The organism is Kribbella sp. NPDC004875 (assembly GCF_042873375.1).
Classification (GTDB): domain Bacteria; phylum Actinomycetota; class Actinomycetes; order Propionibacteriales; family Kribbellaceae; genus Kribbella.
Window position 1 is genome coordinate 1,893,078 of record NZ_JBIALI010000001.1, and the last position, 404,722, is coordinate 2,297,799.

395 protein-coding genes, 4 tRNA genes and 2 pseudogenes (1 of these 401 running past the window's edge) are annotated in these 404,722 nt (G+C 68.9%); 285 read left to right on the plus strand and 116 right to left on the minus strand.

The window, feature by feature from the left end; all coding sequences use genetic code 11:
* From ACFYRH_RS09200 to ACFYRH_RS09240, 9 genes are all read left to right on the plus strand, one after another.
* Positions 1 to 860, plus strand: partial view of a class I adenylate-forming enzyme family protein gene (locus ACFYRH_RS09200; RefSeq protein WP_387770565.1) — the 3' portion only. Its footprint begins 589 nt before the window's first position; only the last 860 of its 1,449 coding nucleotides appear in the window; its start codon lies beyond the left edge, outside the window; its stop codon occupies positions 858 to 860.
* A 29-nt stretch (positions 861 to 889) separates the two neighbouring features.
* On the plus strand, positions 890 to 1,111 hold the full coding sequence (locus ACFYRH_RS09205; RefSeq protein ID WP_387771759.1) for a glutaredoxin family protein: 222 nt from the start codon (positions 890 to 892) through the stop codon (positions 1,109 to 1,111).
* Positions 1,112 to 1,234: 123 nt separating this feature from the next.
* Positions 1,235 to 1,990: a redox-sensing transcriptional repressor Rex gene (locus ACFYRH_RS09210; RefSeq protein WP_387770568.1), complete on the plus strand. Its 756-nt coding sequence runs from the start codon at positions 1,235 to 1,237 to the stop codon at positions 1,988 to 1,990.
* Positions 1,987 to 3,264 (plus strand): glutamyl-tRNA reductase, encoded by a 1,278-nt coding sequence (locus ACFYRH_RS09215; RefSeq protein ID WP_387770571.1) that lies wholly within the window; start codon positions 1,987 to 1,989, stop codon positions 3,262 to 3,264. Before ACFYRH_RS09210 ends, ACFYRH_RS09215 begins: the two co-directional genes overlap by 4 nt.
* Positions 3,261 to 4,145: a hydroxymethylbilane synthase gene (gene hemC / locus ACFYRH_RS09220; RefSeq protein WP_387770574.1), complete on the plus strand. Its 885-nt coding sequence runs from the start codon at positions 3,261 to 3,263 to the stop codon at positions 4,143 to 4,145. Before ACFYRH_RS09215 ends, hemC begins: the two co-directional genes overlap by 4 nt.
* On the plus strand, positions 4,142 to 5,866 hold the full coding sequence (locus tag ACFYRH_RS09225) for a uroporphyrinogen-III synthase (protein ID WP_387770577.1): 1,725 nt from the start codon (positions 4,142 to 4,144) through the stop codon (positions 5,864 to 5,866). Before hemC ends, ACFYRH_RS09225 begins: the two co-directional genes overlap by 4 nt.
* 5 nt (positions 5,867 to 5,871) lie before the next feature.
* Complete coding sequence (gene hemB, locus ACFYRH_RS09230; protein ID WP_387770580.1) at positions 5,872 to 6,855, plus strand: porphobilinogen synthase; 984 nt, start codon at positions 5,872 to 5,874, stop codon at positions 6,853 to 6,855.
* A 79-nt stretch (positions 6,856 to 6,934) separates the two neighbouring features.
* Positions 6,935 to 7,099, plus strand: coding sequence for a hypothetical protein (locus ACFYRH_RS09235; protein WP_387770583.1), 165 nt, complete (start codon positions 6,935 to 6,937; stop codon positions 7,097 to 7,099).
* Entirely contained in the window at positions 7,096 to 7,932 is an 837-nt protein-coding gene (locus ACFYRH_RS09240; protein ID WP_387770586.1) for a hypothetical protein, read from the plus strand. The genes ACFYRH_RS09235 and ACFYRH_RS09240 overlap by 4 nt, the downstream gene beginning before the upstream one ends.
* 29 nt (positions 7,933 to 7,961) lie before the next feature.
* Here the strand turns inward: ACFYRH_RS09240 and ACFYRH_RS09245 are convergent, their stop codons facing one another.
* Entirely contained in the window at positions 7,962 to 8,486 is a 525-nt protein-coding gene (locus ACFYRH_RS09245) for a dihydrofolate reductase family protein (RefSeq protein WP_387770588.1), read from the minus strand.
* 101 nt (positions 8,487 to 8,587) lie between these two features.
* Here ACFYRH_RS09245 and ACFYRH_RS09250 point away from each other — a divergent pair, with 101 nt between their 5' ends.
* Complete coding sequence (locus ACFYRH_RS09250) at positions 8,588 to 9,121, plus strand: SUKH-4 family immunity protein (protein ID WP_387770591.1); 534 nt, start codon at positions 8,588 to 8,590, stop codon at positions 9,119 to 9,121.
* Here ACFYRH_RS09250 and ACFYRH_RS09255 read toward each other — a convergent pair.
* From ACFYRH_RS09255 to ACFYRH_RS09275, 5 genes are read right to left on the minus strand one after another with little or no spacing between them, the layout of a single operon-like run.
* Complete coding sequence (locus ACFYRH_RS09255; protein WP_387770594.1) at positions 9,111 to 9,935, minus strand: carbohydrate ABC transporter permease; 825 nt, start codon at positions 9,933 to 9,935, stop codon at positions 9,111 to 9,113. The genes ACFYRH_RS09250 and ACFYRH_RS09255 overlap by 11 nt on opposite strands.
* Positions 9,925 to 10,872 carry a carbohydrate ABC transporter permease gene (locus ACFYRH_RS09260; RefSeq protein ID WP_387770597.1) on the minus strand — a complete coding sequence of 316 codons (948 nt, stop codon included), beginning with the start codon at positions 10,870 to 10,872 and terminating at the stop codon, positions 9,925 to 9,927. The genes ACFYRH_RS09255 and ACFYRH_RS09260 overlap by 11 nt, the downstream gene beginning before the upstream one ends.
* On the minus strand, positions 10,869 to 12,119 hold the full coding sequence (locus ACFYRH_RS09265) for an ABC transporter substrate-binding protein (RefSeq protein WP_387770600.1): 1,251 nt from the start codon (positions 12,117 to 12,119) through the stop codon (positions 10,869 to 10,871). The genes ACFYRH_RS09260 and ACFYRH_RS09265 overlap by 4 nt, the downstream gene beginning before the upstream one ends.
* Positions 12,120 to 12,147: 28 nt before the next feature.
* Entirely contained in the window at positions 12,148 to 13,743 is a 1,596-nt protein-coding gene (locus ACFYRH_RS09270; RefSeq protein WP_387770603.1) for an FAD-dependent oxidoreductase, read from the minus strand.
* Positions 13,744 to 14,772, minus strand: coding sequence for a LacI family DNA-binding transcriptional regulator (locus ACFYRH_RS09275; protein ID WP_387770606.1), 1,029 nt, complete (start codon positions 14,770 to 14,772; stop codon positions 13,744 to 13,746). It abuts the gene before it with no gap.
* Between the two features lie 171 nt (positions 14,773 to 14,943).
* Here ACFYRH_RS09275 and ACFYRH_RS09280 point away from each other — a divergent pair, with 171 nt between their 5' ends.
* Positions 14,944 to 16,800, plus strand: a complete 1,857-nt coding sequence (locus ACFYRH_RS09280; protein WP_387770609.1) for a hypothetical protein — start codon at positions 14,944 to 14,946, stop codon at positions 16,798 to 16,800.
* 40 nt (positions 16,801 to 16,840) lie between these two features.
* Here ACFYRH_RS09280 and ACFYRH_RS09285 read toward each other — a convergent pair whose 3' ends face one another.
* Positions 16,841 to 18,589, minus strand: coding sequence for a hypothetical protein (locus ACFYRH_RS09285; RefSeq protein WP_387770612.1), 1,749 nt, complete (start codon positions 18,587 to 18,589; stop codon positions 16,841 to 16,843).
* A 203-nt stretch (positions 18,590 to 18,792) separates the two neighbouring features.
* On the opposite strand from ACFYRH_RS09285, the gene ACFYRH_RS09290 reads away from it, so the two are divergent.
* From ACFYRH_RS09290 to ACFYRH_RS09315, 6 genes are all read left to right on the plus strand, one after another.
* On the plus strand, positions 18,793 to 19,716 hold the full coding sequence (locus ACFYRH_RS09290; RefSeq protein WP_387770615.1) for a carbohydrate ABC transporter permease: 924 nt from the start codon (positions 18,793 to 18,795) through the stop codon (positions 19,714 to 19,716).
* Positions 19,706 to 20,590, plus strand: a complete 885-nt coding sequence (locus ACFYRH_RS09295; protein ID WP_387770618.1) for a carbohydrate ABC transporter permease — start codon at positions 19,706 to 19,708, stop codon at positions 20,588 to 20,590. Before ACFYRH_RS09290 ends, ACFYRH_RS09295 begins: the two co-directional genes overlap by 11 nt.
* Before the next feature lie 21 nt (positions 20,591 to 20,611).
* Positions 20,612 to 21,934 (plus strand): ABC transporter substrate-binding protein, encoded by a 1,323-nt coding sequence (locus ACFYRH_RS09300; RefSeq protein WP_387770621.1) that lies wholly within the window; start codon positions 20,612 to 20,614, stop codon positions 21,932 to 21,934.
* 25 nt (positions 21,935 to 21,959) lie between these two features.
* The gene (locus ACFYRH_RS09305; protein WP_387770624.1) at positions 21,960 to 23,069 is read left to right on the plus strand and encodes a Gfo/Idh/MocA family protein; all 1,110 of its coding nucleotides are present in this window, start codon (positions 21,960 to 21,962) and stop codon (positions 23,067 to 23,069) included.
* Positions 23,069 to 23,980, plus strand: coding sequence for a PmoA family protein (locus ACFYRH_RS09310; protein ID WP_387770627.1), 912 nt, complete (start codon positions 23,069 to 23,071; stop codon positions 23,978 to 23,980). Before ACFYRH_RS09305 ends, ACFYRH_RS09310 begins: the two co-directional genes overlap by 1 nt.
* Before the next feature lie 146 nt (positions 23,981 to 24,126).
* Positions 24,127 to 25,329, plus strand: a complete 1,203-nt coding sequence (locus ACFYRH_RS09315; protein ID WP_387770630.1) for a cytochrome P450 — start codon at positions 24,127 to 24,129, stop codon at positions 25,327 to 25,329.
* Positions 25,330 to 25,359: 30 nt separating this feature from the next.
* On the opposite strand, the gene ACFYRH_RS09320 is transcribed toward ACFYRH_RS09315, so the two are convergent.
* Positions 25,360 to 26,739, minus strand: coding sequence for a hypothetical protein (locus ACFYRH_RS09320; RefSeq protein WP_387770633.1), 1,380 nt, complete (start codon positions 26,737 to 26,739; stop codon positions 25,360 to 25,362).
* Between the two features lie 337 nt (positions 26,740 to 27,076).
* On the opposite strand from ACFYRH_RS09320, the gene ACFYRH_RS09325 reads away from it, so the two are divergent.
* Positions 27,077 to 28,483 (plus strand): sensor histidine kinase, encoded by a 1,407-nt coding sequence (locus ACFYRH_RS09325; protein WP_387770636.1) that lies wholly within the window; start codon positions 27,077 to 27,079, stop codon positions 28,481 to 28,483.
* Positions 28,480 to 29,322, plus strand: a complete 843-nt coding sequence (locus ACFYRH_RS09330) for an alpha/beta fold hydrolase (RefSeq protein WP_387770639.1) — start codon at positions 28,480 to 28,482, stop codon at positions 29,320 to 29,322. The genes ACFYRH_RS09325 and ACFYRH_RS09330 overlap by 4 nt, the downstream gene beginning before the upstream one ends.
* Before the next feature lie 27 nt (positions 29,323 to 29,349).
* Here the strand turns inward: ACFYRH_RS09330 and ACFYRH_RS09335 are convergent, their stop codons facing one another.
* Positions 29,350 to 30,582 (minus strand): aldose epimerase family protein, encoded by a 1,233-nt coding sequence (locus tag ACFYRH_RS09335; RefSeq protein WP_387770642.1) that lies wholly within the window; start codon positions 30,580 to 30,582, stop codon positions 29,350 to 29,352.
* Between the two features lie 201 nt (positions 30,583 to 30,783).
* Between ACFYRH_RS09335 and ACFYRH_RS09340 the strand changes: the two genes are divergently transcribed.
* The 3 genes from ACFYRH_RS09340 to ACFYRH_RS09350 all read left to right on the plus strand — a co-directional run bounded on the left by ACFYRH_RS09340 (position 30,784) and on the right by ACFYRH_RS09350 (position 33,041).
* Positions 30,784 to 31,383: an isochorismatase family protein gene (locus ACFYRH_RS09340; RefSeq protein WP_387770645.1), complete on the plus strand. Its 600-nt coding sequence runs from the start codon at positions 30,784 to 30,786 to the stop codon at positions 31,381 to 31,383.
* A 4-nt stretch (positions 31,384 to 31,387) separates the two neighbouring features.
* Positions 31,388 to 32,305, plus strand: coding sequence for a GlxA family transcriptional regulator (locus tag ACFYRH_RS09345; RefSeq protein WP_387770648.1), 918 nt, complete (start codon positions 31,388 to 31,390; stop codon positions 32,303 to 32,305).
* Positions 32,306 to 32,372: 67 nt separating this feature from the next.
* Positions 32,373 to 33,041, plus strand: coding sequence for a hypothetical protein (locus ACFYRH_RS09350; RefSeq protein WP_387770651.1), 669 nt, complete (start codon positions 32,373 to 32,375; stop codon positions 33,039 to 33,041).
* On the opposite strand, the gene ACFYRH_RS09355 is transcribed toward ACFYRH_RS09350, so the two are convergent.
* Entirely contained in the window at positions 33,031 to 33,705 is a 675-nt protein-coding gene (locus ACFYRH_RS09355) for a hypothetical protein (RefSeq protein WP_387770654.1), read from the minus strand. The genes ACFYRH_RS09350 and ACFYRH_RS09355 overlap by 11 nt on opposite strands.
* Positions 33,706 to 33,814: 109 nt before the next feature.
* Between ACFYRH_RS09355 and ACFYRH_RS09360 the strand changes: the two genes are divergently transcribed.
* Together ACFYRH_RS09360 and ACFYRH_RS09365 are read left to right on the plus strand one after the other, a co-directional pair.
* Entirely contained in the window at positions 33,815 to 34,777 is a 963-nt protein-coding gene (locus ACFYRH_RS09360; RefSeq protein ID WP_387770657.1) for an LLM class F420-dependent oxidoreductase, read from the plus strand.
* A 233-nt stretch (positions 34,778 to 35,010) separates the two neighbouring features.
* On the plus strand, positions 35,011 to 38,676 hold the full coding sequence (locus ACFYRH_RS09365) for a S8 family serine peptidase (RefSeq protein WP_387770660.1): 3,666 nt from the start codon (positions 35,011 to 35,013) through the stop codon (positions 38,674 to 38,676).
* Positions 38,677 to 38,784: 108 nt separating this feature from the next.
* Here the strand turns inward: ACFYRH_RS09365 and ACFYRH_RS09370 are convergent, their stop codons facing one another.
* Positions 38,785 to 40,149 carry a lytic murein transglycosylase gene (locus tag ACFYRH_RS09370; protein WP_387770662.1) on the minus strand — a complete coding sequence of 455 codons (1,365 nt, stop codon included), beginning with the start codon at positions 40,147 to 40,149 and terminating at the stop codon, positions 38,785 to 38,787.
* A 273-nt stretch (positions 40,150 to 40,422) separates the two neighbouring features.
* Between ACFYRH_RS09370 and hemL the strand changes: the two genes are divergently transcribed.
* The 7 genes from hemL (at position 40,423) to ACFYRH_RS09405 (ending at position 46,672) form a co-directional block, all read left to right on the plus strand.
* Complete coding sequence (gene hemL, locus ACFYRH_RS09375) at positions 40,423 to 41,748, plus strand: glutamate-1-semialdehyde 2,1-aminomutase (RefSeq protein ID WP_387770667.1); 1,326 nt, start codon at positions 40,423 to 40,425, stop codon at positions 41,746 to 41,748.
* Positions 41,749 to 41,785: 37 nt separating this feature from the next.
* Positions 41,786 to 42,409, plus strand: a complete 624-nt coding sequence (locus tag ACFYRH_RS09380; protein ID WP_387771762.1) for a histidine phosphatase family protein — start codon at positions 41,786 to 41,788, stop codon at positions 42,407 to 42,409.
* Positions 42,409 to 42,972: a TlpA family protein disulfide reductase gene (locus ACFYRH_RS09385; protein ID WP_387770670.1), complete on the plus strand. Its 564-nt coding sequence runs from the start codon at positions 42,409 to 42,411 to the stop codon at positions 42,970 to 42,972. The genes ACFYRH_RS09380 and ACFYRH_RS09385 overlap by 1 nt, the downstream gene beginning before the upstream one ends.
* Before the next feature lie 16 nt (positions 42,973 to 42,988).
* Positions 42,989 to 43,732 carry a cytochrome c biogenesis CcdA family protein gene (locus ACFYRH_RS09390; RefSeq protein ID WP_387770673.1) on the plus strand — a complete coding sequence of 248 codons (744 nt, stop codon included), beginning with the start codon at positions 42,989 to 42,991 and terminating at the stop codon, positions 43,730 to 43,732.
* A 1-nt stretch (position 43,733) separates the two neighbouring features.
* A complete protein-coding gene (locus ACFYRH_RS09395) occupies positions 43,734 to 45,341 on the plus strand; it encodes a cytochrome c biogenesis protein ResB (RefSeq protein WP_387770676.1) in 1,608 nt (535 codons plus the stop codon).
* 76 nt (positions 45,342 to 45,417) lie between these two features.
* Complete coding sequence (gene ccsB / locus ACFYRH_RS09400) at positions 45,418 to 46,419, plus strand: c-type cytochrome biogenesis protein CcsB (RefSeq protein WP_387770679.1); 1,002 nt, start codon at positions 45,418 to 45,420, stop codon at positions 46,417 to 46,419.
* Position 46,420: 1 nt separating this feature from the next.
* Positions 46,421 to 46,672 carry a DUF4229 domain-containing protein gene (locus ACFYRH_RS09405; RefSeq protein WP_387770682.1) on the plus strand — a complete coding sequence of 84 codons (252 nt, stop codon included), beginning with the start codon at positions 46,421 to 46,423 and terminating at the stop codon, positions 46,670 to 46,672.
* A gap of 116 nt (positions 46,673 to 46,788) precedes the next feature.
* Here the strand turns inward: ACFYRH_RS09405 and ACFYRH_RS09410 are convergent, their stop codons facing one another.
* Positions 46,789 to 47,214, minus strand: a complete 426-nt coding sequence (locus tag ACFYRH_RS09410; RefSeq protein ID WP_387770685.1) for a hypothetical protein — start codon at positions 47,212 to 47,214, stop codon at positions 46,789 to 46,791.
* A 214-nt stretch (positions 47,215 to 47,428) separates the two neighbouring features.
* On the opposite strand from ACFYRH_RS09410, the gene ACFYRH_RS09415 reads away from it, so the two are divergent.
* The 3 genes from ACFYRH_RS09415 to ACFYRH_RS09425 all read left to right on the plus strand — a co-directional run bounded on the left by ACFYRH_RS09415 (position 47,429) and on the right by ACFYRH_RS09425 (position 52,137).
* Positions 47,429 to 48,037: a TetR-like C-terminal domain-containing protein gene (locus ACFYRH_RS09415; RefSeq protein WP_387770688.1), complete on the plus strand. Its 609-nt coding sequence runs from the start codon at positions 47,429 to 47,431 to the stop codon at positions 48,035 to 48,037.
* Positions 48,038 to 48,096: 59 nt separating this feature from the next.
* Positions 48,097 to 49,665 (plus strand): MFS transporter, encoded by a 1,569-nt coding sequence (locus tag ACFYRH_RS09420; RefSeq protein WP_387770690.1) that lies wholly within the window; start codon positions 48,097 to 48,099, stop codon positions 49,663 to 49,665.
* A gap of 87 nt (positions 49,666 to 49,752) precedes the next feature.
* Positions 49,753 to 52,137 carry a hypothetical protein gene (locus tag ACFYRH_RS09425; protein ID WP_387770693.1) on the plus strand — a complete coding sequence of 795 codons (2,385 nt, stop codon included), beginning with the start codon at positions 49,753 to 49,755 and terminating at the stop codon, positions 52,135 to 52,137.
* A gap of 4 nt (positions 52,138 to 52,141) precedes the next feature.
* Here ACFYRH_RS09425 and ACFYRH_RS09430 read toward each other — a convergent pair whose 3' ends face one another.
* Genes ACFYRH_RS09430 through ACFYRH_RS09440 form a run of 3 tightly spaced genes read right to left on the minus strand, consistent with a single transcriptional unit; the run spans position 52,142 to position 54,039 of the window.
* Positions 52,142 to 52,624, minus strand: coding sequence for a GNAT family N-acetyltransferase (locus ACFYRH_RS09430; RefSeq protein ID WP_387770696.1), 483 nt, complete (start codon positions 52,622 to 52,624; stop codon positions 52,142 to 52,144).
* Positions 52,625 to 52,670: 46 nt separating this feature from the next.
* Entirely contained in the window at positions 52,671 to 53,690 is a 1,020-nt protein-coding gene (locus ACFYRH_RS09435) for a M48 family metallopeptidase (RefSeq protein ID WP_387770699.1), read from the minus strand.
* 37 nt (positions 53,691 to 53,727) lie between these two features.
* Positions 53,728 to 54,039, minus strand: coding sequence for a hypothetical protein (locus ACFYRH_RS09440; protein ID WP_387770702.1), 312 nt, complete (start codon positions 54,037 to 54,039; stop codon positions 53,728 to 53,730).
* Positions 54,040 to 54,120: 81 nt separating this feature from the next.
* Here ACFYRH_RS09440 and ACFYRH_RS09445 point away from each other — a divergent pair, with 81 nt between their 5' ends.
* On the plus strand, positions 54,121 to 55,239 hold the full coding sequence (locus tag ACFYRH_RS09445; protein WP_387770705.1) for a PLP-dependent cysteine synthase family protein: 1,119 nt from the start codon (positions 54,121 to 54,123) through the stop codon (positions 55,237 to 55,239).
* A 103-nt stretch (positions 55,240 to 55,342) separates the two neighbouring features.
* Here the strand turns inward: ACFYRH_RS09445 and ACFYRH_RS09450 are convergent, their stop codons facing one another.
* On the minus strand, positions 55,343 to 56,215 hold the full coding sequence (locus ACFYRH_RS09450) for a 1,4-dihydroxy-2-naphthoate polyprenyltransferase (RefSeq protein ID WP_387770708.1): 873 nt from the start codon (positions 56,213 to 56,215) through the stop codon (positions 55,343 to 55,345).
* 133 nt (positions 56,216 to 56,348) lie between these two features.
* Here ACFYRH_RS09450 and ACFYRH_RS09455 point away from each other — a divergent pair, with 133 nt between their 5' ends.
* The 3 genes from ACFYRH_RS09455 to menD are packed head-to-tail and all read left to right on the plus strand — an operon-like array spanning position 56,349 to position 60,000.
* Positions 56,349 to 57,440, plus strand: coding sequence for an AMP-binding protein (locus tag ACFYRH_RS09455; protein ID WP_387770711.1), 1,092 nt, complete (start codon positions 56,349 to 56,351; stop codon positions 57,438 to 57,440).
* The gene (locus ACFYRH_RS09460; RefSeq protein WP_387770714.1) at positions 57,437 to 58,363 is read left to right on the plus strand and encodes an o-succinylbenzoate synthase; all 927 of its coding nucleotides are present in this window, start codon (positions 57,437 to 57,439) and stop codon (positions 58,361 to 58,363) included. The genes ACFYRH_RS09455 and ACFYRH_RS09460 overlap by 4 nt, the downstream gene beginning before the upstream one ends.
* A complete protein-coding gene (gene menD, locus ACFYRH_RS09465; RefSeq protein ID WP_387770717.1) occupies positions 58,360 to 60,000 on the plus strand; it encodes a 2-succinyl-5-enolpyruvyl-6-hydroxy-3-cyclohexene-1-carboxylic-acid synthase in 1,641 nt (546 codons plus the stop codon). Before ACFYRH_RS09460 ends, menD begins: the two co-directional genes overlap by 4 nt.
* Here menD and mptB read toward each other — a convergent pair.
* Complete coding sequence (gene mptB / locus ACFYRH_RS09470) at positions 59,987 to 61,420, minus strand: polyprenol phosphomannose-dependent alpha 1,6 mannosyltransferase MptB (protein ID WP_387770720.1); 1,434 nt, start codon at positions 61,418 to 61,420, stop codon at positions 59,987 to 59,989. The genes menD and mptB overlap by 14 nt on opposite strands.
* Positions 61,421 to 61,614: 194 nt before the next feature.
* Between mptB and ACFYRH_RS09475 the strand changes: the two genes are divergently transcribed.
* From ACFYRH_RS09475 to ACFYRH_RS09490, 4 genes are read left to right on the plus strand one after another with little or no spacing between them, the layout of a single operon-like run.
* Complete coding sequence (locus ACFYRH_RS09475) at positions 61,615 to 62,451, plus strand: GNAT family N-acetyltransferase (RefSeq protein ID WP_387770723.1); 837 nt, start codon at positions 61,615 to 61,617, stop codon at positions 62,449 to 62,451.
* 34 nt (positions 62,452 to 62,485) lie between these two features.
* Positions 62,486 to 63,253, plus strand: a complete 768-nt coding sequence (locus ACFYRH_RS09480) for an ABC transporter ATP-binding protein (RefSeq protein WP_387770726.1) — start codon at positions 62,486 to 62,488, stop codon at positions 63,251 to 63,253.
* Positions 63,250 to 64,011 (plus strand): ABC transporter permease, encoded by a 762-nt coding sequence (locus tag ACFYRH_RS09485; protein ID WP_387770729.1) that lies wholly within the window; start codon positions 63,250 to 63,252, stop codon positions 64,009 to 64,011. The genes ACFYRH_RS09480 and ACFYRH_RS09485 overlap by 4 nt, the downstream gene beginning before the upstream one ends.
* Before the next feature lie 15 nt (positions 64,012 to 64,026).
* Complete coding sequence (locus tag ACFYRH_RS09490) at positions 64,027 to 64,791, plus strand: MerR family transcriptional regulator (RefSeq protein WP_387770732.1); 765 nt, start codon at positions 64,027 to 64,029, stop codon at positions 64,789 to 64,791.
* Between the two features lie 15 nt (positions 64,792 to 64,806).
* Here ACFYRH_RS09490 and ACFYRH_RS09495 read toward each other — a convergent pair whose 3' ends face one another.
* On the minus strand, positions 64,807 to 65,424 hold the full coding sequence (locus ACFYRH_RS09495; protein ID WP_387770735.1) for an MBL fold metallo-hydrolase: 618 nt from the start codon (positions 65,422 to 65,424) through the stop codon (positions 64,807 to 64,809).
* Positions 65,425 to 65,426: 2 nt separating this feature from the next.
* Positions 65,427 to 66,689, minus strand: coding sequence for an isochorismate synthase MenF (locus ACFYRH_RS09500; RefSeq protein ID WP_387770738.1), 1,263 nt, complete (start codon positions 66,687 to 66,689; stop codon positions 65,427 to 65,429).
* A 142-nt stretch (positions 66,690 to 66,831) separates the two neighbouring features.
* Here ACFYRH_RS09500 and ACFYRH_RS09505 point away from each other — a divergent pair, with 142 nt between their 5' ends.
* The 17 genes from ACFYRH_RS09505 to ACFYRH_RS09585 all read left to right on the plus strand — a co-directional run bounded on the left by ACFYRH_RS09505 (position 66,832) and on the right by ACFYRH_RS09585 (position 85,654).
* Positions 66,832 to 67,530 (plus strand): demethylmenaquinone methyltransferase, encoded by a 699-nt coding sequence (locus tag ACFYRH_RS09505; RefSeq protein ID WP_387770741.1) that lies wholly within the window; start codon positions 66,832 to 66,834, stop codon positions 67,528 to 67,530.
* Positions 67,531 to 67,700: 170 nt separating this feature from the next.
* Positions 67,701 to 69,014 carry a geranylgeranyl reductase family protein gene (locus ACFYRH_RS09510; RefSeq protein WP_387770744.1) on the plus strand — a complete coding sequence of 438 codons (1,314 nt, stop codon included), beginning with the start codon at positions 67,701 to 67,703 and terminating at the stop codon, positions 69,012 to 69,014.
* 116 nt (positions 69,015 to 69,130) lie between these two features.
* On the plus strand, positions 69,131 to 69,490 hold the full coding sequence (locus tag ACFYRH_RS09515) for an NADH-quinone oxidoreductase subunit A (protein ID WP_387770747.1): 360 nt from the start codon (positions 69,131 to 69,133) through the stop codon (positions 69,488 to 69,490).
* 1 nt (position 69,491) lies between these two features.
* On the plus strand, positions 69,492 to 70,046 hold the full coding sequence (locus ACFYRH_RS09520; protein ID WP_131286677.1) for an NADH-quinone oxidoreductase subunit B family protein: 555 nt from the start codon (positions 69,492 to 69,494) through the stop codon (positions 70,044 to 70,046).
* Complete coding sequence (locus ACFYRH_RS09525; RefSeq protein WP_387770750.1) at positions 70,043 to 70,750, plus strand: NADH-quinone oxidoreductase subunit C; 708 nt, start codon at positions 70,043 to 70,045, stop codon at positions 70,748 to 70,750. The genes ACFYRH_RS09520 and ACFYRH_RS09525 overlap by 4 nt, the downstream gene beginning before the upstream one ends.
* Positions 70,750 to 72,087: an NADH-quinone oxidoreductase subunit D gene (locus ACFYRH_RS09530; protein ID WP_387770752.1), complete on the plus strand. Its 1,338-nt coding sequence runs from the start codon at positions 70,750 to 70,752 to the stop codon at positions 72,085 to 72,087. The genes ACFYRH_RS09525 and ACFYRH_RS09530 overlap by 1 nt, the downstream gene beginning before the upstream one ends.
* The gene (gene nuoE / locus ACFYRH_RS09535) at positions 72,088 to 72,915 is read left to right on the plus strand and encodes an NADH-quinone oxidoreductase subunit NuoE (protein ID WP_387770755.1); all 828 of its coding nucleotides are present in this window, start codon (positions 72,088 to 72,090) and stop codon (positions 72,913 to 72,915) included.
* A gap of 2 nt (positions 72,916 to 72,917) precedes the next feature.
* Positions 72,918 to 74,228 carry an NADH-quinone oxidoreductase subunit NuoF gene (nuoF, locus tag ACFYRH_RS09540; RefSeq protein WP_387770758.1) on the plus strand — a complete coding sequence of 437 codons (1,311 nt, stop codon included), beginning with the start codon at positions 72,918 to 72,920 and terminating at the stop codon, positions 74,226 to 74,228.
* Positions 74,225 to 76,663 (plus strand): NADH-quinone oxidoreductase subunit G, encoded by a 2,439-nt coding sequence (locus ACFYRH_RS09545; RefSeq protein WP_387770761.1) that lies wholly within the window; start codon positions 74,225 to 74,227, stop codon positions 76,661 to 76,663. The genes nuoF and ACFYRH_RS09545 overlap by 4 nt, the downstream gene beginning before the upstream one ends.
* A complete protein-coding gene (nuoH, locus tag ACFYRH_RS09550) occupies positions 76,660 to 77,979 on the plus strand; it encodes an NADH-quinone oxidoreductase subunit NuoH (RefSeq protein WP_387770763.1) in 1,320 nt (439 codons plus the stop codon). The genes ACFYRH_RS09545 and nuoH overlap by 4 nt, the downstream gene beginning before the upstream one ends.
* A complete protein-coding gene (nuoI, locus tag ACFYRH_RS09555; RefSeq protein WP_387770766.1) occupies positions 77,972 to 78,520 on the plus strand; it encodes an NADH-quinone oxidoreductase subunit NuoI in 549 nt (182 codons plus the stop codon). Before nuoH ends, nuoI begins: the two co-directional genes overlap by 8 nt.
* Positions 78,517 to 79,353, plus strand: coding sequence for an NADH-quinone oxidoreductase subunit J (locus ACFYRH_RS09560; protein ID WP_387770769.1), 837 nt, complete (start codon positions 78,517 to 78,519; stop codon positions 79,351 to 79,353). The genes nuoI and ACFYRH_RS09560 overlap by 4 nt, the downstream gene beginning before the upstream one ends.
* Positions 79,350 to 79,649, plus strand: a complete 300-nt coding sequence (nuoK, locus tag ACFYRH_RS09565; RefSeq protein ID WP_130384807.1) for an NADH-quinone oxidoreductase subunit NuoK — start codon at positions 79,350 to 79,352, stop codon at positions 79,647 to 79,649. The genes ACFYRH_RS09560 and nuoK (ACFYRH_RS09565) overlap by 4 nt, the downstream gene beginning before the upstream one ends.
* An 11-nt stretch (positions 79,650 to 79,660) precedes the next feature.
* Positions 79,661 to 81,529, plus strand: coding sequence for an NADH-quinone oxidoreductase subunit L (nuoL, locus tag ACFYRH_RS09570; RefSeq protein ID WP_387770772.1), 1,869 nt, complete (start codon positions 79,661 to 79,663; stop codon positions 81,527 to 81,529).
* Positions 81,526 to 83,049: an NADH-quinone oxidoreductase subunit M gene (locus tag ACFYRH_RS09575; protein WP_387770775.1), complete on the plus strand. Its 1,524-nt coding sequence runs from the start codon at positions 81,526 to 81,528 to the stop codon at positions 83,047 to 83,049. Before nuoL ends, ACFYRH_RS09575 begins: the two co-directional genes overlap by 4 nt.
* Positions 83,046 to 84,635, plus strand: a complete 1,590-nt coding sequence (gene nuoN, locus ACFYRH_RS09580; protein WP_387770778.1) for an NADH-quinone oxidoreductase subunit NuoN — start codon at positions 83,046 to 83,048, stop codon at positions 84,633 to 84,635. Before ACFYRH_RS09575 ends, nuoN begins: the two co-directional genes overlap by 4 nt.
* Complete coding sequence (locus ACFYRH_RS09585) at positions 84,632 to 85,654, plus strand: polyprenyl synthetase family protein (protein WP_387770781.1); 1,023 nt, start codon at positions 84,632 to 84,634, stop codon at positions 85,652 to 85,654. Before nuoN ends, ACFYRH_RS09585 begins: the two co-directional genes overlap by 4 nt.
* A 10-nt stretch (positions 85,655 to 85,664) precedes the next feature.
* On the opposite strand, the gene ACFYRH_RS09590 is transcribed toward ACFYRH_RS09585, so the two are convergent.
* Positions 85,665 to 87,212, minus strand: a complete 1,548-nt coding sequence (locus ACFYRH_RS09590; RefSeq protein WP_387770784.1) for a phosphatidylserine/phosphatidylglycerophosphate/cardiolipin synthase family protein — start codon at positions 87,210 to 87,212, stop codon at positions 85,665 to 85,667.
* Between the two features lie 80 nt (positions 87,213 to 87,292).
* Between ACFYRH_RS09590 and ACFYRH_RS09595 the strand changes: the two genes are divergently transcribed.
* The 6 genes from ACFYRH_RS09595 to ACFYRH_RS09620 all read left to right on the plus strand — a co-directional run bounded on the left by ACFYRH_RS09595 (position 87,293) and on the right by ACFYRH_RS09620 (position 95,363).
* Entirely contained in the window at positions 87,293 to 88,477 is a 1,185-nt protein-coding gene (locus ACFYRH_RS09595) for a PucR family transcriptional regulator (RefSeq protein WP_387770787.1), read from the plus strand.
* 147 nt (positions 88,478 to 88,624) lie between these two features.
* The gene (locus ACFYRH_RS09600) at positions 88,625 to 90,949 is read left to right on the plus strand and encodes a molybdopterin cofactor-binding domain-containing protein (RefSeq protein ID WP_387770790.1); all 2,325 of its coding nucleotides are present in this window, start codon (positions 88,625 to 88,627) and stop codon (positions 90,947 to 90,949) included.
* 7 nt (positions 90,950 to 90,956) lie between these two features.
* Entirely contained in the window at positions 90,957 to 91,439 is a 483-nt protein-coding gene (locus ACFYRH_RS09605) for a (2Fe-2S)-binding protein (protein WP_387770793.1), read from the plus strand.
* Entirely contained in the window at positions 91,432 to 92,547 is a 1,116-nt protein-coding gene (locus ACFYRH_RS09610) for an XdhC family protein (RefSeq protein ID WP_387770796.1), read from the plus strand. Before ACFYRH_RS09605 ends, ACFYRH_RS09610 begins: the two co-directional genes overlap by 8 nt.
* 36 nt (positions 92,548 to 92,583) lie before the next feature.
* Positions 92,584 to 93,144 carry a hypothetical protein gene (locus ACFYRH_RS09615; RefSeq protein WP_387770799.1) on the plus strand — a complete coding sequence of 187 codons (561 nt, stop codon included), beginning with the start codon at positions 92,584 to 92,586 and terminating at the stop codon, positions 93,142 to 93,144.
* 47 nt (positions 93,145 to 93,191) lie between these two features.
* Positions 93,192 to 95,363: a bifunctional serine/threonine protein kinase/MFS transporter gene (locus tag ACFYRH_RS09620; protein ID WP_387770802.1), complete on the plus strand. Its 2,172-nt coding sequence runs from the start codon at positions 93,192 to 93,194 to the stop codon at positions 95,361 to 95,363.
* A 13-nt stretch (positions 95,364 to 95,376) separates the two neighbouring features.
* Here ACFYRH_RS09620 and ACFYRH_RS09625 read toward each other — a convergent pair whose 3' ends face one another.
* The 3 genes from ACFYRH_RS09625 to rarD all read right to left on the minus strand — a co-directional run bounded on the left by ACFYRH_RS09625 (position 95,377) and on the right by rarD (position 97,402).
* Positions 95,377 to 95,832, minus strand: coding sequence for a cupin domain-containing protein (locus tag ACFYRH_RS09625; RefSeq protein ID WP_387770805.1), 456 nt, complete (start codon positions 95,830 to 95,832; stop codon positions 95,377 to 95,379).
* Between the two features lie 120 nt (positions 95,833 to 95,952).
* Positions 95,953 to 96,429 (minus strand): RrF2 family transcriptional regulator, encoded by a 477-nt coding sequence (locus ACFYRH_RS09630; RefSeq protein ID WP_387770808.1) that lies wholly within the window; start codon positions 96,427 to 96,429, stop codon positions 95,953 to 95,955.
* 55 nt (positions 96,430 to 96,484) lie between these two features.
* Positions 96,485 to 97,402: an EamA family transporter RarD gene (gene rarD, locus ACFYRH_RS09635; protein ID WP_387770811.1), complete on the minus strand. Its 918-nt coding sequence runs from the start codon at positions 97,400 to 97,402 to the stop codon at positions 96,485 to 96,487.
* A 115-nt stretch (positions 97,403 to 97,517) separates the two neighbouring features.
* Between rarD and ACFYRH_RS09640 the strand changes: the two genes are divergently transcribed.
* Together ACFYRH_RS09640 and ACFYRH_RS09645 are read left to right on the plus strand one after the other, a co-directional pair.
* On the plus strand, positions 97,518 to 98,075 hold the full coding sequence (locus ACFYRH_RS09640; RefSeq protein ID WP_387770813.1) for a hypothetical protein: 558 nt from the start codon (positions 97,518 to 97,520) through the stop codon (positions 98,073 to 98,075).
* Positions 98,076 to 98,154: 79 nt separating this feature from the next.
* The gene (locus tag ACFYRH_RS09645; RefSeq protein ID WP_387770816.1) at positions 98,155 to 98,907 is read left to right on the plus strand and encodes a sugar phosphate isomerase/epimerase family protein; all 753 of its coding nucleotides are present in this window, start codon (positions 98,155 to 98,157) and stop codon (positions 98,905 to 98,907) included.
* Positions 98,908 to 98,909: 2 nt separating this feature from the next.
* On the opposite strand, the gene ACFYRH_RS09650 is transcribed toward ACFYRH_RS09645, so the two are convergent.
* Positions 98,910 to 100,322 (minus strand): hypothetical protein, encoded by a 1,413-nt coding sequence (locus ACFYRH_RS09650; protein WP_387770819.1) that lies wholly within the window; start codon positions 100,320 to 100,322, stop codon positions 98,910 to 98,912.
* Positions 100,319 to 100,870 (minus strand): SigE family RNA polymerase sigma factor, encoded by a 552-nt coding sequence (locus tag ACFYRH_RS09655; RefSeq protein WP_387770822.1) that lies wholly within the window; start codon positions 100,868 to 100,870, stop codon positions 100,319 to 100,321. Before ACFYRH_RS09655 ends, ACFYRH_RS09650 begins: the two co-directional genes overlap by 4 nt.
* 196 nt (positions 100,871 to 101,066) lie before the next feature.
* Between ACFYRH_RS09655 and ACFYRH_RS09660 the strand changes: the two genes are divergently transcribed.
* Positions 101,067 to 101,840, plus strand: a complete 774-nt coding sequence (locus ACFYRH_RS09660; protein WP_387770825.1) for a D-Ala-D-Ala carboxypeptidase family metallohydrolase — start codon at positions 101,067 to 101,069, stop codon at positions 101,838 to 101,840.
* Here ACFYRH_RS09660 and ACFYRH_RS09665 read toward each other — a convergent pair.
* The 4 genes from ACFYRH_RS09665 to ACFYRH_RS09680 are packed head-to-tail and all read right to left on the minus strand — an operon-like array spanning position 101,837 to position 105,689.
* Positions 101,837 to 102,163: a hypothetical protein gene (locus ACFYRH_RS09665; protein ID WP_387770828.1), complete on the minus strand. Its 327-nt coding sequence runs from the start codon at positions 102,161 to 102,163 to the stop codon at positions 101,837 to 101,839. The two genes, ACFYRH_RS09660 and ACFYRH_RS09665, sit on opposite strands and share 4 nt — an antisense overlap.
* A 46-nt stretch (positions 102,164 to 102,209) precedes the next feature.
* Entirely contained in the window at positions 102,210 to 103,457 is a 1,248-nt protein-coding gene (locus tag ACFYRH_RS09670) for a DUF445 domain-containing protein (protein ID WP_387770831.1), read from the minus strand.
* 35 nt (positions 103,458 to 103,492) lie between these two features.
* Positions 103,493 to 104,689: an MFS transporter gene (locus ACFYRH_RS09675; RefSeq protein ID WP_387770834.1), complete on the minus strand. Its 1,197-nt coding sequence runs from the start codon at positions 104,687 to 104,689 to the stop codon at positions 103,493 to 103,495.
* A complete protein-coding gene (locus tag ACFYRH_RS09680) occupies positions 104,679 to 105,689 on the minus strand; it encodes a hypothetical protein (protein WP_387770837.1) in 1,011 nt (336 codons plus the stop codon). The genes ACFYRH_RS09675 and ACFYRH_RS09680 overlap by 11 nt, the downstream gene beginning before the upstream one ends.
* A 137-nt stretch (positions 105,690 to 105,826) precedes the next feature.
* Between ACFYRH_RS09680 and ACFYRH_RS09685 the strand changes: the two genes are divergently transcribed.
* Together ACFYRH_RS09685 and ACFYRH_RS09690 are read left to right on the plus strand one after the other, a co-directional pair.
* Positions 105,827 to 106,978, plus strand: coding sequence for a lactate 2-monooxygenase (locus tag ACFYRH_RS09685; RefSeq protein WP_387770840.1), 1,152 nt, complete (start codon positions 105,827 to 105,829; stop codon positions 106,976 to 106,978).
* The gene (locus ACFYRH_RS09690; RefSeq protein ID WP_387770843.1) at positions 106,975 to 107,619 is read left to right on the plus strand and encodes an HAD family hydrolase; all 645 of its coding nucleotides are present in this window, start codon (positions 106,975 to 106,977) and stop codon (positions 107,617 to 107,619) included. Before ACFYRH_RS09685 ends, ACFYRH_RS09690 begins: the two co-directional genes overlap by 4 nt.
* On the opposite strand, the gene ACFYRH_RS09695 is transcribed toward ACFYRH_RS09690, so the two are convergent.
* A complete protein-coding gene (locus ACFYRH_RS09695) occupies positions 107,616 to 108,707 on the minus strand; it encodes a 2-oxoacid:ferredoxin oxidoreductase subunit beta (protein ID WP_387770846.1) in 1,092 nt (363 codons plus the stop codon). The two genes, ACFYRH_RS09690 and ACFYRH_RS09695, sit on opposite strands and share 4 nt — an antisense overlap.
* On the minus strand, positions 108,704 to 110,683 hold the full coding sequence (locus tag ACFYRH_RS09700; RefSeq protein WP_387770849.1) for a 2-oxoacid:acceptor oxidoreductase subunit alpha: 1,980 nt from the start codon (positions 110,681 to 110,683) through the stop codon (positions 108,704 to 108,706). Before ACFYRH_RS09700 ends, ACFYRH_RS09695 begins: the two co-directional genes overlap by 4 nt.
* 278 nt (positions 110,684 to 110,961) lie before the next feature.
* Here ACFYRH_RS09700 and ACFYRH_RS09705 point away from each other — a divergent pair, with 278 nt between their 5' ends.
* Complete coding sequence (locus ACFYRH_RS09705) at positions 110,962 to 111,771, plus strand: hypothetical protein (RefSeq protein WP_387770852.1); 810 nt, start codon at positions 110,962 to 110,964, stop codon at positions 111,769 to 111,771.
* Positions 111,772 to 111,781: 10 nt separating this feature from the next.
* Positions 111,782 to 112,138 (plus strand): NADH-quinone oxidoreductase subunit A, encoded by a 357-nt coding sequence (locus ACFYRH_RS09710; protein WP_387770854.1) that lies wholly within the window; start codon positions 111,782 to 111,784, stop codon positions 112,136 to 112,138.
* Between the two features lie 116 nt (positions 112,139 to 112,254).
* On the opposite strand, the gene ACFYRH_RS09715 is transcribed toward ACFYRH_RS09710, so the two are convergent.
* The gene (locus tag ACFYRH_RS09715; RefSeq protein ID WP_387770857.1) at positions 112,255 to 113,154 is read right to left on the minus strand and encodes an ornithine cyclodeaminase family protein; all 900 of its coding nucleotides are present in this window, start codon (positions 113,152 to 113,154) and stop codon (positions 112,255 to 112,257) included.
* A gap of 45 nt (positions 113,155 to 113,199) precedes the next feature.
* Here ACFYRH_RS09715 and ACFYRH_RS09720 point away from each other — a divergent pair, with 45 nt between their 5' ends.
* From ACFYRH_RS09720 to ACFYRH_RS09730, 3 genes are all read left to right on the plus strand, one after another.
* Positions 113,200 to 114,216 (plus strand): dipeptidase, encoded by a 1,017-nt coding sequence (locus ACFYRH_RS09720; protein ID WP_387770860.1) that lies wholly within the window; start codon positions 113,200 to 113,202, stop codon positions 114,214 to 114,216.
* On the plus strand, positions 114,213 to 115,571 hold the full coding sequence (locus ACFYRH_RS09725; RefSeq protein ID WP_387770863.1) for a serine hydrolase domain-containing protein: 1,359 nt from the start codon (positions 114,213 to 114,215) through the stop codon (positions 115,569 to 115,571). The genes ACFYRH_RS09720 and ACFYRH_RS09725 overlap by 4 nt, the downstream gene beginning before the upstream one ends.
* A 192-nt stretch (positions 115,572 to 115,763) precedes the next feature.
* Positions 115,764 to 115,988 carry a hypothetical protein gene (locus ACFYRH_RS09730; protein WP_387770866.1) on the plus strand — a complete coding sequence of 75 codons (225 nt, stop codon included), beginning with the start codon at positions 115,764 to 115,766 and terminating at the stop codon, positions 115,986 to 115,988.
* A gap of 615 nt (positions 115,989 to 116,603) precedes the next feature.
* Here the strand turns inward: ACFYRH_RS09730 and ACFYRH_RS09735 are convergent.
* From ACFYRH_RS09735 to ACFYRH_RS09765, 7 genes are all read right to left on the minus strand, one after another.
* Positions 116,604 to 119,516 (minus strand): AAA family ATPase, encoded by a 2,913-nt coding sequence (locus ACFYRH_RS09735; protein ID WP_387770869.1) that lies wholly within the window; start codon positions 119,514 to 119,516, stop codon positions 116,604 to 116,606.
* 149 nt (positions 119,517 to 119,665) lie between these two features.
* The gene (locus ACFYRH_RS09740) at positions 119,666 to 119,833 is read right to left on the minus strand and encodes a hypothetical protein (protein ID WP_387770872.1); all 168 of its coding nucleotides are present in this window, start codon (positions 119,831 to 119,833) and stop codon (positions 119,666 to 119,668) included.
* 13 nt (positions 119,834 to 119,846) lie between these two features.
* The gene (locus tag ACFYRH_RS09745) at positions 119,847 to 119,975 is read right to left on the minus strand and encodes a hypothetical protein (protein ID WP_387770875.1); all 129 of its coding nucleotides are present in this window, start codon (positions 119,973 to 119,975) and stop codon (positions 119,847 to 119,849) included.
* A 283-nt stretch (positions 119,976 to 120,258) separates the two neighbouring features.
* Positions 120,259 to 120,417 carry a hypothetical protein gene (locus ACFYRH_RS09750; RefSeq protein ID WP_387770878.1) on the minus strand — a complete coding sequence of 53 codons (159 nt, stop codon included), beginning with the start codon at positions 120,415 to 120,417 and terminating at the stop codon, positions 120,259 to 120,261.
* Between the two features lie 115 nt (positions 120,418 to 120,532).
* Positions 120,533 to 121,234, minus strand: a complete 702-nt coding sequence (locus ACFYRH_RS09755; protein ID WP_387770881.1) for a GntR family transcriptional regulator — start codon at positions 121,232 to 121,234, stop codon at positions 120,533 to 120,535.
* Complete coding sequence (locus ACFYRH_RS09760) at positions 121,231 to 121,749, minus strand: cysteine hydrolase family protein (RefSeq protein WP_387770884.1); 519 nt, start codon at positions 121,747 to 121,749, stop codon at positions 121,231 to 121,233. The genes ACFYRH_RS09755 and ACFYRH_RS09760 overlap by 4 nt, the downstream gene beginning before the upstream one ends.
* 2 nt (positions 121,750 to 121,751) lie before the next feature.
* Positions 121,752 to 123,203, minus strand: a complete 1,452-nt coding sequence (locus ACFYRH_RS09765; RefSeq protein WP_387770887.1) for a purine-cytosine permease family protein — start codon at positions 123,201 to 123,203, stop codon at positions 121,752 to 121,754.
* A gap of 85 nt (positions 123,204 to 123,288) precedes the next feature.
* Between ACFYRH_RS09765 and ACFYRH_RS09770 the strand changes: the two genes are divergently transcribed.
* From ACFYRH_RS09770 to ACFYRH_RS09785, 4 genes are read left to right on the plus strand one after another with little or no spacing between them, the layout of a single operon-like run.
* On the plus strand, positions 123,289 to 124,146 hold the full coding sequence (locus ACFYRH_RS09770; RefSeq protein WP_387770890.1) for an alpha/beta fold hydrolase: 858 nt from the start codon (positions 123,289 to 123,291) through the stop codon (positions 124,144 to 124,146).
* Positions 124,147 to 124,151: 5 nt separating this feature from the next.
* Complete coding sequence (locus ACFYRH_RS09775; protein ID WP_387770893.1) at positions 124,152 to 124,709, plus strand: NADH-quinone oxidoreductase subunit B; 558 nt, start codon at positions 124,152 to 124,154, stop codon at positions 124,707 to 124,709.
* The gene (locus ACFYRH_RS09780; RefSeq protein ID WP_387770896.1) at positions 124,706 to 125,566 is read left to right on the plus strand and encodes an NADH-quinone oxidoreductase subunit C; all 861 of its coding nucleotides are present in this window, start codon (positions 124,706 to 124,708) and stop codon (positions 125,564 to 125,566) included. Before ACFYRH_RS09775 ends, ACFYRH_RS09780 begins: the two co-directional genes overlap by 4 nt.
* The gene (locus ACFYRH_RS09785; RefSeq protein ID WP_387770899.1) at positions 125,563 to 126,495 is read left to right on the plus strand and encodes a GNAT family N-acetyltransferase; all 933 of its coding nucleotides are present in this window, start codon (positions 125,563 to 125,565) and stop codon (positions 126,493 to 126,495) included. The genes ACFYRH_RS09780 and ACFYRH_RS09785 overlap by 4 nt, the downstream gene beginning before the upstream one ends.
* Here ACFYRH_RS09785 and ACFYRH_RS09790 read toward each other — a convergent pair.
* From ACFYRH_RS09790 to ACFYRH_RS09800, 3 genes are read right to left on the minus strand one after another with little or no spacing between them, the layout of a single operon-like run.
* Entirely contained in the window at positions 126,486 to 126,911 is a 426-nt protein-coding gene (locus tag ACFYRH_RS09790) for a PIN domain nuclease (RefSeq protein ID WP_387770902.1), read from the minus strand. The two genes, ACFYRH_RS09785 and ACFYRH_RS09790, sit on opposite strands and share 10 nt — an antisense overlap.
* Positions 126,908 to 127,129, minus strand: coding sequence for an antitoxin (locus ACFYRH_RS09795; RefSeq protein WP_387770905.1), 222 nt, complete (start codon positions 127,127 to 127,129; stop codon positions 126,908 to 126,910). Before ACFYRH_RS09795 ends, ACFYRH_RS09790 begins: the two co-directional genes overlap by 4 nt.
* A 31-nt stretch (positions 127,130 to 127,160) precedes the next feature.
* Complete coding sequence (locus ACFYRH_RS09800; RefSeq protein WP_387770908.1) at positions 127,161 to 128,351, minus strand: NAD(P)H-binding protein; 1,191 nt, start codon at positions 128,349 to 128,351, stop codon at positions 127,161 to 127,163.
* Between the two features lie 62 nt (positions 128,352 to 128,413).
* Here ACFYRH_RS09800 and ACFYRH_RS09805 point away from each other — a divergent pair, with 62 nt between their 5' ends.
* Positions 128,414 to 129,361, plus strand: a complete 948-nt coding sequence (locus ACFYRH_RS09805) for an NADH-quinone oxidoreductase subunit H (RefSeq protein WP_387770911.1) — start codon at positions 128,414 to 128,416, stop codon at positions 129,359 to 129,361.
* On the opposite strand, the gene ACFYRH_RS09810 is transcribed toward ACFYRH_RS09805, so the two are convergent.
* The 4 genes from ACFYRH_RS09810 to ACFYRH_RS09825 all read right to left on the minus strand — a co-directional run bounded on the left by ACFYRH_RS09810 (position 129,348) and on the right by ACFYRH_RS09825 (position 132,869).
* Positions 129,348 to 130,514 carry an ABC transporter permease gene (locus tag ACFYRH_RS09810; RefSeq protein WP_387770914.1) on the minus strand — a complete coding sequence of 389 codons (1,167 nt, stop codon included), beginning with the start codon at positions 130,512 to 130,514 and terminating at the stop codon, positions 129,348 to 129,350. The genes ACFYRH_RS09805 and ACFYRH_RS09810 overlap by 14 nt on opposite strands.
* Before the next feature lie 95 nt (positions 130,515 to 130,609).
* The gene (locus ACFYRH_RS09815) at positions 130,610 to 131,275 is read right to left on the minus strand and encodes an ABC transporter ATP-binding protein (RefSeq protein ID WP_387770917.1); all 666 of its coding nucleotides are present in this window, start codon (positions 131,273 to 131,275) and stop codon (positions 130,610 to 130,612) included.
* The gene (locus tag ACFYRH_RS09820; protein ID WP_387771765.1) at positions 131,272 to 132,324 is read right to left on the minus strand and encodes a peptidoglycan-binding protein; all 1,053 of its coding nucleotides are present in this window, start codon (positions 132,322 to 132,324) and stop codon (positions 131,272 to 131,274) included. Before ACFYRH_RS09820 ends, ACFYRH_RS09815 begins: the two co-directional genes overlap by 4 nt.
* A complete protein-coding gene (locus ACFYRH_RS09825; RefSeq protein WP_387770920.1) occupies positions 132,324 to 132,869 on the minus strand; it encodes a hypothetical protein in 546 nt (181 codons plus the stop codon). Before ACFYRH_RS09825 ends, ACFYRH_RS09820 begins: the two co-directional genes overlap by 1 nt.
* A gap of 105 nt (positions 132,870 to 132,974) precedes the next feature.
* On the opposite strand from ACFYRH_RS09825, the gene ACFYRH_RS09830 reads away from it, so the two are divergent.
* The 11 genes and pseudogenes from ACFYRH_RS09830 to ACFYRH_RS09880 all read left to right on the plus strand — a co-directional run bounded on the left by ACFYRH_RS09830 (position 132,975) and on the right by ACFYRH_RS09880 (position 143,302).
* Positions 132,975 to 133,631: a response regulator transcription factor gene (locus ACFYRH_RS09830; protein WP_387770923.1), complete on the plus strand. Its 657-nt coding sequence runs from the start codon at positions 132,975 to 132,977 to the stop codon at positions 133,629 to 133,631.
* On the plus strand, positions 133,628 to 134,860 hold the full coding sequence (locus tag ACFYRH_RS09835) for a sensor histidine kinase (protein ID WP_387770926.1): 1,233 nt from the start codon (positions 133,628 to 133,630) through the stop codon (positions 134,858 to 134,860). Before ACFYRH_RS09830 ends, ACFYRH_RS09835 begins: the two co-directional genes overlap by 4 nt.
* A gap of 10 nt (positions 134,861 to 134,870) precedes the next feature.
* Positions 134,871 to 135,239 carry a YciI family protein gene (locus ACFYRH_RS09840; RefSeq protein ID WP_387770929.1) on the plus strand — a complete coding sequence of 123 codons (369 nt, stop codon included), beginning with the start codon at positions 134,871 to 134,873 and terminating at the stop codon, positions 135,237 to 135,239.
* Positions 135,236 to 136,429 (plus strand): RNA polymerase sigma factor, encoded by a 1,194-nt coding sequence (locus ACFYRH_RS09845; RefSeq protein WP_387770932.1) that lies wholly within the window; start codon positions 135,236 to 135,238, stop codon positions 136,427 to 136,429. The genes ACFYRH_RS09840 and ACFYRH_RS09845 overlap by 4 nt, the downstream gene beginning before the upstream one ends.
* A gap of 29 nt (positions 136,430 to 136,458) precedes the next feature.
* Entirely contained in the window at positions 136,459 to 137,217 is a 759-nt protein-coding gene (locus ACFYRH_RS09850; protein ID WP_387770935.1) for a methylenetetrahydrofolate reductase, read from the plus strand.
* Positions 137,218 to 137,410: 193 nt separating this feature from the next.
* A pseudogene (locus ACFYRH_RS09855) lies at positions 137,411 to 137,626 on the plus strand (4Fe-4S binding protein); the annotation flags it as partial.
* A gap of 161 nt (positions 137,627 to 137,787) precedes the next feature.
* A complete protein-coding gene (locus ACFYRH_RS09860) occupies positions 137,788 to 138,282 on the plus strand; it encodes an NADH-quinone oxidoreductase subunit J (protein WP_387770938.1) in 495 nt (164 codons plus the stop codon).
* A gap of 1 nt (position 138,283) precedes the next feature.
* Positions 138,284 to 138,592 (plus strand): NADH-quinone oxidoreductase subunit NuoK, encoded by a 309-nt coding sequence (nuoK, locus tag ACFYRH_RS09865; RefSeq protein WP_387770941.1) that lies wholly within the window; start codon positions 138,284 to 138,286, stop codon positions 138,590 to 138,592.
* Positions 138,589 to 140,352, plus strand: a complete 1,764-nt coding sequence (locus ACFYRH_RS09870) for an NADH-quinone oxidoreductase subunit L (protein WP_387770944.1) — start codon at positions 138,589 to 138,591, stop codon at positions 140,350 to 140,352. Before nuoK (ACFYRH_RS09865) ends, ACFYRH_RS09870 begins: the two co-directional genes overlap by 4 nt.
* Positions 140,349 to 141,854, plus strand: coding sequence for a NuoM family protein (locus ACFYRH_RS09875; protein WP_387770947.1), 1,506 nt, complete (start codon positions 140,349 to 140,351; stop codon positions 141,852 to 141,854). Before ACFYRH_RS09870 ends, ACFYRH_RS09875 begins: the two co-directional genes overlap by 4 nt.
* Positions 141,839 to 143,302, plus strand: coding sequence for an NADH-quinone oxidoreductase subunit N (locus ACFYRH_RS09880; RefSeq protein ID WP_387770950.1), 1,464 nt, complete (start codon positions 141,839 to 141,841; stop codon positions 143,300 to 143,302). The genes ACFYRH_RS09875 and ACFYRH_RS09880 overlap by 16 nt, the downstream gene beginning before the upstream one ends.
* Here the strand turns inward: ACFYRH_RS09880 and ACFYRH_RS09885 are convergent.
* Positions 143,286 to 144,134 (minus strand): arylamine N-acetyltransferase, encoded by an 849-nt coding sequence (locus tag ACFYRH_RS09885; RefSeq protein ID WP_387770953.1) that lies wholly within the window; start codon positions 144,132 to 144,134, stop codon positions 143,286 to 143,288. The two genes, ACFYRH_RS09880 and ACFYRH_RS09885, sit on opposite strands and share 17 nt — an antisense overlap.
* Before the next feature lie 19 nt (positions 144,135 to 144,153).
* Between ACFYRH_RS09885 and ACFYRH_RS09890 the strand changes: the two genes are divergently transcribed.
* On the plus strand, positions 144,154 to 144,690 hold the full coding sequence (locus tag ACFYRH_RS09890; RefSeq protein ID WP_387770955.1) for a GNAT family N-acetyltransferase: 537 nt from the start codon (positions 144,154 to 144,156) through the stop codon (positions 144,688 to 144,690).
* A 17-nt stretch (positions 144,691 to 144,707) separates the two neighbouring features.
* Positions 144,708 to 145,721 carry a lactonase family protein gene (locus tag ACFYRH_RS09895; RefSeq protein WP_387770958.1) on the plus strand — a complete coding sequence of 338 codons (1,014 nt, stop codon included), beginning with the start codon at positions 144,708 to 144,710 and terminating at the stop codon, positions 145,719 to 145,721.
* A 114-nt stretch (positions 145,722 to 145,835) separates the two neighbouring features.
* Here ACFYRH_RS09895 and ACFYRH_RS09900 read toward each other — a convergent pair whose 3' ends face one another.
* Both ACFYRH_RS09900 and ACFYRH_RS09905 read right to left on the minus strand, forming a co-directional pair.
* Positions 145,836 to 146,132 (minus strand): hypothetical protein, encoded by a 297-nt coding sequence (locus tag ACFYRH_RS09900; RefSeq protein WP_387770961.1) that lies wholly within the window; start codon positions 146,130 to 146,132, stop codon positions 145,836 to 145,838.
* Positions 146,129 to 146,995 (minus strand): phytanoyl-CoA dioxygenase family protein, encoded by an 867-nt coding sequence (locus ACFYRH_RS09905; RefSeq protein ID WP_387770964.1) that lies wholly within the window; start codon positions 146,993 to 146,995, stop codon positions 146,129 to 146,131. Before ACFYRH_RS09905 ends, ACFYRH_RS09900 begins: the two co-directional genes overlap by 4 nt.
* 102 nt (positions 146,996 to 147,097) lie before the next feature.
* On the opposite strand from ACFYRH_RS09905, the gene ACFYRH_RS09910 reads away from it, so the two are divergent.
* Together ACFYRH_RS09910 and ACFYRH_RS09915 are read left to right on the plus strand one after the other, a co-directional pair.
* Complete coding sequence (locus tag ACFYRH_RS09910) at positions 147,098 to 147,877, plus strand: helix-turn-helix domain-containing protein (protein WP_387770967.1); 780 nt, start codon at positions 147,098 to 147,100, stop codon at positions 147,875 to 147,877.
* 10 nt (positions 147,878 to 147,887) lie between these two features.
* Positions 147,888 to 148,622: a hypothetical protein gene (locus ACFYRH_RS09915; protein ID WP_387770970.1), complete on the plus strand. Its 735-nt coding sequence runs from the start codon at positions 147,888 to 147,890 to the stop codon at positions 148,620 to 148,622.
* A gap of 4 nt (positions 148,623 to 148,626) precedes the next feature.
* On the opposite strand, the gene ACFYRH_RS09920 is transcribed toward ACFYRH_RS09915, so the two are convergent.
* Entirely contained in the window at positions 148,627 to 149,559 is a 933-nt protein-coding gene (locus ACFYRH_RS09920) for a phosphotransferase enzyme family protein (protein ID WP_387770973.1), read from the minus strand.
* Between the two features lie 78 nt (positions 149,560 to 149,637).
* A complete protein-coding gene (locus tag ACFYRH_RS09925) occupies positions 149,638 to 150,129 on the minus strand; it encodes a YajQ family cyclic di-GMP-binding protein (RefSeq protein ID WP_387770976.1) in 492 nt (163 codons plus the stop codon).
* A gap of 83 nt (positions 150,130 to 150,212) precedes the next feature.
* On the opposite strand from ACFYRH_RS09925, the gene ACFYRH_RS09930 reads away from it, so the two are divergent.
* Positions 150,213 to 150,295: transfer RNA gene (locus tag ACFYRH_RS09930), tRNA-Tyr, on the plus strand.
* Positions 150,296 to 150,372: 77 nt separating this feature from the next.
* Here the strand turns inward: ACFYRH_RS09930 and ACFYRH_RS09935 are convergent.
* Positions 150,373 to 150,912 carry a GNAT family N-acetyltransferase gene (locus tag ACFYRH_RS09935; protein ID WP_387770979.1) on the minus strand — a complete coding sequence of 180 codons (540 nt, stop codon included), beginning with the start codon at positions 150,910 to 150,912 and terminating at the stop codon, positions 150,373 to 150,375.
* 92 nt (positions 150,913 to 151,004) lie between these two features.
* A complete protein-coding gene (locus ACFYRH_RS09940) occupies positions 151,005 to 151,985 on the minus strand; it encodes a VOC family protein (protein ID WP_387770982.1) in 981 nt (326 codons plus the stop codon).
* 190 nt (positions 151,986 to 152,175) lie between these two features.
* On the opposite strand from ACFYRH_RS09940, the gene ACFYRH_RS09945 reads away from it, so the two are divergent.
* Both ACFYRH_RS09945 and ACFYRH_RS09950 read left to right on the plus strand, forming a co-directional pair.
* Positions 152,176 to 153,267: a hypothetical protein gene (locus tag ACFYRH_RS09945; RefSeq protein WP_387770985.1), complete on the plus strand. Its 1,092-nt coding sequence runs from the start codon at positions 152,176 to 152,178 to the stop codon at positions 153,265 to 153,267.
* Positions 153,264 to 153,782, plus strand: coding sequence for a YciI family protein (locus ACFYRH_RS09950; RefSeq protein ID WP_387770988.1), 519 nt, complete (start codon positions 153,264 to 153,266; stop codon positions 153,780 to 153,782). The genes ACFYRH_RS09945 and ACFYRH_RS09950 overlap by 4 nt, the downstream gene beginning before the upstream one ends.
* Positions 153,783 to 153,915: 133 nt before the next feature.
* On the opposite strand, the gene ACFYRH_RS09955 is transcribed toward ACFYRH_RS09950, so the two are convergent.
* Positions 153,916 to 154,341 carry a MarR family winged helix-turn-helix transcriptional regulator gene (locus ACFYRH_RS09955; RefSeq protein ID WP_387770991.1) on the minus strand — a complete coding sequence of 142 codons (426 nt, stop codon included), beginning with the start codon at positions 154,339 to 154,341 and terminating at the stop codon, positions 153,916 to 153,918.
* Positions 154,342 to 154,434: 93 nt separating this feature from the next.
* On the opposite strand from ACFYRH_RS09955, the gene ACFYRH_RS09960 reads away from it, so the two are divergent.
* Positions 154,435 to 155,319, plus strand: coding sequence for an LLM class flavin-dependent oxidoreductase (locus ACFYRH_RS09960; RefSeq protein ID WP_387770994.1), 885 nt, complete (start codon positions 154,435 to 154,437; stop codon positions 155,317 to 155,319).
* Between the two features lie 16 nt (positions 155,320 to 155,335).
* On the opposite strand, the gene ACFYRH_RS09965 is transcribed toward ACFYRH_RS09960, so the two are convergent.
* From ACFYRH_RS09965 to ACFYRH_RS09975, 3 genes are all read right to left on the minus strand, one after another.
* Positions 155,336 to 156,214, minus strand: a complete 879-nt coding sequence (locus ACFYRH_RS09965) for an aldo/keto reductase (protein ID WP_387770997.1) — start codon at positions 156,212 to 156,214, stop codon at positions 155,336 to 155,338.
* On the minus strand, positions 156,211 to 156,894 hold the full coding sequence (locus ACFYRH_RS09970) for an RraA family protein (protein ID WP_387771000.1): 684 nt from the start codon (positions 156,892 to 156,894) through the stop codon (positions 156,211 to 156,213). Before ACFYRH_RS09970 ends, ACFYRH_RS09965 begins: the two co-directional genes overlap by 4 nt.
* Before the next feature lie 103 nt (positions 156,895 to 156,997).
* A complete protein-coding gene (locus tag ACFYRH_RS09975) occupies positions 156,998 to 157,537 on the minus strand; it encodes an AAA family ATPase (protein WP_387771003.1) in 540 nt (179 codons plus the stop codon).
* 103 nt (positions 157,538 to 157,640) lie between these two features.
* Between ACFYRH_RS09975 and ACFYRH_RS09980 the strand changes: the two genes are divergently transcribed.
* A complete protein-coding gene (locus ACFYRH_RS09980; protein WP_387771006.1) occupies positions 157,641 to 158,915 on the plus strand; it encodes an AlkA N-terminal domain-containing protein in 1,275 nt (424 codons plus the stop codon).
* Positions 158,916 to 158,926: 11 nt separating this feature from the next.
* Here ACFYRH_RS09980 and ACFYRH_RS09985 read toward each other — a convergent pair whose 3' ends face one another.
* Positions 158,927 to 159,676, minus strand: a complete 750-nt coding sequence (locus ACFYRH_RS09985) for an isocitrate lyase/phosphoenolpyruvate mutase family protein (RefSeq protein ID WP_387771008.1) — start codon at positions 159,674 to 159,676, stop codon at positions 158,927 to 158,929.
* Positions 159,673 to 159,969, minus strand: coding sequence for a putative quinol monooxygenase (locus ACFYRH_RS09990; RefSeq protein WP_387771011.1), 297 nt, complete (start codon positions 159,967 to 159,969; stop codon positions 159,673 to 159,675). Before ACFYRH_RS09990 ends, ACFYRH_RS09985 begins: the two co-directional genes overlap by 4 nt.
* A 172-nt stretch (positions 159,970 to 160,141) precedes the next feature.
* Between ACFYRH_RS09990 and ACFYRH_RS09995 the strand changes: the two genes are divergently transcribed.
* On the plus strand, positions 160,142 to 160,936 hold the full coding sequence (locus ACFYRH_RS09995) for a class I SAM-dependent methyltransferase (protein ID WP_387771014.1): 795 nt from the start codon (positions 160,142 to 160,144) through the stop codon (positions 160,934 to 160,936).
* Here the strand turns inward: ACFYRH_RS09995 and ACFYRH_RS10000 are convergent.
* Both ACFYRH_RS10000 and ACFYRH_RS10005 read right to left on the minus strand, forming a co-directional pair.
* On the minus strand, positions 160,919 to 161,725 hold the full coding sequence (locus ACFYRH_RS10000) for a TrmH family RNA methyltransferase (protein WP_387771017.1): 807 nt from the start codon (positions 161,723 to 161,725) through the stop codon (positions 160,919 to 160,921). The genes ACFYRH_RS09995 and ACFYRH_RS10000 overlap by 18 nt on opposite strands.
* Before the next feature lie 24 nt (positions 161,726 to 161,749).
* On the minus strand, positions 161,750 to 162,820 hold the full coding sequence (locus tag ACFYRH_RS10005; protein WP_387771020.1) for a LacI family DNA-binding transcriptional regulator: 1,071 nt from the start codon (positions 162,818 to 162,820) through the stop codon (positions 161,750 to 161,752).
* Between the two features lie 234 nt (positions 162,821 to 163,054).
* Between ACFYRH_RS10005 and ACFYRH_RS10010 the strand changes: the two genes are divergently transcribed.
* The 11 genes from ACFYRH_RS10010 to ACFYRH_RS10060 all read left to right on the plus strand — a co-directional run bounded on the left by ACFYRH_RS10010 (position 163,055) and on the right by ACFYRH_RS10060 (position 176,938).
* Positions 163,055 to 164,341, plus strand: coding sequence for an extracellular solute-binding protein (locus ACFYRH_RS10010; RefSeq protein WP_387771023.1), 1,287 nt, complete (start codon positions 163,055 to 163,057; stop codon positions 164,339 to 164,341).
* Positions 164,338 to 165,282: a carbohydrate ABC transporter permease gene (locus tag ACFYRH_RS10015; protein WP_387771026.1), complete on the plus strand. Its 945-nt coding sequence runs from the start codon at positions 164,338 to 164,340 to the stop codon at positions 165,280 to 165,282. Before ACFYRH_RS10010 ends, ACFYRH_RS10015 begins: the two co-directional genes overlap by 4 nt.
* Positions 165,269 to 166,210, plus strand: a complete 942-nt coding sequence (locus ACFYRH_RS10020) for a carbohydrate ABC transporter permease (protein WP_387771029.1) — start codon at positions 165,269 to 165,271, stop codon at positions 166,208 to 166,210. The genes ACFYRH_RS10015 and ACFYRH_RS10020 overlap by 14 nt, the downstream gene beginning before the upstream one ends.
* 23 nt (positions 166,211 to 166,233) lie before the next feature.
* Positions 166,234 to 166,998 (plus strand): SDR family NAD(P)-dependent oxidoreductase, encoded by a 765-nt coding sequence (locus ACFYRH_RS10025; protein WP_387771032.1) that lies wholly within the window; start codon positions 166,234 to 166,236, stop codon positions 166,996 to 166,998.
* Complete coding sequence (locus tag ACFYRH_RS10030; protein WP_387771035.1) at positions 166,986 to 168,674, plus strand: heparinase II/III family protein; 1,689 nt, start codon at positions 166,986 to 166,988, stop codon at positions 168,672 to 168,674. The genes ACFYRH_RS10025 and ACFYRH_RS10030 overlap by 13 nt, the downstream gene beginning before the upstream one ends.
* A complete protein-coding gene (locus tag ACFYRH_RS10035; protein ID WP_387771038.1) occupies positions 168,667 to 170,574 on the plus strand; it encodes a hypothetical protein in 1,908 nt (635 codons plus the stop codon). The genes ACFYRH_RS10030 and ACFYRH_RS10035 overlap by 8 nt, the downstream gene beginning before the upstream one ends.
* A complete protein-coding gene (locus tag ACFYRH_RS10040; protein WP_387771041.1) occupies positions 170,571 to 171,140 on the plus strand; it encodes a hypothetical protein in 570 nt (189 codons plus the stop codon). The genes ACFYRH_RS10035 and ACFYRH_RS10040 overlap by 4 nt, the downstream gene beginning before the upstream one ends.
* 127 nt (positions 171,141 to 171,267) lie before the next feature.
* Positions 171,268 to 172,320, plus strand: coding sequence for a DUF1565 domain-containing protein (locus tag ACFYRH_RS10045; RefSeq protein ID WP_387771044.1), 1,053 nt, complete (start codon positions 171,268 to 171,270; stop codon positions 172,318 to 172,320).
* Positions 172,320 to 173,510, plus strand: coding sequence for a GDSL-type esterase/lipase family protein (locus tag ACFYRH_RS10050; protein ID WP_387771047.1), 1,191 nt, complete (start codon positions 172,320 to 172,322; stop codon positions 173,508 to 173,510). The genes ACFYRH_RS10045 and ACFYRH_RS10050 overlap by 1 nt, the downstream gene beginning before the upstream one ends.
* Before the next feature lie 10 nt (positions 173,511 to 173,520).
* Positions 173,521 to 175,872, plus strand: coding sequence for a polysaccharide lyase 8 family protein (locus ACFYRH_RS10055; RefSeq protein WP_387771050.1), 2,352 nt, complete (start codon positions 173,521 to 173,523; stop codon positions 175,870 to 175,872).
* A gap of 85 nt (positions 175,873 to 175,957) precedes the next feature.
* Positions 175,958 to 176,938: an acetylxylan esterase gene (locus ACFYRH_RS10060; protein WP_387771053.1), complete on the plus strand. Its 981-nt coding sequence runs from the start codon at positions 175,958 to 175,960 to the stop codon at positions 176,936 to 176,938.
* Here the strand turns inward: ACFYRH_RS10060 and ACFYRH_RS10065 are convergent.
* Together ACFYRH_RS10065 and ACFYRH_RS10070 are read right to left on the minus strand one after the other, a co-directional pair.
* On the minus strand, positions 176,901 to 178,085 hold the full coding sequence (locus tag ACFYRH_RS10065; protein WP_387771056.1) for a hypothetical protein: 1,185 nt from the start codon (positions 178,083 to 178,085) through the stop codon (positions 176,901 to 176,903). The genes ACFYRH_RS10060 and ACFYRH_RS10065 overlap by 38 nt on opposite strands.
* An 85-nt stretch (positions 178,086 to 178,170) precedes the next feature.
* Positions 178,171 to 179,169 carry a LacI family DNA-binding transcriptional regulator gene (locus ACFYRH_RS10070; protein WP_387771059.1) on the minus strand — a complete coding sequence of 333 codons (999 nt, stop codon included), beginning with the start codon at positions 179,167 to 179,169 and terminating at the stop codon, positions 178,171 to 178,173.
* 165 nt (positions 179,170 to 179,334) lie between these two features.
* Here ACFYRH_RS10070 and ACFYRH_RS10075 point away from each other — a divergent pair, with 165 nt between their 5' ends.
* Genes ACFYRH_RS10075 through ACFYRH_RS10090 form a run of 4 tightly spaced genes read left to right on the plus strand, consistent with a single transcriptional unit; the run spans position 179,335 to position 184,275 of the window.
* On the plus strand, positions 179,335 to 181,182 hold the full coding sequence (locus tag ACFYRH_RS10075) for a glycoside hydrolase family 127 protein (RefSeq protein WP_387771062.1): 1,848 nt from the start codon (positions 179,335 to 179,337) through the stop codon (positions 181,180 to 181,182).
* Between the two features lie 2 nt (positions 181,183 to 181,184).
* Positions 181,185 to 182,495: an extracellular solute-binding protein gene (locus tag ACFYRH_RS10080; RefSeq protein ID WP_387771065.1), complete on the plus strand. Its 1,311-nt coding sequence runs from the start codon at positions 181,185 to 181,187 to the stop codon at positions 182,493 to 182,495.
* Positions 182,492 to 183,442 (plus strand): carbohydrate ABC transporter permease, encoded by a 951-nt coding sequence (locus ACFYRH_RS10085; protein WP_387771068.1) that lies wholly within the window; start codon positions 182,492 to 182,494, stop codon positions 183,440 to 183,442. The genes ACFYRH_RS10080 and ACFYRH_RS10085 overlap by 4 nt, the downstream gene beginning before the upstream one ends.
* 2 nt (positions 183,443 to 183,444) lie before the next feature.
* Positions 183,445 to 184,275: a carbohydrate ABC transporter permease gene (locus ACFYRH_RS10090; RefSeq protein ID WP_387771071.1), complete on the plus strand. Its 831-nt coding sequence runs from the start codon at positions 183,445 to 183,447 to the stop codon at positions 184,273 to 184,275.
* 42 nt (positions 184,276 to 184,317) lie between these two features.
* Here the strand turns inward: ACFYRH_RS10090 and ACFYRH_RS10095 are convergent, their stop codons facing one another.
* Positions 184,318 to 185,526 carry a TerC family protein gene (locus ACFYRH_RS10095; RefSeq protein ID WP_387771074.1) on the minus strand — a complete coding sequence of 403 codons (1,209 nt, stop codon included), beginning with the start codon at positions 185,524 to 185,526 and terminating at the stop codon, positions 184,318 to 184,320.
* 101 nt (positions 185,527 to 185,627) lie between these two features.
* Between ACFYRH_RS10095 and ACFYRH_RS10100 the strand changes: the two genes are divergently transcribed.
* On the plus strand, positions 185,628 to 186,236 hold the full coding sequence (locus ACFYRH_RS10100; protein ID WP_387771077.1) for a TetR/AcrR family transcriptional regulator: 609 nt from the start codon (positions 185,628 to 185,630) through the stop codon (positions 186,234 to 186,236).
* A 73-nt stretch (positions 186,237 to 186,309) separates the two neighbouring features.
* The gene (locus tag ACFYRH_RS10105) at positions 186,310 to 187,920 is read left to right on the plus strand and encodes an FAD-dependent monooxygenase (RefSeq protein ID WP_387771080.1); all 1,611 of its coding nucleotides are present in this window, start codon (positions 186,310 to 186,312) and stop codon (positions 187,918 to 187,920) included.
* Here ACFYRH_RS10105 and ACFYRH_RS10110 read toward each other — a convergent pair.
* Positions 187,887 to 188,450 carry a helix-turn-helix domain-containing protein gene (locus ACFYRH_RS10110; RefSeq protein ID WP_387771083.1) on the minus strand — a complete coding sequence of 188 codons (564 nt, stop codon included), beginning with the start codon at positions 188,448 to 188,450 and terminating at the stop codon, positions 187,887 to 187,889. The genes ACFYRH_RS10105 and ACFYRH_RS10110 overlap by 34 nt on opposite strands.
* A gap of 39 nt (positions 188,451 to 188,489) precedes the next feature.
* Between ACFYRH_RS10110 and ACFYRH_RS10115 the strand changes: the two genes are divergently transcribed.
* Positions 188,490 to 189,011 (plus strand): GNAT family N-acetyltransferase, encoded by a 522-nt coding sequence (locus ACFYRH_RS10115; protein WP_387771086.1) that lies wholly within the window; start codon positions 188,490 to 188,492, stop codon positions 189,009 to 189,011.
* A 23-nt stretch (positions 189,012 to 189,034) separates the two neighbouring features.
* Here the strand turns inward: ACFYRH_RS10115 and ACFYRH_RS10120 are convergent, their stop codons facing one another.
* A complete protein-coding gene (locus ACFYRH_RS10120) occupies positions 189,035 to 189,658 on the minus strand; it encodes a M15 family metallopeptidase (protein WP_387771089.1) in 624 nt (207 codons plus the stop codon).
* Between the two features lie 87 nt (positions 189,659 to 189,745).
* Between ACFYRH_RS10120 and ACFYRH_RS10125 the strand changes: the two genes are divergently transcribed.
* The 3 genes from ACFYRH_RS10125 to ACFYRH_RS10135 are packed head-to-tail and all read left to right on the plus strand — an operon-like array spanning position 189,746 to position 192,095.
* Complete coding sequence (locus ACFYRH_RS10125; RefSeq protein WP_387771092.1) at positions 189,746 to 190,408, plus strand: response regulator transcription factor; 663 nt, start codon at positions 189,746 to 189,748, stop codon at positions 190,406 to 190,408.
* Complete coding sequence (locus ACFYRH_RS10130) at positions 190,401 to 191,528, plus strand: sensor histidine kinase (RefSeq protein ID WP_387771095.1); 1,128 nt, start codon at positions 190,401 to 190,403, stop codon at positions 191,526 to 191,528. The genes ACFYRH_RS10125 and ACFYRH_RS10130 overlap by 8 nt, the downstream gene beginning before the upstream one ends.
* A 42-nt stretch (positions 191,529 to 191,570) precedes the next feature.
* Complete coding sequence (locus ACFYRH_RS10135) at positions 191,571 to 192,095, plus strand: GNAT family N-acetyltransferase (RefSeq protein WP_387771098.1); 525 nt, start codon at positions 191,571 to 191,573, stop codon at positions 192,093 to 192,095.
* Here ACFYRH_RS10135 and ACFYRH_RS10140 read toward each other — a convergent pair.
* Together ACFYRH_RS10140 and ACFYRH_RS10145 are read right to left on the minus strand one after the other, a co-directional pair.
* Complete coding sequence (locus ACFYRH_RS10140) at positions 192,092 to 192,667, minus strand: hypothetical protein (RefSeq protein WP_387771101.1); 576 nt, start codon at positions 192,665 to 192,667, stop codon at positions 192,092 to 192,094. The genes ACFYRH_RS10135 and ACFYRH_RS10140 overlap by 4 nt on opposite strands.
* Before the next feature lie 207 nt (positions 192,668 to 192,874).
* Positions 192,875 to 193,825, minus strand: a complete 951-nt coding sequence (locus ACFYRH_RS10145; RefSeq protein WP_387771104.1) for a M23 family metallopeptidase — start codon at positions 193,823 to 193,825, stop codon at positions 192,875 to 192,877.
* 340 nt (positions 193,826 to 194,165) lie between these two features.
* Here ACFYRH_RS10145 and ACFYRH_RS10150 point away from each other — a divergent pair, with 340 nt between their 5' ends.
* The 12 genes from ACFYRH_RS10150 (at position 194,166) to ACFYRH_RS10205 (ending at position 206,550) form a co-directional block, all read left to right on the plus strand.
* Entirely contained in the window at positions 194,166 to 194,240 is a 75-nt protein-coding gene (locus tag ACFYRH_RS10150; RefSeq protein WP_387771768.1) for a putative leader peptide, read from the plus strand.
* A gap of 144 nt (positions 194,241 to 194,384) precedes the next feature.
* On the plus strand, positions 194,385 to 195,278 hold the full coding sequence (locus ACFYRH_RS10155; protein WP_387771107.1) for an amino acid ABC transporter permease: 894 nt from the start codon (positions 194,385 to 194,387) through the stop codon (positions 195,276 to 195,278).
* On the plus strand, positions 195,275 to 196,027 hold the full coding sequence (locus ACFYRH_RS10160) for an amino acid ABC transporter ATP-binding protein (RefSeq protein ID WP_387771110.1): 753 nt from the start codon (positions 195,275 to 195,277) through the stop codon (positions 196,025 to 196,027). The genes ACFYRH_RS10155 and ACFYRH_RS10160 overlap by 4 nt, the downstream gene beginning before the upstream one ends.
* Before the next feature lie 3 nt (positions 196,028 to 196,030).
* Complete coding sequence (locus ACFYRH_RS10165) at positions 196,031 to 196,978, plus strand: ABC transporter substrate-binding protein (protein ID WP_387771113.1); 948 nt, start codon at positions 196,031 to 196,033, stop codon at positions 196,976 to 196,978.
* A 9-nt stretch (positions 196,979 to 196,987) separates the two neighbouring features.
* On the plus strand, positions 196,988 to 197,944 hold the full coding sequence (locus tag ACFYRH_RS10170; RefSeq protein ID WP_387771116.1) for an ABC transporter substrate-binding protein: 957 nt from the start codon (positions 196,988 to 196,990) through the stop codon (positions 197,942 to 197,944).
* 9 nt (positions 197,945 to 197,953) lie between these two features.
* The gene (gene ssuE / locus ACFYRH_RS10175) at positions 197,954 to 199,009 is read left to right on the plus strand and encodes an NADPH-dependent FMN reductase (protein ID WP_387771119.1); all 1,056 of its coding nucleotides are present in this window, start codon (positions 197,954 to 197,956) and stop codon (positions 199,007 to 199,009) included.
* Positions 199,006 to 200,376 (plus strand): LLM class flavin-dependent oxidoreductase, encoded by a 1,371-nt coding sequence (locus ACFYRH_RS10180; protein WP_387771122.1) that lies wholly within the window; start codon positions 199,006 to 199,008, stop codon positions 200,374 to 200,376. The genes ssuE and ACFYRH_RS10180 overlap by 4 nt, the downstream gene beginning before the upstream one ends.
* On the plus strand, positions 200,373 to 201,689 hold the full coding sequence (locus tag ACFYRH_RS10185; RefSeq protein ID WP_387771125.1) for an NtaA/DmoA family FMN-dependent monooxygenase: 1,317 nt from the start codon (positions 200,373 to 200,375) through the stop codon (positions 201,687 to 201,689). The genes ACFYRH_RS10180 and ACFYRH_RS10185 overlap by 4 nt, the downstream gene beginning before the upstream one ends.
* 74 nt (positions 201,690 to 201,763) lie before the next feature.
* Positions 201,764 to 203,647 (plus strand): FAD/NAD(P)-binding protein, encoded by a 1,884-nt coding sequence (locus ACFYRH_RS10190; protein ID WP_387771128.1) that lies wholly within the window; start codon positions 201,764 to 201,766, stop codon positions 203,645 to 203,647.
* A complete protein-coding gene (locus ACFYRH_RS10195; RefSeq protein ID WP_387771131.1) occupies positions 203,637 to 204,737 on the plus strand; it encodes an LLM class flavin-dependent oxidoreductase in 1,101 nt (366 codons plus the stop codon). The genes ACFYRH_RS10190 and ACFYRH_RS10195 overlap by 11 nt, the downstream gene beginning before the upstream one ends.
* On the plus strand, positions 204,734 to 205,510 hold the full coding sequence (locus ACFYRH_RS10200) for a DUF1684 domain-containing protein (protein ID WP_387771134.1): 777 nt from the start codon (positions 204,734 to 204,736) through the stop codon (positions 205,508 to 205,510). Before ACFYRH_RS10195 ends, ACFYRH_RS10200 begins: the two co-directional genes overlap by 4 nt.
* Positions 205,507 to 206,550 (plus strand): LLM class flavin-dependent oxidoreductase, encoded by a 1,044-nt coding sequence (locus tag ACFYRH_RS10205; protein ID WP_387771137.1) that lies wholly within the window; start codon positions 205,507 to 205,509, stop codon positions 206,548 to 206,550. The genes ACFYRH_RS10200 and ACFYRH_RS10205 overlap by 4 nt, the downstream gene beginning before the upstream one ends.
* Here ACFYRH_RS10205 and ACFYRH_RS10210 read toward each other — a convergent pair.
* Complete coding sequence (locus ACFYRH_RS10210; RefSeq protein WP_387771140.1) at positions 206,547 to 207,179, minus strand: DUF899 family protein; 633 nt, start codon at positions 207,177 to 207,179, stop codon at positions 206,547 to 206,549. The genes ACFYRH_RS10205 and ACFYRH_RS10210 overlap by 4 nt on opposite strands.
* Before the next feature lie 190 nt (positions 207,180 to 207,369).
* Between ACFYRH_RS10210 and ACFYRH_RS10215 the strand changes: the two genes are divergently transcribed.
* The 3 genes from ACFYRH_RS10215 to rpmG all read left to right on the plus strand — a co-directional run bounded on the left by ACFYRH_RS10215 (position 207,370) and on the right by rpmG (position 207,792).
* A tRNA-Thr gene (locus ACFYRH_RS10215) sits at positions 207,370 to 207,442 on the plus strand.
* Between the two features lie 44 nt (positions 207,443 to 207,486).
* Positions 207,487 to 207,560: transfer RNA gene (locus tag ACFYRH_RS10220), tRNA-Met, on the plus strand.
* Positions 207,561 to 207,624: 64 nt separating this feature from the next.
* Entirely contained in the window at positions 207,625 to 207,792 is a 168-nt protein-coding gene (gene rpmG, locus ACFYRH_RS10225; protein WP_130384703.1) for a 50S ribosomal protein L33, read from the plus strand.
* Positions 207,793 to 207,885: 93 nt separating this feature from the next.
* Here rpmG and ACFYRH_RS10230 read toward each other — a convergent pair whose 3' ends face one another.
* On the minus strand, positions 207,886 to 208,632 hold the full coding sequence (locus ACFYRH_RS10230; protein ID WP_387771143.1) for a hypothetical protein: 747 nt from the start codon (positions 208,630 to 208,632) through the stop codon (positions 207,886 to 207,888).
* Between the two features lie 69 nt (positions 208,633 to 208,701).
* Between ACFYRH_RS10230 and ACFYRH_RS10235 the strand changes: the two genes are divergently transcribed.
* The 9 genes from ACFYRH_RS10235 to ACFYRH_RS10275 all read left to right on the plus strand — a co-directional run bounded on the left by ACFYRH_RS10235 (position 208,702) and on the right by ACFYRH_RS10275 (position 218,233).
* A complete protein-coding gene (locus tag ACFYRH_RS10235) occupies positions 208,702 to 209,124 on the plus strand; it encodes a MaoC family dehydratase N-terminal domain-containing protein (RefSeq protein WP_387771146.1) in 423 nt (140 codons plus the stop codon).
* A complete protein-coding gene (locus ACFYRH_RS10240; RefSeq protein WP_387771149.1) occupies positions 209,121 to 209,543 on the plus strand; it encodes a MaoC/PaaZ C-terminal domain-containing protein in 423 nt (140 codons plus the stop codon). The genes ACFYRH_RS10235 and ACFYRH_RS10240 overlap by 4 nt, the downstream gene beginning before the upstream one ends.
* The gene (locus tag ACFYRH_RS10245; RefSeq protein WP_387771152.1) at positions 209,540 to 210,565 is read left to right on the plus strand and encodes a UDP-N-acetylmuramate dehydrogenase; all 1,026 of its coding nucleotides are present in this window, start codon (positions 209,540 to 209,542) and stop codon (positions 210,563 to 210,565) included. The genes ACFYRH_RS10240 and ACFYRH_RS10245 overlap by 4 nt, the downstream gene beginning before the upstream one ends.
* A 120-nt stretch (positions 210,566 to 210,685) precedes the next feature.
* Positions 210,686 to 211,987: an ABC transporter substrate-binding protein gene (locus tag ACFYRH_RS10250; protein ID WP_387771155.1), complete on the plus strand. Its 1,302-nt coding sequence runs from the start codon at positions 210,686 to 210,688 to the stop codon at positions 211,985 to 211,987.
* Positions 211,987 to 212,922, plus strand: coding sequence for a carbohydrate ABC transporter permease (locus ACFYRH_RS10255; RefSeq protein ID WP_387771158.1), 936 nt, complete (start codon positions 211,987 to 211,989; stop codon positions 212,920 to 212,922). Before ACFYRH_RS10250 ends, ACFYRH_RS10255 begins: the two co-directional genes overlap by 1 nt.
* Complete coding sequence (locus tag ACFYRH_RS10260; RefSeq protein WP_387771161.1) at positions 212,912 to 213,736, plus strand: carbohydrate ABC transporter permease; 825 nt, start codon at positions 212,912 to 212,914, stop codon at positions 213,734 to 213,736. Before ACFYRH_RS10255 ends, ACFYRH_RS10260 begins: the two co-directional genes overlap by 11 nt.
* The gene (locus ACFYRH_RS10265) at positions 213,733 to 215,112 is read left to right on the plus strand and encodes a hypothetical protein (protein ID WP_387771164.1); all 1,380 of its coding nucleotides are present in this window, start codon (positions 213,733 to 213,735) and stop codon (positions 215,110 to 215,112) included. The genes ACFYRH_RS10260 and ACFYRH_RS10265 overlap by 4 nt, the downstream gene beginning before the upstream one ends.
* Before the next feature lie 22 nt (positions 215,113 to 215,134).
* Entirely contained in the window at positions 215,135 to 216,010 is an 876-nt protein-coding gene (locus ACFYRH_RS10270; protein WP_387771167.1) for a MurR/RpiR family transcriptional regulator, read from the plus strand.
* Between the two features lie 12 nt (positions 216,011 to 216,022).
* Positions 216,023 to 218,233: an FAD-dependent oxidoreductase gene (locus ACFYRH_RS10275; RefSeq protein WP_387771169.1), complete on the plus strand. Its 2,211-nt coding sequence runs from the start codon at positions 216,023 to 216,025 to the stop codon at positions 218,231 to 218,233.
* 11 nt (positions 218,234 to 218,244) lie between these two features.
* Here ACFYRH_RS10275 and ACFYRH_RS10280 read toward each other — a convergent pair whose 3' ends face one another.
* From ACFYRH_RS10280 to ACFYRH_RS10290, 3 genes are read right to left on the minus strand one after another with little or no spacing between them, the layout of a single operon-like run.
* Positions 218,245 to 218,895, minus strand: a complete 651-nt coding sequence (locus ACFYRH_RS10280; protein ID WP_387771171.1) for a hypothetical protein — start codon at positions 218,893 to 218,895, stop codon at positions 218,245 to 218,247.
* Complete coding sequence (locus tag ACFYRH_RS10285) at positions 218,895 to 219,542, minus strand: 2'-5' RNA ligase family protein (protein ID WP_387771174.1); 648 nt, start codon at positions 219,540 to 219,542, stop codon at positions 218,895 to 218,897. The genes ACFYRH_RS10280 and ACFYRH_RS10285 overlap by 1 nt, the downstream gene beginning before the upstream one ends.
* Entirely contained in the window at positions 219,539 to 220,927 is a 1,389-nt protein-coding gene (locus ACFYRH_RS10290; RefSeq protein WP_387771176.1) for a hypothetical protein, read from the minus strand. The genes ACFYRH_RS10285 and ACFYRH_RS10290 overlap by 4 nt, the downstream gene beginning before the upstream one ends.
* Before the next feature lie 280 nt (positions 220,928 to 221,207).
* Here ACFYRH_RS10290 and ACFYRH_RS10295 point away from each other — a divergent pair, with 280 nt between their 5' ends.
* Positions 221,208 to 221,711: a hypothetical protein gene (locus ACFYRH_RS10295; protein ID WP_387771179.1), complete on the plus strand. Its 504-nt coding sequence runs from the start codon at positions 221,208 to 221,210 to the stop codon at positions 221,709 to 221,711.
* Between the two features lie 11 nt (positions 221,712 to 221,722).
* On the opposite strand, the gene ACFYRH_RS10300 is transcribed toward ACFYRH_RS10295, so the two are convergent.
* From ACFYRH_RS10300 to ACFYRH_RS10315, 4 genes are all read right to left on the minus strand, one after another.
* On the minus strand, positions 221,723 to 223,093 hold the full coding sequence (locus tag ACFYRH_RS10300; protein ID WP_387771182.1) for a TrpB-like pyridoxal phosphate-dependent enzyme: 1,371 nt from the start codon (positions 223,091 to 223,093) through the stop codon (positions 221,723 to 221,725).
* A 62-nt stretch (positions 223,094 to 223,155) separates the two neighbouring features.
* Positions 223,156 to 223,755: a histidine phosphatase family protein gene (locus ACFYRH_RS10305; RefSeq protein WP_387771185.1), complete on the minus strand. Its 600-nt coding sequence runs from the start codon at positions 223,753 to 223,755 to the stop codon at positions 223,156 to 223,158.
* Positions 223,722 to 224,756, minus strand: a complete 1,035-nt coding sequence (locus ACFYRH_RS10310; RefSeq protein ID WP_387771188.1) for an adenosine deaminase — start codon at positions 224,754 to 224,756, stop codon at positions 223,722 to 223,724. Before ACFYRH_RS10310 ends, ACFYRH_RS10305 begins: the two co-directional genes overlap by 34 nt.
* 44 nt (positions 224,757 to 224,800) lie before the next feature.
* On the minus strand, positions 224,801 to 225,994 hold the full coding sequence (locus ACFYRH_RS10315) for a pyridoxal phosphate-dependent aminotransferase (protein WP_387771191.1): 1,194 nt from the start codon (positions 225,992 to 225,994) through the stop codon (positions 224,801 to 224,803).
* 288 nt (positions 225,995 to 226,282) lie between these two features.
* Here ACFYRH_RS10315 and ACFYRH_RS10320 point away from each other — a divergent pair.
* From ACFYRH_RS10320 to rplA, 5 genes are all read left to right on the plus strand, one after another.
* Positions 226,283 to 226,355 (plus strand) — tRNA-Trp (locus ACFYRH_RS10320).
* A gap of 55 nt (positions 226,356 to 226,410) precedes the next feature.
* On the plus strand, positions 226,411 to 226,653 hold the full coding sequence (gene secE / locus ACFYRH_RS10325) for a preprotein translocase subunit SecE (RefSeq protein WP_387771194.1): 243 nt from the start codon (positions 226,411 to 226,413) through the stop codon (positions 226,651 to 226,653).
* Positions 226,654 to 226,730: 77 nt separating this feature from the next.
* The gene (gene nusG, locus ACFYRH_RS10330) at positions 226,731 to 227,909 is read left to right on the plus strand and encodes a transcription termination/antitermination protein NusG (RefSeq protein WP_387771197.1); all 1,179 of its coding nucleotides are present in this window, start codon (positions 226,731 to 226,733) and stop codon (positions 227,907 to 227,909) included.
* Between the two features lie 12 nt (positions 227,910 to 227,921).
* Positions 227,922 to 228,353, plus strand: coding sequence for a 50S ribosomal protein L11 (gene rplK / locus ACFYRH_RS10335; protein ID WP_387771200.1), 432 nt, complete (start codon positions 227,922 to 227,924; stop codon positions 228,351 to 228,353).
* A gap of 82 nt (positions 228,354 to 228,435) precedes the next feature.
* A complete protein-coding gene (gene rplA / locus ACFYRH_RS10340) occupies positions 228,436 to 229,158 on the plus strand; it encodes a 50S ribosomal protein L1 (RefSeq protein ID WP_387771203.1) in 723 nt (240 codons plus the stop codon).
* Positions 229,159 to 229,319: 161 nt separating this feature from the next.
* On the opposite strand, the gene ACFYRH_RS10345 is transcribed toward rplA, so the two are convergent.
* Positions 229,320 to 230,360 (minus strand): alpha-hydroxy acid oxidase, encoded by a 1,041-nt coding sequence (locus ACFYRH_RS10345; protein ID WP_387771206.1) that lies wholly within the window; start codon positions 230,358 to 230,360, stop codon positions 229,320 to 229,322.
* A 162-nt stretch (positions 230,361 to 230,522) separates the two neighbouring features.
* On the opposite strand from ACFYRH_RS10345, the gene ACFYRH_RS10350 reads away from it, so the two are divergent.
* Positions 230,523 to 232,013 (plus strand): DHA2 family efflux MFS transporter permease subunit, encoded by a 1,491-nt coding sequence (locus tag ACFYRH_RS10350; protein ID WP_387771209.1) that lies wholly within the window; start codon positions 230,523 to 230,525, stop codon positions 232,011 to 232,013.
* A gap of 188 nt (positions 232,014 to 232,201) precedes the next feature.
* Positions 232,202 to 233,320: a hypothetical protein gene (locus ACFYRH_RS10355; protein WP_387771211.1), complete on the plus strand. Its 1,119-nt coding sequence runs from the start codon at positions 232,202 to 232,204 to the stop codon at positions 233,318 to 233,320.
* Here ACFYRH_RS10355 and ACFYRH_RS10360 read toward each other — a convergent pair.
* Entirely contained in the window at positions 233,317 to 233,865 is a 549-nt protein-coding gene (locus ACFYRH_RS10360) for a hypothetical protein (protein WP_387771214.1), read from the minus strand. The two genes, ACFYRH_RS10355 and ACFYRH_RS10360, sit on opposite strands and share 4 nt — an antisense overlap.
* Positions 233,866 to 234,034: 169 nt before the next feature.
* Here ACFYRH_RS10360 and ACFYRH_RS10365 point away from each other — a divergent pair, with 169 nt between their 5' ends.
* The 3 genes from ACFYRH_RS10365 to ACFYRH_RS10375 are packed head-to-tail and all read left to right on the plus strand — an operon-like array spanning position 234,035 to position 236,656.
* Positions 234,035 to 235,312, plus strand: a complete 1,278-nt coding sequence (locus ACFYRH_RS10365; protein ID WP_387771217.1) for a sensor histidine kinase — start codon at positions 234,035 to 234,037, stop codon at positions 235,310 to 235,312.
* 1 nt (position 235,313) lies between these two features.
* Positions 235,314 to 235,958 (plus strand): response regulator, encoded by a 645-nt coding sequence (locus tag ACFYRH_RS10370; RefSeq protein WP_387771771.1) that lies wholly within the window; start codon positions 235,314 to 235,316, stop codon positions 235,956 to 235,958.
* Positions 235,959 to 235,978: 20 nt separating this feature from the next.
* Positions 235,979 to 236,656 (plus strand): hypothetical protein, encoded by a 678-nt coding sequence (locus tag ACFYRH_RS10375; RefSeq protein WP_387771220.1) that lies wholly within the window; start codon positions 235,979 to 235,981, stop codon positions 236,654 to 236,656.
* Here the strand turns inward: ACFYRH_RS10375 and ACFYRH_RS10380 are convergent.
* From ACFYRH_RS10380 to ACFYRH_RS10390, 3 genes are read right to left on the minus strand one after another with little or no spacing between them, the layout of a single operon-like run.
* The gene (locus tag ACFYRH_RS10380; protein WP_387771223.1) at positions 236,651 to 237,283 is read right to left on the minus strand and encodes a bifunctional 4-hydroxy-2-oxoglutarate aldolase/2-dehydro-3-deoxy-phosphogluconate aldolase; all 633 of its coding nucleotides are present in this window, start codon (positions 237,281 to 237,283) and stop codon (positions 236,651 to 236,653) included. The two genes, ACFYRH_RS10375 and ACFYRH_RS10380, sit on opposite strands and share 6 nt — an antisense overlap.
* Positions 237,284 to 237,312: 29 nt before the next feature.
* Positions 237,313 to 238,899, minus strand: a complete 1,587-nt coding sequence (locus tag ACFYRH_RS10385; RefSeq protein ID WP_387771226.1) for an amidohydrolase family protein — start codon at positions 238,897 to 238,899, stop codon at positions 237,313 to 237,315.
* A 1-nt stretch (position 238,900) separates the two neighbouring features.
* A complete protein-coding gene (locus ACFYRH_RS10390; protein ID WP_387771229.1) occupies positions 238,901 to 240,205 on the minus strand; it encodes an amino acid deaminase in 1,305 nt (434 codons plus the stop codon).
* A gap of 152 nt (positions 240,206 to 240,357) precedes the next feature.
* Here ACFYRH_RS10390 and ACFYRH_RS10395 point away from each other — a divergent pair, with 152 nt between their 5' ends.
* The 3 genes from ACFYRH_RS10395 to ACFYRH_RS10405 are packed head-to-tail and all read left to right on the plus strand — an operon-like array spanning position 240,358 to position 242,476.
* Positions 240,358 to 241,332, plus strand: a complete 975-nt coding sequence (locus ACFYRH_RS10395) for a sugar kinase (RefSeq protein ID WP_387771232.1) — start codon at positions 240,358 to 240,360, stop codon at positions 241,330 to 241,332.
* Positions 241,329 to 242,063: an IclR family transcriptional regulator gene (locus ACFYRH_RS10400; RefSeq protein ID WP_387771234.1), complete on the plus strand. Its 735-nt coding sequence runs from the start codon at positions 241,329 to 241,331 to the stop codon at positions 242,061 to 242,063. The genes ACFYRH_RS10395 and ACFYRH_RS10400 overlap by 4 nt, the downstream gene beginning before the upstream one ends.
* Before the next feature lie 8 nt (positions 242,064 to 242,071).
* Positions 242,072 to 242,476 carry a RidA family protein gene (locus ACFYRH_RS10405; protein ID WP_350280905.1) on the plus strand — a complete coding sequence of 135 codons (405 nt, stop codon included), beginning with the start codon at positions 242,072 to 242,074 and terminating at the stop codon, positions 242,474 to 242,476.
* Here the strand turns inward: ACFYRH_RS10405 and ACFYRH_RS10410 are convergent.
* The gene (locus tag ACFYRH_RS10410) at positions 242,469 to 243,059 is read right to left on the minus strand and encodes an SMI1/KNR4 family protein (RefSeq protein ID WP_387771238.1); all 591 of its coding nucleotides are present in this window, start codon (positions 243,057 to 243,059) and stop codon (positions 242,469 to 242,471) included. The two genes, ACFYRH_RS10405 and ACFYRH_RS10410, sit on opposite strands and share 8 nt — an antisense overlap.
* Before the next feature lie 52 nt (positions 243,060 to 243,111).
* On the opposite strand from ACFYRH_RS10410, the gene ACFYRH_RS10415 reads away from it, so the two are divergent.
* The 55 genes and pseudogenes from ACFYRH_RS10415 (at position 243,112) to rplQ (ending at position 290,367) form a co-directional block, all read left to right on the plus strand.
* The gene (locus ACFYRH_RS10415; protein ID WP_387771241.1) at positions 243,112 to 243,921 is read left to right on the plus strand and encodes an IclR family transcriptional regulator; all 810 of its coding nucleotides are present in this window, start codon (positions 243,112 to 243,114) and stop codon (positions 243,919 to 243,921) included.
* A complete protein-coding gene (locus ACFYRH_RS10420; protein WP_387771244.1) occupies positions 243,921 to 245,105 on the plus strand; it encodes an MFS transporter in 1,185 nt (394 codons plus the stop codon). Before ACFYRH_RS10415 ends, ACFYRH_RS10420 begins: the two co-directional genes overlap by 1 nt.
* Before the next feature lie 219 nt (positions 245,106 to 245,324).
* Positions 245,325 to 245,945, plus strand: a complete 621-nt coding sequence (gene rplJ, locus ACFYRH_RS10425; protein ID WP_387771247.1) for a 50S ribosomal protein L10 — start codon at positions 245,325 to 245,327, stop codon at positions 245,943 to 245,945.
* A gap of 63 nt (positions 245,946 to 246,008) precedes the next feature.
* Positions 246,009 to 246,401, plus strand: coding sequence for a 50S ribosomal protein L7/L12 (gene rplL / locus ACFYRH_RS10430; RefSeq protein ID WP_344191612.1), 393 nt, complete (start codon positions 246,009 to 246,011; stop codon positions 246,399 to 246,401).
* 200 nt (positions 246,402 to 246,601) lie between these two features.
* Positions 246,602 to 247,549, plus strand: a complete 948-nt coding sequence (locus ACFYRH_RS10435; RefSeq protein ID WP_387771250.1) for an ABC transporter ATP-binding protein — start codon at positions 246,602 to 246,604, stop codon at positions 247,547 to 247,549.
* A 115-nt stretch (positions 247,550 to 247,664) separates the two neighbouring features.
* Positions 247,665 to 248,438, plus strand: coding sequence for an MlaE family ABC transporter permease (locus ACFYRH_RS10440; protein ID WP_387771253.1), 774 nt, complete (start codon positions 247,665 to 247,667; stop codon positions 248,436 to 248,438).
* A gap of 13 nt (positions 248,439 to 248,451) precedes the next feature.
* Positions 248,452 to 249,270, plus strand: a complete 819-nt coding sequence (locus ACFYRH_RS10445; RefSeq protein WP_387771774.1) for an MlaE family ABC transporter permease — start codon at positions 248,452 to 248,454, stop codon at positions 249,268 to 249,270.
* Positions 249,267 to 250,604 carry an MCE family protein gene (locus ACFYRH_RS10450; RefSeq protein ID WP_387771255.1) on the plus strand — a complete coding sequence of 446 codons (1,338 nt, stop codon included), beginning with the start codon at positions 249,267 to 249,269 and terminating at the stop codon, positions 250,602 to 250,604. The genes ACFYRH_RS10445 and ACFYRH_RS10450 overlap by 4 nt, the downstream gene beginning before the upstream one ends.
* The gene (locus ACFYRH_RS10455; protein WP_387771258.1) at positions 250,601 to 251,632 is read left to right on the plus strand and encodes an MCE family protein; all 1,032 of its coding nucleotides are present in this window, start codon (positions 250,601 to 250,603) and stop codon (positions 251,630 to 251,632) included. Before ACFYRH_RS10450 ends, ACFYRH_RS10455 begins: the two co-directional genes overlap by 4 nt.
* A complete protein-coding gene (locus tag ACFYRH_RS10460) occupies positions 251,629 to 252,642 on the plus strand; it encodes an MCE family protein (protein ID WP_387771260.1) in 1,014 nt (337 codons plus the stop codon). Before ACFYRH_RS10455 ends, ACFYRH_RS10460 begins: the two co-directional genes overlap by 4 nt.
* On the plus strand, positions 252,642 to 253,829 hold the full coding sequence (locus ACFYRH_RS10465; protein ID WP_387771263.1) for an MCE family protein: 1,188 nt from the start codon (positions 252,642 to 252,644) through the stop codon (positions 253,827 to 253,829). The genes ACFYRH_RS10460 and ACFYRH_RS10465 overlap by 1 nt, the downstream gene beginning before the upstream one ends.
* Positions 253,826 to 255,058 carry an MCE family protein gene (locus tag ACFYRH_RS10470; protein ID WP_387771266.1) on the plus strand — a complete coding sequence of 411 codons (1,233 nt, stop codon included), beginning with the start codon at positions 253,826 to 253,828 and terminating at the stop codon, positions 255,056 to 255,058. Before ACFYRH_RS10465 ends, ACFYRH_RS10470 begins: the two co-directional genes overlap by 4 nt.
* Positions 255,055 to 256,344: an MCE family protein gene (locus tag ACFYRH_RS10475; RefSeq protein ID WP_387771269.1), complete on the plus strand. Its 1,290-nt coding sequence runs from the start codon at positions 255,055 to 255,057 to the stop codon at positions 256,342 to 256,344. Before ACFYRH_RS10470 ends, ACFYRH_RS10475 begins: the two co-directional genes overlap by 4 nt.
* Entirely contained in the window at positions 256,341 to 256,832 is a 492-nt protein-coding gene (locus ACFYRH_RS10480) for a hypothetical protein (RefSeq protein ID WP_387771272.1), read from the plus strand. Before ACFYRH_RS10475 ends, ACFYRH_RS10480 begins: the two co-directional genes overlap by 4 nt.
* Complete coding sequence (locus ACFYRH_RS10485; protein ID WP_387771275.1) at positions 256,832 to 257,599, plus strand: hypothetical protein; 768 nt, start codon at positions 256,832 to 256,834, stop codon at positions 257,597 to 257,599. The genes ACFYRH_RS10480 and ACFYRH_RS10485 overlap by 1 nt, the downstream gene beginning before the upstream one ends.
* A 265-nt stretch (positions 257,600 to 257,864) precedes the next feature.
* Positions 257,865 to 261,347: a DNA-directed RNA polymerase subunit beta gene (gene rpoB, locus ACFYRH_RS10490; RefSeq protein ID WP_387771278.1), complete on the plus strand. Its 3,483-nt coding sequence runs from the start codon at positions 257,865 to 257,867 to the stop codon at positions 261,345 to 261,347.
* Between the two features lie 68 nt (positions 261,348 to 261,415).
* Positions 261,416 to 265,276: a DNA-directed RNA polymerase subunit beta' gene (locus ACFYRH_RS10495; RefSeq protein WP_387771281.1), complete on the plus strand. Its 3,861-nt coding sequence runs from the start codon at positions 261,416 to 261,418 to the stop codon at positions 265,274 to 265,276.
* Positions 265,277 to 265,490: 214 nt separating this feature from the next.
* Entirely contained in the window at positions 265,491 to 266,765 is a 1,275-nt protein-coding gene (locus tag ACFYRH_RS10500) for a nuclear transport factor 2 family protein (RefSeq protein ID WP_387771284.1), read from the plus strand.
* Positions 266,766 to 267,471: 706 nt separating this feature from the next.
* Entirely contained in the window at positions 267,472 to 267,846 is a 375-nt protein-coding gene (gene rpsL / locus ACFYRH_RS10505) for a 30S ribosomal protein S12 (protein ID WP_141854829.1), read from the plus strand.
* Positions 267,846 to 268,316 (plus strand): 30S ribosomal protein S7, encoded by a 471-nt coding sequence (gene rpsG / locus ACFYRH_RS10510; protein WP_131286359.1) that lies wholly within the window; start codon positions 267,846 to 267,848, stop codon positions 268,314 to 268,316. The genes rpsL and rpsG overlap by 1 nt, the downstream gene beginning before the upstream one ends.
* A 122-nt stretch (positions 268,317 to 268,438) precedes the next feature.
* Complete coding sequence (gene fusA, locus ACFYRH_RS10515) at positions 268,439 to 270,499, plus strand: elongation factor G (RefSeq protein WP_387771777.1); 2,061 nt, start codon at positions 268,439 to 268,441, stop codon at positions 270,497 to 270,499.
* A 74-nt stretch (positions 270,500 to 270,573) separates the two neighbouring features.
* Complete coding sequence (gene tuf / locus ACFYRH_RS10520; RefSeq protein WP_387771288.1) at positions 270,574 to 271,767, plus strand: elongation factor Tu; 1,194 nt, start codon at positions 270,574 to 270,576, stop codon at positions 271,765 to 271,767.
* 360 nt (positions 271,768 to 272,127) lie between these two features.
* Entirely contained in the window at positions 272,128 to 272,436 is a 309-nt protein-coding gene (rpsJ, locus tag ACFYRH_RS10525; RefSeq protein WP_012923688.1) for a 30S ribosomal protein S10, read from the plus strand.
* Between the two features lie 16 nt (positions 272,437 to 272,452).
* The gene (gene rplC / locus ACFYRH_RS10530) at positions 272,453 to 273,112 is read left to right on the plus strand and encodes a 50S ribosomal protein L3 (protein ID WP_387771291.1); all 660 of its coding nucleotides are present in this window, start codon (positions 272,453 to 272,455) and stop codon (positions 273,110 to 273,112) included.
* On the plus strand, positions 273,109 to 273,801 hold the full coding sequence (gene rplD, locus ACFYRH_RS10535) for a 50S ribosomal protein L4 (RefSeq protein ID WP_387771294.1): 693 nt from the start codon (positions 273,109 to 273,111) through the stop codon (positions 273,799 to 273,801). Before rplC ends, rplD begins: the two co-directional genes overlap by 4 nt.
* The gene (gene rplW, locus ACFYRH_RS10540) at positions 273,798 to 274,103 is read left to right on the plus strand and encodes a 50S ribosomal protein L23 (RefSeq protein ID WP_387771297.1); all 306 of its coding nucleotides are present in this window, start codon (positions 273,798 to 273,800) and stop codon (positions 274,101 to 274,103) included. Before rplD ends, rplW begins: the two co-directional genes overlap by 4 nt.
* Entirely contained in the window at positions 274,103 to 274,936 is an 834-nt protein-coding gene (gene rplB / locus ACFYRH_RS10545) for a 50S ribosomal protein L2 (protein ID WP_355482555.1), read from the plus strand. Before rplW ends, rplB begins: the two co-directional genes overlap by 1 nt.
* Positions 274,937 to 274,951: 15 nt before the next feature.
* Entirely contained in the window at positions 274,952 to 275,233 is a 282-nt protein-coding gene (gene rpsS / locus ACFYRH_RS10550; RefSeq protein ID WP_130441496.1) for a 30S ribosomal protein S19, read from the plus strand.
* A gap of 52 nt (positions 275,234 to 275,285) precedes the next feature.
* Positions 275,286 to 275,747, plus strand: a pseudogene (gene rplV, locus ACFYRH_RS10555) (50S ribosomal protein L22); the annotation flags it as partial.
* A gap of 136 nt (positions 275,748 to 275,883) precedes the next feature.
* Positions 275,884 to 276,744, plus strand: coding sequence for a 30S ribosomal protein S3 (rpsC, locus tag ACFYRH_RS10560; RefSeq protein WP_387771301.1), 861 nt, complete (start codon positions 275,884 to 275,886; stop codon positions 276,742 to 276,744).
* A 3-nt stretch (positions 276,745 to 276,747) separates the two neighbouring features.
* Entirely contained in the window at positions 276,748 to 277,167 is a 420-nt protein-coding gene (gene rplP / locus ACFYRH_RS10565) for a 50S ribosomal protein L16 (RefSeq protein WP_387771304.1), read from the plus strand.
* Positions 277,167 to 277,445: a 50S ribosomal protein L29 gene (gene rpmC / locus ACFYRH_RS10570; protein WP_387771307.1), complete on the plus strand. Its 279-nt coding sequence runs from the start codon at positions 277,167 to 277,169 to the stop codon at positions 277,443 to 277,445. The genes rplP and rpmC overlap by 1 nt, the downstream gene beginning before the upstream one ends.
* A complete protein-coding gene (rpsQ, locus tag ACFYRH_RS10575) occupies positions 277,442 to 277,738 on the plus strand; it encodes a 30S ribosomal protein S17 (RefSeq protein WP_141854802.1) in 297 nt (98 codons plus the stop codon). Before rpmC ends, rpsQ begins: the two co-directional genes overlap by 4 nt.
* Positions 277,739 to 277,835: 97 nt before the next feature.
* Complete coding sequence (rplN, locus tag ACFYRH_RS10580; protein WP_012923677.1) at positions 277,836 to 278,204, plus strand: 50S ribosomal protein L14; 369 nt, start codon at positions 277,836 to 277,838, stop codon at positions 278,202 to 278,204.
* A gap of 1 nt (position 278,205) precedes the next feature.
* A complete protein-coding gene (gene rplX / locus ACFYRH_RS10585; protein WP_387771311.1) occupies positions 278,206 to 278,595 on the plus strand; it encodes a 50S ribosomal protein L24 in 390 nt (129 codons plus the stop codon).
* The gene (rplE, locus tag ACFYRH_RS10590; protein WP_387771314.1) at positions 278,595 to 279,167 is read left to right on the plus strand and encodes a 50S ribosomal protein L5; all 573 of its coding nucleotides are present in this window, start codon (positions 278,595 to 278,597) and stop codon (positions 279,165 to 279,167) included. The genes rplX and rplE overlap by 1 nt, the downstream gene beginning before the upstream one ends.
* A gap of 1 nt (position 279,168) precedes the next feature.
* Positions 279,169 to 279,354 (plus strand): type Z 30S ribosomal protein S14, encoded by a 186-nt coding sequence (locus ACFYRH_RS10595; RefSeq protein ID WP_012923674.1) that lies wholly within the window; start codon positions 279,169 to 279,171, stop codon positions 279,352 to 279,354.
* 94 nt (positions 279,355 to 279,448) lie between these two features.
* Positions 279,449 to 279,856, plus strand: a complete 408-nt coding sequence (gene rpsH / locus ACFYRH_RS10600) for a 30S ribosomal protein S8 (protein WP_167205885.1) — start codon at positions 279,449 to 279,451, stop codon at positions 279,854 to 279,856.
* Between the two features lie 27 nt (positions 279,857 to 279,883).
* Complete coding sequence (gene rplF / locus ACFYRH_RS10605; RefSeq protein ID WP_387771318.1) at positions 279,884 to 280,426, plus strand: 50S ribosomal protein L6; 543 nt, start codon at positions 279,884 to 279,886, stop codon at positions 280,424 to 280,426.
* A gap of 2 nt (positions 280,427 to 280,428) precedes the next feature.
* Positions 280,429 to 280,812, plus strand: a complete 384-nt coding sequence (rplR, locus tag ACFYRH_RS10610) for a 50S ribosomal protein L18 (protein WP_387771321.1) — start codon at positions 280,429 to 280,431, stop codon at positions 280,810 to 280,812.
* A 28-nt stretch (positions 280,813 to 280,840) separates the two neighbouring features.
* Complete coding sequence (gene rpsE, locus ACFYRH_RS10615; protein ID WP_141854793.1) at positions 280,841 to 281,440, plus strand: 30S ribosomal protein S5; 600 nt, start codon at positions 280,841 to 280,843, stop codon at positions 281,438 to 281,440.
* Positions 281,440 to 281,622, plus strand: a complete 183-nt coding sequence (gene rpmD / locus ACFYRH_RS10620) for a 50S ribosomal protein L30 (protein ID WP_387771324.1) — start codon at positions 281,440 to 281,442, stop codon at positions 281,620 to 281,622. Before rpsE ends, rpmD begins: the two co-directional genes overlap by 1 nt.
* Before the next feature lies 1 nt (position 281,623).
* The gene (rplO, locus tag ACFYRH_RS10625; protein WP_344191671.1) at positions 281,624 to 282,064 is read left to right on the plus strand and encodes a 50S ribosomal protein L15; all 441 of its coding nucleotides are present in this window, start codon (positions 281,624 to 281,626) and stop codon (positions 282,062 to 282,064) included.
* A gap of 135 nt (positions 282,065 to 282,199) precedes the next feature.
* Positions 282,200 to 283,501: a preprotein translocase subunit SecY gene (gene secY / locus ACFYRH_RS10630; RefSeq protein WP_387771327.1), complete on the plus strand. Its 1,302-nt coding sequence runs from the start codon at positions 282,200 to 282,202 to the stop codon at positions 283,499 to 283,501.
* The gene (locus ACFYRH_RS10635; protein WP_387771330.1) at positions 283,501 to 284,073 is read left to right on the plus strand and encodes an adenylate kinase; all 573 of its coding nucleotides are present in this window, start codon (positions 283,501 to 283,503) and stop codon (positions 284,071 to 284,073) included. The genes secY and ACFYRH_RS10635 overlap by 1 nt, the downstream gene beginning before the upstream one ends.
* 22 nt (positions 284,074 to 284,095) lie before the next feature.
* Positions 284,096 to 284,917: a type I methionyl aminopeptidase gene (map, locus tag ACFYRH_RS10640; RefSeq protein ID WP_387771333.1), complete on the plus strand. Its 822-nt coding sequence runs from the start codon at positions 284,096 to 284,098 to the stop codon at positions 284,915 to 284,917.
* A gap of 78 nt (positions 284,918 to 284,995) precedes the next feature.
* Positions 284,996 to 285,442: a DUF1707 domain-containing protein gene (locus ACFYRH_RS10645; protein WP_387771336.1), complete on the plus strand. Its 447-nt coding sequence runs from the start codon at positions 284,996 to 284,998 to the stop codon at positions 285,440 to 285,442.
* Complete coding sequence (locus ACFYRH_RS10650; protein ID WP_387771339.1) at positions 285,439 to 286,254, plus strand: hypothetical protein; 816 nt, start codon at positions 285,439 to 285,441, stop codon at positions 286,252 to 286,254. The genes ACFYRH_RS10645 and ACFYRH_RS10650 overlap by 4 nt, the downstream gene beginning before the upstream one ends.
* Positions 286,255 to 286,472: 218 nt before the next feature.
* Positions 286,473 to 286,694 carry a translation initiation factor IF-1 gene (gene infA / locus ACFYRH_RS10655; protein ID WP_012923661.1) on the plus strand — a complete coding sequence of 74 codons (222 nt, stop codon included), beginning with the start codon at positions 286,473 to 286,475 and terminating at the stop codon, positions 286,692 to 286,694.
* A 32-nt stretch (positions 286,695 to 286,726) separates the two neighbouring features.
* Entirely contained in the window at positions 286,727 to 286,840 is a 114-nt protein-coding gene (gene rpmJ / locus ACFYRH_RS10660) for a 50S ribosomal protein L36 (RefSeq protein ID WP_008361054.1), read from the plus strand.
* A gap of 183 nt (positions 286,841 to 287,023) precedes the next feature.
* A complete protein-coding gene (gene rpsM / locus ACFYRH_RS10665) occupies positions 287,024 to 287,395 on the plus strand; it encodes a 30S ribosomal protein S13 (protein ID WP_387771342.1) in 372 nt (123 codons plus the stop codon).
* A gap of 35 nt (positions 287,396 to 287,430) precedes the next feature.
* Complete coding sequence (rpsK, locus tag ACFYRH_RS10670) at positions 287,431 to 287,838, plus strand: 30S ribosomal protein S11 (protein WP_130384622.1); 408 nt, start codon at positions 287,431 to 287,433, stop codon at positions 287,836 to 287,838.
* 26 nt (positions 287,839 to 287,864) lie between these two features.
* Positions 287,865 to 288,473 carry a 30S ribosomal protein S4 gene (rpsD, locus tag ACFYRH_RS10675; protein WP_387771346.1) on the plus strand — a complete coding sequence of 203 codons (609 nt, stop codon included), beginning with the start codon at positions 287,865 to 287,867 and terminating at the stop codon, positions 288,471 to 288,473.
* A gap of 102 nt (positions 288,474 to 288,575) precedes the next feature.
* Positions 288,576 to 289,601 carry a DNA-directed RNA polymerase subunit alpha gene (locus ACFYRH_RS10680; protein WP_184840622.1) on the plus strand — a complete coding sequence of 342 codons (1,026 nt, stop codon included), beginning with the start codon at positions 288,576 to 288,578 and terminating at the stop codon, positions 289,599 to 289,601.
* Positions 289,602 to 289,680: 79 nt separating this feature from the next.
* Positions 289,681 to 290,367: a 50S ribosomal protein L17 gene (gene rplQ, locus ACFYRH_RS10685; RefSeq protein ID WP_387771350.1), complete on the plus strand. Its 687-nt coding sequence runs from the start codon at positions 289,681 to 289,683 to the stop codon at positions 290,365 to 290,367.
* Between the two features lie 56 nt (positions 290,368 to 290,423).
* On the opposite strand, the gene ACFYRH_RS10690 is transcribed toward rplQ, so the two are convergent.
* On the minus strand, positions 290,424 to 291,158 hold the full coding sequence (locus ACFYRH_RS10690; protein ID WP_387771353.1) for a hypothetical protein: 735 nt from the start codon (positions 291,156 to 291,158) through the stop codon (positions 290,424 to 290,426).
* A 93-nt stretch (positions 291,159 to 291,251) separates the two neighbouring features.
* On the opposite strand from ACFYRH_RS10690, the gene truA reads away from it, so the two are divergent.
* The 6 genes from truA to ACFYRH_RS10720 all read left to right on the plus strand — a co-directional run bounded on the left by truA (position 291,252) and on the right by ACFYRH_RS10720 (position 295,944).
* Positions 291,252 to 292,064, plus strand: a complete 813-nt coding sequence (gene truA, locus ACFYRH_RS10695) for a tRNA pseudouridine(38-40) synthase TruA (protein ID WP_387771356.1) — start codon at positions 291,252 to 291,254, stop codon at positions 292,062 to 292,064.
* Positions 292,057 to 292,656, plus strand: a complete 600-nt coding sequence (locus ACFYRH_RS10700; RefSeq protein WP_387771359.1) for a class I SAM-dependent methyltransferase — start codon at positions 292,057 to 292,059, stop codon at positions 292,654 to 292,656. Before truA ends, ACFYRH_RS10700 begins: the two co-directional genes overlap by 8 nt.
* Positions 292,657 to 292,695: 39 nt before the next feature.
* Entirely contained in the window at positions 292,696 to 292,983 is a 288-nt protein-coding gene (locus tag ACFYRH_RS10705) for a hypothetical protein (RefSeq protein ID WP_387771362.1), read from the plus strand.
* Entirely contained in the window at positions 292,980 to 294,458 is a 1,479-nt protein-coding gene (locus ACFYRH_RS10710) for a zeta toxin family protein (RefSeq protein WP_387771365.1), read from the plus strand. The genes ACFYRH_RS10705 and ACFYRH_RS10710 overlap by 4 nt, the downstream gene beginning before the upstream one ends.
* A 198-nt stretch (positions 294,459 to 294,656) precedes the next feature.
* Positions 294,657 to 295,178 (plus strand): RNA polymerase sigma factor, encoded by a 522-nt coding sequence (locus ACFYRH_RS10715; protein ID WP_387771368.1) that lies wholly within the window; start codon positions 294,657 to 294,659, stop codon positions 295,176 to 295,178.
* Positions 295,171 to 295,944, plus strand: a complete 774-nt coding sequence (locus ACFYRH_RS10720; protein ID WP_387771371.1) for a hypothetical protein — start codon at positions 295,171 to 295,173, stop codon at positions 295,942 to 295,944. Before ACFYRH_RS10715 ends, ACFYRH_RS10720 begins: the two co-directional genes overlap by 8 nt.
* 1 nt (position 295,945) lies before the next feature.
* Here the strand turns inward: ACFYRH_RS10720 and ACFYRH_RS10725 are convergent, their stop codons facing one another.
* Both ACFYRH_RS10725 and ACFYRH_RS10730 read right to left on the minus strand, forming a co-directional pair.
* The gene (locus ACFYRH_RS10725) at positions 295,946 to 296,992 is read right to left on the minus strand and encodes a hypothetical protein (protein WP_387771374.1); all 1,047 of its coding nucleotides are present in this window, start codon (positions 296,990 to 296,992) and stop codon (positions 295,946 to 295,948) included.
* The gene (locus ACFYRH_RS10730; protein ID WP_387771377.1) at positions 296,989 to 297,225 is read right to left on the minus strand and encodes a hypothetical protein; all 237 of its coding nucleotides are present in this window, start codon (positions 297,223 to 297,225) and stop codon (positions 296,989 to 296,991) included. The genes ACFYRH_RS10725 and ACFYRH_RS10730 overlap by 4 nt, the downstream gene beginning before the upstream one ends.
* Before the next feature lie 52 nt (positions 297,226 to 297,277).
* On the opposite strand from ACFYRH_RS10730, the gene ACFYRH_RS10735 reads away from it, so the two are divergent.
* A complete protein-coding gene (locus ACFYRH_RS10735; protein WP_387771380.1) occupies positions 297,278 to 298,960 on the plus strand; it encodes an ABC-F family ATP-binding cassette domain-containing protein in 1,683 nt (560 codons plus the stop codon).
* Between the two features lie 124 nt (positions 298,961 to 299,084).
* Here ACFYRH_RS10735 and ACFYRH_RS10740 read toward each other — a convergent pair whose 3' ends face one another.
* Together ACFYRH_RS10740 and ACFYRH_RS10745 are read right to left on the minus strand one after the other, a co-directional pair.
* Positions 299,085 to 300,062, minus strand: coding sequence for a hypothetical protein (locus tag ACFYRH_RS10740; protein WP_387771383.1), 978 nt, complete (start codon positions 300,060 to 300,062; stop codon positions 299,085 to 299,087).
* Entirely contained in the window at positions 300,059 to 300,607 is a 549-nt protein-coding gene (locus tag ACFYRH_RS10745) for a TetR/AcrR family transcriptional regulator (RefSeq protein ID WP_387771386.1), read from the minus strand. The genes ACFYRH_RS10740 and ACFYRH_RS10745 overlap by 4 nt, the downstream gene beginning before the upstream one ends.
* Positions 300,608 to 300,731: 124 nt before the next feature.
* On the opposite strand from ACFYRH_RS10745, the gene ACFYRH_RS10750 reads away from it, so the two are divergent.
* Positions 300,732 to 301,187 (plus strand): nuclear transport factor 2 family protein, encoded by a 456-nt coding sequence (locus tag ACFYRH_RS10750; protein WP_387771389.1) that lies wholly within the window; start codon positions 300,732 to 300,734, stop codon positions 301,185 to 301,187.
* Positions 301,188 to 301,253: 66 nt separating this feature from the next.
* Here the strand turns inward: ACFYRH_RS10750 and ACFYRH_RS10755 are convergent, their stop codons facing one another.
* The 7 genes from ACFYRH_RS10755 to ACFYRH_RS10785 form a co-directional block, all read right to left on the minus strand.
* Positions 301,254 to 302,594 carry a sulfatase-like hydrolase/transferase gene (locus tag ACFYRH_RS10755; protein ID WP_387771392.1) on the minus strand — a complete coding sequence of 447 codons (1,341 nt, stop codon included), beginning with the start codon at positions 302,592 to 302,594 and terminating at the stop codon, positions 301,254 to 301,256.
* Between the two features lie 9 nt (positions 302,595 to 302,603).
* A complete protein-coding gene (locus ACFYRH_RS10760; RefSeq protein WP_387771395.1) occupies positions 302,604 to 303,431 on the minus strand; it encodes a carbohydrate ABC transporter permease in 828 nt (275 codons plus the stop codon).
* Positions 303,424 to 304,275: a carbohydrate ABC transporter permease gene (locus ACFYRH_RS10765; RefSeq protein WP_387771398.1), complete on the minus strand. Its 852-nt coding sequence runs from the start codon at positions 304,273 to 304,275 to the stop codon at positions 303,424 to 303,426. The genes ACFYRH_RS10760 and ACFYRH_RS10765 overlap by 8 nt, the downstream gene beginning before the upstream one ends.
* Positions 304,272 to 305,531 carry an extracellular solute-binding protein gene (locus ACFYRH_RS10770; RefSeq protein ID WP_387771401.1) on the minus strand — a complete coding sequence of 420 codons (1,260 nt, stop codon included), beginning with the start codon at positions 305,529 to 305,531 and terminating at the stop codon, positions 304,272 to 304,274. The genes ACFYRH_RS10765 and ACFYRH_RS10770 overlap by 4 nt, the downstream gene beginning before the upstream one ends.
* Positions 305,532 to 305,583: 52 nt before the next feature.
* Positions 305,584 to 306,585 (minus strand): LacI family DNA-binding transcriptional regulator, encoded by a 1,002-nt coding sequence (locus tag ACFYRH_RS10775; RefSeq protein ID WP_387771404.1) that lies wholly within the window; start codon positions 306,583 to 306,585, stop codon positions 305,584 to 305,586.
* Between the two features lie 93 nt (positions 306,586 to 306,678).
* The gene (locus tag ACFYRH_RS10780) at positions 306,679 to 307,950 is read right to left on the minus strand and encodes a phosphatidylserine/phosphatidylglycerophosphate/cardiolipin synthase family protein (RefSeq protein ID WP_387771407.1); all 1,272 of its coding nucleotides are present in this window, start codon (positions 307,948 to 307,950) and stop codon (positions 306,679 to 306,681) included.
* A gap of 121 nt (positions 307,951 to 308,071) precedes the next feature.
* Positions 308,072 to 309,358: a citrate synthase gene (locus tag ACFYRH_RS10785; RefSeq protein ID WP_387771410.1), complete on the minus strand. Its 1,287-nt coding sequence runs from the start codon at positions 309,356 to 309,358 to the stop codon at positions 308,072 to 308,074.
* Between the two features lie 285 nt (positions 309,359 to 309,643).
* Here ACFYRH_RS10785 and rplM point away from each other — a divergent pair, with 285 nt between their 5' ends.
* From rplM to ilvY, 4 genes are all read left to right on the plus strand, one after another.
* A complete protein-coding gene (gene rplM, locus ACFYRH_RS10790) occupies positions 309,644 to 310,087 on the plus strand; it encodes a 50S ribosomal protein L13 (RefSeq protein WP_131286311.1) in 444 nt (147 codons plus the stop codon).
* Between the two features lie 35 nt (positions 310,088 to 310,122).
* Positions 310,123 to 310,644, plus strand: coding sequence for a 30S ribosomal protein S9 (gene rpsI / locus ACFYRH_RS10795; protein WP_387771413.1), 522 nt, complete (start codon positions 310,123 to 310,125; stop codon positions 310,642 to 310,644).
* Positions 310,645 to 310,651: 7 nt separating this feature from the next.
* Positions 310,652 to 311,998, plus strand: a complete 1,347-nt coding sequence (glmM, locus tag ACFYRH_RS10800) for a phosphoglucosamine mutase (protein WP_387771416.1) — start codon at positions 310,652 to 310,654, stop codon at positions 311,996 to 311,998.
* A gap of 88 nt (positions 311,999 to 312,086) precedes the next feature.
* Complete coding sequence (gene ilvY, locus ACFYRH_RS10805; protein ID WP_387771419.1) at positions 312,087 to 312,935, plus strand: HTH-type transcriptional activator IlvY; 849 nt, start codon at positions 312,087 to 312,089, stop codon at positions 312,933 to 312,935.
* Here ilvY and ACFYRH_RS10810 read toward each other — a convergent pair.
* A complete protein-coding gene (locus ACFYRH_RS10810) occupies positions 312,847 to 313,923 on the minus strand; it encodes a LacI family DNA-binding transcriptional regulator (RefSeq protein WP_387771422.1) in 1,077 nt (358 codons plus the stop codon). The genes ilvY and ACFYRH_RS10810 overlap by 89 nt on opposite strands.
* Positions 313,924 to 314,083: 160 nt before the next feature.
* On the opposite strand from ACFYRH_RS10810, the gene ACFYRH_RS10815 reads away from it, so the two are divergent.
* Both ACFYRH_RS10815 and ACFYRH_RS10820 read left to right on the plus strand, forming a co-directional pair.
* On the plus strand, positions 314,084 to 315,316 hold the full coding sequence (locus ACFYRH_RS10815) for an extracellular solute-binding protein (RefSeq protein WP_387771425.1): 1,233 nt from the start codon (positions 314,084 to 314,086) through the stop codon (positions 315,314 to 315,316).
* A 5-nt stretch (positions 315,317 to 315,321) separates the two neighbouring features.
* Positions 315,322 to 316,260, plus strand: coding sequence for a carbohydrate ABC transporter permease (locus tag ACFYRH_RS10820; protein ID WP_387771428.1), 939 nt, complete (start codon positions 315,322 to 315,324; stop codon positions 316,258 to 316,260).
* 46 nt (positions 316,261 to 316,306) lie between these two features.
* On the opposite strand, the gene ACFYRH_RS10825 is transcribed toward ACFYRH_RS10820, so the two are convergent.
* Complete coding sequence (locus ACFYRH_RS10825) at positions 316,307 to 316,564, minus strand: hypothetical protein (protein WP_387771431.1); 258 nt, start codon at positions 316,562 to 316,564, stop codon at positions 316,307 to 316,309.
* Positions 316,565 to 316,674: 110 nt separating this feature from the next.
* Between ACFYRH_RS10825 and ACFYRH_RS10830 the strand changes: the two genes are divergently transcribed.
* The 5 genes from ACFYRH_RS10830 (at position 316,675) to ACFYRH_RS10850 (ending at position 322,192) form a co-directional block, all read left to right on the plus strand.
* On the plus strand, positions 316,675 to 317,475 hold the full coding sequence (locus ACFYRH_RS10830; protein ID WP_387771434.1) for a carbohydrate ABC transporter permease: 801 nt from the start codon (positions 316,675 to 316,677) through the stop codon (positions 317,473 to 317,475).
* 18 nt (positions 317,476 to 317,493) lie between these two features.
* Positions 317,494 to 318,267, plus strand: coding sequence for a ThuA domain-containing protein (locus ACFYRH_RS10835; RefSeq protein WP_387771437.1), 774 nt, complete (start codon positions 317,494 to 317,496; stop codon positions 318,265 to 318,267).
* Positions 318,260 to 319,351, plus strand: a complete 1,092-nt coding sequence (locus tag ACFYRH_RS10840) for a Gfo/Idh/MocA family protein (protein WP_387771440.1) — start codon at positions 318,260 to 318,262, stop codon at positions 319,349 to 319,351. Before ACFYRH_RS10835 ends, ACFYRH_RS10840 begins: the two co-directional genes overlap by 8 nt.
* A gap of 86 nt (positions 319,352 to 319,437) precedes the next feature.
* A complete protein-coding gene (locus ACFYRH_RS10845; protein WP_387771443.1) occupies positions 319,438 to 320,889 on the plus strand; it encodes a ketol-acid reductoisomerase in 1,452 nt (483 codons plus the stop codon).
* A 139-nt stretch (positions 320,890 to 321,028) separates the two neighbouring features.
* Positions 321,029 to 322,192: a low temperature requirement protein A gene (locus tag ACFYRH_RS10850; protein WP_387771446.1), complete on the plus strand. Its 1,164-nt coding sequence runs from the start codon at positions 321,029 to 321,031 to the stop codon at positions 322,190 to 322,192.
* Here ACFYRH_RS10850 and murQ read toward each other — a convergent pair.
* The 6 genes from murQ to ACFYRH_RS10880 form a co-directional block, all read right to left on the minus strand.
* The gene (gene murQ, locus ACFYRH_RS10855) at positions 322,189 to 323,079 is read right to left on the minus strand and encodes an N-acetylmuramic acid 6-phosphate etherase (RefSeq protein ID WP_387771449.1); all 891 of its coding nucleotides are present in this window, start codon (positions 323,077 to 323,079) and stop codon (positions 322,189 to 322,191) included. The genes ACFYRH_RS10850 and murQ overlap by 4 nt on opposite strands.
* Positions 323,080 to 323,146: 67 nt before the next feature.
* On the minus strand, positions 323,147 to 324,034 hold the full coding sequence (locus ACFYRH_RS10860) for a MurR/RpiR family transcriptional regulator (RefSeq protein WP_387771452.1): 888 nt from the start codon (positions 324,032 to 324,034) through the stop codon (positions 323,147 to 323,149).
* Positions 324,035 to 324,070: 36 nt separating this feature from the next.
* Positions 324,071 to 325,795, minus strand: a complete 1,725-nt coding sequence (locus tag ACFYRH_RS10865; RefSeq protein ID WP_387771455.1) for a serine hydrolase — start codon at positions 325,793 to 325,795, stop codon at positions 324,071 to 324,073.
* Positions 325,792 to 327,066: an exo-beta-N-acetylmuramidase NamZ domain-containing protein gene (locus tag ACFYRH_RS10870; RefSeq protein ID WP_387771458.1), complete on the minus strand. Its 1,275-nt coding sequence runs from the start codon at positions 327,064 to 327,066 to the stop codon at positions 325,792 to 325,794. The genes ACFYRH_RS10865 and ACFYRH_RS10870 overlap by 4 nt, the downstream gene beginning before the upstream one ends.
* Before the next feature lie 42 nt (positions 327,067 to 327,108).
* The gene (locus tag ACFYRH_RS10875) at positions 327,109 to 329,706 is read right to left on the minus strand and encodes a glycoside hydrolase family 3 N-terminal domain-containing protein (protein WP_387771461.1); all 2,598 of its coding nucleotides are present in this window, start codon (positions 329,704 to 329,706) and stop codon (positions 327,109 to 327,111) included.
* Positions 329,707 to 329,809: 103 nt separating this feature from the next.
* Positions 329,810 to 330,337 (minus strand): 4'-phosphopantetheinyl transferase family protein, encoded by a 528-nt coding sequence (locus tag ACFYRH_RS10880; RefSeq protein ID WP_387771464.1) that lies wholly within the window; start codon positions 330,335 to 330,337, stop codon positions 329,810 to 329,812.
* Between the two features lie 216 nt (positions 330,338 to 330,553).
* On the opposite strand from ACFYRH_RS10880, the gene ACFYRH_RS10885 reads away from it, so the two are divergent.
* Positions 330,554 to 331,639: an MFS transporter gene (locus ACFYRH_RS10885; RefSeq protein ID WP_387771467.1), complete on the plus strand. Its 1,086-nt coding sequence runs from the start codon at positions 330,554 to 330,556 to the stop codon at positions 331,637 to 331,639.
* 9 nt (positions 331,640 to 331,648) lie between these two features.
* Here ACFYRH_RS10885 and coaA read toward each other — a convergent pair whose 3' ends face one another.
* Positions 331,649 to 332,611, minus strand: coding sequence for a type I pantothenate kinase (gene coaA, locus ACFYRH_RS10890; RefSeq protein ID WP_387771470.1), 963 nt, complete (start codon positions 332,609 to 332,611; stop codon positions 331,649 to 331,651).
* Positions 332,612 to 332,735: 124 nt separating this feature from the next.
* Here coaA and ACFYRH_RS10895 point away from each other — a divergent pair, with 124 nt between their 5' ends.
* Together ACFYRH_RS10895 and ACFYRH_RS10900 are read left to right on the plus strand one after the other, a co-directional pair.
* Positions 332,736 to 334,580, plus strand: coding sequence for an alpha-glucuronidase (locus tag ACFYRH_RS10895; protein WP_387771473.1), 1,845 nt, complete (start codon positions 332,736 to 332,738; stop codon positions 334,578 to 334,580).
* Positions 334,581 to 334,612: 32 nt separating this feature from the next.
* A complete protein-coding gene (locus ACFYRH_RS10900) occupies positions 334,613 to 335,620 on the plus strand; it encodes a LacI family DNA-binding transcriptional regulator (RefSeq protein ID WP_387771476.1) in 1,008 nt (335 codons plus the stop codon).
* Here the strand turns inward: ACFYRH_RS10900 and ACFYRH_RS10905 are convergent.
* Entirely contained in the window at positions 335,609 to 336,397 is a 789-nt protein-coding gene (locus ACFYRH_RS10905; protein ID WP_387771479.1) for a hypothetical protein, read from the minus strand. The genes ACFYRH_RS10900 and ACFYRH_RS10905 overlap by 12 nt on opposite strands.
* A 79-nt stretch (positions 336,398 to 336,476) precedes the next feature.
* Here ACFYRH_RS10905 and ACFYRH_RS10910 point away from each other — a divergent pair, with 79 nt between their 5' ends.
* The 3 genes from ACFYRH_RS10910 (at position 336,477) to ACFYRH_RS10920 (ending at position 341,507) form a co-directional block, all read left to right on the plus strand.
* Entirely contained in the window at positions 336,477 to 336,827 is a 351-nt protein-coding gene (locus tag ACFYRH_RS10910) for a holo-ACP synthase (protein ID WP_387771482.1), read from the plus strand.
* 39 nt (positions 336,828 to 336,866) lie between these two features.
* Entirely contained in the window at positions 336,867 to 338,258 is a 1,392-nt protein-coding gene (locus ACFYRH_RS10915; RefSeq protein ID WP_387771485.1) for an NAD(P)H-hydrate dehydratase, read from the plus strand.
* A 330-nt stretch (positions 338,259 to 338,588) separates the two neighbouring features.
* A complete protein-coding gene (locus ACFYRH_RS10920) occupies positions 338,589 to 341,507 on the plus strand; it encodes a PIG-L family deacetylase (RefSeq protein WP_387771488.1) in 2,919 nt (972 codons plus the stop codon).
* Between the two features lie 5 nt (positions 341,508 to 341,512).
* Here ACFYRH_RS10920 and ACFYRH_RS10925 read toward each other — a convergent pair whose 3' ends face one another.
* Positions 341,513 to 342,310 (minus strand): META domain-containing protein, encoded by a 798-nt coding sequence (locus ACFYRH_RS10925; RefSeq protein WP_387771491.1) that lies wholly within the window; start codon positions 342,308 to 342,310, stop codon positions 341,513 to 341,515.
* A 264-nt stretch (positions 342,311 to 342,574) separates the two neighbouring features.
* On the opposite strand from ACFYRH_RS10925, the gene ACFYRH_RS10930 reads away from it, so the two are divergent.
* From ACFYRH_RS10930 to ACFYRH_RS10990, 13 genes are all read left to right on the plus strand, one after another.
* Positions 342,575 to 343,786: a hypothetical protein gene (locus ACFYRH_RS10930; RefSeq protein ID WP_387771494.1), complete on the plus strand. Its 1,212-nt coding sequence runs from the start codon at positions 342,575 to 342,577 to the stop codon at positions 343,784 to 343,786.
* 89 nt (positions 343,787 to 343,875) lie between these two features.
* On the plus strand, positions 343,876 to 344,517 hold the full coding sequence (locus tag ACFYRH_RS10935) for an HAD family hydrolase (RefSeq protein ID WP_387771497.1): 642 nt from the start codon (positions 343,876 to 343,878) through the stop codon (positions 344,515 to 344,517).
* A 15-nt stretch (positions 344,518 to 344,532) separates the two neighbouring features.
* Positions 344,533 to 345,702, plus strand: coding sequence for an alanine racemase (gene alr, locus ACFYRH_RS10940; protein ID WP_387771500.1), 1,170 nt, complete (start codon positions 344,533 to 344,535; stop codon positions 345,700 to 345,702).
* A gap of 6 nt (positions 345,703 to 345,708) precedes the next feature.
* The gene (locus tag ACFYRH_RS10945) at positions 345,709 to 346,854 is read left to right on the plus strand and encodes an alpha/beta fold hydrolase (RefSeq protein WP_387771503.1); all 1,146 of its coding nucleotides are present in this window, start codon (positions 345,709 to 345,711) and stop codon (positions 346,852 to 346,854) included.
* A 235-nt stretch (positions 346,855 to 347,089) separates the two neighbouring features.
* Positions 347,090 to 348,016, plus strand: a complete 927-nt coding sequence (tsaE, locus tag ACFYRH_RS10950; protein ID WP_387771506.1) for a tRNA (adenosine(37)-N6)-threonylcarbamoyltransferase complex ATPase subunit type 1 TsaE — start codon at positions 347,090 to 347,092, stop codon at positions 348,014 to 348,016.
* A 1-nt stretch (position 348,017) separates the two neighbouring features.
* On the plus strand, positions 348,018 to 348,677 hold the full coding sequence (tsaB, locus tag ACFYRH_RS10955; protein WP_387771508.1) for a tRNA (adenosine(37)-N6)-threonylcarbamoyltransferase complex dimerization subunit type 1 TsaB: 660 nt from the start codon (positions 348,018 to 348,020) through the stop codon (positions 348,675 to 348,677).
* Positions 348,674 to 349,123 (plus strand): GNAT family N-acetyltransferase, encoded by a 450-nt coding sequence (locus tag ACFYRH_RS10960; RefSeq protein ID WP_387771510.1) that lies wholly within the window; start codon positions 348,674 to 348,676, stop codon positions 349,121 to 349,123. Before tsaB ends, ACFYRH_RS10960 begins: the two co-directional genes overlap by 4 nt.
* 14 nt (positions 349,124 to 349,137) lie before the next feature.
* Positions 349,138 to 350,202 carry a tRNA (adenosine(37)-N6)-threonylcarbamoyltransferase complex transferase subunit TsaD gene (gene tsaD / locus ACFYRH_RS10965; RefSeq protein ID WP_387771513.1) on the plus strand — a complete coding sequence of 355 codons (1,065 nt, stop codon included), beginning with the start codon at positions 349,138 to 349,140 and terminating at the stop codon, positions 350,200 to 350,202.
* The gene (locus tag ACFYRH_RS10970) at positions 350,199 to 350,645 is read left to right on the plus strand and encodes a GNAT family N-acetyltransferase (RefSeq protein WP_387771516.1); all 447 of its coding nucleotides are present in this window, start codon (positions 350,199 to 350,201) and stop codon (positions 350,643 to 350,645) included. The genes tsaD and ACFYRH_RS10970 overlap by 4 nt, the downstream gene beginning before the upstream one ends.
* The gene (locus ACFYRH_RS10975; RefSeq protein WP_387771519.1) at positions 350,642 to 351,358 is read left to right on the plus strand and encodes a dienelactone hydrolase family protein; all 717 of its coding nucleotides are present in this window, start codon (positions 350,642 to 350,644) and stop codon (positions 351,356 to 351,358) included. Before ACFYRH_RS10970 ends, ACFYRH_RS10975 begins: the two co-directional genes overlap by 4 nt.
* Positions 351,359 to 351,432: 74 nt before the next feature.
* Positions 351,433 to 354,276: an ATP-binding protein gene (locus ACFYRH_RS10980; RefSeq protein ID WP_387771522.1), complete on the plus strand. Its 2,844-nt coding sequence runs from the start codon at positions 351,433 to 351,435 to the stop codon at positions 354,274 to 354,276.
* 131 nt (positions 354,277 to 354,407) lie between these two features.
* Positions 354,408 to 354,533, plus strand: a complete 126-nt coding sequence (locus ACFYRH_RS10985; protein WP_387771525.1) for a hypothetical protein — start codon at positions 354,408 to 354,410, stop codon at positions 354,531 to 354,533.
* Positions 354,534 to 354,563: 30 nt separating this feature from the next.
* A complete protein-coding gene (locus tag ACFYRH_RS10990; RefSeq protein ID WP_387771528.1) occupies positions 354,564 to 358,481 on the plus strand; it encodes a S8 family serine peptidase in 3,918 nt (1,305 codons plus the stop codon).
* Between the two features lie 598 nt (positions 358,482 to 359,079).
* Here the strand turns inward: ACFYRH_RS10990 and ACFYRH_RS10995 are convergent.
* A complete protein-coding gene (locus ACFYRH_RS10995) occupies positions 359,080 to 359,868 on the minus strand; it encodes a helix-turn-helix domain-containing protein (RefSeq protein WP_387771531.1) in 789 nt (262 codons plus the stop codon).
* Positions 359,869 to 359,922: 54 nt separating this feature from the next.
* Here ACFYRH_RS10995 and ACFYRH_RS11000 point away from each other — a divergent pair, with 54 nt between their 5' ends.
* Positions 359,923 to 360,879, plus strand: a complete 957-nt coding sequence (locus ACFYRH_RS11000; protein WP_387771534.1) for a zinc-binding dehydrogenase — start codon at positions 359,923 to 359,925, stop codon at positions 360,877 to 360,879.
* On the opposite strand, the gene ACFYRH_RS11005 is transcribed toward ACFYRH_RS11000, so the two are convergent.
* Positions 360,869 to 362,023: a methyltransferase domain-containing protein gene (locus tag ACFYRH_RS11005; protein WP_387771536.1), complete on the minus strand. Its 1,155-nt coding sequence runs from the start codon at positions 362,021 to 362,023 to the stop codon at positions 360,869 to 360,871. The two genes, ACFYRH_RS11000 and ACFYRH_RS11005, sit on opposite strands and share 11 nt — an antisense overlap.
* Positions 362,024 to 362,032: 9 nt before the next feature.
* Positions 362,033 to 362,644, minus strand: a complete 612-nt coding sequence (locus tag ACFYRH_RS11010; RefSeq protein ID WP_387771539.1) for a peptidoglycan-binding protein — start codon at positions 362,642 to 362,644, stop codon at positions 362,033 to 362,035.
* Between the two features lie 269 nt (positions 362,645 to 362,913).
* Here ACFYRH_RS11010 and groES point away from each other — a divergent pair, with 269 nt between their 5' ends.
* The 9 genes from groES to ACFYRH_RS11055 all read left to right on the plus strand — a co-directional run bounded on the left by groES (position 362,914) and on the right by ACFYRH_RS11055 (position 371,918).
* Entirely contained in the window at positions 362,914 to 363,210 is a 297-nt protein-coding gene (gene groES / locus ACFYRH_RS11015) for a co-chaperone GroES (RefSeq protein WP_130384566.1), read from the plus strand.
* Positions 363,211 to 363,350: 140 nt separating this feature from the next.
* Positions 363,351 to 364,970: a chaperonin GroEL gene (groL, locus tag ACFYRH_RS11020; protein WP_387771542.1), complete on the plus strand. Its 1,620-nt coding sequence runs from the start codon at positions 363,351 to 363,353 to the stop codon at positions 364,968 to 364,970.
* Between the two features lie 303 nt (positions 364,971 to 365,273).
* Positions 365,274 to 365,738 carry a GNAT family N-acetyltransferase gene (locus ACFYRH_RS11025; RefSeq protein ID WP_387771545.1) on the plus strand — a complete coding sequence of 155 codons (465 nt, stop codon included), beginning with the start codon at positions 365,274 to 365,276 and terminating at the stop codon, positions 365,736 to 365,738.
* A gap of 143 nt (positions 365,739 to 365,881) precedes the next feature.
* A complete protein-coding gene (gene shbA / locus ACFYRH_RS11030; RefSeq protein WP_387771548.1) occupies positions 365,882 to 366,505 on the plus strand; it encodes an RNA polymerase sigma factor ShbA in 624 nt (207 codons plus the stop codon).
* Complete coding sequence (locus tag ACFYRH_RS11035) at positions 366,498 to 367,970, plus strand: hypothetical protein (RefSeq protein WP_387771551.1); 1,473 nt, start codon at positions 366,498 to 366,500, stop codon at positions 367,968 to 367,970. Before shbA ends, ACFYRH_RS11035 begins: the two co-directional genes overlap by 8 nt.
* 129 nt (positions 367,971 to 368,099) lie before the next feature.
* On the plus strand, positions 368,100 to 369,611 hold the full coding sequence (gene guaB, locus ACFYRH_RS11040) for an IMP dehydrogenase (protein ID WP_387771554.1): 1,512 nt from the start codon (positions 368,100 to 368,102) through the stop codon (positions 369,609 to 369,611).
* 30 nt (positions 369,612 to 369,641) lie between these two features.
* Positions 369,642 to 370,748: a GuaB3 family IMP dehydrogenase-related protein gene (locus ACFYRH_RS11045; RefSeq protein ID WP_387771557.1), complete on the plus strand. Its 1,107-nt coding sequence runs from the start codon at positions 369,642 to 369,644 to the stop codon at positions 370,746 to 370,748.
* Complete coding sequence (locus tag ACFYRH_RS11050) at positions 370,745 to 371,467, plus strand: alpha/beta fold hydrolase (RefSeq protein WP_387771560.1); 723 nt, start codon at positions 370,745 to 370,747, stop codon at positions 371,465 to 371,467. Before ACFYRH_RS11045 ends, ACFYRH_RS11050 begins: the two co-directional genes overlap by 4 nt.
* A gap of 52 nt (positions 371,468 to 371,519) precedes the next feature.
* Positions 371,520 to 371,918 carry a hypothetical protein gene (locus ACFYRH_RS11055; protein WP_387771563.1) on the plus strand — a complete coding sequence of 133 codons (399 nt, stop codon included), beginning with the start codon at positions 371,520 to 371,522 and terminating at the stop codon, positions 371,916 to 371,918.
* Between the two features lie 13 nt (positions 371,919 to 371,931).
* Here the strand turns inward: ACFYRH_RS11055 and ACFYRH_RS11060 are convergent, their stop codons facing one another.
* Both ACFYRH_RS11060 and ACFYRH_RS11065 read right to left on the minus strand, forming a co-directional pair.
* Positions 371,932 to 372,837 carry a TIGR03086 family metal-binding protein gene (locus ACFYRH_RS11060; protein WP_387771565.1) on the minus strand — a complete coding sequence of 302 codons (906 nt, stop codon included), beginning with the start codon at positions 372,835 to 372,837 and terminating at the stop codon, positions 371,932 to 371,934.
* Between the two features lie 47 nt (positions 372,838 to 372,884).
* The gene (locus ACFYRH_RS11065; protein WP_387771568.1) at positions 372,885 to 374,333 is read right to left on the minus strand and encodes a hypothetical protein; all 1,449 of its coding nucleotides are present in this window, start codon (positions 374,331 to 374,333) and stop codon (positions 372,885 to 372,887) included.
* A gap of 92 nt (positions 374,334 to 374,425) precedes the next feature.
* On the opposite strand from ACFYRH_RS11065, the gene ACFYRH_RS11070 reads away from it, so the two are divergent.
* The 11 genes from ACFYRH_RS11070 (at position 374,426) to guaA (ending at position 385,940) form a co-directional block, all read left to right on the plus strand.
* Positions 374,426 to 376,018 carry a succinic semialdehyde dehydrogenase gene (locus ACFYRH_RS11070; protein ID WP_387771571.1) on the plus strand — a complete coding sequence of 531 codons (1,593 nt, stop codon included), beginning with the start codon at positions 374,426 to 374,428 and terminating at the stop codon, positions 376,016 to 376,018.
* Between the two features lie 232 nt (positions 376,019 to 376,250).
* Positions 376,251 to 377,960, plus strand: coding sequence for a GMC oxidoreductase (locus ACFYRH_RS11075; protein WP_387771574.1), 1,710 nt, complete (start codon positions 376,251 to 376,253; stop codon positions 377,958 to 377,960).
* 626 nt (positions 377,961 to 378,586) lie between these two features.
* Entirely contained in the window at positions 378,587 to 379,582 is a 996-nt protein-coding gene (gene bioB / locus ACFYRH_RS11080) for a biotin synthase BioB (RefSeq protein ID WP_387771577.1), read from the plus strand.
* Positions 379,582 to 379,779 (plus strand): hypothetical protein, encoded by a 198-nt coding sequence (locus ACFYRH_RS11085; protein WP_387771580.1) that lies wholly within the window; start codon positions 379,582 to 379,584, stop codon positions 379,777 to 379,779. The genes bioB and ACFYRH_RS11085 overlap by 1 nt, the downstream gene beginning before the upstream one ends.
* 111 nt (positions 379,780 to 379,890) lie before the next feature.
* Complete coding sequence (locus tag ACFYRH_RS11090) at positions 379,891 to 381,204, plus strand: adenosylmethionine--8-amino-7-oxononanoate transaminase (protein WP_387771583.1); 1,314 nt, start codon at positions 379,891 to 379,893, stop codon at positions 381,202 to 381,204.
* Positions 381,204 to 381,329 carry a hypothetical protein gene (locus ACFYRH_RS11095; protein ID WP_387771586.1) on the plus strand — a complete coding sequence of 42 codons (126 nt, stop codon included), beginning with the start codon at positions 381,204 to 381,206 and terminating at the stop codon, positions 381,327 to 381,329. The genes ACFYRH_RS11090 and ACFYRH_RS11095 overlap by 1 nt, the downstream gene beginning before the upstream one ends.
* Positions 381,322 to 382,443, plus strand: a complete 1,122-nt coding sequence (locus ACFYRH_RS11100) for an 8-amino-7-oxononanoate synthase (protein ID WP_387771588.1) — start codon at positions 381,322 to 381,324, stop codon at positions 382,441 to 382,443. The genes ACFYRH_RS11095 and ACFYRH_RS11100 overlap by 8 nt, the downstream gene beginning before the upstream one ends.
* Positions 382,440 to 383,096: a dethiobiotin synthase gene (gene bioD, locus ACFYRH_RS11105; protein WP_387771591.1), complete on the plus strand. Its 657-nt coding sequence runs from the start codon at positions 382,440 to 382,442 to the stop codon at positions 383,094 to 383,096. The genes ACFYRH_RS11100 and bioD overlap by 4 nt, the downstream gene beginning before the upstream one ends.
* On the plus strand, positions 383,093 to 384,172 hold the full coding sequence (locus ACFYRH_RS11110; protein WP_387771594.1) for a hypothetical protein: 1,080 nt from the start codon (positions 383,093 to 383,095) through the stop codon (positions 384,170 to 384,172). Before bioD ends, ACFYRH_RS11110 begins: the two co-directional genes overlap by 4 nt.
* 9 nt (positions 384,173 to 384,181) lie before the next feature.
* Positions 384,182 to 384,379, plus strand: coding sequence for a hypothetical protein (locus tag ACFYRH_RS11115; protein ID WP_387771597.1), 198 nt, complete (start codon positions 384,182 to 384,184; stop codon positions 384,377 to 384,379).
* A gap of 10 nt (positions 384,380 to 384,389) precedes the next feature.
* A complete protein-coding gene (guaA, locus tag ACFYRH_RS11120) occupies positions 384,390 to 385,940 on the plus strand; it encodes a glutamine-hydrolyzing GMP synthase (protein WP_387771600.1) in 1,551 nt (516 codons plus the stop codon).
* Between the two features lie 24 nt (positions 385,941 to 385,964).
* On the opposite strand, the gene ACFYRH_RS11125 is transcribed toward guaA, so the two are convergent.
* Positions 385,965 to 386,762: a TetR/AcrR family transcriptional regulator gene (locus ACFYRH_RS11125; protein WP_387771603.1), complete on the minus strand. Its 798-nt coding sequence runs from the start codon at positions 386,760 to 386,762 to the stop codon at positions 385,965 to 385,967.
* Between the two features lie 70 nt (positions 386,763 to 386,832).
* On the opposite strand from ACFYRH_RS11125, the gene ACFYRH_RS11130 reads away from it, so the two are divergent.
* From ACFYRH_RS11130 to ACFYRH_RS11140, 3 genes are read left to right on the plus strand one after another with little or no spacing between them, the layout of a single operon-like run.
* Complete coding sequence (locus ACFYRH_RS11130) at positions 386,833 to 387,666, plus strand: NAD(P)H-binding protein (RefSeq protein WP_387771606.1); 834 nt, start codon at positions 386,833 to 386,835, stop codon at positions 387,664 to 387,666.
* Positions 387,667 to 387,683: 17 nt separating this feature from the next.
* Complete coding sequence (locus tag ACFYRH_RS11135) at positions 387,684 to 388,247, plus strand: DinB family protein (protein WP_387771609.1); 564 nt, start codon at positions 387,684 to 387,686, stop codon at positions 388,245 to 388,247.
* A 25-nt stretch (positions 388,248 to 388,272) separates the two neighbouring features.
* Positions 388,273 to 389,406, plus strand: a complete 1,134-nt coding sequence (locus ACFYRH_RS11140; protein WP_387771611.1) for an Rv2578c family radical SAM protein — start codon at positions 388,273 to 388,275, stop codon at positions 389,404 to 389,406.
* Between the two features lie 55 nt (positions 389,407 to 389,461).
* On the opposite strand, the gene map (ACFYRH_RS11145) is transcribed toward ACFYRH_RS11140, so the two are convergent.
* Positions 389,462 to 390,229 (minus strand): type I methionyl aminopeptidase, encoded by a 768-nt coding sequence (gene map / locus ACFYRH_RS11145; protein WP_387771613.1) that lies wholly within the window; start codon positions 390,227 to 390,229, stop codon positions 389,462 to 389,464.
* A gap of 112 nt (positions 390,230 to 390,341) precedes the next feature.
* On the opposite strand from map (ACFYRH_RS11145), the gene ACFYRH_RS11150 reads away from it, so the two are divergent.
* Both ACFYRH_RS11150 and ACFYRH_RS11155 read left to right on the plus strand, forming a co-directional pair.
* Positions 390,342 to 391,481, plus strand: coding sequence for a CapA family protein (locus ACFYRH_RS11150; protein WP_387771615.1), 1,140 nt, complete (start codon positions 390,342 to 390,344; stop codon positions 391,479 to 391,481).
* Between the two features lie 61 nt (positions 391,482 to 391,542).
* The gene (locus ACFYRH_RS11155; RefSeq protein ID WP_387771617.1) at positions 391,543 to 392,085 is read left to right on the plus strand and encodes an rRNA adenine N(6)-methyltransferase family protein; all 543 of its coding nucleotides are present in this window, start codon (positions 391,543 to 391,545) and stop codon (positions 392,083 to 392,085) included.
* 55 nt (positions 392,086 to 392,140) lie between these two features.
* On the opposite strand, the gene ACFYRH_RS11160 is transcribed toward ACFYRH_RS11155, so the two are convergent.
* The gene (locus ACFYRH_RS11160; protein WP_387771619.1) at positions 392,141 to 393,877 is read right to left on the minus strand and encodes an ABC transporter ATP-binding protein; all 1,737 of its coding nucleotides are present in this window, start codon (positions 393,875 to 393,877) and stop codon (positions 392,141 to 392,143) included.
* Positions 393,874 to 395,607, minus strand: a complete 1,734-nt coding sequence (locus ACFYRH_RS11165) for an ABC transporter ATP-binding protein (protein ID WP_387771621.1) — start codon at positions 395,605 to 395,607, stop codon at positions 393,874 to 393,876. The genes ACFYRH_RS11160 and ACFYRH_RS11165 overlap by 4 nt, the downstream gene beginning before the upstream one ends.
* Before the next feature lie 86 nt (positions 395,608 to 395,693).
* On the opposite strand from ACFYRH_RS11165, the gene ACFYRH_RS11170 reads away from it, so the two are divergent.
* Together ACFYRH_RS11170 and ACFYRH_RS11175 are read left to right on the plus strand one after the other, a co-directional pair.
* A complete protein-coding gene (locus ACFYRH_RS11170) occupies positions 395,694 to 396,296 on the plus strand; it encodes a lysoplasmalogenase (protein WP_387771623.1) in 603 nt (200 codons plus the stop codon).
* 63 nt (positions 396,297 to 396,359) lie between these two features.
* Positions 396,360 to 397,325 (plus strand): glycerophosphodiester phosphodiesterase, encoded by a 966-nt coding sequence (locus tag ACFYRH_RS11175; RefSeq protein ID WP_387771626.1) that lies wholly within the window; start codon positions 396,360 to 396,362, stop codon positions 397,323 to 397,325.
* 82 nt (positions 397,326 to 397,407) lie between these two features.
* Here the strand turns inward: ACFYRH_RS11175 and ACFYRH_RS11180 are convergent, their stop codons facing one another.
* Positions 397,408 to 397,761: a PspC domain-containing protein gene (locus ACFYRH_RS11180; protein WP_387771629.1), complete on the minus strand. Its 354-nt coding sequence runs from the start codon at positions 397,759 to 397,761 to the stop codon at positions 397,408 to 397,410.
* Positions 397,762 to 397,934: 173 nt separating this feature from the next.
* Between ACFYRH_RS11180 and ACFYRH_RS11185 the strand changes: the two genes are divergently transcribed.
* The 4 genes from ACFYRH_RS11185 to groL (ACFYRH_RS11200) all read left to right on the plus strand — a co-directional run bounded on the left by ACFYRH_RS11185 (position 397,935) and on the right by groL (ACFYRH_RS11200) (position 402,108).
* Positions 397,935 to 398,732: a PASTA domain-containing protein gene (locus ACFYRH_RS11185; RefSeq protein ID WP_387771632.1), complete on the plus strand. Its 798-nt coding sequence runs from the start codon at positions 397,935 to 397,937 to the stop codon at positions 398,730 to 398,732.
* A gap of 31 nt (positions 398,733 to 398,763) precedes the next feature.
* The gene (locus ACFYRH_RS11190; protein WP_387771635.1) at positions 398,764 to 399,099 is read left to right on the plus strand and encodes an MmcQ/YjbR family DNA-binding protein; all 336 of its coding nucleotides are present in this window, start codon (positions 398,764 to 398,766) and stop codon (positions 399,097 to 399,099) included.
* Between the two features lie 20 nt (positions 399,100 to 399,119).
* On the plus strand, positions 399,120 to 400,268 hold the full coding sequence (locus ACFYRH_RS11195) for a zeta toxin family protein (protein WP_387771638.1): 1,149 nt from the start codon (positions 399,120 to 399,122) through the stop codon (positions 400,266 to 400,268).
* A gap of 214 nt (positions 400,269 to 400,482) precedes the next feature.
* Complete coding sequence (gene groL / locus ACFYRH_RS11200) at positions 400,483 to 402,108, plus strand: chaperonin GroEL (protein WP_387771641.1); 1,626 nt, start codon at positions 400,483 to 400,485, stop codon at positions 402,106 to 402,108.
* Positions 402,109 to 404,722 lie beyond the last annotated feature (2,614 nt).

Here is a 404,722-nt window from a genome sequence, read left to right on the forward strand (position 1 = left end):
ACGCGGTCCTCGGCTGGGCTGTCGCGACCGGCGCGGCCCTGATCGTCGAGCAGCGCTTCGACCCCGAGCAGACCCTCGGTCTGATCGGCAGGTACGGCGTGACGCGGCTCCCGCTCGCTCCGCCGGCACTGCACGCGTTGCTCACCCGCCCGGACCTGCGGGCCGCCCTGAAGACGGTGAAGGTGGTCCTGACCGGCGCGTCCACGCTGGATCGCGCGCTCGCGGACCGCTTCGAGCGGGCGACCGGACTGCATGTTCACCAGGGTTACGGCCTGACCGAGGCGTCCCCGGGGGTCACCACCACCCTCGGCGAGGCCGAGCCGAAGCCCGGCTCGGTCGGCCGCCCGTTGCCGAACGTCGAGATCCGGATCGCCGACGAGCAGGGTGAGGACGTCGAGGGCGACGACCCCGGCGAGATCCTGATCCGCGGCGGCAACCTGTTCTCCGGCTACTGGCCGGACGGTGTGGACGGCCCCGACGCCGAGGGCTGGTACCGGACCGGCGACGTCGGGTTCCTGGACGCGGACGGCGACCTGTTCCTGGTCGACCGGTTGCGGGAGCTGATCATCGTGTCCGGGTTCAACGTGTTCCCCAGTGAGGTCGAAGACGTGCTGGTCGGAGCTCCCGGCGTACGGGAGGCGGCCGTGATCGGCGTACCGTCCGAGGAGACCGGCGAGGCGGTCAAGGCGTTCGTCGTACCGTTGCCGGACGCATCGGTCGACGTCGCAACGGTCCAGGAGTACGCCGCGACCCGCCTGGCGCGGTTCAAGTGTCCGGTGGAGATCGACGTGGTGGAGTACCTGCCGCACTCGGTGACCGGGAAGGTCGCGAAGGGGCGGCTGCGGGAGGGGGACCGGTGAGCCCGGTGAGCCCGGTGAGCAGAGTCACGATGTACGGCAAGCCGGGGTGTCATCTGTGCGACGACGCCCGCGCGGTGATCGAGGCGGTCTGCGCCGAGGTGGGGGCGGATTGGACCGAGGTCGACATCACGCAGGACGACCGGTTGTTCACGCAGTACGGCGAGCAGATCCCGGTCACGTTCGTGGACGGGAAGCAGCACGACTTCTGGCGAGTGGACCCCGCCCGCCTCCGAAAAGCACTGATGAGGTAGTGGGTGAGGGAGGCCTGTCTCCTAGGTCACTCCCGCCGATTTTGTTCTCACGTTCACAAGCTCCTAGAGTAAGAGAGCCGCCGGCCGTCAGACCGCGGTGAACCAACCGCTCCCAGGAGAATTGTGACGCGTGCCAGCAGCCGTCGCCCCGGCCCGCCGACGAGAACCGAACGCGGCATCCCCGAGGCGACTGTCGCGCGCTTGCCGGTCTATCTGCGGGCCCTGACCGCGCTGTCGGACAGCGGCATCGCGACCGCGTCGAGCGAGGACCTGGCGACCGCGGCCGGCGTGAACTCCGCCAAGCTCCGCAAGGACCTGTCCTACCTGGGGTCGTACGGCACCCGCGGCGTCGGGTACGACGTCGAGTACCTGCGCTACCAGATCGCGCGTGAGATCGGCGTCACCCAGGACTGGGCCGTGGTCATCGTCGGGATCGGAAACCTGGGTCACGCGCTGGCGAACTACTCCGGGTTCGGCACCCGCGGCTTCCGGATCGTCGCCCTGCTGGACGCCGACCCGAACCTGATCGGCGAGCGGATCGGCGACATGGAGGTCCGGGACTTCGCCGAGCTCGAGGACATCGTCGAGGCCGACCGGGTCTCGATCGGCGTGATCACCACCCCGGCCGGGCCGGCGCAGCAGGTCTGCGACCGGCTGGTCGCGGCCGGCGTGACCAGCATCCTGAACTTCGCGCCCGTCGTGCTGTCCGTGCCCGACGGCGTGGACATCCGCAAGGTGGACCTCTCGATCGAGTTGCAGATCCTGGCGTACCACGAACAACGAAAGTCCGGAGAGGCGGCGCTCCCCCAGGTGCCCGAGCTACCAGCGATGAACGGTCTGACGGATCTCCCGAGTGTCGGGGGAGGTGTCGGGCTGTGAGCTACCTGGTCGTCGGCATCAGTCATCGTTCGGCTGCCATCGACGTGCTCGAGCGGGTCGCGCTCGACGCGGACGCGGCGACCAAGCTGGCCCTGGCCGTGCGGAACTCGGCGGCCGTCGCGGAGTCCGCAGTACTGGCCACCTGCAACCGGACCGAGGTGTACGCGACCGTCGACCGGTTCCACGCGGGTATGGACGAGGTCACCGCGATCCTGTCCGACGTCACCGGCGTACCGCTGCTGGACCTGGCCGAGCACCTGTACGTGCACTTCGAGGAAGGTGCCGTCGCGCACCTGTTCCAGGTCGCTGTCGGGCTGGACTCGATGGTCGTCGGCGAGAGCCAGATCCTCGGCCAGGTGAAGGAGACGCTGCGCGTCGGCCAGGACCTGGAGACCATCGGCACCGACCTGAACGCCCTGTTCCAGCACGCCTTGCGGGTCGGCAAGCGGGCGCACGCCGAGACCGGGATCGACGCGGCCGGACGCTCGGTCGTCTCGGCCGGGCTCGACGCCCTCGGCGGGTACGACGGCCGCCGCGCGCTGATCGTCGGCGCCGGCTCGATGGCGTCGCTGGCCGCACAGACCCTGGCGAACGGCGGCGCTCGCAGCGTGACCGTTGCCAACCGCAACTACGACCGCGCGGCCGCGCTGGCGGAGCGGATCGGCGGTACGGCGATCAAGCTCGCGGACGTGCCCGCCGCGCTGCACGAGGCGGATCTGCTGGTGTCGTGCACCGGCGCCCGCGGTGTGGTGATCACCGAGGAGATGATCCGCGACGCGGCCGACGGACGCCCGATCGGCGTCCTGGATGTCGCACTGCCCCGCGACGTCGCCCCCGAAGCCGCGCGGATCGCCGGCGTCACGCTGGTGACGCTCGCGGATCTGGCCGGGACGGCCGGCGGCAGCGAGACCGACATCGACGACGTACGGCGGATCGTCGGTGAAGAGACCGGCGCGTTCGAGGCCACTCGCCGAGCCGCGTCGGTCGCGCCGACCGTGGTCGCGCTGCGGGCGATGGCCAGCGAGCTGGTGAACACCGAGCTGGCCCGGCTGGAGCGCCGGCTGCCGGATCTCGGCGACCACGAGCGCCACGAGGTCGAGCGGACCATTCGCCGCGTCGTCGACAAGGTGCTGCACAACCCGACCGTGCGGGTGAAGGAGCTCGGCGGTGATCCCGGCGGACCGACGTACGCCGACGCGCTGCGGCAGCTGTTCGCTCTCGACCAGGCGACCGTGGACGCGGTCACCACGCCGAAGGGGAGTGAGCAGGCATGATCCGGCTCGGAACCCGCCGCTCGAAGCTGGCGATCGCACAGTCCACTCTGGTCGCGGACGCGCTCCGGAACCTCGGTCACGAGGTGGAGCTGGTCCCGATCTCCACCACCGGCGACGTGGACAAGGTGTCTCCGGTCGAGCAGATCGGCGGCACGGGCGTCTACGTCAGCGCGCTCCGCGACGCGCTGCTGGCCGGCGAGATCGAAATCGCGGTGCACTCGCTCAAGGACCTCCCGACCGCGCCGGTCGCCGGTCTCGTGATCGGCGCGATCCCGGTCCGTGAAGACCCGCGCGACGTCCTCGTCGCGCGCGACGGGCTGACGCTCGGCGAGCTGCCGCGCGGTGCCGTGATCGGGACCGGTGCGCCGCGCCGGTCGGCGCAGATCGACGCGCTCGGCCTGGGCATCGAGTGCACCGGGATCCGGGGCAACATCGACACCCGGATCGGCCTGGTCACCGACGGCAAGGTCGACGCGGTGGTGCTGGCCCGGGCGGGACTGGCCCGGTTGGGACGCCTCGACGAGGTGACCGAGACGCTGGACCCGATCCAGATGCTGCCGTCGCCGGGACAGGCCGCGCTGGCCGTCGAGTGCCGCGCGGACGACACCGACGTACTGGCCGCGCTGGCTCCGCTGGAGGATCCGGCCACTCGCGCGGCGGTGACGGCCGAGCGGCAGTTGCTGGCCACGCTCGAGGCGGGGTGCACGGCTCCGGTCGGTGCCCTCGCCGAGGTGGTCGAGGGCGAGGACGGCCCGGAGCTGTGGCTGCGCGGCGCGCTCGGCCAGGAGGACGGCGTCCGGCGGCTGTCGGCGAACGGGCCCGTGGAGGATCCGGTGTCTCTCGGCAAGGCGCTGGCGAACGAGTTGCTGGAGCGAACATGACACCGGCACAGAGCACGACGACGGCCAAGAAGACGGCCCACAAGACGAGCAGTAAAACGACGAGGGCGAAGGCAGACGTGAGCGCGAAGACAGCCGCTACCGCGGCACCGCAGAAGGCCGCCACCAGTACCGTCAAGCAGACCAAACCGCTCGGGCATGTCACGTTCGTCGGCGTCGGTCCTGGTGACCCGGCGCTGCTGACGCTGGCCGGCCGCGACGTGCTCGCGGGCGCCGACGCGGTCGTTGTCGAGGGCCCCGAACACGACGCGTTCCTGACCTACTGCAAGCCGGACGTCGAGGTCGTGGACGGCTCCGGCGCCGAGGGCAGCCGGGCGCTGCGGGTCGCCGCCCGCGCGCGGCTGGTGGTGAAGACCGCCAAGTCCGCGGCGAACGTCGTGCGGCTGCTGACCGGCGACCCGTTCACCTTCTCCAGCGGCGCCGAGGAGGCGGCCGCGTGCAAGAAGGCGGGCATCGGGTTCAACGTCGTCCCGGGTGTCAGCGAGGTGAGCGCGGTCCCGACGTACGCCGGGATCCCGCTGACGATCAAGGGTGACCGCGAGGTCACCGTCGTCGACCTGGCCGAGAACAAGCTCGACCTGACCCGCCTGCAGCCGAAGCAGACGCTGGTGCTGCTGAACGCTGTCGAGACCCTGAAGGAGACCGCGGCGGCCCTGGTCGAGGGCGGTTTCGACGCCGGTACGCCGGTCGCGGTGACCGTCGGCGGTACGACCACCGCGCAGACGAGCGTGGTCGGCACACTGGAGACGATCGTCGCGGACCTGCGCGCGTCCAAGGTGACCGGCGAGGCCGTGATCGTGGTCGGTGCGGTCGTCGAACAGCGCGAGGCGCTGTCCTGGTTCGAGACCAAGCCGCTGTTCGGCTGGCGGATCCTGGTGCCGCGCACCAAGGACCAGGCCGGGCCGTTGATGGACCGGTTGCGGCGCTACGGCGCGATGCCGGAGGAAGTGCCCACGATCTCGGTCGAGCCGCCGCGCAACCCGCAGCAGATGGACAAGGCGATCCGTGGTCTGGTCGAGGGTCGCTACGAGTGGGTCGCGTTCACCTCGGTCAACGCGGTGAAGGCGGTCCGGGAGAAGTTCGACGAGTACGGGCTGGACGCGCGGGCGTTCTCCGGGCTGAAGATCGCGGCGGTCGGCGACAAGACCGCCGAGGCGATCGGTGCCTGGGGCATCCGTCCGGACCTGGTGCCGTCCGGCGAGCAGTCGGCGGCCGGGCTGGTCGAGGACTGGCCGCCGTACGACGAGCTGCTGGACCCGATCAACCGGGTGTTCCTGCCGCGCGCCGACATCGCCACCGAGACGTTGGTCGCCGGACTCACCGATCTCGGGTGGGAGGTCGACGACGTCACGGCGTACCGGACCGTGCGGGCCGCTCCGCCGCCCGCACCGACCCGCGAGGCGATCAAGTCGGGCAAGTTCGACGCGGTCGTGTTCACCTCGTCCTCGACGGTGCGGAACCTGGTCGGCATCGCCGGCAAGCCGCACGCGTCGACCGTGATCGCGGTGATCGGGCCGGCCACGCTGAAGACCGCCGAGGAGCACGGCCTGCGGGTCGACGCGATGGCCGAGACGCCGTCCGTCGAGGAGCTGGCCGACGCCCTCGCCCGGTTCGGTGCGGACCGGCGTGACACCATGGTCGAGGCCGGGGAGCCGGTCACCCGTCCGTCCGAGCGCCGCTCGGGCTCGCGTCGAAAGAGCTGATTTCTGTGCCCGGATTCCCGGAGGTCAGGCCGCGGCGGCTTCGGTCGTCGGCGGCGGTACGCAGGCTGGTCGCGGAGACCACGCTCGAACCGCGGCAGCTGATCCTGCCGATGTTCGTCCGGGAAGGCGCGCGCGAACCGATCGCGATCAGGTCGATGCCGGGCGTCGTACAGCACACCCGCGACACCGCCCGGAAGGCGATCGCCGAGGCGGCGCAGCTCGGGCTCGGCGGCGTCATGCTCTTCGGCGTCCCCGCCGAGAAGGACGAGGTCGGCTCCGGCGCGCTCGATCCCGACGGGATCCTGAACGTCGCGATCCGGGACGCGGTCGCGGAGGTCGGCGACTCGCTGCTCGTGATGTCGGACCTCTGCCTGGACGAGTTCACCTCGCACGGGCACTGCGGCGTCCTGGACTCGGAGGGCCGGGTCGACAACGACGCGACCCTGAAGATCTACGCCGAGATGGGCGTCGCGCAGGCGACCGCCGGTGCGCACGTCGTCGGTCCGTCCGGGATGATGGACGGCCAGGTCGGGGTCGTTCGGTCGGCGCTGGACGCGGCGGGCTTCCTCGACACGGTGATCCTGGCGTACGCCGTGAAGTACGCGTCGGCGTTCTTCGGCCCGTTCCGCGAGGCGGTCGACTCGTCGCTGACCGGCGACCGGAAGACGTACCAGCAGGACAACGCGAACTCCCGCGACGCGATCCGCGAGGTCGACCTGGACATCGCCGAGGGCGCGGACATCGTGATGGTGAAGCCGGCGCTGGCGTATCTCGACATCATCCGGCAGGTTCGCGACCACGTGAACGTGCCCGTCGCGGCGTACAACATCTCCGGTGAGTACGCGATGGTCGAGGCCGCCGCGGCGAACGGCTGGATCGAGCGTGACCGCGCGATCCTCGAGACACTCACCGCGATCCGCCGGGCCGGGGCCGACACGATCCTCACCTACTGGGCCGCCGAGGCAGTCCACCTCCTCACCCAGCGCTGACCCTCAGGAACTCAGCTCCCCGCTCGGCCGTCAGAGGTCTACTGTGGTTCGGGTCAATCGTTTGAGAAGGAGTCCTGAGGTGGCGTCGAGCGAGGAGACCGCCGTGCAACCGGCGGAGCTGATGGCGCAGTTGGGGGCCGTACGCAACGAGCTCCAGGCGGCTCAGGCCGCCCTGCGCGACGCGCTGGCCGCCGACGACGCCCTGACCGCCGCGCAGCGCACCGAGGGCGGTGCAGCGCGATGAACGAGCAAGACCTCCGCTGGCACACCGACCTGATCTCGAACGCGACGCAGGACGCCCGGGTCAAGATGCAGCTGGCCGACGACAGGATGGGTGCGGCGCTCGACGCCCTCGCCGTCGCGCAGAACGACATCCCGGCCATGGTCACGCAGGCACGCCTCGTGGAGATGAGCGACACCCCGAGCCAGTACATGTCGCACGCCCAGTCCTACGGCCAGGACATCGACCGCCAGATGCGGAAGGCGCGGGACCTGACCGGGGAGGCCGGCGACCGCCTGCGCGAAGGCATCGAGGCGATCACGGCGGCCAAGGAATCGCTCGAAGCCCTCGAGACCGCGACTCCGGAACCGAGCGTCACGTCGCGGGAGCAGCAGGCGTGGCCGGAGGGTGTGCCGACGCTCAGCGACTTGCGGCAGCGGATCGAGCTCTTCGAGGAGAGCCTCACCGCCGCCACCGAGTCGGCCGAAGACATCGGCCATCAGATCGAGCAGAGCCGCGAAGGTCTGACGAAGCTGGGCAACGCCAGCTACCGGGTCACGGACCGGGCGGAGTCGGCGCAACTGATCCAGGACGCCGGCCACGAGCCATGGCGCGCGGCTCATCAGATGAGTGACCGGATCACGGCCGGCATCGCCACCTATGAAGCCGGCCACCGGGAGTCCGAGTCAGCCGCTCGAGCAGCGTCCGAACTCGACCAGGCGGTCCGAGCCGGTCTCAACCCCACTGAGAAGCCGGCTCAGGTCAAGCCCGCCGAGACCTTGGACCAAGGCGCCCAGAACCGTCTCCACGAACGCCTCGGCGGTAAGGACCGCGCCTCAACCCTCCGCGACTACTGACCCACCGCGCCGGGGAGCACGTCGGGTGGTCAGCGCTTGATGGTGTAGTCGGATTGGGTGAAGCCGGCTTTCAGGGTGCGGGTGGCGTTGTGGGTGAGGGGGACGTCGGCGGGGAGGTCACCGAAGAGGGGGATGCCGGCGCCGAGGAGGACCGGGGCCGTGGTGATGGTGAGCTCGTTGAGCAGGCCGGCTCGCAGGAAGGTCTGAATGGTGGCGGCTCCGTCGGCGTAGATGCGGTGCGCGCCGCGATCGTTCAGGGTTTCCACCAGCGCGTTCAGCGTGCGGTGCACGAGGATCCGGTCGTCGGCATCCGGGTCGAGGGTGGTGCTGAGGACCTCCACCTGCTTCGACTCGTACGGCCACTCGTCGAACGTGCGTGCCAGCTCGTACGTGTTCCGCCCCAGGACGACGGTGTCGACCGAGGCGAGAAACTCGTCGTACCCCGTGCTGCCGGCCTGCTCGGCGCGGGTGGTCAGCCAGTCGATGGATCCGTCCGGACGCGCGATGTACCCGTCCAGACTGGTGGCGATGAAAGCAGCCGCATGAAAGCTCACATCCCACAGTTTCCCACGCGCGCCCGGTCGTCCGGCGACTCCCCGGAGGGTGACCTTCCGCGAGGAGAGGATGGTCGTTCGAGCGGAGCGGAAAGGGACCGATGGCGAACCAGCAGCAGCTTGGCGACCTGTTCGGGGCGGACAGCATCACCTGCCTCGACGCCGAGGACCGGGAGATGTTCGCGTCGGCCGGAATCGTCGCCGACGAACTGTTCGACGTCGGCCTGCCGGACCGGTTGGCCGGCGTGTTCGTGCTGGAGCCGCTCGCCGAACCGGGGGCCTTCGACGGCGTCCCGGTGAACCTCAACGGCGAAGACGTCACCCTCGTCACGCTCGGCGCCCCGCATCCCGAGTCGGCACTCCGGTACTTCCTCGACCCCCGCGAGGGACACGTCCTGCTGGCCGATCTGAACGGTGACCGCGCAAGGCTCGAGACCGTGAACTCTTCGCTCGGCTCGTTCATCGACTACCTGTATCGGATCGGTCGCTACCAGGCCTTCCGGCGCGACGCCGACGAGAACCTGCAGGCCGACTACAAGGACCTCCTGGTCGCGTACCTCGCTGTTCGGGACCCGAACGCCTACGCCGCCGAGGACAACTGGTGGCCGCTCGCTGTCGGCCGGCTCAGCCTTTGAGGCCTGTTTGGGCCAGGCCTTCGACGAATTGGCGTTGGGCCAGGACGAAGATGACGAGGACGGGGAGGGCGGAGAGGGTGGCGGCGGCGAGTTGGGTGTTCCACATGGGGCCGCCGTAGGCGTCGACGTACTGGGTGAGGGCTTGCGGGATGGTGAACTTCTGTTTGGAGGAGAGGAAGACGATCGGCTCCAGGTAGAGGTTCCAGCTGTGCAGGAAGGTGAAGATGGAGACCGCGCCGATTGCTGGCCGTGCCAACGGTAGGCAGACGCGCCAGAAGAGCCCGAAGCGGCCGAGGCCGTCGACTCGGCCGGCTTCTTCGAGTTCGGCCGGGAGCGTGATGAAGAACTGGCGCATGATGAAGGTGGCCAGCACGCTCGGGGCGCCGAGCATCGGGATCAGGATCAGCGGCCAGTGCGTGTTCACCAGGCCGAAGGAGTCGAACATCTTGTAGAGCGGGATGATCGTCACCTCGTTCGGGACCAGCAGTCCGCTCAGCACGATCAGGAAAACGACCCCTGCACCGCGGAACCGGACCCGCGCGAACGCGTACCCGGCGAGTGACGACACCGCGAGCGTGCCGATCGTCACTACTAAAGCGATGTAGAGGCTGTTCAGGTACTGCTGCCCGAACGGCTGCAGCGCGAACACCTGCCGGTACGCGTCCAGCGTCGGCGACGCCGGTAGCAACGACGGCGGGAACGAGAAGATCTCCGACACCGGCTTGAGCGACGTCGTCGCCATCCACCAGATCGGGAACACGAACGGCACACAGCAGACCAGCAGTACGCCGTAGATCAGCAGCTTAAGCTTCATGGAACACCCACCTCCGCCGCATCCGCCATTGGATCACCGTCAGCACCAGCACGATCAGGAACAGCACCAGCGACAGCGTCGCGCCGTACCCGAAGTGATGGAACTGGAACGCCTGCTGGTACAGGTAGTAGACGAGCACGGTCGTCGACGTGCCCGGGCCGCCCTGTGTCAGTACGGCGATCTGCGCGAACACCTGCAGTGATCCGACGATCGTCAGGATCATCGTCAGCAGGATCGTTGGACTGATCAACGGTACGGTCACCCGCCGGAACCGCGCCCAGGCCGACGCCCCGTCGATCCGGGCCGCCTCGTACAGCTCCGCCGGTACGCCCTGCAACGCCGCGAGGAACAGCACCATGTTCAGCCCGACGTTCTTGAACAGCTGGACGACGATCACCGACACCATCGCCGTACCGCTGGAGCGCAGCCAGTTCGGGCCGTCGATGCCGAAGACGTGCAGGAACGCGTTGACACCACCGTTGTCCTGCAGCAGGAAGCCCCACACGATCGTCCAGGCGACCAGCGTCACCACGACCGGCGAGAAGAACAACGTCCGGAAGACCACGGTGCCGCGAAGTTTCTGGTTCAGCAGTACGGCGAGGAACAGCGCGAGACTGAGGTTCAGCACCACCAGCCCGACCGAGAACAGACCCGTTGCCCGCAGTACCGGACCGAGCCGCTGGTCGTCGGCCAGCGCCTGGTAGTTGTCCGCGCCGGCGAACTCGAACGTGCCGGCCAGCACGTTCCATTCGTGCACGCTGTACCAGACCACGAGCCCGAGCGGCACCAGCACGAACGTGACGATGCCGGCCAGTTGCGGCGCGACCATCAGCCAGCCGGCCAACGTGTCGCGCCGCCGCATCGTCCAGTACGGCGCCCGCGCGGCCGGGGTCCCTGACCGCCCAGGCCGTGCGGGCTTCTCCAGCGTCAGGGTCATTTCGCCAGCAGGGGGTTGATCTTGGAGCAGACCCCGGACAGGACGGTCTTGACGTCCGCGCCCGGCTTCCACAACGGGTCGAGCGCGGCGCGCACCGTCTGCTGCAGCTCGGCGTACCCGGTGTGGCTGGGCTTGATCTTGCCGTTTTCGATGCCCTTGACAACGACGCTGTCGAGCTGAGCGGGCTTGAGCAGCGGGTTGGCCTTCGCCAGGGTGGCGGCGTTCAGCTCGGACTTGCGCGGCGGCGGGAAGTACTCCGCCAGCTTCGCCGAGTTCTGCGCGTTGCTGAAGTACGCCAGGAACTGCTTCGCCGCGTCCGCGTGCTTGCCGCGCTTGAACACGCCGATCCCCGCCTGCCCGACGACCGAGTAGTCACCGGCCGGACCCTTCGGTAGCGGCACCAGATCCCAGTGGAACTTGGCCTTCTCGAGCAGCGCCGCCCGGCTGATCTGGGTCAGCACCATCGACGAGTCGCCGGCGAAGAAGTCCTTCGTGACGCCCGGTCCCGGCATGGCTTTGTCGGTGAAGATCATCTTCTGGACGAACGTCATCGCGTCCACCATCTGCGGCTGGTCGAACTGACAGCTCTTGCCGTCCTCGCTCCAGGGCCGCGCACCCCACCCGGACCAGATCGCATTCAGCGTGTCCCAGCCCTTGTAGTCGAAGTCGCCGACCACCAGACCACCCTTACCGGTCTTGGCCTGTACGGCGGCAGCGGTCTTCGCGGCCTCGTCCCAGGTCCAGGTCCCGGACGCGATCTGCTGCGCGGGCGCCGGCCGCCCCGCCGCCTTCACCAGGTCGGTGTTGACGAAGACACCCAGCGGCGAGGTGGACAGTGGGTAGGCGTACAGCTTGCCGTCCTGCTCCCAGTTGGCCGTCGTACCCGGCACCAGGTCCGGGTCCTTGTCGATCGGCTCCAGCGCGCCGGAGCTGACGAAGTCCGGTGCGCTGGTCTCGAAGATCCAGGCCAGGTCCGGGACGTTGCCGCCACCGATCTGGGTGGTCAGCGTGGTCGTGTAGCTGTCGAACGGGATGGACTCGAAGGTGATCTTGCCGATCTCCGGGTGGTCCTTCTTGTAGCCGGCGGCGATCTGGTCGAACAACGCCAGGTGCTTGGCGTTCGCGCTCCAGATCGTCATCCGCAGGTCGATCGGCGCGCCGGCGCCCGCTCCGGAGCCGGAGCCGCCGCCACATCCGGCAGCAGCCAGCAGTGCCGCGGCGGACAACGCCGCTGTCAGTCTCTTCATCTCAGGGGACCTCCATCAGTAGCCGGAATCAATAACCCTTGACGTCCGGCCAGGCGAGTTCGATGCCCTGGGCAACCAGGCGGTCCTGGAACTCGCCGAGCAGGGCAGGTGTGGCGTGGACCGCGCGCGGACTGACACCGCGGTCCAGGCAGAAGCCGGCAAGCAGGCCTGCGGCCTCGCCGACGTTCCACTCGACCGGATGCAACCGGTAACAGCCGTTGGTGATGTGCGTGCTGCCGAGGTTCTTGCCGGCGGGCAGCAGGTTCTCCACCCGCTGCGGGACCAGCGCCCCGAGCGGGATCCGGAACGGGCTGCTCGCCACGTCGATGTAGTTGTCCCCGCCGGTGGACGGGTGCAGGTCGATCCGGTACATCCCGATCCCGACGCTGTCGGCGTACTCCACCGCTCCGCGGGTCCCGCGGACCGCGACCGACAGGTCCTGCTCGACGATCGTGTACGCCGCCTTGATCCGCCGCGACTCGCGGATGTACGGCGCCTGCGCGAGTCCGTCGGCCGATCCGACCAGGTCGCCGCGCAACCGCAGCCCGGGGAAGCCGGTGCCACCGTCCGGACGGGGCGCCTCGGTCTGCAGCCAGTAGAACACCGCCTGGGACAGCTCCTTGGCCGCGGCCAGATGCTTGGCCGCGTCCGGTACGTCGATCACCGGGCCCTCGAAGTAGTCGATCATCGGCCAGTTCACGAGGCAGATGTCGCTCTCGTAGGCCCCCGGGACGAAGTGCCGGCGGGCCGCGATCCGGCGGAAGGTCCACAGGTTCGTGTCGCCGCCGCTGCGCCGCTGGTCCGCGACCACGGCGAGCGGGTCGTCGTCCGGGTTCGGGGTGAACGTCCGGACCGAGCTCTCCAGGGTGCGCGGGTTCGGCGCCGTCCAGGACAGCAGCCGGTCGCCCCAGAACGAGGGCTGGTAGTTCCGCCAGAAGGCGTAGTTCGCCGGTTTGTCACCGACGTGGTCGCCGTCGACGTGGTCGACCGCGAAGCAGTACGACACCGCCTGCATGTTCAGCGGCTGCGCCTGAGCCGGCGCGCTCGGCTCCCCGGTCTCGCTCTGCGCCTCGAACCCGGTGACGTACTCCGTCCCGGTCAGCGGCAGCAGCTCGCCGGTCTCGGTCGCGTCGAGGATGTACGGCGCCGTGAGCGTCAACTGCTCCTCGGTGTCCCGGTGCTCCACGGTCACCGCGGTGACCCGGTCGCCGTCGGTGTCCGCGGCCACCGGCCGGTACGGCTGCAAGACCTGGAGCCGGCGACTGGCGCGGTACGGCGCGAGCATCTCGTCCAGTACGGCGACCGCGACGCGCGGCTCGTGGCAGAGCTTCGAAACGTACCCGGCTCCCGGGTTGAGGTGCGCGTCCGCCCGGGACGCGACGGTCAGCGGGTAGTGCCGGCGGTAGTACTCGCGGATCCCGTCGCGCAGCGCGCGGTACGACGCCGTGACGCCGAACTGCTCGACCCACGAGTGCTCGTCCGGCGGGACGGCCTGGCTGGTCAGCTGACCGCCGAGCCAGTCGAACTCCTCGGTCAGGATCACCGAGCGACCGGTCCGGAGCGCGGCCAAGGCCGCGGCGACCCCACCGAGCCCACCGCCGACCACAAGAACATCTGTATGCATCTAGAAACCTTTGCTAGGCGGAGTGAGAGTGATTCCGTCGGTCAGGTCGCACGGCAGGAGGACGTGCCGCTCGCCGGCGGTGCCGCTGAGGATCGACTCGAGCAGTTCCACTGCGCGCAGCCCCATCGCCCGCCGCGGGACGTGGAAACCGGAGAAGTTCAGGTCACTCGCCGCGGGCCGGGTGGCATCACCGAGCGCGATCACGGACAGCTCCCCGGGTACGTCCACACCGCGCTCGGCGGCCGCGGCGTACAGCGCGATCGCGTCCGCACGCTCCTCGACGAAGGCCGCGGTGATGTTGCGCTCGAGCAGGTCGTCGAGCACGTCACCGGGCGCGCGGTCGGTCGTCGGTACGTGCGGTGCGCGCGCGCCGGCCGCGTCACGGAAGCCGCGCATGCGGTCGGCCGACGACTCCGCTCCGCTGCCGAGTCCGGCGTACGCGATCCGCCGGTGACCGAGCGCCTGGGCCTGCTCGACGACGGTGCGCGTGGCGCTCGTGTAGTCGGCGCCGACGTACGGCACCGGGCCGTCGGCGTCGTCGCGGCGGCCGACCGAGACGAACGGGTACCCCTCGGCGATCAGCCGGGCCAATTCCTCATTCGGGATATCCCGGCCGAGCAGCAGGCAACCGTCCGCGATCCGGAGCCGGTTGTTCTCGTGGAAGATCCGCCGCCGTCCCTCGGTGACGGGCGCGCTGGTGAACAGCAGCAGGTCCCAGCCGAGCCGCTCGGCGCAGTCCTCGATCCCGGCCATGAACGGGTGGTAGAAGTCGCCGCTCGCGCTCGGGAACACGGACTCGTAGGTGAACACGCCGAGGATCTGATTGCGCTGCTGCGTCATCCGCCGCGCCAGCGGATCGGCTTGGTAGCCGGTCTCGCGGATCACCTTGAGTACCCGGTCCCGGGTCTCGGCCGGGATCCGCGCGGTGGCGTCGCTGCGGTTGTTCAGCACCAGCGACACCGTCGTCTGACTGACCTTGGCCAGCCGCGCGATGTCGCGCTGGGTGAGCCGGGTCGCCTTGTCTGCCATCGTCGATCCTTCGCGGTAATACGGATTGCCGGGAACCGTAGAACAGCCCGCCGAGGTGCGTCAAGAGGTCAGTTCCGCTGGTAATTCGAATTATCAAAGCCCACGGTCTTGACCCGCCACGGTCACGCGCTGAAAACTCGCCGCAGTCCGATCGCAGCGAGGAGATCCGCTATGTCTCTGAAACGTCGTACCGTCCTGCTCGGCGCCGCCGGCGCCGGGCTCGCGTCCACGATGACGTCGATGTCCATGTCAGCCGGCGCCGCGGGGTTGCCGTTGCTGGCCACGTTGCCGGCCGGGGCGCCGGAGCGACGGTTGTTCGCGCCGGGGGAGCAGCGGTTCGCGCCGTACCTGGCGACGCTGGCGCCGATGGCGAACGACATCGTCGACACCGATCCGTACGGGTTCATGGGTGGCGGCTGGTGGCGGACGCCGGCTCAGCCGTACAACTCGCGGGTCCAGGAACACGTTTTCACCCTGAGTTGGTTCTTCGCGAACAAGCGTGCCTGGAACCCGTACTACCGTGACAACGCGCTGCTCGGCCGGCTCGACGCCGCGTTGCAGCACTACATCGGGTTGCAGAACCCGGACGGCTCCTGGCCGGAGTACCACCCCGGCGAACAAGGAAAGGCGTCAAGCGGTTTCGGCATCGGGTACTTGGCGAAGACGCTCGCCAATCTGCGGCAGGCGAACGCGCTGACGAGCCGGCAGCCGCAGCTGGAAGTTGCCCTGCGCAAGGGAGTCGACTGGTACCTGGACCCGGGAAACTCGGTCGTCTGGGACAACCCGTTCGAGTACACGAACCAGGCGACGGCGGGTGTCGCCGGCTCGGCGCTCACGCTGACGTTGCTCCCCGACCACGACCGGTCGCTCGAGCTGCAGGACCGGATCCGGTTCATCGCGAAGTGGGCGCAGAGCCCAGCCGGGTTCTTCTACGACCCGCGCGGGATGGACATCAACTACAACTTCGAGGTCATGCTCCCGGAGCTGGCCGAGCTGTACCTGCTCACCAGGAACCCGCAGCTCGCGACCATGGCGCGCCGGTTCGCCGACTGGTTCGGGTACAACCTGCTCCGGGAGCCCGACGACTCCGGCTGGCTGACGTACTACGCCGTCTCGGACCGGACCGCGGCGGCGTTCTACGACGACGTGATCCCGGACCCGGACCGCACCATCCTCGGCTCGCACTTCGTCCCGGTCGCACCGGACCTCGGTGCGTTCTTCACCTCCCGTGAGGACCAGACGGCATCCCGGCAGGTCTGGGCCGCGGACCCGGCGCCGGTGCTCGCGCTCGCCAAGCAGGACACCTCGCCGCGGATCATCGCGCATGCGCCGTACGGCGAGACGATGCCGGCCCGCGCCGCGAAGCAGGCCGCGATCGCGCGACTCCCGTACCTGCGCAGCGACAACTTCACCGAGCGGCGCCACGACGACTACGGCAATCAGGACTACCTCTACGTACGCCGTCCCGGCCTGTACCTCGGCGCGTTCTTCGGGAACCGGCAGGGCAGCGGCGTGAAGGCCGGGACCGGATTCCTCTGGCACCCGGTGGCGGGCACGGTGATCCACGCCCAGCAGACGGCGACCGGATCCTGGGGCACCGTCCTCGGTGGCAAAGCCGATGCCGAGAGCAACCTTGTCGCCTCGTACCCGTCCAAGGACCTGGTCCGCTACCACACCCCCGACGGTTCGGTCGCGACCGAGCTGCTGGTCGGCCCGCAGTCCGTCAGCCGCCGGGTCACCGCGACCGGCGCGGCGACCGAGCAGATCCCGCTGGTACTGCAGCCCGACGACGAGGTCGTCTTCTCCGACGGAACCGCGGTCCCCTACAACCAGAGCCGGACCGCGACGGCGGACAGCCTGGTGATCCGCCGTGGCAAGGCCACGATCACGATCACCTGGTCGAGCCGTCGTACGGCGACCGTCAGCACGACGTCCCGCACGTACCTCCGCGACGCCCGCCGCCGCATCCACGTCCTTCGTATCCCGCACGACGGCTCACTGGAAACCGTCGTACGAACCGCCGGCTGACCACCTCCGACCCAACAGCTCTCCAGGTGGATGGGCAAGGTCAAGGGGTACGCAGACGCAGCAGTTGGTGGCCGGGGGTGCGGCCGGTGAGGTATACGCGCAGGCCGTCCGGGGTGAGGCTGCCGCCGAGGTAGGTGTAGCGCTCGCCCGGGTCCATCGCGACCCGGGCGGCGCCGTTTCCGGGCCCGAACTCGATCCGGTCGGTGCCGACCGTGTAGGTTCCGGTCCCGGACGCGAGCTGGTAGTTGCCTGAGGCATCCAGTGCGTCGACCCCGGAAAGTGTTCCGCCGTTGCGGAAACACAGCTCGATCGCGTACGCCGTCGCGTCGCCGGCGAACTCGAACGCCAGGTCGAAGCCGGACGGTACCTCGGTCACGGTGATCTCGGTCCGCAGTGTCCGGTACTGCTTCGGCCGATGCCCGAAATCCATCGACGCGTAGAACCGGCCCTCGGGAGTGAGGGCGTACTGCCCGTCCGCCCGCCGGAAACGCTTGGGCAACGGCAGGTGGTACGGGACCTTGACCTCCTGCGCGAGCCGGAAACCGTTCGGGCCGAGCCGGCGCAGTCCGTCGCTACGGAAATGACCGGTGCTGAAGAACTGCGGCGACAACCGGACCGAGTCGAGGATCGCGGCACCGTTCCGGAGCTTGAAGAACGTCGGGTTGGTCGACAGCCCCGACGAGATCACCGGGAGGTCGGCGAAGTCCGTGCCACCGAAAACGGTTGCCGTCCGCGCGTCACGGCGTACCCGGACGGATGCCTGGGACGGGTAGTGCTGCACGAAATCGGTGGGGGCCGGCTGGGCGGCCGGAAGGGTCGCGGACAGTTCCGGGCGTTCCAGGACGTCGGCCAGGAAATCGCCGAGCTCGCCCGTTCCGCGGGCCTCGATGCTCTTGGCCACGGTCGTGAATCGTCCGTCCCCGGTGTGCAGCGCCAGCTCGCGGAACTGCGTCAGGTACCACCAGATCTCGCGCAGACCCTTCTGGTCCTGCCGGCGGGACGCGGTCGTGTCCACCTCGCCGTTCGGCTCGAGCAGGTACAGCGTCACGTCGAGGTTGCGCCGGACGTACTCCAGCAGGTCCGGCCTGGCGCGCAACCAGGCGATCGTCAGCAGGCACGGGTTCGTCACCTCGGCCGCGTACGTCGAACTCCGCTCGCTGTAGATGCCGTCCGGCGTCGCGTCGATGCCCTCGTCCAGCCAGTCCTCGATCCGGGCCGCGTACCGCCGGTCCGGAAACAGTTCGTTGGCCCGCGCCAACGCGGCCGACACTTCCCACCGATGGTTCGGCGTGTGTACGCCGCCGCTCGCCAGTGCCGGCCCGGCCTTCCGCACCACCGTCGCGAGTGTCGCGCGCAGTGCAGCGGTTTCCGCCTGGCCGTCCGCGTCGAGCAGCGCGTAGAGCAGGCAGACGTCCTGGATCGCGAAAGCGGTGTCCGGCGGCGAGTGCAGGTTCCCGACGTCGTACAGGCCGTCCTCGTGCTGCCGCGCGGCGAGCTGGTCGACCAGCCATCCCAGCGGCCCGAGTAACGCGGGGTCGTGGTGGTACGACGACCGGCCCCAGACGTAGCCGGAAACCAGCCGGCGGGCTTTCCGGGCCACCGTCCGGACACTGTCGGAAAGGTTCTGGTAGTTGCCGAGAACCAGCGGAATCTGTTGCTGGTTCGCATCGGTCAGCAGGGTCAGGAAGTCCTCGTCCACAGCTGCCACCTCAGCACGAGCAACGGCCGGATGCAGGGCGCCGAGCGCGACCGTGGTCAGCGAACCGGTCAGAAAGGTGCGTCGCAGCATCGGGTTCTCCCGTCGGTAAGCGGTTGCCAAATGCCTGGAACTGTCGCCTCCGGACTTTGTCCTGTCAAGAGCGCGCAGCCCGACCGCATCCGGACATCCGGCACCCCGGCGAGCCCTTGCATAAACCGGTTTCCCGTACTAGTTTGACCGGCCAAGGCAAGCGCTTTCCGGGCTGCCCTTAGCGTTCCGGAGGTACGCAGAACATGAGTGCGCTGGGTGAGCTCGGCAGCCTCCGGGGGAAGAAAACCGCAGGTCAGAAGAAGGACAATCTGGCCGGCTACCTCTTCCTCTCCCCGTGGCTGCTCGGGCTGTTCCTGATCACGATCGGGCCGATGCTGGCCTCGCTCTACCTGTCCTTCACGGACTACAACCTGATCCAGGCCCCGAAGTGGATCGGCCTGGAGAACTTCACCCGGATGCTGTCCGACCAGCGGCTGCACAACTCGCTGCGGGTGACGTTCACCTACGTGTTCGTCTCGGTGCCGCTGCAGCTGGCGATCGCCCTGCTGCTGGCGGTCGTCCTGGACCGCGGTGTCCGTGGGATGGCGTTCTACCGGTCGGTGTTCTACCTGCCGTCGCTGCTCGGCTCGAGTGTCGCGATCGCGATCCTCTGGCGGCAGGTGTTCGGCACCACCGGCCTGCTGAACCAGGTGCTGGACGTGGTCGGAATCCACGGCAAGGGCTGGATCTCCGACCCGAGTACGGCGCTCGGCACCCTGGTGGTGCTGAACGTCTGGACCTTCGGGTCGCCGATGGTGATCTTCCTGGCCGGGCTGCGGCAGATCCCCACGATGTACTACGAGGCGGCATCGGTCGACGGCGCCGGCGCGCTGCGGCGGTTCTTCAGCATCACGATGCCGCTGCTGACACCGATCATCTTCTTCAACCTGGTGCTGCAGATCATCCACGCGTTCCAGTCGTTCACCCAGGCGTTCGTCGTTTCCGGGGGCAGCGGCGGACCGTCGGACTCGACGATGTTCTTCACGCTGTACCTCTACGACCGGGGCTTCGGGAACTTCGACATGGGCTACGCCTCCGCGATGGCGTGGTTCCTGCTCGTGATCATCGGAGTCTTCACCGCCGCGAACTTCTTCGCCTCGAAGTACTGGGTGTTCTATGACGACTGAGACCCTGCACCGCGCTGTCACCGCCCGCCGTACCGCTCCCGTCACCTGGGCCCGGATCCGGCCGCTGGTGATCCACGTCCTGCTGGCCGGCTCCGCGCTGGTGATGCTCTATCCGGTGATCTGGATGGTGGTCAGCTCGCTGCGGCCGGGCAACGAGATCTTCCGTGACCCCGGGATCCTGATCAAGGACCTGCGGATCGAGAACTACCGGCTCGGCTGGCACGCCCTGACCGAACCGTTCACCCGCTACCTGCTGAACTCGGCGGTCGTGGTGCTCGGCTCGATCCTCGGCAACCTGGTGTCCTGCTCGATGGCGGCCTACGCGTTCGCCCGGCTGGAGTTCACCGCCAAGAAGTTCTGGTTCGCGATCATGCTGCTGAGCATCATGCTGCCGATCCACGTGGTGATCGTGCCGCAGTACATCCTGTTCTCGAAGCTGGGCTGGATCAACACGGTGCTGCCGCTGATCGTCCCGAAGCTGCTCGCCACCGACGCCTTCTTCGTCTTCCTGATGGTGCAGTTCATCCGCGGCATCCCGCGCGAGCTGGACGAGGCGGCCCGGATCGACGGCTGTGGCAAGGCCTCGATCTTCCTGCGGATCATCCTCCCGCTGATGGTGCCGGCGCTGGCCACCACCACGATCTTCACGTTCATCTGGACCTGGAACGACTTCTTCAGCCAGTTGATCTACCTGACCGACCCGCACATGTACACGGTCCCGATCGCACTGCGGTCGTTCGTGGACTCGACCTCCAGTTCGTCCTGGGGATCGATGTTCGCGATGTCGGTCGTCTCCCTCGTCCCGGTCTTCCTCGCCTTCCTGCTCGGCCAGCGGTTCCTGATCAAGGGCATCGCGACCACCGGCATCAAGTAACTCCCCTGAAAGGTGCACCTCATGAGGCACATCCCACGCGTCGCAGGCAAGGGCCTGCGCGCACTCGCCGCGGCGGCGATCGCCACCGGCCTGCTCGCGGCGGCCGCCTGCGGCGGCGACTCCGGTGGTGCGTCGTCGTCCTCCGACGGCGGCAAGGTCACGCTCCGATTCACCTGGTGGGGCTCGGACACCCGGACCAAGCTCACCCAGCAGGTGATCGACGCCTACCAGAAGGACCATCCGAACGTCACCGTCAAGGGTGAGTTCGGCGAGTGGTCGGGGTACTGGGACAAGCTCGCCACCACGGTCGCGGCGAACGACGCCCCGGACATCATCCAGATGGACGAGAAGTACCTGCGCGAGTACGCCGATCGCGGGGCCCTGCTCGACCTGAAGAAGGCCCAGGGCCTGGACACCGGCAAGTTCGAGCCGGACACCCTCGGCGCCGGCGAGTTCGACGGCGGGCTGTACGGCCTGAACGCCGGCATCAACTCGTTCGCGGTGGTCGTGAACCCGGCCGCGTTCAAGACCGCCGGCGTGGCGATCCCGGACGACACCACCTGGACCTGGGACGACTTCGCCAAGACCGCGGCGGAGATCACCGCCAAGACCGGCGGCAAGATCACCGGGACCGGCACGCTCGGCGGCAACGAGGCCGGCCTGAACCTCTGGGCCCGGCAGAACGGCGAGTCGCTCTGGACGAAGGACGGCAAGCTCGGCGTCTCGCCGGAGAAGACCACCGACTTCTTCAAGTACATCCTGAAGCTCCGCGACCAGAAGGCGATCCCGTCCGCGGAGGCGGTCTCGCAGGACATGAACGCGTCACTGGACCAGTCGGCGTTCGCGACCGGGAAGCTCGCGATGAGCTTCATCTGGAGCAACCAGCTGGTCGCCTTCAGCAAGGCGACCGGCCAGCAGCTCAAGCTGCTGCGGATCCCGAGCACCGACGGCAAGGCCGCCGACAACGGCTCGTACTACAAGGGCTCGATGTTCTGGTCGATCTCGTCGCGGTCGAAGCACCAGAAGGAGGCCGCGGACTTCGTCAACTACCTGGCGAACACCACTGCCGCCGGCAACGTGCTGCTGGCCGAGCGTGGCGTGCCGCCGAACACCGAGGTCCGCTCCGAGGTGACGCCGAAGCTGCAGCCCGCCGACGCCGCGACCGCGAAGTTCATCCAGGACATCAAGCCGGACCTCGGCGACCCGTCACCGGCGCCGCCGGTGGGTGGTGGTCAGGTGGAGAAGATCATCCAGCGGTACACGACCGAGGTACTGTTCGGCCGGCAGGCGCCGGACGCGGCGGCCAAGGCGTTCCTGGACGAGGTCAACGGGGAGCTCAAATAGTGTTGCTGACAGCAACTGATTGCCGATGACGGGGGCCCGCGTGGCCGTGGTGGGAATCCACGGCCACGGAGCCTCCCATGTGCGTAACGTCGCCCGGCTGGCCGAGTCCGGCCGGGCCGAGCTGGTGGCGGTCGCCGATCCGCGCGGCGGCGGCGAGCTGCCCGCGGACGTCCAGGTCTTCGCCGGCCTGGACGAGCTGCTGGCCGTCACCGAGGTCGACGTGGTGGTGATCTGTACGCCGATCCAGACCCACGTCCCACTGGCCGAACTGGCGATGCGGGCCGGGGCCGACGTACTGCTGGAGAAGCCGCCGACGGCGTCGCTGGCCGAGTTCGAGGCGCTGTCGGCCGTGGTCGCGGAGACCGGGCGCGCGTGCCAGGTCGGCTTCCAGGCGCAGGCGTCGGAGGCCACGCTGACACTCGCCTCGATGATCGCCGAGGGGCAGCTCGGCGAGATCCGGGGAATCAGCGCGACCGGCAAGTGGGTGCGGAAAGCGCAGTACTTCCAGCGCGCCCGGTGGTCCGGACGGCGGCGGCTCGACGGGATCGACGTGGTCGACGGCGCGGTTACGAACCCGCTCGCGCACGCGACCGCCGCGGCCCTGCTGCTGGACGGGTCGACCGGCATCGACGACATCCGGTCGATCGAGACCGAGCTGTACCGCGCGAACCCGATCGAGTCCGACGACACGTCCTCGGTGCGGATCACCACGAGCCGCGGTACGCCGATCTTGGTCGCGGTCACGTTGTGCGCGACCGAGCACCTCGAGGCGTCGGTGATCGTGCACGGGTCCGCGGGGCAGGCGGTGCTGACGTATCAGTCGGATCTGATCGGCGATACGAAGTACGGGCGGGCGGATCTGCTGGAGAACTTGCTCGCGCATCGTGCGGATCCCGCCGTACCGCTGTATGTGCCGCTGCAGGCGACCGGTGGGTTCACCCGGGTCGTCGAGGCGGTTCGGACGGCGGCCGACCCGGTGCCGATCCCGGACGCGCTGGTGCGCTGGGAAGGGGAGGGGCTTGAGCGCCGGCCGATTCTTCTCGACGTGGAGAAGTGGATCGACCGGGCCTCGGACGAGCTGGCCTTGTTCAGCGAGATCGGGGCGCCATGGACCCAATCGAAACGGGAGAACTGATGACGCAGAACCTCGGCTGTAACCATGCTGTCGGCCGGTCGATCCAGGTCACGGCGGGCGACGGCGAGTTGTTCACCTATGTCTACAACGCGGACGACCCGCAGTACGAGTCGCCGCGTCCGTACTTCCATCCGATCCGGACGCTGACCGGCGACCTGGTCAGCGTGTACCGGCCGTGGGATCACCTGTGGCACAAGGGCCTGGCTTGGTCGTTGCCGCACTTCGGCGCTGACAACTTCTGGGGCGGGCCGACGTACGCGCAGGAGGACGGCTACCAACCGCGCGACAACAACGGCTCGCAGGACCACGACCGCGTGGACGCCCTCGACGTGTCGGACGACGAGGTGCGGTTCGGGCACCACCTGTCCTGGCACACGCAGGGCGGCAAGCACGTGGTGGACGAGTCGCGGACGATCACCACGCGGCTGACCGACGACGGCTGGGTGCTGGTCTACGAGACCGCGATGACGAACGTCTCCGGCGCCACGGTCCAGATCGGCAGCCCGACCACGGCCGGTCGCCCGAACGCAGGGTACGGCGGCCTGTTCTGGCGCGGACCGAGATGCTTCACGAACGGCACGATCCTCGCCCCGCAGGGCAAGGGCCGTGACGAGCTGATGGGGCAGCGCGCCGCGTGGATGGGCTTCACCGCCCGTCAGGACGAGACCGACACGGCGTCCACGCTGATCATCGCCGACGCGACCGACAACGTCCGGCACCCACCGCAGTGGTTCGTCCGCTCGTCGAACTTCGCCGCCGTCTGCCCGGCCCCGTGGTTCTCCGAGGAACTCCCGATCGAAGCCGGCGCCACCCTGAACCTCAGGTACGCCGTCCTGATCGCCGACGGTCTCGCCGACGACGACGGCGCCGCGACGCTCGCCGCCCAGGCCACCAAGGCCCTCGCGAGCTGAACCCCGGACCCCCGGGCCATCACAATCCACCCGTCGACGCTCGGCCCGCCTGGCGGACGTCGCGGACGCCGATCGTGATGGCCCGGGGGTCCGCGCCGACGCGCCGGCCTCCGGCAACCAAGGGTTACCTAACCTAGGGTTGGGTCATGAGTGAGCCCGTGCTGCAGATTCCGTTCGAGGACGCGTTCCGGTTCGATCCGTCGCCGACGTTCGCCGAGTTGCGGGAAGGGCGGCCGGTGGCGCGGGTGCGGACACTGGCCGGGGCCGAGGTCTGGCTGGTGACGCGGTACGACGACGTGAAACTGGTGCTCGCCGATCCGCGGTTCTCGCGGGCCGCCGTGGTCAGGCAGGGCGCGCCGCGGGTGGCGCTCGCGAAGCCGATGCCGAACAGCCTGACCACCACCGACCCGCCCGAGCACACCCGGCTCCGGAAGTTGGTCGTACCAACGTTCGCGCATCGCAAGATCGAGCGCACCCGGCCCTGGGTCGCCGAGCTGTCCGCGCAGCTCGCCGAGGACGTCGCGCGGGCCGGTGACGGCGCGGACATCCGGCAACTGGTCGCGTTGCCGTTGCCGATCCAGGTGATCTGCCAGCTGCTCGGCGTCCCGTACGCGGATCGCGCGCAGTTCCGTGAGTGGACCGAGCTCGGGTACAGCATGAAGATGACCGAGAAGGACCTGGTCGAGGACGCGATGACCAACCTGACGGCGTACATCGAGGATCTCGTCACGAAGAAGCTGGCGAACACCTCGGCGCCCGCGGAGGACCTGCTCGACGAGCTCGTCCGCGCCCGCGAGGAAGGCGACCGGCTCAGTCAGGAGGAGCTGATCGCGTTCGGCGTGAACCTGCTCGTCGCCGGCCACGAGACCTCGGCGAACCAGATCTCGAGCTGCGTCGCGACACTGCTGCGCCGGCCGGAGAACTGGACGCGGCTCGTGGACGACAACGCGTTGATCCCGTCGGCGATCGAGGAGCTGCTGCGGTTCAACCGGTTCAGCGAGGTCGGCCAGTTGCGCGTCGCACTCGAGGACATCGAGCTGCACGGCGTACAGATCAAGGCCGGTGAAGGGGTGATGGCCGCGCTGAACTCGGCCAACCGGGATCCGCGGGCGTACGACGCCCCGGACGAGCTACGGATCGACCGGAAGGACAACAAGCACCTGTCCTTCGGCTTCGGACCGCACTTCTGTCTCGGCGCGCAGCTCGCGCGGATCGAGCTGCAGGAGTCGTTGCTGGCGCTGGTACGGCGCTTCCCGCGGATGAGCCTCGCGAAGCCGGCCGAAGAGCTCGAGTGGCGGCGCGTGCTGGTCAGCGGTCTCGCGGAACTGCCGGTGAACCTCAACCTCTGAGGTCCACCGGCAGCCGGTGCGATCCGTGGATCAGTTCTGCGCGACGAGCACGACGCCGTGCTCGGCCTGGTACTGCTCGATGTACCTGCTCGCCATCGGCTCACTGCACGCGATCGCGTCGGCGATCTTCTTGGCGGTGATCTCGCCACGCTCCGGCGACCAGTCGGCCAGCAACGCCCAGGCGCGCTGCCGCTTCACTTCCAGCGGACTCGGCTCGTCGTCGGTGGCCGCCGGCTCCGCGGCAACCGGCTCCGGGCCGGGCAGGACCGGCTCGACCTTCGGCGTGGTGATCAGCGCCGGCGGCTGCGGGTCCGCCGGGCCGGCGAACGGCGACGGGGGCTTGGGCTTCTCCACCAGCGGTTCGGCCTTCGGCTGCGGGGCGAACGGCTTCAGGCTGCTCGACGTACCGTTCACGACGTGCTGCGGTTCGCTCTCGTCCTCGACGACGACCGCCTCGGACACGTTGCCGCTGTCGGTCGGATCCGGCTGGTCGACGATCGCCATCAGCTCACCGGTCCACGCGTCCTCGTCGCCGCGCAGGCCGACGCCGGTGCCGTCCGCACGCCGCGGCTGCCCGCCCTCGAGGACCCACACGGCGGCGGGCCGGGCCTCGGGCTGCTCCGGCGGCGGTGAGATCGCCTTGGTCAGTTTGTTGGTGATGACCTCGTAGTTGATCCGCTCCTCGAGCATCCCGGCCAGCCGGTCCGGGTCGTACGTCGTCTCGGCGATCTTCGCCAGCCGCTCGTCCTGGTGCTCGGAACGGATGTACTCCGCGACGGTGCCGGCGATCGCCTCGCGGCGGCTCCGGTTCCGGATCTGGTGGTGCGCCGCCCGGAGGCTTTCGTACAAGGTGTAGCCGTGCTCGATCGCCAGCGAGCGCGCGAGCCAGGTGACGCGCGGCTCCCGGGCCCACTGCACGATGCCGTACACCGGGCCGGTGTCGCGCATCTGGCCGGCCTTGCGCAGCGCGTCGCGGCGACGGGCCGAGCTGTGGATCAGCCAGAGCACGTAGGCGAACGCGGACAGGCCGCCGAAGCCGAAGGCCAGGAACCGCTCCTCCGGCCGCCAGTGGCCGACCACGTTGAAGACGACGGCGACGAGTGCCGCGAAGAACGACATCGCGCGATAGGCGTAGGCCTGCTCGCCCTTGCGCCGGCGCAGGTCGGCGAGCGCCGCGGTGGCGACGCCACCGAGCTCGAGCACCGCGACCGCGGGGGTGACGAGGACGATCTTGAGCAGCGTCGAGAACCCGCTGTCCGGCCAGGGGATATGGGTCACGCCGGCCCAGACCTGGCCGACCAGAGCCGCGGCAGCCGCGGTCGCGTAGAAAGCGTAGGCGACTTTGTCCGCACCGGTGAGGGGTACGTTGACCAGTTCGCCAGTACTGGTGGTGCTGGTGTTCTCCTGCAAGACGTGCTCTCCTGACCGGTTTGGGCTCTCCGGCAGTTTCGTCGGGTGGGTGTACGGCGGCCCCCATAGCGCGCTGCACGAGGCTACCGGTTTCCGGCCCCGGAAGGGGAGGCGAATCCGGAAACGTCTCGAACCTCCCCACTACCATCGCGGTTCACACACCGGAATTTCAAAACGCGGGCAATGTCCGCGCTTTTCCGGATGCCGCCGACAACTACCCCCGCGCGCCCTTTTGTTGACGAAGCAGAGACTTTCTCGCGACGTCCGCGGCCGGTTTCACAGCAAGTCCCCAGGGAACCTGGAGGGGCCTCGCGGGCTGGGTGCGCATCCTGAGCACGTGAAGGGTGCGGCGCGGTCTCTGAGTGTCCGGGTCGCGGCGGCGATGGTGGTGCTGGTCGCGGTGGTGAGTGTCGTGATCGGTGGGCTGACGACCGCCGCGATCAGCTCGTACCTGACCAGCCAGCTCGACGGCAAGGTGACCGCGGCGCAAGGCCGGGCGATCGGCGCGCTGCAGAACGGCGGGCCGCCGCCGGACTCGCCGCACGGGCAGGACGCCGGCACGGTGACGGTCTATCTGGAGTCGTCGACCGCGGTGGGCAAGGTGATCACCGATGACGGGAAACTCACGGACCTCTCTGGCGCGGCGCTCGGCGTGCTCGACGATCTGCCGGCCGGCGCGAACAGGACGGTCGCACTTCCGGGCCTCGGGCAGTACCGCGTGCGGGCGACGAACATCGGGCCGATCACCGTCATCGCCGGGCTGCCGACGAAGGACATCCAGAACACCGTGAACAGTCTGATCGGCTGGGAGGCGTTGTTCGGCGGGATCGGCGTACTGACCGCGGGCGGTGTCGCGGTCTTCGTCGTACGGCGGCAATTGCGGCCACTGCGGCGGGTCGCGCAGACCGCTCGGGAGGTCGCCGCTCTGCCGCTCGACACCGGCGAGATCGGGGTGACTGCCCGCGTGCCCGATCAGCTGACCGACGAAGGCACCGAGGTCGGTCAGGTCGCGGTCGCGCTGAACACGCTGCTGGGACACATGGAGCACGCGCTCGACGCGCGGCACCGCAGTGAGCAGCAGGTCCGGCAGTTCGTCGCCGACGCCTCGCACGAACTCCGGACGCCGCTCACCACGATCCACGGGTATGCGCAGCTGAGTCTGCACCAGGGCGATCCCGAACTGTTCACGCACGCGATGGGCAAGGTGATGATCGAGACCACGCGGATGGCCTCGCTGGTCGAGGACCTGCTGCTGCTCGCTCGCCTGGACGCCGGACGGCCGCTGGACAGCCGGCCGGTCGACCTGTCCCGGCTCGTCCGCGACTCGGTCATCGACGCCGAGATCGTTGCCTCCAGCCACCATTGGGAGCTGGACCTGCCGGCCGAACCGATCGTGGTGGCCGGCGACGAGCAGCGACTGCACCAGGTCCTCACCAACCTGCTGACCAACGCCCGCCGGCACACTCCGCCCGGCACCACCGTGACGGTTGCCGCCCGCATCGCCGACCGATTCGCTGTGCTGACGGTTCACGACGACGGTCCCGGAATTCCCGCCGAACTCCAGCCGGACGTCTTCCGCCGCTTCACCCGCGCCGACACCGCCCGCACCAGAACCAACGCCGGCACCGGCCTCGGCCTGTCTCTGGCGCAGTCGATCGCGCACGCCCATAACGGCACCCTCACCGTCCACTCGGCACCAGGCAGTACGACATTCACCGTCGCTGTTCCTATGCTCATCTCGTGACTGTGGAGCGAGACGTGCCGATGGCCGACGGGCGGACCCTGCACACCTACGACACCGGCGGCGACGGATTCCCGGTCCTGTGGAACCACGGGACCCCGAACGTCGGCGCGCCGCCCGAGCCGCTCTTCGCCGCGTCCGACCGGCTGGGACTTCGGTGGGTCTCGTTCGACCGGCCCGGGTACGGCGGCTCCACGATCCACCGTGGACGCACGGTCGCCTCGGTCGGACACGACGCGGCCGCGGTCGCGGACGCACTCGGGCTCGACCGGTTCGCGGTCGCCGGGTACTCCGGCGGCGGCACCTTCGCCCTCGGTACGGCGGCCGTCCTCGGCGACCGGGTCAGCGCTGCGCTCACGCTGGCCGCGATCGCGCCGTACGGCGTCGAAGGACTGAGCTGGTACGACGGGATGGTGCCGTCGTCGATCGCCGCGCTCGCGAGCGCGGCGGCGGGGGCCGAGGTTCGCGAAGTACTGCACAACTCGGGGTTCGACTACGACGCGGGCTTCACCGACGACGACCTGGCGATGTTCGGCGGGCCGTGGGGCTGGCTCGGCAAGGTCGCGGGACCGGGCCTCGACGCCGGTCCTTACGGGCAGATCGACGACGACGCGGCCTACACCCGGCCGTGGGGCTGCGATCCGGAGGCGATCACCGCTCCGGTCCTGCTGCTGCACGGCACGGCGGACCGCATCATCCCGGTGAGCCACGGACGGTGGCTCGCGGACCACTGCCCGACCGCGACGCTGCAGGAATGCGTCGGCGCGTCACACTTCACGATCGTGGAGCAGGCCGAGCCGGCGCTGGAGTGGCTTGCGGCGACGTGCCGCCGTACCGGCTGAAGGCTGCGGTACGGCGGCACGCGGCTGCTACTTGGTCCCGAAGTTGTAGACGGTCGTCGACTTGTAGGTCTCGCCGGGACGCAGGACCGTCGACGGGAAGTTGGCGTGGTTCGGCGAGTCCGGGAAGTGCTGGGTCTCGAAGGCGAACGCGTCGCCCTGCCGGTACGCCTTGTTCCCGATGCCGAGGAAGGTGCCGTCGAGGAAGTTGCCGCTGTAGAACTGGACCCCTGGCTGGTCGGTGTGCACCTCGATGGTGCGGCCGTGGTCGGGCTCCCAGAACCGGCCCGCCAGCCGGAGGCCGTCGTGGCCCGGCTCGCCACCGATCACGAAGTTGTGGTCGTACCCGCGGCCGTAGATCAGCTGCTGGTGGTCGCCGCGCAGCCGCTTGCCGATCGCGGTCGGCTTGCTGAAGTCGAACGGCGTACCCGCCACCGCAGCGATCTCGCCGGTCGGAATCAGCGTCGCGTCGACCGGGGTGTACTTCGGCGCGTTCAGTTCCAGCACATGGTCGTAGATGGTGCCGTTGCCCTCGCCGAGCAGGTTGAAGTACACGTGGTTCGTCAGATTGACGACGGTCGCCTTGCCCGCGACGGTCGCGTGGTAGTCGATCCGCAGATTGTCGCGCTTGTCCAAGGTGTAGGTGACGGTGCTGGTGAGCTCACCGGGAAAGCCCATCTCGCCGTCCGGGCTGACGTAGCTGAACGCGACGCCGACCGCCTGATCGGTGTGCACCACCTTCGCCTTCCAGACCTTCTTGTCGAAGCCGATGGTGCCGCCGTGCAGCGCGTTCTCGCCGTTGTTGACCGGGATCTGGTACGCCGTCCCGTCCAGCGTGAACTTGCCCTTGGCGATCCGGTTGCCGTAGCGGCCGATGGTCGCGCCGAAGTACGGGCTGAGCGCCGCGTAGTCCGGCAGGTTGTCGAAGCCGAGGCTGATGTTCTCGGTGTGACCGCGCCGGTCCGGGGTCTCGACCCGCTGGATGGTGGCCCCCCAGGTCAGCATCGAGATCGTCACCGAGCCGTTGGTGAAGGTGTAGACGTCCACCTGCTGACCGTCGGGCGTGGTGCCGAACTTGTCCTTGTGGATCTCCAGCTTGCCGTGGTGTGCACCCATGCCGGTCAACTTATCCGGCGTACCAGCGCCGGAACTGGTTTGGGTACTGGCGTCGGCGGTGCTGCCGAGAGCGCCCGCGGCGGCGGCACCGAGGCCCAATGCGCCGGCGGTCCGGAGGACCTGACGGCGGGGCAGATGATCGGGCATCGCAATCCCCTCAATCGTTGTAGAGCCGGACCTTCGCACGATAAGCGCGCCAGACCGGTGTTTGGAACAGTTCGGAACGGTGTGAATTCGTCCGATCTCTCGGGGGTCTGTGCCGCGGTTTCCGGACGTTGACCAGATCGGTCCGGTCCACGCCCCGATCGAGTCTTCAGCGGGACGCCGTCCGCGCGGCACGATGAGGTCATGAGCCGAACCGCACTGATCGTGATCGACGTCCAGGAATCGTTCCGGGTCCGCCCGAACTGGCAGCTGGTGAACCACCCCGACATCGCCGAGCGGGTCGACCGCCTGGTGCGTGCGACGCGCGCGAACGGCGACCTCGTGTTCTGGGTGCTGCACACCGAACCGGGCACCGGCGGCGCGTTCGACCCGGCGAACGGTGACGTCCGCCTGATCGACGGGCTGGAGCCGTTGCCCGGCGAGACGGTCCTCACCAAGACGTCGCACAACGCCTTCACCACAACGAATCTGCAGCAGTTGCTGACCCAGCACGGTGTCACCGAGATCGTTGTCTGCGGCATCCGTACCGAGCAGTGCTGCGAGACCACGGCCCGGGTCGGCTCCGACCTCGGGTACGACGTCGTGTTCGTCACCGAGGCGACCGCGACGATGGCGCTCGCGCACTGGACGATTCGCGACGAGGCGAGTGTCGAGGAGATCCTGGCCGACCCGCGGACCCTGACCGCGGAACAGGTCGCCGAGCGGACGGAGTACGTGCTGGCCGGTCGGTTCGCCACGATCCGGACGCTGGCCGAGCTGACCGGCGTGCCCGTGGCATCCTGACCGGATGCGCCCCACTCGTGTGCTCTTCGTCCTGGTGCCCAAGGTGCATCTGCTGGATCTGGCCGGGCCGGCCCAGGTGTTCAGCACGGCGAACGATCTGGGGTATGCGTATTCCGTCAGTTATGTGGCGGAATTCCCCGAGGTCATGACGGCTCAGGGAGTGCCGCTGCGGACCGAGCTCGAGTGGCCCGAGATCGGTCCGGAGGACCTGGTTCTGGTTCCGGGGTGGCGGTCGCCGCGGTTGTCGCCGGTGCCGCCGATCGGGCCGGGGCTGCGTGAGCGCCTGCGGGCGCATCACGCCGCGGGCGGGTCGGTGGCGAGCGTTTGTTCCGGGGCGGACGCGCTCGGCTGGGCGGGACTCCTCGACGGCCGGCGCTTCACCACGCACCACGATCTGACCGAGGAACTGGCCGCGCGGTACCCGCGAGCGACGATCGTGCGGGACGTCCTGTACGTCGAGGACGACCGGATCATCACGTCCGCCGGGATCGCCAGCGGGATCGATCTCGCGCTCCATCTCGTCGCCGTCGCCCGCGGCGCGGAGGCCGCCGCCCGGGTCGCGCGCGAGATGGTCGTCTACGCGCGGCGCAACGGCGACGAACTGCAGGACTCCGCGATGCTGCGGCACCGCGGCCATCTGAGCGACGTGGTGCACCGGGTCCAGGACGTCATCGACGAGCGGTACGCCGAGAAGCTGCCGCTCGCCGATCTGGCCGGTCAGGTCGGCGTCAGCGAGCGCACGCTGACCCGCGTGTTCAGTACGGCGACCGGCCTCACGCCGCTGCGCTATCAACAGGTCCTGCGCCTGGAGCGTGCCGAACACCTGATCGGGCACGGCGCGACGGTTGAGTCGGCCGCACGGACGGTGGGCTTCGAGGATGCCCGAATGCTCCGCCGGCTGCGGTCCCGCGCGCCTGTCTAGACCGGTACGAACTTTTGCCGGCAACCCCGCGTCTACTCGTGCACAACCACGAACGAGGGAGCGAACGATGAAGGTTGCTGGGGGCAAGCTGCGGGCGCTGGTCGCAGCGGGGGTGGCCGTCGGGGCGGCTGCCGCGGGGGTCGGCGTGGTGGGGATGCAGGGCGCGGACGCCGCGACGTCGGGCACGACGACTGCGACGTCGCTGAGCCGGTCACAGATGCTGACGGTCGGCGAGGTGAAGAAGGCGGACGCGCGCCGGAACTGGTTCCGGCAGGTTGACAGGGGAATCCTGCCCAGGACGTACTGCGGTCCGGCGTCGACCGAGGGCAAGCACGTGTCGGCGCGGATGGCCCGCGGGTTCACCGACGAGATGGACGCCTACGGCGCGCAGTACGTCAGCCAGTACGCGACCGCGGCCACCGCGCGGGCGGCGTACAACTCGGTCATCGCGACGCTGAAGAGCTGCACGTACAGCAAGCCGGCGCCGACGCACGCCCGCAAGATCACCGAGAACCGCGTGGTGAAGGGCGCATCCGGTGACCTCACCCAGGTGATCCGCTGGTACGACTACCCGAAGCCGAACGACCCCGGCAGCGAGGCCGGCGGCTTCCCGTACGCCGTCACTCTCAAGGGGCGCACCGTCTCGGTCCTGGCCTTCAGCGAGATGGGCCCAGGAGTGCCGGCCCCGAACTTCGACAAGCTCGCCCGCCAGGCGGCCGCCAAGATCACCCGCTGACCGGGCTCATGTGCGGTCGTGGTCCGCTCCGGTACTCGGAGCGGACCAGCTCCGCGGCGTCGATCGCGACCGTGCCCAGTGGGGTGCTCCGCCGCTCCGCGACCCAGTCGATCAGGGCGCCGGGCGCCGGGATGTCGCCGGTGAAGTGCAGGAGGTTGAGGTACCAGATGTCTCGGCGGGTGGGCTCGAAGCGGGTGTCCTCGCCGAGTTCGACGGTGAGGTTGTCGCTGAAGGTGTCGGCGGCGGCGTCCACGGGCTCGGCACAGGCCATCACGGTGCCTGGTGTGAGCGTGAGGCCGGTGACGCGGAAGCCCATCGGCCAGGTGCTGCGAGCCGTCGCGCGGTCGAGGGCGGACTGGTAACGGGCGATCGCGGCATCGCCTGGCGGGATGACCTCGCGCCGGGGCTCCAGGGCGCGGACGGTCAGGTGGGCCGAACCGAGCTGCCCGGTTTCCCAGTGGCCCGGGCCTGCAAGCTCGGCCGCCTCCCGCGTGACGGCGTCGAGGGTGTGCGCCAGCTCGGTGCCGGGCGAGGGGCGCAGTACGACGCTCACCGGCCAGCGGCCGCCCTCGCGGGGGAGTTCGTCGCGGAGGTGGGTGCCGGTGGCGATCCGGGGCGCGGCGGTGGCGAACAGATGGTCGAAGCGGTGGGCGGGCGTGGTCATCCGTTGATTCTGCCGCGACGGGATTCAGAAGCTGTAGTGGTCTGATTGAGAACGAATTCAGTACTCGTAGTCATGGACCCTGGGTGGTCTCGCCGGAAAGGATGAGGGTATGACTACACGATTCGGCGTCTTCGTACCGCAGGGCTGGAAGATGGATCTGGCGCAGATCGCCGATCCGATCGAGCAGTGGGAGGCGATGACCGACGTCGCCAAGCGGGCCGACGAGCAGTCCTGGGACTCGATCTGGCTGTTCGACCACTTCCACACCGTGCCGGAGCCGAGCGACAACACCACCTTCGAGTGCTGGAGCGCGACCGCGGCGCTCGCCCGCGACACCAAGCGGGTCAACATCGGCCAGATGGTCGGCTGCAACGGGTACCGCAACCCCTCGCTGTACGCGAAGATCGCGTCCACCGTCGACGTCGCCAGCCACGGCCGTCTGTACGCCGGGATCGGCGCGGGCTGGTACGAGCACGAGTGGAAGGCGTACGGCTACGAGTGGACCGACATCCCGCAGCGGATGGCGGCGTTCCGGGAAGCGACCGAGATCATCTACAAGATGTGGACCGAGGACAAGCCGGTCTACAACGGCAAGTACTACTCGATCGATGCCCCGATCAACGAGCCGAAGGGTGTCCGCAAGCCGCACCCGAGCTTCTGGATCGGCGGTGGCGGCCCCAAGGTCACGCTGAAGCTGGTCGCGCAGTACGCCGACGCCGCGAACATCGGCGGCGGCAACCCGGAGACCTTCAAGGAGAAGGCGGACATCCTCCGCGGGCACTGCCAGCAGGTGGGCCGGGACTACGACGAGATCATCAAGTCGACGAACTTCAACGTGTTCCCGATCGACAAGGGTGACGACCCGGCCAAGGCGACCGAGAAGGCGCTCGGCCCGATGAACCGGGAGAAGTTCGACCGGGACAACCTGATCGGCACCGAGGACGAGATCGCGGACAAGGTCGAGGCGGTCCTCGAGGCCGGCGCCGACTACGTGATCTTCTACGTCCCCGGCGTCGCGTACGACCTCGACCTGCTGGAGCGCGTCGAGAACGTCACCAAGCGCTTCGCCTGACCCGTCCTCCCCAGCCCGCATTTCGGGGGTTAGCCACTGAAATGCTCCCTTCCCTCTCCGCATGCGGCGGGTGAAGGGGCAACCTCGGAGGCCAACCCGCCAAATGGTGGGAGCTGACCGGTACCGGTCATGGCGGGTGTACGTCAGGTGGATCGGTGGACCAGGGCTGACGGCAACTGTCAGGCTCCCGACGACGGCCTCGCGTGGGTCGGGGCGTCGGGAGGTGTCCACCTGTGTTGTCCCGAACGACCCGGACCGCGGCCGGCCTGTTGGCCGCGGTGGTCGCCGGTCCCCTGCTGCTGGCGACCACCACGGCCTCGGCCGGCCCACCTGACGGGCCGGCCGATCCGTCAGCTGTCGCGGCGGGCGGGAATCCGACGCCCGGCGCGAGCAGCAAGCGGATCACGCTGGTCACCGGCGACGTCGCCGAGCTGACCACCAGCTCCAACGGCCAGGTCTCGGCCCGCCTGCTCGACGACGAGCCGTACTACTTCGGCACCTTCGACGGCGACCTCACCCTGGTCCCCGCCGACGCGTACCCGTTGCTGTCCGCGGGCCGCCTCGACAAGCGGCTGTTCAACCTGACCGAGCTCGCCGCCCAGGGGTACGACGACGCGAGCAGCGATCAACTGCCGCTGCTCGTCACCGCCCCGGAAACTTTCCGCGGCACTCCCAGTACGCCGGCCGCCGCGAGTTTCCGGCGTACCCTGCCGAGCGTCGGCAGCACCGCCGTCAGTGTCCGGAAAACCGATGCGGAAACTTTCTGGAACGGAATCAGCGGACCCGCCACGTTCAAGTCCGGCCAGGTCGGCAAGATCTGGCTCGACGGCCGCACGCACGCCACCCTCGACCGCTCCACTCAGCAGATCGGGGCCCCGACCGCCTGGAAGGCCGGGTACGACGGGCACGGCGTCAAGGTCGCGGTCCTGGACACCGGGTACGACGCCGGTCACCCGGACCTGGCCAAGCAGGTCGTCGCGTCGCAGAGCTTCGTCCCCGACCAGGCGGTGCAGGACCTGCACGGCCACGGCACCCACACCGCCTCGATCGTCGCCGGCCTCGGTACGGCGTCCGCGGGCAAGCGGAAGGGTGTCGCGCCGGGGGCCGAGCTGCTGATCGGCAAGGTCCTCGACAACAGCGGCGGCGGCCTCGACTCCGAGGCGATCGCCGGCATGGAGTGGGCGGTCCAGCAGGGCGCGAAGGTCGTCAGCATGAGCCTCGGCGGCTGGCCGTCCGACGGCAGCGACCCGATGAGCCAGGCCGTCGACGAGCTGTCGAAGTCCAGCGGCGCGCTGTTCGTGATCGCCGCCGGAAACTCCGGAGCGGAACAGACTGTCGGCTCTCCCGGCGCGGCGTCCGAGGCGCTGACCGTCGGAGCGGTCGACCGGGACAACAGCCTGGCGAACTTCTCCAGCCGCGGTCCGCGGCTCGGTGACGGCGCGCTGAAGCCCGAGGTGACCGCGCCCGGCGTGGAGATCGCCGCGGCCCGGGCGGCCGGCACCGAGCAGGGCCACATCCTCGACCAGTACTACACCGCGATGAGCGGCACCTCGATGGCGACGCCGCACGTGGCGGGCGCCGCCGCGATCCTCGCTCAGCGACACCCCGACTGGACCGGCCCGCAACTCAAGGCCGCGCTGGCCTCGACCGCCGTCCCGTCCGCCGGTGCCCGCACCGACGAGCAGGGCCTCGGCCGGATCGACATCCCGAACGCGCTCGACCCGAAGATCCTGCCGGACAGCGCGAACCTGTTCTTCGGCGATCTCTCCTGGACCGGCTCGACCGCTCCCGCGCCGGTCTCCCGTACGGTCGCCTACCGCAACACCACGAACCGCCCGGTGACGCTCGACCTGTCCACCGACGTGCGGTCCCCGGCCGGCGTGAAGGCCGGGCTGACCGTCAGCCCGGCGCGGCTGACCGTTGCGGCCGGCGGTACGGCGTCCGCGACCGTGACCCTCGATCTCGCGAAGACCCAGCCGGCCAACTACTCCGGCGTACTGACGGCCCGCAGCGGCAACACGTCGTACCGGACCGGGCTCGGCTTCGCGGCCGGTGGGCGGCTGAACCGGGTGACCGTGAAGGCGATCGGCCGCGACGGTCAGCCGGCGACGACGAAGGCCGGCGCGAGCGGCGTGCAACTGTGGAACCAGGACACCGGCGACGTGCAGTCGATCGCGTTCGACCAGACCGGCACCCGGACCCTCGACGTACCGACCGGCCGCTACAGCGTGATGGCGTACGCCGTCGGCGGTGACGAGGCGAACTGGGCGAACTCGATCACGCTGCTCGGTGACCCCGACGAGTGGATCGGCGGCGACCGGATCTTCACCTTCGACGCCCGCACGGCGCACAAGGTGACGATCAAGACGCCACGGCCGGCGGACGCGCAGAGCATCGGGCTGGCCTGGCACCGCAAGGTCGGGAACCGGGACGCGGTGTCCGGCTGGGCGTTCAACGGCCGGGTCGCGGACGGTGTCTACGTGCAGGACTTCGGAAAGGTTGCCAACGGCACCTTCCAGGTCGTGCAGCGCTGGGATCTCGCGCAGCCGAAACTCACCGTCGACGTGAACGGCACCCGGTTGCCGACGCCGGCCGAAGGCTCGTCGCGGAACGTCTTCGTCGGAAGTGCGAAGCTGCCGCTCTACAACGGCGGTGACGGTACGGCGGCCGAACTGACCGGCGCCAAGGATGCGGCCGTCCTGATCCGCTGGGGTGGCACGGACAAGACCACCGCGCAGGTCAAGGCCGCGAAGGACGCCGGCGCGAAGATCGTGTTCCTGTACAACGAGGAGCCCGGCTACTGGTCGACCGGAACCGATCAGGGCGTCCCGCTGTACCTGCTGCGGTCCGAACAGGGCAAGCAACTGCTCGGCCAACTCGCGAAGGGCCCGCAATCCCTGCAGCTGAACGGCCTCCTCGACAGCACCTACCGGTACGACGTCGCACTCGGCCCGTCGACCGTCAAGAACGGACTGACGTACGACGTCGCGAAGATGCGCCCGGCAGCGGTGACGACCGACTTCCAGCGCAACGACGCGTTCTGGTTGCATTCCGACCAGCGGGTCGCGCACCTGCCGGGGATCGCGACCGGGCTGTCGGCGTCGCGGTCGGTGGCCGGCGCGGTGCGGCGAACCGACTATCTGGTGACGGACCTGAAGGGCGTCACGTGGGACGAGAAGACGTCGGCGGGGGAGTGGAACGAGAGCGGCTTCGAGTCCACCATCACGCGGACGTACCGACCGGGCGAGCAGGTCACCCGGGGCTGGTGGGAGTCGTTGACTCGTCCCGCCGTACCGGGGTTGTCGGCTGCGGCCGGGGACGAGGCGCAGGGGTGGCCGCCGGCCCGGTTCGAGAACACGGTGCGGATCGCGATTCCGCAGTACGTCAGCGGGGATCGCAGCGTCTTCGGCTGGGCTGACCGCGGGGACGTGACAAGCATGAAGCTGAGCAGCAACGGTGTGCAGCTGGGCAGCAAGAACTGGTCGGTCGCGCAGTTCGTGGTTCCGGCGCGGGCGGCCTGGTACAACCTGACGCTGGACCAGAAGCGTGGTCCGGCGAGCTGGGCGAAGACGTCCACCTCGACGCACACGGAATGGCGTTTCCTTTCCGTTCCGTCGAAGAGCCGGGCGGTGCTGCCGCTCGTGCAGGTGGACTACAAGCACTCCAACGGCGTGCTCGAGCTGACGCCGCACTACCAGCCCGGCGTCCGCGGTCCGGAACTGTTCCGCACGACCGCGGAGATCTCCTTGGACGGAAAGACCTGGCAGAAACTCTCGCTGCGCGGAATCGGCACTTTCCGGGCGCAGGTTCCGGCCGGTCCCGCGGCGAGCATCCGGGTGACCGCCACGGACCTGGCCGGCAACAGCATCAGCCAGACCATCGACCGCCCCTGGAACTGAACCTGAACGTTCAAAAGGCGACGCCACGAAGCCGGGGGGAGATGCTCCGTGGCGTCGCCAGGGGCGCGCCAAGGGAGGGGTGGGGGCTGGCGCGCCGGTTCGGTGGGATCAGCTCCCGAGAATGCCTCCGCCCAGCACGCCCAGCAGCCCGAGCAGGGACAGCAGGTTGCGGATGACCTGGTCGACCGCCTTCGTGCCGCCGGTCTGGTAGGCGGTCACGCACTTCTGCAGCTGGTCCTGGGTCGGCTTGGTGATCGTCACCTTCGCCATCTCGGACTGGCAGTACGTGGTGGCCGTCTTCAGCTCGGTCAGCGTGCTGCCGACGGTGCCGACGATCAGCCCGGCGGCCGTCTTCAGCGTCGCCAGCCCCGTCGTGGTCGTCGGAGTGGTCGGCTTCGTCGGGGTCGGTTTCGTCGGCGTCGGCTTGGTCGGCGTCGGCTTCGTGGGGGTCGGCTTCACGGCCGTCGGCTTCGACGTCGGACGGTCGGTCGGCCGGACCGTCGTCGGGCGGGTGTCGTCCCGCCCGTCGGTCGGCGTCGGCTTCACCGAGGGCGGCGGCGTGGTGATGTCGATCGCCTTCGGCAGGTTCTTGTCCGCCGGCGCGTCGATACCCGGGTCGTCGATCTGGTCGCCGGCCTCGTCGACGTCGTCACCCGACGTCCCGTTGCCGACCGCGATCCAGCTGCCACCGGCGTAGGCCTTGGCGATGCTGACCACGAGGTCGACGTACTGCTGGGAGTGGTTGTACCGCAGGACGGCCGCGTTCAGGTCACTGGCCTTGGACAGGTCGGTCTTGCCCGAGCACAGGTACACCGCCGTCGACATCGCCGCGTCGTCGATGTCCTGCGGGTTCCGCACGCCGTCGCCGTCGCCGTCCACTCCCATGGCCCGCCAGGTGCCCGGGATGAACTGCATCGGCCCGACCGCACGGTCGAACGCGCCGTCACCGTCGAACGCGCCGGCGTCGCTGTCGGAGATCCGCGCCGTGCCGGACGAGCCGTCCAGCCGGGGACCGAAGATCCCCGGGATCGCGACGCCCTTCGAGTTCAGCGCGTTGCCACCGAAGCGGCCGTGGTTCGACTCGACGCGGCCGATCGCGGCCACCAGCGTCCACGGCAGGTGACAGCCCGGATCCGCCTGCGCCAGCACCTGCTGGGCGCGGGAGTAGGCCTTCAGGGCGGCGTTCGGGATGCCGTTGCGGGACAGGCCCGAGACCACCTGGGTCGGCTGCTCGCCAGGGTCGACGCCGTGGCCGACCACTCCCGGGACCGGCACGTTCGCCGGCTCGGAGATCGGCTGCTTCGGGACGACGACCGGATTGCCTCCGGACAGACCGTTCTCCAGCGACGCGGTCGCGATCGCCGGATCGTCCGTGGCGCTGACGGTGAATGCGCTCGCGAACAACGCCACCGGGATCAGCGGCGCCACCTGACGCCACCCGCTACCCGTGGCGCGGCGCTTGCCCTTCGCCATCGATGATTCCCCTCCGTGACTCATCGACCAGCCCGGCCCCACGCTGCGGACAGTCTTTGTGTCTTTGGTGTCACTGCCGGTTGCCGTCGTAATAGGTCTAACGTCCGCCCCGTTGCGTGGGTTACGCGCCGGACCCAGACCGTGTACGTGCGGTCACCGGGTACCCATACTGGCGCGTAACAAAGCGCCTGTGAACCCCCGGGAACGATCCGGGTCCGAAATTCGCCCGCCCCTGCCGCTCGGGCCGGCGCACCGGCAAGGGAGAATGGCCCGGTGCCAAACCTTGTGCCCGCACACCCGAACAAGTCCGCCGAACTCTTCGCCAGGGCCGCCGCCGTCACGCCGGGCGGGGTCAACTCTCCCGTCCGGGCGTTCCGCGCCGTCGGCGGCGTGCCGCGTTTCATGGCCTCCGGTGACGGATGTCACATGACCGATGTCGACGGCAACCGCTACCTCGACCTGGTGTCGTCGTGGGGCCCGTTGCTGCTCGGCCACGCCCACCCCGAGGTGATCGCCGCCGTCCAGGCCGCCGTCGCCCGCGGTACGTCGTACGGGACGCCGACCGAGACCGAGGTGCTGCTCGGTGAGGAGATCGTCGCCCGGACGCCGGTGGACAAGGTCCGGCTGGTGTCGTCCGGGACCGAGGCGACGATGTCCGCCCTCCGGCTTGCCCGTGGATTCACCGGGCGCGCCAAGATCGTGAAGTTCGCCGGCTGCTACCACGGCCATGTGGACGCACTGCTCGCCCAGGCCGGTTCCGGCGTTCTCACGCTGGGGATCCCAGGGACGCCGGGCGTCACCGAGGCCACCACGGCGGACACGATCGTGCTGCCGTACAACGACCAGGCAGCCGTCAGCGCGGCCTTCGCGGAGTACGGCGACCAGATCGCGGCCGTGATCACGGAGGCGTCGCCCGGAAACATGGGTGTCGTTCCGCCGCGCGACAACTTCAACGCGTTCCTCGCCCGGACCTGCACGGAAAACGGTGCACTCTTCATTTCCGATGAGGTGATGACCGGCTTCCGGATCACCCGTTCCGGCTGGTACGGCGTGGACGGCGTCCGGCCGGACCTGATGACGTTCGGAAAGGTGATGGGCGGCGGCTTCCCGGCCGCGGCGTTCGGCGGCCGGGCCGACGTGATGGCGCACCTGGCGCCGGAGGGCTCGGTCTACCAGGCCGGGACGCTGTCCGGGAACCCGATCGCCACCACCGCCGGGCTGACCACGCTGCGGCTGGCCACCGACGAGGTGTACGCGACGATCGACGAGACCTCGCTGACCATCCAGCGGCTGGTGTCGACCGCGCTGGACAAGGAAGGTGTGCCGCACGTCATCTCCGCGGCCGGGAACCTCTTCAGTGTGTTCTTCGTGGAGTCTTCGGAGGGACCTGCCGAGATTCGGGACTTCGCCGGGGCGAACGCCCAGGTGCTGCCCCGGTTCACGGCGTTCTTCCATGCCATGCTGGACGCCGGTGTCTACCTGCCACCGAGCGCGTTCGAAGCCTGGTTCGTCAGTGCGGCGATCGACGACGACGCGCTGGCCGAGCTGGAGTCGGCGCTGGTGCCGGCGGCCCGTGCGGCAGCAGCCGTACAGAACTGAAGGGACAGCGGTGACCGAAACGACGGTCGTGCACCTGATGCGTCACGGTGAGGTGTACAACCCGGCCGGTGTGCTCTATGGCCGGATCCCCGACTACCACCTGTCCGAGCTCGGCCGGCAGATGGCCGACCGGGTCGCGGAGCACGTTGCCGGACGCGACATCGTGCACCTGGTCAGTTCCCCGCTGGAGCGGGCGCAGGAGACGATGGAGCCGATCGCCAAGGTGCTCGGGATCACTCCGGACATCGACGAGCGGGTGATCGAGGCCGCGAACCTGTTCGAGGGCAAGAAGTTCGGCGTCGGCGACGGCGCGTTGCGGAACCCGAGCGCCTGGTGGCTGCTGCGGAACCCGCTGAAGCCTTCCTGGGGTGAGCCGTACCAGCAGCTCGTCCGCCGGATGCGGGACGCGATCGAGACCGCCCGGCAGAAGGCCGCCGGGCACGAGGCGCTGATCGTCTCGCACCAGCTGCCGATCTGGATCGTCCGGTCCGCGATCGAGGGCCGCCGGCTGGCGCACGACCCGCGCAAGCGCCAGTGCAGCCTCGCGAGCCTGACCTCCTTCACCTTCCACGGCGACCAGATCGTCTCAGTCGGCTACTCCGAGCCCGCGAAAGACCTGTTGCCGGTGAAGAACCCCAAGAAGTTCGTCGGAGGGGCCTGATGCGTCGCGTGATCGTTCTGGCGGCCGGACTGATGCTTGCGGTGACCGCGTGCTCGTCCGGTCAGCAGGCGTCGCAGAACCGGCAGGGCCAGGCCGGTTTCGTCAGCGGGAACGGCAACGTGTCGATGTTCGCGGTGGCGGATCGCAAGCCGGCGCCCGAGCTGACCGGCAAGACCCTCGACGACAAGACCTGGACGCTGTCCGACCACGTCGGCAAGGTCGTCGTACTGAACGTGTGGGGCTCGTGGTGCCCGCCGTGCCGCAAGGAAGCGCCGGACATGGTTGCCGCGGCCAAGGAGCTCGGTCCGTCGGTGGAGTTCGCCGGGCTGAACACCCGCGACCTCGACCCGGCGCAGGCGAAGAAGTTCGTCCAGGAGTTCGGCGTGACGTACCCGAGCATCTACGACCCGAACGGCAAGGCCCTGCTGCGGTTCCGCGGCCAGATCTCGCCGAAGGCGATCCCCACCACCCTGGTGATCGACAAGTCCGGGAAGGTCGCGGGCCGCGTGGTCGGCGAAGTCACCAAGCAGACCTTGCTCGGAATGGTGAAAGACGCTCAATGAGGTTTGGCGCAGGCTGATGGGACAGTGGTTCGCCGAGTCGATGACGGGCTCGATGCTGGTGGCGTTGCCGATCGCGGTGCTCGCCGGTGCGATCTCGTTCTTCTCGCCCTGCGTCGTACCGCTGCTGCCCGGCTATCTCTCCTATGTCACCGGCCTGTCCGCGGCCGAGCTCGGCTCCGGGAAGCGCGGCCGGATGCTTGCCGGTACGGCGTTGTTCGTGGCCGGGTTCTCGGCGGTCTTCATCCTCACCGGCGTGGTGTTCGGCAAGGCCGGGGACCTGCTGATCGATCACCAGACGGCGATCACCCGGGTACTCGGCGCGCTGACCGTCGTCCTCGGCCTGGTGTTCCTCGGTGGCTTCGGGTTCCTGCAGCGGGACCTGCGGGTGCACCGGGTGCCGGCGGTCGGGATCGCGGCGGCGCCGCTGCTCGGCGTACTGTTCGGGTTCGGCTGGACGCCGTGTATCGGGCCGACGCTCGGGACCGTGATGACGCTGGCCACGACCGAGGGCAGCACCGGGCGCGGCGCGGCGCTGGCACTGGTGTTCAGCCTCGGGTTGGGGATCCCGTTCATCGTGGCGGCGCTGGCGTTCCGGCGGATGCTGGCCGCGGTGACCTGGGTCCGCAAGCACCAGCTGCTGGTGATCCGGATCGGCGGCGTACTGATGATCGCGGTGGGACTGCTGCTGCTGACGGGAGTGTGGGATGCGATGACCGCGGACCTGCGGCAGTGGGTCGCCAACTTCGGATCGGCGGTCTGAGATGACGGAAGTCAAAGACCGCATCGCCGCGGCATCCGGTCCCGACGAGCCGTCCGGCCCGCCCGCGCTCGGCCTGGTCGGCTGGCTGCGCTGGACCTGGCGCCAGCTGACGTCGATGAAGACCGCGCTGGTGCTGCTGTTCCTGCTCGCGCTGGGCGCGGTGCCGGGTTCGCTGATCCCGCAGACCCCGATCGACCCGATCAAGGTCTCCGACTTCCTCACCGCGCACCCGAAGCTCGGGCCGCTCTACGACAAGCTCGGGCTGTTCGACGTCTACAAGTCCGCCTGGTTCTCGGCGATCTACCTGCTGCTGTTCATCTCGTTGATCGGCTGCGTCGTACCCCGGCTCGCGGTGTACCTGAAGGCCTTGCGGGCGCGCCCGCCGAAGCCGCCGCGGAACCTGAACCGCCTGCCCGGCTACCAGAGCTTCGAGATCGACACCGCCGGTGAGGCCGGTGACGCCGGTGACGTCCTCGATGCCGCGACCAAGGAGCTGAAGCGGCGGCGCTTCCGCGTCGAGGCGTACGACGGTGCGGTCGCGGCCGAGCGTGGCTACCTGCGCGAGGCCGGCAACCTGCTCTTCCACTTCTCGCTGATCCTGGCGCTCGTCGGCGTCGCCTGGGGTTCGCTGTTCGGCTACCGCGGGACCGCGCTGGTTGTCGTGGGCAACGGGTTCTCCAACTCCGTGGCGCAGTACGACGACTTCACGCCGGGCCGCGCGTTCGGTGGCGACGACGACCTGCCGCCGTTCTCGCTGACGGTCAACGACTTCCAGGTGAAGTTCCAGCAGGACGGGCCGCAGAAGGGCGCGGCGCGCGAGTTCAAGGCCCAGCTGACGTACCAGGAGACGCCGGACGCGGCGGAGAAGTCGTACGAGCTGCAGGTGAACCACCCGCTGAAGCTGGACGGCAGCAGCGTGTACCTGCTCGGCCACGGGTACGCGCCGCGGGTCACCGTGCGCGACGGGCAGGGCAACGTCGCGTTCTCCGGTCCGGCGCCGTTCCTGCCGCAGGACTCGAACTTCTCGTCGTTCGGGGTCATCAAGGCGCCGGACGCGCGGCCGAAGACGCTCGGGTTCGAAGGGTTCTTCCTGCCGACCGCGGTGATCGACAAGGCCACCGGCCCGGTCTCGGTGTTCCCCGACGACCTGAACCCGGTGCTGGTGATGACCGGGTACTACGGCCGGCCGCAGCCGGAGAGCGGGAAGCCGGAGTCGGTGTACCAGCTGGACAAGTCGAAGCTGACGCAGTTCGAGCAGAACGGCGACAAGTGGCGCTTCCAGCTCGGCCCGGGCCAGACCGTGGCGCTGCCGGACAAGGCCGGGTCGATCACCTTCGACGGGTACAGCCGGTGGGTGAAGCTGCAGGTCAGCCACACCCCTGGGACGGATCTCGCGCTGGCCGGCATTCTGCTGGCGATCCTCGGTCTGATGGGCTCGCTGTTCGTGCATCCGCGGCGTACCTGGGTGCGGGTCCGCGAGCAGGACGGGCGTACCGTTGTCGAGGTCGCCGGTCTGGACCGCGGCCCCGAGCGCGGCCTCGGTGATGAGATCCAGGCCGTCACAGAGCGTTTGAAACCCGCCGGATCGAAGAACCAGGAGCAGCCATGAGCGAACGGAGTGAGCTCATCAACAAGCACTGTGCCCGTTGCGCCTCATCCGCGCCCGGAGCGAAGCGAGGACGTGGATGAGTGTGGAGAGCTACGCACAGGTCTCCAACTTGCTGATCCCTACCGCCACGGTGATCTACGCCTTGGCGATGGTCTCGCACGCGATGGAGTGGGCGAGTGGCCGCGCGGCGGTCGCGCAGCCCGCGAAGGCAAAGGTGGAGACGCTCGTTGCCTCCGACGGTGAGGCGATTACCGGCGGCGCTACCGACGTACCCGAGGCCGACGTGCCTGCGGTGGCGGAGCCGGCGTCGACCGAGCGGATGGACGCGGCGAGCCGGATCGGGCTGCTGCTGACCTGGCTGGCGTTCGTGCTGCACCTGGGTGGTGTGGTGACGCGTGGGCTCGCGGCGGAGCGGGTGCCGTGGGGGAACATGTACGAGTTCTCCATCACCGCGTCGCTCGCGGTCGCGATCGTGTACCTGATCTTCGTGCAGCGGTACAAGCTGCAGTACCTCGGGCTCGGCGTGACGTTCGTGATCTCCGCCGTGCTCGGTCTGGCGACGCTGGCGCTGTACACACCGGCCGGCCCGCTGGTCCCGGCGCTGCACTCGTACTGGCTGGTCATTCACGTGTCCGCGGCCGCGATCTCCGGTGGCGCGTTCACGGTCGGCGGGTTGCTCTCGGTGCTGTACCTGCTGAAGGCGCGGGCGGAGCGCAAGGTGCTCACCGGCGGCTCGATGTCCGCCTCGCTGCGCCGGCTGCCGAGTGCGGAGGCGATGGACGGTACGGCGTACAAGGTGCTGGCGTTCGCGTTCCCGCTGTGGACGTTCGGGGTGCTGGTCGCCGGACCGATCTGGGCCGAGCACGCCTGGGGCCGGTACTGGGGCTGGGACCCCAAGGAGGTCTGGTCGCTGGTCACCTGGGTGGTGTACGCCGCCTATCTGCACGCGCGCGCGACCGCGGGCTGGCGGGGCCGCCGGGCCGCGACGATCGCGATCGTCGGCTGGTTCGTCTTCATCTTCAACTTCGTCGGTGTGAACCTGTTGGTGTCCGGCATGCACTCCTACGCTGGGGTGTGAGATGAAGGAGTTCGGCATCTACACCGGCCTGCGGGCCGGCCTGTTCGCCGCCTGCCTGGCGGTGCTGTACTTCGCTCTGCGCACCTGGCTGTCGGTCTGGCCGATCGCGCTGCTGGCGCTGATCGTCTCGTCGATCCTGTCGATCTTCGTGCTCCGGGCGGCCCGCGACCGGCTGGCCGGCAAGATCGACACCCGCGCGGCGAAGATGGCCCAGCGCCTCGAGCAGGCCCGCAGCGCCGAAGACGACGACTGACCCTGCCCACGCATCACCGGCGCGCAGGTATTACCAGCGCCGAGCCGTTACCGGCGCAGCGGCAGCACCGGCGCCGGCAACGGTTCGCACCGCCATCGGCGCCGGCTGGACCGCCGTCACGCGGCGTCGAGGGCTTCGGTGATCTTCCGGATCATCTCCACCATGGCGGGTCCGGTGCCGCCCCGCTCGGCCCGGGCGCCGGCCTCGACGGCGGTGAGCACGGTGCTGCGGAAGTTGGCCGCCTGCGCGGTGTCCTGCTGGTTGAGCAACTCCATCGAGGCGGTCAGCGCCGGGAACGCGGTGTCGGCGAGTTCGGCGGTGGACTTGCCCTTGAGCTTCACGCTCTTCTGCTTCTCGGCGAGCGCGTGCCCGACCGGGCCGGTCGCGGACGCCAGCGCGAGCGAACCGGCGACGGCGATCTTGCCGGCCGACTTCACACCGGCCGCGGTGATGAGTGCGATCGCGCCGTGCGCGGCGGTCGCGAGGGTGAGCTTGTCGTCGTCGGTCAGGGTGATCTGAGCGGTGCTGCTGTTGTTGGTCATGGGAAGACCATCCCGCCCGCGCCTGACACCGGTCTGACGTCACCCTGACACGCGGGCGTCACGGCGTACCACTGGCTGACTGGTACGCAGAGTGACCTACACCACTGATGGATTCCCGGCAAAACCGTTTGTGCATTCCTTCACATGAGTCGTACCGTGGCTGATGAAACGAAACCGTTTCGTTCTATCAGTGTTCTGATGCTTACGCAGGGTGATGAAGGTGGACACAGCAGGCATGCGGCTGCGGCCTCGGGTCGAAGGCGGTCGTGAGGAGGAGATCCTCGACGCGACCGTCGCGGTGGTGGCCGAGCTCGGCTACGACCGGTTGACGATGGACGCGGTCGCGACGGCGGCGAAGGCCAGCAAGGCCACGCTGTACCGGCGCTGGTCCACCAAGGCCGAGCTGGTCGTGGACGCGATCAGCCGGGCCAAGGGGTGCCCGATGCCGGAGGACGTCGACACCGGCAGCCTGCGCGGCGACCTGATCTCGATGGCCTGCGGCGACGGCGGCTTCACCGACGAGTTGCCGATGTCGGTGATCGCCGGTCTGCTCACCGCCCTGCACCGCGACGCCGACCTGCAGAAGGCGTTCCGCGAGCGCTTCCTGGCGCCTCGCCAGGACGTCACCAACAAGGTGTACGAGCGGGCCGTCCAGCGCGGCGAGATCGCACCGGACGTCGACGTCGACCTGCTGTCGGTGACGCTGCCCGCGGTGATCATCCACCACGCGTACATCCTCGGCGTCGAGCCGACCGACGACTTGATCCTCCGAGTGATCGACAACGTGATCCTGCCTGCGGCGCGGGGGTCGCAGGTGAGCTGACCGGTGAGGGGCCGGTCCGCGATTCAACCAGGCAAGTCTGCCCAAGAGGGGAAATATTCATGTCCGAAGAAGTCATCAACGCCGATCCGCCGGAGGGCCGGCCGGTCGACGCGGTGACCGCCGAGCCGAACGCACACGGTCACCGCAACCTGGGGATCGCGCTGGCGCTGATCTGCATGGCGCAGCTGATGGTGGTGCTGGACGGCACGATCGTGAACATCGCGCTGCCGCACATCAAGGACGCGCTCGGCTTCACCGACGCCTCGCTGCCGTGGGTGGTCAACGCCTACGCGCTGGCGTTCGGTGGGCTGTTGCTGCTCGGCGGCCGGATCGGGGACATCCTCGGCCGCCGCAAGGTCTTCATCGTCGGCGTCGTGCTGTTCGGCCTGGCCTCGTTCGTCGGCGGTATCGCCCAGAGCGAGGGTGTGCTGCTGGCGAGCCGGATCCTGCAGGGTGTCGCGGCCGCCGCGGCCTCCCCGAACGCGCTGGCGCTGATCACCACCACGTTCCCGGCCGGCAAGGAGCGCAACCGCGCGATGGCCGTGTACGCCGCGATGTCGGGCGCCGGTGCGGCCGTCGGCCTGATCCTGGGTGGCGCGCTGACCGAGGCCTCGTGGCGCTGGACGTTCTTCATCAACACGCCGATCGGACTGATCGTGGCGGTGCTGGCGTTCCGGTTCCTGGGCGAGTCGGCCCGGCAGACCGGCAAGTTCGACATCCCCGGCGCGGTCACCGGCACCGTCGGTCTGACCTCGCTGGTCTACGGCCTGACGCACGCCGCCACCAACGGCTGGGGTGACACCTGGACGCTGATCTTCATCCTCGGCGGCCTGGCGCTGATCGGCGCCTTCCTCGCCATCGAGGCGCGCTCGCGGCACGCGCTGATGCCGTTCCGGATCCTCGCGAACCGGACCCGCGGCGTGAGCTTCTTCGTGATGCTGATCGTCGGTGCGGCGATGTTCTCGATGTTCTACTTCCTGGGCATCTTCGTGCAGAGCATCATGGGCTACAGCGCGCTGAAGACCGGCGTCTCGTTCCTGCCGTTCAGCGTCGGCATCGTGGTCGCGGCCCAGGTCGCCTCGGCGCTGGTGGCGCGGATCGACCCGCGCTGGATCGCCGGTGCCGGTGGCGTGCTGGTCGGCGCGGGCATGTTCGGGTTCAGCCGGTTGGAGGTGGACTCGACGTACCTGACGCACCTGCTGCCGTACATCCTGGTGCTGTCGTTCGGTATGGGCCTGATCTTCGTCCCGCTCACGCTGACCGCGGTCAGCGGTGTCGCGAACGAGGACTCCGGCGTCGGTTCCGCCGTCCTGAACACGGTCCAGCAGATCGGTGGTGCGGTCGGCCTGGCGCTGCTCGGCACGATCTCCACGAACGCGATCAAGGACAAGTTCACCGAGCTGGCCCCGGGCCTGCAGAAGGCGGCCGAGTCCGGTCAGTCACCCGAGCAGATCAAGCAGCTGCAGGGTCAGTTCACCGCGCTCGCCACCACGCACGGCTTCACCCGCGCGTTCCTGTGGTCGGCGTTCCTGGCGGTCGGCGCCGGGCTGGTGACGCTGATCGGCCTGTCGATCAAGCACAAGGACCTGGCCACCGACAGCGAGAGCGGTCCCGTCCACATCGGCTGACCGGTCTCCACAAGCGCGAAGGGCCCGCTTCCCGGGAGGGGGGAAGCGGGCCCTTCGTCTGCTCCCGAGCGCACCTAGAGTGACAGGGTGGCCGACGAACCGAATCAGCACCAGCAGGGGACCGTGGCATCGATCGCTGCCGGAGTGAGCGGGTTCGTGAGCCGGCCGGGCGCGACGGTGCGGGTGATCGCGAAGCGCTCCGCGGCCGACTGGCAGCGCTACAGCCGCCGCGTCGGGAACACCTTCGCTGAGACCGAGCACCTGACCGAGACGCTGCGCCGCGGACTGCCCGGTATCGACCGCGGCCCCGGCTGGCGGTCCCAGCGGGCCGCGGTCGACGCCCTCGCGCATCAGGACGCGGAGTACGCGCTGGTGGCCGAGGTCGGCGACGACGGACCGATGACCGTCGTGACCTTCCGGCGGGACAACGACGACCTGGTAGTGGTCGGCGGTGGTACGACGTTCCCGCCGGCGGCGGTGCTCGGGGACGTCTCGCTACCGAGCGGCGAACAGGCCGGGTACGCCACGCAGTACGCGCTCGCGTCGATCGCCGCGCGCGAGACGCTGAACCTCTCGCATCAGGTGTCGCCGGATACCTGGCACGGGCCGCGGGCGCTCGAGGCCCGGCGGATGATCTGGTCCAACGGGCAGGCGGGCAGCACGAAGTCGGCCGCGCAGACCTGGACGGCAGACGACGTACGGCACATCGCCGAGCAGGTGGCGCTCCGCCAGGCCGACGGCCGGGACCCGTTCCCGCAGGTGCAGTCGGCGGTCGCCGGTGGACAAGGGCCACGGCGCTGGGCCACCGAGCTGAAGGGCTGGCTCGACCGGGGCGGCACGCTCGAGGTGTACGACCACGCCGACCCGATGGATCGGGACGCGGCCGGTCTCGCCATGCTCGAGATCGTCCCCGGGTCGCACCTGCTCGCCCAGAACCCGCTCCCGGACAAGCCCGGTGTGCGGACGCTGGTCGCGATGGCGGACGGCCGGCCACGAGGCCTGATCACGACCGGGCAGAAGGCCACCGGTGACGTGCACGTACTGCGTTTCCTCGGGACCGCCGACGTCGGCGCGAAGCGGGCGATCGAGTTCGCGATGCTCCAGAGCGCCGGCCTGCGCGGTGGCGCGGTCTCGTTCTCCGAGGCCGGTGCGATCGAGTACATGGGCAATCGTGAGTACTCGGTCAGCTCTGCCGACGCCAAGTCCATCACCGCCCGGATGGAAAGCAACCTCCGGCATCTCGACAAGGAGTCGGCGGCACGCCTGGCGGAGGTGCTGAAGGTCCTGGACACCCCCACCGTCCCGTCCGCCGACCCGGCCGCGCTGGCGGCCGGCGTGCAACGGTTCCGGGAGGCCGGCGGCGACGTGCTGCTGCTCGGGTCGTCCGATCCGAGGCTGGCCGACCTGCGGGAGCGGGCGTCCGACGAAGTGTGGGCGGCGGCGGGAGACGCGGACGGATCGGTGCAGCCCGGCGTCGACGGCATGTGGCGCGCGTTGAACTCCGAGGAGAGCCACCAGCTTGTGGCGGTCGCCGTACTCGACGGGGCACCCGTGGCCGCGGCGAGCGTCCGGAACGTCGGCCCGCGCTGGGAGCTCGGGACGTTCGGCGCCGTGCCGGGCGCCGACGACGCCTTGACCGCCGCGGTCGTCGACGGCGTGTACGAGCGGTCGTACCGGCAGACGCCGGTCACCATGTTCCTGACCGACGCCGAGGCCGCGTCGGAGCAGCTGCCGGCGCTCGGTCTGCAGGTGACCGACGTCCGGCCGCTCGACGACGAGACCCGCGTACAGGTCTTCCTCCCGGACGCCACCCGGGTCGCGATCGTGTCCGCGGAGGCGAAGTCGGGCTGGCCGACCGCGCGTGGGCTCGACCAGGTCTCCCAACTGCTCACGGACTTCCGCGAGGCCAACGGTTCGGTACGTCGGCTGGACCACGCGGTCGACGCGGACCGGGAGCTGGCCACGGAGATCGTCCGGGACGTGCAGAGCGACAACAAGGTCAAGCAGTCCGAAATCCCGGTCCCGCCGGTGAACGGGAACCGGGTGACGGTCGCGGCGCAGTCCGACGAGCACGGACCGGCGTACATCACCTTCGACGAGACGCCGGACGGGGGGATCGAGGTCGTCGACGTCGCGGCCAAGGGGTACGACTACACCGCCCGGGAGGCGACCCGGTACTGGTTCTGCGATCAGACCACGCAGCGCGGTCAGGAACCGGTGCTGCACGAGCGGATGAACGACATCGAACGCGCTCGGGGAACCTGGGAGACCGCGCCGAGCCGGTACTTCGTGACCGGGATGCAGAACCGGCTCGGTGACCGGGCGGCCGCGCTGGTGACGCCTGCCACGGAACCGGAAGCTCCCGGCTCTCAGACGCTCGACCGAGGGTCGCTCGGTGTGCAAGGCGACGGGCAGGCGCCCGGGCGACGTCCCGAAGGGCCGCGTGGACGGCGCGGCGACCTGGGGCGCTGATCGGTCAGAGCGGTTTGCGCATCACGAGTTCTCGGCGGACGCCGTCGGGCATCAGGTCGCCTGGTTCGTCGGTGTCGGTGAAACCGCTGCGCAGGTAGAGGTTGTGCGCCGGGTCGTTGCCTGGGACAACCGACAGCTTCAGGACCTCGGCGCCGGTGCCGCGGGCCCAGTCCTCGATCGTGGCCATCAGCACGTTGCCGACGCCCTTGCCGCGGCCGGGCGGCGCGACCCACATCGACACCAGCTCGGCAGTGCGCTGGTCGTCGTCCAGGAAACCGCCGGCCATCCCCGCGGGGACGCCGTCGATCGAGGCGATCACCTGGTGCGCGCCGGGCACGCTCAGACGCTCCCGCCAGCGGTCCTCGGGCGCATCGATCCAGTCCTTCAGCTGCGAACCGAAGGCGAAGGGTGCTTCTTCGAGCGCGGCGAGCCGCAGCTCCCGCCAGGCCTTCCAGTCGTCCGGCCCGATTGCTTGTACGTCGATCATAGTGTCCACAGGATCGCAGCCGGGCCGGACCGGGGACCACCCGGTTTCAGGGCCTGGGCGGGAACTTCGAGGACACCCAGTCGCGGACGCCGCCGAGCCCGTCGCCGAGGTCGCGGAGGAACTTGGCCAGCGGGTCCTGCGAGCGGTTGAACGCCTCGGAGTACGACTTGGCCGCGTTCTTCGCCTCCTGGGAGATCGAGGCCCCGGCGTCGTCCTGCCGCTTCGGGTAGTCGCCGGAGACGATCGTCGTGTACTCGCCCTCGTCGACCCAGCGGCGCAGCTCGTGCGCCCGGATGACGGCCATCGGGTGCGTCTGCGCCTCGAGCAGCAGCAGCTTGAGCACGCTGTCCCGCAGGTCGCCGGCGCTCTCGTACTCCGTGCCCTGGGCGAGGAACGTGGTGGTGTCGAGCTCGTCGAGCTGACCGCCGCTGGCGAGCTTCATCTGCACCCGCAGCGCGACCGCCGGGTCCTGCACCGCGAGCAGACCGGCCCGGTCGCCGGAGAGCTCCGCCTTGCGGGACCACTCGTGCAGTGCGGCGATGATCGCCCGGATCCCGAGCGCTCCGATCGGCATCCAGTTGATCGCGCCGGTGAGCCGCATCAGCCACAGCAGCAGCGACTGGTACAGGGCGTGGCCGCTCTGCGCGTGGCCGAGCTCGTGACCGAGGATGAACCGCAGCTCCTCCTCGTCCAGGCCCTTGATCAGCGAGCTGTTCACCACGATGAACGGCCGGTCCATGCCGATCGTGACCGCGTTCCAGATCGGGCTGTTGGTGACGAACAACTCCGGGAGTTGCCGTACGTCGAGCGTGGAGCCCGCCTCGGTGTAGAGCCGGTGCACGGTCGGGAACTGGCGCTCGTCCACCCGGATCGCCCCGCCCAGGAACTGCAGCCGGAACGCGCGTTCGTTGATCATCCCGGACATCTTCCGCAGGACGTAGTCGAAGCCCTTCAGCTGCCGCAGCGCCACCAGGGCACCACGGTCCGCCGGGTGCTCCCACGCCCGCGAACTGATGTCGGTCAACGTCACCCGTTGCCGCGTCGGCCGATCGGTGTTCTCGCTCATCGCTCCCCCTGCTGCCCAGTCGTCATGGGTTCCCAACCTAGCTCGCGGTCGGGTCCGATCGCGGTCGGAGCGCTGCCGCCAGCGCCAGCGTGGGGACCCATCCGACCGGGACGGACCACCAGCCCAGGCCCTTGCTCGCGGTGAAGGCGGTGGCGGCGAGGCACAGCGCCGTACCGGCGAACCAGTACCAGGCGGCGTTCCAGCCCGGGTGGTTCGTGGCGCGGCGGTGACCTACCCAGGCGAGCGCGAGCGTGGCGGGCAGCGCGAGCGCGGTGGCGCCGAGGGCGAGCACGGCGAAGATCAGGGCTATGTCGCCAGGCGAGAACTGCACGGCTCCGAGCGGGATCATGCACCGATCCTCGGCGCACGGGGCGGTGGTTGCAGAGCGTAGGAATACTCAAATCACGTCCTACGTCTTAGCCTGGCCCGCATGAGTGAGGTTGACGGGGTGTGCCGTGAGGTCGATCGGCGTGACGACAAGGCGCGGGCCTGGGTGTCCGAGGCGATCCGGATCGTGGACGCCGACGCGAACCGCAGCGCGGACACGCACCTGCACGTGTTCCCGATGCCGGACGGTACCGGTGTGGACCTGTACCTCAAGGACGAGTCCGTGCATCCCACCGGCTCGCTCAAGCACCGGCTCGCCCGGTCGCTGTTCCTCTACGCGCTCTGCAATGGCTGGATCCACGAGGGCACCACGGTGATCGAGGCGTCCAGCGGCTCCACCGCGGTCAGCGAGGCGTACTTCGCCCGGCTGCTGGGCCTCCCGTTCGTCGCCGTGATGCCGCGCTCGACGAGCCCCGAGAAGGTCGAGCTGATCGAGTTCTACGGCGGCCGCTGCCACTTCGTCGAACGCTCCGGCCAGATCTACGGCGAGGCCAAGCGGCTCGCCGAGGAGACCGGCGGCCACTACATGGACCAGTTCACGTACGCCGAGCGCGCGACCGACTGGCGCGGTAACAACAACATCGCCGAGTCGATCTTCGGGCAGCTGTCGCTCGAACAGCACCCGATCCCCACCTGGATCGTCGTCGGCGCCGGCACCGGCGGTACGTCGGCCACGATCGGGCGCTACGTCCGCTACCAGCGGTTCGACACGTCGGTCGCGGTCGTCGACCCCGAGAACTCCGCCTTCTACCCCGCGTTCGAGGCCGGCGACCACGAGTTCTCCACCGGCCGCCCGTCCCGCATCGAAGGCATCGGCCGCCCGCGCGTCGAACCGTCCTTCGTCCTCGGCGTCGTCGACCGGATGATCGCCGTACCCGACGCCGCCTCGATCGCCGCGATGCGCTTCTGCTCCCACGTCACCGGCCGCCTCGTCGGCGGCTCCACCGGCACCAACCTCTGGGGCGCACTCCGCCTGGCCGCCGAGATGCGCCGTACGGGCGTCCGCGGCAGCATCGTCACGCTGCTCTGCGACAGCGGCGAACGCTACGGCAACACCTACTACGACGACACCTGGCTCCGCACCGCCGGCATCGACATCACGCCGTACACCGCCACCCTCGAAACCTTCGCCACCACCGGCCTCTGGAAAGAACCGGAGTAGGGACCCTGGACACCTCGCGGTTGCCGTGCACAGGTTATTGCCTGTTCACGGCCACCGCGCTCTGTCGTGGGTCACGGCAGGAGTGCGTGGGCAGGTTCTTCCCTCAGCTGCCCAGGGCCAGGCCGAGGCCGAGGCCGATGGCGTAGAGGAGTTCGGTGAGGCCGGTGAACTTGAGGACCGGGATGAGGGCGGGGCCTACGGCGTCGCTGAGGATTACCCGGGTCGACTTGATGGCCAGGGGGATGGCGATGAAGGCCAGGAGGGTCCAGGGGGTGGCGATGGCGGAGACGGCCGCGAGGAGGAACGCCAGCGCGGTCAGGGCGGCGTAGAGGCGGCGGGAGTTCGCGGCGCCCAGGACCACGGCCAGTGTGCGCTTGCCGGTGACCGAGTCGGTGGGGATGTCGCGGAGGTTGTTCGCGACCAGGAGCGCACAAGCGATCGAGCCGATCGAGACAGCGCCTGCGACAGCCGTCCAATGCAGCGTCTCCGCCTGGACGTACGTCGTACCGAGCACGGCGACCAGGCCGAAGAACAGGAAGACGCTGACCTCGCCGAGCGCGCGATAGCCGTACGGGCGCTTGCCGCCGGTGTAGAACCACGCGCCGAGGAGGGACGCGGCGCCGGCGACGAGGAGCCACCAGGTCGTGGTGGCGCAGAGCACGATGCCGAGTACGGCGCCGATGCCGAAGCAGGTGAACGCGGCGGTCTTGACTGCCCGGGGTGTGGCGACCTTGGAGCCGACCAGGCGGAGCGGGCCGACGCGGTTCTCGTCGGTACCGCGGATGCCGTCGCTGTAGTCGTTGGCGTAGTTCACGCCGATCTGCAGCGCCAGTGCGACGCCGAGCGCGAGCAGTGCCTTCCACCAGACGAAGCCGTCCAGGTACGCGGCCGCGCCGGTTCCGACCAGGACGGGGGAGATCGCGGCGGGCAGCGTGCGAGGGCGGGCGCCTTCGAGCCACTGGGCAGGGGTAGCCATGAGCATCGATTCTGTCAGCCACACGGGCGACCGGCACCAGCGGGCCGGGCTGGACTCCTGCCGTGTGGCGTGGGTCTCGGACGGCTGGGTGTGCGTCCGGATCGCGGCGCCCGGGCCGTACGCTCGGAATGACATGGCTACCTTGCGGCTGGTTCCCGGTACGGCGGATGCGGTGCTGTCCGCGTTGAGCGGCGTACTCGACGGGACCGGTACGCCGTTCGCGCCGGTGCCCGACGACGCGGCGGCGGCCGTCCGCGTGAAGCAGGCGGCGGCGCCGGACGAGCCGCTCGAGGACGGCACCGCGGTGGTGCTGACCACGTCCGGGTCCTCCGGGGAGCCCAAGGGCGTACTGCTGTCACGCGATGCGCTCATCGCGTCCGCGGTCGCGACGCACGACCGCCTGGGCGGCCCGGGTCAGTGGCTGCTCCCGATGAAGCCGTACTTCGTCGGCGGCCTGCAGATCCTCACGCGGTCCCTGGTTGCCGGTACGACGCCGGTGATTCTCGGCCGGAGCTTCACCGAGAGCGCCGCCCAGCTGACGGGGGCCCGCCGGTACACGGCGATGGTGCCGACCCAACTGGCGCGCTACCTCGACACGGACCTGGACGCGCTGCGCTCGTTCGACGCGATCATCATCGGTGGCGCCTCGATGCCACAGCAGTTGAGGTCGAAGACCGCGGACGCCGGCGTGACCGCGATTCCGGCGTACGGGATGACGGAGACCGGGAGCGGGTGCGTGTACGCCGGGACGCCGCTCGACGGCACGTCGATCGACCTGGACGACGGGCGGATCCTGATCAAGGGCAGCACGCTGTTCTCGGGATACCGGCTGCGCCCGGAGCTGACCGCGGAAGTCCTGCGGGACGGGTGGTTCCGGACGCAGGACCGGGGTGAGTTCGTGGACGGTCGCCTGCGGGTCGTCGGCCGGGTGGACGACGTGGTGATCTCGGGCGGGGTGAACGTCACGCTGACGACCGTCCAGGCGCGGTTGCTGGAGCATCCGGGTGTTCGGGATGCCGTCGTGCTCGGGGTTCCGGATGCCGAGTGGGGGACACGGGTCGTCGCGTTCGTCGTCGGCGTACCTGCCCGGGACGAACTGCGCGACTGGGTGAGTCAGACCTTGCCGCGGACCTGGGCGCCGCGCGACGTCGTCGAGCTGCAGGCGTTGCCGATGCTTGCCTCGGGCAAGGTCGACCGCCAGGCGTTGCTGGACGGTGTGCGGTGATCACGTACTCGATCGGCCTGAAGAACAAGTTCCGCGGCATCACTGTCCGCGAAGGCATGCTGTTCGAAGGCCCGGCGGGGTGGGCCGAGTGGAGTCCGTTCCTGGACTACGACGACGCGACCTGTGTGTCCTGGTTGCGGGCGGCGCACGAGGCAGCCGAGACAGGCTGGCCGGCGCCGGTGCGCGACCGGGTGCCCGTCAACTGCACTGTGCCGGCCATCGGCCCCGCGAAGGCCGCGGCGATCGTGAGAGCATCAGGCTGCGGTACGGCGAAGGTAAAGGTGGCCGAGCCAGGTCAAACGCTGGCCGACGACCTGGAACGCGTCGAAGCAGTACGTGACGCGATCGGCGGTGGACGAGTGCGCATCGACGCGAATGGCGCATGGTCCGTCGACCAGGCAGTCCAGAGCATCAAGCAGCTGCAGCGCTTCGAGCTGGAGTACGTCGAGCAGCCCACAGCCACAGTGGAAGAGCTGGCGGAGGTCAGGCGACGCGTCGACGTACCTATTGCGGCGGACGAGTCCATCCGGCGAGCTGAGGACCCGTATCTGGTCAAGAAGCTCGACGCAGCGGACATCGCCGTACTCAAGGTGCAGCCTATTGGTGGCGTCCGTGCGTGTCTGGAGATCGCTGAGCAGATCGGTCTGCCCGTGGTGGTGTCGTCAGCGTTGGAGACCTCGGTGGGGATCGCGGCGGGCGTTGCACTCGCCGCAGCGCTCCCAGAACTCCCGTATGCCTGCGGACTCGCGACCGTCTCGATGTTCACCCAAGAGGTAGTCGCTGAACCGCTGCTGCCCGTCGACGGGTTCTTGCCGGTCAAACGGCTCGCACCGGATCCCCAGCTACTGCAGGCGGCGCGGGCGGACGCGGACCGGACCAAGGTGTGGGAAGAGCGCTTGTCCCGAGTAAGGAGTGCCGGATGAACCCGTCCACGGCGTTCGCGACGGTGGTCGTCGACGAACTGATCCGGTCCGGCGTACGCGAGGCTGTGGTGTCGCCAGGCTCGCGCAGCGCACCCCTGGCCCTCGCGTTCGCGGCCGCCGACCGCGACGGACGACTCCGCCTGCACGTCCGCATCGACGAGCGTACGGCGGGATTCCTCGCCATCGGACTGATGCGGGGCAGCGGTCTGCCAGTCCCGGTCGTGACAACCTCCGGCACCGCGGTGGCCAACCTGCACCCCGCCGTTCTCGAGGCCTCGCACAGCGGCCTGCCGCTGATCGTGCTGAGCGCTGACCGGCCACCGGCGCTCAGAGGCAGCGGTGCGAACCAGACGACCGACCAACTCAAGGTGTTCGGCTCTGCGGTCCGGTTGTTCCACGAGATGGGCACTCCGGTCCGTGAGATCGGGCAGGTCGCCTACTGGCGTTCACAGGTCGCGCGGGCCGTGGCCAACGCGACAGGTGCTCGCTCTGCGGACCCAGGACCGGTGCAGCTCAACTGCCCGCTCAGCGAGCCGCTTGTCCCTACTGACGGACCTGACTGGCCGGAGTCGCTCCACGGTCGCAGCGCCGGACCCTGGACTGCTATCCGTGCCGCGGCCGGCCAGCCGTCCGCTGTGTCGCCAGGACCGAAGACAGTCGTGGTCGCAGGCGATGGTGCCTCACAGTCCGCCCGGCTGGTTGCCGAAGCAGGGCAATGGCCGTTGTTCGCCGAGCCGTCCAGCCGTGCGCGCACCGGTCCGTCGGTGATCTCGGCGTACCGTTTGTTGCTTCAGGCAAGCTCGTTGGGCGCCGAGATCGAGCGGGTGCTGGTGTTCGGGCACCCGACGCTGTCCCGGCCGATCTCGAAGCTGCTCGCCCGGCCGGACGTCGAGGTGGTCGTCGTGTCGCCGACCGGTCTGTGGCCGGACCCGGCGCGGCGCGCGGCCTCCGTGGTGACCGGGCTCGAGGTCACCGCGCCCGACCCGACCGACTGGCTCGCGCGCTGGCAGCACGCCGACCAGCTCGCCCGTCCCGAGCTCGACAAGGTGCTGGCGGACGGCCTGAGCGGCCCGCGCGTCGCGGCGCTCGTCGGTGCCGCGGTCGGCGCCGACGGCATGCTGGTCGTCGCGTCCTCGAACCCGGTCCGCGACCTCGACCTCGCGCCTGTCGTGCCGATCCGCACCATCGCCAACCGCGGCCTGGCCGGCATCGACGGCACCATCTCCACGGCCGTCGGCGCGGCGCTGGCGAACGCGGGACCGACGTACGCGCTGATCGGTGACCTCGCCTTCCTGCACGACAGCAACGGGCTCGTGATCGGCCCGGACGAGGCGCGGCCCGACCTGCGGATCGTCGTCGTCAACGACAACGGCGGCGGCATCTTCTCCACGCTCGAGCAGGGCGATCCGAACCACGCGACCCACTTCGAGCGCGTCTTCGGTACGCCGCACGACGTGGACCTCGCCGCACTGTGCGCCGCCAGCGGTACGCCGTACACGCGGGTGGAGACCGTGGACGAACTGCGAGCCGCGCTCGTGCCGACAGTCGCCGGGCTGGACGTGATCGAGGTGCGGATCTCCCGCGACGGTCACCGCCCACTGGGCGCGGCGATGGTCGCTGCACTCAAGCAGCTGTAACCGGGACCTTCTCGGCCTGCTCGGTCTTGCGGATCGGGTGCAGCGTGCGGAGGTGGTTGAGCAGCGGCAACGCGACCGCGACGACCAGTGCGGTCGTCGTGAGGATCGGAATCGTCGCACCGCGCAGCGAGGAGTTGAGTGGTGCGGCGATCGTGAAGATCAGGCTGACCGCGGTGATGATCATGGTCAGCTTGCGCCCCGGCCGGGCGACGGCCAGGAACGGCAGGCACCACAGGAAGTACCAGTCGTGGGCGCTCGGACCCAGCACGACCACAGCGAGCAGTGCGACGCCGACAGCCCGCGCAGCGTAATGGATCGACGACCGGAGACTCAGCCAGGCGATCAGCCCCAGCGCGGCGAGCATGCCGACCAGTCTGACGATCTGCAGTGCCTGGGTGGCCGCGGTGTCCTCGCCGAGCCAGCCCAGCACGCCGGAAGCCGCCATACCGACCAGATTGGCGATGGAGAACGGTGAACGGACCAGACCGGGTACGTCGAGTGCACCGAGCCAGCCGGAGCCCACACCGGTCAGCGCGCCGACGGTGACGAGCGTCAGCACCGACACGGCGCCGGCGATGGCCAGGCTGGCGAACCGGTGCAGCCGACCGGCCAGCGGACTCATCACTGCGGCGATGGCGATCGCTACGAGACCGCCAGGCAGCTTAACGGCGGCCGCAGCGCCGGCCACGACTGCCGCCGTACCCCATCGACCGGTGAGGGCCAGTGCGAACGCGCTGCAGGCCAGTCCGAGCATCAGTACGTCGTTGTGGGCCGCACCGATGCCGTGAGTGATCAGCATCGGGTTCAGTACGACCAGCCAGGTGGCGAAGCTCCGGTCGACGCGACATGCGGTCGCCAGGCGGGGCACGGCCCAGGCGATGAGGCCTATGCCGACTACGGCGAGCAGGCGGTGCGCCAGCATCAGCAGGTACGGGTTCATGGTGAGGTGGGCGACCAGACCGCCGTACGCGAGGGGAAGCGGCCCGTACGGCGCGGGGGTCTGCATCCACATCGGGTCGACGGCCTCGATGATGTGACCGGACAGGACGCCGGGACCGACGTCGTACGGGTTGTAGCCCTCGGCCACCAGTGCGCCCTGTGCCGCGTAGCTCCAGGCGTCCCGGCTGAACAGTGGGGGAGCCAGCAGGAGCGGTGCACTCCAGTACGCCGTCATGCGGACCAGCGGGAACCGTTCGCCGGCCATGACCCGGCGTCCGACTGTCAGCCAGGCCCAGGCCATCAGCCCGAGCCCGGCGACCATGAACGTCAGTCCGGCCATCCGGCCGGGCAACGAGTGCCGCAGGTCGCCGGTGACCGGCAGCGTGGCGACCCAGGAGGACGGCGGCACCACCGACGTCACCGGGCTCGCCAGAGCGACTACGACAGACCCGACGATCCCGCGAACCATCGGCGATCGCATGGCCGCACCGTAACCGGGCCATGCGACGCACCGATGAACATAAGACGTCATCTGGGAGCAGCTCCCGCCGCAGCTGGTACCCGTAGGCGGGCTGGAAGATCCGCACGACGCCGAGCAGCAACAACCGCGTGGTGGACATGGTCACTGCGTAAATCCGGACGACTGTCCGCCCCGTGCGGGCGTACTCTCCGGGCATGGACGTCCGGGTGACCAGTGATCCGCGGAAATTCGAAGAAACCGTGTTCCCTTTCCTGCACAAGGATCCGGTGCTGCACACGATCATCATGACCAACGTCCACGAGCGCGCGAGCGGCATCGCGCGGCCGGAGTCCGAGCCGTCGTACTTCGTCTCCGTGCACGATCCGGACGTGGCCGGTGTCGCGATGCGTACGCCGGGACGCGGGGTGTACCTCGGTGCGCTGCCGCCGGACCTCGCGGAGCCGATCGCGGACGCGTACGCCGACGTACTCGGGGAGCTGCCCGCCGTCGCGGGGGACCGCCCGGCCGCGCTGCGCTTCGCCCGGCGGTGGTGCGAGCTCCGTGGCGGCCAGGCGACCGAGTCGCGCGGTACCCGGCTGCACAAGCTGATCGAGCTCACGCCACTCACGGCCGACGCCGGCGGCCCACGGCCGATGCGGGCCGACGAGGTCGACCTGGTCGCCGCATGGGGCAAGGACGGCTTCGCCGACGAGCTGTCCACCGGCCACCGTGAGTGGGCCGAGCGCCAGCTCGAGCAGGCGACGCTGTGGATCTGGGAGGCCGGCGGAGAAGCGGTGAGCATGGTCGGCTATCACGCGGCGCTGTACGGCGTCTGCCGCGTCGGCCCGGTCTACACGCCGCCGGAGCACCGCCGGCACGGGTACGCCGGTGCGCTCACCAGTCACGTCAGCGCGCTGATCCTTGCCGGCGGCAACCAGGCCTGCCTGTACACCGAACTGTCCAACCCGACCTCCAACAAGATCTACCACCAGGCGGGCTACCGCCCGGTGGCGGACTTCGTCGACGTGGAGTTCACCGCGCCGCCTGCTTGACCTTGACCCAGGGTCAACCCTCGACGCTGTGGTCATGACAGCCATTCAGGTGCGAGGACTGCGGAAGTCGTACGCGAAGAACGAAGTGCTGCGCGGTGTCGACTTCGAGGTGGAGCGGGGCAGCATCTTCGCCCTGCTCGGCTCCAACGGCGCCGGCAAGACCACGACCATCAAGATCCTCGCCACGCTGTTGCGGGCCGACGCGGGGACGGCCGCCGTCAACGGATTCGACGTCGCGACGCAGGCCGCCCAGGTGCGGGAGTCCATCAGCCTCACCGGCCAGTTCGCGGCCGTCGACGACATCCTCACCGGTCGCGAGAACCTCGTGCTCGTCGCCAAGCTGCGGCACCTCGACGATCCGGGCGCGGCGGCCGACGACCTGCTGGCCCGCTTCTCGCTGACCGAGGCGGGCGCGCGCAAACTGTCGACGTACTCCGGGGGCATGCGCAGGCGTCTCGACATCGCCATGAGCCTGATCGGGGACTCCGCGGTGGTCTTCCTGGACGAGCCGACCGCCGGACTCGACCCCGAGGCCCGGATCGAGGTGTGGCAGCTGGTCAAGGAACTCGCCGGCTCGGGGACGACGGTGCTGCTCACCACGCAGTACCTGGAGGAGGCCGAACAACTCGCCGACCGGATCGCGATCCTGCACCGGGGCCGGATCATCGCCGACGGCACGCTGGCCGAGCTCAAGCAGCTCCTCCCACCCACCCAGATCGAGTACGTCGAGAAGCAGCCGACCCTCGAGGAGATCTTCCTCGCGATCACCGGCGCCACCACCGGCCCGCAGGAGGCACGATGACCACGAACTTCCTCGGTGACGCCGGCGCGCTCACCGTGCGGACGCTGCGGCACGTCACCCGCAGCCCGGACACCATCATCACCACCGTCATCACGCCCGTCGCGATGATGCTGATGTTCGTCTACGTCTTCGGCGGTGCGATCGACACCGGCTCCACGCGGTACGTGAACTACATGCTGCCCGGCATCCTGCTGATCACGGTCGCCTCCGGTGTCGCGTACACGGCGTTCCGGCTGTTCATGGACCTGCAGACCGGGATCTTCGAGCGGTTCCAGTCGATGCCGATCGCCCGGTCGAGCGTGCTGTGGGCCCATGTCGTCACGTCACTGGTCGCCAACCTGATCGCGCTCGTCGTGGTGACCGGGATCGCGCTGCTGATGGGCTTCCGTTCGGGGGCCGGCCTGCTGAACTGGCTCGCGGTCGCCGGCATCGTGGTGCTGTTCACCCTGGCACTCACCTGGCTCGCGGTGATCCCCGGACTAACGGCCTCGTCGGTCGAGGGCGCGGGCGCGTTCGGGTACCCGCTGCTGTTCCTGCCGTTCGTCAGCTCGGCGTTCGTACCGACGCAGACCATGCCCGGTCCGGTGCGCTGGTTCGCCGAGAACCAGCCGGTGACGTCGATCGTCGACACGATCCGCAATCTGTTCGCGCAGCAGCCCGTCGGCCACGGCGTCTGGACCGCGCTCGCGTGGTGCATCGGCCTGCTCGTCGTCGCCTATGTCCTCGCGATGGTGATCTACCGTCGCAAGATCGCGTGACGCAAGCTGGGAACCATGCTCACCATCGGCCAGTTGGCGGCGTACGCCGGAGTGACGGTCCGGGCAGTGCGGCACTACCACAAGATCGGTCTGCTGCCCGAGCCCGACCGTGATCACTCCGGCTACCGCGTGTACGGCGCTGCTGCCGCCGTACGGCTGATCCGGATCCACACCCTGGCGCAGGCCGGCGTACCGCTGGCCCGCGTGCACGAGTTGCTCGACGCGACGTCCGAGGAGTTCGCCGACGGTGTCCGGGAGATCGACAAGGAGCTGCGCGCCGAGGTCCGGCGGATCCAGGAAACCCGGCGGCGGCTCGCCAGACTCGCTGCCGGGGAGCACCTAGCCCTTCCGCAGAGCGTCGTGGGCTACCTGGACACGCTCCGCGGTCTCGGCCTCCAGGAGCGCTACATCGAGATGGAGCGCGACGCCTGGATCCTGGTCGCGGCGCAGGCCCCGGAAGCGATCGACCACGTGATCGCGCTGAAGTACGAAGGCCTGCGGCACCCGGACATGCTGAAGCTCTACAGCCTGGTCAACGAGGCGCTCGACGCACCACCGGACGACCCACGGATCGTCGAGGTCGCCGACATCGTGGAGCGCCTGATGATCGCCGCCGTCGAGTCCGGAACGACCGGCGCCCAAGGCCTCGACGACCGCATGGTTGCCCTGTTGGACGCCGCGATGCTCGAGTCGACGCCGAACGCCGAGCGGCTGCTGGCGATCCTCGAGCAACGCGGCTGGAAAGGATGGACCCGCATCGAGCGAGCTCCGGCCGGCTAGCTCAACGCGCGGCGTTCAGTTGATCTCGAGGGACTCGCCCGGGGTGAGGCCGTGGTACGGGCGCTCGTCGGAGTTGAAGAAGCGCGGGAACATGCTCAGACCGATCGGGCTCAGCAGGCCGTCGTGGATGCCGACGAGCTGGTCGGCCTTGACGGACCGGGCGTAGTCGACGGCCGGCGGGAGCGCGAACCACGGGCCGGAGATCGGCACCAGGTTGGTGTGCACCGCGCGGTCGGGCTGGGTGAACGAGTCACCCGGGTGGTAGACGGCGTCGTCGATCAGGAAGCCGATGTTCTCGCACGGCACGCCCCACTCCGGCAGGATCACCGCGTGGTCCTTGCCGTAGGCACTGACCGCGAAACCGGCCGCCTCGAACGACTGCCCGCCCTCGACCACGTGCACCCGCTCGCCGAGCGCGGTCAGTTGCGCGGCGACACCGGCGTTCGTGTAGACGGGGACATCCAGGGCCGCGACCCGGTCGACGTCCAGGTGGTCCTGGTGCTCGTGCGTGACCAGGATCGCGTCGGCCTTCTCGAGGGCGGCGTCCTCACTGAACGCACCCGGGTCGACCAGCAGGGTCTTCCCGTCCTTCTCCAGCCGAACGCATGCGTGCGCGAACTTCGTGAGCTTCACAGTCAGTCTCCCAAGGCGTCTCTCATCGGAACCAGCTTGGCGTTCGTCTCGGCCAGTTCGGCGTCCGGGTTCGAACCCGCCACGATGCCGGCGCCGGCGAACAGCCGCACCCGGCGCGGGTCGTCGGGGTCGGCCTGGCCGCAGCGCAGGGCGATGCACCACTCGCCGTCACCCGCGGCGTCCATCCAGCCGACCGGTCCGCTGAACCGGCCGCGCTGCATACCCTCGATCTCACCGATCAGGTCGCGGGCGACCGGGGTCGGCGTACCGCAGACCGCCGCGGACGGGTGCAGGGCGGCGGCCAGCCCGAGGGCCGAGGCGCCGTTGTTCGCGACGCCGGCGACATCGGTGGCCAGGTGCATCACGTTCGGCAGGTGCAGGACGAACGGGGTCTCCGGGACGTTCATCGACGTACAGTGCGGCTCGAGCGCGTCGGCGACCGAGCGGACCGCGAACTCGTGCTCCTCGAGGTCCTTCGAGGACCGCGCCAGCGACGCGGCCAGCGCCAGGTCGTGCGCGTCGTCGCCGGTACGCCGGATCGTGCCGGCCAGCACGCGGGACGTGATCAGGCCCTTCTCGCGGCGGACCAGCAGCTCGGGCGTCGCGCCGATCAGACCGTCGACGGAGAACGTCCAGCAGTTCGGGTACGCCGTCGCGAGCCGGTGCAGCGGCCAGCGGAGATCGATCGGCTGCTCGGCGATCGCGATCAGATCGCGGGCCAGCACCACCTTGTCGAGCTCGCCGGCGGTGATCCGGCGGACCGCGTCGGCGACGATGCCGGACCAGTCGGTCCCGGTCCGGGCGCCGTCCGCGAACGTCACGTCGTACACCGGGGACGGCTCGTGCACCATCAGGTGCGGCGCCGCGGCCAGCGAACTGGCCGGCGAGATCGTGGTCACCCATGTGGTGCCACCGCGGCGGCCGACGATCACCTCGGGCACGACCAGCTCACCCGGGTCCTGGTCGGTGAACCCGAAGGACCCGAAGCAGACCAGCCCGGAGCCTGGTACGCCGACCTCGTCGCGGACCACGGCGGCGGCGGTGAGCTCCTGCCACCAGGCCTGCGCCTGCTGGAACCGGTTGCTCCCGGCAACGTCGAGGCGGGCGGCGACGCCCCAGCCGACGTGCCCGTCGGCGCGCCGGACCCAGGCCAGCCCGCCGGCGGCCGGCAGATGGTCCAGCAGGTCCGCCGAGACCCCCTCGACCGGCTGGCTCCTGATCACCAGGCGGGGAGCCCGGCTGCGGATCGGCTCAGACAAACTCACGGCACCACTCCTCGCTCGCGCTGCGGCCCCGGGTTGCGGCAGCCGTCCCCCACCGTGGAGATGCACTCACGAAAGGCAAGGGTATGCCTGCCGGATGTCCAGCGAATTTCGGTGCCACTCCAGCCCGTGATCAACTAGACAAGTGACCCGTGCCGATCTGAGCAAGGACCCGCAGGCTGTTGCCGCCATGTTCGACAACGTGGCGGAGGGGTACGACCGGACCAACGCGGTCGCCACCCTGGGGCTGGAGAAGCTGTACTGGCGGCCCGCGACGCTGGCCGAGATCGCGCCGCGGAAGGGGCTGAAGATCCTCGACCTGGCCGCCGGGACCGGGGCGTCGAGCATCAAGTTGCGGGAGGCCGGCGCCGAGGTGGTGTCGTGCGACTTCTCCGTCGGCATGCTCACGGTCGGCAAGCGCCGGTACCCCGAGCTGGACCTGATCGCCGGTGACGCGCTGCGGCTGCCGTTCGCCGACGAGACCTTCGACGTGGTGACGATCTCCTGGGCGCTGCGGAACGTGAACGACGTGCCGGTCGCGCTGCGGGAGATGCTCCGGGTGACACGGCCCGGCGGGCGGCTCGTCGTACTGGAGCAGTCGCACCCGACCTGGAAACCGTTCCGGGTGGTGTACCTGGAGTACATGATGCGGGCGGTGCCGGCGGTGGCGAAGGTGGTGTCGACCAACCCGGAGGCGTACGAGTACCTCGCGGAGTCGACCCGGGCCTGGCTGCCGCAGGAGCCGCTGGCCAGGGCGATCGAGGACGCGGGCTGGACCAGGGTGCAGTGGCGGAACCTGACCGGTGGTCTGGTGGCCATCCACCGCGGCGTGCGGCGCCAATAGGAAATCTGGCCAGTTAATTACGCAACGGAATTTAAGCGTAAATCGCTTGCCAACAAGGGTGTTGGGGTCAGTTTCGTGTCCACGTCAGGCAGTCCTAGACTGTCGGGTGTAGAGGCTTCGTGAATCACTTCACGAGCGCACACGCCCCCAACTTCCAGGCCGGGAAAGAGATGAGCCAGAGCGTGCCGAGCGGGCAGCAGGCGGAGACCGCCGATGTGATCGTCGTCGGCGCCGGACCGGCCGGATCGGCGGCGGCGTACCACCTGGCGAACGCCGGTCTCGACGTGCTGCTGCTGGAGAAGACCGCGTTCCCGCGGGAGAAGGTCTGCGGCGACGGGCTCACCCCGCGCGGCACCAAGCAGCTCATCAACATGGGCATCGACATCTCCGAAGAGGCCGGCTGGATCCGCAACTACGGGCTCCGGATCCAGGGTGCCGGGCACCAGTTGCAGCTGGACTGGCCGGATCTGGCCAGCCACCCGAACTACGGCCTGACCCGGAACCGGATGGACTTCGACGACATGCTCGCCCGGCAGGCCGTGAAGGCCGGGGCGCGGCTGCGCGAGCGGACCAACGTCAGCGGCCCGATCCTGGACGACCGCGGCCACATCGTCGGCGTCACCGCGAAGCCGGTCGACGACAACGGCCGGCGGGCCGGCGACGACCTCGAGTTCCGGGCGCCACTGGTGATGGCGGCCGACGGCAACTCGTCCCGGCTGAGCATCGCGATGGGCCTGCACAAGCGCGACGACCGTCCGATGGGGGTCGCGGTCCGGACGTACTTCACCAGCCCGCGGACCCACGACGACTACCTGGAGTCCTGGCTCGAGCTGTGGGCCGACGACCCCAAGCAGCCCGGCGGCAAGGTGCTGCTCCCCGGCTACGGCTGGATCTTCGGAATGGGTGACGGCACGGTCAACGTCGGCCTCGGCATCCTGAACACCTCCGAGGCGTTCGGCAAGGTCGACTACGCCGACCTGCTGAAGGCCTGGCTGAAGAACACGCCGGAGGAGTGGCAGTTCCGCGACGAGTTCCAGACCCTCCCGATCCGCGGGGCGGCGCTGCCGATGGGCTTCAACCGGCAGCCGCACTACACCCGCGGCCTGATGCTGCTCGGCGACGCCGGCGGCATGGTCAACCCGTTCAACGGCGAGGGCATCCCGTACGCGATGGAGTCCGGGGCGTTCGCCGCCGAGGTCGCCGCCCAGGCACTGCGCCGGCAGCCGAACCAGCGGGAGCGCGCGCTGTCGGCGTACCCGAAGGCGCTGAAGCAGGAGTACGGCGGTTACTACACCCTCGGCCGGATCTTCGTGAAGCTGATCGGAAATCCGGAGGTGATGCGGCTGTGCACCAAGTACGGTCTGCCGCGCACCACGCTGATGAAGTTCACCCTGAAGTTGCTTGCCAACCTCACCGACCCGCGCGACGGGGACGTGATGGACAAGATCATCAACGGCCTCACCAAGCTCGCCCCCGCGGCCTGACCGGCGGGGCGAGTGAGCTGAGCCACAGCGGTACTGATAACACAGTCCTGGGAACGGGACTGTCCCTGAAAGACACGACACACAAGACCACCGGCTGAAGGAGGGAGCACGCAGCGATGCACCCCTACACACCGATTCTCGCTCTGGCTGTGCTCGCGGCGCTCTTCGTAGCGGGCAGCATCGCCGTGAGTGCACTGGTCGGCCCGAAGCGGTACAACCGGGCCAGGCTGGACTCGTACGAGTGCGGTATCGAGCCCACGCCGCAGCCGGTCGGCGGTGGCCGCTTCCCGGTGAAGTACTACATCACCGCGATGCTGTTCATCGTGTTCGACATCGAGATCATCTTCCTCTACCCGTGGGCGGTCGCGTTCGACCAGATGGCCCTGTTCGGGCTGGTCGAGATGGTCATCTTCATCGTCACCGTCTTCATCGCGTACGCCTACGTGTGGCGCCGCGGTGGACTGGAGTGGGACTGACATGGGTCTTGAGGAACAGCTTCCGGCAGGCGTCCTGCTGAGCACCGTCGAAGGACTGCTCGGCTACATGCGCAAGGCGTCGTTGTGGCCGGCAACCTTCGGGCTGGCCTGCTGCGCCATCGAGATGATGACCACGGGCGCGCCGCGGTACGACGCCGCGCGGTTCGGCATGGAGGTCTTCCGGGCCTCGCCGCGCCAGGCCGACCTGATGATCGTGGCCGGCCGGGTGAGCCAGAAGATGGCTCCGGTGCTGCGCCAGATCTACGACCAGATGCCCGGCCCGAAGTGGGTGCTGGCGATGGGCGTCTGCGCGTCCTCGGGCGGGATGTTCAACAACTACGCCATCGTGCAGGGCGTGGACCACGTCGTACCCGTCGACATGTACCTGCCCGGCTGCCCGCCGCGGCCGGAGATGCTGCTGGACGCGTTCCTGAAGATCCACGACCAGATCCAGCACATGAAGCTCGGCGCGCACAAGAAGGCGCTGCAGACCGAGCAGGAGGCCGCGGCCCTGACCGCCGCACCGACGATCGAGATGAAGGGGCTGCTCCGGTGAGCGACACCCAGCCGGAGAACCTCCCGGCGACCTCTGCCGCTGGTGACGCGCAGACCCCGCAGGCGGAGGTGATCGACCAGCGCGAGGGCATGTTCGGCGTCCGTGGTACCGGCGACACCTCCGGTTTCGGTGGCCTGCGCCGCCAGGTGGCACTGCCCGGCAGCACACCGAAGCCGTACGGCGGCTGGTTCGACGGCGCCACCGAGCGCCTCGAGGGCCTGGTCGGCGACGGCGCGATCGAGAAGGTCGTGGTCGACCGCGGCGAGCTGACGCTGCACATCAAGCGCGAGAAGCTCGTCGAGGTCTGCCAGCACCTGCGCGACGACGAGGCGCTGCGGTTCGAGTTCTGCTCCGGCGTCAGCGGGGTGCACTACCCGCACGAGACCGGCCGCGAACTGCACGCCGTCTATCACTTCCTGTCAATCACCCACAACCGCCGGATCCGGCTGGAGGTGTCGGCGCCCGACGGCGACCCGCATATCCCGTCGATCGTCTCGGTCTACCCGGCCAACGACTGGCACGAGCGGGAGACCTGGGACTTCTTCGGCATCGTCTTCGACGGTCACCCGGCGCTGACCCGGATCCAGATGCCCGACGACTGGCCGGGTCACCCGCAGCGCAAGGACTACCCGCTCGGCGGTATCGACGTCGAGTACAAGGGCGCTGTCATCCCACCGCCCGACACGCGGAGGTCGTACAACTGATGACCACTACAGACCCTTACGCGACCACTCGGGACACCACCGAGGGCAAGGTCTTCACCGTTACCGGCCAGGACTGGGACTCGGTCGTGTCCGGCCTCGGCGAGGAGCCCGAAGAGCGCGTCGTCGTCAACATGGGCCCGCAGCACCCGTCCACACACGGCGTGCTCCGGCTGATCCTCGAGCTCGACGGTGAGACGGTGACCGAGGCCCGCTGCGGCATCGGGTACCTGCACACCGGTATCGAGAAGAACATGGAGTTCCGCTCCTGGACGCAGGGCGTCACCTTCGTCACCCGGATGGACTACCTGTCGCCGTTCTACAACGAGGCGGCGTACTGCCTGGCCGTCGAGCGGCTGCTCGGGATCGAGGACGACATCCCGGAGAAGGCCAACGTGATGCGGGTGCTCCTGATGGAGCTCAACCGGATCAGCAGCCACCTGGTCTGCATCGCCACCGGCGGGATGGAGATCGGCGCGCTGACCGTGATGACGATCGGGTTCCGCGAGCGCGAGATGACGCTGGACCTGTTCGAGCTGATCACCGGCCTGCGGATGAACCACGCGTTCATCCGGCCCGGCGGTGTCGCCCAGGACCTGCCCGCGGGCGCGCTGGACAAGATCCGCGAGTACATCACCTGGATGAACAAGCATCTCCCGGAGTACGCCGAGCTCTGCAACGCGAACCCGATCTTCAAGCACCGGCTCGGCAACGTCGGGTACCTCGACCTGGCCGGCTGCATGGCGCTCGGGATCTCCGGCCCGACGGTGCGCTCGACCGGCTACGCGCTGGACCTGCGCAAGTCCCAGCCGTACTGCGGGTACGAGACCTACGACTTCGACGTCCCGACCTGGGACAGCTCGGACTCGTACGGCCGGTTCCGCGTCCGGCTGCAGGAGATGCACGAGTCGCTGAAGATCATCGAGCAGTGCGCCGACCGGCTGGAGAAGATGGAAGGCCAGCCGGTGATGGTGGCCGACAAGAAGATCGGCTGGCCGAGCCAGCTGGCCGTCGGCGCCGACGGGATGGGCAACTCGCTCGACCACATCAAGCACATCATGGGCGAGTCGATGGAAGCGCTGATCCATCACTTCAAGCTGGTCACGGAGGGCTTCCGGGTGCCGGCCGGGCAGGCCTACGTGGCGATCGAGTCGCCGCGTGGCGAACTCGGTGCGCACGTCGTCTCCGACGGCGGCACGAAGCCGTTCCGGGTGCACTTCCGTGACCCGTCCTTCGCAAACCTGCAGGCGATGCCGATCATGTGCGAGGGCGGCCAGGTCGCCGACGTGATCGTCGCCGTCGCCAGCCTTGACCCGGTGATGGGTGGAGTGGACCGCTAAATGGCCGAGAACCACACAACTGCTACCGACAAGACGGTGCCCTACAGCACCGGCGACTCGAAGATCACCGAGACCACGATCGCGGAGATGCGCGAGCTGGCCGCCCGGTACCCGGTCGGCCGCTCCGCGCTGCTGCCGATGCTGCACCTGGTGCAGTCGGTCGAGGGCCGGGTCACCCCGGAGGGCATCGAGGCCTGCGCCGACGTGCTCGGGCTGACCGGCGCCGAGGTGTCGGCGGTGGCCACCTTCTACACGATGTACAAGCGCCGCCCGGTCGGCGACTACCACGTCGGCGTCTGCACCAACACGCTGTGCGCGGTGATGGGTGGCGACCTGATCTTCGAGCGGCTCAAGCAGCACCTCGAGGTCGGCAACGACGAGACCACCGAGGACGGCAAGATCACCCTCGAGCACCTCGAGTGCAACGCCGCCTGCGACTACGCGCCGGTGATGATGGTGAACTGGGAGTTCTTCGACGACATGACGCCGGAGAGCGCCACCCAGCTGGTCGACGACCTGCGCGAGGGCACCGAGGTGAAGTCCCCGCGCGGTGCGACGATCTGCACCTGGCGGGAGGCCGAGCGAGTGCTCGCCGGCTACCCCGACGGCCGCGCCGACGAGGGCCCGACCGGTGGCAAGGCCTCGCTGGCCGGCCTCCGGCTGGCCCGCGAGCGCAACTGGTCGGCCCCGAACGGCTCCGGCGGAACGTCGGGCGCGGCGGCCGAGAGCACTGTTTCACCGGAGGCGGCCGCCGGTCCGCGGCCCTCCGACCAGCCGGGCAAGGAGTCCCAGGCTGTGCACACCGACGACTCCCGGAAGGAGGGCTGACCATGACCGATGTGCTGACCCCGGTGCTGTCGAACAACTGGGACCAGATCAACGCCTGGCAGCTGGCCTCGTACCAGCGCACCGGCGGGTACGACGCCCTTCGCAAGGCGCTCACCATGCAGCCGGCCGACGTCGTTGCCACGGTCAAGGACTCGGGACTGCGCGGCCGTGGCGGCGCGGGCTTCCCGACCGGCATGAAGTGGTCCTTCATCCCGCAGGACAACCCGAAGCCGAAGTACCTGGTGGTGAACGCGGACGAGTCCGAGCCGGGCACCTGCAAGGACATCCCGCTGATGATGGCCTCGCCGCACACGCTGGTCGAGGGCGTCATCATCGCGTCCTACGCGATCCGCGCGTCCGCCGCGTTCATCTACGTCCGCGGCGAGGTGCTGCACGTGATCCGCCGGCTGCAGCAGGCGGTCCAGGAGGCCAAGGACGCCGGCTACATCGGCCAGAACATCCTCGGCAGCGGCTACGACCTCGACGTCGTCGTGCACGCCGGCGCCGGGGCCTACATCTGCGGCGAGGAGACGGCGCTGCTGGACTCGCTGGAAGGTCGTCGCGGTCAACCCCGGCTGCGTCCTCCGTTCCCCGCGGTCGCGGGCTTGTACGGCTGCCCCACTGTCATCAACAACGTCGAGTCGATCGCATCCGTTCCCGTGATCCTGAAGAACGGTGCGGACTGGTTCTCCTCGATGGGCACCGAGAAGTCCAAGGGCATGACGCTGTACTCGCTGTCCGGGCACGTCACCCGCCCGGGCCAGTACGAGGCGCCGCTCGGCATCACGCTGCGGCAGCTGCTCGACCTGGCCGGCGGAGTGCGCGAGGGACACCAGCTGAAGTTCTGGACGCCGGGTGGCTCGTCCACCCCGTTGCTGACCGCTGAGCACCTCGACGTACCGCTGGACTACGAGGGTGTCGGGTCGGTCGGCTCGATGCTCGGTACGAAGGCGTTGCAGATCTTCGACGACTCGGTGTGCGTGGTGCGCGCCGTACTGCGCTGGACCGAGTTCTACAAGCACGAATCCTGCGGCAAGTGCACCCCGTGCCGGGAGGGCACGTGGTGGCTGGTGCAGATCCTCGAGCGGCTGGAGAAGGGCCAGGGGTCGGAGGAGGACCTGGAGGTCCTGCTCGACCTGTCCGAGAACATCCTCGGCCGGTCGTTCTGTGCGCTCGGTGACGGTGCCACGGCGCCGATCACCAGCTCGATCGCGCACTTCAAGGACGAGTACCTGGCGCACTTCGAGAACGGCGGCTGCCCGTTCGACCCGATGGCAAGCACTGTCTTCGCGACTGCTGGAGCTAGCGCATGACGATCCAAGCGAACCCGCCGGCCGGGTCCGAGGTGGAGCGGACCGACCTGGTCACCGTCACCATCGACGACATCGAGGTCAAGGTTCCGAAGAACAGCCTGGCGATCCGGGCGGCCGAGCAGATCGGGATCCAGATCCCGCGGTTCTGCGACCACCCGCTGCTCGACCCGGTCGGTGCCTGCCGGCAGTGCCTGGTCGAGGTCGTCGACGCGGGCAACGGCCGCGGGATGCCGAAGCCGCAGGCGTCCTGCACGCTGACGGTGGCCGACGGCATGGTGATCCGTACCCAGGTGAGCTCGCCGGTCGCCGACAAGGCGCAGCACGGGAACATGGAGTTCCTGCTGATCAACCACCCGCTGGACTGCCCGGTCTGCGACAAGGGCGGCGAGTGCCCGCTGCAGAACCAGGCGATGACCAACGGCAGTGGCGAGTCCCGGTTCCACGCCAGCCACGGCGTGAAGCGGACCTACCCGAAGCCGATCAACATCTCGGCCGAGGTACTGCTGGACCGCGAGCGCTGCATCCTCTGCGCGCGCTGCACCCGCTTCTCCGAGCAGATCGCCGGTGACCCGTTCATCGCGCTGATCGAGCGCGGCGCGCTGCAGCAGGTCGGCATCTACGAGAAGGAGCCTTTCGAGAGCTACTTCTCCGGCAACACCATCCAGATCTGCCCGGTGGGTGCGCTGACGAGTGCGGCGTACCGCTTCCGCTCGCGGCCGTTCGACCTGGTGTCGGTGCCGTCGGTGGCCGAGCACGACTCGTCCGGCGCGGCGATCCGGATCGACTACCGGCGCGGCAAGGTGATGCGCCGGCTGTCCGGTGACGACCCGCAGGTCAACGAGGAGTGGATCTCCGACAAGGACCGGTTCGCGTTCCAGTACGCGAACACCGGCGACCGGCTGACGCACCCGATGATCCGCGAGGACGGCGAGCTGCGGCCGGCGTCCTGGCCGGAGGCACTGACCTTCGCGGCGGAGAAGCTGAACGCCGCCCGCGGCAACGCGGCCGTGCTGACCGGTGGCCGGCTGCCGCTCGAGGACGCCTACGCGTACTCGAAGTTCGCCCGGGTCGCGCTGGGCAGCAACGACATCGACTTCCGCGCTCGCCCGCACTCCGCGGAGGAGGCGGACTTCCTCGCCGCCGCGGTGGCCGGCACCGGCCTGGGTACGACGTTCGCGGACCTCGAGAAGGCCGGCTCGGTGCTGTTCGCCGGGTTCGAGCCCGAGGAGGAGGCACCGTCGGTGTTCCTCCGGGTCCGCAAGGGCGTCAAGACCCACGGCACCAAGGTGTTCACGATCGCGGCGTACGCGTCCCGCGGTGTCGAGAAGCTGGACGGCGTCGTCGTGCACGCTTCCCCGGGCACCGAGGCCGCCGTACTCGGCGATCTCGGGAACGCCGGTGAGGCCGGGGCCGCTGCCCGGGCCGCGCTCGGTGCGGACTCGGTGATCGTCGTCGGCGAGCGGCTCGCGTCGGTCCCGGGTGGGTACTCGGCCGCGCTGCGGCTGGCGCTCGACTCCGGTGCGCAGCTGGCCTGGATCCCGCGGCGCGCGGGCGACCGGGCCGCGCTCGAGGCAGGCTGCCTGCCGGGGCTGCTGCCCGGCGGCCGGCTGGTCAGCGACCCGCAGGCGCGGGTCGACCTGCAGGCCGCGTGGGGCGTGGACAACCTGCCGGGCGAGAACGGCAAGGACCTGACCGAGATCCTGGCGGGTGCCGGTGCGCTGGACGCGCTGGTGGTCGCCGGTGTCGAGATCGACGACCTGCCGGACCCGGCGGCCGCGCTGGCCGCGCTCGCGGCGGCGCCGTTCGTGGTCAGCTTCGAGGTCCGCAACTCGCAGGTGACCGGGTACGCCGATGTGGTCTTCCCGGTCGTTCCGACGGTGGAGAAGTCCGGCACCTTCGTGAACTGGGAGGGCCGCGAGCGGCCGTTCCCGGTGGTGCTCAAGGTGCCGGCCGCGATGCCGGACGTCCGCGCGCTGGCGGCGCTGGCCCAGGAGATGGGGCAGTCGCTCGGCTTCAGCACGCCGGCCGGCGCGAAGCAGGAGTTCGACGAGCTCGGCCGCTGGGACGGCGACCGCGCGCAGGAGCCGACGTACCAGGCCGCTCCGGCGCTCGGGGCGTTCGACTCGACCCGGCTCGCGACCTGGCGGATGCTGATCGACGACAGTCGCGCCTGCGACGGTGAGCCGCACCTGACCGCGACCGCGCGCAAGCCGGTCGCCCGGATCTCGCTCACCACCGCGCACCGGGCCGGTGTCGTCGACGGGGACGAGCTGGTGGTCAGCACCGACGCCGGAAGCATCCGGCTGCCGGTGGTGGTCACCCCGATGACCGACAACGTGGTCTGGCTGCCGACCAACTCGGCGGACTCGCACGTCCGCCGGTCGCTGCACGCAGACCATGGCTCGATCGTGACGATCGCCGGAGGGAACGCATGACGGCTTTGGCGGTACCCGACGCAGGGGTCGGTCACGACCCCTGGTGGGTGATCCTCATCAAGGTCCTCTTCATCTTCGTCTTCCTCGTGGTGCTGACGCTGTTCAACATCTGGTGGGAACGCCGGGTGGTGGCGCGGATGCAGCACCGGATCGGCCCGAACGTGCACGGCCCCGCGGGTCTGCTGCAGTCGCTGGCCGACGGTGTGAAGCTGATGCTGAAGGAAGACCTGATGCCGAAGGGTGTCGACCGGCTGGTCTTCATCCTGGCGCCGGCGATCGTCGCCATCCCGGCCTTCCTGACCTTCGCGGTGATCCCGTTCGGCCCGACCGTGCGGATCCCCGGCACGGACGTCTACACCCGGCTGCAGCTCACCGATCTCCCGGTCTCGGTGCTGTACGTGATGGCGGTCGCCTCGATCGGCATCTACGGCATCGTCCTCGGTGGCTGGTCGTCGAACTCGACGTACTCGCTGCTCGGTGGTCTGCGGTCCAGCGCGCAGATGATCTCGTACGAGGTCGGCATGGGGCTGGCCCTGGTGACCGTGTTCCTGTTCGCCGGCTCGATGTCCACCTCGGAGATCGTGGCGGCGCAGTCGCACCAGACCGTGCACTGGTTCGGGGCGTCGATCCCGCTGCCCGGGTGGTACGCGTTCCTGCTCTTCCCGTCGTTCGTGATCTACGTGATCTCGATGGTCGGCGAGACGAACCGGGCGCCGTTCGACCTGCCCGAGGCCGAGGGCGAGCTGGTGGCCGGCTTCCTGACCGAGTACTCCTCGATCAAGTACGCGATGTTCTTCCTGGCGGAGTACATCAACATGGCGACCGTGTCGGCCCTGGCCACCACGCTCTTCCTGGGCGGCTGGCGGGCCCCGTGGCCGATCTCGCTGTGGGACGGCGCGAACTCGGGCTTCTGGCCGGTGCTGTGGTTCATGGGCAAGCTGATGTGCTTCATCTTCTTCTACATCTGGCTGCGCGGAACGCTGCCGCGACTGCGTTACGACCAGTTCATGAAGCTCGGCTGGAAGATCCTGATCCCGATCTCGCTGGCCTGGATCCTGCTGGTCGCCACCGTCCGCGCGGTCGGCCGAGAGACGAACTTCAGCCGGACGACGCTGCTGGTCGCCGCCGCCGTGGTGCTGGTGATCGCCATCGTCACGATGTTCATCCCGGCCAAGCCCAAGGAAGACAACACCGCGGTCGCCGACGGCAAGGACTTCGACGCCTTCGCCGGCGGCTTCCCGGTGCCCCCACCGCTCGAGAACGTCCCGAGCCGAAGTGAGACCGACAGCCGGAGCAAGGAAGGCAGCCGTGGCTAGTGTCAAAGAGTCCCTCTGGGACCCGGTAGCCGGGTTCGGGGTCACCTTCCGGACGATGTTCCGGAAGGTGTTCACCGAGCAGTACCCGTTCGAGAAGAAGCCCACCGCCCCACGCTTCCACGGCCGGCACCAGCTGAACCGCTGGCCGGACGGGCTGGAGAAGTGCGTCGGCTGCGAGCTGTGCGCGTGGGCCTGCCCCGCGGACGCGATCTACGTCGAGGGCGCGGACAACACCGAAGGCGGCCGGTTCTCGCCGGGCGAGCGGTACGGGCGGGTCTACCAGATCAACTACCTGCGCTGCATCCTCTGCGGTCTGTGCATCGAGGCCTGCCCGACCCGGGCGCTCACGATGACCAACGAGTACGAGCTGGCCGACACCACGCGGGCGTCCCTCATCTACGAGAAGAAGGACCTGCTGGCGCCGCTGCTCCCGGGGATGCAGGAGCCGCCGCACGACATGCAGCTCGGCGCGACCGAGAAGGACTACTACCTCGGTCTCACCGGTGCCGCCGCGCCGGCCGAGGGGAGTGACGCCAAATGATGCCGCTGGTCACCGGACCGCAGGTCGCGTTCTGGATGCTGGCCCCGGTCATGATCCTGGCCGCGATCGGCATGGTGCTGGTCCGCAAGGCGGTGCACTCGGCACTGCTGCTGGCCACCGTGATGGTCTGCCTGGCGGTGCAGTACGCCGCCCAGGACGCACCGTTCCTGTTCGCGGTGCAGATCATCGTCTACACCGGCGCGATCCTGATGCTGTTCCTGTTCGTGCTGATGCTGGTCGGCGTCGACGCGTCGGACTCGCTGGTCGAGACGATCCGCGGCCAGCGTGGCCTCGCCGGCATCGCGTTCCTGGGCTTCGGCATCCTGCTGGTCGCCGCCGTCGGGAGCGCCGTGTACGGCGACCCGCTGGGGCTGACCGACGCGCAGCCGGACGGGAACCCGAAGGCGATCGCCGCGCTGCTGTTCGGTAAGTACGTCTGGGCGTTCGAGGTCACCTCGGCGCTGCTGATCACCGCGGCGATGGGCGCCATGATGCTGGCCCACCGCGAGCGGCTGACCAAGAAGAAGACGCAGCGCGACCACGCCGAGGAGCGGATCCGCAAGTACGCCGACCACGGGATCCACCCGGGTCCGCTGCCGACTCCCGGCGTACTGGCCCGGCACAACGCCGTCGACACGCCGGCGCTGCTGCCGGACGGGTCGATCGCGCCGACCTCGGTTTCGCGCGTGCTCCAGGCACGTGGCACCGTGTTCCCCGAGTCGGAGGAGCGCGCGGACGTCGAAGAGGTGCGCGAGCTCGACCTCGGCGAGTCGTACCCGGCCGAGGCGGAGAGCACCGACACGACCGGATTCGGACAGGAGGACAAGCGGTGACAACCGAGCCGTACATCGTGCTCGCGGCGATCCTGTTCAGTATCGGCGCGCTCGGCGTGCTGGTCCGCCGGAACGCGATCGTCGTCTTCATGTGTGTCGAGCTGATGCTGAACGCGACCAACCTCGCGTTCGTCAGCTTCGCCCGCCAGCACGGCAACCTCGACGGCCAGATCGCCGCCTTCTTCGTGATGGTGGTGGCCGCGGCCGAGGTCGTGATCGGGCTGGCGATCATCATGGCCATCTTCCGCACCCGTCGCTCGGCCTCGGTCGACGACGCCAACCTGCTCAAGTACTGAGGTAAGCACCGATGAGTCATGAGCTGACGTGGCTGCTGGTCGCGGTACCGGCGCTGTCCGCGGCGATCCTGCTGCTCGGTGGCAAGGCCACCAACGCATGGGGTCACCTGCTGGGCACGCTGGCGCCGCTGATCTCCTTCGCCTTCGGCGTCGTGCTGTTCTTCCAGATGCGCGGCCTGTCCGGTGAGGAGCGGTCCGAGACGGTCAACCTGTTCGAGTGGTTCTCGGTCGGCCACATCAAGGTCGAGTTCAGCCTGCTGGTCGACCCGCTGTCGATCCTGTTCGTGCTGCTGATCACCGGTGTGGGTTCGCTGATCCACATCTACTCGATCGGCTACATGGAGCACGACCCGCGCCGACGGCGGTTCTTCGGCTACCTGAACCTGTTCGTCGCGGCGATGCTGCTGCTGGTGCTGGCAGCCGACTACCTGCTGGTGTTCGTCGGCTGGGAGGGCGTCGGTCTGGCGTCGTACCTGCTGATCGGGTTCTGGCAGCACAAGAACTCGGCCGCGGTCGCCGCGAAGAAGGCGTTCGTGGTGAACCGGGTCGGTGACATCGGCCTCTCGCTCGCGGTGATGAGCATGTGGGTGGTCTTCGGCTCGTCGGCCTTCGGCACCGTGTTCGCCGGCGCCGACAAGCTGACCACCACCTGGGCCACGCTGCTCGGCCTGATGCTGCTGCTGGCGGCCTGCGGTAAGTCCGCGCAGGTGCCGCTGCAGTCCTGGCTGCTGGACGCGATGGAGGGCCCGACCCCGGTGTCGGCCCTGATCCACGCGGCGACCATGGTCACCGCCGGCGTCTACCTGGTGGTGCGGTCGGGCGCGATCTACGAGCAGAGCGACGCGGCCTCGACCGCGGTGGTCATCGTCGGTACGGTCACCGCGCTGGCCGGTGCGGTCATCGGTTGCGCCAAGGACGACATCAAGAAGGCGCTGGCCGGTTCGACGATGAGCCAGATCGGCTACATGATGCTGGCCGCCGGTCTCGGCCCGGCCGGGTACGTGTTCGCGATCTTCCACCTGCTCACGCACGGCTTCTTCAAGGCGAACATGTTCCTCGGGGCCGGCTCGGTGATGCACGGCACCAACGACGACGTGAACATGCGCCACTACGGTGCCCTGCGGACGCCGATGAAGATCACCTTCGTCACGTTCGCGTTCGGCTACCTGGCGATCCTCGGCATCCCGCCGTGGGCCGGATTCTTCAGCAAGGACAAGATCATCGAGGCCGCGTTCGCGGACAACACGGTGATCGGCCTGTGCGCGCTGCTCGGCGCCGGCATCACTGCGTTCTACATGACGCGGGTGATGATCATGACGTTCTTCGGCAAGAAGCGCTGGGCCGACGACGTGCACCCGCACGAGTCGCCGAAGCTGATGACCTGGCCGCTGATCATCCTGGCCGCGCTGTCGCTGGGCGGCGGTGCGCTGTACTTCGCCGGTCACTGGATCGTCAACTGGCTCGAGCCCGTGGTCGGGCACGAGGAGGAGCACGGTCCGGTGAGCGCGGTGGTGATGACGATCATCACGCTCGCGGTGGTCGCCGTCGGGATCGCGATCGCGGTGCTGATGTACCGCCGGGAGGTGCCGCGGGAGGCGCCGGCCGGTTCGCCGATCACCAAGTTCGCGCGTCGTGACCTGTACGGCGACGCGCTGAACGAGGCGGTCCTGATGCGTCCGGGCCAGTACCTGACCCGGACGCTGGTCTGGCTCGACAACCGGGGCGTCGACGGCCTGGTCAACGGGCTGGCCGCACTGTTCGGCGGTCTGTCCGGCCGGCTCCGCCGGTTCCAGACGGGCTTCGTCCGTTCGTACGCACTCAGCATGGTCTTCGGCGCCGCATTCGTGGTCGTCGCCCTCCTCGCGGTGAGGTTGTCGTGAACATCGGTTGGCTGACCCTGTTACTGCTCCTGCCGTTCGTCGGGGCCATCGCGACGATGCTGGTGCCGAAGGCGAAGGCGCTGACGGCCAAGCAGGTCGCGCTCGGGTTCTCGCTCGTGACGCTGGTACTGGCCGTGATCATCGCGATCGGCTACCACCGCAACGGTGCCGAGGACTACGCGGTGACGCACACCTGGATCAAGGCCTTCGGCGCGCACTACGCGCTCGGTCTCGACGGTGTCGGCATCGTGCTGGTGGTGCTGACCGCGCTGCTGTCCCCGATCGTGATCATCGCGTCCTGGAACGACGCGCAGCGCGGCCGCTGGTCGGAGAAGTCCTTCTTCGCCTGGATCCTCGGCCTGGAGGCACTGTCGATCGGCGTGTTCTCCGCGACCGACGTGTTCCTGTTCTACGTGCTGTTCGAGGCCACGCTGATCCCGATGTACTTCCTGATCGGTGGCTTCGGCGGCCCGCAGCGGTCGTACGCCGCGGTGAAGTTCCTGCTCTACTCGCTGCTCGGCGGTCTGCTGATGCTGGCGTCGGTGGTCGGCCTGTACGTCGTCTCGGCCAAGCAGGGCGCACCGTCGTACCTGCTGAGCGACATGATGAAGCTGGACATGAGCCAGAACACCGAGCGCTGGCTGTTCCTCGGGTTCATGTTCGCGTTCGCGGTGAAAGCGCCGATGGTGCCGTTCCACACCTGGCTGCCGGACGCGGCCGGTGAGGCCACGCCGGGGACGTCGGTGCTGCTGGTCGGCATCCTGGACAAGATCGGTACCTTCGGGATGATCCGGTTCTGCCTGGGTCTGTTCCCGAACGCGTCCGAGTGGGCCACCCCCGTGGTCCTGGTGCTGGCGCTGATCTCGGTCCTGTACGGCGCTCTGCTGGCGATCGGCCAGTCCGACATCAAGCGGCTGATCGCGTACACCTCGATCTCGCACTTCGGCTTCATCGTGATGGGTATCTTCGCGCTGACGTCGCAGGGCCTGACCGGGTCGACGCTGTACATGTTCAACCACGGTCTCTCCACCGCGGCGCTGTTCCTGGTGGCCGGCTATCTGATCTCCCGGCGCGGATCCGCGCGGATCGCCGACTACGGCGGGGTGGAGAAGGTCGCGCCGGTGCTCGCCGGGACGTTCCTGTTCGCCGGCCTGTCCAGCCTCGCGCTGCCGGGTCTGTCGCCGTTCATCTCCGAGTTCATGGTGCTGGCCGGGACGTTCAGCAAGCACCGGACGATCGCGGTGATCGCGGTGGTCGGTATCGTGCTGGCCGCGCTGTACATCCTGCTGATGTACCAACGCACGATGACCGGCCCGGTCCGCGACGGGATCGAGAAGCTCAAGGACCTGAACGCGCGTGAGGTCTTCGCGATCGCACCGCTGATAGTCCTGATCATCGGCCTCGGCATCTTCCCGAAGCCGATCGTCGACATCATCAAGCCCGCGGTCGAGGCGACCATGCAGCATGTGGGCGTCACCGACCCGGCCCCGGAGATCCCCGCGACGGAGGGACAGAAGTGAGCGCGTTGTTGCTGCCGCTGGCGGACTTCACAGCGCCGAAGATCGAGTACAACGAGCTGGCGCCGTTGCTCGTGCTCTTCGGTGCGGCGTGTGTCGGCGTGCTGGTCGAGGCGTTCCTGCCGCGGCCGTTGCGGCACCTGGTGCAGCTGGCGATCGCCGTGGTCGCGATCGTCGTGTCCGGCGTACTGACCGGCATCCTGATCGACGGCAACAAGGAGCTCATCGCCGCCCAGGGCGCGATCTCGGTCGACGGCCCGGCGCTGTTCACCTGGATCATCCTGCTGGCGCTGACGCTGATCAGCGTGCTGTTGTTCGCCGAGCGTTCGGTCGACGGTGGCCTGTCGGCGTTCGCCGGCCAGGCGGCCGCGGTGCCGGGCTCCGAGGCGGAGCGGGAGGGTACGGCGGCCCGCATCGAGCACACCGAGATCTTCCCGCTGACGCTGTTCGCGGTCGGCGGCATGATGCTGTTCGCGGCGTCGAACGACCTGCTGGTGCTGTTCGTCGCGCTCGAGGTCTTCTCGCTGCCGCTGTACCTGCTCTGCGGTCTGGCGCGCCGTCGCCGGCTGATCTCGCAGGAAGCCGCGATGAAGTACTTCCTGCTCGGCGCCTTCTCCTCGGCGTTCCTGCTGTTCGGCATCGCGCTGCTCTACGGGTACGCCGGCACGATGTCGCTGGGCGGGATCGCGGACGCGCTGGCCACCCAGACGAGCGGCGACACCATCCTGCTGGCCGGAACCGGTCTGCTGGGTGTCGGCCTGCTGTTCAAGGTGGGCGCCGTACCGTTCCACTCCTGGACGCCGGACGTGTACCAGGGTGCGCCGACGCCGGTCACCGGGTTCATGGCGGCCTGCACCAAGATCGCCGCGTTCGTCGGTCTGATGCGGGTCTTCTACGTCGCCCTCGGCGGCACCCGCTGGGACTGGGCGCCGATGATGTGGATCGTCGCGATCCTCACCATGGTGGTCGGTTCGATCGTCGCGATCACCCAGTCCGACGTGAAGCGGATGCTGGCCTACTCGTCGATCGCGCACGCGGGCTTCCTGCTGACCGCGTTCGTCGGCCTGTCGCAGGTGAGCAGCGGCAACCACAACGGGATCACCTCGACCCAGGCGGTGCTGTTCTACCTGGTCTCGTACGGCTTCCCGACGATCGGCGCGTTCGCGGTCGTGACGCTGGTCCGGGACGCGGGCGGCGAGGCGACGCACCTGTCCCGCTGGGCGGGCCTGGGCAAGAAGTCGCCGCTGCTGGCGGGGATCTTCGCGTTCTTCCTGCTGTCCTTCGCCGGCATCCCGCTGACCGCGGGCTTCACCGGCAAGTGGGCGGTCTTCAGCGCGGCCTGGTCGGGTGGCGCGTGGCCGCTGGTCGTGGTCGCCGTACTGTCCAGCCTGGTCGCCGCGTTCTTCTACGTCCGCGTGATCGTGCTGATGTTCTTCTCCGACCTGCCGGCGGACTCGCCGGACGTGGCGCTGCCCGGGTGGCAGACCACGAGTGCCGTGGCGCTGGGTCTCGCCGCCACCGTCGTCCTCGGTCTGGTCCCCGGACCGGTGCTGGACCTGGCGGCCCGAGCTGGTGAGTTCATCCGTTGAGTCCGACCCCGCTGCCGGCCGAGAGCCTGGGATTCGAGTTCGCCGATGCGGCGCTCGAGTCCCGGGTCCGTGCTGGGCTGGAGGCCGTCGAGCAGGCGCTGCGGGACTCCACCCAGTCCGAGGCGCCGTTCGTCACCGCCGCCGCCCAGAACGTCATGTTCGTCGGTGGCAAGCGGTTCCGGCCGATGCTGGTGCTGCTGGCGGCCGAGTTCGGCCCGGAGCCGGCCGCGCCCGAGGTGGTGAAGGCCGCTGCGGTCGTCGAGCTGACGCACGTCGCGACCCTGCACCACGACGACGTGATGGACGAGGCGGCGCTGCGCCGGGGCTCGGCGACGGCGAACGCGCGCTGGGACAACTCGATCGCGATCCTGTCCGGTGACTGGCTGTTCGCCCGCGCCTCGGATCTGGTCGCCGATCTCGGCCCGGAGGCGGTCCGGATCCAGGCCCGCACCTTCGGCCGGCTGGTCGAGGGGCAGATCCGCGAGACTCTCGGGGTCGGCGAAGGCCAGGACCCGCTCGAGCACTACCTGTCGGTGATGGCCGACAAGACCGGTTCGCTGTTCGCGACGTCGGTGCACTTCGGCGCCCGGTTCGCCGGTGCCTCGGCAGAGATCCAGGAGTCGCTGCGGACCTTCGCCGAGGAGATCGGCGTGGCCTTCCAGCTCGCCGACGACATCCTCGACATCGCCTCCGAGTCCGACCAGTCCGGCAAGACCCCGGGCACGGATCTTCGCGAGGGCGTGCCGACCCTGCCGGTGCTGATCTTCCGCGCCCAGGCGGATCCCACGGATCCCACGGACGCCCGCCTGCTGGAGCTGCTGGACTCGGACCTGTCCGACGACGCCCGCCTGTCGGAGGCGCTCGAACTCCTCCGCGCGCACAAGGCGTTCGGCCAGGCCGAGGACGACGTACGGCGCCGCGCCGCCGACGCCCGCAAACTCCTCAGCGCCCTCCCCGAGGGTCCGGGCCGCGAAGCCCTCGACGCCCTCTGCGACCTGATCGCCACCCGCAGCGTCTGACGCTGTCAGCTCAGAACGTGTTGCGTCTGCGGGCGGTGTGATTGCGGCCGTCGGGGTCGTAGACGTGGTGGGCGAGCCAGCCTGCCCAGAGGGATTCTGTCCGGGTGAGAGGTTGCGGCCGGTGGGGGCGAATGCGACCGCGTGGTCGGAGGCCGTTGCGGCCGTCGGCGTGCCACTCGTCGAGGGTTGCGGCTGTTGCTCGCCAGAGGTCGAAGCCGGTGATCGGGTCGAGGTCGGCGTTCGTGGTGCCGAGGTGTTCGGACCAGAGTTGTGAGCGCAGCGAGCGGGCCAGCTCGGGGGAGTCGATCGCGCAGGTCAGTTCGCTGTCGTTGGTCCAGGACCTGCGGTTGAAGTTGTCCGATCCGCACGTCATCCAGCTGTCGTCGATGATGCAGACCTTCGCGTGGACGTAGATCGGTACGCCGTTCTCGTTCTCGAGGTCGTAGACGGCGACCCGGCCGGAATCCAGCCGTCGCAGCGCCTCGAGCTGGGCGTGCCGAGCCGGCGGTCCGCTGAGCCGGCCGTCCTGGTCCGGGTAGCGCGGGACGACCGCGATGATCCGCAGCTGCGGTGATCGGTTCAGCGCGGCCTGCAGAGCCTCGGCGACCGGCTCCGACCAGAGGTACTGGTCCTCCAGGTAGATGAGCGACTTCGCCCGGCCGAACGCCTTCAGGTACGCGCGGGCGATGCTGTACTCGCCCCGCGGTGCGAACGGGAATCCGGGATGCTTGTGCGCGTAGGTCCGCAGCACCTGGACGGCATGCGGCCCGGCCTCCGGCGGGTCGGGCGTGGTCTCCGGCAGCTCACCCGGGTGCCGGGGCATCCGGGCCAGTCGCTGCATCGCCATCCGGTACGGCGTCCTCCGGTCGAGCGGATGCGGGTCGTCCCAGCGCTCGGCGAAACACCGCAACAGGTCGCCCACGACGGGACCGCGGAGCTCGAGCATCACGTCGTGCCAGGGCGGCCGGGACCCGTACCGGGGATCCATCGGCGCGGTCTGCGGATCGCCCAGGTGCCGCTCGTCGTCGCGCCGCCCGTGACACAGATCGATGCCACCGACGAAGGCGACGTCGGCGGAGGGGTCGTCGCGGTGCCGGATGACGAACAGCTTCTGGTGGTGTGAGGCCAGGCGGCGCACGCGCTGGTCGAGCAGGACCTCGCCGCCGGCGTCGTTCAGCTCGGCACCGAGATGCTGGTTCTCCTGCGAGTTGAAGTTCAGCCGGTCCGAGTGCGACCGCCACAGCAGCGCGCGCACCTCGACACCGGAGCGTGCGAGGTCGCACAGCACCTCACCGATCGACGGCCCGTCGTCGTACAGCTGTTCGTCCGGGTCGCCGCGCCAGTCGGTGAAGAACACGCGATCACCCGGCTGCAGGGCGCACAGTTCGTCGTACAGCCGCTGGAAGTACGTCGTGCCGTGCACCAGCGGCTGGACCAGGTTGCCCTCGGTCCAGGCGCCGGCGTCGTCGAGGCCCGTTGCCGGGTTGCCCCGTTCGGCGGCGGTCAGGAACCAGTCGTGGGTCACCAGCCACCAGTTCCCGCCACCGCCGCGGCGCATGAGCCCGAGTGCGAAAGAAGCTGTTGTGGAAGCCACCAGGTCTGGGCGTCCCTGCGACTGTGTGCGATGCTGTGCCGACTATGAGTAAGGCTGTCGAGCAGGCCGCGCTGACCGTCGAGTCGTTGGCGCAGAGTGTGCTGAGCCGGCTGCCGGAGCTGACGGACGCGCTGGTCGCGACGATCTACGCGCAGAACCCGGCGTACGAGGAACTGGACTCGGTGCCACGGCAGGATCTGTGGCGGTCGTGTCATGACAACGTTGCCCGGGTCGTGCAGATGATCGCCGGCACCGACGACCACTTCGACGCGGCGCAGGCGACCGGCCGGCGGCGTGCGGAACAGCGGATGCCGCTGGACGACGTCCTGAAGTCGTTCCGGCTCGGCGGCCGCCTGGTCTGGGAGGCGTTGATCGACGAGGCTCGTGCCCAGGGCATGGCGGAGTCCGAGGTGTTGCTCGATGTCGCCGGCAAGGTCTGGGAGGTCGTCGACCGTACGTCGTCGCAGGTCGCCGCCGCGTACCATGCGGCCGAGCGCTATCTGGTCCGCGCCGACGAGCAGCGCAGGTCGACGCTCTGGGAGGGACTGTTGCAGGGCCGGGCGGACCGCGCGCTGGTGCAGGAGGCGGCGACCGTCCTGGACGTCCCGGTGGACGGCCCGTACCTCGTGGTGGCGATCGACAACCTGGTCGACGACGACGGTACGACGACGTCGTTCGCGCGCCGGCTCGCCCGTCTCCGGGTCCCGTCCGCGTGGCAGGTGCGGCCACAGGCCGTCGTCGGCTTGCTTGCCCTGGGCACCGAATCTGCCGAGGTGGTACTGCGGGTCCTCCGCGAGCTCGTGCACGCACCGGCGGGCCTGTCCGGCGTTGTCACCGGTCTCGCCCACGTGGACGTCGCCTACCGGCAGGCGATGCTGGCCCGCCGTACCCTGCCGGTCGGCCGGATCGACGTCGCACCGTTGACCGAACGCCTGCCGGAGGCACTGTTGCTCAGCGCACCGGAGCTGGCCGAGCAACTCGTCCAGACCTGGCTCGTGCCGCTGCGCACCCTGCCGACGTCCGAACGCGAGCTCCTGCTCGACACGCTGGACAAGTGGGTGACGGCCGCCGGATCGGTCCGTCGTACGGCGGATCTCGCGCACTGTCACCGGAACACGGTGATCAACCGGCTGAACCGGGTCCATCAGATCACCGGCCGTGACGTCTCCGACGGTGGCCGCCTGGAACTCGGCCTCGCGCTGCGGGCGTTCCGGTTGTTCCCCGCGTGACCGATGGGTCCAGCTGTGCGTTGTGCACAGTGAAGGCGCTGAAAACCTAGGCATTACGGCCATCCCGTGACGTCGGCACCGGTGCCAGACTGCGTTCCCAGCATTGCTCGAGCACGGAGGTCCCTCATGGCCGAACACCGTCGATCGTTGGACCCACCAAGCGAGGAGGTGGCCGCCCGGCGCGGCCTGCTGGGGCGCCGCCGCGTCCTCGGGTACCTGATCGCCGCGCCGACTCTCGCCGTCGGGGTGAGCTGGATCGTCAACGATTCCGACCCGCGGCCGGCCGACGCCGCCGTACCGTCGCTGGCGCAGCCGGAGGACGTCTTCGACCTCGGCGACCTGCAGAACCTGGCGGCCGCACCGACGTCCGGCCTGATCACCGTCGAGCTGCGGACCGACGGTACGGCGTACTTCGCGGTGCCACGCGCGGAGGTCGGGCAGGGCATCACGACCGCGTTCGCGATGATCGTCGCCGAGGAGCTCGACCTGCCGATCGAGAAGGTCGAGATCGGCCTCGCGGACGCCCGGCCCGAGCTGTTGATGAATCAGCTCACCGGCGGCTCGAACTCGATGCGCAGTATGTACGTGCCGGTCCGGACCGCTGCCGCGATCACCCGCCGGCGCTTGGTCGAGGTGGCTGCCCTGCAGTGGGACGTCGCGGTCGACAAGGTGACCGCGGCCGCCGGCGTACTGACCGGGCCGAACGGTCTGACGGCGACGTACGGCTCACTGGCGAAGGCGGCCGCGGTCACGAAGACGCTCAAGGTGGCCGCCGAGCTGAAGCCCGCGTCGGACTTCAAGGTGCTCGGGAAGCCGCACAGCCGGGTCGACGCGCACGACATCGTCACCGGCCGCAAGCAGTTCGCGATGGACCTGCGGGTGCCGGGCGCGAAGCCGACCATGGTCGCCAGGCCGCCGACGATCAACGGGACGCTGCGCTCGATCAACAACCTGGCCGCGCTCCGGGCGCTGCCGGGCATCACCGACGTCGTTGGCATCACCCACGGTGTGGCGATCCGCGGCGAGACGTTCGGCCAGTGCATCGACGCGATCCAGAAGGTCGACGCGACCTGGGGCCCGGGCACCGTGGACTCCGAGTCGGACGCGACCGTGCTGGCCAAGCTGCGCGCGGCCCAGTTGCCGATGGCCGTGCCGCCGTTGCTGTCCAAGACGATCGATGCCGAGTTCGTCTTCGCGTTCGCCAGCAACAGCCCGCTCGAGCCGGACTGCGCGATCGCGGATGTGCGCCCCGGCAGCGCCGAGATCTGGGCGAGCCTGAAGGTGCCGATCGTGGCCCAGGAGGACATCGCCAAACAGTTGGGGCTGCCAATCGATGCGGTGAAGGTCCATGTCGTGCAGGGCGGCGGCTCGTTCGGCCGGCACCTGTTCCACGACGTGGCGGCCGAGGCGGCCGAGATCTCGCAGAAGATGGGCAAGCCGGTGAAGCTGTCCTGGTCCCGGACCGACAACTTCCGCCAGGGCCGCACGCACCCGATGAGTACGTCCCGGGTGCGGGTGAACTACCTGGCCGGCAACGTGCTCACCTACGAGCAGCGGCATACCAGCGTGCAGACCGACTTCGGCCACGGCCTCGGCGAGATGATCACGGCCTTCGCCGCGGACCTGCCGGTCGGCGGGAACCTGTCGTTCGCCGAGACGATCTTCGAGCTGACCCAGTCGTCGCCGTACAACTTCGGGGTCACGACGCAGCTGCTCAACGAGGTGCCGCTGAAGTTCAACACCGGCAGCATGCGCAACATCTACTCGCCGAACGTGGTCTGCGCCGAGGAGCTGATCGTCGATCAGCTCGCCGCGAAGCTGGGGCAGGACCCGGTCCGGTTCCGTCGCAACTTCCTCAAGGACCAGCGGTTGCTCGCGGTGCTGAACAAGGCAGCCGAGGTCGGGCACTGGGGCAAGACGATGCCGAAGGGGATGGCCCAGGGCGTCGGCGTGCACTCGGAGTACCGGGCCGCGGTCGCGACGCTGGTCGAGATCGACTGCCGGCCCGAGACGGTGAACCGGCCGGTCGAGGGCGAAGGGGTGACCGGGCCGCGCGTGACCAAGGCGGTGATCGTCGTCGACCCGGGGTTCTGCATCAACCCGCGCGGCCTGGAGGCGCAGATGATCGGCGGCCTGCAGGACGCGATCGCGCTCGCGCTCACGTCGAGCCTGCACATCAAGAACGGCATCCCGCTCGAAGGCAGCTGGGACAACTACTTCTACACCCGCGAGTGGAACTCCCCGCTGGACGTCGAGGTGGTGATCATGCCGAACACGAGCGAGAGCCCGGGCGGCGCCGGTGAGCTGGCGGTGGCGCCGGCCTTCGCCGCGGTCGCGTGCGCGTACGCGCGGGCGACCGGCACGCTGCCGACGTACTTCCCGATCAACCACGGCAAGCTCGGGTTCGAGCCGTTGCCGGTGCAGCCGTCCACGCCGCAGTCGCCGACCGACGGCCTCGACCACACGTTCTGAGGAACCCATGCCCACTCACACTTTCAAGCTCAACGGCCGGCAGATCAGCGTCGACGCCGAGGACTCCGTGCGGTTGCTGTGGGTTCTGCGCGACCTGCTCGGGGTCACCGGACCGAAGTACGGCTGCGCGCTGAACGTCTGCAAGTCCTGTACCTCGCACATCAACGGCAAGGCGTTCAACCCGTGCTCGGTGCCGGTGAAGGACATCGCCGCGACCGACGAGATCACCACGATCGAAGGGCTGCCGGCGACGGTCGGCAAGGACCTGCACCCGATGCAGGAGGCGTGGCTCGAGTACGACGTCGCGCAGTGCGGGTACTGTCAGCCGGGCCAGATCATGGCTGCGGTCGCGAAGGTGAAGCAGGCCCGCGCCGAGGGTCGCGACATCACCGACGCGGACCTCGACGAGCTGCGCAACATCTGCCGCTGCGGCACGTACTCGCGGATTCGCGACGCTGTCAAAGCCGGCGCGGAGAACATGCGTGCGTGACGTTCTCCCACACGTCCGGCAGTGGTACGCCGACGGCGCACGGTTCGCGATCGCGACGGTGATCGACACGTTCCGCTCGGCCCCGCGCCGGCCCGGTGCCGCGATGGCGGTGTCCGCCGACGGTGTCGCGGTCGGCAGCGTGTCCGGCGGGTGTGTCGAGGCCGACGTGTACGAGGTGGCTCGGGAAGTCATCCGGACGGGTGTCCCGGCGGTCCGGCGGTACGGCGTCTCGGACGAGGACATGTTCGCGATCGGCCTGACCTGTGGCGGAATCATCGAGGTGCTTGTCGAGCCGGTCGACCGAATGACGTTCGCGGACTTCGAGGCGGTGACCGCCGCGGTCGACTCGGGGCGACCGGTGGCGGTGGCGACGGTGGTTCGTGCGGCCGGCGGCTTGGGCCGGCGTCTCGTGGCCGGGCCCGACGGAGTCGCCGGAAGTCTGGGCGATCCGGGTCTGGACGCGGCCGTGGTCGAGGACGTCGCCGGCCTGCTCGACAGCGGTGCTACGGCGATCCGCGAGTACGGCGCGCAGGGCGAATGCCGGCGTACCGAGGTCGCGGTGTTCGTACAGTCGTTCACTCCACCGCCGCGGATGTTCGTGTTCGGGGCGATCGACTTCGCGGCGGCCGTGGCCCGGGTCGGCAAGTTCCTCGGGTACCACGTGACGGTGTGCGATGCGCGCGGCGTGTTCGCGACCCGAGCGCGCTTCCCCGAAGCGGACGAGGTCGTCGTCGACTGGCCGCACCGGTTCCTCGCCGGTGCGCTCGCCACGGTGGACCGCCGTACGGCGTTGTGCGTGCTGACGCATGACCCGAAGTTCGACGTACCGCTGCTGGAGCTGGCGTTGCGGACCGATGCCGGATACATCGGCGCGATGGGATCGCGGCGGACCCACCACGATCGGCTCTCCCGGCTGCGCGCCGCCGGCCTCACCGAGGCCGAGCTCGCCCGGATGTCGTCCCCCACCGGACTCGACCTCGGCGCCCGTACTCCTGAGGAGACCGCCATCTCCATCGCCGCCGAGATCATCGCCACCCGAGCCGCCGCCAGCGCCCGCCCCCTCTCCACCACCACCGGCCGAATCCACGGCGACTACGCCCCAGCGTGAAAGCGATCTGAAAGTCCGGGTGGATTTACTGCTCGGGTGAACACAGCAGAGGTACGGCGGCCGTGGATTCTGCGGCGGTGGCCGGCGGCGGCTGGGCTGGTGATGGCTGCTTTCACGTCGGTGGGGTTGGTGAGTGGTGCCGACGTGGCGGCGGTCGTGACGGCGTCAGGCTTCGTGTACCTCGGGGCCGCGGCGCTGCGGAGGCGGGGTGCGGCGTGGCCGGTGTTCGCGATCAGCTTCGTGCTGGTGGGAATCGGCTCCCAAGTCGAGACCGTCAACGCGAGTTGGCTGATGCTGGCGCCGGCCGCCGTCCTCGCGGCGTACGGGGTGATTCGCGGGGCTCTGCGACCGGCGTGGGGGTTGCCCTTGCAGTCCGCGGCCATGATCGTCCTGGCCGCGGCTGCATTGGCAGCGCTCGAAGTGAACCGGACGGCGGCGGGACTGCTGGTCGCCGGCGGGCTGCTGGTGCACGCCGGGTGGGACGCGTACCACCATCGCGTCGACCGGGTCGTCGTACGGTCGATGTCGGAGTTCTGCTGCGTGCTCGACACCGTTCTCGCCGGGATCGTCCTCATCGTGACATTCGCTGACCGGTAGCTGCGATCCGGCGGCGGATGGAACCTGTCACGGCTAGGGTCGATCCGGTGACCGACCGCACCCTCGCCAACGGCCGATACGTCCTCAACGAATCACCGCTCGGTGTCGGCGGGATGGGAACGGTGTGGAAGGCGTTCGACACCGTCCTGCACCGCGAGGTCGCGGTGAAGGAGCTGCGGATCCCGGACGGGCTGAACCCGGCGGAGCAGGAGAAGCTGCGGATGCGCGCCCTGCGTGAGGCGCGGGCCGCCGCCGGGCTCGACCACCCGGCGATCGTGACGATTCACGACGTCGTGGACGAAGCGGGCAGGCCGTGGATCGTGATGCGGCTGCTGCCCGGCCGGACGCTCGACGAGGCGGTCCGCACGAACGGTCCGCTCAACCCACGCCGGGCTGCCGAGCTCGGCGTACGGCTGATCGAGGCGCTGACGGCCGCGCATGCGAACGGCGTACTGCATCGGGACGTGAAGCCGCAGAACGTGATGCTCGGCGGCGACGACCGCTGGATGCTGACCGACTTCGGCATCGCGTCGGTCGCCGGCGCGACCAGGACGTTGACCGCGACCGGCCTGGTCACGGGGACCCTCGGGTACGTCGCCCCCGAGCGGCTGTCCGGCGCCGAACCCGGAGCACCCGCCGACCTCTGGGCCCTCGGGGCGACGCTGTACTACGCCGTCGAGGGGCGGCACGCGTACGACTTCGACGACCTGCCCGCGATGATCGGCGCCGTCCTCACCCGCGACCCCGACCCGATGCGCCTGGCCGGCCGGCTGGCCCCCGTGATCACCGGCCTGATGCAGCGCGACCCCGCCCACCGCCTCGACGCCCGCACCGCCCGCGAACAACTACTGGCCATCGCCGGCGGCTACCCCACCTTCGAGAACCCCACCGTCGTCGCCGACTACAACCGTCAGACCGAGAAGCTCCGCAGCGGCACGAAGGTGATGCCCGGTGCTCTCGGCGGAGACGGCCCGGGCGGATCCAGCCCACATGCTCCGGGTGGTGCTGTCCATGGTGACCCCGGTTGGGGCAGCGCAAACGGCTCAGCCGGCGGCGGGAGGGTACTGCGCGCGCTCGGCGTACTGCTGTTCGCGTTGAGCGCAGCGCTCGGGACGTTCGCGGCTCTCCTCGGCTACTCCCTCAGCAGGGGGATGCCGCTCTGGATCCTCGCCGCACTGGTCATCGTGTGCTCTGGCGGTGCCGCACTCGGTGCCCGGCTGGCACCTCGACTCGCCCGCCGGGTCGGCCTGCCTGCCGCCATCTCGGGAACAGCACTGTTGACCGGCGAGGCGATGGCCGGAGCCGGCCTGATCGTGACTCCGCGACTTCCGATCTCGACGATCATTCTCTTCGGCATCGCGCTGTTGACCTTCGCGATCTGCCTGAGGCTCTCGCGAACAGCGCGCGGCCGGCTGCTCCCGCCGGAGCTGCTCAAACGGACAACCACGACCTTCCGGCTGATCGGCTTCGCGGGCTTCGTGTTCGGCGCGCTGCTCGCAGGCATCTTCTTCTGGGCCGTCGAGACAGATCGCATCGAAGCCCACGACCTCAACTTCGTCGAGATCGCCCTCGCGGCCGGCGGCATGATCGTCGTCGTAGTGGCGCTACTGACGATCTCGGGCGTCCGCTCCGCGCGGACCCCCGAGGACAAGCGGGCCCCAGGTGCCCTGGCCGCGGTCCTCTTCGTGATCCCGGTCGTCACCGCTGTCGTGTTCAGCATTGGCTACGTCGCCCGCATGGACGACTTCACCGCCCTGCCGAACATCTGCGACTGGGACACCCTGTCCGAGGATCGCGTCAAGGAACTGACAGGCGGTTCTCCGGAAGCCGACAACGACGCCTCCGACGGCTGGGTCGACTGTGACTGGAAGCAGGTGGGCGGCGGCGACGAGTCCGCGGAGTTGGAGGTCGAGCTCACGAAGTACGAAGACGTGAGCTCCGCGCAACGCGACCTGCAGAGGAGCCGGGAGTCGGCGGCCGAGAGCGGCAAGACGGTCGCCGAGCTCGCACTCGGCGACGAGTCTTTCACCCGGCCCTACGACGGCGTGATCGACAGCGAGGACACGCTCGGCCGGTCGGTTTACGTCCGGATCGAGAACATCGTGCTGGAGGTCTCGCTCGACCAGTCGGAGGCACGTGGCGAGCCCGCCGAGTCCGCCCTCCGATCCGTGGCCGATGAGCTGACTGGCAAGCTCGAGAACGTGCAGCCGCACCGCTAGGGCCGTAAGTCGATCACCTGTCCTTCCAGGTCGGGCTTTCGACGTAGTGGTTGTCGTAGCGGTCGCTGGTGGCGGCAACGGCGGACCAGGGGGTTTCGCCGCGGTAGGCGCCTTCGAGGAGGCGGTAGTAGCCGAAGCGGGGCTTGGCCCGGGTGAGGACGAACAGCACCTCGGCAGGCCCGTCGCCCGCGGCCTCGAAGGCGTGCGGGGTGTTCGGCGGGACCAGCAGGAAGTCGCCCTGGTGGAGCGTGTGCAGGTCCTCGCCGACGAGCACGCGCAGCGAGCCCTTCAGGACGAAGAACAGCTCGGCCGCCTCGTGGTGCAGGTGCGGGGGAGCGCCCTCCTTGCCGGCCTGGAAGACCGAGCGGTGGCTGGTCAGGTGCCCACCGGTCTCGGGTACGTCGGCCAGCAGCGTGACGCCGCTCGCGGACAGGACCTCGGCGTCGGCGGCGCGAATCAGTACGGTCATGACAGTTTCTCCTTCAGTTGCTGAGAGCAAGAACTGGGGTGCCTGCGAGGATCATCGGATATTGAGGACATTTGGCATCCAGAATCACTTCCTGGCGAAAGGCGGTGGGAGGAGCGGGGCTCAGAGGTTGGCGAATCGGTTCCGGGTGTTGCCCGGCGCGGCCGGGTTGAGGCGGACGACCTCCGCGGCGATGTCGGCGATCGACCTGTTCGCCAGCTCGCGGCGATAGGTCAGCTCGGCGCCACGCATCGCCTGCGAGATCACGCAGGTCTTGGTGTAGTCGGCGCGCGCGTCGGCGCCTGGGCCCTGCTTGAGGATCTCCGTGCAGCGGAACGCGTCGTCCGGACCGTCGATCGCGACGACGATGTCGAGCAGGCTGATGTCACGCGGGTCGCGGGCCAGCTGGAAGCCGCCCTTCGGTCCGGAGACCGAGGTGAGGATGCCGGCCCGGGTGAGCGCCTGGAGCTGCTTGTTCAGGTACGCCGTGGGCAGGTTGTAGAAGGCTGCGAGCCGCTTGGCGGTGACCGCCTCGCCGGAGGCCCAGCTGAGGTTCACGCAGCTGTGCATCGCCCACTCGACGCCTTCGTTCATCTTCATAATCTGGATATTAAATGTCCTGAATAGAGGTGGTCAAGCAAGATCCCTGATGGCGTCAGACCGCGGAAGCGGTGACCGCGGCGCGCTCGAGGGCGATCGCCCGGCGCCGGCTGTGCATGCTGTCGAACGTGAACAGCGCCAGCGCGACCCAGACCAGGCTGAAGCCCGCCCAGCGCATCGGCGTCATCTGCTCGTGGAAGATCACCAGGCCGCAGACGAACTGCATGATCGGCGCGATGTAGTTCAGTAACCCGAGCGTCGTCAGCGGCACCCGCGTCGCCGCGGCCCCGAACAGCAGCAGCGGTACGGCGGTGATCGGCCCGGTCAGCAGCACCAGCACGAGGTACGCCGTGCCGTGGTGCGTGACCGTGGCGTCGCCCTGCATCCCGAGGACGATGATCGCCACGAGCGCCAGCGGTGCGACGGTCCCGGACTCGATCGCCATCCCCTCGATCGCGCCGGCGCCGGCCTGCTTCTTGGTCAGCCCGTAGAACCCGAACGAGAACGTCAGGATGATCGCGACCCACGGCGGCTTCCCGTTCTCGATCGCCAGGCCGATGACCGCGACGAACGCGATCGCCAACGCGGTCCACTGGACCGGCCGGAGCCGCTCCTTCAGCACGAAGACGCCGAGCAGGACGGTGAACAGCGGTGTGATGAAGTACCCGAGCGAGGTCTCGACGACGTGCCCGTGGCCGACGGCCCAGATGTAGGTGCCCCAGTTCGCCGAGATCAGGAACGCCGCCGCGATCAACGGCCAGCGCCGGCGCGGCTCCGCGAGCAACGCCTTCACCTGCCCGAACTTCCGCAGTACGGCGACCAGGACCACGATCGTGACGAGCGACCAGAGCACCCGATGGGCCAGCAGTTCGACCGCGCCGGAGTCGCCGAGGAGTTTCCAGTACAGCGGGAAGAGGCCCCAGATCAGGTAGGCGGCGAATCCGTAGATGAATCCTTTTCGCTGTTCTGGCACAGCAGCCAGCGTAAGGCCCGCGACAGTCGCATCCAAACGGTTTGCTCATGACGTGAGACACCCTGCGCGCCCTCCTCGGCCGCTACTGTTTCCGCGAACCTGAAGGAGGTGCTCCATGGTGGAGTCATCGGCGTCCCGCCGCGAGCTGCTCGACAGCCTGGTCGGGCAGATCAGCCGGGAGACGGCCGCCTCGGCCGGCCTGCTGCCCGAGGACCGGGTACTCGCCCGCCAGCGGATGCAGCAGGCGATCGAGGGCGCGGCGGTCCAGGCGCGTGCGGACATCGCGGCGCTGGCGTTCGGCGACCAGCAAGGGCCGGAGGCGGACCGGTTCTTCGACTACCTCGACAAGTCCTATCGTCAGCAGCGCGACGCGGAGCTGGCCGGGCCGGACTCCGAGCCCTCTCCGGCGCGCAAGCTGGCCGCGGCGATCGTCGCCTCCGACGACCGGCTGAACGGCTTCGCCCCGGACCTGAAACGGCGGGCCGAGTTCTACATCGCGCACTCGGTCACGGTCGCGGCCGAGGCGCAGACGCGGAAGACATCGGGCGGTCCGTCTCAGGCGCCTGCCGCGGCCGCTGCGGGCGCGGCGGCAGGCCCGGCCGCTGCTTCGGTGGCCGCGGTCAAGGCCGGAGTGCCGACCACCAGGGGGACGATCCCGCCGCCTCAGCGCTGAAAGTCCACGGGCTGACTGGCAGCGTGAGGTGCCCTGGTGCGATGCGGTTGGATAGAGGGGTGCAGACGAGGAGGCCCGCGTGGGTGTGAGGACCGGTCTGGTCTCGGTGACGTTCCGGCAGTTGCCGGTCGACCAGGTGGTGGAGGAAGCGGCGAAGTCCGGGCTCGCGGCGATCGAGTGGGGTGGTGACATCCACGTCCCGCTCGGCAACCTGGTGAACGCCAAGCGCGTCCGGAACCTGACCGAGGTGCACGGCCTCCAGGTCGCGGCGTACGGCTCGTACCTGCGGGCCGGCAACGTCGACCGCGAGGAGATGCGCTCCGCGGTCGCCACCGCCGAGGCGCTCGGCGCACCCCGGATCCGGGTCTGGGCCGGCAACGTCGGTACGGCGGACGCGGGTGTCGGCGATCGGATGGCGGTGACCCGCGGGCTCGGCGAACTGGCCGACATGGCGGCCGGCGCGGGCATCGAGATCGCGATGGAGTTCCACCGCGACACGCTCACCGACGAGGTCGACTCGACGATCACGCTGCTGCTGGACGTCGGCGCACCGAACCTCACGACGTACTGGCAGCCGCCGGTCGACCTCGACGACGCGCAGTGCCTGCAGCAGCTCGAGTCGTTGATGCCGTGGCTGAGCACGGTGCACGTCTTCTCCTGGTGGCCCTCGAACAACCGGCTGCCGCTCGCGGCCCGGGAGTCGCTGTGGCGCCCGGTCCTCGACCGCCTGGCCGCTGAGCCGCGCGAGATCAACGCTCTGCTGGAGTTCGTCGCTGACGACTCGCCCGAACAGTTCACCAAGGACGCGGCCGACCTGCACAGCTGGGTCTAGACCTAGACCGGCAGGTAGATCGCCAGGATCAGTTCTCCCTTGGTTGGTTCGCCGGCCGACACGGTGAGCGTGGCGTGGTCGGCTGGGGCGGCGGCGTGCGGTTCGTAGCTGGTCCCTAGGGCCCCGCCGCTGTCCCGGCCGGCGCCGATGGCGCTCTCGTTCTTGCCGACTCGGAGGGTGCCGATGACCTCGCCGGGGTCGCCGAGCGGCGAGCTGCCGTACGCGACGACGTACGGCGTGCCGGTGGGCGTCGTCATGGTCAGGGTCTTGGACGGACCGGTCGCCGTCCGGACGTCGGCGAGGCGGTAGTCGTAGCCGCCGCGCTCGATCTGTTCCGGCAGTTGTACGCCGTCGACCGTCCGCTGGGCGCCCTGGAAGTAGATTCCCAGGCCCAGGCGGACATCCGGCGGTCCGTTCGGCGTGATCTGTGCGACCACCTCGACCCGCTGACCTGCGGGGACAGGTGACGCGATCGTCAGGCTGTTGCCGACGCCCGCATCTGTCGAGTTCGCTTCACAGGTCGCCCGGGTCGGCGCGCCGGGGCCGACGCGCAGTGAGACGGAGTACGGCGATTCCTCGCCGTCGGAGCCCGCGTTCGCCGTGCAGAAGGCATGGAGGACGAGTGGGCGGCCCGTGGAGGTGAAGCTGAACCGGACCTCGTTCCGGCCGGGATCGGCGACTTTTGCGGCGGCCAGCGTGTCTCCGCCGATCTGCCGGCGGTAGACGACGCCGTCCTTGGCGTAGTCGTTCGGTCCGCCGACCGGCCTGCGCGCCGGGGCCCCGTTGGCTCCGTCGGTCGGGGTGGCCGGTGTGGAGTAGATGCCGAACGCGATCCGGGCGTGCGCCGTGACCACCTTGCGAGTTGCCAGATCGATCAGGTCGGCGGACACCTGAGCCGGTTTTCCCACTGGTGAGGTCAGCCAGAAGGGCGAGTCGGGACGCAGGGACACGCTGCTCCCGATCGTCCACGAGCTCGGGTCGCTGAGGCAGCTCGCGTCGCCGACGTACCAGTCGTTGATCTTGAAGCGGATCGCGAACTCGGCGCCGTCCGCCGTGCAGTTGGCGTGCACCGTGATCGAGTCCGTGGTCGGCGTCCAGGCGAACGCCGGCCTGTCCTCGCCGCGGTCGCCGATCCATGCCTTGAGCAACTTGTCGTCGCCGACCGTGCCAGGAACCGTCAGGCCGTCGCGGGTGTAGTCCCGCGGTACGTCGTGGGCGGGGTCCGGTGTTGCCGAGTGCAGGGTCGGCACCAGCCCCGCGGCGATCGCGGCGAGGACCGCGACGGCACCGAAAGCACCGGCGGTACGGCGCTGCTTGGTACGGCGGATCTTCTGGCGGACCCCCGGGAGGACATCGACGGCGTGCTGGCCGGCGGCGTGGGTTTCGAGTTCGTCGCGCAGGTCTTGGAGGTTCATCGCGGGGTCTCCAGGTCTGCCGGAGTACCGGCGGCGAGCGACGGGTCGAGGCGCAGCTTGGCCAGGGCCTTGGCCGTCTGGCTCTTCACGGTGCCGACGCTGCTGCCCATCAGGCGGGCGGTCTCGGGTTCGGTCAGGTCCTCGTAGTACCGCAGGACGATGACGGTGCGCTGGCGGCGGGGGAGGCGGCCGAGCGCGTCCCACAGGTCGAGGCGGTCGTCACCGGCCGGGGCGGGTGTTTCCGGGAGGTCCTCGGTCGGGATCTCGTGGTTCCACTTGCGGCGCCACCAGGACGAGTACGTTGTGACGAGGATCCGGCGTACGTACGGCTCCGGGTTGTCCTCTGTGATGCGGGACCAGTGGAACCAGGCCTTGGCCAGGGCGGTCTGGACGAGGTCCTCGGCCAGCGCGTGGTCGCGGGTCAGCAGGTACGCGGTCCGGAGCAGGGCGGGCGACCGGCCGGCAACGAACGCGTCGAAGCCGTCCACAGTCACCACGACCGCCACCTCCGACCCACGCGCCGTCAGTACCCCATCGTCAACACTCACACCCAGCAGGACCACCTCGCCGCACCGAATGGTTGCCCCGGCATCACTTCCGAGACTTGCCGCTGATCCTGCGCGGCCGCCCGCCGGGCCGGTGGACAGCGGGTTGCCGGAAACTTTCCCCGAGTACTGGCCAAGCGGCGGAATTTCCCGGAATGCTGGGCCGGGACCGATTCCTTCACCGCCCCGGAGGTGTCCGATGTCCAGTGCTCGGCCGGCCCGCTTCGTTCCGCAGTTTCCGCAGATTCCGCGACTGCTCGCCGTACTGCTGCTGTTCTCCGCGACGCTGACCGCCTCGCAGGTCGTCGCCACCACCGTGGCGCATGCGGACGGTTGTTACACGTGGGGCCGCACGCTCAGCCAGGGCGCGAGCGGCGAGGACGTCCGGCAACTCCAGATCCGCGTCGCCGGCTACCCCGGGTACGGCGCTCATCTCGCGACCGACGGTGCCTTCGGGCCCGCCACCAAGGCCGCGGTGCAGCGGTTCCAGTCGGCGTACGGGCTGGCGGCGGACGGGATCGCGGGGCCGGCCACGTTCAGCAAGATCTACGCGCTGCAGGACGACGACTGCACGCCGATCCACTTCACGTACGCGGAGCTGGACGACGGCTGCGGCGGTTCCGGGTACGACGGCGGTCCGTTGTCCGAGGCCGCGACCAAGGCGAACGCGCTGCAGACCATGTGGCAGCTGGAGGCTCTCCGGCACGCTCTCGGCGACCAGCCGCTGAACATTTCCAGCGGTTTCCGCAGCATTCCGTGTAACCGTTCCGTCGGCGGCGCCAGCAACAGCGAGCACCTCTACGGCCGCTCGGCGGACCTGACCGGCGTGCACTCGTTCTGCACGATGGCCAAAGAAGCCCGCAACCACGGTTTCGGCGGCATCTTCGGCCCCGGTTACCCCGACCACAACGACCACACCCACGTCGACATCCGCACCTCCAACACCTGGAGCGCCCCGAACTGCGGCATCTAACCCAGCGGGCGGTTCCCGAAGTCGGTGAGCGGCGGTAGCCCGAGCGCTACCGCCGCTGCCAACCGTTCCCACCCGACGCGGCCGAACGGCTCCAGACCCTCGGCGAAAGCGTGTTCCAACGCGCGAGCCGCACGGACGGCCGCGTCGTGCTCGGCCTGGGTGACCAGGCCGGCGGCCTGCGCGTCGGCCAGCTCGTCCCAGTCCTCGGTCCCGATCGTTGGGCGACCTCGCAGATCTCGCCGTTGTCGCCACGGAAGTGCGAGTGTGCGGGCGTGTAGAACCAGGTGCCGAAGGCATCCGTGGTCATCAGGTAGGACGGCCACAGCCCGGAACCGGCAGGGCGTTTCCGTTTCCGGATGTACGTCGGAGTCACAGCAACTGGCTCAGCGTGTGGATGGCGAGACCGACGAGGGCACCGACGACCGTGCCGTTGATGCGGATGAACTGGAGGTCGCGTCCGACGTGCAGCTCGATCCGGGCGGCGGCTTCGCGGCCGTCCCAGCGCTCGATGGTGTCGGAAATGACGGAGACGATCTCGGTCCCGTACGTGCGCACGACGTACCCGACGGCCTCGGCGGCGCGGGCGTCGACCTTGCCGCGCAGCGCCTCGTCCTCCTGGAGGCGGTGGCCGAGGTCGTGCAGGACCTTGACGCCGCGGACCCGGAGCGTGCTGGTCGGGTCGTTGATCGAGCCGATCAGCGCGGTCCGCATCGCGTCCCAGACCGCGGTCAGGCTGTTGCCCATGTCCGGATGCGTGAGCATCCGCGCCTTCCAGGCCTCGAACCGTTCCATCATCTCCGGATCGTGCTGCAGATCGTCCGCGAGCTGCCCGAGCAACCGGTCAACCGCTTTCCGCGCCGGGTGCGACTGGTTGTCCCGTACGTCGCCCAGCCAGGCCAGCGCCTCGCGGTGGATCCGGTCGATCACCAACCGGTCCACCCACTGTGGCGACCAGCGCGGCGCCCGCGGTCCGACGACGTCCGCCAGCAGCTCCCGGTTGTCCGCGAGCCAGTCGTACGCCTCGACCATCAGCAGGTCGAACAGTGCGTGATGCGCACCGTCCTCGACCACCGACTGGACGAAGTGTCCGGCGATCGGGCTCAACGGTTCCTTCACGAACCGCGGCAGCAACGACCCGCGCACGAACGCCGCCACGTCCTCGTCGCCGAGCCGCGGCAACGCCGCCCCGACGGTGCGCGCGCCCTCCGCGACGATCCGCTCGGCATGGTTGCCGTCGGCAAGCCACTCACCGACCCGGCGGCTGACCTGGGCGGTGCGCATCTTCTCCGCCACCACGTCCTCGGAAAGGAAATTCTCGGTGACGAACTGCTCGAGACTTTCCGCCAGACTGTCTTTCCGGGTCGGAACGATCGCGGTGTGCGGAATCGGCAGCCCGAGCGGGTGCCGGAACAGCGCGGTGACCGCGAACCAGTCCGCCAGCGCACCCACCATCGCCGCTTCGGACGCCGCGTTCAGGTACGCCCAGCCGCCGCCGCGATGCAGAGTCGCCACATAGATGATCGCGGCGAGCACCAGCAGGGACAGTGCCACTGTCCGCATCCGCCGCAGCCCACGCCGCCGTACCAGATCGGCCGCGCCCAACGTCAAGGTCGCCATACACCGATCTAACCAAGTCGGCGGTGATCAGGCCCTCAGGCAAGCACCTGAGTCGACCCCCGGCGTTCCATCAGACCGGAAATCGCCGCCAGGACCAGACCGGCCACGGCGAGCCCGGCGCCGAGGCGGCTCGGCCACTCGTAGCCGTAGCCGGCGGCCAGTACGACGCCGCCGAGCCAGGCTCCGAGCGCGTTCGCGATGTTGAGCGTGGAGTGGTTGAGCGAGGCGGCCAGCGATTGGCCCTCGTGCGCGACGTCCATGAGCCGGGTCTGCAGCGCCGGTACGAGGATGCTCGCGGAGCAGCCCATCGCGAACACCGCGACGAGTGCGCCTGCGCGGGTCTGCGCCAGCCAGCCGAACGTCCCGAGGACCACGGCCACCGCGACCAGTCCGCCGTACACGCTTCCCATCAGCGCCCGGTCGGCGAGCCGGCCGCCGACAACGGTTCCGACCGTCATGCCCACGCCGTACACGGCGAGCACGATCGTGACGGCGGATTCCGAGAACCCGGCCAGTTCCGTCATCGTCGGGGTGATGTAGGAGTAGGTCGCGAACATTCCGCCGAAGCCGACCATGCCGACCAGCAGGGCCATCCAGACCTGCGGCCGGGCCAGCGCGCTCAGCTCGCTCCGGACGTTCACCTCGCTGCCGACCGGCTGCGGCGGCACCCAGAACCAGACCGCGACCAGCGTCAGCAGGCCGAGTACGCCGACCGCGAGGAACGGGACCTGCCAGCCGAGCCGCTGACCGAGCAGCGTCGTCACGGGTACGCCGATGATGTTCGCGATCGGGAGACCGACCATCGTCATCGACACCGCCCGCGCCCGTCGGTCGGCAGGCACCATCGACGCTCCGACGACCGCGCCGATCCCGAAGAACGCGCCGTGCGGAAGGCCGGAAAGAAACCGCGCGGCCATCAGGAACTCGTAACTGGAGGCCATCGACGACAGCACGTTTCCGGCCACGAACACGGCCATCAGTCCGAGCAGCAACCGTTTCCGTCCGGTCCGCGCGCCGAGCGCCGCGATCACCGGAGCACCGACCACGACACCCAGCGCGTACGCCGAGACGACGTGGCCGGCCGTCGGGATCGAGATCCCCACACCGTCCGCGATCTGCGGCAGCAGCCCCATCGTGACGAACTCGGTCGTCCCGATCGCGAAACCACCGGTCGCCAGCGCGAACAACGCCAGGTTGAGGTGCCGCGCGCTCACGGTCGTGTCAGGAGTCACCGAACTTGTCACACCTGATTGTCGCAGAGATCAGCAGGGCCACCGCGCAGAGGGCGAACACCGCGTTCCCGGTCAGATCGGCGGTCCGGGAGGCACCGAAGACCGGTGCTTCCGGAAACGCGTGCCACGCGTAGGTGAGCAGCGCCCCACCCGCGGCGGCCAGCGAGTGCATCCGGGTCCAGCCGGTTCGCCGGGACCAGGTCACGACGATGAAGATCGCGAGAAGTTGGAGCGCCAGCATGAAGACGGCCTCGAGCCAGCCGTTCCTGACCTGGTCGTTGACGACCATCCAGGCCGAGCTCAAGACCAGCGCGGCGACCCCGGAAACCCACGCCGGCGGAACGCTTCCGGGCGCGGCGTTTCCGGCGTTCCGCACGGATTTCCGGCCGACCCACCCCGCGAGCGCCACCAGGACAACGATCGCGACCCCGACGCCGAGGTTCTGGCCGACGGAAGCGCGGAACGGATCCTGCGCGTAGCCGAAGGCGGTCGTCACGACGACGCCGACGGCGAACAGTGCGCCGTACACGCTGAAGCCGGTCTTGCCGAGCCAGGGTTCGCGGGGACGGCGGGAAAGCGACTCCATCAGCACGATCGGGACCGTGATGCTCCAGATCGTGTGCAGGCTGAGGACGAGCAGGGTCCACGGGGCGCCCATGCCGAGGGGCGAGATGTGGCCGGGATCGAGCAGCCGCAGGTGCGCGTAGTTCGGGTTGAACAAGGACTGCGTGGTGATGCCCTCCTCGATCACGCCGTACGCGAGCGCGAGGATCAGCACGCTGGGGTAGCCCCAGCCTTTCCGGCGGACGATCTCGCGGATCAGGACCGCGCCACCGCCGTACAGCGGGGCCAGCGTGAACAGCGCGAAGAACGCGGTGATCGGGATGTTTCCGAGCAGGAATTCACCGACCAGCGGGGACAGGAAGAACAGGCCGAGGGCGGGCAGGCTCCGCTGCACGCCGTACTGCGTGGGTGCGGTCGCCACGTTCGTGTTCGTCATACCCGTCACTCTGGCTGCCGACGGCCGCTCGCACGGATGCGATCCGGCCGCTTCCCGCGCTGACGGACGTCCGGCCCGGGAGCTGACGGATGTCATGGCCGGTAGCGACCGCCTCGGCGGGCGTGGGAGCATCCGGCATGGCCAACTTCGGGGACTACCAGTTGCAGATCTACCTGCAGGGCATGGCGCAGGGGACGACACCGGAGATCACCACCGACCTGGCGCGGCTCGAGTCGCAGGCGGCCGGGAAGCTTCCGCTGGAAGCGATGGGGTACATCGTGCCGAGCGCCGGCGGCGGCGCGACCGCGCGTGCCAACCAGGCGGCGTTCGACCGTTGGCGCCTGGTGCCGCGGATGCTGCGCGGCAGCACCGACCGCGACCTGTCCTGCACGATCCTCGGGACGGCGATGCCCGCCCCGGTCCTCGTCGCACCGATCGGTGTCCAGACCCTCGCGCACCCGGACGGCGAGCTGGCCACCGCCCGCGCCGCGAGCGCCCTCGGCCTCACCTACACGCACTCCACCCAGGCGAGCCACGCGATCGAGCAGATCGAGGCCACCAGCAAGTGGTTCCAGCTGTACTACCCGACCGACAAGGACGTCTGCCTCAGTTTCCTCCAGCGCGCCGAAGCCGCCGGGTACGCCGTCCTCGTCGTCACCCTGGACACCGGGACGATCGGCTGGCGACCGGCCGACCTGGACCGCGGTTTCCTGCCGTTCCTCAAGGGTGAGGGGCTGGCGAACTATTTCAGCGACCCGGCGTTCCAGGCGAAGCTGGCCAAGCCGATCGCCGAGGACGCGGGCGCCGCGGTCATGCACTGGGCGCAGATGTTTCCGAACGTCGGCCTGTCCTGGGACGACCTCTCGTTCCTGCGCGACAACTGGGGCGGCCCGATCGTGCTCAAGGGCATCACCCACGTGGAGGACGCCAAGCTCGCTGCGGAACACGGTGCCGACGGCATCGTGGTGTCGAACCACGGCGGCCGGCAGGTCGACGGCGCGATCGCCGCGCTGGACGCGCTGCCGGCGATCTCCGACGCGGTCGGTGAACAGCTGACGGTCCTGTTCGACTCCGGCGTACGCACCGGATCGGACGCCGCCAAGGCACTGTCCCTCGGTGCGAAGGCGGTACTGCTCGGGCGTCCGCTGCTCTACGGCCTCGCGCTCGCCGGGCAGGCAGGCGTCGAGCATGTACTGCGATGTTTCCTCGCCGAACTCGACCTGACGCTGGCGCTGTCCGGGTACGCGAACCATCGGGAGCTCAACCGCGACTCGGTGGTGCGCGCGTGAAGGCGATCATCTTCGACCTCGACAACACGCTCTTCGACCACAGCGGCTGCGCCGAGCTGGCGCTTCGCAGCTGGGTGATCGGCCTCGGCATCACCCCGACGGAGGAGGTGGTGGCGCGGTGGTTCGCGATCGAGGACGACTGTTTCGGCCGTTTCCTGTCGGGCGAGCTCACCCATCAGGGGCAGCGTCGCTGCAGGCTCCGCGCGTTCCTGCCGGTCCTGGAGCGACCGGTGCCGGAGGCGGACGCCGAGCTGGACGAGATCTTCGAGGGCTACCTCACCGAGTACCGGAACAACTGGGTCGCATACCCGGACGCGCGTCCAGCGCTGGAAGTTGCCCGTAGCAACGGTTGGCGGATCGGCGTGCTGACCAACGGGAACGAGCGCCAGCAGAACGCCAAGCTCGCCACCATCGGACTCGCCGACCTGATCGACGTCGTGTGCACGTCCGAAGCGCTCGGCGTCAGCAAACCCGACCCGCTGACCTACCACCGCACCTGCGAGGCGCTCGGGACCACTCCGGAAGAGACCCTGATGATCGGCGACAACCTCGAGGCCGACGTCCGCGGAGCACAAGCCGCCGGCCTGGCCGCGCGGCACCTCGACCGCGCGGCCGGACAGACACTGCTGGACTTGCTCTAGCCGATCGTCCAGGTGTCGGCGCCGGTGACCAGGGTCTGCAGGTCGCCGGTGCCCTGGGACTCCTGGGCCGTGGTGATCTGCTGGCGTACCAGGTCGTCGTACGCCGGGCGCTCCACCGACCGGAAGACGCCGACCGGAGCCCGGTGCAGGACGCCACCGTCGGTGAGCCGGGAGAGCGCGAACGCGTATGCCGGGTCCTCGGTGTGGGCGTCGTGGACCACGAGGTCCGCCTCGCCGCCCGGCAGGTCCGCGATCTCGCGCACCGCGAGCGACGCGAATCCGTCGCGGACGACGCCGAGTCGGCCGTCCTTGCCGAAGCGGATCGGCTCGCCGTGGACGAGCGGGATGATCGCGTCGTCCCGGGTCTCCGGGTCCTTGAACGCCTCGAACGCGTTGTCGTTGAAGATCGGGCAGTTCTGGTAGATCTCCACGAACGCCGTACCGCGGTGCTCGGCCGCGGCCCGCAGTACCGACGTGAGGTGCTTGCGGTCGGAGTCGACGGTCCGCGCGACGAAGGTCGCCTCCGCGCCGAGCGCCAGCGAGACCGGGTTGAAGGGGTTGTCGACCGAGCCCATCGGCGTCGACTTCGTCACCTTGCCCGGCTCCGAGGTCGGCGAGTACTGGCCCTTCGTGAGGCCGTAGATCCGGTTGTTGAACAGCAGGATCTTCAGGTTCACGTTCCGCCGCAGCGTGTGGATCAGGTGGTTGCCGCCGATCGACAGGGCGTCGCCGTCACCGGTGACCACCCAGACGCTCAGGTCCGGCCGCGCGGTCGCCAGGCCGGTCGCGATCGCCGGCGCACGGCCGTGGATCGAGTGCATGCCGTACGTCGACAGGTAGTACGGGAAGCGGGACGAGCAGCCGATACCGGAGACGATCGCCACGTTCTCGCGCTTGATCCCCAGCTCGGGCAGGAACCCCTGGAAGGCTGCGAGTACCGCGTAGTCACCGCACCCGGGGCACCAGCGGACCTCCTGGTCCGACACGTACTCCTTGCGGTTCTGCGGCTCGGTCGCGGCCGGGACGCCCTGCAGACCGTTCGGCAGGCCATGTGGAATCCCGGGCATGCCGAGCTCGACGGTGCTCATCGTGCTCCCTCCTTCAGGTGGCCGTTCTGGTCGGCCAGCGCCTCGCCGTGCTTGACGGCGGCCGCGGCCGCCCCCAGCTGACGGGCGTCGTCGTCGATGCCGGCGGTCTCCTCGACCAGGTTGCCGATCACCTCCGCGAGCTCCGCGGCGCCCAGCGGCATCCCGCGGACCTGCGCGTAGGAGACGACGTCGACCAGGTACTTCGAGCGCAGCAGCATCGCCAGCTGGCCCAGGTTCATCTCGGGGACGAGCACCTTGTCGTACGACTTCAGCACGTCACCGAGGTTCGACGGGAACGGGTTCAGGTGCCGCAGGTGGGCCTGCGCGACCTTGCCGCCGACCTTGCGGACCCGGCGGACCGCGGCGCCGATCGGGCCGTACGTCGAGCCCCATCCGAGCACCAGCACCTTCGCCGTACCGTCCGGGTCGTCGACCTCGATCGGCGGGATCGACCGCGCGACCGCGTCCACCTTCGCCTGGCGGGTGCGGATCATCAGGTCGTGGTTGGCCGGGTCGTAGGAGATGTTGCCGGTCTTGTCCTCCTTCTCCAGGCCACCGATGCGGTGGTCCAGGCCCGCCGTACCGGGGATCGCCCAGGCGCGGGCGAGGGTCTCCGGGTCGCGCAGGTAGGGGAGGTACTTCGGCGCGCCGTCGTCGCCGGTCGCGTTCGGCTCGAGTGTGAAGTTCGGCTCGATCGTCGGCAGGTCGTCGACGACCGGGATCTGCCACGGCTCGGACCCGTTCGCCAGGTAGCCGTCGGACAGCACGATCACCGGCGTCCGGTAGGTGATCGCGATCCGGGCCGCCTCGATCGCGATCGCGAAGCAGTCGGCCGGGGACTGGGCGGCGAGCACCGGCAGCGGCGCCTCACCGTTGCGGCCGAACATCACCTGCAGCAGGTCGGCCTGCTCGGTCTTGGTCGGCATCCCGGTGGACGGGCCGGCGCGCTGGATGTCGCAGACGACCAGCGGCAGCTCGAGCATCACGCCGAGGCCGATCGTCTCGGACTTCAGGCTGATCCCCGGGCCGGACGACGTGGTGACACCGAGCGCCCCGCCGAACGACGCACCGAGGGCCGCGCCGACGCCGGCGATCTCGTCCTCGGCCTGGATCGTGGTCACGTTGAACCGCTTGAGCTTCGACAGCTCGTGCAGTACGTCGGACGCCGGCGTGATCGGGTACGCGCCGAGGACCAGCGGCAGGCCGGCCCGCTGAGCACCCGCCACCAGGCCGTACGCCAGCGCGAGGTTGCCGGAGATGTTCCGGTACGTGCCGGTCGGCATGCTGGCCGGCTTCACCTCGTAGCGGACCGAGAACTCCTCGGCGGTCTCACCGAAGTTGTAGCCCGCCCGGAAGGCCGCGATGTTCGCGTCCCGGATGTCCGGCTTGCTCGCGAACTTGGTCTCCAGGAACGTGATCGTCGAGTCGACCGGCCGCTGGAACAGCCAGGACACCAGACCCAGGGCGTACATGTTCTTCGCCCGCGACGCGTCCTTGCGGCTCAGCCCGAACTCCTTGACCGACTCCACGGTCATACCGGTGAGATTCAGCGGTACGACGTGGTAGCCGTCGAGCTCGCCGGTCTCCAGCGGGTTCTCGTCGTACCCGATCCGCTTCAGGTTGCGAGCGGTGAAGTCGGCGGTGTCGACGATCAGGGTCCGGCCCCGCGGCACGTCCTTGAGGTTCGCCTTCAGCGCCGCCGGGTTCATCGCGATCAGCACATCGGGCGCATCACCCGGCGTGAGGATGTCGTGGTCGGCGAAGTGCAACTGGAAGGACGAGACCCCGGGCAGGGTCCCGGCTGGTGCCCGGATCTCCGCGGGGAAGTTGGGCAACGTCGACAGGTCGTTGCCGAACGATGCCGTTTCCGCTGTGAACCTGTCCCCCGTGAGTTGCATCCCGTCGCCGGAGTCGCCGGCGAAGCGGATCACCACGCGGTCGAGCTGCTTGACCTCGATGGTCACTGTTCTGTTCATCTCCAAGTCGAAGCTTGGGTCGTCCGGCCGCGTCGTGGGCGACAGGCCGATCCCCCCGTCAGGGTGATAACCCCAATATTAGTTCGCCCTTAGTACGGAACCATGCGGAAGCCCCGGTGGTCCACAGCCTGGGACGGGGTGTTAGAAGCCGATCTGGTCCGGTAAGGGGGAAACCTTCCAGTGTCACACTGTGCGAGCGCTCGTTTGCGATCCGCTGCCGGAACCGGCAGGGTGTCGTCATCAAGCTGTGACACTCGGGGTTCTCAGGGAGATGTTCCATGCGCGCTGCGCGGTTGCTGGTCGGTCTGCTGACGTTGGTCGTCGCGGGATGTGCTGCTCCGGCGGCCCCCGCGAACAGTTCGCTGAGCCTTGGCAGTACGGCGGCCGCCGCGCCGGCGTCCGTGACGACCCCGGCCCGCACCGCGAAGATCACCAGCATCCGGACGACCGACGCGACCAGGGGCGTGATCACCGTGGTCGGGACGCTGACCCCGGCGCCCGCGGCCGGGACCCGGATCCCGCTGCACCAATGGATCCCGGCGCAGAAACGCTGGCAGGAGATCGCGCACGGATTCTCGACGGGTAGCAGCGTGACGATCACCACGGTCCAGCCCGGGTCGGTCCGGACCTACCGGATCGCGGTCGCCGCGCAGGCGCCGTACGCCGCGGGGATCTCGCCGATGATCAGCTTCAAGCACTACGTCTGGCGCGGGATCTTCAAGAAAGGGCTGCTCGCGACGGGTGGGGTGGGGCAGCCGCAGTTCACCGTCGTACCGCCGAAGGAAGGGCCACGGCGGGCCGAGGCGGACCTGCTGGCGAACCAGGGCGGGTACGTCTGGGGCGACGTCGACTCGACCGGCTGCCGGTACTCGCGCAACTGGCTCGGGAACCTGACGGACGGGACGGTGCGGGTGTCGCTGCACAACGGGACGACGGCGATGACGTCGGTCCGGATGAAGCAGGAGACCGAGACCTGGCTGAACCACGACATCACCGGCGTGACACGCCTCCGCCTCCAGGTCGCCGACATCCAGTCCGGCTACGGCCCGTACGTTTCAGTCGACTCCTTGCTGCTCTGCACCAATTAGACTGCTCCCCGTGTCGGACAGCTATGGGGTCGTCGCCGCGGTGGTCGCGCTCGGCCTCGTGGGGCTGATCGGCGCGTTCGCGCTGAACAAGGCGCTGACGGTCACGTATCCGACCGAGGGCAAGCTGAAGACGTACGAGTCGGGCGTGGACCCGGTCGGCGAAGGCTGGGCCCAGGTCCACATCCGGTACTACCTGTTCGCGTACCTGTACGTGATCTTCGCGGTCGACGCGATCTACCTCTTCCCGTGGGCGACGATCTTCGCGACCCTCGGCTTCGCGACGTTGATCGAGATGTTCGTCTTCCTCGCCTTCGTCGCGGTCGGGCTGCTCTACGCCTACCGCAAGGGCGTCCTCCGCTGGACCTGAGCGCGGGCGGACCTGCAGCACTCACCAACCGGGGCGCACGACCTCAGCGGACTGCTGCTTGCGCGTGAAGTAGGTCGGAGGCGCGCGCTTGATGAGTGGTGGCGGTCCGCGCCGGCCTAGTGCTCGGCCAGGGCTGCGGCGATGGCCCAGTCCTGGGGACCGATGCCTACTGACTTGAAGACCGTGCGGCCGGTGGCGAGCGGCGGGTCGGCGAGGGCGGGGCCGAGTTCGACGAGATCGGATTCGGCGAGGACGCCGGACTCGACCGCGTCGATGATCTCGCCGGACTCCTCGAGGGCCGCCTCGCGCTGGTCGACGAGAACCGTGGTGGCGGAGCCGAGCAGTTCGCGGGGGAGTTCGCGCATGGTCGGGCGGAAGGCTCCGATGGCGTTCACGTGGACGTTTTCGGGCAGGGCATCGGCGGTGAAGAGCGGCGTCGAAGACGAGGTCGCGCAGCACAGGACGTGGGTATCGGCGATCGACGCGTCGATGTCGGTGCTGGGCGTGAACTTCACCTCGGGGAACTCTTCGGCGAGGTCGCCGGCGAGCGCCGCGGCGCGGCCGGCCGAGCGGCCGGTGACCGTCACCTCCGCGATCGGGCGTACGGCGAGGACCGCGCGGACCTGGTCGGGAGCCTGAGCGCCGGTCCCGATCACGGTGAGCCGGGTGGCGCCGGCCGGTGCGAGCAGGCCGGTCGCGACACCGACGACCGCGCCGGTGCGCAAGGTGGTGATCGAGGTGCCGTCGGCCACCAGTTGCTCGCCGTCGCCGGTCCAGATCACCGTCGCGCGGATCGCCGGCACCCGGTCGAGCGCGATCCCGATCTTCTTCACCACCGCGGTCCCGCTCGGCGAGTGGTACGCCGACATCACCAGCACCGCACCGTTTCCGAAAATCTGCCGCGGTGGCAGCACGAAGTTTCCGGCCGCCAGCTCACGGAACGCGTTCCGGACCGCGTCGACCGCGGCCGGCATCGGAACGGCCTGCCGGACGTCTTCCGCAGAAAGCACCTTCACCTCGCCGAGCATATTCTGGTTCCCGCCGACCTCGAGGGGGATCGAATGAACCTGCACCAGGACGCGATCGTCGCCGACGCGCACAACGACCTGCTGATGCTGGTCGCCCGGCGCCCGCGACAGGTGTGGCCGGGGTACTTCCGGGAGCGATGGATTCCGCAGTTGCGGGACGGGGGCATCGACGTCCAGGTCCTGCCGGTGTTCATCGATTCCGAGTTCCTGCCCGAGGGCGCGCTCCGCGAGACGCTCCGGATGATCGAGGCCGCGCACCGCATCGCCGAGGCGAACGCCGACGAGGTCGCGTTGTGTACGGCGCCCGGTGACATCGAGGCGGCGACCGCGGCCGGGAAGATCGCGCTCGTCCTCGCGCTCGAAGGCTGCCCGCAGATCGACACCGACCTCGAGCTCCTGCAGACGCTGCAGCGGCTCGGTGTCCGGATGGTCTCGTTCACGCACTTCGGGCGCAGCGCACTCGGCGACGGCTCCGGCGAAGACGCCACCGGTAGCCGGCTCACCCACGCCGGTGTCGAGGCCGTCGGGTTGCTCGAGGAGCTCGGCGTACTGATCGACGTCTCGCATGTCGGCCGGGCCGGGACCGAGCACATCCTCGAGCTGGCCACGAAGCCGGTGGTGGCGTCGCATTCGAGTGCGTTCGCGCTGCGCGAGCATCACCGGAACCTGACCGACGACCAGTTGCGCGCGATCGCCGCGACCGGCGGAGTCGTGTGCGTGAACTTCTTCGCCGGTTTCCTGACCACCGCCGAGAAGCCGACCGTCGACCACCTCGCCGACCACATCGTGCACATCCTCGACGTGGCCGGCGAGGACGCCGTCGGGCTCGGCAGCGACTTCGTCGCGGAAGTGTTCGGCGAGAAGATCCCGGCCTGCGACCGGCCGGTGGTCATCCAGGGCCTGGACGCCGAGCTGTACGTCCCCGGCCTCGAAGGCCCGGCCGGCCTGCCGCTGGTCACCGATGCGCTGCAGCGCCGAGGGTTGCCCGACGCAACGATCCGGAAGGTCCTCGGCGAGAACCTGGTCCGGGTCCTGACATCCAAGGAGTGACGAACGTACAGAGCTGGCTCGACGGCAACCTCGCGGATCTGATCACCAAGCACGGCGTGCCCGCCGCCTCGGTCGCAGTCCTGGCCGACGGCGAGGTGAGTACGGCGGCCGCCGGCGTGCTGAACCTGAACACCGGCGTCGAGGCGACCGTCGACTCGGTGTTCCAGATCGGCTCGGTCACCAAGCTGTGGACGACCACGCTGATCATGCAGCTCGTGGCCGACGGGACGGTCGACCTCGACCGTCCGGTGCGGGACTACCTGCCCGAGTTCAAGCTCGCCGACGAGGAGGCGGCGGCGGTGATCACGCCGCGCCAACTGCTCACCCACTCCAGCGGTTTCTCCGGCGACGCGTTCACCCCGACCTCCCGCGGGGACGACGCGGTCGAGCTGTTCGTCCGCGACGTGATCCCCGGGCTGGCGCAGGAGGTCCCGCCGGGCGCCGGGTTCTCGTACAACAACGCCGGGTTCGTCGTGCTCGGGCGGATCGCGGAAGTTCTGCTCGGGAAGCCGTATCACCAGTTGCTCCGCGAGCGCATCGTCGTACCGCTGGGGCTGGAGCAGGTGGCGACGATTCCCGACGAGGCGCTGCTGTACCGCGCGGCGCTCGGGCATGTGGCGCCGACGCCCGGGGCACCGTTGCAGGCGGCGCCGGTGTGGAGCCTCGTGCACGCGATGGCGCCGGCCGGGTCGTTGCTGGCGATGAGTGCGCGCGACCTGATCGCCTTCGGCCGCGGGTACCTGGACGCGACGTTGCTCGACCGGGCTGCGATCGACCGGTTGTGGGAGCCGCAGGTCGACGTACCGGCGATCGGCGGGTTCGCGCAGCACTGGGGGCTTGGCTGGATGATCTTCGACGTCGAGGGCGGGCGGCTCTACGGCCACGACGGCGGGACGGTCGGCCAGTCGGCCTTCTTCCGACTCGTTCCGGAGAAGGGCGTCGCAGTCGCGTTGCTCACCAACGGCGGCGACACCCCGGCCCTGTACGACGAGTTGGTCGGCCACCTGCTGCGCGAGACCGCGGGCGTCGAGCTGCCGAGCCGTCCGGAGCCGCCGACGGATGCGGTCCGGATCGCTCCCGAGCTCGTGACGGGCCGGTACACCGGCGTACTGATGCAGGCCACGGTGACTCTCGAGAGCGGGGAGTTCTGGGTTCTCGACGAGGCTGTCAGTGACGAGGCGCGGGTGTTGTTGCCGGAGCCGCGGCGGACCCGGCTGGTGCCGCTCGACGAGTCGCGGTTGATCGCGGCCGAGCCGGAGCGCGGCGTGTACGAGGTACTGGCGTTCCGGCAACCGGTGGACGGGCGGGCGGAATACCTGTTCCGCGGTGGCCGGCTCACGCCGCGCCGCCACTGAATGCACGGTAACTGAGCGTCAAGCTCGGTCACACACGACCGTTGCCTGATCACCGTTTGTGATTGCATTCGGCAACAAGCGTCAGCTTGAAGCGTGTGTGCTGACGGAATGCGCACAGGTGGTCGCCATGTGCTGAGTTCGGCGTTATGGTGATTACTCGGGGGAACGGGGCGAGTACATGGCGGTGAGGCTATGTCGTGGCAACTGTGGGTGTTGATCGCACTCGCTGCGGCCGGAGTGTTGTTGCTGGCCGTGGCGCGGATGCGCCATGCCCGCAAAGTGTTCGACGACATCACCGACCTGGAGCACACCCCGGCCAGCACCCCGGCCGATTCGCCGGCCGATGAGTTGGCACGTGCCCGAGCCCGGGCCCGCGCCGCCCACCCCGAACCGGGCCGCCACCGCAGACACGGCTGACGACCCGGCTGCGCACCTCGAACCCGGCAAGCGCCATCGGAAACCGGGGCCAGGCGACCCCCAACCAGGCCCCCCGGTCAGGCACCCCGGTCAGGCACCCCGGCCAGGCACCCCGGCCAGGCACCCGGTCAGGCACCCCGGTCAGGCACCCCGGTCAGGCACCCCGGTCAGGCACCCCGGCCAGGCACCCCGACCAGGCATTCGAGCGGTTCACCCCTGAGGTTGTCCGTGAGCAGTTGGCATGCCGCGTGGGAACGGACCATTTCTGAGGTGAACCACCCAAACGGCGCCACGGCGCCACGGCGCCACGGCGCCACGGCGCCACGGCACGGCGGCGCCACGGCGCGACGGCGCCACGGCACGGCGGCGCCACGGCGCGACGGCGCCACGGCACGGCGGCGCCACGGCGCCACGGCGCGACGGCACGGCGGCGCCACGGCGCGACGGCACGGCGGCGCCACGGCGCGGCGGCGCGGCGGCGCGGCGGCGCGGCGGCGCGGCGGCGCGGCGGCGCGGCGGCGCCACGGCGCCACGATGGCGGGTGCAGAGCCGGCTGAGGTCGTCGCTGTCGGGGACGGCGAGGGACTGACAGCCCGAAGGTTGCTTGACGCGGTACTAGTCGAGCAGACCGTCCCGGCGGGCGACTGCTGCTGCTTCGGTGCGGGAGCGAACACCCAGCTTCGCCAGGATGTTCGACACGTGCACGCTGACCGTCTTCTCGCTGATGTACAGCTCGCGCGCCAGCTGCCGGTTCGTCCGCCCTTCCGCGAGCAACCGCAGTACCTCGGTCTCTCGCGACGTCAGCGCGCTGGCGCCGCCGGTGTCGACGCCACCCGTCTCGGTCAGCAGCGGCTGCGCGCCCAGCTCACGTCCCACGTCGGCGGCCAGCGCGCTCTGCTCGTTCGCCTCCGAAACCCGGCCGGCGGCCCGGAGCGCGGCGGACAGCCGGACCCGCGACCACGCCTGCTCGAAGACGTACCCGTACCCGAAGGCTTCGGTCGTCCGCGTCCAGGCGGCGACGTGGTCCTCGGGCGTCGGCGGGTCGATCCCGGTCAGCCAGCGCAGCCGATCCCACTCCGCTTCCAACCGCGCCAGCCAGGCGAGTCCTTCGACGCCCATCAACCGGCCCGGCGGCAGCCCCTTCTCCGCGGTCGTCTGCCCGACTGACACCAACTCGGCGCCACGTTTGACCAGCTCCGCGGCGGCCGACGGCTCACCGACGGCACGGTGACACAGCATCTGCAGACCGAGGGTGGCGAACCGGATCCGGGCGAGGAACCACTCGGTCTGGAACACGTCCGCACACAGGGTGGAGACGTCGGTGATCAGCTTCTCGGCCTCGGCCGGCTTGTCGAGCTCGCGGTACGCGTCGACGGCCGGCTGCAGCCCGATGATCGGCAGCATCACGTCCAGGTCCCACCATTTGCGCGACATCTCGAACTCTTCCGCGACCGCGGTGTCGCCACGCCCGCTCCGGACCGAGAACTCGACCGCCCGCAGTGCGGCAGCGGCCGCGGCGGGCGTCATCGCGTCGGTGCGTGCGGTCGCGACCGCCGCGTCCCACTCACCGAGCATGAACTGGGTCAGCGACAGCATCCGCCGCGCGTCGAACCCGTAGGCCGCCCACTGTCGCCCGAGCTCACCGGCGCGCTTCGCCGCGAACGACAGCGCCGCCTTCGCGTTCAGCAGGTCGCCCTGCTCGTAGTGCGTCGACCCGAGCAGGAACCGGCTCCGCACCTCGGCCGCCGGATCTCCGAGCAGCTGCGCCCGGACGGCGGCCTCCTCGAGCTGCTTCGCGGCAGTCTCCGGGTCGCCGGCGCGGCGGCGCAGCTGGGCCAGCGTGATTCCGGCGTCGCTGGCCGCGGACTCCTGACCGGCCTCGCGGGCGATCTCCAGCGCCTTGTGCGCCCAGCGCTCCGCCTCCATCGGCCGGCCGAGCGCGTCGGACACCCGCGCGTACAGCGACGCGACCTGTGCCTTGAACACGCTGGCGGGCTCGTCCTGGACCAGCTTGAGCGCCTGCGACACCGCCTCGTTGGCCTCCTGGTCCTGATCGATGACCAGCGCGATATCGGCCAGCGGGAGCAGCAGTCGCGCCCGCTCCAGCTGCGGCGCCTCCGGCGTCAGGTCGGCGAGGGCCTTGCGGAGAATCTTCACCGCGCGCAGGTGCTGCGAGGACAGTGTCGCGGCCGTCGCGGTCTGGACGATCAGCCAGGTCTTGTCGGTCGGGCTGTCGGCCGATCGGTTCGGGAACAGCTCCAGGGCCAGCTCGAAGTGCTTCAGCGCATCCTGTGGCGCAGCGACCGAGATGGCCTCCTCGCCCGCCCGGACCCGCGCCTCGAACGCGACCGGCAGGTTGTGCGACCGACTGGCATGCCCCGCGAGCTCAGCCGCCGTACCGGCGACCGTCTGGTCCTTGAGGGCTTGGACGTACGACGCGTGCAGGCGAACCCGCTCGCCCGGGAGCAGATCGTCGTACACCGCCTCGGCGAGCAGGGCGTGCCGGAAGTAGTAGCGATCACTGGTCGGTACGTCGATGATGTGCGCGTCGATCAGCTCGCGGAGCGCCTCGTCGAGCTCACGGTCGGGAAGATCGGCGACCGCGGTCAGCAACGTGTGCGGGACGCGGCGGCCGGCGACCGCGATCACCCGGGCGACCTGGCGGGCGTCGTCGGACAGCGGATCGAGACGGACCAGCAGGAGGTCGGCGAGATCCGGCGGGACGACGTCGCCGTCGCCCAGCGAGGCCGCGGCGGCGAGCTCCTCGGTGAAGAAGGCGTTGCCGCCGGCGCGCTCCAGGATCCGGCGCTCCTCGGCCTCCGGGAGCGGCGCGGTGAGCAGCGAGTGCAGCAGCGTGCGGGCCTCGTCGGCGTCGAGGGGGAGCAGGTTGACCCGGCGTACCCGGGGGTTGCGGGCCCACTCGGCGATCGGGCGGCGCAGCGGATGCCGGCGGTGCAGGTCGTCGCTGCGGTACGACACCACGAGGGCGAGGCGCTGGGAGGTCAGCCGGGTGATCAGGAAACCGATCAGGTCCCGGGTCGAGTCGTCGGCCCAGTGCGCGTCCTCGATGATCACCAGGATCGGCTCGCTGGTGGACAGTGCGGTGAACGCGCCGAGCACCGCGTCGAACAGCGCGGCCCGGTCGAGCTGGCCCTCCTGCGGGGCAGGTTGGGCACTGAGCATCCGGTGCGCGGGCAGCAGGCGGCCGATCGCGGGGAAGTTGGTCAGCACGCTCTCGACCAGATCCGGGCGGTCGCCCGCCAGGCGCCCGAAGATCTCGGAGAACGGCTGGTACGGCAGGCCGGCGTCGCCGAAGTCGGTGCAGTGCCCGACCAGGACGCCGAAACCGCGCTCGTGGGCCCCGGTGGCGATCTCGTCCAGCAGCCGGGTCTTGCCGACCCCGGCGTCGCCGGACAGCAGCACGGCGCCGGCGCGACGCGTGCGGGCGTCGTCCACGGCGCTGAGCAGGGCGGCCATCTCGGACGAGCGGCCGACGAGAGGTGTCGAAATCCAGGGCACGTCGTCCATCTTCGCCCCTGGCGCCGACACAAATCGACGGCATCCCGGCCGATGGCCGCCGCTTCTGCTGTCAGCAGCGCTCCGGGCGGGCCTTTTGCCGGATATGAGAACGCCGTCCCTGATCTCCAGTGCGGGATCAGGGACGGCGAGTCGGGCGGTCATGCGACCGTGGTGGGTCGGAGGGTACGGCGTGCGTGCCGCGGCTCGGGCTGCGAGGCCCGCTCCGCCTGCTGCCGGCTCACGGGCCGGAAGCTACGCCGGGCCCGCTCCTGCCGGTACGCCGTTTCCGCCTTGACGAACTCGGAACTCAGAGGGGTGCTGAACATGGTTGACCTCCCTTCAGGCTTTCCGGCCGAACAGGTGGGCGATGCTCCGGCGGCCCCGGGTGCTCCGGTGCTGCCGGAAGTCGCGGCTGAGGCGCTCCCTGCGGTAGTCGACCTCTGCCTTGACCGATGCGTTGGTGAACATGTGTTCCTCCGTTGTGCGATGCCGGCTCCCTGCCGACACCGGTAAATCTGCTCGTCTGAGGTAGCCCCGCACATCGGAACTCCTCCCTATCCCCGCCGGACCTGGGGCCTTAGGTGTTCCCAGGGCGTCTTAGGAGGTGCCTGAGACCCGCCCGAGGGCCCTACGCACGGACCAAAACGACGGGGGGCGAAACGACCGGGGGCGAGAACGACGGCGGCGCGGCCGGCTCCGGAGAGCCGGCCGCGCCGGGTGGGGAAGGGGGTCTGAGGCGGTGACCGCGCTGTCACATCGCGGGACGAGCACGCAGCTCGGGTGCGCAGGGCTGCGGCGGCACCGCTTTCCGCGACCGCTGGAACCAGAACGGCCGCTGGAAGTCGCGCCGGATCCGCTCCTGCCTGTACTCCATCTCCGCCCGAACCACGGCGGTCGAGTAGAACAACATGACGTCCTCCTGTCGTTGCCCCGACTCTCCGCGCCTGAGGACCACGCCCACATCCGCACATCTCCCTATCCCTGCCCGGCAGCCCCCTTAGAGGCGCCGATTCGGGCCGGGGGAGTCACGTGCGGTAGGTGAGGCTCAGCTCGTAGTGGTTGGGATCCAGGAGTTCGTCGGCGTGTTCGGCGAAGGTGTCGTCGGCGGTCCAGCTGGTGCGGGTGGTGTGCAGGAACCAGGTGCCGTGGGGGCGGTCGAGGTGGCCGGCTTCGACGGGGGTGAGGGGGCGGCCGCGGAGGCGTTGTTCGCAGTGGTCCAGGTAGAGGCCGGCGCGGTTCAGGGTGACGCTGATCGACCCGTTGTCCAGGCCGCGTTCGGGCAGGTCCCGGAGCGGGGCGATGGCCGGGATACGGCTGCGTTCCAACGAGATCGCCGTACCGTCGGTGAGTTGCCGGACACGTTCGACGACCACCACCTCGGCCGACTCCAGACCCAGTCGCGCGGCCAGCGCCGGATCGTCCTCGCGTTCGATCCGCACCGTCCGCATCCGCGTCTCGACACCGTTTTCCGAAAGCGCGTGCGTCCACCCCAACCGGCCGTCCAACGGCCGGCCGTCGAACAGCACGAACGAGCCCTTTCCGGTGTGCGTCGCGATCAGGTTGTCCTCGGCGAGTACGGCGAGCGCGGCGCGAACCGTGTTCCGGCTGACCGAGAACCGTTTCGCCAGCTCCACCTCACCGGGCAGCTGCGCGCCCCGCCGTACGACGCCGGACCGGATCTCGCGGGCGAGGACCCGGGCGATCCGCTCGTGCTTCAACGAGATCACCGCAGCTGCTCCAGCCGGACGATCTCGATCATCGGCGCGTACAGCCGCATGATGTCGAGCGCCTTGTGATGGTTCTCCTCCGTCGAACCGGCACACGCTTCCTCGACCACCTGGACCTGGACGCCGGCGTCCACCGCGGAAAGCGCCGTACTGATCACGCAGCAGTCGGTCGTCACGCCGCCTAGCACCAGCCGCCCGCCGGTCCGTGTCCGCGCCGCGAGTTCGGGGCCCCAGGCACCGAACGTGGTCTTGTCCAGCGTCGGCGCCCCGCGGAACTCGTCGACCAGCTGATAGTCCTCGGCATCCGGCGGCTGCAGCGCGAACGGAAACGCTTCGTAATAAGGGATCCACGCTCCGTCCGGCCGCTCCGGTGCGACGAATCGCGTGAACACGACCTCCGGCGAGAACAACGTGATCAGTTCCCGCGCCGGCTCGATCACCCGCTCGAATCCCGGCGTGGCCCAACCCGACGCGGGGTCCGCGAAGATCCGTTGCAGGTCGATGAGCGCGAGCACCCTCAAGCCTCCTGCCGCCGTACGGCGGACCGCCCGCCGAACCACTGCGCGACGAACCCGAGCACCAGCGCGACCAGTACGCCGAGGTTCGCGAACGCCCACGCGCCCTCCTTGCCGCCGAGACCGAACGCCTCGAGCAGGTAGCCCTGCCAGGTCAGCCAGGAGGCAAGCGTGTTCGTGACGAGTCCCCAACCGATGCCAGTGGCAATGATCATCGTCGCCACGGGCAACCAGCGGATGTCGCCGTACCGCCCGCTCGGCTGGTAGAGGTCGGATTCGGCGTAGTCCCGCCGGCGGCTCGCGATGTCGGCGAGCATGATCCCGCACCAGGCCGCGATCGGTACGCCGAGCGTGATCAGGAAACCCTGGAACTGCCCGAGGAACTCGCCGCCGTAGAACACCACGTAGATGGTGCCGCCGATCATCACCACACCGTCGATGAACGCGGCGACGTACCGCGGAACCGGCAGACCGAGCGACAGCAGCGCCAGCCCGGACGAGTAGATGTCGAGCACCGCCCCGCCGACGAGCCCGAGGACCGCGACGATCACGAACGGCACCAGGAACCAGGTCGGCAGCGCCCCGGCCAGCGCACCGATCGGGTCGGCGGCGATCGCCTCGCTCAGATCCTTCGACGACCCGGCCAGCAGCAGACCGAAGATCAGCAGTACGACGGGAGCCACCGACCCGCCGAATGTCGTCCACCCGACCACACCACGGCTCGACGCCTGCCGCGGGAGGTACCGCGAGTAGTCCGCGGCCGCGTTCACCCAGCCGAGCCCGAAGCCGGTCATCAGGAACACGAGTGCGCCGATCACCGCCTGCGTGGACCCGTTCGGCAGCGCGGACACCGTGCTCCAGTGGATCTGGTCGGCGACCAGGATGATGTAGACGACCGTGAGTACGCCGGTCACCACCGTGATCACCGTCTGGGCGCGCATGATCAGATCGAACCCGAGCACCCCGCAGGCCACCGTCAGCGCCCCGACCACGATCAGCGCGATCACCTTGGTCAGGTTGCCGCCACCCCAGCCGAGCCGCTCGAAAACGGTTGCCGTGGCGAGCGTTGCCAGGATCGTGAGAACGGTTTCCCAGCCGACGGTCAGCAACCACGACACCAGCGACGGCAGTTTGTTGCCCCGGACTCCGAACGCGGCGCGGCTGAGCACCATCGTCGGCGCCGACCCGCGTTTTCCGGCCAGCGCGATCAGGCCGCAGAGCAGGAACGAGAACACCACCCCGATCAGCCCGGCGATCACCGCCTGCCAGAACGAGATCCCGAACCCGAGGGCGAACGCGCCGTAGCTCAGCCCGAGGACGGAGACGTTGGCCCCGAACCATGGCCAGAACAGCTGGCTCGGCCGGCCCTTCCGATCCGCGTCGGCGATCACGTTGAGGCCGTTGCTCTCCACCGAGAGCGCGCGGGTCTGCTGCGTGTCGAGCTGGTCCGTCATGCTGACTCCCACCCCTGGAATGGACCTGTCCAGTCCTGTTCAATCACGGTAAGCCGGGCCGGCCGGGTGGTCAACAATGAACGGCATGGACAGCAGCGAGTTGAGCGCGGAGGTCGACGGATTCAGGCTGGCGTACGAGCGGGACGGCGAAGGTCCGCCCGTGGTGCTGCTGCACGGATGGCCCGGAGATCGCACGGATCACCGGCGGCTCGCGCCACTGCTGGTGGAGGGTGGATGCGAGGTGGTGGTCCCGGACCTGCGCGGCTTCGGCGCCTCGATCGGGTCGAGTCCGGATCCGGTGCAGTACGGCGCCGACGCGCAGGCGCGGAGCGTGTTGGCGCTGATCGAACAGCTCGGACTCGACCGGCCGGTACTCGCCGGCTACGACATCGGCAGCCGGATCGCGCAGCGGATCGCCCGGGACACACCGGAGTTGGTCGAGGGGCTGGTCGTCGCCCCACCCCTGCCCGGTATTGGAAAACGCGTCTTTTCCGAGCACGCCCAGGCGGAGTTCTGGTACCAGGCGTTCCATCGGCTGCCGGTGATCGAGGAGCTGATCGACGGGCGGCCCGACGCGGTCCGCGCGTACCTCACGCATTTCTGGACGCATTGGTCCGGGCCGGACTTCGAGCCGGAGCTGGATCATCTGGTCGAGGTGTACTCGGTGCCGGGCGCGTTCACGGCGTCGCTGAACTGGTACCGCGCCGGCGCCGGTTCGGTGGCCGTGTCGGCGGCCGAGACGGCGCCACCGTCGTACGACCGGATCGCCGTACCGACCGTGGTGCTGTGGCCCGAGTTCGACCCGCTGTTCCCACGGGCGTGGTCGGACCGGGTGGACGACTTCTTCAGCGACGTCCGCGTCCGGCCAGTCGACGGTGCCGGTCATTACGCGCCACTCGAGTACCCGGAGATCCTCGCCGAAGAGATTGTCGGACTAGGCTAACGAGCATGGCCGAGATCGAGCTGGGGATGCCGACTGTGCGGCCGGCCGTGGGTGCGCTGGCGAAGCTCGCGCCGGAACCGGTGCGGTACCTGCTGAACTGGGGCCGGAAGTACTCGCTCTGGGTGTTCAACTTCGGGCTCGCGTGCTGCGCGATCGAGTTCATCGCGGCGTCGATGGGGCGGCACGACTTCATCCGGCTCGGCGTGATCCCGTTCGCGCCCGGGCCGCGGCAGGCCGACCTGATGGTGGTGTCCGGCACCGTCACGGACAAGATGGCGCCGGCCATCAAGCGGCTCTACGACCAGATGCCCGAGCCGAAGTACGTGATCTCGTTCGGCTCCTGCTCGAACTCCGGCGGACCCTACTGGGACTCGTACTGCGTGACGAAGGGCGTCGACCAGATCATCCCCGTCGACGTGTACGTGCCCGGCTGCCCGCCGCGGCCGGAGGCGTTGCTGCAGGGCATCCTCAAACTGCAGGAGAAGATCGCCGGCGAGCACGTCGCGAGCCGGTACGACGAGCCCTCGGCGGCGGCCCTCACGCGCGGTCTGGTGCAGCCGTGAGCAGTGACGCACTCGAGGCGCTGACCGGCGCCGGGATCGCCGCGACGTCGTCCGGCAGCTTCGGGCCGGTCGCGATCGACGTGCCGCCGGAGTCCTGGGTCCCGGCCCACGAGGTACTGCGGGACGCGGTCGGCCTCACGTTCTTCGACTTCCTCAGCGCCTCGGACGAGCTCAAGGACGGCTTCCGGGTGGTCACGCATCTCGCGGACTTCTGGGGCGGGTCGCATGTCGACCACGTCCTGGTCCGCACGCTGGTGCCGCGGGACCGGCCGGTGCTCCCGACGCTGAGCCGGCTGTACGCGGGGGCGAACTGGCACGAGCGCGAGACGTTCGAGATGTTCGGGATCGGGTTCGACGGGCATCCGAACCTGACCACGTTGCTGCTGCCGGACGAGTTCGAGGGTCATCCGCTGCGCAAGGAGTTCGTGCTCGCGTCGCGGGTCGCGAAACCGTGGCCCGGGGCGAAGGAACCCGGCGAGTCCGACCACGCCCCGTCGGGCGCTCCGAGCCGCCGCCGGACGCTGCCACCCGGCGTACCGGACCCGGAAACCTGGGGCCCACGCCCCGCCGGATCACCGGACCCGGACCCCTTGGCCCCCGCCGAAGCCGCCGCCACCCCCGCCCGCCCGCGCCGCGGTGCCGCCGGAGGCGAACGCCGTACCCGCCGCCAATCCCCACCCGCCGACACAGCACCCGCAGCGCCGGCCGAGTCCTCCACGCCCGCGGCGCCCTCAGCCGACTCACCGCCCGCGGAGCCACGCCCCTCGGACCCGCCGTCCTCGGGTGGTGCGGGGCCGGATCGCGAGCCGCCCGGCTCTGGGTCGTCGGCGTCTGAGCCGTCGGACGGGACGTCGTGATTCCATCCGCGGAGGAGCTGGCTCGGTACACGTTGGCCCGGCAGCATCCGATCACCCGCACCTGGGTGGACGACCGGACCCGCCTCACGACGCTCGCCGAGGAGCATGCGGCGCTCGACATCCTGCTCGCCGAGGACCTCGACATCGCCGCGCAACGCGCCGCCCGGCTCGCGCCGGGCAAACCCGCCGGGTCGATGCTCAACCGATGGGTTGCCATCAGCAACGATCTCGACGCGATGTTCAGCATCCGCTTCGAGAACATGAACCTCGCGAAGCCGTTCGTCGACGCGACCCCGATGACCCGCTCACCCCAACCGTCGGACCTGCCCGCGCTGGCCGCCGCCGCCCGCGAGCACTACGGCATTCACAACCCCCGCTACCTGCGGCTGTGGAGCGCGGAGGCAGGTGTCGCGGGCGCCGAGCCCGACCGGCGGTTCCTCGCCGCGCCGATCAGCGAGTTGCAGCCACACGACGTACCACCTGGACTGGCGCTGCGGCCCACGAAGACCGTCGACCACTACGAGGACGCGGCCGGCGCGTACGACGCGGTGGACGCCGACCACCCGCACCACACCGAGGAAGCGACCCTCCAGGAGCGCGACGCTCTGCAGGAGTCGGCGGACGACGGGCTGCTGTTCGACGTCACCGTGAACGGCGAGTGGGCCGGGTACGCCGCCGCCGTGATCAAACCCGACGACGCCCTCGGCCTGCCCGCGTACGTCGTCCGCGAGATCATCCTCGCGAAGCGCTACCGCGGCCGCGGCTACGGCCGGCACCTGAGCGCCCTGCTCGCCCAGGCCCTCCCGGACCCGACCCGCATCCTGATCGGCACCATCCACTCCGCCAACCACGGCGCCCGCACCGCAGCCCGCACCGCCGGCCGCCAAGACATCGGCGGCTGGCTTCAACTCCCGCTGGGTCAGGCCTGACTCAGTCGCTCTGTCGGCTGCCCGGTGAGGTTGGCGATGAGTTCGAAGTCCTTGTCCACATGCAGGAGGATCAAGCCAGTCTGCTCCGCCGTGGCAGCGATCAGCAGGTCAGGTACCGAAGGCGCTCGATGCTGACCGGAGGCCGCGAGTTGTGCCTGCACGACAACGGCGCGGCGCTCGATCGAAGGCGTCGCGTTCTCCACCGGCATCGCCGCGATCGGCGGGTGCTGCAGGAGCGAGCGGTGTTCATCCGCGGACCGGGCTGAGAAGCCGACCTCGAGCAACGTCACGGTCGTGATGTGCACGAGCCCGCGATTGATGCGGTTGGCCCAGTCCTCTCGGTCGGGAGCCGCACTCAGGCGCACCAGAGCCGACTTGTCGATCAGCCAGCGCCGGGCGTCCGCGGCCGGCGTCACGACCAGGCCTTGTCCATGACCTCAGGGTCGTCCAGATCGCGGGCCAGGTTCGAGAAGCGCTCCAGATCGGCAACGGTCACGGCAACCTCCGAACGCCCGGCCTCCTGGCTGAGCTGCCGGCGCAGGTACTCGCTCCTGGACAGTCCCAGGCCGGCGGCCCGGTAGTCGATCACGGCGAGCACCTCGTCCGGGACATCGCGGATGAGAACGTCACTCATGGCGTCACCTCCTACTCGATATCTCATGATATCAAGCAGGCGGGGAAGTGAAGTAGAAGACTTCCTCGCGGGTGATGTGGCCGGACGCTACGGTGCACAGGGAGAGTTTGGTGGTGCGGGAGCGGGTGCCGGTGCGGACGTTGAGCTGGTCGAAGGCGAAGCGGATCGCGAAGCGGTCGTCGAGGAGGAGCGGGCCGAAGACCTCGATGCCGAGGTACTCGATGGCGGCGTTGAGGCGGCGGGCGTTCTCGAGGATCGCGTCGGCGCCTTTCACCTCGACCTCCTCGCCGTTGGTTTCCATCGGTGCGACGCGGACGATCTCCGGTGCGGTCAGGGCGAGGGCTGCGTCGAGGCGTCCGGTGGTCAGCGCGTCGACGTACTGATGGGCGACCTCGCTCGTCGTCGGCACGCGGAACTCGGCGGCGTGCTCGCGGGCCCACTCGGCGAACGTGAGCGCGGGGCGGCCGGTGAGTTCGCTGACGGTGCTGGTGACCGGTTCGGGGTTGTCGACGAGAGAGGCCCAGTACGCGACCGAACTCTCGGCGAGGATCGGGTCGAGGCCGGCGTCGAGCATCGCCTGCTGCGCCTCCGCGTCCGGCACGGTCTCGATGCGCATCTCCTTGCCGACCACCCGGGCGATGGTCCGGACCTGCTCGGCCTGGGTGAGCACCTCGGGGCCGGTCAGGTCGTAGAACTGCCCGATGTGCCGGTCGTTCAGCAGCGTGAGTACGGCGACCGCGGCGATGTCCCGTTCGTGGATCAGCGAGCGGCCCGCTTCGGGTGACGGGACCCGGATGACGTCGCCGGTGCGGAAGTCGCCGGCCCAGCTCTGCGCGTTGACCGCGAACCCGCCGGGGCGGAGGAACGTCCAGTCCTTGCGCGCGTCCTGGAGCAGTTCCTCGACGTCGCCCCAGACGCCGCCCGAGGGCGCGCTGAGCGAGGACAGGTAGACGACGCGCCGGGGCAGTTCGCCGATGATGTCCGCGGCCCCGGTCGCGCTGAACGACGGCCAGAGCAGGAACGCCGAGTCGGCGTCGGCCGCGGCGCGCCGGACGGCGGCTGGGTCGTAGAGATCGCCCTGGATCAGTTCGACATCGGGCGGGAAGCCGGCGAGATCCGGCGTACGGACGAGGGCTCGGACGGTCACGCCCGCGGCGCGCAGCCCGTCGACGACGTGCCGCCCGACGCGGCCGGTGGCTCCGGTGACAAGAACAGTGGTCATGACCCGTACTCTTCGACCTCAACGTTGGTTGAGGTCAAGCCGGACAGATTAGGCTGACGGTCATGCTGGAGTTCGTGGTGCGGGTGGTGGGCGTGCTGGTCGCCTTCCTGGTGGCGCCGTTGCTGGTCGGCCAGGCCGAGCACAAGGTGATGGCGCACATGCAGTCACGGCTCGGCCCGATGTACGCCGGGGCGTTCCACGGCTGGGCGCAGCTGGTCGCGGACGGCGTGAAGTTCGTCCAGAAGGAGAGCGTGACGCCGGCGGCCGCGGACAAGCGGGTCTTCGAGTGGGCGCCGATCGTCGCGATCCTGCCGTACCTCGCCGCGCTGGCCGCGATCCCGCTGGCGCCGGGGATCGTCGGCGCGGACCTCGACTCCGGATTGTTCTTCGTGCTCGCGGTCATGAGCATCGGCGTCCTGGGTTCGCTGATGGCCGGTTGGGGCAGCGGCAACAAGTACAGCCTGCTCGGCGGGCTCCGGGTCGCGGCGCAGTTGATGAGCTACGAGTTGCCGTTCGTGCTGTCCGCGGCGAGTGTCGCGGTCGCCGCCGGCACCCTGAGCCTGACCGGCATCGCACACGCCTGGAACCCGTGGTGGCTGCTGTGGCAGCTGCCCGGTCTGGTCGTGTTCTTCATCGCCGGTCTCGCGGAGCTGCAGCGGCCGCCGTTCGACATGCCGGTCGCGGACTCCGAGGTGATCTTCGGCCCGTACACGGAGTACACCGGACTCCGTTTCGCGCTGTTCCTGCTCGCCGAGTACGCGGGGATCGTCGTCCTCGCGGCCCTCACCACCGTGCTGTTCCTCGGTGGCTGGAGCGGCCCGGGGCCGGAATCGATCGGCTGGATCTGGACCCTGGTGAAGGTCGCGCTCGTGTCGGTCGTGGTGATCTGGGTGCGGGTGTCGTTCCCGCGGTTGCGGGCCGACCAGCTGCAGAAGCTCGCGTGGCAGGGCCTGGTGCCGGTGGCGCTGATCCAGCTCGCGCTCACCGGCATCGGCGTCACGCTGTTCTGAGCGCCTCCGTCGGCGAGAGCCGCGCGGCCCGGATCGCCGGGTAGAGCCCGGCCAGCCCGCCGATCAGCAGCGTCGCGCCCACGCCACCGGCGAGCGACCACACCGGAATGACCGTCAACCAGTTCTGGTACGACGCGTACGCAGCGGTGACCGCGGATCCGATCAGGGCGCCGCCGAGGCCGCCGAGCGCGGACAGCAGGAGCGACTCGGTCAGGAACTGGGTGCGGATCTGGCCGCGGGTTGCGCCGAGCGAGCGGCGTAGCCCGATCTCGGCGCGGCGTTCGAGGACCGAGATCACCATGATGTTCGCGACGCCTACTCCGCCGACCAGGAGCGCGACGGCGCCCAGGCCGAGCAGGAGTCCGGTGAATGCCTGGCCTGCGGCCTGCTTCGCGGCGAGGGCGTCGGACGGGCGGGAGACCTCGACCTCGTTCGGCGCCTGTGGGTTGGCTGTTGCCCCGAGCACCGATCGGACGGCGGCCACCTGGGCGTCGTCCGATCGGGTGTAGATCGTGGTCGGGTGGCCGTCGAAGGACAGTTTTCCGGCGGCCGGCCAGCCCATCAGCGCGGCGCTGTCCAGTTCGGGGGCGAGTGCGGCCGGGTCCAGGATGCCGAGCACCGTGAACCAGGTGTTCCCGATCAGTACTCGAGTTTCCGGGCCGGCCCTGGTGATTCCGAGCCGTTCCGCGGCGCTGGCACCGAGAACGGTCGCCGGGAACCTTCCGGTGGCCGCGTCGATCCATTTTCCGCTGCGGACCGTCGCGCCGATCGTCTCGAGCAGGTTGGTGCGGGCGGCGTACGCGATGATGCCGTTCGTCTCGACGTCCGGGATCTTGTTCGTCCGGTAGACCGAGACGTCGTCGACCTTGCCGATCGCAGACTCGGCCCGGACCGGCGCGATCCGCCCGACCATCGCCTCCGCGACGAGCGGCAACTGCGCCTGTTCCCCGGTCAGGCGGGTCCCCGGTGTGACGGTCAGCAGGTTCGTCCCCAGCGCGTCGAGCTGCCCGTCGAGCTCGGCCCGCGACGACGACGAGATCCCCACGACGGCGACCATCGCAGCGATCCCGATCGCAATCCCCAACGCGGACAGGAACGCCCGCCCCGGCCGGGTCCGCAACCCCACCGCCCCCACCCGAACGACATCCCCCATCCCCAACCCCACAGGCCGCAGCTCCCCATCCCGCCGCCCACCGTGCTCGAGTCCAGCTGCCTTCAGATCACCAGGTGCGTGGCTGTTCGGGGTGGTCACGGGTGGGTCTCCTCGGTGATGTGGCCGTCGCGCATGTGGATCTGGCGGGGGAGAGCGGCGGCGATGTCTCGGTCGTGGGTGATGACGACGACGGTGGTGCCGGCGGCGTGCAGGTCGTGGAGGAGTTGCATGACACCGGCGCCGGAGGCTGAGTCGAGGGCCCCGGTCGGCTCGTCGGCGAGGAGTACGGCGGGTTCGCCGGCGACTGCCCGCGCCACGGCGACGCGTTGCCGTTCGCCGCCGGACAGTTCGTGTGGCTCGTGGTCCAGCCGGTGCCCGAGACCGACCCTTTTCAGGGCGGCCGCGGCGCGCTTGCGGCGTACCGGGCGCCGGAGCCCGGAGTACAGCAAGCCGTCGGCGACGTTGTCGATCGCCCGTACCCCGGCCGCCAGATGGAACTGCTGGAACACGAACCCGATCCGCGTCGCCCGCAGCGCGGACAGCCCGGCGTCGGACAGCCGGGCCACGTCGTACCGGTCGATCCGGACGGTGCCCGAGGTCGGCCGGTCGAGGGTGCCGAGAACGTTCAGCATCGTGGACTTCCCGGAACCGGACGGCCCGACGATCGCGACCAACTCACCGCGATCGATCCGCAGGTCCACGCCGGCCAGCGCGAGCACCCCGCCCGGGTACCGCTTGGTCACCGCGGTCAGCTCGATCATTTCGGCATCCCGACCGTGGTCCCGGCCTTGATGCCGGCGCCGCTGATCTCGACCTGGCCGTTGGCGAACAGGCCGGTCTTCACCGGCACGTACCGCGACGCCGTGCCGTCCGTGACCTCGACCCCGAACCCGCCTTCCCGGAGCGCGACCAGGGCCGCAACCGGAACGGTCAGCACGTTTTTCCGTTCCGAGGCGGTGAAGGTGACGTCGGTGGCCGCCGACGACCAGGCCGAAACCGCTTTCTGGTCTGCGATCGCGACGATGACCTCGACCTTGGTTTCCGGATCCTTGTCCGGGCTGTCCGCCGGAACGATCACCGTGGAGACTTTCTGGATCGTGCCCGGAACGGATTTTCCGTCCGGCAGCGCGACGCTGACCGCCGCGTTCGGCGTCGCCAGCCGCTGGTCGGCGGCGTCCAGCTCGACGGTGACGGCGCGCGTCGTGCCGGTATAGGTGAGCACCGGCTGATTCGGAGCGAGTGGCGAACCTTCCTGTGCCTGCACACTGTCGACCCGGACATGCCCGGGCGCGAACAACACCTGGCCGAGCTCGACCACCCCCGTCTCGTCCAGACCGAGATCGTCCTGCCATTCCTCGACCGCCGCGGCCGTGGCGTCGGTGTACTCGTCGTCCACGGTGAACCCGGAGTACCCCATCGCCTTCAGGTTCTCCTCGAGCTGCAGTACGTCGTCGCCCTCGGTCCCGACGGCGAGCCGCCGGTACGCCGGGAGCGCGCCGTACAGCAGCGTGGTCGGCTTGTTGTCGATGCTGTACACGGTGTTCCCGCGCCGCAGCTCCTGCCCGCCGTCGGGTACTGCGGTCACAGTTCCGGCGACCCGGTTGACCGCGGAGGACGTCGTACCGAAGCCGAGCCGGCCGTCCTCGGTCTCGGTGTCCTCGAGCGTCTGCTGGGTGACCTTGGCGGTGTTGACCGGTACGGCCCGCGCGGCCGATTTCGTTGCCTGGCCGGTGTCGCCCCGGTTGACCAGGAACGCGCTTGCGGCGCCCCCGGCGGCCAGGACGACCACGACCGTCAGTGCCTTGCGCATCACTTGGCCGCCAGGATGCTCTGGCAGGCGTCCTGCGCCTTCTGGAAGTCGGGATCGTCGGCGACGCCCGGGCCGATCATGATTCCGCGCTGGTCCGGCTTCGGGTCCGGAAACTTCTCGACACCGTTCTTGCGCATGCATTCCGCGTACTTGCGGCCGTTTTCCTGCTGCTGCGGATTGGGGCCGCCCTCCGACTGCGGGTTGTACTGCTGACAGGCCTGCATCGCCTTGTCGACCTGCTCCCGGGACACGCCGGAGTTCTTGTCGAACTTCAGCATCGGTCCCTTGCCGGGCTCGGGGTCCGGGACGTTCAGGCCCTGCTCACGCAGGCACTGGGTGAACTTCACCGCCCTCTCGTCCTGGCTGAGACTGGCGGGCGCGCTGCCGGCCGCGTTGCTCGGCTCCGTCGACTGCCCCTGCGCGCCCGACGCGACCTCGGCGTCCGGCTTGTCCGCGCCGCAACCGGTCAACAGGACGGCGGCCGCCAGTACGGTCGCGGCCAGGAGGCGGGCGGACCGCAGCGTGGCCGGGATGGTGTTGCGCATTGGTGCTCCTCTCGTTTCCGGAAACCTTCCGGCAGCGGCCGTTTCCGGGCCGTTTCCGAGTTCGGAAACGCCGCGGAAACAACGCCGTCGGGGATCATGGGATCCGTGCGGGTACTGGTGGTCGAGGACGAACCGTTGCTGGCGGCAGCGATCGCGGAGTGGTTGCGCGACGACGCCCACGCCGTCGACGTGGCCGGTGACGGCGGCGCTGCCCTGGAACGGCTGGCGGTGAACGAGTACGACGTACTCGTGCTGGATCGCGACATTCCGGTCGTGCACGGCGACGACGTGTGCCGGAAACTCGTGGATTCCGGTTCCGCCACCCGGGTGCTGATGCTGACCGCCGCGGCAGCCGTCACGGATCGGGTGGCAGGGCTCGGTCTGGGCGCGGACGACTACCTGACCAAGCCGTTCGCGTTCGCCGAACTGGCGGCGCGGGTGCTCGCGCTCGGGCGCCGGAGCCGCCCGGCCGACCCGCCGGTACTGCGCCGTGCCGGAGTGGCCCTTGACCCGGCCCGGCACGAGGTGTTCCGCGACGGCCGGTACGTGCCGTTGTCGAAGAAGGAGTTCGCCGTACTCGCGGAGCTGCTGCGGGCCGACGGCGCGACCGTGTCGGCCGAACAACTGCTGGAGAAGGCATGGGACGAGCACGTGGACCCGTTCACCGGAGCGGTCCGGCTGACGATCCTGAAACTGCGCCGGAAACTGGGCGAACCGGGACTCGTCGAGACCGTCACCGGCGTCGGCTACCGCATCCCGTGAGCCGGCTCTCCCTGCGAGGGCGGCTGACGCTGCTGTACGGCGGCCTGTTCATGGTGGCCGGGGTCGTCCTGCTCGGCGTCACGTATGCGCTGTTCTCCGCCAATCTCGGCCAGCAGTACCGCGTGATCGTGCAGGGCACCTACCTCAGCCCACCCACCGGCGGGACGGCGACCGGACGACAGACCCCGGCTCGGTTGCCGCAGCCGAAGGGATCGAACCAGGTCTTCGTCCTGAACAAGGACGGCGACGTGCTGACCGGTTCGGACGCCGAGCGGGTGATGCAACAGCAACGGGAGCAGGTCCGGCAGGCCGCGATCAAGGCGATGCTGACCCAGGGGAGCATCGCGCTGGTCGCCGTGGGCGCGCTGGCTGCCGGCTTCGGCTGGCTGGTCGCCGGCCGGGTCCTGGCGCCGCTGCATCGGGTGACCGACACGGCTCGGCGGATCGCCGCCTCGCCCTCCGCGCTGCACGAGCGGATCGGACTGACAGGGCCGGACGACGAGGTGAAGAACCTGGCCGACGCCTTCGACACGATGGTCGAGCGGCTGGACCATTCGTTCGACGGCCAGCGCCGGTTCGTCGCCAACGCGTCGCACGAGCTGCGGACCCCGCTGACGCTCGGGCGGGCGCTGGTGGAGGTCGCGATGCATCGGCGTACGGCGTCCGCGGACGTGAAGGAGCTGGGCGAGAGCCTGCTGACGATCACTACGCGCCACGAGCAGCTGATCGAGGGGTTGCTGATCCTCGCCGACTCGGAAAAGCAGCTCACGACGTCGTACCCCGTGAATCTGAGCGACATCGTCACGCATGTCGCGAGCCAGGTGAGTTCCGAAGCCGCCACGGCCGGCGTGGAGGTGATCCGCGGCCCGGGCGACGCACCGACCCGAGGCGACGCGCTGCTCCTCGAACGCCTCGTCCACAACCTGGTCGAGAACGGCATTCGCCACAACAACGGTGGTTGGGTTCGAGTGCTCAGCCGGACGACAGGCGATCGAGCCGAGCTCCACGTGTCGAACACCGGCCCCGAGATCCCGCCGTACGAGGTGGAGAGCCTCTTCAAGCCGTTCTACCGCCTCGGCGCCGAGCGGCTGGTCGGCGGGAAAGGCGCCGGTCTGGGCTTGTCGATCGTGCGTTCGGTCGCCGAGGCGCATGGTGGAAGCGTCACCGCCGTACCGCGGCCCGGGGGCGGGCTGGAAATTACCGTGGTGCTGCCTGTCGATCCGGGCTGAATCCGTTCGTATGGATGACGAGAAGGAGGCAACGATGACGCAGTACCTGCTCAGCATCTACCAGCCCGACGGCCCGCCGCCCGAACCCGAAGTCCTCGACCCGATCCTGCGCGACCTGCAGACGCTCAACGAGGAGATGCGGTCCGCCGGCGTCTGGGTGTTCGCCGCGGGCCTGCACCCGCCGGACACCGCCACCGTCCTCACGGCGAACGACGGCGAGGTCCTGATCACCGACGGCCCGTTCACCGAGGGCAAGGAACACCTCGGCGGCTTCACCGTCATCGAGGTGGCCGACCTGGACGCCGCTCTGCACTGGGCCCGCCGCTTCGCCGAAGTCCTCCGCAACCTGTCGATCGAAGTGCGGCCGTTCCAGTCGTGACCGACTTCGCCGCGATCTTCCGGGCCGAGCACGGACGGGCCGTCGCCGTGCTGACCCGGGTGTTCGGCGACCTGGAGATCGCGGAGGACGCGGTACAGGACGCGTTCGCCACGGCGCTGGAGAAGTGGCCCGCGAACGGCGTACCGCCGAGTCCGGCCGGCTGGATCATCACCACCGCGCGGAATCGCGCGATCGACCGCCTGCGCCGCGAGTCCGCGCGCGCCGGCAAACAAGCCGAGGCAGCGCTGCTGCACGCCCAGGACGAGCCGGAGGAGGAAGGTGCCGTGCACGACGACCGCCTCCGGCTGATCTTCACCTGCTGCCACCCGGCGCTCGCGCTGAACGTCCGCGTCGCCCTCACCCTCCGGATGCTCGGTGGCCTGACCACCGCCGAGATCGCGCACGCGTTCCTCGTCCCCGAGCCGACGATGGCCCAGCGACTCGTCCGCGCCAAGGCCAAGATCCGCGCGGCCGGCATCCCGTACCGGATCCCGGCCGAGGCCGACCTCCCCGACCGTGTCCGCGGCGTCCTCGCCGTCGTCTACCTGATCTTCAACGAGGGGTACGCCGCTTCGTCCGGCGACTCGCTCGTTCGCGACGAGCTCGCCGTCGAAGCCATCCGCCTGGGCCGTCTGCTCGTCGACCTGATGCCCGACGAGCCCGAGGCGGCCGGTCTCCTCGCCCTGATGCTCCTGCAGCACTCCCGCCGCCCCGCCCGCGTCGCTGCCGACGGCTCACTCGTCCGCCTCGCTGACCAGAACCGCGGCCTCTGGGACCGCGAGCTGATCGACGAGGGCCAGGAACTGGTCCGCCGATGCCTGCGCCGAAACCACCCAGGCCCGTACCAGCTCCAGGCCGCCGTCAACGCCGTGCACGCCGACGCCCGCACCGCCGAGGCGACCGACTGGCGTCAGATCCTGCAGCTGTACGACCACCTGCTCGCCCTGGTCCCGTCCCCGGTGGTAGCCCTCAACCGAGCCGTAGTCGTCGCCGAACTCGAAGGCCCGGCCGCGGCCCTCGCCCTCGTCGACGACCTGTCCCTCGACTCCTACTACCTCTTCCACGCCATCCGAGCCGACCTGCTCACCCAGCTCGGCCGCATCTCCGAGGCTCAGGACGCGTACGGGACCGCGCTCACCCTCACCTCCAACCGGGCCGAACAAGACTTCCTCCGTGGACAGCCCGGATAGCGCACGCGCCTTTTCTGTAGGGTCCAGTCGTGCGGGGATTCGAGTTGATCTGTGAAGTGGAGCCGCCGACCCGTCCGGACCTGAAGAAGGTCCGGCACCAGATCGGGGTGATGAGCCCGATCGCCGACGGCTTCCTGATCCCGGACAACCACATCGGCCGGGCGACCGTCTCCAGCGTCGCGGTGGCGAACGAGGTGCAGCTGATGGGCGCCCGCGGCATCGCCTGCCTGAACTCGCGGGACCGCAATCTCCTCGGGTTCCGGCGGGACCTGCTGACCGCCGCGGCGTACGGCGTCGAGCAGTTCCTGTTCGTGCACGGGGACGACCCGGCCGAGGGCGCGCGCACCAGCCAGCTGACGGTACGCCGGATGATCGAGCAGGCCCGCGAGACGTCGTACCCGGGGTACAACCCGTTCAAGGTCGGTGCCGCCACGCGCCTGCGACCCGTCCCGCGCTGGAAGGCCGAGGCCGACTTCCTCTACGTCCAGGTCAGCTACGACCTCGACGAGTTGCTCCGCTGGCGCGAGTCGGTCGCGCTGGACATCCCGGTGTACGCCGGGGTGATGGTGCTCGCCTCGGCCCAGATGGCCCGCAACCTCGCGGCCCTGCCGCAGCTGACGATCCCGGCGAGCCTGATCGAGGCCGTGCAGAGCGATCGCGACGCCGGCGTCGACCATGCCTGCGAGCAGATCCTGAAGATCCGTGACTCGGGGGCCTTCGACGGCGTTCACCTGGTACCGGTGAGCCGCTACCGCCAGGTCGCGGCCCGGCTCGAACGCGAGCTGTAGGGGCACCAAATCGCGGCATGAAACGCTAGTGTCCTGATTAACAGACGGGAGGTGGAACGTGGGGCTGCCTGGCAAGGGGCTGGTCGAGGGACTGAAGGTCACCGCGAGGACGCTGGCCCGTCGGTCCGTCACCGAGCAGTATCCGGACGTTCTGCCGGAGCTGCCGCCGCGGAGCCGGGGCGTCATCGCGCTGATGGAGGAGAACTGCACCTCCTGCATGCTGTGCGCGCGGGAGTGCCCGAGCTGGTGCATCTACATCGACTCGCACACCGAGACCGCGCCGTCGGTCGGTGAGCAGGCGCGGGAACGCAGCCGAAACGTACTGGACCGGTTCGCGATCGACTTCAGCCTCTGCATGTACTGCGGGATCTGTATCGAGGCCTGCCCGTTCGACGCGCTGTTCTGGTCGCCGGAATTCGAGTACGCCGAGACCGACATCCGCAACCTGACGCACGAGAAGGACCGCCTCCGCGACTGGATGTGGACTGTCCCGGCGCCGCAACCCATCGACCCTGGCCCACCCGAGCAGGTGGCAGAGGAGATTCCGGAGCAGACCCCAGAGGACGAGGCGTGACCACAGTCCTGTTCTCCGTCGCCGGCGTGGTGGCGGTGGCCGCCGCCGTCCTCGTCGTCACCTCCCGCCGGATCGTGCACGCCGCCCTTTGGCTGGTCGTCGCGCTCGGCGCGGTGGCCGGCTGCTTCGGTGCCCTGCACGCCGAGTTCGTGGCGCTGGTCCAGATCCTGGTGTACGTCGGCGCGATCGTCGTACTCGTCCTGTTCGCGCTGATGCTCACGAAGGCACCGACCAACCCGCTGCCCGGCCTCACCACCGGCCGGAGCCCGTTCGCGGCCGTGGTCGCGGCGGTCCTCGCGCTGGTCCTCGGCTCCGGCATCGTGCTTGCCTTTGGCAACGAGAAGATCAAGCCGGTGCCGGACGGATCGGCGCAGGCCGTCGGCACGAATGTGTTCAGGACCTGGGTGCTCCCGTTCGAAGTCCTCTCGGTTCTCCTGCTGGCGGCGCTGATCGGTGCGATCGCCCTGTCGGTGCGGAAGAAGGAGGACTGACGTGCCGCTGATCCTCCCCCTGCTGCTGGCCGTCGTCCTGTTCTGCATCGGTGTGTACGGCGTGCTCGCGCGCCGGAACGTGATCACGATGCTGATGTCGTTCGAGCTGATGCTGAACGCGGTGAACCTGAACCTGGTCGCCTTCGACGCCTGGCGGCTCGACGAGGGCACCGGTCAGACGCTCGCGGTGTTCGTGATCACGCTGGCCGCGGCCGAGATCGGTCTCGGCCTGGCGATCGTGCTGCTGTTGTTCCGCGGTCACGGCCACGTCGACGCCGACGCGGCCCGGGACCTGGAGGAAGCGTCGTGATCGCCACTGTCTGGCGGGTTGTCGGCGTCAGCTTCTCGTTGCTGATCCTGCTGTTCGCCGCTCTGTTGCACGGCGCGAGTCCGGATCAGGCCGCTTTCCTGAACTCCTCGGTCGGCGATCTCACGATCGGCTTCGCCGTGCGGAACGACGACCTGACCGTTCTGCTGCTGACGGTCGTCGGCGTCGTCGCGACGTGCGTCCAGGTGTACTCCCTCGGATACCTGCATCAGCGCCCGGCGTCGTACCACGCACTGGTCACCTTGTTCACCGCGGCGATGGTGACCGTGGTGGTCTCGGACAGCCTGTTCCTGCTCCTGATCGGGTGGGAGGTGATGGGCGCCTGCTCGTACCTGCTGATCGGTCACTACTGGGAACGTCGCGACGCCCGGTCCGGCGCGGTGAAGGCGTTCCTGATGACCCGGTTCGCGGACGTCGGTTTCCTGTTCGGCATCTTCGTGCTCGGCGTCGGTGCGCACACTTTCCGGATTTCCGAACTCGATCCGGCGAAGATCTCGCCCGCCGTGCTGACCACCGGAACGTTGCTGCTGCTGGTCGGCGTGGTCGGAAAGTCCGCACAGGTTCCGTTGCAGACCTGGCTCCCGGACGCGATGCCCGGTCCGAGCCCGGTCAGTGCGCTGATCCACGCGGCGACGATGGTCGCCGCGGGCGTCTTCCTGATCGCGCGGATGTACAACGTCTTCTCCGCGTCGCACACGACGCTCACGGTGCTGGCGATCGTCGCCTGCGTGACGATGCTGTTCTCCGCGCTCTGCGCGATGGCAGCGGTCGAGGTGAAGCGGGTGCTGGCCTGGTCGACGGTCAGCCAGCTCGCGATCATGTTTTCCGCACTTTCCCTGGGGACCGCGCACGGTCGGCACGCCGCGCTCTTCCATCTCGTCACACACGCCGCCTTCAAGGGACTCCTGTTCCTCTGCGCCGGCGTGCTCCTGCATCAGGTCGGCAGCGCGGCGATCGTCGTACTCCGTCGGTACACCCGCCGTGGACGGTTGCGGAAAGCGTTGCGGGTCACCTTCGTCACGATGACGATCGGGCTGGCCTCGCTGGCCGGCGTACCGGGGTTCGCCGGGTTCTTCTCCAAGGACGCCGTGATCGACGCGGCCTGGGAGAAGGCGCGGGACGGCTCGGCGGTCGGGTGGGTCGTGCTGATCTCGGTCTGTCTGACCGCGGCGTTCACTGCCTTCTACTGCATGCGCCTGTGGCTGTGGGTGTTCTTCCGCACGCCAGCTCTGGCTGCCGGCGCGGGCGCCTTCGAGGACGGCGATGCGTCCGCCGAGCTGGACGATCCCGACACTTCCAAGCTGCGTGACGCGCCCTGGGTGATGCTCGCACCACTCGTCCTGCTCGCCATCGGCGCGATCACCCTCGGGTACGCCGATGGCGCGCACCTCGACTGGGTCATCGGACTGATCTCCACCGCGCTCGTGATTCTCGGCGCGCTGCCGGCGTACTCGTTGTGGCGCCGCGGTGCGGATCCGCGGCCGGTCGTCCTGGAGCGTGAGTTCGGCGTGGACCCGGCGTACCACGCTCTGATCGTCGTGCCGGTGCGCTGGCTGGCGCAGCTGACCGTCGCGGGCGACCGCGACGTCATCGGTGCTTACGTCCGGGCGGCCGGACGGTCGGGGACTCTGGTGTCGCAGGGGTTCCGGCGGCTGCAGACCGGGAACGTACAGACCTACCTGACCGCGGCCGTGATCGGTGTCGTCGCCTTGGCCGTGCTGGCGGGGGTGATCGGCGCGTGAACGCGATCCTGCTCGCCGTACTGGCGCTGCCGCTGCTCGCCGCGATGGCGTTGTGGGCGATCCCGCCGGCGATCGGGGACCGCCTGGCCGCGACGTACGGCTCGGTGATCTCCGGGCTGGTGCTGATCGGGTCGGTGCTGCTCTGGCCGCGGACCAGCGGCGGCTGGTTCGCGTACGCGCCGCGGAACGGCCCGGCCACCGAGATCGACATACCGTGGATCCCGTCGCTCGGCGTCCGATTCCATGTCGGCGTCGACGCGATCTCGGCGCCGCTGATCGTGCTCACCGCGCTGCTGACCTTCCTGTGCTGCCTGTACTCGCTGAAGATCACCCCGAGGATCGGCCGGACCCGCTCGCTGATCGCGCTGCTGCTGGTGATCGAGACCGGCGTGATCGGGACGTTCTCGGCGCTCGACCTGGTGCTGTTCTTCGTCTGCTTCGAGATCGTGCTGATCCCGATGTGGCTGGTGATCGACATCTGGGGCGACCACCACGACCCGGCCGGGCGGAAGCGGGCCGCGAACACGTTCGTCCTGATGACCGTACTCGGGTCGGCGCTGATGCTGCTCGGGTTCCTGCTGGTCCAGCGGGTCGCCGGGACGTTCGACATCGTGCAGCTGACCGCCTCGCCGGTGCGCGGCGGGCACGGGGTTCCGTTGGCCGCGGCGCTGCTGATCGCGATCGGGCTGGCGGTGAAGGTGCCGCTCTGGCCGCTGCACATCTGGCTGCCGGACGCGCACGCGAAGGCGCCGACGGTGGGCTCGGTGCTGCTCGCGGGCGTGCTGCTGAAGATGGGGACGTACGGTCTGATCCGGATCCTGGTCCCGGTCCTGCCGGACGCGACCGCGACCATCGCGCCGTACCTGGGCGCCTTCGCGACCGTGGCGGTCGTCGCCGGGTCGCTGGCCTGTCTGGCGCAGACCGACGTGAAGCGGCTGATCGCCTACTCGAGCGTCGGGCACATGGGCTTCATCGTGCTCGGGATCGCGACGATGTCACCGGCCGGTCTGCGCGGGGCGTTGTTCGCGAACATCGCCCACGGCGTGATCACCGGCCTGCTGTTCTTCCTCGCCGGAGCAATCAAGGATCGGCACGACACCAGTGACCTGCGGGCGATCGGGCGGGCCCTGTACGCGCGGTTGCCGCGGATCGCGGCGCTGCTGACGTTCGCCTGTCTGGCGTCGCTCGGGCTGCCCGGGCTGGCCGGGTTCTGGGGCGAGATGCTGGTCCTGCTCGGGGCCTACCGCCCGGCGCCGTGGTTGCCGCGGACAACGTTCCTGGTGTTCATGGTGGTCGCCGGGCTCGGCACGGTTCTGACCGCGGCGTACTTCCTGCGCTTGATCCGCAACCTCTGCCAGGGCGACCCGGCGGAGAACCCACCGGCCGCGTTCGCGGTGGACCTCAGCCGCATCGAGCTGATCACCTGGGCACCGCTCATCACACTGACAGTCCTGCTCGGCGTGTGGCCCGGCCTTCTTCTGGCGCAATGGGGGTCCTTGTGAGTCTGACCTGGACCGACTGGCAGGCGATTGCGGTGCCGGTGGTGCTGGCGATCGGCGCGGTCGCCGTACTGCTGATCGACAGTTTCTGGAAGAGTGCGTCGGCCGAGCTGCGGCATACCGTGGTCACGTTGCTGACCAGCGCGGTGATCCTGTTCGGGCTGGTGTTCGTGTGGGCGCAGCGGGACGACTTCAAGCCCGCGTTCTGCCGGCCGGAGGTCGAAGGACCGGCGCGGTGCAGTTTGGTCTTCGAGCCGTTGACGGCCGGGTTGTGGGCGGTGCTGCTGGTCGGTGGGCTCAGCGTGGTCGGCCTCTCGGCGTACCGCTTGCTCGCCGCCGACATACCGATCGGGGAATACCACTTCCTGCTGCTGAGCGCGTTGACCGGTGCGACCGTGCTGGCCGGCGCGCGGGATCTCGCGACGCTGGTGATCGCGCTCGAGGTGGTGTCGCTGCCGAGCTTCGCGATGGTCGCGCTCCGGCGGGACCGGCGCGGCTCCGAGGGCGCGATGAAGGCGTTCCTGGTGTCGGTGCTGTCGACCGCGGTGATGCTCTTCGGCGTCTCCTACCTGTACGGCGTCACCGGGTCGCTGTACCTCGGCACGGTGGCGAACCGGTTGACCGGACTTGACCCGGATCTTCGCCGCGTCGCGTTCGCGGCCGGGCTGTTCGTGATCGTCGGCTTCGCGTTCAAGATCGCCGCGGTGCCGTTCCACGCCTGGCTGCCGGACACGTATGTCGGGGCGCCGATCGAGGTCACCACGTTCCTCGCGGTGGTGTCGAAATCGGCCGGGGTCGCCGGGCTGCTGGTGCTGGTGACGGCCGGGATCGCACCGGCCGGGTCGGAACTGCGAACGGCGGTCGCGATCCTCGCCGCCGTCACGATGACGGTCGGCAACCTGGCCGCGCTGCGTCAGGTCGAGGCGGTCCGCCTGCTCGCCTGGTCGTCGATCGGTCAGGTCGGATTCCTGCTCGCGCCGCTGGCGGTGGGCGACGCGCAGGCGGTCGTCGGCTACCTCGCGGCGTACGTCGTGGTCACGGCCGGCGCCTTCGGTGCAGTGGCCGTCGTGCAACGGCACCGTCCCGGCGGTCAGCTCAGCGACTACCGCGGCATGGTCCGCTCCGAGCCCGGGCTGGCCGCGGCGCTGATCTTCTTCCTGGTCGTCCTGGCCGGTCTCCCGCCGGGGCTCGCGGGCCTGTTCACCAAGTTCGCCGCGTTCCAGGCCGTCATCGACGCCCACCTCGGCTGGCTCGCGATCGTGATGGCGATCAACGTGATGATCGGCCTCGCCGTCTACCTGCGCTGGGTCGCCGAACTCTTCCGGCTGCCGGCCGACGACCCGTTCTCGGTCGACATCGAGTCCCCGGCCGTCGCGATGATCTCGCTCTGCGCCGCGGTCACCGCCGTCGTCTCGGTCCTCCCCAGCATCCTGTTCACCCTCGCGACCTAGCCTGGAACTCCTCGTACTGCGTCCACACCCGGCGCCACAATGCGTCGCGGTCGGCCTGGGTGTAGTGGGGGAGTGGGAGACGGAACACGTCGGCCAGTGCCTGGAAGTAGCTCCGGGGATCTTCGAGCAGCGTGTTGTCGACGCGGTCGGCGAAGGTCTCGCTCAGGCCCACAGAGCGCAGTACGACGACCGATTCCGGCGTACGCCGGAACGCGGAAGCGGTCCGGACGAACGGGGACGTGGGGTCCGCGGACAGATACGCGTGCTGGTCGGCGAACGCATCCAACGTGACGACTGCGGACTCGAAGTCCATCCCGATCAGGTTCGCACGCGGGTCGTGGTCCAGCCGCCACCCGTCGGTCTTCTCGGACGGCCGCAGGCGCACCACGAAGGGGTACTGCGCTGCCTCGCCGGGCTCGAGCGGCATCGGCTGCCGCAACCCGTCACCCAGGCCGGCGTCCACGAGCCAGACCCGCTCCGGGTCCTCGACCAACCCGCTGACCGTCAGCACCAGATGGCTGCCGTCGACACCACCGGGCCGGTTCACCGTCTGTACGCCGCCGCGGTGCATCCGCACGCGATACCCGAGCTCGGTGAGCAGCAGCGCGAAGGTTCCGTTCAGCTGGAAGCAGTACCCGCCGGCTTCGCGCGCGATGATCCGCTTCGCCACCTCCTCCGGATCCAACGGTCCGCCCGGGACGAGCTGGTACTGCACCGTCTCGTACGGCACCTGGTCGACGAATGCCTCGTGCAACGCGGTCAATGCCTCCAGTCGCGGCGGACCGTCGTACCGCTCGACACCGATCCGTTGCAACATCCCAGCCGTGTCCATGCGGCCTAGGCTAGATCGCGTGATCGACGTTCTCGACGGAGTGGCAGCTATCGATATCGCCGACCAACTCGGCGAGGTGTTCGGCGCGGCCTTCGGTGCGCCTGGGTACGAAGACACACAGTCCGACGGCGCCGCCTTCGCGGCCGAGCAGCTGCCGGCGCACGCCGCCCGCGACGACTTCAAGCTGGTCACCGCGCAGGTCGACGGTGCGGTGGCCGGCTTCGCGTACGGGTTCACCGGGCAGCGTGGTCAGTGGTGGCCGGATCGGGTCGCGCAGGCCGTCAGCGCCGAGCTCGCGGCGGAATGGATCGGCGGGCACTTCGAGGTCGTCGAGCTCGCGGTCGTCCCCGGCGCCCAGGGCCGCTGCCTGGGGACCGCGCTGATGGGGGAGCTGATGCTCGACCTCCCACACCGCAAGGCGTTGCTCACGACGTATGTCGACGACCGTCCGGCGCCGCGGCTGTACCGGCGGATGGGCTGGCAGGTGCTCGTGCCGGATCTCGGCTGGGGCTCGTCGCTCTACGGTCTGGACAGGGGAGTGCCCGTCGGCCGCTGACCTGGCAATGTATGGCCATGACCTCTGAGCGGATCTATGTCGGGAGCTACACCAGTCAGCCCGGTGGTGGGGACGGGATCGCGTTCGGGCCACTGGACGCGATCGAGCCGGTGGTGACCACCGTCGACCCGTCGTTCCTGGTCAGGTCCGCGGACGGGCGCTTCCTGTACGCCACGAACGAGGAGGAGGGCGGTCAGGTCGCGGCGTTCGCGATCCAGCCCGACAACGGGCTCGAGCTGCTGAACCAGCAGCCCACGAACGGCATGCACCCGTGCCACCTCGACATCGACCCCTCGGGCCGGTACCTGCTGTCCGCGAACTACACGTCCGGGTCGATCGCGATCCACCCGATCAACGACAACGGTGCCCTCGGCGACGCGACGCAGTACCTGCAGCGGGAAGGATCCGGCCCGAACAAGGAGCGGCAGGAGGGTCCGCACGCGCACCAGATCGCGTTCGACCCGGCCGGTGCGTACGTGTTCGACATCGACCTCGGATCCGACACGGTCTACTCGTCGACACTGAGCTCGGACGGTCAGCTCGCCGAGGTCGACCGGCTGCACATCCACCCGGGCGCCGGCCCGCGGCACATGGTGTTCCACCCGGGCGCGGGCGCGGCGTACGTGATCAACGAGCTCGACTCGACGCTGACCGTCTGCAACTACGCCGAGGGGAAGCTGCAGATCGTGCAGACCGCGTCGACCCGGCCGGCCGACTCGCCCGGCGAGAATTTTCCGGCGGAACTGCTGATCTCCGCGGACGGCCGCTTCCTGTACGGCTCGAACCGCGGCGACAACACGATCGCGGTGTTCGCGATCGCCGCCGACGGGCTCGGCGTCGAGTTGGTGCAGACCATCTCGTCAGGCGGCGACTGGCCGCGGCACCTCGCCTTCGGCGCCAACGGGAACACGCTGTACGCCGCGAACGAGCGCTCCGGCCAGATCGCCACGTTCACCGTCGACGACGGCCGCCTGACGCAGGAGGGCGACCCCGTCAGCTGGCCGAAGCCGGTCTGCATCCTCCCGGTCTGAACGCGACGCGGACCTGCACCACTCACCAACCTCCGCCGCCGGCGAGGCGGCACGCTCAGCGCCGCCGGGCCGGCGGGCTGTGGCGTGGGTTGCCGAGTGGCGCAGGTCCGGGTGTCAGACGAGCTTCTCGAAGAAGAACTCGTGCTTGAGGAACGAGGTGTCGTACTCGTGCCCCGGGTACGGCGGGTTCAGCTGCGACGCCTGGAACAGCCGCCAGCCGTCCTTGAGCGCGTCGAGGCCGGTCGCGTACGGCGGCTCGTCGCCGTCACCCGTGGTGGGGTGCGTCGCGCCGGTTCCGTCGTACTCCGACCAGCCGACCGTCCGCGCGTCCAGCGCGGACGAGGCCAGGTAGAGCACCAGCACCTTCTGCCGCAGGCCGGTCTGCAGGGGGTTCTCGGCGGTCGCGGTCATGCCATCTCCTTCTTACCGGCGGCGTGCGGGTTGTTGACGCGGTCGGCCACCACGCGCTGCGGGCGGTTGGACACGCGGGTGACCCAGTAGTTCGGGTCGTAGGTGTCGTCGCCGCTGAGGGCGCGCCACAGCAGGATGCGGTTGTACCGCTCCAGCCGGCCGGTGGCGTTCTCGTACCACGGGAAGTTCTGCTCCAGTTCGGCCGCGACCGCCTCGTCGTACAGGTCGTCGGTGTTCCACAGCCGGACCTGACGGACGGTCGGGTTGAACCGGATCTTGAACATGTAGCGGTCGATGTCGCTGTCGTTCTTGCGGCCGCCGTGCCAGATGCCGTGGTGCAGGAACTGGACGGTTCCGGCCGGGCAGACCAGCCGGGTCTGGCCGAGCAGGTTCTGGTAGCGGCCGGTGTCGGACTCGTTGGTCCGGCGCAGGTGGCTGCCGGGAACGCTGAGCGTCCCGCCCATCTCGAGCGTCACGTCCTGCGGGTAGTACATCAGCTGGACATCGAAGGCGTCGGTGCGGACGTCGATGATCGCGTCACCGTGCAGGTTCTGCGCCTCGCCCTCGTGCGCCTTGCGGATGTGGACCGCGTGGTGGTCCACGGTCGGCTCCGGGCCGACCAGACTGTGGATCGCGCCGGCCACCTCGGGCAGTTGCACCAGCCGCTGGACGAACTCGCTGTCCACGAACGCCTCCGACAGCGGGGTGCCGTACGGAACCCCCGGAATGCCGTTCTTCAGGACCTCGATCGCCTGCTGGTTCATCTCGTCCGGTACGACGGCGTCCATCCGGAGCGCGCCGGTCGCGACGAAATGCGCCACCTGGACGGAGGTGAGCAGATGCTTGCGATGCGGATGGGGCATGGAGACTCCCTGTTCGCGGTAGTGGTCACTACTCCTCCATTCTGCGGTTGTCCGTCGTTGTCTCGCGTGGGTTGTGATCACTACTGGTGGTAAATTTTCACCGTGATCGCTCTCCACCTGCAGACCCCGCCGGAGGTGCTGAACGCCGGCGCCGGGATCCACGGGGTGCGCAAGCTGCGCGACGTCTTCCGGTTGCCGGACCTCTGGCAGCTGCACCTGTACAACTACTCCGCCGAACTGACCCTGCTCGGTACGACGTATTCCGTAGCGCCCGGGTACGTCTCGCTGACGCCGGCCGGAACGCAGGTGCAGTTCGACTACCGCGGCCGTTCCGAACATCTGTACGCGCATTTCCGGCCGGTCGAGCTGGGAGAGCCGTCGTACCTTCCGGTGGTCCAGGACGCGGGCGACGCGGCGCCGCTGCTGTCGCGGTTGCTGCGATCCGCGATCGAGTCCTCCCCGTCCGGGTCGGCCCGCACCACCGCGGAGGTGTGGACCGCGCTCTGGCGGATCGCCGAACTGACGCCGGCCGCCCAGGAAGCCGGTCACCCGGCGGTGGCCACCGCGATCGCGCACATCGAGGCCAACCTCGCGCAGCCGCTCGCGGTTCCCGAGCTGGCCCGGTTGGCCGGCGTTTCGCACAACCATCTGACCCGGCTGTTCCAGGCCGAGACCGGGCAGACCGTGATCGCGTACGTCCGGACCCGCCGGATGGCGCGCGCCCGGCACCTGCTCGTGTCGTCGACGCTGTCGATCCCGGCGATCGCCGCGTCGGTGGGGGTACCGGACCTGCAGGCGTTCAACAAGACGTGCCGGCGGGAGCTGGGCGCGTCGCCGCGGTCGGTCCGTCATGCCATGACCGTGACCGGGGTGCAGGGTTAGCGTTCGGGACATGTACGAACTGATCCCGGTCGCCGACGGTCCGCAGTACGACGAAGAGGCTGAGCAGCGCTTCAGCGAGGAGTGGCCGGAGTTCATCTTCCACGACGTCGAGGTGGGGCGGTGGCGCGAGCGGCGCGTGCAGTACTTCCCGGAGTGGGAGTTCTACCTGGTGTCGTCGGACGATCGGCTGATCGCCGGGTGCTGGGGCGTGCCGATCGCGTGGGACGGGACGGTGGCGGACCTGCCCGGTGGGTTCACCGACTCGCTGGCGCGTTCGGTGACGGGGTACGAGGCGGGCGTCGTACCGAACACCTTCGTACTGATGGCGGCCGCTGTCCGTTCCGACGAGCAGGGGCAGGGTCATGCGGGCCGCGTCATCACCGCCGTCCGCGACCGCGCCGTCGCCGGCGGTCTGCCGCAGGTCATCGCGCCCGTCCGCCCGACGTTGAAGTCGAGCTACCCGTTGACGCCGATCGAGACCTTCATGACCTGGACCCGCGACGACGGCCTCCCCCTCGACCCCTGGCTCCGCACCCACGTCCGCCTCGGCGCCACCCTCCTCGCCCCGGCCCCCGCCTCCCAAACCATGACCGGCACCGTCGCCGACTGGGAACAGTGGACCAAGATGCCCTTCCCCACCACCGGCACCTACACCATCCCCGCCGGCCTCACCACCCTGGAAATCAACCGCGAATCCAACACCGGCACCTACACGGAACCCAACATCTGGCTCCGCCACGCCTAGCGGGCTACGCGACTGCGAGGGCGGCTAGGCCGGTGCTGAGGATGCCTCTGGTTACTTCGAGGCAGTAGGGCTCGTCGGGGCCGGTGAGGGCCTGGTGGGACCAGCCGATGACGTCTTCGAAGGCTCGGACGTGGCGGTAGTAGCGGACTGCCTCCTCGTCGATGTCGTGGGGGCCGTATCCCGCGAGAAAAGCCTGCAGCTGGCCGGGGGTGGTGGGGCCGACGTCGCCCATTCCGCCGAGCATGAACATCAGGTCCTGCTCCCGCGGCGCGTAGATCACGTCGTCCCAGTCGATCAAATGCAGAGCGTCGTCGACCAGGACGTTGCCGATGTGCGGATCTCCGTGACACACGACCCGCGGCCCACTCGGTGCCGGCGGGCGATTGGTGAGCAGGTCCGCGATGACCTCGTCGTACTGCTTCCACACCGCGGCCAGCTCCTCCTCGACGTCTCCCTCGGGAGTCTCGAGTCGCGTGCGGACCTCCTCGGCCAGCGCCGGCGTCCGCGCGTCGATATGACTGTGTTTCGGCAACGCGTCCCGCAACCGCGCCGGCGGCTCCGAGTCATGCACCCGCCGCAGCAGTACGCCGTACTCCGCCCACTGCTCGTCCGTCAGCCCGGTGTCCGCCGCGCGCACACCGTCGATCCACGGCGTGACCGTCAACCGCTTCTTGGCCCCGTGGAACGTCCACAGCCCACCCTCGGTGGTCCGGATCATCTCCGGTACGCCGGGCAGACCGCTGTCCGCCAGGAACGCCGCGACCTGATGACCCGTGTTCGTACCCGCACCGCTCCACTTCACGGCGTACGCGTTGGTCGCCGTACTCATCTTCCAGACCTGCGCGGCGACGTCCGCCCCGTGCGCGACCGGTGTGAGCTCCACCACCTCGAGCCCGAAGTCCGCCAGCAACCACTTCCGCAGCAACGTGTCACCCACGCCCGCCAGCATGCCCGGCCACCGGCCCGGGTGGCGAGCCGATTACCGGGCCGGCCGGCTGCTGTGGGGTGCTCGGGGTCAGCGGTAGTTCACGAACTGGACCGCGAAGTCGTAGTCCTGGCCCTTGATCAGCGCCTGGACCGCCTGCAGGTCGTCACGGCTCTTGCTGGACACCCGCAGTTCGTCGCCCTGGATCTGCGCCTTGACCCCCTTCGGGCCCTCGTCGCGGATCAGCTTCGAGATCTTCTTCGCGTTCTCCTGCGTGATCCCGGCGTCGATCGTCGCGTTGATCTTGTAGATCTTCCCGGACAGCTTCGGCTCGTCGGCCTCCAGCCCCTTGAGCGAGATCTGCCGCTTCACCAGCTTGTCCTTGAACACGTCCAGGACGGCGCTCACCCGCTCCTCGGTGTTCGCCTGCATGTCGATCGCGTCGCCGGACCACTTGATCCCGGCGTCCACGTTCTTGAAGTCGAACCGCTGGCTGATCTCCTTCGCCGCCTGGTTCACGGCGTTGTCCACCTCCTGACGGTCCACCTTGTTCACGATGTCGAAGGAGGACTCCGAAGCCATGGGCACTTCCTTTCCGATTTGCTGTCAGGGCCACTACCTGTTGTATCGTCTCCCACGCCGGTTCACGAACCGGCAGCCACCCTGGCGGGTTGCCCGAGCGGCCAAAGGGAGCAGACTGTAAATCTGTCGGCGTATGCCTACGCAGGTTCGAACCCTGCACCCGCCACGCGTGTGAGAAGTGGCCCGTGACCTGCGGAAACGCAGCTCGCGGGCCACTGTCGTACCCGGGGTTCGGCCCGCGGGTCAGGCTCTCGCGCTGCGCTCGATTCGGTACAGAACGTTCGGACGCAGCGGGCCTTCGGGCTCGGTCGGGTCGTCGAAGTCGTCGGCCGGGTCCCGGGTCATGCCGATCCGGCGCATCACTGCCTGGGACCGGAGGTTGGTGGCAGTCGTGACGGCGAGGATCTCGGAGAGTTCGAGCGTCTCGAAGCCGAAGGCCAGGCTGGCCCGGGCGGCCTCGGTGGCGTAACCGTGCCCCCAGGCCGAGCGGGCGAGCCGCCAGCCGATCTCCACGCCCTCGAACGGCATACCGTCATCCACCGGGTCCAAGCCCGCGAAGCCGATGAACTCGCCCGTGGTTCGCACCTGAACCGCCCACCATCCGTAGCCGCGTTCGTCGAACTCGGCCTGGAACCGCGCCACGGAGGCATCGCTCTGTTCGCGGGTGAGCAGATCGCCCAGGTGCTCCCGCACCTCGGGATCGGCGTTCATCGCGGCCCACGGTTCGAGGTCGGAGTCCCGCCATCGACGGAGCACGAGGCGATCGGTCTGCAGTTCAGCCATGCCGCCCAGCCAACGCGAACGCCGTACCCGGGACAATCCATTTTCCTCGGGACGGCGCTGGGTGGTTCAGCAGCCTGGTGTGGTGATCTCGGCTATTCGCCCTTGTAGCAAAGGCAGAACGGGTGGCCGGCCGGGTCGGCGTACACGGGGCAGCTGCCGCCCTGGGGCGGGAGCATCGTCCCGCCGAGCTCGAGCGCGAGGCGTTCCTTCGCGGCGCGGTCGTCGACGCCGACGTCGAAGTGCATCTGCGGCGGAGCGGCAGGGTCGGGCCAGCGCGGTGGCCGATAGCCGGGGACGCGCTGCAGGGCGATCATCGGGAGCCGGCCGTCGTCGCGGGCGATCACGATCCGGTCGGGAGAGTTCTCGACCGTACGCGGCATGTCCAGTACGCCGCCCCAGAATCGCGCGAGTGGTGAGGGGTCGGCGCAGTCGATCACCACGCGGATGAGCGTGCCGAGCCGGTCCGTGGGTTCGGTGAGGCCGGGATAAAGACAGAACGGATGGCCGACCGGGTCGGCGTACACGCGCCGGCCGGGAAACTCCTCCAGCTTCGTCGCCCCGTTCTCGAGTACGGCGTGCTCGGCCGCGTCGAGGTCCGCGACGAGCACGTCGAGATGGATCTGCGTCGGTCGATCACCGTCGCGCCAGCGCGGCGGACGCATCGCGCCCTCGCCTGGTGCGACCTGTCCGTGGCAGAGCTTCGTGTAGAACGCGCGGAGCTCGTCCTCCCGCTCGTCGGGACAGCCGACGACGACCCAGAACCGTGCGTCCTGTTCGTCGGGGTCGACCGAGGTGCCGACGACCTTGGCGCCTTCGTCGAGCACCACGCTGACGAATGCCTGTCCACGGTCGCCGTTCAGGACAACCCGGATCAGGTGATCGTTGACCTGCCGTGCGTCGGTCAGCGTCCGGTCCGAACCCGCGAACTCCTCCAGCCTCGGCCGCCACGTCCCGGCGATCCACGGACCCGGATCCCATCCGTCGAGACCGCTGACCGCATTGGCTGCTGGAACGTCCATCCGCTCCAGCGCTTCAACCCAGCGGCGGGCGGCGGCTACGCGATCTGGAGACATCTCGGCAGTCTCACCCGGGCGGCCCGGGTGAGCAAGCCTCGGGCGCTGGCGCGGCCGGCTGCGGGTGTCGAGGGTGCCGAGGGTCAGGGCCGTGGAGATGGTGACGGCATCGTACGGTTGGGGTCCGGGAATAAGGGCGGGAGCGACGCGGGTTGCGTGCTACGTCGGAGTGTTGAGGAAAGGCCGGAGGATGAAACCCACCGAGTTCGTGAAGGTCAACGGGCAGTTCTGGGGCGAGCACCTGAAGGGTGTGGCCGGGCATCTGCCGGTGAGCCATCGGACCGAGCTGCCGGGGCCGATGCTGTTTCCGCGGATGATGGTGCTGACCGAGACGCCGGACTGGAACATCCTCGAGCTCGTCGGGCTGAGCCGCGAGTACCGGAGCCTCGAAGTACGCCGGCAGAAACTGGCGAGCGTCGAGGAGTACTTCGGGCTCGGCGACGGCGGCACCGTGGTCGCGAACCTCGAAGGCGAGAACTGGTTCAAGGACGCCACGATCGCCACCCAGGCCGGACGGCAAGCGCTGGACGAGCGTTTCCCGACCGCCGCGAACATGCTCGGCAACGAGGTCGTCGGACCGGCGGAGGAACTGCTGCGGTTCGCGCCCGGCAACTACACGACCTTCGACCGGGCGCTGCTCGTGCACACCGCGGGTGACTCGCTGCGGGCGCACTGGGTGTTCTTCGCGCTGGCCATCCACCGCTCGGAGCCGGCCGACAAGTACCTCGATTTCCTGCGCAGCTACACCAGCTCCCAGCCGCACCTGGACCCGGCCGGCACGATCAGCCTGCCGGTCGACGCGGAAACGCTGAAGGCCGACGCGTTCGAGAGCACGTACCTCGCGCACGGCCTGCAGGACTCGACCGTCGACGAGTTCCTCGACAAGCACGAGAGCATCCTGCTGTCCGCGCTCGGCGCCACGAAGCTCGTCCGGCAGCCGGCGCTCGGCGACACGCACCCCGACTTCATTCTCGAGCGCGCGGACGGCAGCCACATCGTCGGCCGGCTGGAGCTCCCGGTCGTCGACACGGTCAACGGGAAGAAGCGCCGCCGCGTGTTCCGTACGCCGGTCCAGGACAGCGCCGCCGAGCTCGCGCGCGCCGCGGAGTACCTCGCGAACCCGGAGCAGCGTTCCCAGGTGAAGTCGAAGTACGACGTCGACGTGACCGACCCGCGGCAGCTCGTGATCGTCGCGAGCCAGGAGCCGGTCCCGCCGACCGCCGGTGTCGAGGTCGTCGATTACGACACGATCCTCCGGCTGCACCTGGCCGCCGGGGCGTGACGCGGTACTTCGTCCACGGCCGGGACCGCTCCGGTTCCGGCGCGGTGAAGGCCCGGTTGACCGAGGAACACTGGGCCTTCATGGACGGGTACGCCGCGGAGCTGATCGCCCGCGGTCCGACCCTCACCGAGGACCGTGAGGAGTCCACGGGCAGCCTGCACATCGTCGATCTCCCTGACGGCGAAGCGCTGAAGACCTTCGTGTACGACGAGCCGTACTACCTCGGCGGCGCATTCGACACGGTCGACATCTACCGCTTCGCCGACCACACCGGCCGCACGATGTGGGAGTTCACCACCGCGGTCGAGGGCTACGGCCGCTTCCTCGTCCTCACCAAGGACGCCCCGAAGCCGCTCACCTCGGACCATCTGATCCTGTACGGCGACCTTCTCGACGGCGATCGCCACGTGGGCCGAGCCGCCTTGGTGGAAGCCCCGGACGCAGCGGCCGCCGCGCGCTTGATCGAGGCGGACGACGCCGAAGTCCACCCGTGGGAGTTCGGCGGCAGGCGGTAGCGAGTTGGCCACGCCGCCACCGCCACGTCAGGAACTCCGGCCGATGTGGTCCCGCAGGCGACGCCGGCCGCTGACCCGGTGGCCACGCCGCGACTGACCAGCCGGTCCGCGACCTGGTCGGCAGCGTTGCCCGTCAGGTGCGCGCGGCGATGGTCTGCAAGGCGGTGGTGAGGGTACGCCGGGTTGCGGGCGGTAGGTCCGCGGTCAGGGTCTCGATGCGGGCGACGACCGCGTCGTGGGCCTCGTGGGCGAGGTCCTTGCCCGCGGTGGTGAGCTCGATGTGGCACGCCCGCCGGTCGCTGGGATTCGGGATCCGCGCGACGAGCGTCCGGCGCTCCAACCGGTCGACCATGCTGGTCAGGCTGGACCGTTCGATGCCCAGGATGCGGCTCAGTTCGGTCATACCGAGCGGGCCGGTGAGCAGCACGCACAGGAGATGGGCCTGCTGCGGGGTGAGTCCGAGCGGGCGGCTGCTCTCGGCGTGCACGTCCTGCAGCCGGTGCATCGTCTGCACCAGCGCACTCGCCAGGTCCTGGTCCCGGGCCGTCGTCGTCGCCATGGGCCCATGATAGTCCGCTGGCCTAATAGTTTGTGGTTCTAAGTTTCTGTGCTACTACTAGTTAGGACATCGAACTATCTCGAGGAGCGGGTCATGAACGTGCGGTTCGGCTACGGATCACCCGACAGCGTCCGGGATGTCGCGGACATCGTGAGGTTCGCGCAGCAGGCGGATCGCGACGGCCTCGACCATCTGAGCCTCTCCGACCACCCGTACGTCCCGAATCTGCTCGACGGGTACGCCGCCATCGCTTTCCTGCTCGGTCGCACCGAGCGGCTGTCCGCGTTCGTCAACGTCACGAACCTGCCGCTGCGTCCGGCCCCGGTGCTCGCCCGGACGGCAACCTCACTGTCGGCGCTTTCCGGCGGCCGCTTCATCCTCGGTCTCGGCGCCGGCGGTGCTTGGGACCGGATCACCACGATGGGCGTGCCCGAGCTGCGGCCGGCCGCCGCGGTCGAGGCGTTCGAGGAAGCCATGCAGCTCGTGCACGGACTGTCCGACGGCGGTCACCCGGCGCCGACCAAGCACTACCCGATCGGTGAGCTCCGCCCGGCGCCGGTGCCCGCCCCGCTGATCTGGACCGGCTCGAACGGCCCGAAATCGCTTGCCGCCACGGGTCGGCAGGCCGACGGCTGGATCCCCGGCCGCGCCGCCGACTGGCTGAGTGACCGCTACCGCCGGTCTCGCCCGCTGATTGACGAGGCCGCGCTCGCCGTCGGCCGGAAACCGTCGGACGTGGCGACCATCTACAACTTCCCCGGCACGATCACCGCTGCGCCGCTGCGCAGTACCCGCGACGAGGACGGTCGCTGGATCGGCGGCTCTCCGGCGCAGTGGATCGAGGAACTCACCGACGCGGTCCTGAACCACAACGCCGCCGGCTTCACACTGTTTCCGGGACGTTCCGAGCCGTACGACGTCCAGCTCGCCCGGTGGTCCCAGGAAATCGTACCGGCGGTCCGCGCGGCGATCAGCTGATGAAACGCGGTACTGATCACTCCAGCTTGGCGAGTTCGGCTTCCGAGAGTCGCAGGGCTCCGGCGGCGACGTTCTGCTCGAGGTGAGCGACGTTTCCGGTGCCCGGAATCGCCAGGACGTTGGGGGACCGGTGCAGCGTCCAGGCCAGGCGGACCTGCTGCGGCGTGACGCCGTGGTCGGCAGCGATCGTCTCGACGGCGTGCGAATGGTCGGTGCTCGGTCCGGACTCGCGGGCCGAGCCGGCGATCGCGAAGAACGGGACGTACGCGATGCCGCGCGCGGCGCAGGACCGGATCAGTTCGTCCTCGTCGCGGCGCAGGTCGACGGCGTAGCTGTTCTGCACGCACACGACCGGCGCGATCGCGAGCGCTTCCTCGAGGTGATCGAGACGGACGTTCGAGATCCCGAGCTGCCGGACCAGGCCTTCGTCGCGGAGTTCGCTGAGCCAGCCGAACCGTTCACCGATCGACTCGCCGGGCTTGTTCATGATCCGCAGGTTCGCCACGTCCAGACAGTCGACGCCGAGCTGCCGCAGGTTCGTCTCCACCTGCTCGCGGAGTTCCGCGGCCGTCGTGGCGTTGTAGAAACCGCGCGCCGCATCCTCGCCCGGCCCGACCTTCGTGGTGATCGTCAAACCCTCGGGGTACGGCGCCAGCGCCTCCCGAATCAGTTCGTTCGCATACCGCTTGGCGCCTTCACCGACCCGCAGCGTCCCGCCTGGTGACACATAGAACGCCGCGGTGTCGATGTGATTCACGCCGAGCTCGACCGCGCGCCGCAGGACCGCGATCGCGACCGACCGGTCCGGGTTCGCGGTGATCCGCATCGCGCCGAAGCCGAGGCGGTTGACGGTGACATCGCCGAGTTGCCAGGTCCCTGCCGTTGCCGCGTTCACTCCTCGATCGCTCCCCGCACCGCGCGCAGGTGCTGCCGGAACGTCAGCGACGGATCCGCGGCACGTTTCTCGAGGAATGTCCGGAAACTCACCTGGGCGCGCAAGGACCGTCCGTTCCGGATTTCCTCCGCCTGCCGGCGTTCCGTGTCCCGGATCGACTCGGCCAGCCCGAGCAGCTCGTCCAGCCGGTCCGCGGGCACGAAGATCGCCCCGTCCTGATCGGCGAAGACGATGTCCGCACGGGTCACCGGCCACTCGCCGATCCTTGCCGTCGACAACGCATCGGCCGGTTGCGGATCGAGCCGCAACGGTCCCGTCGGTAGCGCCCCGAGGCTGAACACCGGCAGCCCGATCGCAGTGATGTCGACCGTGTCCCGGTGCAGGCCCCAGATCACGATCCCGGCGATTCCCGCGGCCTCGGCCTCCAGGGCCACCAGGTCACCGACACACGCCTCGTCCCGCCGGCCACCGTTGTCCACGACGAGTACGTCGCCCTTGGCGGCGGACTCGAACGCCTCCAGGAAAACGTCGACACTTCCCACGTGCTGAGCCGGCAGTACCCGCCCCGCCACCTTGGTCCCCACAACAGCCGTCACCGACACCGTGCGAACCGGCACCCCGGCCCGAAGACATGCATCCGCGACATGCGCCGTGGTCAGCTCCGCGAACCGCTCCAGCATCCCAGCCCCTCTCAACACCCGGATCCCGACAGGAAACAGTCCACCACGCTTGTCCAACTCCTGGGCGCAGCGGTTCCGGCCAGTGCGACAGCAGTCCGGCAGGTCAGTGCGACAGAAACGCGACGATCTCGTCCAGCGGCGGCTCACCGCTGGTGTCCAGGGTCATCGCCGGGACCGGCAGATCGACCGGCTGGAACGAGTTGTGGGTCCGCAGCCGGGCCTCGGGGCTGATCTGCGCGTCCTCGTGCGCGGCCCGCCGCGGATCGTTGGCAGACCGGGCGGTGATCCGCTCGAGAGCGACCTCGGCCGGGACCGTGCAGTGCACGATCCGGATGTCCGCACGGCCGAGCAACGGGCTGAGCCCCGGTGCCCAGAGCCGGTCCTGGAACGCTGCTTCCGCGACCACCGTCGTACCGCGGCCGATCAGCAGGCCGATGACGTCGAAGAACGTCGACAGCGTCCGCATCTGCAGCGGGTCGCCGGGCCCCGGAACGAAGCCCGGGGTGGCGTGGGCCATGCCTTCCTTGATCTCGTCCCGGCAGATCGCCGGGCAGCCGATCGCGGCGGCGATCCGGTGCGCCAGCGTCGTCTTCCCGGTCCCCGGCGGACCACTGACCACGACAAGCATCGGTTTCGACTGCACTCGCCGTACCTTAGCGGTGACGGTCGGCGCTCGGTGTAAGACGCGTGTCATGAACTGTCGGCAGGCGTGCCTAGCGTTGGTCCGAACGACAGGGGTGGGGGACATGACGACTTATTCGGCGGTCCGCACGACCGGGATCTACTGCCGGCCCGGGTGCGGGGCGAAGCCGCTCGCGGAAAACGTGAGCACGTTCGAGCTGCCGGCCGCGGCGGAGGCCGCCGGGTACCGCGCCTGTCTGCGCTGCCGTCCGTACCGCGTGGCCGGGACGGTGGCCGACGAGACGCCCGAGCTGGTCTGCCGGGCGGTGCAGCTGATCATCACCGGACTGCTGGACGAGTCGGGCGAGGAGGCGCTCGGCGCGCGGCTCGGGGTGTCGGCGCGGCACCTGCGCCGGATGTTCCACGAGCACCTCGGTGTCACGCCCGACCAGTTCGCGCGGTCGCGGCGGGCACACTTCGCGCGCCGGCTGCTCGACGACACGGATCTCGGCATCGCGGACATCGCGTTCGCGTCCGGTTTCGGCAGCCTGCGGCAGTTCAACCGGGCGATGCGGGAAATTTTCCGCGCCGCACCGCGCGAGCTGCGCGACCGTCGGCGTCGCACCGATCGCCTCGTCGCCGACGGTGGTCTGGTACTGCGGTTGCCGTTCACCCCGCCGTACGACTGGGAGGCGATGTGCGCGTACCTCGGGGCGCGCGCGATCCCGGGCGTCGAGTCCGTCGCGGACGGCGTGTACCGGCGGACGATCTCGCTGGACGGTGAGCCGGGCGTCCTGGAGGTGAGCGCGGGCGGTGACGACCACCTGCTGCTGCGCGCGCACTTGCCGTTCTGGGAGGGCGTGATCCATGTCGTGGACCGCGCCGCTCGTCTGGTCGGTCTCGATTGCGAGCCGGTCCGTGCCCGCAAGCTGTTGTCGGCAGACGCGCGGTTCGGGTCGCTTGTCGCGGCGCGGCCCGGTGTTCGGGTGCCCGGCGTGTGGGGTCCGTTCGAGGTCGCCGTACAAGCTGTTGTCCGCGATCAGCTGCCGGCCGCTGATGCGACCGACGTGTTGCGCAAGGTGGTGGAGGTGTACGGCGCCGCGGTCCCGGGGCTGGGGCACGGTCTGACGCATGCGTTCCCGGGACCGGAGGCGTTGACGGGAGCCGAGCTGGTCGGCCCACTCGCCCGTGCGGTGGCCGACGGCAACATCACGCTCGAGGATTCGGAAAGTTTGATTCCGTCGCTGCAGACCGTCACGAGTTCCCGCGCCGCGCACGAGATCGCGCTGCGACTCGGCGCCCGCGACGCGTGGCCCCTCGACGGCGAGTCGGCGCACCTCCGCCCGTGGCGCTCCCTCGCCGCCGTCTACCAGCAACTCGACGTCGCCGAGGCCGGTTAATGTCCTGAGCACTAGCTGGTCAAGGCCGTGTACGTGCCGGTGGTGAGGATTTCCTTCGCAGCGGTCGTTGCCAGTGCGTACGCCGCACTCGTGATCGCCGGGCCGACACTGATCCGCGCCACGCCGAGGTCCGCGAGCTCGGCGACCGGGGGAGCGCCCGGACCGACCATCACGTTCAGCGGCAGCGGCGACTCCTTCACCAGCCCCGCGATGATCCCCGCGTCGACCACGCCCGGGACGAACAGCACATCCGCGCCCGCGTCGGCGTAGATCTTCGCCCGCTCGATCGTGCCGGTCCGGTCGCCGAACAGGTACGTGTCGGTCCGCGCGTTGATCACCAGTTCGATGCCGGAGGCAACAGCGGCAGCCCGCGCCGCCCTGATCCGCTCGGCGTGCGCCATCGGGTCGTCGAGGACGCGCGCCGTACTGTCCTCGAGGTTGATCCCGACGGCGCCCGCCTCGATGACCTCGGTGACCGTGCCCTCGACATCGCCGTACCCGGCCTCGATATCCGCCGTCACCGGGACCGCGACCGCCGTGCAGACCGCGCGGATCGTCGCGATCGCGGACGCCCGGTCCAGCGGGCCGCCGTCCTCGACACCGTACGCCCACGCGACGCCCGCACTCGTGGTCGCGATCGCCGCCGCGCCGGCCGCTTCGATCGCGCGCGCCGATCCGGCGTCCCATGCGTTCGGCAACACGAGCGGCGGCTGTCCGTGCAGTTCGCGCAGCCGCCGCGCCAGCTCGTTCTGCGTGGTCACAGGCTCACCAGCAGTTCGTGGTCGATCTCGACGAACTCCACGATCAGGTCGGCGAACCGGCCCGCGATGAGTTCCTTGTACACCGCCGAGCCGGTGTGCGCGTCGTACGCCGCCTGGTCCGCGAAGTGCTCGACGAACAGCAGGTAGTCCGGCTTCGCCGGGTCGCGGTAGACGCGGAAGGACAACGTGCCTTCCTCGGCTCCCGGGCCTTTCGGCGCGAACTCCTGCACGATCGCCTCGGCGGCGGCCTGGTTGCCGTCCTTGAGCTTGATCGGAAACACCTTGGCCAGCATCGGATTTTCCTCCTGTGGTCGGTTCGAAGCACCTCAAGGTTCGCGCGCCGCCGGGGTTGGGTCTGGCCATATTCGGTCATCTCCATCGTCTCGCATACAGAGACGATATGTCTCATTTTTCAAGATCCTGGACTACGGTGGAGAACGTTGGCGGAGGGCAAAGGAGCCTGCGATGAACAACGTGTACACCCACGGACATCACGAGTCGGTGCTGCGGTCGCACAACTGGCGGACGGCGGAAAATTCTGCCGGTTACCTGATCCCGCATCTACGGCCCGGAATGTCGCTGCTCGACGTCGGCGCCGGTCCCGGCACCATCACGGCCGACCTGGCGCGACTGGTGGAGCCCGGCCGGACGACCGCGCTCGAGGCGAGCGACGCGGCGCTCGACATCACCAAGGCGACGTTCGCGGACCTGGATCTCGGCGTGGACTTCGTTGTCGGTGACGTGCACGCGCTGGACGTTCCGGACGACACGTACGACGTCGTTCATGCGCACCAGGTGTTGCAGCATGTCGCGGATCCGGTGCAGGCGCTGCGGGAGATGCGGCGGGTCTGCAAGCCCGGTGGGATCGTCGCGGTCCGCGACTCCGACTACCACGGCTTCGTCTGGTACCCGGCATTGCCGGAGCTGGACGAGTGGATGGCGCTCTATCAGCGCCTCGCGCGCGCCAACGGTGGCGAGCCCGACGCCGGTCGGCGTCTGCTGTCCTGGGCGCTCGCGGCCGGCTTCGAGAAGGTCGACGCGACCACGTCGACCTGGGCGTTCACCGAACCGGAGGGCCGTGCGTTCTGGGGCGGGATGTGGGCCGATCGGATCCTGAAGTCCGCGCTGGCGGACCAGGCCCGAGCAGACGGCGTACCCGAGCAGCGGCTGGAAGCGATCTCGCAGGCGTGGCGGACGTGGACGGAAACTCCGGACGGCTGGATTTCCATCCTGCACGCCGAACTACTGTGCGTGGCGTGACCGCTGGCGGGAAATCTCGTACAGCACGGCGGTCGCTGCGTTCGCGGCGTTGAGCGAGCTGGCCGAACCCGTGATCGGGATCCGCACCAGGTGGTCGGCGGCCTCTTTCCAGGCCGTGCTCAGGCCGGTGGTCTCGTTTCCGATCAGCAGCAGCACCGGCTGCGTGAAGTCGAAGTCGTAGACGTCCGTCGTGCCGTGCTCGTCGGTTCCGACCACCGCGATCGGAACCGCGGAACGACGTACCCAGTCCAGGACCTCGCGGTGTGACGGCGCGCGGACGGCGGGAACCGCGAACAGCGATCCCGTCGTCGCGCGGACCGCCTTCGGGTCGTAGATGTCGGCGGCGTGACCGGTGACGATCACGCCGCCGGCGCCGAACGCGTCCGCGGATCGGATGATCGACCCGATGTTCCCCGGCCCGGTCGGCCGGTCGAACACCACACCGAGAAAGTCCGGCCCGACCGGAATCCGATCCAGATCATCGGCGGGCAACTCGAGTACGGCGACCAGTTCCGGTTCCTGTTTCTCGCCGAGCTCGGCCAGCAACTCCGGTGCCATCGCCACCCGTTCGACACCGGGAAGTTTCTGCAGCAACTCCGACGCCCAGCCGGACAGCGGCCGGGATACGTCGGTAATCACCGTCCGCACCACCCAGCCGTTGTCCACGGCAACCGAAATCGGCCGCACGCCCTGGACCAGGAACTCGCCGGACCGCTGCCGCTTGGTCCGGTTGGTGAGCGACGCCTGCCAGACCTGGAAACGAGCGTTCCGCGACGAGATCCGTTGCACGGGCACCACTCTACGGGCCGGCGCCTACCCGGCCGGTGGTGCAGTGGACTCGCGAACGATCAGCTCGGGCCGGAACAACAGGGACTGTCCCTGGGTCGGGCCGGAATCATCCAGCCGCGCCCGGAGCTGGGTGAAGGCCGCCGCGGCCATCTCCCGCATCGGCTGGCGGACCGTGGTCAGCGTCGGTGCGTAGAGATCCGCGAGCACGATGTCGTCGAAGCCGACCACCGAGACGTCCTTGCCCACCTCGAGCCCGCCGTCCCGCAGTCCGCGGCAGACGCCGAGCGCGCACATGTCGTTGATCGCGACGATCCCGGTCGGCGGTTCCTCCAGGGCCAGCAACTCGGCGGCGGCCGCGCGACCCAGCTCGGACGCCTCGACGTCACCGAAGTCGTCCGCGTCGCCCTTGACCGGTGCCCGGACGGAACTTTCCGGATCGATTCCGGCCTGCTCGAGCGCCGCCGCGAATCCGCGGTACCGCTCCTTGCGGTTCACACTCGCCAGCGCGCCGGAAACGAACGCCAGCCGGCGGTGCCCGAGCTCGGTCAGGTGCTGCGTGGCCAACTGACTGCCGATCGCGTTGTCGACACTGATGCTCACCAGCGAGGCCGGATCGCCGGCCTGCGACGTCCGGTCGAAGGCGACCAGTTGGAGCCCGCGCTCGACCAGTGGCATCACATGCTCGAGCGACGGGAGCGACGAGCACAGGACGACGCCGTGCACGCCGTCGGCCCACAGTTCGTCGACGTAGTCGCGCTCGCGACGCGGATCGCGCTCGGAATTGCAGAGCAGAACGTGGTAACCCTCGGCCAGCGCGGCGGACTCCAGGTGGCGTGCGAGGGCACCCCAGAACGGGTTTCCGACCGACGGAACGACGAGTCCGATCGTCGTGTTCCGGCCGGTCCGCAGTTGCCGAGCGGCCCGGTTCGGCCGGTAGCCGAGCTTGTCGATCGCGCGCTCGATCCGTTGCCGGGTCTCGGGCAGCATCCGGTGACTGCGCCCGTTGAGCAGGTTCGACACCGTGCTCGGCGAGACGCCCGCCTCGGTCGCGACCTGCTGGATCGTCACCTCACCCGTCCTCAATTCACCGGCCACCCGCGCATTCTGTCACCCCGTGTCCTGCTCGCGTTTCTGCCGTAGTCGCAGTGCAACGATGCATCAGGTTCCTCCGAAAGTCCAGCAGAACTTCGTCGACGTCAACCCCTTGACGTGCCGTGAAATCCGTTCCTAGCATGCGGTGCATCGTTGCACCGGCCCCGCACAGTTGCGCCGCTCCGGCTGGTAGATCGTTGCACCACTCCACTTCCGCAGCACCACGAAAGGCGCGCCATGGAGTACACCCGTAGATCAGTCCTGACCGCCCTCGGGCTCGGCGCCGTCGCCGCGGCCACCGGGTGCTCCGCATCGGGCGGCACCACACAGGCCGCCGCCGACGGACCCGTCGAAGGTGAGATCTCGCTGCTCACCCCGCTGTTCGAGGGCAGTACCGGCAAGCAGTTGCTCGAGGGCAAACTGCTGCCGGCGTTCAAGCAGAAGAACCCGAACGTCACGGTCAAGGTCGACTACACGACGTACGCCGCCCTGAACGAGAAGATCACCACCAGCCTGGCCGGCGGCCTGATGCCGGACGTGGTGATGCTCGGGGTCGGTTGGATCCCGCCGTTCGCGCACAAGAAGGTGCTCGCGCCGCTGCCCGACGACCTGGCGAAGCGGTACGAGTACGAGGACCGGGTGCTCGAGCCGTCCCGGTTCGACGGAAAGCTGTACGCGTTGCCGATGGTCCTGGACACCCGGATCGTCACCTACCGCAAGGACCTGTTCGCCGAGGCCGGGATCAAGGCGCCGCCGAAGGACTGGGCCGAACTGCGCGAGATCTCCAAGGAACTCGCCCGCCGGGACGGTTCCGGAAAACTGACGCGGGTCGGATTCGATCCGTTCTCGATCGATCTGCGGCAGTGCTGGGAAACGTTCCTGTTCGCCAACGACGGAAATCTGTTCGACGATTCCGGACAGCAGGTGAAGTTCGACGACGACCGCGGTGTCGAGGCGCTGCAGCTGTTCCTCGACCTGATCAAGGACAAGTCCGCCGACTACTCGTTCAAGTCCTCCGCCGGTCAGCCGAGCACCCTGCAGCAGGGCCGTTCCGCGATGATGATGGCGAACAACTCGCTCTGGGTGCAGATCAAGCAACAGAACCCGGAGCTGTTGAAGGAGGACAAGGTCGGCGCGTTCATCCTGGCCAACAAGGTGCCGGCGATGTTGCAGGGCGGGACCCTGGTGGCCCGCTCCGCATCGTCCAAGCACGCCGCCGCGGCCCAGGCGCTGGTGGAGTTCATGGGAACTCCGGAATCCATCCTGCCGACGGCGCAGCAGCGCGGATCCGTGCCCGGCGTCCAGAACCTGCGGGACTCCGAGTACGTCAAGGACAACGGTTTCGTGAAGCTTGCCCTGGACAACATGAGCAAGGCCCGGTCCGAGGGCGGCACGGCCGCCTGGATGGAGATCCGGGAGAAGATCAAGACCACGCTGGAGACCGCCGTGGTCGGCAAGCGGACCGCCAAGGAAGCGATCGACGAGCTCGCCGACCTGAGCAAGGAAGCGATCTCGAGGCTGTGAGCGCGACGACGATGGCGGAGCAGGTGCGGGAGACCGCGCCTGCTCCGGTCTCCCCTCCACCCAGCGGCAGGCTGCTCCGGAGCCGGCGCCGGGCCGGCCTGCTGATGGTTGCGCCCGCTCTGTTGCACGCGCTGATCTGGATCGGCATCCCGCTGGTCGCGGCGGTGGTGCTGAGCTTCACGTCGTACGACGTGCTGACCCCGCCGCGGTTCGTCGGGCTGGAGAATTTCCGCGACCTGCTGTCCGACGACGTCTTCCGGCGCGCGGTGCTGAACACCAGCATCTACACGTTCTTCACCGTTCCGGTGGCGATGTCGATCGCGCTGCTGATCGCGCTGATGCTGAACACCAAGCTGACCGGCCGGGCGATTTTCCGGACCGCGATCTTCATCCCGCAGGTGACGGCGACGATCGCGGTCGCGCTGGTCTGGCTGTGGATCTACGATCCGCGCAGCGGGCTGGCCAACGCCGTGCTGTCGTTCCTCGGTCTGGACGGACCGGCCTGGCTGTCGTCCACCGACTGGGCGATGCCGGCGGTGATCGTGGTCGGGATCTGGCAGGGCATCGGGCTGAAGATGCTGATCTACCTGGCCGCGCTGCAGAGCCTGCCGACCGACCTGTACGAGGCGGCGTCCGTGGACGGCGCGTCGAAGGTCCGGCAGTTCTTCAGCCTGACCGTGCCGTTGCTGCGGCCGGCCACGTTCTTCGTCTTCGTGACGTCGGTGATCGGCGCGTTCCAGTCCTTCGACCAGGTGTACATCCTGACCGACGGCGGACCGGCGAACAGCACGACGATGATGACGTACGAGATCTACAAGTCCGCGTTCCGGGAGTTCCGGATGGGGTACGCGTGCGCGCAGAGCCTGGTGCTGTTCGCGCTGCTGCTCGTCCTGACCCTGCTGAACCGGCGGATCACCGGAGGTGACCGTGCCACCCGCTGAGGCTCTCACCGAGCAACGACCTCGGGTCCGTCCGGACCGGCCGTCGGGGGCCCGCGCGAGCGGGCGACGGCGCGTCGGTCCCGGCCGGATCGCGCTGTACCTGACGCTGTCCGCGATCGCCCTGGTGATGATCGTGCCGTTCGTCTGGATGCTGCTCACCTCGCTGAAGACCCCGGGTGACATCGCCGCCGTACCGCCGAGACTGTTTCCGACGCAATGGGCGTTCGGAAACTACGCGGACGCGCTGCGCGCAGCGCCGTTCGCGACGTACGCGCGGAACAGTTTCGTGATCGCCGCGAGCCACACGCTGCTGAACGTGGTGATCGCGTCGATGGCCGGGTACGCGCTGGCGCGGTTGCGGTTCCGGGGCAGTTCGCTGATCTTCCTCGGGTTCGTGGGCGCGCTGATGATTCCGACGTACACGAAGATCCTGCCGGAGTTCCTGATCGTGCGGTTCATGCCGCTGTTCGGTGGGAACGACATCACCGGGCAGGGCGGCACCGGGTGGCTGGACACCTGGTGGGCGCTGATCATTCCGGGCGCCGTGAGCCCGTTTTCCGTGTTTCTGCTCCGGCAGTTCTACCTGGACCTGCCGGTCGAGCTCGAGGAAGCCGCGCGGCTGGACGGCCTCGGTGAGCTGGGCATCTACGCGCGGATCATGACGCCGCTGGTGAAGCCCGCGTTCATCACTGTCGCGCTGCTCACCTTCGAGGGCTCCTGGAACAACTTCCTCTGGCCACTGCTGGTGACCAAGAGCGACAGCCTGCGGGTGATCCAGGTCGGGTTGTCGGTGTTCCGCACCGAGAACGACACCCAGTGGGCGTTCCTGATGGCCGGAACGACGCTGGCCACCGTTCCGATGGTGGTGCTGTTCCTGATCGGGCAGCGGTACTTCGTCCAAGGGTTCGCGAACGCGGGCATCAAATGACACTCATCGAAAGGAAATCTCCTATGACCGGGGAACTGCAGGGCACGCGGGCGCTGGTGACCGGAGCCGGGCACGGCATCGGCCGCGGGATCGCGCTCGGACTGGCCGCGGCCGGGGCCGACGTCGTGGTGCACTACGGAAAGTCCGCCGACGCGGCCGCGCAGACCGTTTCCGACATCGAGGAACTCGGCCGGAAAGCGATCGCGGTCGGAGCCGACGTGACGAGTACGGCGGACGTCGACCGGCTGCTGGACGAGACCGTCGGGTTCCTCGGCGGACTCGACGTCCTGGTCTGCAACGCCGGCCACCTGATCGGCCGGGTCAAGGTCGAGGAGATGACCGACGAGCACTACCAGCAGGTCGTCGACGTGAACCTCGGCGCGACGTTCCGGACCACGCGAGCCGCGATTCCGCACCTCGCGCAGTCGGCGAACCCGCGGATCGTCACGATGGCGTCGCTGGCAGCGCACAACGGCGGCGGGCCCGGTTCCGTGGTCTACGCCGCGGCGAAGGCCGGGATCCGGGGCTTCACCAAGGGGTTGGCGAAGGAACTCGGGCCACGCGGCATCACAGTCAACTCGGTCGCTCCGGGGTACATCGCGGAAACGGCGTTCCACCAGACGTTCTCCACCGCCGAGGCGCAGGCGAACATGGTCGCCGGTACGCCGATCGGTCGCGCCGGGCAGGTCGAGGACGTGGCGAACGCGGTCCGGTTCCTCGCGCTGCCGTCCACCGGCTACCTGACCGGGATCACCATCGACATCGACGGTGGCACGTGGCCCCGCTGACCGGGAATCCGCCGACGGAACGCGGTGGCTGGTGGCACGAGTACGTGTGTCCGGCCCACGGCGTCGAGCTCGAGCACGTCGGCTTCGAATCCGGAAAGTTTCCGGACGGCGGGGTGCCCTGCACGTACGGGTGCCGGATCGACACACCCGCGGTCCGCGGCGCGTGGACCGTGCTCGCCCATCATTTCTGGGCGCGGCGGATCCGGCTGCTCTCGTACGACGGCGGGGGCGCGGACCTGCTCACGTCGTACGCGCGGCTGTATCTGGAGCTCACGAAGGCGGGGGAGCACGAGCAGGCGCAGGGATGGATGCAGCGCGGCCGGCTGTTCCACCAGGCGCTGACGGATGCTGTCTGGGGCGTACCGATCGCGCACTCGATCTTGAACCTGGCCGAGCGGTCGGGGAAGGCCGAGCTTGCTGAGACGCTACCGATGCTCGACGACATGGTCGCGGGTGCGCGCCGGGCACGGGAAGCGATGGTTGCCCAGGACAAGTTCTCGTCGAACTACACAGCATGGTTCAACGCTCTGGGGACGACGGCGAGCCAGGCGGCCGCCGCCGTTCGAGGCGAGACCTGGGACGGCGAGAAGGAGTGGCTGAGCGGTGAGCACGGGCAGTTCGCGCACCTCGAGGTCGCGACCGGCGAGGACGGCCTCGAATGGGAAGCCAGCACGTACTACCACGGCTTCGTCCTGCGGGCCTACCTACTGAGCCTTCGCGGATTCGACCCCGCGGCCGCTCCCGAGCGGCTGGGCCGGATGATCGGCGCGCTGGCCGGGCTCGCCACTGATGGCGGCATCCTGCCCGCTCTCCACGACGGTCCGTACCTGCGGATTCCGCTGGCGCTGGAGTGGCTGGAGATCGCCGCGCTGGCCAAGCAGTTCACGTCGGAACACGGTCTCGACGCGGTCGCGGCACGTGCCCGTGCCGAGGTCGGGGACGGGTACGACGGCTTGGAGGACAGGTTCACCGGCTGGTTCGCCGGCGAGCCACGGTCGGACGCACTGTCGCCTGAGTCCGTGAGTTCGTCGTACGCGGTCGTTCGGGTCGGCGGGATCCACGCGGTCCTCGACCACGGGCCGCACGGTGGCTCGCACGGTCACCACGACAAGCTCGCGCTCTACCTGTACGGCGCGACCACGCCGTGGCAGCCGGATCCGGGGCAGGTGCCGTACGGGCATGCCGAGTGGCGCCGCCACTACAAGTCGGTCAACTCGCACCCGACGATCCGGATCGACGATCTCGAACCTGCCGAGGCGACCGGGGTGCTCACCCAGGACGCGACGTCGGTGACGGCCACGGTCGACGGTTGGTACGACGGCGTGCGGGCGACACGGCAACTGATTTCCGACAACGGTTTCCTGATCGACGTGGTGCGGGTGACGGCGGATCGTGAGCGCGAGATCGTGCTGCAGTTCCGGCCGGACGTCGACCTGCGAGTCGAGGTGCGACCAGATGCTTTCCGGACGACCTGGACCGGGGACGAAGCGCTGTACGGCTACCACTGTGGGGACGGCGTTGCGGTCACGCGGCCCGGTCCCGGTCCGGCTGACGACCCGCAGCGGACCCGGACCTGGGTGGACTGGACCGTTGTCGGAACGACCGCGACTTTCCGTTCCGTCTACTCGACCACGCCGATCGACGGAAACCTCGAGGACGTGATTTCCGATGTATGACGAGCGTCTCGACGAACTGCGTGCCGGTCTCGACGGACGGTACGCCGCGCAATGGCGGCGGCTGCGCGAGCAGTGCGACTGGTACCGGACACAGACGCCGCCGACCGAGCACCCGTCGGCGAGCATCACGTACTTCGGCCCGGCGGCGGCGAACCTTGCGCTCGCCTACCGCCTGACGGGCAACGAGGGGTACCGCGCGGAGGCAGCGCGGTGGATCTCGGCCGCGATCGGGTTTCCGCACTGGGGCAAGGCGCACATGCCCGACCACGACCTCGACGCCGGTTGGTTGCTGCACGGTCTGTCGCTGGCGTCGGCGTGGTTGGGTGACGACTTCCAGCTCGCCAAGGAACTGCGGGCGAAGCTGGAGTTGCAGGGGGCCCGGTTGTACGAGTTCGCCGTCGCGTCCGAGGGTTCGTGGTGGAGTTCGTCGTACTGGCAGAACCACAACTGGATCTGCTACACCGGCCTCGCTGCGGCCGGGTACGCGCTCGGGCGCACCGAGTGGACCGAGCGGGCGAAGACGAACTTCACCACCGTGATCGAACTGCTCCCGGCCGACGGGTCCGACATGGAAGGCGTCGTCTACTGGCGGTACGGCGTCCCGTGGCTCGCGACGTACCTGGATCTCCTGCAGGATCAGGAACAGCTGGACTGGTGGCAGCGCTGCGCGTTCCTCGCGAACACGTTTTCCTACCGGCTCCAGCAATGCGCACCGGGATTCGAGGAGAACATCGACCACGGTGACTGCCACGACCGGCGGAGCGGACACAGCGTCGCGCTGTACCGGAAACTCGCCGCCGCCTACCGGATCGGCGAGGCACAGTGGCTCGCGGATCTGGTCTCCGAGCGGTTCTTCTGGCGAGAGGCGTACGCGAGCGGCGTCAAACCCGGCGTGATGCCGGAGGCGTACCTGGAGATGCTCTGGTACGACGACTCGCTGCCGCCGGTCGATCCCGCGAAAAATGCTCCGCTGTCCGCGTACTTTCCGGACCTCGGTTTGGTCACGGCACGGACCGGGTGGGACGACGAGGCCACGATGGTGTCGTTCAAGGCGGCGCCGGGTGGCGGGCATCAGGCGTGGGAGACGTCGCATCAGCTGGACCGCGAACGCGGGTGGGACTCATTGAGCGCCGGGCACCATCATCCCGACGCGGGGTCGTTCGTACTCACGTCGCGGGGCGCGTTCCTGGCGGTGGACGAGGGCTACAGCAACCGCAAACGCGCCGGCGACCACAACCTGATCCTGGTGGACGGGTTCGGTTATGCCGACGAGGACCGGTATCACGTCTACAAGGGGATCCCGTACGAGCGGCAGGCGCGGATGGTCGACGTGCACGCGGTCGACGGGATGGCGCACGCGACGGCACAGATCGCCGCGATGTACCCGGCCGAGCTCGGGATCGCCCGCCTGGACCGGACGCTGGTCTTCACTCCCGCCGGTCGCATCGTCCTGCTCGACCGGTGCGCCGCCGACTCTCCCCGGGACTGGACCTTGCTGCTGCACGCGGATTGGCCGATCGAGTACGGCGCGGAAATCGTGCTCCGTTCCGGTTCCGCGCAGGCATGGGTCCGGCTGCACACCCCGCTGACCGTCGAGTCCGCCGTCACCGAGGTCGAGGCCAACCCCACGTCGAGCACCCCGAGCCTCCGCCTGACCCGCACGATGCACACGCTGCGCGCGACCGCCGAGCAGTCGTCGGTCGCGACACTCCTCACCACGATCGAGCCGACGTCGTCCCTGCATCCGTCACCACCCACCGCCCGGCGCATGTCGCTTTCGCGCGGCCACGGAATCGCCTTCGACGGAGAAACCGTTCTGTTGCCGGACGACGACGGAATGATCGAGGACGAGCGGGCGAAGGCCGTCATCCGGACCGCGGACCGGAGGATCACGGTATGACCAGGCGGGCGCTGGACTGGCTGGGCTGGATAGCCAGTCCAGCGCTGTCCGGGGCGGCGTTCGCGCTGCTCTGTCTGGGGATCGTCACCTGGTTGCCGGCGCTGGCCGCGGTCGGGTTCGCGCTCAACCGGTGGCGGACCGACGGGGACACGCGGTGCTTCACCGGAGTGTTCGCCGGATGGCGCAAGTACTGGCGTCCGCTGCTCCCGCACTCGATCCTGATGACCGTTGCCGCAGTGGTTGCTGCCAGCAACCTGTGGTTCCTGTCCGGTCGTTCCGGGCCGCTCGTCCTGACGCTTTTCATGATCCACGTCGGCCTGGTCGCCGCCGCGGTCACCTACCACGTCGCACTCGCCGTCGCAGCCGGCCGGAACCCGTCCGGATCAGCCGCCGAGTGGCGCCGTACCGCTTTCCAACTCGCCTTCACGTCCGTGCCCCGAGGGACCGCACTCCTCGGCGCCGCGGTCACCGCTCCGGTGTTCTCACTCCCCATCCCGGCAGGCCCGCTGCTCCTCGGCACCACCGTTCCGGTCCTGGTCGGCCTGCTCGTCGCCGACCGCGGCTGACCCACTTCCAAACCTTCCGTTCCGCAACGGACGTTCTGTTTCCGACAAGACGTTCCGTTCTGGCCGGATGCTCTGTTCCGGCCGTGCACCCCAGTCCGTTTCTGACCGCCCTATCAGGAGGACCATCATGTTCAGAGCCGTTCCGATCCTGCTTCTCGGCGCCGCGCTCGCGCTGCCCGCCGTACCGGCGCACGCCGCGACCGATTACTACGTCTCGACGACCGGCAGCGACAGCAACTCGGGTACGTCGTCCGGCACGCCGTTCGCGACCATCCAGAAAGCCCTCGACACAGCGCCGCGCGACGCGACCGTACATCTTGCCTCCGGCACCTATCTGCAGGATGCGGTGACGGTGCGCTCCGGAGTGACGATCACCGGACCATCGAGCGCGGTGGTGAAAGGTGCGGGGAACTCACGGATCTTCCAGGTGCAGCACGACGGCGTGACGCTGGACGGGTTCACGATCGACGGGTTGTTCGGCTCGTCGAGCAGCAAGTCCGGGTACCGGGACAAACTGGTCTACGTGATGAGCACGTCGCCTGGTGACGGCGTGGGCACACTGACGATCCGGAACATGCGGTTGAAGAACGCCGGCGGCGAGTGCCTGCGGCTCCGGTACCTGATCACGAACGCGGACGTGCACGACAACACGATCGGGCCGTGCGGGGTGTACGACTTCAAGTTCAACGACGGTGGTAAGAACGGGGAGGGGATCTACCTCGGCACCGCGCCGGAACAGCAGGGCCAGAACGGCGCGCCGGACGCCCAGGCCGACCGCAGCCGGAACAACCACATCCACGACAACACGATCGCGACGTACGGCAACGAGTGCGTGGACGTGAAGGAGAACTCGACCGCGAACACCGTCGAGTACAACGACTGCAGTCAGCAGCAGGATCCCAGCTCGGGCGGTCTGGATGCCCGCGGCAACGGGAACACTTTCCGGTACAACACCCTGCACGACAACGCCGGCTCCGGTGTCCGCCTCGGCGGCGACACGGAAACCGATGGCGTGGACAACAACGTCTACGGAAACACCATCACGAACAACGCCTCCGGCGGCATCAAGTTCATGCGTACGCCGCAGGGCCAGGTCTGCGGAAACACCATGTCCGGCAACACCGGCGGAAACTCGGTCGGAACCTTCGGCGCCGACTTCACCCCGACAGCAGCCTGCTGATGGGTACGCCGTCCCGCCGCGCGATCCTCGGCGGCACAGCGGCCGGTGCCGTCGGCACCGTCATCGGCGTTTCCGGAACAGCGGCGTTCGCCAGCGACAACGCGATCTCGGCAGCGACAGAATCCACCGCCGACGAGGTCGCCGTGCCGACACCGCGCCGGTGGGCCACGAGCTGGGCGACTGCGCAGACAGCGCCGACTGCTACGGACCCGGACGCCACGAACGGATTCACGGACACAACGATCCGGAACACTGTCCGGCTGTCCGCCGGTGGCGCTCCGATCCGGCTGCGCTTCGCGAATCCCTTCGGAACGTCACCCGTCGCGATCGGGCCGGTGAGCGCCGCCTCGGCGCAGGCCGGCGGCGACCGGCGGGTGCTGTTCGGTGGTGAAGAGCAGGTCGTCCTGGCGGCCGGCGCGACTGTCGTGAGCGATCCGGTCACGGTCGTCGTACCCGACGGTGGGGACCTAACGGTAAGCATGTACCTGCCAGGACCTACCGGCCCCGTCAGCTTTCACCGCAACGTGCATGCGACCGGAACGATCGGAGACCGACCGACCAAGTCGGTGTTCCTGCTCAGCGGAGTCGACGTTCCGGCGAACGGGCGAACGGCGCTCGCGGTCCTCGGCGACTCGATCACCGAAGGTGTCGGGACGCCCGATGACGCCAACCTCCGCTGGCCCGATCTGTACGCCGCGCGGTTCCGCAGGCGGCCGGCCGTGGCGAATCTCGGAATCAGCGGAAACCGCCTGCTACTCGACGACGCACGCTTCGGCCCAGGCGGTCAGGCACGGTTCGATCGCGACGTGCTCAGCCTGCCCACCCTGCAGACACTGATTGTTTTCCTCGGCATCAACGACATCCAGCAACCACCGCGTCAGGCCGATCCGGCCCGGATCCTGCAGGGTTACGAGCAGCTCGTCCGCCGCGCCCACGACCACGAGCTCGAAGTGATCGGCGCGACCATCGGCCCGTTCAAGGGCTGGATCCGCTACACCGAAGCTCTCGATCACGTGCGGAACGACGTCAACGCCGTACTCCGGCACGGCCGCCTGTTCGACCGTCTCCTCGACGTCGACGCAGCGGTCCGCGACCCGGCCGACCCGGCTCAGCTCCGGCCCGCGTTCAACAGCGGGGACGGCCTGCACCCGAATCCGGCCGGCGCGCAGGCCATCGCCCTCGCCCTCTGAGAGGACCTCAATGTCAGACCACACCGTCCACCGGCGCACTGTCCTCGGCGGAATGATCGGCGGAACCGCACTGCTCGCCCTCCCGACACCGATCGGCGCGAACGCATCCACCAGCGGCTCCGACCTCACCGCCACCAGCACCGTCACCTCAACAGACGAGCTCCGTCTCCGCTGGCAGACCCTGCTCACCGGCGGCCCGACCGTCGACCCGACCGACCCGGACCTCGCCGTGGCGATCGCCCGCGTCGACCGCCTGGCCAGATCCGCCCTCACCACCCTCGACCGCTCCGCGAACCGGACCACCCTCTGGCCGGACCTCGCGAGTACAACGCTTTCCAACCACGTCGCCTCGAATTTCCGCCGCATCAAGCAGATCGCCCTCGCGTGGGCGACGAACGGGTCGGCGTACCAAGGAAACAGTTCCGTCGCCGACGACATCCGCGGCGCGCTGGAGTGGATGCACACCAACCGCTACAGCCCCACGCTGCCGCGGTACGACAACGACTACGACTGGGAGATCGGCGGCGCCTCCGCCTTCGCCGACACGTTGGGTCTGTTGTACGACGCGATTCCGGCCGACGTACGTACGACGTACACGCAGGCCATCAACTACTACACACCGGACCCGAACCTGTGGCGTGCCGATCGGCAGATCGCGACCGGTGCGAACCGGGTCTGGATCGCGACGGTGGTGGCGACCCGGGCGGTCCTCGACGGCGATACCGCTGCTCTGGTCCGCGTCCGCGACGCGATCAGTGACGTCGAGGGCGACGGCGCGAACAGCGTGCTCGCGTTCAACGACGCACCCGGCCGCATCGACGGCACTGGCGAGGGCTTCTACAGCGACGGCTCGTTCCTTCAGCACTACAAGCACCCCTACAACGGTGGGTACGGCAAGGAACTGCTCGGAACGCTGTCGTCGCTCCTCTACCTGCTCGGCGGCACCGACTGGGCTGTCACCGATCCGGAGCTCGAGAACATCTACGGCTGGGTGAACGACGCGTTCGACCCGCTGATCGCCCGCGGCGACATGATGGGTTCGGTCTGCGGCCGCGAGATCGCCCGGCCCAGCAAGCAGAACCACGCCGCGACCCAGACCGTCATCGAGGGCACCCTGCGGCTGATTCCGACGGCGCCCGCGGCACATGCCGCGCAACTCACGGCACTCGTCAAGCAGTGGATTTCCGAGGACACGTTCCGGAACTTTCTGACCGTCACGGACCCGGCCTCGCTGGTCGCGGCCCGCGCGATCCTCGCCTCGTCCGCACCGGCTCGCGGGCCACTCGTCCTGCACAAGCAGTACCCGCTGATGGACAAGGTCGCGCACCACCGGCCGGCCTTCACGATCGGGCTGAGCGCGTACTCGTCGCGGATCTACAACTACGAGTCGATCCAGACCGAGAACCTGCACGGCTGGCACCTGTCCGACGGCATGGTCCTGCAGTACGACGGCGACCTCGGTCACTACTCGGGTGACTACTGGCCGACGGTCGACCCGTACCGGTTGCCAGGGACAACGATCGACACTCGGCGACTGGCGGATTCCTTCGGTTTCCGCAGTACCAGCGAGGCCGACTGGGTCGGCGGAACGGCGGTTCCTGGCAGAACGATCGGTGCCTACGGCATGGACCTGCGCGGGTACGGAACCAACCTGCGGGCCTTGAAGAGCTGGTTCCTGATCGACGACGTGATGGTGTGCCTCGGCTCGGACATCACCGGTGACGGAACAGTCGAGACGATCATCGAGAACCGCAAGCTGCGCACCGGTGAGGAGACCTTCACCACGGCACCGGGCTGGTGCCACCTCGACGGAACCGGTGGTTACGTCTTCCCTGACCGCACGCCGATCCAGACGCTGCGCGAGGAGCGGACCGCGACGTGGCGCGAGATCAACCTGAAGTACGGCACCGACGATCCGGTCACGCGGACGTTCCAAACAGTTTGGTTCGCCCACGGTGCGGCGCCGGTCGGGCAGGGCTATTACTACGTGCAACTGCCGACCGCGACGCCCGAGCAGACGAAAACGTTCGCCGGCAAGCTGCCCGTGTGCAAGCTGCGGAGCGACAGTACGGCGCACGCGGTTCGGCTGCACAACGTCCTGGCAGCCAACTTCTGGTCGGCGGGCACCGTTGCCGAGTTGACGGCCGATGGCCCGGCCTCGGTGGTCGTGGCAGGGGGAACGGTCGCGATCTCGGACCCGACGCACATCCGTCCGTCGGTCACGGTCGATCTCGACAAGCCAGGTCTGAGCCTGGTGAGCGCGGACGACGGCGTCACGGTTACCCAGCGAGGCCGCGGCTGGCGCATCGTCGTCGACACCAAGCACCGTCGCGGCGCCACCGCCGTCGCCACCTTCCGCTGAGACACCGAGAGTCATCGGCGTCACCGCGAACCGAGCTGAGAACTGCGGATCACCGGAATTTCCGGAAATACTGAGAGGAATCCGAATGCTGGTCGACATGCCCCTGGACCGGTTGCGGGAATACCGGCCGGAGCCGGAGGAGCCCGCGGACTTCGATGCGTTCTGGAAACAGACGCTCGACGACGCGGCCGGACATCCGATCGACGCCCGGTTCACGCCGTACGACGCGCGTCTTGCGACCGTCGAGGTCCAGGACGTCACGTTCAGCGGGTGGGCAGGCCAGTCGGTGAAGGCGTGGCTGCTCCTGCCCCGCCATCGCACCGGTCCGCTACCCGCGGTCGTGCAGTACATCGGGTACAACGGCGGCCGGGGGATCCCGTACGAGTGGCTGACCTGGAGCGCCGCCGGGTACGCGCATCTGATCATGGACAACCGCGGCCAGGGCGGCGGCGGAAAGACTGTCGCGGACACTGCGGACATCGCGCCGGACGGCCACGGATCGTCGGCACCGGGTTTCCTGACGCGCGGAATCGAGGACCCGGCGAAGCACTACTACCGCCGGCTGATCACCGATGCGGTCCGTGCGGTGGACGCCGCGAAGAGCAGCCCGAACGTGGACAGCGACCGGGTCGCGGTGGTCGGCGGCAGCCAGGGCGGTGGTCTCGCCCTCGCGGTCGCAGGTCTGCGTGACGACCTGGCCGCGGTGATTTCCGACGTTCCGTTCCTCTGTCATTTCCGGCGCGCGTCGCAGATCACCGACAACGGTCCGTACGCCGAGATCGCGCGCTGGTTGAAGGGCCACCGGTTCGAGACGGAAACCGCGATCGGAACGTTGTCCTACTTCGACGCGGTGAACTTCGCCGCCCGCGCGACCTGCCCGGCGTGGTTCTCGGTCGCGCTGATGGACAACGTCTGCCCGCCGTCCACGGTCTTCGCGGCCTACCACCGGTACGCCGGCGCCGCGGAGCTCGAGGTGTTCACCTACAACGGGCACGAAGGCGGCGCGGAGTACGACCTGCCGCGCAAGCTCAGTGCGCTCGCTTCCGTCTTCGGCCCCGGTGCCTGAAGCGGAGCACGCTCCACAGGATCAGCACCGGTAACCAGAGCACGACCAGCCAGGGAAGCCGCCACCAGCCGGAGCCGCCGAGTTCCGGCTGGTCGGTGGCGACCAACGGCCGCGCGGACGTCGACCACGCCAGGAAAGCGTCGCCGATCGGTACCGCGCCGAACAGATACCGCTTCGTCGTGAGCCCGGTGAACGGCAACCCGACCAGTTCGCCCGTCCGCGACAGCCGATCCGCGAGCGGATCGTGATGCACCCGCGCCGCGCCCATCGCGACGACGGTCGCGGACAGACTCACCCCGAACACCAGGGGCCCGGAGTCGACATCGCCCTGGCCGCCTCGGCCTTTCGGATACTCCCGGACCCCGAGGCCCGTGACGAGCTTGTCCTTGAAGATCTCGTACTGCGCCCGCGCGAAGGCCGGGTCGACCTCCACCAGGAACCGCTGGATCATCGCCTGCGACGAACCTCGCGCGCCGGAAACCTGCGGAACGACCTGATGCGGCAGCAGACCCGTTTCCGGATCCAGTTTCGTCTTGACCGTGGTCACCCAGTTCCGCGCGATCTGGCCGAAGCGTGGCGCGACCAACGCGTCGTACTGCCGGAGCGACGCGATCGCGACGACCGAGTCGACCGGCCAGGCCTGCCCAGGGTAGGCCGCGAGGTACGGCGTGTTCGCGGTCCGGAAAGCGGTGGCGATCGCGACGGACTTACTGGTGAACGCGTCGCGCTCCGCGGCAGTGGACTGTCCGAGTGCGATCAGGCCGCCACGCAGCCAGTTCGTCCAGCCGGCGTAGAAAACGCCGTACTCCGGCTTCAGCGACCGATCGAACGGAGCGGTTCCGTCGGCACTGTCGAGCCGGTCGAGCGCCCAGCGAACCTCTGCGGTCGCGTCGGCGGACCGCGCCGGGTCGTCGACGCCGACCTGGACCCAGCTGAGTCCGTACAGCACGTTCAGGAAGAAGTAGCCTTCAGGAAACTGTTTCTGTGCCGTCCGATCGGCCCCGCTCTCGATTTCGGCACGCAGGAACGTCAGCTGCTTGACGACGCTGCGGGTGGGATCGGTCCACGGGAGAACCAGACGAGCGGTGCCCACCCCCGCCACCAGCGTGGCGATCACCGCTACGCCGATCACGAGCTTGCGCAGCACCCGAATCAATCTAGAGGGTGCAAGGCAACCAGCGGCGGACGTACGGGTGACTATCCGGAGACTGGACACTCCTTGGGTGGGGCGTTCAGGTCCCGAGCGTCGACTCCCGGGCGATGAGGCGGGTGGGAAGCTCCAGCGGTCCGGGATGGGTGCGGCCGCCGATGGCGTCGAGGAGCAGGTTGGCGGTGTGCCGGCCGAGCGCCTCGAGCTCCATGTCGACGGTCGTGAGCGGCGGCCGGCTCGCCAGCGCCATCACCGGCCAGTTGTCGTACCCCGTGACCGCGATGTCGTCCGGCACCGAGCGGCCGAGCTCGCGGAGCCGATCGCAGACGCCGCGCGCGATCTGGTCGCTGCCGCAGGTGATCGCGTCGACGTCGGGCTGCGTCCGGAGCAGTAGGTCGACCGCGTGCCGGCCCCATCGCTCGCTCCACTCACCGTGCAGTGGCGCGCAGGTCAGTGCGTCGCCGGCTGCCGTCACCGTGGCCGCGGCGCGGACCCGGGCGCTGTGGTGCGAGTCCGGCCCGGTGACATGCGCGATCCGCTCGCGCCCGAGCGACAACAGGTGCCGCACGGTCGAGGCCGCGCCGCCGTGGTCGTCGACGATCAGCGAGGTGTCGGCCGGATCGATCGAGGGGCTGAACGCGTACACGACCGGGATCGGTACGTCGATCGGCGCTCGTGGCTCGGTCCGGCGGCCGGTGACGATGATGCCGTCGACCCGCCGGGAGACCAGCGACTTGATGTAGTGCTGCTCGCGGAGCGGGTCGTCGCGGGTGTCGCACAGCACCAGCGCCATCTCGCCCGCGCTGAGCGCGTCCTCGGCGCCGAGCATGATCGGGATACTGAACCGGCCCGAGCTGTCGGTGGTGATCAGACCCACCGTGAAGCTGCGCCCGGAGGCCAGCGCGCGACCACGGCTATCGGGTGTGAAGCCGAGTGTCTTGGCCGCTTGCTGCACCCGGAGCCGGGTCTCCGCTTTGAGCTTCCCGGTATTGTTGAGCGCCTTCGACGCCGTGCTGGTGGAGACCCCGGCCAGTGCCGCGACGTCCTTGATGCCGACCGTTCGGACTGTCCGTGAGGCCATCGGCAACTCCTTTCCTGAACTTTCCGGCACAGTACCCCAACGCCTCCGGCCGGCCCCGAAGTTATCCACAGGCAGGGTCGTCAGGGGTTGACCTGGCGCGCTCGGCTCTCTAACTTCGTGCAGGAAAACGTGTTCCGGATTTTCCTAACTCAGGAGTCAGGCGATATGAGCGCATCCCCGGAAACTCCTCTCGGCCCGGCCGCCACGACGAGCGGACAGCGGCGTCCGCTCGGACTCGGCCAGGTCTCCATCACCGGCGGGTTCTGGGCCCCGCGGCAGGCCCGCAACGGCGCGGAGGCGATCCCCAGCGGCCAGGACCAGCTCGAGAAAGCCGGAAATCTGCACAACCTGCGGCTCGCCGCGGGCATCGGCGAAGGCGAGGCGATCGGCCCGATCTTCGCCGACTCCGACGTCTACAAGTGGCTCGAGGCAGCCGCCTGGGAGTACGGGCGGAACCCCGACGACGAGCTGCTGAAGCGGATCCGCGACCTGACCACGGTCGTCGCGGCCGCGCAACGCGACGACGGGTACCTCGACTCGGTCGTCCAGCTCCGGTACGGCGACGAGGGCCGCTACCAGCAGCTCGTCTGGAGCCACGAGCACTACTGCGCCGGTCACCTGATCCAGGCCGCGGTCGCGCAGGTCCGCTGCACCGGCGACCGGGCCCTGCTCGACGTCGCGATCAAGCTCGCCGACCACTTGCTGGCGACGTTCGGCGACGACAAGACCGTCGACGTCGACGGTCACCCGGTGATCGAGATGGCCCTCGTCGAGTTGTATCGAGAAACCGGTACGGCGGCGTACCTCGAGCTGGCGAAGTGGTTCGTCGAGGCGCGCGGGCACGGGATCATCGAGCGGCACGGGCACTCGCCGGCGTACTTCTCCGACCGGGTCCCGGTCCGCGAGGCGACGTCCGTCGAGGGGCACTCGGTGCGCGCGGTGTACCTGGCCGCCGGGGCGGCCGATGTCGCGCTGGAGACAGGTGACGCCGAACTGCTCGATGCCTTGAAGGTTCAGTTCGACCACATGTGGTCGACCAAGACCTACGTCACCGGCGGGCTGGGCGCGCGCTGGGAGGGTGAGGCGTTCGGCGACGAGTACGAGTTGCCGCCGGACCGTGCGTACGCGGAAACGTGTGCGGCAATCGGCGGAATCCAGTGGGCCTGGCGGATGCTGCTCGCGACGGGTTCGGCGTCGTACGCCGACGCTGTCGAGCGGATGCTCTACAACGGTTTCCTCTCGGGCGTCTCGCTGGCCGGAACGGAGTACTTCTACGTCAATCCGCTGCAGCTGCGCGGGGCGGCGTACCCGGACACCGGGCGCAGCCCGGCGCACGGGCGGCGCGGGTGGTTCGACTGTGCGTGCTGCCCGCCGAACATCATGCGCACGCTGGCAAGCCTGGACGGCTACCTCGCGACGACGACCGAGGACGCGGTGCAGATCCATCAGTACGCCACCGGCGTGATCAAGGCCGGCGACGTCGAACTGCGTGTCGAGACCAACTACCCGTGGGAAGGCGCCGTGCGGATCACCGCCGACGCACCGGTTGCCGTCGAGTTGCGGATTCCGGGGTGGGCCGACGGCGCCACGCTCGACGGGCGGCCGGTCGCGGCCGGTGAATATGCTCGCGCGGAGGGCCAGGAGTTCGACCTTCGATTGCCGCTCGACACCCGGTTCGTCGGTGCCGATCCGCGGATCGACGCGGTGCGTGGGTGCATCGCGATGGAGCGTGGACCCCTGGTGTACGCGGTCGAGCAGGTGGACAACGCGGCGAACGTCGACGACCTGTACCTGTTGCCCGAGGCACCGGTTTCCGAAGCTACCGATCTGCTCGACGGCGTGACCGTCGTGAAGGCCCGCGGAAAGGCCGGAAACGGGCACCGGGACGGCTGGCCGTTCACCGCGCGGTCCGGCGACTCGACCGGCGACGAGGTCGACGTGGTCGCGGTGCCGTACTACGCGTGGGCCAACCGGGACATCGGCGCGATGCGCGTCTGGCTGCCCAGGGCCTGACGATGCTCACCCGGCGGAAGTTCATCGGCCTGACGGCCGCTGCGACCACGGCCGGCTTCGCGTCCAGCTGCAGCTCGGTCCTGCCCGAACCCGACGTCCAAGCGGCGGGTTTCGGGCAGGACTCGACCGGCACCGTGCAGGTCTGGTGCCGGGCGGCGACGCAGAGCGGTCTGACCGACCTGGTGAAGAAGTTCAACGCGTCCCAGAACCGGCTCACCGTCGAGCTGACGCCGGTCCTGGATGCCCAGTACGTGACCAAACTGGCGACCGCGATCCGCGGCCGGACGGTGCCGGACCTGGTCGACATCGACGACATCAACTCGATGCTGTTCATCTACCGCGACGCGTTCACGGACCTGACGGAACCGCTCGCCGCCCTGGATTTCCGGGACCAGCTCAGCCCCGGCCATCTGCGGCTCGCGACCAAGGACGAGCGCGTGTACGGCGTTCCGTACCTCGCCGACAACTCGATGTTCTGGTTCAACACCGAGCTCTGCGACAAGGCGGACGTCGATCCGGACGAGGCGGTGAAGTCGTTCGGGAACCTGCTCGATGCGGCCCGTCGGGTACGGAAACTCGGCGACGACATCTACGCATGGAGTTTCCCGGCGAACAGCCCGGGCGCACTCGGGTTCGTCGTCCAGCCGATGGTCTGGGCCGCGGACACCGATCTCATCCAGGGCGCCGTCGGCAGTCAGTCCGGGCACATCGTCGGGAACGACACCGTCCGGCAGATGCTCGAGCTGCACCGGCAGCTGTGGGTGGACGGGTTGGTGCCACGGGCGAACTTCTCGGACGACGCGTCCCGGTGGGGCAGTGATTTCCGGGCCGGAAAGGTCGGAATCTTTCCGTCCAACTACAGCGTCGTCGTTTCCGGGTCGGACCCGGCGTTCCACCAGAAGGTGACGCCACGGCTGCTGTCCGGGCCGGACGGCGGATCGGCGTTCTTCGACGGCGGCGACAACATGTGCATTCCGCGCGGCGCCCGGAACGCGTCCGGTGCGTGGGAGTTCGTCCGGTTCGCGCTGGACCTGCCGCAACAGATCGACCTGCCCGCCGGCGGGTACACGCCGGTGCGGTCGGACGCGCGGACGCCGGAGTTCGCGAAGAAGTACCCGTTGGCGACGCTGCCGCTCGAACGCATCAAGGAGGGGTACGCGCCGACAACGCTTTCCTACAACCTCCTCTACAACCAGCCGGACGGGCCGTGGCTGCAGATGTTCCGCCGCGCCGTGTTCGACGGCGAGCTGGAGGCCGCCATGAAGGAAGCACAGCAGAGCTACGACCGCATCCTCCGTCAGGGGCAGGCATGAGTACCGCGGTACGCGGCAATCGCCGCCTGGAACCCGGTCTGCGCAAGCCCAGGCCGGCGGGCGGCCGGGTGGGGCGCGGCTCGCTCACCCATCCGTCCCGGACCGGGCTGCTCCTGGTGAGTCCCGCCGTACTGTTCGTCGGCGTCTTCGTCCTCGTCCCGCTCGGCTTCGCCCTGGTGATCTCGCTGACCAACTGGCCGCTGATCGGCACGGTGAGGTTCAGCGGGCTGAAGAACTACACGGCGATCGTTTCCGACGCCGCGTTCGCCAAGTCCGTCCTCTACACACTGCTCTACACGGTCATCGTGACCGGCCCGATCCTCGTGCTCGGGTACGCGCTCGCGGTTCTGGTACGCCGGAAACGCCCGGGTTCCACGGTGTTGCGCACGGTCTTCTTCCTCCCGTTCGTCGTCGGGCTGTCCACCCTCAGCTTCGTCACCGTCCTGGAGGCACAGCCGGAGAGCGGTGTGATCAACATCGTCCTCCGTGAGCTCGGGATCACCGACGGTACGACGGCCTGGCTGGTGGACGGGCCGCTCGCGACCGGACTGATCTGCGTGCTGGTGATCTGGGCGGTCAGTGGGCTGACGATGATGCTGCTGATGGCCGGTATGCAGGCGATCCCGCGGGAGTACTACGAGTCCGCCGAACTGGACGGCGCCGGCTGGTGGAAACAGGAACGCGAGATCACCATTCCGATCCTGCGCCGGACGATCGCGATGGCGGTGATCATCTCGGTGATCGGGTCGTTGCTGGCGTTCTCGCAGTTCTACATCCTGACCCGCGGCGGTCCCGGGACGGACACCACGACGGTGGTGCAGTACATCTACAACCGCGCCTTCGTCCAGCTGCAGCTCGGTGCCGCGACCGCGCTGTCGATCGTGCTGGTGATCGTGGTGGGGCTCGTCACCGCGGCCCAGTTCCGGCTGCTCCGGGAGAAGGACTGACGATGCGACTCAAGAACACGTTTTACGTCATCGGTGGCGGCGGGGCGTTCCTGGTCTTCGCCGTACCGTTGCTGTGGGCACTCTTCCGGTCGGTGCAGCCGAACGACGTGATCGTCGCGGCCCCGGACGCGAAGACGTTCTTCCACCTCACCTGGGACAATTTCCGCACGTTGATCGAGGGGCCCGGAAACCTGATCCGGGCGGTCGGAAACAGTCTGCTCGTGGCGATCAGTACGTCGGTCCTGACGGCGCTGCTCGCGACGCTGGCCGGGTACGGGTTCGCGCGTTTCCGGTTCCGCGGCGGGCCGTTGCTGTTCGCGCTCGTGGTGGTGTCGATGATGATCCCGTTCCAGGCGATCCTGACGCCGCTGTACCTGGAGATGAACGTACTGCGGCTGACCGACAGCCTGCTCGGGCTGGTGCTCTTCTACACCACGGTCAACCTGCCGTTCGGGGTGTTCGTGATGCGGAACTCGTTCTCCTCGGTGCCGGTCGAGCTCGAGGACTCCGCCCACGTCGACGGGTGCGGAACGTTGCGCATGCTCGGTTCCGTACTGCGCCCGCTGATCACCCCCGGCGCCGCGACGGTCGCGCTGTACGCGTTCCTCGCCGCCTGGACCGAGTTCCTCGGAGCGCTCACGTTCCTGACCAAGGACGAGCTGTACACGCTGCCCGTCGCACTCGTGAACGTCCAGGCCGGCGCGTACGGCGAGATCAACTTCGGCTCGTTGGTGGCGGGATCGGTGATCGCCATGATCCCGTGCGTCGTGCTGTACATCGGCCTGCAGCGGTTCTACGTCTCCGGTCTCGCCTCCGGAGCCGTCAAAGGCTAGACCGGATCCAGGCCCCGGCCGGATCCCAAGACTGGGCCGGATCTACAGACTGGGCCGGATCTCGTGGTCGGCGTGCGCCGTGGCGTGGGCCTCGCCGACCTGCCGGCACAGCGCCATCAGGTCCTCCTCGTTCCGGACCTGCTGTTTGGCCTTCGGACCGAGGTCGGTGATGTGGTCGCGGGCCCGCAGCAGCCGTTGGAAGACCCGTTCCCGCTCCGCCGGGTCGTCGGTGTACTCCGGGTCGAGGTACGCGATCGCGTCGCGGCGGATGTGGGCCATCGCGGTCTGCGTCCGCCCCCGGGTGCTGAACAGTGACGCGAAGATCGTGATCAGCAGGACCACCAGGATCACCGCCAGCGACAGGCCGGTGCTGATCTCGACCACGTCGACGTGGTCGCCGCCGTTCACGAACGGCAAGTTGTTCTCGTGCAGCGCGTGCAGGATCAGCTTGGCGCCGATGAAGACCAGGATCGCGGCGAGCCCGAAGGACAGGTAGATCAACCGGTCCAGCAGACCGTCGAGCAGGAAGAACAGTTGCCGCAGGCCGAGCAGACTGAAGGCGGTCGCGGTGAACACGACGTACACGTTCTGGGTCAGGCCGAAGATCGCCGGGATCGAGTCCAGCGCGAACATCAGGTCGGTGGCGCCGATCGCGACCATCACCAGCAGCATCGGCGTCAGCATCCGGCGGCCGTCGACCACGGTCGTCAACCGGTCCGCGTCGTAGTCGTCGGTGGTCCGGAACAGCCGCCGGGCGATCCGGACGACGACGTTCTGGGCCTGGTGGGATTCCTCGGTTTCCGGCTTCAGCATGTTTCCGGCGGTCAGCAGCAGCGCGATTCCGAACAGGTAGAACACCCAGGAGAACGTGTGCAGCAGTGCCGAGCCGACGAAGATGAACGCGGACCGCGCGATCAGGCTGACCACGATCCCGACCAGCAGCACTTTCTGCTGGTTCTCCCGGGGCACCCGGAAACCGCTCATGATGATCAGGAACACGAACAAGTTGTCCACCGAGAGCGCTTTCTCGGTGATGTACCCGGCGAAGTACTCCGAGCCCATGTCCGTGCCGCCGATCACCAGCGTTCCGAGCCCGAACAGGATCGCGATCCCGACGTACACCGCGGACCACGCCGCGGCCTCGGGGAGTGTCGGCACGTGCGCCGACCGGACGTGGAAGAAGTAGTCGAACAACAGCAGCCCGGCAATCGCGAGCAGCGTCAGCACCCAGACCAGCGGGGACACGGTCATGCCCTAACCCAACCATGCTCGCCCTTCGCGTCTGCCCGACTTCAAGAAAATTGCCGTAAAGGCATCTTTGCTCTTTAGGCAACTTCTGTTACGGTCACTGTATGGCAGACGGGTTGCGGGAGCGCAAGAAACAGGAAACCCGGATCGCGCTGAGCTGGGCCGCGGTCCGGCTCACCGTCGAACGGGGGTACGCCAACGTGCGGATCGAGGACATCGCCGCCGAGGCGGGCGTCTCGCTGCGGACGTTCCGCAACTACTTCGACAGCAAGGCCGACGCGATCGCCGCCCGCGAGGTCGACCGGAGTCTGCGGATCGCCGAGGAGCTCCGGGCCCGACCGGCGGACGAGCCGTTCTGGACCGCGGTCCGGGCCGCGATCGAGACCCATTTCGCGCTCGGCGAGGAGGGGCACGGCGGCAGGCGCCCACCGGACGAGAAATGGCTGACGGGCATCCGGCTGATGATGACCGAGCCCGCTCTGCAGGGTGCGGTCGCACGTGCCTACGCCCGCGCCGGTGACGAACTGACGGCCGCGATCGCGGAACGGACCGGAACGTCGGGGCTGTATCCGCGGCTGGTTTCCGAGGTGATCAACGCGACCCGTGGCGTCGTCACGGCCGAATGGCTGCGCGCCGACCCGCCGCGTTCCGTCGCTGACCTGCTGGCGGAGGCACTCGACCTGGTCGCCGCCGGTCTGCCGGTCCCCGAGTAACACCCAGCTTCACAGCTTTGCGAACCCCGGCGGGCCGCCGGGGCGGTCAGTCACGCCTGAGTGGAGGGACGTCATGGACGCTGAAGTCGTCATTGCCGGGGCCGGACCGAACGGCCTCATGCTGGCCGGTGAGCTGCTGCTCGCCGGAATCCGGCCGATCGTGCTGGAGAAACTGCCGGAACGCAGTACGACGCCACGGGCCAACGGTCTCGTCGGCCAGGTGGTCCGGATGCTCGACCGCCGCGGAGTCTTCGAACGCCTGAGCGGAACGACGGGAGCGCCGCAGCCGGCTCCTGGTTTCGTGTTCGGTGCGATGCCGTTGCGTCTCGACCTGCTCGAGGAGAACCCGGTCTATCTGCTGCAAGTGCCGCAGGCGCGGATCGAGGAGGTTCTCGAGGAGCGCGCGCTCGAGCTCGGGGCCGAGATCCGGCGCGGTCACGAGCTGCTCGGGTTCAGCCAGGACGCTGACGGGGTGACGATCTCGCTGTCCGGTCCCGAGGGGGAGTACGAGCTCCGGGCCGGGTATCTCGTCGGCGCCGACGGCGGTCGCAGCGTGACGCGGAAACTCGCCGGGATCGACTTTCCAGGTGTCACCAACGATTCGATGGTGTCCCGGACGGGGACCGCCGCGGTACCACCGGAGTACGTCGAGAACGGCGTGCTGAAGATTCCGGGGTACGGCGTGGTTCCGCCGTTCCTGCATCAACGGACGGAACGCGGACTGTTCGTGTGGGCACCGTTTTCGAATCGCTTGCCGGCGGTGAGTACCGGCGAGTGGGAGGCGCCACCGGATGGTGAGATGACGTTTGCGGAACTACAGGCGAGCGCGGACCGAGTGCTCGGCGTACATCTGCCGCTGGTCGAGCCGGCGGGTGACGGGGCGCGGCAGTTGCGGCGGGTGGTCGGCGGAAACAGCCGGCTGGCGTCGCGGTTCCGTTCCGGACGGGTGCTGCTGGTCGGTGATGCGGCGCATGTGCATTCCGCGATCGGCGGGCCGGGGCTGAATCTCGGACTGCAGGATGCCGTCAACCTCGGGTGGAAGCTGGCGGCGGAGGTGCAGGGTTGGGCACCGGCGGGTTTGCTCGACACGTACGAGTCCGAGCGGCGGCCGGTGGGGGAGCGGGTCGTGATGCAGACCCAGGCCCAGTCCGCGCTGATTGCCCCGGGCAACGACGTGACAGAGTTGCGGAAACTGTTCGGGGAATTTCTGGACGATCCGCGGAACGTGCAGCGAGTGGCGGACCTGATTTCCGGCGCCGACATCCGCTATCACGACGGTCCGCACCCGATGGTCGGCAGGTGGGCACCGGACCTCACGATCAGGAACGCGTCGGGGACTCTGCGATTGGCGGAGTTGATGCGGGCCGGCAGACCGCTGCTCGTCGACCTGACGCCCGGCGGCGCCTTCGCAGCCGAGCCCGTGCCGGAACAAGTAGACGTGATCACCGGCCGCGGCGAGCGACAGATCGCCCTCCTCGTCCGCCCCGACGGCTACGTCGCGTGGGCCACAGAACTCGCCGCCGCAGCGCCACAGAACGAGGCAGCGTCGCCGGATGGAGATGCGGATGACCTCGACGTCGCGGTCCACCCGGATTCGCAGGATGCCGGCGTTGCCATCGCGGCATTGCGGGAGGCGGTCGAGCGGTGGTTTCAGGTGCGGCCCTTGACCAGCGCGACGAGGTAGCGGCAGGGCGTCGTACCAGGGTTGTGGAAGGTGGTCGCCGACGGTGGGCCGAGTTGCAGGCAGTCGCCGGTGTGGAGGTCGTGGACCTGGGAGCCCTCGTGGAAGCGGAGGTTCCCGTCGAGGATCCACAGCTGCTGGTTCTTGAAGATGTAGGCGTCGGCCGGGTACGAGACCGAGGCGCCGGCCGGCAGTTCCACCTCGACCAACTCCAGTGGGCCATCGGTCGCCGGGGACACCGCACGCCGGTGGTACCCGGTGACCGGGTCCGTCCAGACCGGCTGGTCGTCCGCTCGGCGGAGCAGTTCGCCCGTGCTCTCCGCGCGGGCGACCAGCTCGGACAGCGTCATCCCGAGTGCCCCGGACAACTTCCCCAGCAGTACGGCGGTCGGTTGCGCCTCGCCGCGCTCGATCTTCCCGATCATCGCCCGCGACACCCCCGACCGCTCGGCCAGCGCGTTCACGGACAGGTCCTGCGCGGTGCGTGCCTGCTGCACGGTGGCCGCCAAGGAACGAGACAGATCATCGATCACACTTGCCACTATAGCGCCACTTATGGCTACTATCGTGCCATGATTTACGTCAGAGACGCCTCGGAGTCCGATGCCGAGGCCTGCGCGGCGATCTACGCGCCGTACGTCACCGGCACCGCGATCACCTTCGAGATCGATCCGCCGACCCCGGTGGAGATGGCCGAGCGGATCACCAAGGCGCAGGCCACTCACGCCTGGCTCGTCCTCGAAGACGAGAACCGCGTGGTCGGGTACGCATACGCCGGCCCCATGAAGCCGCGCGCCGCGTACCGCTGGTCCTGCGAAGTCAGCGTCTACGTGGAACCGGGCCGCCGCCGCTCGGGCGCCGGCCGTGCCCTGTACGAGGCGCTGTTCGAGCGTCTGACGGAACGCGGTTTCCGGACCGCCGTGGCCGGCATGACCCTGCCGAATGCCGCCAGCGAAGGGCTCCACAAGTCCCTCGGTTTCGAACCCATCGGCACCTACCGGAACATCGGCTGGAAACTCGACGCCTGGCACGACGTCGCCTGGGTCCAGCGCCCACTCGCCGAACTCCCCGATCCGCCGACGGAACCCCGCTAGCGGGACGGAATGCCAGACTCGACCTAGCTCATCGGTGGGCAGGTGCCGCCGGGCTCGGTGACCAGTTCGAAGTGCCACATCTCGTTGGACAGCGTCTGGCAGAGGCCGAAGCGGTTGCCCTTGCGGATCAGCCAGTCGTCGGCGTCGGTCGGGCCGATGTCGACCGCGTGTCCCGTCACGTGGTGCGACTCGTCCGGGTCGGCGACCCACTTGAGCGCCTTCTTCTTGCTGCCGTACTTCCGGATCGCCTTTTCCAGCAGCTCTTCCTGGTATTTCCGGCTCCGCCAGCCGGTGGTGACCTGCATCGTGATCCCGTCGTCCTTCATCGCGGCCTCGGCCTGCTGCACCGCTTTCCGGAGCGCCGGGTCGAGCTTCGCGATCCCGGGCAGGTTGGCGTCCGACGCGGACGTGTGATCCGGCAGGACGCCGTCTGCGGCGCCCGGGTCGCCCGAGCCGGATGCACCGCGACCGGAACCGCCCCGCGTCGGACCGGACGTGGAGCCCGATCCCGGTGGCGCGTCCTGCGCGGAAACCGCTGTACAGGCGGCCAGCGAGAAGCAGATGACAGTGGCAACGATCGCCAGGCCGGCCGAGGTGGCCGACCGGCGTCCGCGCCGGTGGTTGGCAGCGAGGTGATCGATGAGCATGCCGACAGTCCATCCGGAACGATGTTGCCGGAGCGTCTGCAATTCCGGATACGTTTTCCATACACCGCACCTGCTTCAATGGGCGGTATGCGGGTGCTGGTCGTCGAAGACGAGGTCTATCTCGCCGAGGCGATCCAGGCGGGCCTGCGGCTGGAGGCGATCGCGGCCGATCTGGCCTTCGACGGGCACGCCGCGCTGGAGTCCGTCACCGTCACGGCGTACGACGTCGTCGTGCTGGACCGGGACCTCCCGGGTGTCAGCGGCGACGAGGTGTGCCGGCAGATCGTTGCGCAAGGCATCGGGTGCCGCGTGCTGATGCTGACCGCTGCCGGTGATCTCGACGACAAGGTGGCCGGGTTCGAGCTGGGCGCCGACGACTACCTGACCAAACCGTTCGAGCTCCGCGAACTCGTCGTACGCCTCCGCGCGCTGGTTCGGCGGCCCGCGGTGACGAACCCGACGGTGCTCGAGTACGCCGGGGTACGGCTGGACCCGTTCCGGCGCGAGGTGTACCGCTCCGGGCGCTACGTGAAACTGCAGCGGAAACAGTTCGCCGTACTCGAGGTGCTGATGGCAGCTCGGGGTGGGGTGATCAGCGCGGAAACTCTGCTGGAGAAAGCCTGGGACGAGAACGCGGACCCATTCAGCAACGCGGTCCGGTTGACGATCTCCGCGCTGCGGAAACGGCTCGGGGATCCGTGGGTCATCCACACCGTCCCCGGTGTCGGCTACCGGATCGGCGATGAGTGAGACGCGGGCCGGTGGCGTGAGCGACGAGCAGTTGATCACCTGGCGGCCGCGGTTGACGGTCCGGTTGCGGCTGACGTTGAGCTACGCGGGCCTGCTGGTGATCTCGGGCGCCGTGGTCGCCTGCATCATCTGGCTGGTCTTCCGGATCGTTCCGAACTATCCGCTGACCGCCGCGAACCCGCGTGACCTGCGCGGCGGATTGCCGCCGTCCCGTGGCGAGATCCTCGATCTGGTGGTGAAACTTTCCGCCGGGGCGCTCGGGTTTCTGGCGATCGTCGGGTTGGCCGGCGGATGGTTCCTCGCCGGCCGGATGCTGCGGCCGCTGCAGGAAATCACCGCCGCGGCGCGGAGAGCGGGCAGCGGATCGCTCGACCACAGGATCGGGTTGACCGGGATGCGCGACGAGTTCACCGAGCTCTCGGACACGTTCGACCAGATGCTGGACCGGTTGCAGCGGTCGTTCGAGCAGTACCGGCGGTTCGCCGCGAACGCGTCCCACGAGCTGCGGACACCGCACGCGGTGATGAAGACGATGCTCGACGTCGCGCAGGCGGATCCGGAACATCAGGATGTTCCGGAACTCGTGAAACGACTGGCGGAAACAAACCAGCGCGGAATCGACATCGTCGAGGCACTGCTGAGCCTGACGGCCCTGAACAACCGGAACACGCTGGACGAAGCGGGCGAGCTGGACCCGGTCGACCTTTCCGCGGTACTGCGTTCCGCCTGGCCGGCGTTGTCGGCAGAGGCAACCGCGGCCGGGGTCACCCTGGCGTCCGAGCTGGCGGAATCTGTTGTTGAGGGCAACGACGTGCTGCTGCGACAGGTGCTGACCAACCTGGTGCAGAACGCGATTCGGCACGGAGGCGGGTCGGTTGAGGTCACCGTGCGCGGCGGCGAACTCGTCGTACGAAATGATGGTGACCTGCTGGATCCGGAACGCGTTCGGACCTTCACGGAACCGTTCACGAAGGATCGGTACCGGGCCGGTCACGGGCTCGGGTTGGCGTTGGTGAGTCGGATCGTCGAGGTGCATCGCGGTCGGTTGGAGCTGGTCGCGAATCCGGGTGGCGGGCTGACGGTGACCGTCGTACTGCCCGAGGCTCGCGTAGATAGCTGAGCCGGCAGCAGGTTGGCCCGGTGCGAGAGCGAGGATTGTCCGGTGAGTGACGACCGCCAGCCAGAAACCAGCCCGCCTGCCGGCCACAAGGTGACCGTTCGGTTCGCCCGGGAAGAGGACGACGCCGCGCTGCTCGCGATCGAGCGGAGCGCCTGGGATGCGTCGTCCGGGTTCCCGTCGTACCAGGACAGCCTCCAGGACACGTTCTTCAGCCGCAGCGGTCCGGAGGCACACCTGGTCGCGGAGTACGACGGGAAACTGGTCGGCTATCTGCGGCTCCAGGACAAGTACCCGTTCCCCGAGGGCGCCGGCGTACTGACGATCAACGGCGTCGCGGTCGCGCACGACGCCCGCCGCCTCGGGGTGGCGAACGCCCTGATGGAGGCCACCACCACCGAGGCCCGCAACCGCGGCGCCCGCAAGATCAGCCTGCACGTCCACAGCACCAACGCGCCGGCCCGAGCCCTGTACGAACGCCACGGCTACGTCCTCGAAGGCACGCACCCCCGAGAGTTCCTCATCGAGGGCACCTACATCGACGCCCTGGACATGGCAAAGATCCTCTAACGACTGATCACCGGCGTGTAGAAGTCCCAAACGGACGTCGACGCCGGCACGTACACGCGGTACCTGCGTGTTCTGCCGGGGTAATAGGTGTACGAGGCCTGCCCGGCGGCGTTGGTGGTGACGTAGGCCAGGCCCTTCCAGGTGGTCGTGCCGATCTCCTGGTACTGCAGGAGCAGCTTGCGACCTGCCCAGCGGGCGTACGTGTTGGTCTTCGGATTGAAGTACCAGACCGTAGTCAGGAAAGCGGTTCTGGTGCCTTTCCGTCCGGCATTCACACTCGCCGACGAAGCGAACCTGACCTCGGTGTACGCAGGCAGCAATGTCGCCACCTTGTTGCCACTCTGGTCGGTGCCGCCCTCGGCGTCGCCGACCCAGGTGACCTTGCCGACCGGCACGTATTTGGTCGACAGCGATACACCGGGACAACTGCCCTGCTGGCAGAGGACGCTCTCGCTGTAGCCGTTCTTCCAGGTCGCAGTCCAGGCGGCGCCGTACATCGTCGACGGACAGTCGCTTCCGAGCGGAACGGCGTAGTGCGTGGTGGCCGCGTTCATCGCCAGTTTGGGTGGCACCTTGAAAGAACATGTCGAGGCTGCGACCTGTGTGCCGGTGGCTTCGGCAGGTTGGGTTGCGATGAGGCCGGAGGCCAGGAGAGCGATGGCCAGGGCCGACTTGCGGAGCTTCAAAAGTTCCCCCTCTTCGAAGTGTCGGGGGAACAGTAGCGAGGCGCCGGGCTCATCCGGGGGATGGGCGCGGCGCCTCGCGGGCGGTGCCGGTTGTTACGGGTTGAGGCCGTGTTCGCGGAGCCAGGGCTCGGGGTCGATCGGGGCGCCGCCGCCGGGCAGGACCTCGAAGTGGACGTGCGGGCCGGTGGTGTTGCCGGTCATGCCGATCCGGCCGACCATGCTGCCGGCCTGGACCGAGTCGCCGACCGAGACGTCGAACTCTTCCATGTGGCTGTACGACGTGACCGTGCCGTCCGAGTGCCGCACCTTGACCTGACGCCCGTACGCGCCTTCGAAGTCGGCCTGGATGACCTTGCCGGCCATCACCGAGCGGACCGGCGTACCCATCGGGGCCGCGAAGTCCAGACCGGTGTGGTTGTGGGCCCACCGGCCGCCGGCTTGGTTGAAGCGGGCGGTCAGGTGGTAGCCGGTGGTCGGCAGGACGATCGTGGACTTGGCCTTCTCGGCGGCCGCCTTGGCCGCCGCCTTGAGGGCCGCTGCCTTCGCGGCGACCTCGGCCTTCGCCTCGGCGAGGGCCTTGGCGTTGGCGGCGGCCTTCTTCGCCGCGGCCGCCTTGGCCGCGGCCAGCGCGAGCGCCCGGCGCTGCGTCAGACTCGCCTGCGCGGCGAGCTTGGCGGCCCGCTGCTGGGCGACCTTCTGGGCGGCCGCCTGCTGCGCCGCCTTCTGGGCCGACGCCAGCGACAGGTCGATTCGGGCCATGTCCCGCGAGCCGAGGTCGCGCCGGTCGATGCGAGCGGCGTTCAGAGCGTCGGTCTGTGAGGGGCTCAGGCCGGTGCTCTGCGGTGACGACGGACCGGACGCCGCCGAGCTGAGGCCGACGGTGGTGGTCCCGGCCGCGGCCGCCAGGGCGGCGGTCAGACCGATGATCTGGGTACGACGGGTCGCGTGGCGACGGATGAAGCGGTGCTTGGCCACCCGGCGCAGCGCAGCCGGATGACGCGACGCCGGCCGGTCTGCGTCCGGCGCGTCTTGATGAGTGGGCACGACAAACCTTCCAGGGAGGGGCTGTCGCCGTTGAGGGGGTACGACGACCTGAAAGACCATAACGACCGGGTCACAAGCGCCTCAAACACAGATTGCGAAAAGTTCAACGAAATCGAACACGCTCGGTAAGAGTGCCCTGCCGCCCGGTGCACGCTCAGGCGTGAACCGCCTGGGGAAGAAAGTCGGCCGGGGCGTGACGCGGATCACGCCCGGATTAGGGCCGAACGGCCCTTCCGGACCGGTATAAGCCGTCCACATATTGAGAGCTTTGTCGACCAACTTACTAATCTTTCAACGGCGTCTCATACTGAAGTGACACGGTCGACGAGAGGGGACGGACATGACGCGCAAGCCGCCGTACTACCGCCTCCACATCGACCTGCTCCGCGTCTCCAGCGCCCTGTGTCCGTGCTGATTTCTGTGCCGATTCCGTGCTGAGTCCGAGCCAGCACACATCCCGCTGACGGCGTCCGTTTCCGGGCGTCCGGCTGCCCACTGCTGCCCTTGTCTCCGCCGCCGAAGGGCCCGCGAAGCCTGCCCACCGCCAGGGAGTCTCATCGTGTCCACCACTTCAGTCACGTCTGCCTCCGGTACGACCGGACCGCCGGCGACCGCGGTACCGCTCGAAGCCGATCTTCCCGTCGTCGCCCGCCGGCACCCATGGCGCTGGGTCGGCGTCGGCGTCGTGCTGGTCCTGCTCGCGATGTTCGTGCACGGACTCGTCACGAATCCGGGATGGGACTGGCCGACGTTCTTCCAGTTCTTCGCGACCCGGACCGTCTTTTCCGCACTCTGGGTGACCGTCCAGTTGACGGCGTACGGCACGGTGCTCGGGTTCGTGCTCGGTGCGGTGCTGGCGTCGATGCGGTTGTCTGGCAGCCCGCTCCTGCAGGTAGTTGCCTGGGGCTACATCTGGGCGTTCCGATCGATTCCGTTGATCGTGCAGTTGCTGTTCTGGTTCAACATCGCGTACCTGTACCAGGAGCTCAGCCTCGGCATCCCGTTCGGTCCGGAGTTCGTGCACTTCAGCACCAACAACCTGTTCGGGCCGCTCGGAGCCGCCGTGCTCGGGCTCGCGCTGCACCAGGCGGCGTACGCGGCGGAGATCATCCGTGGCGGAATCATTTCCGTCGACGCCGGGCAGGTGGAGGCCGCGGCGGCACTCGGGATTCCGAAACTGCGGCAGTTTTTCCGCATCGTGCTGCCGCAGGCGATGCGGTCGATCCTGCCGAACGGCGCGAACGAGGTGATCAGCCTGTTCAAGGGCACGTCGATCGTCTCGGTGATGGCGATCCCCGAGCTCTTCTACCAGGTCCAGGTGATCTACGGCCGGAACAGCCGCGTCGTACCGCTGCTGATGGTCGCCACGGTCTGGTACATCGTGCTGACCACGCTGCTGTCGATCGTGCAGTACTACGTCGAACGCCGCTTCGCGCGAGGGACGACGCGATGATCGACATCAAGGGTGTGCACAAGAGCTTCGGCGATCTCGAAGTACTGAAGGGGATCGATCTCGACGTACCGGCCGGTGCGGTGACCGTGATCCTCGGCCCGTCGGGGTCGGGCAAGTCGACGTTGCTGCGATCGATCAACCATCTGGAGAAGGTGGATCGCGGGCTGATCCGGATCGACGGCGAGCTGATCGGGTACAAGCGGCGCGGGAACAAGCTGCACGAGCTGCGGGAGCGCGAGATCCTCCGGCAGCGGTCTCAGGTCGGGTTCGTGTTCCAGACGTTCAACCTGTTCGGGCACCTGACCGTCCTGCAGAACGTCGTCGAGGCGCCGGTTTCCGCGCAGCGCCGGAAACGCAGCGAGGTCGAGCCGTACGCGCGGGAGTTGCTGGAACGGGTCGGGGTCGGCGACAAGGCCGACGTGTACCCGCGGAAACTGTCCGGCGGTCAGCAGCAGCGGGTCGCCATCGCCCGCGCGCTGGCGCTGAAACCGAAGGTCCTGCTGTTCGACGAACCGACCAGCGCGCTGGACCCGGAACTCGTCGGCGAGGTCCTCGACGTGATCAAGGAGCTCGCCCGGGACGGCGCCACGATGGTCGTCGTCACCCACGAGATCGGCTTCGCCCGGGAGATCGCCGACACCGTGGTCTTCATCGACGGCGGCCGGATCGTCGAGTCCGGCCCACCGCGCGCGGTCCTCGACAACCCTGTCCACGAGCGCACTCGCGCCTTCATCTCCAAGGTTCTGTGACTGATGAAACCTCCTTTGCTCATCGCCGCCGCCGGTCTGCTCGTCCTCGGCCTGGCCGGTTGCGGCACCGAACCGCAGGCGACCGCGGCCGCTGACACCGGCGTGAACACCTCCGCGGAACAGAAGCGGGTGACGACAACCAAGAACGAAGCCGCCGTCGCGCTGCTGCCCGCCAAGGTCCGTGACCGCGGCACCTTGGTCGTCGGTGCCGGATTCGGCAGCGGCAGTGTTCCGCTCGGCTTCTACGCCGACGACAACAAGACGCCGATCGGCCTCGAGGTGGACATCGCCTACCTGGTCGCGCAGGCGCTCGGCCTGCAACCGGAGATCGAGGTGACGAGCTGGGAGAACCTGTTCGTCGGCCTCGACTCGGCGAAGTACGACGTCGGGTTCTCGAACATCACGGTGACCGAGAAGCGCAAGCAGAAGTACGACTTCGCGACGTACCGCAAGGACGACATCGCGTTCGAGGCGAAGAAGGGTGGCAGCTGGCGGGTCGCGGGCGCCAAGGACATCGCCGGGAAAACGATCGCGGTCGGTTCCGGAACGAACCAGGAAAAGATTCTGGTCGACTGGAACGAGGCGAACGTCAAGGCCGGGTTGCCGGCCGCGACCATCAAGTACTTCCAGAAGAACACCGACACGTACCTGGCGCTCAGCTCCGGCCGGATCGATGCGTACCTCGGGCCGAACCCGTCGATCGCGTACCACGTGAAGACGTCCGGCGAGACCGAGACGATCGGCAAGTTCTCCGGTGCCGGGCCGACGTTGCAGGGGCTGATCGCGGCCACCACCAAGAAGGACAGCGGCCTGGTCAAGGCCTATCAGGCCGCGATCAACGGCGTGATCGCGGACGGCAGCTACGCCAAGGTCCTGGGCCGCTGGAACGTCGGCAACGAAGCCGTCACCACCTCTGAGATCAACCCACCCGGCCTCCCGCTGACGAGCTGAGGACATCTGATGAGAAGACGTTGGACTTTGCTGTACGGCGTGGTTCTGCTGGCGGCCGCCGCCTGCGCCGACCCACAGACCAGTGCGCCGGCGAAGAGCGGTGACGCGTCGCAGGTCGCGTTCGACACCTCGGCGACGCAGCAGCACATCACCTCGGCGAAGGTGGACGCGATCGCGGCCGAGCTACCGGTGGCGGTGCGCGAATCCGGGAAGCTGGTGATCGGGAACGGCTCCGCAGGTGGAGGGCTGCCACCGCTCGGGTTCACGGCCGACGACAACAAGACGCCGATCGGGACCGAGATCGACATCGCGTACCTGGTCGCGAGCGTGCTCGGGCTGCAGCCGGAGATCGACACGACCAGTTGGGAGAATTTGTTCCTGGGACTCGATTCCGGAAAGTACCAGGTCGGAATCTCGAACATCGGCGTTTCCGAACTGCGCAAGGAGAAGTACGACTTCGCGACCTACCGGCTCGGGCTGCACGCCTTCGAGGCGAAGCTGGGTTCGGGTCTGAAGGTCAGCGGACCGGCGGACATCTCCGGAAAGACCGTCGCGGTCAGTTCCGGAACGCTGCAGGAAGCGATCCTGCTCGACTGGAACAAGCAGAACGTCGCGGCCGGCCGGAAACCCGCGAACCTGAAGTACTACCAGCAGGCCGCGGACACCTATCTCGCGCTGCAGTCCGGGCGGATCGACCTCTATCTCGGCCCGAACCCGAACGCGACGTACCACGTCGCCACCCAGCACAAGACGGAGATCGTCGGCACTGTCTCCTCCAGTTACCCGGTGCAGGGACTGGTCGGGATCACCACCAAGAAGGGCAACGGCCTGGTCAAGCCGCTCGCCGACGCGCTGAACGCCGCGATCGCCGACGGCAGTTACGCCAAGGTCCTGGCCAAGTGGGGCCTGCAGGGCGAGGCCGTCCCGAAGTCGTTGGTCAACCCGCCCGGCCTTCCCAAGAAATAGGAGAGCTCCATGGCGATCATCGCAACGATCTCCAGCAGTCTGTCCGTTCCGTCACGCACCGATGCGGTTCTCGACTACGTCACCAAGCGTCTGATCAGCCACGGTCACACCGTCACGCCGATCGTGCTGCGGGATCTCCCGGCCGAGCCGTTGCTGCACGGGCAGGCCGATCATCCCGCGATCGCTGCCGCGGCGGCAGTGCTGGAAACCGCGGATGCCGTTGTCGTGACGACACCGGTCTACAAGGCCGCGTACTCCGGGTTGTTGAAGGTGTTCCTCGATCTGCTGCCGCAGTACGCGTTGAAGGGCAAGACCGTGTTGCCGTTGGCAACGGGTGGAACGCCGGCGCATGTGCTGGTGATCGACTACGCGCTGCGGCCGGTGCTCACCAGCCTCGGCGCGGGTGCGATCGGTCAGGGCTGGTTCGTGCTGTCGTCGCACATTCAGTTGTACGACGGAGGTGGGGTGCTGCTCGACGCGGCGGCGTCTGCCCCGTTGTACCAGGTGACCGAGGCGTTCCTCGCGACTGTCGCGGGCGGGACGGCGGAGGAGAGCACGCCGGTGCAGATCGGCGCGGTGGAGGCGGTCCGCGTACGGCCGGAGGATCCGGAAACGGCTCCGCTGCTGGCGGATCTGGTGGTCGAGTACAGCACGCGGTACGGGCGAACCAACGAGAACACACAGCTGACCGAAGTACCGCCGTCGGATTTCCATGCCGAGCAGGGCGGGGCGTTCGTGCTACTGCGGTACGGCGGTCGCACGGTCGCCGGCGGTGCGATCCGGAGGTACGACAACGAGACCGCGGAGGTGAAGCGGATGTGGACGTCGCATCTGCATCGGCGGCAAGGGCTCGGTCGGCGGGTGCTGGCGGAACTGGAGGCCGTGGCTGCCGATCTCGGGTATCGACGGTTGTATCTGACGACGGGACCGCGGCAACCGGAGGCGGCAGGGTTGTATCTCGCGGCTGGGTTCCAGCCGCAGTTCGACACCGAGGCCGATCCGGAAAGTATTGGCCCGTTGCCGTTCCGGAAAGAAATTCCGGTGGCGCTCAAGGTGGCGTCATGATCATCGGGGTCGAGATCGACGGTGCCGGCGGTGATTCCGCGGCGTGGCGGGGTTCCGAGGTCGACCCGCGGGCGGTGCTCACCGGGGAACTCGCCGTACGGGCCGCGCAGCGAGCTGAAGCAGCCGGCGTCGACTTCGTGACGTTCGTGGACGCGTTGGAGGCGCCGGACGACGCGCCGGGGCAGGTGAGTGTTCGGCTGGATGCACTCGGGCTGGCCGCGCGGGTCGCGCCGGTGACGCGACGGATCGGGTTGCTGCCGACGATCACCGTCACGCATACGGAACCGTTTCATGTGCAGGCGTCGGTTGCGACGCTCGACCATATTTCCGCCGGGCGTGGTGGGTGGGTTGCTGATGTTTCCTCGTCCGCCGAGGCCGCGGCCGTTGTCGGTCGGCGTGCGCCCGCGCCCGCGGCGGAAACGTGGCGCGAGGCGCGGTACGTCGTGGATGTCAGCCGGCGACTGTGGGATTCCTGGGAGAACGACGCGATCATTCGGGACGCGTCGACCGGGCGCTACATCGACCGGGACAAGCTGCACTACGTGGACTTCGAGTCCCCGACTTTCGCTGTCAAGGGGCCGTCGATCGTTCCGAGGCCTCCGCAGGGGCATCCGGTGACCGCGATTCGGGTCAACTCCTCCGAGGCGCTGGAGGCAGCGGCCGACGCGGAACTGGTGTTGCTGCCGGCATCGAGCGCCGTTCCTGCCCAGCTGCGGGTGCTGCGCGGTGAGCGCGCGGCGGTGGGTGAAGCGCGGCGTGCTGAGGGCAGCGCGCCGCGTGCCGCCGCCCGTGATGAGCGCGGAACGGCGGCCGTCGCCCCGCGTGGTGAGCGCGGTGCGTCGGATGTCGCCCCGCGTGGTGGAGCGACCGGGGATGGGCTGCGAAGCGTGACGCTGACGGCCGGGGATGGGGGACGGAGTGTGACGGTGTCGACGGATGCGGCTCGGCGGGACGACGTGGCTGAGCCCACTGACGGGGTCGAGCGGCACGACGCGAGCGGGCGCGGTGGCGAGGACGGGCGGGGTGAGGCGAGCGCGCGGGGCGGCGAGGACGGGCGGGGTGAGGCGAGCGGGCGGGGGCCTGGTGGAGCGGCGGGGCCGCTGGTGGTGGTTTCGGTGGGGGTGGATCTGCGTCGGGGCGGTGTGGACGGGGTGGTTCGGGCGATTGAGGGGTGGATCGAGGACGGGGTTGACGGGGTGCATCTTCGGCCGGGGTCGCTGGAGCTCGATCTGCCGGTGATCACGGACGAGCTGCTGCCGGCGTTGCGGGAACGTGGGCTGGTCGGGCCGGTGGAACGGGCGGGGAGTCTCCGTGGCCGGCTCGGGTTACGGCGGGTGCGGAACCGGTACGCGAGGAGCCCGCGATGACGAAACAGATCCACCTCGCGGCGCACTTTCCCGGCGTGAACAACACGACCGTCTGGTCCGACCCGGCCGCCGGATCGCAGATCGACTTCGGATCGTTCCGGAAACTCGCGGAAACCGCGGAACGCGGAACGTTCGACTTCTTCTTCCTCGCCGAAGGGCTGCGGCTCCGGGAGGTCAAGGGCAAGATCCACGACCTCGACGTCGTCGGCCGGCCCGAGTCGTTGACGGTGCTCAGCGCTCTGGCCGCGGTCACCACGCACCTCGGCCTCGCAGCCACCGTGAACTCGACCTTCAACGAGCCGTACGAGCTGGCCAAGCGTCTGTCCACCCTCGACCACCTCTCCGGCGGTCGCGCGGCCTGGAACGTCGTCACCTCCTGGGACGCGTTCACCGGCGAGAACTTCCGTCGCGGCGGCTACCTCGACAAGGCCGACCGGTACGTCCGCGCGCAGGAATCGCTCCGGATCGTCAGGAAACTGTGGGATTCCTGGACCGCCGACGATCTCGTCCTCGACCAGGCGGCGGGCGTCTTCGCGCGCGAGGGCGCTGGGGCCTTCGCGGACGAGGGCGACCACTTCACGATCCGCGGCCGGTTCGGTCTACCACCGTCGCCGCAGGGCCGGCCGGTGATCATCCAGGCCGGTGACAGCGACCAGGGCCGGGAGTTCGCGGCATCGGACGCGGACGTGATCTTCAGCCGGCACGGGACGTTCGAGGCCGGGCAGACCTTCTACAAGGACGTGAAGTCGCGACTGGCGAAGTACGGGCGGACAGAGGACTCGCTGAAGATCATGCCCGCGGTGACGGTCGTCGTCGCCGACACCGATGCGGAGGCGATCGAGAAGGCGGCGTACATCCGGGAGCAGCAGGTGTCCGGGCCGACCGCGTTGGTGCTGGCCGAGTTGTTGTGGGGTCGCGATCTGTCGACGTACGACCCGGACGGGCCGCTGCCGGTCGAGGACCCGGTGATCGGTTCGGCGGTGACGCAGGGACGGGTCGGGTACAACGATCCGTTTCCGATCGTTGCGGAATGGCGGGCGCAGGCTGCGGCGCACGGCTGGTCGCTACGGCAGACCGTCATCAACCAGCAGAACCGCCAGACCTTCGTCGGGTCGCCGGAAGCAGTTGCCGAGGCAGTCGACCGGCACGTCCAGGAAAACGCCGCCGACGGTTTCGTCCTCGTCCCGCACCTGACTCCCAGTGGACTCGACGACTTCGTCGACCGGGTGGTCCCGCTGCTCCGCGAGCGCGGCGTTTTCCGTTCCGAGTATTCCGGTACGACGCTCCGCGACCACCTCGGGCTGCTGGCATGACGGATGTACGAGCGAGTGGGATCCGGCGGGTAGCGGTCCAGCGGAGAGCTCCGGAAACCTCCGTTTCGCATTCCGTGCCCAGGCGGGAGCAAAGGCACGACGAGACGGCGACCGTCGTGTTCGTCGGCGGCGGACCGCGGACCGTCGGACTGCTGGAACGGTTCGCGGCGAGTGCGCCGGAGCTGCTCGACGGGCGCGACGTGCACATCCACGTGGTGGATCCGTTTCCGGCGGGTGGTGGCCGGATCTGGCGGCGCGAGCAGTCGCGGCTGCTGTGGATGAACTCGATGACGTCGGACGTCACGATCTTCACCGACGAGTCGGTCGAGTGCGCCGGGCCGATCACGCCGGGCCCGGACCTCGCGACCTGGGTCGCCGGTGAGGGTGCGGTGGTCCTCGAGCGGGCCGGGCTCGAGCCGCCCGGGCCGATGGACTTCCCACCGCGTCTGGTGCAGGCGGAGTACCTGGCGTGGGTGTGGCAGCGCGTCGTCCGCGATCTCCCCGCGACGGTCACGACCTATCGGGAACGAGCGGTCGCGTTGACTCCGGACCAGCGGGTGATCCTCGCGTCCGGCCGGGAGATCGCGGCCGATGCGGTGGTCCTCGCACTCGGCTACCTGGACCGGTTGCCGACGGCATCGGAAGCGGCGTGGGCCGCGCAGGCCGCGGACGCGGGGCTGACGTACATCCCACCGGGCTACACCGCCGACGTCGACCTGGACGGCTTGTGGCCGAAGGCGCCGGTGATCGTCCGCGGATTCGGACAGGCGTTCGTCGACCTGATGGTGCTGCTCACCGAGGGCCGCGGCGGCTGGTACGACGAGTGCGACGGACTCCTCACGTACCACCCCTCCGGAGACGAACCGATCCTGTACGTCGGTTCGCGCCGCGGCGTCCCGTACCACGCGAAACTCGGGTACACCGTGGCCGGCACCAAGCCGGTGCCGACGCGTTACCTCACCAAGGAGGCGCTGGGCGAGGGCCTGCTCGACTTCGACCGCGAGGTGCTGCCGTTGATCGAGAAGGAACTTGCCTACGCCCACTACCGGCAACTGTTCACCGCACATCCGGAACGCACCAGGTGGTCCTGGGACGAGTTCGCCGCCGTGCTCGACCGTTGGGAGCCGACGGAAAACGCTGGATGGGATGCCGCGGTTTCCGCCGCCGTTCCGGATCCTGAGGATCGCTTCGTCCGGAACGAGCTGGACCGGCCGCTGGCCGGAAAGATCTTCGCGGAACGGAATCAGTTCGAACATTTTCTGGCCGAGATGATCGAGAAGGACCTGCTGCGGCGCGCGGATCCGGCGTACTCGGCTGATCTGGCGGTGTTCAACGCGTTGCTGAGCATCTACAGCGTGCTGTCGCGGGCGATCACCGACGGACAGCTGTCCGACGAGGATCGGGTCCGGCGGGTGGAATCGGAGTGGCATGGGTTCTTCTCGTTCGTGGCCAGCGGACCGCCGCCGCGGCGGCTCGAGGAACTGCTCGCCCTGCACCGGGCCGGCATCGTGCGGTTCGCCGGACCCGACCTCGAAGTTGCCATCGACAACGATCGGTTCGTGGCCCGGAGTCCGGCCGTGGCGGGCGAGGTAGCAGCTCGGGCGTTGGTCGAGGCGCGGTTGCCGCGGCCTGACGTACTCGCGACGACGGATCCGCTGCTGCGCGGCCTGCTGGAATCCGGCGCCCTGGCCGCCGACGAGTTGTTCGCCGGTGACGGGACGAGTCTCGGCGGCGGCCAGCTGAAGGCGGACTCGAGGTCCCGAGCCGTCCGCGCCGACGGAACGGTCCATCCGGCCCTGTTCCTGCTCGGTCCGTCAGTTTCCGGATCAGCTGGTTCGTCCGGTTTCTCCCGGCCGTATTTCAACGGTCCCGGCTTCCGGCAGAACGACGCCGTCGCACGGGACCTGCTGACGCTGCTCGCACCCACCGTACGGAAGGAAGAACGCCATGCCAGTTGAGTTCCTCGGCATCGCCGGGACGAATCCGGCCAGCGAGGTGACGCCGCGCGCCGGCGGCCCGCTGGACCTCGAGTACACCACCAAGCTCGCCCGCGCCCACGAGGACAACGGGTGGGACCGGATCCTGTTCGCCTACCATTCGGGCTCGCCCGATCCGAGTCAGGTCGCGGCGTACGTCGCCGGCCGGACCGAACGGATCAATCTGGTGGTCGCGCACCGGCCGAACGTCGCCTACCCGACGCTGACCGCGAAGACCTTCGCAACGCTGGACCACATCAGCGGCGGCCGGTTCGAGGTGCATGTGATCACCGGCGGGTCGACCGCCGATCAGGCCGCCGAGGGCGACTTCCTGGCGAAGGACGACCGGTACGGGCGGACCCGCGAGTTCATCCAGATCCTCAAGCGGGCCTGGACCGCGGACGAGCGGTTCGACTTCGAGGGGGAGCACTACCGCTTCGAGCAGTTCCTCGCGGACATCAAGCCCGTGCAGCAGCCGCGGCCGCGGATCTCGTTCGGTGGCTCGTCCGCGGCGGCGTACGCCGTCGGTGCGGCCGAGGCGGACATCTTCGCGCTCTGGGGCGAACCGCTGTCCGGAACCCGCGACCAGTTGGCCACCATCGATGCGGAGGCCGCTCGCGCCGGGCGATCCGACCGGCCGACGATCCAGATCGCGTTCCGGCCGATCCTCGCGCCGACCGAGGAACTGGCCTGGGAGAAGGCGGAAAACATTCTCGGGCGGATCAAGACCGTGCAGGCAGGTGGCGTTCCGTTGAGTACCCGGCTCCGGTCGAAGACGCCGGAAAACGCCGGATCGCAGCGGTTGCTGAAAGCGGTCGCGGACGGTGAACGGCATGACCGCGCGCTCTGGACGGCGCCGACCGGCCTGACCGGTGGTGGCGGAAACTCCACCGCACTGGTCGGAACGCCGGAGACGGTGGCCGCCGCGTTGCTCGACTACTACGACCTCGGTATCCGGATCTTCTCCGCCCGCGGGTACGACATCTACGACGACGCGATCGACTTCGGCCGCTACGTCATCCCGCTGGTGCGCTCCGAGGTGGCCCACCGTGAACAGAGGAAGGCGTCATGACCGTCATCTCCGACCTCGATCAGGACTGGCACACCTGGCATGCGGCCCGTGAACGCGACCTGGACACCGACTACGGCTGGCTGTCCATCGTGGCGTTCGACTGGCTCCCAGCGGAACCGGGTGCGATCGATGGCCTGCCTGGGACGTGGTGGGCTGACCAGCAGGCTCATGTGACGGCGGCCGGAGAGCTGACGCTCGGCGGGGAGCCGGTCCGGGGAACGATTTCGGCGAGCGTTCCGGAAGCCGGCTCGCTGAGCTGGCTGCTGTACGGCGACCGTCTGGCGGAGCTGGTGCTGCGGGGTGGACGATACGCCGTCCGGCAGCGGGACCCACGCGCTGTCACGAGGCAGCAGTTCGGCGGCGTACCGGCGTACCCGCTCGATGACGGTTGGGTGGTGACGGGGTACTTCAGCCCGTACCCGAAGGCGCAACGGGTGGAGGTTTCGACGGCTCGGGACGATCTGCGGCAGCACGTGACCGCAGTAGGGAGGGTGCACGTGGCGCTCGGCGGGACGGCGTACGAACTCGTTGCGACCGCGGCGGGGGACGAGCGGCTGAACTTGTCGTTCCACGACAAGACGAACGGTGAGGAAACGGCGCCCTGGCGGACGCTGACGACCGGGCCGGTGCGGCGGGACGGCTCGGTGCTGATCGACTTCAACCGGACGATCAACCTGCCGTTCGCGTTCACGGCGTACGGAACGTGTCCGGCACCTGTTTCCGGAAACCGTTTGGGGCTGCCGGTGACCGCGGGCGAGAAGAAGGTCCGATGAAGTTCTGTACCTACACGCTGATCGACAACTCTCCGGACCCGATCAGCGGGGTGCAGCTCACACCGGCGGAGCGGTTCCAGGACGTGGTCCGGCAGGCTCAATGGGCGGAAGAGCTCGGCTTCGACGCGTACGGCGTGGGGGAGCGGCACGCCCAGCGGTTCATCTCGTCCTCGCCGCCGGTCGTACTGTCCTACATCGCGGCGGTGACGTCCCGGATCCGGTTGCTGACAACTGTGACTGTCCTGTCGTTGCTGGATCCGGTGCGCGTGGCGGAGGACTACGCCACGCTGGATCAGCTGGCCGGCGGGCGGCTGGACATCATCATCGGAAAAGGAAACGACCCGGAACAGAACGCACTGTTCGGGTACGAACTGGACGGGCAGTGGGACCGGAACCGAGAGAAGTACGAGCTGCTCCGGCGGCTGCTGCGGGAGACCGGGGTGACGTGGGCGGGGAAGTACCGGCCCGCGCTGACCGGCGCGACCACGCAACCGCGGCCGTACCGTCCGGACGGCATTCCGCTGTGGCACGGTTCGGCTTCGTCGACCGAGTCCACCGAACTGGCGGCCCGCTGGGGTGACCCGTTGTTCTCGGCGAACGGGTTCCATCCGCTGGAGAAGTACGCCGGGCTCATCCGGCACTACCGCGAGCGGTGGGAGGCCTACGGCCGGGACCCGGCGGACGCGGTGGTCGGCGCCGGGTTCAACGGGCTCTACGTGAAGAAGACCTCGCAGCAGGCAGTCGACGGTTACCGGCCGGTCTTCGAGGCCTTCATGGACTCACCGGGCGCCCGGCACAACCAGTTGCCGTTCCGCACGCTGGAGGAATTCCTCGAGGGCGGATCGGTCCTGGTCGGGTCGCCGGAACAGGTCATCGACAAGTTCGGCCGGTACCAGGAAACGTTCCGGCACGAGCTGTCCGGAGTTTCCTTGACGGTCGCGGGACTCCCGGCGCACGAGAGCCGGGAGTCCGTTGAGACCTTCGTCACAGAGGTGATGCCGGTCCTGCGCTCGTCGTACCCGAGTCGCGTCTGGGCCTAGCCGTACGTCGGCTCCTGTGGCCAGCCTTCCGGGGAGTCTTCCCAGTCCTCCTGGCGGCCGTACGCCGCGAGGTCGGAAACGGTGGTGCTGAACAGCAAGCGGTCGACTCCGCGCTGCCCGGTGGAGTACGTGCGGTAGACGGTGTCGCCGTCGCGGAGGAAGACGTTGAGCAGGAAACCGCCGCCCGCGCCGCAGTCCGCGGAAAACGTCGTACCCGCGCTGGAGGCGAACGGGATGTGCTGCCAGCCCATTTCCTTCCAGTAGCCGGCCATCTGGTCGATCGGCATGTCGGACACGGTGGCCCAGGCGATGTCGTTGCGCGCCAGGCCGGAGAGGTTGGCGACGTTCTTCGTGAAATAGGTGCAGCCGGGGCAGAACGCGTCCGGGCCGGCGTTCATGAACTGGTACAGGGCGAGCTGGCGGTGGTCGCCGAAGAGCTCCCGGAGCGTGACCGGCCCCTCGGGCGAGGTGAACGTGTACTCGTCGAACCGCACCATCGGCAGCCGCCGGCGCTGGGCCGCGATCCGGTCGAGGGTGCGCGTGGCCGCCTTCTCGGCGGCCAGCAGTTCGGCGCGGGCCTGCTCCCACTCCGCGGGCGATACCACCGGGGGCATGGCTGTCTCGGACATCGACTCTCCTCTCGTAGTTCTTGTCCTGATGACGAAGCCGCCGGGCCGTTCTCGACATCGGTGCGGAAAATTGGTCAGGAGCACTCCGCGGAACCGGTATGCTTTCCGGGACGGACTGAGGGGCCTGCAAGGCGCTCCTGACCCGATTTCACATCGGGCCGGGAGACCGTGTAATCTCTCTCCTCGGCCCGCCCCTTTAGCTCAGTCGGCAGAGCGTCTCCATGGTAAGGAGAAGGTCTACGGTTCGATTCCGTAAAGGGGCTCTGAGGACGGCATCCCACCTTCGGGTGGGATGTTCGACTCACCCGGCGGGGTAGCTCAGGTGGTTAGAGCACACGGCTCATAATCGTGGTGTCGCGGGTTCGACTCCCGCCCCCGCTACCGACTCAGTATTTTCGAGAGTGCGATCACCCAAGTTGCGTACTCATGACATGAAGAGGTAGCAGTGGCCAAGTCGACCGACATCCGCCCGAAGATCACGCTCGCGTGCACGGTCTGCAAGGAGCGGAACTACATCACCAAGAAGAACCGGCGGAACGACCCGGATCGTCTTGAGCTGAAGAAGTACTGCCACCGGTGCAACGACCACACCGACCACCGCGAGACCCGCTGACCTCTGGTCGTCTTCGCAAGGGCCGCTTCGGGATCACCCGAAGCGGCCTTTTCGTTGTGTCCGCGGACGGCCGGACCCCGGCCGGCAGGGTCCTCAGACCGTCAGGATCGGCCGGCCGCCTTCGTACGCGGTGAGACGCTCGGCACGGGGAGTGAGACAGCAGGAACCGCACAGCGTGCCGTTCCCGGCCGCGCTCGTGTAGTACAGACAGCAGGTGTTCCGCAGGTAGACGAGTTTTCCGGCCGCTACCTCGACGTCCCCGAGCCGCGCCAGGTCACCCGGTGCGTTGGCCACGAAGGTCCGCCACCGTTCCAGCAGGAACGCCGGCTCCACGGTGACCTCCTCCCGGGTGGCGGCACAGAATCCCATCGCGCAGCCCGCCGCGACGCCGCCGTACACCTGCCGGAGCCCGGCCCGGGTGCGGCGGTGCAGCTCCTCGGAAAGTGGCAGCAGGTGTTTGCGCAGTACGACGTCGTACAACGTTTTCAGGCCGCCGGGGAGGAAATTCGCGGAACGGATGGCGACGGCAGCGATTCCGTGCCCGTCGTGCGGCCGGACCCAGAGATTCTCCGGCCGGATGTCGAGCACCCGCCCCTCCAGGGCCCAGAGCAGCAGCGCGGTCGCCGGCGCGCGACCGGCGTAGAAGGACATCAGACTGAGCGCGTTGGCGTGCGCCGAGCGGTGACAACTGGCCTCGTCGTCGCGTTTCAGCAGCTCGGTGAGCTCGGGACTGCCCGGCTCGAGGATGCGGTCCACCCGTAGCCAATCGGAGCCTTCCGGCTCGCCGATCTCCAGCTTGTACCGAGGCGCGTACCTGGCCAGCGCCGCCACTGCCGTCACGTTCGACCTTCCCGTCGGATCGTGGGTGGCGGCATCCCGGGCCATAGTCTGCCAGTAGGGTTAGCGGATATGACGATCGACGCCACGATGGTCGGCCGGAGCTACACGGCCGCCGAGTCCTACCAGGTCGGCCGGGAGAAGATCCGGGAGTTCGCCGACGCGATCGGTGACGGTAACCCGGCGTACCGGGGCGATGACGCGATCGCGCCGCCGACGTTCGCGTTCATGCTCGGCAGCCGCGCGCTCGAGCAGCTGCTGAACGACGAGGTGCTCGGCCTCCGGCTGGACCGGATCGTGCACGGCGCGCAGAAGTTCAGCTACACCCGCCCGATCAAGGCCGGCGACGAGATCGCCGCGACCGCCACCATCACCACCGTGCGCAAGGCCGGTGCCGTCGAGGTGATCATGTACGAGACCGCCCTGACCACCGTCGACGGCGAGCCGATCGCCACCTCGACGTCGACCCTCTCGCACAACCGGGCGGACGCATGAGCGAGCGAACAAGCAGTGGAGTCGAGGTAGGTACCGAGCTTCCGCCGCTGACCGTCACGTTCCGGCGCGAGGACCTGGTCCGGTACGCCGGCGCGAGCGGCGACTTCAACCCGATCCACTGGAGCGACCGGAAGGCGGGCGCGCTCGGGCTGCCCGGCGTGATCGTGCACGGAATGCTGACGATGGCGACCGCGGCGCGGGTCGTCACGGACTGGATCGACGACCCGGCCGACCTGGTCGAGTACGGCGTCCGGTTCACCAAGCCGGTCGTCGTACCGGATGACGACAAGGGTGCGAGTGTGACGTTTTCCGCGAAGGTCGACAAGGTCGCCGACGGGCTGGCCGAGGTCGACATCACGGCGGTTGCCGGCGAGGAGAAGGTCCTCGGCCGGGCCAGGGCGGTCGTGCGCGTCCGGTGAGAACGCACGTGTCGCTGGCCGACTACACCACGCTGCGGATCGGCGGGTCGGCCGACAAGTTCATCGAGGCCGGTACCGAGGACGACCTGATCACGGCGGTCCGGGACGCTGATGCCGCCGGGGAACCCGTTCTGCTGCTTTCCGGCGGTAGCAACGTCGTGATCGGGGACGACGGTTTCCGCGGCACCGTCGTGAAGGTCGCGACCTCCGGAATCCGGGTCGACGCGGACATGTGCTCGGGCGCGATGGTGCGGATCGCCGCCGGCGAGGACTGGGACGGCGTCGTCCAGCGCGCGATCGCCGAGGAGTGGAGCGGTCTCGAGTCGATGTCCGGGATTCCGGGACTCGCCGGGTCGACTCCGGTCCAGAACGTCGGCGCCTACGGACACGAAGTCGCGGAAACCGTTGCCTCCGTCCGGGTCTGGGACCGGACCGAGAACACGGTCCGAACGATCTTCGCGGCGGACTGCGGATTTTCCTACCGGAACTCCCGGTTCAAGGCCGACCCGGCGCGGTACGTCGTCCTCGAGGTCACGTTCCAGCTGAAGCCGGGCGATCTCTCGGCGCCGATCGGGTACGCCGAACTCGCGCGGGTCCTCGACGTCGAGCCGGGGTCCCGGGCGCCGATGGCCGAGGTCCGCGAGGCCGTGCTCGGGCTGCGCCGGAGCAAGGGGATGGTGCTGGACGCCGGCGACCACGACACGTGGAGCGCCGGCTCGTTCTTCACGAACCCGATCCTCGACACGCCCGCCGAAGTTCCGGCCGGTGCGCCCCAGTGGCCGCAGCCGGACGGGCGCGTCAAGACCAGCGCGGCGTGGCTGATCGAGCACGCCGGCGTCTCCAAGGGCTTCGCCATCGGTGGGGCGTCGGTCTCGACGAAACACACCCTCGCCCTCACCAACCGGGGTCAGGCCACCGCGAAGGAACTGCTCGCGCTGGCCGCGCACGTCCGCGCTCAGGTCCAGCAGTCCTTCAACATCACCCTGGTCAACGAACCTGTTCTGGTGAACTGCGACTTCTGACCCTGACCGAGGGGGCAGGTAGGCGGCGCTCGCGCCCGTGGGTGAAAAAGATTTACGTGAGGGGTAGGCAGGGGCACCTCCGATCGCTAATCTTTTACGCAATCTGCTCGGAGGTGGGTAGTGAGGCGCAAAAGATTTTCTCGGCGAGAGGTCCTGGCCGGGGTAGGAGCGGGGCTGGCTGCCGCGGTGGTGCCGGGGTGTTCCGGCGGCGACAGCGGGCGGTCGAGTGCTCTGCAGGTGTGGGGCGGGGTCCCGGCGGCCTCCGGTCCGGCCGATGTGGTGAAGGCGTTCCAGCAGAAGTTTCCGCAGTACCAGGTGAACTACACGCGGTTCGTGAACGACGACCGCGGCAACCTCAAGCTCGACACCGCCCTCCAGGGTGGCGTCGACATCGATGTGTACTTCACCTACTCGCAGGGCGCGATGGCGCTGCGGGCCGGGTCCGGACTGGCGGCGGACCTGACCGACCGGGTCACCGCCGACCCGGAGCTGAAGGTGTTCCTGGACACCGAGCAGCCGCGGTCGTACATCGACAACGGCAAGGTCAAAGCGCTCGCCACCGCGCGTGAGCCGTACTTCGTACTGTTCAACGAGAAACTCCGGCAACAGGCCGGTGTCGAACTCCCGCACGCGTGGACGATCGACGAGCTGCGCGCGACAGCCAGGAAACTGACGACGGAAAAGACGGTCGGAACGTACACGCTCCCCGACGTCGCCCGGATCGCCCTCGGTCCGAACTACTGGTACGACGGCGATCGCTCGAACTTCGGCGATCCGCACTTCGAGCAGGGTTTCCGCCTCGGCCGCGAGATGATCGCGGACGGTACGGCGTTCCCGTGGACCGAAGTACTGTCGCGGCACCTGGACGCGTACCAGCAGAACTCGTTCCTCGGCGAGGAGTTCCACCTCTGGTCGACGGCCCCGTTCAACCTGCGGTACCTGTACGACGCGAAGAAGTACCCGCACGACTTCAAGGTGGCGTTCGCGCCGCTGCCGACGGTCGACGGCAAGGACTGGAACGTCGGCTCGTTCAGCAACTTCATCATGATCAACCCGAAGTCGCCGAAGTTCGAGGCGGCCTGGGCGTTCGTGAAGTTCTGGCTCACCGAGGGCGCGACGCCGATGCTCAAGGGTGGCAAGATGCCGGCGCTCGGCAGCGTCACCGACGAGCAGATCGTTTCCGGAATGCTCGGAAAAGAGCCGGAGAAGTACTTCGATCTCGAGTCGTTCCACCGCGTCGTCCTGGACGCCGACCCGAAGCTCGCCACCGACACCCGGCTGACAGGGTTCCCGGAGATCACGCTGGCGACGAAGCAGCAGCGCGACCTGTGCTGGCTCGGTGAGAAGGACCCGGGCGCCGCGATCCGTGAGGTACGCCGGCTGGCCGACGCCGCGATCGCCCGTAACGAGAGGAGGCCCTGATGGCCACCGCCACGGTCGTCACGGCGCGCACCGCGGCCCGGACCGAGCAGGGTCCCGGAATCCGGCCGTCCGGCTGGATCGGTTTCCTGTTCATCGCCCCGAACCTGCTCGGCGTGATCGCCTTCACGCTGATCCCGCTGATCAGCGTCGTCGTGCTCGCCTTCACCGACTGGAACCTGGTTTCCGGAATCGGCGGCATCACGTTCAACGGCATCGACAACTTCGTCGCGATCGCCCGCGACCCGGGGTTCTGGCACGCGATCGGCCTGACCCTGGTGTACGTCGTGGTGTCGGTCCCGCTGACCGTCGTGCTCGGACTGGCGCTCGGGATCGCGCTGAACCGGCCGCTCCCGGGACGTGCCGTCCTCAGAGCGATCTTCTTCCTGCCGTACATCGTCAACGTGGTCGCGATCGGTATGACCTGGCTGATGCTGATGAACCCGAAGGCCGGCCTGGTCAACCAGGTGCTGGACGTGTTCGGGATCCAGCCGGGCTGGTTCGCCTCGTCGCACTGGGCACTGCCCGCGCTGATCGTGATGGCGGTCTGGGGTGGCGTCGGGTACTGCTCGCTCATCTACCTTTCCGCACTGCAGGACGCACCTCAGCAGTTGTACGAAGCGGCCGATATCGACGGCGCGTCCGCGTGGGCGAAGTTCCGCGTGATCACGTGGCCGTCGTTGCTCCCGACAACGATTTTCCTGATGGTCACGCTGATCATCGGTGCGTCCCAGGGATTCGGCCTGATCGCCCTGATCACCGCGGGTGGTCCGGGGGACGCGACCACGACGATCTCGTACTACATGTACCAGACCGGCTTCCAGTTCTACCGCTTCGGATACGCCTCGGCGATCGGCCTGGTGACCTTCGTCGGCGTACTCGTCCTGACCCTGCTCACCTGGCGGGCGCAGCGAGGGAGGGCCCTCAATGACCAGTAAGTACCGCAAGTGGATCTGGGGGATCCCGTTGTGGATCCTCGCCATCGCTTTCCTCGCGCCGTTCGCGTGGATGATCTCGACCGCGCTGAAGCCCGACGTGGACGCCTACAAGATCCCGATGCAGTGGATCCCGAACCCGTTCCAGTGGGACAACTTCACCACGGTCCTGAGTGGGGCGACCTCGGTTCTGCCGGCGTTCGGCCGCTCGGTGTTCGTCGCCGCTCTGCGGGTCGCCGGTGAGCTGATCACGGCGACGATGGCCGGGTACGCGTTCGCGCGGATGTCGTTCAGGGGCCGGGACAAGTTGTTCCTGCTGTACCTGGCGACCGCGATCATTCCCGCGCAGTTGCTGCTCGTTCCGCGGTTCATCTACTTTCAGAAACTCGGGCTGTACGACACCTTGTGGGCGCTGATCCTGCCCGGCATGTTCACCGTGCTCGGAACTTTCCTGATGCGGCAGTTCTTCATCAGCCAGCCGTCCGAGTTCGCCGAGGCGGCCCGGATGGACGGCGCCAACGAGTGGCGGGTCTTCACCCGCATCTATTTGCCGCTGGCAACACCGGTGATGAGCGCGCTCGGCATCCTCGCGTTCGTCTGGTCGTGGAACGACTACGAGACGCCGCTGGTGCTGATCAGCAATCCGGACCGCTACACGCTACCGCTCAGCCTCACGAACTTCGTCGACGAGCAGGGGCAGATCGCACCGGGCCTGACGATGGCGGCCTCGGTGATCTCGATCGTGCCGGTGCTGATCGTCTTCGTCGTCCTGCAACGGCGGTTCATCGCCGCCATGACTCATACGGGAATCAAATGACCACGAACGTTTCCGGTGTTTTTCCGCATCTCGCCCAGATCGGTGACTTCGGTCCGCCGCGCAGCGAGCTCGGCGTCGGTTCGCTGATGCCGTGGAACGGGAAGCTCTACGTCCAGAACTACAACTCCCACAAGGCCCCGTCCGGCGGCGGGGTGAGCCTGCGCCGGATCGATCCCGACCTGTCGATGGAAATCGTTGCGGAAACCCTCGGCGTGGACGGAACGTACACGAACCGTTTCGTGCACTTCCCCACCTCGCAGCTGGTCCTCGGACCGCACGTGGTCAGTGCCGACCACAAGATCGTCACGATCCCCGAGCTGCGGCCGCTCCGGGTCTGCGGTACGTCGCGGCACCTGACCAAACCCGACACCCATGTGTACGTGCTCGCGATGGAAGGCGAGCTGTTCGAACTCGACCTCACGACGTACGAGTGCACGCAGCTCTTCGACCTGAACGTGGAGCTCGGGACCGACGGCGAGATGAAGGTCCACTACAAGGACTGCTACACGAGCTTCGGCCGGCTGGTGGTGTGCTCGAACGAGTACTCCGAGCCGGAGTGGGCCGGCGAGCGGTCGCGCGGGCGGCTGGCGGAGTACGACGGGACGTCCTGGACGATTCTCCGCGAGGACCCGTACACCGCGATCGGCGGCCGGCACGAGTTCGGCGGCACGATCTTCGCGACCGGATGGGACCGGGCGTCGGCGATTCTCGAGGTGTTCACCGAGGCGGACGGGAAGTGGACGCGGTACCGGCTGCCCAAGGCGTCGCACTGCTTCGACCACAAGTGGCAGACCGAGTGGCCGCGGATCCGCGAGGTCGAGCACGAGCGGCTGCTGATGGACCACCACGGAATGTTCTACGAGCTGTCGCCGTGGGCGTACGGCGGGCGGATCTGGGGCGTGCGACCGATCTCCACGCACCTGTGGGTGCTCGGTGATTTCTGCTCCTGGCGCGGAATGCTCGTCGCCGGCGCGGACAACGCGTCGCCGAGCCACGGGATGAACCCGACCACGGCCGAGCCGCAGTCCGGGCTGTGGTTCGGCAAGACCGACGACCTGTGGAGTTTCGGAAACCCGGCCGGGTGGGGCGGGCCCTGGTGGGAGACACCGGTTTCCGCCGGCCAGCCGTCCGACCCGTACCTGATGACGGGTTTCCGCGGAAAGTGCGTGCACCTGGAGAACTTCTCCGACACCGCGCTGACGATCACGATCGAGATCGATTTCCATGGGCACGGCCGGTTCGGCGCGGTGGAGTCGCTGACGGTCGAGCCGGGGCAGGTGCGGACCCACGTCTTCCCGGACGGGTTCAGCGCGCACTGGGTCCGTGTGGTCAGCGACACCGACGGTGTGGCGAGTGCGCAGTTCGTCTATACGTGATGATCACGGAATGGATTCCTCGATGGAACGAGCCGGCAGTCCGAGTCCGTTACAGCTGGTCAAGCGGGCCCTGCCCGAGCTGAACGACGCCATGCAGCGGGTCGCCGAGCAGATCCTGGCGAACCCGGACGAGGTCGCGCGCGGGTCGATCACCAAGCTCGCCGCGGCCGCGCAGACCTCGGCTGCCACGGTCACCAGGTTGTCCACGCACCTCGGGTTCGCGGGCTACCCGGCGCTGCGGGCCGCGCTGGCGATGGAGGTCGGCCGCGGCCTCGAGGCGGGCTGGGCGAGTGACATCGGGCTGGCGATCGGCCCGGCGGATCCGCCCGAGCAGGTGCTGAACGTGCTCGCGTCGACGCAGGCGAACGCGTTGCGGAACGCGTTGTCCGCGATCGACCTGAGCGCGGCCACCCGGGTCGCGGACGCGATCGCCGGCGCCCGGCGTACCCACATCTACGGTGAGTGGGGCGACGCGATCCCGGCCCGCGAGCTGTACATCCGGTTGTTGCGGATCGGAATTCCGGTGTGGTTCTTCGACGGTCCGCAGTCGTCGCAGATCGGGGCCGGCCTGCTCGGCCGCGGTGACGTCGCGCTGACCGTGGCGCGTTCCGGAAACGATCCGACCACGCTCGAGTACATCAAGCGGGCCCACGAGCAGGGCGCGCTCACGGTCGCCATCACCGGGATGGCCGATGCGCCGGTCGGCCGGTTCGCGGACATCACCTTCAACACCGGAACGCCGAACGGCGCGACCTGGACCGAGTTCTTCGCCGGCCGCGCGAGCGACGTACTGACCGCCGGGCTGTTGTTCGTGCTGGTCGCACAGCGGGTGCCCGATCACCTGACCGCAAATCACCCGAACGGGCCGGGGCAGCCCGTCGTTCAGCGAGATACCTGAGAGGTCTTGTCGATGCAGCAGCTCGAGGTTCAGTCCGATCTGACCGTCGTCGGCGGCGGGCTCGCCGGAATCTGTGCGGCGATCGGCGCCGCACGGCAGGGGAGCACCGTGGCACTGGTGCAGAACCGGCCGGTGCTCGGCGGAAACTCGTCCAGCGAGGTGCGGGTGTGGGTGTGCGGGGCGACCGCGCACGGCACCCAGAGCTTCGCCCGCGAGACCGGCATCATGGGCGAGCTGTTCGTCGAGAACCAGTACCGGAACCCACTCGGAAACCCGTACTACTGGGACCTCGTGCTGCTCGAAGCGGTACGGGCCGAGCCGCTGATCACGCTGTACCTGAACACCGACGTCCGGTCCATCGAGGCGGCCGACGGCGAGATCCGGTCGGTCACCGGCTGGCAGATGGGGTCGGAAAAGGAAATCCGGTTCGTCAGTCCGGTCTTCGTGGACTGTTCCGGCGACGGACTCGTCGGGGCGCTGGCGGGCGCGGAGTACCGGACCGGCCGGGAGCCGCAGTCGATGTACGGCGAGTCGTGGGCGCCCGAGGTACCGGACTCGAACACGCTCGGCAGCACCATCCTGTTCTACACGAAGGACGCCGGTGAGCCGGTGCGATTCGTACCGCCGTCGTTCGCCCGGGACGTCACGGAAACCGCGATTCCGGAGCGCCGGGTGATCCGGACGGACATGAACGGCTGCGCGTTCTGGTGGATCGAATGGGGCGGTTCGCTGGACGTCGTCGACGACAACGAGGCGATCCGCGACGAGCTGCAGGCCGTGGTCTACGGAATCTGGGACTACATCAAGAATTCCGGCCGGTTCGACGCGGAGAACCTGACTCTGGAGTGGATCGGGTCGGTGCCGGGGAAACGCGAGTACCGGCGTTTCCTCGGCGACTACGTGCTGACCCAGCAGGACGTCCTCGAGCAGACGGAATTCGAGGATCCGGTCGCCTTCGGCGGCTGGTCGATCGATCTGCACCCGGCCGGCGGCGTCTACGCGTCGGAGCGCGGGTCGAAGCACTGGCACCCGGACGGGATCTACCACATTCCGCTGCGTTCCTTGTACTCGAAGAACGTACGGAATCTGTGGCTGGCCGGCCGGAACATCAGTGCCAGCCACGTCGCGTTCGGTACGACGCGGGTGATGGCGACCTGCGCGCTGCTCGGTGAGGCGGCCGGTATCGGCGCGTCTGTTGCCCTGCGCAACGGACTGACGCCGAGCGAACTGGCGCACGACCACTTCGACCTGGTGAAGCACGCCCTGACCCGCGCGGACTCGTCGGTCTTCGGTGTCGTGGACGACGACCCGGCGAACCTCGCGCTGTCCGCGACCGCCACCGCGTCGTCCACGCTCACCCGCCCCGCGGCGGAAATCTCGTCCGGAACGCTGCCGCTGACGACCGACCTCGGGATCGTTCTCCCGGTCGACCCGGCCCTCGCCGGCTTCGAGCTCCTCGTCGACTCCACCGGCGGTTCCCTGACCGTCGAACTCCACGACCCGGTCAAGCCACAGAACTATCTCCCCGCGGCGCTCCTCGACTCCTGCGCCCTCGACATCCCGGCCGGTGAGAAGCGCTGGGTCCACGTCCCGCTCAACTGGAGCCCTGCCGACCCGTCCAACGTTTTCGTCGTACTCCGGAAGACGCCCGGCATCTCAGTTCACACCACGAGCACGCCGCTCCCCAGCACCGTGCACTTCGCGCATCGCGAGCCGGCGCCCGAGGAGCAGTGGACCGAACAGTTCCGTGCCTGGAAGCACATCCTGCCCCGCGAAGGTCTGTGCATCCGCCTCGGCGAGACCACGGCGTACGACGCCTCGAAGGTCGTCGGCGGCTACGCACGCCCGTACGGCGGCCCGAACCTGTGGTCGTCGGAGGACCTGGCGTGGGACCCCGAGCCGTGGCTGCAACTGAGCTGGCCGGAGCCGTTGGAGCTGTCCGAGGTCGTCGTCATCCTGGACGCGGATGTCCAGGAGGATCTCATCAACCTGCACCACCACCGCACTCCGTTCGAGACGCTGCCCACGCTGCTGGCCGACTACACCCTCGAAGCCCGCACCGAGGGCACGGACTGGCGCCCGATCGCCGAGGTGACGTCCAACCACCACCGCACGCAACGCCACCTCCTGGAGACCGCCACGCAGGTCACGCAGCTCCGGCTGACCGCTCACAAGACCAACGGTGCCCCGAGAGCTCACGTGGTGTCGATCCGCGCCTACTGATAGCGCGAGTCCTAATAGCGCCAGTCGAGCTCGTGATCCTGCATCCAACGGGTCAGAGGCTCCGCGACACGAGTTGACGTGGCTGCACCTGTCAGGAGGTCTGAGAGGACCTGAGCGGGTGCAGCCAGGCGGAGACCGGTGTCGGTCTTGCGGGCGCGGGTGTAGACGATGTCCTGGGTTGTCTCGGCCAGCACGATCGACCTGCTTGTTGCAGGCACCAGCTCCCAAATAGTGGCCGCGGCCTGCGCATCGGGCGTGTAGATCACCGTCGGGCCCGTCGGCGTATCCGGCGCCCAGTGCTGTGCCGCCTGGGTGCCACTGACCGCGTGCCGGAGGTCGCTGCCCGGCACCTGGTCGAAGAGCCTCCCCGCGGCGCGTTTGCTACGCCAGTACGTCAGCCGCGCCTCACGTCCGAACCGCGTCGCCCGGTTCCAACGGCGCAGCAGCACCAGCCAGCTCGGTACGGCGACGACACCGGGCGCCGGCCGCTCCACGAGGGCTTCCCGGTCGAGTTGCTCGACGACTCGGCGGATCGTGGGCGCCGGGACGCCGGTGGTCGTCACCAGGTCATGCGTGGTCCAGAGACTGCGGAAGTCCAGCAATGCGCGGATGACCAGCGCTGCCGCGTCATCGGACAGCAGGTCGGCTGCGGTCGCATTCATCAGCCCGCTCCGGTGTCGTCGGAGCGGTAGAACGGCAGACCGAGCGGAACGGTGGCGTACGTCGACCACTCGTACTGTTCGTGATCACGGTTGAGCACGATCAGACTGACGTCCGTCAGCTCCGTAGTGCGGGACCCGCCGCCCAGAGCTCGTGTGCGTTGGATGAGCGGCTCGGCCGGGGCGACCTGGTTCCAGTACCCCAGCGAGATGTGTGGGTCCAGCTCGGGCAGCGCGGGGACGGACTCGGGGCCCCAGACGTCGGTGATCGCCGCACGCAGCTGGGCGCGGAGCCGGCGCATCCGGTCAACCGGGGTCACCGGGAGCTGCAGACTCTCCACGTCGACGACCGCAGGACCGATCCGGATCTCGAACGGCTTGAACAGTTCGAGCCGTTGTCGCGCGGCCTCGACGATCGGACGCAGATCTGCCGTCGGCACCTTGTCGACGAAACCGACGCCCTGCAAGGTCAGGTGCAGCCACCGCGCCGGGACCGGCGTGATGCCGGGAAGCGACTCGACCAGCCGTTGGTACGCCGTGTGCAGCTCCAGCAGCACCGTGTCCTCGGGGAAGACGATGTGCCAGGTGTAGAACGATCGCCCGGGTCGCCAGTTCGGGCGCCAGTACCAGTGGTCGCGAACGTCCTTCATCCTGTCCGGTCCTCTCTCGCGCGTCGTGCCGGATGGGCTCGGTGGGCATCGGCCGGAACGAGTCCGTTCGGCGCCGGCCGTGGCGTCCGGACTGGGAGGGCGGGTCGCTGGCTGAACTCGGCGATCCGGTCGCGCAGCATCCGTCCCTTCGAGCTCCGCGCGTACGGCGCGGTCAGGGCTGCGACCTCGGCGACCCGCTGGATCAGTGGGCGGACGCGGTACTCCATGGGCACGTCCAGGACCGGTTCGACGGCCTCCAGCGCACCGTCGAGCTCGCCGAGCAGCAGGCGGGCCTTCGCCTGCTGCAGCCGCGCCATCCGTTCCGATCCGAGATTCCGGAGCGGGTACGGCGCTGCCTCGAACCCCGCGACGCTGTGATCGGCATGGTCCGCGGTGTGCTGTGCCTCGCCGAAGGCCAGGTAGGTGTCGGCCCAGAAACCTTCGGCACGCTCCGGCGTACAGACGAGGACGCCGCCTGGTTCGGACTCGGCCTGGCGGACGTTCAGCGTTCGGGCGATGTCGAGCAGTTCGCGGGCCTTGTCCGGTCGGCCGGCGCGGGCGAAGTCGACCGAGCCCGCGCTGGCGAGGAACAGCCGGGCCGTACCGGCGGCGTACCGCAGGCCGTCCTCCGCGTACGTCGCCGCGCGGGCGAAATCGTCCTGCCAGAACGCGGCGGTGTGCTGGGTCGCGCGGATCCAGCCTCGCAGGACGTCGTGGTCCGCGGCCTCCGCGCACGCCCAGGCGGTCCGGGTGTGGGCTTCGGCGACATCAGGACGGCCGAGGTCGACCGACATCCAGGCGAGCAGCGTGATCGCCCACCCGGCGGCCGAGTACAGGTCGCGGGACTGGCGGGGCGCCTGGTTGCCGGCCAGCAGGTTGAAGGCGCGGTTCCGGATCGCGCGGCTCTTGGTGAACAGATGTCTGGTCGGAGTCCGGAGGTAGGACTGGGCGATCCGCTCGATGTCGGCCCGTAACTGCTCGACGGTGAGTTCACCGACGTTGGACTCCTCGGCGAAGGAGAGCAACGCGATGGACTCGTCACCGGCGTTGATCAGGTCGTCGTCGTGGCCGACCATCGAGGGCGGCGGCTGCTCCTGGTCGGTCGCGGACGTACCGGACGGCGGGAAGAATCCGAGTTCGTTGTCGGCGGCAACTTGCAGGACGTGGCGCAGACCGGAGCGGTACGCCGCGCCGGGCCAGCGCACCGCCCCGCGTTCCAGCTTGGCGATGTAGTGGCCGTCGAGCTCGTACTTGATCTCGGTGGTTTCCCACAGCCAGGAACAGATGGTGTCGGCGAGCTCGCCCCGGGACATGGATTCGCCCGGCGCGCGGCGTGACGGAGTGCGCTCTCGCGCCGCCCGCAACAAGTCGTTGGGCTCTGGCATGGCGGTAACTGTAAGACGCCGAACACCCTCTGCGACGGGGAAATCGGGTCCTGTGGATGATCTGCCCCTGGCTGCCCCAGGATGCCCCGAATCCGTTGGGGAACAGGAGTTTTCGGGCGTTGTTGCCGGTGTGGATGTGGGTCGGACCTCCGTCTCAGGGAATCGTTGGGGCCTGGTTCCGCTCGCTGAGCGTAAGCAGCGCGGGGCATTCCGGGGCAGATAGGGGCAGCCCCTCGTGAGGTGAGCTCCAGGTGCGGCGTGTGGTGGTTAAGGTTGTCGGGTGCCTGAGGAAGCCGTGACGACGTTGCGCGCCGAGCTGACCCGCTTCGATCGGGCGGAGGAAGGATTCGCTCTGCTCGAGGTGTTCCTGGAGGTTGCCCGGCCACGGCTGGGCGCGGTCGTGCTGGATCCGGTGGGGATGCGGCTGCCGGACGAGATGACTGATGATCGGGCGGTCGTACAGGGTCTGATCGAGGACGTCGAGGGGGAGTCGCGCGGGAAGGGCCGGGTCGTCGAGCGTGAGTTCGACATGGACGACGAGCAGGCCCGGTGGGACTACGTACGGCTTGCCTACAGCTCGAATCAGGCGACGGTTTGGAGCCGTCGGCAACGGACGACGTACTTCGAGGCGGCCGGCGGGTCCAAGGCGACGTACTGGCTGCCGGACAGTTTGAAGGCGGACTACTTCGGGGCGTTGACCTCCCGTGGGTGGGCGATTCCGGAGGACTGGCTGGCGGCGGTGGCCAAGCGGCCCAAGCCTTGGTGGAAGCGCGGGGGCCGCTGACCGGCGGACGCCTAGCTGAGGGCCGGCAAATGCGTCAGGGCCTCGGCGACCGCTGACTGGATCTCCGCGTCCTCCCAGGTGCGGTCGGTCATGGTGTCGGACAGGTAGGCGTCGTAGGCGGCCAGGTCGAGGTGTCCGTGGCCGCAGAGGGCGGTGAGGATGACCTTCTCCTCGCCGGACTCCTTGCAGCGTTGGGCTTCCTCGATGGCGGCGGCCAGGGCGTGCGTGGGCTCGGGAGCCGGGACGATGCCTTCGGTACGGGCGAACTGCAGGCCGGCGGCGAAGCACTCGGACTGCGGCTTGGCGACCGCCTCGAGCTCGCCGGTCTCGTAGAGGTGGCTGATCAACGGGCTCATGCCGTGGTACCGCAGGCCGCCCGCGTGGATCGGGTCCGGCACGAAGTCGTGACCGAGGGTGTGCATCTTCATCAGCGGGGTCATGCCGATGGTGTCACCGAAGTCGTACGCATACGTGCCCTGCGTCAGCGACGGGCAGGCGGCCGGCTCCACGGCGCGCACGACCGGCGACATCCGGCCCGCCCACCGCTCCCGCAGGAACGGGAAGGCCAGGCCGCCGAAGTTCGACCCGCCGCCGGTGCAGCCGACGAGAAGGTCGGGGGTCTCGCCAACCATCGCCAACTGCATCAGCGCTTCCTCGCCGATGATGGTCTGGTGCATCAGCACGTGGTTGAGGACCGAGCCGAGCGCGTAGTGCACCTCGGGATCCTGCACCGCGGCCTCGACCGCCTCGCTGATCGCGATCCCCAGTGAACCGGTGGAGTCCGGGTGCTCGGCGAGGATCTTCCGCCCGGCCTCGGTCAGATCCGACGGGCTCGGGTGCACGGTCGCGCCGAAGACCTGCATCATGGTCCGCCGATACGGCTTCTGGTCGTACGACGCCCGCACCTGCCAGACCTCACACTCCAGCCCGAACTGCGCGCAGGCGAACGCGAGCGCCGTACCCCACTGGCCGGCGCCGGTCTCGGTGGTGAGCTTTCGGACGCCGGAGATCGCGTTGTAGTACGCCTGCGGGACAGCGGTGTTGGGCTTGTGGGAGCCCGCGGGTGAGACGCCTTCGTACTTGTAGTAGATCCGTGCCGGGGTATCGAGCGCCTTCTCGAGACGGTGCGCCCGGTAGAGCGGGCTGGGTCTCCAGAGCCGGTAGACGTCGAGCACCTCACCCGGAATGTCGACGTACTGCTCCTGTGAGACCTCCTGCAGGATCAGGTCCATCGGGAAGAGCGGTGCGAGATCGTCCGGGCCGATCGGTTGGCCCGTGCCGGGGTGCAGCACCGGTGGCGGGGGCGTCGGCAGGTCGTGAAGCACGTTGTACCAACGCGTTGGCAGTTCGTCCTCGGGGAGCAGGATCTTCGTTGGCGTCATGCCGCAAAGTTAGGCGCGTCAGGAGCCCCGAACAATGACCTGAACCGGAACTCGACCGGCACTTATTCTGCCCACGTCAACCGATCGACCGTTCCTCCTGTGCGCACGCGATAAACGACGTCGGAAGGCTGCCGCGTCCCCAACGCATCCGCTACGCCGAGTCGCCGCAAGAGCACTCGCCCGATCATCTCGTGCGACACCACCAACGGCCGCCGAGCGCCGCTCCGCCCCACCACGTCGAGGGCCCGCCCCGCGCGAACCTCGGCATCCGCATAGCTCTCGCCGCCGGGAAACCGAAAGGTGTACTTCGCCCGCTCCCGCACCGCCGGCTGCCCCGGCCAGCGCGTCTCGATCTCGGCCGCTGTGAGCCCGGACCACAACCCGTGGTCAATCTCGGCCAGATCGTCGATCACCTGCACTGCGAGCCCAAGACCCGAGCCGATGATCGAAGCGGTCCGATGCGCTCGGCCGAGCGGGCTCGCGAAGATCGCGTCGATCTCCTCTGTCTTCAGGAGGTCGGCGTTTCGGGCGGCCTGTTGGAGGCCGAGGGGAGTGAGTGGGGAGTCGAGATGGCCTTGGCGGCGGGACTCGGTGTTCCACTCGGTTTGGCCGTGGCGGGCCAGGTAGGTCAGGCGGGGACTGTGGCGGGGGTGCCCAGCCATTGGTCGATTTCGGTGAGGAGGGTTTTCTGGGTTTCCGGCGGAGCGGTGGAGGCGAGGACCGAGGAGCGCGCCAGGTCAGCCAGCTCGGCGTCGGTGAAGCCGTGGACCGTGCGGGCGGTTTCGTACTGTTCGGCCAGGCGGGAACCGAAGAGCAACGGGTCGTCGGCGCCGAGGGCGATGCGGGCGCCCGCCTCGTAGAGAGCGCGGAGCGGGACGTCTTCGGGACGGCGATAGACGCCGAGCGAGACGTTGGACGCGGGGCAGACCTCGAGAGCGATCTGGGCGTCGACGATCCGCTTCAACAGATCGGGATCCTCGACGGAACGGACGCCATGTCCGATCCGGCCGGCACCGAGCTCGTCCAAACAGGTGCGGACGGTGGCGGGCCCGCAGAGCTCACCGCCGTGCGGCGCCGACAGCAGGCCGGCGTGCCGTGCGATCCGGAACGCCGGCTCGAACTCGGACGTCGTACCCCGGCGCTCGTCGTTCGACAGGCCGAATCCGACCACGCCGCGTCCGACGTACTGCGAGGCCAATCGCGCGAGCGTACGGGCGTCGAGCGGGTGGCGGGTGCGGTTCGCGGCGATGATCACCTGGACCTCGATCCCGGTCGACGCCGCCGCATCCCGCGCGGCGTCGAGGACCAGATCGGTGAACTCGGTGATCCCGTGGAAGCGGTTGGCATATCCGGACGGGTCCACCTGGATCTCCAGCCAGCGGGAACCGTCGGCCCGGTCGTCCTCGGCCGCCTCGCGCACCAGGCGCCGTACGTCGTCCTCGGTCCGCAGCACCGAGCGCGCGATGTCGTACAGCCGCTGGAACCGGAACCAGCCGCGCTCGTCCGCGGCCGACAGCTCCGGCGGCCAGTCGATGCGCAACGCATCGGGCAGCCGGACGCCGTGCTTGTCCGCGAGCTCTACCAGGGTCAGGTGCCGCATCGACCCGGAGAAGTGCAGATGCAGGTGCGATTTCGGCAACACCCGCAGATCCCGCTGCGTCATTACCGAAGGTTACCGAGCCCGCACCCGACCGGCGAAATCCGGGATCACCCCAGCAGCTTGGCGATCCGCCCGAGGCCCTCGGCCAGGTCGTCGTCGCCGAGCGCGTAGGACAGTCGCAGGTACCCCGGTGCACCGAACGCCTCGCCCGGCACGACCGCCACCTCGACCTCGTCGAGGATCAGGTCGGCCAGCTCGGAGGACGTCGCCGGCGTCCGCCCGGCGATCTCCTTGCCGAGGACGCCCTTGACCGACGGGTACGCGTAGAACGCGCCGGTCGGCTCCGGGCACTCGACGCCGGGGATATCGTTGAGCATCCGGACCATGGTCCGCCGGCGCCGGTCGAACGCCTGCTTCATCTCGTCGACGGCCTTCAGGTCGCCGGACACCGCGGCCAGCGCGGCCCGCTGGGCGACGTTGCAGACGTTCGAGGTCTGGTGCGACTGCAGGTTCGTCGCGGCCTTGATGACGTCCTTCGGGCCGATCATCCAGCCGACCCGCCAGCCGGTCATCGCGTAGGTCTTGGCGACCCCGTTCAGTACGACGGTCTTGTCCGCCAGCTCCGGCACCGCGACGGGGATCGACGTCGGCGTCGCGTCGCCGTACGTCAGGTGCTCGTAGATCTCGTCCGTGATCACCCAGAGGTCGTGCTCGAGCGCCCAGCGGCCGATCGCCTCGACCGCCTCCGGGCTGTCGACCGCTCCGGTCGGGTTGCTCGGCGAACAGAACAGCAGCGCCTTGGTCTTCTCGGTCCGCGCCGCCTCCAGTTGCTCGACGGTGACGCAGTAGTTCTGCGACTCGTCGGCGAGCACCTCGACCGGTACGCCGCCTGCCAGCCGGATCGCCTCCGGGTACGTCGTCCAGTACGGCGCCGGCAGCAGCACCTCGTCACCCGGGTCGAGGAGCGTCGCGAAAGCGTTGTAGACCGCGTGCTTCCCGCCGTTCGTGACCAGGACCTGCGCGGCCTCGATCTCGTAGCCGGAGTCGCGCTTGGTCTTGTCGGCGATCGCCTGCTTCAGCTCCGGCAGGCCACCGGCCGGGCTGTACCGGTGGTTCTTCGGGTCCCGCGCGGCCGCGACGGCGGCCTCGACGATGTAGTCCGGCGTCGGGAAGTCCGGCTCGCCCGCGCCGAACCCGATCACCGGGCGGCCCGCCGCCTTGAGCGCCTTCGCCTTGCTGTCCACCGCCAGCGTCGCCGATTCACTGATGGCGCCGATCCGCGCCGAGATCCTGGAACCCATGACGTCCATCCTGGCATCACGCCGTACGGCGGTGCGCGCCGGTTTCAACCGGTGGTCCGGGAACGCGCCGGGGGTGTGGTGCGTTGGGGACCGGTGGAGGCTGTATGGTTCTGACCGCGGTGCGGCGCCTGGTGACGGGTCGTGCGGGCAGGGTCAGGCCGAAGGACGCCGAGAGGCTGAGTTCGACCAGGTGGCTCCGACCCCGTACACTCATCTAGTCCGGGCGTTGATGGCCCTGATCCGGCATGCCCGAGATCAGGTCCGACGCGGCGTCCGGATGGATTGCAGAGGGCACTAGCTCAACTGGCAGAGCATCGGTCTCCAAAACCGAAGGTTGGGGGTTCAAGTCCCTCGTGCCCTGCAAATCCTGACCGGCGCAGGGCCGGTCAGGCCGCCGCTAGCGAAAGAGGTAGGTCGTGACGGAGACGCGCACCCCGGCACCGTCCGGCGCCGGCAAGCCGGCGGAAGGCAAGCAGGGCAAGGGCCTGCTGCGTTTCTACCGCCAGGTGGTCGCGGAGCTCCGCAAGGTCGTCTGGCCGACCCGCAAGCAGCTGTCCACCTACTTCGTGGTGGTCCTGACGTTCGTGGTCTTCGTGATCGCGATCGTCTCGGTTCTCGACCTCGCCTTCGGCTGGGCGATGTTCAAGATCTTCGGCTGAGGTTCGCCACGATCGACGACCGTAGGTAGGTCCCGGGCTCCTGACCCGACCGAAGCAGACAAGACCCCGATGCATAGATGACGGAGTACGACGTGTCCGAGCGCGACGACGAGGTCCTCGACTACGAGGACGAGTTCGACGTATCCGACTCCGACGACGACCTCGATTTCGACGAGAACGCCACCGACGACGACCTGTTCGGTGACGACGACGATGACGACGACCCGTTCGCGGATCTCGACGACGAAGACGAGGACGACGAGGAAGACGAGGCGGACTCCGACGAGGACGAGTACTCCGCCGACGACGAGTCGGAGGAGCCGGACGCGGACGCCGACACGTCGGACGACGAGCCGGTCGTCGTGGTCGCCGCCGCCGACGAGTCCGAGGTGACCGAGGTGGTGACCGAAGGCGACGTCGAGGACGCCGCCGAGGAGCTGGCCGAGGAGACCGCCGAGACCGCGCCGCTGACCACCACCGAGCCGCCGGCCGCGGCCGACGAGGTGGTCTTCTCGAGCGCTGACGACAGCGACGAGGACAGCGACGACGAGGACAGCGACGACGACGCCGACGTGGACGCGCTCGCCGCGGCGCAGGCCGACGACGAGGCCGAGGAGGCGGAGCCCGAGGAGCCGGGCGACCCGCTGGAGGAGCTGCGCAGCCGGCTGCGGTCGCAGATCGGCGACTGGTACGTGGTGCACACGTACTCAGGGATGGAGAACCGGGTCAAGGGCAACCTGGAGAACCGGATCAACTCCCTGAACATGGAGGACTACATCTTCGAGATCATCGTGCCGACCGAAGAGGTCGCCGAGATCAAGAACGGGCAGCGCCGGATGGTGAAGCGCACGGTGCTCCCGGGCTACGTGCTGGTCCGGATGGACCTGACCGACGAGTCCTGGTCGACCGTGCGGCACACGCCGTCGGTGACCGGCTTCGTCGGGAACAGCCAGAAGCCGGTCCCGCTCAGCCTCGAAGAGGTGGAGAAGATGCTCGCTCCGGCCGTCGTGGCGGCGGCCGAGGCGGCGGCAGCCGAAGCCGGTGCCGCACCTGCCAAGACCGCGGCCAAGAAGAAGGTCGAGGTCGCCGACTTCGGTGTCGGGGACTCGGTCATGGTGGTCGACGGGCCGTTCGCGACCCTGCACGCCACAGTCACGGAGATCAACGCCGAGGCCCAGCGGATCAAGGCCCTGGTGGAGATCTTCGGCCGGGAGACCCCGGTGGAACTCAGCTTCAACCAGATCCAGAAAGTCTAAGGACCCGACAGAATGCCTCCCAAGAAGAAGATCGCTGCGCTGGTCAAGGTGCAGCTCCAGGCCGGTGCCGCGACGCCGGCACCGCCGGTCGGTACCGCGCTCGGTCCGCACGGCGTCAACATCATGGAGTTCTGCAAGGCGTACAACGCGCAGACGGAATCCATGCGCGGCAACGTCGTACCGGTCGAGATCACCATCTACGAAGACCGCTCCTTCACCTTCATCACCAAGACGCCGCCGGCGCCGGAGATGATCAAGAAGGCCGCCGGTCTGCAGAAGGGTTCGGCCGTCCCGCAGCGCGACAAGGTCGGCAAGATCACCAAGGACCAGGTCCGCGAGATCGCCACCACCAAGATGCCGGACCTGAACGCCCGTGACATCGACGCCGCGATGAAGATCATCGAGGGCACCGCGCGCTCGATGGGCGTCGTGGTCGACGGCTGAGCGCCGTACACCCCAGCAAAAAGGTAGTCGTGGCAGGGCGAAGCGCCGCCCGGAGACCACACCCCAGAGAGGAACCGTAGTAATGGCACAGCGCAGCAAGGCTTACCGCGCGATCGCGGAGAAGATCGACTTCGATCACCTGTACACGCCGCTCGAGGCGATCCGGCTGGCCAAGGAGTCCGCCGGCAGCAAGAAGTTCAACTCCACCGTGGACGTCGCGATGCGTCTCGGGGTCGACCCCCGCAAGGCCGACCAGATGGTGCGCGGCACCGTCAACCTTCCGCACGGTACCGGCAAGACGGCACGGGTCCTCGTCTTCGCCACCGGCGAGAAGGCCGAGCAGGCGAAGGCCGCCGGCGCCGACTTCGTCGGTGACGACGACATGATCAAGAAGGTGACCGACGGCTGGCTGGACTTCGACGCCGTCGTCGCCACCCCGGATCTGATGGGCAAGGTCGGCCGCCTCGGCCGGGTCCTCGGCCCGCGTGGTCTGATGCCGAACCCGAAGACCGGAACCGTCACGCCGGACGTGACCAAGGCCGTGTCCGACATCAAGGGCGGCAAGATCGAGTTCCGGGTCGACCGGCACGCGAACCTGCACTTCATCATCGGCAAGGCGTCGTTCGACGAGGCCCAGCTGGTGGAGAACTACAGCGCCGCGCTCGAGGAGATCCTCCGGCTCAAGCCGGCCAGCTCCAAGGGCCGCTACATCAAGAAGACGGTCTTCTCGACCACGATGGGTCCGGGCATCCAGGTTGACCCCAACCTGACCCGCAACCTCGCCGAGGACCAGGTCGACGCCTGAGCCTCCACCTCGTCACCAGAAAACCCCCGGTCCACGACCGGGGGTTTTCTGTTCTCCCGCCATCTCGCCCGAGTCGTGTGAATCGGCTCCTCACCGTTACGCCGAGTCGTGGAGTGGGGCTGCAGGTCGGCAACCGATCCCCACGACTCGATGAACGGTCGTCATGCGAAGCGGCCGGTGACGAGGTCCGGGGTCAGCGAGGACAGGGACGGAATGCCCACCAGGCGGAGGGCGTGGTCGAGTTCGGTGCCGAGGTCCGTGAGCAACCGGGTGACGCCGGCGGATGAGCCGACGGTCAGCGCCCACAGTGCCGGCCGCCCGACGAAGACCGCGCGGGCGCCGAGTGCGAGGGCGGCGAGGATGTGTTCGCCGCGGCGGATGCCACCGTCGACGTACACCTCGATTCCGGAGCCGGCGACTGCTTCGGCGACCTCGGGGAGGGCCAGAGCGGTGGGGATCGAGCCGTCGAGCTGGCGGCCGCCGTGGTTGGACACGATGATGCCGGCGGCGCCCGCGTCCGCGCAGCGTTTGGCGTCGTCGCCGCGGAGTACGCCCTTCACGACGACGGGCAGGCCGGTGCGTTCGGCGAGCCGGCCGATCACGTCGGGGTTCAGGTCGTCGGCCTTCGCGAGGTCGTCGTCGGTCCAGTCGCCCGCGGGCAGGTTCGCGAGCAGCTGACCGGGTCGCACCAGGTCCCAGACCGTTTCGCCGTCGTCTTCCTTCCGGCCGACCACCGGGGTGTCGGCGGTCAGCACGACCGCCCGCGCGCCGGCCGCGACCGCTGCGTCCAGCATCCGCTCGGTGATCTCGCGGTTCCGTACGACGTAGATCTGCAGCCACCACGGGACGCCGGTCTTCCCGAGCTCGCCGAACGTCGTCCCCGCGTTGCTGGAAAGGCCGATCACCGACTTCGCAGCGCCGACGCCGCGCGCCATCGCGAGCTCGCCGTCCGGGTCGGCCATCCGGTGCATCGTCGAGGGCGCGACCAGGATCGGCAGGTCGACGGGTTCACCGAGGACCGTGGTCCCGAGGCCGACGGTGGAGACGTCGTTCAGCACATGCGGGCGGAACCGGTACGTCGACCAGGCCGCGGTCGCTTCTCCGACACTGATCCCACCGGCCGAACCTTGCCGGAAGTACCGGTGCACGGCCTCCGGGAGCCTCTCGGCGGCCGCGGTTTCCAGGGTGTCGATCCAACGCATGCGGCCCATCGTCGCACCCCGTCGGTCCCGCGGTCACGATCAGCTATGCGGCCGCGGCGCACAGTACGGCAGGCTAGATTGGAGGCCGTGCACGACCATGGGCGTCTGCACCAGAACCATCGGGAACCCGGGGGGCCGGCGGTTGCCGCTCGCGGGCACTCTGTGGCGCTCGGAATCCTGTGCCTGTGCTCACTGACGGCCGGGGTCGACCTGACGATCACCAACGTCGCGCTGCCGGCCATCGGCAAGGTCCTCGATGCCGGCACCAACGAGTTGCAGTGGACGATCGACGCGTACAACATCGTGCTGGCCGGGATGCTGGTGCTCGGCGGCGCGGTTGCGGACCGGTACGGGCGCCGTCGCGTGTTCCTCGCCAGCTATGCGCTGTTCGCCCTCGGCTCGCTGGCCGCGGCGTTCAGTTCGGCCGCGGGAGCGTTGATCGCGTCGAGGGCGGTGATGGGGCTCGGCGCCGCCGGTGCGATCGCGCCCGCGCTGGCGATCATCGCGTCGATGTACCCACCCGAGAGGAGGGGCCGCGCGATCAGCGCCTTCGTCGTACTCGGTGCGACCGGTCTGGCCGTCGGGCCGATCATCGGCGGGCTGCTGCTTGACCACTTCTGGTGGGGCTCGGTGTTCCTGGTCAATGTGCCCATCGTCGCGGTCGGGGTTGTGGCGGGCGCGCGAACCATCCCCGAGTCACGCGCTCCGGTCCCCGCTGGTGGCCGCCCCGCGCTCGACGTGCTGGGGGCGGTGCTGTCGGTGGTCGGGCTCGGTGCATTGCTCTTCGGTGTCATCGAAGGCCCAGGACGCGGCTGGACGTCGCCGCTCGTGCTCGCTGCCGTGGGGTTCGGTGCGATCACCGTCACCGCGTTCGTCGTCCGCGAGCTACGGACGGGGTCCCCGTTGTTCGACGTACGGATCCTGCGGCGCCCGCTCGTCGCCACCGGCGCGATCACGTTGATGGTGGCCTACCTGGTCCTGAGCTCGTTCCTGTTCCTGAATCCTCAGTACCTCCTCGACGTCCGAGGCGAGTCGATCGTGGCCGTCGGTCTGCTGTTCCTGCCGTTCGCAGTCGTCTTCGGGGCGTGGTCCCTGCAGTCCCAGCGGATCCTGCAGTGGTTGGGAGCCCGGACCACGATCGCGCTCGGGCTCGTCGTGAGCGCCGCCGCGGCCGGCGTACTCGCGGTATCCGGCAGCGGACCGCTCTGGGCGATGATCGCCGGCTCTGTCATCCTCGGCGCCGGCCTGTCGGTGCTGATCGCCCCGCCGTCGACCGTGGTGATGAACAGCCTGCCCGCGGCGAAAGCCGGTGACGGGTCGTCCCTCAACTTCGTCAGCAGGTTCGTGGGTGGGTCGATCGGGGTGGCGATGGCCGGATCCATCCTGGCGAGCGCCTACGTCCGGAACCTCGATGCGAACGCGCCCGCTCTCGAACCGGAGCAGGGCGGCAAGGCCCGAGGGTCGCTACAGGGTGCGCTCGAGGTGGCCGGGACCCTGCCGGCGCCGATCGGCAGCTCCCTGACGACAGCTGCCCGGGACGCGTTCGACCGTGGCGCCGAGATTGCCTACGCGGCGATTGCCGTCCTTGCGCTGATCGCGGCGGCGGTCGCGTGGTTCACCCTCGACCGGCCCGCTCGACTCGATGGCGACTGACAAATCGGCGGCGGTTCGTTGGCCCGGACAGGTAGAGTTGGGGACATGACGCAGTACGGGCGGCGATTTCTGCGCCCCGGCCGGCACGACGGTGCCGACGGGGTGAGCTGCTGCTGCGCTCTCTCCTGAGGTGACCGCGGCCGACCGGGGTGGACCCCCGTCGAGACCGTCACCTTGGAGAGAAACCCATGTCTGTCCTCACTGTTGAAGAACTGCACTCTGCCCTCGCGCTCCGCGACCTCGCCGATCCGGCCCAGGGAGCGCACGCCGTCCAGTTGATCGTGGACTCGATCCGCCAGGCGCTCGGCACTGCCTGGCCCTACACCGAGATCTGGACGCGCCGCGACCATCCCGTCGTACCGATGGCGGACAACTACGACAACCTCGGCTACGCAGCCGACGCCGTGACACGGGAGGCCCGCTACACGCGCTACGTGTCCGAGACCGAGGTACTGCGCAGCCACACGTCGGCCATGATCCCGCCGGCACTTCGCGAGCTCGCGCAGTCCGAGGCATCCGATGTGCTGATGATCTGCGCCGGCATCTGTTACCGCCGGGACTCGGTCGACTGGCAGCACACCGGTACGCCGCATCAGCTCGACCTGTGGCGGATCAGCCGCAACGTGACGTTGGGCGAACCCGAGTTGGAGGACATGATCGCCCGTCTGGTCGACACGATCCTTCCCGGGCAGACGTACCGCACCGTGCCGGCGGTCCACCCGTACACGATTCACGGCCGTCAGATCGACGTACTGCTGGACGATCAATGGATCGAGATCGGTGAATGCGGTGTCGCGGCTCCGCACGTACTCCGTCTGGCCGGCCTGGACGAGAGCTGGACCGGACTCGCGATGGGACCCGGTCTCGACCGGCTCCTGATGCTGCGCAAGGGCATCCGCGACATCCGCCTGCTCCGGTCGACGGATCCACTGGTGGCGAACCAGATGCTGGATCTGACGCCTTACAAGCCGGTCTCGTCGATGCCGCCGGTCCGTCGCGACCTGTCGGTCGTGGTCGACGCCTCGGCGGACGTGTCGGCCGAAGTGCTCGGTGACAAGGTGCGCGCCGCGCTCGGCGCGCAGGCCGATGCCGCGGAGTCGCTGGAGGTGCTGGGCGAAACGTCGTACGACGACTTGCCGACGGCCGCCCGTGAGCGTCTCCAGATGACCCCGGGGCAACGGAATCTCCTGGTCAGGCTGGTCCTCAGGCCGGTGGATCGGACCCTCACCGATGCCGAGGCCAACGTCTTGCGGGACAAGGTCTACCGAGCCCTGCATGACGGTCCCGTGCTCGAGCTCATCGGCTAGCGACTCCGCAGTTCGCGCGCGGCGACCACGAAGGCGCAGATCGCCAGCGGCAGCTCCAGCAGGAGCGCCTCAGTGAGCGAGAGCGTGCGGTCGAAGCCGGCCGCGGCGGTGCTGACGTCGAACCAGGCGTCGGCGACGAGCAGCGTCCCGGCGGCCATCGCGGTCAGAACGGCGTACCTGTTGCGCTTGTGCAGCAGGTACGCCGTGAGGCCGGCCGCGAGCGCCGTACCGCAGTCGAGGCCGATCCAGGTGAGCTTCCAGTGATCCACCTGGTAGCTGCGCGGCAGCGTGGCCGCGAGGATCAGGCACCAGGGGAGCAGCACTGCGGCGACTCCGGCCGCGACCACCGCGGCCAGGCCGCCGGGTGAACGCCGCGGGCGGATCCGGCCGTCGAGCCGGCCCTCGGCGATGTAGTCCTCGAGCGCGTCCGCGACGCGATCGTCGATCGCGTCGCCGAGCCTGCCGTCCAACCTGCTGTCCAGTCTGCCGTCGATGGCCCGGCCCGGATCGCCGGTGCGGCTGGAGCCGATCGCTGTCGTCGTCATGGCTTCGAGCATCCCGGGCGGCGGCGCTCGGCACAGTCCGGTCAGCCCACGAACCGGGGTGGGGATAACCCCCGGTCCGATCCGTGGGTTGTCCTGATGCCGTCCGGCCGCCCCGACCACGTAAGTTGTGACGGCAAGCACGCGCTGAGACGGGGAGGTGAAGGTCCGGATGACGGTTGCCGCGAGTCCGGTTCCCCGGGCACCTTGGCGCCTGTGGCGCTCGCCGTACTTGTGGTTGGCAACCATCCACGTGCTCGGCGACTCGCTGGTCGTCCTCACCTCGGGGCTGCTGGTCCTGGCGACGGTGCTGATCGTCCTGTTCGCCTGGCCGTTGGCGTACGTCGGCATCCCGCTGTCCGTCGGCGCGAACCGGTTCGTCTACCAGGTGGCCGGCTGGGAGCTGGCCAGGGCGCGGATCACCCGGGAGCAGCTGATCCAGCCGTTGGTGCCGCCGCTGCCGACCGGCTCGCGGATCGACGACGCCCGGCAGGCGGTGACGGACCAGGGCCTGTGGCGGCAGTTCCTGTACTACGTCCTGCTGTTGCCGCTGGCGATGATCTGGTTCGTGCTGATCGTGTTCGCCTGGTCCGTTCCGCTGGCGCTGGTCGGACTGCCGGCGTACTACTCGCACTTCGCCGCGTCGCAGGCACAGGTCGGGCCGTTCGTGATCGACACGGTCACGAAGGCGTCGGTCGTGGCCGGGATCGCGGTGGTCTTCCTGCTGCTCGCGTCGCCCTGGCTGATGCGTGCCGCCTCGAGCCTGGACGCGGAGCTCGCGCGGACGCTGCTCGGCCGGTCCGAGACCGGTGCGCTGGCGGAGCGCGTCTCCCAGCTGGTGACGAGCCGGCAGCAGGTGGTCGACTCGGTCGAGGCCGAGCGGCGCCGGATGGAGCGTGACCTGCACGACGGCGCCCAGCAGCGGCTCGTCTCGCTGGCGATGACACTGGGACGGGCGAAGAACCGGCTGGGCGACAAGGAGCCGGCGGTCCGTTCGCTGATCGAGGAAGCACACTCGGAGGCGATGCAGGCGATCGCCGAGATCCGCGACCTGACGCGCGGACTGCATCCACCGGTGCTGAGCGACCGCGGTCTGGACGCGGCCTTGTCGGCGGTCGCGGCCCGGTCGCCGGTGCCGGTCCGGCTGAGCGTCGACGTCCGGCCCCGGCCCTCGCTGACGATCGAGTCGATCGCGTACTTCGTGGTGACGGAGGCGCTGGCCAATGTGGCCAAACATGCGGTGGCTGCTCAGGCGGAGGTGCGAGTGACGCGGGCTCGGAACGTACTGCGGATCGAGGTGCGTGACGACGGCCAGGGCGGCGCCGATCCGGCGAGGGGGAGCGGGTTGCGTGGGCTGACCGATCGGGTGGCCGGTGTCGACGGACGACTCACCGTGGACAGTCCGCCGGGTGGCGGGACGACGCTGATCGCGGAGGTGCCGTGTGGCTGAGCTGCGGGTGGTGATCGCCGAGGACTCGGTGCTGTTGCGTGAGGGCATCATGCGGCTGCTGGAGGAGCAGGACTGTGTGGTGGTCGCGGCTGTGGGTGACGGCGACTCGCTGCTGAAGGCGGTCGAGGCGCATCGACCGGACGTCTGTGTGGTCGACGTGCGGATGCCGCCGACCTTCACCGACGAGGGGCTGCGGGCGGCGCTGGTGATCCGTGAGCAGTATGCCGAGGTCGGGGTGCTGGTGTTGTCGCAGTACGTCGAGGAGCGGTATGCGAGCGAGCTGATCGGCGGGAACCCGGGTGGCGTCGGCTACTTGCTGAAGGACCGGGTCGCGGATGTGGATCAGTTCATCGACGGACTGCGCCGGGTCGCGGGCGGTGGCGCGGCGCTGGATCCGGAGGTGATCTCGCAACTGCTGGTGCGTTCGCGGCGGGCGGATCCGCTGGCGGTGCTGAGCCCGCGGGAACAGGACGTTCTCCGGGCGATGGCCGAGGGCAAGTCGAACGGCGGGATCGCGCAGGCGCTGGTGGTCGGCGAAGGAGCCGTGGAGAAGCACATCAGCAACATCTTCCTGAAGCTCGATCTCACGCCGACCGACGGGGAGCATCGCCGGGTGCTCGCCGTCCTGAAGTTCCTGGGCAGCTGATGTCGAGCGCGCAGCGGAGGATGCTGATCGTCGGGCTGGTGCCCTTGCTGGTCCTTGTCGTCGCGGGAGCCGCCGTGACGATGTCGACGATCCGCGGCAAACTGCCGTACAGCTACTCGGCGGCCTTCGCCCCGGGGGCCGACGGGGTGCGGATCAAGTCCGATGTGCAGACCCAGGTGCTGGCCAGCGTCGACGGGCAGGTGCACGTGAGCGTCGACGGGACCTATGCCGCCGCGAAGCCGGACGTCAAGGTGTCGACGGACGATGGTGTTCTGGCCGTCGAGAGCAGGTGTCCGGACGTGCACTGCTCGGTGGATCTGACGGTCGAGGTGCCTGCCGCCGCGGCAGTCCAGGCGAAGGTCGAGGGGTCCTCGGTCAACGTCGTGGGGGTCTCGTCGCCGCTGACCGTTGCCGTCGCCGACGGGTCGGTCGACCTGGTGCGGGTGCGGAGTCCACGGGTCTCGGTGGACGCCCAGCGTGGGTCGGCCACCTTGAGCTTCGACAGCGCGCCCGACCAGGTGTCCGCGACCACCAGCGATGGATCGCTCACGGTGCAGGTGCCGCCGTTCACGAGGTACACCGTCGACGCGGTCGCCGCGCAGGGCTCCACCGACCTGCAGATCCCGAACGATCCCGCTGCGACCCACCACCTGTACCTGCGATCGAGCTACGGCAGCGTCACCGTGCAGCAGTCATAGGGCGGCGCAGAAGGTCTTGGCCTTGGTGGTGATCGAGTCCCAGTTGGCGGCGGCGACGTCGGCAGGGGAGACGACATCGGTGCCGGCACTGACCGCGAGGGCGCCGTTGGCGAGGAAGTCGTGGGCGTTGGTGGCGTTGACGCCGCCGGACGGGATCAGCGGTACGCCGGGGAACGGGCCATTGAGGTCCTTGAAGTACTTCGGGCCCAGCTGGTGAGCCGGGAAGATCTTGACCGCGGCGGAGCCGAGAGCCAGCGCAGTCATCACCTCAGAAGGCGTGAAGGCACCCAGGACGACCGGGATGCCCGCGGCCGTAGCCGCCGAGGCGATAGCGGCCGCCTCGGGACCTTGGCCAGGGGTGACGAGGAACTGCGCGCCGGCGTTGATGGCCTGCGTGGCCTGGTCGGCAGTCTGGACAGTGCCCGCGCCGACGACCGCACCGGTCTCGGCGGCCGTGGAGGCGGCGCGTTCGAGGTGCCGCGGCAGGTCAGGGGTGGTGTAGGTGAGCTCGACGACGTGGATGCCGCCGGCAACCAATGCGGCGCAGAGGTCCCGCGCGTCGGAGATCTCCGGCGCACGGACAACGGTCAGGACACGGTCGGCGCGGAGCAACTCCAGGGTGTTCACAGAAATGGTCCTTTCAAGGGGGATCTTGGCTACGGGGTACGGCGGATGGCGCGCCCGGGCAGCGCCTCGGTTCGATGGGAGTCGTCGATGACGGGGACGCCGTTGACGAGCACGAAGGGGATACCGGCAGCCTGCTGACGCGGCTCCGGGAACGTGGCGGTGTCGCGGACGGTGCCGGGATCGAACAGGACCAGGTCCGCGGCGTACCCCTCGCGGATCAGGCCGCGGTCGGTGAGCCGGAGGCGGCGCGCGGGGCGGCCGGTCAGGTGGTGGATGCAGTCCGCGAGGTCGAGAACGCCCAGGTCACGGACGTAGTGCGCGAGGTACCGCGGGAAGGTGCCCCATGAGCGTGGGTGCGGTTTGCCGCCGACCAGGATCCCGTCCGAGCCGCCGGTGTGCGAGCGGTGCTGCATGATCGTGCGCACGTTCTCCTCGTGGCCGACGTGCTGCAGGATCGACGTCGCGAGATCGTCCGCGAGCAGCAGATCGAAGAAAACCTCGGACGCCGGCTTCCCCGCGCGGGTCGCGAGCGTCGCGACCGTCTTCCCGACCGCGTCGGACAACGCCGCGTTCCGGACGCCGCCGATCTCGATCGTCTCCCACTCGACAACGCATCCGTGGCAGCCGTCCGAGCCGACCTGCTCGAGTTCGTACGCGATCCGGGACCGCGCCGACGGATCGCGCAGCCGCGACAGCAGGGCGTCCGGGCCGCCCTCGGCCGTCCAGCTCGGCAGGATCGCCGCCAGGGTGGTTGCCCCCGGCAAGTACGGGTAGGTGTCCGTGGTGACGTCCACGCCGGACGCGATCGCCTCGTCGATCATCGCGACCAGGTCGGCCCCGCGTCCCGCGTTCGGTGCGAAGTTCATCACCGCGTGGGTCAGATGCAGCGCGCAGCCCGAGCGGCGTGACACCTCGACCATCTCGGCGTACGCCTCGAGGGCGCCCTTCCCGTACGAGCGCTGGTGCGGGGCGTAGTACCCGCCGTACTCCGCGATGACCTTGCACAGTGCGACGAGCTCGTCGGTGCCGGCGAACATGCCGGGCGTGTAGGTAAGCCCGCTGCTCATCCCGACCGCCCCGTCGCGCAGACCGTCGGCGAGCAGCTCTTCCATCCGTGCGAGCTCGGCCGCCGTCGCGGGACGGTTCGAGGTGCCGACGACCATCATCCGCAGCGTGCCCTGCGGAACCAGGTACGCCGCGTTGCAAGCGATCCCGCGGTCGAGGCGATCGAGGTAACCGGCGACCGTGGACCAGCTGAACTCGAAGTCGTCCGGCTCCCCGTTCCAGCCCGCGATCTGGCGCCGTACGACGGCCCTGGTCGGGTCGTCGATCGGCGCGAACGACAGCCCGTCCTGACCGAGCACCTCCAGCGTGACGCCCTGGCTGACCTTCGCGGTGTGATCGGGATTGACCAGGATCTGCAGATCGGAATGCGAGTGCATGTCGATGAACCCGGGCGACAGCACCAGCCCGCCGGCGTCGATCGTCCGGTGCGCCGGCGGGAGATCGGTACCGATCGCCACGATCCGGCCGGCGTCGACCGCGACGTCGCCGTGGTACCCAGGTGACCCGGAGCCGTCGACGATCAGCGCCCCGGTGATCAGTAGGTCGGTCATCTCAGAAAAACGTCCGGACCAGGTCGACGACGACCGGATCGGCGGCGTCCGGGTCGTCGATCACCGGGATCAGGCCCCACTTGTCGAACGCCGTACAGGGGTGGGACAGGCCGACCCGGAGTTCGTCGCCGATCACCACGGGCTGTTCGTCGGAGAAGTGCAGATAGCCGTGCTGGTCGTTCAGGTTGGTCACCGTCATCCCGGTCGCGGGCAGGATCGGCGAGCCCTCGGACCGTGGCCGGATCAGCTGCGGCTCCGGGTAGTCCTGGTCGAACGGGAAATCGCGCCGGCCACCGTCGAAGATCGCCAGGCCGGGCTCGGGCTGCGACGTGATCCGCATCCACCCGTGCATGGCCGCGACGAGCTGCTCGCCGTCGGTCCGTGGGTTCTGGCCGAGCGGTGAGACGCGGCGGTAGAGCCCGTCGTCGTGCGTGATGTACGCGCCGGACCGCAGTACCACGCGGGCGCCCGCACCGGCCTCGTCGGCGAGGACCTTCGCGACCTGCTCGAAGTACTGACTGCCGCCCGCGCTCACCACGGGTACCACGTCCGCGTCGTAGTACTGCCGCAGACGGTGATGGACCGCTGCCAGGTCCCGCAGGTACGCGCGGACCTCCTCGAGGTTCGCCTCGTCGACACCGTGCCCGATCGCGCCCTCGTACCCGGCCACGCCGGCGAGCCGCAGTGTGCTCGCGTCGGCGATCGCGTCGCCGACGGCCAGCGCGGTCTCGAGGTCGCGGGCGCCGGTGCGGCCACCGATGCCGCCGACCTCGACCATCACGTCGAGCGGGCGCGCGTCGGGACCGACGTACGCCGACCGGGCCGCCTCCATCAACTCGACCGTGCGGATCGAGTCCGCCCAGACCAGCACCTCGAAGGACGGGTCGGCCTCGAGTTCGTCGGCGATCCAGCGCAGCTGGAGCGGGGAGATCACCGCGTTCGCGATCAGGATCCGCTGGAAGCCGTACGCGCGGGCGACGCCGAGCTGGAAGGCGTTGGCGAGCGTGATCGCCCAGGCGCCCGCCTCCAGCTGCATCGCCCAGAGCGCGGGTGCCATCGAGGTCTTGCCGTGCGGCGCGAGCTCGACGCCGTGGCGCGTGCACCAGGTCGCCAGCGTGTCCACGTTGTGCCGCAGGCCGGGCGCGGACAGCGTCATCAACGGCGTGGGCAGCTGGGACAGCCGTGGCCGATCGGCGAGCACCTCGGCGACGGTCCGGCCCCAGAACGTGGGCGGCAGGGCCTTGTCCTGCCAGCTCACCAACTGATCGGCGAGAGCGGCGACGGCGTCGGCATCGTAAGCAGGCATCTGATCCCCTGGGGTTGAGATTGCAAAATGCGCAACGCTCATTGCGCATTCTGACTCGTCGGTTGTAGCATCGCGCCCGAAGTCGCGTCAACGCACGGTCAGCACACGGTCAACACGCGTCTATCCCATCACCCCGCCGCCAAGGAGTGCCGATGCCCGAACCGCTCCCTGAGACGGCCGCGATCTGTCTGGGCGAGGCGATGGTGATGTTCGCGGGCGGTCCCGGGCCGCTGGCGGACGTCGAGGTGTTCCGCCGGTCGGTCGGCGGCGCGGAGTGCAACGTCGCCGGCGGGCTCGCGGCGCTCGGCGTACCGACGAGCTGGATCTCGCGGCTCGGCGACGACGGTTTCGGTGAGCACGTCCTGCGGGATCTGCAGGCCCGCGGCGTCGACGTCGGCGGTGTGGAGCTGGATCCGGTGCGGCCGACCGCCCTCTACGTCAAGGAGTCGCAGGACGGGCGCTCCCGGATGCACTACTACCGGACCGGTTCGGCGGCTGCAGCGATGGCGCCGGAGTTCCTGGACCGCCCGGAGGTACGCCGTCGACTCGCCCAGGCGCGCGTGGTGCACACGACTGGCATCACTGCGGCCATCTCCGAGTCCAGCGCGCAGATGCTGGAGCGGCTGGCGACTGAGCCGCGGGAGTTCCTGCTGAGCGTCGACCTGAACTGGCGGCCGGCACTCTGGCGGGACAAGGACCCGGAGTCGTTGTGGCGGTTGCTGAAGGCAGCTGACCTCGTGCTGATCGGCGCTGACGAGGCAGCGGTCTTTGCAGGGACAGGCGATCCGGAGGAGCTGTACGAGCGCTTGGGGGCCAAGACCCTTGTCGTGAAGAACGACGCGCACACTGCCACGGTGCTCGAGCCTGGCGGCCGCACCGACGTCCCAGCGTTGTCCGTCGAAGTGGTTGAGACAGTAGGAGCGGGTGACGCGTTTGCTGCCGGTTTCCTGGCTGGGACGCTCCAGGACCTCCCGATGACGCAGCGCCTCCGGCTGGGGCACCTCACTGCCGCAGCCGTACTGACAGCTCCTGAAGACCACGCACCGCCGCCCGCAGCCCCCGAACGTGAGCGTCTGCTCAGTGCGACCGACGAGGAGTGGGCTGCGACGAAGATCGGCCCCAGATGAGTCAGAGTCTCGGTCGGGCCTTGCAGATCCTCTCCAGCCTTGGTGAGGGGGAGCGGTCGCTCGACCAGCTCGCGACCGAGCTGGGTGTTCACAAGACCACAGTCCTCCGGCTGCTGCGCACCATGGAAGCAGAGCGGTTCGTACGCCGGGACTCCGCGCACCGCTACCGACTCGGCTCACGTCTGTTCGCCCTCGCCGACGTTGCGCGCGAGCAACACGTCGTACGCGAGGTTGCCGCACCGCATCTGCGGGAGCTGAATCAGAGGACCGGTCAGACCGTTCACCTGGCGGCATGGGAGAACGGCGAGGTCATCTACATCGACAAGCTCGACAGCATGCGCGCGGTGCGGATGTACTCGCAGGTCGGCGTACCGGCCGCTTTGCACTGCACGGCGGTCGGGAAGGTGTTGCTGGCGGCGCAGCCCAAGCGCACGCGAGAGGCGGTGCTCCAGGCGCTGGACCTGCGCTCCTACACGCAGAACACGATCACCGACCTGGACCGGTTGCGGGACGAGTTGGCCACGACCAAAGAGCGTGGTTGGGCGCAGGACAAGGCTGAGCACGAGGCATTCATCAACTGCATCGGTGCGCCGCTGAAGGCCCGCGACGGGCGGGTTGTCGGGGCCGTGTCGCTGTCGGTTCCCGACGTACTGCTGAACTATGAGCAGGTGATCGAGCTGCTGCCAGACCTGCTCGCCACCGCGAACGCCATCAGTGCCGACTACAACTGAGAGGTCTCATGTCCGACAAGAGCGCAGTGTCCACGACCGATGCACCGCCGCCGATGCCGGTGTTCTCGCAGGGCGTCCGCAAGGGCAACATCCTGCAGGTGTCCGGCCAGGGCTCGGTCGACCCGGCCAGCGGCGAGTTCGTGTTCGCCGGTGACGTGAAGGGCCAGACCACCCGGGTGCTGCAGAACATCGAGGCGATCCTGAAGGCCGGCGGCGCGAGCATCGACGACGTGGTGATGCTGCGCGTCTACCTCACCCAGCGCGAGGACTTCGCCGCGATGAACGAGGCGTACGCCGACTTCGTGTCGACCCGCACCCCGAGCGGCGTGCTGCCGTCGCGGACCACCGTCTTCACCGGCCTGCCGCTTCCCGACATGCTGGTCGAGATCGACGCACTGGCCGTCCTCAGTTAGTACCGACCCGGACCAGCGGCTCGTCATTGACGACCCGCTGGTCCGGACCGCGGTCCCACCACAACTCCTGGTGGGTCGTGAGATACGGGTACCAGCCGTTGACCCCGGTGCCATGGTGCAGCGAGTGGACCACCTCCGAGAGGTACGCCGAGAGGTCCGGCCAGCTGTCCGTGAAGTCGCCGACTCCGTCGTGAGGGGCCATACCCAGCTGGCCCCGTGACGGGCCGGGGCGCAGGTCGATGACCTGGAGATCGCCATCACAGTCGGCCCACGGCACCCAGGCCGGATGCCAGTACGGCTCCGGAGCCGACGAAGGAACGTTCTCCGCGAGCTCCATCCGCAGTTGCCAGTTCTCCGCGATCTGAGCCGCGCTCGACGGTGGCGCTTCCGGTAGGAGGTTGGCCCACGACACCAGCCCGTTGTGGCACCGCAATGACTCGATCAGCTCGGGCGGCAGCTCGACAACGCGCTGCGCCAAGTGCAGCTCCGCGCCGGTGACCGGAGGCGCGAGGACGGCGTACGTCGCTGGAGCGTGCCCGGCGAGCCAGCGGTCGAACTGGTCCCAGGTCGCGGTGATGCTCACCGGCTGGACACTACCTCGACAGCTTTCCCGTATACCGGGATAACATTCCGGCATGCAGGAACAGCGTGGCTCGGTGCAGTCGATCGACCGCGCTGTGGCGATCCTCCGCTGCTTCGACGCCCGTACTCCGGACCTCGGGATCAGTGATCTGGCCCGGGCGACGGGTCTGTCGACGAGCACCGTGCATCGGCTGCTGCTGGCCATGCAGGAGAACGGACTCGTCCGGCAGACCGCCCACCGGCGGTACGCGATCGGACCGCTCGTCGTGCAGCTCGCACACAGCGGTGGGATTCCGGCCGGGCTGCGGGACGCCGCGATGCCAGTGCTGCGTGCACTCCGCGATGACACAGGGGAGACCGCGGCCGTGCACGAGTTACTGCCGTCCGGGCAGCGCGTCGTCCTGGACCAGGTCGAGAGCTTCCACCAACTGCGCCGTACCTACACGGAGTTCGGACTGCCGGTCGCGTTACCGCTGGGTGCGCCGGGGAAGGCATTGCTCGCGTTCCTGCCGTTCGAGGAGCAGCAGGAGGTCCTGAAGGGACAGCTCGACCAGGTGCAGCCGGCAACGATCACCGACCCGCAGGTGCTGGCGGAGCAGTTCGCGGAGATCCGGCGGCGCGGCTACGCGATGTCGCGGACCGAGCGGACGCCGGGGATCTGCAGCGTCGCCGCGCCGGTGTTCGGCTACTCCGGTGACGTCGCCGGCTGTCTCAGTGTGTCCGGCCCCGAGATGCGGATGCCGGTAGAGCGGATGGAGGAGTTCGGGATGAGGGTCGCCGCTGGTGCCTGGTCGGTGTCGGAGCTGCTGGGAGCCACCCCGGCCGCCCGGGACCGCAGTACGGCGCTGGCCGGCGGCCGGTGATGTCCCAGGCTCGGAGTCTGCTGAAGATCGCGCCTGCTGTTTATCTGCCCGCACTGCTCTACGGGATCGGCCAGGGCGCCATCGCGCCGGTCATCGCTCTCTCGGCGACGCATCGGGGCGCATCGGTCGCCGTAGCCGGTCTGGTCGTCGCTGCGGCCGGTCTGGGCCAGGTGGTCGGTGACATCCCCGCTGGTGCACTGACGAACCGCATTGGTGAGCGCAGGGCGATGCTGGGCGCCACCGTCCTTGTCGCACTCGCCTTGGCCGCCTGTCTGGTTGTGCCGACGGTCTGGGGACTGGCCATAGCCATTGGCTGCACAGGACTGGCCGGTGCGGTCTGGGGCCTTGCACGACAGGCCTATCTGAGCGAGGCGGTGCCTATCGAGTTGAGAGCGCGGGCCCTGTCCACGCTGGGCGGCGTACAGCGTATCGGCTCTTTCATCGGCCCGTTCCTCGGCGCAGGCGTCATGAAGTTCCTCGGTACGGACGGCGCTTACTGGGTGCACCTAGTAGCCGCATTGCTCGCCTGTGCCGTCCTGGTAAGCCTGCCGGACGTCGCACATACCCGGCCAAGAGGCCCTGTCGCAGCGCAATCGACCTGGGGCGTCATCCGCGACCACCTCCCGGTACTGCGGACACTCGGGGTCGGAGCGCTGCTCGTCGGGGCGGTCCGTGCGTCGCGACAGGTGGTGATCCCGCTGTGGGCGCTGCACATCGGACTGGACCCGCAGACGACAAGCATCATCTTCGGACTGTCTGGTGCGGTCGACATGCTCCTGTTCTATCCAGCGGGTTCCGTCATGGACCGGCTCGGGCGCAAGTGGGTCGCCGTACCGTCGATGTTCGTGCTGGGGCTGGCGCATCTGCTGTTGCCGTTGACGCACACCACGGTGACGCTGACCGCGGTGGCGCTGCTGATGGGAATCGGGAACGGGCTGGGCGCCGGGGTGATCATGACGCTGGGAGCGGATGCCTCGCCGGCGGTAGGACGGGCGCAGTTCCTCGGGGCGTTCCGGTTGTTCGCGGACACTGGGAACGGGGCGGGCCCGTTGTTGCTGGCCGGGGCGACCGCGGTGCTCGGGCTGGCGCCGGCGATCGTGATCATGGCGGGAACGGGGTGGGCCGCGGCCACGGCGATGCACCGCTGGATCCCGCCGCATCCGCGCGCCGGACAACCGGTCTGAACAACCGATTTGGTCAAACAGCAACACACCAGGCACACTGGAGGCTGCCGAAGACCGCTGGTCGTCACCTCCGGGTGACTGAAGGTCCCGTCGAGAGACGGGCGGCCCGCGTAGGTGACTTGGACAGTGACACTGTATGTCTCACACCCTTGCGCCTGCGCAGGGGTGTTTCTTCTTGTCAGGGGTCCTCGGCGTGGAAGCCGATAGAAGGAGACCCCCATGGCGAGGCCGGACAAGGCAGCCGCTGTCGCGGAGCTGACGGACGAGTTCCGTAGCTCCAACGGCGCCGTGCTGACCGAGTACCGCGGTCTCACCGTCGCGCAGCTCAAGCAGCTTCGAGTTTCGCTCGGTGACGACGTGAACTACGCCGTGGTGAAGAACACACTGACCAAGATCGCGGCCAAGGATGCCGGCGTCGACTCGTTCGACAGCCTGCTCGAAGGCCCCTCCGCGATCGCCTTCATCAAGGGCGATGCGGTGGTTGCGGCCAAGGGTCTGCGTGACTTCGCCAAGGCGAATCCCCTTCTCGTCATCAAGGGCGGCGTGCTCGACGGCAAGCCGCTCAGCTCTGACGAGATCAGCAAGCTCGCTGACCTGGAGTCGCGTGAGGTCCTCCTCGCGAAGCTCGCAGGTGCGATGAAGGCGGCCCCGCAGCAAGCGGTGTCGCTGTTCGCTGCTCCGCTGTCGCAGGCCGCGCGCCTGTTCGCGGCGCTGCAGGACAAGCTGCCGGCCGACGCTGCTCCGGCAGCGGTCCAGGACACGGTGCAGGACGCCGTCCAGGACACGACCGACGCACCTGCCGAGGCGAGCACCGAGGAGACCGCCGCAGCGGACAGCTGAGGCGTCTCACCGCAACACCCCATCAGTGATCATCAAGCACCATTGTTAGGAAGGACCGCCATCATGGCGAAGCTCAGCACCGAAGAGCTGCTCGGCCAGTTCAAGGAACTGACCCTGCTGGAGCTGTCGGAGTTCGTTAAGGCGTTCGAGGAGGAGTTCGGCGTCACCGCCGCCGCCCCGGTCGCCGTTGCCGCTGCCCCGGCAGCCGGTGGTGCCGGTGGCGCCGCCGAGGAGGCCGCCGAGCAGGACGAGTTCGACGTCGTCCTGGAGTCGGCCGGCGACAAGAAGATCCAGGTCATCAAGGAGGTGCGCGGTCTCACGAGCCTCGGCCTGAAGGAGGCCAAGGACCTCGTGGAGTCGGCCCCGAAGCCGGTCCTGGAGAAGGTCGACAAGGCTGCCGCGGAGAAGGCCAAGGAGGCCCTCGAGGGCGCCGGCGCCACCGTCACCCTGAAGTGATCTCAGTTACGGCCGGTCACCGGACGTAACGAATGTGTTGAGAAGGGCGGTCCCTGGACGGGGGCCGTCCTTCTTGCATTTCCGGATGGCTACGATCGCAATCGCTTGACTTCCAGGGGTTACGGAAAACCGTACTCGTGCGTAACCTAGGCCACTGCCCTGTCGTTGGGCAGCAGCAGACATACCCGTGAGGAGGGCCGGTGGGCGTAGAAGTCCGCGTCGAGGGTCTCACCAAATCCTTCGGAAGCCAGCTGATCTGGGGCGATGTGTCCCTGACGCTGCCGGCCGGTGAGATCTGCGTGATGCTCGGCCCGTCCGGAACCGGCAAGTCGGTGTTCCTGAAGACGCTGATCGGGCTGCTGAAGCCGGACAAGGGACATGTCTGGATCGAAGGCACCGATATCGCCACCTGCAGTGAGCGCGAGCTGTACGACATCCGCCGGCTGTTCGGCGTCCTGTTCCAGGACGGCGCGATGTTCGGCTCGATGAACCTGTACGACAACGTCGCCTTCCCGCTCCGTGAGCACACCAAGAAGTCCGAGTCCGACATCCGCTCCATCGTGATGGAGAAGATGGAGATGGTCGGCCTGGTCGGTGCCGAGCGGAAGCTGCCGGGCGAGATCTCCGGTGGTATGCGCAAAAGAGCCGGCCTGGCCCGCGCGCTGGTGCTGGATCCCGAGATCCTGCTGGTCGACGAGCCGGACTCCGGCCTGGACCCGGTCCGGACGTCGTTCCTGAACCAGGTGATGATCGACCTCAACGAGGCGTTCAGCCCCACTTTCCTGATCGTCACGCACGACGTGAACACGGCGCGGACGGTCCCGGACAACATCGGCATGCTGTACCACCGGCACCTGGCGATGTTCGGCCCGCGCGAGATGCTGCTGTCCAGTGAGGAGCCGGTCGTCCGGCAGTTCCTGAACGCGCAGATGGTCGGCCCGATCGGGATGTCCGAGGAGAAGGACGCCGAGGAGCTGGCGGCCGAGGCCGGTCAGGAGTTGCCGCCGCTGCCGCCGATCCCGATCCAGCAGCTACCGAGCAGCGGCATGCTGCGGCCGACACAGCGCGAGCCCGGCGCCTGGTGCCGCGAGAACGGCGTCACCCCGCCACCAGGCTCCTTCATGTCCGCCACGGTCGGAGCATCGTGACCGTATTGAATGCCGCGCTGCCGCGCGGCCGGTCACGGGGCTTCGCCTCCCGGTCTTCCCTCGTCGCTCCGGTCGCTGCGCTCCCTGCGCTCCTCAGTCCAGACCGGGAGGCCCCGTGACCGTTTCGGCTACGGCCCCGCTGAAGCATGCGGGCTCCTTGTTCGCGTTCGCCCTGGACACCGGGCGGGCGTCGTTCCGGCGACCGTTCCAGGTCAAGGAGTTCCTGCAGCAGGCCTGGTTCGTCGCGAGCGTGACGATCATCCCGACCGCGCTGGTCGCGATCCCGTTCGGCGCGGTGATCGCCTTGCAGGTGGGTGGCCTGATCAAGCAGTTCGGCGCGCAGGCGTTCACCGGGTCGGCCGCGGTCCTCGCGGTGGTCCGGGAGGCGTCGCCGATCGCGACCGCGCTGCTGATCGCCGGCGCCGGCGGTTCCGCGATCTGCGCGGACCTCGGCTCCCGCAAGATCCGCGAGGAGCTCGACGCGATGATGGTGCTCGGGATCGACCCGATCCAGCGCCTCGTCGTACCGCGGGTGCTCGCGACGATGCTGGTCGCGTTCTTCCTGAACGGGTTCGTCAGCGTGGTCGGCGTGATGGGCGGTTACGTCTTCAACGTCGTGCTCCAGGACGGCACCCCGGGCAGTTACATCGCGAGCTTCACCGCGCTCGCCCACCTGCCCGACCTGTGGCAGGGGCAGGCGAAGGCGCTGGTCTTCGGCTTCATTGCCGCGGTCGTGGCGTCGTACAAGGGCTGCAACGCGGGCGGCGGTCCGAAGGGCGTCGGCGACGCCGTGAACCAGTCCGTCGTCATCACCTTCATGCTGCTGTTCGTCGCGAACTTCTCGATGACCGCGATCTACTTCCAGCTCGTCCCGCCGAAGGGGGCCTGACGTGTCGGCCCTGATGGACACCCTGGTCAAGAAGCCGCTGAACTCGCTCGACCGGCTCGGTGAGCAGCTCGCCTTCTACATCAAGGCGCTGGCCTGGTCCGGTAAGTCGGTCACCCGGTACCGCAAGGAGATCTTACGGCTGCTCGCCGAGGTGACGCTCGGCACCGGCGCGCTGGCGGTGATCGGCGGCACGGTCGGCGTGATCACGTTCCTGGCGTTCTTCACCGGCACCGAGGTCGGCCTGCAGGGGTACTCGGCGCTGAACCAGATCGGCACGTCGGCGTTCGCGGGCTTCGTGTCGGCGTACATCAACACCCGTGAGATCGGCCCGCTGATCGCCGGGATCGCGCTGGCCGCGACCGTCGGCTGCGGGTTCACCGCGCAGCTCGGCGCGATGCGGATCAGCGAGGAGATCGACGCCCTCGAGGTGATGGCGATCCCGTCGCTGCCGTTCCTGGTCACCACCCGGATCATCGCCGGCCTGATCGCCGTCATCCCGCTGTACGTCGTGGGTCTGCTCGCCTCGTACTTCGCGACCAGACTCACCGTCACCACGTTCTACGGGCAGAGCACCGGGACGTACGACCACTACTTCCACCTGTTCCTGCCACCCGGGGACGTGCTCTGGTCGTTCGGCAAGGTGCTGGTGTTCTCGGTGCTCGTCATCCTGGTGCACTGCTATCACGGCTACCACGCGACCGGCGGTCCGGCCGGTGTGGGCGTCGCCGTCGGTCGCGCCGTCCGGACGTCGATCGTCGTCATCAACGTCGTCGACCTGCTGCTGTCGATGGCGATCTGGGGTACGACGACCACGGTGAGGTTGGCCGGATGACCAGACTGATCTCCCACAAGGTGCTCGGCGTCGCGTTCATCGGCGTACTGGTCTTCCTGCTCTGGCTGACGTACGCGTTCTACGCGAAGGTCTTCACCAAGACCGTGAACGTCGAGCTGAAGACGAGTCACATCGGCCTGCAGCTCAACGAGCACGCGGACGTGAAGCTGCGCGGCATCATCGTCGGCGAGGTCCGCGGGGTCTCCACGGACGGCGACGAGGCCACCGTCCAGCTCGCGCTGAAGCCGGACCAGGTGAACGAGATCTCCAGTGCGGTCAGCGCCCGGATCCTCCCGAAGACGCTGTTCGGCGAGAAGTACGTCGCGCTGGTGCCGCCGACCGGTGTGGAGAGTGTCGGTGGCCGGCACATCAAGGCCGGCGACGTGATCAGCCGGGACAAGACCGCGGTCGGCATCGAGATCGAGAAGGTGCTGAACGACGCGCTGCCGCTGCTCCAGGCGGTCGACCCGGCCGACCTGAACGCCACGCTGAACACGCTCGCGACCGCGCTCGAGGGCCGCGGCGCCGAGATCGCCGGCACGCTGACGCAGCTCGACGGCTACCTGAAGAAGCTGAACCCGAGCGTCCCGAAGCTGATGGACGCGCTGGCCAAGCTCACCCAGGTCGCGAACCTGTACGGCGACGCCACGCCCGATCTGGTCCGGGCCTTGCGCAACCTCACCATCACCGGCAACACCGTCGTGGAGAAGCAGCAGCAGCTGCAGCAGTTCTTCGTCGACGTGCAGGGCCTGTCCAGCACCGGGAACGCGTTCCTGAAGGAGAACGAGGACCGGGTGATCCGGCTCGGCCAGGTGAGCCGTCCGGTGCTCGACCTGCTCGAGCGGTACTCGCCCGAGGTGCCGTGCTTCCTCCAGGTGATGACGGAGACCGCCCCGATCCTGAACGACACGTTCCGCGACGGCCGGCTGAACATCAACCTGGAACTGATCACCAATCAGCCGACCCCCTACGAGCCGAACGAGAAACCGGTGTACGCCGACCATCGCGGCCCGACCTGTGTCGGCAGGAACTACAGCCACCCGGGCTCGAAACCGGGCCCCTACACGCAGGAGAACCCGGCGCCGTACATCACCGGTGACGACGGCGTGATCGGCGACCACAACAAGAACCAGCGCTTCCCGGTCGACCTGCAGCTGAACCGCGCCATGCCGGGATTCGCGATGGACACCCAGGGCGTCGGGACGCCGGCCGAACAGAAGATCATCGATTCGGTCGTCGGCCCCGAGATGGGCGTCGCCCCGAGCGACGTACCGGACCTGACCACCCTCATGGTCGGCCCCCTGCTACGCGGAGGGCAGGTGAACCTCAGGTGAGCTTCTTCGACAGGAAGACCACGTTCGACACCGTGCGGCTCGGGATCTTCGTGGTGGTGACGACGATCGCCACCGCGTTGCTGGCGGTGACGATCGGGAACATCAGCTTCAACCCGACGACGAAGTACCGCGCGGTGTTCACCGACGCGGTCGGGCTGAACCAGGGTGACGACATCCGGATCGCCGGCGTGAAGGTCGGGCAGGTCGACAAGATCCAGCTGTACCAGGACAAACTGGCGATGGTGACGTTCAGCGTCGACTCCGACCAGGTGGTCGACACCTCGACGCACGCGACGCTGCGCTACCGCAACCTGGTCGGCAACCGGTACATCGCGCTGACCGACGGCGTCGGCGGCGGCGAGCGGCTGAAGAAGAACGCGGTCATCCCGAAGGAGCGGACCACGCCGGCGCTGGACCTGTCGGTGCTGTTCAACGGGTTCAAGCCGCTGTTCACCGCACTCACCCCGGCGGACGTGAACCAGTTCGCGTTCGAGGTGATCAAGGTGCTGCAGGGTGAGGGCGGCACGATCGAGTCGCTGCTCGCCAAGACCGCGTCGCTGACCACCACGCTCGCCGACGCCGACCAGGTGATCGGCGACCTGATCACGAACCTGACCTCGACGCTGCAGATCGTCTCGCAGCGGCAGCAGAACTTCTCGCAGTTGCTGGTGAACCTGCAGCAGTTCATCACCGGGCTGAGTCAGGACATCAACCCGATCCTCAGCTCGCTGACCTCGATCAACTCGCTGAACACCAAGACCGCCGGCCTGCTGCAGCAGACCCGGGTGCCGATCAAGGCCGACCTGGACCAGCTGCGGACGGTCGCGAGCACGCTCGACGACACCCAGTCGATCTGGGTGAAGACCCTCCAGTTCATGCCGGAGAAGCTCAACACGATGACCCGCACCGCGTCGTACGGCTCCTGGTTCAACTTCTACCTGTGCAACTTCGACGGCAACGTCACGCTGCCCACCGGCACCCGCGTCCCGGTCGCCTACGACCTCAACTCGGCGAGGTGCAAGAAGTGAAGCCTTTCCGCGAGCAGAACCAGGTCACGATCGGCGTCGTCGGGCTGACCGTGATCGGGCTGATCATGCTGGCCGCCTTCAAGGCGCAGGACCTGCCGCTGATCGGCGGCGGGACGAAGTACTCCGCGCAGTTCTCCGAGGCCGGCGGGCTGAAGGCGAACGACGAGATCCGGGTCGCCGGTGTGCGGGTCGGCAAGGTCCGCGACGTCGAGCTCGAAGGCACCCACGTCCGGGTCGACTTCGTCGTCGACAAGGGCGTGAAGCTCGGCGACCAGACCGGCGCCGAGATGAAGATCAAGACGCTGCTCGGCCAGAAGTACCTGAAGCTGAACCCGGCCGGTACGGGGCAGCTGAAGGCCGGCTCCGAGATCCCGCTGGCGCGGACGGTCTCGGCGTACGACGTCGTGGACGCGTTCACGGACCTGGCCAACACCACCGAGCGGATCAACACCGCCCAGCTCGCGAAGGCCCTGGACACGTTGTCGGCGACGTTCAAGAACACGCCGGAAGAGGTGCAGGCCTCGCTGACCGGTCTGTCCCGGCTGTCGCGGAACGTGGCCAAGCGCGACGAGCAGCTCAAACTGCTGCTCCAGCACTCGAACGTGGTCACCAAGGTGCTCGCCGACCGCAACCAGCAGCTGATCAAGCTGATGAAGGACGGGAACACCGTCTTCCAGGCCGTGCAGGCCCGCCGTGCTCTGATCCACCAGCTGCTGGTGTCGACGCAGAAGCTGTCCGCGCAGATCACCGCGCTGGTCCGCGAGAACCGCAAGGATCTCGGGCCGACGCTGCAGAAGGTCAACGCGGTCCTCGCGGTCCTGCTCAAGAACCAGAACTCCCTGGACGCGAGCATCAAGGGGCTGGCGCCGTTCGTGCGGGTCTTCACCAACACGCTCGGCACCGGGCCGTGGTTCGACACCTACCTGCAGAACCTGGTGCCGGTCCCGGAGATCCCCTTGCCCAGTGTGCTGCCGTCCGGGCTGCCGCCGATCCTGGGAGGTGGCGGCTGATGCGGATCAACGGACTGTCCCGGCTGGTCGCGGTGGCGGTGGTCCTGGTGATCATCGCGGTCGGTGCCGTGTCGCTGTGGCCGAAACCCGAGCGGGTGACGGCGACGGCGTACTTCCCGCGGGCCGTGTCGGTGTACCCCGGTTCCGATGTCCGGATCCTCGGGATCAAGGTCGGCGAGGTCGAGAGCGTGACGCCGGCCGGGCGGAGCGTGCGGGTGAAGTTCTGGTGGGAGGCGAAGCACAAGGTGCCGGCCACCGCGAAGGCGGTGATCGCGTCGCCGTCGATCGTCGCGGACCGGTACGTGCAGCTCACTCCGGCGTACTCCAAGGGCGCGGTGATGGCCGATGGCGCGGAGATTCCGCTGGACCGGACCGCCGTACCGCTGGAGCTCGACCAGATCTACCAGAGCCTGAACGACCTCTCGGTGGCGCTCGGTCCGAAGGGCGCGAACGACCAGGGCGCGCTCGCGCGACTGCTCGACGTCTCCGCGAAGAACCTGAACGGTCAGGGCACCAAGCTGAACCAGACGATCACCGACGTGTCGAAGCTGACCAGCACCCTGTCGGGCAACTCGTCGGCGCTGTTCAACACGATCCGGCAGCTGCAGACCTTCGTGTCCGCGCTGGCCGCGAACGACCAGCTGGTCCGGCAGTTCAACACGAACTTCGCCAAGACCTCGACCACGCTGGCCGGTGAGCGCCAGGACCTCGGCGCCGCGCTGTCGCTGCTCGCGACCGCGCTCGGCGAGGTCGCGACCTTCGTCAAGGACAACCGGACACTGGTGAAGGGCACGGTCTCGCAGGCGACCGCGCTGTCGCAGATCCTGGTCAAGGAGAAGGCCGCGATCGCCGAGGTGCTCGACACCGCGCCGCTCGGTCTCGGGAACCTCGCGCGGATCTACAACCCGCAGTTCGGCACGCTGGACCAGCGGATCAACCCCGGCCAGCTCGACGACCCGGCGACCTTCGTCTGCTCGCTGCTGCTGCAGGCGGGCCAGTCGAAGTCCCTGTGCTCGACGCTGAAGCCGGTGCTCGACGCGCTTGCCAAGCTGCCGCTGATCCAGCAGCTGACCGGCACCGCGCCGGCCAGCGGTGGCCCCGCCGGTACGCCGTGGGCGCCCGCGCCGAAGGCTCCGTTGAACAGTCCGGACCCGGTCGACCCGACGCTCGGAGGGCTGGTCAAATGAGCCGACGCCGTACGTCGTTCGTCGCGGGAGTCGCCGCGCTCGCCATGCTGTTGAGCGGGTGTGATTTCAGCGTCTACTCGCTGCCGTTGCCCGGTGGCGCGAAGATCAAGGGACCGTCGTACACGGTCACCGTCGAGTTCGCCGACGTCCTGGACCTGGTGCCGAAGTCGACGGTGAAGGTCGACGACGTCACCGTCGGCACGGTCGAGAAGGTCTGGCTGGACGGGTACGTCGCGAAGGTGCGGATCCGGCTGCCGAAGAGTCTCGCGCTGCCGGACAACACGCACGCGACCATCCGGCAGACCAGTCTGCTCGGCGAGAAGTTCGTGTCGCTGTCGCGGCCGACCGGCTCCGAGCAGCCGCGCGGCAAGCTGGACAACGGCGAGCTGATCCCGCTGTCCCGGACCACCAGCAACGTCGAGGTCGAAGAGGTTCTGTCGGCGCTCTCGCTGCTGCTGAACGGCGGCGGGGTGGCGCAGCTGCAGATCATCACCCAGGAGCTGAACAAGGCCCTGACCGGTAACGAGCCGGCGATCCGCAGCGTGCTGACCCAGCTGAACGAGTTCGTCGGGACGCTGGACCAGAACAAGGCGCGGATCGTCACCGCGATCACCGCCGTCGACGCGCTGGCGAAGAAGCTGAACGCGCAGAAGGCGACGTTGGCGACCGCGATCGACTCGCTGCCGAAGTCGATCAAGACGCTCGACCAGCAGCGGGCCGCGCTGGTCAAGACGCTGCAGGCGCTGGCCACGCTGGGCAACACCGCGACCCGGGTGATCACCTCGGCACAGAAGGACCTGGTCGCCAACCTGCAGTCGCTGTACCCGATCCTGAGCAAGCTCGCCGAGGCGGGGCAGAACCTGCCGAAGTCGCTCGAGCTGCTGTTCACGTACCCGTTCCCGGACCAGGCCGCCAAGGCTGCGAAGGGTGACTACACGAACCTCGGGATCACGCTCGATGTGAACACCCAGAAGGCGCTCAAGGGCCTGCTCGGGCTGACGCTCCCGACGGTCGGCCCGTCCGCGATCCCGACCGGCCGGATCAGCCTGCCGCTGCATCTGCCGACCTCGCCGGGGCAGGGCAGTGCCTTGCCGTCGCTGCCGGTCCCGACCGGGACCAAGACGACGTGCATCACCGTGCTCGGGCTGCCGGTCTGCAGTGCGGAGCTGCGACGGTCCGGGTTCGATCCCGACCTTGCCCGCGCGCTGATGCCGGGGGCGGTCGGATGATCACCAGAGCGGTCCGGATCCAGCTGATGGTGTTCCTGCTGATCACCGTGGTCGGCGTCGCGTTCGTCGGCGCGAAGTACGCCCAGATCGACAAGCTGGTGGTCGACACCGACTACACGGTGAGCGCGAGCTTCGCCGAGTCCGGCGGGATCTTCTCCGGCGCCGAGGTGACGTACCGCGGTCAGCCGGTCGGGCGGGTCGGCGACCTCAAGCTGCTGTCCGACGGCGTCGACGTGAACCTCCGGATCGACAAGAAGTACAAGATCCCGAACGACCTGATCGCGGTGGTCGCGAACCGGTCCGCGATCGGCGAGCAGTACGTCGATCTGCAGCCGCGCCGCGACGGAGCGCCGTACCTGCAGAACAACTCGAAGATCGACCGCAAGGACACCGCGATCCCGATCGACACCACCGAGCTGCTGCTGAATCTCGACCAGCTGGTGAACTCGGTCGACAAGGAGAGCCTGCGGACCACGGTGCGCGAGCTCGGCGCCGCCCTGAAGGGCAAGGGCACCGACCTGCAGAAGATCATCGACAGCTCCGGGCAGCTGATCGACACCGCGGACGCGAACGTGCTGCAGACGATCAAGCTGATCAACGACGGCGACACCGTGCTCGCCACCCAGGTGGCCAGCGGTGACGCGATCAAGACCTGGGCGAAGAACCTCGCGCTGCTGTCCGACACCCTGGTCAGCTCGGACGCGAACCTGCGCAAGGTGATCGACCAGGGCTCGCTGGCCTCCACCCAGGTCACCGGCCTGATCCAGGACAACCGCGCGGACATCGCGGTGCTGCTCGGTAACCTGCTGACGGTGAGCGAACTGACCGCCGTCCGGCTGGACGCCGTCGAGCAGCTGCTGGTCGTCTACCCGGCGGTCTCGATGGGCGGGTACGTCGTCCCGGCGAAGAACGCCGACGGGCACTACGACGCTCACTTCGGGCTGGTGCTCGGGATCAGCCCGCCGGCCTGCCGGCCCGGGTACGGCGGGACGGACAAGCGGGTCCCGCAGGACACCACGGACACCAAGGCGAACACCAAGGCCGGCTGTACGGCGAACCCGTCGACCGGGATCAACGTCCGTGGCTCACAGAACAAGCCGTCCCCGTCGTCGCGTGCGGACCTGAACCGCACCGGCTACGGGATCGGCTACGACCAGACCACCGGCGCCGCGGGTGGTTCCGGGGGGATGCCGGAGATGGTCCTCGGATCGACCGGCGGACAGCAGGAGTTGCTCGGCAGCGACTCCTGGAAGGCTCTGATTCTCGGACCGGTGACCAGCAAGTGACTGCACGCAACGGCCGGCTGGTGCTGGCCTGGGCGCTGAGCGTCCTGCTCCTGGTGGCGCTCGCCGGGCTGACCCTGTCCGTGGTGGCCCTGGGCCGCCAGCGGGCCGCCGACTCGGCGCGGGACGGCGCGATGAAGTCCGCGCGACAGCTCGCGCTGGACTTCACGACGTACGACTACCAGACCTGGGACGCGGACTCGAAGCGGGTGCTGGACGACTCGACGGGGCAGTTCAAACAGGAGTTCCAGGCCGGGCTGGACGCGGTGAAGACCGACGTGGCGACCAACAAGGCGACCTCCAAGGGGGACGTGAAGGAGGCCGCGGTGGTCTCGAACGACAAGGACTCCGCCCAGGTGCTGGTGATCGTGAACGCGGTGGTCACCAACACGGCCTCGACCGACGGCGTCGAGCGCCGGTACCGGATCAAGCTGGACATGGTCCGCGAGAAGGACCGCTGGCTGACCGCCGACCTGCAGGTGGTGGGCTGATGCCGGACCGCCGCAACCGTCCCCGGATCGCCGGCCAGCGCCGTACGGCGGCCGCGACCCCGACTGTCGACGACACCCCGACCGACGACACCCCGACCGACGAGACCCCGACCGACGAGACCCGGGCCGACGACACGCGGGTCGACGCGACCTCGGTCGGTGACGCGGAGGCCGGGGAAGCCGGCTCCGCCCAGGGTCAGGACGATGTGACCCCAGCCACAGCGGGTCCCTCGGGGGACCAGGCCGAGGCAGCGACGAAGGCCGCGGCGACTACGGAAGGTAAGCGCGGTCTCGGCACCCTGCTGACCGCCGGCCTGGCCGTGGTCGTCGTCCTGACGCTGACCGTCGCGGCGGTGCTCGGGATCAAGGCGTGGCACGGCAAGCAGGCCGAGGACGCCCGCGACCAGGCCGCCGCGGCCGGCCGGAAGGCGGCCGAGACCGCGCTCAGCTACGACTACCGTGACCTGGACAAAAGCTTCGCCGCGGCACGGGCGACGATGACCCCGGACTTCGCCGCGAAGTTCGACGAGACCGCCAAGGTGGCCGGTCAGCTGGCCACCAAGACCAAGGCCACGGTGAAGGCCGACGTCCGCGAGGTCGGGGTCCGCGACGGCGACGCCGACCGGGTCACGCTGATCATCTTCGTCAACCAGACCACCACCAGCACGATCACGCAGGGTAAGCCCCGGGTCGACCTGAACCGGACCCGGTTCACGATGGTCCGAAACGGCGACCGATGGCTGGTCCAGGAGATCGCCGGACTGTAATCTCTTCCTAACTCCGCACCGGAGGGGCGCCGGACGTCTCGTGGGTGATCTGCCCACTGGAGACCCCGGGTCGGTCCTTGACGGAGAGGGTGGTCCGACGGCAAACTATCGGACCCCATTGGACAGGCTTGCCTGGATCATGTAGCCTATTGCTTTGCGCTGCCTTTTCCCTCGCCCTCGCTCGGGTCTCCGACTTGACTGGGGCGGCTTGGCGTGCGCTCCCAGCACCGAAGTGATTTTTTGCGAGCCCGTGGAAGGACGCCCCTTGGTCGCCTCGCGCAACCCCCAGTCCGACAGCATTTCCAACGTCACCGGCCCCCGCCGCATCTCCTTCGCGAAGATCTCCGAACCGCTCCAGGTTCCGGATCTGCTTGCGCTGCAGGTGGACAGTTTCGACTGGCTGGTCGGTAACGAAACGTGGCAGGCCCGGGTGGCCGCCGCTGAGGCCGAGGGACGGTCGGACCTGTCCGGCCCCAGCGGCCTGGAAGAGATTTTCGAAGAGATCTCCCCGATCGAGGACTTCAGCGGCACGATGTCGCTGTCGTTCCGCGACCACCGTTTCGAGCCTCCGAAGAACACGGTCGACGAGTGCAAGGAGCGCGATGTCACGTACTCCGCGCCGCTGTTCGTCACCGCCGAGTTCATGAACAACGAGACCGGCGAGATCAAGAGCCAGACCGTCTTCATGGGCGACTTCCCGCTGATGACGCGCAAGGGCACGTTCGTGATCAACGGCACCGAGCGCGTCGTCGTCTCGCAGCTCGTCCGTTCGCCCGGTGTGTACTTCGAGCGCACCCCGGACAAGACCTCGGACAAGGACATCTTCACCGCCAAGATCATCCCGTCGCGCGGTGCGTGGCTGGAGTTCGAGGTGGACAAGCGGGACATGGTCGGCGTCCGCCTCGACCGCAAGCGCAAGCAGAACGTCACCGTCCTGCTGAAGGCGCTCGGCTGGACCGACGCGCAGATCCTCGAGGAGTTCGGCGACTACGAGTCGATCCGGCTCACCCTGGAGAAGGACCACACCTCCGGGCAGGACGACGCGCTGCTGGACATCTACCGCAAGCTGCGTCCGGGTGAACCGCCGACGCGCGAGGCCGCGCAGGCGCTGCTGGAGAACTACTACTTCAACGGCAAGCGCTACGACCTCGCCAAGGTCGGCCGCTACAAGATCAACAAGAAGCTCGGCCGGGACGAGGCGCACGACCAGGCGGTGCTGACCGTCGACGACATCGTCGCCACGATCAAGTACCTGGTCGCGCTGCACGAGGGCAAGACCGAGCTGCCGGCTCCGCGCGGCGAGATCGTGGTCGAAGAGGACGACATCGACCACTTCGGCAACCGCCGCCTGCGCACCGTGGGTGAGCTGATCCAGAACCAGCTCCGTACCGGCCTGGCCCGGATGGAGCGCGTGGTCCGGGAGCGGATGACGACCCAGGACGTCGAGGCGATCACGCCGCAGACCCTGATCAACATCCGCCCGGTGGTCGCGGCACTGAAGGAGTTCTTCGGTACGTCGCAGCTGTCGCAGTTCATGGACCAGACCAACCCGGTCGCGGGTCTGACCCACAAGCGCCGCCTGAACGCGCTCGGCCCGGGTGGTCTGAGCCGTGAGCGGGCCGGCTTCGAGGTCCGTGACGTACACCCGTCGCACTACGGCCGGATGTGCCCGATCGAGACGCCGGAAGGCCCGAACATCGGTCTGATCGGCTCGCTCGCGTCGTACGGCCGGGTGAACGCGTTCGGCTTCGTCGAGACGCCGTACCGCAAGGTCGTCGGCGGCCAGGTCACCGACCAGGTGGACTACCTGACCGCGGACGAGGAGGACCGGTTCGTCATCGCGCAGGCGAACGCCGCGCTGACCGACGACAACCGGTTCGCCGAGGAGCGGGTGCTGGTCCGTCGCCGCCACGGTGAGGTCGAGCTCGTCCCGGTCGACGACGTCGACTACATGGACGTCTCGCCGCGCCAGATGGTGTCGGTCGCGACCGCGCTGATCCCGTTCCTGGAGCACGACGACGCCAACCGCGCGCTGATGGGTTCGAACATGCAGCGCCAGGCGGTGCCGCTGATCACCTCGGACGCCCCGCTGGTCGGTACCGGCATGGAGTTCCGCGGTGCGGTCGACGCCGGCGACGTGGTCGTGTCCGACAAGCCGGGTGTGGTCAAGGAGGTCTCGGCCGACCTGATCGAGATCGCCGCCGACGACGGCACGTACCAGACCTACCGGATGGCGAAGTTCCGCCGCTCGAACCAGGGCACCTGCATCAACCAGCGCCCGCTGGTCGACGCCGGGCAGCGGGTCGAGATCGGGACGCCGCTGGCCGACGGTCCGTGCACCGACGAGGGCGAGATGGCCCTCGGCCGGAACATGCTGGTCGCGTTCATGACGTGGGAGGGCTACAACTACGAGGACGCGATCATCCTCAGCCAGCGCGTCGTGCAGCAGGACCTGCTGACCTCGATCCACATCGAGGAGCACGAGGTCGACGCCCGCGACACCAAGCTGGGCCCGGAGGAGATCACCCGGGACATCCCGAACGTCTCCGACGAGATGCTGTCCGACCTGGACGAGCGCGGCATCATCCGGATCGGCGCCGAGGTCACCACCGGTGACATCCTGGTCGGCAAGGTCACCCCGAAGGGCGAGACCGAGCTGACCCCGGAGGAGCGGCTGCTGCGCGCGATCTTCGGTGAGAAGGCGCGCGAGGTCCGCGACACGTCGCTGAAGGTGCCGCACGGCGAGGAGGGCACCGTCATCGGTGTCCGGGTCTTCGACCGCGACAACGGCGACGAGCTGCCGCCGGGCGTCAACCAGCTGGTCCGCGTCTACGTGGCCCAGAAGCGGAAGATCTCGGTCGGTGACAAGCTGGCCGGCCGGCACGGCAACAAGGGCGTCATCTCCAAGATCCTGCCGGTCGAGGACATGCCGTTCCTCGAGGACGGCACCCACGTGGACGTCATCCTGAACCCGCTGGGCGTGCCCGGCCGGATGAACGTCGGCCAGGTGCTGGAGACCCACCTCGGGTGGATCGCCAGCCGCGGCTGGGAGGTCGACCCGGAGAACGAGGAGGAGTGGGCGCAGCGGCTGATCAAGATCGGCGCCGGTGCGGCCGAGCCGATGACGAACGTCGCCACCCCGGTCTTCGATGGTGCCACCGAGGAAGAGGTCACCGGCCTGCTGTCCTCGACGCTGCCGAACCGCGACGGTGTCCGGATGGTCAACGGCCAGGGCAAGGCCCGGCTGTTCGACGGCCGTTCGGGTGAGCCGTTCCCGGACCCGATCGGTGTCGGCTACATGTACATGCTGAAGCTGCACCACCTGGTCGACGACAAGATCCACGCCCGTTCGACCGGTCCGTACTCGATGATCACCCAGCAGCCGCTGGGTGGTAAGGCGCAGTTCGGTGGCCAGCGGTTCGGCGAGATGGAGGTGTGGGCCCTGGAGGCCTACGGTGCCGCCTTCGCGCTGCAGGAGCTGCTGACCATCAAGTCCGACGACGTCGTCGGGCGGGTCAAGGTGTACGAGGCGATCGTCAAGGGCGAGAACATCCCGGAGCCGGGTATCCCGGAGTCGTTCAAGGTTCTGGTCAAGGAAATGCAGTCCCTCTGCCTCAATGTCGAGGTGCTCTCGTCCGACGGAAGCCGGGTCGAGATGCGCGACAGCGAGGAGGACGTCTTCCGGGCGGCGGAGGAACTGGGAATCGACCTGTCCCGGCGCGAGCCGAACAGCGTCGAGGAGGTCTGAGCGGGTTGCCGCTTGACATCAACAACCAACTCACTCAGACCACTTTTAGCAACGGGAGATAACACATCGTGCTCGACGTGAACTTCTTCGACGAGCTTCGGATCGGCCTGGCCACCGCGGACGAGATCCGCCAGTGGTCGCACGGCGAGGTCAAGAAGCCGGAGACGATCAACTACCGGACCCTCAAGCCCGAGCGTGACGGTCTGTTCTGCGAGAAGATCTTCGGTCCCACCCGGGACTGGGAGTGCTACTGCGGTAAGTACAAGCGCGTTCGCTTCAAGGGCATCATCTGCGAGCGGTGTGGCGTCGAGGTCACCCGCTCCAAGGTGCGCCGTGAGCGGATGGGTCACATCGAGCTGGCCGCGCCGGTCACCCACATCTGGTACTTCAAGGGTGTCCCGTCGCGACTCGGCTACCTGCTCGACCTCGCCCCGAAGGACCTGGAGAAGGTCATCTACTTCGCGGCGTACATGATCACCGACGTCGACGACGAGGCGCGGCACCGCGACCTGTCGTCGCTCGAGGGTCGTGTCGACGTCGAGCGCAAGCAGCTCGAGAACCGTCGTGACAACGACATCGAGACGCGGATGAAGAAGCTCGAGGAGGACCTGGCGCAGCTCGAGGCCGAGGGCGCCAAGGCCGACGTCCGCCGCAAGGTCAAGGAAGGCGCCGAGCGTGAGGTCAAGCAGCTGCGTGACCGTGCGCAGCGCGAGATCGACCGCCTCGACGAGGTCTGGACCCGGTTCAAGAACCTGAAGGTCCAGGACCTGGAGGGCGACGAGATCCTCTACCGCGCCATGAAGGAGCGGTTCGGCAAGTACTTCGAGGGCGCCATGGGTGCCGCCGCGATCCAGCGCCGGCTGGAGACCTTCGACCTGAAGGCCGAGGCGGACAACCTGCGCGAGACGATCAAGACCGGTAAGGGGCAGCGCAAGACCCGCGCCCTGAAGCGGCTCAAGGTCGTCACCGCGTTCCTGGCCACCAACAACAGCCCGATGGGCATGGTGCTGGACTGCGTCCCGGTGATCCCGCCGGACCTGCGCCCGATGGTGCAGCTCGACGGTGGCCGGTTCGCGACCTCGGACCTGAACGACCTGTACCGCCGGGTGATCAACCGGAACAACCGGCTCAAGCGGCTGCTCGACCTGGGCGCGCCGGAGATCATCGTCAACAACGAGAAGCGGATGCTGCAGGAGGCCGTCGACGCGCTGTTCGACAACGGCCGCCGCGGTCGTCCGGTCACCGGCCCGGGCAACCGGCCGCTGAAGTCGCTGTCCGACATGCTCAAGGGCAAGCAGGGTCGTTTCCGTCAGAACCTGCTCGGCAAGCGCGTCGACTACTCCGGCCGTTCGGTCATCGTGGTCGGCCCGCAGCTGAAGCTGCACCAGTGCGGTCTGCCGAAGGCGATGGCGCTGGAGCTGTTCAAGCCGTTCGTGATGAAGCGGCTGGTGGACCTCAACCACGCGCAGAACATCAAGTCCGCCAAGCGGATGGTCGAGCGTCAGCGCGCCCAGGTCTGGGACGTGCTGGAAGAGGTCATCACCGAGCACCCGGTACTGCTGAACCGTGCGCCTACGCTGCACCGGCTCGGCATCCAGGCGTTCGAGCCGCAGCTGATCGAGGGCAAGGCGATCCAGATCCACCCGCTCGTCTGCTCCGCGTTCAACGCGGACTTCGACGGTGACCAGATGGCGGTGCACCTGCCGCTGTCGGCCGAGGCCCAGGCCGAGGCCCGGATCCTGATGCTGTCGACGAACAACATCCTGAAGCCGGCCGACGGCCGTCCGGTCACGATGCCGACCCAGGACATGATCATCGGCATCTACTTCCTGACGATGCTCAAGGAAGGCGCCAAGGGCGAGGGCCGGGCGTTCAGCTCGGTGGCCGAGGCCGTGATGGCCTTCGACCGCAACGAGCTGTCGCTGCAGGCCAAGATCACCATCCGGCTGGGCGGTTCGGCCGCTCCGGCGGGTGCGACCGAGCTGGCCGACGGTGGCTTCGCGCTGGAGACCACGCTGGGCCGGGCACTGTTCAACGAGGCGCTGCCGGCGGACTACCCGTTCGTCGACACCGAGGTGGGCAAGAAGCAGCTCGGTGGGATCGTCAACGACCTGGCCGAGCGGTACACCAAGGTCGAGGTGGCGCACGCGCTGGACGCGCTGAAGGACCTCGGTTACTACTGGTCCACCCGTTCGGGTGTCACGGTGTCGATCGACGACTTCAGCACGCCGCCGTCGAAGCCCGAGATCATGGCCCGGTACGAGTCCCAGGCCGAGAAGGTCCAGAAGCAGTTCGAGCGGGGTCTGATCACCTCGTCCGAGCGGCGTCAGGAGCTGATCGAGATCTGGACCGGCGCCAACGCCGAGGTCGGTAAGGCGATGGAGGAGAACTTCGCCAAGGACAACCCGATCTGGATGATGGTGCACTCCGGTGCCCGAGGCAACATGATGCAGATCCGGCAGATCTCCGGTATGCGTGGTCTGGTGGCCAACCCGAAGGGCGAGATCATCGCCCGGCCGATCAAGTCCAACTTCCGTGAGGGCCTGTCCGTGGTCGAGTACTTCATCGCCACCCACGGTGCCCGGAAGGGTCTGGCCGACACCGCGCTGCGGACCGCCGACTCGGGGTACCTGACCCGTCGTCTGGTGGACGTGTCGCAGGACGTCATCATCCGCGAGGAGGACTGCGGGACCGAGCGGGGCCTGCCGAAGCAGATCGGCGAGAAGGGCCCGGACGGCAAGGTCGTGCACGCCGAGAACGTGGAGACCAGCGCGTACGCGCGGACCCTGGCCACCGACGCCCTGGACGCCGACGGCAACGTCGTGCTGCCCGGTGGCTCCGACCTGGGCGACGTGTCGATCGCGAAGCTGGTCGCGGCCGGCCTCGAAGAGGTCAAGGTCCGGTCGGTGCTCACCTGTGACGCCAAGACCGGTACCTGCGCGAAGTGCTACGGCCGTTCGCTGGCGACCGGCAAGCCGGTCGACATCGGCGAGGCGGTCGGCATCATCGCGGCCCAGTCCATCGGTGAGCCGGGTACGCAGCTGACGATGCGGACCTTCCACACCGGTGGTGTCGCGGGTGATGACATCACCCACGGTCTGCCGCGTGTGGTCGAGCTCTTCGAGGCCCGCCAGCCCAAGGGCAAGGCGCCGATCTCGGAGGCCGCCGGCCGGATCTCGATCGAGGACACCGACAAGACCCGGAAGCTGGTGCTCACCCCGGACGACGGTTCCGAGGAGGTCGCCTACCCGGTGTCGAAGCGTGGCCGCCTGCTGATCGAAGAGGGTCAGCACGTCGAGGTCGGTCAGCAGCTGACGCAGGGTACGCCGGACCCGCAGGAGGTCCTGCGGATCCTCGGTGTGCGCAAGGCGCAGGAGCACCTGGTGGACGAGGTCCAGGAGGTGTACCGGTCGCAGGGTGTGGCCATCCACGACAAGCACATCGAGATCATCGTCCGGCAGATGCTGCGCCGGGTCACGGTGATCGAGTCCGGCGAGGCGAACCTGCTGCCGGGTGAGCTCGCGGACCGGATCCTGTTCGAGGCGGAGAACCGCCGCGTGGTGGCCGAGGGCGGTACGCCGGCCTCGGGACGTCCGGTGCTGATGGGTATCACCAAGGCCTCGCTGGCGACCGAGTCGTGGCTGTCGGCCGCCTCCTTCCAGGAGACGACCCGCGTCCTCACCGAGGCCGCGATCCACGGCAAGTCCGACTCGCTGGTCGGTCTGAAGGAGAACGTCATCATCGGAAAGCTGATCCCGGCCGGTACGGGCATGGACCGTTACCGCAACATCCGGGTGGAGCCCACCGAGGAGGCGAAGGCCGCGATGTACTCGATGGTCGGCTACGAGTCGTACGACTACGACTTCGGCCCGTCCACCGGTCAGTCGGTCCCGCTCGACGACTTCGACCTCGGTTCCTACCAGAACTGAGTCCTGGTCACACCGCCGAGGGCGGCACTTCCCAGCCGGGAGGTGCCGCCCTCGCGGCGTTTACGGGCCAGTACGACGGCCGGTACGACGGGTGCTGGTAAAGACACTCGGGGTGGCGGCTGAAAGTGTGCCCGTCATAGGCCAAGATCGGGGCATGACGGATCTGCCGGCCTACCTGCGGCCTTTCGTCTTGGGGGTTCTGGAAGGTTCTGGTGTGCGGGTCGATCGCTTGGGGGAGATCGACCTGTACCGCCCGCCCGGTACCGCCCGAGGCGGCGCAATTCTCTTCGTGCACGGGGGACCCGGACCAGCCGGCCTCGAGGTGATGCCTCGGGACTGGCCGGTCTACAAGGGCTACGCGACCGCTGCCGCCAGGCGAGGCCTGGTGGCCGCAGTCGTCGACCACAGCCTGATCCACGGTCTGGACCGCCTGGTCGAGGCCGCGGACGAGGTGGAGGCCGCGGTCGCCGTACTGCGTTCGGATCCACGGGTCGACCCCGATCGGGTCGGGCTGTGGTTCTTCTCGGGCGCCGGCCTGCTGGCCGGGGAGTGGCTGGACAGCCGCCCCGACTGGCTGCGCTTCGTAGCCCTGAGCTACCCGTTGCTCGCCACCCCGCCTGGTGTCGACGATCTGGTAACTGCTGCCGAGGTGATCGGCAAGAACAAGGACCTGCCGGTGCTGCTGACAAGAGCTGGACTCGAGCGTGAGGAGCTCGCCGGTCCGGTCGCGGAGTTCGTTTCCGCGGGTGGCGCCGCGCTGGACATCATCGACGTACCGAAAGGGCACCACGGGTTCGACATGCTCGACCACACCGAAGAATCACGCGCCGCCGTGACCAAGGCTCTCGACTGGGCGATCGCCCACCTCGGCGAGGAGCCTGGCAACGACGGCAAGCTCCTCGTCCCACCCCCGGCCAAGAAGAAGACCACCGCGACCCGGCGGACGGCGACGACCGCCAGGACCAGGGAGACCCGGGAGACCGCGGCGGTCAGACAACCACCGGCGATCAAGCAGCCCGCTGAACCCGCCGTCCAGCCGGCGCCGAAGGCCACTCCCGCCGCAACTCCCGCCGTTACTTCGACTGCCGCTGCGTTGCCCGTCGCGGCACCCGTCCAGCCGCCGCTGGCCGACCTCGGGATGGCGACCGTCGCGGCCGTCACCGCGGACACCCCGGCCGCCCGGGTGGTCGCCCGCGAGCACGCCGCGTACGCCGCGCACGACCTCGAGGCGTTCCTCGCCACGTACTCGCCGACCGCCCGGATCCTGCGCGCGGACGGCTCCGAACTGAAGGGCCGGCGCTTCCTGCGCGAGTTCTACCGGCCGCGGTTCGAGGCCGGCCAATGCAAGACCGAGCTGGTGCAGAAGCTGATGCTGGGGGAGTGGGTGGTCGAGCACGTGATCACGTACGACGACGGCGACGCGGTCCCGCAGCTCGCCCTGTACCGCGTCGTCGACGGCCTGATCACCGACGTCGAGTTCCGCGTCTGACCGGACCGGCCACCGGGCCTCGAACGGACGGTCGCGCCGGTTCGCGACCGTCCCGCGGCCCGGCCGCCGGGCATGAGACGACGATCCACCTCGTGGACGGTCCGCGAACCGCGGCCGGCGGGGGTCGACTGGTCCGGGCGTGATACCTCCGGCGAGCGCCGCCGGAGGGGTGGTTCGACGACATGTCGCGCTCTTCGAGACAGGGCCGGGCGGGTACGCCGGCGGGTCGTCGTACGGGCGACTGTCACGGGTCAGGAGCGGCCTGGATCCCTGTGTCACAAGGGGATCCAGCGGTCGGGAACGGTAGCTCGCCAACACTGCTGTCCGGGCTGAACAGGGTGGGTGGAAGCGCTTGCCGAGGGTGGTCGTGAGGACGTCGGAAGGGGCGTGGGGAGAGGTCGGTTCGCGGACCCGGAAGGCCACCTCTACGGCCCTGTACACTGGAAGAGCAGAAGGTCCTCCAGCGCGGCCAGTTAGTCATTTTGACCGTACTTGAGGCACCCGCTAGTCTTAACGATCGTGCCCGGGGTCTTTCCTGGGCCGTCATGCGTGCCCCGAGTCCTTCGGGTCGGGCCGCGTGGCACGGGACTCCTGCCGACAGTCTGGAAGATTACGGCTTCGGTCTGCTCGTGCGCACGCGACACACCCGACCGCGGGGGTCAGGTAAAAGCAACAAACCCAGCCGGACGACAGAAAGAGCTACGCGGTGCCCACCATTCAGCAGCTGGTCCGCAAGGGCCGCCAGGACAAGGTGTCCAAGAACAAGACGCCGGCCCTGAAGGGTTCCCCTCAGCGTCGTGGTGTGTGCACGCGCGTCTACACGACCACGCCGAAGAAGCCGAACTCGGCGCTTCGCAAGGTTGCGCGTGTCCGCCTGACCAGCGGCATCGAGGTCACCGCCTACATCCCCGGCGTCGGCCACAACCTGCAGGAGCACTCGATCGTGCTCGTTCGTGGCGGTCGTGTGAAGGACCTCCCGGGTGTCCGGTACAAGATCATCCGCGGTTCGCTCGACACCCAGGGTGTGAAGAACCGGAAGCAGGCTCGCAGCCTCTACGGCGCGAAGAAGGAGAAGAGCTAATGCCGCGCAAGGGCCCCGCCCCGAAGCGTCCGGTCATCATCGACCCGGTCTACAGTTCGCCGCTCGTCACCCAGTTGATCTCCAAGATCCTGGTCGACGGCAAGAAGCAGATCGCGCAGAGCATCGTCTACAGCGCGCTCGAGGGCACCCGCACCAAGACCGGCACCGACCCGGTGATCACGCTGAAGCGTGCGCTGGACAACGTGAAGCCGAGCATCGAGGTGAAGAGCCGTCGCGTCGGTGGTGCCACCTACCAGGTGCCGATCGAGGTCAAGCCCGGTCGTTCCACCACGCTGGCGCTGCGCTGGCTGACGACGTACTCCCGCGCCCGTCGCGAGAAGACCATGTCCGAGCGGCTGATGAACGAGATCCTGGACGCCTCCAACGGTCTCGGTGCGTCGGTCAAGCGCCGCGAGGACACGCACAAGATGGCCGAAGCCAACAAGGCTTTCGCCCACTACCGCTGGTGATCCGGGGTCCGATCCGGACCCCCGCGATCCCCCCTTTGACGCAGTACAGAATCGAGAGGTAGACCACCGAGGTGGCCGTACAAATCACCACCGACCTGGCCAAGGTCCGCAACATCGGGATCATGGCCCACATCGACGCCGGCAAGACGACGACGACCGAGCGGATCCTCTTCTACACCGGTATCACCTACAAGATCGGTGAGGTCCACGAGGGCGCAGCCACGATGGACTGGATGGAGCAGGAGCAGGAGCGCGGCATCACGATCACGTCGGCCGCGACGACCTGCACCTGGAAAGACCACACCATCAACATCATCGACACCCCGGGACACGTCGACTTCACCGTCGAGGTGGAGCGCTCGCTGCGCGTGCTCGACGGCGCGGTCGCGGTGTTCGACGGTGTCGCCGGTGTGGAGCCGCAGTCCGAGACCGTGTGGCGCCAGGCGGACCGGTACGGCGTCCCGCGGATCTGCTTCGTCAACAAGCTGGACCGGACCGGCGCGGAGTTCATGCGCTGCGTCGACATGATCAAGGACCGCCTCGCCGCGGTGCCGCTGGTCATGCAGCTGCCGATCGGGGCCGAGGCCGACTTCATCGGCGTCGTCGACCTGATCGGGATGCGCGCGCTGACCTGGCGCGGCGAGACCAAGATCGGTGAGGACTACACGGTCGAGGAGATCCCGGCCAGCCACACCGAGCTCGCGGCCGAGTGGCGCGACAAGCTGATCGAGACGCTGGCCGAGGCCGACGACGAGATCATGGAGCAGTACCTCGAGGGCGAGGAGCCGACCCAGGAGCAGCTCGTGGCGGGTATCCGCCGGGCGACCCTGGCCAGCAAGCTCACCCCGGTGCTGACCGGCACGGCGTTCAAGAACAAGGGTGTCCAGCCGCTGCTGGACGCGGTCAACGCGTACCTGCCGAGCCCGATCGACGTCCCGGCCATCGAGGGCCACGACGTCAAGGACCCGGAGCAGGTCGTGCTGCGCAAGCCGGACGACAGCGAGCCGTTCTCGGCGCTGGCGTTCAAGATCGCGGCCGACCCGCACCTGGGCAAGCTGACCTTCATCCGGGTGTACTCGGGCAAGCTCGAGACCGGCACCCAGGTCCTGAACCCCACCAAGGGGCGCAAGGAGCGGATCGGCAAGATCTACCGGATGCACGCGAACAAGCGTGAGGAGATCGCGTCGATCGGCGCCGGCCACATCGTCGCCGTGATGGGTCTGAAGGACACCACCACCGGTGAGACGCTGGCGGACCCGTCGAACCCCGTCGTCCTGGAGTCGATGCAGTTCCCGGCCCCGGTCATCTCGGTCGCCATCGAGCCCAAGTCGAAGGCCGACCAGGAGAAGCTGGGCGTCGCGATCCAGCGGCTCGCCGAGGAGGACCCGACCTTCCAGGTCCGGACCGACGAGGACACCGGCCAGACCATCATCGCCGGTATGGGTGAGCTGCACCTCGAGGTGCTGGTCGACCGGATGAAGCGCGAGTTCCGCGTCGAGGCCAACGTCGGCAAGCCGCAGGTCGCCTACCGCGAGACCATCAAGAAGAAGGTCGAGAAGGTCGACTACACGCACAAGAAGCAGACCGGTGGTTCGGGTCAGTTCGCGCGCGTGATCATCGACATCGAGCCGACTTCGGTCGAGGCCGGTGGCGAGGGTGGCTACGAGTTCGTCAACGCCGTCACCGGTGGCCGCATCCCCCGGGAGTACATCCCGTCGGTGGACGAGGGCGCCCAGGAGGCGATGGAGTTCGGCGTGCTGGCCGGCTACCCGATGGTGGACGTCAAGGTGACGCTGCAGGACGGTGCGTACCACGACGTCGACTCCTCCGAGCTCGCGTTCAAGATCGCCGGTTCGATGGCCTTCAAGGACGCCGCCCGCCGGGCGACTCCGGTCATCCTGGAGCCGATGTTCGCGGTCGAGGTCACCACGCCCGAGGACTACATGGGTGAAGTGATCGGCGACCTCAACTCACGCCGTGGCCAGATCCAGTCGATGGACGAAGGCCCCGGTGGCAGCCGGGTCGTGAAGGCCCTGGTGCCGCTGTCGGAGATGTTCGGGTATGTCGGTGACCTGCGGTCGAAGACCCAGGGCCGCGCGTCCTACTCGATGCAGTTCGATTCCTACGCCGAGGTTCCGAAGAACGTGGCGGAAGAGATCATCAAGAAGGCCCGGGGCGAGTAACCTCTCGCTCCTGACCACCACACCCCAAGCGCGTCGGCGTACGGCGTAGTCAACATTTATCTAGGAGGGCCCCAGTGGCGAAGGCGAAGTTCGAGCGGACTAAGCCGCACGTCAACATCGGCACCATCGGTCACATCGACCACGGTAAGACCACGCTTACCGCGGCGATCACCAAGGTGCTGCACGACAAGTACCCGGACCTGAACGAGGCGTCGGCCTTCGATCAGATCGACAAGGCGCCGGAAGAGCGTCAGCGCGGTATCACCATCTCGATCGCGCACGTCGAGTACCAGACCGAGGCCCGGCACTACGCCCACGTCGACTGCCCGGGTCACGCGGACTACATCAAGAACATGATCACCGGTGCGGCCCAGATGGACGGTGCGATCCTGGTCGTCGCCGCCACCGACGGCCCGATGCCGCAGACGCGTGAGCACGTGCTGCTCGCCCGTCAGGTCGGCGTGCCGGCGATGGTCGTCGCCCTGAACAAGTGCGACATGGTCGACGACGAGGAGATCCTGGAGCTCGTCGAGCTCGAGGTCCGTGAGCTGCTCTCGGAGCAGGAGTTCGACGGCGACAACGCGCCGATCGTCCGCGTCGCCGCTCACCCGGCGCTGCAGGGCGACGCCAAGTGGGGCGAGTCGATCCTCGAGCTGATGAACGCCGTGGACTCCTACATCCCGCAGCCGGAGCGCGAGATCGACAAGCCGTTCCTGATGCCGGTGGAGGACGTCTTCACCATCACGGGTCGCGGTACGGTCATCACCGGCCGGATCGAGCGCGGTGTCATCAAGGTCAACGAGACCGTCGACATCGTCGGCATCCGTCCGGAGAAGCAGACCACCACGGTCACCGGTATCGAGATGTTCCGCAAGCTGCTCGACGAGGGTCAGGCCGGTGAGAACGTCGGTCTGCTGCTCCGTGGTACGAAGCGCGAGGACGTCGAGCGCGGCATGGTCGTCATCAAGCCGGGCACCACGACCCCGCACACGAACTTCGAGGCGTCGGTCTACATCCTGTCGAAGGAGGAGGGCGGCCGGCACACGCCGTTCTTCCAGAACTACCGCCCGCAGTTCTACTTCCGCACCACCGACGTCACCGGTGTCGTCACGCTGCCCGAGGGCACCGAGATGGTCATGCCGGGCGACAACACCGACATGTCGGTCGAGCTGATCCAGCCGATCGCCATGGAGGACGGTCTGAAGTTCGCGATCCGTGAAGGTGGCCGCACCGTCGGCGCCGGCCGGGTCACCAAGATCATCAAGTGATCTCATGAGGTCCGCGAGGGCTCGCGACTGAGCCCCCGCGGACCTCTGCTTTGCGCCCGATCCGGCGCTCAGATGGAGCCGGATCAGGCGTGAGGCCACCCGATTGGCGTTTCGGCGCCGATCTCTGGCACAATATTCAGGTTGCTCAGGCGAGGCCGCCGGGGTGCGCCCCAGATCTTCTTGATCTGGCTGGTGCGCCGGATCGGAGACCATGCCGAGGTTCCGGTCCGAGACCGGGGCCCCGATTCCCACCAGAGTCGAAGAAGCGGTGAGTCACGTGCGTTCCGCGCTCGCGACACACCCGACCGCGGGGGTCGGAGCAACAGCCCGAAAGACGATAGAGAAGGACGAAGCGAAGCGATGGCGGGACAGAAGATCCGCATCCGGCTGAAGGCCTACGACCACGAGGTCATCGACAGCTCGGCACGCAAGATTGTCGACACGGTGACGCGTACTGGTGCGAAGGTTGCTGGCCCGGTGCCGTTGCCGACGGAAAAGAACGTGTTCTGCGTCATCCGCTCGCCGCACAAGTACAAGGACAGCCGCGAGCACTTCGAGATGCGCACCCACAAGCGGCTCATCGACATCATCGACCCCACGCCGAAGACCGTCGACTCGCTGATGCGTCTCGACCTGCCGGCCGGCGTCGACATCGAGATCAAGCTCTGAGGGACGCGTACAACCAATGAGCACTTCTACCAAGAACACGCGCGGTCTGCTGGGCACCAAGCTCGGCATGACCCAGACCTGGGACGAGAACAACCGTGTCGTCCCCGTCACCGTGGTCCAGGCCGGGCCGTGTGTCGTCACCGGAGTCCGCACCGCGGACCGGGACGGCTACGACGGCGTCCAGATCGCCTTCGGCGACATCGACCCCCGCAAGGTGACCAAGCCCCTGCGCGGCCACTTCGACAAGGCCGGCGTGACGCCGCGGCGCCACCTGCTGGAGCTGCGCACCGCCGACGCCAGTGAGTACACCCTGGGCCAGGAGATCAAGGCCGAGGCCTTCGAGGCCGGCGAGCGGGTCGACGTTTCCGCCACCAGCAAGGGCAAGGGCTTCGCCGGTGTGATGAAGCGGCACGGCTTCCACGGTCTGCGCGCCACCCACGGTGTGCACAAGAAGCACCGTTCGCCGGGCTCCATCGGCGGTTGCGCCACCCCCGGCCGGGTCTTCAAGGGTCTGCGGATGGCAGGCCGGATGGGTCAGGAGCAGGTCACCACGCAGAACATCGCGGTGCACGCGGTGGACACCGAGCGCGGCCTGATCCTGCTGAAGGGTGCGGTTCCCGGTCCCAAGGGCGGCCTGGTGCTGATCCGCAACGCCGCGAAGGGAGCTGCGAAGTGAGCAGCGTCGATGTTGTCGTCGTGAAGGGTGACAAGGTCAGCAAGAAGGGCTCCGCCGAGCTTCCGGCCGAGCTGTTCGACGTCCAGGTCAACGTGCCGCTGATCCACCAGGTCGTGGTGGCCCAGCTGGCCGCGGCCCGCCAGGGTACGCACAAGGCGAAGACCCGGGGCGAGGTGTCCGGCGGTGGCGCCAAGCCGTACCGCCAGAAGGGCACCGGTCGCGCCCGTCAGGGCTCGACCCGTGCGCCGCAGTTCACCGGTGGTGGCGTCGTCCACGGCCCGGTGCCGCGGGACTACAGCCAGCGGACCCCGAAGAAGATGATCGCCGCCGCGCTCCGCGGCGCGCTGTCCGACCGGGCCCGCGACGGCCAGGTGTTCGTGGTCGAGAGCTTCGTGGACGGCGACAAGCCCTCCACCAAGTCGGCGCTGAAGGTGCTGAACGAGGTCACCGACCCGGGCAAGGCCCTGGTGGTCGTCGGCCGCGAGGACGAGCTCACCTGGCTGAGCCTGCGCAACGTGCAGCACGTGCACCTGATCGCCGCCGACCAGCTGAACGCGTACGACGTACTGGTCAGCGACGCGGTCGTGTTCACCACGGGAGCGCTCGAGGCCTTCGTCGCCGGCGCCCCCAAGGGCAAGTCCGTCAAGGCCGTCGCCACGTCGACTGAGGCCGAGGAGGTAGAGGCATGAGCCACGGAGTCAACAAGGACCCCCGCGACGTGCTGCTCCGGCCGGTCGTGAGCGAGAAGAGCTACGGCCTGCTGGACGAGCAGAAGTACACGTTCGAGGTCGCGCCGGGAGCCAACAAGACCGAGATCAAGCTCGCGGTCGAGAAGGTCTTCAAGGTCAAGGTCAGCGACGTCAACACCATCAACCGCAAGGGCAAGCGCCGCCGCACTCGTGCCGGCTGGGGCAAGCGCCCGGACACCAAGCGGGCGATCGTGACCCTCAAGGGTGACGACCGCATCGACATCTTCGGAGGCCAGTCGTAATGGGAATCCGCAAGTACAAGCCGACGACGCCGGGCCGCCGTGGCTCGAGCGTGGCCGACTTCGTCGAGCTCACCCGTTCGACCCCCGAGAAGTCGCTGCTGCGTCCGCTGCCCAAGAAGGGCGGCCGGAACAACTCCGGCAAGATCACCACCCGGCACCACGGTGGCGGTCACAAGCGGGCGTACCGGCTGATCGACTTCAAGCGGTACGACAAGGACGGCGTGCCGGCCAAGGTCGCGCACATCGAGTACGACCCGAACCGGACCGCCCGGATCGCGCTGCTGCACTACGTGGACGGCGAGAAGCGCTACATCCTCGCCCCGTCCAACCTGCGCCAGGGCACGATCGTCGAGAACGGCCCGGCCGCGGACATCAAGATCGGCAACAACCTGCCGCTGCGCAACATCCCGGTCGGCTCCACGGTGCACGCCGTCGAGCTGCGTCCGGGCGGTGGCGCCAAGATGGGCCGCTCGGCGGGTGCCAGCATCCAGCTGGTCGCGAAGGAAGGCCGGATGGCCACCCTGCGGATGCCGTCCGGCGAGGTCCGGATGGTCGACGTGCGGTGCCGCGCCACCCTCGGTGAGGTCGGCAACGGCGAGCAGTCGAACATCAACTGGGGCAAGGCGGGCCGGATGCGCTGGAAGGGCAAGCGCCCGACCGTCCGCGGTGTCGCGATGAACCCGGTCGACCACCCGCACGGTGGTGGTGAGGGTAAGACCTCGGGTGGTCGCCACCCGGTGTCCCCGTGGGGCCAGCCGGAAGGCCGGACCCGCACCCGCAAGGAAAGCGACCGCATGATCGTCCGGCGTCGCAAGGCCGGCAAGAAGCGCTGATAGGGAGCCGGCCAAATGCCACGCAGCCTCAAGAAGGGCCCGTTCGTCGACCACCACCTGGCAAAGAAGGTGGAGGTGCAGAACGAGAAGGGCACCAAGAACGTCATCAAGACCTGGTCCCGCCGATCGATGATCGTGCCGGACATGATCGGCCACACGATTGCGGTGCACGACGGCCGCAAGCACGTGCCGGTGTTCGTGACGGACGCGATGGTCGGGCACAAGCTCGGCGAGTTCGCACCGACCCGGACGTTCAAGGGTCACGAGAAGGACGACCGGAAGTCACGGCGTCGCTGATCCTCAGGGACAGTGACGAAGCGAAAGCAACCTACGGAGAGATTCGAACATCATGAGCGTTCAAGAGCGTAGGGCGATCAGCGCCCGGCGCGAGAGCCTGCTGGGCGAGCAGCCCGGGGCCTTCGCGGTCGCGCGCTTCGTCCGCGTGACGCCGATGAAGGCGCGTCGCGTAGGCGATCTGGTGCGCGGCCTGGGCGTCGACGACGCACTCGCCACTCTGAAGTTCGCCCCGCAGGCCGCTGCCGCGACCGTGTACAAGGTCGTCGACAGCGCCGCGGCGAACGCCGAGGGCACCGAGCACCTGAGCCGGACCGACCTGGTCGTGTCCAAGGTTCTGGTCGACGAGGGACCGACGCTGAAGCGTCACCGCCCCCGCGCCCAGGGCCGGGCCACCCGGATCGACAAGCGGACCAGCCACATCACCGTCGTGGTCGAGCCGCGGGTCACCGAGGAGGAGGCTCCGAAGGCACCGGCCAAGAAGGCGGCGGCCAAGAAGTCCGCGGACACGGCGAAGAAGTCCCCGGCGAAGAAGGCGGCCAAGAAGGCTGCCGACAAGCCGGCCACGGACGAGGCCGCCGAGAAGCCGGCCAAGAAGGCGACCGCGAAGAAGGCCGCCAAGAAGGCCACCGCTGAGAAGAAGGAGTCCTGACGTGGGACAGAAGGTAAACCCGCACGGGTTCCGTCTCGGCATCAGCACCGACCACAAGAGCCGTTGGTACGCCGACAAGCTGTACAAGGACTACGTGGGCGAGGACGTCAAGATCCGCCGCCTGCTGAGCAAGGGCATGGAGCGCGCCGGCATCTCCCGCGTGGAGATCGAGCGCACCCGTGACCGGGTCCGGGTCGACATCCACACCGCCCGTCCGGGCATCGTGATCGGCCGCCGGGGCGCCGAGGCGGACCGCATCCGCGGGTCGCTGGAGGAGCTCACCGGCAAGCAGGTGCAGCTGAACATCCTCGAGGTGAAGAACTCCGAGGTCGACGCCCAGCTGGTCGCGCAGGGCGTGGCCGAGCAGCTGTCCGGCCGCGTGGCGTTCCGCCGCGCGATGCGCAAGGCGATGCAGACCACCATGCGTGGCGGCGCCCTGGGCATCCGGATCCAGTGCTCCGGCCGGCTCGGTGGCGCGGAGATGTCGCGGTCGGAGTTCTACCGCGAGGGCCGCGTCCCGCTGCACACGCTGCGGGCCGACATCGACTACGGCTTCTACGAGGCCCGGACGACCTTCGGCCGGATCGGCGTGAAGGTCTGGATCTACAAGGGCGACGTCGCCGGCACCCGCGCCGAGCGCGAGGCGCAGGCCGCGGCCCGCGCCGCGACCCAGCAGCGTGGCCGTCCGGCCCGCCGCGACGGTGGCGACCGCGGTGACCGTGGCGGACGCGGCGGTGACCGCGGCCGTCGGGACGACCGCCGGGACAACAACAGGCGCGACAACACCAACGCTGCTCCGGCAGCCGAGGCGAGCGCGCCGGCAGCCGACAAGGCGGCCGAGACGACCGGAACGGAGAGCTGACCGATGCTCATCCCCCGCAAGGTCAAGCACCGCAAGCAGCACCACCCGAAGCGCTCCGGCGCTGCCAAGGGTGGTACCTCGCTCGCCTTCGGTGAGTTCGGCATCCAGGCCGTGGAGAGCCACTACGTCACCAACCGGCAGATCGAGTCCGCTCGTATCGCGATGACCCGGCACATCAAGCGTGGCGGCAAGGTGTGGATCAACATCTACCCCGACCGCCCGCTGACCAAGAAGCCGGCCGAGACCCGGATGGGTTCCGGTAAGGGTTCGCCCGAGTGGTGGATCGCGAACGTGAAGGCCGGTCGCGTGATGTTCGAACTCTCCGGTGTGCCGGAGGACATCGCTCGCGAGGCGATGCGCCGCGCGATCCACAAGTTGCCGATGAAGTGCCGCTTCATCTCCCGAGAGGCAGGTGAGAACTGATGGCTACCCTGACCGCCGCCGAGCTGCGGAACCTGGGCCGGGACGAGCTGCTGAGCAAGCTCGGCGAAGCCAAGGAGGAGCTGTTCAACCTCCGGTTCCAGGCTGCCACGGGCCAGCTGGAGTCCCACGGCCGGCTGCGCGCCGTCCGTAAGGACATCGCCCGCATCTACACGGTGCTGTCGGAGCGTGCGCTCGGCATCACCGAGGAGGTCGACGCCCCGGTTGCCGAGGTCGAGACCGACGAGTCTGCGGACGACAGTGAGAAGGCCAACGCATGACCGAGAACGTGAAGGACGAGACCGTGAGCACGACCGCCGAGGCGCGAGGCCGCCGGAAGACCCGTGAGGGCCTGGTGCTGAGCGACAAGATGGACAAGACCGTCGTGGTCGAGGTCGAGGACCGGGTGAAGCACCACCTGTACGGCAAGGTCATCCGTCGTACCAGCAAGCTCAAGGCGCACGACGAGCAGAACGCCGCCGGGATCGGCGACCGCGTCCTCCTGATGGAGACCCGGCCGCTGTCGGCGACCAAGCGCTGGCGCGTCGTCGAGATCCTCGAGAAGGCCAAGTAGCTGTTCCCGGTCCGCACGGATCGGCAACCAATCGATTTTATTCGTTCCGCAAGGCTCACGTGAGTGAGAACCAGCGAGACAACCAGGAGATCAACAGATGATCCAGCAGGAGTCGCGACTGAAGGTCGCCGACAACACGGGCGCGAAGGAGATCCTTTGCATCCGCGTTCTCGGTGGCTCCGGTCGGCGCTACGCCGGTGTCGGTGACACGATCGTCGCCACCGTCAAGGACGCGATCCCCGGCGGTGGTGTCAAGAAGGGTGACGTCGTCAAGGCGGTCGTCGTGCGTACCGTGAAGGAGCGCCGGCGTCCGGACGGCTCCTACATCCGCTTCGACGAGAACGCCGCGGTGATCCTGAAGGCCGACGGCGAGCCGCGCGGTACCCGTATCTTCGGGCCGGTCGGCCGGGAGCTGCGTGAGAAGCGCTTCATGAAGATCATCTCGCTCGCGCCGGAGGTGCTCTGAGATGGCCCAGCAGAAGAAGCTGCACGTGAAGAAGGGCGATCAGGTCCGTGTGATCGCCGGTAAGTCCAAGGGCCTCGAGGGCAAGATCATCCAGGTCCTGCCGAACGACGAGAAGGTCGTCGTCGAGGGCGTCAACCGGGTGAAGAAGCACACCAAGGTGCAGCAGGCCCAGCGCGGCGGCACCACCGGTGGCATCGTCACCCAGGAAGCCCCGATCCACGTCTCGAACGTCGCCCTTCTGGTCGAGGTCGAGAAGGACGGCAAGAAGCAGAAGGTGACCACCCGCGTCGGCTACAACCGCGTCGAGGTGCAGAAGCGCCGGCCCGACGGTTCGACGTACACCGGTTACCGGAGCGTCCGGATCGCCCGGCGTACCGGCGAGGAGATCTGATGACCACCGCAGTAACGGACACGAAGGTCCAGCCGCGGCTGAAGACCAAGTACCGCGAAGAGATCGTCGGCAAGCTGCACGACGAGTTCAAGTACGCAAACGTCATGCAGGTGCCCGGTCTGACCAAGATCGTGGTGAACATGGGCGTCGGCGAGGCGGCCCGCGACTCCAAGCTGATCGAGGGCGCGGTGAAGGACCTGGCCGCGATCACCGGCCAGAAGCCGCAGGTCACCAAGGCCCGTAAGTCGATCGCGCAGTTCAAGCTGCGCGAGGGGATGCCGATCGGCGCCCACGTGACGCTGCGCGGCGACCGGATGTGGGAGTTCCTGGACCGGCTGCTGGCGCTCGCGCTGCCCCGGATCCGCGACTTCCGCGGTCTCTCCCCGAAGCAGTTCGACGGCACCGGGAACTACACCTTCGGTCTGACCGAGCAGGTGATGTTCCACGAGATCAACCAGGACCGGATCGATCGCGTCCGGGGCATGGACATCACCGTGGTGACCACCGCGACGAACGACGACGAGGGTCGGGCCCTGCTGCGGGCGCTCGGCTTCCCGTTCAAGGAGAACTGACGTGGCGAAGACAGCACTCAAGGTCAAGCAGGCCCGGAAGCCGAAGTTCGCGGTGCGTGGCTACACGCGCTGCCAGCGCTGCGGCCGGCCGAAGGCGGTCTTCCGCAAGTTCGGCCTCTGCCGGATCTGCCTGCGGGAGATGGCGCACCGGGGCGAGCTGCCCGGTGTGACCAAGTCCAGCTGGTGACCGTCTCCACCCCCGCACTTCTCCCCATTCACCACCATCTAGTCACCGTAGGTCGCCGAACGGCGAAACCACGGCGGGAAAGAGGCCCCAGGCCATGACGATGACCGACCCGATCGCAGACATGTTGACGCGTCTGCGGAACGCCAACCAGGCGTACCACGAGTCGACCGCGATGCCGTACAGCAAGATCAAGCAGGGCATCGCCGACATTCTCCAGCAGGAGGGCTACATCGCCTCCTACAAGGTGGAGGACCCCAAGGAGGGGGCCGTCGGCAAGACCCTGATCGTGGACCTCAAGTTCGGTCCGAGCCGGGAGCGCTCCATCGCGGGCGTGCGCCGGATCTCGAAGCCGGGCCTGCGGGTCTACGCGAAGTCGACCAACCTGCCCAAGGTCCTCGGTGGACTGGGCGTCGCGATCATCTCGACGTCCCAGGGACTGCTGACGGACAAGCAGGCCAAGAACAAGGGCGTCGGCGGGGAAGTCCTCGCCTACGTCTGGTGACGAAGAACCGGAAGGAGGACCACAGAAATGTCTCGCATCGGTAAGCTCCCGGTCACGGTCCCGTCCGGCGTCGACGTCACGATCGACGGCCAGACGGTCACCGTGAAGGGTCCGAAGGGTCAGCTCTCGCACGTCGTCGCTGAGCCCATCGCGGTCAGCCGGGACGAGGACGGCGCCATCGCCGTCACGCGTCCGGACGACCAGCGCAAGAGCAAGGAACTGCACGGCCTGTCCCGCACCCTGATCGCCAACCTGGTCACCGGGGTCACGGACGGCTACGAGAAGAAGCTCGAGATCGTCGGCGTCGGGTACCGCGTCATCTCCAAGGGCCCGGCCCAGCTGGAGTTCTCGCTCGGGTACAGCCACACGATCACGGTGGACGCGCCGGAAGGCATCACGTTCAACGTGGAGGCCCCGACCCGGTTCTCGGTGCTCGGCATCGACAAGCAGTCGGTCGGTGAGGTCGCCGCCAACATCCGCAAGCTGCGCAAGCCCGAGCCGTACAAGGGCAAGGGTGTGCGGTACGCGGGCGAGCAGGTGCGCCGCAAGGTCGGAAAGGCTGGTAAGTAACCATGGCGATCGGACTGCGTCCGCACAAGCACTCCGCCAAGAAGACGGCCTCCCGGCTGCGTCGGCAGATCCGGGTCCGGAAGAAGATCAACGGCACGGCCGACCGGCCGCGGCTGGTGGTCACCAAGTCGTCGCGGCACCTGTTCGCTCAGGTCATCGACGACGTGGCCGGCAAGACGCTGGTCTCCGCCTCCACCATGGAGGCCGACCTGCGCGGCGCGGAGGCGAACAAGACCGACAAGGCCAAGACCGTCGGCGGCCTGATCGCCGACCGTGCCAAGGCCGCCGGCATCGACTCGGTCGTGTTCGACCGGGCCGGGAACAAGTACCACGGCCGTATCGCGGCCCTGGCCGACGCCGCCCGCGAGGGCGGGCTCGGCTTCTGATGGCGACAAGGGAAGAAGGTAGTTCGAAATGAGCGGAGGCCAGCAGCGTCGCGGAGGCGGCGCCGGTGGTGAGCGCCGTGGCCGCGACGGTGGTCGCGGTCAGCAGGCGGACAAGACCGCCTACATCGAGCGTGTGGTAGCCATCAACCGTGTCGCCAAGGTCGTGAAGGGTGGTCGTCGCTTCAGCTTCACCGCCCTCGTGGTCGTCGGCGACGGCGAAGGCACCGTCGGTGTGGGTTACGGCAAGGCCAAGGAGGTGCCCGCGGCGATCGCCAAGGGCGTCGAGGAGGCCAAGAAGGCATTCTTCAAGGTGCCGCGCATTCAGGGCACCATTCCGCACCCGGTCCAGGGCGAGAAGGCCGCAGGCGTTGTCATGCTGCGTCCGGCCGCTCCCGGTACCGGTGTGATCGCAGGTGGCTCGGCGCGCGCCGTACTGGAGTGCGCCGGGATTCACGACATCCTCAGCAAGTCGCTGGGCTCGTCCAACTCCATCAACGTGGTGCACGCCACCGTTGAGGCGCTGCGCAGCCTGGAGACCCCGGAAGCCGTGGCCGCGCGCCGTGGCCTGCCGGTCGAGGACGTCGCTCCGGCGGCGCTGTTGAAGGCCCGGGCGGAGGTGGCGTCCTGATGGCGCGCCTCAAGGTGACCCAGGTCAAGTCCGGTATCGGTGGCAAGCAGAACCAGCGCGACACCCTGCGCACCCTCGGCGTCAAGCGGATCGGCGACAGCGCCGTCCACGAGGACAAGCCCGAGGTTCGCGGCATGGTGCGTGCGGTCCGCCACCTCATCAGCGTTGAAGAGGTTGACTGACATGGCGCTCAAGGTTCATCACCTGCGTCCGGCGCCCGGTGCCAAGACCGCCAAGACCCGCGTGGGTCGTGGTGAGGGCAGCAAGGGCAAGACCGCCGGCCGCGGTACCAAGGGCAGCAAGGCGCGGAACAACATCCCCGAGTGGTTCGAGGGTGGCCAGATGCCGCTGCACATGCGGCTGCCGAAGCTGAAGGGCTTCAAGAGCAGGAACCGAGTGGAGTTCCAGGTCGTTAACCTGGACAAGCTCGGACAACTGTTCCCCGAAGGTGGCGAGGTCGGCGTGGCCGACCTGGTCGCCAAGGGCGCGGTCCGTCGTGGTCAGCCGGTGAAGGTGCTGGGTGACGGCGAACTGACCGTCGCGCTGCAGGTCTCGGCGCACAAGTTCTCCAAGTCCGCCACGGACAAGATCCAGGCGGCCGGGGGAACCACGACCGAGGTGTGACACGAGGTCCAGGGCTCGTAACGATCGGTGCTTGATATCCTGCGCCGGTCGGACGGGCCCTGGTTCGTCTCTTGCCCAGCGGCTTAGCTAGGCCCCTGCCGTGCCCGCGGCAAGGGAAACTTGTGGGAGGACAGGGTGTTAGGCGCCTTCGCCAACGCGTTCAAGACTCCGGACCTGCGCCGGAAGATCTTGTTCGTGCTCTTCATCGTCGTGATCTTCCGGATCGGCTCGGTCGTCCCGGCGCCGGGTGTGAACGTTCAGTCGCTGCACACCTGTATCAAGATCTCCCAGGGTGGCCAGAACGCCAACCTGTACAACCTGATCAACCTGTTCTCCGGTGGGGCACTGCTGCAGCTCGCGATCTTCGCGCTCGGCATCATGCCCTACATCACCGCCAGCATCATTCTGCAGCTGCTCACCGTGGTGATCCCGCGGCTGGAGTCGCTGAAGAAGGAGGGCCAGGCGGGGCAGGCGAAGATCACGCAGTACACCCGGTTCCTGACCGTCGGGCTGGCGATCCTGCAGTCCACCGCGTTCGTGGCGCTGGCCCGGACGCCGGGCCGGCTGTTCCAGGGCTGCAGCGAGCCGCTGCTGTACAAGGACGACTGGTTCACGATCACCGTCATGGTGCTGACCATGACCGCCGGTACCGGCGTGATCATGTGGCTCGGTGAGCTGATCACCGACCGTGGTGTCGGTAACGGTATGTCGATCCTGATCTTCACCCAGATCGTCGCGACCTTCCCGACCCAGCTGTGGAGCATCCGCAAGCAGAAGGGCGTCACCACCTTCGTCGTGGTGATCGCGATCGGTCTGGTCATCATGGCCGCGGTCATCTTCATCGAACAGGCGCAGCGCCGGATCCCGGTGCAGTACGCGAAGCGGATGGTCGGCCGGAAGATGTTCGGCGGTACGTCGACGTACATCCCGCTGAAGGTCAACCAGGCCGGTGTGATCCCGGTGATCTTCGCGTCCAGCCTGCTGTATCTCCCCGTCCTGGTCAGTCAGTTCCAGCAGGGCAAGAGCTGGTCCAACTGGATCCAGGGCAACTTGGTCAAGGGCGACCACCCGATCTACATGGTGACGTACGTCGCCCTGATCATCTTCTTCACGTACTTCTACGTCTCGATCACCTTCAACCCGAAGGAAGTCGCGGACAACATGAAGAAGTACGGCGGCTTCATCCCGGGCATCCGGGCGGGGCGGCCGACCGAGGAATACCTGAAGTACGTGTTGGACCGCATCACGCTGCCGGGCGCGATCTACCTCGCGGCGATCTCGATGATCCCGCTGGTCGCTCTCGTGCTGCTGAACGCGAACCAGAACTTCCCCTTCGGTGGTACGTCGATCCTGATCATGGTCGGCGTCGGACTGGACACGGTGAAGCAGATCGAGTCGCAGCTGCAGCAGCGTAACTACGAAGGGTTCTTGCGCTGATGAGACTGTTGCTGATGGGTCCGCCCGGGGCGGGCAAGGGGACGCAGGCAAAGGTGCTTGCGGAACGCCTGAAGATCCCGGCCGTGTCCACCGGCGACATCTTCCGTGCGAACGTGAAGGACGAGACACCGCTGGGCGTCGAGGCCAAGCGGTACATGGACGCCGGCGACTACGTCCCGGACGAGGTCACCAACGCGATGGTGCGTGACCGGCTGTCCGAGGCCGACGCCGGCGAGGGCTTCCTGCTCGACGGCTACCCGCGGACGCTGGCCCAGGTCGGCACGCTGGACGACATCCTCGCCGAGCACGGCCACAAGCTGGACGCCGTCGTCGCACTGGTCGCGGACATCGATGTGCTGGTCGAGCGGATGACCAAGCGGGCGCACATCGAGGGCCGCTCGGACGACTCCGAAGAGGTCGTCCGGCACCGGCAGGACGTGTACGCCGCCGAGACCAAGCCGCTGCTGCAGGTGTACGCCGACCGCGGCCTGCTGGTCGAGGTGGACGGCGTCGGCGAGATCGACGAGGTCAGCGAGCGCGTGCTCAGCGCCCTCAAGTCCGTCACGGAGTAAAGACAGCAAGTGATGTACGCCGATGTTTAGAGACCGCGGTATCGAGATCAAGACCCGCGAGCAGATTCTGGCGATGCGCAAGGCCGGCCTGGTGGTCGGCCGCACGCTGGAACTGCTCCGCGGGCATGTCCGGGCCGGAATCACGACGGGCGAGCTGGACGCGATCGCGGAGGACAACATCCGGTCCTCCGGCGCCACCCCGTCGTTCAAGGGCTACCACGGCTTCACCGGGTCGATCTGCGCCTCGGTGAACGACGAGATCGTGCACGGCATCCCGGGCGGCCGGGAGCTGGCCGAGGGTGACCTGATCTCGATCGACTGTGGTGCGATCGTGGACGGCTGGCACGGCGACGCCGCGATCACCGTCGGCGTCGGCGAGGTCGACGACGAGCTGCTCGAGCTGGCCCGGATCTGCGAGGAGTCGATGTGGCGCGGCTTCGGCGCCGCGCGGCTCGGCGGGCGGCTGTCCGACATCTCGGCCGCGATCGAGGCACATGTCCGGGCGAACTCGTCGTACGGGATCGTCGAGGACTTCGTCGGGCACGGGATCGGTTCGGCGATGCACCAGCCGCCGAACGTGCCGAACTTCGGCCGCGCCGGCCGTGGGCCGAAGCTGGTCGAGGGGATGGCGCTGGCCGTCGAGCCGATGCTGACCCTCGGCAAGCAGGACAACCACACGCTCGAGGACGACTGGACGGTCGTCACCGACGACGGCCGGTCGGCCGCTCACACCGAGCACACGTTCACGCTCACTCCGCAAGGACCGTGGGTGCTGACCGCGATCGACGGCGGCGAGGCCAAGCTGGGCGAGCTCGGCATCAAGATCGGCGCTCTCGCGGACTGAGGACCGGCCGATCGGCGGACTCGCGGGTCCACCCGTCGGGGGACGCCGGGGGAACCGGAGCTGAGGCACACTTGAGCCATGCCTCAGTACCAGCCGCACCAGCGATTCACCGAAGCCGACCGGGACAAGATCGCCGGCCGGCTGCGGGATGCGTACGCGGACGGACGGCTGGACCAGCCCGAGTTCTCCTCCCGCCTCGACCAGCTCTACACCGTGCAGACGTACGGCGAGCTCGAGCCGCTGGTGCGTGACCTGCCGCCGGTGCGGACGTACCAGACGCCCGAGGTGGTCAAGGACACCAAGCCCGCGCCGGAGCCGGGCAGCTTCCCGGAGCGGAAGAAGGACAACCACCCGCACCACGGCCGCGGCGCCATTGGCGGCTTCACCGGCGTCGTGATGATCAACGTGGTGATCTGGTTCGTGATCGGGCTGGGCAACGGCGGGCACTGGCCGCACTTCTGGCCGGTGTGGCTGCTGATCCCGTGGGCGATCATCGCCCTCGGCGGTCTCGGCAGGCGCCGTTGACGGCGGCTCCGGTCAGCCGCCGCCTGACGGGCCCACGGCTGCGGCCGGACCTGGCGTGGCAGTTCCACCAGGGGTCCGCGATCGTCTACGTGATCTGGTTCGCGGTCGCCGTACCGCTGGCTGTCGTGGGGCTGCTGCTGGAGCCACGCTGGGTGGGCTGGATGGTGCTGGCCTGGTTCCTGGTGCTGGTCGGGTTCACGGTGGCGCTGCGGATCGGTGACTCGCGCCGCCGGCGGTCCTGGGTGGATGCGGCCGGTCAGCTCGGCTGGCGGATCAGCGCGTCCGGTGACGAACTGCTGGATCGTTGGCCGTTCCCACCGTTCGACGCAGACCCTGATGCCGAGGTGCTGGACGTGACGTCCGGACGGCACCGGGGGCGGGAATTCCGGACCGGTCGATTCCAGCACAAGGTACGGCGCCGGCTGCTCGGCTTCGACTTCCTGGACTTGCACGTGGAACGACCCCTGCCGCCGCTGCAGGTGCTGCCCGCGGGACTGGCACCGGTGGCGGCGGCGAGCTTCCTGCCGTTGAAGCTGACGGTCGACGGACTGCCGACGCAGTACCAGCTGTTCAACGGGCACGAGGAGCATGCGCTGGCGGTGCTGCATCCGCGGGCGGTCGAGGCGCTGGCCGAGGTGCCGGCGTTCGGTTTCAGCTGCGAGGGGCGGCGGTTCGTCGCGATCCTCCCGGCGTACCGCGACGCGACCACCGCCCTGGCGCAACTGGATGCGGCCTGCGACCTGCTCGACCTGATGCCCGAGCAGGTCTGGCGCGCCGGCGAGCAATGGGCGGCTACCGAGCAGGAGTCCTGAGCAGCAGCACGGACCGATGGGATCGATGACTCACTCGCCGGACTCGGAGAGTCACTCAATGTGACGTTGATGCCACTGGATACCTGGGGTGCGGAGCATCTGGAGGAGCTGGAGAGTACCCGCTGAGGGCTCAATTGGGCTCCTCGGCGTGCGTGGCGTACACTTTTTCCTTGGCTCTTTGTAGCCATAGCCAGTCACGTCTACAGAAGTGCGAGGACATGCCCAAAAAAGAGGGAGTAATCGAACTCGAGGGCACCATCGTCGAGGCCCTGCCGAACGCGATGTTCCGTGTTGAGCTGTCCAACGGGCACAAGGTGCTCGCGCACATCAGCGGCAAGATGAGGCAGCACTACATCCGGATCCTCCCCGAGGACCGGGTCGTCGTGGAGCTGTCGCCGTACGACCTCACCCGGGGTCGCATCGTCTATCGGTACAAGTAACACCACCAACACCTGTCGAAGAAAGTAGCTCGATGAAGGTCAACCCGAGCGTCAAGAAGATCTGCGACAAGTGCAAGGTGATCCGCCGGCACGGCCGGGTCATGGTGATCTGCGAGAACCCGCGGCACAAGCAGCGGCAGGGCTGACCAGCCTCACGCAGGAACACGGCACTTTCGCACCACAGCGCGCACGCTCGTCCAGCACAGCACGACGCTGGATGTCGCCCCCGGAACAGAGGCCGGGGCCTTGCCGGTGAACGAACAACTCACCGAGGCGGGCAAGGACGCGGCGCGCCACCACACCTCTGCTGACGAAAGGAACACCGCCACATGGCACGCCTCGTAGGAGTCGACCTGCCGCGCGACAAGCGCATCGAGGTCGCTCTGACCTACATCTTCGGTGTCGGCCGCACGCGCGCGGTCGAGACGCTGAAGAACACCGGGGTCTCCCCGGACAAGCGCGTCCACGAGCTGGGCGACGACGAGCTGGTCAAGCTCCGGGACTGGATCGAAGGCAACTACAAGATCGAAGGTGACCTCCGTCGCGAGGTGACCGCGGACATCCGCCGCAAGATCGAGATCGGGTCGTACCAGGGTCGCCGGCACCGCAGCGGACTGCCGGTGCGCGGTCAGCGCACCCGCACCAACGCCCGCAGCCGTAAGGGTCGTCGTAAGGCGATCGCCGGCAAGAAGAAGAAGTGACCCGGATGACCGTCGAACCCAGGAGCAACTGACTTATGCCTCCCAAGAGCCGCAGTGCGGCCGGCGCGAAGAAGGTGCGCCGCAAGGAGAAGAAGAACGTGGCCGCCGGCCACGCGCACATCAAGAGCACGTTCAACAACACGATCGTGACGATCACCGACCCGACCGGCGCGGTCATCTCGTGGGCCTCCGCGGGCACCGTCGGCTTCAAGGGTTCGCGCAAGTCGACCCCGTTCGCCGCGCAGATGGCCGCCGAGGCCGCCGGGCGCCGGGCGATGGAGCACGGCATGCGCAAGATCGACGTGTTCGTCAAGGGTCCCGGCTCCGGCCGTGAGACCGCGATCCGTTCGCTGGGTGCGGTCGGCCTCGAGGTCGGCACCATCCAGGACGTCACCCCAGTCGCCCACAACGGTTGCCGCCCGCCGAAGCGGCGCCGGGTCTGACCCCAGAGAGAGGAAGGTAGCGAACCATGGCCCGTTACACCGGACCTATGACCAAGAAGTCGCGCCGTCTCGGGGTCGACCTCGTCGGTGGCGACAAGGCGTTCGAGCGTCGTCCGTACCCGCCGGGTATGCACGGCCGCGGCCGCCCGAAGGAGAGCGAGTACCTGCTCCAGCTGCGCGAGAAGCAGAAGGCGCGTTACTCGTACGGCGTTCTCGAGAAGCAGTTCCGCCGGTACTACGAGGAGGCCTCGCGGCGCTCCGGTAAGACCGGTGACAACCTGCTGCAGATCCTGGAGTCCCGGCTGGACAACGTGGTGTACCGCTCCGGTCTCGCCCGTACCCGCCGCCAGGCCCGCCAGCTCGTCGTCCACGGTCACTTCACCGTGAACGGCGTGAAGGTGAACATCCCGTCGTACCGGGTCGCCGCGCACGACATCATCGATGTCAAGCAGAAGTCGGCCGAGACGACGCCGTTCATCATCGCCCGCGAGACGCACGCCGAGCGCGTCGTCCCCGCGTGGCTCGAGGTGATGCCGGAGCGTCTGCGGATCGTCGTCCACCAGCTGCCCACCCGGCAGCAGATCGACACCCAGGTCGCCGAGCACCTGATCGTCGAGCTCTACTCGAAGAACTGACCCGGTACCGGCCGGTGGTCCTCGGACCGCCGGCCGGTTCGGTGCGTTCTTCACCATCGCGACCTCAAATAGTGGTCGTCGCGACAGAGAAGGAACACGAAGTTGCTTATCGCACAGCGCCCCACCCTGACCGAAGAGGTCGTCGGCGAGTACCGCTCACGGTTCGTCATCGAGCCGCTGGAGCCGGGCTTCGGCTACACCCTCGGGAACTCCATCCGCCGGACCCTGCTGTCGTCCATCCCGGGCGCGGCCGTCACCAGCATCAAGATCGACGGTGTCCTGCACGAGTTCTCGACCGTCGCCGGGGTCAAGGAAGACGCCACCCAGCTGATCCTGAACCTGAAGGACCTGGTCGTCTCCTCCGAGCACGACGAGCCGGTCACCATGTACCTGCGCAAGCAGGGCCCCGGTGACGTCACCGCCGCCGACATCGCGCCGCCGGCCGGTGTCGAGGTGCACAACCCGGACCTGAAGATCGCCACCCTGAACGAGAAGGGCCGGCTCGAGATGGAGCTGGTCGTCGAGCGCGGTCGTGGCTACGTCTCCGCGGTCCAGAACAAATCCGCCGACGCCGAGATCGGCCGGATGCCGGTCGACTCGATCTACTCGCCGGTCCTCAAGGTCACCTACAAGGTCGAGGCCACCCGTGTCGAGCAGCGCACCGACTTCGACCGTCTGGTCGTGGACGTCGAGACCAAGCCGTCGATGCTGCCCCGCGACGCGGTCGCGTCGGCCGGTAAGACCCTGGTCGAGCTGTTCGGTCTGGCCCGCGAGCTGAACGTCGAGGCCGAGGGCATCGACATCGGCCCGTCGCCGGTGGACGAGCAGATGGCCGCCGACCTGGCGCTGCCGGTCGAGGACCTGCAGCTGACCGTCCGGTCGTACAACTGCCTGAAGCGCGAGGGCATCCACACCGTGGGTGAGCTGATCTCGCGCAGCGAGCAGGACCTGCTGGACATCCGGAACTTCGGTTCCAAGTCCATCGACGAGGTCAAGCTGAAGCTGGCCGAGATGGGCCTGTCGCTGAAGGACTCCCCGCCCGGGTTCGACCTCCGCGCCGCGTCCGGTGCCTACGGCAACGAGGCGGACGACGAGGACGAGAGCTTCGCCGAGACCGAGCAGTACTGAGCTTGTACTGAGCTGACCAAGGCCCGTCGGGCCCTACATCCCTTCGGCCCGACGGGCCTTAGATTCCTGGAGTTATGAGATGCCAACCCCCACCAAGGGTGCTCGCCTGGGCGGCAGCCCGGCGCACGAGAAGCTGATCCTCAGCAACCTCGCGACGTCGCTGTTCGAGCACGGCGCGATCACCACCACCGCGGCCAAGGCCAAGCGCCTGCAGCCGCTGGCGGAGCAGATGATCACCAAGGCGAAGCGTGGTGACCTGAACTCGCGCCGCCAGGTGATGAAGCGGATCAAGGACAAGAGCGTCGTGCACGTGCTCTTCACCGAGATCGGCGAGCGGTACGCCGACCGTCCGGGTGGCTACACCCGGATCACCAAGCTCGGCCCGCGTAAGGGCGACAACGCCCCGATGGTGAAGATCGAGCTGGTCGAGGCGCTGGCCGACTCGCCGAAGGCGCAGAAGACCGCCGCCAAGAAGGCTCCGGCGAAGAAGGCTGCCGCGGCCGAGACCAAGGTCGAGGACAAGGTCGAGGACGCGCCGGTCCAGGACGTCGTGGCCGGCAAGTTCGAGAACTCCGCCGCCCCGAACGCCGACGGCTCCGCGCCGGAGGGCTTCTCGATCAAGGGCAACGAGGACTCGATGAAGTACCACACCACCGAGTCCCCGTGGTACGACCAGACGGTCGCCGAGGTCTGGTTCAAGACCGAGGCCGACGCCGAGGCCGCGGGCTTCGCGAAGGCCGGCGGTTCGGACGACGACGAGAAGTAGTCCCTTCTCCGCACGAGGCCCCCGCACCACACGGTGCGGGGGCCTCGTCGCGTTCGTCAGCGGGATCCCGAAGGACCGTCCAGCCGCGAGTGCGCCGACGGTAGGCGGGCGGCGGCGCTCCGGGTACGAGCCTCGTACGACCGCTCCTGGACAGCGATGTCTCGATCCGTCCTCGTCGGGCCGCCGCCCTTCGAGAGGTCGAACGCCGGCTGCTCGACGCCGGGGACGAGGACGAGGCCGTCGTCGGCCTTGGTCACGGTGAACTCGAGCCGGTCGTCGCCGGAGCGCCGAACCACGGTGGCCGGCTCGCCGGCCCGGAACGGTGCGTTCGGGGCGTCGGTCTGGACGCCGCCCTCGAATTCCGTCATCCAGCGCTCGGCACCGGCGGTGTCCCAGCCGTGGAACGCGAAGCTGCCCAGGTCGTTGGTCACCCGGTCACCGGCGCGCAGCCGGAACGGTTCCGCTCCGCTGAGGCCGGGCGGGTACGGGTCCGGAACGAGCGGCTCCACCCGGACCTCGCCGGATTCGTCGCGCAGCAGGCGGAACTCCTCGACCTGGCCGTCGACGTAGCGCTCCATCGCCAGCCGCTTGCCGACCGGGAACTGGTCGAACGGATCCGCACCCTGAACGCCCGTCCACATCAGCCGGACGTGGTCGCCGGTCTGGTACGGGAAGGTCCGCTCCCACGCCTCGGGCTGCTGGTCGTCGTACCCGAGGCGCCAGTAGTCGGCGTCCGGCCGGATCTCGATGACGTCACCAGGTCGCGGAACGTACACCTCGGATTGATCCACCCGATCTCCTTGCTCGCCACGTCGCCCGTGATTCCCGACCGTCAGCACCGTAGTCACGGCGAGGGCCATCGCGGTCCTGCGTTAGATTGCCGTGTGCGTTGGCGGATTGATCTCAGGTACGACGGGGCGGCCTTTCACGGCTGGGCCCGTCAGGACGGTCTCCGCACCGTGCAGGGCGTCCTGGAAGAGGCAGTGCGGGTCGTACTGCGGCTCTCGGAGCCCGTGACCGTCACTTGTGCCGGTCGGACCGACACGGGGGTGCACGCCCGCGGGCAGGTCACTCACGTTGACCTGGAAGGCGCTGTGGACCCGCTGAGGCTCCTCAGAGGGCTGAACGGAGTACTGCCCGAGGATGTGGCTGTCACGGCTGTGACGGCGGCCCCAGACGGTTTTGACGCCCGGTTCTCAGCGCTGGCCCGCCGGTACGTGTACCGGCTGTGCGACGACCCCGCCGGCTGGGACCCGCTGACGCGCGGACATGTGCTCCGCGTCGGCCGGCCGATGGATGTGGAGCGGATGAACGCCGCAGCCGCCGGACTGCTCGGTGAGCACGATTTCGCGGCGTTCTGTAAGAAGCGGGAAGGCGCCAGCACGGTGCGGGCGCTGCTGGACTTCTCCTGGCAGCGGACGGGTGTCGGGCGGTTGGAGGGCACTGTGATCGCAGATGCCTTCTGTCACTCGATGGTGCGGGCGCTGGTGGGGTCGATGATCCCAGTGGGCGACGGACGCCGGGAGGTCGAGTGGCCCGCCGCCGTACTGGCGGGAAAGGTGCGGCACTCGGCGGTGTCGGTCCTGCCGGCGCACGGTCTCACACTGGAAGAAGTGCGGTACCCCGCCGACGACGAGCTGGCCGCGCGGGCGTTGCAGGCCCGTCAGGTCAGGGGAGAGGTGCACCAGCGTGGCTGACCACTACTTCTCCGCGGAGCCCGGCTCTGCGGACGTACGCCGTACCGTGGAGGCGCGTATCTGGGGACGCGACTACACGTTCACCACGGCGACCGGCGTCTTCTCCCGGGACCGACTCGACATCGGTACGGCGGTGTTCCTGCGCTCGATCGACCCGCCCGAGGGCCCCGGAACCTTTCTCGACCTGGGGACCGGCTACGGCCCGATCGCCTGCGCGCTGGCGGTCGAGGCACCGGAGGCGACCGTCTGGGCGGTCGACGTGAACACGCGGGCGCTGGAGCTGACTGCCGAGAACGCCAAGGCGGCAGGCGTTGCGGATCGCGTGCACCCGGCGCTGCCGGACGACGTACCCGACGATCTGCGGTTCGACGCGATCTGGTCGAACCCGGCCATCCACATCGGCAAGCCGGAGCTGCACAAGATGCTGCTGCGCTGGCTGGATCGCCTCGCTCCGGACGGCGTGGCGTGGTTCGTCGTGGGCAAGAACCTGGGCGGCGACTCCCTGCAACGCTGGATGACCGAGCAGGGCTACCCCTGCGAACGGGTCGCCAGCGCCAAGGGCTTCCGGGTGCTGCGCGCACGGCCGGAATAGCTTGCCCTTGGCATGCGTCCGCGAGGTATGGTCCAGCTGATGACGGAAACCGGGAACACGGAGCCGAACCCGCGCTGGTCGTTCGACGACGAGCGCGCGTACGAGGCTGCCCGGAACCGGATCGGTGCCGTGATCGCGGCGTACAGCGCTCGGATCGGTGCCGCCGACAGTGATGGTGAGCATGCCGAGGCCGACCGGCTGGCGGCGCTGTCCGCGGAGTACGAGGAGCTGCGGCGGAGCCTGTCCCCGGACGACGGGGCCGAGATCGCGCGGATCAACGCCGAGTTCCCGGAGTTGCTGGCCCAGGTCCGCGCCGGCCGGCAATGAGCGAGGCAGCCGCACCGCGCAACGTCCTGCCCAAGGAGAAGCTCGAAGGTCACTACCTCCGGCGGATCCGGCCGGGGATCGCCGCGCACGGTCGCGGCCGGCCGCCGTGGCGACGGCAGCCCACCGTGCTGTTCATCGTGGGACAGCCCGGCGCGGGCAAGACCACCATGCAGGCGGCGGCGATGGACCGCCTCGGCATGAAGAACGCCTACGTCGTCGATCACGACGAGCTGCTCGAGAAGCATCCCGGTTATGCGAGCGGGGTGCTGGAGGACGACTACTCCGCCTCGGGGGTGTACGGGACCGACGCGGGGACGTGGCGGGCGTGGGCGTTGCAGGAGGTGCAGAACCGGCGGATGGACGTCGTCGTCCCGTACCCGATCGGTGGGCAGGGCGACGTCGACCTGATGCGGCAGTTCCAGGAGCGGGGGTACCGCGTCGAGGTCGCGTTCGCGGCGGTGCACGAGGCGCAGAGCCAGCTCGGGATCATGGAGCGGTTCAACGACGGGCGCCAGGAAGTCGGCTACGGGCGCTGGATCGGCTCGGACAACCACGACATGTTCTACCAGAACATGCTCGGTGCGGCGGATGCGATCGAGACGCAGGGTGCTGCCGATGCGGTGCACGTGTACCGGCGGGGCGAGGCCGAGCCGGTGTTCACGAACGAGCGGAAGAACGGGGTCTGGAGGCACCAGCCCGGGTCGACTCGCTGGGCGATCCAGAACGAGCGCAACCGGCCGTGGACCGACCGGGAGGTCAACCACTTCGTCCGGGGCTACAACAAGCTGGCGGCGCTGGCCCGGCGGCCGGTGAAGGACCATTTCAAGGCGATGCCGCTGATGGCGTCCGCCGAGGGGCAGCGGTTGCTGGGCCGGCTCCGGGAGCTCGCCGGCCCCAAGCTCGCTGAACACCAACGCCTCACGGCGATGCGCGCAGCCGCCGAGAGAGCCCAAACCACCCAGCAACAACCCCAGCATCCGCAGCCGCAGGTGCCGGCGCGGCCGCTGCAGGCTCCGCATGGGCAGCATGTGGCGCAGCCGTGGCAGCAGCAGGCGCCGGCTCACCCGGTGGGTCAGCAGCCGCAGCAACCTCAGCCGCAGCAGTCGGCGGAGGCGCCGACTCAGCCGCTGCCTCGGCCGGTGCAGCAGGTGCCGGCGCGGCCGCAGCAGGCTCCGCATGGGCAGCATGTGGCGCAGCCGTGGCAGCAGCAGGCGCCGGCGCAGCCGGTGGGTCAGCAGCCGCAGCAACCTCAGTCGCAGGTGGGGGCTCAGCGGGCCGGGCAGCAAGGTCAGCAGGGGCATGACTGGCAGTCGTTTGCTGTGCGGTTGCAGTCTGAGCAGAGCCCGGCTGCCGGGATCTCTGCGCCCGAGGCCGAGGCGCACTCACCGCAGGACGGTGGGCAGCGACCCCAGCAAGCGCAGGGCACCGCGCGGAACGATCGCAGTGGCGGAGACAACAGCCGATTGGCTCGCTGACCTCGGCGGATCTCGTCCCGGAACTCGCCGACGCCCGCGAACGCGGTGGTGCGGCCCTTGATCCGAGGATGCAGTCGAGCTCGATGGCTCACGCGTCGGTCGGAGGGTCAACCGTCGGTCACCCATAATTGGCCGGGCGTTCCGATCGGCTGCAACGGATCGGATCCGGCGAACGTCCTGAGGGTTATGGAGGCAGCCTTGGCGGCAGCGGAGGCACGGTCGGGGCAGGTGGACTTCGAGGTCTGGGTGACCGAGAAGGCCGATGCCCTGTTGCGGTTCGCCTACGTCCTGACCGGGGACGCCAACCTCGCGGAGGACGCCGTACAGGATGCTCTGACGACGGCGTGTGCGCGGTGGTCGCGGGTGAGCCGTGCGGACGACCCGGAGGCGTACGTGAAACGGATGGTGGTGAACGCGCACATCTCCTGGTGGCGCAGGTTTCGCCGGCGGGAGGCGCCGGTGGACGACCCGGTGCGTACCGCCAATGCCGCGCCGGACGGTGCAGCGGCCCGCGCCGAGGCGGACGCGATCTGGGCACTCTGCGCGACCCTCCCGGACAAGCAACGAGCAGCCGTCGTGCTGCGCTTCTACGAGGAGCTCTCGTACGCCGAAATCGCCCAGCTACTGCATTGCGCGGAGGCGACCGCCCGGTCGCACGTACACCGCGCACTGGCCGCACTGAAGACCACACTGAGCACGGAAGGAGCCGAGGATGCCTGAGCACGACCCTGAGCAGGAGCTCGGCCCCAAGCTCACGTCCGCCCTGCACAGCCAGGCCGACACCCAGACCGGCCTACAGAAGACCGGACTGGCCAGCGAGGCGCGCCGTCGGGTCCACCGGCGCCGGCAAGCGTGGTCAATGGCTGCGGGGGCTGTGCTGGTCGCTGCGGCGGTCGGCGGGGTCTGGGGCTTGCTGGGTGGTGAGTCACCGGTCGCGACGGGCAAAAGCGACTCCGCCGGTCAGGGCGAAGGCGTAGCGGCTCCTCATCGATCCACGCAGGGCCTCGCATCGCCGAAGGCCGCGCAGCAGGGCTGCCCGGTCGACCACCCGATCCTCAAGGCCAGCGGGCCACACGAACTGCCGGCCGGCACCGGACTCGACCTGAACACGCCGGTGACAGGCCTGCGCGCGTGCCGCTACGGCTTCGCCGAAGGGGGCACCGGTCTGCTCGGCCAGGAGTCGTACGACGCCTCCGTGGCCCGGCAGATCGTCGATGAGATCAAGGTGCTCCCGGAGCGGAACTCGGCACTGCCGGTCTTCAAGTGCGCACCGCCGACCGCGAAGCCCTCGGAGGCCATCGTGCTCCGCTTCGACACCGCAGACGGCGTACGGGAGATCTGGGTCGAGTACGACGGCTGCGCGGACGCCGGCTTCTTCACCGGCACCCACACGTACGGTCTGTTCGCCGCACCGCTGAAGCTGTTCATGACCGGCTCTGTCCGCCCGTCCGGCGGTACCTACCTGGACGCGCTGAAGGGCTGGTAGCTCACTCGACCTCGGGGCTTCGGAACCGAACGACGTTGTCCGGGTGGATGCCGTCGCGGCGTCGGGTGTGCGGACTCGCTCCGGTGTACGACCCCAGGAACTTCTGCAACTCGGCGGTCCCCAGGTCACGTGTACCACTGGACCATTCGCCGCGCTGGTCGTCCTCCTCGCGGGCAAGGACCCGGTTCGGCAGGGCCGGTGGCTGTTCACCCGGGTGGGCCGCGCTCCACGACGTGTAGTGGGTTGTGACGGCGTGGAGATTCCCGTCGAACTCGGCCGACTGGCTGCCCCAGATCAGTTCCCAGCCCGGCTCGACGAGTCGGCGGTGCTCGTCGGTCGCCAGATCCCGCAGCCTGCGCCGTAGCGGCGCGGACAGGTACTGGCGCAACTCTGACCGGTGCGCGTCGGGCACCAGACCACCCAGGTGGTGATCGAGGACGCGATCGGCGATCACGGCGAAGCGCTGCGTTCGCTCGGTGCGCTCGACCAGGTCGCGGAGCTGCCCAGGCGCGATCCCGGTGGTTGCGCTGAGCGGGCGCAGGAACTGCTCTGTGGCGGTCGTGTACGCCGGGTACGCCGGAGCGCCACTGTGCATTGGCAGGGCCTGATCGGTCAGCTTCTCGGCGACCCAGCCGGCATAGCGCTGGGTGAACCGCTCGGCGAACGCCAACTCGAGGACCTGGTCCTCCAGAGAGCTCAGTGCGGTTGCTCCTGGCTCGCCGTCGTCACCGAACTCGGACAACGAGAGCCGAGCCTGGAAGACCATCAGCTGAGTCGCACCCGCCGCGGCGAACGCCTCGTCGCTGGTGAGCGAGTGCCCCGATGTGTACGCCGGGCGCGCGGGCTCGAGCACGTGGGCCCGGCTGATCGTCAGACCGCCGTCGCGGTGGTACCTCCCGGCGGCCGGACCGGTCTGCTCGTAAAGCTCGCCGTTCCAGTGCGACGGCCGTTCGGCGTACGCCGCGACCTCGGCGACCACTGACGACACCCAGTCGAACTCCCAGGTGCCAGGCGGGATCTTGGGCCCGCGCTCGACGTACGCGGTCATCGCTTGTCCGACTCCAGTGCGATCAGTTCGACGATCGAGCTGTTCAGCAGCAGGACAGCGTGGTGGTGCTGCGGCGCGGCCTGCGGGACCAGCTCACCGATCCACTGCAGTGTCTGCTCCAGTTCGGCGATCCGAGCCTGACCCGACGCCTTCGACAGCATCGCCTCGGCGTACAGCCGCTGGGCCTCGCGGTACGCGTCCATCTGCACCTTTCCACACAGGCTGACCAGCACCCGTTGACGATAACGGTTCGCCCGGTTCGGGGAGTGTTGTCAGACTGGGGGGATGGGTCACGTGGATGTCGCCGGTGTCGGGTTCGAGTTGCCGGACGGGCGGGTGTTGCTGGACGACGTGACGTTCCGGGTCGGTGACGGGGCGAAGGTCGCGCTCGTGGGGGCGAACGGGTCCGGCAAGACGACGCTGACCAGGATCATCGCGGGCGACCTGAAGGCGCACAGCGGGAGCATCTCGCGGTCCGGCGGGCTCGGCGTGATGCGGCAGTTCGTCGGCTCCGTGCGGGACTCGTCGACTGTGCGTGACCTGTTGCTGGGTGTGGCGCCGGAGGCGATCCAGCAGGCCGCGGCGAAGCTCGACAAGGCCGAGCTGGCGATGATGGAGGCCGACGACGAGAAGACCCAGCTGAAGTACGCCCAGGCGGTCGCGGACTGGGGCGAGGTCGGTGGGTACGACGCCGAGGTGCTCTGGGACGTCTGTACGACGGCCGCGCTCGGCGTACCGTTCGACCGCTGTCGCTGGCGTGAGGTGAAGACGCTGTCCGGTGGTGAGCAGAAGCGTCTGGTGCTGGAGGCGCTGCTGCGCGGACCGGACGAGGTGCTGATGCTGGACGAGCCGGACAACTACCTGGACGTGCCGGGGAAGCGCTGGCTCGAGGAGCAGTTGCGCAGTACCGACAAGACCGTGCTGTACATCAGTCACGACCGGGAGTTGCTGGCCAACACGGCGACCCGGATCGTCACTGTCGAGCTGGGGGCGGCCGGGAACACCGCGTGGACGCACGGCGGCGGTTTCCAGACGTACCACGAGGCACGGCGGGACCGGTTCGAGCGGTTCGAGGAGCTGCGCAAACGCTGGGACGAGGAGCACGCGAAGCTCCGGGCCCAGATGCTGATGTACAAGCAGAAGGCGGCGTACAACTCCGACATGGCGTCGCGGTACCGGGCCGCGCAGACCCGGCTGCGCAAGTTCGAGGAGGCTGGGCCGCCGCAGGCGATCCCGCGCGAGCAGAAGGTCAAGATGCGCCTGACCGGCGGTCGCACGGGCAAGCGGGCCGTCGTCTGCACGGAGCTCGAGCTGACCGGCCTGATGAAGCCCTTCGACCTGGAGGTCTGGTACGGCGAACGCGTCGCCGTGCTGGGGTCCAACGGGTCCGGGAAGTCGCACTTCCTGCGGCTGCTCGCGAACGGCGGCTCGGACCCGGACATCGAGCACCAGCCGGTCGGTGACGTCCAGATCGCGCCGGTCGCGCACACCGGCAACGTGAAGCTCGGTGCTCGGGTACGTCCCGGCTGGTTCGCGCAGACACATGAGCACCCGGAGCTGGTCGGCCGGACGCTGCTGGAGATCCTGCACCGCGGTGACGACCACCGTGAGGGCATGGGGCGTGAGCTGGCGTCGCGGAAGCTGGACCGCTACGAGCTGGCCCACGCGGCCGAGCAGACGTTCGACAGCCTGTCCGGTGGTCAGCAGGCCCGTTTCCAGATCCTCCTCCTGGAGCTGTCCGGTGCGACCCTGCTACTCCTCGACGAGCCCACTGACAACCTCGACGTCGAGTCGGCGGAGGCGCTGGAGGAGGGGCTCGACTCGTTCGACGGCACTGTGCTCGCGGTGACCCATGACCGCTGGTTCGCCCGCGGCTTCGACCGTTTCCTGGTCTTCGGCTCCGACGGCTCGGTCTACGAGCCTGACGAGCCGGTCTGGGACGAAGGTCGCGTGGAACGGGCTCGCTGACCAGGCATTCGAGCGGTTCACCCCTGATGTTGTCCCTGTGCAGTTGGTATGCGGCGTGGGAACGGACCATTTCTGAGGTGAACCACCCAAACGGCTTCGAACCGAACCATGTGATGCCGGGCTTCTAGGGTGCTACGCACCAGCCGTCGCGGTACGCCGTCCAGTGCTCCTGGGTCGCGGCGAAGTCGACGTACAGGGCCAGACCGAAGTTCTGGCGGTTGGAGTCGCCGAGGCCGAGCCGTGCGCCGCGGACTGCCGCGCTGACGGTCTCGGCGTTGCCCCAGTGCGCCGCGTTGTTCTCCCAGTACGCCGGGAGTCCCATGAGCAGGTCCGTCGTCGGGGGAGTGACCTCCAGCGCGAGCTTGGTCTGCTTCGCGACGTACCCGCCGTACAAGGACTCCAGGGGCATGGCGGTGTCGTAGGACATGATCGCGATCTGGTTGACGCGTTCGGCGACCTGGCGGAAGTAGTCCTGTGACCACCACTTCTCGACTGGGACGAGGTGCAGGTACCAGAGCGGGTCGATCTGCGCCGACGCCACCGACAACGTCGTACCCAGGGCCCGTGTCTCGTCGAGGACCGCCAGATAGCCCTTGGAGCCCGACTTGACCGGTTCGAAGTCGTAGTGGATGCCCTGGAAGCCCTGCTGCAGTACGGCGGCCGCCGAGGCCACCACCCGCTGCCGGACCTCGGCGTCATCGAGGTCCATCCCGGGATCCTTGCCGGGCTGTACGACGTCCCCGAGCCAGGCCTGCACCCGGACCGCGGGAGCGGCGGCGTGGACCGTGTCGACGAACCACTTGGCCTTCGGCGATACCTTTGCCAGTGGCAACGACCCGTCGTGTTCCAGCGGGCCGGTGTGGACGTACAGGTCGCGGATGCCGGTGCCCTGCAGCTGCCGGGCGAGTGCGGTGACGTCGGCCGGCGTCTTCCGGCCGTCGACCCACGCATGGCCGAGCCACAGCGCGTCCTGGTTCCGCGTCTTGGCGGCCGCGGGCGGATCACCGGCGTACTGCAGACGCAGCGAGACCGCGAAGGTCGCGACCGGGGCCACCACGAGCAGCACGACGACCAGGACGGCGATCGTGAGGCGCCGTTTCACGCGCGCGGCTTCAGTCCGTCGTAGATCAGGGCGAGCATCCGGTCGCGCGGCTCCGGCTCCAGGTTGGCCGCGGTCGCGCCGCGGGACGCGCCGATCAGCAGCGCGTACACCTCGGGCATCCGCGCGTCCGCCCGGACCGCACCGGCCTGTTGTGCCGCGGCCAGCAGCCCGGCGATCGCCTCCCGCATGCCGCGTCCCGCCTCGCGGGCGTTCTCGCCGGCCGCCACGCCCGCCGCGGTCAGCGCCTCGCCGATCGCCAGCTTCGACGCGGACTCCGACACCACCTGGGTGAAGAACTCGTAGAACGCCGCCCCCGGGTCGGGACCGCCGGTCAGCTCCAGCGCGCGGTCACGCAGCCGCTCCAGCCGCAGCGTCAGGACCGCTTCCAGCAGGTCGGTCTTGGTCGGGAAGTGCCGGAACACCGTCGCGATCCCGACCCCCGCCAGCCGCGCCACGTCGTCGGTGGACGCCGTCGGCGACCGCCCGAACACGTCGTCCGCCGCCGTCATGATCCGGGCCCGGTTGTCCCGCGCGTCCGCTCGCACCCCAGCTCCCCTCCGTCGTACTCAGCCTAGAAGACGCCAGAAGCCGCCAACCAGTTGTAAACGAAGTCGGGACTCCATATATTCGATAGTCATCACTCCGTTTAACCCAGAGGTGGGGAATCGCATGACTCCTGAAGAGGTCTTCCGCAAGCTCGTGCGCGGTGTCGCCGACCGGGACTTCGCGGTGCTGCCGGGGCTGTACGCCGAGCAGACCGACGTCCGGCACCCGATGAACCCGTATGGCGACCACCCGCTGCTCAGCCGGGACGCGCTCCGTGAGCACTTCGGCGGCGTCGGCCCGCAGGTCACCGAGGTGGTCAAGTTCCAGCCGGACAACATCCGGGTGCACCAGACCACGGACCCGGAGGTGATCGTCGCCGAGTTCGAGTACGCCGGGACGATCCTGGCGACCGGTGAGCCGTTCCGGACCCCCGCGATCTTCGTCCTCCGGGTCCGCGACGGGCTGATCGTCGAGTCGCGCGACTACATCGACCACCTGGCGATGATCCGGGCCCGCGGACAGGTCGACCAGCTCGTCGCGCACCTGACGGAACCGGCCGGCACCCCGGCCACGTCATAGTCCGCAGAGGCGCCGAACGGCCCCGGACCGAGACTCGCCAGTCCGCCCGGGGCCGTTTCCAATGCCCTACTCAAGAAGGCGGCCCGTCAGGTTCCGTCGCCGGACAGTGGTCTCCGCGAACCGGCCCCGGTCCCGCACGTCCGGGTACGCCGTGACAGTCACGGATTGCCCCTCCACAGTGGCGATCTCCCGGACCAGCCGCTCCCGGAGCTCAGCCGCGACCTCCTGGTGGCCGGCGCTGTCGATGACGTTGTCCAGCTCGTACGGATCGGCATCCAGGTCGTAGAGCGCGCGCTCGGTGTAGACCTCAGCCGCCGGTACGTCGCCGGCCTCGGGCGCGTGCACGTAGTACTTCCACCGAGGAGTGCGCAGCGCCCGGCCGACCTCGGACTCACTCACCTGGATCAGCACGGCGTCGCGGGCGGACTCCCGCAGCGGCACACCGTCGAGGTGGTCCGGCAGATCGATCCCGGCCGCGTCCAGCAGCGTCGGTACGACGTCCACCGTGCTGACCGGTCCGGTCACGCGAGAGCCACCGCCGTACCCCGGTCCCTCGACCACCAGTGGGACGCGGACCGATCCGTCGTGCGGCGAACGTTTGTACTCGCTGTTGCGCGTCTTGAAGTGCGAACCGTGGTCGGACGTGTAGAGGAGCAGCGTGTCGTCCGTGAGGTCCAGACTGGCCAGTGCGTCGCGCAAACGGCCCAGACACTCGTCGACGCGTTTGATCTGGCCGTAGTACCCGGCTGCGTGCTGGTGCGCCGTACCGGGAAGTGATGCTAGGTCCGGTGGGAGCCAGGTGCCGGTGTAGGTGTCGCGGTAGACGTCAGGCGCCGGATAGTCGTCGTGCTCGTTCTGGTGGTGCGGTTCGATCAGCGAGATGAACAGCATGAACGGACGGTCGTCGGCCGAGGCGCGGGTGACGTAGCGGATGGCTGCGTCGGTGAGTGCGTCCGGACGGTAGCCGGGGAGGAAGACGGGCTCGCCGCTCCCGTCGTACACCACCGTCCGGTAGGCGTCAGAGGTGAACTCCAGGAGGTTGGAGGCGAGCCAGTAGTCGTAACCCGCCTGCTCGTCGGGCGGCACGGGCTCCTCGGTCCCGAGGTGCCACTTGCCGATGTACGCCGTTTGGTAGCCCGCGTCACCGAACAGCCGCCCCAGCGTGGGTGCGTCGGTCGGCAGCGGTACGCCGTTGCGATAGACGCCGGCGTTGGTCGGGTACATCCCGGTCTGCAGCGCCGCCCGCGCCGGAGCACACACCGGGTTGGTGGTGCACGCGGCGTCGTACATCGTGCCGCGGCGGGCCATCAGGTCGAGGTTCGGTGTCAGACCGAGCGGACAGCCGGCGGCGCCGACGGTGTCCCAGCGCTGCTGGTCGGTGAAGAACACGATCACGTTGGGGCGCATCAAAGGCTCTCATTTCAGTCCGGACAGGGCGATGCCCTCGACGAGGAACTTCTGCGTCACCACGAAGAAGAGGGCAGTCGGGATGAACAGGATCAGCGCGCCGGCCGCGGTCAGGTTCCACTGCGTGAAGTACTCCTGGTTGAACAGCGTCAGCCCGATCGGCAGCGTGCGCATCTCGGTCCGGCTGGTCGCGATCAGCGGCCAGAGGAACTCGTTCCACTGGAAGACGAAGGTGAACAGGCCGAGCACGGCCATCGCCGGCTTGCACTGCGGCAGGATCACCCGGGTGTAGATCCGGAACTCGCCGGCGCCGTCCACCCGGGCCGCCTCGATCAGCTCGTCCGGCAGCGGCTTGATGAACTGCCGCATCAAGAAGATGCCGTAGGCATCCATCAGGAACGGCACGATCAGGCCCTGATAACTGTCGATCCAGCCCAGGCTCGCGAAAATCGAGTAGATCGGCAGCATCCGGACGAAGAACGGCACCATCAGCGTCGACAGCACCGCGACGAACGCGATCCGCTTGCCGGGGAAGTCCAGCTTCGCGAAGACGTAGCCGACCAGCGGATCGAAGATCAGGTGCGAGACCGTGATCGCGCCGGCCATCACGAAGCTGTTCACGAAGAACCGCCCGAACGGGGCCGCGTCGAACAACCGGGTGAAGTTCTGCCACTGCAGGTGCTCCGGCCACAGCACCGGGTCGCCGGACTGCACCTCGCCGTCACTCTGCAGCGCGAGCACGATCATGTAGAGCAGTGGCAGCACCGTCACCAGGCCGAGTGCCACCAGGACGACGTACGCCGCGACGCGGTCGCCCGGGAAGAGTCGTTCACGCATCGGCCCGGTCTCCGATCCGCAGCTGCACGAGGGACAGGATCAGGACGACGACCAGCAGCAACAGCGAGAGCGCCGACGCGTACCCGAAGTCGTTGTCGTTGAACGCCACGATGAACAACCGGTGCGCGTAGAGCGAGGTCGCGTTGCCCGGACCGCCGCCGGTCACGATGTACGGCAGCGCGAACTGCTGCAGCGTGCTGATCAGGCCGATGATCGAGACGAACACCGTGGTCGGCGCGAGCAGCGGGAGCGTGATCGCGAAGAACCGCCGCCACGGCCCGGCGCCGTCGATCCGCGCGGCCTCGTAGTACAGGCCTGGGATGCCTTGCAGACCGGCGAGGAACAGCACCATCGTGTACCCGGCGCTCGACCACACCGTGATACCGATGATCGTCGCCAGCGGGTGTGTGCTCAGCCAGGTCTGGCCCGGTAGACCGATTGCCTCGAGCAACCGGTTGAGGATGCCGACCTGCGGGTCGAGGATGTTCCGCCAGAGCAGGCCGATGATCGAGACCGACGTCAGGTACGGGATCAGCAGGATCGAGCGGAAGACCGTGCGGCCGCGTAACGACTGGTTCAGGATCACCGCGAGGCCGAGACCCACCGCCGTACCGGCGATCAAGGTGCCGGCGGCGTACACGAGCGTGATCACGAACGAGTGCAGCACCTCGGGATCCCCGAACGCGCGGGTGAAGTTGCCGAACCCGACGAACGAGACGCCATCGGCGTCGTACGCGCCGGTCAGCAACTGGTTGCCGATCGGGAGGAAGAACAACAGGACGAAGAACAGCACTGCCGGCGTCAGGAAGAGCCACGCGGTCAGCGCCTGCCGGCGACGGATCACAGGGCACCCTCGGCCTGCTTGCGGAAGTCGTCCAGCGTCTGCCCGACGGGGGCGTGCTGGATGACCATCTGCTGGTACGCCTTCTTCCAGAGCTCGTTGATCTGCGCGGCCTTGCCACTCGCGGACAGCGCGATGTCCTGTTTCGCCACCACGGCCAGGGACTTCGCGATCGTGGCGAGCACCGGGTCGGCGGTGACCGCGGGGTCGGCCGCCCAGCTCTTCCGCGGCATCGACATGCCGGCTTCCTTGGTCGCGGCGAGCTCGACCTTCACGTCCGCCAGCTTGGTGATCAGCTCCCAGGACAGCTTCGGGTCCTTCGCCTTCGACGGGATCATCAGGCCGGAGCCGGCCATCGCGGCGGACTGCACCGTGCCGGTCAGCGGCACGGCGACGCCCAGGTCGATGTCCGGACTGCCCTGCCGGATCGGGCCGATGTCCCACGGCCCGGACACGAACATCGCGGCCCGCTTCGCGGAGAACAGCTTCTGCGGACCGGAGTAGTCGGTGGTCGCGACCGGCGCGGGGGAGACCTTGTGGGTGTAGATCAGGTCCTGCAGCCACTGCATCGCCTTCAGCGCACCGTCCGACGGCATCATGAACTGCTTCGCCGCGGCGTCGCTGAAGCCGACCTTCTGCTGGTTGTAGTACGGCGCCGCGTAGCTCGCGTCCGAGTTCAGCGAGCAGCCGGACACCTTGTCCTTGGTGGTCGACTTCGCGATCTCGAGGAACTCGTCCCAGGTTGTCGGCGGCGTCGGCACCAGTTGCTTGTTGTAGAACACGAGCCCGTTCGCGGTGAGGTGCAGCGGGACGGAGTACGTCTTGCCCTCGTACTGGCGCGCGACCACCGCCTGGTCCAGGAAGTCGTCCGGGAATCCGAAAGCCTTGTCTTCCTTGGCGAAGTCGTCCAGCGCGAGCACGTTCCCGGCCAGCCCGTACTGCGTCCCGGTGCCGGCGCTGACCTCTTCGACCAGATCGGGCACGTTGCCGGACCGGAAGTCCGCGGTCAGCTTGGTGGTCAGGTCCGGCCATTGGAACTTCTGCCAGTTCATCTGCAGGTCGTGGTCCTTGCCGAACTGGTCGATCACCTCCTTGTACGCCTGGTAGCCGTGCCCGGCGTTCCAGTAGATCGTGAACGTCCGGCTGTCGGCCTTCTTCGACGCGGGCTTGGCGGGCGAGCACCCGGTGGCACCGACAGCACCCAGGACGGTGGCGCCGAGACCGAGCTGCAGGAACGAGCGGCGGTTGACGGAGGGCATGACAAACCTTTCGAACGGCGGGGTTCAGGGGATGGGGAGGGTGGTGGGGGAGTCAGGCGGAGGCGCGGCGGTTCAGCACCCAGGGCATCGAGAGTTCCCGGGCCGGGCGCTGCGGATCGTCGATGCGGGCGAACAGCGCCTCGACCATCGGGGTGAAGTCCAGTTGGTGCATACCGACGCTGGTCAGCGGCGGCAGTGAGTACGACGCCTCGCGGGTGTTGCCGGTACCGATCACGGCCAGGTCGTCCGGCACCTTGACGCCCCGGTCGACGGCGGCCTGCAGGGCGGCGAACCCACCACGGTCGGACTCGGACACGATCGCGTCCGGTGGGTTGGGAGTGTCGAGCAGCTCCCGGACCACGAGCACCGCGTCCTCCCGGGACGCCGCGCCGATCCGGACCAGGTTCGGGTCGACCTCACGGCCGGCGGCGTGCAGCGCGTCGACGTACCCCAGGTAGCGGTCGTCCTGCGCGCCGGTGTGCGACAGGAACGCGATCCGCTCCCGCCCGCCCTCGATCAGGTACGCCGTGGCCTCCGCGAGCGCCGATCGGGCGTTGTTGCGGACCACGTCGACACCCGGGAGTTCGAGCGTGTCGCTGAAGGCCATCAGCGCCCGGGTGGACCGCCGGGCCGCGGTCAGGTCGAGTTCGTCGCTCAGGCCGGGGGAGAAGATCGCGCCGTCGACGTGGCCGCGGGTGATGACCCGGAGCGACTGCGCGGCGCGGTCGAGGCGCCGTACCGGAACGCCGATGACGGAGTAGCCGCGGGCGGCCGCGACGTCCTCGCACTCCCAGGTCAGCCGGTCCAGCCACGGCCCGACCGGCGGCGCGTAGACGATCGCGATCAGCTCCGACCGCTGCCGCCGCAGACTCCGCGCCGCGGTGTTGCCCTTGTAGCCGAGCTTCTTCGCCGCGTCCTCGACCCGCTTCCGGGTCGGCTCCGGCAGCGGCGTGGTCCGGTCCGCGCGACCGCTCAGGACATACGAGCACGTGGCCACCGACACTCCCGCGGCCGCGGCCACGTCACGAAGCGTCGTACGCCCTTCCGAACTCATGGTGAAAGCATTAACCTGGGCCTACGAGGCGGTCAATGCCCTTATGTTGGTTAATTCAGTAGAGTTTAACCATTCGGGCGGGGCCGGCCGATCTCAGGTGACGGCGCCGCCCTTGGCGCGGCAGGTGTCGCGGATGTGCCAGAAGTTCGCCACGTACTCGTCGTGCACGGTGCGGCCCATCACCCGGACCATCGACTCGTCGGCCTGCCGCAGGGCGGAGTACGAGAAGTTGTGGCTGCCCGTGAAGACCCGGGGGACGATGTCGTCGTCGTACCCGCCGTCGATCAGCAGGTACTTCGAGTGCACCCGGATGTCGAGGCCTGGGGCAACGTTGTAGTTGCAGCGGGTGATCTGTACCGGCGCCGACTTCAGTGCGGTCATCACCGCGTCGTTGGCGTTCGTGAGCACAATGTCCACCCAGCAGCCGTCCTTGCGGAGCTGGGCCAGTCGCTGCGCGATCGCCGGCCGGTTGAAGTCCCACATCGCGACCCGGACGTCGGTCTGGTGGTGTGAGCCGTCGGGCTCTGTGTAGGTGCAGTGCACCGAGCCGAGGCTGTTGTAGACGGTGTCCGTCGCCGGGTCGTCGAACGGCTGGCCGGCGCGTTCCTGGCGGGGGAAGAAGAAGACGCGGTAGTCCGTGCCGCTGCCGGAATCCTTGTAGTAGTTGTTGTTTCCGGCCGGCACGGAGCGGTAGGAGCGCAGGTCGGAGAAGTACGTGCGGTAGGCGGCGTACGTCTTCGGGTCCGAGTAGGTGAGGGCGTTGTTGTACGCCTCGTTCTGGTCCCAGATTCCGAGGTTCGCCGACGCCTGGTAGACGACTGAGCCCACCTCGGTGCCGTTGCGTGTGAGGATCTTCGAGAAGGTGAAGAACTTGTTGTGGTTGTACGGCGTCACGGGCCCGTCCGACCATTGCTTCACCCTGGTGGCGATGCAGCCGCGGATTGTTCCGGCGGGTGATTTGTCGGCACAGTCCACGACGTACGACGGTTTGTCGTCGGCGGATCCCAGCGCGGTCCGGAGCCGGTTGGTGGCGGCGGTGGTGGCGGACTTCTGGTCGACGATCAGCTTGATCAGGACGCCGCGGTCGTGCGCGGCGATCAGACGGTCGACGATGTCCGGGTCGGTCGCGGTGTCGGCGGTGTCCGGTGGGTCGAACCCGAAGAACGATCCCTGGATCTCCTCACCGGCCGGCACCCGGTCGATCAGGCCGGCGAGCTGGACCTGGATGGCGTTCTGCTGGGTGGTCGATCCGGCCGGGTCGTTGAACACCGCGTGCCCGACCACCGGATCAGGTACGGCGGGAGCGTCCGGAGTAACCGCCGGCGCGGCCAGCAATACGAGCGGAACGAGCAAGGCATGTCGCATGAGAACCTCCTGTGGGGCGATCAGAAGGATGTTCACTACTCATGCCATAGTGCCGGAAACTTTCCACCCTGAACAGCGGAACGGCCCCCGACCGGATGGTCGGGGGCCGTTCGGGGTCGGGTCAGCGGTCGCCCATGGGGACGTACTGGACGCCTCGCTCGCCGGTGTAGATCTGCTTCGGGCGGGCGATCTTCTGGTCGCCGTCGCCGAGCATCTCCAGCCACTGCGCGAGCCAGCCGGAGGTCCGCGGGATCGCGAACAGCACGGTGAACATCTCCGGCGGGAACTGCAGCGCCTCGTAGATCAGGCCCGAGTAGAAGTCGACGTTCGGGTAGAGCTTGCGGGAGACGAAGTACTCGTCCTCCAGCGCGATCTTCTCCAGTTCGACGGCGATCTTCAGCAACGGGTTGATGCCGGTCACCTCGAAGACGTCGTCGGCGGCCTTCTTGATGATCTTCGCCCGCGGGTCGTAGTTCTTGTAGACCCGGTGGCCGAAGCCCATCAGCCGCTCTTCGCCGTTCTTCACGCCCTCGATGAACGACGGCACGTTCTCGATGCCGCCGATCCGGCGCAGCATCTTCAGCACCGCCTCGTTGGCGCCGCCGTGCAGCGGGCCGTAGAGGGCGCCGATCCCGCCGGCCACCGCGGTGTACGGGTCGACCTGGGTCGAGCCGATCGCGCGGACCGCGTTCGTGGACGCGTTCTGCTCGTGGTCGGCGTGCAGGATGAACAGGATCTCCAGCGCGCGCACCAGTCGGTCGTCGGCGGCGTACTTCGGCTCGCTCATCTTGAACAGCATCGACAGGAAGTTCGCCGTGTAGCTGAGCTCGTTGTCCGGGTAGACGTACGGCTTGCCCTGGGCGTGCCGGAACGCGAACGCGCCGAGCGTCGGCATCTTCGCGATCAGCCGCCGGATCTGCAGCGCCCGGGACTCCTCGTCGAAGATGTCGCGGGACTCCGGGTAGAAGGTGGACAGCGCGCCGACCGAGGCGAGCAGCATGCCCATCGGGTGGGCGTCGTACCGGAAGCCCTGCATGAAGGTCTTCAGGTTCTCGTGCACGAACGTGTGATACGTCACGTCGTGTGCCCAGGCCTCGTACTCGGCCTTGTTCGGCAGCTTGCCGTTCACCAGGAGGTAGGCCACCTCGAGGTAGTTCGACTGCTCGGCGAGCTGCTCGATCGGATAGCCGCGGTACTCCAGGATGCCCTTGTCGCCGTCGATGAAGGTGACGGAGGAGCGGCAGGACGCGGTGTTGACGAAACCGGGGTCGTAGGTGGCCAGGCCACCGTCGCCGTCGGATGCGCTGATCTGCTTGAGGTCTGCGGCACGGATGGTGCCATCGGTGATGGCAAGGTCGAAGTCCTTGCCGGTCCGGTTGTCCCGGACGGTGAGCGACTGTTCGGTCACGATGCCCTCTTCGGAAGCTGGCGTCATCGCCTGGATGAATGAGGGTAGATCAGCCGGCGGGACGCGGGTCTGGACTGCAATCTTCACCGCTAAACTAGTGCGGTCCCCAGCTGCTTCCAAGCCGGGGTCCCCTCGGCGTGTGTGCTCACTTTGACCCACACGTGCTGGCGCCGGTATTCTGGGCTGCTGTTGTGCGTTCCAGGTCCGTTACAGGCACTGCCGTGTCGGCTGACCGCTCGCCGACGTCCAGTTTGTTCAATCTCTGAGAAACGAAGGTCAACGACCGTGCGCACGTACAGCCCGAAGCCTGCTGACGTCACTCGTGAGTGGCACGTGATCGACGCCACCGACGTCACGCTCGGTCGGCTCGCCGTCCAGATCGCCACTCTGCTGCGTGGCAAGCACAAGCCGACGTTCGCGCCGCACGTCGACGGCGGGGATTTCGTCGTCGTCGTGAACGCCTCCAAGGTGGCCCTGTCCGGCACCAAGCGCACCGACAAGCTGGCGTACCGCCACTCGGGTCACCCGGGTGGTCTGACCGCCACGCCGATCGGTGAGATTCTCGACAAGGACCCGCGCAAGGCCGTCGAGAAGGCCGTCTGGGGCATGCTGCCGAAGAACCGCCTGAGCCGGAAGCTGCTCACCAAGCTGAAGGTGTACGCCGGTCCGGAGCACCCGCACACGGCGCAGCAGCCGAAGCCGTTCGAGATCACCCAGATCGCCCAGTAAGCGATCGACGAACCAGGTAAACGAGGATTCACAGCGTGAGCGACATCACCACCGAGACCGAAGAGTTCGACCCCGAGGTCCCCGTAGACACCGAGGGCCCGGTCGCCTACACCTCCGAGACCAACCCGGCTCCGGAGCAGCGCGCCGAGACGGGTCGGGTCGCGGTCATCAACCCGGCCGGCGCCACTGGTCGCCGCAAGGAGGCCGTCGCCCGCGTCCGGATCGTCCCGGGCACCGGCAAGTGGAAGATCAACGGGAAGGACCTCGACGTCTACTTCCCGAACAAGGTCCACCAGCAGCACGTGAACGAGCCGTTCGTCGTCGCGGGCCTCGAGGGTTCGTACGACGTGATCGCCCGGATCAACGGCGGCGGCATCACCGGCCAGGCCGGTGCGCTGCAGCTCGGCGTGGCCCGCTGCCTGAACGCGGCGGACCTCGAGGCCAACCGCCCGGGTCTGAAGAAGGCCGGTCTGCTCACCCGCGACGCGCGGATCAAGGAGCGTAAGAAGGCCGGTCTCAAGAAGGCCCGTAAGGCGCCTCAGTACAGCAAGCGCTGATCACCTGATGGGGCGTTTGTTCGGCACGGACGGAGTCCGTGGCCTGGCGAACGTGGACCTGACCGCGGAGCTGGCGCTCGACCTCTCGGTCGCGGCAGCTCACGTACTCGGCGAGGCCGGTGCCTTCGAAGGGCACCGGCCGCGCGCCGTTGTGGGCCGGGATCCGCGTGCCAGTGGTGAGTTCCTGGAAGCCGCCGTGGTGGCCGGTCTGGCCAGCGCCGGCGTCGACGTGATCAAGCTCGGCGTCCTGCCGACGCCCGCGGTCGCGCACCTGACCGGTTCGACCGGCGCCGACCTCGGCGTGATGCTGTCCGCCAGCCACAACCCGATGCCGGACAACGGCATCAAGTTCCTGGCCCGTGGCGGGATCAAGCTCGACGACGTGATCGAGGACGCCATCGAGGCCCGGATGGGCGAGGAGTGGCAGCGGCCGACCGGCGCCGACGTCGGCCGGGTGACCGATGACGGGCGGGGTTTCGAGACCTACGTCTCGCATCTGGTCCGCTCCGCGCCGAACCGGTTCGACGGTCTGAAGGTCGTGATCGACTGCGCCAACGGCGCCGCCTCGCAGACCGCGCCGGAGGCGTTGCGCCGGCTCGGGGCCGAGGTGATCACGGTCGCCGCCGCACCGGACGGCCTGAACATCAACCTGAACTGCGGATCCACCCACATCGAGGGACTGCAGCGCGAGGTGGTCGGGCACCGTGCCGATGTCGGCATCGCGCTCGACGGTGACGCGGACCGCTGCCTGGCGGTGGACGCGAACGGCGAGCTCGTCGACGGCGACCAGATCCTCGCGGTGCTGGCGCTGGCGATGCGGGACAGCGGCCGCTTGTCGAACGACACCGTGGTCGCGACCGTGATGAGCAACCTGGGCTTCGTGCAGGCGATGGTCCGTGAGCGGATCGCGGTCGAGCAGACCAAGGTCGGCGACCGGTACGTGCTCGAGGCGATGAAGGCCGGCGGCCACAAACTCGGTGGCGAGCAGTCCGGGCACGTGATCCTGTCCGACCACGCCACCACCGGCGACGGCACGCTGACCGCGGTGATGCTGCTCGCCCGGGTCGCCCAGACCGGCAAGAGCCTGGCCGACCTGGCCGGCGCGATGACCCGCCTCCCGCAGGTCCTGGTGAACGTGAAGAACGTGGACAAGAACCGCGCGGGCACCGACCCGACGGTCCAGTCCGCCGTCACCGAAGCCACCACCCGCCTCGGCGACACCGGCCGCGTCCTGCTCCGCCCCTCGGGCACGGAGCCGCTCGTCCGGGTCATGGTCGAAGCCGAGTCCTCCGACACGGCCCACGAAATCGCCCACTCGCTCGCCGAAGTGGTCGCTTCGTCCCTCAAGCTCTGAAGCTCGACTGTTGGGAAACAAAGTGCCGGTCGGCGGCAATTTGTTTCCCAACAACCAGGGCTGGTGAGGGAGCGTGAGGTGAGGTGAGGTGAGCACCGAGTATCGGGAGCTCGAGCTTTTTCTGCATCTGGCGCGCACGTTGAACTACGGGCGCACCAGCCTGGAGTGCCACGTGAGTGCGGCGACGCTGACCCGGACGATCCAGCGGTTGGAGACGCGGGCCGGCGGACAGCTGCTCGACCGTGGGCCGCGGGGCGTCGTGCTGACGGCTGAGGGGCGGCGCTTCACGACGTACGCCGAGCAGGCGCTGGAGCTGTGGGCGGACTATCGCGCCGGGTCCGCCGAGCCGGGCGGGCTGAGCGGTGAGCTGCGGATCTTCGCGACCGTTACCGCGTGCCAGACGTTGGTGCCCGAGCTGCTCGCGCCGTTGCGGGCGGCGCATCCGCAGATCCGCCTCGACATCCGCACGGGTGATGCGGCCGCGGCGCTGGCTCGTCTCGACGAGGGTGAGGTGGACGCGGCGGTCGCCGGCATCCCGCGCCGGTTACCGCAGAGCATGGTCACGCGCACCGTTGCCGTCACGGATCTCGTTCTGGTGCGGGCCCGCTCGGGCGATGCGGAGATGCCGTACGTCGTCCCCGCGCGCGGGCTCGTCCGCGAGGCGGCGTACCGCTGGTTCCGGAAGACCGGGGTGAAGCCGGCGATCGCCGCGGAACCCACCGGCCACGAGGCGCTGCTCGCCCTGGTGGCGTTGGGATGTGGGACCGGTGTCGTACCGCGGCTCGTGCTCGAGTCGTCGGCGGTGCGCGATCAGCTCGTGGAGATGCCGGCCGATCTGGACCCGCTGACTATCGGTCTTTGCGTCCGCCGCGCCGACTTGCACCGCCCGCTGGTCGCCGCTTTGTGGAACCTGGCGAGCGAGGCGGACCGACAGTAGCGCCGGGGACGAGCTTCGCGGGCACGAGCTGCGGCGGCAGTGGGGCGTCGCCCTCGAGCTGACGTAGCAGCGCCTCGGTACCCAGTTGGCCCAGTTCGGGGCCGGGGGTGCGCATCATGGTGAGCTCGGGTTCGGTCATGGCCGCGGTCTCGGGGACCATCAGGAGAGACAGGACCGAGAGGTCGCCCGGGACGTCGTGGCCCGCGCGTTTGAGACCCGAGACCACCCCGAGTGCGGCGTACTCGTTCAGGACCAGGATCGCCGTCGTCTCGGGATGCTCGGCCAGCAGCTGTTCGGCGGCGGCCTTGCCGGCCTGGGTGGTGTCGGAGCAGGGCAGCACCACCACGGGGAGCCCGTACGACGCGGCGACGCGGCGGTACGCCTCCTCGGTGCGGACCCAGGGGCCGTAGTCATGGAACCGCGGATCGTCCAGATCCCCGGAGATCAACGCGAGCTGCCGATGCCCGTGGTCGTACAGGTGCTTGACCGCGTTCTCGACCGTCGTGTCGAAGTCGATGTCCACGTGCGACAACCCGGCCAGCTCGGTCGTCCGGCCGATCAACGCGAACGGGGTGCCCGACTGCCGTAGTACGTCGACCCGCGGGTCGTCCAGCTGCACCTCCATCAGGACGACGCCGTCGACCAGGCCCTGTCCGAGCAGCTCGCGCAGCTCGACCCCGTCGTTCCCGACCGGCCAGAGCACCAGGTGGTAGTCCTCCTTGCGGGCCGCTTCGGCCGCGCTGGTGAAGAACTCCGAGGTCGACATCCCGAACCGGTGCTCGAGCGCCGGGTACGCCATCGCGACGATGTGGGTACGCCGGCTCGCCAGCGCCCGGGCCACCACGTTCCGGCGGTATCCGAGCTCGGCCATCGCCTGCTCGATCCGTGCCCGGGTCGCGGCCGTCACCGGCTTGGTGTCGTTCAGCAGGAACGAGACGGTCGCGATCGAAACCCCCGCCCGCTGAGCGACGTCCCGCATCGTGACCATCGACCGACCTCCCCCTCTGACGATGCTGAACCCTTGACAGCGATGTGACGTAGGGAACATAGTCCTTCAACGCCTCAGTTAAGCGGTTTACCGCCCAATCCACAAGTGCAGCCCACTTCTCTTCGTCCATCGGTTAAACGCTTTGAAGGAGTCCGATGTCATGATCAGCAAGCGGATCGCCGCCGTGCTGGCGGGTGCGACGACGGTGTCGCTCCTGCTGGTCGCCTGCGGTGACAACGGCGGCGGACAGTCGTCCTCGTCGTCCGGCGACAGCGTCAAGAGCCTCACGGTCCTGGACTACTACAACAACGAGCCGGACAAGTCCCTGGTGCAGAAGGGCCTTGACTCCTGCGCGTCGAAACTCGGCATCACCATTCAACGGGAGACGGTGCCTGGTGACACCTTGATCCAGAAGGTGCTGCAGCAGGCCTCGTCGAAGACGTTGCCCGATGTCCTGATGCTCGACAACCCGGACGTGCAGCAGATCGCCGCGACCGGTGCGCTCGCGCCGCTGAACGACCTGGGTCTGAGCAGCGACGGCGTCATCAAGGGCATGACCGACGCGACGTCGTACGACGGCAAGCTCTACGGGCTGGCGCCGGTGACGAACACGATCGCGCTGTTCTACAACACCGAGATGCTCAAGGAGGCCGGCGTCCAGCCGCCGAAGACCTGGGACGAGCTGAAGACCGCGGCCAAGAAGCTCACCAAGCCCGGCCGGTACGGGATGGCGTTCAACGCGAACGCGACGTACGAGGGGTCGTGGCAGTTCCTGCCGGCGATGTGGACCAACGGTGGCGACGAGACCGACCTGACCAGCCCGCAGGTCGCGGAAGCCCTGCAACTGTGGGTGGATCTGGTGAAGTCGGGGTCCGCGTCGAAGAGCGTCATCAACTGGACGCAGGGCGACGTGAAGGACCAGTTCGTGGCCGGCAAGGCCGCGATGATGATCAACGGCCCGTGGCAGATCCCGGCGCTGCAGAAGGCGCCGAACGTGAAGTGGGACGTGGTCACCTTCCCGCTGAACAAGCCCGACCAGACGCCGGTCGCGCCGCTCGGCGGCGAGGCCTGGACAGTGCCGCTGAACAAGGACCAGGCCAAGCAGCAGAAGGCCGCGGACTTCGTGAAGTGCCTGAACTCCGACGAGAACGAGCTGGCCTGGGCGAAGGCCCGGTTCACCATCCCGACCAAGACCGCGCTGCTCGACGAGTACGTCAAGGAGGTGCCGTCGATGAAGGCGTTCACCGAACAGGTGAAGACCGCCCGGGCCCGGACCGGCAAGCTCGGCGACAAGTGGCCGGACGCCGCGAAGGTGATCTACCAGGCGATCCAGCTGGCGCTGACCGGTAAGGCCTCGGCGCAGGACGCCTTCAAGCAGGCCTCCGGCGGCTGATCGGCATGGTGACGCTCACACGGACCAGGGTGACCGGCCGCGCGCGGGTGCGCGGCCGGCACCACCGGGGCGAGAACCTCACCAAGGTGCTGTTCGTGCTGCCGGCCGCGGTGGCGATGGTGGCGCTGTTCGGCTACCCGGTGGTGAAGAACCTGCTGATGAGCCTGCAGGACTACGGGCTCAAGACCTTCTTCACCGGCGTCGCGCCCTGGGTCGGGCTGAAGAACTACAGCACGGTGGTGACCGACAAGCTGTTCGCGGACGCGATGCTGAACACGGCGCTGTTCACGGTCGGGTCGATCGCGTTCCAGTTCGTCATCGGGCTCGGGCTGGCGCTGTTCTTCCGGAACCGGTTTCCGCTCAGCGGCCTGTTGCGCTCGCTGCTCCTGCTGCCCTGGCTGCTGCCGCTGATCGTGTCCAGTGCGACCTGGCGGTCGATCCTCGAGCAGGACAGCGGCATCCTGAACCGGACCCTGATGGGGCTGCACCTGATCGGTGATCCGGTGCCGTGGCTGAACTCGCCGTCGGTCGCGCTGATCGCGGTGATCGGCGTGAACATCTGGATCGGCATCCCGTTCAACGTGACCCTGCTGTACGCCGGCCTCGCGGAGATCCCCGACGAGCTCTACGAAGCCGGCCAGCTGGACGGTGCCACCGGCTGGCGCTCGTTCCGGTACATCACCTGGCCGAACCTGCGGTCGGTCGCGAGTGTGCTGCTGATGCTCGGGGTCGTCTACACGATCAAGGTGCTGGACATCATCCTCGGCCTCACCGGCGGTGGCCCGGCGAACGCGACCCAGACGCTGGCGACCCAGTCCTACGAGAAGTCGTTCGTCGACTTCCGGTTCGGCCAGGGCGCGGCGCTCAGCAACATCCTGATCGCGATCTCGTTCGTGTTCGCGATCTTCTACCTGCGCGGCACCCGGCGTGCCGTCGACGAGTAGGGCGGTTGCGGCCATGCACTTGCTCAGGCGACTTCCGCGACAAGTTCTAGCGGCGTCTACGGGTCAGGACAACGATGAACAGCGCCAGCGTGACAGCGAACGCGAGCAGGCCGAACGGGAACGCCGCCATCGAGTCGTAGAACTCCGCATCGGGCTCACCGTCGCAGTCGCAGGGGGTGAAGTGGTCGACGACGACCCAGGTCACAAAACCCACGACGGCGGCGCCGATCGGAACGAAACAGCCGAAGAGGAGACACGCGTCGGCCCTGGACCGGGGTTCGTCAGCCGTCCAATCGCTGTCCATCGGACGAGGTTACGTGACCTCACCCGGTGCCGCTGGACTCGTCGGCAGAGCTCATTGACAGTGACCAGCTTCGACCTCGCATGTCACTGGCGCAGAGAAGGGAGAACACGATGCGACGTACGGCGTACACCGTGATCGGTCTGCTGATCCTGTGCGTGATGTTGTTCCCGGTCTACTGGATGATGAACGCGTCGCTGCAGCCGTCCGGGAACACGCTGACGGCAGGTTTCCTGCCGCTGCATCCAACGTTTTCCGGCTATCGCCGGGCGCTCGACGAGCAGGGCGGAAACCTGGTCACCAGCATGATCATCGCGGCCGGGACGGTGGTGCTGAGTCTGGCGATCGCGACCCCGGCGGCGTACGCGCTCTCGCAGTTCCGGTCCCGCTGGGTGTCGATCGGGCTGCTGGCGATCCTGATCTCGCAGATGATCCCGGGGATCGTGATCGCGAACGCGCTCTACACGGCGTACGAACGGATCGGGTTGCTGAACTCGGTCCCGGGGCTGATCCTGGCGAACTGCAGCAGCGGGATCCCGTTCGCGATCCTGATCCTGCGGTCGTTCATGCTCTCGCTGCCGCCGTCGCTGGTGGAGGCGGCGCGGGTGGACGGCGCCGGGTTGTTCCGGGCGTTCGTCGCGATCGTGCTGCCGATCAGCAAGAACTCGCTGATCACCGCGGGACTGTTCAGTTTCCTCTTCTCCTGGAGCGATTTCCTGTTCGCGCTGACGCTGACCACCAAGGGCGGCGTGCGGCCGGTGACGCTCGGGATCTACCAGTACCTCGGCACGCAGGTGCAGAACTGGAACGCGGTGATGGCGACCGCGGTGCTCTCGGCGATCCCGGCCATCGTGCTGCTGATCGCCGCGCAGAAATACATCGCCGCCGGTGCCATCGGCGGAGCCGTCAAATAACACCCTTAAGGACAACGGATGACACTTCGTGTACTCGTCTGGGGCGAGAACCGCCACGAGCAGGTCGAGCCGCACGTCCGGGAGATCTACCCGGACGGCATGCACTCGGCGATCGCCGCCGGTATCGCCGAGAACTTGCCCGAGGCAAAGGTCTCCACGACGACTCTCGACGAACCCGAGCACGGCCTGACCGAGGAGGTGCTCGCCGGCACCGACGTACTCGTGTGGTGGGGACATGCCGCGCACGGTGAGGTCGACGACAAGGTGGTCGAGCGCGTGTACCAGCACGTGCTGTCGGGCCTGGGGCTGGTCGTGCTGCACTCCGGGCACTGGTCGAAGATCTTCGGCAAGTTGATGGGTACGTCGTGCACCCTGCGCTGGCGCAGCGAACGGGACCGCGAGCTGGTCTGGACGGTGAACCCGACGCACCCGATCGCCCAGGGCGTCCCGCACCCGATCGAGATCGAGCAGCAGGAGATGTACGGCGAGTTCTTCGACATCCCGGTGCCGGACGAACTGATCTTCGTGTCCTCGTTCTCCGGCGGGGAGGTGTTCCGTTCCGGCTGCACGTTCCGCCGCGGGCACGGGAAGATCTTCTACTTCTCGCCGGGCGACCAGGACTACCCGGTCTACCACCACAAGGACGTCCGTAAGGTGATCGCGAACGGTGTCGCGTGGGCGCGCACCGACCTGCCCGAGCGAAAGGTACCGACCTTGCTGCGCTACGAGACCGGCGACTTCTTCAACGGACACGGGTACACCGGACCCATCGAGGAGCCTGCCGATGCCTGAACCCTTGCGACTGCTGCAGGCCGGGGCCGGCGGCATGGGCCGCGCCTGGTTGCGCACCATCGCCGCCAACCCCGACGTCGTCCTGGCCGGACTCGTCGACCTGGACGTCGACGTGGCCAGGGCCGCGGCCGACGAGCACGGGTTCGGTGACGTCCCGGTCGCCGCGTCGATCGACGAGCTGGCCGGCCAGGCCGACGCGCTGATCGACGTGACCGTCCCGCAGGCGCACCCGGTGGTGAGTGTGCGGGCCCTGCAGCTCGGGCTGCCGGTGCTGTGCGAGAAGCCGCTGGCCGAGACCGTCCGGGAGTGCCTCGGCATGGTCGCGGCCTCCGAGGTCACCGGCAAGCTGCTGATGGTCTCGCAGTCCCGCCGGTACTTCCGGGCGATCGCGGCGTTCGAGCGGCAGCTCGCCGAGCTCGGCCCGATCGGCACGCTGACCTGCGAGTTCTACAAGGCCCCGCACTTCAGCGGTTTCCGGGAGCGGATGGCCGAGCCGCTCCTGGTCGACATGGCGATCCACCAGTTCGACCTGTCTCGCAAATTGATCGGCTCCGAGCCGGTGTCGGTGTACTGCGATTCGCACAACCCGTCCTGGAGCTGGTTCGACGGCAACGCGGCCGCGTCCGCGGTCTTCACGTACGTCGACGGCACTCGTTTCACGTTCACCGGCAGCTGGTGCGCGGACGGCCTGGAGACGTCCTGGAACGGCCGCTGGCGGGCCAGTACACCGGGCGGTACGGCGACCTGGGACGGCGACAACGCCCCGATCGCGGAGCACAAGTCCGGCGACGCACTCCCGGCCGAACTGGGTGACGAACCGGAAGAGATCGCCGGCTCCCTCGTGGAGTTCGTGGACGCGGTCCGGTCCTCGACGACCCCGCAGTCCGAGGTGCATTCCAACGTGATCAGCATCGCGATGGTGGAGGCCGCCGTACGGTCCGCGAACACCGGCGTACCGGTGCGGATCGCCGATGTCATCACCGACGCGTACGACGAGGCGCTGGCGACGATCCAGGACCCGGCGCTGCATGCGGCGCTGAAGGCCTGGCCGAATCCGCTGAAGGCAGTCGGCCTGCAGGACTGAGCCGTTCAGGGCCTTTCAGATCCTGCAACGGGGCGGTGCGTACATTGCGCTTGCTGCAATGTGCGCACCGCCCTTTGACTTGGGGCATGGAGAGTTCGGTGTTTCGGGTCGAGACCATGACCGTGCCGGGTGGCACGGAGTCGATCGTGCGGGGCGGGCGGGACCTGTTCCCGCTGCTGCCGGCGGCGCTGCACGGGGTGGAGCGCATCGGCGTCCTCGGATGGGGGCCGCAAGGGCGGGCGCAGGCGCTGAACCTGCGGGACTCGCTGGCCGGCTCCGGCATCACGGTCGCGGTGGGCCTGCGGCCGGGGTCGAGGTCCGTGGCGGACGCGCGGGCCGAGGGGTTCAGCGAGACGGACGGGACGCTGGGGGACTGGCTCGAGGTCGCGGCCGCGTCCGACCTGGTCATCCTGCTGGTCGCCGACGCCGCGCTGGCCGCGCACCACGAGGAGATCTTCGCGCGGCTCAAGCCCGGCGCGACCATTGGCCTGTCCCACGGTTTCCTGCTCGGGCACCTGACCGCGACCGGGAGCGCTTTCCCGGCCGATCACCCGGTGATCGCCGTCTGCCCGAAGGGGATGGGCGATTCGGTACGGCGCCTGTACCAGCAGGGCGCGACGGTGAACGGGGCCGGGATCAACGCGAGTATCGCCGTCCACGCCGATCCGGACGGGCACGCAGGCGATCGTGCGCTGGCATGGTCGATCGGCCTCGGCTCGCCGTACACGTTCGCGACCACATTGGCCGACGAGTACCGCTCGGACATCGTCGGTGAGCGGGCGATCCTGCTCGGCGCGGTGCACGGTCTGGTGGAGGCGCTCTACCGGTACTTCCGGATCGACGGTGCGGACCCGGTGACGGCGTACGAACGGTCGACCGAGGCGATCACCGGGCCGATCGCGCGGACGATCTCGACCGACGGGCTCGCGGCGGTGCGGGCGGCGACCGGTGACGTGGACCTGTTCGACCGGGCGTACTCCGCGGCGTACGGGCCGGCCCGGGACCTGGTCGCGGAGATCTACGACGAGGTTGCCGACGGCACCGAGCTGCGGAGCGTGATCCTGGCCGAGCAGCGGCTCGCCTCCCGCCCGATGACCGAGATCGGCGGCAGCCCGATGTGGTCGTACGGTGCCGAGGTGCGGGCCCGCCGCGGTACGGCGCCCGCCGTCCTCGACCCGCTCACCGCGGGGTTGTTCGTGGCGACCATGATGGCGCAGGTCGACGAGTTCGCCGAGCGTGGGCATGCCTGGTCGGAGATCGTCAACGAGTCGGTCATCGAGGCGGTCGACTCGCTGCTCCCGTACATGCACGCCCGCGACGTCGCCTACATGGTCGACAACTGCTCCCGTACCGCCCGCCTCGGCACCCGCCGCTGGGGCCCGCGCTTCCAGGCGGCGTACGAGCAGATCGCCCTGCCGCACCTCGACAGCCCGGCCGATCCGGCGCTGATCAAGGGCTTCCTGGACAACCCCGCTCACCAGGCGCTGGCCGCCGCCGCCGAGCTCCGCCCGTCGGTAGACATCTCCGTCACCTCGTGACGATCGGCAGCTCGACAGGAGGTGTCGCCTGATCTGGCGGGCGGCGGCGGCCGGCTGAGCGTGGCGACGACAGGTAGTAGACGTATACGTACTGTCGAGATGCCGGATGCGTGGCGCTCCGCCGTCTAGCCTGGCGGGCATGAATTCTCAGATGACGCGGGCGCGGTTGGTTCCGATGCGGCCGCGGGATCCGCACGAGCCCGGCCGGACGGCGTCGTCGCTGGAGTTGTTCTTCGACCTGGTGTTCGTGGTGGCGGTGAGCGTCGCCGCGTCCCAGTTGCACCACGCGCTGTCCGAGGGGCACGTCGTCGAGGGCCTGCGGTCCTTCGCGATGGTGTTCTTCGCGATCTGGTGGGCGTGGATGAACTTCACCTGGTTCGCCACGTCCTTCGCGACCGACGACTGGCTCTACCGGCTGCTCACGATCGTCCAGATGAGCGGCGTCCTGGTGCTCGCGGCCGGCATCGAGAAGGTGTTCACCGAGCACGACTTCACCGTCGTCATCCTCGCGTACGTCGTGATGCGGGTCGCGATGATCGCGCAATGGTTGCGCGCGTCCCACTCGGCCGGTTCGAGCCGGCGCGCCACGCGGTACTACGCCGGCGGGATCGCGATCGTCCAGGTGTTGTGGCTGGTGCTGCTGCTCCTGCCCGAGGCGATCCAGGCGCCGGCGCTGATCCTGCTCGTGGCCGCCGAGCTCGCGGTACCGGTCGTGGCCGAGCGGCAGGGGATGACGCCGTGGCACCCGCACCACATCACCGAGCGGTACGGCCTGTTCACGCTGATCCTGCTCGGTGAGAGCCTGCTCGCCTCGGCGAACGCGATCATCGAGGCGGTGCACGAACACGAGCAGCTCGGGTCGCTGATCGCGCTCTCGGTGCTGACGCTGGTGGTCACGGCCGCGATGTGGTGGATCTATTTCTGGCCGCCGCACCACACCGCGATCACGTCGTTCGCGCGCTCGTTGCGGTACGGGTACGTGCACTACTTCGTGTTCGCCGCGGCCGGTGCGTTCTCGGCCGGTATCGAGGTGCAGATCGACCGCATCACCCATCACACCGAGCTGAGCGAGGTCGCCGCGTCGTACACGGTGACGATCCCGGTCGCGGTCTTCGTCCTCGGGATCTGGTGGATCGCCCTGCGGGACAACGCGGATCGCGTGGTGAACGTCGTCGTACCGGTGGGGGCTGTGCTGGTGTTGCTGGATCCGCTGATCCCGGTGCCGTTCGCGCTCACGGCGGTCTTCATGGCGGCCATCGTGGTCACCCTGGTCCTGCGTCCGCCGGTAGCGCGGCGCGGCTAGGGGTTGCCGAGCTCCGCGAGGGCGGTCGCCACCCGGCCGTGGGCGGTCTCCAGGGCCGCGCGGGCGGCGGGGATCGGGGTGCCGGTCAGCAGGTGCACGAGGGCGGGCTTGAGCTCGCCGTCGGCCGCTGCCAGCGCGGACTCGCAGGCGGCCTCGTCGGCACCGGTGGCCTCGCCGAGGATCCGCAGCATCCGGCCGCGGAGCTTCTTGTTGGTGGCGACCAGGTCGACCATCAGGTTGGACCAGGTGCGGCCGAGCTTGATCATCAGCGTGGTCGAGAACGCGTTCAGGATCATCTTCTGCGCCGTGCCGGCCTTCAGCCGGGTGGAGCCGGCGATCACCTCGGGGCCGGTGTCGGCGGCGATCACGATGTCGGCCAGCGGCGCCAGCGGGGCGTCGGGGTTCGACGTGACCAGCACGGTGGTCGCGCCGGCCGCGCGGGCGGCCTTCAGGGCACCGGCGACGTACGGCGTGCTGCCGGAAGCGGCGAGGCCGACGACGAGGTCCTGATCGGTGACCGCGGCGGCGTCCGTCGCGCCCCCCTGCTCGGAGTCCTCGACGTTCTCGACCGCGCGCAGGAGCGCCTCCATGCCGCCGGCGTGGTGGGCGACCACCAGTCCGTCCGGCACGTGGAACGTGGGCAGCAGCTCGGCGGCGTCCAGCACCGCCAGGCGTCCCGACGTCCCGGCGCCGAAGTAATGCACCCGGCCACCGCCACGGACCGCCTCGACGGCGGCGTCGACGGCCTTGGTCAGCTCCGGGATCACGGCTCCGACGGCGCCCGCGACCCGGGCGTCCTCGTTGTTGACCATCTGGAGGATCTCGGACGTGCCCACCGCATCGATGGCGAGCGTCCTCGGGTTGCGCTGCTCGGTCGGTGAGGTCACAGGATCGATGTTAGTTTTCTACTGAAGGATTTTCAATTCCGTTCATCTTTGACGGAACAGGACGACGTCACTCGGATCCTTTGAGCCGGTGCCCGCGGACCGAGGTAGCGGTCTCCTCGAGCGCCTTCCGGGCGTCCGGCAGCACCTGCTGGGCGACCCCGATGAAGAGGCAGTCGATCACCGTCAGTTGCGCGATCCGGCTGGACATCGCCCCGGAGCGGTACGTCGTCTCGCGCGCGGCCGTCGTCAGTACCAGGTCGGCCGTCTTGGCCAGCGGCGAGCGCGGGAAGTTGGTCACCGCGACCGTGGTGGCGCCGTGCTTGGCGGCCTCCTCGAGGGCCTCCACGACCTCGACCGTCGTGCCGGTGTGCGAGATGCCGATCGCCACGTCGCCGTCACCGAGCAGCGCCGCGCTGGGCAGCGCGACGTGCACGTCGTTCCACGCGAACGCGACCCGGCGGATCCGGTGCAGCTTCTGCTGCAGGTCCATCGCGACGAACGCGCTGGCGCCGAAGCCGTACAGATCGACCCGCGGCGCCTTCACGACCGCGTCGACGACCTTCGCCAGGGTGTCCACGTCGACCTGCTGCGCGGTCTCGCGGACCGCCCGCTCGTCGGCGAACGCGACCTTGCCGACCACGTCCGCCAGCGAGTCGCCGGGCTCGATGTCCCCGCCGACCTCCGGACGGACACTCTCCTGCGCCGACTGGGCCGCCAGCTGCAGGCGGAGCTGCGGATAGCCGGGAACGCCGATCTGCTTGCAGAACCGGATGACCGTGGTCTCCGAGGTGGACGCCACCTCGGCCAGTTCGGAGATCGTCATCGCCGCCACTCCGCCCGGGTCCGCGAGGACCGCGTTCGCCACCCGCTGCTCGGCCGGCGCCAGCGCGGGCATCACCGCGCGGACCCGGACCAGCAGCGGCCCCGTGGGTTCTGGAGAGGTTGTTGAATTCATGACAGCCACGGTACGGCGCCCATGCACGAGATGGGATCACCGACGCGAAAGTCTCCAACCTGTCGCGGTAAATGATTCAGGCGTTCGTTCGCCGTCGAGAAGAACACCGTTCGCACTCGTGATCTTCACACCGTCGACGTACACGCCGCGGCCCTGGTACAGCGGGTCGCTCGTGTACCGCCAGCGGACCATCCGCTCACCGGCGCCGAGTTCGGCGGTCACCTGGTGCCAGTGCCGGTCACCCGAACCGCTGATCGAGCCATCGGTGTCGATCACCGAACCCCGGTCCCGGACCGCGAACGGCACCTTGATCCAGGTCGATCCGTCCGTGGAGGTCTCCAGGTACAGCAGGTCCGTGTCCTCGGTGTCGACGAACAGGTCGAACGCGAGCTTCGCGCCACCCAGCGGTACGGCGACCTTCGTGGACAGCGTGGTGGTCGCGTTGTCCGTGGTCCCGGAGAACCAGGCGTCCTTGCCGTGCCGCGGGCCGACCCCGAGGGCGAGCGCGAGGCCCTGGGTGACGGCGCGGCGGGCCGGGTTGTTGCTGCCCCAGTTGCGGCTCGGGTGCACGCGGTTGGTGAGCAGGATCGCGAACGAGCGGGAGTCGAAGTCGATCACGATCGACGTGCCGGTGTAGCCGGTGTGGCCGGCCGTGCGCGGGCCGGACAGGCCGCCCATGTACCAGCGCTGGTTGAGCTCGAAGCCCAGGCCGTGGTCGTTGCCGGGGAAGCCCTGGTTGAAGTTCGTGATCATCGCGGTGACCGAGGATTCCTTGAGGATCCGGGCGCCGCGGTAGCTGCCGCCGTTCAGGAACGTCTGCGCCAGCACCGCCATGTCGTCGGCGGTGCTGAAGACACCCGCATGGCCGGCGACACCGCCGAGGGACCAGGCGTTCTCGTCGTGCACCGAACCCCACACCATCCCGCGCGGTGGCGAGCTCTGGTACTCCGTGGCGGCGATCCGTGGCTTCTTCTTCGGGTCCGGGTTGTAGCCGGTGTCGCGCATCTGCAGCGGCTTCGTGATCCCGTCGGCGACCAGCTTGTCGAGCGGCTTGCCGGTGACCCGGTGCGCGAGCTCGCCGAGCGCGATCAGGTTCAGGTCGCTGTAGAGGTACTTCGTGCCCGGCGGGTCCTGCAGTTTCGCCGTCAGCGCCAGCTGCAGCCGCTCTTCAGGGGTCTTGCCCGTGCTCCACAACGGGAGCCAGGACGGGAATCCGCTGGTGTGCGTGAGCGCCATCCGGACGGTGACGGTCTCCTTGCCGTTCTGCGCGAATTCCGGGATGTAGGTCGCGATCGGCGCGTCCAGGTCGACCTTGCCCTTCTCGACCAGCTGCAGCACGACGATCGACGTGAACAGCTTGGACACCGAGGCCATGTCGAAGATCGTGTCGGTGCGCATCGGGATCTGCTGGTCCGGCGGCAGCTCGGTGCCCTGGCCGTCGGCGTACTTCAGTGCCAGGCCGGTGGCGGTCCGGGTGACGATGTTCCCGTCGTGGCCGAGCAGCGTGACGGCACCGGCGTACAACGGTTTCGCCGTCCCGCTCGGCTGCGTCCAGCCGGCGACCTGGGCCAGCGCGGCGTCGATCGGCGCCGGGTCCAGGCCGGCCTTCGCCGGGGTGGTGTCGCGCAGCAGCGTGGTCTTCGGCGCATAACCGTCGTACGGGTGGTCGAACCGGCCGGAGTTGTTGCTGCCAGCAACGGCAGGGGTTGCCATCGTCAGTATCACCGCTGAGGTCGTCGTGATCGCGGCCCACCGCTTCATCGGTGAGCCCCCTTGTAGAGCAGGTACTTCGCCCGCCGGGCCGTCCAGGCGTCCGTCTCGGACTTCCAGGCTGCCACGATCTCTTCGGCGGTCGCATCGGCCGAAAGCATGGTCCGGAACCGATCGGATCCGGTCAGCAGATCGATCCACCGGCCGGGTGGGGTCTCCGCCCGCCAGGTGAACTCCGGGTAGAGCTTACGGGCCTCGACGATCATGTGGGTCGCCGCCAGGATCGCCTCCACCCGGTGCGGGTCGGTGATCTGGACCTGCACGCCACCGCAGAGGACGTTCGCGTTCTTGCTGATGGTCGGCGTGAAGTACGCCTCGCGGAACGCGATGCCCGGGATTTCCTTCGTCTGCAGCGCCGCCGCCCACTGGTAGTCGACGTACGGCGCTCCGATCAGCTCGAAGGGTCGCGTCGTACCGCGGCCCTCGGACATGTTGGTCGCCTCGAACAGGCACAGGCCCGGGTACAGCAGGGCGGTGTCCGGGGTGGGCATGTTCGGGCTCGGCATCACCCAGGGCACCCCGGTGTCGGCGGCCAGCTGATCGCGCTTCCAGTTCTTCGCCTCGATCACGGTCAGCTGCTCGAGCCGGCCGCCGTTCGGCTCCAGTGGCAGGTACTCCGCGTCGAACATCCGGGCCAGCTCACCGACGGTCATGCCGTGCTGCTGGAGGATCTCCTTCTTGCCGACGCCGGAGGTGTAGCCGGGTTTCAGCATCGGGCCGCGGGCGGAGCCGCCGACCGGGTTCGGCCGGTCCAGGACGACGAACCGCGCGCCGGTGCGGACCGCGGCGAGCATCGCCTCGAACATCGTCCAGATGTAGGTGTAGAACCGGGCGCCGACGTCCTGGATGTCGAAGACAACGGTTTCCACCCCGGACTTGGCGTACAGGCCGGCGAGCTTGTCCGCGTTCGCGCCGTACGCGTCGTACACCATGATCCCGGTCCGCGGATCGACGTGGTCGCCCTCCGAGCCGCCGGCCTGGGCGCTGCCGCGGAAACCGTGTTCGGGGCCGAACACGGCGACGATGTCGACCGCCCCGGACGCGTGCATGACGTCCACGACGTGCTGGAAGTCCGGCAGGATCCCGGTCGGGTTGCTGATCACGCCGACCTTCTGACCGGCCAGCGCCCGCCAGCCGTCCGCGGCCAGCACCTCGGCGCCGGTCAGCACCTTCCGGCTGGACACGGCCTGGGCCGCGGGTACGTCGATCAGTGGGGCGGCCGCGAGCGCACTGGCGCCGGCGAGCAAACTACGTCGTTTCATGAGGTCTCCTGGGGCAGGGATCGAGAGGCGTGACGGACGGGATCACGGGCGGAACGAAAGACTGGCAATCATCGGGCGGTGGTCGCTGGCGGCCTGGTCGAGCGGAACCTCGGCCGGCACCTCGGCGCGCAGGACAGACAGGCCGGCGCCGACGGTGACGAAGTCGATCCGCTTGTCGGCGGCGACCGCGGGGTAGGTGTTCGGACCGCCGGTCGTCGTACCGGCCGCGGTCCAGGAGTCCGAGAGCCGGCGCCACAGGCCGGCGAGTTCGGGCGCGCCGGCCTCCGCGTTGAAGTCACCGACGAGGATCTGCAGGTCCTGCCTGCGGTCGGCGGCGAGGATCTGCACGGTGTCGGCGACCTGGGCCTGCCGGACCGACGGATCGGCCCGGTAGTCCAGGTGCGTGCAGTACACGTGCAGCCGCCGCCCGCGGACGTCCAGCTCCGCCTCGAGGAACCCGGGTGCCGGAGCGGGTCGCGGGTTCGGATCCTGCGTCGACAGCCGCGTGATCGCGTGGTTCTCCGTGCGGACCAGCGGGAAACGGGAGAGCAGGCCGACGCCGTACTGGCGTCGCGGCAGCCCCGCCGCCGGCGGGTCGAGATCGTAGATCGGCGCGAACGCGGGATGCATGCCGAGTCTGGCGGCCAGCTCGGCGATGGTGTCCAGCCACTGGCTGCGGTCGCCCCAGTGCACGTCGACTTCCTGCAGACCGATGATGTCCGCGTCCAGCGCCTTCAGGGCCTGCGCGGTGCGCTCGAGGTCGAAGACGTCGTCCTCCCCGGCGCCGGCATGAATGTTGTACGACGCAACGGTCAGCGAGGTCTGCCGGGCATCGAAGGTCAGGCCGTGGCCGAACGGGTGCAGGACGGGGACCGGGTCCGGGCTGTTCGGGTCGGGCTCGGCCGGGATCTCCACCGGGAGCTTGCCGGTCGGGGCGATCTCGCCGTACAGCACCTTCGCGAGCGCCGTCATCGACGGTGCGGTGGATCCGTACGTCACCAGCGTGGTCGGTGCGGGGTCGACGTACGCGACGTCGTACGGGTCGCGGACCGGGACGACGATCACCGGACGGCCGGTACCGAGGAGTCCGTTGACGAGCTTCTGCTGTTTGGCCAGCTTGTCGGTGACCTTCGTGTCCCAGGCCTTGTTGGTGAGGACGACGGTGAGATCGGCCGTGCCGGTCGCGGCCACGGCGTCGGCGATCTTGGCGTCGGTCGGCGTGGTGCCGGTGTCCTTCACGATCGTCGTCGCGCCGTGGCCCCGCAGGGCGGTCGCCAGCGCGGCCGGGCCGTACCCGGTGACGAGGATCGTGCGTGGCGCGGGGGAGAGCGGCAGCAGGCCGGCGTCGTTGCGGAGCAGCGTCGTACTGCGGTCCGCGATCAGCTGGGCCTCGGCGTAGCTGGCCGGCGTACCGACGATCTTCGCGACCTTGGCGACGTCGACGTACGGCCGGTCGACGAGACCGCCCGCGTGCTTCAGCGCGAGGATGCGCGTGACGCTCTCGTCGATCCGCGCCTCGCTGATCCGGCCGCCGCGGACCGCGTCGAGGACCGAGTTGTAGGCGAGCCCGGGATCCACCGGCATCAGCAGCTGGTCGACACCGGCCTCGAGCGCGCGCAACGGGATCTCCGCGTCGCCGTACTTGTCCCGGACGCCCTGCATGCCGAGCGAGTCGGTGATCACCACACCGTCGAACCGGAGCTGCTCACGCAGGATCCCGGTCAGGATCGGCCGGCTCAACGTCGCCGGGTCCCCGGACGGATCGAGCGCGGGTACGACGATGTGCGCGGTCATGATCGATTGGATGCCGGCCTGGATCGCGGCCTGGAACGGCGGCAGGTCGATGCGGGTCCACTCGTCGCGGGTGTGCCCGATGACCGGGATGCCGGTGTGGCTGTCGGTGGCGGTGTCGCCGTGCCCGGGGAAGTGCTTCGCGGTCGACACGATCCGGCCGTCACGCTGGTAGCCCTTCACCTGCGCGGCGACGAGGTCGGCGACCAGCGCCGGGTCGGACGAGACCGAGCGGACCCCGATCACCGGGTTCAGCGGGTTCACGTTGACGTCCGCGTCCGGGGCGAAGTCGGTGGTGATGCCAATGGCTTTCAGTTCCCGGCCGGCGATCGCGCCGGCCGAGCGGGCGAACGCTGCCGAACGGGTCGCGCCGAGCGCCATGCCGCCCGGGAACTGCGTCGCGGGCGGACCGACCCGGACGACCGAGCCGTACTCCTGGTCGGTGCCGATCTGCAGCGGGATACCGCTGTTCGCGATCGACGCGGCCTGCAGACCGTTGGACAGGCCCGCAATCTGCTGCGGGTCGCGGACCGAGTCGGTCCAGGTGAAGTAGATGACGCCGCCGAGGTTGTACTTGCGCACGACCTCGGCCGGCGTGGGCACGCCGTACAGGCTGGTGTTGCGGGCATCGGCGGTGTCGGCGGCCGGGCCGTAGGCGTAGCAGACGAACAGCTGGCCGACCTTCTGCTCGAGCGTCATCCGCCGCAGGGTCTCGCGGACCCAGCGGTCGGTACCTGGCCGCTGCGGTGCGGCTGCGGCTGTGGTGGCTGTGGTGGCTGGGGCGGCGACCGTCGTTCCCGCGACGGCGGCCGCCGCGAGTCCGAGGGTCTGGCGTCGGGTCAGTTCCATGGGTGTCACCAACTGGGTCCGGGCGGGCAGGGGCGAGCGTCGAAGTAAGTGAATTACAGATACTTCCCCGAGACGCGAAAGTTACCCACGCGCGCACGGTGGGTCAAGAGTCGATGACACCCAGTGGACCGCGCTGCTCGATCCGCACGCCGACCGGCGCCGCGAGGGCTAGTACGCCCTCCGTGCACGGCAGGTAGGTCACCGCGAGGCCGGGCGCGGATTCAATCTTGCCGCCGCCGATCGGAACCTCCTGCCGAAGTCCTCGCAGCCCGACCCCGAGCGCCTTCCCGAGCGCTTCTTTGGCCGTCCAGAGGTGGAGGAAGGCGTTCAGTTGATCAGGCTGGTCGCGCATCCACGCCACCTCGGTCGCTGTGAACCATCGGTCGGCGAGCGGTGCGAAGCGCCGTGGCCGACGCTCTTCGAGGTCGATCCCGAGCGGACCGTCGTACGACGCCGCGACGGCCACCAGGTGATGGGTCCGGCTGACGCTCACCGCCAACCCGGGGATCTCCGGCCGACCGCTCTCGTCATGGCCGAGAGCCGGGTTGTCGACCAGCGTCCACGCGAGCTCGAGCAGCAGTTCGTGGGCATCCTGGACCGTCGCCAGCCAGACATAGACGGGAGAACCCATCGGACGAAGGTAGCCCAGGTCTCGTCAGGGGGAGCCTTGTCGACAAATTGCCACGAAACTGGTCCTCTTGGCGGGGGCGGAACTGGATCTGTAGGGCGTACCGGTATTTCTCTAGCTTCGGAGTATGACCACCGCGTGCGAGACCCCCACAGCCCAGACAGTCCAGGTAGCCGCTGCTGAGCGCCTGCTGACCGGCCAGTCGGCCGGCTGCTGGTGATGGTCTTCGGGTCGGGCCTGAGCATGTACCTGCTCACCTCCGTGGTCCCGCTCTACCTGGCCGCCAACGGCTCCGGCGGGATCGGTGCCGGCCTGTCCACCGCCGCGATGATGTTCTCCGCGGTCGCCGTCGAGCTGCTCGTACCGCGCATGCTCGCCCGCTGGGGCCACCGAGTCGTCCTCGGGCTCGGCCTGATCCTGCTCGGCGCACCGTCGCTGGCCCTGCTCGCCACCGCGAGCCTCCCGGTGGTGCTGGCTGTCTGTATCGTCCGCGGTGCCGGTCTGGCGATCCTCGTCGTCGGTGCGGTCGCGCTGGTCGCCGACCTCACCCCGGCAGCTCGCCGCGGCGAGGCGCTCGGCGTGTACGGCGTGGCGGTCGGCGCACCCGCGGTGATCGGCCTCCCGCTCGGCGTCTACCTGACCCACGAGATCGGCTTCGGCGCGCTGTTCGTCCTCGCCGCCGTCACCTCGCTCGCCGGTCTCGTCACGCTGACCGGACTGCCGGCCGCGGTCAGCGCCGAGGGACAGCACGTCCAGGTCCTCGGCGGCGTACGGCGCAGTGGTCTGCTGATGCCGACCCTGGTGTTCGCCGCGGTGACCGTCGCGGCCGGGATCAGCGTGACCTTCCTGCCACTCGCGGTTGCCGGCGGCAAGCAGTCGATGGTCGCGACCGCCCTGCTGCTGCAGGCGATCGCCGCACCCGCCGCGCGCTGGCTCGCCGGCCGGTACGCCGACCGCATCGGCCCCGCGAAGCTGCTCGCTCCCGCGCTGATCTTCGCCGCCGTCGGCGCCGGTTCGCTGGTCTTCCTGCCCAGCGCCGTCGCGATCCTGATCGGCTCGACCTGCTTCGGCATCGGGTTCGGCGCCGCGCAGAACCTCACCCTGACCCTGATGTACAACCGCGTCGACCGGTCCCGCTACGGCCAGGTCAGCGCCCTGTGGAACCTCGCGTACGACGGTGGTTGGGGCGCCGGCGCGTTGATCTTCGGGGCGGTCGTCGGCGGCGCCGGCTTCCCGGTGGCGTTCGCGCTGACCGCGGCGGTCGTGGCCGTCGGCGTCGTACCGGCGATCAGGGCAGCTCGTTGACCCGGATGGTCACAGTTTGCGGAGGCGGACCCAGCGGACGGCGTGGTCGGCGCCCTTGCGGAGCACCAGGGTGGCCCGGGAGCGGGTCGGCAGGATGTTCTCGCGGAGGTTGGGGCCGTTGATGCCGTCCCAGAGGGACTCGGCCTTCTTCACCGCTTCCTCGCGGCTCAGTTCGCCGTACCGGACGAAGTACGACTCCGGGTTCCGGAAGGCCGTCTCCCAGAGCTTGAGGAAGCGGGCCACGTACCAGGAGCGGATGTCGTCGGCGGCCGCGTCGACGTACACCGAGAAGTCGAAGAAGTCGCTGACCGCCAGGCCACTCTTGCCGTCCGCGTGCCGGGGCGCCGGCTGCAGGACGTTCAGCCCTTCGAGCAGCAGGATGTCAGGCTGCTCGACGGTGGTCCGGACGCCGGGCATCCGGTCGTAGTGCAGGTGCGAGTAGACCGGCGCCTCGACCGTGTCCATCCCGGACTTCACCTCGACCACGAAGCGAAGCAGCGACTTGCGGTCGTACGACTCCGGGAAACCCTTGCGCTGCATGAGGTTGCGGCGCTCGAGCTCGGCGTTCGGCCAGAGGAAGCCGTCGGTGGTGACGAGCGCGACCCGCGGGTGCTCGGGCCAGCGGGCCAGCAGTTCACGGAGCAGACGCGCGGTCGTGGACTTGCCGACGGCAACCGATCCGCCGATGCCGATCACGAACGGCGTGCGGGTCGCGGCCGGCTTGCCGAGGAAACTCTCGGTGTCGGCGTGCAGCGCGCGGGCGTGCCGGACGTACAGCGACAGGATCCGGGACAGCGGCAGGTAGACCTCGCGGACCTCGTCCATGTCGATCTCGTCACCCAGACCGCGCAGCCGCTCCACCTCGTCCGCCGTCAGCGGGGACACGGTGGTCTCGGCCAGTTGGGCCCAGGTGGCCCGGTCGAGCTCGGTGTAGGGAGTCACCTCCCGCGACGGCTGCAGCATGTCGCCCATTCTTCCCACCTGCGCGGAAAGCACCCACATCAGGCAGACGTGGGCTTCGTCTCAGCTACGGTACGGTCTCGAAACTTTCGGTCACCGGCCGGTGACTCATCGGGTGTGCGAGGATCACCACCCGATGATCGATTCCGCCTGGCTCGGTACTCAGCGGCTGCCAGAGGTGACGGTGCACGCATCGGGGGCGCTGGCCCAGACGATCCGGGCCGAACTCCGGCAGACCCGCCGCTTCCGCACCGACGTACAAGTTGCCGTGTGCACCTTGGCCCGGGTCCGCGAGACCCCGTTGTGGCAGGAGGTCGAGGCCGCCGTCCCCGAGCACGGGCTCGGCGTCGAGGGCTTCGTGGTGGTGCGACGGGGCAACGATCTGGTGGTGGCCGCCGAGGGCGGCCACGGATTGCTGTACGGCTACTTCTACCTGCTCCGGTACTTCGAGTGGATGAGCGGCGACTTCACCGTCGTCGAGCAGCCGGCAGTGCCGATCCGGATGCTCGACCACTGGGACGAAGTTTCCGGAACGGTACGCCGCGGATACTCCGGTGCGTCGATCTTCTTCCGTGACGGCCAGGTGGTGGAGGACCTGACCCGGGTCCGGTCGTACGCGCGGTTGCTGGCCTCGATCGGGATCAACGCCGTCGCGCTCCCGACCGCCGAACTGCCCGACGTGGCCCGGCTGGCGGGCGTGTTCCGGGAGTACGGGATCGCGGTCAGTCTGGCGGTCGACTTCACCGACGACCCGAGGGACGAGCGGGTCGCCCGCTGGTGGTCCGCGACGCTCGCCCGGGTGTACGAGGTCGTTCCCGATCTCGGCGGTCTCCTGGTGCGCGCGGGCGCGGACGCCGAGGGCGCGAACCTGCTGGGGCGCGCGGTGGCGCCGTACGGCGGAACGGTTTTCTGGCGAGTTTCCGGCGCGGAGCAGTGGCTGGACGGGCTGGACTGGCGGGACCGCCGGGCGGATCGCGCGCGGGCGGCGTACGACCAGTTCATCCCACTGGACGGGCGGTTCGAGGAAAACGTCGTACTGCAGGTTCCGCACGGGCCGTCGGAGTTCCAGGTCCGGGAGCCGGTCGCGCCGCTGCTCGGGGAACTGCAGGAAACCGTTTTTGGATTGGAGTTGCAGGTCACCCAGGAGTTTTCCGGGCAGCAACGGGATCTGTGTTACCTCGGTCCGTGGTGGCGGGAGATCCTGCAGTTCGACACCACCGGCGGCGCGCGGTCGACGGTTGCCGACCGCATCGGGGCGGTGGTCGCCGTGTCCAACGTCGGCGACGACCCGAACTGGACCGGGCACAAGCTTGCGCAGAGCAACCTTTACGCGGTCGGCCGGCTGGCCTGGGACCCGGCCGCGGACCCGGTCAGCCTGTTGCACGAGTGGGCCGCGGCGACGTTCGCGATGGACGACCGGACGCGCGGCGAGCTGGTGACGATCATGTCCGGCTCGTGGCGGACGTACGAGCAGTACACCGCGCCGCTGGGCGTCGGGTACATGGTGGCGCCGGAAACGCATTACGGGCCGAGCGTCAACGGGTACGAGTACTCGACGCGGGGTTCGCACCATTTCGCGGACCGGGACGGTGTCGGCGTGGACCGGACGGTGAAGACCGGATCGGGATTCACCGGGCAGTACCCGGAGCCGCTCGCCAGTCTGTACGAGGACGTCAGCAGCTGCCCGGACGAGCTGCTGCTGTTCTTCCACCACGTGCCGTACGACCACCGCCTGCACAGCGGGACGACGGTGCTGCAACACATCTACGACACGCACTTCCAGGGGTACGCCGAGGTCGAGGCGATGGCCGCGCGGTGGCGGGTGATCGCCGAGCGCTTCGAGCCGGTGGTCCGGGAGAACATCACGGACCGGTTCGAGGCACAGCTCGCGAACGCCCGGGAGTGGCGCGACCAGGTCAACACGTTCTTCTACCGGCTGAGCGGCGTACCGGACGCCCAGGGCCGCACGATTCACCGGTAGCCTGGGCCGAAAGTTTCGAACCGGGAGGGGTCGTGGGCGAACGGCCGACCATTGCGAAAATTGCGGAGCAGGCCGGCGTGTCGGTGCCGACCGTGTCCAAGGTGCTGAACGGGCGCGCGGACGTGGCCGAGGCGACCCGGGCGCGGATCGAGAGCCTGATCCAGGAGCACGGGTACCGGCGGCGCAGCGCGGGGACGACGGCCAGCCCGATGATCGACCTGGTGTTCAACCAGCTCGGCGGCGAGTGGGCGATGGAGCTGATCCGCGGTGTCGAGGAGGTCGTCCGCGCCGCCGGCGTCGAGCTGGTGCTGTCCGAGTGCGGCGGCGCGCTGCGGCCGCGGCAGGAGTGGATCGAGTCGGTGCTGAACCGGCGGCCGCTCGGCGTGATCATGGTGTTCTCCGACCTGGACACCGACCAGCGGGCGCAGCTCGAGGCCCGGCGGATCCCGTTCGTGGTCGTCGATCCGGTCGGCGACGTGGGGGACGACGTACCGTCGATCGGCTCGGCGAACTGGAACGGCGGGCGGATGGCGACGACGCATCTGCGCACCCTCGGGCACACCCGGATCGGGATGATCGGCGGTCCGCCGCAGACGCTGTGCTCGCGGCAGCGGGTGGACGGATACACCGATGCGCTGCGGTCGACCGGTGTCGAGGTCGATCCGGAGCTGATCCGCTCGGGGGACTTTGAGGTGGGCGGCGGCCACCGGGAGGCGCTCGCCCTGCTCACGCTGCCGGACCGGCCCACCGCGATCTTCGCGGGCAGCGACATGCAGGCACTCGGCGTCTACCAGGCCGCCCGCGAACTCGGCCTCGACATCCCGCGCGACCTCTCCGTCGTCGGGTACGACGACCTGCCCGTCGCCCAGTGGGTGACGCCGGCGCTGACCACCGTCCACCAGCCCCTGCACCAGATGGCCGAACTCGCCGCCCGCGTCCTCCTCGACCTCTCCCGCGGCAAGACCCCCACAGCCCTCCGCCTCGACCTCGCCGTGGACATGCGGGTCCGCCAGTCCACGGGGCCGGTGTCAGTGCCCTGAGTCGAGGACTGCTTCACGCTCGACGGGGGCACTGGCGTGGTCGACGTCGCTGTGGGTCACAGTCAGATAGGCGACCAGGATCGCGAAGAGCAGTAGTCCGCCGACGGTGACGGGTCCGATGCCCCAGCCCACACCGCCGTCGTGGGTGCCCTTGCCGAGCCAGTCCGCGATCGAGGCACCGAGCGGGCGAGTCAGGACGTACGACGCCCAGAAGGCGACGGTGACGTTCAGGCCAAGCTTCCACAGACCGAGCGGCACGACGATGAGGACGGCGAAGAGCGCGATCGACCAGCTGAAACCGAGGCCGAAGTCGATGGCGGTCGCGTCGCCGACGGCGGTACCGAGGCCGAAGGTCAGCAACACGACGCCCCAGTAGAACCGTTCGCGCCGGGCGGTGGTGATCGAGTGTACGGAGATCGTCCCCTCGCTGCGGCGCCACCAGGCCAGCACGGCGCAGAGCAGTACGAGGTACACGATCGAGTCGAACCAGTACGGCGTACCGAGCGCGACGTGCGGGCCGTCCGCGATCATCGTGCCGAAGAGCGCGACGCCGAGAACGGTGATCCAGTACCGCACCGGATGGTAGGTGCCGGCCTTCAGTTGGATGGTGAGCGCAGTGCAGAAGGTGCCGATCCCGATGACGGCGGCCAGCGGGATGCTGACGCTGCCGAGGTAGTCGGAGGCGGTCTCACCGATGCCCGTGGTCAGCAGCTTCACCACCCAGAACATCACGAAGACCGCGGGCACTTTCGGGGCCGGGAAGGCTCGTGTTCGCATGGTCCGCGAGGGTAGACACCGGACGCTGAGAGATACCTGATCGACGGTTGGCGCTCGGTGGGCGGCTAGTGTGAGGCACATGATCGTCGGCGTGGGTATCGATGTGGTCGACGTGGATCGGTTCATGCGGACGCTGGAGCGGACCCCTGGCTTGCGGGACCGGGTGTTCACCGCGGTGGAGGCGGTCAAACCGCCCGCCTCGCTGGCAGCGCGGTTCGCGGCCAAGGAAGCATTGGCCAAGGCGCTCGGCGCTCCGGCCGGCATGCACTGGCACGACGCCGAGGTGCAGACCGACGAGACCGGGCGGCCGTGGCTGGAGATCAGCGGCACAGTCGCCGCGCAGGCCGCCAAGCTCGGCGTCCAGAGCCTGCATCTCTCGCTCAGTCATGACGCCGGGATCGCGTCCGCGGTAGTAGTCCTGGAAGGCTGACCACGCGTCGGCGCCGGCTCTCGTAGTGGAGGTTTGAGCATGCGTAATGCGCACACCGTCGAGCAGGTGCGGGCGGCCGAGGCGGAGCTGATGGCGAAGCTCCCCGACGGCACGCTGATGCAGCGCGCCGCCACCGGCCTCGCGGTTGCCATCAGCAACTTCCTGGGCCGCGCGTACGGCGCCCGCGTGGTGCTCCTGATCGGCTCCGGCGACAACGGCGGCGACGCTCTGTACGCCGGGGCGAACCTGGCCCGTCGCGGTGCCCAGGTCACCGCGGTACTCCTCTCGTCGAAGGCGCACGAATCCGGGCTCGAAGCACTGCGGGTGGCAGGCGGGCGGGTCGGCTCGAGCGACGAGATCCGCACCGCGGATGTTGTGGTGGACGGGATCGTCGGGATCGGCGGTCGTCCGGGTCTGCGGGCTGATGCTTTGGCCGCGGTGCAGCTCGCCGAGCAGAGCGGCGTACCGATCGTCGCCGTCGACACGCCCTCCGGGGTGGATGTCGACAGTGGTGGGACGCCCGAGCCGCATGTCCGCGCTGCGTTCACGGTCACCTTCGGGACCCACAAGATCTGCCATTTCATCGACCCAGCCGCGAGCGCCTGCGGGCCGGTGCATCTCGTCGACATCGGGCTCGAGGTGCCGCCGGCGCCGGTGCAGGCGCTCCAGGCTCGTGACGTCCGGGCGCTGTACCCGGTGCCGCACGCGGACTCCGACAAGTACTCGCGTGGGGTGCTCGGGCTGATGGTCGGGTCCACGCAGTACCCGGGTGCGGCTGTCATCGCCACGACCGGGGCGCTGGCCGGTCCGGTCGGGATGGTGCGGTACGTCGGTCCGGACGCGGTCGCGAACGCGGTTCGGGAAGCTCATCCCGAGGTGGTCGGCGCTGGGCGGGTGCAGGCGTGGACGATCGGGTCCGGGCTCGGGGACGAGCTGGACGTGCCGCGGATCCGCGAATTGCTGGACGCGGAAGAGCCGGTTGTGCTGGATGCCGACGGTTTGAAGGCGCTCGACGAATCCGGCGACCATGTGAACGTCCTGGCCACGCCGCATGCGGGTGAGCTGGCTCGCCTGCTGGGTGTCGAGCGGGAGACCGTCGAGGCCGAGCGGTTGAAGCATGCGCGGCTGGCGGCGGAGCGGTTCGACGTGACGGTGCTGCTGAAGGGGTCGACGACTGTCATCGCTGCTCCCGATGGCGAGATCCGGGTGAACACGAACGCGACCCCGTGGCTGGCGACGGCGGGGTCTGGGGATGTGCTTGCGGGCCTCTGCGGGGCGCTGCTTGCTGCTGGGTTGACGCCGCTCGATGCGGGTGCTGTGGGTGCCTATCTGCACGCGGCCGCAGCCAACGTCGCCGCCGACGGTGCGCCGGTCACCTCGATGAACGTCGCCCGCGCCATCGCCGACGCAACCGCCTCCATCCTGCGCTGAGGCGGAAAGCACTCCGGCTGGTGTGCGGTGTGAGAGGCATTCGAGCGGTTCACCCCTGAGGCTGTCCCTGAGCATTTGGCATGCAGCGTGGGAACGGACCATTTCCGAGGTGAACCACCCAAACGGCGCCTCGATAGCGCGCACGGTCCGGCGGTAGCCGGATGGGATGCACCGGCGAAAGCCGGGGGGTGGGTGCGCGCGTAGTGGTGCGTTGAGGAGCGCCGCGGAGCACGCGGGGGAACCGAGGCGCGCGGTACATGTTGCACGCGTCGCCGCGTGGACGTAGGACTGGAGAGTTGCTGGTGCCTCCACCGCCTTTGGAGTGTGCACGTGAAGCGATTCGTGGGGTTCGTGGTGTTTGTCCTGCTCGCGGTGCTGCCGGTGCCGGCGGTCGCGAAGACGACGCCGTACGTGGCTGATCGGCAGACGAAGATCGACGTGATGGGGGAGTGGGCTCATCCCGACGACGACACGGGTTTCATCGGCCCGTGCGGTGTCTGGCATCAGCTGTACGGCGTGAAGTGCGGCGTGATCATGGTGACGCGCGGTGAGGGCGGCGGCAACGCGGCCGGCACCGAGCTCGGACCCGACCTCGGCCTCCGCCGGGAGAACGAGGACCGTGTCGCGCACTACCGTTCCGGCACGGTCGACATCTTCAATCTCGATCGCGTCGACTTCTTCTACAACCAGAGCGCACCGCTCACGCAGTACTTCTGGGACGAGCAGGAGACGTTGCGCCGCGTGACCCGGGTGATCCGCGAGACGCAGCCGGAGATCTACATCGGCTTCACCCCGACGCTCGCCGCGGGGCACGGCAACCACCAACAGGCCGGCCGCCTGATCTGGGAAGGCGTCCTCGCCGCCGCCGACCCGAACATGTTCCCGGAGCAACTGAAGGGCCCGCACGCGCTCAGCACCTGGCAGGTGAAGAAGGTCTTCTCCGGGGGCAGCACCGCGGGAACCGGCGGTACGACGACCTCCGCGAACTGCACCACCGGCTTCACCCCGACCGGCGCCGACACCGTCGCGGGCGTGTGGACGGGCTACAACTCGCCGTACACCTGGCCGGCCGGCAACGCGCAGGGGCAGGCCGCCGGTACGCCGAAGATCTGGCAGCAGGTCTCGGACGAGGGTCGCGCGGCATACCCGACGCAGAGCCGCGTGATGTACAAGGGCACGTCCGCACCCGCCTGTCCACGCTTCGGTATGACGGAGTCGTTCGTACCGTTCCAGCCGAACAGCAACGCGGCGGCGGGCCGCGACGACGCGATCCTGTTCGGCGCGACGAGACCGGATCCGGGCGGGCTGCCGCTCGGGACCCTCGAGTACCTGACGTTCTCCCGGTTCTACAACGTCGCCGGCGAACCGTTCCAGGCCACCCTGCACCTCCGCGGGAACCTTGCCCAAGGCAACGTCGCGCTGACGGTTCCGGCGGGCTGGACGACCGACGGCCCGAAGCCGGTCAAGGCCGGCTCCGCCGCCGATGTCACCTTCACCGTGACCCCGGCCGCGAACGCCCCGGTCGACCAGAACGCGAAGATCTCCGCGCTCTACACGACCGCGCACGCGTCCGGCTACACCGACAACGTGGTCCGCATCGTCGCCGCCGCGGAGGGCCGCTTCCAGCGGTGGGGCAACTGGCGGGAGTACGACGAGTGGCTGCAGAACACCGCCCCGCAGGCCAACCGCCTCGGCCGGTCGCAGGCGATCCAGTCGATGGGTATCGGCCAGACCATCGACGTGCCTGTCGTGGTTCACAACTGGTCGGCGAAGCAGCAGACCGGCGCGGTGTCGCTGGACCTGCCCGCGAACTTCACCGTCGACGCGGCGAGCAAACCGTACGACCTGCAGCCCGGCGCGGACGCGACCGTCACGTTCAAGCTGACCAATACCGACACGACACTGCCGGCCCAGCAGAACGTCCCGATCCCGATCCGCACCGCGACCGGCAGCGAGACCCTCACGCTGACGCTTGTCCCGACCACCGTGATCCCGCGGGCCGCGCCGGTCGTCGACGGCAAGGCCGAGCCGGGTGAGTACCCGGGCGCCACGCTCGACCTCGGCCGGATCTGGCAGGGCGCGAGCACCTGTACGGGCGCCGACGACTGCGGCGTTTCGGCCACCGGAGAAGGCAGTACGGCGAAGGTCAGTTGGTCGGACGACGCGCTCTACTTCTTCATCCACGTCCGTGACGACTACCAGTCGTACGCCGTGACGCCGGCCGAATGTGTCGGTCACTGGCAGGCCGACTCGGTCGAGATCCTGCTCGACCCGCGCGGTACGGCGTCGCAGGACCTGAAAGACACCGCGAACACGTTCAAGCTCGGGATCTTCCCGTTCACCCAGAGCGGAGGCCCGTGCTGGGAACGCGACGCGGACAACCACCAGGGCTACTCGAGCGGCTCCCTCGACACCGGCAACGCGCCGGGCGTCCAGGTTGCTTCGACCGCACAGTGGGTCGGCAGCAACGAGACCACGGTGCCGCACGCGTACGCGGGTGGCGGCTACGACCTCGAGGTGAAGATCCCGCTGGCCGACCTGCCGTCCGCCGTCGACCCGTCGCGGCTCGGCCTGAACATCACTCCGTACGACAACGACGACACCTCGGCCGCCGGTACGACGACTCTGCGGCATATCGACATGAGTACTCGGTTGGGGTGGTCGGCGCTCGGGTCGGTGCAGTCCGACCCGTACCGCTGGGGCCTCGCCACGCTCCCCGGGTACACCCCGCCGGCGGGCCGCCCGACCACGCCGGCGCCCCCGGACGTGTCGAACCCGAACCTGAACGGCGCACTGTCTCCGCAGACGATTGCACAGTCGGCGCGCAACGGCGTACCGATCTCGGGGCGGGTGCCGACCGACGACCTGAAGATCCTGTCGTCGGCGTTGCGCGGCGACGCCGTACAGCTGGTCACGTCGTCGAAGGGATCCGGTACTGCGCGGGCGTTCCTGACCCGTGGTGAGCTGGGTGCGATCCCGGTGTGGACGACGTCGTGCACGTCCGATCCGCCGCCGGACTACGGCTTCACGCCGTGCGCCGTGACCGATGGCGCGACGCCGCCGTGGTCACCGGACATGAGTGGTCACCTGGTGAAGCAGGCCACGCGACAGGTCACGCGAGGCGTCCAGACCTGGACGATCCCGCTGACCGCGGCGCAGCGCCAGCAGCTCCGGGACCGCGGTCACCTGCTGGTTTCCTACGAGACGTCGCGGAACGAGGTCCAGGCCTTCGACATCCGCATCGGGTAGTCGCTTCAGCGGGTCGCGGTGAAGTCCAGACCGCCGCCTGCGGAACGAAGCTTCAGTGTCGAGCCCTCGACCTGGTAGCTCACCTGACCCTGCAATCCCTTCAGCAGCTGGGATTCCAGCGTCGCGCCGGCGCCCGCGCAGGCCCGGCGGGTGGTGGCCAGTTCGCCGAAGGTGAGCGTGCCGGCGGACCGCGCGACCATGCCCTGGAACTCGTTGCAGCCGGTCGATCCGGTGACGCGCTCGCCGTTCAGCGTCAGCCAGGCCTTCTCGGAGCCGGCCTGGTGCGAGGCGACCGCACCGGTGATCACCGTCGACAGCGTCCACTTCGTCCCGTCGAGGGCGACCTCGGGTACGGCGCTGCGCTGGTCGGTGAGTGCGATCGTCGTACTGCCCGCGGTGAGGTCGAGTTTGTCGCCGGTGAGTTTCCAGGTCGGGGTCGCCTGGATGATCTTGGCCAGCCAGGAGTCCTGACCCTGCTGCGGACCCGGGCAGCCCATCGCGGTGCCGGCGAGTTGACCGTCGAGGTTGAGCTTCCCGCCGGACGTCGAGACCTTGGACTGCATCGAGTTGCAGCCGGCGTCGGCGACCAGGCGGCCGTCCGCGGTGAACTGCAGCCGGACCCGGGTCTTCGGCGCCAGCGGGCGCGGCTTGCCGTCCTGGGTGACCGCGGTCGACAGATATGTCTTCCCGGCCAGGGACACCTCGCCGCCGGTGTTCTTCCCGCCGCTCTGGCCGCAGGCGGTCAGGGTCAGCGGGACCAGCACCAGGCCGGCCGCGGCGCGGACGATCATCCGTTTGTTCACACTCTCAGGACGCCGCGGAGAGCGTGTGCGTTGCACCTGCACGGACAGTTAAATCGGGACCCGGGGTTGGCAGCGCTGATCACGCTTCGATAACGTCGCCGCCGTACGCGAGAGCGAACAGCACGACAAGGCCACTGACCTGGCCCCTCTGGGGATCCAATCGAACAGTTGAGGCCGCGCCGCGAGTTCTGGGGCAGCAGTGCGGCCCGTCGAGCACACTAAGGAACTCTCCGCATGCCCCCCACCCGAACTGCCCGGAGTCGCGTGATCCTCCCTGCGGCCCTCCTCGCGGTCGCCGGACTGGTCGCGGTTCCGATCGCCGTGCACGCGTCCAAGGACTCCACCTTGGCGACCGCGAACGCCGCGGACAGCACGACGACTGCCCTCCCGAGCGTCGGACGCGTGGAATCCTGCGTCCTGGATTCGTCCTCCAGCTGTACGGTCCAGCACGGCTTCGGCCAGAAGCCGACCGCGATCACCGCGACCGCGGCCGGTCCCGCGATCCTGTCCATCGACCCGAGCCGCACCACCGACCAGAGTTACCGGTTGCGTGCCCTGCGGTACGACGGCCAGAAGTACAGCACCGGCACGAAGCTGACCTACACCGTTCATTACGACTTCGCTGCCGCCCCGGGTCAGCCGACGACGACCCCCTCCGGTACGCCGTCGTCGTCCACCACCCCGACCAAGCCGCCGACGTCCACCACTCCCACCGGGACACCGACGCAGACCACCACGAGCACCAAGCCCCCGACCACGCAGCCACCTACGACGCAGCCCCCGACCTCGGCCCCGACCTCGACCAGCACGTCGCCGGCCTCGACGACGAGCCCGAGCAAGAGCTGCACGAGCCCGTCGTTCGTGACCACGTCGACCAACAACTCCGGTGACGGCCGGACCTTCGGTGCGTACTACGTCCACAACAACATGTGGAACAACAGCAACGGCACGTACACCCTGAGTGCCTGCAACTACGACAACTGGTTCCTCGACGTCACCCAGCCCCTCCCGGGTGACCGTGGTGTCCAGGCGTACCCGAACGTCCACAAGGACTACAGCGACGTACCGCTGTCGAAGATCCAGTCGGCGAAGTTCGCGGCGACGACGCCCGCCAACTGCTCCGCGTGCATCTACAACGTGGCGTTCGACATCTGGATCGGCGACGGTCTGAACAACGAGCTGATGATCTGGACCGACAACAAGAACCAGACACCGGCCGGGAAGAAGGTCGGCACCGTCACCTTCGGTGGCTTCACCTACGACGTCTGGCACGAGAACGGCTACACGGCCTACGTGTCGCAGGTGACGCAGAAGTCCGGCACGATGCCGCTGGCGAGCGTCTTCAAGGACATGCAGACCCGCGGCTGGGCCCCGAAGGCCACCACCTGGCAGGTCGACTACGGCGTCGAGGTGGTCTCCACCGGCAACACCAAGCAGCGCTTCGACTTCACCGACTTCTCCATCCAGGAGAACTGAGCGCCGCACGCTCTCGCTACAGCCCGGTGGCCACCGCGTTCTCGCGGTGGCCACCGGGTGTCTGGTGAGCGGCGTTTAGGGTTTCTGCCGTGACCGAACTGGTGATCTTCGACAACGACGGCGTACTGGTGGACTCCGAGCGGCTGGCGAACTCGATCTTGGCGGAGCTGCTGACCGAGGCCGGACTGCCGTACACGTTCGACGAGGCGGTGCGGGACTTCATGGGTGGCTCGATGGCCTCCATGCGCCAGAAGGCCGAGGCGCAGCTCGGGCGCCCGTTGCCGGCCGATCTCGAGGACCGGTACCACCAGCGGTTGTTCGCCGGGTTCGAGCGGCTGCAGGCGATCGCGGGGGTCGAGGCAGTCCTCGATCACCTGGACGCCCGCGGTGTCACCTACTGCCTGGCGTCGTCCGGCACCCACCGGCGGATCCGTACGGCGCTCACCGCGGTCGGGTTCCTGTCCCGGTTCGAGGGGCGGATCTTCAGCGCCGAGGACGTCGCGCACGGCAAGCCGGCGCCGGACCTGTTCCTGCATGCGGCCGCCACGCTGGGCGTGAAGCCGGTCGACTGCCTGGTGATCGAGGACAGCCCGCTCGGCGTCGCCGCCGCGGTCGCCGCCGGGATGAAGGTCTTCGGGTACGCCGGGATGACGGATCCCGCGAAACTTTCCGATGCGGACACGGTTTTCCACGACATGACGGCCCTCGCCGATCTCATCGACCACGCCTGAGACACTGGAACCACGATGTCTACTCCTCAGTCACACCCGGTCCGCGCTGAAGCGGTCGTCGATCTCGACGCGATCCGCCACAACGTGAGCACGCTGCGTGCTCGCGCCGAGGGTGCGCAGGTGATGACCGTGGTCAAGGCCGACGGGTACGGGCACGGGATGGTGCCGGTCGCCCGGGCCGCGCGGGAGGCCGGTGCCGACTGGATCGGGGCCGCTGTGCTCGAGGAGGCGCTGGCGCTGCGTGCGGCCGGTGACACCGGGCCGATCTTCTGCTGGCTGACCACGCCCGGCGAGCCGCTGACGGATGCGATCGAGGCCGGTATCGACCTGTCCGCCGGTGCGCCCTGGGAGATCGACGAGCTGGCGGCCGGCGTGACCGACCGGCCGGCGCGGGTGCACCTCAAGATCGACACGGGGATGTCCCGCGGCGGCGCCGTACCGGAGGAGTGGCCGGGGTTGATCCGGGCCGCCGTCCGCGAACAGACGGCCGGCCGGATCGAGGTCAAGGGCATCTGGTCGCACCTGGCCTCCTCGGACGAGCCGAAGAGCCCGGCGAACGAGAGCCAGCTGGCGACGTTCACCGAAGCGATCGAGGTGGCGGAGTCGTTCGGTGTCGACGCCGAGTTCAAGCACCTGGCGAACTCCGGTGCCACGCTGGCGCTGCCGGAGACGCATTTCAACCTGGTCCGCCCGGGCGTCGCGACGTACGGGCTCTCGCCGTTCGGGCACGCGCTGCCGCCGGCGGAACTCGGGCTGCGGCCGGCGATGACGCTGACGGCGCGGCTCGCGATGGTGAAGCGGGTGCCGGCCGGTGCGGGCGTCTCGTACGGCCTGACCTGGACGGCGCCGCGACCGTCGACGCTCGGCCTGGTCCCGCTCGGGTACGGCGACGGTCTGCCGCGGCACGCCTCGAACGGCGGCCCGGTGCAGGCCGGTGGCCGGCGGCGGGCGATCGTCGGGCGGATCTGCATGGACCAGTGCGTGGTCAACCTCGAGGACGATCAGGCGGCTGCCGGCGACGAGGTGGTGCTGTTCGGCCCGGGGACGTCCGGTGAGCCGACCGCCGACGACTGGGCCGACGCCGCGGGCACGATCAACTACGAGATCGTCACCCGCTTGGGCGCCCGCATTCCCCGCCGGTACGTCGACAGCGCGGCCGGCCCGAGTTCCGGACGCGAAGGGTAGATCGGCGTGTCCAAAGCAGGGCGGACCGCGGGCCTGATCGGAGCCGCGGTCGGGATTCTGGCCGCGGGCGCGGCGGCCGGTGTCGCGGTCGAGCGCCAGGTGATCGGCCGGCGTACTGGGCAGCGCAAGCAGCTCGAGGCCGAGCCGTTCGGTTCGCTGCACGGAACGCCGTACGTGTTCACCGCCGACGACGGCGTCGAGCTGTACGTCGAGGTGGACGAGCTGAAGCGGTCCCGGCGACCGGCACCGCCGCCGAAACGCCTGACCGGGGCGGCGGGGCGGGGAAGGAATCAGCACCGCAAGCTGCCGTTGCCGCCCGAGGATCTGACCGTGATCTTCGCGCACGGCTACGGGCTGAACATGGACCTGTGGCACTTCGAGCGCCGGGACATGGCCGGGATCGGCACGATGGTGTTCTACGACCACCGCTCGCACGGGCGTTCGGGCCGGTCGCCGCAGGAGAACGTCAGCATCGACCAGCTCGGCCGGGACCTGTACGGGATCATCGAGCGGTTCGCGCCGACCGGCCCGGTGATCCTGATCGGGCACTCGATGGGCGGCATGACGATCATGGCGCTCGCCGAGCAGCACCCGGAGCTGTTCGGGGACCGGGTGATCGGCGTCGGCCTGTGCTCGACCAGTGCGGGCGGTCTCGACGAGGTCCCGATCGTGTTCCCGGGCCGGATCGGCAGGTGGGCGCGGGCGCTCGCGACACCGACGGTCGCGGCGCTGGCCCGGATCCCGGAGGTGGTCGAGCGCAGCCGGAAGGCCGGTTCGGACCTCAGCTACCTGCTGACCCGGAAGTACTCGTTCGGCTCCGAGGTGCCGCCGGCGTTCACGGAGTTCGTGAACGAGATGATCGCGGCCACGCCGATCGAGGTGATCGCGGAGTTCTACCCGATCTTCGCGCTGCACGACAAGTTCGCCGCCCTGGAGCCGCTGCAGAAGGTGGAGTGCGTGGTGATCGGCGGCGACAAGGACGCGCTGACCCCGTTCGACCACGCCGAGGAGATCGTCCGGCGGGTGCCCGGCGCCGAGCTCGTCGAGGTCAAGAACTGCGGTCACCTGGGCCTGATCGAGCACCACCGTGAATTCACCGCGGCCCTCCTTGGCATGATCGAGCGAGCCGAACAATCCTTGGGACCTTCATGACAGTACAGATTGCCGGGCCTCCGGAACCGGCGGGGTCATGGGGCTGTGACTCCCGCCCTTCCCTCGTCGCTCCAGTCGCTGTGCTCGATGCCGCGCTGGCGCGCGGCAGGTCGCGGGGTCTGGTTCCCGGTCTTCCCTCGTCGCTCCAGTCGCTGCGCTCCCTGCGCTCCTCAGTCCAGACCGGGGACCCCGCGACCGGGATCCCTGCGCTCCTCAGTCCAGGCCGGGAGGCCCCATGACCGACCTGCATGTCGTAGATGCCACCGCTGAGCACGTGGACGAGATCGTCGCGGCGATCCATCACGCGTTCTCCGCCCGTCGTGTCCTCGACCCGCCCTCGACCGCCCTGTCCGAGAACGCGACCACGGTCGCCGCCGCCGTCGCCGAGCACGGTGGGCTGCTGGTCCGGATCGACGGCGCGCCCGCGGGGGCGATGCTGTTCGAGCAGGCCGGCGACGTCCTCAACCTGCGCCGCGTCTCGGTGGATCCACGCTTCCAGGGCCGCGGCGTCGCGTCCGCGATGGTCGGCTGCGCCGAGGAGGTCGCCGTACGGCGTGGGCTCGGCCGGGTGAACCTGATCGCGCGGGTCGAGCTGCCGGACACGGTCGAGTTCTGGCGGCGGCGTGGATACTCCGTCGTCGACCAGCAGGGACCGAACCTGATCTACGCGAAGGCGATGCCGGTCGAGCGGACGGTCCCGACGGCCGAGGAGATGCAGGCGATCGGCGAGGAGCTGGCCGGTCAGCTGCGCGCGGGCGACGTACTCGTGCTGTCCGGTGACCTGGGGGCCGGGAAGACCACCTTCACCCAAGGCCTCGGGGTCGGGCTCAAGGTGCGGGGTGCGATCACGTCGCCGACCTTCGTGATCTCGCGCGTGCACCCGTCGCTCGTCGACGGGCCGCCGCTGGTGCACGTGGACGCGTACCGCATCGGCGGCTTCGCGGAGCTGGACGACCTCGACCTGGACGCCAGCCTGGAGGACGCGGTCACGGTCGTCGAGTGGGGTCACGGGCTGGCCGAGGCGCTGGCGCCGGACCGGCTGGACATCGTGGTGACCCGCGGCGACGACGACACCGACGAGACCCGCGCGCTGCGGATCACCCCTGTCGGCCCGCGCTGGGCGGCGTCCGGCGTCCGGGTATCGGTACTGGAGAAGAACTGACATGCTGCTTGCCTTCGACACCTCGAGTGCCGCCGTCACCGTCGCGCTGGCCACGCCGGCCGGTGAGGTCGTCGCCTCGTCGACGACCGTGGACGCGTTGCGGCACGGCGAACTGCTCGCGCCGGCGATCGCGTCCGCGCTGAAGACCGCCGGCGTCACGCCGCGCGACCTGACCGGGATCGCGGTAGGCGTCGGACCGGGCCCGTTCACCGGGCTACGGGTCGGCCTGGTGACCGCCCGGACGATGGGTGAGGTGCTGGGGATCGAGGTCTGCGGTGTCTGCAGCCTCGACGTCCTGGCCCGGCAGTCGGCACTGACGCTGCCGGTCGCGGTCGCGACGGACGCGCGGCGCAAGGAGATCTACTGGGCGCTGTACGACGGCCCGGCCGCGGACGGCAGCCGCCGCCGGCTCGAAGGTCCCGCGGTCGACAAGCCGGCCGAGGTCGCGCACGTGCTGTCCGGCCTGCCGGTGATCGGCCGCGGCGCGGTGCTGTACGCCGACGCGCTCGGCGTGAGCACCGTCGACGTCACGGAGTACCCGTCGGCGGAGGTGCTGGCGACGGGCGTGGCGACCAAGACGCTCGAAGTGGTCGCACCCGAGCCGCTGTACCTGCGCCGGCCGGACGTCACGCTGTCCGGCGGGCCGAAGAGCGTCCTGTGAGGCCTGCCATCCGGGCAGCGGTGCCGGCCGACCAGCCCGCGCTCGTCGCCCTGGACGAGGTGTGCTTCGGGCCGGCCGCCTGGAGTACGGTCGCCTGGGCCGACGAGTTCGAGCGGCTGTCCGACGACCGGGTGATCCTGGTCGCGGACGAGGGCGAGGTCGTCGGGTACGCCGTCCTGCTGCTGCCCCCGGTCGCCGAGGACGTCGTCGAGGTACTGCGGATCGCGGTCACCCCGGCGGAACGGCGGACCGGGATCGGTGGCCAGCTGATGACGGCGGCGCTGGCCCGGTGCGCCGGCCGGACGGTGCTCCTGGAAGTTGCGGCGAGCAACGAATCCGCGATCGGGCTGTACCGGGGATTCGGTTTCGAACAGATCAGCCGCCGGCGTGGGTACTACGGCGCCGGCGAGGACGCGGTGATCATGCGGTGGCGGGAGACAGTGTGAGCAGTGTGAGCAGTGTGAGTACGGATGAGCCCCTGATCCTGGGGATCGAGACGTCGTGTGACGAGACCGGCATCGGGATCGTGCGCGGGCAGACGCTGCTCGCCGACGCGATCGCGTCCAGTGTCGAGGAGCACGCCCGGTTCGGCGGGGTCGTGCCGGAGGTGGCCAGCCGGGCGCACCTGGAGGCGATGGTGCCGACCATCCGCCGCGCGTGCGAGACGGCCGGGATCAAACCCAGTGACGTGGACGCGGTCGCGGTGACCAGTGGCCCCGGCCTGGCCGGTGCGCTGCTGGTCGGCGTCGCGGCGGCGAAGGGTCTGGCGCTGTCGCTGGACAAGCCGATCTACGGCGTGAACCACCTGGCGGCGCACGTCGCGGTCGACACGCTCGAGCACGGGGACCTGCCGAAGGGCTGCGTCGCGATGCTCGTGTCCGGTGGGCACTCGTCGCTGCTCGCGGTCCATGACATCACCGACATCACCGACGGCGTCGTACCGATGGGCAGCACGATCGACGACGCGGCCGGGGAGGCGTTCGACAAGGTGGCCCGGGTGCTCGGGCTGCCGTTCCCGGGCGGACCGTGGATCGACAAGGCGGCGCGGGACGGCGGCGACCGGATGTACGTGACGTTCCCGCGCGGGCTGACGTCGCAGCGGGACCTCGAGCGGCACCGGTTCGACTTCTCGTTCTCCGGGTTGAAGACCGCGGTCGCGCGCTGGGTCGAGGCGAAGCGGCGGGACGGCGAGGACGTGCCGGTGAACCATGTCGCGGCCGCGTTCCAGGAGGCGGTCTGCGACGTGCTGACCCGGAAGGCGATCGACGCGTGCAAGGACCGCGGGTTCGAGCACCTGCTGATCGGTGGCGGTGTCGCGGCGAACTCGCGGTTGCGGGCCATGGCCGAGGAGCGGGCCACCGCGGCGGGGATCGCCGTCCGGGTGCCGCGGCCGGGGCTGTGCACGGACAACGGTGCGATGGTCGCGGCGCTCGGGTCGGAGCTCGTCCGGGCCGGCCGGGTCCCGTCACCGCTGGACCTGCCGGCCGACTCGTCGATGCCGGTCACGGAGGTACTGAACAAGTGAAGTGGACCGGACCCGACGGCTTCGAGGCCGACGACGACGCGACCCGCATCGACGCCGCCGTCGTGCAGGGCTTCCTGAGTACGTCGTACTGGGCCAAGGGGATCCCGCAGGACGTGGTGGACCGCGCGATCGCGGGCTCACTGAACCTCGGGGTGTACGACGCGGACGGTGCGATGGTCGCGTACGCGCGGATGGTGACGGACCGGGCCACGTTCGCCTGGCTGGCCGACGTGTTCGTGCTCGAGTCGCACCGCGGCCATGGTCTGGGGCGGTTCGTGGTGTCGACGTTGCTGGAACACCCTGACCTGAAGGGCCTGCGGCAGATTCTGCTGGCGACCGCCGACGCGCACGAGCTCTACCGTTCGTACGGTTTCACCGAGACCCCACCCGGCCGGATGATGGCGATCCGCCAGGAACCGACCGAGCTGTACGTGCAGCCGTGAGGTGTCCGGGTGTCGACCTCGTCCGGCACCCGGCCGGGGCGACCGATCTCGTGCTGCTCGCGCACGGCGGTCAGGAGCACTCGCACGCCGACCCGCACCTGTGGCGGCCGGCGCTGCTCCGGATGTGGCCCTTCGCGCCGGCCGCGCGGTCGGCCGCACCGGACGCGGCGGTCGGGTTGCTGCGGTATCGCTTCCGCGGCTGGAACGACGACGGTGACGCCGCCGCTGATCTGCGAGCCGTCCTGGACGCGCTGCCGCCGGTGATCTCGCGGGTCCTCCTGATCGGGCACTCGATGGGCGGGCGAGCGGTTGTTGCCGCCGGCGATCATCCTCGCGTGGCCGGAGTGCTCGCGCTGGCACCCTGGCTGCCGCGCGACGAACCGCTGGTCGCGCTGCGTCCGCCGGTCACGTTCGCGCACGGCACCGACGACACGATGACCGATCCGGCCGGTACGACGGCGTACGCCGCTCGGCTGCGGGCGGCCGGCGTCGCGGTGACGACGTACCTGCTCGAAGGTGAGGGGCACGCGATGCTGCGGCGGCCCGCGGACTGGAACCGGATCGTGGCCGACTTCGTGGCCGGTAGGACCAGCGAGGACCTGCCGGAGACCAGCGCCCACGTGGCGTCGGCGGTTGGCAGCATCGCGGTGGCGCGGTTCCGGATGCCGGTGAGGGAACGCTTCCGCGTGCCCTGCCGAACCAAGACTCACTAGGGACTCGATAGGACAGGCGCCGACGCGCGCTGCTTGTTAGGCTGCGCCGACTCCGTGCGGGAGGTGGCCGGTCGATGCGTACTTCGGACAGCGAGTCGACGAGTGGCATTCTCGCGCCCCGGTTCGTCGGCCGGGATCGTGAACTGGCCGTGCTCCGGGACGCGTTGGACAGGCCCGATCCGGTGGTGCTGCTGATCGAGGGCGAGGCCGGGATCGGCAAGACCCGGCTGGTCCAGGAGGTACTGCGGGACGTCGAGCGGACCACGTTGCTGGTCACCTGTCCGCCGTACAGCCAGCCGTTCACGTTGGCCGCTGTGGTCGACGCGTTGCGAGCGGCGGTGGACGACGTCCGGTTGTTGTCGTTGAGCCCACTGACCGGGGCGTTGCGGTCGGTGTTCCCGGAATGGATCGGTCATCTGCCGCCGAGCCCGGAGCCACTCGACGATCCGGCCGCCGCACGACACCGGTTGTTCCGCGCGCTGGGCGAGCTGATCGACGCGCTCGGGATCTCGTTGCTGGTCGTCGAGGACGCGCAGTGGGCAGACCCGGCGAGTGTCGATCTGCTGCTGTACTTGCAGACGCGGCCGGCCGCGGCGTTGTCGTTGGTGATCACGTGCCGGACTCCCGACGTACCGCGGTTGCGGATCGTGCCGGGTGCGGTGCGGGTCCGGCTCGACGGATTGAGCGTCGGCGAGACCGCGACGCTGGTGTCGTCGATGCTCGCCGAACCGCCGGTATCCAAGGCGTTCGCGGGCTTCCTCCGGACCCGCACGGACGGCGTGCCGCTGGCGCTGGAGGAGACCGTCCGCCTGTTGCACGCCCGCGCCGACCTGACCCACCGCGACGGCGCCTGGGTACGGCGGCACCTCGACCAGATCACCGTCCCGGCCCGGATCCGCGACGGCGTGCTCGAACGGCTCGCGCATCTCGATCGCCCGACCCAGGCGGTACTGCGGGCCGCGGCCGTCGCCGGCGAACCGGTCGACGTGGACGGTCTCGTCGCCATCACGGGACTGGCGCAGGGACCGGCGTACGACGGGGTGTCCGCGGCGCTCGCGGTTCAGCTGCTCGAGGAACGCGGGACCGGGGTCGCGTTCCGGCACGCGCTCGTCCGGCAGGCCGTGTACGACGAGATTCCCGCACACGAACGGCGGGCCGCGCACCGGGCCGCGGGCGAACTGCTGGAGCAACGAGGCCGGGCCGCGCAACTGGCCGAGCATTTCAAGGCGGCCCGGGAACTTCCGCGCTGGCGACGGTACGCCGAGCAAGCAGCCGACGCGGCCCTCGCGGCCGGCGACGAGACCACGTCCGTCGGGTACCTGTTCGACCTCGCGCTCGAGGCTGAGCTGGACGGTGCCGAGCTGGCGCGGATCGCGGCGAAGATCACCTACAGCGCGGTCGTCGGCGAGCAGCGGTACGACGCGTTGATCCGGGCGCTGCGGGCCGGGCTCGACGAGTGCGCTGACGAGGCCCGCGGTGCGTTGCGGTTCCAGCTGGCGCGGGCGCTGAGCAACTCGGGCGATTTCGCCGGGTCGCGGCGGGAGCTCGAACTCGCCGTACCGGATCTGGTGCAGGACCGGACCACGTCGATGCGGGCGATGCTGATGCTCGGCGTACCGCACGGGACATCGTGGCCGGCGTCTCGGCACCTGGGCTGGCTGCGCCGGGCGCGGGAGTTGGTGCGCCTCGACGATCCCGTCGAGGGCACGCGGTTCCTGGTCGACCACACCGTGGGGTTGCTGGGGCTCGGCGAGCCGTCCGGGTGGGATCAGCTCGACCAGCTCCCCAACGAGGCGACCGATCCACGGCAGCGCGATGATCTTGCCCGAGGCAACATCAATCTGAGCGACGTGGCGCTGCTGTGGGGCCGCTACGCCGAAGCGCGCACGATGCTGGACCGGGCCGCCGCGTTGGCCGAAGGGCGTGGCTATGTGCGGATGACGGACCTGATCGCGCTGAACCAGGCCCGGCTCGACTGGCACACCGGCGCGTGGGACGGTCTGGCCGAACGCGCTGCCGAACTGGCCGGCAACGAGGACATCCCGGCGAACACCAGGGTCGAGGCGCTGCTCGTCGTGCTTTGGCTCGACCATGCGGCCGGGCGCGAGCTGACCCGGCTCGACGAGGCGGTCCAGGGGGTTTGGGAGTTCGCGCCGACCTCGCTGACGGCGGAGGTCGCCGCGCTGGCCGCGATCGGGCCGCTCGCCGACGGCCGGCCGGACGAAGCGGTAGTCATCACCGATCCGGCGATGGAGATCATCCACACGAAACAGTCGTGGCTGTGGGCCAACGAGCTCGTGCCGGTTCGCGTCGCCGCGCTGGCCGCGGTCGGCCGGCTCGACGACGCGGCCGAGCTGACGGCTGCCTTCGAACGCGGAGTACCGTCCGGGCGTTCGCTGAGCTCACCCGCCGCGGTCGCCACCTGTACGGCGTTGGTCGCCGCGGCCGCCGGCGACTCCGGCCGCGCCCGTACGGCGTACCGCGAAGCCGCCCGAGCGTGGGCACAACTGCCGCGCCCGTACGCCGCTCTGCTGGTCCAGGAACAGGCCGGACGCTGCGACCTCGGCGCCGGCCGGACCGCCGACGGACTGGCCTCGCTGACCGCCGCCTTCGACGGACTCGCGGCGTTGGGCGCACGCTCGGACGCGACCCGGATCCTGCAGGTGCTGACCGAGCACGGCGTCAAACGCAGCCGTCCCTGGTGGGGAGGTCGCAAGGGGTACGGCGACCAGCTCTCGCCCCGTGAACTCGAAGTCGTCCGCCTGGTCGCGGAGGGCCGCTCGAATCGCGAGGTGGCCGAGGCGCTGTTCCGCTCGCCGCACACTGTCTCGTCCCAGCTGTCGTCGGCGCTCCGCAAACTCGGGCTCAGCTCCCGCCACGAGATCCCGGCCGCGGCCCGCGAGGCGGGACTCCTCTAGGGCGTGTCTCCTGATCCCCCGCCTACTGCGCCGCATCAGGACACACGCCCTAGTTCAGATTGGTGCGGTGCCGGTCGACATTGGTTCGGTCGGAAGCCCCACCGAGCGGTCCAGCTGGGTTGACTGCTGGCATGCGTGATCCACAGAGGCCGCGGGCGTCCTCGGACGAAGGATCCGATCCGGCCGCGGCCGATGCCTCCGACGAGCAGACCGAGCCCGACGTGCCAGCCGGCGCGGACGACTACGAACCGCTCTGACCGCCCACTCGACCAGGGAGTCCCCCGCCCATGAACAGATCAGCCGAGTTCCGCCGAAGTCGAACGTTCCTGCTCTTTCTGCTCGTCATCACTCTCACCCTGGCGCTGGTCGGAGTACCGACCGCCCAAGCTCGGAAGGACGCCGGTCCGGCACCGATCCGTCCGGACAAGATCGCCAAGTCCCTGCAGCAGAAGTTCACCGCCGACGGCACCGGTCCGCAGGACTTCTGGATCAAGTTCGATTCCGCCGCCGGCACCTCGGAAGCGTCCGGCATCCGCGACTGGACCGAGCGCGGCACGTACGTCGTGGATCGGCTGAGCAAAGCGGCCAAGGACGCGCAGGCCGGGGCCCGGGCCTTGCTGGACAAGGCCCACGTGGACTACACGTCGTACTGGGTCTCCAACGCGATCCGGGTGCACGGCGGCGACTACACGCTGGCGCAGACGCTGAGTGCGGCACCGTCGGTGCAAAGCATCTTCGCGCCGGTGTCGTACGAGCAGGCCGAGCCGGTGCAGAGCAAGGCCGCTGCGGCGGTCACCGGACCCGAGTGGGGTGTCAGGAGTATCAAGGCCGACCAGGTCTGGCAGAAGTACGGCGCCCGCGGTGACGGCATCGTCGTCGCCAGCATCGACACCGGCACCGAGTTGAGCCACCCGGCGCTCGTCGAGCAGTACCGCGGGACGAACGCCGACGGCTCGTTCAGCAACGACTACAACTGGCTGGACACTTCTGGAGCCTCGCAGTTCCCGACCGACCACCAGGGCCACGGCACGCACACGATGGGCACGATGGTCGGCGACGACGGGGGCGTGAACCAGACCGGTGTCGCGCCCGGTGCGCGCTGGATCGAGGCGAACGGCTGCTGCGCGTCGGACGAGACGCTGCTGCAGGCGTCGCAATGGATGCTCGCGCCGACCAAGACCGACGGCAGCGCGCCGGACCCGTCGAAGCGGCCGAACATCGTCAACAACTCCTGGGGTTCCACCAACCCGACCACTGAGCCGTTCCTCGAGGACATCCAGCAGGCGTGGGCGGACTCGGGCATCTTCGGTGTCTGGAGCAACGGCAACAACGGGCCCGGCTGCGACACCTCCGGCAGCCCGGGCAGCCGGACCCTGAACTACGCGGTCGGCGCCTACAGCGAGGACGGCACGATCGCGAGCTTCTCCAGCCGTGGCCCGGGCCAGGACGGCGAGGTCAAGCCGAACATCTCCGCCCCCGGCGACCTGGTCCGTTCCAGCTACCTGAACGGCCGCTACGCGCTCATGAGCGGTACGTCGATGGCCGCGCCGCACGTAGCGGGCGCAGTCGCCCTGCTGCTGTCGGCGCACCCGGAGCTGATCGGTGACGTCGCGCGGATCCGGCAGTTGCTCGACCAGACCGCACAGGACGCCGACGACACCACGTGCGGCGGCACCGCGGCCGACAACAACGTGTACGGCGAGGGCCGCCTGGACGCACTCGCCCTGGTCGAAGCAGTCGACGCCGGCGCTGCCGGCGCGATCGCCGGCAAGGTCACGAGCAGCACCGGTACGCCGGTCTCGGGTGCGGCCGTCGCACTGAGCGGATCGGCCGGTCAGCGATCGACGCGTACCGATGCTAACGGCAACTATTCGGTCGCGAACCTCCCGATCGGCAGCTACACCGCGACGATCACCGCCTTCGGCTACAGGGCGGGTACGGCGACCATCGTGGTCACCGCGGACCAGACGACGACCACCGACGTACAGCTCGCCGATACCGACGGATTCACGGTGTCCGGGACGATCGCGGACCAGACCACGGGCGGGCCGCTGGCCGGGACGGCCACGATCATCGGGACGAAGTACGTCGCGACCGCGGATGCGAGCGGCCGGTTCACGCTGAAGGGTGTGCCCGGGCCGCGCAGCTACACGGTGAAGATCGACGACGGCGGGCGCTGTGCGGTGCCGGTCTACCGCACGATCCAGGTGAGCGCGAACACCACGGTTCCGGCCGTCGAACTCGGGCGCCGGTCCGACCAGCCGATGAGCCCGGACGGTTGGTGGGGCGGGAGCTACGGCTACACCTGCGGCCTCGAGCCGACGACCTGGATCGACGGCACTCAGGAGGTCGTCAAGCCGCACGTCTACGACTCGACGGCCGTCAAGCTGCCGTTCCGGTTCACGTACTTCGGGAAGACCTACGACACGGCGTACATGGCTCCGGGCGGGATCGCGCAGGTCGGGTTCTGGACCACGCCGTACAACGGTGCGAACTACCCGTACGACGAGTACGGGTACGACACCGTGAACTACGGGCTGACCCCGCGGCTCGGCGCGGCCTTCGACGACGGGCAGGCGCAGTTGTACACGCGCACCAGCGGCACCGCGCCGAACCGGACGTTCACGATGGAGTTCCGGAACTACTCGGTGATCGGTCAGGACATCCACTTCAGCTACGAGGTCACCCTGCACGAACGCGGCGACATCGTGTTCGCGTACCACGGTCTCGATCCGGCCGATCCGCTGCAGACCGGCCTCGAGACGATCGTGATGATCAACGACCACAGCCCGGACGGCCGCGCCGCCGACCGCACCGAGTTCACGTACTCGAACAAGGAGCCGGTGCTGTCCAGCGAGCGGCAGATCCACTTCAGCCTGCCGGCGAACGGTTTCGTGAACGGCACGGTGGTGGACAAGGCGGGCAAGGCGGTGCCGAACGCGAACGTCGACCTGCGCGACCAGAACGGTTGGCTGGCCCAACGGGTCATGACCGATGCCGAAGGCAAGTACCGGTTGCAGTTGATGACGGGGCGGCAGTACAAGCTCTCGGTGCTGGCCGAGCCGGGGTACGACGCGCTTCCGGATCAGACCGTGAAGTTGACGACCGACCGGCAGGAGCTGGCGCTGCGGACCACGCTGTCGGGCGGTGTGATCAACGTGCCGTCGACGGTGTCGTCGAGGCCAGGCAAGCCGGTGCAGGTTGCGCTGCGCAACGACGGCGACGCACCGCTGAACTGGCGGGCGCGGCTGTCGGTCCCGGGCGCTGCCGGGGCGGCGCCGGGAACCGAGCTGTCCAAGATCCTGTTCGGCAAGGCGACGACCGCGGTCGAGGAGGTCGACGGGCAGTACTGGGCCACGGACCTGCTCGGGCAGAGCATCGTCCAGGTGACCGCGGGCGGTGACCCGACCGGCGCGGTGATCCCGATGGCCCCGATCGCCAAGGCTGTCGGTGCGGGTGACGCGCTGACGGTCGCGACCGATCTCGCCTGGGTGCCGGACCGGTCGCTGCTGTGCATGACGCTGTACCGGGTGACCACCGACATCGCCTGCGTCAACCCGGCGGCGCCGGAGAACGTCTCGCTGGTGCGGACCGGCTACCGCGCCGAGGTGCAGTTGGTCGGGCTCGCCTACGACGCGGACCAGGACCGGTTCTTCACCTCGGCGCAGGCTCAAATCGGTGGTTTCCAAGCGCAGATCCGGACGTTGACCGGTTTCGGGCACACCGATCCGGGCGAGCTGCTCGGTAGCTGCATGTATCCGCGGCAGGCCTCGGGACTCGGCTTCAACCCCGTGTCGCAGTCGCTCTGGTCGCACACCGAGGAGTACGGCGACGGGCTCGGGCACAACCAGTCCGTGTACCGGCAGATCGACCCGGCGACCTGCGCGGAACAGTCGTCGCTGACGATCCCGGAGTACTCCGTGGCGGGCCTGCCCGGGACTTCGGTGGATCTCGACCCGCAGGGCAACCTGATCACGACGTTCCTCGCCGGCACGGCGTTGATGACGGTTGCGACGCCGGACCCGATCGCCGCGCAGCCGCGGTGGGCTTCGGTTCCGGAGGACTCCGGGACCCTGGCGAAGCGGGCGCGGACGACGATCCCGGTCAACGTCACCTGGCCGGACGGGGTGTCGCAGCTGACGCTGACGATTCGTGGGAACGGAGGTGCTCAACCCGTTCGCACGGTGACCATCAAGCGTCCGTAAGGACGGGAGCGCGTGGGTGCGTGGCTTCGGCTGCGCACCCACCACGGTTGCAGAGGCCTGGGGGTGTTGCGCACCGCTGGCTCCCCAGGCGAACGGTTAGCGGCAACCGGTTCCACTGATCAGCGTGCCCAACCCAGGTGAACGATGGACCTGGGTTGGGTGACGCGTGGTCAACGGACACCGGCGTTCAGCGCCGAAGGCCGGTTCAGCCATGTGGACTGCGGACGGGAAGTGGGGACTGCAGACAGGTAATACCGGGTTCGCAGTCCCGAGTACCTGTGCCAACCCCAAGCGAGAACCGCCTGTCGAACCTCACCGTGCCAGAGCTCCTCACCACCCGGTCGCCCGGATTCAGGCTGATCGACGTGCCGAGCACCGCGAGTGCCCCACTGAGCACGCCCCACTGAGCACGCCCCACTGAGCACGCCCCACTGAGCACGCCCCACTGAGCACGCCCCGCGACGCACGCAGCTGACCACTGGAATCCCTCGCCCAGCGTCCGACTCAGGACGCTAGTGGCGGGTCTCCGGGGAGCGCAGCAACGGACGCAGCACCTCGTCCGTCGGCAAGTCACCCGGAGACCCGCTCGCGAGGTCGATCATATGTTCGAATACGGGTCGAGCGCAAGTCCCGATTGTGCGGCCCGGTGCCGGCCGGGGGTGGTGCCGACGACGGCCGCGAAGGCGGCGATGAATCCGCTCGGGTTCGCCCAGCCGCAGGCGTGGGCGACGTACGTCGTGTCGTGGCCGGCGGCGAGCAGGACCAGAGCATGGTAGATCCGGAGCTGGGTTCGCCACTCGTAGAAGGTCATGCCGAGTTCGTTGTGGAAGAGCCGGCTGAGGGTGCGGGCCCCGGCGCCGGCGCTGCGGCCGAGTTCGGCGAGTGAGGTGTTGTCGGCCGGGTTCTCGCGGAGCAGCCTTGCGATGGTTCGCAGGCGGTCGTCCTGTGGCTCGGGGAGTTGGAGTGGTTGCTCCGTCGCTTCGTGGAGTTCGTCGACGAGGACGCGTTGGAGGCGGGTTCGGGCCTGGCTGTCGAGGTGGCGGCTGGTCAGGGCGAGCAGGACCTCGCGGGCGAGGCCCGAGGCCAGGAAGACCGCGGGGCGGTTCGGGACTCGTCGGGCCAGCGCGGTCGGCAGGAAGACGATGCGCATGTCGGTCTCGCCGTGAGCGCGATGATGGTGCGAGAAGCCGGCGGGGGTCCAGGCGACCCGGTTCGCGGGCACGATCGAGGTGCCGTGGTCGGTGTGCACGGACAGGACACCGCGGGCGGCGTACACCAGGTGTCCTTCGTCGTGGGTGTGCACGGAGCTCGTGCCGCCCGACGTCCACTGGTGGGCGCCGGCGGACGGGAAGAATTCCGACCGGTCAGGTTGGCGGCCATCGGGCATAGCTTGGCATTCTATCGGTGGTCGGCCAGGTCGCTCCGGACGCATCGTGGACGCATGACGACGACGATGCGTGCCGCGGTCTGTGTCCGCGCTGGTGGTCCCGAGGTGCTAGAGATTCGCGAGTTGCCGGTGCCGGCGGTTCGGGACGGCTGGAGTCTGGTCCGGGTCCGGGCGGCCGGGCTGAACCGGTCGGAGCTGCGGACCCGCCAAGGGCACTCGCCGAGCGTGAGCTTTCCGCGGGTGCTCGGCATCGAGTGCGTCGGCGTCGTCGCGGTGTCGACCGATCCCGCCGTACCGGAAGGGGTGACGGTCGCGGCGGTGATGGGGGAGATGGGACGGCAGTACGACGGGGGCTGTGCGGAGTACGCGTTGTTGCCGAACGCATCGTTGATGCCGCTCGACACCTCCTTGCCGTGGGACGTTCTGGCCGCGCTGCCGGAGACGTATCTGACCGCGTTCGGGGCGCTCGAAGCGGTGGGGATCGAGGCGGGCGGCCGGCTGCTGATCCGCGGCGGGACGTCGTCGGTCGGGATGGCGGCCGCGTCGATCGCGCGCGCGTACGGCGTCGAGACCGCGGTGACGACCCGGCGTGCCGCCAAGGCCGGCGGGTTGACGGCGGAGCACGTGATCATCGACGACGATGGACCGTTGGCGCTGCCGTGGCCGGACGGGCCGTCGTACGTTCTGGATCTGGTCGGGGCGCGGACGGCGGTCGAGTCGTTGCGCCTCGTCGCGCCAGGCGGGACGGTGTGCGTGGCGGGTTCGCTCAGTGGGTGGCTGATCGAGAACTTCGAGCCGATCGCGATGATCCCCAGTGGTACGCGGCTGACGGCTTTTCACAGCGAGACGATGAAGGGGCGGGCCGACGTACTGCAGCGAATCGTCGGTGAGGTCGAGGCCGGGGTCTACGCGCCCAATGTGGATCGCGTGTTCGATCTGCAGGACATCAGCGCGGCGCACCGGTACATGGAGAACGACGAGGCGACGGGGAAGGTCGTCGTCAGGATGTGATGCGGCGGCACGAGTAGGCGACGGCGTCCCGGTCGATCCGCGTGATGATCAGCGTCGCGGACGCCGAGCCCTTCGGTGCGAGCTTCTTGCGCAGCTGGGCCGGGTCGAGGTCCACACCGCGCCTCTTGATCTCCAGCGTGCCGATGCCCTGGCTGCGCACCCAGGAACGCAGCGCCTTCTCCTTGTACGGCAGCTCCTCCAGCACCTCGTACGCCGAGCCGAGCGGCGTCGGGACGTACTGCGCTGCGGTGACGTAAGCAATGCGCGGATCCAGAAGCCAGCCGTCCACCGCTGCAGCCACTGCGGTGACCAGACCGGCCCGGACGACCGCACCGTCGGGCTCGTAGATGTACCGACCGACCGGACCGACCTCAGCGTCCGGTGCGTCGGTGACGGTCGCCGCACTGGGCAGCAGAGTGGCGCGCCGGGTGATCCCGTTGGCGAGCGAACCGGACCACAGCGCGGCCTCCTTCACCTCACCGGAGTCACTGACCCACTCCGCCTCGACACCGTCGGGGACCGCGTCGTGCGGGATGCCCGGTGCGACCTTGACACAAGCAGTCCGCTCCAGCAGCCCGGTCACGAACGACCAGGGCGGCGAGTAGGCGTTGTGATCGAACACGCGCCGCCCATCCGCCCGCCGCGCGGGGTCCGCGAACACCACGTCGTACGGCGTGAGGTCGGTCGCCTCGGCCTCGCCGACCAGCACGTCTCCGGGGAGGCCGAGGGCGGACAGGTTGGCGCGGGCGGTGGCTGCGGTCTCGGGGTCGCGCTCGACACCGGTCACGCGCAGGCCGGCGCGGGCAGCACTGATGAGGTCGCCGCCGATGCCACAGCCCAGGTCGACCACGCCGGCGCCCGGGAGGGTCGCTGCGATCCGTGCGGCGCGATGGGTGCCGACAGCGGTCCGGGTGGCCTGCTCGAGGCCGTCTGGGGTGAAGTACATCCGCTGCGCGTCCGGACCGAACTTGGCGACGGCACGGTGGCGCAACGCGGCCTGAGTGACCGCAGTCGTGACCAGCGTCGCGTCGTACCGGCGTCTGAGCTTCTCGACCAGTTGGAGTTCACGGCCGGGCTGGTAGTCCGCACATGCTGTGGCGAGGACCTCAGCGCCCGGCCCGTCGAGCAGCGCGGTAACAGTCACCCTGCAACTTTAGAGGGGACTCGAACAGCTCCTGCTCCAGCTGCGGGTTGCCATCGAGTACAGGCGCCAGTTCATGGCTGAGCGGGTCTTCGGGCCGTAGATGCCGTCCACGACGAGGTGGTGCCGCCGCTGGACCAGTTTGACCGCGGCCTGGGTCTTACTGCCGTAGAGCCCGTCGACGGCCAGCTTGGTGCCGTAGCAGAAGTTGAGATTGCGCTGGAGCACTTGGATCGCGGTCTCCGGGTCGCCGTACCGGTTGGAGCCGCGGTACGGGTTGTCGCCGTACATCAGGTTGCAGGTGGTGCTGGTGCTCGCGTAGATCGACGGCATCGGGATGCCCCAGCTGCGGTTCACCGGGACCAGCCGGGCGGCCCGGCACTGCGGGAGCGCGGCCGCGGCCTTCATCTCGGCGGCGGTTGCCTCGCGGGACTCCTCGGGCTGGTCGGCCTTCGCGTCCTTCCGGTCCTTCTGGGCCGGCGCGGTGGCGGGTGCGCCGGCGGCCGGGGAGTCGGATTTGGAGGCGTTGGCGGCGACCGCTCCGACCGCCACCGCGCCGACCGCGGCGAGGAGTGCGACGGTGCGGCCGGACAGCTTGGGCAGTGCCGGCAGCTTGAACGCCATGGCTCCTCCTGGGGGCCGTCCCTGAGACCGCTCTGAGAGAACGGTCGCATGCCGGCCGGGGTTTGACCACATTCCGTGCCGGGGCGATCACGGCGTCGGCGGCGAATTCCTTTGGCACTCGAGTTGACCGAGTGCTAATCGCGGCCTAGATTCGGTGTTGGCACTCTCCTAGTGAGGGTGCCAGCGGTCCGGCCCTTGACCCCCGCGACGGCAGGGGAACGCGACCACATGGGAAACAGACAAGCGAATTCGACCGTGGAGGTCAGCAAGTGTCGGTCACGATCAAGCCGCTCGAGGACCGCGTCCTCGTCGCGCCGCTCGAAGCCGAGCAGACCACGAAGTCCGGCCTGGTGATCCCGGACACCGCCAAGGAGAAGCCGCAGGAGGGCGAGATCCTCGCTGTCGGCCCGGGCCGGATCGACGACAACGGCAACCGCGTCCCGCTGGACGTCGCCGTCGGCGACAAGGTCATCTACTCCAAGTACGGCGGCACCGAGGTCAAGTACGACGGTCAGGACTACCTGATCCTGGGCGCCCGCGACATCCTCGCCGTCGTCAGCAAGTGACGAACCCCCGTTCCTGACCGACACCGCCCCGGAGCCACTGGCGCCGGGGCGGAGTGGGTTCCTGCCGGGCCGTCCCGGCCGGGAACGGCGCCCGTTCGGCACCTGCAACGTAGACATTCAGAAAAGGACTGGTTTTCTTCATGCCGAAGATCCTCGAGTTCGACGAGAACGCGCGGCGCGCCCTGGAGCGCGGCGTCGACAAGCTCGCGAACACGGTGAAGGTGACGCTGGGCCCGAAGGGCCGCTACGTCGTCCTGGACAAGAAGTGGGGCGCCCCGACCATCACCAACGACGGTGTCACCGTCGCCCGTGAGGTCGAGCTGGACGACCCGTTCGAGAACCTTGGTGCGCAGCTCACCAAGGAGGTCGCCACCAAGACCAACGACATCGCCGGTGACGGCACCACCACCGCGACGGTGCTGGCGCAGGCACTGGTGCACGAGGGCCTGCGGGCGGTCGCCGCCGGCGCCAACCCGATGGGCCTCAAGCGCGGTATCGAGGCGGCCGTCGAGGCCGTGTCGGCCAAGCTGGTGGACACCGCGAAGCCGGTCGACGACAAGGGCGACATGGCCCACGTCGCGACCATCTCCGCCCGCGACGCCGAGATCGGCGCGCTGATCGCGGACGCGTTCGACAAGGTCGGCAAGGACGGTGTGATCACCGTCGAGGAGTCGAACACCTTCGGGACCGAACTCGAGTTCACCGAGGGTATGCAGTTCGACAAGGGCTACATCTCGCCGTACTTCATCACCGACGCCGAGGCCGGCGAAGCGGTGCTGGAGGACCCGTACATCCTGATCCACCAGGGCAAGATCTCCGCGATCGCGGACCTGCTGCCGCTGCTGGAGAAGGTCGTGCAGTCCGGCAAGGCGCTGCTGATCATCGCCGAGGACGTCGAGGCCGAGGCGCTGTCCACCCTGGTGGTGAACAAGATCCGCGGCAACTTCACCTCGGTCGCCGTCAAGGCGCCGGGCTTCGGTGACCGCCGCAAGGCGATGCTGGAGGACCTGGCCGCGCTCACCGGCGCGCAGGTCGTGGCTCCCGAGGTCGGGCTGAAGCTCGACCAGGTCGGCCTCGAGGTGCTCGGTTCGGCCCGCCGGATCGTGGTCTCGAAGGACAACACGACCGTCGTCGAGGGCGCCGGCAAGGCCGACGACATCGACGGCCGGGTCAACCAGATCAAGGCCGAGATCGAGCGCACCGACTCCGACTGGGACCGCGAGAAGCTGCAGGAGCGGCTGGCGAAGCTGGCCGGTGGCGTCTGCGTGATCAAGGTCGGCGCGGCCACCGAGGTCGAGCTGAAGGAGAAGAAGCACCGGATCGAGGACGCCGTGTCCGCGACCCGGGCCGCGATCGAGGAGGGCATCGTCGCCGGTGGCGGCTCCGCTCTTGTGCACGCGGCCACGGTGCTCGACAAGGAGCTCGAGCTCGACGGTGACGAGGCGACCGGTGTCCGGATCGTCCGCAAGGCCGTCGTCGAGCCGCTGCGCTGGATCGCCGAGAACGGCGGCTACGAGGGCTACGTCGTGGTCGCCAAGGTGTCCGAGATGGAGTCCGGCAACGGCTTCAACGCGGCCACCGGCGAGTACGGCGACCTGCTCGGCAGCGGCGTCCTGGACCCGGTCAAGGTGACCCGGTCCGCGCTCGCCAACGCCGGCTCGATCGCCGCGCTCCTGCTGACGACCGAGACCCTGGTCGTCGACAAGCCCGAGGAAGAGGAGCCCGCCGCGGCCGGTCACGGCCACGGTCACGGCCACTGACCCTCAGGCAGTAGTTCGACAGCACGCAGTACCACAGCACCGCCCGGCAGCCCGGCTGCCGGGCGGTGCTGTGCGTTTCCGTACCGGCGCGGGTGGCCGGGGCGCGGGGCGTGGGGCGCGGGGCGGGAGTTGGTGCCGTGGACAGGAACTCGTGGGTGAGCACAGGAAATAACCTGTTGGCTGCCCCCGCCGCCTAGGCCAGGCCCCGGCTTCTGGTCAGTGCGGGCCGGGATGTGCCGGCAGCCGGCGCCGGTGGGTGGGGTGTGGGTTGGCGCTGGAGACAGGATCTGGTGGGGTAGGCGAGTGCTGATACGGGTGCGGGACGATGGTGACCTGGATGTCTGCGTGGAGCTGCTGCGGGCGGTGTACGAGCAGGCGGGGTACCCGATCAACTGGCCGGCCGACCCCCGCGTCTGGCTGACGCCGGAGTCGGCCCTCGGCTGCTGGGTCGCGGTCCAGGACGAGCAGGTCGTCGGTCACGTCGTACTGACGGCTGCCGGCGACGCCGCCGAGGTCGAGCGCCTGTACGTCGACCCGAAAGCGACCGGTCGCGGTATCGGGCGTCAACTCCTGCAGCACTGCGTGACGACCGCGGCCGAACTGGGCCGGAAGCTCTCGCTCGAAGTCGTCGACAACCGCGGCGCCGCCGTCCATCTCTATCGCAGGGCCGGGTGGGTCGAGGTCGGGCGGACGCCGATCGACTGGGGCGGACAGCACGCCACCGAGCTCATCCGCTTCAGCGCACCTCCCGACCGGCAGCCGGCCTGAGCGCCGGCGACGGGATCCGAACCGGCGAGTAGTGACAGATCGTGATCAACTGGCCGGAGGTGACCACGAATTGCCACTAGGCAAGTGAGGTTGAGAGCCGTACCATCTTTCAGGCTGACCGGTCCGACACGAGGGGGCGAGGGGTGACCGAGGTCCGAGTACCTGACACCCACGACCGGGTCGAGCTCAGGGATCTTGCCGCGCTGGCCGGCGACGGGGACCGCACAGCTCTCAACGACCTGCTCACCAGGGTGCGCGCTGTGGCGCATCGCTACGTACGGTCCCGTCTGTGGACCTATCCCGGCGGCGCCGACATGGTCGACGACGTCGCACAAGAGGTTTGCGTCGCGGTCTTCGGTGCACTCGGCCGGTACCGGGACGAGGGGAGGCCTTTCGAGGCTTTCGTCTACGGCATCGCGGCCCGCAAGGTCGCCGATGCCCAGCGTGCGTTCGCGGTCGCCGACGTCTCGACGCCGGACCTGCCGGACGGCGCGGACGAGTCACCGACACCGGAGGAGCGCGCGGTCCGGCAGTCCGAGGTCCAGCACATCATGGGCCTGCTGGACAAGCTGCCGGAGAAGCTGCGGGAGATCCTGCGCCTCCGGGTCGTCGCGGGGATGTCAGCCGAGGAGACCGGCCGGGCACTGGGCATGACACCGGGGGCGGTGAGGGTCGCACAGCATCGGGCGTTGAACACGCTCAGGGGGTACGTGGGGCATGAAGCACAGTCGGAACGAGGATCAGCAGGGGAGGGGCATCATGGCTGACCGGTTCGACCTGGACGCGATCGAGGCCGATGACGCACTGCTCGATCTGTTGGCCGCCGGAGGGGAGTCCGCCCGCGCGGCCGGCGAGCACGACCCGGCCGTCCAGCTGCTGGCCGATCTGCGGCTGGCGGTGGAGGTCGAGGACGAGCTCCCGGTGGAGACCATCGACGATCCGGAGAGCTTCCTGGCGCGCTGCGCGGCACTCAACCCGATCACCGACCCGTTCGCCCGCAAGGTGGCGACCCGTGGTCTGGCGCTCGGTGTCGCCGCGGTGGCCGCGCTGTCGGTCTCCGGGGTGGCCGCGGCGGTCACCGGTGACCCGTTGTCGCCGTACGAGAAGGTCATCGAGAAGATGGTCGACGCGGTCCGCCCGCAGACCAGCTTCCCGAAGGAGGAGCTCGACGGCCTGCCGGTCCTGGACAAGACCAAGATCGTCAAGGTCGCCAAGGACTACCAGAAGATCAAGGCGGAGCACGGCGCGCAGACCGGCGGCAAGGACGGCTCCACGCTGGCCGACGACCCGAACGCCCGCACGATCCCGGTGATGCCGCCGCTGGTCACGCCGCCGGAGAAGCCGCTGGCGATCTTGGATCAGAAGCAGGTCGGCCCGACCGACCCGGCGAAGACCCAGGATCCGGGCAAGCCGATCGGCAACTCGAAGTCCGACGACGGCAAGACGGACCCGCCGACCGACACCACCACCGGTGGCAAGGACACAACGGACACTCCGACGACGCCGCCGGACACCCCGACGACGCCCACGCCGACGGGTGACCCGACCGAGCCGGGCAGTTCCACGACGACAGGGCCGACGGACCCCACCACCACGACCACGACGACGCCCAGCGCGCCGGCGAACGTGGACACCGGGACCGGTGACAACGCGGCATCGGGTGACCCGACCGCGACCCCGAGCAGCGACTCGGGCTCCGGCCAGACCGGCACGTCGAACGGGAGCGAGGGCGCCGCACCGGGTTCGGACAGCGGCACGGGTACGACGACTCCGGGCAGCGGCACCGGTGCCACGGACGGGACGAGCGGGACCGACACGTCCGGCGCCGGCAGCACGGCGACGCCGAGCAGCGAGGTCACGCAGACCCCGAGCGACCTGGCGAACGCGGTCAGCGACCTGATCGGCCAGGCGATCTCGCCGATCCTGCCGACCCCGACCGGTGCGCCGGTGGCCGTCGAGAGCGCCGAGCGCTTCTTCGGTGCCACCGACACCCCGGCGACGACGGTCGGCAGTACGCCGGTGGCGCCCAAGGCACCGGCGAAGAAGAGCACCGCGAAGCACTCGAGCGGGAAGGTCAGCACGGGCTCGGTCCGCAAGACCTACCCGACGGGCAAGCACTCCACTGGTGCGTACCCGGAGGGCAAGCACGCCGCGATCGACCGCACCCACGGCTCGACGGACGACGCGAGCCTGCTGAAGATCCTCGGCATCGTCAACACGCCGACCAAGTAGTCGGCCGATCACCAGGAGCCCGCCGCGATCGCGGCGGGCTGCTGCTTGTGGATGGTGGATTCGGGGCCTCGCGGGGGCGCGGATAGGATGGTGCTCCGTTCTCGCCGTACAAAGGTGCCTGCTTTCCCCATGGACATCACACCCGCTGGAGTTCCTGACAAGTTCGCCGTCCTCGGCCTCACCTTCGACGACGTACTACTGCAGCCGAACGAGTCCGACGTCATCCCGTCCGAAGCCGTCACCCGGTCCCGGGTGAGCCGCAACGTCTGGGTGAACATCCCGCTGCTGTCCAGCGCGATGGACACCGTCACCGAGGCGCGGATGGCGATCGCGATGGCCCGCCAGGGCGGTCTCGGCGTGCTGCACCGCAACCTGTCGATCGAGGACCAGGCCCAGCAGGTCGACCTGGTCAAGCGCTCCGAGTCCGGCATGATCGCGCAGCCGATCACCATCGGCCCGGATGCCACCATCGGCGAGGCCGACGCGCTCTGCGGGCAGTACCGGATCTCCGGTGTGCCGGTGGTGGACGGCGCCGGTGTCCTGGTCGGCATCGTCACCAACCGCGACATGCGCTTCGAGAACGACCTGTCCCGGCCGGTCCGCGAGGTGATGACCAAGCAGCCGCTGATCACCGGCAAGCAGGGCATCGCCGCGGACGACGCGATGGCGCTGCTCAGCAAGCACAAGGTCGAGAAGCTGCCGCTGGTCGACGACTCCGGCAAGCTGACCGGCCTGATCACGCTGAAGGACTTCGTCAAGCGCGACAAGTTCCCGCTGTCCACCAAGGACGCGACGGGCCGGCTGATGGTGGCCGGAGCGATCGGCTTCTTCGGCGAGGCGTACAAGCGGGCCATGGCGCTGGTCGAGGCCGGCGTCGACGTGCTGGTCGTGGACACCGCCCACGGTCACTCCCAGTCGCAGCTGGAGATCATCCGCAAGCTCAAGGCCGACCCGGCCACCCGCGGTGTCGACATCGTCGGCGGCAACGTCGGCACCCGGGCGGGCGCCCAGGCGCTGGTCGACGCGGGCGCGGACGGCGTCAAGGTCGGCGTCGGCCCCGGTTCCATCTGTACGACGCGGGTCGTGTCCGGCGTCGGCGTACCGCAGGTGACCGCGATCTACGAGGCCTCGCTGGCCTGCAAGCCGGCCGGCGTCCCGGTGATCGGCGACGGCGGCCTGCAGTACTCCGGTGACATCGCGAAGGCGCTCGTCGCCGGTGCGGACACCGTCATGCTGGGCTCGCTGCTCGCCGGGTGCGAGGAGTCGCCGGGCGACCTGGTGTTCATCAACGGCAAGCAGTTCAAGGCGTACCGCGGGATGGGCTCGCTCGGCGCGATGCAGTCCGGCGGGCTGCGCAAGTCGTACTCCAAGGACCGCTACTTCCAGAGCGACGTCGGCAGCGACGAGAAGCTGATCGCCGAGGGCGTCGAGGGCCAGGTCCCGTACCGCGGCCCGCTGTCCGCCGTCGCGCACCAGCTGATCGGAGGCCTGCGGCAGTCCATGTGGTACACCGGCGCCCGCACGGTGCCGGAACTGCAGGAGAAGGGCCGCTTCGTCCGGATCACCTCCGCCGGCCTCCAGGAGTCCCACCCGCACGACATCCAGATGACGGTCGAGGCCCCGAACTACTCCGGCCGCTGACCTGTCTGCTCCAACCCGAAGGAACACCAGATGACCGAGATCGAGATCGGCCGCGCGAAGCGTGGCCGGCAGGCGTACGCGTTCGACGACATCGCGATCGTGCCGTCGCGGCGGACGCGGGACCCTGAGGAGGTCTCGGTCGCCTGGCAGATCGACGCGTACCGGTTCGAGCTGCCGATCCTGGCCGCGCCGATGGACTCGGTGATGTCGCCGGCCACCGCGATCGCGATCGGCAAGGCGGGCGGTCTCGGCGTCTTGAACCTCGAGGGTCTCTGGACCCGCTACGAGGACCCGACGAGCCTGCTCGAGGAGATCATCCACCTCGACACCCAGCAGGCGACGCACCGGCTGCAGGAGATCTACTCGGCGCCGATCAAGCCCGAGCTGATCTCGCAGCGGGTGCAGGAGATCCGCGCCTCCGGCGTCACCGTGGCCGGGGCGCTCTCGCCGCAGCGCACCAAGCAGTTCGCCAAGCATGTCGTGGACGCGGGCGTCGACCTGTTCGTCATCCGCGGTACGACGGTCTCGGCCGAGCACGTCTCCGGACAGGCGGAGCCGCTGAACCTCAAGCAGTTCATCTACGACCTGGACGTCCCGGTGATCGTCGGTGGCTGCGCGACGCACCAGGCCGCGTTGCACCTGATGCGGACGGGCGCGGCCGGCGTACTCGTCGGCTTCGGCGGTGGCGCCGCGCACACCACCCGGAAGGTGCTCGGGGTCGCGGTCCCGATGGCGTCGGCGGTGGCCGATGTCGCGGCGGCCCGGCGGGACTACATGGACGAGTCCGGTGGCCGCTACGTGCACGTCATCGCGGACGGCTCGGTCGGTCGGTCCGGCGACGTGGCGAAGGCGATCGCCTGTGGCGCGGACGCGGTGATGGTCGGCTCGCCGCTGGCCAGGGCGAGCGACGCCCCCGGCGGCGGGTACCACTGGGGTGCCGAGGCCTGGCACCAGGACCTGCCCCGCGGCGAGCGGGTCGAGGTCGGCGTCACCGGCACGATGGAGCAGATTCTGTTCGGCCCGTCCTGGGTCCCGGACGGCACGATGAACCTGGTCGGCGCGCTCAAGCGCGCAATGGCCACCACCGGGTACACCGAGGTCAAGGAGTTCCAGCGCGTCGAGGTAGTCGTAGGTTGACCACGGGCGTACTGCTCCTGCACGGCTCGAGTGGTGCGCCCGATCTGGATCGTGCGCGTCTGCTCGAGGCCGAGGGGTACGACGTCCTCGCGCCGCGCTGGACCGTGACGCATGAGGTCCCGCTGGAGTCGTTCCCGGTCGGCGACCTCGCGGAGCGCAACGACCGGGTCGTCGTGATGGGCAGTTCGTGGGGTGCCGAGGCGGCGTTGCTGCTCGGCGCCCTGGACGACCGCGTGCACACGGTGGTCGCGTTCGCGCCGAGTGCCTACGTCTGGGGGCGGAATCTGGAGGACGGCAGTCAGCGGTCCGCCTGGACCTGGCAGGGTGAGCCGCTCCCGTTCGTGCCCTTCGACCTGAGTTGGACGCCTCCGACGGATCCGCCGAGCTACACCGGGCTGTACCGCCAGAGCGTGCAGGTGTGCGAGGACGCCGAGCCGGCGCGGATCCCGGTGGAGCGGATTCGGAGCGAGGTCCTGCTGATAGCCGGCGGCGACGACCAGGTCTGGCCCGCGGTCGAGTTCGCGGAGGAGATCCGGCGCCGGCGCGGCGACCTTCCGACGCGGGTCGTGACGGTTCCGGAGGCCGGACACCGTGCGGTGCTGCCGGGTGAGGAGCCGAAGACCGCCGGGCAGCGGATGGCGCGCGGTGGCACGGACGCGGCGGACCGTGAGCTGGGCGCCCTCGCCTGGTCCGAGATCGTCCGGCTGCTCGCGCGCTGATCCGACGTGCTTCGAGTTCACCCGGTTTGATCGGTTCTGGAAGGATGACCGCATGGGATTGTTCAGCCGACGGAGCGACCAGGACGCGGACAATGTTGCCCTCGCCGCGGCGCGGGCCCAACTGTCCCCCGACGACGTGGACCAGGTGCGGTTCCTGATCACCACGAAGAAGTCGGTGCATGCGGTGAAGCTCATCCACGACCGCACCGGACTGGCCCTGAAACAGGCCAAGGAGCTGGTCGAGGACATCCGCCTCGGGCGCTACGTCCCGCCGACGACGGGTACGCCGCTGGTCCGCCGGCCCGGCACCAACCTGGCCGAGCGCACCCGTGCACTCAAGGCCGCCGGCGAGCTCCATCAGGCGACCGCCCTGGTCGTCTCCGAGACCGGCATGACCGACGAGGAAGCCGGCCTGTTCGTCGGCGCACTCCGCACGGACCTCGCCGACTGACCCTGCACGCCGGCTAACCCTTCACATACGCCAGCGACTCCGCGATCTTCCCGTCCCGCAGGCGCAGTACGTCGACCCCGCGGACGTGCCCGCGATCGCCGGACGGCTGCTGCCAGGAGTACCGCCAGCGCACCAGGGCACGATCGCCGAGGATCACCGTCTCCTCGGTCTCGAAGTGCGGGTCGGTGGTCTCCGCGAACATCCTCGCCCACTCGGCCCGCACGGCGTCCGCACCCTCGAAACGCCCGCCGTCCGGGGCCGCCGTCGACTCGAACACGATGTCGCTGGTGACCAGCGACATCGCCATCGCCAGGTCCCGCTGGTCGAATGCGATCCCGAACCGGTCGATCACCGGCAGCGCCGGATTCCAGTGCGGGTCCCGTCCGAAGGCCGCCAGCAGTGCCTCGGCCGGATCGGAGTACCCGGTGAGGTGCTCACCGATCATCCCCGCGGACCGGTACAGGTCCTCCCGCCCGACGAACCACGTCCCGACCTCGTCCACCAGCGCGGTGTCCATCCGCGGCGGTACGCCGATCGCCACGGCCAGGTCCCACCCGTGGATCAGGTGGTCGGCCGCGAGTTGGCGCAGGTACTCGTGCGGATCCTCGTCGCCGTACGACAGATGTACCTTGTCGATCGCCCGGGTCGCCGCGACGGTCGCCTCCCGGGCCGCGTACGTCGCGGCGCCGGCCGGATCGTCCGCGAGCAGGTCGCCGTCGAGGGTGTTCCCGACCTCGGCGATCGTCCGGCCCTCCATCAGCGGAACGGTCCAGCGTTCCTCGCCGACGACGTGGTTCACCAGCGCGCGGACGTCCCAGTCCGAGCACGGTGTCGGTGCCGACCACTGGTCGGCGGCCACCCCGGTGACCAGTTCCGCGAAGTTCGCGACCGTGCGGTTGTGCAGCTCAACGACATCCATGACTTGCCACCCCCAAGCGTCAGCGTCCGCCTGCCGGGGGCGGTGCGTCAACGGCCGAGTTGGAGTTGCTCGGCGGCCTCGTGGGCGTGCTGGGACGCGGCCACGTCGCCGGTGGCGGCGAGCAGGTTGCCGTGATGCCGGTAGCAGGACCCGGCCAGCTCCTTCATCTCGGCGTGGTCGTCGGCGTACGGGATCAGGGCGGTCGCGACCTCGGCGCACCAGCCGCCCAGGTCGAGCGCGATGTCGGTCCGGCCGGCCTGGAAGTACGCGTCGGAGATGTCGAGCAGCAGCTGGGCCCAGATCGGCACGTAGGTGGCGGTCTGGAACCGCATCCGGTGCGACTCGCGCTCGGACGAGATCGCGAACAGGTAGTGCGCCTCCAGACCGAGCGTGAGCGCGGTGTCCGCGTCCTGGGTGAGCAGCGGCCGGACCAGCTCCGCCAGCTCGGTCGCACGGATCGCCGCGGACTCTGGATCGGTCCGGCCGGACACAGTTGCCAGCGTCATCCCGGGCGCGGGCTCGCTGAGCGCGACCAGGCGGTGGTACTGCTCGAACGGCCCGAGCTTGATCTCCGCGTTCTCCAAGGCGGCGACCAGCGTGAGCGGCAGCCCGCGGTCGAGCTCCTCGACGACCCGGGCCGCCGTCTCCGGGTCGGTGTCGAACGCGGTCCGCAGACAGGCCTCGCCCTCCAGCCGGCCGACGGTCCCGAGGTGCTTACCCTTGCGGACCAGCGCGGCGACCAGCGTCCGCATGTCGGTCGCCGAGTCGGAGTCGGCGAGCGTGTCGGCCGTGGTCAGACCGATCTCGTCCGCGTCCAGCGCCAGGTCCAGCCGGCCCTCCGCGGCGTGCACGTCGGCGGACACCGCGGTCGCCGTACAGAGGTAGCGGGCGTAGGAGAGGGACTGCGGGCTCTCGTTGATCTGGTCGGCGAGCTGGAGGAACAGCTGGGTGGCCGCGTCCGCGGACGCGACTGCGAGCGCGGGATCGCCGTACCGGCGCAGGATCAGGGCGTTCATGGCGAGCACGCGGGCGAAGTCGGGCTGGTGCTTCAGGCCGTCCTCGCCGCCGACGAGCTGGCCGTACGAGATCACCGCGCCGTCCATCTCGAGTACGGCGGTGGCGCCGTGCCCGCGGTGCGCCTGCGTCATCGCGCGCCGGGCACGGACGTCGGCGAGGAAGCAGGTGGCGTCCAGGACGCCGGCATCCTGGAGCTCGGTGTAGCCGAGTTGCGCTGCGTGCAGCGCGACCAGTGCCTCCTCGTGCCGCCCGGAGGCGTTCAGCGAGCCGGCCAGCTCGTACTGCGTCGCGGCCATCAGGTGCTTGGCCTCGTAGTGGTTCGGGTGCCCTTCGGCACGCTCCCTGGCCAGCTCGATGACCCGCTGCTGGTACGGCCCGGCCTCGTCGGCCCGGCCTTCCTCGATCAGCACCTGTGCGGTCTGCAGCGCCTCACCGAGCTCGTCCTCAGGAGGCGTCCAAAGCCCCCCGCTGTCCACCATCTTGACGATCCACCCCTTCACTTGTTTCAGCGGATCAGCTTAACCATCCTCTGATACTGACACTGGCTATTACCGGCAGGTAGCCTTCAGTTATGAGTGAGCAGACGTCGATTCCTGCTGATCCGGAGCTCGATCCGACCGCGTCGTACGCGACCGACCAGTCGGTGATCCGGCGGTTGTCGGGGCTGCTGCGCGCCACGGCGGGGACCCGGACGTCGTACGCACCGGCCACCGGACAGCCGATCGCGGACCTGCCGTTGTCCAGCGAGGACGACGTGGTCGCGGCGGTCCGGCTGGCCCGGAAGACGCAAGCGACCTGGAAGCGGGTTCCGCTCGCCGAGCGCGCCGCGATCCTGCTGCGCTACCACGACCTGGTCCTCGACCACCGGCACGAGCTGGTCGACCTGATCATCCGCGAGTCCGGCAAGGCGCGGAAGCAGGCGTTCGAGGAGCTCGCGCACGTCGCGCTGACCGCGCGGTACTACGGCCGCAAGGCGTTCGAGCTGCTCGAGCCGCAGCGCAAGCTCGGGATCTTCCCGGTGCTCACCCGGGCCGAGGAGCGGTTCGTGCCGAAGGGCGTCGTCGGCATCATCTCGCCGTGGAACTATCCACTCACGATGGCAATCTCGGACGGCCTGCCGGCGATCCTGGCCGGCAACACGGTCGTCCACAAACCGGACAGCCAGACCCCGCTGACCGCGCTCCGCGGGATCGAGCTGCTGTACGAGGCCGGCCTGCCGCGGGACGCCTGGCTCGCGGTGAACGGCCCCGGCTCGACGGTCGGCGGCGCCCTGATCCAGAACGCCGACTACATCTGCTTCACCGGCTCCACCAAGACCGGCCGGCTGGTCGCGAAGCAGTGCGGTGAGCGCCTGATCGGCTGCAGCCTCGAGCTCGGCGGCAAGAACCCGATGCTGGTACTGCGGGACGCGGACGTCAACCGTGCCGCGGAAGGCGCCGTCCGGGCGTGTTTCGCGAACGCCGGCCAGCTGTGCGTCTCGATGGAACGCCTGTACGTCGCCGACCAGGTGTACGACGCGTTCGTCACCGCTTTCGTGGATCGGGTGAAGAAGCTTCGCCTGAGCGCCGGCACCGGCTGGGACGTCGACATGGGCTCGCTGATCTCGAAGGCACAGCTCGAAACGGTCACCCGCCACGTCGAGGACGCCCGCTCGCAGGGCGCGACCGTACTCGCCGGCGGGAAGCCGCGCCCCGACATCGGCCCGCTGTTCTACGAGCCGACCGTCCTGTCCGGCGTCACCCCGGCGATGGAGTGCTTCGACAACGAGACCTTCGGCCCGGTCGTCTCGATCTACCGGTTCTCCGACGAGTCCGAGGCGATCCAGCGCGCCAACGAGGGCGAGTACGGCCTGAACGCCAGCGTCTGGACCCGTGACGGCCGCCGCGGCCGCGCGGTCGCCGCGCAGCTGATGGCCGGCACGGTCAACGTCAACGAGGGGTACGGCGCGACGTTCGGCTCGATCGACACCCCGATGGGCGGGATGCGGTCGTCCGGCCTCGGCCGCCGACAGGGCGTCGAGGGCATCCGCCGGTACGTCGAACCGCAGGCGATCGCCACGCAGCGCCTGATCCCGATCGCCGCCTCACACGGCCTGTCCGACGAGAAGTTCGCCGAGCTGATGACCGGCGCCCTGCGCGTGCTGAAGAAGATCGGCCGCCCATGACTGTGTTGAATGCCTCGCTGCCGCTCGGCGGGTCACGGGGCTGTGACTCCCGGTCTTCCCTCGTCGCTCCAGTCGCGGTGCTGGATGCCGCGCTGGCGCGCGGCAGGTCGCGGGGTCTGGTTCCCGGTCTTCCCTCGTCGCTCCGGTCGCTGCGCTCCCTGCGCTCCTCAGTCCAGACCGGGGACCCCGCGACCGGGCTCCCTGCGCTCCTCAGTCCAGACCGGGAGGCCCCATGACCTTCGACTACGACGTCCTCGTCATCGGGTCCGGGTTCGGTGGGTCGGTGTCCGCCTTGCGGCTGACCGAGAAGGGGTATCGGGTCGCCGTACTCGAGGCGGGGGCGCGGTTCGACGACGGTGCGTTCGCGAAGAACTCGTGGGATACCAAGCGGTTTCTGTTCGCGCCGAAGCTCGGGATGTACGGGATCCAGCGGATCAGCGCGCTGCGCGACGTGATCATCCTGTCCGGCGCGGGCGTCGGCGGCGGCAGCCTGGTCTACGCGAACACACTCTACGAACCGCTGCCCGCGTTCTACACCGACCGCCAGTGGGCGCACATCACCGACTGGAAGTCCGAGCTCGCGCCGTACTACGACCAGGCGAAGCGGATGCTCGGCGTCACGACGTACCCCGGGTTCTCGCCGGCGGACAAGGTGATGAAGCAGGTCGCGGAGGACATGGGCGTGGGGGACACGTTCCACCCGACGCCGGTCGGGGTGTTCTTCGGTGAGCCCGGTGTCGAGGTCGAGGACCCGTACTTCGGTGGCGCCGGGCCGCGGCGTCGCGGCTGCACGGACTGCGGCGAGTGCATGACGGGCTGCCGGCACAACGCGAAGAACACGCTGACCAAGAACTACCTGTACCTGGCCGAGAAGGCGGGCGCCGAGGTCTACTCGCTCACCACGGTCACGTCCGTCGAGCCGCTGCCCGAAGGCGGGTACGCGATCGACACCCGCCGTACGTCGAACAAGAAGGTCACCCGCCGGTTCACCGCGGAGCAGGTGGTCTTCGCCGCCTCCGCCCTCGGTACGGCGAAACTCCTGCACCGCCTGCGCGACGAGGGCAAGCTGCCGCGGCTGTCGGACCGTCTCGGCGTGCTGACCCGGACCAACTCGGAGTCGCTGCTCGGCGCGATCTCTCGCGACAGTGATGTGGATTACAGCCGCGGAGTCGCGATCACCTCGTCGTTCCACCCGGACGACATCACCCACATCGAGCCGGTCCGGTACGGCAAGGGCAGCAACGCGATGTCGCTGCTGCAGACCGTCCTGACCGACGGCGACGGCGACAGGCCGCGCTGGCGGACCTGGCTGAAGGAACTCGGCGTCCAGCGGAAGAACATCCGCCGGCTGTACGACCTGAAGCACTGGTCCGAGCGGACGGTGATCGCCCTGGTCATGCAGACCGCGGACAACTCGATCACGACCTTCGGCAAGCGCGACCGCCTCGGCCGCTGGCGGCTCACCTCGAAACAGGGCCACGGCGCCCCGAACCCGTCCTGGATCCCGGTCGCGAACCAGGTGGTCCGCCGGATGGCGAAGCTGATGAACGGGACCCCGGGCGGCACGATCGGCGAGCCCTTCAACGTCCCGATGACCGCGCACTTCATCGGCGGCTGCGCGATCGGCGACTCACCCGCGACCGGCGTCGTGGACCCGTACCACCGCGTCTACTCCTACGACGGTCTGCACATCGTCGACGGCTCGACGATCTCGGCGAACCTCGGCGTGAACCCGTCGCTGACGATCACCGCCCAGGCCGAGCGGGCGCTGTCGTTCTGGCCGAACAAGGGCGAGCCCGACCCGCGCCCGGCTCCCGGATCGGAGTATCGGCGAATCCAGCCGGTCCGGCCCGCGCACCCGGTGGTCCCGGACGACGCCCCCGGCGCGCTCCGGCTCCCGATCATCCCGATCACACCGGAACACCCCGTAACCCATCCGTAACAGAAACGCGATCTCCAGCCATTTTCTCGGGGGCTTGAACAGTTACTCGTGAGTTAACACAGGTTATTTCCTGTTGAAGCCCCCGCCAGGACGGCCAAGCCCCTGAAAAACAACGCCACGCCCCAAACCTGAAAAAACCTCGCCTTCAGCCATTGATGCGCCGAGACGAGGTAAAAGGTCCAGAAAAGGGAGCAGGTCCCTCGGGAACGTTTCCGCCCAAATCGTTTCCCGAGGGACCCACTCAAGCCGGGGTGAGGCGCCCGGCGCTTTGGGATCGGGTCACCAACCACAGCTGGCGACCCGAGCTCTTGGTTACTACCTTACCTCCAATTTCCAAGGGCTTCAGGCCTTGTGACCACTCTGCGTGCTGATCGTAATGATCTGCATTCAGTTGCTCTTGGTAACTGGGTGGCGGTCTTCCTTGCGGTAACCGCCTCTGCACACTTCAACGAGCCCATCTACAGGGGGTTACGAGGTTCCGCAGAAAAATCCAGAAACTTTCCGGGAGAGTGCGGAGAGTGGCGGTGAGGCACCACGGACCGATGTGTTCCACGTGACGCCCGCCGCAGTCCCGGCGTACCCCGCTGGCTTACTGTGAGCCGACCGTTCGATGAGGCAGGAGAACCATGAGCGAGATCCTGGACGTGGCACGTGAGCAGGTTCTGGAGCAGGGCGTTGGGCTGGGGCAGGACCAACTGGTCGAGGTCCTGAACACTCCGGACGACAAGCTGCCCGAATTGCTCGCGCTCGCTCACGACGTCCGGGTGAAGTGGTGCGGCGAGGAGGTCGAGGTCGAGGGGATCATCTCGCTGAAGACCGGCGGCTGCCCCGAGGACTGTCACTTCTGCTCGCAGTCCGGCCAGTTCACCTCTCCGGTGCGCGCGGTCTGGCTGAACATCCCGGAGCTGGTCGAGGCCGCGAAGGAGACCGCGAAGACCGGCGCGACCGAGTTCTGCATCGTCGCCGCCGTCCGCGGGCCGGACGCGCGGCTGATGAGCCAGGTCAAGGCCGGCATCGACGCGATCAACGCCGAGGTCGACATCAACATCGCCTGCTCGCTCGGCATGCTCACCCAGGAGCAGGTCGACGAGCTGCGGTCATGGGGAGTGCACCGGTACAACCACAACCTCGAGTCGGCCCGGTCGTACTTCGGCGACGTGGTCACCACGCACTCGTTCGAGGAGCGCTGGGACACGTGCCTGATGGTCAAGGAATCCGGCATGGAGCTGTGCTGCGGCGGCCTGGTCGGGATGGGTGAGACCCTCGAACAGCGTGCCGAGCTGGCCGCGCAGCTGGCCGAGCTGGACCCGCACGAGGTGCCGCTGAACTTCCTCAACCCGCGTCCCGGCACCCCGTTCGGCGACCTGGACATCATGGACGGCAAGGACGCGCTGCGGACCATCGCCGCGTTCCGGCTCGCGATGCCGCGGACGGTCCTGCGGTACGCCGGTGGTCGCGAACTGACCCTCGGCGACCTCGGCACCCGCGACGGTCTGCTCGGTGGCATCAACGCGGTGATCGTCGGCAACTACCTGACGACGCTCGGCCGCCCGGCGACCGCCGACCTGGATCTGCTGGCCGAGCTGAAGATGCCGGTCAAGGAACTCCAGAAGACGCTGTGATGGCCGCCGTGGTCGAGGTCTACTGCGGCCACTGCGGCCGCGCGGAGACTGACGGCGGACACGAGGACTGCCGCCGGGCACTCGAGTTGGAGCCACCGCGGTACTGCGTCGAGTGCCGGCGCCGGATGGTCGTCCAGGTCCACCCGATGGGCTGGTCGGCCCGCTGTTCGGTGCACGGCGAGCTCACCTCGGACTGACCGCGACGCTCCTGCGCACGGCGCGAGGCACTGATCACATCCTGGCCACCTGCGAGCCGCGGTGGGGTGCGGACCGATTAACGTTGTGAATCCTCAGGACGGAGGAGGACCGTGTCACAGTCGGTCAACACGTGGCAACAGCGAGACGCGGAGCTGCTCTGGCATCCGTACTCCTCGCTGACCGAGCCCTCGCCGGTGCGGCTGGTCCGCGGCGCGTCCGGCGTACGGCTGCAGCTGGACGACGGGCAGGGTGGGACCGTCGAGGCGATCGACGCGATGGCGTCCTGGTGGTGCATGATCCACGGCTACCGGAACCCGGTGCTGGACGCGGCGCTCAAGGCCCAGGCCGACGACTTCAGCCACGTGATGTTCGGTGGGCTGACCCACGAACCGGCGATCCGGCTGGCCGAGCGGCTGGTCGGGATCACCCCGGACCCGCTACGGCACGTGTTCCTGTGCGACTCCGGCTCGGTCTCGGTCGAGGTCGCGATCAAGATCGCCCTGCAGTACCAGGTTGCGCGCGGCAACGACGGACGGACGCGGATGCTGACGGTCCGCGGCGGGTACCACGGCGACACGTTCGCCCCGATGAGCGTCTGCGACCCGGTGAACGGCATGCACTCGCTGTTCACCGGCGCCCTGAAGGAGCAGATCTTCGGCCCGCAGCCACCGGCCGGCTTCGACCGCCCGGACGACGATCCCGAACTGCGGGCCTGGGCCGCGGTGATGTCCGAGCTCGCCGCGCAGTACTCCGGGCAGATCGCCGGCATCATCGTCGAACCCGTCCTGCAGGGCGCGGGCGGCATGTATCCGTACAGCCCCGCCTGCCTACGGGTACTGCGTGAGCTCGCCGACCGCCACGGTTTCCTGCTGATCTTCGACGAGATCGCCACCGGCTTCGGCCGGACCGGCACGCTGTTCGCGTCCGAGCACGCAGGCCTGGACCCCGACATCCTCTGCGTCGGCAAAGCCATCACCGGCGGCTACATCACCCTGGCCGCCATGCTCTGTACGACGGACGTCGCGCACACCGTCTCGAACGGTCCCGGCGGTGCGCTGATGCACGGCCCGACGTTCATGGCGAACCCGCTCGCCTGCGCCGTCGCGCTCGCATCGATCGACCTGCTGCTGTCCCAGGACTGGTCGGCCGAGGTGGCCCGCATCTCCTCCGGCCTGTCAGCCGGCCTCGCGCCCGCGTCCGCGCTCCCTGCGGTGAAGGACGTCCGGGTGCTCGGCGCGGTCGGCGTCGTCCAGTTGTCCGGCCCCGTCGACCTGCCCCGGATGACCGAGGCCGCGCTGCGCCGAGGCGTGTGGGTCCGCCCGTTCCGCGACCTGGTCTACACAATGCCGCCGTACATCTGCACCGACGCCGACATCGCCACCATCACGTCCGCGATCACCGGTGCGATCGAGGAGGCCGGCTGATGTCCGCGAATGGGGGCTGGACCACCGTAGAGGAGGCCGTGGACAAGGTATTGCCGGTGCAACGCCACCAGTTCCTGTTCACGGTCGCGGTCGTTGTCGAGCCTGCGGACGGTTCTGATGCTTGAGGATTGGCTTGCGCCGAAGGCTGCCGCGCTGGAGGCGCGCGGTCTGACACGGCGGCTCCATCCGCGTGCGGCCCGCGATCAGCTGATCGACCTGGCCGGCAACGATTACCTCGGCCTCGCACGCGACCCCCGCGTTGTCGAGGCGGCTGCCGAGGCCCTCCGTACCTGGGGAACGGGATCGACCGCCTCCCGCCTGGTCACCGGAACCACAGCGCTGCACGAGCAGTTGGAGTCGGAACTGGCCGCGTACGCCGGCCAGGAATCCGCCCTCGTCTTCTCCTCCGGCTACCTGGCCAACCTCGGCGTCGTCACCGCCCTCGGCGGCCCCGGCACCCTCCTGATCTCCGACGAACACATCCACGCGTCGCTCGTGGACGCGTGCCGGCTCGCCCGCTCCCGCGTCGAGATCGTGCCGCACAACGACGTCGGCACCGTCGAAAAACTCCTTGCCGAACGCAACGAACCGCACGCGGTAGTGATGACCGAGTCGGTCTTCTCGGTCCTCAGCGACGAAGCCCCGCTCACTGCCCTCGCCGCGACCGCCGCCGCGCACGACGCCGTCCTCCTGGTCGACGAGGCGCACGGCCTCGGTGTCACCGGCGACGGGCACGGTTCGGTGCATGCGTTGGGACTCGCCGGACTCGGCCACGTGATCGTCACGATGACGTTGTCCAAGTCCCTGGCTTCCCAGGGCGGTGTCGTCCTCGGCCCGCGCTTGTTGTGCGACCACCTCATCAATCGCGCCCGTCCGTTCATCTACGACACCGGTCTCAACCCGGCCGCCTGCGCCGCCGCCCGCGCCGCGCTCCAGGTTCTGCGGGCCGAGCCCGAACGTCCTGCCGCGATCCACGAGGCCGCGGCCCGGCTGGCGGCGGCCTGCGACGTGCCGCCGTCGTCCGGTGCAGTGGTCTCGGTCCCGATGCCGGGCCCGCGGGAAACCGTCCGCGCGGCCGAGCTGTGCCTCGCGAACGGCGTACGGGTCGGGAGCTTCCGTCCGCCGTCCGTTCCCGACGGCGTCTCCCGTCTGCGCCTCACCGCGCACGCCGGGTTGTCCACCGCAGATCTCGATCGCGCGTGCGCCGTGATCGTCGACGCGATCGGTCAGGTTTCATGATCACTCTCGTCACCGGCACCGATACCGGTGTGGGTAAGACCATCACCACGGCTGCTCTTGCTGTGCGGGCGTCCGGGACGGTGTGTGTTGTCAAACCGGCACAGACCGGGGTCGGGCCGGACGAGCCGGGGGACCTCGACGACGTTCATCGGTTGAGTGGGATCACGAAGCTGCACGAAGGGGTTCGGCTGCGTGATCCGCTGGCGCCGACCACGGCCGCACGGCGTGAAGGGGTAACGCTGCCGCCGGTCGCCTCGCATGCGAAGGCCATCGACCAGCTCGGGCTGACCAACGACACCGTGCTGGTGGAGGGGGCCGGTGGCGTTCTCGTCGGCTTGGACGCCGAGGGGCACAACCTCGCGGACCTGGCCCGGAAGCTGAAGTCACCCTACGGGTTCGTGGTGGTCGCACGGGCCGGCCTCGGCACCCTGAACCACGCCGGTCTGACGGTCGAGGCGCTGCGGGCTCGCGGGCTGCGGGTCGACGGACTGGTCATCGGGTCGTGGCCCGACGATCCGGATCTCGCCGAACGGTGCAACCTGGAGGATCTTCCCGCGACGACCGGAGTACCGGTGATCGGGCGGATCCCGGCCGGGGCCGGGGAGCTGAGCGGCGAGGAGTTCCAGGCGGCCGCGCCGAGCTGGTTCACGTGAGCGGATGCCCGGCCCGGTACGACGAGGGCCTCGGCTACTGGGTTGTCGACGACCCGGCGCAGGCTCGTGAGGTGCTGCTCGATCCGGACACGTTCCGTCCGGACAACGCCGTACTCGCCCACACCCCGTTGGCGGTGAAGGCGCTGCGGGTGCTGTCCGCGGTCGGGTTCGCGCTGCCGCCGACGCTGGCGAACAACGCGGGGAAGTCACACCGGCCGATCCGGGCTGCGGTCGCGCGGTTCTTCAGCCCGGCGCGGGTTGCCGCGGTCGAGCCGCTGACCCGCGAGCTGACCGCCGCGCGGGTGGCCTCGGCGTCGGCACGGTTGGCGGCGGGCGAGCAGGTGGATCTCGTGCAGGCGATCGCGGCCGAGCCGCCGGCTCTCGTCGTACTGCGTCTGCTCGGGTTGGGGGATGTCGACGTACCTGCGTTGAAGGCGTGGAGTCTCGACTCGCTCGAGCTGTTCTGGGGATGTCCGGACGAGGACAGGCAGTTGGAGCTGGCGCACAGCGCGGCCGAGTTCTACGGCTGGCTGCGCTCGCGGACGACGGCCGCGCGGGAAGCGCCCGGTGACGATCTCTTCGGAGTGCTGGCCGGCTTGGGGCTGAGCGACGAAGAGGTGTGCGCGGTCGGCTACTTTCTGCTGATCGCGGGCCAGGAGACCACGACCCAACTGATCTCGACTGCTTTTCAGAGGTCGGTCGGCGCCTCGATCGACCCCGCTGAGATGGTCGAGGACGTACTTCGGGACGCGTCGTCGGTGCCGACGTGGCGGCGGGTCACGGCGGAGGCGACCACCCTGGGGGACGTGCGGTTACCCGCGCGGGCGCCGGTCCTGCTCGGACTGAGCGGGCACGGCGGTCCCGCGGATCTCGCGTTCGGGATCGGTATCCACCGCTGCCTCGGCGCCGGGCTCGCGCGGCTGGAGGCGCGGGTGGCGCTGGAGTGCACGCAGTACCTGCTGCGTGCTGTGCGGTTGACCGAGGAGCCGCCGATGATCGACCTGCTCTCGTTCCGCGCCCCGAAGCGTCTCCTGGCTGTAACGCGCGGTAACACCGGGGACAACTCGCGTCACTAGCGTCGGCGCATGGAGTTGCCAGCTCGCCGCCGGGTGCGGCTGTGGTTCGGAGAGCACCAGCTTGCGGAGTACGTCGGTGAACCTGCCGCGGCGTGCCGGTACGAGGCGGCGATGCGGCGCCGTTTCCCGGGTCTCGCGATCACCAACGACCCGGTCACGATCGCCGCGGACCGGTCGAGTTACAGCCTTCCTGACCTGCACCGATAGGCTTTGCCAGGTGACGCAGCATGAGTTGGTCCTGGTCGTTGACTTCGGAGCGCAGTACGCGCAGCTGATCGCCCGCCGGGTGCGCGAGGCGAACGTGTACTCCGAGATCGTGCCGCACTCGATGCCGGTCGCGGAGATGCTCGCGAAAGGCCCGAAGGCGATCATCCTGTCCGGCGGTCCGCAGTCGGTGTACGCCGAGGGCGCGCCGCGGGTCGACTCGGGGCTGTTCGAGGCCGGTCTCCCGGCGTTCGGGATCTGCTACGGGTTCCAGGCGATGGCGCAGACGCTCGGCGGCGAGGTCCGGCGTACCGGACTGCGCGAGTTCGGCCGGACGCCGGTCACCGTGAGCGAGGCGGGGACGCTGCTGGCCGGCATCCCCGAGGACCTGAACGTGTGGATGTCGCACGGTGACGCCGTGCACGCGCCGCCCGCGGGGTTCGCCGTGCTGGCCGCGTCCGAAGGCGCGCCGGTGGCTGCGTTCGAGGACCTGGACCGGAAGCTCGCCGGCGTGCAGTGGCACCCCGAGGTGCTGCACTCGCAGGCCGGGCAGGCGGTCCTCGAGCACTTCCTGTACGAGATCGCCGGCTGCAAGGGCGACTGGACGACGTCCAACGTCGTCGAGGAGCAGGTCGAGCTGATCCGTCAGCAGGTCGGCGACAAGCAGGTGCTGTGCGCGCTGTCCGGCGGTGTCGACTCCGCGGTCGCGGCCGCGCTGGTGCACAAGGCGATCGGCGACCAGCTGACCTGCGTATACGTCGACCACGGGCTGCAGCGGGCCGGTGAGTCCGAGCAGATCGAGAAGGACTTCGTCGCCGCGATCGGGATCCGGCTCGAGGCGATCGACGCCGAGGAGCAGTTCCTGACCGCGCTGGCCGGCGTCACCGACCCGGAGCAGAAGCGGAAGATCGTCGGTCGCGAGTTCATCCGGACCTTCGAGGCGACCGCGCGCAAGGTGGACGCCGAGCGGCACATCGAGTTCCTGGTCCAGGGCACGCTGTACCCGGACGTCGTCGAGTCCGGCGGCGGTGCGGGCGCGGCGAACATCAAGTCGCACCACAACGTCGGCGGCCTGCCGGACGACCTGCAGTTCAGCCTGATCGAGCCGCTGCGGACGCTGTTCAAGGACGAGGTCCGCGAGCTCGGGCTGGCGCTCGGCCTGCCGGAGACGATGGTCTACCGGCACCCGTTCCCGGGCCCGGGGCTGAGCATCCGGATCATCGGCGAGGTCACCCGCGAGCGGCTGGACATCCTCCGCGCCGCCGACCTGATCGCCCGCAACGAGCTGACCGCGGCCGGCCTGGACCGCGACATCTGGCAGTTCCCGGTGGTCCTGCTGGCCGACGTCCGCTCGGTCGGTGTCCAGGGCGACGGGCGCACCTACGGCCACCCCGTCGTACTCCGCCCGGTGACCAGCGAGGACGCGATGACCGCCGACTGGGCCCGCCTCCCGTACGACGTGATCGAACGCATCTCCACCCGCATCACCAACGAGGTCGACGAGATCAACCGGGTAACCCTCGACGTCACCAGCAAGCCCCCGGGCACCATCGAGTGGGAGTGACTCCACCCGGCACGCTGTGACTGATCACCGCGGGCGCTGGGCCTCGATGCCGTCGAGGAGGCGGTCGAGGCCGTAGCGGTAGGAGTCCGCGGCGGCGTCGCGGGTGGTCGACTGGTACCCGTTCGCGTTCCAGATCGCGGTCATCGCGGGATGCCTGTCGGCGTCGAAGTACGACTCCCACAGGTCGTTCCGCTCGTACCACCAGGCGTCGTTGGTCTGGCCGGTGGTGCGTTCGACGAGCTGGCTCTCCGCCTCCAGGCCGGCCGCGGAGTCGACGTACGTCGTGATCGCGAGCGCGGCCGTGTTGGTGTCGGGGGCGCTGAGTCCCAGACCGAGCAGCGCGGACAGCAGGTACTCGCGGGCCGCGAGCATGCCCGGGCCGACCGGCGGACGGATCGTCGAGACCTGCGACAACCACAGATGCCGTTGGAACATCGCGCGCGTCTGCCGGGAATAGATCTCCACCTGCTCACGCCAGTCGTCGGGCCGAGGTTCGCCCGGACCGGGGAGTTCGCGCTCGCCGAGGACCTGGTCGACCATCAGGTCGAGCAACTCCTCCTTCGACGGCACGTACGTGTACAGCGTCATCGTGCCGACACCGAGCTCCTTGGCCAGCCCACCCATCGACGCCGCCGCGAGTCCCTGTTCGTCGGCGAGCCGGATGCCGGCCCGAATGACGTCGTCCACGCTCAGCGACGGTCGCCGGCCGGCTCCGCGGCGGCGCGTCTCGGCGGGGCCGTCGGCCGCGGTCTGCCGGTGGTTCCGCCACAGCAGCGCCAGCGTCCGGTCCGGCTGCCCCTCACCACTCCGCCGTTCACTCACGGACCAACGATAGGCGGTCGCTTGAATTCTCGTATACCCTACGGGAATACCGTTTCGAGAGAGGACAGGGATGACGATCCTGGTGACCGGAGCGACTGCGAGCGTGGGGCGGTTGCTGGTGGACGAACTGGTGGCGGCGGGCGCGACGGTGCGCGCGCTGACGAACAACCCGGCCCGCGCGGCGTTGCCCGCCGGTGTCGAGGTCGCGCGCGGGTATCTCGGCAAGCCCGCGACGCTGCCGGCTGCGCTTGCCGGCATCGACACGGTGTATCTCGCGCCACTTCCGGCGTACGTCGAGGACTTCGTGCGGTCCGCGCGGGAGGCCGGCGTACGGCGGGTCGTCGTACTGTCGGGGGAGCCTGCCGACTACGAGGCGCAGGGTGATCCGTCGACGTGGCACTACTACCGGATCGAGCGGGCGATCGAGGCGGGCGGTTTCGACTGGACGTTCCTGCGGCCGGGGCAGTTCATGAACAACACGCTCGGCTGGGCGCCGACGATCAAGGCCGGCGGGGTCGTGCGGGCGCCGTACCCCGGTGCCGTGCAGACGCCGATCGACCTCGGGGACATCGCGGCCGTGGCGCGGGTCGTACTGCTGTCGGAGGAGTTCGGCGGCCGGAAGATCGTCATGAGTGGGCCGGAAGGGATCACGCAGCCCGAGCAGGTCGCGCAGATCGCCGAGGCGATCGGTCGTGACGTCCGCTTCGAGGAGCAGACGCCCGAGGAGTACGTCGCGGCGCTGGCGCCGTCGGTCGGTGCGGAAACGGCGCACTGGCTGCTCGACGGCTTCCGGATGATGTCCGAACACCCGATGAAACCCGAGCCGGCCGTCGCGGACCTCACCGGCCGCCCGGGCACGACGTACCGCGAGTGGGTGGCCACCAACGCCGCGGCCTTCCGCTGACTGGCAGGATCCAGGGTGTGAAAGAGACTCTGCACGAATACCTCCGCAACGCGCGCAAGGCGATGCTCTGGAAGCTCGACGGACTCGGCGAGTACGACATCCGCCGGCCGCTGACCCCAACTGCGACCAACCTGCTCGGCCTGGTCAAGCACCTCTCGATCGTCGAGGCCTGGTACTTCGGGAAGTGCTTCGGGCGACCGTTCCCCGAGGAGCTGCCGTGGTGGGACGACGACGCGGAACCCAACGCGGACGTGTGGGTGACAGCCGACGAGACGCGAGCGGACATCGTCGACCTGTACCGCCGGGTGTGGACGCACGCGGACGCGACGATCGAGGAGCTCCCCCTGGACGCGCCCGGGCAGGTGCCGTGGTGGCGGAAACCGGAAACGACGCTGCACGGGATGCTTGTTCATGTGCTGGCCGAGACGAGCCGGCACGCGGGGCACGCGGACATCGTCCGCGAGCAGATCGACGGCGCGGCCGGGATGAGCCCGGGCAACTCGAATCTGCCCGAGCAGGACGCGCAATGGTGGGCGGCGTACCGTGCGAGGGTCGAAGAGGCGGCCCGTTTGACGCAGTAAGGGAACATGTGTTCGACTGGTGATCATGAGGTGGGCGGGTCAGCAGATCGACGTCGAGACTCCCGGCACGTTGCCGGGGCTCGGGGCGATCGCGGGGCTGGTCCGCTCGGTGACGACGCCGGAGTTCCAGGGGATCACGTTCCATGAGGTGCTCGCGCGGTCGGCGCTGAATTCGGTGCCGGGCTCGGCGCTGCCGTTCAGCTGGACGATCAACCCGTACCGCGGCTGTACGCACGCGTGCCGGTACTGCTTCGCCCGCCCGACGCACACGTACCTCGAGCTCGACACCGGGCAGGACTTCGACCGGCAGATCGTCGTGAAGACGAACGTCGCCGAGGTCCTGCGCCGCGAGCTCGCCCGGCCGTCCTGGGGCTACGAACAAGTTGCCCTGGGCACCAACACGGATCCGTACCAACGCGCCGAGGGCCGCTACCGGCTGATGCCGGGCATCATCGAGGCCCTGGCCGCTTCGGGTACGCCGTTGTCCATCCTCACCAAGGGTACGTTGCTCCGGCGCGATCTGGGGTTGCTGTCTGTTGCTGCTGAGGAGGTCTCGGTCGGTGTCGGCGTCTCGCTGGCCCTGGGTGACGAAGAGCTGCGTCGGCGGCTCGAGCCCGGCGTACCGTCCGTTCGTGGTCGTCTCGATCTGATCCGGGCGATCCGCGACGCCAACCTGCCGTGTGGGGTCATGGTCGCGCCGGTCCTGCCGTGGCTCACCGATTCGGCCGAGCAACTGGATCACCTCTTCGGTCAGCTCGCCGACGCCGGCGCAACCGGCGTGACCACGCTGGTCCTGCATCTGCGACCGGGTGTGAAGGATTGGTTCATGCAGTGGCTGTCACGCGATCACCCTGAGCTGGTCGGGCGGTATGAGTCGCTGTACGCCCACGGTGCGTACGCCGCTCCCAGTTTCCGCAACGCCTTCGAGGAGAAGGTGCGACCGCTGCTGGACAAGCACGGCTTCGGCCGCGGCTCGAGCCATCGCAGCAAACCCGTCAACGGCATGCATTCGGCCGGAGTCGTGGAGGCCCCGGGCGAGACGTCCGGTTGGGGCGAGCCCGGGACCGCCCGGCCCGGCCCCGCCGCCCGCTTCCGCCACCCACCACGTCGCCGGCCCCGCAGCCACGCCGAGGACTCCACCCAACAGCCCTTGTTCTAAAGGCGTCGTGGGGAGGATCCTGTGCTGGATCGGGCGGTAAATCCTCCCCAGCTGATCATGGGACGGTGAGAATCCGGGGGCCGTCGGCGGTGATGGCGACGGTGTGTTCGGCGTGGGCGCCGCGGGTGTGGTCGGCGGAGCGCAGCGTCCAGCCGTCGTCGTCGATGACGTAGGTGGACCCCGGACCGGTCCAGAACCAGGGCTCGATGGCGAAGACGTGGCCGGCCCGGAGCCTGAGGCCGCGACCGGGGCGGCCGCCGTTCGGGACGTGCGGTTCCTCGTGCATCCGGCGTCCGACGCCGTGGCCGCCGAAGTCGAGGTTGGTGCCGAGGCCGGCGCGCTTGCCGACCCTGCCGATCGCCGCACCGATATCGCCGATCCGGTTGCCCTCGACCGCGGCCGCGATACCCGCCGCGAGCGCTTCCTCGGTCGTCGCGATCAACTCGAGGTCCTCGGCGCGCGGCGTACCGACGCAGAAGCTGATGGCCGAGTCGGCACACCACCCGTCGACCGACGCACCGCAGTCGACGTTGAGCAGATCGCCGTCCTGTAGCCGCAGGTCGGTCGGCAGCCCGTGCAGTACGGCGTCGTTCACCGACGTACAGATCACTCCGCTGAACGGTGACGTCGCGAACCCGGGCTGATACCCCTCGAACAACGAGACGGCGCCGGCGGAGCGCAGTACGTCCCGGGCGACCTCGTCGAGTTCGCGCAACGACACCCCGGCCGCGGCCGACTTCTTCACGGCTGCCAGGGCGTTCGCGACGACCCGCCCGGCCGCGCGCATCTGTTCGATCTCCGCGGGCGTCTTCAGGTCGACCATGCTGTCCTCGGCTTCCGGGTCGTCGAATCGTGACCATTATTCACCGGCTCCGACCCAACCAACCGGCGCGGGCAGGCGTCTTCTCCAGCGACACAAGGGTTGGGGGACGGGGATGGCGGTACGACGGCGCGCGGTACTCGGCGGGATGCTCGCCGGGGCCGCCGCACTGGCGACGAGCGGATGTCTCGCGGACACGTATGCGACGACGACCGCCGGCACGCCCACGCCGGCACCGAAGGCGGACAAGAAGCCGGCGCGGATCACGGTGGTCGCGACCGGGGACGTGCTGTTGCACGAGCGCCTGTGGACAACCGCCAAACGTGACGGCTCCGACGGGCAATGGGACTTCGCGCCGCTGATGCGCGGCGTGCAGCCCCTTGTCCAGAAGGCCGATCTCGCGATCGCGCATCTCGAGACCCCACTCGCGCCGCTCGGCGGCCCGTACCACGGCTATCCGCTGTTCCAGGGGCCGCCGCAGATCGCGACCGCGCTGAAGCGGACCGGCTACGACCTCTGCACGACCGCGAGCAACCACAGCTTCGACGGCGGCGCGGCGGGCGTCGACCGGACGCTCGCGACCTTGGACAAGGTGGGTCTCGCGCACACGGGCACCGCGCGCTCACGGGCCGAGGCCGAGCAGATCACGATCGTCGACGTCGGGGGAGTGAAGGTCGCGTCGCTCAGTTTCACCTTCGGCTTCAACGGCCTGCCGTACCCGAACGGCGAGACCTGGCGGGCCGGCAAGATCAGCACGAAGACGATCAAGCTCACGGCCCAGGAGGCTCGCGACCGCGGCGCCGATCTCGTCCTGGTCAGCTGCCACTGGGGCACCGAGTACTCGAACGAACTCGACGACCAGCAGCGCGCGGTCGGGCCGCAACTGCTTGCCGACAGCAACATCGACCTGGTGATCGGCCACCACGCGCACGTCGTGCAGCCGATGCAGGAGATCGACGGCAAGTGGATCGCCTACGGCCACGGGAACCTGGTCGCCGCGCACCGCGAACCCGGCAGCACCAAGGCCGAGGGCCTGCTGACCCGGTTCACGTTCACCCGGGACGGCGACCGCTGGCGGACCGAGGCCGAGTATGCCCCGCTGCTGATGACCGACACGCTGCCGGTGCGCGTTCTCGACGTACGCCGGGAGCTCGCGAAGGATGACTCGGTGGCGGCGAAGAGCCGGCTCGAACTCGCCGAACGCCGCACCACGGAGACCGTCACCGCACTGGGCGCGACGCCGAAAATGCTTTGAGGACAAGACATCCGGCGGTCTAGGGTCAGGCGCATGATTACGTACTTCGTGATGGTCCGTCGTGCCCGCCTCCGGGCAGGCGAGGGGTGCCTGGGGATGGCATCCGCTCGATAGTCGTTGGGCCCAACGGGTTGTGGACGCGGCCGGGATCGAGCCCGGTGACCTCGTCCTCGATGTCGGTGCCGGACTCGGTGCGCTGACCGCGCCGCTGGTCCGGGCCGGCGCCCGGGTGGTCGCCGTCGAACTCCATCCTGGCCGTGCCGATCGGTTGCGCCGGCGGTTCGCGGACGCGCCGGTGACGGTCGTCCGAGCCGATGCCGGTGATCTGCGGTTGCCGTCCCGGCCGTTCCGGGTGGTGTCGAGTCCGCCGTACAACATCTCCACCGTGTTGCTGAAGCGCTTGCTGGCGCCGGGCTCTCGCCTGGTGACGGCGGATCTGGTGCTGCAGCGGCAGGTGGCGAACCGGTGGGTTCGTGGCGAGGCACCCGGTGCGCACCGTTGGTTCCGTCAGTACGACCCGTCGATCGGGCTCCGCCTTCCCCGTAAGGCTTTCACCCCGCCTCCACATGTCGACTCAGCAGTCCTGGTACTGCGCAAACGCTGAACCGGAAACTGGGCTGAGACCTGTTGCCGCAGGTCTCAGCCCAGTGCTTTGCGCCTCAGCCGTGCCAGGAGTTCCACAGCGCGGCGTACGAGCCTTGGCGCTCGACGAGTTCGTCGTGACTGCCCAGCTCGGTGATGTGGCCGTCCTCCACCACTGCGACGCGGTCCGCGTCGTGGGCGGTGTAGAGGCGGTGGGCGATCGCGATCACCGTCCTGCCGTCCAGAACCGCGGCGAGTGAGCGCTCCATGTGCCGGGCGGCGCGTGGGTCGATCAATGACGTCGCCTCGTCGAGCACCAGCGTGTGCGGGTCGGCGAGCACCAGACGAGCCAGCGCCAACTGCTGCGCCTGCGCAGGCGTCAGCGACAACTGGCCGGAGCCGACTCGGGTGTCGAGTCCGTCCGGCAAGGCCTCCGCCCAGTCGCGGGCATCGACGGCGGCCAGCGCTGCGGTCAGCTCCTCGTCGGTCGCCGACGGCTTAGCCATCGACAGGTTGTCGCGCAGCGTGCCGACGAAGACATGGTGCTCCTGCGTGACCAGCGCGACCTGCTTCCGCAGCTCGTCCAGCGGCAGGTCAGTCATCCCCACGCCGCCGACCGTCACCGAACCTGTCCGCGGTGGGTGGATCCCCGCGACGAGCCGGCCGAGGGTCGACTTGCCGGCGCCCGACGGGCCGACCATCGCGATCCGCTCACCCGGCTGGATCGTCAGGTCCACGCCATGCAGCACGTCCCGACCGTCGACGTACGAGAACCGCACGTCGCGCGCCTCGACCAGCTCACCGTCCGGCCGGCGACCCGATGGCGTCCGGTCGTCCGGTACGTCGCTGATGCCGAGCAGCCGCGCGAACGCGGCACCGCCGGACTGGAGCTCGTCCAGCCACGAGAGCAGCCGGTCGACCGGGTCGATCAACTGGTTCACGTACAGCACGGCGGCCGTCACGGCGCCGAGCGAGACGTGGTCGTTGAGGTGCAGCCAGCCACCGAACAGCAGCGTGCCGACGACGGGCACGAGGTACCCGAGCTCGGCCGCCGGGAAGTAGACGGTCCGCAGGAACAGCGTGTACCGCTCCGCGTTGTACGAGCCGCGGATGTCCACGTCACCACGCCGTACGCGGTCGTCGTACCGCTGCAGCGCCTCGACCGTCCGCGCGCCTTCGACCGTCTCCGCGAGCGAGCTGGTCATCTGCGCGTACGCCGCGTTCTCGCGGAGGTAGCCGTCCTTGGCGCGGCGCAGGTACCACTTCGTGCTCAGCAGGAGCAGCGGGACCATCGCGACCAGCGGCACCAGCACCCAGACGCCGACCAGCACGGTCGCGACCGCGGTGAAGAGCACCGTGACGAACGCGATGATCGTCTCCGGCACCGCGAACCGCACGGTCCGCGACAACGTGTCGACGTCACGCGAGGTCCGGGACAGCAGATCCCCGGTGCCGGCGCGCTCGACCGTACCGATCGGCAGCGCGAGCGCGTTGTCGACGAACTCCTCGCGCAGCTCGGCCAGCACCTGCTCGCCGAGCGCGAACGACTTGTACCGCGCCCATCGGGTGAGCAGCGACTGCGCGACGATGAAGACGGCGATCACCACGATCACCTCGTTGACCTTGGCGGCGGTCGTGCCGTTCTGCACGTCCTCCACCAGGCCACCGATCAGCCGCGGCGCGGCCAGGCCGGTGACCGCCGCCAGCCCATGCAAAAGCAGGGCTGCGGCGAGCGTGCGGGGGTGGCGCCGGGCCAACCGGCGGGCGTGCCGCCGGATCTCCGCAGGCCCGGCAACAGGCAGGATCTGCCTCATCGCAGGGCCTCCTCTTCTTCTGTCTCTGCTTCGGTCTGCCGGGTGACGGTCCGGCGGTACCGCGGCTCGGACGCGAGCAGTTCGCGGTGCCGGCCGGTGGCGACCACCCGGCCGCCGGCGACGAAGATCACCTCGTCGGCACGATCGAGCAGCAGGGGGCTGGCGGTCAGTACGACGGTGCTCCGGCCGGACCGGTACTCACGCAGCCGGTCCGCGATCCGCGCCTCGGTGTGCGCGTCCACGGCGGACGTCGGCTCGACCAGGACCAGCACGGACGGGTCGGCGAGCAGCGCCCGGACCAGCACCAGTCGCTGGCGCTGACCACCGGAGAACGAGCGGCCCTTCTCCTCGACCTCCGAGTCGAGCCCGTCCGGCAGCGCGACGAGAACGTCCTCCGCGGACGCCGTACGCAACGCGGCCATCAGTTCGTCATCGGTACGCCGGCCGCTCGGGTCCAGCTCCGCTCGCAGGGGGCCGGTGAACAACTGGGAGCCGGTGTCGCTCACCAGGATCCGCTCACGCAGATCAGCCCGAGTAGCGCTGGCCAGGGTTACACCGCCGTACCGGACTTCGCTGGCGTCGTCGTATCGACCGAGGCGGTCCGCGAGCTGACCGTAGCTGTCCGGCTCGGCGGAGACGATCGCGGTGAGCAGGCCGTCGCGGGCGCGGACGCCGGAAACCGGATCGACCAGGTCACCGCGCTCCGGCAGCCGGACCGGGGTCGTGGGCTCGGTGATGTCCGACTCCAGCTCCAGCACGCGGTTCACGCGACCGGCGGCGACCAGCCCGCGCATCAGCTGGTTGGCGAACTCGGTCGCGGTCCGCAGCGGCAGCACCAGGAACGTCGCATAGCCGTAGAAAGCCACCAGTGAACCGGCGCTGAGATCGCCGCGCAGCGCGAAGTGCGCGCCCAGGCCGACCACCAGCACGACGAAGATCCCCGGGAGCAGCACCTGGGCCGCGTCCAGCACGGACTGGATGCCGGCGACCCGGACGCCCGCCTGCCGCACCTGCTGCGATTCGCTGCGGTAGCGCCGGGAGAACGACTCCTCACCGCCGATACCGCGCAGCACTCGCAGGCCTGCCACGATGTCCGAACCCAAGGAGTTCAGCTCGCCGACCGCCTCGCGCTGCGCGGACTGCCGCTTGTGCAGCGGCCGCAGCATCGGGCCGAGCGCGAACAGCATCAACGGCACGCCGATCAGCACGACCAGGCCGAGCACGGTCGACGACGACAGCAGGATCACCGCGACCACGAAGAACGCGACGATCGCGCCGGCGAACCGGGCCGAGATCTCCATCAGGTTCCCGATGTAGGACAGGTCGCCGGCGCCGATGCTGACCACCTCACCAGTCGCCAGCTGCTTCGGCAGCGTCGCGCCCAGATCGGCCGACTTCCGCGTCACCACCTGGACCGTCCGGTACGCCGCGGTCAGCCAGTTGGTGACCGCGAACCGGTGCCGCAGGATGCCCGCCGCCGCCTGCACCACGCCGACCGCGAACAGCAATGCGGTCCACTTCAGCAGCCGCTCGCCGTCGCGGGCCGCGATGCCCTCGTCGATGGCCCGGCCGAGGATCGCGGGGATGAACGCCTGCGCGGCCATCCACAGGATGCCGAACGTCATCCCGCCGGCGAGCGTACGGGCCTGACCGCGGGCCACCCACCACAGGTAGCGGGCCGGCGAGCGATGATTCGGGACGCCGGGATCGGCGAGCGGCAGTTGTCTCATGGCCCACTCAGGCTAGGTCTCGCCTCCGACAGTTCGCATGCGAATTAATCGCGTCTGTGGACCCCCGGACCGGCACCATCGGGACCATGCGAAGGGGAACCGGTTGGCTGGTCGCGTACGCCGGGTTGTCGGTGGCGCACCTGGGCGCGATCGCGCTCGACGAGCCGTGGTCCCAGCTCGTCACGAAACTGCTCCTGATGCCGACGCTGGCGATCTGGGTGCGGCTGAACCGCGGCCCGGTCGGCCTGCTCGTCGCACTGGTCGCGTCACTCGCCGGAGACTTCTTGCTGCAGATCGACCAGCTGCTACCGGGCATGGTGGCGTTCGGCGTGGCCCATGTCTTCTACGTGGTGATGTTCGCCCGTCGCGCGCGTAGGCGGTCGCTGGTGGTGCTGGCGGCGTACGGCGTGATCTGGCTGGGCGCACTGGTCCTGCTGTGGCCCGGACTGGGCGACAACCGGCTCCCTGTGGCCGCGTACTCGCTGCTGGTCACTGCGACTGCGGTCACCAGCGGCTGGAACGGCTGGCGGGCCGGCGTGGGCGGTGCGCTGTTCTTGCTCTCCGACTCGCTGATCGGAGTGGGTTTGGCAGGACATGACTTCGCCGCACGGGACTATCTGGTGATGGCGACCTACTGCGCCGCGCAGTACCTGCTGGCGAGCAGTCTGCTGCGTGGTGACGGACGGTAGACCTTCACCTTGCGTTGGGCAACGGGTTCCCGCTGGGCCATGTCCGGCCCCTGTCCTGGATCCATGTTGGTGATCGCGCATCGGGGAGCGAGTGGCTACCGTCCGGAACACACGCCGGCGGCCTACCGGTTGGCTGCGCTGCAAGGCGCCGACTACCTCGAGCCGGATCTGGTCGCGACCCTCGACGGAGTCCTGGTCTGCCGGCACGAGAACGAGATCTCGAGTACGACGGACGTCGCCGAGCACGCGGTCTTCGCGGACCGGAAGATCACCAAGATCGTCGACGGCACCGCGGTGACCGGCTGGTTCGTCGAGGACTTCACGTTCGCCGAGCTACGCACGCTGCGGGCCCGGGAACGGATGCCGGCGCTGCGCGCGAGCAACACGGCGTACGACGGGCTGGAGGAGATCCCCACCTTCGACGAGGTGGTCGCGCTCGCCCGGCGGGAGTCGGTCCGGCTCGGGCGGCCGATCGGCGTGATCCCCGAGACCAAGCACCCGACGTACTTCCGGCGGCTCGGGCTGCCGCTGGAGGAGCTGCTGACCGAACGGATCCTGGCGCTGCGGCTGCGGGACGACGAGATCATGGTCCAGTCGTTCGAGCCGACGAGCCTGCGGCGGCTGTCGGTGATGACGCGGGTGCCGCTGGTCCAGCTGATCGACGCCGAGAGCGCACCGAACGACTTCCTGCGGACCGGGGACGGGCGCACGTACGCCGATCTGATCGAGCCGGCCGGGTTACGCGAGGTGGCGACGTACGCGCAGGTGCTGGCGCCGCACAAGGACCTGATCATCCCGCGCACCGCTGAGAACTGCCTGGGCGAACCCACCCGGTTGGTGGACCACGCGCACCGCGCTGGTCTGAACGTCCAGGCCTGGACCTTCCGCGCCGAGCGCCGCTTCCTGCCCACTGCGACGGACTATGCGACCGAGCTGACCCGGTTCGCGTCGCTGGGCCTCCAGGGCGTCTTCGCCGACCAGCCGGACCAGGCGGTCGAGACGCTCCGCAAACGGGCCCTGAACGTGTAGCGGCGGGGTGACCGCTGCGGCAGTCACCCCACCTGGGTGGTTACGGGGCGGCTACTGCGCCTGGTGTGAGGCGCAGGGCGGGTCATGCCGCCGGCGGCTTGTTGTTCGTCCCGTTGCTGGTCGTGGTGTCGTCGTAGATGCGGGAGGCGATGTCCTCCTCGGTGGAGTCCTGGCGCTGGTTGACCGACTGCTGGACGTTCTGCCAGACAGCCTTGCCGTCGGACTCGGGGATCACGATCCAGGCCACCGCGTAGCCGAGCATCGCGGCGCCACCGGTGATCAGGGTGAGGCCGACCCAGCCGAGGCGGACCAGGGTCACGTCGACGTTCAGGTACTCGGCGATGCCGCCGGACACCCCGGAGAGCATCCGCTGGTTCGCGGACCGACGGAGGACCTTGCCGGACAGGTTCTGGAACGGTGCGTTGGAGTTCGTCATGTCTCAACTCTCCCGTCCGGGCGCGGTCCGGCACATCAGGATCGGTACCGACCGGCCCCTGACCCGACCCCGGGGCCGGGGGTCCGGCGTCCCTGACGACTTTCGTGACAAGCCACCGCTCCGGCGCTCAGACTGGAGGCGTCGCCCGGTTCGGCAGAACTGTGAGAGACCTGATGAACCCACCGCACTCGATCGAGCTGCTGGAGCCGCCCGAGGATCACCTGGGCTCGGAACCGGGCGGATCAGGCAGTCGACTGCGCGGTGTACTGGCATCGGCTGCCGCGGTGACCACGGTGATCGCCGTCATCGGTGTGACCAACCTGCTGAGCTCCCACGGCGGGAGCTCGCTGATCACCACGCCCGTGCTGGTTCCGGATCCGGTCGCGATGCGAGTGGTCGGCTTCGGACACGCGGCGATCGCCGTACCTCGGGTGTGGGGTACCAACGTCAGCCGGTGCGGCATCCCACGCCGCGACACCGTCCTGATCGACGACCCTAGTGCAGCGGGCGACTGCGATCTGCCCCGTCCACCGGACGTCGACAGCGTGGAGCTCGGCACCGCGCCACCGAAGGGTTTCCGGATCGACCAGACGTTCAGCATCAACGGCGTGGAAGCGGAGCGCTCGTGGACCAGCTGTGGGGACGACAACGTGTGCTGGGGCGCGGTGGGTATCCCGTCCCTCAGGGTCTGGTTCCGTGCGTCGTCGTCGACCAACGCCACCGAGGTGGACGAGATCCTGGGCCGGATCGAGATCCTTCCCGAGCTGATCGGCGTACCCAGCGCCCGTTCCGTGACGGAGGACCGGAACGGTACGGCGTACGCGGCGCTGCTCCACAAGCTGGGCCTGAACGCCGCGTTCCGCACCCGAACGTCCCTCGTCTACGAACCAGGCCGCGTCGTCGACGTCTCCCCGTCCCCAGGCACCATCCTGAACCCCGGCGAAACCGTCACCCTGACCGTCATCAAGTGAACTGTCGGTGGAGGCCCCTAGCGTGCGGGGTATGGATGCGGCAGCGGTGGTGAAGGTGATGGCGGGGTTGCCGGGTGTTGAGGAGCAGGAGGGCTGGGCGGGGCAGCCGGTCTTCAAGGTCAAGAACAAGAGCTTCGCGTACCTGTCCGAGGACCAGACCCACATGCATCTGAAGGCCCTCCGCGAGGAGCAGGAGGCCCTGGTCGCCGAGGACCCGGAGGTGTATTCCACGTCCTGGGCCGGCGGACGCTTCACCTGGATCCTCATCCACTTGGAGCCGGCCGACGAAACCGAAGTACGAGAACTCATCACCGAGGCGTGGCGCCTGACGGCCCCGAAGTACCTGATCGCCCAACTGACCGGGTAGGCCGCTGTCACACTGTGTGAATGGACGATCTGCGCCCGGATGCGGTTCTCACCGCTGACGAGAAGGCGCAGGCGTACGCCGAGCGGCTCGCGCAGCTCACCCCGGCGTACCCATCCGTGCGACTGCCTGACCAGCCAGCCTGGGCGGTGGTCATCGCGGGGGTGAACGGCATCGGGAAGAGCACCCGACAGCGGGCGGTCCAGAGCGCGCTGCGGACCACCGGCATCGTCTCGTACGACGGCGACGACAACGTCAAGGTGCATCCGCGGTACGACGCTCTGCGCCGGGCGTACCCGTTGGACTGGTTCGAGCTGACCGACGAGGCGCTCGACAGTGATGCACTCCGGCTCGCGTGCATGAATCACCTGCGCGACCGCGACGTACTGCTCAGTCACCCGATGGCGCGGGAAGCGTGGGCCCGCGGCTGGTTGGGCGAGTTCCCCGACCCGAACTACCGGCGTACGGCGGTCTACGTGGTGGCGCACCTGGCTACCAGCACGGCTGGTCTCGGAACCCGCTACCAGCACGGTCTGGACAACGGTGCGGCCACTCCGTGGGTACCGCTGGAGCTGCACGACGCGTTCGGGCGCGAACTGCCGGACACCGCGCAAGCGCTCGAGTCGGGGAAGTTGGTGCACGACATGCTTGTCTGTGATCGGGACGGCTATGTGCTCTACGAAAACCACCTGGACGCGAACGGTGACTTCGTGCGCGCCCCGGCCGTCGGGACGGCGATCGTCGAGGCGATGGCCATGCCGCCGACCGAGGCCGAGCACGAAACCGTGATGCGGGGTGTGCACAGCCTCCTGGAGGGCCGCGATCCGGCGTTGCCGCGGATCCGGCCGGAGGTTCGGGAGCTGGCGCTGGCGGCGCGCGAGCGGGAGGCCGGGCGCCCGGATCCGCGACCGCGGCCGCGAGATCCGGCGCGGCGCCTCGAGGCGCGTCTCGAGGCCATGCATCGGTCCCTCGGCCGGCCCGTCTCTGACGGGCTGTTGAACGCGCATCGGGTGGCATCGACGGGCGTCACACCGGCCGGTCGAGGTACGCCTGGTGCAGCGGGTGGACCAGGCGTGGTCGGTGGTGACAGCGGCGCCATGCCGGATCGGGCCGGACTTCCGCCGTCCGAGGCAGCCCGGCGCGGGGCGCCGGACGGCCGCCCGGGGCGCTGAGCTGGCTTGCACTCGTTTGGGTCGAGTGCTAATACTTGGTTAGCACTCCAAGGGTGAGAGTGATAAGAGTTCCTGCCCCCGGAGTGTGCAAGAAGACGGCTTCGATGAGGTGCCGGAGCGCGACGGGACATGAGCGTCGCGGATCGGCACCGTCCGTCGCGGGCATCGGCGCCGGCTGGACCACAAAGACTCGACGCGGGAGGACTCGCGGAGAATGCCCAAGCTGATTGCTTTCGATGAAGAGGCGCGCCGTGGCCTCGAGCGGGGAATGAACACCCTCGCCGACGCCGTCAAGGTGACGCTCGGCCCGAAGGGCCGCAACGTCGTACTGGAGAAGAAGTGGGGCGCCCCCACGATCACCAACGACGGTGTCTCCATCGCCAAGGAGATCGAGCTCGAGGACCCGTACGAGAAGATCGGGGCCGAGCTCGTCAAGGAAGTTGCCAAGAAGACCGACGATGTCGCGGGTGACGGCACCACGACCGCCACCGTGCTGGCCCAGGCTCTCGTCCGCGAGGGGCTGCGCAACGTCGCCGCCGGCGCCAACCCGATGGGCCTGAAGAAGGGCATCGAGAAGGCCACCGAGGCGGTCAGCGAGCAGCTGCTGTCGCTGGCCAAGGACATCGACACCCGGGAGCAGATCGCCGCCACTGCGTCTATTTCTGCCGCCGACAACCAGGTCGGCCAGATCATCGCCGAGGCGATGGACAAGGTCGGCAAGGAAGGCGTCATCACCGTCGAGGAGAGCAACACCTTCGGCCTCGAGCTCGAGCTCACCGAGGGTATGCGCTTCGACAAGGGGTACATCTCGCCGTACTTCGTGACCGACACCGAGCGGATGGAAGCGGTCCTCGACGACCCGTACATCCTGATCGTGAACAGCAAGATCTCGAGCATCAAGGACCTCGTCCCGGTGCTGGAGAAGGTCATGCAGACCGGCAAGCCGCTGGCCATCATCGCCGAGGACATCGAGGGCGAGGCGCTGGCGACCCTGGTCGTCAACAAGATCAAGGGCACCTTCAAGGCCGTCGCCGTCAAGGCGCCGGGCTTCGGTGACCGCCGCAAGGCCATGCTGGTCGACATCGCCGTCCTCACCGGCGGCGAGGTGATCTCCGAGGAGGTCGGCCTCAAGCTCGACACCGTCGACCTGGAGCTGCTCGGCCAGGCCCGCAAGATCGTCGTCACCAAGGACGAGACGACCATCGTCGAGGGCGAGGGCGACGCGGACCAGATCTCCGGCCGGGTCAACCAGATCCGCGCCGAGATCGAGAAGTCGGACTCCGACTACGACCGCGAGAAGCTGCAGGAGCGGCTGGCCAAGCTGGCCGGTGGCGTTGCGGTGATCAAGGTCGGCGCGGCCACCGAGGTCGAGCTGAAGGAGCGCAAGCACCGCATCGAGGACGCCGTTCGCAACGCGAAGGCGGCCGTCGAGGAGGGCATCGTCGCCGGTGGTGGCGTCGCTCTTCTGCAGGCGTCCGTGGCGGCGTTCGAGAAGCTGGAGCTCGAGGGTGACGAGGCGACCGGTGCGCAGATCGTGCGCCAGGCCGTCGAGGCCCCGCTGAAGCAGATCGCCGTGAACGCCGGCCTCGAGGGCGGCGTCGTGGTGGAGAAGGTCCGCAACCTCGAGCCGGGTCACGGTCTGAACGCCGCGACCGGTGAGTACGTGGACCTGATCAAGACCGGCATCATCGACCCGGCCAAGGTGACCCGCTCCGCGCTGCAGAACGCAGCGTCGATCGCGGCCCTGTTCCTCACCACCGAGGCCGTCATCGCCGACAAGCCGGAGAAGGCCGCGGCCGCTCCCGGCGGCGCCCCCGACATGGGCGGCATGGACTTCTGACCCGAAGTCCAACAGCACACCGCACCACCCGAACGGCCCCGAACCCACCCGGTCCGGGGCCGTTCGGCTGCCCACCCTCCTCGACCTCTCCCCGCCCCGTCCGCCCACCCGAGCTCTCGCCCGTCCTCTCACCTGCCGCCGTCCCAGCGCCGCACCTCGCCCTGTGGCCCCAACGCCCCGCCAGGCGCCCCGCGCTCCCCACCATGCGCTCCAGCGCTGGGCGCTCGCGACCACGCGCTTCCCGCGCTCGCCACTACGCCCTTCCAGCGCCCCTCGCCGTCGTGCGCCTCGTGCCGCCTGCCTACCCGTGCTGTGCGCTCCGTGCTGCGTGCCTGCCCCTGCTGTGCGCTCCGTGCTGCGTGCCTGCCCCTGCTGTGCGCTCCGTGCTGCGTGCCTGCCCCTGCCGTCGCCAGCGCTTCGTGCTCGGCCCGCCGGTGTGCTTCGTGCTCCGCCCGCCTGCGTGCTGCGTCCAGCGCTATGTGCGCCGTCCGGGACGCGTTCTAGCGACCCCATGAGGCCGCACGTGCCGGCGACTGCCCCGTGGCTGGCTGTCGCTCCGTAGTCCCCCCGCCGGCGGCTGCGACCGAGCTGCGCCCGGTCGCCGCCGCACCGCGCCGCTGTGCGTCACCGCGTTTGTCGCCGTACTCCGACCCGGTGTTAGCCCGCACCCTGTGGCGTGCCGGCGTCTCGTGCGCAGCCCGCGCCTCCTCGGCCTGGTCGCGCCGCTCGGGCACCGCGCCCCATCGCCAACCGCGCCTCGTGGTGCGTGGTGCGTGGTGCGCCGGCCGGCTGCGCACCGCCCCATCACCGCTCACCGAGCACCGCGACTGCCGCGAGATAACCCGCGGTACAGCATCCCGTGCATGCCGCGTGCCGGCGTACCGCGTGCTGCGGATCAAGCAGGGTCGTGACCGCCGACGGTGACAGGCCACGGTGTCGCAGCAGTCCGTGCGGATCAGCCGCTCCGACCGGGTCGAGCAGTTCTGCGCCGCTCGGGACACGTGAATGGGGACTTGAGACCGGACATGGTCACTGGGCACAAGCAACAGCCAGTCTCCACTCCCCACTGCCTGTCCCAGTCCCCATCGCATGTAACCGGTCCACCGCGCGCCGTCGCGCCGTCGCGCCGTCGCGTCGCGCCGCACCGCGTGATGCCGTACGGCGTTGCGCCGCGTCGACCGCCTCGTGGCATCCAATCCGTGGCGTTGGTGCGTACTGCCTCGTGCTGTTGTGCCATCCGCGCGCCCGGCTGGCTGCTTTCGAGCCCCGCCCGTGCGGCCGGTTGCGTGCCGGCGAACCCGCTGTGCCGGCGTACCCGCCTGTGCCGGCGCATCTCTGTGCGCTATGTCGGGGGCTGTTGTGCTGATCGTGCGTCGGCCTGGGCGGGGTGTCGTGCCTGCTGCATGCCGGACATGGCCGAGGCACCGGCCGTGTTGTGCAGGTGGGGACTTGTATCAGGTGTGACGGGGAGTGGCGAGCTGGACGTTTGGGGTGGGACCTCTCGCTGCCGAGGACGGGGCTGGCGGATGGCCGGGTGGTGCGGCGCGTGTGCGCCGCCAGAGTGTGGGTGCGGAAGGGGGAGCGCGCGAGGGGAGCGCGGGGGGCAGGTCTTCGAGGCAGACGGCTGCCGGCAGCACGCCCTGTCCGTCGGTGAGCTGCGGGCGTGGAGTGCGGGCGTGGAGTGGGGGCGTGGAGTGGGGCGTGGGGTGGGGGAGTGGGCGTTGGGGTTTGGGCGTGGGTTCGGCGTGGGGTGGCGTCTACGGGGCGGGAATAGGGGGTGGGGGAGGGGGGTTACACCTGGTGCCGTCCGGTTCATGACCCCGGGCCTCAACATTCGCCGCTTCGAGCGGCCACTTGCCGAGAGGCGTCTGCTGGGCGGTGCGGTACGTGACAGGTGGGAGTCGGGTGACCGGCTCCCACCTCGTCGTCGCACCCTCGTGGGAAAACTACTTGTGTGGGTGCGGCATGATGGAGGTATCGCTCGCGGAGACGCGAGTGAGTGATGACCAGAGGGACGAGCACTGCTTCCCTCGACGCTGGATCACCGGCGGCGAGGACGGGTGCCGGGAGCCTCGGACAAGCGTCCAGGACCCCGATTTGCATCCGCACCATGAATGTCAGTAATGTTCTTCTTGTTGGAGCGAAGCGCAGGACGCGAAAGTGGCCGGCCCTCCGACAAACTCCCTGAAGGTCTTGGTAACTGAAACACGCCCCGGTGGGTTTCAGGCACTGAGTCACGCAGGGAGACTGGATCGAAAAGGCCGATTTGACCGGCCGGAAGCGAAACAGTAAAGTAGGACGAGTTGCCCCGGAGCTTCAAACGAAAGAATGAAGCGCGGTGTGCGTCCGATTCTTGAGAACTCAACAGCGTGCCGAAAGTCAATGCCGAAAGATGCATTAACCCCGTCCACAGGCGTTGAACGTCTTCCTAGGCCCTGGGTCTTTTGATTCTGGGTTGCGGGTTGTCGTTGTCTGTGGGTGGATTCCTTTGAAATTATTACGGATGACAAGCCAGTTTATTGGTTTTGTTTCTGATTCAAAGGATCAACTTTAGTTGTTGACTCTCCAGCTTTGCTGGTTTGTCTATATTTTTCAACGGAGAGTTTGATCCTGG

Excerpts from the sequence above, each read along its gene's own strand:
- ACFYRH_RS09205 (WP_387771759.1), top strand. The coding sequence starts at position 890 with ATGTACGGCAAGCCGGGGTGTCATCTGTGCGACGACGCCCGCGCGGTG.
- hemC (WP_387770574.1), top strand. The coding sequence starts at position 3,261 with ATGATCCGGCTCGGAACCCGCCGCTCGAAGCTGGCGATCGCACAGTCC.
- ACFYRH_RS09225 (WP_387770577.1), top strand. The coding sequence starts at position 4,142 with ATGACACCGGCACAGAGCACGACGACGGCCAAGAAGACGGCCCACAAG.
- ACFYRH_RS09240 (WP_387770586.1), top strand. The coding sequence starts at position 7,096 with ATGAACGAGCAAGACCTCCGCTGGCACACCGACCTGATCTCGAACGCG.
- ACFYRH_RS09250 (WP_387770591.1), top strand. The coding sequence starts at position 8,588 with ATGGCGAACCAGCAGCAGCTTGGCGACCTGTTCGGGGCGGACAGCATC.
- ACFYRH_RS09255 (WP_387770594.1), bottom strand. The coding sequence starts at position 9,935 with ATGAAGCTTAAGCTGCTGATCTACGGCGTACTGCTGGTCTGCTGTGTG.
- ACFYRH_RS09260 (WP_387770597.1), bottom strand. The coding sequence starts at position 10,872 with ATGACCCTGACGCTGGAGAAGCCCGCACGGCCTGGGCGGTCAGGGACC.
- ACFYRH_RS09265 (WP_387770600.1), bottom strand. The coding sequence starts at position 12,119 with ATGAAGAGACTGACAGCGGCGTTGTCCGCCGCGGCACTGCTGGCTGCT.
- ACFYRH_RS09270 (WP_387770603.1), bottom strand. The coding sequence starts at position 13,743 with ATGCATACAGATGTTCTTGTGGTCGGCGGTGGGCTCGGTGGGGTCGCC.
- ACFYRH_RS09275 (WP_387770606.1), bottom strand. The coding sequence starts at position 14,772 with ATGGCAGACAAGGCGACCCGGCTCACCCAGCGCGACATCGCGCGGCTG.
- ACFYRH_RS09280 (WP_387770609.1), top strand. The coding sequence starts at position 14,944 with ATGTCTCTGAAACGTCGTACCGTCCTGCTCGGCGCCGCCGGCGCCGGG.
- ACFYRH_RS09285 (WP_387770612.1), bottom strand. The coding sequence starts at position 18,589 with ATGCTGCGACGCACCTTTCTGACCGGTTCGCTGACCACGGTCGCGCTC.
- ACFYRH_RS09290 (WP_387770615.1), top strand. The coding sequence starts at position 18,793 with ATGAGTGCGCTGGGTGAGCTCGGCAGCCTCCGGGGGAAGAAAACCGCA.
- ACFYRH_RS09295 (WP_387770618.1), top strand. The coding sequence starts at position 19,706 with ATGACGACTGAGACCCTGCACCGCGCTGTCACCGCCCGCCGTACCGCT.
- ACFYRH_RS09300 (WP_387770621.1), top strand. The coding sequence starts at position 20,612 with ATGAGGCACATCCCACGCGTCGCAGGCAAGGGCCTGCGCGCACTCGCC.
- ACFYRH_RS09305 (WP_387770624.1), top strand. The coding sequence starts at position 21,960 with ATGACGGGGGCCCGCGTGGCCGTGGTGGGAATCCACGGCCACGGAGCC.
- ACFYRH_RS09310 (WP_387770627.1), top strand. The coding sequence starts at position 23,069 with ATGACGCAGAACCTCGGCTGTAACCATGCTGTCGGCCGGTCGATCCAG.
- ACFYRH_RS09315 (WP_387770630.1), top strand. The coding sequence starts at position 24,127 with ATGAGTGAGCCCGTGCTGCAGATTCCGTTCGAGGACGCGTTCCGGTTC.
- ACFYRH_RS09335 (WP_387770642.1), bottom strand. The coding sequence starts at position 30,582 with ATGCCCGATCATCTGCCCCGCCGTCAGGTCCTCCGGACCGCCGGCGCA.
- ACFYRH_RS09340 (WP_387770645.1), top strand. The coding sequence starts at position 30,784 with ATGAGCCGAACCGCACTGATCGTGATCGACGTCCAGGAATCGTTCCGG.
- ACFYRH_RS09345 (WP_387770648.1), top strand. The coding sequence starts at position 31,388 with ATGCGCCCCACTCGTGTGCTCTTCGTCCTGGTGCCCAAGGTGCATCTG.
- ACFYRH_RS09350 (WP_387770651.1), top strand. The coding sequence starts at position 32,373 with ATGAAGGTTGCTGGGGGCAAGCTGCGGGCGCTGGTCGCAGCGGGGGTG.
- ACFYRH_RS09355 (WP_387770654.1), bottom strand. The coding sequence starts at position 33,705 with ATGACCACGCCCGCCCACCGCTTCGACCATCTGTTCGCCACCGCCGCG.
- ACFYRH_RS09360 (WP_387770657.1), top strand. The coding sequence starts at position 33,815 with ATGACTACACGATTCGGCGTCTTCGTACCGCAGGGCTGGAAGATGGAT.
- ACFYRH_RS09370 (WP_387770662.1), bottom strand. The coding sequence starts at position 40,149 with ATGGCGAAGGGCAAGCGCCGCGCCACGGGTAGCGGGTGGCGTCAGGTG.
- ACFYRH_RS09380 (WP_387771762.1), top strand. The coding sequence starts at position 41,786 with ATGCGTCACGGTGAGGTGTACAACCCGGCCGGTGTGCTCTATGGCCGG.
- ACFYRH_RS09385 (WP_387770670.1), top strand. The coding sequence starts at position 42,409 with ATGCGTCGCGTGATCGTTCTGGCGGCCGGACTGATGCTTGCGGTGACC.
- ACFYRH_RS09390 (WP_387770673.1), top strand. The coding sequence starts at position 42,989 with ATGGGACAGTGGTTCGCCGAGTCGATGACGGGCTCGATGCTGGTGGCG.
- ACFYRH_RS09395 (WP_387770676.1), top strand. The coding sequence starts at position 43,734 with ATGACGGAAGTCAAAGACCGCATCGCCGCGGCATCCGGTCCCGACGAG.
- ccsB (WP_387770679.1), top strand. The coding sequence starts at position 45,418 with ATGAGTGTGGAGAGCTACGCACAGGTCTCCAACTTGCTGATCCCTACC.
- ACFYRH_RS09405 (WP_387770682.1), top strand. The coding sequence starts at position 46,421 with ATGAAGGAGTTCGGCATCTACACCGGCCTGCGGGCCGGCCTGTTCGCC.
- ACFYRH_RS09410 (WP_387770685.1), bottom strand. The coding sequence starts at position 47,214 with ATGACCAACAACAGCAGCACCGCTCAGATCACCCTGACCGACGACGAC.
- ACFYRH_RS09415 (WP_387770688.1), top strand. The coding sequence starts at position 47,429 with ATGAAGGTGGACACAGCAGGCATGCGGCTGCGGCCTCGGGTCGAAGGC.
- ACFYRH_RS09420 (WP_387770690.1), top strand. The coding sequence starts at position 48,097 with ATGTCCGAAGAAGTCATCAACGCCGATCCGCCGGAGGGCCGGCCGGTC.
- ACFYRH_RS09430 (WP_387770696.1), bottom strand. The coding sequence starts at position 52,624 with ATGATCGACGTACAAGCAATCGGGCCGGACGACTGGAAGGCCTGGCGG.
- ACFYRH_RS09435 (WP_387770699.1), bottom strand. The coding sequence starts at position 53,690 with ATGAGCGAGAACACCGATCGGCCGACGCGGCAACGGGTGACGTTGACC.
- ACFYRH_RS09440 (WP_387770702.1), bottom strand. The coding sequence starts at position 54,039 with ATGATCCCGCTCGGAGCCGTGCAGTTCTCGCCTGGCGACATAGCCCTG.
- ACFYRH_RS09445 (WP_387770705.1), top strand. The coding sequence starts at position 54,121 with ATGAGTGAGGTTGACGGGGTGTGCCGTGAGGTCGATCGGCGTGACGAC.
- ACFYRH_RS09450 (WP_387770708.1), bottom strand. The coding sequence starts at position 56,215 with ATGGCTACCCCTGCCCAGTGGCTCGAAGGCGCCCGCCCTCGCACGCTG.
- ACFYRH_RS09455 (WP_387770711.1), top strand. The coding sequence starts at position 56,349 with ATGGCTACCTTGCGGCTGGTTCCCGGTACGGCGGATGCGGTGCTGTCC.
- menD (WP_387770717.1), top strand. The coding sequence starts at position 58,360 with ATGAACCCGTCCACGGCGTTCGCGACGGTGGTCGTCGACGAACTGATC.
- mptB (WP_387770720.1), bottom strand. The coding sequence starts at position 61,420 with ATGCGATCGCCGATGGTTCGCGGGATCGTCGGGTCTGTCGTAGTCGCT.
- ACFYRH_RS09475 (WP_387770723.1), top strand. The coding sequence starts at position 61,615 with ATGGACGTCCGGGTGACCAGTGATCCGCGGAAATTCGAAGAAACCGTG.
- ACFYRH_RS09480 (WP_387770726.1), top strand. The coding sequence starts at position 62,486 with ATGACAGCCATTCAGGTGCGAGGACTGCGGAAGTCGTACGCGAAGAAC.
- ACFYRH_RS09485 (WP_387770729.1), top strand. The coding sequence starts at position 63,250 with ATGACCACGAACTTCCTCGGTGACGCCGGCGCGCTCACCGTGCGGACG.
- ACFYRH_RS09490 (WP_387770732.1), top strand. The coding sequence starts at position 64,027 with ATGCTCACCATCGGCCAGTTGGCGGCGTACGCCGGAGTGACGGTCCGG.
- ACFYRH_RS09510 (WP_387770744.1), top strand. The coding sequence starts at position 67,701 with ATGAGCCAGAGCGTGCCGAGCGGGCAGCAGGCGGAGACCGCCGATGTG.
- ACFYRH_RS09515 (WP_387770747.1), top strand. The coding sequence starts at position 69,131 with ATGCACCCCTACACACCGATTCTCGCTCTGGCTGTGCTCGCGGCGCTC.
- ACFYRH_RS09520 (WP_131286677.1), top strand. The coding sequence starts at position 69,492 with ATGGGTCTTGAGGAACAGCTTCCGGCAGGCGTCCTGCTGAGCACCGTC.
- ACFYRH_RS09530 (WP_387770752.1), top strand. The coding sequence starts at position 70,750 with ATGACCACTACAGACCCTTACGCGACCACTCGGGACACCACCGAGGGC.
- nuoE (WP_387770755.1), top strand. The coding sequence starts at position 72,088 with ATGGCCGAGAACCACACAACTGCTACCGACAAGACGGTGCCCTACAGC.
- nuoF (WP_387770758.1), top strand. The coding sequence starts at position 72,918 with ATGACCGATGTGCTGACCCCGGTGCTGTCGAACAACTGGGACCAGATC.
- ACFYRH_RS09545 (WP_387770761.1), top strand. The coding sequence starts at position 74,225 with ATGACGATCCAAGCGAACCCGCCGGCCGGGTCCGAGGTGGAGCGGACC.
- nuoH (WP_387770763.1), top strand. The coding sequence starts at position 76,660 with ATGACGGCTTTGGCGGTACCCGACGCAGGGGTCGGTCACGACCCCTGG.
- ACFYRH_RS09560 (WP_387770769.1), top strand. The coding sequence starts at position 78,517 with ATGATGCCGCTGGTCACCGGACCGCAGGTCGCGTTCTGGATGCTGGCC.
- nuoL (WP_387770772.1), top strand. The coding sequence starts at position 79,661 with ATGAGTCATGAGCTGACGTGGCTGCTGGTCGCGGTACCGGCGCTGTCC.
- ACFYRH_RS09590 (WP_387770784.1), bottom strand. The coding sequence starts at position 87,212 with ATGCGCCGCGGCGGTGGCGGGAACTGGTGGCTGGTGACCCACGACTGG.
- ACFYRH_RS09595 (WP_387770787.1), top strand. The coding sequence starts at position 87,293 with ATGAGTAAGGCTGTCGAGCAGGCCGCGCTGACCGTCGAGTCGTTGGCG.
- ACFYRH_RS09605 (WP_387770793.1), top strand. The coding sequence starts at position 90,957 with ATGCCCACTCACACTTTCAAGCTCAACGGCCGGCAGATCAGCGTCGAC.
- ACFYRH_RS09625 (WP_387770805.1), bottom strand. The coding sequence starts at position 95,832 with ATGACCGTACTGATTCGCGCCGCCGACGCCGAGGTCCTGTCCGCGAGC.
- ACFYRH_RS09630 (WP_387770808.1), bottom strand. The coding sequence starts at position 96,429 with ATGAAGATGAACGAAGGCGTCGAGTGGGCGATGCACAGCTGCGTGAAC.
- ACFYRH_RS09640 (WP_387770813.1), top strand. The coding sequence starts at position 97,518 with ATGGTGGAGTCATCGGCGTCCCGCCGCGAGCTGCTCGACAGCCTGGTC.
- ACFYRH_RS09650 (WP_387770819.1), bottom strand. The coding sequence starts at position 100,322 with ATGAACCTCCAAGACCTGCGCGACGAACTCGAAACCCACGCCGCCGGC.
- ACFYRH_RS09660 (WP_387770825.1), top strand. The coding sequence starts at position 101,067 with ATGTCCAGTGCTCGGCCGGCCCGCTTCGTTCCGCAGTTTCCGCAGATT.
- ACFYRH_RS09670 (WP_387770831.1), bottom strand. The coding sequence starts at position 103,457 with ATGGCGACCTTGACGTTGGGCGCGGCCGATCTGGTACGGCGGCGTGGG.
- ACFYRH_RS09680 (WP_387770837.1), bottom strand. The coding sequence starts at position 105,689 with ATGACGAACACGAACGTGGCGACCGCACCCACGCAGTACGGCGTGCAG.
- ACFYRH_RS09685 (WP_387770840.1), top strand. The coding sequence starts at position 105,827 with ATGGCCAACTTCGGGGACTACCAGTTGCAGATCTACCTGCAGGGCATG.
- ACFYRH_RS09695 (WP_387770846.1), bottom strand. The coding sequence starts at position 108,707 with ATGAGCACCGTCGAGCTCGGCATGCCCGGGATTCCACATGGCCTGCCG.
- ACFYRH_RS09700 (WP_387770849.1), bottom strand. The coding sequence starts at position 110,683 with ATGAACAGAACAGTGACCATCGAGGTCAAGCAGCTCGACCGCGTGGTG.
- ACFYRH_RS09705 (WP_387770852.1), top strand. The coding sequence starts at position 110,962 with ATGCGCGCTGCGCGGTTGCTGGTCGGTCTGCTGACGTTGGTCGTCGCG.
- ACFYRH_RS09720 (WP_387770860.1), top strand. The coding sequence starts at position 113,200 with ATGAACCTGCACCAGGACGCGATCGTCGCCGACGCGCACAACGACCTG.
- ACFYRH_RS09730 (WP_387770866.1), top strand. The coding sequence starts at position 115,764 with ATGTCGTGGCAACTGTGGGTGTTGATCGCACTCGCTGCGGCCGGAGTG.
- ACFYRH_RS09735 (WP_387770869.1), bottom strand. The coding sequence starts at position 119,516 with ATGGACGACGTGCCCTGGATTTCGACACCTCTCGTCGGCCGCTCGTCC.
- ACFYRH_RS09740 (WP_387770872.1), bottom strand. The coding sequence starts at position 119,833 with ATGTTCAGCACCCCTCTGAGTTCCGAGTTCGTCAAGGCGGAAACGGCG.
- ACFYRH_RS09745 (WP_387770875.1), bottom strand. The coding sequence starts at position 119,975 with ATGTTCACCAACGCATCGGTCAAGGCAGAGGTCGACTACCGCAGGGAG.
- ACFYRH_RS09750 (WP_387770878.1), bottom strand. The coding sequence starts at position 120,417 with ATGTTGTTCTACTCGACCGCCGTGGTTCGGGCGGAGATGGAGTACAGG.
- ACFYRH_RS09765 (WP_387770887.1), bottom strand. The coding sequence starts at position 123,203 with ATGACGGACCAGCTCGACACGCAGCAGACCCGCGCGCTCTCGGTGGAG.
- ACFYRH_RS09770 (WP_387770890.1), top strand. The coding sequence starts at position 123,289 with ATGGACAGCAGCGAGTTGAGCGCGGAGGTCGACGGATTCAGGCTGGCG.
- ACFYRH_RS09775 (WP_387770893.1), top strand. The coding sequence starts at position 124,152 with ATGGCCGAGATCGAGCTGGGGATGCCGACTGTGCGGCCGGCCGTGGGT.
- ACFYRH_RS09795 (WP_387770905.1), bottom strand. The coding sequence starts at position 127,129 with ATGAGTGACGTTCTCATCCGCGATGTCCCGGACGAGGTGCTCGCCGTG.
- ACFYRH_RS09800 (WP_387770908.1), bottom strand. The coding sequence starts at position 128,351 with ATGACCACTGTTCTTGTCACCGGAGCCACCGGCCGCGTCGGGCGGCAC.
- ACFYRH_RS09805 (WP_387770911.1), top strand. The coding sequence starts at position 128,414 with ATGCTGGAGTTCGTGGTGCGGGTGGTGGGCGTGCTGGTCGCCTTCCTG.
- ACFYRH_RS09810 (WP_387770914.1), bottom strand. The coding sequence starts at position 130,514 with ATGGGGGATGTCGTTCGGGTGGGGGCGGTGGGGTTGCGGACCCGGCCG.
- ACFYRH_RS09815 (WP_387770917.1), bottom strand. The coding sequence starts at position 131,275 with ATGATCGAGCTGACCGCGGTGACCAAGCGGTACCCGGGCGGGGTGCTC.
- ACFYRH_RS09820 (WP_387771765.1), bottom strand. The coding sequence starts at position 132,324 with ATGCGCAAGGCACTGACGGTCGTGGTCGTCCTGGCCGCCGGGGGCGCC.
- ACFYRH_RS09825 (WP_387770920.1), bottom strand. The coding sequence starts at position 132,869 with ATGCGCAACACCATCCCGGCCACGCTGCGGTCCGCCCGCCTCCTGGCC.
- ACFYRH_RS09840 (WP_387770929.1), top strand. The coding sequence starts at position 134,871 with ATGGATGACGAGAAGGAGGCAACGATGACGCAGTACCTGCTCAGCATC.
- ACFYRH_RS09880 (WP_387770950.1), top strand. The coding sequence starts at position 141,839 with ATGGGGGTCCTTGTGAGTCTGACCTGGACCGACTGGCAGGCGATTGCG.
- ACFYRH_RS09885 (WP_387770953.1), bottom strand. The coding sequence starts at position 144,134 with ATGGACACGGCTGGGATGTTGCAACGGATCGGTGTCGAGCGGTACGAC.
- ACFYRH_RS09895 (WP_387770958.1), top strand. The coding sequence starts at position 144,708 with ATGACCTCTGAGCGGATCTATGTCGGGAGCTACACCAGTCAGCCCGGT.
- ACFYRH_RS09900 (WP_387770961.1), bottom strand. The coding sequence starts at position 146,132 with ATGACCGCGACCGCCGAGAACCCCCTGCAGACCGGCCTGCGGCAGAAG.
- ACFYRH_RS09905 (WP_387770964.1), bottom strand. The coding sequence starts at position 146,995 with ATGCCCCATCCGCATCGCAAGCATCTGCTCACCTCCGTCCAGGTGGCG.
- ACFYRH_RS09915 (WP_387770970.1), top strand. The coding sequence starts at position 147,888 with ATGTACGAACTGATCCCGGTCGCCGACGGTCCGCAGTACGACGAAGAG.
- ACFYRH_RS09925 (WP_387770976.1), bottom strand. The coding sequence starts at position 150,129 with ATGGCTTCGGAGTCCTCCTTCGACATCGTGAACAAGGTGGACCGTCAG.
- ACFYRH_RS09935 (WP_387770979.1), bottom strand. The coding sequence starts at position 150,912 with ATGGCTGAACTGCAGACCGATCGCCTCGTGCTCCGTCGATGGCGGGAC.
- ACFYRH_RS09940 (WP_387770982.1), bottom strand. The coding sequence starts at position 151,985 with ATGTCTCCAGATCGCGTAGCCGCCGCCCGCCGCTGGGTTGAAGCGCTG.
- ACFYRH_RS09945 (WP_387770985.1), top strand. The coding sequence starts at position 152,176 with ATGAAACCCACCGAGTTCGTGAAGGTCAACGGGCAGTTCTGGGGCGAG.
- ACFYRH_RS09955 (WP_387770991.1), bottom strand. The coding sequence starts at position 154,341 with ATGGCGACGACGACGGCCCGGGACCAGGACCTGGCGAGTGCGCTGGTG.
- ACFYRH_RS09960 (WP_387770994.1), top strand. The coding sequence starts at position 154,435 with ATGAACGTGCGGTTCGGCTACGGATCACCCGACAGCGTCCGGGATGTC.
- ACFYRH_RS09970 (WP_387771000.1), bottom strand. The coding sequence starts at position 156,894 with ATGCTGGAGCGGTTCGCGGAGCTGACCACGGCGCATGTCGCGGATGCA.
- ACFYRH_RS09980 (WP_387771006.1), top strand. The coding sequence starts at position 157,641 with ATGACGACTTATTCGGCGGTCCGCACGACCGGGATCTACTGCCGGCCC.
- ACFYRH_RS09990 (WP_387771011.1), bottom strand. The coding sequence starts at position 159,969 with ATGCTGGCCAAGGTGTTTCCGATCAAGCTCAAGGACGGCAACCAGGCC.
- ACFYRH_RS09995 (WP_387771014.1), top strand. The coding sequence starts at position 160,142 with ATGAACAACGTGTACACCCACGGACATCACGAGTCGGTGCTGCGGTCG.
- ACFYRH_RS10010 (WP_387771023.1), top strand. The coding sequence starts at position 163,055 with ATGGAGTACACCCGTAGATCAGTCCTGACCGCCCTCGGGCTCGGCGCC.
- ACFYRH_RS10025 (WP_387771032.1), top strand. The coding sequence starts at position 166,234 with ATGACCGGGGAACTGCAGGGCACGCGGGCGCTGGTGACCGGAGCCGGG.
- ACFYRH_RS10035 (WP_387771038.1), top strand. The coding sequence starts at position 168,667 with ATGTATGACGAGCGTCTCGACGAACTGCGTGCCGGTCTCGACGGACGG.
- ACFYRH_RS10040 (WP_387771041.1), top strand. The coding sequence starts at position 170,571 with ATGACCAGGCGGGCGCTGGACTGGCTGGGCTGGATAGCCAGTCCAGCG.
- ACFYRH_RS10045 (WP_387771044.1), top strand. The coding sequence starts at position 171,268 with ATGTTCAGAGCCGTTCCGATCCTGCTTCTCGGCGCCGCGCTCGCGCTG.
- ACFYRH_RS10050 (WP_387771047.1), top strand. The coding sequence starts at position 172,320 with ATGGGTACGCCGTCCCGCCGCGCGATCCTCGGCGGCACAGCGGCCGGT.
- ACFYRH_RS10055 (WP_387771050.1), top strand. The coding sequence starts at position 173,521 with ATGTCAGACCACACCGTCCACCGGCGCACTGTCCTCGGCGGAATGATC.
- ACFYRH_RS10060 (WP_387771053.1), top strand. The coding sequence starts at position 175,958 with ATGCTGGTCGACATGCCCCTGGACCGGTTGCGGGAATACCGGCCGGAG.
- ACFYRH_RS10070 (WP_387771059.1), bottom strand. The coding sequence starts at position 179,169 with ATGGCCTCACGGACAGTCCGAACGGTCGGCATCAAGGACGTCGCGGCA.
- ACFYRH_RS10075 (WP_387771062.1), top strand. The coding sequence starts at position 179,335 with ATGAGCGCATCCCCGGAAACTCCTCTCGGCCCGGCCGCCACGACGAGC.
- ACFYRH_RS10080 (WP_387771065.1), top strand. The coding sequence starts at position 181,185 with ATGCTCACCCGGCGGAAGTTCATCGGCCTGACGGCCGCTGCGACCACG.
- ACFYRH_RS10085 (WP_387771068.1), top strand. The coding sequence starts at position 182,492 with ATGAGTACCGCGGTACGCGGCAATCGCCGCCTGGAACCCGGTCTGCGC.
- ACFYRH_RS10090 (WP_387771071.1), top strand. The coding sequence starts at position 183,445 with ATGCGACTCAAGAACACGTTTTACGTCATCGGTGGCGGCGGGGCGTTC.
- ACFYRH_RS10095 (WP_387771074.1), bottom strand. The coding sequence starts at position 185,526 with ATGACCGTGTCCCCGCTGGTCTGGGTGCTGACGCTGCTCGCGATTGCC.
- ACFYRH_RS10100 (WP_387771077.1), top strand. The coding sequence starts at position 185,628 with ATGGCAGACGGGTTGCGGGAGCGCAAGAAACAGGAAACCCGGATCGCG.
- ACFYRH_RS10105 (WP_387771080.1), top strand. The coding sequence starts at position 186,310 with ATGGACGCTGAAGTCGTCATTGCCGGGGCCGGACCGAACGGCCTCATG.
- ACFYRH_RS10115 (WP_387771086.1), top strand. The coding sequence starts at position 188,490 with ATGATTTACGTCAGAGACGCCTCGGAGTCCGATGCCGAGGCCTGCGCG.
- ACFYRH_RS10120 (WP_387771089.1), bottom strand. The coding sequence starts at position 189,658 with ATGCTCATCGATCACCTCGCTGCCAACCACCGGCGCGGACGCCGGTCG.
- ACFYRH_RS10125 (WP_387771092.1), top strand. The coding sequence starts at position 189,746 with ATGCGGGTGCTGGTCGTCGAAGACGAGGTCTATCTCGCCGAGGCGATC.
- ACFYRH_RS10130 (WP_387771095.1), top strand. The coding sequence starts at position 190,401 with ATGAGTGAGACGCGGGCCGGTGGCGTGAGCGACGAGCAGTTGATCACC.
- ACFYRH_RS10160 (WP_387771110.1), top strand. The coding sequence starts at position 195,275 with ATGATCGACATCAAGGGTGTGCACAAGAGCTTCGGCGATCTCGAAGTA.
- ACFYRH_RS10165 (WP_387771113.1), top strand. The coding sequence starts at position 196,031 with ATGAAACCTCCTTTGCTCATCGCCGCCGCCGGTCTGCTCGTCCTCGGC.
- ACFYRH_RS10170 (WP_387771116.1), top strand. The coding sequence starts at position 196,988 with ATGAGAAGACGTTGGACTTTGCTGTACGGCGTGGTTCTGCTGGCGGCC.
- ssuE (WP_387771119.1), top strand. The coding sequence starts at position 197,954 with ATGGCGATCATCGCAACGATCTCCAGCAGTCTGTCCGTTCCGTCACGC.
- ACFYRH_RS10180 (WP_387771122.1), top strand. The coding sequence starts at position 199,006 with ATGATCATCGGGGTCGAGATCGACGGTGCCGGCGGTGATTCCGCGGCG.
- ACFYRH_RS10185 (WP_387771125.1), top strand. The coding sequence starts at position 200,373 with ATGACGAAACAGATCCACCTCGCGGCGCACTTTCCCGGCGTGAACAAC.
- ACFYRH_RS10195 (WP_387771131.1), top strand. The coding sequence starts at position 203,637 with ATGCCAGTTGAGTTCCTCGGCATCGCCGGGACGAATCCGGCCAGCGAG.
- ACFYRH_RS10200 (WP_387771134.1), top strand. The coding sequence starts at position 204,734 with ATGACCGTCATCTCCGACCTCGATCAGGACTGGCACACCTGGCATGCG.
- ACFYRH_RS10205 (WP_387771137.1), top strand. The coding sequence starts at position 205,507 with ATGAAGTTCTGTACCTACACGCTGATCGACAACTCTCCGGACCCGATC.
- ACFYRH_RS10210 (WP_387771140.1), bottom strand. The coding sequence starts at position 207,179 with ATGTCCGAGACAGCCATGCCCCCGGTGGTATCGCCCGCGGAGTGGGAG.
- ACFYRH_RS10235 (WP_387771146.1), top strand. The coding sequence starts at position 208,702 with ATGACGATCGACGCCACGATGGTCGGCCGGAGCTACACGGCCGCCGAG.
- ACFYRH_RS10240 (WP_387771149.1), top strand. The coding sequence starts at position 209,121 with ATGAGCGAGCGAACAAGCAGTGGAGTCGAGGTAGGTACCGAGCTTCCG.
- ACFYRH_RS10255 (WP_387771158.1), top strand. The coding sequence starts at position 211,987 with ATGGCCACCGCCACGGTCGTCACGGCGCGCACCGCGGCCCGGACCGAG.
- ACFYRH_RS10260 (WP_387771161.1), top strand. The coding sequence starts at position 212,912 with ATGACCAGTAAGTACCGCAAGTGGATCTGGGGGATCCCGTTGTGGATC.
- ACFYRH_RS10265 (WP_387771164.1), top strand. The coding sequence starts at position 213,733 with ATGACCACGAACGTTTCCGGTGTTTTTCCGCATCTCGCCCAGATCGGT.
- ACFYRH_RS10270 (WP_387771167.1), top strand. The coding sequence starts at position 215,135 with ATGGAACGAGCCGGCAGTCCGAGTCCGTTACAGCTGGTCAAGCGGGCC.
- ACFYRH_RS10275 (WP_387771169.1), top strand. The coding sequence starts at position 216,023 with ATGCAGCAGCTCGAGGTTCAGTCCGATCTGACCGTCGTCGGCGGCGGG.
- ACFYRH_RS10280 (WP_387771171.1), bottom strand. The coding sequence starts at position 218,895 with ATGAATGCGACCGCAGCCGACCTGCTGTCCGATGACGCGGCAGCGCTG.
- ACFYRH_RS10285 (WP_387771174.1), bottom strand. The coding sequence starts at position 219,542 with ATGAAGGACGTTCGCGACCACTGGTACTGGCGCCCGAACTGGCGACCC.
- ACFYRH_RS10290 (WP_387771176.1), bottom strand. The coding sequence starts at position 220,927 with ATGCCAGAGCCCAACGACTTGTTGCGGGCGGCGCGAGAGCGCACTCCG.
- ACFYRH_RS10300 (WP_387771182.1), bottom strand. The coding sequence starts at position 223,093 with ATGACGCCAACGAAGATCCTGCTCCCCGAGGACGAACTGCCAACGCGT.
- ACFYRH_RS10305 (WP_387771185.1), bottom strand. The coding sequence starts at position 223,755 with ATGGCTGGGCACCCCCGCCACAGTCCCCGCCTGACCTACCTGGCCCGC.
- ACFYRH_RS10310 (WP_387771188.1), bottom strand. The coding sequence starts at position 224,756 with ATGACGCAGCGGGATCTGCGGGTGTTGCCGAAATCGCACCTGCATCTG.
- ACFYRH_RS10315 (WP_387771191.1), bottom strand. The coding sequence starts at position 225,994 with ATGGGTTCCAGGATCTCGGCGCGGATCGGCGCCATCAGTGAATCGGCG.
- nusG (WP_387771197.1), top strand. The coding sequence starts at position 226,731 with ATGACGGAGTACGACGTGTCCGAGCGCGACGACGAGGTCCTCGACTAC.
- rplK (WP_387771200.1), top strand. The coding sequence starts at position 227,922 with ATGCCTCCCAAGAAGAAGATCGCTGCGCTGGTCAAGGTGCAGCTCCAG.
- rplA (WP_387771203.1), top strand. The coding sequence starts at position 228,436 with ATGGCACAGCGCAGCAAGGCTTACCGCGCGATCGCGGAGAAGATCGAC.
- ACFYRH_RS10345 (WP_387771206.1), bottom strand. The coding sequence starts at position 230,360 with ATGCGTTGGATCGACACCCTGGAAACCGCGGCCGCCGAGAGGCTCCCG.
- ACFYRH_RS10355 (WP_387771211.1), top strand. The coding sequence starts at position 232,202 with ATGTCTGTCCTCACTGTTGAAGAACTGCACTCTGCCCTCGCGCTCCGC.
- ACFYRH_RS10360 (WP_387771214.1), bottom strand. The coding sequence starts at position 233,865 with ATGACGACGACAGCGATCGGCTCCAGCCGCACCGGCGATCCGGGCCGG.
- ACFYRH_RS10365 (WP_387771217.1), top strand. The coding sequence starts at position 234,035 with ATGACGGTTGCCGCGAGTCCGGTTCCCCGGGCACCTTGGCGCCTGTGG.
- ACFYRH_RS10375 (WP_387771220.1), top strand. The coding sequence starts at position 235,979 with ATGCTGATCGTCGGGCTGGTGCCCTTGCTGGTCCTTGTCGTCGCGGGA.
- ACFYRH_RS10385 (WP_387771226.1), bottom strand. The coding sequence starts at position 238,899 with ATGACCGACCTACTGATCACCGGGGCGCTGATCGTCGACGGCTCCGGG.
- ACFYRH_RS10390 (WP_387771229.1), bottom strand. The coding sequence starts at position 240,205 with ATGCCTGCTTACGATGCCGACGCCGTCGCCGCTCTCGCCGATCAGTTG.
- ACFYRH_RS10395 (WP_387771232.1), top strand. The coding sequence starts at position 240,358 with ATGCCCGAACCGCTCCCTGAGACGGCCGCGATCTGTCTGGGCGAGGCG.
- ACFYRH_RS10400 (WP_387771234.1), top strand. The coding sequence starts at position 241,329 with ATGAGTCAGAGTCTCGGTCGGGCCTTGCAGATCCTCTCCAGCCTTGGT.
- ACFYRH_RS10405 (WP_350280905.1), top strand. The coding sequence starts at position 242,072 with ATGTCCGACAAGAGCGCAGTGTCCACGACCGATGCACCGCCGCCGATG.
- ACFYRH_RS10415 (WP_387771241.1), top strand. The coding sequence starts at position 243,112 with ATGCAGGAACAGCGTGGCTCGGTGCAGTCGATCGACCGCGCTGTGGCG.
- ACFYRH_RS10420 (WP_387771244.1), top strand. The coding sequence starts at position 243,921 with ATGTCCCAGGCTCGGAGTCTGCTGAAGATCGCGCCTGCTGTTTATCTG.
- rplJ (WP_387771247.1), top strand. The coding sequence starts at position 245,325 with ATGGCGAGGCCGGACAAGGCAGCCGCTGTCGCGGAGCTGACGGACGAG.
- rplL (WP_344191612.1), top strand. The coding sequence starts at position 246,009 with ATGGCGAAGCTCAGCACCGAAGAGCTGCTCGGCCAGTTCAAGGAACTG.
- ACFYRH_RS10445 (WP_387771774.1), top strand. The coding sequence starts at position 248,452 with ATGGACACCCTGGTCAAGAAGCCGCTGAACTCGCTCGACCGGCTCGGT.
- ACFYRH_RS10450 (WP_387771255.1), top strand. The coding sequence starts at position 249,267 with ATGACCAGACTGATCTCCCACAAGGTGCTCGGCGTCGCGTTCATCGGC.
- ACFYRH_RS10465 (WP_387771263.1), top strand. The coding sequence starts at position 252,642 with ATGCGGATCAACGGACTGTCCCGGCTGGTCGCGGTGGCGGTGGTCCTG.
- ACFYRH_RS10470 (WP_387771266.1), top strand. The coding sequence starts at position 253,826 with ATGAGCCGACGCCGTACGTCGTTCGTCGCGGGAGTCGCCGCGCTCGCC.
- ACFYRH_RS10475 (WP_387771269.1), top strand. The coding sequence starts at position 255,055 with ATGATCACCAGAGCGGTCCGGATCCAGCTGATGGTGTTCCTGCTGATC.
- ACFYRH_RS10485 (WP_387771275.1), top strand. The coding sequence starts at position 256,832 with ATGCCGGACCGCCGCAACCGTCCCCGGATCGCCGGCCAGCGCCGTACG.
- rpsG (WP_131286359.1), top strand. The coding sequence starts at position 267,846 with ATGCCGCGCAAGGGCCCCGCCCCGAAGCGTCCGGTCATCATCGACCCG.
- fusA (WP_387771777.1), top strand. The coding sequence starts at position 268,439 with ATGGCCCACATCGACGCCGGCAAGACGACGACGACCGAGCGGATCCTC.
- rpsJ (WP_012923688.1), top strand. The coding sequence starts at position 272,128 with ATGGCGGGACAGAAGATCCGCATCCGGCTGAAGGCCTACGACCACGAG.
- rplC (WP_387771291.1), top strand. The coding sequence starts at position 272,453 with ATGAGCACTTCTACCAAGAACACGCGCGGTCTGCTGGGCACCAAGCTC.
- rplW (WP_387771297.1), top strand. The coding sequence starts at position 273,798 with ATGAGCCACGGAGTCAACAAGGACCCCCGCGACGTGCTGCTCCGGCCG.
- rplB (WP_355482555.1), top strand. The coding sequence starts at position 274,103 with ATGGGAATCCGCAAGTACAAGCCGACGACGCCGGGCCGCCGTGGCTCG.
- rpsS (WP_130441496.1), top strand. The coding sequence starts at position 274,952 with ATGCCACGCAGCCTCAAGAAGGGCCCGTTCGTCGACCACCACCTGGCA.
- rplP (WP_387771304.1), top strand. The coding sequence starts at position 276,748 with ATGCTCATCCCCCGCAAGGTCAAGCACCGCAAGCAGCACCACCCGAAG.
- rpmC (WP_387771307.1), top strand. The coding sequence starts at position 277,167 with ATGGCTACCCTGACCGCCGCCGAGCTGCGGAACCTGGGCCGGGACGAG.
- rpsQ (WP_141854802.1), top strand. The coding sequence starts at position 277,442 with ATGACCGAGAACGTGAAGGACGAGACCGTGAGCACGACCGCCGAGGCG.
- rplN (WP_012923677.1), top strand. The coding sequence starts at position 277,836 with ATGATCCAGCAGGAGTCGCGACTGAAGGTCGCCGACAACACGGGCGCG.
- rplX (WP_387771311.1), top strand. The coding sequence starts at position 278,206 with ATGGCCCAGCAGAAGAAGCTGCACGTGAAGAAGGGCGATCAGGTCCGT.
- rplE (WP_387771314.1), top strand. The coding sequence starts at position 278,595 with ATGACCACCGCAGTAACGGACACGAAGGTCCAGCCGCGGCTGAAGACC.
- rpsH (WP_167205885.1), top strand. The coding sequence starts at position 279,449 with ATGACGATGACCGACCCGATCGCAGACATGTTGACGCGTCTGCGGAAC.
- rplF (WP_387771318.1), top strand. The coding sequence starts at position 279,884 with ATGTCTCGCATCGGTAAGCTCCCGGTCACGGTCCCGTCCGGCGTCGAC.
- rplR (WP_387771321.1), top strand. The coding sequence starts at position 280,429 with ATGGCGATCGGACTGCGTCCGCACAAGCACTCCGCCAAGAAGACGGCC.
- rpsE (WP_141854793.1), top strand. The coding sequence starts at position 280,841 with ATGAGCGGAGGCCAGCAGCGTCGCGGAGGCGGCGCCGGTGGTGAGCGC.
- rpmD (WP_387771324.1), top strand. The coding sequence starts at position 281,440 with ATGGCGCGCCTCAAGGTGACCCAGGTCAAGTCCGGTATCGGTGGCAAG.
- rplO (WP_344191671.1), top strand. The coding sequence starts at position 281,624 with ATGGCGCTCAAGGTTCATCACCTGCGTCCGGCGCCCGGTGCCAAGACC.
- ACFYRH_RS10635 (WP_387771330.1), top strand. The coding sequence starts at position 283,501 with ATGAGACTGTTGCTGATGGGTCCGCCCGGGGCGGGCAAGGGGACGCAG.
- map (WP_387771333.1), top strand. The coding sequence starts at position 284,096 with ATGTTTAGAGACCGCGGTATCGAGATCAAGACCCGCGAGCAGATTCTG.
- ACFYRH_RS10645 (WP_387771336.1), top strand. The coding sequence starts at position 284,996 with ATGCCTCAGTACCAGCCGCACCAGCGATTCACCGAAGCCGACCGGGAC.
- infA (WP_012923661.1), top strand. The coding sequence starts at position 286,473 with ATGCCCAAAAAAGAGGGAGTAATCGAACTCGAGGGCACCATCGTCGAG.
- rpmJ (WP_008361054.1), top strand. The coding sequence starts at position 286,727 with ATGAAGGTCAACCCGAGCGTCAAGAAGATCTGCGACAAGTGCAAGGTG.
- rpsM (WP_387771342.1), top strand. The coding sequence starts at position 287,024 with ATGGCACGCCTCGTAGGAGTCGACCTGCCGCGCGACAAGCGCATCGAG.
- rpsK (WP_130384622.1), top strand. The coding sequence starts at position 287,431 with ATGCCTCCCAAGAGCCGCAGTGCGGCCGGCGCGAAGAAGGTGCGCCGC.
- rpsD (WP_387771346.1), top strand. The coding sequence starts at position 287,865 with ATGGCCCGTTACACCGGACCTATGACCAAGAAGTCGCGCCGTCTCGGG.
- rplQ (WP_387771350.1), top strand. The coding sequence starts at position 289,681 with ATGCCAACCCCCACCAAGGGTGCTCGCCTGGGCGGCAGCCCGGCGCAC.
- ACFYRH_RS10705 (WP_387771362.1), top strand. The coding sequence starts at position 292,696 with ATGACGGAAACCGGGAACACGGAGCCGAACCCGCGCTGGTCGTTCGAC.
- ACFYRH_RS10710 (WP_387771365.1), top strand. The coding sequence starts at position 292,980 with ATGAGCGAGGCAGCCGCACCGCGCAACGTCCTGCCCAAGGAGAAGCTC.
- ACFYRH_RS10720 (WP_387771371.1), top strand. The coding sequence starts at position 295,171 with ATGCCTGAGCACGACCCTGAGCAGGAGCTCGGCCCCAAGCTCACGTCC.
- ACFYRH_RS10725 (WP_387771374.1), bottom strand. The coding sequence starts at position 296,992 with ATGACCGCGTACGTCGAGCGCGGGCCCAAGATCCCGCCTGGCACCTGG.
- ACFYRH_RS10735 (WP_387771380.1), top strand. The coding sequence starts at position 297,278 with ATGGGTCACGTGGATGTCGCCGGTGTCGGGTTCGAGTTGCCGGACGGG.
- ACFYRH_RS10750 (WP_387771389.1), top strand. The coding sequence starts at position 300,732 with ATGACTCCTGAAGAGGTCTTCCGCAAGCTCGTGCGCGGTGTCGCCGAC.
- ACFYRH_RS10755 (WP_387771392.1), bottom strand. The coding sequence starts at position 302,594 with ATGCGCCCCAACGTGATCGTGTTCTTCACCGACCAGCAGCGCTGGGAC.
- ACFYRH_RS10760 (WP_387771395.1), bottom strand. The coding sequence starts at position 303,431 with ATGCGTGAACGACTCTTCCCGGGCGACCGCGTCGCGGCGTACGTCGTC.
- ACFYRH_RS10770 (WP_387771401.1), bottom strand. The coding sequence starts at position 305,531 with ATGCCCTCCGTCAACCGCCGCTCGTTCCTGCAGCTCGGTCTCGGCGCC.
- ACFYRH_RS10775 (WP_387771404.1), bottom strand. The coding sequence starts at position 306,585 with ATGAGTTCGGAAGGGCGTACGACGCTTCGTGACGTGGCCGCGGCCGCG.
- ACFYRH_RS10780 (WP_387771407.1), bottom strand. The coding sequence starts at position 307,950 with ATGCGACATGCCTTGCTCGTTCCGCTCGTATTGCTGGCCGCGCCGGCG.
- glmM (WP_387771416.1), top strand. The coding sequence starts at position 310,652 with ATGGGGCGTTTGTTCGGCACGGACGGAGTCCGTGGCCTGGCGAACGTG.
- ACFYRH_RS10810 (WP_387771422.1), bottom strand. The coding sequence starts at position 313,923 with ATGGTCACGATGCGGGACGTCGCTCAGCGGGCGGGGGTTTCGATCGCG.
- ACFYRH_RS10815 (WP_387771425.1), top strand. The coding sequence starts at position 314,084 with ATGATCAGCAAGCGGATCGCCGCCGTGCTGGCGGGTGCGACGACGGTG.
- ACFYRH_RS10820 (WP_387771428.1), top strand. The coding sequence starts at position 315,322 with ATGGTGACGCTCACACGGACCAGGGTGACCGGCCGCGCGCGGGTGCGC.
- ACFYRH_RS10825 (WP_387771431.1), bottom strand. The coding sequence starts at position 316,564 with ATGGACAGCGATTGGACGGCTGACGAACCCCGGTCCAGGGCCGACGCG.
- ACFYRH_RS10830 (WP_387771434.1), top strand. The coding sequence starts at position 316,675 with ATGCGACGTACGGCGTACACCGTGATCGGTCTGCTGATCCTGTGCGTG.
- ACFYRH_RS10835 (WP_387771437.1), top strand. The coding sequence starts at position 317,494 with ATGACACTTCGTGTACTCGTCTGGGGCGAGAACCGCCACGAGCAGGTC.
- ACFYRH_RS10840 (WP_387771440.1), top strand. The coding sequence starts at position 318,260 with ATGCCTGAACCCTTGCGACTGCTGCAGGCCGGGGCCGGCGGCATGGGC.
- ACFYRH_RS10845 (WP_387771443.1), top strand. The coding sequence starts at position 319,438 with ATGGAGAGTTCGGTGTTTCGGGTCGAGACCATGACCGTGCCGGGTGGC.
- ACFYRH_RS10850 (WP_387771446.1), top strand. The coding sequence starts at position 321,029 with ATGAATTCTCAGATGACGCGGGCGCGGTTGGTTCCGATGCGGCCGCGG.
- ACFYRH_RS10860 (WP_387771452.1), bottom strand. The coding sequence starts at position 324,034 with ATGAATTCAACAACCTCTCCAGAACCCACGGGGCCGCTGCTGGTCCGG.
- ACFYRH_RS10865 (WP_387771455.1), bottom strand. The coding sequence starts at position 325,795 with ATGAAGCGGTGGGCCGCGATCACGACGACCTCAGCGGTGATACTGACG.
- ACFYRH_RS10870 (WP_387771458.1), bottom strand. The coding sequence starts at position 327,066 with ATGAAACGACGTAGTTTGCTCGCCGGCGCCAGTGCGCTCGCGGCCGCC.
- ACFYRH_RS10875 (WP_387771461.1), bottom strand. The coding sequence starts at position 329,706 with ATGGAACTGACCCGACGCCAGACCCTCGGACTCGCGGCGGCCGCCGTC.
- ACFYRH_RS10880 (WP_387771464.1), bottom strand. The coding sequence starts at position 330,337 with ATGGGTTCTCCCGTCTATGTCTGGCTGGCGACGGTCCAGGATGCCCAC.
- ACFYRH_RS10885 (WP_387771467.1), top strand. The coding sequence starts at position 330,554 with ATGGTCTTCGGGTCGGGCCTGAGCATGTACCTGCTCACCTCCGTGGTC.
- coaA (WP_387771470.1), bottom strand. The coding sequence starts at position 332,611 with ATGGGCGACATGCTGCAGCCGTCGCGGGAGGTGACTCCCTACACCGAG.
- ACFYRH_RS10895 (WP_387771473.1), top strand. The coding sequence starts at position 332,736 with ATGATCGATTCCGCCTGGCTCGGTACTCAGCGGCTGCCAGAGGTGACG.
- ACFYRH_RS10905 (WP_387771479.1), bottom strand. The coding sequence starts at position 336,397 with ATGCGAACACGAGCCTTCCCGGCCCCGAAAGTGCCCGCGGTCTTCGTG.
- ACFYRH_RS10910 (WP_387771482.1), top strand. The coding sequence starts at position 336,477 with ATGATCGTCGGCGTGGGTATCGATGTGGTCGACGTGGATCGGTTCATG.
- ACFYRH_RS10915 (WP_387771485.1), top strand. The coding sequence starts at position 336,867 with ATGCGTAATGCGCACACCGTCGAGCAGGTGCGGGCGGCCGAGGCGGAG.
- alr (WP_387771500.1), top strand. The coding sequence starts at position 344,533 with ATGTCTACTCCTCAGTCACACCCGGTCCGCGCTGAAGCGGTCGTCGAT.
- tsaE (WP_387771506.1), top strand. The coding sequence starts at position 347,090 with ATGACCGACCTGCATGTCGTAGATGCCACCGCTGAGCACGTGGACGAG.
- tsaB (WP_387771508.1), top strand. The coding sequence starts at position 348,018 with ATGCTGCTTGCCTTCGACACCTCGAGTGCCGCCGTCACCGTCGCGCTG.
- ACFYRH_RS10980 (WP_387771522.1), top strand. The coding sequence starts at position 351,433 with ATGCGTACTTCGGACAGCGAGTCGACGAGTGGCATTCTCGCGCCCCGG.
- ACFYRH_RS10985 (WP_387771525.1), top strand. The coding sequence starts at position 354,408 with ATGCGTGATCCACAGAGGCCGCGGGCGTCCTCGGACGAAGGATCCGAT.
- ACFYRH_RS10990 (WP_387771528.1), top strand. The coding sequence starts at position 354,564 with ATGAACAGATCAGCCGAGTTCCGCCGAAGTCGAACGTTCCTGCTCTTT.
- ACFYRH_RS10995 (WP_387771531.1), bottom strand. The coding sequence starts at position 359,868 with ATGCCCGATGGCCGCCAACCTGACCGGTCGGAATTCTTCCCGTCCGCC.
- ACFYRH_RS11000 (WP_387771534.1), top strand. The coding sequence starts at position 359,923 with ATGACGACGACGATGCGTGCCGCGGTCTGTGTCCGCGCTGGTGGTCCC.
- ACFYRH_RS11010 (WP_387771539.1), bottom strand. The coding sequence starts at position 362,644 with ATGGCGTTCAAGCTGCCGGCACTGCCCAAGCTGTCCGGCCGCACCGTC.
- groL (WP_387771542.1), top strand. The coding sequence starts at position 363,351 with ATGCCGAAGATCCTCGAGTTCGACGAGAACGCGCGGCGCGCCCTGGAG.
- ACFYRH_RS11035 (WP_387771551.1), top strand. The coding sequence starts at position 366,498 with ATGGCTGACCGGTTCGACCTGGACGCGATCGAGGCCGATGACGCACTG.
- guaB (WP_387771554.1), top strand. The coding sequence starts at position 368,100 with ATGGACATCACACCCGCTGGAGTTCCTGACAAGTTCGCCGTCCTCGGC.
- ACFYRH_RS11045 (WP_387771557.1), top strand. The coding sequence starts at position 369,642 with ATGACCGAGATCGAGATCGGCCGCGCGAAGCGTGGCCGGCAGGCGTAC.
- ACFYRH_RS11055 (WP_387771563.1), top strand. The coding sequence starts at position 371,520 with ATGGGATTGTTCAGCCGACGGAGCGACCAGGACGCGGACAATGTTGCC.
- ACFYRH_RS11060 (WP_387771565.1), bottom strand. The coding sequence starts at position 372,837 with ATGGATGTCGTTGAGCTGCACAACCGCACGGTCGCGAACTTCGCGGAA.
- ACFYRH_RS11065 (WP_387771568.1), bottom strand. The coding sequence starts at position 374,333 with ATGGTGGACAGCGGGGGGCTTTGGACGCCTCCTGAGGACGAGCTCGGT.
- ACFYRH_RS11070 (WP_387771571.1), top strand. The coding sequence starts at position 374,426 with ATGAGTGAGCAGACGTCGATTCCTGCTGATCCGGAGCTCGATCCGACC.
- ACFYRH_RS11075 (WP_387771574.1), top strand. The coding sequence starts at position 376,251 with ATGACCTTCGACTACGACGTCCTCGTCATCGGGTCCGGGTTCGGTGGG.
- bioB (WP_387771577.1), top strand. The coding sequence starts at position 378,587 with ATGAGCGAGATCCTGGACGTGGCACGTGAGCAGGTTCTGGAGCAGGGC.
- ACFYRH_RS11085 (WP_387771580.1), top strand. The coding sequence starts at position 379,582 with ATGGCCGCCGTGGTCGAGGTCTACTGCGGCCACTGCGGCCGCGCGGAG.
- ACFYRH_RS11095 (WP_387771586.1), top strand. The coding sequence starts at position 381,204 with ATGTCCGCGAATGGGGGCTGGACCACCGTAGAGGAGGCCGTGGACAAG.
- ACFYRH_RS11100 (WP_387771588.1), top strand. The coding sequence starts at position 381,322 with ATGCTTGAGGATTGGCTTGCGCCGAAGGCTGCCGCGCTGGAGGCGCGC.
- bioD (WP_387771591.1), top strand. The coding sequence starts at position 382,440 with ATGATCACTCTCGTCACCGGCACCGATACCGGTGTGGGTAAGACCATC.
- ACFYRH_RS11115 (WP_387771597.1), top strand. The coding sequence starts at position 384,182 with ATGGAGTTGCCAGCTCGCCGCCGGGTGCGGCTGTGGTTCGGAGAGCAC.
- ACFYRH_RS11130 (WP_387771606.1), top strand. The coding sequence starts at position 386,833 with ATGACGATCCTGGTGACCGGAGCGACTGCGAGCGTGGGGCGGTTGCTG.
- ACFYRH_RS11140 (WP_387771611.1), top strand. The coding sequence starts at position 388,273 with ATGAGGTGGGCGGGTCAGCAGATCGACGTCGAGACTCCCGGCACGTTG.
- map (WP_387771613.1), bottom strand. The coding sequence starts at position 390,229 with ATGGTCGACCTGAAGACGCCCGCGGAGATCGAACAGATGCGCGCGGCC.
- ACFYRH_RS11150 (WP_387771615.1), top strand. The coding sequence starts at position 390,342 with ATGGCGGTACGACGGCGCGCGGTACTCGGCGGGATGCTCGCCGGGGCC.
- ACFYRH_RS11160 (WP_387771619.1), bottom strand. The coding sequence starts at position 393,877 with ATGAGGCAGATCCTGCCTGTTGCCGGGCCTGCGGAGATCCGGCGGCAC.
- ACFYRH_RS11165 (WP_387771621.1), bottom strand. The coding sequence starts at position 395,607 with ATGAGACAACTGCCGCTCGCCGATCCCGGCGTCCCGAATCATCGCTCG.
- ACFYRH_RS11170 (WP_387771623.1), top strand. The coding sequence starts at position 395,694 with ATGCGAAGGGGAACCGGTTGGCTGGTCGCGTACGCCGGGTTGTCGGTG.
- ACFYRH_RS11175 (WP_387771626.1), top strand. The coding sequence starts at position 396,360 with ATGTTGGTGATCGCGCATCGGGGAGCGAGTGGCTACCGTCCGGAACAC.
- ACFYRH_RS11180 (WP_387771629.1), bottom strand. The coding sequence starts at position 397,761 with ATGACGAACTCCAACGCACCGTTCCAGAACCTGTCCGGCAAGGTCCTC.
- ACFYRH_RS11185 (WP_387771632.1), top strand. The coding sequence starts at position 397,935 with ATGAACCCACCGCACTCGATCGAGCTGCTGGAGCCGCCCGAGGATCAC.
- ACFYRH_RS11190 (WP_387771635.1), top strand. The coding sequence starts at position 398,764 with ATGGATGCGGCAGCGGTGGTGAAGGTGATGGCGGGGTTGCCGGGTGTT.
- ACFYRH_RS11195 (WP_387771638.1), top strand. The coding sequence starts at position 399,120 with ATGGACGATCTGCGCCCGGATGCGGTTCTCACCGCTGACGAGAAGGCG.
- groL (WP_387771641.1), top strand. The coding sequence starts at position 400,483 with ATGCCCAAGCTGATTGCTTTCGATGAAGAGGCGCGCCGTGGCCTCGAG.